Source organism: Pacificibacter maritimus (genome assembly GCF_003814915.1).
Taxonomy (GTDB): Bacteria; Pseudomonadota; Alphaproteobacteria; order Rhodobacterales; family Rhodobacteraceae; genus Celeribacter; species Celeribacter maritimus.
In genome coordinates, this window is the sequence record NZ_RKQK01000001.1 from 571,033 (window position 1) to 1,032,405 (window position 461,373).

At 51.5% G+C, this 461,373-nt stretch carries 426 protein-coding genes, 8 tRNA genes, 1 other RNA gene, 1 pseudogene and 3 riboswitches (2 of these 439 cut by a window edge); of the genes and pseudogenes, 203 read left to right on the plus strand and 233 right to left on the minus strand.

Annotation, left to right across the window (positions count from 1 at the left end; translation table 11 throughout):
• The 3 genes in view from ctaA to EDD53_RS02655 are tightly spaced (at most 3 nt apart) and all read left to right on the plus strand, a layout consistent with a single transcriptional unit that may run on beyond the window.
• A protein-coding gene (gene ctaA, locus EDD53_RS02645; protein WP_123791641.1) for a heme A synthase crosses the window boundary here: on the plus strand, nucleotides 1–214 show its end. The gene continues 941 nt to the left of window position 1, outside the view; the window shows 214 of its 1,155 coding nt (coding positions 942–1,155); its start codon lies off the left edge, out of view; the stop codon is at nucleotides 212–214.
• A 3-nt stretch (nucleotides 215–217) separates the two neighbouring features.
• Nucleotides 218–1,696, plus strand: coding sequence for a carboxypeptidase M32 (locus EDD53_RS02650; protein ID WP_123791642.1), 1,479 nt, complete (start codon nucleotides 218–220; stop codon nucleotides 1,694–1,696).
• Nucleotides 1,696–2,115 carry a PaaI family thioesterase gene (locus EDD53_RS02655; RefSeq protein WP_123791643.1) on the plus strand — a complete coding sequence of 140 codons (420 nt, stop codon included), beginning with the start codon at nucleotides 1,696–1,698 and terminating at the stop codon, nucleotides 2,113–2,115. The genes EDD53_RS02650 and EDD53_RS02655 overlap by 1 nt, the downstream gene beginning before the upstream one ends.
• Before the next feature lie 12 nt (nucleotides 2,116–2,127).
• On the opposite strand, the gene EDD53_RS02660 is transcribed toward EDD53_RS02655, so the two are convergent.
• Genes EDD53_RS02660 through EDD53_RS02670 form a run of 3 tightly spaced genes read right to left on the minus strand, consistent with a single transcriptional unit; the run spans nucleotide 2,128 to nucleotide 4,243 of the window.
• Nucleotides 2,128–3,306 carry an HD domain-containing protein gene (locus tag EDD53_RS02660; protein ID WP_246002166.1) on the minus strand — a complete coding sequence of 393 codons (1,179 nt, stop codon included), beginning with the start codon at nucleotides 3,304–3,306 and terminating at the stop codon, nucleotides 2,128–2,130.
• Nucleotide 3,307: 1 nt separating this feature from the next.
• Entirely contained in the window at nucleotides 3,308–3,577 is a 270-nt protein-coding gene (locus EDD53_RS02665) for a hypothetical protein (protein ID WP_123791644.1), read from the minus strand.
• Nucleotides 3,578–3,589: 12 nt separating this feature from the next.
• On the minus strand, nucleotides 3,590–4,243 hold the full coding sequence (locus EDD53_RS02670) for an alpha/beta hydrolase (RefSeq protein WP_123791645.1): 654 nt from the start codon (nucleotides 4,241–4,243) through the stop codon (nucleotides 3,590–3,592).
• 334 nt (nucleotides 4,244–4,577) lie between these two features.
• Here EDD53_RS02670 and iscR point away from each other — a divergent pair, with 334 nt between their 5' ends.
• From iscR to EDD53_RS02725, 11 genes are all read left to right on the plus strand, one after another.
• Nucleotides 4,578–5,078: a Fe-S cluster assembly transcriptional regulator IscR gene (gene iscR, locus EDD53_RS02675; RefSeq protein ID WP_123791646.1), complete on the plus strand. Its 501-nt coding sequence runs from the start codon at nucleotides 4,578–4,580 to the stop codon at nucleotides 5,076–5,078.
• 5 nt (nucleotides 5,079–5,083) lie between these two features.
• Entirely contained in the window at nucleotides 5,084–6,127 is a 1,044-nt protein-coding gene (locus tag EDD53_RS02680; protein WP_123792373.1) for a cysteine desulfurase family protein, read from the plus strand.
• An 80-nt stretch (nucleotides 6,128–6,207) separates the two neighbouring features.
• Entirely contained in the window at nucleotides 6,208–7,743 is a 1,536-nt protein-coding gene (sufB, locus tag EDD53_RS02685) for a Fe-S cluster assembly protein SufB (protein WP_123791647.1), read from the plus strand.
• 247 nt (nucleotides 7,744–7,990) lie between these two features.
• Nucleotides 7,991–8,596: a hypothetical protein gene (locus EDD53_RS02690; protein ID WP_123791648.1), complete on the plus strand. Its 606-nt coding sequence runs from the start codon at nucleotides 7,991–7,993 to the stop codon at nucleotides 8,594–8,596.
• Nucleotides 8,597–8,607: 11 nt separating this feature from the next.
• A complete protein-coding gene (locus tag EDD53_RS02695; RefSeq protein ID WP_123791649.1) occupies nucleotides 8,608–8,814 on the plus strand; it encodes a hypothetical protein in 207 nt (68 codons plus the stop codon).
• Nucleotides 8,815–9,121: 307 nt separating this feature from the next.
• Complete coding sequence (locus tag EDD53_RS02700; RefSeq protein WP_123791650.1) at nucleotides 9,122–9,376, plus strand: hypothetical protein; 255 nt, start codon at nucleotides 9,122–9,124, stop codon at nucleotides 9,374–9,376.
• 147 nt (nucleotides 9,377–9,523) lie between these two features.
• Nucleotides 9,524–10,285, plus strand: coding sequence for a Fe-S cluster assembly ATPase SufC (sufC, locus tag EDD53_RS02705; protein ID WP_123791651.1), 762 nt, complete (start codon nucleotides 9,524–9,526; stop codon nucleotides 10,283–10,285).
• Nucleotides 10,285–11,580 carry a Fe-S cluster assembly protein SufD gene (gene sufD, locus EDD53_RS02710; RefSeq protein WP_425464043.1) on the plus strand — a complete coding sequence of 432 codons (1,296 nt, stop codon included), beginning with the start codon at nucleotides 10,285–10,287 and terminating at the stop codon, nucleotides 11,578–11,580. Before sufC ends, sufD begins: the two co-directional genes overlap by 1 nt.
• Nucleotides 11,581–11,583: 3 nt before the next feature.
• A complete protein-coding gene (locus EDD53_RS02715; protein ID WP_246002168.1) occupies nucleotides 11,584–12,105 on the plus strand; it encodes a YIP1 family protein in 522 nt (173 codons plus the stop codon).
• Complete coding sequence (locus EDD53_RS02720; RefSeq protein ID WP_123791653.1) at nucleotides 12,098–13,315, plus strand: cysteine desulfurase; 1,218 nt, start codon at nucleotides 12,098–12,100, stop codon at nucleotides 13,313–13,315. Before EDD53_RS02715 ends, EDD53_RS02720 begins: the two co-directional genes overlap by 8 nt.
• Nucleotides 13,316–13,379: 64 nt before the next feature.
• Nucleotides 13,380–13,456: transfer RNA gene (locus tag EDD53_RS02725), tRNA-Arg, on the plus strand.
• 45 nt (nucleotides 13,457–13,501) lie between these two features.
• On the opposite strand, the gene queE is transcribed toward EDD53_RS02725, so the two are convergent.
• From queE to queC, 3 genes are read right to left on the minus strand one after another with little or no spacing between them, the layout of a single operon-like run.
• Nucleotides 13,502–14,212, minus strand: coding sequence for a 7-carboxy-7-deazaguanine synthase QueE (gene queE, locus EDD53_RS02730; protein ID WP_123791654.1), 711 nt, complete (start codon nucleotides 14,210–14,212; stop codon nucleotides 13,502–13,504).
• Complete coding sequence (queD, locus tag EDD53_RS02735) at nucleotides 14,209–14,562, minus strand: 6-carboxytetrahydropterin synthase QueD (protein ID WP_123791655.1); 354 nt, start codon at nucleotides 14,560–14,562, stop codon at nucleotides 14,209–14,211. Before queD ends, queE begins: the two co-directional genes overlap by 4 nt.
• Nucleotides 14,562–15,263, minus strand: coding sequence for a 7-cyano-7-deazaguanine synthase QueC (queC, locus tag EDD53_RS02740; RefSeq protein ID WP_123791656.1), 702 nt, complete (start codon nucleotides 15,261–15,263; stop codon nucleotides 14,562–14,564). Before queC ends, queD begins: the two co-directional genes overlap by 1 nt.
• Before the next feature lie 244 nt (nucleotides 15,264–15,507).
• On the opposite strand from queC, the gene EDD53_RS02745 reads away from it, so the two are divergent.
• Nucleotides 15,508–16,188, plus strand: coding sequence for a hypothetical protein (locus EDD53_RS02745; protein WP_123791657.1), 681 nt, complete (start codon nucleotides 15,508–15,510; stop codon nucleotides 16,186–16,188).
• A gap of 115 nt (nucleotides 16,189–16,303) precedes the next feature.
• Here EDD53_RS02745 and EDD53_RS02750 read toward each other — a convergent pair whose 3' ends face one another.
• Nucleotides 16,304–19,570, minus strand: a complete 3,267-nt coding sequence (locus EDD53_RS02750; RefSeq protein WP_123791658.1) for a chemotaxis protein CheB — start codon at nucleotides 19,568–19,570, stop codon at nucleotides 16,304–16,306.
• Between the two features lie 203 nt (nucleotides 19,571–19,773).
• Here EDD53_RS02750 and EDD53_RS02755 point away from each other — a divergent pair, with 203 nt between their 5' ends.
• Nucleotides 19,774–20,436, plus strand: a complete 663-nt coding sequence (locus EDD53_RS02755) for a hypothetical protein (RefSeq protein ID WP_123791659.1) — start codon at nucleotides 19,774–19,776, stop codon at nucleotides 20,434–20,436.
• A gap of 136 nt (nucleotides 20,437–20,572) precedes the next feature.
• A riboswitch (FMN riboswitch) is annotated at nucleotides 20,573–20,722 on the plus strand.
• An 83-nt stretch (nucleotides 20,723–20,805) separates the two neighbouring features.
• Entirely contained in the window at nucleotides 20,806–21,285 is a 480-nt protein-coding gene (locus EDD53_RS02760) for a 6,7-dimethyl-8-ribityllumazine synthase (protein ID WP_425464044.1), read from the plus strand.
• Nucleotides 21,286–21,360: 75 nt separating this feature from the next.
• On the opposite strand, the gene mepK is transcribed toward EDD53_RS02760, so the two are convergent.
• Nucleotides 21,361–21,930 carry a peptidoglycan L,D-endopeptidase MepK gene (mepK, locus tag EDD53_RS02765; RefSeq protein ID WP_123791660.1) on the minus strand — a complete coding sequence of 190 codons (570 nt, stop codon included), beginning with the start codon at nucleotides 21,928–21,930 and terminating at the stop codon, nucleotides 21,361–21,363.
• A gap of 575 nt (nucleotides 21,931–22,505) precedes the next feature.
• On the opposite strand from mepK, the gene EDD53_RS02770 reads away from it, so the two are divergent.
• The 4 genes from EDD53_RS02770 to EDD53_RS02785 all read left to right on the plus strand — a co-directional run bounded on the left by EDD53_RS02770 (nucleotide 22,506) and on the right by EDD53_RS02785 (nucleotide 26,994).
• The gene (locus tag EDD53_RS02770; RefSeq protein ID WP_123791661.1) at nucleotides 22,506–24,128 is read left to right on the plus strand and encodes a L,D-transpeptidase family protein; all 1,623 of its coding nucleotides are present in this window, start codon (nucleotides 22,506–22,508) and stop codon (nucleotides 24,126–24,128) included.
• A gap of 208 nt (nucleotides 24,129–24,336) precedes the next feature.
• A complete protein-coding gene (gene lpxD / locus EDD53_RS02775) occupies nucleotides 24,337–25,425 on the plus strand; it encodes a UDP-3-O-(3-hydroxymyristoyl)glucosamine N-acyltransferase (RefSeq protein WP_123791662.1) in 1,089 nt (362 codons plus the stop codon).
• Between the two features lie 94 nt (nucleotides 25,426–25,519).
• Nucleotides 25,520–25,786 carry an acyl carrier protein gene (locus EDD53_RS02780; RefSeq protein ID WP_123791663.1) on the plus strand — a complete coding sequence of 89 codons (267 nt, stop codon included), beginning with the start codon at nucleotides 25,520–25,522 and terminating at the stop codon, nucleotides 25,784–25,786.
• On the plus strand, nucleotides 25,783–26,994 hold the full coding sequence (locus EDD53_RS02785) for a beta-ketoacyl-[acyl-carrier-protein] synthase family protein (RefSeq protein WP_123791664.1): 1,212 nt from the start codon (nucleotides 25,783–25,785) through the stop codon (nucleotides 26,992–26,994). Before EDD53_RS02780 ends, EDD53_RS02785 begins: the two co-directional genes overlap by 4 nt.
• 86 nt (nucleotides 26,995–27,080) lie before the next feature.
• Here EDD53_RS02785 and EDD53_RS02790 read toward each other — a convergent pair whose 3' ends face one another.
• Complete coding sequence (locus EDD53_RS02790) at nucleotides 27,081–27,770, minus strand: invasion associated locus B family protein (RefSeq protein WP_246002170.1); 690 nt, start codon at nucleotides 27,768–27,770, stop codon at nucleotides 27,081–27,083.
• Nucleotides 27,771–28,291: 521 nt separating this feature from the next.
• Between EDD53_RS02790 and EDD53_RS02795 the strand changes: the two genes are divergently transcribed.
• Nucleotides 28,292–29,875 (plus strand): helicase HerA-like domain-containing protein, encoded by a 1,584-nt coding sequence (locus EDD53_RS02795; protein ID WP_123791665.1) that lies wholly within the window; start codon nucleotides 28,292–28,294, stop codon nucleotides 29,873–29,875.
• Nucleotides 29,876–29,923: 48 nt separating this feature from the next.
• Here the strand turns inward: EDD53_RS02795 and EDD53_RS02800 are convergent, their stop codons facing one another.
• The 5 genes from EDD53_RS02800 to EDD53_RS14765 all read right to left on the minus strand — a co-directional run bounded on the left by EDD53_RS02800 (nucleotide 29,924) and on the right by EDD53_RS14765 (nucleotide 34,891).
• On the minus strand, nucleotides 29,924–30,718 hold the full coding sequence (locus EDD53_RS02800; RefSeq protein ID WP_123791666.1) for a 23S rRNA (adenine(2030)-N(6))-methyltransferase RlmJ: 795 nt from the start codon (nucleotides 30,716–30,718) through the stop codon (nucleotides 29,924–29,926).
• Entirely contained in the window at nucleotides 30,718–32,025 is a 1,308-nt protein-coding gene (locus EDD53_RS02805; protein ID WP_123791667.1) for an HlyC/CorC family transporter, read from the minus strand. The genes EDD53_RS02800 and EDD53_RS02805 overlap by 1 nt, the downstream gene beginning before the upstream one ends.
• A 171-nt stretch (nucleotides 32,026–32,196) precedes the next feature.
• Nucleotides 32,197–33,129 carry a site-specific tyrosine recombinase XerD gene (locus EDD53_RS02810; RefSeq protein WP_123791668.1) on the minus strand — a complete coding sequence of 311 codons (933 nt, stop codon included), beginning with the start codon at nucleotides 33,127–33,129 and terminating at the stop codon, nucleotides 32,197–32,199.
• Nucleotides 33,126–34,745, minus strand: a complete 1,620-nt coding sequence (locus tag EDD53_RS02815; protein WP_123791669.1) for a hypothetical protein — start codon at nucleotides 34,743–34,745, stop codon at nucleotides 33,126–33,128. The genes EDD53_RS02810 and EDD53_RS02815 overlap by 4 nt, the downstream gene beginning before the upstream one ends.
• A gap of 8 nt (nucleotides 34,746–34,753) precedes the next feature.
• Nucleotides 34,754–34,891: a hypothetical protein gene (locus tag EDD53_RS14765; RefSeq protein WP_170162665.1), complete on the minus strand. Its 138-nt coding sequence runs from the start codon at nucleotides 34,889–34,891 to the stop codon at nucleotides 34,754–34,756.
• 170 nt (nucleotides 34,892–35,061) lie between these two features.
• On the opposite strand from EDD53_RS14765, the gene EDD53_RS02820 reads away from it, so the two are divergent.
• On the plus strand, nucleotides 35,062–35,610 hold the full coding sequence (locus tag EDD53_RS02820; RefSeq protein WP_123791670.1) for a shikimate kinase: 549 nt from the start codon (nucleotides 35,062–35,064) through the stop codon (nucleotides 35,608–35,610).
• Nucleotides 35,607–36,767 carry a 3-dehydroquinate synthase gene (gene aroB / locus EDD53_RS02825; protein ID WP_123791671.1) on the plus strand — a complete coding sequence of 387 codons (1,161 nt, stop codon included), beginning with the start codon at nucleotides 35,607–35,609 and terminating at the stop codon, nucleotides 36,765–36,767. The genes EDD53_RS02820 and aroB overlap by 4 nt, the downstream gene beginning before the upstream one ends.
• A 111-nt stretch (nucleotides 36,768–36,878) precedes the next feature.
• Here the strand turns inward: aroB and ssb are convergent, their stop codons facing one another.
• Entirely contained in the window at nucleotides 36,879–37,388 is a 510-nt protein-coding gene (gene ssb / locus EDD53_RS02830) for a single-stranded DNA-binding protein (protein WP_123791672.1), read from the minus strand.
• 162 nt (nucleotides 37,389–37,550) lie between these two features.
• On the opposite strand from ssb, the gene EDD53_RS02835 reads away from it, so the two are divergent.
• Entirely contained in the window at nucleotides 37,551–38,153 is a 603-nt protein-coding gene (locus tag EDD53_RS02835) for a lytic transglycosylase domain-containing protein (RefSeq protein WP_123791673.1), read from the plus strand.
• Nucleotides 38,154–38,202: 49 nt separating this feature from the next.
• Here the strand turns inward: EDD53_RS02835 and EDD53_RS02840 are convergent, their stop codons facing one another.
• Together EDD53_RS02840 and miaA are read right to left on the minus strand one after the other, a co-directional pair.
• Nucleotides 38,203–39,090 (minus strand): helix-turn-helix domain-containing protein, encoded by an 888-nt coding sequence (locus tag EDD53_RS02840; protein ID WP_123791674.1) that lies wholly within the window; start codon nucleotides 39,088–39,090, stop codon nucleotides 38,203–38,205.
• Between the two features lie 123 nt (nucleotides 39,091–39,213).
• A complete protein-coding gene (gene miaA, locus EDD53_RS02845; protein WP_211331577.1) occupies nucleotides 39,214–40,122 on the minus strand; it encodes a tRNA (adenosine(37)-N6)-dimethylallyltransferase MiaA in 909 nt (302 codons plus the stop codon).
• 153 nt (nucleotides 40,123–40,275) lie between these two features.
• On the opposite strand from miaA, the gene pyrH reads away from it, so the two are divergent.
• Nucleotides 40,276–41,022, plus strand: coding sequence for a UMP kinase (gene pyrH, locus EDD53_RS02850; RefSeq protein WP_123791675.1), 747 nt, complete (start codon nucleotides 40,276–40,278; stop codon nucleotides 41,020–41,022).
• Between the two features lie 7 nt (nucleotides 41,023–41,029).
• Here pyrH and EDD53_RS02855 read toward each other — a convergent pair whose 3' ends face one another.
• Nucleotides 41,030–42,076, minus strand: a complete 1,047-nt coding sequence (locus EDD53_RS02855; RefSeq protein WP_123791676.1) for a Hint domain-containing protein — start codon at nucleotides 42,074–42,076, stop codon at nucleotides 41,030–41,032.
• 208 nt (nucleotides 42,077–42,284) lie between these two features.
• On the opposite strand from EDD53_RS02855, the gene frr reads away from it, so the two are divergent.
• The 12 genes from frr to lpxB all read left to right on the plus strand — a co-directional run bounded on the left by frr (nucleotide 42,285) and on the right by lpxB (nucleotide 53,871).
• Complete coding sequence (frr, locus tag EDD53_RS02860; protein ID WP_123791677.1) at nucleotides 42,285–42,848, plus strand: ribosome recycling factor; 564 nt, start codon at nucleotides 42,285–42,287, stop codon at nucleotides 42,846–42,848.
• Between the two features lie 116 nt (nucleotides 42,849–42,964).
• Nucleotides 42,965–43,681, plus strand: coding sequence for an undecaprenyl pyrophosphate synthase (locus tag EDD53_RS02865; RefSeq protein ID WP_123791678.1), 717 nt, complete (start codon nucleotides 42,965–42,967; stop codon nucleotides 43,679–43,681).
• Complete coding sequence (locus EDD53_RS02870) at nucleotides 43,678–44,430, plus strand: phosphatidate cytidylyltransferase (RefSeq protein ID WP_123791679.1); 753 nt, start codon at nucleotides 43,678–43,680, stop codon at nucleotides 44,428–44,430. The genes EDD53_RS02865 and EDD53_RS02870 overlap by 4 nt, the downstream gene beginning before the upstream one ends.
• Before the next feature lie 3 nt (nucleotides 44,431–44,433).
• Nucleotides 44,434–45,600: a 1-deoxy-D-xylulose-5-phosphate reductoisomerase gene (dxr, locus tag EDD53_RS02875; RefSeq protein WP_123791680.1), complete on the plus strand. Its 1,167-nt coding sequence runs from the start codon at nucleotides 44,434–44,436 to the stop codon at nucleotides 45,598–45,600.
• 80 nt (nucleotides 45,601–45,680) lie between these two features.
• Entirely contained in the window at nucleotides 45,681–47,003 is a 1,323-nt protein-coding gene (gene rseP / locus EDD53_RS02880; RefSeq protein ID WP_123791681.1) for an RIP metalloprotease RseP, read from the plus strand.
• 185 nt (nucleotides 47,004–47,188) lie between these two features.
• Nucleotides 47,189–47,320, plus strand: a complete 132-nt coding sequence (locus EDD53_RS15025) for a hypothetical protein (RefSeq protein ID WP_281277925.1) — start codon at nucleotides 47,189–47,191, stop codon at nucleotides 47,318–47,320.
• 199 nt (nucleotides 47,321–47,519) lie between these two features.
• On the plus strand, nucleotides 47,520–49,862 hold the full coding sequence (gene bamA, locus EDD53_RS02885) for an outer membrane protein assembly factor BamA (RefSeq protein WP_123791682.1): 2,343 nt from the start codon (nucleotides 47,520–47,522) through the stop codon (nucleotides 49,860–49,862).
• Nucleotides 49,862–50,479 carry an OmpH/Skp family outer membrane protein gene (locus EDD53_RS02890; protein WP_123791683.1) on the plus strand — a complete coding sequence of 206 codons (618 nt, stop codon included), beginning with the start codon at nucleotides 49,862–49,864 and terminating at the stop codon, nucleotides 50,477–50,479. Before bamA ends, EDD53_RS02890 begins: the two co-directional genes overlap by 1 nt.
• A gap of 151 nt (nucleotides 50,480–50,630) precedes the next feature.
• The gene (fabZ, locus tag EDD53_RS02895; RefSeq protein WP_123791684.1) at nucleotides 50,631–51,089 is read left to right on the plus strand and encodes a 3-hydroxyacyl-ACP dehydratase FabZ; all 459 of its coding nucleotides are present in this window, start codon (nucleotides 50,631–50,633) and stop codon (nucleotides 51,087–51,089) included.
• A gap of 39 nt (nucleotides 51,090–51,128) precedes the next feature.
• Entirely contained in the window at nucleotides 51,129–51,929 is an 801-nt protein-coding gene (gene lpxA, locus EDD53_RS02900) for an acyl-ACP--UDP-N-acetylglucosamine O-acyltransferase (protein ID WP_123791685.1), read from the plus strand.
• Nucleotides 51,930–51,940: 11 nt separating this feature from the next.
• Nucleotides 51,941–52,723 carry an LpxI family protein gene (locus EDD53_RS02905; RefSeq protein ID WP_123791686.1) on the plus strand — a complete coding sequence of 261 codons (783 nt, stop codon included), beginning with the start codon at nucleotides 51,941–51,943 and terminating at the stop codon, nucleotides 52,721–52,723.
• A complete protein-coding gene (lpxB, locus tag EDD53_RS02910; protein WP_123791687.1) occupies nucleotides 52,720–53,871 on the plus strand; it encodes a lipid-A-disaccharide synthase in 1,152 nt (383 codons plus the stop codon). The genes EDD53_RS02905 and lpxB overlap by 4 nt, the downstream gene beginning before the upstream one ends.
• Before the next feature lie 46 nt (nucleotides 53,872–53,917).
• On the opposite strand, the gene mnmA is transcribed toward lpxB, so the two are convergent.
• A complete protein-coding gene (gene mnmA / locus EDD53_RS02915; RefSeq protein ID WP_123791688.1) occupies nucleotides 53,918–55,066 on the minus strand; it encodes a tRNA 2-thiouridine(34) synthase MnmA in 1,149 nt (382 codons plus the stop codon).
• A gap of 125 nt (nucleotides 55,067–55,191) precedes the next feature.
• Here mnmA and sciP point away from each other — a divergent pair, with 125 nt between their 5' ends.
• The 5 genes from sciP (at nucleotide 55,192) to EDD53_RS15030 (ending at nucleotide 60,844) form a co-directional block, all read left to right on the plus strand.
• The gene (gene sciP, locus EDD53_RS02920; RefSeq protein WP_123791689.1) at nucleotides 55,192–55,470 is read left to right on the plus strand and encodes a CtrA inhibitor SciP; all 279 of its coding nucleotides are present in this window, start codon (nucleotides 55,192–55,194) and stop codon (nucleotides 55,468–55,470) included.
• A gap of 106 nt (nucleotides 55,471–55,576) precedes the next feature.
• Complete coding sequence (gene ctrA, locus EDD53_RS02925; protein WP_123791690.1) at nucleotides 55,577–56,290, plus strand: response regulator transcription factor CtrA; 714 nt, start codon at nucleotides 55,577–55,579, stop codon at nucleotides 56,288–56,290.
• Nucleotides 56,291–56,401: 111 nt separating this feature from the next.
• Nucleotides 56,402–58,510, plus strand: coding sequence for an NAD-dependent DNA ligase LigA (gene ligA / locus EDD53_RS02930; protein ID WP_123791691.1), 2,109 nt, complete (start codon nucleotides 56,402–56,404; stop codon nucleotides 58,508–58,510).
• Nucleotides 58,507–60,600 (plus strand): ATP-dependent DNA helicase RecG, encoded by a 2,094-nt coding sequence (gene recG / locus EDD53_RS02935; protein ID WP_123791692.1) that lies wholly within the window; start codon nucleotides 58,507–58,509, stop codon nucleotides 60,598–60,600. Before ligA ends, recG begins: the two co-directional genes overlap by 4 nt.
• 121 nt (nucleotides 60,601–60,721) lie before the next feature.
• Nucleotides 60,722–60,844 carry a hypothetical protein gene (locus tag EDD53_RS15030; protein ID WP_281277926.1) on the plus strand — a complete coding sequence of 41 codons (123 nt, stop codon included), beginning with the start codon at nucleotides 60,722–60,724 and terminating at the stop codon, nucleotides 60,842–60,844.
• Nucleotides 60,845–61,000: 156 nt separating this feature from the next.
• Here the strand turns inward: EDD53_RS15030 and EDD53_RS02940 are convergent, their stop codons facing one another.
• Nucleotides 61,001–61,435, minus strand: a complete 435-nt coding sequence (locus EDD53_RS02940; protein ID WP_123791693.1) for an iron-sulfur cluster assembly scaffold protein — start codon at nucleotides 61,433–61,435, stop codon at nucleotides 61,001–61,003.
• A 64-nt stretch (nucleotides 61,436–61,499) separates the two neighbouring features.
• Here EDD53_RS02940 and hisI point away from each other — a divergent pair, with 64 nt between their 5' ends.
• Complete coding sequence (gene hisI, locus EDD53_RS02945; RefSeq protein WP_123791694.1) at nucleotides 61,500–61,859, plus strand: phosphoribosyl-AMP cyclohydrolase; 360 nt, start codon at nucleotides 61,500–61,502, stop codon at nucleotides 61,857–61,859.
• A 6-nt stretch (nucleotides 61,860–61,865) separates the two neighbouring features.
• Here hisI and gluQRS read toward each other — a convergent pair whose 3' ends face one another.
• From gluQRS to EDD53_RS02975, 6 genes are all read right to left on the minus strand, one after another.
• Complete coding sequence (gene gluQRS / locus EDD53_RS02950; protein WP_123791695.1) at nucleotides 61,866–62,708, minus strand: tRNA glutamyl-Q(34) synthetase GluQRS; 843 nt, start codon at nucleotides 62,706–62,708, stop codon at nucleotides 61,866–61,868.
• Nucleotides 62,708–64,051, minus strand: a complete 1,344-nt coding sequence (trmFO, locus tag EDD53_RS02955; protein ID WP_123791696.1) for a methylenetetrahydrofolate--tRNA-(uracil(54)-C(5))-methyltransferase (FADH(2)-oxidizing) TrmFO — start codon at nucleotides 64,049–64,051, stop codon at nucleotides 62,708–62,710. Before trmFO ends, gluQRS begins: the two co-directional genes overlap by 1 nt.
• Nucleotides 64,052–64,139: 88 nt before the next feature.
• A complete protein-coding gene (locus EDD53_RS02960; protein WP_123791697.1) occupies nucleotides 64,140–65,018 on the minus strand; it encodes a porin family protein in 879 nt (292 codons plus the stop codon).
• Between the two features lie 195 nt (nucleotides 65,019–65,213).
• Nucleotides 65,214–67,991: a DNA gyrase subunit A gene (gene gyrA / locus EDD53_RS02965; protein ID WP_123791698.1), complete on the minus strand. Its 2,778-nt coding sequence runs from the start codon at nucleotides 67,989–67,991 to the stop codon at nucleotides 65,214–65,216.
• Nucleotides 67,992–68,113: 122 nt separating this feature from the next.
• Nucleotides 68,114–68,587, minus strand: coding sequence for a disulfide bond formation protein B (locus tag EDD53_RS02970; RefSeq protein WP_342772282.1), 474 nt, complete (start codon nucleotides 68,585–68,587; stop codon nucleotides 68,114–68,116).
• The gene (locus tag EDD53_RS02975) at nucleotides 68,584–69,162 is read right to left on the minus strand and encodes a YqaA family protein (RefSeq protein ID WP_123791699.1); all 579 of its coding nucleotides are present in this window, start codon (nucleotides 69,160–69,162) and stop codon (nucleotides 68,584–68,586) included. The genes EDD53_RS02970 and EDD53_RS02975 overlap by 4 nt, the downstream gene beginning before the upstream one ends.
• Nucleotides 69,163–69,301: 139 nt before the next feature.
• On the opposite strand from EDD53_RS02975, the gene ypfJ reads away from it, so the two are divergent.
• The 4 genes from ypfJ to EDD53_RS02995 all read left to right on the plus strand — a co-directional run bounded on the left by ypfJ (nucleotide 69,302) and on the right by EDD53_RS02995 (nucleotide 81,458).
• On the plus strand, nucleotides 69,302–70,180 hold the full coding sequence (gene ypfJ, locus EDD53_RS02980; protein ID WP_123791700.1) for a KPN_02809 family neutral zinc metallopeptidase: 879 nt from the start codon (nucleotides 69,302–69,304) through the stop codon (nucleotides 70,178–70,180).
• 167 nt (nucleotides 70,181–70,347) lie between these two features.
• Nucleotides 70,348–70,434, plus strand: a tRNA-Leu gene (locus EDD53_RS02985).
• 936 nt (nucleotides 70,435–71,370) lie between these two features.
• Nucleotides 71,371–79,158 (plus strand): cadherin-like domain-containing protein, encoded by a 7,788-nt coding sequence (locus EDD53_RS14900; RefSeq protein ID WP_123791701.1) that lies wholly within the window; start codon nucleotides 71,371–71,373, stop codon nucleotides 79,156–79,158.
• Between the two features lie 509 nt (nucleotides 79,159–79,667).
• Nucleotides 79,668–81,458 (plus strand): Hint domain-containing protein, encoded by a 1,791-nt coding sequence (locus EDD53_RS02995; protein WP_123791702.1) that lies wholly within the window; start codon nucleotides 79,668–79,670, stop codon nucleotides 81,456–81,458.
• A 155-nt stretch (nucleotides 81,459–81,613) separates the two neighbouring features.
• Here EDD53_RS02995 and EDD53_RS03000 read toward each other — a convergent pair whose 3' ends face one another.
• The 7 genes from EDD53_RS03000 to EDD53_RS14785 all read right to left on the minus strand — a co-directional run bounded on the left by EDD53_RS03000 (nucleotide 81,614) and on the right by EDD53_RS14785 (nucleotide 87,653).
• A complete protein-coding gene (locus tag EDD53_RS03000) occupies nucleotides 81,614–82,939 on the minus strand; it encodes a branched-chain amino acid ABC transporter permease (protein ID WP_170162666.1) in 1,326 nt (441 codons plus the stop codon).
• Nucleotides 82,936–83,946, minus strand: a complete 1,011-nt coding sequence (locus EDD53_RS03005) for a branched-chain amino acid ABC transporter permease (protein WP_123791703.1) — start codon at nucleotides 83,944–83,946, stop codon at nucleotides 82,936–82,938. The genes EDD53_RS03000 and EDD53_RS03005 overlap by 4 nt, the downstream gene beginning before the upstream one ends.
• Nucleotides 83,946–84,365 (minus strand): hypothetical protein, encoded by a 420-nt coding sequence (locus EDD53_RS03010; protein WP_123791704.1) that lies wholly within the window; start codon nucleotides 84,363–84,365, stop codon nucleotides 83,946–83,948. The genes EDD53_RS03005 and EDD53_RS03010 overlap by 1 nt, the downstream gene beginning before the upstream one ends.
• Nucleotides 84,366–84,368: 3 nt before the next feature.
• On the minus strand, nucleotides 84,369–85,073 hold the full coding sequence (locus tag EDD53_RS03015) for an ABC transporter ATP-binding protein (protein WP_123791705.1): 705 nt from the start codon (nucleotides 85,071–85,073) through the stop codon (nucleotides 84,369–84,371).
• Complete coding sequence (locus EDD53_RS03020) at nucleotides 85,070–85,894, minus strand: ABC transporter ATP-binding protein (protein WP_123791706.1); 825 nt, start codon at nucleotides 85,892–85,894, stop codon at nucleotides 85,070–85,072. Before EDD53_RS03020 ends, EDD53_RS03015 begins: the two co-directional genes overlap by 4 nt.
• A gap of 90 nt (nucleotides 85,895–85,984) precedes the next feature.
• Nucleotides 85,985–87,169 (minus strand): ABC transporter substrate-binding protein, encoded by a 1,185-nt coding sequence (locus EDD53_RS03025; RefSeq protein WP_123791707.1) that lies wholly within the window; start codon nucleotides 87,167–87,169, stop codon nucleotides 85,985–85,987.
• 331 nt (nucleotides 87,170–87,500) lie between these two features.
• The gene (locus EDD53_RS14785; RefSeq protein WP_170162667.1) at nucleotides 87,501–87,653 is read right to left on the minus strand and encodes a hypothetical protein; all 153 of its coding nucleotides are present in this window, start codon (nucleotides 87,651–87,653) and stop codon (nucleotides 87,501–87,503) included.
• A gap of 115 nt (nucleotides 87,654–87,768) precedes the next feature.
• Here EDD53_RS14785 and EDD53_RS03030 point away from each other — a divergent pair, with 115 nt between their 5' ends.
• Nucleotides 87,769–89,115, plus strand: a complete 1,347-nt coding sequence (locus EDD53_RS03030) for a class II 3-deoxy-7-phosphoheptulonate synthase (protein ID WP_123791708.1) — start codon at nucleotides 87,769–87,771, stop codon at nucleotides 89,113–89,115.
• Nucleotides 89,116–89,294: 179 nt separating this feature from the next.
• Here EDD53_RS03030 and EDD53_RS03035 read toward each other — a convergent pair whose 3' ends face one another.
• A complete protein-coding gene (locus tag EDD53_RS03035; RefSeq protein ID WP_123791709.1) occupies nucleotides 89,295–90,029 on the minus strand; it encodes a PAS domain-containing protein in 735 nt (244 codons plus the stop codon).
• A gap of 580 nt (nucleotides 90,030–90,609) precedes the next feature.
• Between EDD53_RS03035 and gmk the strand changes: the two genes are divergently transcribed.
• Together gmk and EDD53_RS03045 are read left to right on the plus strand one after the other, a co-directional pair.
• On the plus strand, nucleotides 90,610–91,257 hold the full coding sequence (gene gmk, locus EDD53_RS03040; RefSeq protein WP_123791710.1) for a guanylate kinase: 648 nt from the start codon (nucleotides 90,610–90,612) through the stop codon (nucleotides 91,255–91,257).
• Nucleotides 91,254–91,784: a gamma carbonic anhydrase family protein gene (locus EDD53_RS03045; protein WP_123791711.1), complete on the plus strand. Its 531-nt coding sequence runs from the start codon at nucleotides 91,254–91,256 to the stop codon at nucleotides 91,782–91,784. Before gmk ends, EDD53_RS03045 begins: the two co-directional genes overlap by 4 nt.
• Nucleotides 91,785–91,829: 45 nt before the next feature.
• Here EDD53_RS03045 and EDD53_RS03050 read toward each other — a convergent pair whose 3' ends face one another.
• Complete coding sequence (locus tag EDD53_RS03050) at nucleotides 91,830–92,243, minus strand: hypothetical protein (RefSeq protein ID WP_123791712.1); 414 nt, start codon at nucleotides 92,241–92,243, stop codon at nucleotides 91,830–91,832.
• A gap of 236 nt (nucleotides 92,244–92,479) precedes the next feature.
• Here EDD53_RS03050 and EDD53_RS03055 point away from each other — a divergent pair, with 236 nt between their 5' ends.
• From EDD53_RS03055 to phoB, 7 genes are all read left to right on the plus strand, one after another.
• On the plus strand, nucleotides 92,480–93,547 hold the full coding sequence (locus EDD53_RS03055; protein ID WP_123791713.1) for an ATP-binding protein: 1,068 nt from the start codon (nucleotides 92,480–92,482) through the stop codon (nucleotides 93,545–93,547).
• A 179-nt stretch (nucleotides 93,548–93,726) separates the two neighbouring features.
• Nucleotides 93,727–94,758 carry a substrate-binding domain-containing protein gene (locus EDD53_RS03060; RefSeq protein ID WP_123791714.1) on the plus strand — a complete coding sequence of 344 codons (1,032 nt, stop codon included), beginning with the start codon at nucleotides 93,727–93,729 and terminating at the stop codon, nucleotides 94,756–94,758.
• Nucleotides 94,759–94,894: 136 nt separating this feature from the next.
• A complete protein-coding gene (gene pstC, locus EDD53_RS03065) occupies nucleotides 94,895–96,364 on the plus strand; it encodes a phosphate ABC transporter permease subunit PstC (RefSeq protein WP_123791715.1) in 1,470 nt (489 codons plus the stop codon).
• Complete coding sequence (gene pstA, locus EDD53_RS03070) at nucleotides 96,364–97,713, plus strand: phosphate ABC transporter permease PstA (RefSeq protein WP_123791716.1); 1,350 nt, start codon at nucleotides 96,364–96,366, stop codon at nucleotides 97,711–97,713. The genes pstC and pstA overlap by 1 nt, the downstream gene beginning before the upstream one ends.
• Nucleotides 97,714–97,725: 12 nt before the next feature.
• Nucleotides 97,726–98,523, plus strand: a complete 798-nt coding sequence (gene pstB / locus EDD53_RS03075) for a phosphate ABC transporter ATP-binding protein PstB (RefSeq protein ID WP_123791717.1) — start codon at nucleotides 97,726–97,728, stop codon at nucleotides 98,521–98,523.
• A gap of 11 nt (nucleotides 98,524–98,534) precedes the next feature.
• Nucleotides 98,535–99,257 (plus strand): phosphate signaling complex protein PhoU, encoded by a 723-nt coding sequence (gene phoU / locus EDD53_RS03080; RefSeq protein WP_123791718.1) that lies wholly within the window; start codon nucleotides 98,535–98,537, stop codon nucleotides 99,255–99,257.
• The gene (gene phoB, locus EDD53_RS03085) at nucleotides 99,257–99,946 is read left to right on the plus strand and encodes a phosphate regulon transcriptional regulator PhoB (protein WP_123791719.1); all 690 of its coding nucleotides are present in this window, start codon (nucleotides 99,257–99,259) and stop codon (nucleotides 99,944–99,946) included. The genes phoU and phoB overlap by 1 nt, the downstream gene beginning before the upstream one ends.
• Before the next feature lie 82 nt (nucleotides 99,947–100,028).
• Here the strand turns inward: phoB and nrdF are convergent, their stop codons facing one another.
• The 13 genes from nrdF to EDD53_RS03150 form a co-directional block, all read right to left on the minus strand.
• On the minus strand, nucleotides 100,029–101,000 hold the full coding sequence (nrdF, locus tag EDD53_RS03090) for a class 1b ribonucleoside-diphosphate reductase subunit beta (protein ID WP_123791720.1): 972 nt from the start codon (nucleotides 100,998–101,000) through the stop codon (nucleotides 100,029–100,031).
• An 11-nt stretch (nucleotides 101,001–101,011) separates the two neighbouring features.
• Entirely contained in the window at nucleotides 101,012–103,135 is a 2,124-nt protein-coding gene (gene nrdE, locus EDD53_RS03095; protein WP_123791721.1) for a class 1b ribonucleoside-diphosphate reductase subunit alpha, read from the minus strand.
• Nucleotides 103,120–103,548, minus strand: coding sequence for a class Ib ribonucleoside-diphosphate reductase assembly flavoprotein NrdI (gene nrdI, locus EDD53_RS03100; RefSeq protein WP_123791722.1), 429 nt, complete (start codon nucleotides 103,546–103,548; stop codon nucleotides 103,120–103,122). Before nrdI ends, nrdE begins: the two co-directional genes overlap by 16 nt.
• A gap of 4 nt (nucleotides 103,549–103,552) precedes the next feature.
• Nucleotides 103,553–103,774 (minus strand): glutaredoxin-like protein NrdH, encoded by a 222-nt coding sequence (gene nrdH, locus EDD53_RS03105; protein WP_123791723.1) that lies wholly within the window; start codon nucleotides 103,772–103,774, stop codon nucleotides 103,553–103,555.
• Nucleotides 103,775–103,867: 93 nt separating this feature from the next.
• Nucleotides 103,868–104,067: riboswitch (cobalamin riboswitch) on the minus strand.
• Nucleotides 104,068–104,237: 170 nt separating this feature from the next.
• Entirely contained in the window at nucleotides 104,238–104,957 is a 720-nt protein-coding gene (gene thiD / locus EDD53_RS03110) for a bifunctional hydroxymethylpyrimidine kinase/phosphomethylpyrimidine kinase (protein ID WP_170162668.1), read from the minus strand.
• Nucleotides 104,954–105,925 (minus strand): HesA/MoeB/ThiF family protein, encoded by a 972-nt coding sequence (locus EDD53_RS03115; RefSeq protein ID WP_123791725.1) that lies wholly within the window; start codon nucleotides 105,923–105,925, stop codon nucleotides 104,954–104,956. The genes thiD and EDD53_RS03115 overlap by 4 nt, the downstream gene beginning before the upstream one ends.
• Nucleotides 105,922–106,515: a thiamine phosphate synthase gene (locus tag EDD53_RS03120; protein ID WP_123791726.1), complete on the minus strand. Its 594-nt coding sequence runs from the start codon at nucleotides 106,513–106,515 to the stop codon at nucleotides 105,922–105,924. The genes EDD53_RS03115 and EDD53_RS03120 overlap by 4 nt, the downstream gene beginning before the upstream one ends.
• Nucleotides 106,515–107,282 carry a thiazole synthase gene (locus EDD53_RS03125; RefSeq protein ID WP_123791727.1) on the minus strand — a complete coding sequence of 256 codons (768 nt, stop codon included), beginning with the start codon at nucleotides 107,280–107,282 and terminating at the stop codon, nucleotides 106,515–106,517. Before EDD53_RS03125 ends, EDD53_RS03120 begins: the two co-directional genes overlap by 1 nt.
• Before the next feature lie 3 nt (nucleotides 107,283–107,285).
• Nucleotides 107,286–107,495 carry a sulfur carrier protein ThiS gene (gene thiS, locus EDD53_RS03130; protein ID WP_123791728.1) on the minus strand — a complete coding sequence of 70 codons (210 nt, stop codon included), beginning with the start codon at nucleotides 107,493–107,495 and terminating at the stop codon, nucleotides 107,286–107,288.
• The gene (locus EDD53_RS03135; RefSeq protein WP_123791729.1) at nucleotides 107,464–108,444 is read right to left on the minus strand and encodes an FAD-dependent oxidoreductase; all 981 of its coding nucleotides are present in this window, start codon (nucleotides 108,442–108,444) and stop codon (nucleotides 107,464–107,466) included. The genes thiS and EDD53_RS03135 overlap by 32 nt, the downstream gene beginning before the upstream one ends.
• Nucleotides 108,441–110,249, minus strand: coding sequence for a phosphomethylpyrimidine synthase ThiC (gene thiC, locus EDD53_RS03140; RefSeq protein ID WP_123791730.1), 1,809 nt, complete (start codon nucleotides 110,247–110,249; stop codon nucleotides 108,441–108,443). Before thiC ends, EDD53_RS03135 begins: the two co-directional genes overlap by 4 nt.
• Before the next feature lie 104 nt (nucleotides 110,250–110,353).
• Nucleotides 110,354–110,476: riboswitch (TPP riboswitch) on the minus strand.
• Nucleotides 110,477–110,840: 364 nt separating this feature from the next.
• Complete coding sequence (locus EDD53_RS03145) at nucleotides 110,841–111,164, minus strand: 2Fe-2S iron-sulfur cluster-binding protein (RefSeq protein WP_123791731.1); 324 nt, start codon at nucleotides 111,162–111,164, stop codon at nucleotides 110,841–110,843.
• Between the two features lie 35 nt (nucleotides 111,165–111,199).
• Complete coding sequence (locus EDD53_RS03150) at nucleotides 111,200–112,375, minus strand: cytochrome P450 (RefSeq protein ID WP_123791732.1); 1,176 nt, start codon at nucleotides 112,373–112,375, stop codon at nucleotides 111,200–111,202.
• Between the two features lie 111 nt (nucleotides 112,376–112,486).
• Between EDD53_RS03150 and EDD53_RS03155 the strand changes: the two genes are divergently transcribed.
• On the plus strand, nucleotides 112,487–113,389 hold the full coding sequence (locus EDD53_RS03155; protein ID WP_123791733.1) for a LysR family transcriptional regulator: 903 nt from the start codon (nucleotides 112,487–112,489) through the stop codon (nucleotides 113,387–113,389).
• Between the two features lie 287 nt (nucleotides 113,390–113,676).
• On the opposite strand, the gene tsf is transcribed toward EDD53_RS03155, so the two are convergent.
• Nucleotides 113,677–114,552 (minus strand): translation elongation factor Ts, encoded by an 876-nt coding sequence (tsf, locus tag EDD53_RS03160; RefSeq protein WP_123791734.1) that lies wholly within the window; start codon nucleotides 114,550–114,552, stop codon nucleotides 113,677–113,679.
• Between the two features lie 81 nt (nucleotides 114,553–114,633).
• Entirely contained in the window at nucleotides 114,634–115,392 is a 759-nt protein-coding gene (rpsB, locus tag EDD53_RS03165; protein ID WP_123791735.1) for a 30S ribosomal protein S2, read from the minus strand.
• A gap of 309 nt (nucleotides 115,393–115,701) precedes the next feature.
• Between rpsB and EDD53_RS03170 the strand changes: the two genes are divergently transcribed.
• The 3 genes from EDD53_RS03170 (at nucleotide 115,702) to EDD53_RS03180 (ending at nucleotide 118,365) form a co-directional block, all read left to right on the plus strand.
• Nucleotides 115,702–116,595 (plus strand): PfkB family carbohydrate kinase, encoded by an 894-nt coding sequence (locus tag EDD53_RS03170; protein ID WP_123791736.1) that lies wholly within the window; start codon nucleotides 115,702–115,704, stop codon nucleotides 116,593–116,595.
• Nucleotides 116,592–117,500: a pseudouridine-5'-phosphate glycosidase gene (locus tag EDD53_RS03175; protein ID WP_123791737.1), complete on the plus strand. Its 909-nt coding sequence runs from the start codon at nucleotides 116,592–116,594 to the stop codon at nucleotides 117,498–117,500. The genes EDD53_RS03170 and EDD53_RS03175 overlap by 4 nt, the downstream gene beginning before the upstream one ends.
• Before the next feature lie 124 nt (nucleotides 117,501–117,624).
• Nucleotides 117,625–118,365: a DUF502 domain-containing protein gene (locus EDD53_RS03180; RefSeq protein ID WP_123791738.1), complete on the plus strand. Its 741-nt coding sequence runs from the start codon at nucleotides 117,625–117,627 to the stop codon at nucleotides 118,363–118,365.
• Nucleotides 118,366–118,422: 57 nt separating this feature from the next.
• Here EDD53_RS03180 and EDD53_RS03185 read toward each other — a convergent pair whose 3' ends face one another.
• Nucleotides 118,423–119,196: a 3-hydroxybutyrate dehydrogenase gene (locus EDD53_RS03185; RefSeq protein ID WP_123791739.1), complete on the minus strand. Its 774-nt coding sequence runs from the start codon at nucleotides 119,194–119,196 to the stop codon at nucleotides 118,423–118,425.
• Between the two features lie 398 nt (nucleotides 119,197–119,594).
• Between EDD53_RS03185 and EDD53_RS03190 the strand changes: the two genes are divergently transcribed.
• Both EDD53_RS03190 and EDD53_RS03195 read left to right on the plus strand, forming a co-directional pair.
• Nucleotides 119,595–121,409, plus strand: coding sequence for an extracellular solute-binding protein (locus EDD53_RS03190; RefSeq protein WP_123791740.1), 1,815 nt, complete (start codon nucleotides 119,595–119,597; stop codon nucleotides 121,407–121,409).
• Nucleotides 121,409–121,522, plus strand: coding sequence for an entericidin EcnA/B family protein (locus EDD53_RS03195; RefSeq protein WP_123791741.1), 114 nt, complete (start codon nucleotides 121,409–121,411; stop codon nucleotides 121,520–121,522). Before EDD53_RS03190 ends, EDD53_RS03195 begins: the two co-directional genes overlap by 1 nt.
• Before the next feature lie 367 nt (nucleotides 121,523–121,889).
• On the opposite strand, the gene EDD53_RS03200 is transcribed toward EDD53_RS03195, so the two are convergent.
• Complete coding sequence (locus tag EDD53_RS03200; RefSeq protein WP_123791742.1) at nucleotides 121,890–122,126, minus strand: hypothetical protein; 237 nt, start codon at nucleotides 122,124–122,126, stop codon at nucleotides 121,890–121,892.
• 364 nt (nucleotides 122,127–122,490) lie between these two features.
• Between EDD53_RS03200 and EDD53_RS03205 the strand changes: the two genes are divergently transcribed.
• Nucleotides 122,491–123,141 (plus strand): DsbA family oxidoreductase, encoded by a 651-nt coding sequence (locus EDD53_RS03205; protein WP_123791743.1) that lies wholly within the window; start codon nucleotides 122,491–122,493, stop codon nucleotides 123,139–123,141.
• Nucleotides 123,138–123,647, plus strand: coding sequence for a methyltransferase family protein (locus EDD53_RS03210; protein ID WP_123791744.1), 510 nt, complete (start codon nucleotides 123,138–123,140; stop codon nucleotides 123,645–123,647). The genes EDD53_RS03205 and EDD53_RS03210 overlap by 4 nt, the downstream gene beginning before the upstream one ends.
• A gap of 13 nt (nucleotides 123,648–123,660) precedes the next feature.
• On the opposite strand, the gene mfd is transcribed toward EDD53_RS03210, so the two are convergent.
• Nucleotides 123,661–127,128 (minus strand): transcription-repair coupling factor, encoded by a 3,468-nt coding sequence (gene mfd, locus EDD53_RS03215; RefSeq protein ID WP_123791745.1) that lies wholly within the window; start codon nucleotides 127,126–127,128, stop codon nucleotides 123,661–123,663.
• 17 nt (nucleotides 127,129–127,145) lie between these two features.
• On the minus strand, nucleotides 127,146–127,673 hold the full coding sequence (locus tag EDD53_RS03220) for a component of SufBCD complex (RefSeq protein ID WP_123791746.1): 528 nt from the start codon (nucleotides 127,671–127,673) through the stop codon (nucleotides 127,146–127,148).
• A gap of 145 nt (nucleotides 127,674–127,818) precedes the next feature.
• On the opposite strand from EDD53_RS03220, the gene hemB reads away from it, so the two are divergent.
• Together hemB and EDD53_RS03230 are read left to right on the plus strand one after the other, a co-directional pair.
• The gene (hemB, locus tag EDD53_RS03225; protein ID WP_123791747.1) at nucleotides 127,819–128,823 is read left to right on the plus strand and encodes a porphobilinogen synthase; all 1,005 of its coding nucleotides are present in this window, start codon (nucleotides 127,819–127,821) and stop codon (nucleotides 128,821–128,823) included.
• A 150-nt stretch (nucleotides 128,824–128,973) separates the two neighbouring features.
• Entirely contained in the window at nucleotides 128,974–129,558 is a 585-nt protein-coding gene (locus EDD53_RS03230; RefSeq protein ID WP_123791748.1) for a lipid-binding SYLF domain-containing protein, read from the plus strand.
• Between the two features lie 127 nt (nucleotides 129,559–129,685).
• Here the strand turns inward: EDD53_RS03230 and EDD53_RS03235 are convergent, their stop codons facing one another.
• On the minus strand, nucleotides 129,686–130,798 hold the full coding sequence (locus EDD53_RS03235) for a Ppx/GppA phosphatase family protein (RefSeq protein ID WP_123791749.1): 1,113 nt from the start codon (nucleotides 130,796–130,798) through the stop codon (nucleotides 129,686–129,688).
• Nucleotides 130,799–131,048: 250 nt separating this feature from the next.
• On the opposite strand from EDD53_RS03235, the gene EDD53_RS03240 reads away from it, so the two are divergent.
• From EDD53_RS03240 to EDD53_RS03260, 5 genes are all read left to right on the plus strand, one after another.
• On the plus strand, nucleotides 131,049–131,354 hold the full coding sequence (locus tag EDD53_RS03240; RefSeq protein ID WP_123791750.1) for a virulence factor: 306 nt from the start codon (nucleotides 131,049–131,051) through the stop codon (nucleotides 131,352–131,354).
• 70 nt (nucleotides 131,355–131,424) lie between these two features.
• A complete protein-coding gene (locus EDD53_RS03245; protein WP_123791751.1) occupies nucleotides 131,425–132,411 on the plus strand; it encodes a methyltetrahydrofolate cobalamin methyltransferase in 987 nt (328 codons plus the stop codon).
• Nucleotides 132,412–132,443: 32 nt separating this feature from the next.
• Nucleotides 132,444–133,010, plus strand: coding sequence for a pseudouridine synthase (locus tag EDD53_RS03250; protein ID WP_123791752.1), 567 nt, complete (start codon nucleotides 132,444–132,446; stop codon nucleotides 133,008–133,010).
• Between the two features lie 20 nt (nucleotides 133,011–133,030).
• Nucleotides 133,031–135,076 carry an ASKHA domain-containing protein gene (locus tag EDD53_RS03255; RefSeq protein ID WP_123791753.1) on the plus strand — a complete coding sequence of 682 codons (2,046 nt, stop codon included), beginning with the start codon at nucleotides 133,031–133,033 and terminating at the stop codon, nucleotides 135,074–135,076.
• Nucleotides 135,077–135,152: 76 nt separating this feature from the next.
• Nucleotides 135,153–135,226 (plus strand) — tRNA-Gly (locus EDD53_RS03260).
• 128 nt (nucleotides 135,227–135,354) lie between these two features.
• Here EDD53_RS03260 and pgi read toward each other — a convergent pair.
• From pgi to zwf, 3 genes are all read right to left on the minus strand, one after another.
• Complete coding sequence (pgi, locus tag EDD53_RS03265) at nucleotides 135,355–136,971, minus strand: glucose-6-phosphate isomerase (RefSeq protein WP_123791754.1); 1,617 nt, start codon at nucleotides 136,969–136,971, stop codon at nucleotides 135,355–135,357.
• 110 nt (nucleotides 136,972–137,081) lie between these two features.
• Complete coding sequence (gene pgl / locus EDD53_RS03270) at nucleotides 137,082–137,753, minus strand: 6-phosphogluconolactonase (RefSeq protein WP_123791755.1); 672 nt, start codon at nucleotides 137,751–137,753, stop codon at nucleotides 137,082–137,084.
• Complete coding sequence (zwf, locus tag EDD53_RS03275) at nucleotides 137,750–139,201, minus strand: glucose-6-phosphate dehydrogenase (protein WP_123791756.1); 1,452 nt, start codon at nucleotides 139,199–139,201, stop codon at nucleotides 137,750–137,752. The genes pgl and zwf overlap by 4 nt, the downstream gene beginning before the upstream one ends.
• A gap of 306 nt (nucleotides 139,202–139,507) precedes the next feature.
• On the opposite strand from zwf, the gene EDD53_RS03280 reads away from it, so the two are divergent.
• A complete protein-coding gene (locus tag EDD53_RS03280) occupies nucleotides 139,508–140,467 on the plus strand; it encodes a radical SAM protein (protein WP_123791757.1) in 960 nt (319 codons plus the stop codon).
• A gap of 7 nt (nucleotides 140,468–140,474) precedes the next feature.
• On the opposite strand, the gene EDD53_RS03285 is transcribed toward EDD53_RS03280, so the two are convergent.
• The 5 genes from EDD53_RS03285 to EDD53_RS03305 form a co-directional block, all read right to left on the minus strand.
• Nucleotides 140,475–141,059, minus strand: coding sequence for an HNH endonuclease (locus EDD53_RS03285; RefSeq protein WP_123791758.1), 585 nt, complete (start codon nucleotides 141,057–141,059; stop codon nucleotides 140,475–140,477).
• A gap of 563 nt (nucleotides 141,060–141,622) precedes the next feature.
• A complete protein-coding gene (locus EDD53_RS03290; RefSeq protein WP_425464046.1) occupies nucleotides 141,623–142,291 on the minus strand; it encodes an alpha/beta hydrolase in 669 nt (222 codons plus the stop codon).
• Nucleotides 142,288–142,944 carry a DNA-3-methyladenine glycosylase family protein gene (locus EDD53_RS03295; protein ID WP_123791760.1) on the minus strand — a complete coding sequence of 219 codons (657 nt, stop codon included), beginning with the start codon at nucleotides 142,942–142,944 and terminating at the stop codon, nucleotides 142,288–142,290. Before EDD53_RS03295 ends, EDD53_RS03290 begins: the two co-directional genes overlap by 4 nt.
• Nucleotides 142,932–143,666, minus strand: a complete 735-nt coding sequence (locus EDD53_RS03300) for a cobalt-precorrin-6A reductase (RefSeq protein ID WP_123791761.1) — start codon at nucleotides 143,664–143,666, stop codon at nucleotides 142,932–142,934. Before EDD53_RS03300 ends, EDD53_RS03295 begins: the two co-directional genes overlap by 13 nt.
• A gap of 12 nt (nucleotides 143,667–143,678) precedes the next feature.
• Nucleotides 143,679–144,734 carry a cobalt-precorrin-5B (C(1))-methyltransferase gene (locus EDD53_RS03305; RefSeq protein WP_123791762.1) on the minus strand — a complete coding sequence of 352 codons (1,056 nt, stop codon included), beginning with the start codon at nucleotides 144,732–144,734 and terminating at the stop codon, nucleotides 143,679–143,681.
• 114 nt (nucleotides 144,735–144,848) lie between these two features.
• On the opposite strand from EDD53_RS03305, the gene cobA reads away from it, so the two are divergent.
• The 3 genes from cobA (at nucleotide 144,849) to EDD53_RS03320 (ending at nucleotide 148,339) form a co-directional block, all read left to right on the plus strand.
• A complete protein-coding gene (gene cobA / locus EDD53_RS03310; RefSeq protein WP_123791763.1) occupies nucleotides 144,849–145,709 on the plus strand; it encodes a uroporphyrinogen-III C-methyltransferase in 861 nt (286 codons plus the stop codon).
• A complete protein-coding gene (locus EDD53_RS03315) occupies nucleotides 145,706–147,013 on the plus strand; it encodes a cobyrinic acid a,c-diamide synthase CobB (protein ID WP_123791764.1) in 1,308 nt (435 codons plus the stop codon). Before cobA ends, EDD53_RS03315 begins: the two co-directional genes overlap by 4 nt.
• Before the next feature lie 108 nt (nucleotides 147,014–147,121).
• Nucleotides 147,122–148,339, plus strand: a complete 1,218-nt coding sequence (locus EDD53_RS03320; protein ID WP_123791765.1) for an MFS transporter — start codon at nucleotides 147,122–147,124, stop codon at nucleotides 148,337–148,339.
• 73 nt (nucleotides 148,340–148,412) lie between these two features.
• Here EDD53_RS03320 and EDD53_RS03325 read toward each other — a convergent pair whose 3' ends face one another.
• The 6 genes from EDD53_RS03325 to EDD53_RS03350 form a co-directional block, all read right to left on the minus strand.
• Nucleotides 148,413–149,264, minus strand: a complete 852-nt coding sequence (locus EDD53_RS03325) for an NUDIX domain-containing protein (protein WP_170162669.1) — start codon at nucleotides 149,262–149,264, stop codon at nucleotides 148,413–148,415.
• The gene (locus EDD53_RS03330; protein ID WP_123791767.1) at nucleotides 149,261–149,701 is read right to left on the minus strand and encodes a TrgA family protein; all 441 of its coding nucleotides are present in this window, start codon (nucleotides 149,699–149,701) and stop codon (nucleotides 149,261–149,263) included. Before EDD53_RS03330 ends, EDD53_RS03325 begins: the two co-directional genes overlap by 4 nt.
• A 3-nt stretch (nucleotides 149,702–149,704) precedes the next feature.
• Nucleotides 149,705–150,952, minus strand: coding sequence for an SAM-dependent methyltransferase (locus EDD53_RS03335; RefSeq protein WP_123791768.1), 1,248 nt, complete (start codon nucleotides 150,950–150,952; stop codon nucleotides 149,705–149,707).
• A gap of 101 nt (nucleotides 150,953–151,053) precedes the next feature.
• Nucleotides 151,054–152,448 carry a cryptochrome/photolyase family protein gene (locus tag EDD53_RS03340; protein ID WP_123791769.1) on the minus strand — a complete coding sequence of 465 codons (1,395 nt, stop codon included), beginning with the start codon at nucleotides 152,446–152,448 and terminating at the stop codon, nucleotides 151,054–151,056.
• A 105-nt stretch (nucleotides 152,449–152,553) separates the two neighbouring features.
• Complete coding sequence (locus tag EDD53_RS03345) at nucleotides 152,554–154,377, minus strand: ABCB family ABC transporter ATP-binding protein/permease (protein ID WP_123791770.1); 1,824 nt, start codon at nucleotides 154,375–154,377, stop codon at nucleotides 152,554–152,556.
• A gap of 133 nt (nucleotides 154,378–154,510) precedes the next feature.
• Nucleotides 154,511–155,959: a LysM peptidoglycan-binding domain-containing protein gene (locus EDD53_RS03350; RefSeq protein ID WP_246002174.1), complete on the minus strand. Its 1,449-nt coding sequence runs from the start codon at nucleotides 155,957–155,959 to the stop codon at nucleotides 154,511–154,513.
• A gap of 116 nt (nucleotides 155,960–156,075) precedes the next feature.
• Between EDD53_RS03350 and EDD53_RS03355 the strand changes: the two genes are divergently transcribed.
• Nucleotides 156,076–156,636: an LOG family protein gene (locus tag EDD53_RS03355; protein WP_123791771.1), complete on the plus strand. Its 561-nt coding sequence runs from the start codon at nucleotides 156,076–156,078 to the stop codon at nucleotides 156,634–156,636.
• Nucleotides 156,637–156,730: 94 nt separating this feature from the next.
• Here EDD53_RS03355 and EDD53_RS03360 read toward each other — a convergent pair whose 3' ends face one another.
• The gene (locus EDD53_RS03360) at nucleotides 156,731–157,333 is read right to left on the minus strand and encodes a superoxide dismutase (RefSeq protein ID WP_123791772.1); all 603 of its coding nucleotides are present in this window, start codon (nucleotides 157,331–157,333) and stop codon (nucleotides 156,731–156,733) included.
• 256 nt (nucleotides 157,334–157,589) lie between these two features.
• Here EDD53_RS03360 and ccmI point away from each other — a divergent pair, with 256 nt between their 5' ends.
• From ccmI to EDD53_RS03375, 3 genes are read left to right on the plus strand one after another with little or no spacing between them, the layout of a single operon-like run.
• The gene (gene ccmI / locus EDD53_RS03365; RefSeq protein ID WP_123791773.1) at nucleotides 157,590–158,819 is read left to right on the plus strand and encodes a c-type cytochrome biogenesis protein CcmI; all 1,230 of its coding nucleotides are present in this window, start codon (nucleotides 157,590–157,592) and stop codon (nucleotides 158,817–158,819) included.
• Nucleotides 158,816–159,301: a Holliday junction resolvase RuvX gene (gene ruvX / locus EDD53_RS03370; protein ID WP_123791774.1), complete on the plus strand. Its 486-nt coding sequence runs from the start codon at nucleotides 158,816–158,818 to the stop codon at nucleotides 159,299–159,301. The genes ccmI and ruvX overlap by 4 nt, the downstream gene beginning before the upstream one ends.
• On the plus strand, nucleotides 159,298–159,546 hold the full coding sequence (locus EDD53_RS03375) for a DUF1289 domain-containing protein (RefSeq protein ID WP_123791775.1): 249 nt from the start codon (nucleotides 159,298–159,300) through the stop codon (nucleotides 159,544–159,546). Before ruvX ends, EDD53_RS03375 begins: the two co-directional genes overlap by 4 nt.
• An 82-nt stretch (nucleotides 159,547–159,628) precedes the next feature.
• Here EDD53_RS03375 and EDD53_RS03380 read toward each other — a convergent pair whose 3' ends face one another.
• A complete protein-coding gene (locus EDD53_RS03380; protein WP_123791776.1) occupies nucleotides 159,629–160,612 on the minus strand; it encodes an acrylyl-CoA reductase family protein in 984 nt (327 codons plus the stop codon).
• Nucleotides 160,613–160,804: 192 nt separating this feature from the next.
• Between EDD53_RS03380 and ssrA the strand changes: the two genes are divergently transcribed.
• The 6 genes from ssrA (at nucleotide 160,805) to EDD53_RS03410 (ending at nucleotide 164,542) form a co-directional block, all read left to right on the plus strand.
• Nucleotides 160,805–161,181, plus strand: a transfer-messenger RNA (tmRNA) gene (ssrA, locus tag EDD53_RS03385).
• A 121-nt stretch (nucleotides 161,182–161,302) separates the two neighbouring features.
• Nucleotides 161,303–161,728, plus strand: coding sequence for an ester cyclase (locus tag EDD53_RS03390; protein WP_123791777.1), 426 nt, complete (start codon nucleotides 161,303–161,305; stop codon nucleotides 161,726–161,728).
• A gap of 158 nt (nucleotides 161,729–161,886) precedes the next feature.
• The gene (locus tag EDD53_RS03395; RefSeq protein WP_123791778.1) at nucleotides 161,887–162,399 is read left to right on the plus strand and encodes an SspB family protein; all 513 of its coding nucleotides are present in this window, start codon (nucleotides 161,887–161,889) and stop codon (nucleotides 162,397–162,399) included.
• A 236-nt stretch (nucleotides 162,400–162,635) separates the two neighbouring features.
• Entirely contained in the window at nucleotides 162,636–164,030 is a 1,395-nt protein-coding gene (gene fumC / locus EDD53_RS03400) for a class II fumarate hydratase (RefSeq protein ID WP_123791779.1), read from the plus strand.
• Between the two features lie 99 nt (nucleotides 164,031–164,129).
• Nucleotides 164,130–164,312 carry a DUF4169 family protein gene (locus EDD53_RS03405; RefSeq protein WP_123791780.1) on the plus strand — a complete coding sequence of 61 codons (183 nt, stop codon included), beginning with the start codon at nucleotides 164,130–164,132 and terminating at the stop codon, nucleotides 164,310–164,312.
• The gene (locus EDD53_RS03410; protein WP_123791781.1) at nucleotides 164,309–164,542 is read left to right on the plus strand and encodes a ribbon-helix-helix domain-containing protein; all 234 of its coding nucleotides are present in this window, start codon (nucleotides 164,309–164,311) and stop codon (nucleotides 164,540–164,542) included. Before EDD53_RS03405 ends, EDD53_RS03410 begins: the two co-directional genes overlap by 4 nt.
• On the opposite strand, the gene EDD53_RS03415 is transcribed toward EDD53_RS03410, so the two are convergent.
• Genes EDD53_RS03415 through cysS form a run of 3 tightly spaced genes read right to left on the minus strand, consistent with a single transcriptional unit; the run spans nucleotide 164,515 to nucleotide 168,403 of the window.
• Complete coding sequence (locus tag EDD53_RS03415) at nucleotides 164,515–165,306, minus strand: squalene/phytoene synthase family protein (RefSeq protein ID WP_123791782.1); 792 nt, start codon at nucleotides 165,304–165,306, stop codon at nucleotides 164,515–164,517. The genes EDD53_RS03410 and EDD53_RS03415 overlap by 28 nt on opposite strands.
• Nucleotides 165,306–166,943: a citramalate synthase gene (gene cimA / locus EDD53_RS03420; RefSeq protein ID WP_123791783.1), complete on the minus strand. Its 1,638-nt coding sequence runs from the start codon at nucleotides 166,941–166,943 to the stop codon at nucleotides 165,306–165,308. Before cimA ends, EDD53_RS03415 begins: the two co-directional genes overlap by 1 nt.
• A complete protein-coding gene (gene cysS / locus EDD53_RS03425; protein WP_123791784.1) occupies nucleotides 166,940–168,403 on the minus strand; it encodes a cysteine--tRNA ligase in 1,464 nt (487 codons plus the stop codon). Before cysS ends, cimA begins: the two co-directional genes overlap by 4 nt.
• 192 nt (nucleotides 168,404–168,595) lie before the next feature.
• Between cysS and mazG the strand changes: the two genes are divergently transcribed.
• Together mazG and EDD53_RS03435 are read left to right on the plus strand one after the other, a co-directional pair.
• Nucleotides 168,596–169,429 (plus strand): nucleoside triphosphate pyrophosphohydrolase, encoded by an 834-nt coding sequence (gene mazG / locus EDD53_RS03430; protein WP_123791785.1) that lies wholly within the window; start codon nucleotides 168,596–168,598, stop codon nucleotides 169,427–169,429.
• A 101-nt stretch (nucleotides 169,430–169,530) separates the two neighbouring features.
• Nucleotides 169,531–170,535: a Fe(3+) ABC transporter substrate-binding protein gene (locus EDD53_RS03435; protein ID WP_123792381.1), complete on the plus strand. Its 1,005-nt coding sequence runs from the start codon at nucleotides 169,531–169,533 to the stop codon at nucleotides 170,533–170,535.
• Nucleotides 170,536–170,635: 100 nt separating this feature from the next.
• Here the strand turns inward: EDD53_RS03435 and rnd are convergent, their stop codons facing one another.
• The 3 genes from rnd to purM all read right to left on the minus strand — a co-directional run bounded on the left by rnd (nucleotide 170,636) and on the right by purM (nucleotide 173,552).
• The gene (gene rnd, locus EDD53_RS03440) at nucleotides 170,636–171,793 is read right to left on the minus strand and encodes a ribonuclease D (RefSeq protein WP_123791786.1); all 1,158 of its coding nucleotides are present in this window, start codon (nucleotides 171,791–171,793) and stop codon (nucleotides 170,636–170,638) included.
• Nucleotides 171,794–171,921: 128 nt separating this feature from the next.
• Nucleotides 171,922–172,509 (minus strand): phosphoribosylglycinamide formyltransferase, encoded by a 588-nt coding sequence (purN, locus tag EDD53_RS03445; RefSeq protein WP_123791787.1) that lies wholly within the window; start codon nucleotides 172,507–172,509, stop codon nucleotides 171,922–171,924.
• Entirely contained in the window at nucleotides 172,506–173,552 is a 1,047-nt protein-coding gene (purM, locus tag EDD53_RS03450; RefSeq protein ID WP_123791788.1) for a phosphoribosylformylglycinamidine cyclo-ligase, read from the minus strand. Before purM ends, purN begins: the two co-directional genes overlap by 4 nt.
• 124 nt (nucleotides 173,553–173,676) lie before the next feature.
• On the opposite strand from purM, the gene EDD53_RS03455 reads away from it, so the two are divergent.
• Nucleotides 173,677–173,753: transfer RNA gene (locus EDD53_RS03455), tRNA-Ile, on the plus strand.
• Between the two features lie 111 nt (nucleotides 173,754–173,864).
• Here the strand turns inward: EDD53_RS03455 and EDD53_RS03460 are convergent.
• Nucleotides 173,865–175,172, minus strand: coding sequence for an ATP-binding protein (locus EDD53_RS03460; RefSeq protein WP_246002177.1), 1,308 nt, complete (start codon nucleotides 175,170–175,172; stop codon nucleotides 173,865–173,867).
• 72 nt (nucleotides 175,173–175,244) lie between these two features.
• On the opposite strand from EDD53_RS03460, the gene EDD53_RS03465 reads away from it, so the two are divergent.
• Complete coding sequence (locus EDD53_RS03465; RefSeq protein ID WP_123791790.1) at nucleotides 175,245–176,159, plus strand: MBL fold metallo-hydrolase; 915 nt, start codon at nucleotides 175,245–175,247, stop codon at nucleotides 176,157–176,159.
• Nucleotides 176,160–176,218: 59 nt separating this feature from the next.
• A tRNA-Asn gene (locus EDD53_RS03470) sits at nucleotides 176,219–176,293 on the plus strand.
• Nucleotides 176,294–176,710: 417 nt separating this feature from the next.
• On the opposite strand, the gene EDD53_RS03475 is transcribed toward EDD53_RS03470, so the two are convergent.
• Complete coding sequence (locus EDD53_RS03475) at nucleotides 176,711–177,619, minus strand: LysR family transcriptional regulator (RefSeq protein ID WP_123791791.1); 909 nt, start codon at nucleotides 177,617–177,619, stop codon at nucleotides 176,711–176,713.
• Nucleotides 177,620–177,714: 95 nt separating this feature from the next.
• On the opposite strand from EDD53_RS03475, the gene EDD53_RS03480 reads away from it, so the two are divergent.
• Together EDD53_RS03480 and EDD53_RS03485 are read left to right on the plus strand one after the other, a co-directional pair.
• Nucleotides 177,715–178,356, plus strand: a complete 642-nt coding sequence (locus tag EDD53_RS03480) for a DsbA family protein (protein WP_123791792.1) — start codon at nucleotides 177,715–177,717, stop codon at nucleotides 178,354–178,356.
• A gap of 26 nt (nucleotides 178,357–178,382) precedes the next feature.
• Entirely contained in the window at nucleotides 178,383–179,276 is an 894-nt protein-coding gene (locus EDD53_RS03485; protein WP_123791793.1) for an MBL fold metallo-hydrolase, read from the plus strand.
• Between the two features lie 169 nt (nucleotides 179,277–179,445).
• On the opposite strand, the gene EDD53_RS03490 is transcribed toward EDD53_RS03485, so the two are convergent.
• Nucleotides 179,446–181,377 (minus strand): TRAP transporter large permease, encoded by a 1,932-nt coding sequence (locus tag EDD53_RS03490; RefSeq protein ID WP_170162670.1) that lies wholly within the window; start codon nucleotides 181,375–181,377, stop codon nucleotides 179,446–179,448.
• A 118-nt stretch (nucleotides 181,378–181,495) separates the two neighbouring features.
• Between EDD53_RS03490 and EDD53_RS03495 the strand changes: the two genes are divergently transcribed.
• Nucleotides 181,496–182,326, plus strand: coding sequence for an alpha/beta hydrolase (locus EDD53_RS03495; RefSeq protein WP_123791795.1), 831 nt, complete (start codon nucleotides 181,496–181,498; stop codon nucleotides 182,324–182,326).
• Nucleotides 182,327–182,342: 16 nt separating this feature from the next.
• Here EDD53_RS03495 and EDD53_RS03500 read toward each other — a convergent pair whose 3' ends face one another.
• Complete coding sequence (locus EDD53_RS03500) at nucleotides 182,343–182,960, minus strand: TetR/AcrR family transcriptional regulator (protein WP_123791796.1); 618 nt, start codon at nucleotides 182,958–182,960, stop codon at nucleotides 182,343–182,345.
• A 196-nt stretch (nucleotides 182,961–183,156) separates the two neighbouring features.
• Here EDD53_RS03500 and EDD53_RS03505 point away from each other — a divergent pair, with 196 nt between their 5' ends.
• The 3 genes from EDD53_RS03505 (at nucleotide 183,157) to EDD53_RS03515 (ending at nucleotide 187,085) form a co-directional block, all read left to right on the plus strand.
• Nucleotides 183,157–184,857, plus strand: coding sequence for a glycoside hydrolase family 3 protein (locus tag EDD53_RS03505; RefSeq protein WP_123791797.1), 1,701 nt, complete (start codon nucleotides 183,157–183,159; stop codon nucleotides 184,855–184,857).
• A gap of 99 nt (nucleotides 184,858–184,956) precedes the next feature.
• Nucleotides 184,957–185,967 (plus strand): TRAP transporter substrate-binding protein, encoded by a 1,011-nt coding sequence (locus EDD53_RS03510; RefSeq protein ID WP_123791798.1) that lies wholly within the window; start codon nucleotides 184,957–184,959, stop codon nucleotides 185,965–185,967.
• Nucleotides 185,968–186,449: 482 nt separating this feature from the next.
• A complete protein-coding gene (locus EDD53_RS03515) occupies nucleotides 186,450–187,085 on the plus strand; it encodes a dioxygenase family protein (RefSeq protein ID WP_123791799.1) in 636 nt (211 codons plus the stop codon).
• Between the two features lie 82 nt (nucleotides 187,086–187,167).
• Here EDD53_RS03515 and EDD53_RS03520 read toward each other — a convergent pair whose 3' ends face one another.
• From EDD53_RS03520 to EDD53_RS03540, 5 genes are all read right to left on the minus strand, one after another.
• Nucleotides 187,168–187,929, minus strand: coding sequence for an alpha/beta hydrolase (locus EDD53_RS03520; RefSeq protein WP_123791800.1), 762 nt, complete (start codon nucleotides 187,927–187,929; stop codon nucleotides 187,168–187,170).
• 131 nt (nucleotides 187,930–188,060) lie between these two features.
• Complete coding sequence (locus EDD53_RS03525; protein WP_123791801.1) at nucleotides 188,061–188,753, minus strand: hypothetical protein; 693 nt, start codon at nucleotides 188,751–188,753, stop codon at nucleotides 188,061–188,063.
• A 36-nt stretch (nucleotides 188,754–188,789) separates the two neighbouring features.
• Entirely contained in the window at nucleotides 188,790–189,785 is a 996-nt protein-coding gene (locus tag EDD53_RS03530; RefSeq protein ID WP_123791802.1) for a hypothetical protein, read from the minus strand.
• A 168-nt stretch (nucleotides 189,786–189,953) separates the two neighbouring features.
• The gene (locus tag EDD53_RS03535) at nucleotides 189,954–190,595 is read right to left on the minus strand and encodes an NAD(P)-dependent oxidoreductase (RefSeq protein WP_123791803.1); all 642 of its coding nucleotides are present in this window, start codon (nucleotides 190,593–190,595) and stop codon (nucleotides 189,954–189,956) included.
• A 35-nt stretch (nucleotides 190,596–190,630) separates the two neighbouring features.
• A complete protein-coding gene (locus EDD53_RS03540) occupies nucleotides 190,631–191,428 on the minus strand; it encodes a DODA-type extradiol aromatic ring-opening family dioxygenase (RefSeq protein WP_123791804.1) in 798 nt (265 codons plus the stop codon).
• Between the two features lie 226 nt (nucleotides 191,429–191,654).
• Here EDD53_RS03540 and EDD53_RS03545 point away from each other — a divergent pair, with 226 nt between their 5' ends.
• Complete coding sequence (locus EDD53_RS03545) at nucleotides 191,655–192,557, plus strand: LysR family transcriptional regulator (RefSeq protein WP_123791805.1); 903 nt, start codon at nucleotides 191,655–191,657, stop codon at nucleotides 192,555–192,557.
• An 80-nt stretch (nucleotides 192,558–192,637) separates the two neighbouring features.
• On the opposite strand, the gene EDD53_RS03550 is transcribed toward EDD53_RS03545, so the two are convergent.
• The 6 genes from EDD53_RS03550 to EDD53_RS14940 all read right to left on the minus strand — a co-directional run bounded on the left by EDD53_RS03550 (nucleotide 192,638) and on the right by EDD53_RS14940 (nucleotide 198,683).
• Nucleotides 192,638–193,219: a DUF1190 domain-containing protein gene (locus EDD53_RS03550; protein WP_123791806.1), complete on the minus strand. Its 582-nt coding sequence runs from the start codon at nucleotides 193,217–193,219 to the stop codon at nucleotides 192,638–192,640.
• 18 nt (nucleotides 193,220–193,237) lie between these two features.
• Nucleotides 193,238–194,464, minus strand: coding sequence for a glutathionylspermidine synthase family protein (locus EDD53_RS03555; protein WP_123791807.1), 1,227 nt, complete (start codon nucleotides 194,462–194,464; stop codon nucleotides 193,238–193,240).
• A 268-nt stretch (nucleotides 194,465–194,732) separates the two neighbouring features.
• Nucleotides 194,733–196,025: an ABC transporter substrate-binding protein gene (locus EDD53_RS03560; RefSeq protein ID WP_123791808.1), complete on the minus strand. Its 1,293-nt coding sequence runs from the start codon at nucleotides 196,023–196,025 to the stop codon at nucleotides 194,733–194,735.
• Between the two features lie 139 nt (nucleotides 196,026–196,164).
• Entirely contained in the window at nucleotides 196,165–196,995 is an 831-nt protein-coding gene (gene fghA, locus EDD53_RS03565) for an S-formylglutathione hydrolase (RefSeq protein WP_123791809.1), read from the minus strand.
• Nucleotides 196,996–197,060: 65 nt separating this feature from the next.
• Nucleotides 197,061–198,185 carry an S-(hydroxymethyl)glutathione dehydrogenase/class III alcohol dehydrogenase gene (locus EDD53_RS03570; RefSeq protein ID WP_123791810.1) on the minus strand — a complete coding sequence of 375 codons (1,125 nt, stop codon included), beginning with the start codon at nucleotides 198,183–198,185 and terminating at the stop codon, nucleotides 197,061–197,063.
• Between the two features lie 282 nt (nucleotides 198,186–198,467).
• Nucleotides 198,468–198,683 carry a DUF1127 domain-containing protein gene (locus EDD53_RS14940; RefSeq protein WP_123791811.1) on the minus strand — a complete coding sequence of 72 codons (216 nt, stop codon included), beginning with the start codon at nucleotides 198,681–198,683 and terminating at the stop codon, nucleotides 198,468–198,470.
• 307 nt (nucleotides 198,684–198,990) lie between these two features.
• Between EDD53_RS14940 and kdsA the strand changes: the two genes are divergently transcribed.
• Both kdsA and EDD53_RS03585 read left to right on the plus strand, forming a co-directional pair.
• Entirely contained in the window at nucleotides 198,991–199,839 is an 849-nt protein-coding gene (gene kdsA / locus EDD53_RS03580) for a 3-deoxy-8-phosphooctulonate synthase (protein WP_123791812.1), read from the plus strand.
• A 310-nt stretch (nucleotides 199,840–200,149) separates the two neighbouring features.
• The gene (locus EDD53_RS03585; protein ID WP_123791813.1) at nucleotides 200,150–200,503 is read left to right on the plus strand and encodes a TfoX/Sxy family protein; all 354 of its coding nucleotides are present in this window, start codon (nucleotides 200,150–200,152) and stop codon (nucleotides 200,501–200,503) included.
• Nucleotides 200,504–200,631: 128 nt separating this feature from the next.
• Here the strand turns inward: EDD53_RS03585 and ndk are convergent, their stop codons facing one another.
• Nucleotides 200,632–201,054: a nucleoside-diphosphate kinase gene (ndk, locus tag EDD53_RS03590; RefSeq protein WP_123791814.1), complete on the minus strand. Its 423-nt coding sequence runs from the start codon at nucleotides 201,052–201,054 to the stop codon at nucleotides 200,632–200,634.
• Nucleotides 201,055–201,321: 267 nt separating this feature from the next.
• Between ndk and EDD53_RS03595 the strand changes: the two genes are divergently transcribed.
• Genes EDD53_RS03595 through EDD53_RS03605 form a run of 3 tightly spaced genes read left to right on the plus strand, consistent with a single transcriptional unit; the run spans nucleotide 201,322 to nucleotide 204,438 of the window.
• Complete coding sequence (locus EDD53_RS03595; protein ID WP_123791815.1) at nucleotides 201,322–203,199, plus strand: ABC-F family ATP-binding cassette domain-containing protein; 1,878 nt, start codon at nucleotides 201,322–201,324, stop codon at nucleotides 203,197–203,199.
• Nucleotides 203,200–203,201: 2 nt separating this feature from the next.
• On the plus strand, nucleotides 203,202–203,828 hold the full coding sequence (locus EDD53_RS03600; protein ID WP_123791816.1) for a MarC family protein: 627 nt from the start codon (nucleotides 203,202–203,204) through the stop codon (nucleotides 203,826–203,828).
• A gap of 31 nt (nucleotides 203,829–203,859) precedes the next feature.
• A complete protein-coding gene (locus tag EDD53_RS03605) occupies nucleotides 203,860–204,438 on the plus strand; it encodes a retropepsin-like aspartic protease family protein (protein ID WP_123791817.1) in 579 nt (192 codons plus the stop codon).
• Nucleotides 204,439–204,447: 9 nt separating this feature from the next.
• Here the strand turns inward: EDD53_RS03605 and EDD53_RS03610 are convergent, their stop codons facing one another.
• A complete protein-coding gene (locus EDD53_RS03610; RefSeq protein ID WP_123791818.1) occupies nucleotides 204,448–204,909 on the minus strand; it encodes a DNA polymerase III subunit chi in 462 nt (153 codons plus the stop codon).
• 3 nt (nucleotides 204,910–204,912) lie between these two features.
• On the minus strand, nucleotides 204,913–206,385 hold the full coding sequence (locus EDD53_RS03615) for a leucyl aminopeptidase (RefSeq protein WP_123791819.1): 1,473 nt from the start codon (nucleotides 206,383–206,385) through the stop codon (nucleotides 204,913–204,915).
• Nucleotides 206,386–206,668: 283 nt separating this feature from the next.
• On the opposite strand from EDD53_RS03615, the gene EDD53_RS03620 reads away from it, so the two are divergent.
• From EDD53_RS03620 to rsmA, 6 genes are all read left to right on the plus strand, one after another.
• Nucleotides 206,669–207,784, plus strand: coding sequence for an LptF/LptG family permease (locus EDD53_RS03620; RefSeq protein ID WP_170162671.1), 1,116 nt, complete (start codon nucleotides 206,669–206,671; stop codon nucleotides 207,782–207,784).
• Nucleotides 207,781–208,878, plus strand: a complete 1,098-nt coding sequence (gene lptG, locus EDD53_RS03625) for an LPS export ABC transporter permease LptG (RefSeq protein WP_123791821.1) — start codon at nucleotides 207,781–207,783, stop codon at nucleotides 208,876–208,878. Before EDD53_RS03620 ends, lptG begins: the two co-directional genes overlap by 4 nt.
• Before the next feature lie 2 nt (nucleotides 208,879–208,880).
• Nucleotides 208,881–211,106 (plus strand): LPS-assembly protein LptD, encoded by a 2,226-nt coding sequence (locus EDD53_RS03630; protein ID WP_123791822.1) that lies wholly within the window; start codon nucleotides 208,881–208,883, stop codon nucleotides 211,104–211,106.
• 94 nt (nucleotides 211,107–211,200) lie between these two features.
• A complete protein-coding gene (locus EDD53_RS03635; protein WP_123791823.1) occupies nucleotides 211,201–212,475 on the plus strand; it encodes a peptidylprolyl isomerase in 1,275 nt (424 codons plus the stop codon).
• Nucleotides 212,476–212,477: 2 nt separating this feature from the next.
• Entirely contained in the window at nucleotides 212,478–213,470 is a 993-nt protein-coding gene (gene pdxA / locus EDD53_RS03640; RefSeq protein WP_123791824.1) for a 4-hydroxythreonine-4-phosphate dehydrogenase PdxA, read from the plus strand.
• Entirely contained in the window at nucleotides 213,467–214,309 is an 843-nt protein-coding gene (gene rsmA, locus EDD53_RS03645) for a 16S rRNA (adenine(1518)-N(6)/adenine(1519)-N(6))-dimethyltransferase RsmA (RefSeq protein WP_123791825.1), read from the plus strand. Before pdxA ends, rsmA begins: the two co-directional genes overlap by 4 nt.
• 77 nt (nucleotides 214,310–214,386) lie before the next feature.
• On the opposite strand, the gene EDD53_RS03650 is transcribed toward rsmA, so the two are convergent.
• The 7 genes from EDD53_RS03650 to EDD53_RS03680 form a co-directional block, all read right to left on the minus strand.
• Nucleotides 214,387–215,124, minus strand: coding sequence for a DUF4167 domain-containing protein (locus tag EDD53_RS03650; protein WP_123791826.1), 738 nt, complete (start codon nucleotides 215,122–215,124; stop codon nucleotides 214,387–214,389).
• A gap of 318 nt (nucleotides 215,125–215,442) precedes the next feature.
• Nucleotides 215,443–216,294, minus strand: coding sequence for a peptide chain release factor N(5)-glutamine methyltransferase (prmC, locus tag EDD53_RS03655; protein ID WP_211331578.1), 852 nt, complete (start codon nucleotides 216,292–216,294; stop codon nucleotides 215,443–215,445).
• 3 nt (nucleotides 216,295–216,297) lie between these two features.
• A complete protein-coding gene (gene prfA / locus EDD53_RS03660; protein ID WP_123792383.1) occupies nucleotides 216,298–217,347 on the minus strand; it encodes a peptide chain release factor 1 in 1,050 nt (349 codons plus the stop codon).
• Between the two features lie 94 nt (nucleotides 217,348–217,441).
• On the minus strand, nucleotides 217,442–217,909 hold the full coding sequence (locus EDD53_RS03665; RefSeq protein ID WP_246002179.1) for a DUF1499 domain-containing protein: 468 nt from the start codon (nucleotides 217,907–217,909) through the stop codon (nucleotides 217,442–217,444).
• Between the two features lie 131 nt (nucleotides 217,910–218,040).
• Nucleotides 218,041–218,628 (minus strand): outer membrane protein, encoded by a 588-nt coding sequence (locus EDD53_RS03670; protein WP_123791827.1) that lies wholly within the window; start codon nucleotides 218,626–218,628, stop codon nucleotides 218,041–218,043.
• 224 nt (nucleotides 218,629–218,852) lie between these two features.
• Nucleotides 218,853–220,667 (minus strand): ABC-F family ATP-binding cassette domain-containing protein, encoded by a 1,815-nt coding sequence (locus tag EDD53_RS03675; RefSeq protein ID WP_123791828.1) that lies wholly within the window; start codon nucleotides 220,665–220,667, stop codon nucleotides 218,853–218,855.
• Nucleotides 220,668–220,718: 51 nt separating this feature from the next.
• The gene (locus tag EDD53_RS03680) at nucleotides 220,719–221,465 is read right to left on the minus strand and encodes a GNAT family N-acetyltransferase (RefSeq protein ID WP_123791829.1); all 747 of its coding nucleotides are present in this window, start codon (nucleotides 221,463–221,465) and stop codon (nucleotides 220,719–220,721) included.
• Between the two features lie 184 nt (nucleotides 221,466–221,649).
• On the opposite strand from EDD53_RS03680, the gene msrB reads away from it, so the two are divergent.
• A complete protein-coding gene (gene msrB / locus EDD53_RS03685; RefSeq protein ID WP_123791830.1) occupies nucleotides 221,650–222,084 on the plus strand; it encodes a peptide-methionine (R)-S-oxide reductase MsrB in 435 nt (144 codons plus the stop codon).
• A gap of 79 nt (nucleotides 222,085–222,163) precedes the next feature.
• Here msrB and EDD53_RS03690 read toward each other — a convergent pair whose 3' ends face one another.
• Complete coding sequence (locus tag EDD53_RS03690; RefSeq protein WP_123792385.1) at nucleotides 222,164–222,640, minus strand: outer membrane protein assembly factor BamE; 477 nt, start codon at nucleotides 222,638–222,640, stop codon at nucleotides 222,164–222,166.
• A gap of 88 nt (nucleotides 222,641–222,728) precedes the next feature.
• On the opposite strand from EDD53_RS03690, the gene EDD53_RS03695 reads away from it, so the two are divergent.
• The 8 genes from EDD53_RS03695 (at nucleotide 222,729) to EDD53_RS03730 (ending at nucleotide 228,839) form a co-directional block, all read left to right on the plus strand.
• Nucleotides 222,729–223,325 carry a YceD family protein gene (locus EDD53_RS03695; RefSeq protein WP_123791831.1) on the plus strand — a complete coding sequence of 199 codons (597 nt, stop codon included), beginning with the start codon at nucleotides 222,729–222,731 and terminating at the stop codon, nucleotides 223,323–223,325.
• Nucleotides 223,326–223,514: 189 nt separating this feature from the next.
• The gene (rpmF, locus tag EDD53_RS03700; protein WP_123791832.1) at nucleotides 223,515–223,721 is read left to right on the plus strand and encodes a 50S ribosomal protein L32; all 207 of its coding nucleotides are present in this window, start codon (nucleotides 223,515–223,517) and stop codon (nucleotides 223,719–223,721) included.
• 23 nt (nucleotides 223,722–223,744) lie between these two features.
• Nucleotides 223,745–224,869 (plus strand): phosphate acyltransferase PlsX, encoded by a 1,125-nt coding sequence (plsX, locus tag EDD53_RS03705; protein WP_123791833.1) that lies wholly within the window; start codon nucleotides 223,745–223,747, stop codon nucleotides 224,867–224,869.
• A 24-nt stretch (nucleotides 224,870–224,893) separates the two neighbouring features.
• The gene (locus tag EDD53_RS03710) at nucleotides 224,894–225,868 is read left to right on the plus strand and encodes a beta-ketoacyl-ACP synthase III (RefSeq protein ID WP_123791834.1); all 975 of its coding nucleotides are present in this window, start codon (nucleotides 224,894–224,896) and stop codon (nucleotides 225,866–225,868) included.
• A 113-nt stretch (nucleotides 225,869–225,981) separates the two neighbouring features.
• On the plus strand, nucleotides 225,982–226,281 hold the full coding sequence (ihfA, locus tag EDD53_RS03715; protein WP_123791835.1) for an integration host factor subunit alpha: 300 nt from the start codon (nucleotides 225,982–225,984) through the stop codon (nucleotides 226,279–226,281).
• 14 nt (nucleotides 226,282–226,295) lie between these two features.
• On the plus strand, nucleotides 226,296–227,498 hold the full coding sequence (locus tag EDD53_RS14945) for a MerR family transcriptional regulator (RefSeq protein ID WP_246002181.1): 1,203 nt from the start codon (nucleotides 226,296–226,298) through the stop codon (nucleotides 227,496–227,498).
• A gap of 88 nt (nucleotides 227,499–227,586) precedes the next feature.
• Nucleotides 227,587–227,663 (plus strand) — tRNA-Pro (locus EDD53_RS03725).
• 99 nt (nucleotides 227,664–227,762) lie between these two features.
• A complete protein-coding gene (locus EDD53_RS03730) occupies nucleotides 227,763–228,839 on the plus strand; it encodes a 2'-deoxycytidine 5'-triphosphate deaminase (protein ID WP_123791836.1) in 1,077 nt (358 codons plus the stop codon).
• Nucleotides 228,840–228,877: 38 nt separating this feature from the next.
• On the opposite strand, the gene EDD53_RS03735 is transcribed toward EDD53_RS03730, so the two are convergent.
• The 9 genes from EDD53_RS03735 to EDD53_RS03775 form a co-directional block, all read right to left on the minus strand.
• Nucleotides 228,878–230,326, minus strand: a complete 1,449-nt coding sequence (locus tag EDD53_RS03735) for a GGDEF domain-containing protein (protein ID WP_123791837.1) — start codon at nucleotides 230,324–230,326, stop codon at nucleotides 228,878–228,880.
• A gap of 244 nt (nucleotides 230,327–230,570) precedes the next feature.
• Nucleotides 230,571–230,816 (minus strand): hypothetical protein, encoded by a 246-nt coding sequence (locus tag EDD53_RS03740; protein ID WP_123791838.1) that lies wholly within the window; start codon nucleotides 230,814–230,816, stop codon nucleotides 230,571–230,573.
• 43 nt (nucleotides 230,817–230,859) lie between these two features.
• Entirely contained in the window at nucleotides 230,860–231,537 is a 678-nt protein-coding gene (scpB, locus tag EDD53_RS03745) for an SMC-Scp complex subunit ScpB (protein WP_123791839.1), read from the minus strand.
• A complete protein-coding gene (locus tag EDD53_RS03750; protein WP_123791840.1) occupies nucleotides 231,534–232,331 on the minus strand; it encodes a segregation and condensation protein A in 798 nt (265 codons plus the stop codon). The genes scpB and EDD53_RS03750 overlap by 4 nt, the downstream gene beginning before the upstream one ends.
• Before the next feature lie 38 nt (nucleotides 232,332–232,369).
• Nucleotides 232,370–233,389, minus strand: coding sequence for a beta-N-acetylhexosaminidase (gene nagZ / locus EDD53_RS03755; protein WP_246002184.1), 1,020 nt, complete (start codon nucleotides 233,387–233,389; stop codon nucleotides 232,370–232,372).
• The gene (locus EDD53_RS03760; RefSeq protein ID WP_123791841.1) at nucleotides 233,358–234,767 is read right to left on the minus strand and encodes an SPOR domain-containing protein; all 1,410 of its coding nucleotides are present in this window, start codon (nucleotides 234,765–234,767) and stop codon (nucleotides 233,358–233,360) included. Before EDD53_RS03760 ends, nagZ begins: the two co-directional genes overlap by 32 nt.
• Nucleotides 234,768–234,882: 115 nt before the next feature.
• Nucleotides 234,883–236,601: an arginine--tRNA ligase gene (argS, locus tag EDD53_RS03765; protein WP_123791842.1), complete on the minus strand. Its 1,719-nt coding sequence runs from the start codon at nucleotides 236,599–236,601 to the stop codon at nucleotides 234,883–234,885.
• A 115-nt stretch (nucleotides 236,602–236,716) separates the two neighbouring features.
• Entirely contained in the window at nucleotides 236,717–238,660 is a 1,944-nt protein-coding gene (locus tag EDD53_RS03770; RefSeq protein ID WP_123791843.1) for a cation:proton antiporter, read from the minus strand.
• 65 nt (nucleotides 238,661–238,725) lie between these two features.
• Nucleotides 238,726–239,904 carry a deoxyguanosinetriphosphate triphosphohydrolase gene (locus EDD53_RS03775; protein WP_123791844.1) on the minus strand — a complete coding sequence of 393 codons (1,179 nt, stop codon included), beginning with the start codon at nucleotides 239,902–239,904 and terminating at the stop codon, nucleotides 238,726–238,728.
• A gap of 130 nt (nucleotides 239,905–240,034) precedes the next feature.
• On the opposite strand from EDD53_RS03775, the gene EDD53_RS03780 reads away from it, so the two are divergent.
• The 4 genes from EDD53_RS03780 to xth all read left to right on the plus strand — a co-directional run bounded on the left by EDD53_RS03780 (nucleotide 240,035) and on the right by xth (nucleotide 243,370).
• The gene (locus EDD53_RS03780; protein ID WP_484213822.1) at nucleotides 240,035–240,361 is read left to right on the plus strand and encodes a HesB/IscA family protein; all 327 of its coding nucleotides are present in this window, start codon (nucleotides 240,035–240,037) and stop codon (nucleotides 240,359–240,361) included.
• A 464-nt stretch (nucleotides 240,362–240,825) separates the two neighbouring features.
• Nucleotides 240,826–241,161, plus strand: a complete 336-nt coding sequence (locus tag EDD53_RS03785) for a hypothetical protein (protein ID WP_123791846.1) — start codon at nucleotides 240,826–240,828, stop codon at nucleotides 241,159–241,161.
• A gap of 121 nt (nucleotides 241,162–241,282) precedes the next feature.
• Nucleotides 241,283–242,485 (plus strand): BaiN/RdsA family NAD(P)/FAD-dependent oxidoreductase, encoded by a 1,203-nt coding sequence (locus tag EDD53_RS03790; protein WP_123791847.1) that lies wholly within the window; start codon nucleotides 241,283–241,285, stop codon nucleotides 242,483–242,485.
• Between the two features lie 54 nt (nucleotides 242,486–242,539).
• On the plus strand, nucleotides 242,540–243,370 hold the full coding sequence (gene xth, locus EDD53_RS03795; protein WP_123791848.1) for an exodeoxyribonuclease III: 831 nt from the start codon (nucleotides 242,540–242,542) through the stop codon (nucleotides 243,368–243,370).
• 82 nt (nucleotides 243,371–243,452) lie between these two features.
• Here the strand turns inward: xth and der are convergent, their stop codons facing one another.
• From der to EDD53_RS03810, 3 genes are all read right to left on the minus strand, one after another.
• Complete coding sequence (gene der, locus EDD53_RS03800; RefSeq protein WP_123791849.1) at nucleotides 243,453–244,943, minus strand: ribosome biogenesis GTPase Der; 1,491 nt, start codon at nucleotides 244,941–244,943, stop codon at nucleotides 243,453–243,455.
• A gap of 100 nt (nucleotides 244,944–245,043) precedes the next feature.
• On the minus strand, nucleotides 245,044–246,372 hold the full coding sequence (locus EDD53_RS03805) for a PQQ-binding-like beta-propeller repeat protein (RefSeq protein ID WP_123791850.1): 1,329 nt from the start codon (nucleotides 246,370–246,372) through the stop codon (nucleotides 245,044–245,046).
• A gap of 111 nt (nucleotides 246,373–246,483) precedes the next feature.
• Nucleotides 246,484–247,143, minus strand: a complete 660-nt coding sequence (locus EDD53_RS03810) for a tetratricopeptide repeat protein (protein ID WP_246002186.1) — start codon at nucleotides 247,141–247,143, stop codon at nucleotides 246,484–246,486.
• A gap of 515 nt (nucleotides 247,144–247,658) precedes the next feature.
• Between EDD53_RS03810 and EDD53_RS03815 the strand changes: the two genes are divergently transcribed.
• Both EDD53_RS03815 and EDD53_RS03820 read left to right on the plus strand, forming a co-directional pair.
• Nucleotides 247,659–248,759: an efflux RND transporter periplasmic adaptor subunit gene (locus EDD53_RS03815; RefSeq protein WP_123791852.1), complete on the plus strand. Its 1,101-nt coding sequence runs from the start codon at nucleotides 247,659–247,661 to the stop codon at nucleotides 248,757–248,759.
• Nucleotides 248,756–252,436 carry an efflux RND transporter permease subunit gene (locus EDD53_RS03820; protein ID WP_123791853.1) on the plus strand — a complete coding sequence of 1,227 codons (3,681 nt, stop codon included), beginning with the start codon at nucleotides 248,756–248,758 and terminating at the stop codon, nucleotides 252,434–252,436. Before EDD53_RS03815 ends, EDD53_RS03820 begins: the two co-directional genes overlap by 4 nt.
• A gap of 67 nt (nucleotides 252,437–252,503) precedes the next feature.
• Here the strand turns inward: EDD53_RS03820 and dusA are convergent, their stop codons facing one another.
• The 9 genes from dusA to EDD53_RS03865 all read right to left on the minus strand — a co-directional run bounded on the left by dusA (nucleotide 252,504) and on the right by EDD53_RS03865 (nucleotide 262,464).
• Nucleotides 252,504–253,511: a tRNA dihydrouridine(20/20a) synthase DusA gene (gene dusA, locus EDD53_RS03825; protein WP_246002188.1), complete on the minus strand. Its 1,008-nt coding sequence runs from the start codon at nucleotides 253,509–253,511 to the stop codon at nucleotides 252,504–252,506.
• Nucleotides 253,512–253,619: 108 nt separating this feature from the next.
• Nucleotides 253,620–254,222 (minus strand): nucleoside/nucleotide kinase family protein, encoded by a 603-nt coding sequence (locus tag EDD53_RS03830; protein WP_123791854.1) that lies wholly within the window; start codon nucleotides 254,220–254,222, stop codon nucleotides 253,620–253,622.
• Between the two features lie 34 nt (nucleotides 254,223–254,256).
• Nucleotides 254,257–255,237 carry a siroheme synthase gene (locus tag EDD53_RS03835; protein WP_123791855.1) on the minus strand — a complete coding sequence of 327 codons (981 nt, stop codon included), beginning with the start codon at nucleotides 255,235–255,237 and terminating at the stop codon, nucleotides 254,257–254,259.
• 108 nt (nucleotides 255,238–255,345) lie between these two features.
• Nucleotides 255,346–256,506, minus strand: a complete 1,161-nt coding sequence (locus tag EDD53_RS03840) for a glycoside hydrolase family 88/105 protein (protein ID WP_123791856.1) — start codon at nucleotides 256,504–256,506, stop codon at nucleotides 255,346–255,348.
• 11 nt (nucleotides 256,507–256,517) lie between these two features.
• Nucleotides 256,518–258,074: a polygalacturonase PglA gene (gene pglA, locus EDD53_RS03845; RefSeq protein ID WP_123791857.1), complete on the minus strand. Its 1,557-nt coding sequence runs from the start codon at nucleotides 258,072–258,074 to the stop codon at nucleotides 256,518–256,520.
• 152 nt (nucleotides 258,075–258,226) lie between these two features.
• Nucleotides 258,227–259,483: an ABC transporter substrate-binding protein gene (locus tag EDD53_RS03850; protein ID WP_123791858.1), complete on the minus strand. Its 1,257-nt coding sequence runs from the start codon at nucleotides 259,481–259,483 to the stop codon at nucleotides 258,227–258,229.
• 81 nt (nucleotides 259,484–259,564) lie between these two features.
• The gene (locus EDD53_RS03855; protein ID WP_123791859.1) at nucleotides 259,565–260,692 is read right to left on the minus strand and encodes an ABC transporter ATP-binding protein; all 1,128 of its coding nucleotides are present in this window, start codon (nucleotides 260,690–260,692) and stop codon (nucleotides 259,565–259,567) included.
• Nucleotides 260,692–261,591, minus strand: a complete 900-nt coding sequence (locus EDD53_RS03860; protein ID WP_123791860.1) for a carbohydrate ABC transporter permease — start codon at nucleotides 261,589–261,591, stop codon at nucleotides 260,692–260,694. Before EDD53_RS03860 ends, EDD53_RS03855 begins: the two co-directional genes overlap by 1 nt.
• A gap of 9 nt (nucleotides 261,592–261,600) precedes the next feature.
• The gene (locus EDD53_RS03865; RefSeq protein ID WP_281277929.1) at nucleotides 261,601–262,464 is read right to left on the minus strand and encodes a carbohydrate ABC transporter permease; all 864 of its coding nucleotides are present in this window, start codon (nucleotides 262,462–262,464) and stop codon (nucleotides 261,601–261,603) included.
• A 260-nt stretch (nucleotides 262,465–262,724) separates the two neighbouring features.
• Here EDD53_RS03865 and EDD53_RS03870 point away from each other — a divergent pair, with 260 nt between their 5' ends.
• Complete coding sequence (locus tag EDD53_RS03870) at nucleotides 262,725–263,603, plus strand: AraC family transcriptional regulator (protein ID WP_123791862.1); 879 nt, start codon at nucleotides 262,725–262,727, stop codon at nucleotides 263,601–263,603.
• A 98-nt stretch (nucleotides 263,604–263,701) separates the two neighbouring features.
• Here EDD53_RS03870 and kduD read toward each other — a convergent pair whose 3' ends face one another.
• The 7 genes from kduD to uxaC form a co-directional block, all read right to left on the minus strand.
• On the minus strand, nucleotides 263,702–264,445 hold the full coding sequence (gene kduD, locus EDD53_RS03875) for a 2-dehydro-3-deoxy-D-gluconate 5-dehydrogenase KduD (protein WP_123791863.1): 744 nt from the start codon (nucleotides 264,443–264,445) through the stop codon (nucleotides 263,702–263,704).
• Between the two features lie 9 nt (nucleotides 264,446–264,454).
• Nucleotides 264,455–265,285, minus strand: a complete 831-nt coding sequence (kduI, locus tag EDD53_RS03880) for a 5-dehydro-4-deoxy-D-glucuronate isomerase (RefSeq protein WP_123791864.1) — start codon at nucleotides 265,283–265,285, stop codon at nucleotides 264,455–264,457.
• A gap of 67 nt (nucleotides 265,286–265,352) precedes the next feature.
• Nucleotides 265,353–265,670 (minus strand): cupin domain-containing protein, encoded by a 318-nt coding sequence (locus EDD53_RS03885; RefSeq protein ID WP_123791865.1) that lies wholly within the window; start codon nucleotides 265,668–265,670, stop codon nucleotides 265,353–265,355.
• 27 nt (nucleotides 265,671–265,697) lie between these two features.
• Nucleotides 265,698–266,978, minus strand: a complete 1,281-nt coding sequence (locus EDD53_RS03890; RefSeq protein WP_123792388.1) for a TRAP transporter large permease — start codon at nucleotides 266,976–266,978, stop codon at nucleotides 265,698–265,700.
• A 31-nt stretch (nucleotides 266,979–267,009) separates the two neighbouring features.
• Nucleotides 267,010–267,528 carry a TRAP transporter small permease gene (locus EDD53_RS03895; RefSeq protein WP_246002189.1) on the minus strand — a complete coding sequence of 173 codons (519 nt, stop codon included), beginning with the start codon at nucleotides 267,526–267,528 and terminating at the stop codon, nucleotides 267,010–267,012.
• A gap of 153 nt (nucleotides 267,529–267,681) precedes the next feature.
• Nucleotides 267,682–268,662: a TRAP transporter substrate-binding protein gene (locus EDD53_RS03900; protein WP_123791867.1), complete on the minus strand. Its 981-nt coding sequence runs from the start codon at nucleotides 268,660–268,662 to the stop codon at nucleotides 267,682–267,684.
• Between the two features lie 32 nt (nucleotides 268,663–268,694).
• Complete coding sequence (gene uxaC / locus EDD53_RS03905; protein ID WP_123791868.1) at nucleotides 268,695–270,104, minus strand: glucuronate isomerase; 1,410 nt, start codon at nucleotides 270,102–270,104, stop codon at nucleotides 268,695–268,697.
• Nucleotides 270,105–270,214: 110 nt separating this feature from the next.
• On the opposite strand from uxaC, the gene EDD53_RS03910 reads away from it, so the two are divergent.
• The 3 genes from EDD53_RS03910 (at nucleotide 270,215) to EDD53_RS03920 (ending at nucleotide 274,115) form a co-directional block, all read left to right on the plus strand.
• A complete protein-coding gene (locus EDD53_RS03910) occupies nucleotides 270,215–271,036 on the plus strand; it encodes a GntR family transcriptional regulator (RefSeq protein WP_246002190.1) in 822 nt (273 codons plus the stop codon).
• Entirely contained in the window at nucleotides 271,026–271,931 is a 906-nt protein-coding gene (locus EDD53_RS03915; protein ID WP_123791870.1) for a sugar kinase, read from the plus strand. The genes EDD53_RS03910 and EDD53_RS03915 overlap by 11 nt, the downstream gene beginning before the upstream one ends.
• A 201-nt stretch (nucleotides 271,932–272,132) precedes the next feature.
• Nucleotides 272,133–274,115, plus strand: a complete 1,983-nt coding sequence (locus tag EDD53_RS03920; RefSeq protein ID WP_170162673.1) for a methyl-accepting chemotaxis protein — start codon at nucleotides 272,133–272,135, stop codon at nucleotides 274,113–274,115.
• An 813-nt stretch (nucleotides 274,116–274,928) separates the two neighbouring features.
• On the opposite strand, the gene EDD53_RS03925 is transcribed toward EDD53_RS03920, so the two are convergent.
• From EDD53_RS03925 to xylF, 11 genes are all read right to left on the minus strand, one after another.
• Nucleotides 274,929–275,309 (minus strand): chemotaxis protein CheD, encoded by a 381-nt coding sequence (locus tag EDD53_RS03925; RefSeq protein ID WP_246002191.1) that lies wholly within the window; start codon nucleotides 275,307–275,309, stop codon nucleotides 274,929–274,931.
• A 155-nt stretch (nucleotides 275,310–275,464) separates the two neighbouring features.
• A complete protein-coding gene (locus EDD53_RS03930) occupies nucleotides 275,465–276,499 on the minus strand; it encodes a protein-glutamate methylesterase/protein-glutamine glutaminase (protein WP_246002192.1) in 1,035 nt (344 codons plus the stop codon).
• 52 nt (nucleotides 276,500–276,551) lie between these two features.
• Nucleotides 276,552–279,629 carry a methyl-accepting chemotaxis protein gene (locus tag EDD53_RS15070; protein ID WP_170162674.1) on the minus strand — a complete coding sequence of 1,026 codons (3,078 nt, stop codon included), beginning with the start codon at nucleotides 279,627–279,629 and terminating at the stop codon, nucleotides 276,552–276,554.
• 310 nt (nucleotides 279,630–279,939) lie between these two features.
• Nucleotides 279,940–280,050: a DUF2474 family protein gene (locus tag EDD53_RS15040; protein ID WP_123791875.1), complete on the minus strand. Its 111-nt coding sequence runs from the start codon at nucleotides 280,048–280,050 to the stop codon at nucleotides 279,940–279,942.
• Nucleotides 280,050–281,051, minus strand: a complete 1,002-nt coding sequence (gene cydB / locus EDD53_RS03945; RefSeq protein ID WP_123791876.1) for a cytochrome d ubiquinol oxidase subunit II — start codon at nucleotides 281,049–281,051, stop codon at nucleotides 280,050–280,052. Before cydB ends, EDD53_RS15040 begins: the two co-directional genes overlap by 1 nt.
• Entirely contained in the window at nucleotides 281,044–282,459 is a 1,416-nt protein-coding gene (locus EDD53_RS03950) for a cytochrome ubiquinol oxidase subunit I (RefSeq protein WP_123792389.1), read from the minus strand. Before EDD53_RS03950 ends, cydB begins: the two co-directional genes overlap by 8 nt.
• Nucleotides 282,460–282,720: 261 nt before the next feature.
• Nucleotides 282,721–284,022: a xylose isomerase gene (xylA, locus tag EDD53_RS03955; protein WP_123791877.1), complete on the minus strand. Its 1,302-nt coding sequence runs from the start codon at nucleotides 284,020–284,022 to the stop codon at nucleotides 282,721–282,723.
• A 1-nt stretch (nucleotide 284,023) separates the two neighbouring features.
• Complete coding sequence (xylB, locus tag EDD53_RS03960; RefSeq protein WP_123791878.1) at nucleotides 284,024–285,463, minus strand: xylulokinase; 1,440 nt, start codon at nucleotides 285,461–285,463, stop codon at nucleotides 284,024–284,026.
• The gene (locus EDD53_RS03965; protein WP_123791879.1) at nucleotides 285,460–286,209 is read right to left on the minus strand and encodes an ATP-binding cassette domain-containing protein; all 750 of its coding nucleotides are present in this window, start codon (nucleotides 286,207–286,209) and stop codon (nucleotides 285,460–285,462) included. The genes xylB and EDD53_RS03965 overlap by 4 nt, the downstream gene beginning before the upstream one ends.
• A complete protein-coding gene (locus EDD53_RS03970; RefSeq protein WP_246002193.1) occupies nucleotides 286,206–287,501 on the minus strand; it encodes a sugar ABC transporter permease in 1,296 nt (431 codons plus the stop codon). The genes EDD53_RS03965 and EDD53_RS03970 overlap by 4 nt, the downstream gene beginning before the upstream one ends.
• A 154-nt stretch (nucleotides 287,502–287,655) precedes the next feature.
• Nucleotides 287,656–288,678: a D-xylose ABC transporter substrate-binding protein gene (gene xylF / locus EDD53_RS03975; RefSeq protein WP_123791880.1), complete on the minus strand. Its 1,023-nt coding sequence runs from the start codon at nucleotides 288,676–288,678 to the stop codon at nucleotides 287,656–287,658.
• A gap of 280 nt (nucleotides 288,679–288,958) precedes the next feature.
• Here xylF and EDD53_RS03980 point away from each other — a divergent pair, with 280 nt between their 5' ends.
• Nucleotides 288,959–290,158: an ROK family protein gene (locus tag EDD53_RS03980; RefSeq protein WP_246002194.1), complete on the plus strand. Its 1,200-nt coding sequence runs from the start codon at nucleotides 288,959–288,961 to the stop codon at nucleotides 290,156–290,158.
• Nucleotides 290,155–291,639: a CRTAC1 family protein gene (locus EDD53_RS03985; RefSeq protein ID WP_123791881.1), complete on the plus strand. Its 1,485-nt coding sequence runs from the start codon at nucleotides 290,155–290,157 to the stop codon at nucleotides 291,637–291,639. The genes EDD53_RS03980 and EDD53_RS03985 overlap by 4 nt, the downstream gene beginning before the upstream one ends.
• Here the strand turns inward: EDD53_RS03985 and EDD53_RS03990 are convergent, their stop codons facing one another.
• The 3 genes from EDD53_RS03990 to rplM all read right to left on the minus strand — a co-directional run bounded on the left by EDD53_RS03990 (nucleotide 291,640) and on the right by rplM (nucleotide 294,125).
• Nucleotides 291,640–292,983: a cytochrome-c peroxidase gene (locus EDD53_RS03990; protein WP_246002196.1), complete on the minus strand. Its 1,344-nt coding sequence runs from the start codon at nucleotides 292,981–292,983 to the stop codon at nucleotides 291,640–291,642. It abuts the gene before it with no gap.
• A gap of 192 nt (nucleotides 292,984–293,175) precedes the next feature.
• Nucleotides 293,176–293,658: a 30S ribosomal protein S9 gene (gene rpsI, locus EDD53_RS03995; protein ID WP_123791882.1), complete on the minus strand. Its 483-nt coding sequence runs from the start codon at nucleotides 293,656–293,658 to the stop codon at nucleotides 293,176–293,178.
• Between the two features lie 2 nt (nucleotides 293,659–293,660).
• Entirely contained in the window at nucleotides 293,661–294,125 is a 465-nt protein-coding gene (rplM, locus tag EDD53_RS04000) for a 50S ribosomal protein L13 (RefSeq protein WP_123791883.1), read from the minus strand.
• A 362-nt stretch (nucleotides 294,126–294,487) separates the two neighbouring features.
• On the opposite strand from rplM, the gene EDD53_RS04005 reads away from it, so the two are divergent.
• From EDD53_RS04005 to EDD53_RS04025, 5 genes are all read left to right on the plus strand, one after another.
• A complete protein-coding gene (locus EDD53_RS04005) occupies nucleotides 294,488–295,702 on the plus strand; it encodes an NADP-dependent isocitrate dehydrogenase (RefSeq protein WP_123791884.1) in 1,215 nt (404 codons plus the stop codon).
• 156 nt (nucleotides 295,703–295,858) lie between these two features.
• Nucleotides 295,859–296,365: a HupE/UreJ family protein gene (locus EDD53_RS04010; RefSeq protein ID WP_123791885.1), complete on the plus strand. Its 507-nt coding sequence runs from the start codon at nucleotides 295,859–295,861 to the stop codon at nucleotides 296,363–296,365.
• Between the two features lie 181 nt (nucleotides 296,366–296,546).
• Entirely contained in the window at nucleotides 296,547–297,110 is a 564-nt protein-coding gene (locus EDD53_RS04015) for a hypothetical protein (protein WP_123791886.1), read from the plus strand.
• Between the two features lie 127 nt (nucleotides 297,111–297,237).
• On the plus strand, nucleotides 297,238–297,861 hold the full coding sequence (locus EDD53_RS04020) for a YitT family protein (RefSeq protein ID WP_123791887.1): 624 nt from the start codon (nucleotides 297,238–297,240) through the stop codon (nucleotides 297,859–297,861).
• An 18-nt stretch (nucleotides 297,862–297,879) separates the two neighbouring features.
• Nucleotides 297,880–298,494, plus strand: a complete 615-nt coding sequence (locus EDD53_RS04025) for a YitT family protein (protein ID WP_123791888.1) — start codon at nucleotides 297,880–297,882, stop codon at nucleotides 298,492–298,494.
• 28 nt (nucleotides 298,495–298,522) lie between these two features.
• Here EDD53_RS04025 and EDD53_RS04030 read toward each other — a convergent pair whose 3' ends face one another.
• Together EDD53_RS04030 and EDD53_RS04035 are read right to left on the minus strand one after the other, a co-directional pair.
• Nucleotides 298,523–299,569, minus strand: a complete 1,047-nt coding sequence (locus EDD53_RS04030; protein WP_123791889.1) for a M48 family metallopeptidase — start codon at nucleotides 299,567–299,569, stop codon at nucleotides 298,523–298,525.
• Nucleotides 299,553–300,614 carry a YjgN family protein gene (locus EDD53_RS04035; RefSeq protein WP_123791890.1) on the minus strand — a complete coding sequence of 354 codons (1,062 nt, stop codon included), beginning with the start codon at nucleotides 300,612–300,614 and terminating at the stop codon, nucleotides 299,553–299,555. The genes EDD53_RS04030 and EDD53_RS04035 overlap by 17 nt, the downstream gene beginning before the upstream one ends.
• 167 nt (nucleotides 300,615–300,781) lie before the next feature.
• On the opposite strand from EDD53_RS04035, the gene typA reads away from it, so the two are divergent.
• On the plus strand, nucleotides 300,782–302,599 hold the full coding sequence (gene typA / locus EDD53_RS04040) for a translational GTPase TypA (RefSeq protein ID WP_123791891.1): 1,818 nt from the start codon (nucleotides 300,782–300,784) through the stop codon (nucleotides 302,597–302,599).
• Nucleotides 302,600–302,677: 78 nt separating this feature from the next.
• Here the strand turns inward: typA and EDD53_RS04045 are convergent, their stop codons facing one another.
• The 13 genes from EDD53_RS04045 to EDD53_RS04105 form a co-directional block, all read right to left on the minus strand.
• The gene (locus EDD53_RS04045; RefSeq protein ID WP_123791892.1) at nucleotides 302,678–303,061 is read right to left on the minus strand and encodes a VOC family protein; all 384 of its coding nucleotides are present in this window, start codon (nucleotides 303,059–303,061) and stop codon (nucleotides 302,678–302,680) included.
• Nucleotides 303,062–303,161: 100 nt separating this feature from the next.
• Nucleotides 303,162–303,449: a DUF1330 domain-containing protein gene (locus tag EDD53_RS04050; protein WP_123791893.1), complete on the minus strand. Its 288-nt coding sequence runs from the start codon at nucleotides 303,447–303,449 to the stop codon at nucleotides 303,162–303,164.
• Nucleotides 303,450–303,453: 4 nt separating this feature from the next.
• Nucleotides 303,454–306,099 carry an alanine--tRNA ligase gene (gene alaS / locus EDD53_RS04055; protein WP_123791894.1) on the minus strand — a complete coding sequence of 882 codons (2,646 nt, stop codon included), beginning with the start codon at nucleotides 306,097–306,099 and terminating at the stop codon, nucleotides 303,454–303,456.
• Between the two features lie 159 nt (nucleotides 306,100–306,258).
• The gene (gene recA / locus EDD53_RS04060; protein WP_123791895.1) at nucleotides 306,259–307,338 is read right to left on the minus strand and encodes a recombinase RecA; all 1,080 of its coding nucleotides are present in this window, start codon (nucleotides 307,336–307,338) and stop codon (nucleotides 306,259–306,261) included.
• Nucleotides 307,339–307,624: 286 nt separating this feature from the next.
• Nucleotides 307,625–309,928: an ATP-binding protein gene (locus tag EDD53_RS04065; RefSeq protein WP_123791896.1), complete on the minus strand. Its 2,304-nt coding sequence runs from the start codon at nucleotides 309,926–309,928 to the stop codon at nucleotides 307,625–307,627.
• A 154-nt stretch (nucleotides 309,929–310,082) separates the two neighbouring features.
• A complete protein-coding gene (locus EDD53_RS04070) occupies nucleotides 310,083–311,288 on the minus strand; it encodes an RsmB/NOP family class I SAM-dependent RNA methyltransferase (RefSeq protein ID WP_123791897.1) in 1,206 nt (401 codons plus the stop codon).
• Nucleotides 311,289–311,354: 66 nt separating this feature from the next.
• Complete coding sequence (gene guaB / locus EDD53_RS04075; protein WP_123791898.1) at nucleotides 311,355–312,806, minus strand: IMP dehydrogenase; 1,452 nt, start codon at nucleotides 312,804–312,806, stop codon at nucleotides 311,355–311,357.
• A gap of 116 nt (nucleotides 312,807–312,922) precedes the next feature.
• Nucleotides 312,923–313,924, minus strand: a complete 1,002-nt coding sequence (locus tag EDD53_RS04080) for a TDT family transporter (RefSeq protein WP_123791899.1) — start codon at nucleotides 313,922–313,924, stop codon at nucleotides 312,923–312,925.
• 163 nt (nucleotides 313,925–314,087) lie between these two features.
• Nucleotides 314,088–315,173, minus strand: coding sequence for an ABC transporter ATP-binding protein (locus EDD53_RS04085; RefSeq protein ID WP_123791900.1), 1,086 nt, complete (start codon nucleotides 315,171–315,173; stop codon nucleotides 314,088–314,090).
• A gap of 16 nt (nucleotides 315,174–315,189) precedes the next feature.
• Nucleotides 315,190–316,836, minus strand: coding sequence for an alpha-amylase family glycosyl hydrolase (locus EDD53_RS04090; RefSeq protein WP_123791901.1), 1,647 nt, complete (start codon nucleotides 316,834–316,836; stop codon nucleotides 315,190–315,192).
• A 15-nt stretch (nucleotides 316,837–316,851) separates the two neighbouring features.
• Nucleotides 316,852–318,006, minus strand: a complete 1,155-nt coding sequence (locus EDD53_RS04095; protein ID WP_123791902.1) for a carbohydrate ABC transporter permease — start codon at nucleotides 318,004–318,006, stop codon at nucleotides 316,852–316,854.
• Nucleotides 318,007–318,016: 10 nt separating this feature from the next.
• Nucleotides 318,017–319,018, minus strand: a complete 1,002-nt coding sequence (locus tag EDD53_RS04100; RefSeq protein WP_123791903.1) for a carbohydrate ABC transporter permease — start codon at nucleotides 319,016–319,018, stop codon at nucleotides 318,017–318,019.
• A 231-nt stretch (nucleotides 319,019–319,249) separates the two neighbouring features.
• Entirely contained in the window at nucleotides 319,250–320,533 is a 1,284-nt protein-coding gene (locus EDD53_RS04105) for an ABC transporter substrate-binding protein (RefSeq protein ID WP_123791904.1), read from the minus strand.
• Nucleotides 320,534–320,808: 275 nt separating this feature from the next.
• On the opposite strand from EDD53_RS04105, the gene EDD53_RS04110 reads away from it, so the two are divergent.
• The 12 genes from EDD53_RS04110 (at nucleotide 320,809) to glpK (ending at nucleotide 333,036) form a co-directional block, all read left to right on the plus strand.
• Complete coding sequence (locus tag EDD53_RS04110) at nucleotides 320,809–321,861, plus strand: substrate-binding domain-containing protein (protein ID WP_123791905.1); 1,053 nt, start codon at nucleotides 320,809–320,811, stop codon at nucleotides 321,859–321,861.
• A gap of 222 nt (nucleotides 321,862–322,083) precedes the next feature.
• On the plus strand, nucleotides 322,084–323,418 hold the full coding sequence (locus tag EDD53_RS04115) for a GH1 family beta-glucosidase (RefSeq protein ID WP_123791906.1): 1,335 nt from the start codon (nucleotides 322,084–322,086) through the stop codon (nucleotides 323,416–323,418).
• 1 nt (nucleotide 323,419) lies between these two features.
• The gene (locus EDD53_RS04120; RefSeq protein WP_123791907.1) at nucleotides 323,420–324,403 is read left to right on the plus strand and encodes a glucokinase; all 984 of its coding nucleotides are present in this window, start codon (nucleotides 323,420–323,422) and stop codon (nucleotides 324,401–324,403) included.
• 186 nt (nucleotides 324,404–324,589) lie between these two features.
• Nucleotides 324,590–324,871: an STAS domain-containing protein gene (locus EDD53_RS04125; RefSeq protein WP_123791908.1), complete on the plus strand. Its 282-nt coding sequence runs from the start codon at nucleotides 324,590–324,592 to the stop codon at nucleotides 324,869–324,871.
• A complete protein-coding gene (locus EDD53_RS04130) occupies nucleotides 324,868–325,233 on the plus strand; it encodes a response regulator (RefSeq protein WP_123791909.1) in 366 nt (121 codons plus the stop codon). Before EDD53_RS04125 ends, EDD53_RS04130 begins: the two co-directional genes overlap by 4 nt.
• Before the next feature lie 11 nt (nucleotides 325,234–325,244).
• Nucleotides 325,245–327,545 carry a chemotaxis protein CheA gene (locus EDD53_RS04135; protein ID WP_123791910.1) on the plus strand — a complete coding sequence of 767 codons (2,301 nt, stop codon included), beginning with the start codon at nucleotides 325,245–325,247 and terminating at the stop codon, nucleotides 327,543–327,545.
• A gap of 4 nt (nucleotides 327,546–327,549) precedes the next feature.
• Nucleotides 327,550–328,017 (plus strand): chemotaxis protein CheW, encoded by a 468-nt coding sequence (locus EDD53_RS04140; RefSeq protein ID WP_123791911.1) that lies wholly within the window; start codon nucleotides 327,550–327,552, stop codon nucleotides 328,015–328,017.
• A gap of 5 nt (nucleotides 328,018–328,022) precedes the next feature.
• The gene (locus tag EDD53_RS04145; RefSeq protein ID WP_123791912.1) at nucleotides 328,023–328,913 is read left to right on the plus strand and encodes a CheR family methyltransferase; all 891 of its coding nucleotides are present in this window, start codon (nucleotides 328,023–328,025) and stop codon (nucleotides 328,911–328,913) included.
• 2 nt (nucleotides 328,914–328,915) lie between these two features.
• Nucleotides 328,916–329,302 carry a response regulator gene (locus tag EDD53_RS04150; RefSeq protein WP_123791913.1) on the plus strand — a complete coding sequence of 129 codons (387 nt, stop codon included), beginning with the start codon at nucleotides 328,916–328,918 and terminating at the stop codon, nucleotides 329,300–329,302.
• The gene (locus tag EDD53_RS04155; RefSeq protein ID WP_123791914.1) at nucleotides 329,302–329,703 is read left to right on the plus strand and encodes a hypothetical protein; all 402 of its coding nucleotides are present in this window, start codon (nucleotides 329,302–329,304) and stop codon (nucleotides 329,701–329,703) included. Before EDD53_RS04150 ends, EDD53_RS04155 begins: the two co-directional genes overlap by 1 nt.
• Before the next feature lie 190 nt (nucleotides 329,704–329,893).
• Nucleotides 329,894–331,549, plus strand: a complete 1,656-nt coding sequence (glpD, locus tag EDD53_RS04160; RefSeq protein WP_123791915.1) for a glycerol-3-phosphate dehydrogenase — start codon at nucleotides 329,894–329,896, stop codon at nucleotides 331,547–331,549.
• Nucleotides 331,549–333,036, plus strand: a complete 1,488-nt coding sequence (gene glpK / locus EDD53_RS04165) for a glycerol kinase GlpK (protein WP_123791916.1) — start codon at nucleotides 331,549–331,551, stop codon at nucleotides 333,034–333,036. The genes glpD and glpK overlap by 1 nt, the downstream gene beginning before the upstream one ends.
• Here glpK and EDD53_RS04170 read toward each other — a convergent pair.
• From EDD53_RS04170 to EDD53_RS15100, 4 genes are all read right to left on the minus strand, one after another.
• Nucleotides 333,033–333,869: a TolB-like translocation protein gene (locus EDD53_RS04170; protein WP_246002200.1), complete on the minus strand. Its 837-nt coding sequence runs from the start codon at nucleotides 333,867–333,869 to the stop codon at nucleotides 333,033–333,035. The genes glpK and EDD53_RS04170 overlap by 4 nt on opposite strands.
• 101 nt (nucleotides 333,870–333,970) lie before the next feature.
• The gene (mgrA, locus tag EDD53_RS04175) at nucleotides 333,971–335,011 is read right to left on the minus strand and encodes an L-glyceraldehyde 3-phosphate reductase (protein ID WP_123791917.1); all 1,041 of its coding nucleotides are present in this window, start codon (nucleotides 335,009–335,011) and stop codon (nucleotides 333,971–333,973) included.
• 14 nt (nucleotides 335,012–335,025) lie between these two features.
• On the minus strand, nucleotides 335,026–335,214 hold the full coding sequence (locus EDD53_RS15095; RefSeq protein ID WP_148087093.1) for a D-lyxose/D-mannose family sugar isomerase: 189 nt from the start codon (nucleotides 335,212–335,214) through the stop codon (nucleotides 335,026–335,028).
• A gap of 75 nt (nucleotides 335,215–335,289) precedes the next feature.
• Complete coding sequence (locus tag EDD53_RS15100; RefSeq protein ID WP_123791918.1) at nucleotides 335,290–335,562, minus strand: D-lyxose/D-mannose family sugar isomerase; 273 nt, start codon at nucleotides 335,560–335,562, stop codon at nucleotides 335,290–335,292.
• 135 nt (nucleotides 335,563–335,697) lie between these two features.
• On the opposite strand from EDD53_RS15100, the gene EDD53_RS04185 reads away from it, so the two are divergent.
• Nucleotides 335,698–336,747: a TRAP transporter substrate-binding protein gene (locus EDD53_RS04185; protein WP_123791919.1), complete on the plus strand. Its 1,050-nt coding sequence runs from the start codon at nucleotides 335,698–335,700 to the stop codon at nucleotides 336,745–336,747.
• A gap of 48 nt (nucleotides 336,748–336,795) precedes the next feature.
• Here EDD53_RS04185 and EDD53_RS04190 read toward each other — a convergent pair whose 3' ends face one another.
• From EDD53_RS04190 to EDD53_RS04210, 5 genes are all read right to left on the minus strand, one after another.
• A complete protein-coding gene (locus EDD53_RS04190; RefSeq protein WP_123791920.1) occupies nucleotides 336,796–338,547 on the minus strand; it encodes a SulP family inorganic anion transporter in 1,752 nt (583 codons plus the stop codon).
• A gap of 70 nt (nucleotides 338,548–338,617) precedes the next feature.
• On the minus strand, nucleotides 338,618–339,034 hold the full coding sequence (locus EDD53_RS04195) for a protein tyrosine phosphatase family protein (RefSeq protein ID WP_123791921.1): 417 nt from the start codon (nucleotides 339,032–339,034) through the stop codon (nucleotides 338,618–338,620).
• Between the two features lie 70 nt (nucleotides 339,035–339,104).
• The gene (locus EDD53_RS04200; RefSeq protein ID WP_123791922.1) at nucleotides 339,105–339,995 is read right to left on the minus strand and encodes an MBL fold metallo-hydrolase; all 891 of its coding nucleotides are present in this window, start codon (nucleotides 339,993–339,995) and stop codon (nucleotides 339,105–339,107) included.
• 22 nt (nucleotides 339,996–340,017) lie between these two features.
• Entirely contained in the window at nucleotides 340,018–340,449 is a 432-nt protein-coding gene (locus tag EDD53_RS04205; protein WP_123791923.1) for a DUF6691 family protein, read from the minus strand.
• Nucleotide 340,450: 1 nt separating this feature from the next.
• The gene (locus EDD53_RS04210) at nucleotides 340,451–340,885 is read right to left on the minus strand and encodes a YeeE/YedE family protein (protein ID WP_123791924.1); all 435 of its coding nucleotides are present in this window, start codon (nucleotides 340,883–340,885) and stop codon (nucleotides 340,451–340,453) included.
• 234 nt (nucleotides 340,886–341,119) lie between these two features.
• On the opposite strand from EDD53_RS04210, the gene EDD53_RS04215 reads away from it, so the two are divergent.
• Nucleotides 341,120–341,821, plus strand: coding sequence for a hypothetical protein (locus tag EDD53_RS04215; RefSeq protein WP_123791925.1), 702 nt, complete (start codon nucleotides 341,120–341,122; stop codon nucleotides 341,819–341,821).
• 23 nt (nucleotides 341,822–341,844) lie between these two features.
• Here EDD53_RS04215 and prfB read toward each other — a convergent pair whose 3' ends face one another.
• From prfB to EDD53_RS04235, 4 genes are all read right to left on the minus strand, one after another.
• Nucleotides 341,845–342,969, minus strand: coding sequence for a peptide chain release factor 2 (gene prfB, locus EDD53_RS04220; RefSeq protein ID WP_123791926.1), 1,125 nt, complete (start codon nucleotides 342,967–342,969; stop codon nucleotides 341,845–341,847).
• Between the two features lie 158 nt (nucleotides 342,970–343,127).
• Complete coding sequence (locus tag EDD53_RS04225; protein WP_123791927.1) at nucleotides 343,128–345,638, minus strand: penicillin-binding protein 1A; 2,511 nt, start codon at nucleotides 345,636–345,638, stop codon at nucleotides 343,128–343,130.
• A gap of 186 nt (nucleotides 345,639–345,824) precedes the next feature.
• Entirely contained in the window at nucleotides 345,825–347,141 is a 1,317-nt protein-coding gene (locus tag EDD53_RS04230; RefSeq protein WP_246002202.1) for an N-acetylmuramoyl-L-alanine amidase, read from the minus strand.
• A 93-nt stretch (nucleotides 347,142–347,234) separates the two neighbouring features.
• The gene (locus EDD53_RS04235; protein WP_123791928.1) at nucleotides 347,235–348,380 is read right to left on the minus strand and encodes a pyridoxal phosphate-dependent aminotransferase; all 1,146 of its coding nucleotides are present in this window, start codon (nucleotides 348,378–348,380) and stop codon (nucleotides 347,235–347,237) included.
• Nucleotides 348,381–348,538: 158 nt separating this feature from the next.
• Here EDD53_RS04235 and EDD53_RS04240 point away from each other — a divergent pair, with 158 nt between their 5' ends.
• Nucleotides 348,539–349,306, plus strand: coding sequence for a DsbA family protein (locus EDD53_RS04240; RefSeq protein ID WP_123791929.1), 768 nt, complete (start codon nucleotides 348,539–348,541; stop codon nucleotides 349,304–349,306).
• An 81-nt stretch (nucleotides 349,307–349,387) separates the two neighbouring features.
• Here EDD53_RS04240 and ispG read toward each other — a convergent pair whose 3' ends face one another.
• From ispG to hemA, 4 genes and pseudogenes are all read right to left on the minus strand, one after another.
• On the minus strand, nucleotides 349,388–350,521 hold the full coding sequence (ispG, locus tag EDD53_RS04245; RefSeq protein ID WP_123791930.1) for a flavodoxin-dependent (E)-4-hydroxy-3-methylbut-2-enyl-diphosphate synthase: 1,134 nt from the start codon (nucleotides 350,519–350,521) through the stop codon (nucleotides 349,388–349,390).
• Nucleotides 350,522–350,681: 160 nt separating this feature from the next.
• Nucleotides 350,682–351,572, minus strand: coding sequence for a DUF4115 domain-containing protein (locus EDD53_RS04250; protein WP_425464047.1), 891 nt, complete (start codon nucleotides 351,570–351,572; stop codon nucleotides 350,682–350,684).
• 111 nt (nucleotides 351,573–351,683) lie between these two features.
• Nucleotides 351,684–351,893, minus strand: a pseudogene (locus tag EDD53_RS15105) (helix-turn-helix domain-containing protein); the annotation flags it as partial.
• 93 nt (nucleotides 351,894–351,986) lie between these two features.
• Nucleotides 351,987–353,210 (minus strand): 5-aminolevulinate synthase, encoded by a 1,224-nt coding sequence (gene hemA, locus EDD53_RS04255; protein WP_123792395.1) that lies wholly within the window; start codon nucleotides 353,208–353,210, stop codon nucleotides 351,987–351,989.
• Nucleotides 353,211–353,474: 264 nt separating this feature from the next.
• On the opposite strand from hemA, the gene EDD53_RS04260 reads away from it, so the two are divergent.
• Nucleotides 353,475–354,869, plus strand: a complete 1,395-nt coding sequence (locus EDD53_RS04260) for a M20/M25/M40 family metallo-hydrolase (protein WP_123791932.1) — start codon at nucleotides 353,475–353,477, stop codon at nucleotides 354,867–354,869.
• On the opposite strand, the gene EDD53_RS04265 is transcribed toward EDD53_RS04260, so the two are convergent.
• The 4 genes from EDD53_RS04265 to lon form a co-directional block, all read right to left on the minus strand.
• Nucleotides 354,866–355,564: a histidine phosphatase family protein gene (locus tag EDD53_RS04265; protein ID WP_123791933.1), complete on the minus strand. Its 699-nt coding sequence runs from the start codon at nucleotides 355,562–355,564 to the stop codon at nucleotides 354,866–354,868. The genes EDD53_RS04260 and EDD53_RS04265 overlap by 4 nt on opposite strands.
• Before the next feature lie 73 nt (nucleotides 355,565–355,637).
• Nucleotides 355,638–355,713 (minus strand) — tRNA-Val (locus tag EDD53_RS04270).
• Between the two features lie 66 nt (nucleotides 355,714–355,779).
• A complete protein-coding gene (locus tag EDD53_RS04275; RefSeq protein WP_123791934.1) occupies nucleotides 355,780–356,187 on the minus strand; it encodes an HU family DNA-binding protein in 408 nt (135 codons plus the stop codon).
• Nucleotides 356,188–356,482: 295 nt separating this feature from the next.
• The gene (lon, locus tag EDD53_RS04280) at nucleotides 356,483–358,888 is read right to left on the minus strand and encodes an endopeptidase La (protein ID WP_123791935.1); all 2,406 of its coding nucleotides are present in this window, start codon (nucleotides 358,886–358,888) and stop codon (nucleotides 356,483–356,485) included.
• Between the two features lie 565 nt (nucleotides 358,889–359,453).
• Between lon and EDD53_RS04285 the strand changes: the two genes are divergently transcribed.
• On the plus strand, nucleotides 359,454–361,682 hold the full coding sequence (locus EDD53_RS04285; RefSeq protein ID WP_123791936.1) for a glycosyltransferase family 2 protein: 2,229 nt from the start codon (nucleotides 359,454–359,456) through the stop codon (nucleotides 361,680–361,682).
• A 16-nt stretch (nucleotides 361,683–361,698) separates the two neighbouring features.
• On the opposite strand, the gene EDD53_RS15045 is transcribed toward EDD53_RS04285, so the two are convergent.
• Nucleotides 361,699–361,824 (minus strand): hypothetical protein, encoded by a 126-nt coding sequence (locus EDD53_RS15045; protein ID WP_281277931.1) that lies wholly within the window; start codon nucleotides 361,822–361,824, stop codon nucleotides 361,699–361,701.
• A gap of 215 nt (nucleotides 361,825–362,039) precedes the next feature.
• Nucleotides 362,040–363,170: a tRNA guanosine(34) transglycosylase Tgt gene (gene tgt / locus EDD53_RS04290; RefSeq protein ID WP_123791937.1), complete on the minus strand. Its 1,131-nt coding sequence runs from the start codon at nucleotides 363,168–363,170 to the stop codon at nucleotides 362,040–362,042.
• 420 nt (nucleotides 363,171–363,590) lie between these two features.
• On the opposite strand from tgt, the gene rimK reads away from it, so the two are divergent.
• Together rimK and EDD53_RS04300 are read left to right on the plus strand one after the other, a co-directional pair.
• Nucleotides 363,591–365,009 carry a 30S ribosomal protein S6--L-glutamate ligase gene (gene rimK / locus EDD53_RS04295; protein ID WP_246002206.1) on the plus strand — a complete coding sequence of 473 codons (1,419 nt, stop codon included), beginning with the start codon at nucleotides 363,591–363,593 and terminating at the stop codon, nucleotides 365,007–365,009.
• A gap of 144 nt (nucleotides 365,010–365,153) precedes the next feature.
• Nucleotides 365,154–365,624 carry a hypothetical protein gene (locus EDD53_RS04300; RefSeq protein ID WP_123791939.1) on the plus strand — a complete coding sequence of 157 codons (471 nt, stop codon included), beginning with the start codon at nucleotides 365,154–365,156 and terminating at the stop codon, nucleotides 365,622–365,624.
• A 17-nt stretch (nucleotides 365,625–365,641) separates the two neighbouring features.
• Here the strand turns inward: EDD53_RS04300 and EDD53_RS04305 are convergent, their stop codons facing one another.
• Nucleotides 365,642–365,941: a YciI family protein gene (locus tag EDD53_RS04305; RefSeq protein WP_211331579.1), complete on the minus strand. Its 300-nt coding sequence runs from the start codon at nucleotides 365,939–365,941 to the stop codon at nucleotides 365,642–365,644.
• A gap of 125 nt (nucleotides 365,942–366,066) precedes the next feature.
• Here EDD53_RS04305 and EDD53_RS04310 point away from each other — a divergent pair, with 125 nt between their 5' ends.
• The 7 genes from EDD53_RS04310 (at nucleotide 366,067) to tpiA (ending at nucleotide 369,992) form a co-directional block, all read left to right on the plus strand.
• Complete coding sequence (locus tag EDD53_RS04310) at nucleotides 366,067–366,441, plus strand: SUF system Fe-S cluster assembly protein (protein ID WP_123791940.1); 375 nt, start codon at nucleotides 366,067–366,069, stop codon at nucleotides 366,439–366,441.
• A gap of 209 nt (nucleotides 366,442–366,650) precedes the next feature.
• A complete protein-coding gene (locus EDD53_RS04315) occupies nucleotides 366,651–367,292 on the plus strand; it encodes a hypothetical protein (RefSeq protein WP_123791941.1) in 642 nt (213 codons plus the stop codon).
• Nucleotides 367,285–368,049: a DUF3307 domain-containing protein gene (locus EDD53_RS04320; RefSeq protein WP_123791942.1), complete on the plus strand. Its 765-nt coding sequence runs from the start codon at nucleotides 367,285–367,287 to the stop codon at nucleotides 368,047–368,049. Before EDD53_RS04315 ends, EDD53_RS04320 begins: the two co-directional genes overlap by 8 nt.
• Before the next feature lie 23 nt (nucleotides 368,050–368,072).
• Nucleotides 368,073–368,444: a HesB/IscA family protein gene (locus tag EDD53_RS04325; RefSeq protein ID WP_123791943.1), complete on the plus strand. Its 372-nt coding sequence runs from the start codon at nucleotides 368,073–368,075 to the stop codon at nucleotides 368,442–368,444.
• On the plus strand, nucleotides 368,445–368,846 hold the full coding sequence (locus tag EDD53_RS04330) for a TfoX/Sxy family protein (protein ID WP_123791944.1): 402 nt from the start codon (nucleotides 368,445–368,447) through the stop codon (nucleotides 368,844–368,846).
• A complete protein-coding gene (locus EDD53_RS04335) occupies nucleotides 368,843–369,151 on the plus strand; it encodes a TfoX/Sxy family protein (protein ID WP_123791945.1) in 309 nt (102 codons plus the stop codon). Before EDD53_RS04330 ends, EDD53_RS04335 begins: the two co-directional genes overlap by 4 nt.
• Before the next feature lie 94 nt (nucleotides 369,152–369,245).
• Nucleotides 369,246–369,992, plus strand: a complete 747-nt coding sequence (gene tpiA, locus EDD53_RS04340; RefSeq protein ID WP_123791946.1) for a triose-phosphate isomerase — start codon at nucleotides 369,246–369,248, stop codon at nucleotides 369,990–369,992.
• A gap of 38 nt (nucleotides 369,993–370,030) precedes the next feature.
• Here tpiA and EDD53_RS04345 read toward each other — a convergent pair whose 3' ends face one another.
• Both EDD53_RS04345 and dksA read right to left on the minus strand, forming a co-directional pair.
• Nucleotides 370,031–371,197 (minus strand): FAD-dependent oxidoreductase, encoded by a 1,167-nt coding sequence (locus EDD53_RS04345; RefSeq protein ID WP_123791947.1) that lies wholly within the window; start codon nucleotides 371,195–371,197, stop codon nucleotides 370,031–370,033.
• A 123-nt stretch (nucleotides 371,198–371,320) separates the two neighbouring features.
• Nucleotides 371,321–371,743: an RNA polymerase-binding protein DksA gene (gene dksA / locus EDD53_RS04350; RefSeq protein WP_123791948.1), complete on the minus strand. Its 423-nt coding sequence runs from the start codon at nucleotides 371,741–371,743 to the stop codon at nucleotides 371,321–371,323.
• 435 nt (nucleotides 371,744–372,178) lie between these two features.
• Here dksA and EDD53_RS04355 point away from each other — a divergent pair, with 435 nt between their 5' ends.
• The 6 genes from EDD53_RS04355 (at nucleotide 372,179) to EDD53_RS04380 (ending at nucleotide 376,089) form a co-directional block, all read left to right on the plus strand.
• The gene (locus EDD53_RS04355; RefSeq protein ID WP_123791949.1) at nucleotides 372,179–372,631 is read left to right on the plus strand and encodes a GNAT family N-acetyltransferase; all 453 of its coding nucleotides are present in this window, start codon (nucleotides 372,179–372,181) and stop codon (nucleotides 372,629–372,631) included.
• Nucleotides 372,632–374,059: a DUF2927 domain-containing protein gene (locus tag EDD53_RS04360; protein ID WP_246002207.1), complete on the plus strand. Its 1,428-nt coding sequence runs from the start codon at nucleotides 372,632–372,634 to the stop codon at nucleotides 374,057–374,059. It abuts the gene before it with no gap.
• Nucleotides 374,060–374,130: 71 nt separating this feature from the next.
• Nucleotides 374,131–374,295, plus strand: coding sequence for an apolipoprotein acyltransferase (locus EDD53_RS04365; protein WP_123791950.1), 165 nt, complete (start codon nucleotides 374,131–374,133; stop codon nucleotides 374,293–374,295).
• 56 nt (nucleotides 374,296–374,351) lie between these two features.
• Nucleotides 374,352–374,735 carry a hypothetical protein gene (locus EDD53_RS04370; protein ID WP_123791951.1) on the plus strand — a complete coding sequence of 128 codons (384 nt, stop codon included), beginning with the start codon at nucleotides 374,352–374,354 and terminating at the stop codon, nucleotides 374,733–374,735.
• The gene (locus EDD53_RS04375; RefSeq protein ID WP_123791952.1) at nucleotides 374,732–375,394 is read left to right on the plus strand and encodes a DedA family protein; all 663 of its coding nucleotides are present in this window, start codon (nucleotides 374,732–374,734) and stop codon (nucleotides 375,392–375,394) included. Before EDD53_RS04370 ends, EDD53_RS04375 begins: the two co-directional genes overlap by 4 nt.
• Before the next feature lie 5 nt (nucleotides 375,395–375,399).
• On the plus strand, nucleotides 375,400–376,089 hold the full coding sequence (locus EDD53_RS04380; RefSeq protein ID WP_123791953.1) for a M48 family metallopeptidase: 690 nt from the start codon (nucleotides 375,400–375,402) through the stop codon (nucleotides 376,087–376,089).
• A gap of 3 nt (nucleotides 376,090–376,092) precedes the next feature.
• Here the strand turns inward: EDD53_RS04380 and EDD53_RS04385 are convergent, their stop codons facing one another.
• From EDD53_RS04385 to EDD53_RS14790, 4 genes are all read right to left on the minus strand, one after another.
• Nucleotides 376,093–376,635: an RSP_2648 family PIN domain-containing protein gene (locus EDD53_RS04385; protein WP_123791954.1), complete on the minus strand. Its 543-nt coding sequence runs from the start codon at nucleotides 376,633–376,635 to the stop codon at nucleotides 376,093–376,095.
• A 13-nt stretch (nucleotides 376,636–376,648) separates the two neighbouring features.
• Nucleotides 376,649–377,854: an RSP_2647 family RNA methyltransferase gene (locus EDD53_RS04390; RefSeq protein ID WP_123791955.1), complete on the minus strand. Its 1,206-nt coding sequence runs from the start codon at nucleotides 377,852–377,854 to the stop codon at nucleotides 376,649–376,651.
• Nucleotides 377,855–377,893: 39 nt separating this feature from the next.
• Nucleotides 377,894–378,508, minus strand: a complete 615-nt coding sequence (locus EDD53_RS04395) for a DUF6778 family protein (protein WP_123791956.1) — start codon at nucleotides 378,506–378,508, stop codon at nucleotides 377,894–377,896.
• Nucleotides 378,509–378,667: 159 nt separating this feature from the next.
• Complete coding sequence (locus EDD53_RS14790; RefSeq protein WP_170162675.1) at nucleotides 378,668–378,829, minus strand: RSP_7527 family protein; 162 nt, start codon at nucleotides 378,827–378,829, stop codon at nucleotides 378,668–378,670.
• A 367-nt stretch (nucleotides 378,830–379,196) separates the two neighbouring features.
• Here EDD53_RS14790 and edd point away from each other — a divergent pair, with 367 nt between their 5' ends.
• Nucleotides 379,197–381,002, plus strand: a complete 1,806-nt coding sequence (edd, locus tag EDD53_RS04400) for a phosphogluconate dehydratase (RefSeq protein WP_123791957.1) — start codon at nucleotides 379,197–379,199, stop codon at nucleotides 381,000–381,002.
• 115 nt (nucleotides 381,003–381,117) lie between these two features.
• Here the strand turns inward: edd and EDD53_RS04405 are convergent, their stop codons facing one another.
• Nucleotides 381,118–382,227 (minus strand): NADH:flavin oxidoreductase, encoded by a 1,110-nt coding sequence (locus EDD53_RS04405; protein ID WP_211331580.1) that lies wholly within the window; start codon nucleotides 382,225–382,227, stop codon nucleotides 381,118–381,120.
• Nucleotides 382,228–382,473: 246 nt separating this feature from the next.
• Between EDD53_RS04405 and eda the strand changes: the two genes are divergently transcribed.
• On the plus strand, nucleotides 382,474–383,115 hold the full coding sequence (eda, locus tag EDD53_RS04410; protein ID WP_123791958.1) for a bifunctional 4-hydroxy-2-oxoglutarate aldolase/2-dehydro-3-deoxy-phosphogluconate aldolase: 642 nt from the start codon (nucleotides 382,474–382,476) through the stop codon (nucleotides 383,113–383,115).
• A gap of 80 nt (nucleotides 383,116–383,195) precedes the next feature.
• Here the strand turns inward: eda and EDD53_RS04415 are convergent, their stop codons facing one another.
• From EDD53_RS04415 to EDD53_RS14795, 5 genes are all read right to left on the minus strand, one after another.
• The gene (locus EDD53_RS04415; protein WP_170162676.1) at nucleotides 383,196–383,672 is read right to left on the minus strand and encodes a protein tyrosine phosphatase family protein; all 477 of its coding nucleotides are present in this window, start codon (nucleotides 383,670–383,672) and stop codon (nucleotides 383,196–383,198) included.
• A 240-nt stretch (nucleotides 383,673–383,912) separates the two neighbouring features.
• Nucleotides 383,913–384,206, minus strand: a complete 294-nt coding sequence (locus EDD53_RS04420) for a hypothetical protein (protein WP_123791960.1) — start codon at nucleotides 384,204–384,206, stop codon at nucleotides 383,913–383,915.
• A gap of 65 nt (nucleotides 384,207–384,271) precedes the next feature.
• Nucleotides 384,272–387,064 (minus strand): bifunctional [glutamine synthetase] adenylyltransferase/[glutamine synthetase]-adenylyl-L-tyrosine phosphorylase, encoded by a 2,793-nt coding sequence (locus EDD53_RS04425; RefSeq protein ID WP_123791961.1) that lies wholly within the window; start codon nucleotides 387,062–387,064, stop codon nucleotides 384,272–384,274.
• Nucleotides 387,065–387,258: 194 nt separating this feature from the next.
• Nucleotides 387,259–387,537 (minus strand): DUF6525 family protein, encoded by a 279-nt coding sequence (locus EDD53_RS04430; protein ID WP_123791962.1) that lies wholly within the window; start codon nucleotides 387,535–387,537, stop codon nucleotides 387,259–387,261.
• The gene (locus EDD53_RS14795; RefSeq protein ID WP_170162678.1) at nucleotides 387,537–387,710 is read right to left on the minus strand and encodes a hypothetical protein; all 174 of its coding nucleotides are present in this window, start codon (nucleotides 387,708–387,710) and stop codon (nucleotides 387,537–387,539) included. The genes EDD53_RS04430 and EDD53_RS14795 overlap by 1 nt, the downstream gene beginning before the upstream one ends.
• A gap of 256 nt (nucleotides 387,711–387,966) precedes the next feature.
• Between EDD53_RS14795 and EDD53_RS04435 the strand changes: the two genes are divergently transcribed.
• From EDD53_RS04435 to EDD53_RS04445, 3 genes are all read left to right on the plus strand, one after another.
• Nucleotides 387,967–388,407 (plus strand): DUF2852 domain-containing protein, encoded by a 441-nt coding sequence (locus tag EDD53_RS04435; RefSeq protein WP_123791963.1) that lies wholly within the window; start codon nucleotides 387,967–387,969, stop codon nucleotides 388,405–388,407.
• A 134-nt stretch (nucleotides 388,408–388,541) separates the two neighbouring features.
• Nucleotides 388,542–389,000, plus strand: coding sequence for an RDD family protein (locus EDD53_RS04440; protein ID WP_123791964.1), 459 nt, complete (start codon nucleotides 388,542–388,544; stop codon nucleotides 388,998–389,000).
• Nucleotides 389,001–389,164: 164 nt separating this feature from the next.
• Nucleotides 389,165–390,001, plus strand: coding sequence for an arginyltransferase (locus tag EDD53_RS04445; RefSeq protein WP_123791965.1), 837 nt, complete (start codon nucleotides 389,165–389,167; stop codon nucleotides 389,999–390,001).
• Nucleotides 390,002–390,062: 61 nt separating this feature from the next.
• Here the strand turns inward: EDD53_RS04445 and EDD53_RS04450 are convergent, their stop codons facing one another.
• The 4 genes from EDD53_RS04450 to EDD53_RS04465 form a co-directional block, all read right to left on the minus strand.
• Entirely contained in the window at nucleotides 390,063–390,524 is a 462-nt protein-coding gene (locus tag EDD53_RS04450) for a hypothetical protein (protein WP_123791966.1), read from the minus strand.
• A 149-nt stretch (nucleotides 390,525–390,673) separates the two neighbouring features.
• Complete coding sequence (locus EDD53_RS04455) at nucleotides 390,674–393,028, minus strand: TRAP transporter large permease (RefSeq protein ID WP_123791967.1); 2,355 nt, start codon at nucleotides 393,026–393,028, stop codon at nucleotides 390,674–390,676.
• 61 nt (nucleotides 393,029–393,089) lie between these two features.
• Complete coding sequence (locus EDD53_RS04460; RefSeq protein WP_123791968.1) at nucleotides 393,090–394,019, minus strand: TRAP transporter small permease subunit; 930 nt, start codon at nucleotides 394,017–394,019, stop codon at nucleotides 393,090–393,092.
• A gap of 133 nt (nucleotides 394,020–394,152) precedes the next feature.
• Nucleotides 394,153–395,247 (minus strand): TRAP transporter substrate-binding protein, encoded by a 1,095-nt coding sequence (locus EDD53_RS04465; protein WP_123791969.1) that lies wholly within the window; start codon nucleotides 395,245–395,247, stop codon nucleotides 394,153–394,155.
• A 317-nt stretch (nucleotides 395,248–395,564) separates the two neighbouring features.
• Here EDD53_RS04465 and EDD53_RS04470 point away from each other — a divergent pair, with 317 nt between their 5' ends.
• From EDD53_RS04470 to EDD53_RS04480, 3 genes are all read left to right on the plus strand, one after another.
• Nucleotides 395,565–397,043 carry a cache domain-containing protein gene (locus EDD53_RS04470; RefSeq protein WP_123791970.1) on the plus strand — a complete coding sequence of 493 codons (1,479 nt, stop codon included), beginning with the start codon at nucleotides 395,565–395,567 and terminating at the stop codon, nucleotides 397,041–397,043.
• Nucleotides 397,040–397,687, plus strand: coding sequence for a response regulator transcription factor (locus tag EDD53_RS04475; RefSeq protein WP_123791971.1), 648 nt, complete (start codon nucleotides 397,040–397,042; stop codon nucleotides 397,685–397,687). Before EDD53_RS04470 ends, EDD53_RS04475 begins: the two co-directional genes overlap by 4 nt.
• Nucleotides 397,688–397,853: 166 nt before the next feature.
• Entirely contained in the window at nucleotides 397,854–398,210 is a 357-nt protein-coding gene (locus EDD53_RS04480) for a DoxX family protein (protein WP_123791972.1), read from the plus strand.
• A 186-nt stretch (nucleotides 398,211–398,396) separates the two neighbouring features.
• On the opposite strand, the gene EDD53_RS04485 is transcribed toward EDD53_RS04480, so the two are convergent.
• Nucleotides 398,397–400,286 carry a PhoX family protein gene (locus tag EDD53_RS04485; RefSeq protein ID WP_123791973.1) on the minus strand — a complete coding sequence of 630 codons (1,890 nt, stop codon included), beginning with the start codon at nucleotides 400,284–400,286 and terminating at the stop codon, nucleotides 398,397–398,399.
• Between the two features lie 581 nt (nucleotides 400,287–400,867).
• Between EDD53_RS04485 and EDD53_RS04490 the strand changes: the two genes are divergently transcribed.
• Genes EDD53_RS04490 through ilvN form a run of 3 tightly spaced genes read left to right on the plus strand, consistent with a single transcriptional unit; the run spans nucleotide 400,868 to nucleotide 403,488 of the window.
• On the plus strand, nucleotides 400,868–402,616 hold the full coding sequence (locus EDD53_RS04490) for an acetolactate synthase 3 large subunit (protein ID WP_123791974.1): 1,749 nt from the start codon (nucleotides 400,868–400,870) through the stop codon (nucleotides 402,614–402,616).
• Complete coding sequence (locus EDD53_RS04495; RefSeq protein ID WP_123791975.1) at nucleotides 402,616–402,912, plus strand: hypothetical protein; 297 nt, start codon at nucleotides 402,616–402,618, stop codon at nucleotides 402,910–402,912. Before EDD53_RS04490 ends, EDD53_RS04495 begins: the two co-directional genes overlap by 1 nt.
• A gap of 12 nt (nucleotides 402,913–402,924) precedes the next feature.
• Nucleotides 402,925–403,488: an acetolactate synthase small subunit gene (ilvN, locus tag EDD53_RS04500; RefSeq protein ID WP_123791976.1), complete on the plus strand. Its 564-nt coding sequence runs from the start codon at nucleotides 402,925–402,927 to the stop codon at nucleotides 403,486–403,488.
• An 83-nt stretch (nucleotides 403,489–403,571) separates the two neighbouring features.
• Here ilvN and EDD53_RS14910 read toward each other — a convergent pair whose 3' ends face one another.
• From EDD53_RS14910 to pdxH, 8 genes are all read right to left on the minus strand, one after another.
• Entirely contained in the window at nucleotides 403,572–404,423 is an 852-nt protein-coding gene (locus EDD53_RS14910) for a helix-turn-helix domain-containing protein (RefSeq protein ID WP_211331581.1), read from the minus strand.
• 230 nt (nucleotides 404,424–404,653) lie between these two features.
• Nucleotides 404,654–404,905, minus strand: coding sequence for a hypothetical protein (locus EDD53_RS04510; protein ID WP_123791977.1), 252 nt, complete (start codon nucleotides 404,903–404,905; stop codon nucleotides 404,654–404,656).
• 320 nt (nucleotides 404,906–405,225) lie between these two features.
• Nucleotides 405,226–405,483 carry a hypothetical protein gene (locus EDD53_RS04515; RefSeq protein ID WP_123791978.1) on the minus strand — a complete coding sequence of 86 codons (258 nt, stop codon included), beginning with the start codon at nucleotides 405,481–405,483 and terminating at the stop codon, nucleotides 405,226–405,228.
• 14 nt (nucleotides 405,484–405,497) lie between these two features.
• Nucleotides 405,498–409,193: a vitamin B12-dependent ribonucleotide reductase gene (locus EDD53_RS04520; protein ID WP_123791979.1), complete on the minus strand. Its 3,696-nt coding sequence runs from the start codon at nucleotides 409,191–409,193 to the stop codon at nucleotides 405,498–405,500.
• A 1,021-nt stretch (nucleotides 409,194–410,214) separates the two neighbouring features.
• Nucleotides 410,215–410,291 (minus strand) — tRNA-Pro (locus tag EDD53_RS04525).
• 41 nt (nucleotides 410,292–410,332) lie between these two features.
• Nucleotides 410,333–410,842 carry a DUF192 domain-containing protein gene (locus EDD53_RS04530; protein ID WP_170162679.1) on the minus strand — a complete coding sequence of 170 codons (510 nt, stop codon included), beginning with the start codon at nucleotides 410,840–410,842 and terminating at the stop codon, nucleotides 410,333–410,335.
• A 94-nt stretch (nucleotides 410,843–410,936) separates the two neighbouring features.
• Nucleotides 410,937–411,506 (minus strand): cold-shock protein, encoded by a 570-nt coding sequence (locus tag EDD53_RS04535; protein ID WP_123791981.1) that lies wholly within the window; start codon nucleotides 411,504–411,506, stop codon nucleotides 410,937–410,939.
• A 156-nt stretch (nucleotides 411,507–411,662) separates the two neighbouring features.
• Nucleotides 411,663–412,271 (minus strand): pyridoxamine 5'-phosphate oxidase, encoded by a 609-nt coding sequence (gene pdxH / locus EDD53_RS04540; RefSeq protein WP_123791982.1) that lies wholly within the window; start codon nucleotides 412,269–412,271, stop codon nucleotides 411,663–411,665.
• A gap of 210 nt (nucleotides 412,272–412,481) precedes the next feature.
• On the opposite strand from pdxH, the gene fabI reads away from it, so the two are divergent.
• From fabI to gpt, 3 genes are read left to right on the plus strand one after another with little or no spacing between them, the layout of a single operon-like run.
• Nucleotides 412,482–413,285: an enoyl-ACP reductase FabI gene (gene fabI / locus EDD53_RS04545; protein WP_123791983.1), complete on the plus strand. Its 804-nt coding sequence runs from the start codon at nucleotides 412,482–412,484 to the stop codon at nucleotides 413,283–413,285.
• Nucleotides 413,286–413,290: 5 nt separating this feature from the next.
• Nucleotides 413,291–413,908 (plus strand): LysE family translocator, encoded by a 618-nt coding sequence (locus EDD53_RS04550; protein WP_123791984.1) that lies wholly within the window; start codon nucleotides 413,291–413,293, stop codon nucleotides 413,906–413,908.
• 10 nt (nucleotides 413,909–413,918) lie between these two features.
• Complete coding sequence (gene gpt, locus EDD53_RS04555) at nucleotides 413,919–414,422, plus strand: xanthine phosphoribosyltransferase (RefSeq protein WP_123791985.1); 504 nt, start codon at nucleotides 413,919–413,921, stop codon at nucleotides 414,420–414,422.
• Between the two features lie 40 nt (nucleotides 414,423–414,462).
• On the opposite strand, the gene EDD53_RS04560 is transcribed toward gpt, so the two are convergent.
• Nucleotides 414,463–414,750 (minus strand): hypothetical protein, encoded by a 288-nt coding sequence (locus EDD53_RS04560; RefSeq protein WP_123791986.1) that lies wholly within the window; start codon nucleotides 414,748–414,750, stop codon nucleotides 414,463–414,465.
• Nucleotides 414,751–415,104: 354 nt separating this feature from the next.
• Here EDD53_RS04560 and EDD53_RS04565 point away from each other — a divergent pair, with 354 nt between their 5' ends.
• Complete coding sequence (locus tag EDD53_RS04565) at nucleotides 415,105–416,955, plus strand: peptidyl-prolyl cis-trans isomerase (protein ID WP_123791987.1); 1,851 nt, start codon at nucleotides 415,105–415,107, stop codon at nucleotides 416,953–416,955.
• Between the two features lie 31 nt (nucleotides 416,956–416,986).
• Nucleotides 416,987–418,501, plus strand: coding sequence for an anthranilate synthase component I (trpE, locus tag EDD53_RS04570; RefSeq protein ID WP_123791988.1), 1,515 nt, complete (start codon nucleotides 416,987–416,989; stop codon nucleotides 418,499–418,501).
• A gap of 12 nt (nucleotides 418,502–418,513) precedes the next feature.
• On the opposite strand, the gene EDD53_RS04575 is transcribed toward trpE, so the two are convergent.
• Nucleotides 418,514–418,975, minus strand: a complete 462-nt coding sequence (locus EDD53_RS04575) for an Lrp/AsnC family transcriptional regulator (protein ID WP_123791989.1) — start codon at nucleotides 418,973–418,975, stop codon at nucleotides 418,514–418,516.
• A 142-nt stretch (nucleotides 418,976–419,117) separates the two neighbouring features.
• Here EDD53_RS04575 and EDD53_RS04580 point away from each other — a divergent pair, with 142 nt between their 5' ends.
• The 5 genes from EDD53_RS04580 to EDD53_RS04600 all read left to right on the plus strand — a co-directional run bounded on the left by EDD53_RS04580 (nucleotide 419,118) and on the right by EDD53_RS04600 (nucleotide 423,195).
• Complete coding sequence (locus EDD53_RS04580) at nucleotides 419,118–419,414, plus strand: DUF2849 domain-containing protein (protein WP_123791990.1); 297 nt, start codon at nucleotides 419,118–419,120, stop codon at nucleotides 419,412–419,414.
• Nucleotides 419,415–419,416: 2 nt separating this feature from the next.
• Nucleotides 419,417–421,087, plus strand: coding sequence for a nitrite/sulfite reductase (locus tag EDD53_RS04585; protein WP_123791991.1), 1,671 nt, complete (start codon nucleotides 419,417–419,419; stop codon nucleotides 421,085–421,087).
• Entirely contained in the window at nucleotides 421,077–421,874 is a 798-nt protein-coding gene (locus EDD53_RS04590; RefSeq protein ID WP_123791992.1) for a phosphoadenylyl-sulfate reductase, read from the plus strand. Before EDD53_RS04585 ends, EDD53_RS04590 begins: the two co-directional genes overlap by 11 nt.
• Nucleotides 421,871–422,251, plus strand: coding sequence for a DUF934 domain-containing protein (locus EDD53_RS04595; RefSeq protein ID WP_123791993.1), 381 nt, complete (start codon nucleotides 421,871–421,873; stop codon nucleotides 422,249–422,251). The genes EDD53_RS04590 and EDD53_RS04595 overlap by 4 nt, the downstream gene beginning before the upstream one ends.
• A gap of 110 nt (nucleotides 422,252–422,361) precedes the next feature.
• Nucleotides 422,362–423,195 (plus strand): ferredoxin--NADP reductase, encoded by an 834-nt coding sequence (locus tag EDD53_RS04600; RefSeq protein WP_123792399.1) that lies wholly within the window; start codon nucleotides 422,362–422,364, stop codon nucleotides 423,193–423,195.
• 140 nt (nucleotides 423,196–423,335) lie between these two features.
• On the opposite strand, the gene EDD53_RS04605 is transcribed toward EDD53_RS04600, so the two are convergent.
• Nucleotides 423,336–424,190 (minus strand): translation initiation factor 3, encoded by an 855-nt coding sequence (locus tag EDD53_RS04605; RefSeq protein ID WP_123791994.1) that lies wholly within the window; start codon nucleotides 424,188–424,190, stop codon nucleotides 423,336–423,338.
• Nucleotides 424,191–424,387: 197 nt separating this feature from the next.
• On the opposite strand from EDD53_RS04605, the gene infC reads away from it, so the two are divergent.
• A complete protein-coding gene (gene infC / locus EDD53_RS04610) occupies nucleotides 424,388–424,933 on the plus strand; it encodes a translation initiation factor IF-3 (protein WP_123791995.1) in 546 nt (181 codons plus the stop codon).
• A 433-nt stretch (nucleotides 424,934–425,366) separates the two neighbouring features.
• On the opposite strand, the gene EDD53_RS04615 is transcribed toward infC, so the two are convergent.
• From EDD53_RS04615 to EDD53_RS04640, 6 genes are all read right to left on the minus strand, one after another.
• Complete coding sequence (locus tag EDD53_RS04615) at nucleotides 425,367–427,472, minus strand: enoyl-CoA hydratase-related protein (RefSeq protein WP_123791996.1); 2,106 nt, start codon at nucleotides 427,470–427,472, stop codon at nucleotides 425,367–425,369.
• 137 nt (nucleotides 427,473–427,609) lie between these two features.
• Nucleotides 427,610–428,872 carry a FliM/FliN family flagellar motor switch protein gene (locus EDD53_RS04620; RefSeq protein ID WP_123791997.1) on the minus strand — a complete coding sequence of 421 codons (1,263 nt, stop codon included), beginning with the start codon at nucleotides 428,870–428,872 and terminating at the stop codon, nucleotides 427,610–427,612.
• 128 nt (nucleotides 428,873–429,000) lie between these two features.
• Complete coding sequence (locus tag EDD53_RS04625) at nucleotides 429,001–431,712, minus strand: ATP-binding protein (RefSeq protein WP_123791998.1); 2,712 nt, start codon at nucleotides 431,710–431,712, stop codon at nucleotides 429,001–429,003.
• Nucleotides 431,713–432,027 (minus strand): hypothetical protein, encoded by a 315-nt coding sequence (locus EDD53_RS04630; RefSeq protein ID WP_211331582.1) that lies wholly within the window; start codon nucleotides 432,025–432,027, stop codon nucleotides 431,713–431,715. It abuts the gene before it with no gap.
• Nucleotides 432,020–432,451 carry a response regulator transcription factor gene (locus tag EDD53_RS04635; RefSeq protein ID WP_123791999.1) on the minus strand — a complete coding sequence of 144 codons (432 nt, stop codon included), beginning with the start codon at nucleotides 432,449–432,451 and terminating at the stop codon, nucleotides 432,020–432,022. The genes EDD53_RS04630 and EDD53_RS04635 overlap by 8 nt, the downstream gene beginning before the upstream one ends.
• A 67-nt stretch (nucleotides 432,452–432,518) precedes the next feature.
• Entirely contained in the window at nucleotides 432,519–433,886 is a 1,368-nt protein-coding gene (locus EDD53_RS04640) for a short-chain fatty acyl-CoA regulator family protein (RefSeq protein ID WP_123792000.1), read from the minus strand.
• Between the two features lie 291 nt (nucleotides 433,887–434,177).
• Here EDD53_RS04640 and EDD53_RS04645 point away from each other — a divergent pair, with 291 nt between their 5' ends.
• From EDD53_RS04645 to EDD53_RS04675, 7 genes are all read left to right on the plus strand, one after another.
• Nucleotides 434,178–435,521: a substrate-binding protein gene (locus EDD53_RS04645; protein ID WP_123792001.1), complete on the plus strand. Its 1,344-nt coding sequence runs from the start codon at nucleotides 434,178–434,180 to the stop codon at nucleotides 435,519–435,521.
• Nucleotides 435,522–435,684: 163 nt separating this feature from the next.
• Nucleotides 435,685–436,716 (plus strand): branched-chain amino acid ABC transporter permease, encoded by a 1,032-nt coding sequence (locus EDD53_RS04650; protein WP_123792002.1) that lies wholly within the window; start codon nucleotides 435,685–435,687, stop codon nucleotides 436,714–436,716.
• 3 nt (nucleotides 436,717–436,719) lie between these two features.
• Nucleotides 436,720–437,943 (plus strand): branched-chain amino acid ABC transporter permease, encoded by a 1,224-nt coding sequence (locus tag EDD53_RS04655; RefSeq protein ID WP_123792003.1) that lies wholly within the window; start codon nucleotides 436,720–436,722, stop codon nucleotides 437,941–437,943.
• Nucleotides 437,944–437,955: 12 nt separating this feature from the next.
• Nucleotides 437,956–438,717, plus strand: a complete 762-nt coding sequence (locus EDD53_RS04660) for an ABC transporter ATP-binding protein (protein ID WP_123792004.1) — start codon at nucleotides 437,956–437,958, stop codon at nucleotides 438,715–438,717.
• Between the two features lie 11 nt (nucleotides 438,718–438,728).
• Entirely contained in the window at nucleotides 438,729–439,493 is a 765-nt protein-coding gene (locus EDD53_RS04665; RefSeq protein ID WP_123792005.1) for an ABC transporter ATP-binding protein, read from the plus strand.
• A gap of 87 nt (nucleotides 439,494–439,580) precedes the next feature.
• Entirely contained in the window at nucleotides 439,581–441,536 is a 1,956-nt protein-coding gene (gene acs / locus EDD53_RS04670) for an acetate--CoA ligase (RefSeq protein ID WP_123792006.1), read from the plus strand.
• Between the two features lie 107 nt (nucleotides 441,537–441,643).
• The gene (locus EDD53_RS04675; RefSeq protein WP_123792007.1) at nucleotides 441,644–442,522 is read left to right on the plus strand and encodes a GNAT family protein; all 879 of its coding nucleotides are present in this window, start codon (nucleotides 441,644–441,646) and stop codon (nucleotides 442,520–442,522) included.
• Between the two features lie 58 nt (nucleotides 442,523–442,580).
• Here EDD53_RS04675 and EDD53_RS04680 read toward each other — a convergent pair whose 3' ends face one another.
• From EDD53_RS04680 to EDD53_RS04705, 6 genes are all read right to left on the minus strand, one after another.
• The gene (locus EDD53_RS04680) at nucleotides 442,581–443,564 is read right to left on the minus strand and encodes an ABC transporter substrate-binding protein (RefSeq protein WP_123792008.1); all 984 of its coding nucleotides are present in this window, start codon (nucleotides 443,562–443,564) and stop codon (nucleotides 442,581–442,583) included.
• A 57-nt stretch (nucleotides 443,565–443,621) separates the two neighbouring features.
• Entirely contained in the window at nucleotides 443,622–444,398 is a 777-nt protein-coding gene (locus tag EDD53_RS04685; RefSeq protein ID WP_123792009.1) for an ABC transporter permease, read from the minus strand.
• The gene (locus tag EDD53_RS04690) at nucleotides 444,395–445,273 is read right to left on the minus strand and encodes an ABC transporter permease (protein ID WP_170162680.1); all 879 of its coding nucleotides are present in this window, start codon (nucleotides 445,271–445,273) and stop codon (nucleotides 444,395–444,397) included. Before EDD53_RS04690 ends, EDD53_RS04685 begins: the two co-directional genes overlap by 4 nt.
• A 7-nt stretch (nucleotides 445,274–445,280) precedes the next feature.
• Nucleotides 445,281–446,057, minus strand: coding sequence for an ABC transporter ATP-binding protein (locus tag EDD53_RS04695; RefSeq protein WP_123792011.1), 777 nt, complete (start codon nucleotides 446,055–446,057; stop codon nucleotides 445,281–445,283).
• Between the two features lie 104 nt (nucleotides 446,058–446,161).
• The gene (hydA, locus tag EDD53_RS04700; protein WP_123792012.1) at nucleotides 446,162–447,616 is read right to left on the minus strand and encodes a dihydropyrimidinase; all 1,455 of its coding nucleotides are present in this window, start codon (nucleotides 447,614–447,616) and stop codon (nucleotides 446,162–446,164) included.
• A gap of 59 nt (nucleotides 447,617–447,675) precedes the next feature.
• The gene (locus EDD53_RS04705) at nucleotides 447,676–448,941 is read right to left on the minus strand and encodes a Zn-dependent hydrolase (protein ID WP_123792013.1); all 1,266 of its coding nucleotides are present in this window, start codon (nucleotides 448,939–448,941) and stop codon (nucleotides 447,676–447,678) included.
• A gap of 590 nt (nucleotides 448,942–449,531) precedes the next feature.
• Between EDD53_RS04705 and EDD53_RS04710 the strand changes: the two genes are divergently transcribed.
• Together EDD53_RS04710 and EDD53_RS04715 are read left to right on the plus strand one after the other, a co-directional pair.
• Nucleotides 449,532–450,146, plus strand: coding sequence for a TetR family transcriptional regulator C-terminal domain-containing protein (locus EDD53_RS04710; protein ID WP_123792014.1), 615 nt, complete (start codon nucleotides 449,532–449,534; stop codon nucleotides 450,144–450,146).
• Nucleotides 450,147–450,278: 132 nt separating this feature from the next.
• On the plus strand, nucleotides 450,279–450,914 hold the full coding sequence (locus EDD53_RS04715; RefSeq protein WP_123792015.1) for a hypothetical protein: 636 nt from the start codon (nucleotides 450,279–450,281) through the stop codon (nucleotides 450,912–450,914).
• A 99-nt stretch (nucleotides 450,915–451,013) separates the two neighbouring features.
• On the opposite strand, the gene preA is transcribed toward EDD53_RS04715, so the two are convergent.
• Both preA and EDD53_RS04725 read right to left on the minus strand, forming a co-directional pair.
• Nucleotides 451,014–452,318: an NAD-dependent dihydropyrimidine dehydrogenase subunit PreA gene (gene preA / locus EDD53_RS04720; protein WP_123792016.1), complete on the minus strand. Its 1,305-nt coding sequence runs from the start codon at nucleotides 452,316–452,318 to the stop codon at nucleotides 451,014–451,016.
• 3 nt (nucleotides 452,319–452,321) lie between these two features.
• Nucleotides 452,322–453,662, minus strand: a complete 1,341-nt coding sequence (locus EDD53_RS04725) for an NAD(P)-dependent oxidoreductase (protein ID WP_123792017.1) — start codon at nucleotides 453,660–453,662, stop codon at nucleotides 452,322–452,324.
• Between the two features lie 277 nt (nucleotides 453,663–453,939).
• On the opposite strand from EDD53_RS04725, the gene accB reads away from it, so the two are divergent.
• The 3 genes from accB to aat all read left to right on the plus strand — a co-directional run bounded on the left by accB (nucleotide 453,940) and on the right by aat (nucleotide 456,522).
• Entirely contained in the window at nucleotides 453,940–454,431 is a 492-nt protein-coding gene (gene accB, locus EDD53_RS04730; RefSeq protein ID WP_123792018.1) for an acetyl-CoA carboxylase biotin carboxyl carrier protein, read from the plus strand.
• A gap of 12 nt (nucleotides 454,432–454,443) precedes the next feature.
• Nucleotides 454,444–455,790, plus strand: a complete 1,347-nt coding sequence (gene accC, locus EDD53_RS04735) for an acetyl-CoA carboxylase biotin carboxylase subunit (protein WP_123792019.1) — start codon at nucleotides 454,444–454,446, stop codon at nucleotides 455,788–455,790.
• Between the two features lie 87 nt (nucleotides 455,791–455,877).
• Entirely contained in the window at nucleotides 455,878–456,522 is a 645-nt protein-coding gene (gene aat, locus EDD53_RS04740) for a leucyl/phenylalanyl-tRNA--protein transferase (RefSeq protein WP_123792020.1), read from the plus strand.
• Here aat and EDD53_RS04745 read toward each other — a convergent pair.
• The 7 genes from EDD53_RS04745 to EDD53_RS04775 all read right to left on the minus strand — a co-directional run.
• The gene (locus tag EDD53_RS04745) at nucleotides 456,486–457,022 is read right to left on the minus strand and encodes a DUF2155 domain-containing protein (protein ID WP_123792021.1); all 537 of its coding nucleotides are present in this window, start codon (nucleotides 457,020–457,022) and stop codon (nucleotides 456,486–456,488) included. The two genes, aat and EDD53_RS04745, sit on opposite strands and share 37 nt — an antisense overlap.
• The gene (gene mlaD, locus EDD53_RS04750; RefSeq protein ID WP_123792022.1) at nucleotides 457,019–457,474 is read right to left on the minus strand and encodes an outer membrane lipid asymmetry maintenance protein MlaD; all 456 of its coding nucleotides are present in this window, start codon (nucleotides 457,472–457,474) and stop codon (nucleotides 457,019–457,021) included. The genes EDD53_RS04745 and mlaD overlap by 4 nt, the downstream gene beginning before the upstream one ends.
• On the minus strand, nucleotides 457,475–457,858 hold the full coding sequence (locus EDD53_RS04755; RefSeq protein ID WP_123792023.1) for an NADH:ubiquinone oxidoreductase subunit NDUFA12: 384 nt from the start codon (nucleotides 457,856–457,858) through the stop codon (nucleotides 457,475–457,477). It lies immediately after the preceding gene.
• Nucleotides 457,859–458,042: 184 nt separating this feature from the next.
• A complete protein-coding gene (gene clpX / locus EDD53_RS04760) occupies nucleotides 458,043–459,311 on the minus strand; it encodes an ATP-dependent Clp protease ATP-binding subunit ClpX (RefSeq protein ID WP_123792024.1) in 1,269 nt (422 codons plus the stop codon).
• Nucleotides 459,312–459,465: 154 nt separating this feature from the next.
• Entirely contained in the window at nucleotides 459,466–460,095 is a 630-nt protein-coding gene (locus EDD53_RS04765) for an ATP-dependent Clp protease proteolytic subunit (RefSeq protein ID WP_123792025.1), read from the minus strand.
• A 382-nt stretch (nucleotides 460,096–460,477) separates the two neighbouring features.
• A complete protein-coding gene (locus EDD53_RS04770) occupies nucleotides 460,478–460,696 on the minus strand; it encodes a DUF3329 domain-containing protein (RefSeq protein WP_123792026.1) in 219 nt (72 codons plus the stop codon).
• Between the two features lie 364 nt (nucleotides 460,697–461,060).
• A protein-coding gene (locus EDD53_RS04775; protein WP_123792027.1) for a metal ABC transporter permease crosses the window boundary here: on the minus strand, nucleotides 461,061–461,373 show its end. 542 nt of this gene lie beyond the right edge of the window; 313 of the gene's 855 nt are visible here — the last part of the coding sequence; the start codon falls outside the window, past its right edge; its stop codon occupies nucleotides 461,061–461,063.

The window sequence follows — 461,373 nt, forward strand, 5'->3', positions numbered from 1 at the left end:
GAAATCGGCCAATCGCAGTACCCAAGCTGCCTTTAATATGATGGCAGCTGTGCTGTTTTTGCAGATGGTTTTGGGCATTGTCACGGTTTTGAATGGCGCGCCTATGCACTTTGGTTTGGCGCATCAACTGGGGGCAGTCGCGCTGTTTGTGGCCATTTTGCGCGCACGTTTCCTCAGCAGCTTTCCCAAATCCCAATCTGTTCGAGGGGCATAATCCATGAGCGCATTCACTGATCTGATGGCCTATGAGAAAATCACGCAAGCGCTAGGATCTGTCGCGGGGCGGCTGAACTGGGATCAAGAAACAATCATGCCAGCAGGCGCCAGTGCGCAGCGCGGCGAAGAACTGGCGGCGATGGAAACCGTGTTGCATGCGCGGCGTACAGACCCGCGCGTGGGCGACTGGTTGGCCGCGATTGAGGGGCATGCTTTGGACCAAGTGCAGGCGGCGAACCTGCGCGAGATCAAAAAATCATATGCGCGCAACACCAAAGTGCCCGCTGCTTTGGCCGCTGAAATTGCGAAGGTGACATCATTGGCGCAAGGTGTTTGGGCCGAAGCGCGCGCAAGCGATAATTTCGCGCATTTCGCGCCGATGTTTCAACAGGTCGTCGCGCTGAAACGTGAAGAAGCCGCCGCGCTTGCTGAGGGTGGGGATCTGTATGACGCGATGCTGCAAGACTACGAGCCTGGCGCAACAGCGGCGCAATTGTCGGATATGTTTGGCGCATTGCGCCCCCGTCTGACAGCGCTGCGTGATAAGGTTATGGGGGCCGACCAGCCCAAAGGCGTCAGCGGCACCTTTGATGCTGATGCGCAGATGGCGCTGACGCGCGAGGTGGCCAAAAGCTTTGGCTATGACTTTAATCGCGGGCGGATTGACAAGGCCGTGCATCCGTTTTCCAGCGGCTCTGGTGCCGATGTGCGCATCACCACGCGCACCTCTGAAGATGATCCATTCAATTGCCTCTATTCCACCATCCACGAGGTGGGCCACGCCTGTTACGAGCTTGGTATTGATGATCAGCATATGTTGACGCCGCTCGGTGCGGGCGTCTCTATGGGCGTGCATGAAAGCCAATCGCGTATTTATGAAAACCAATTGGGCCGTTCGCGTGCCTATACCGAATATCTATACGGCAAAATGCGCGATAAGTTTGGCGATTTTGGCATCAAGAACGCTGATGGGTTTTACGCGGCTGTAAACCGTGTCACCCAAGGCTATATCCGCACCGAAAGTGATGAAATCCAGTATAATCTGCATGTGCTTTTGCGCTTTGATCTGGAACAGAAAATCATCAATGGCGCGCTTGAAATTGCTGATTTGCCTGAGGCATGGAATGCAGGTTTTGAAGCTGATTTTGGCGTGAAAGTCGACAAAGTATCAAACGGCTGTTTGCAAGATGTGCATTGGCCTGTTGGGCTGTTCGGCTATTTCCCGACCTATTCATTGGGCAATGTCTATGCGGGCTGTTTGAACAAAGCTCTGCGTGATGATCTGCCTGATTTGGACAGCAGCTTATCCCAAGGTATTACGACACCCGCCACAGATTGGCTGCGTGTTCACCTGCAACAGTTCGGTGGGCTACGCGCCCCCAATGAAACTATTCAACATGCCTGCGGATTTGCGCCGAATGAAACGCCCTTGTTGGAGTATCTAGAGGCAAAGTTCAGCGACATATACGGTCTGTCATAATGGCAATTTTGATGGATCGCGCAGCACTTGAAGACCACCTTAGGGGCGATTTCGGCCCTCTGGGCGATGCTTTGCAGATCGAAACTGTGACGCCAGAAGCTGTGACTTTGCGCCTGACACCTCGCGCCACAGAAATTCGCCATGGCGGGACTGTGTCTGGCCCCGCTTTGTTTTTATTGGCCGATGTTGCGTTTTACATGGCGGTTTTGGCGAAGGCTGGGCCCAAGAAAATGTCAGTGACGGTCAGTGCTTCGATTGATTATCTGCGCCGACCTGCGGGTGATTTGCCTGTTTTGGGCGAAGCGCGCGTTCATAAACTGGGACGGTCATTGGCCATGGGGCAGGTTTTGATGCGCAATCCTGACAGCGATGACGTTTTGGCGCAAGCGCAGCTGACTTTTGCCTTGCCGCCAAGCTAAATCGCAGTCCTTTTACACAGCATTATGGGCAATGAACCAAGGTTCAACACGCGCACGGATAAAGGGCCAAAGGGCAGGCGCACCACGGCTGATTTTGTCGCCGACACGGGTTTCAAGCTGTGCAAGCGTCACATTGTAAACCCGCCATGATCCACCGTCATTTGCAAGATTATGTAACACAGGCTGGGCACGATCAATGGATTTGGTAAAAATCGCTGTCGGTGTTTCGGCCTGTTCGAATTCTTCCCAAATCTGGCGCAGGGCTTTGCCTTGATCGGTGGGTAAAAGACCAAACAAGCGATCAGCGGCTTTGATTTCGGCCAGTTCTTGCGCTCTATGCGCCTCTGGCGTCACTGTGCCGTGGATCGGATTATCCCCTGCATCAACTTCGACAATATCGTGTAAAAGCATCATCACCAGTGCCGTATAAAGATCTATATCCCCCCGCGCTTGATCCGCCAGTGTCAGGGTGTAGAGCATCACATGCCACGAATGTTCGCCCGAATTTTCAGGCCGAGAGCCATCCATAATCGGCGTTGCGCGCAGCACAGATTTCAAACGATCCGCTTCGCACCAATAGGCATAGCGCTGCTCCATCACAGGATCAGTGGCACGGTTTTCAAATTTGGCCAAGGTGAAATCATACAGCGCAGGCAAAGTATCTTTGATCCGAAAAGCACGCCCAGAGCGCAGGTTTTTTTCCACAATGTCGCGTTCTTCGACAAGTTGCTTTTGTGCTCCGATACATTGCAATGCAGGGGCGAGAAAATCGATTGCTTTGGCATATCGCGCCGTCGGGCTTTGCATGGCTTCAAATTCTTGCCAAATGGCGGTGAAGCTTTGGTATTGTTCTTTGGGCAAAAGTCCGAAAATGCGCTGTGCAGCCTTGGCTTCGGCCTGTTCAATCTCTTGGGGATTGTAAAGGATATGGATCGGATGATCGCCTGCATCTATTTCAACGATGTCATGCAAGATCAACATTTTGAGTGCCAAACACAGATCAACATCATCAGGGGCAATCGGCGCGCATAAAACCGCCAAAAGCGCTGCATGCCACGAATGTTCAGCAGAGTTTTCAAACCGCTCTCGCGTCATGATTTGATTGGCGCGCTCAACAGTTTTAAGCTTATCCGCTTCAAGCAAAAAGGCGTATTGGGCATCAAGGCGGGCTGTTTGATCGCTGGATGTCACGTTAGACTTCTACATCATCTTCTGAACTTGGTGGCGGGGCCGTAGGAGACAGCCCCGCTTTATGTTCTTTGACACGTTGCAAAATATAATCACGGGCACGGCGTTCGGCCAATCGCACACGGGCTGCGGTGTTAAACGCTTCTTGTGTGGTTGTGGATGTTGCGCCAATCACTTGCGATACCTGTTGAATGAACTGTTCATCGCCGATTGCATTCATAGCTTTGATTGCATCTTTGGCCAGCTCATCGGCCAGATCGTCCATGATCCCCATGATTTGCGTCCTTTAGCGTGTGTTTTCAGTCAAACGGCGACGCACATAGGCGGTCACATGTTCGATCAATTCTTCCATGTAGTCATCTTCGAAAAAGTGGCCTGCGCCTTCGATTTCGGTATGGGTGATGGTAATGCCTTTTTGTTCGTGCAGTTTGTTGACCAAAGCATGGGTGTCTTTGGGCGGGGCCACACGGTCGGCTGTGCCGTTGATCATCAAGCCAGATGACGGGCAGGGGGCCAAGAAAGAAAAGTCATACATATTTGCGGGCGGTGACGCTGAAATAAAGCCAGTGATTTCTGGGCGGCGCATCAAAAGTTGCATGCCGATCCAAGCGCCAAAGCTAAAGCCCGCAACCCAGCAATGTTTCGCGTTGGGGTTCAAGGATTGCAAGTAATCCAGCGCTGAGGCCGCATCAGACAATTCGCCGATACCTTGATCATATTCGCCTTGCGACCGACCAACGCCGCGAAAGTTAAAGCGCAACACGGTAAAGCCCATTTTGTGAAAGGCGTAATGCATATTGTACACGACTTTATTGTTCATCGTGCCGCCAAATTGCGGATGCGGGTGCAAAATAATTGCGATCGGTGCGTCTTTGGCGCGTTGGGGGTGGTAACGGCCTTCTAGGCGGCCTTCTGGGCCTGGAAAAATCACTTCGGGCATTGAGGTCCCTGTCTCCTTAGGTGTTCATATCTGTGGCTGTCGCAATGGACAGTTGCACAGTGAACGCCCTGTATGGGGTGTCGTTTTGTGCTCGTTTTGCGGACCCGTTACAGCTATAGTTGACGTATTAGCTCAGGAACTTTAGAAGCATTCTAAACTAAACGCTCTAATAGGGCGCACGAGATGTCATGGAGTTAAGGCTCCAAGGCGCTCACGTCAATGTTTTTGCACATAAATTGCCCCTTTTGCAGGGGAATCATGGCGAATAGTATAGTGGATCACGCGACTCGTGGGCTTTGCTGCGCGCGAGAGACCCAAATTTGGAGAACGGTACATGAAACTCTCAACAAAAGGTCGCTATGCGATGGTCGCTTTGGCGGATCTGGCGCTGCAAAAAGACGACTGCTTGCTGTCTTTATCGGAAATTTCCAAGCGCCAAGACATATCGCTGCCGTATCTTGAACAGTTGTTCGTAAAACTGCGCCGCGCTGAATTGGTGATCTCTGTGCGCGGGCCAGGCGGTGGCTATAAATTGGCTAAATCGCCCTCTGATATTCGTGTGTCAGATATTTTGGAAGCTGTCGATGAAACTGTATCGGCCATGCATACGGGCGCGGGCGCGTCTGGCGGCGTGTCGGGCAGTCGCGCGCAATCCATGACCAACCGCTTATGGGAAGGTCTGTCAGCGCATGTTTACGTGTTTTTGCACCAAACGCGCTTGTCTGACATCACGGGCAACGGCTTGCGCCCTTGTCCTGCGGTGCCAAACCTGTTCGAGGTTGTCGATGATGAAAAATCTGAAGTCACTCAGACCAAGGATGCTGTCGAAGAATGACTCGTATGGCGCGCACATATCTGGATTATAACGCCACAGCCCCATTGGCGCAGGCCGCCAAAGAGGCGATGATCGCTGCTATGGATGTGGTGGGCAATCCGTCTTCTGTGCATGGTGAGGGGCGCATAGCAAAAGGGCTGATTGAAAAGGCGCGCGCGCAAGTCTCTGACGCTTTTGGCGCAAGTTCCGCGGATATTGTTTTCACTTCGGGGGCGACAGAAGCTGCGGCTTTGGCCCTGTCTGGGCGGGGTTTGGCCTGCGCGGATGTCGAACATGAGGCTGTGTCTTCATGGTGTGATTCTTCGCTTCTTGTTGATCGGCAGGGTAAAATTACTTGCACAAATCCAACATTGAATGCGGTACAACTGGCTAATTCCGAAAGTGGAGTTGTACAAACTCTACCCGAAGGCTTGGCTGTGGTGGATGCCACACAGGGCTTTGGCAAGCTGCCGATCGCGTTCAATTGGATGGGCTGCGATATGGCACTGATTTCAGCGCATAAGCTTGGCGGTCCAAAGGGCATCGGCGCTTTGGTGTTAAAACAAGGATTAGATGTTTCTGCGCAAATCTTAGGTGGCGGTCAGGAAATGGGACGGCGCTCTGGCACGGAAAACCTGCTTGGGATTGTCGGCTTTGGGGCTGCTGCTGCTGCCAATGCGCAAGAGATGGCCAATGGTGTTTGGGAGGGCATCGCCGAGAAGCGTGATCTCTTACAAGCGCGCCTTGAAGATGGGGCGGATGGCATCATATGTGTTGGGAGAGAGGCAAAAAGATTACCCAATACGCTGAGTGTGATCACGCCTGATTGGAAAGGGGAAACCCAAGTGATGCAGATGGATTTGGCAGGGTTTGCCGTGTCTGCGGGCTCGGCCTGTTCCAGTGGCAAAGTGAAATCCAGCCGCGTTTTGCGCGCCATGGGGTATTCAGAGATTGAGGCCTCATGCGCGATGCGCGTGTCTTTGGGCCCTGAGACGACAACAAATGATATAGAGCGGTTTGCCAAAGCTTGGCTTTCGGCATATGCCCGTTGGAAACAGCGCGCCGCTTAATGACTACGCAGCGCAGCCGCGCTGAAACCAATACAATGGGCCAATGCGCCTGATAGATACGCACGTAAGGAATGTTCCGCATGGATGACAGTTCAGTAAAAGATAAAATGCAAGCGAAAGAAGGTGTTGAACAGGACACAGTCGATGCCGTGCAAGCGCTGGCTGGCACGTATAAATACGGCTGGGACACCGATATCGAAATGGAATATGCGCCCAAAGGCCTGTCCGAAGATATCGTGCGTTTGATTTCCGAAAAGAACAACGAACCTGAATGGATGCTTGAATGGCGCCTAGAGGCCTACCGCCGTTGGTTGACTTTGGAAGAACCCGATTGGGCCATGGTTGAGTACCCTGAAATTGATTTTCAGGATCAATATTACTATGCGCGTCCAAAATCGATGGAAGAAAAGCCAAAGTCGCTTGATGACGTTGATCCAAAGCTTTTGGCAACCTATGAAAAGCTTGGTATTTCTTTGAAAGAACAAGCCATTTTGGCAGGCGTTGAAGGCGCAGGCGAGACCCCAGCAGATGGGGAGCGCAAAGTGGCTGTTGATGCGGTGTTCGATTCCGTTTCTGTTGGCACGACCTTTAAGAAAGAATTGGCCGCAGCAGGCGTTATTTTCTGTTCTATCTCTGAGGCGATTAAAGATCACCCTGAGTTGGTCAAGAAATACTTGGGCACAGTTGTGCCTGTTTCCGACAACTATTATGCCACTTTGAACTCTGCTGTGTTCTCAGATGGGTCATTCGTTTACATCCCGCCAAACACCAAATGCCCGATGGAATTGTCGACCTATTTCCGTATCAATGCGGAAAACACTGGCCAATTCGAACGCACTTTGATCATCGCGGATGAAAAATCCTACGTGTCCTACCTCGAGGGCTGTACAGCGCCGCAGCGCGACATCGCGCAATTGCACGCAGCTGTGGTTGAGATCGTTTTGCTAGACGACGCAGAAGTGAAATATTCGACCGTGCAAAACTGGTTCCCAGGCGATGAAAATGGTAAGGGCGGCATCTACAACTTTGTGACCAAACGCGCGGATTGCCGTGGCGATCGGTCAAAGGTGATGTGGACCCAAGTGGAAACAGGCTCTGCTGTGACATGGAAGTACCCGTCTTGTATTTTGCGCGGCGATGACGCGCAGGGCGAATTTTATTCCATCGCCATCGCAAACAATATGCAGCAAGCTGATACGGGCACGAAAATGATCCACCTTGGCAAGAACACCAAGTCGCGGATCGTGTCCAAAGGGATCTCAGCGGGCAAGGCGCAAAACACATACCGCGGTCAGGTGACAATGCATCCGAAAGCCAAAGACAGCCGCAATTACACCCAATGTGACAGTTTGCTGATCGGATCTGATTGTGGGGCGCATACCGTGCCTTATATCGAAGTGCGCAATAACACATCGCGTGTCGAACATGAGGCAACCACATCTAAAGTGGATGACGATCAACTGTTCTACTGCCGGGCACGTGGCATGGGCGAAGAAGAAGCCGTGGCCTTGGTGGTCAACGGGTTCTGTAAAGATGTCTTGCAAGCCCTGCCGATGGAATTTGCCATGGAAGCGCAGGCTTTGGTCGCGATTTCATTGGAAGGCTCAGTCGGCTAGGTATGACGGCTTTCTTGCGCAGCACGCGGTTTAGATACGCATGGATGGTATCCCTGATTGCAGGGGTACTGTTTCCATTCGTGTCGGCTTTGAGCGCGCGGGGCAGTGATCTGGGGTATTTGATGCGTGTGAACCAAGATTTCTTGCCCAAAACGTTCAGTTTTGCGGCCGTTTTCTTTGTGATTCAATGCACTTGGGGCGTTTTCTTGCATCGTCGTGATTTGAAGGCAAAGGGTGATCCGAAGCCATGACAGAACACGGATTTTCCGCATCAGGACCAGAATTGACCTTTCCGTCTGATGTGGCCCAGCTTGTGCGCGCGCATTACGATGCAGCTACAACGATTTTGGAATACGGATCGGGCGGATCAACCGCGATGGCGGCGCAGATGACGGGGAAAACTGTGTTTTCCGTTGAAAATGCGGCCCCTTGGCACGCCTCTATGCAGGCTTGGTTTGATGAAAATCCGCCAGTCAGCACGGTGCATCTGCATCTGGAAAAGGTCGGCAAAACCAAAGATTGGGGCTGGCCTGTCAATGAAACACGTTGGCGGCGTTACCCATTGTATCCTTTGTCTGTTTGGCAACGTAATGACTTTCAGCACCCTGATTTGGTCTTGATTGATGGGCGCTTTCGTGTGGGATGTTTCTTGGCCACGCTTTTGTCGATCACAAAGCCCGTTACGGTTTTGTTCGATGATTATATCGGACGCGAAGACAAATATAATCTGTGCGAAAGCTTTGCGCAGATCACACAAACAACGGGGCGAATGGTTAAATTTGACCTGACCCCAACGGTTTTAGACCCCAAGCGTTTGCTGGATGTCGTGACCGCTTTTGGCAAAATTAACTAAAGAGCAGCCCTATGACCCCTGACCTTATTTCTCTTATTGCGATTAAATCCAGCGGTGTGGCTGTTGGTGTTTTCATCGGCGTTTTGATCGGCCTGTCTATGCGCGCCAATAAGGGAAATCGCAGCGGTCTATTCCGCGATTCCATTTATGCGACTGCCTTTTTGGCCTCTATGGGTGCTTGGGCAATCACAATCCTTTTGCGCATGATCATGGTCTAACCCCTGATGACCTTAGGCCGCCCATTCATACGCACGCAAGCACCCCAGACGTGTCAGATGACCTTGATCACACAGGGTCATGTGCTGCGTCCTATGGGGCGGCGTAAGCTGGGGGCAGCCGCGCATGGCTATCGCACAAGGGGCGCTTTGGTGCCGGTAAATTGCCATAAGAACAGCAGTTTACGTTGGGTAATCCATGCGGGTAACAAATCTTTGACGCTCCAACGCCACCATTTTTTCACATTTGTTCGGCATTCATATTCGCATAACGCAAATAGAGTTGCTGGATCATGGGGAAGTTTTGGCGATGAAGCATCAAACAAACTTTGCAGACCGCTTGGCGCGGATCGATGCGGGCAAAGCCAATGTCTGCGGAACGGTCTATGTGGGGGAGACGTCACAAACGTCACGCAAAACTACGAAACACCGCAAATCCACGTCACTGCCCGACCTGCCGCCATCTCGTTTGGTCGTAATGACCAAAGGCGGCGTTTCGGGGCTTTTGCAAGTGGCTTTGCTGGGCACAGGGCTGGTCTACTATCTCAGTCAAACCAGCCTTTAACGCGGCGGCAAAAAACGCCCAAAACCTATAAAAATTCATCTGGTGTGTTTGCCTTTCCGGCGCATGCCACGTACTGTCACCTCAACGCACACGCGCGCCTGCCAAATGGAAACATTTGCGCGGGCCTTTCCGTATGAAGGATAAAAAATGTTAGAGATCAAAAACCTACACGTTAAACTTGAAGACGAAGACAAACAGATCCTTAAAGGGGTCGATCTGAAAGTTGAACCAGGCAAAGTTCACGCAATCATGGGGCCAAACGGCTCTGGTAAATCCACGACATCTTACGTTTTGGCGGGCCGTGAAGGCTATGAGGTCACTGAAGGATCCGCCACACTCGACGGCGAAGATCTATTTGACATGGAACCAGAAGAACGCGCCGCAGCGGGGCTTTTCTTGGCCTTCCAATACCCCGTTGAAATTCCAGGCGTTGGCAATATGACATTTTTGCGCACGGCGGTGAATTCACAGCGTAAATTGCGCGGCGAAGATGAATTGTCTGCTGGCGAATTTTTGAAAATCGTACGCGAAAAAGCCAAAACACTGAAAATCGACGCGGATATGTTGAAACGTCCTGTCAATGTTGGTTTTTCTGGCGGTGAGAAAAAGCGCAATGAAATCCTACAGATGGCAATGCTTGAGCCAAAGGTTTGCATCTTGGATGAAACCGATTCAGGTCTTGATGTTGACGCGATGAAACTGGTCGCAGAAGGCGTGAATGCCCTGCGCGATGGCAAGCGTTCCTTCGTTGTGATCACCCACTACCAGCGTTTGTTGGATCACATTAAACCTGATTACGTGCATATCATGTCAAATGGCCGCATCATTAAATCTGGTGGTCCTGAACTGGCTTTGGAAGTCGAAAACAACGGCTACACTGATCTGCTTGCGGAGCAGGAGACAGCATAATGACACGCCTAGAAATGAAACAACGCAAGCGCGATGAAACAGCCACGCGCCTTGAGGGTAAAGCACTTCCCACGGGCGCTGCTTGGGCGACATCTTTGCGCCAAGCTGCATTGAGCCGTGTTTTGGACATGGGCCTGCCCACGAAGCGCGACGAATATTGGAAATGGACTGACCCTTCCACATTGACCAGCGCAGCCCCCACCGCGGCTGAGCTGTTTACCAATGATGACAAGGCGCTTTTCTCTGATATCGATCGGTTAAAAATCGTCTTTGTTGATGGTGTTTTTGATGCTGAGGCTTCTGATGATTTGTCAGGCGAAGGGGTGAATATCAGCCTTTTGTCACAAGCGTTGAACACAGATATTCACTGGGCCAAAGACCTTTACGGGACTTTGGAAACCGCAGGTCAATCACCTGTGGAACGCCCTTTGGCAGCTTTGAACACAGCTTTTGCCACTGATGGTGTTGTGATCCATGTGACAGACAAAGTGAGCAAACCTGTATCGATTTTGTATCGTCACGAAAACACAACTTCAGACGCTGTGTTGCACCATGTTGTGAAACTCGATGCAGGCGCGGAATTGACCTTGTTGGAAAATGGCCCAGCTGCGGCACGTTTTAACAAAGTCATGGAAGTCGACGTTGCAGATGGCGCATCTTTCCACCATGTGCGCGGCCAAGGCCGTGATCATGAACGCCGCGCAGTGACACATATCTTTGCCCGCTTGGGAAAAGAGTCTTTGTTCAAATCCTTCACCATGACCGCCAATGGCATCTTGACCCGCAACGAGGTCGTGATCGAATTGACTGGCGATGACGCCCAAGCACATGTGGGCGGCGTCTGCATGGGCGACGGCGAATTCTTGCATGATGACACTGTGTTCATCACCCATGATGCAGAGCGCTGCGAGTCGCGTCAGGTGTTCAAAAAGGTGCTGCGCAATGGCGCGAACGGGGTGTTCCAAGGGAAGATCTTGGTCAAAGAAGGGGCGCAAAAAACCGATGGCTACCAGATCTCGCAATCTCTTTTGCTCGATGGGGACAGTCAGTTTTTGGCCAAGCCTGAATTGGAAATCTACGCCGATGATGTGATTTGTTCGCACGGGTCCACAACAGGCGCCATTGACGAGGCTGCATTGTTCTACCTGCGCTCTCGCGGTGTCAGTCCACAAGAGGCGACAGATCTTTTGACCTTGGCATTCTTGGCGGAAGCCATCGAAGAAATCGCCCGCGAAGACATTGCAGATGACGTTTTGACACGTCTTGAAGCATGGCTCGCACGGCGTAAAGGCTAAGTCATGGGAATGCGCAAAGGTCTCGGCGCGGGCGTTGTGTCCGATATTTTACGCAGCTACCGCGCCCCGCGCGCGGTGCTGCGCCACCGTATTGGACCTGCGGTTGATGAAGGCGGTGCTTTGATCACCTTGGTCTTGGCCTGTGGCCTGATTTTTGTCGCCCAATGGCCGCGCTTGTCGCGTGAGGCATATGAGCAGGGCAAAGATCTCGATATGATGGTGGGCGGCGCTTTGATGGCATGGGTCTTTATCATGCCTTTGGTGCTTTATGCTTTGGCGGCTTTGCTGCATGTGGTTTTGCGGTTGGTGGGCGGAAAACAATCCGCCTATGAGGTTCGCATGGCAACATTTTGGGCGCTTTTGGCAGCTGCTCCTTTGTGGTTGCTCTACGGATTATGTGTTGGGTTTTTAGGGGTTACGCCCGCTGTAACGGCTGTTGGATTTATCGGTTTCGCGGCCTATGTGGTCTTTTGGGCGCTTGGACTGATCGAAGTCGCCTTTGCTAAAGGACAACCTGATGTATGATGTAAATGCGATCCGCGCCCAATTCCCGATTTTGTCACGAGACGTCAATGGGAAGCCTTTGACCTATCTTGATAACGGGGCCTCAGCGCAAAAGCCACAGGTTGTGATTGACGCGATTACGCAGGCCTATTCACAAGAATATTCTAATGTTCACCGTGGGTTACACTTTTTATCTAATCTTGCGACTGATAAATATGAAAGCGTGCGCGGCATTGTGCAACGCTTTTTAAATGCCCCGCATGAAGATGATATCATTTTTACCTCAGGCACCACAGAAGCGATCAATCTGATCGCTTACAGCTGGGCCATGCCGCGGATGCAGGCAGGCGATGAGATCGTTTTGTCGATCATGGAACATCACGCCAATATCGTGCCTTGGCATTTCTTGCGTGAACGGATGGGCGTTGTGATCAAATGGGTCGATTGTGCCCCCGATGGTTCTTTTGACGCCCAAGCAATGATCGATGCTATGGGGCCAAAGACCAAATTGGTTGCGGTCACCCAGATGTCCAATGTGACAGGTACGCGGGTGGATGTGAAAGCCATTTGTCACGCCGCGCGTGAAAAGGGCATCGCCAGTTTGGTCGATGGATCGCAAGGGGCCGTGCACGGGCCTGTGGATGTCCAAGATCTTGGCTGTGATTTCTACCCCATCACGGGTCACAAACTTTATGGCCCATCAGGATCGGGTGCGATCTATGTGCACCCTGACCGCCAAGCCGAGATGCGTCCATTTTTGGGCGGCGGCGATATGATCGACACGGTTGGCCGCGATACAGTGACCTACAATAAACCGCCGATGAAGTTCGAAGCTGGCACACCAGGTATTGTACAAACCATCGGTATGGGTGTGGCTTTGGATTGGTTGATGCAGATCGGTATGGATAATATCGCAAAGCATGAAGCCGAAATCACCCGTTATGCTGCCGCAAAATTGCAAAGCCTGAATTGGTTGCAAGTGCAAGGCACCACGGCCGATAAAGGCGCGATTTTTTCATTCACGATGGAAGGCGCCCATGCCCATGATCTGTCGACTGTGCTTGATAAACGCGGTGTTGCGGTGCGCGCAGGCTCGCATTGCGCGATGCCTTTGATGGAACACATGGGGGTGACGGCCACCTGCCGTGCGTCTTTTGCCATGTATAACACCAAAGACGAGGTCGACACTTTGGTCTCGGCTCTTGAGCTGTGCCACGATCTGTTTGCGTGAAATAAACAGGGGGCGCGAAAACCGTTTGCACCCCCTAAACCCTTGGCCTATACCGATTTGCGAAGCACCTATAGCTCAGCTGGATAGAGCGCTGCCCTCCGAAGGCAGAGGCCTCAGGTTCGAATCCTGATAGGTGCGCCAAACTCATTTAAAGATGACTGACGATCGCGGTGACGCAGATCTATGTCATACACCGCGTTTGTTTCCCCAAAGCATCACATGAAGTTGCGGCAGCACGCGTGGGGTAAACCACGCATCCTCCATAACTTTGTCCACCAGCCATAGCAGCCGATCCGATAGGGCCTGTGGATCAACCGCCACATTGGGATCAACTTCTGGGTTTCCGGGCTGTAGATACAAAGGCAGGGCAGGGTATGCGTCGGCCACATCGCGTGCCCAATCATAGTCTTTATCGTCAAAGATCACGATTTTCATCACCACTGTGCCTGCGTCTTGTGCGGCTTCAAGGCAGGCGTCAAATGCGGTCCAGTCAACGGTTTCACCGCTTGAAGGCGGTTTCGGACTGAGCACCAATGTGTCGATCTGCGAAAACCATGGGCGCGCAATCGATCCTTGGGTTTCCAAAGCAAACTTATAGCCATGCTCATGTCCCAAGGTGATGAGAGGCGCGAAATCTTGGATTGCAGGGTTGCCGCCAGAGAGGGACACCGTCAAAGGTTTTCCCTGAGACAAGCGGGTGATGTCATTCCAAATATCATCGGTTGTCATCGCGGCCCATGTGTGGCGAAACTCTGAGGCAACGGCGTGAAGGCTGTCGCACCAGACACAGCGATAGTCGCAACCGCCCGTGCGCACGAAAACGGTGGGCTCGCCGATCAATGCGCCTTCGCCTTGCACTGTGGGGCCAAATATTTCGGCAATCCGCAATGAGGTCATGGCCGATATTCCGCCCATGTTTTCGGGGTTTCACTCACCTTCACAGCTGAGGTTTCAGGCCAGCGCGCAAGACACCAGTCATAAAAATGCTGCGCCAAGTTTTCGCTTGTCGATGGGCAGTCCATCACATCATTCAAATGATGATGGTCAAATGTGTCGTCTATGTAGGTTTTCAGCGCTTTCAATTCGCCGTAGTCCCGCACGAAACCATCTTTGTTGAGGGTCTTTGAAGCCAGTTCAATAACAACGATGTAATTGTGGCCATGCAAGCGCGCACATTGGTGATCATGGGGCAGGTGGGTCAATTGGTGCGAGGCGGAAAAGTGAAATTCTTTCGTGATCCTAAACATTACACACCTGCCTGTCGCGCCAGAGCGGCAGTCCAAAAATCGGGGTCCGCGTAAGACGTCGGGTCGGTCACGCCAGCCAAATGAAAGGCTTCGCGGCGTTCCACACAGGTGCCACAACGCCCGCACTGTTGAGCGCCCCCTTTGTAGCAAGACCATGTCAGGTCAAAGGGGGTATTATACCGCGCCCCTGCCGTGACAATATCGGCTTTACTTTGATGCACAAAAGGCGTGTGCAGGGCGACATTCGCATAGCCATCCAGCGCAAACTTTTGCATCTTTTCAAAGCTTTCGGTGAATGCTGGCCGACAATCGGGGTAAATAAAATGATCGCCGCCATGCACGGCTGTGGCCACTGCTTCATCGCCTTGTGCTGCTGCAAACCCAAAGGCCACGGTCAACATAATTGCGTTGCGATTGGGCACGACTGTGACGCGCATGCTGTCTTCTTCGTAATGCCCATCGGGCACATCAATATCATCGGTCAAGGCTGACCCCGTCAACACAGCTCCGATGGAGCGCAGATCAATGATATTATGGGGCACGCCGAGGCGCTCAGCGCAAAGCGCTGCAAAGTCTAATTCCTTGCGGTGACGTTGGCCGTAATCGAAAGACACAAGACGTGTCAATTGGTGTTCCTGTGCGACCATATGCGCCAGCGAAACAGAATCTAATCCGCCAGAGCAGATAACTATCGTTTTCATATTTTAAACCCTTGTTTTGATACCCGGGTAGGCTGCGACCGGGACCTATCTTTTAGGGGGCAAAACAGGGTCTGCCAAGTCGATATATTGCTCTGACTTGGGCGTGGTTCTGTCGATCGGCTTAAGATTTGCGCTGATGCAGATTTTCAGAAAATTCTAATAAGATCGTTTCTGATTTTAATAAATTATTTAAGTTTAAAAAATACGAAGAAAGAACATCTTATACGAAAAGGCACTGAGTTACATGAACGCATCTGCAGTCGATTTTTATGAAGAACCAAAAACCAAATTGGCGCGTTTGATGATTCATCTCGAAGCGAATGACGCAGGGGGTTGCACTGTCAGATATTGTGAACTGCAACGCGAAATGTTTAAAAACCGCACCTCATTCACAGAAACGACGCAGCTTGAAGATGCTTTCACACCGAATGTCGCAGCAAGTATTCACGACTGCCTGTCGCGATTGAGCCAAGAAAACGAAGTTCTATCGCTGAACACATTTTGTCACTCTGACGGCAATCTAACGCTGACTAAGGCGCATGTGATCGCACGAAAAGCCAAAGATGGTGTTCAGCGCTATATGCTGCGCTTTAACTTGAATTCTGGGGGGCTACCTGATGTGTTGCAACCCAATTCTGGGCTGACAGGCGGACTGGACGGGATGACTGAACAGCTGTCTTACGACCTGCTCAGCGATATTTGTATGCCCATGCTCGATGTCGTGACAGCGCTTGATCTGGGGCTTGATCTTGATGCGGATAGTCAAAATAGCGTTACGAACAGCCTGCGTAAAAGCGCGATGGACATTCAATTTCAGATCGAATTGATCAAACGGTTTCTTCGGTCACATCAAGACAATGATAACATCGAAGGTCTGCCAACTTTTCAAGCATTACCAAGCGCGCAATCGGTCTGTATCCATTGAGTGATATCTGAATAAAAATAATGTCTTATGCAGCGCGCTTATAAAAGCGCGCTGCTCTTGTTTTGGAACTTGGCCCCGTTGAGAGATCAACTTTGATAGGGGCAGCCCAGTCAGCCTATTCAGCCCAGTCAGCCGCTGGTTGCGATATCTCATGCGGGCTGAGTTCGCGGAAAATACCCACAATTTTGTCGGTTTCCCCCCAATGGTCCTGCCGAACTATTCCGTGGGATTCAATGTGAACAATTTCACCCGATCTGACCAATAAGCGGGCTCTAAATTTAAATTCGCCGCTTTCTGACCCGCGTGCGACAATAGCTTTTACCCGATCAATGTCATCTGGGTGGTACATATTGATGGCCTCCTCGTATGGCGGCGCACCGTCTTCTATATTCACACGGTGGATTTTGAACACGCCTTCAGACCAGTAAATTTCTTTGGTTTTGGGGTCCAAAGTCCAGTAACTCAATCCAGCGATCTTCGGGATCGTCATAATTTGATCCAGCAGGGCATCAGCGCGCTTATGTGCCATCTCAGTTTCGGTTAAATCAGTCGCAAATGTGTAGATTGTTGGCTCGTTCGTAACGGGCAAATTGTAGCGAAAACGGTGAAATTGCAAATGATGTGATGATGATCCATCCAACGGCCCCAGTTCACCTTTGGTTGTTGGTGTTTTCGCCGTGTTGTTGAGAATGTTTCGGTCATCTTCACGGATGCGATTTGCTTGATTTTCTGGGATAAGATCGTAGAGCGATTTTCCAAGTGCTGACGCGCGTGTTTCGCCGATGATCTTGGCGGCTTGTTCGGAAATACGCAGAATTTTCCCATCTCGATCTCGGTTCATCAAAAGAACGCCTGACGAGTTCAAAATATGTTCGAGTTCTCGCGCCAAGCCTGGGAATTCTGACACAACAATCGTGACGCCCAAAATTTGTCCCTGCGGTTCAAAATAAGGCGAGCACGTGATGATAACCTGTGTGCCGTTCGATGAAAATTCGGTGGACACAGTCTGCCCAAGCTTTAAGGCTTCGCCGCACATAGGGGCCAAGGCTGGATATTCCGTGGGCAGGGGAATTTGACTGATATGAGGACTGCCAATGGGTTGTTCGATGTTGAACATTTTCTTGGCCGCAGGCGTTGCTTGTCTCACTTGCAGCGCATAATCAGTCACCAAAATTGCCAAAGGCGTGCTTTGCAAGACTGAGGTCAATTCACCCGTGCGACCGCTCAACTCAGAGGCCGTGACCTGCAATTCTTCATTGACGGTGATCAGTTCTTCATTGGTGGATTGCAGTTCCTCATTCGAGGTTTCCAATTCCTCATTGGTGGCTTGCAATTCCTCGTTGGTGGATTGCAGCTCTTCGTTCAAGGATTGCAGTTCTTCGTTGGATGTTTCCAATTCTTCAATTGTCTGCTGCAATGCATCGCGCGTTGTTGCGACCTCATTTTCAAGTGAGATGATGCGCTCGGACACTGCAACATTATCTTTGATCCCAAGCGTGTCCAAAGTGGTTGTCACGGGCTCCGACTTAAATGGGGTGAAGACCACCAAAGCCGCACGTTCATTGATTTGCGAGGCCACGATTGGGTAGACATCTAAACGAACTTCATCGCCCGATGCATTCGCCACAAGATGTCGCACGCCCGCTCTATGGCTTTTGTTTTTTAACGCGATGGTGACAAGGCTGCGGGCCTCTTCACGCAGCGGGCTGCGCAAAAGGTCGATGTGCATCTTTAGGTTGGTCGCAGAATTCATTTCGATATACGGGCTGATCGCCCCGTAAACGCGGGCAATACTGTAGTCCTCTGTTACCAAAATTGAGTTTTCACCTAGAGATTGCACCAAGGCTTCGAACAACTGGCGATCTGTCGACGGCGCGTTTTCAGTGGCTTTCGTTCTTGGTGTACTGCGGCGTGAAATGGATGGCACTTGTGGCAAAGTGTAGGTCGGATCCTTTGAGACACTCAAGCCGCGTTTGTGATAGATATGAGGCGCAGACTTGTCGGCAACAAACAGATTTTCACTGCCAGCAACGCTTTCAGCCGTTCCTAAAAACAACAAACCATGTGGCGGCATTGAGTAGTGAAAACGCGACATAACTTTTTTCTGCAAGTTATTTTCGAAATAAATCAATAAGTTACGGCAACACAAGAGGTCAATTTTTTGAAAGGGTGGATCCTGACAAACATTGTGGTCTGAAAATAAAATCACATTTCGAATGCTATCGACAACGCGAATGCTATCGCCCTGATGGATAAAGTACTTTTCGGCAATATCATCAGGTATGTCATTCAAGGCGCTTGCGTTATAGGATCCGCGCCGTGCAACCTGTAACGCATTTTTGTCGATGTCTGTTGCAAAAATCTGGACTTTGGATTTTAAAGCGTTCGTAGGTGTTCCCAATAGTTCGGCCAATAAAATGGCGATTGAATAGGCTTCTTCGCCTGTAGCACATCCCGCGATCCAGACCCGTAAAGGGCCGTCACCACGATCTGCGATTAATTTCGGCAGCAAGGCTTGCAGTTGAGCGAATTCTTCTTTGTCACGGAAAAATCGGGTCACTGAAATCAAGAGATCTTTGAACAAGTCATCGACAGCATGAGGGTTGGTGCGGCAAAACTGGGTGTATTCTTCTTGGCTTTCGATACCCAGTGCAACCATGCGCCGTTCAATCCGTCTGCCAATTGTCGCTTTCTTGTAGTCGCGAAAATCAACACGGGTGCGCGCCAGTAAGATTTGCAGCAGGTCCGTGATTGGAGATTCTACGAACTCGCCTTGCTGAAAATTAGAAAAATCATGCGAGGAGGTCAGAATGTTATGCAAGTGAGGACCGATGTCTAGCGGGCGTAGAATGAGATCAATACAGCCTGTCGTAATCGCCGATTGTGGCATGCCATCATATTTGGCGCTTTCGGTGTCTTGGGCGATGGTGATTCCGCCGGCTTCGCGGATAGCTTGCACCCCGTATGCGCCGTCAGACCCTGTGCCAGATAGAATGATGGCCATGGTTCTTGCGCCGTGGCTCTCCGCAAGACTGATCAAAAAACGATCCACCGAAGGCTTGGCGATGGCTGGTTCTTTGCTTGGGTCAACCAAGTGAAGTTTGCCGTCACGAAACACGACATCGGTTTTGGGGGGCGTAATATAGATGACATTTGCAGCAGGGGTCACGCCATCGGTGACGTTTTCAACAGCGAGTTTTGTCTCGCGCGCGACAAGTTCTTTCATCAGGCTTTTGTGATGCGGCGACATGTGCTGAACAACAACATAGGACACTTGCAAATCAGTGGGTAGGTTTGCAACCAATTCTCGAATGGCTTCAAGGCCTCCTGCTGAAGATCCGATGCCAATTATCGTTAGATCGTCCTGTGCAGGCGTGTTCACTTTGCTACTCCATTTTTTTTAAACATCTTTAACGTGTTTTTCTCACTGACGGCTATTCATAAAAATTCGACATTGGTGAAAGAATATTCACCGTAATTTAATTAATTCAGTCTGAACTTCACTTATTAATAATTCGTTTACCAGTGTTAGGTTACCGTTAAGTCATCTTTGCCAAATTTTTGTATGTTATCGTTTGGATTGTTATGTCACTTCTTTCAAAAAACCACAAAGATACCAATGAAAAGACGCAAAAATTCATTGTGAACCTCGCGATTGCAGAGGATGAAGTGCCCTATGTGAAATCGTGTGAAGTGATAAATGGCACATTCCGAAATCGCACATCCTTTTCGCGCGATTTTGTGATTGATAAGATATTCACGCAAAAAGTCGCACTGGGCATCCAGCACTGTATTGATAAGTTGACCCAAAAGAATGAAGTGGTGTCTTTGCCGACCTATGTTGTCGAGGCTGAAAAGATCGTACTGGCTGGGGCGAATGTTATATCCAGAGCCAATGATCAAAACGGCGCGAATATTATTTTGCGCTTTAACTTATTTCTGGGATCCATTTCGGGCGCTTTCAATCCAGAAATTGGCTTCCAAAATAGCCTAGAGGGACCAACAGATGCGGTGTCGATGGAAATCTTGTCCGATATCGCGATGCCGCTTTTAAACCTATGCATAGCCGTCGAAACGGGCGACGCTTTAGATGCGCGCCGCGCACAGAAATTTTTGGATACGCTGTCGGATCGGTCTTATGAAATCAAGTTTCAGATTGAGCTGATCAAGCGGTTCGTTGAAAACAACGAACGTGGTTTGAATGATGTTGAGTTACCTAGCACGCCAAGTTTTAAAGCCTTGCTTTAAGGCGGTGGTCATCTGGCCTGTGGCGAAGTGCAAAGCATTAAAACCTATCGCTGGTTTTGTCGCGAAATGCGCAGGGGCTTGTGCATTATTATAGTCTTTGCAACTTGACCTTTTGTGACGCGATCCATAAATTTACGACAGTTCTCAGGGCGGGGTGTAATTCCCCACCGGCGGTTATAGTCCGCGAGCGCTGCTTGAATTGGATCTTGGATTTGAAACAAGCGGGTCAGCAGATCTGGTGAAATTCCAGAACCGACGGTTACAGTCCGGATGGTAGAGAATGGGAAACGGGTAGGGGCCTTCTGGGCCGCTTATGCCTGTTTGCCTTCAAGCTCTGGGGCCTAACAGTGTAAACTCAAGGGTTCCAAAATGACAAATATGACTTCAAATTTTCAAAAATCTTCTCCGCGTATCGCGTTTATCCGTGCGCGTTGGCATGCAGATATCGTAGATCAAGCCCACACAGGGTTCTGCGCGCAAATGGATGATCTTGCGCCCTCTGCCAACACAGATGTCTATAATGTGCCAGGTGCATTCGAAGCGCCTTTGTTGGCAAAGCGTTTGGCCAAGACTGGCAAGTATGACGCTGTGGTCGTTGCGGCCTTGGTGGTTGATGGTGGTATTTACCGCCACGATTTCGTGGCTGATGCTGTCGTTTCAGGTTTGATGCAAGCGCAGCTTGAAACTGAAATTCCAATGTTTTCAGTATCTTTGACGCCACATCACTTCCACAATACAGATGATCACATCAAATATTTCACAGAGCATTTTGTGAAAAAAGGTGCCGAAGCTGCGAATGCTGTTGCGCAAATTTTGGCGATGGAATTGCCCGAAGCCGTGACTGCCTAAACAGGTTTTCAGTAGATATAATAAAAGCCGCTCCATCGGGGCGGCTTTTTTCATGGGACTGAATGTAAACGGGCTTTAGCCGCGCCATGTGCGCACAGGGCCACAATCCATATGAACAAAATTGGATCCACGGTATGAGCCAACGCCACCTGCCGAACAATTTTGCGCCGCTGATGCCATCTGACTGACCGAACGCGACTTAAGACGCAAATCAGCCGCTTGGGCTTCCATGTGAAGGGATTTCTTGGCAACGCCGCTAGAACGGGCGCGCAGCATGTTGTTGGTTTCTGGCGAACGGTAACCAGACAAAAGCATGTAGGGTTCGTTCACATCCATCAAACCATGCGCAGCGGACATAATGTCGATCGTGCGCGCATCGACGGATTTCATTTTGCTGTTGCGCCAGTCGCGCATGAAATAGGTAACTTCTTTCAAGGCTTCTTTGATATATTCGCCTTCGATCCAATAAATCGTATCGATGCTTTCCCCTGTGCGCCCTGAATACATCCGCAAACGGCGAATATCGCCTGATCCGCGCAGGAAGCCTGCTGCATTCGCGTAGACAGGGGCGGCGGATAGGCCTGCAGCTGCAAAGCTGCGCAATATACCGCGCCGAGTGATTAGGCTGGACTTGGCTGTCGTCATGATTTCTAGCGTCCCATTTTTCTCATTCCCGCCTCAATGCGGTTCGTATAACTCGCGCCGTTTTCGGCATTCTTCGTCATGTTACTTTCACAATCCGCAAGGCGGTATGAAAGGTCTTGCTCACTCGGCGTTTCTTTTGAGGTCCAAATGAAACGCGTCTTCCCCCGTTGATCACAAATATTTTACCGCAAGGGTGATAAATCATGCTGAGAACAAGACCTGTCCGTTCTCATCAGGGGGTTAATTTCCGTATTCACCTTATGGCACAAAGTGAATCTTGCTCCAAGTCTCGCTTTTGACAAAGGCATTAAATGGCCAATAAATAGGCAAGATTCTGCGCAAATTCATTCATTTGCTGTGCTTTGAGCAAGATCAAACAAAAATGCCCCTAGTTCGGTTGATTAAATTTCAAGCCTGAGGCCTAGAAAAAACATCACAAATATTTGTGTGCCTTGGTGAACACAGGGACAGGTTTCAAGCAATATTCCCCCTCACATTACACGTAATTTCAGATAATTAGATCTAAGCCCTATGTTTTTTTGAGGATGATTATGTTTCTGTCTCAGGCCTTTACAATGCGCAAACCCTTTTCCAACCGATCCGCGATGACCCTTTTGAGGTCCGCAGCTGTGGTTCTTTTGTCCGTGGCCTTGTCGGTGGGAACACCAAGTCAATCATCGGCACAACAGGTCACAGCGCTCATGCAGTCAATCGCAGAAGCGGCGTCCAGTTCAAAAGACCTATCCGAATATTACCGTGCTACAGGGTATAAACCCGTGTTTACTGACAGTTCGGGGCGGGCACGCAATCGTCGCCAAGCGCTTTTACGCGCCTTGGAAGCAGCACCTGATCACGGTCTCGCGCCCTATGACACCACTTTGCTGAAAGCAAACATGCGAGCGATTAAGTCTGATCGTGACTTGGGGCGTGCAGAGGTTGCCATGGCGCAGCTGTTTTTGGATTACGCACGCGATATGCAAACAGGGCAGTTGGTACCGTCGCGGGTCGACAGCGGCATCGTGCGCAAAGTGCAGTACCGCGACGGGGTGTCATTGCTGGACAATTTCGCCAAATCCACACCTGCCGCGTATCTGCGCAAACTGTCACCGACATCGCCAGAATACACCCGCCTTTTGAAAGAGAAACTGGTGCTGGAAAAGACGCTGGGCGCAGGCGGCTGGGGCGCCAAAGTGAGCGGCTCCAAGCTTGAGCCAGGTCAATCGGGGGCCAATGTCGTGACCTTGCGCAATCGTTTGATGGCCATGGGGTATTTGAAACGTAGTGCGTCAACTGTCTACGATGATGCGATCACCAAAGCCGTTCAGGCGTTCCAAACCAATCATGGTTTGACGGCTGATGGCGTTGCAGGTGCGGGCACGTTGAAGGAATTGAATACAGATCCAGAAGACCGTCTGGCCTCGGTCCATGTTGCTTTGGAGCGTGAGCGCTGGACAAACTTTGATCGTGGATCGCGCCATATCTGGGTGAATGTCGTCGATTTCACAGCTAAGATCATCGACAATGGCAAGGTTACTTTCGAGACGCGCTCTGTCGTGGGGGCCAATGATTCAGACCGCCGCACGCCAGAGTTTTCTGACATGATGTCCCATATGGTGATCAATCCCACTTGGAATGTTCCACGCTCGATCGCTGTAAATGAATACCTGCCTTTGATGCAGAAAAACGCGGGCGCGGCGGGGCATTTGCGGCTTGTTGATTCCCGTGGACGGACTGTGGACCGCGCCAATGTGAATTTCGCGTCCTACACAGCGCGCACATTCCCGTTTAACTTGAAACAGCCCCCCTCCGACCGAAATGCATTGGGGTTGGTGAAGTTTATGTTCCCGAACAAGTACAATATCTACTTGCATGACACGCCTGCCAAAAGCTTGTTTGGTCGTGAATCGCGCGCCTTTTCCCATGGCTGTATCCGCCTCAACGATCCTTTTGATTTTGCCTATGCACTTTTGGCCAAGCAAAGCGGCAATCCAGAGGCAGAATTTCAAGCTCATCTGAAAACAGGGCGCGAAACTGTGGTGAATTTGAAAAAAGATGTGCCCGTGCACATTATATACCGCACGGCAGTGACCAACCCGAAAGGCGGCATGGAATACCGCCGCGATGTTTACGGTCGCGATGCAAAGATCTGGGCTGCGCTGCAAAAGCAAGGCGTTCAATTGCGTGCGGTCGGCAGCTAACTTTGACGTCACGCAGTTTAAAATAGCAAAGGGCGTTCCGCGGGGCGCCCTTTTTGTTTAGGCGTACATATATATATGTGTGACGTCTATATAGGTGTGACGTCGGCTTGGGGCTGCAATCGGTGAAGTCGCATAGCCGTCATTGCCAGACCTTTTCATGCAGCGTTGAAAGCAGTATGTCACGGGGAAGACTATTAAAGGATCTGTAATGACCCGCATTAAACTTTCTGACTTGGCGCAGCGTCTCAATGCCCCCTTTGTGGGCGATGGCTCTATATCTGTGTCTGGCGCAAGTGAACCTGCCACGGCAAAGCGCGATGATTTGGCGCTGGCGATGGACCCCAAATTTGCCGCTGATTTGACCAAAGGCGCTGCGCGTGTCGCGGTCTTGTGGCAGGGGGCCGATTGGCAATCGTTGGGTTTGGAAGGCGCGATTTTGGTCTCGCGCGGGCGTTTGGCTATGGCGGGTATCACTGCGGGATTTGACGCAGGGCTTTCGCTTCCAGCAGGCGTGCATCCATCCGCTGTCATTGATGAGACAGCCACAATTGCAACGGATGTTAAAATCGGGCCACTGGTCGTGGTGGGCGCAGGTGCTGTGATTGGTGCTGGCAGTCAAATTGCGCCACATGTCAGCATCGGCGCAGGTGTGCAGATCGGTGACGATGCGGTGATACATGCAGGCGTGCGCATTGGCGCGCAGGCGAAAATCGGCGCGCGCATTCACATTCAAGCGGGCGCAGTTATCGGATCAGATGGGTTTTCTTTCGTCACGCAAGATAAATCCGCTGTGGAAGAAACGCGTGAATCCTTGGGCGCAGATGTTCAGGCCAAGGGGCAAAGCTGGCTGCGTATTGCGTCGATCGGTGGGGTGGTGATCGGCGATGATGTTGAAATCGGGGCCAATGTCACCATCGACCAAGGGACTATTCGCCCAACCCAAATCGGATCTGGTAGCAAATTGGATAACCAAGTCCACATCGGCCATAATGTGATTGTTGGGGCGCATTGTTTGCTTTGCGGACAAGTGGGGATCGCAGGCTCTACCGTCTTGGGTGATTTCTGTGTGATGGGTGGCCAAGCGGGCGCAGCTGACAACATCACCATCGGCCAAGGGGCGATTATCGGTGCGGGGTCTGGTGTTTTATCAAATGTGGCCAAGGGCAAAGCCATGATGGGCTATCCTGCCGTGGCCATGCAAACCCATGTCGATATGTATAAATCCCTGCGCCGTTTGCCACGTATTTTGAAAACACTCGCCAAAGAGGCAAGCCAATCTCACAAAGATAAGACGTGACATAAGATTTGACATCTGCCTGTCATAAAATTCTGTTTTACAGCCAAAACTCTCTTTTCTAAAATGGAAAGAGCTTAAAAATGGAGCTGCTAATATGTCGTCCGAGATCAAAGACAAAGTGATCGCAATCATTGCTGAACAAGCTGTTTTGGAACCCAGTGATGTGACTGAAGGGCAAAGTCTAGCTGACTTGGGCATCGACAGTCTGGGACTGGTCGAATGTATTTTCGCCATCGAAGAAACCTTTGATATCTCTGTTCCGTTCAATGCAAATGAACCCGATCAATCTGATTTCGATATTTCCTCAGTCGCTTCAATCGTCACTGCCGTAGAAAGCCTTATTGCTGAGCAAAAGGCGTGAGACGGGTCGTTATTACCGGCGCGGGCACGGTGAATGCTTTGGGCTTATCTGTTCCTGCGACCCTTGCTGCGATGCGTGAGGGCAAGTCTGGTATTTCCGATTTGAACTTTCGCGATGTGGATCGTTTGGCGATTAAAATCGGCGGTCAGATCCACAATTGGGACACGGAAAGCCGTTTTAATCGCCAGCAAATTGTCCTCTATGATCGCTTTACCCAGTTCGCTTTGACGGCGGCGCGCGAGGCGATTACGCAATCGGGTTTGGAATTTATCGGCGATTTGGCCACGCGTTCAGGCGTGATTTTTGGCACCTCAGGCGGTGGGCTAACGACCCAAGATGACAATTACCGCATGGTCTATGAAGAAGGCAAAAACCGCGTGCATCCTTTCGTGGTGCCAAAACTGATGAACAATGCCTCTTGTTCGCATGTGTCGATGGAATACAACCTGAAAGGCCCCAGTTTCACTGTCGCTACGGCCTGTGCGTCAAGCAACCATGCTATGGGGCAGGCCTTTAATATGGTGCGCTGCGGTATGGCCACGGCCATGGTCACGGGCGGATCTGAATCCATGCTGTGCTTTGGCGGTGTTAAAGCTTGGGAAGGTCTGCGTGTCATGTCAAAAGATGCTTGTCGGCCCTTCAGCCTCAATCGGAACGGCATGGTTCAAGGCGAAGGGGCGGCTGTCTTTGTCTTTGAAGAGTATGAACACGCCAAAGCGCGCGGCGCTGATATTTTATGCGAAGTTGCTGGTTTTTCCATGACCTCTGACGCCTCTGATATTGTTATGCCATCCAAACAGGGCGCCGCACGGGCTATTTCTGGTGCCTTGCAAGATGCCAAACTAAACCCCGATCAAATTGGCTATATCAACGCCCATGGCACGGGGACCGCGGCCAATGACAAAACCGAATGTGCGGCTGTAGCCGATGCTTTGGGGTATCACGCGGATCGGGTGATGATGTCTTCGACGAAATCCATGCATGGGCATTTGATCGGCGGCACGGGGGCTGTGGAACTTTTGGCCTGTATCATGGCGCTGAAAGACGGCGTGATCGCGCCAACGATCAATTACGAAGAACCCGATCCTGAGTGCGCATTGGATGTGGTGCCAAACGAAGCCCGCGATGTGCAGGTGGATGCGGTGCTGTCCAACGCCTTTGCGTTCGGCGGATTGAACGCTGTTTTGGCGCTGCGCAGGGTGCATTAGCCGCGCTTTTGATATTGAGACATAGTCTATAAAAGACCGGTCCAAATTCTGGACCGGTCTTTTCTTTTTTATCATCTTTTGACAGATTATTCGGTTTCTTCAGCCGCTTCAGCTTCCGCTTTGGCCTTTTCGGCCGCCTCGAGGGCTTCTGCGCGTGTCACTGCGTTGATTTCGCTCACTTTTGCAAAGCCTGCGGTGAAGCCCGTCAAAGACACATCCAAATCAACGAGCACATCAGGCGCGCCCAGTGGCACCATGCTGACCGTGGCTGTATTGCCTTTTTTGAAGCTGTCGACATCGGCTTTGGTCAACCCAAGGCGCGCGTTGCAGCCCATGGGCGTACAGAATGAAAACGGATAACGGCGTGCATTTGCGCCATCAACGGCCAAAGTGATTTGGCCCGTCAGCAAAGTTTCCAGCGGTGTGACAACGGTTGCCGCCGCTTCAACTTCGCCTGCACCAAGGTGGAACAATGAGAATTCAGCGACAGGATTTTCATCTTCGTCGGTCAAAAGCTGGTACAGATTACAGGGGTCTGTTTGTTCGTCTGGGGTCAAAATACAGCGGATTTCCCAGTCGCCGTGCTCTTCTAATGTGTATGTGCTTCCATACTTAGGTTCGCCTTCAACAGGGGTGCCCGTGGACAGGCCTGCTGCTGCGGCGTCGGTCTCTTTCGTTGCCTCTTGCGCTGCGGCAGAAAAGGGCATGCTCAGTGTGAGGGCTGCAACTGCTGCGGCGGAAAGTGTCATTTTAGCGAAATGGGACGTAAAACTCATGATAGATCGTCATCCTTTGTAGATTTCGGACAAACCTAACATGAGGTTTTCTAACTGTCAGGCAGCTTTTGATCACAATCGTTCACGGATTAGCTTTGAAGGGCCCTGCCTGCCGCGTTTCAGCGAAAACTTGCTTGGCTGTCGCGCCAAAAGAACATTTTGACAGAGCCTAAACAGCAAAACAGGGACCCAATTTACATGGATCCCTGTATGCTTATTTTTCCCCGTCGGACTTGGCCGATCTAATTGATAAAAACCTATGTGGGAAAAAAATTCACGTCAACGACAATATTGCAAATTGATCTTGAGATTTTTCCTATGCCTAAAAAAGAGGCCGCGGTGAAAGAAACACACGCGGCCAGTCTGACAGGGAGGAATAAGTTCAGACGCATAAGGACATGATCCGAACACTTATGACTGTGACAGATATTGGTTAATATTCTGTTGTCGGTCTATAAAGTCAGCACAAAGCAGATGTCGCGGTATAAAAGCGATGTGGAATCAGCAGGAGCAAAAGCACGATGAGTGACGGAATTTTTATTGGCGGCGGCGGCGTAGATTATAAAGATCCGCAAAGCCTATTGTTAAAATACGGCAACCGTCACGGTCTGATCGCAGGGGCAACGGGTACGGGTAAAACTGTGACCTTGCAGATCATGGCTGAAGGGTTTTCTGACGCTGGCGTGCCTGTGTTTTTATCGGATGTAAAAGGGGATTTGTCTGGTTTGGCCAAGGCTGGGTCTGCCGAAGGCAAATTGCACAGCGCGTTCCAAAGCCGCAATGAAACCATCAATTTCGACACCTTTGACTATAAAGACTTTCCCGTAACATTTTGGGATTTATTCGGCGAACAGGGCCATCCTATTCGGACAACAGTGGCTGAAATGGGGCCTTTGTTATTGTCGCGCTTACTTGGCCTGACGGATGCGCAAGAGGGCGTGATCAACATCGCTTTCCGCGTATCTGATGAACAGGGTTTGCCACTTTTGGACCTTAAAGACCTGCAAGCGCTGTTGGTGTGGTGCGGTGAAAACGCAGACCAATTGACCCTGCGCTACGGCAATATTTCTGCCTCATCCATCGGCGCGATCCAGCGGTCTTTGCTGGTGTTAGAAAACCAAGGTGGCGATAAATTATTTGGCGAACCTGCGCTAGAACTGTCTGATATCATGCGCACTGACACCGATGGGCGGGGCCGCATTTCTATTTTGGCGGCGGATAAATTGATGTCTTCGCCAGGTCTCTATGCGACATTCTTACTGTGGCTTTTGTCAGAACTCTTCGAAGAGCTGCCCGAAGTCGGCAACCCTGATAAACCTAAATTGGTGTTCTTCTTTGACGAGGCCCATTTGCTGTTTGATGACGCGCCCAAAGCGCTGGTCGATAAGGTTGAACAAGTGGCGCGTTTGATCCGGTCAAAAGGGGTGGGCGTGTACTTTGTCACGCAAAACCCTGCCGATGTGCCTGATGATATTTTGGGCCAGCTTGGCAACCGCGTGCAGCATGCTTTGCGGGCTTTTACGGCGCGCGATCAGAAAAACTTGGTACGTGCTGCGGAAACTTACCGCCCAAATCCACGGTTTGATATTGAGCACGCCATCAAAGAAGTCGGTACAGGCGAAGCTGTGACATCTTTGTTAGAAGCAAAAGGCGTGCCATCGGTGGCAGAACGTACGCTGATCCGCCCCCCATCTTCACAACTTGGTCCGCTCAATGCGATGGAACGGGCAGGGGTGATCGCTACCTCGCCCATTGCAGGTAAGTATGAAACAGTGCTGGACCGCGAAAGCGCGTTTGAAGTGCTCAGCAAGCGCGCCTCGGATGCAGCCGCCGCCGCAGAAGAAGCCGAAGCCGCAGAAGTCGCCGCAGAACTGGCCGCGAAAGAGGCAAAAGCAGAGGAAAAGAAGCGCGCAGAACTCGAACGCGAATTCAAAAAAGCGCGCCGTTATGAAACAAAATCCTATGGCAAATCTACATCGCGCCGCTCAAGCAAAACCACGTCCATCGGCGGGTCCGTTGCGGATTTGGTAATCAAAGAGCTAAAAGGCACCACGGGTCGTCGGATCGTCAGGGGCATTCTGGGCGGTTTGTTTAAAGGCCGCTAATTCGTCATTAATTAAGAGGTCAAACAGCCCCGCTTCGGGGCTGTTTCGCTATGTGAGCTTGGCAAATTTTTGCGTCAGCCGCGCCGCTTCATCGCTTAGCCCCCAAGGGGTGTTGATGATGAACATACCAGACCCGATCATTCCGTGACCTTCTCGGGCTGGGGGGAAATGCACTTCGTGATGCAAGACATCTGGCAGGTTGAGGCCCAACAAGGCGCGCGTCATTGGCTTATGTGCGCCCCCTGTAAGGATTGGATACCAAAGGGCAATTACACCCACATTCCATTTGCGATGCAGCTTGGCGATATAATCGGGCAGCATCGCATAGTCTGATTTTATTTCATAAGGCGGATCAATCAAACACAGCCCACGGCGTGGCGTCGGGGGGCAAATGCTTTGCGCCAATGCAAACCCGTCTTTTTGCTGCGCATTGAGCCCCACATAGGAATTCGAGACCTGTAAAGCGCTTTCCAGATGGGCAAATTCAGCGGGGTGTAATTCGGCCAACCGCATGTTGTCAAAATCACGCAGCAAAGCCTGCGCTAAAAGCGGAGAGCCAGGATAGATGCTTTTGCCATGGCTCTCAGACACGGATTTACGTGCGCGCGAATAGGGATGATCCGCATCGAACCAATCGCTGACTTTCAATATACCTGCAGCGGCCTCACCTGTTTTTTGCGCTTGGGAGCCTTGCAAATCATAGGCCCCGCGGCCTGCATGGGTTTCTATATACGACAGCGGTTTGTCTTTGCGGGTCAGGTAATCGATCATCACCGCCAAAAGCGCATGTTTTTGTACGTCTGCCAAATTGCCTGCGTGAAACCCGTGTTGATATGAGAGCATTATATGGTCCTGCGCAAAGGGCGCACTTTTAAGGTCGACAAACGATTGTCTTTGCGTGCCACCACTTCAAAGCGATGACCGTGAAACGAAAACACTTGACCCGCAGTGGGGATCATCTGTGCTTCGTGAATGACCAAGCCAGCCATTGTATTGGCCTCTTCATCGGGCAAGTTGCATTCGGTCGAACGATTAAAGTCACGAATGGTCATACCGCCGTCAATCAACCAACCGCCGTCTTTTGACTTCACGGGCGCGTCTTCTGAGGTGTCAAATTCATCGGTAATTTCACCGACGATTTCTTCCAAGATGTCTTCCAATGTGATCAGACCTTGCAGCGCGCCATATTCATCAACGACCAGCGCAAAATGGGTTTGGCGGCGCAAAAACTGGCGCATTTGATCATCTAATGTGGTGGTTTCGGGGACAAAATATGGTTCCATCGCCACAGCGATCACATCGAATTTGGCAAATTCTGCATCGCTTTGGGCTGTTTCACGCGCCGCAAACATGCCGCGCAACAGATCTTTGGCATGGATCACACCGATGATGTTTTCGGGATCATCACGGTAAAGCGGCAGGCGGGTGTGTGGCGATTGCAAACAGGCTTCAAGCACATCACGGGGGGGCGTATCTGCATTGATCATTTCGATTTTAGAGCGGTGCAGCATGATTTCTTCGACCGTGCGTTCGCCCAAATCCAGCGCGCCAAGCAGACGATCACGGTCTTCCTTTTCCACAGCGCCTTCCACATGGCCCAAGGTAATCGCGCCTGCGATCTCGTCTTTGAGCGCCAGAATATGACTGTCAGGATCCGTTTGCACGCCAAACAGGCTCAAAATACCGCGCACCAACATGCGCACAAAACTGACCACAGGTGAAAAAATTAAGACGACCACAGCAATAGGCCCAGCCACACGGGCTGCGGCTGTTTCAGGGTTGGTAATGGCATAGGTTTTTGGCAAAACTTCTGCAAATACAAGCACAAGGCCCGTCATGACCAAAGTGGCCAACGCCACGCCGCTTTCGCCAAACACCCGCGTGAACAAAGCCGTGGCCAATGAGGTGGCCAAGATATTCACCAGATTGTTGCCCAATAAAACCGAACCAATCAAACGCTCGTTGTCTTCTGTGACATCCAGCGCCTTTTGTGCGCCCGCTGCGCCTTTATCGGCCTGCGTGCGCAATTTACCCCGTGATGCGGCGGTCAAAGCTGTTTCAGAGCCAGAAAAAAGTCCAGACAATACCAGCAAAGCGATGATCGCGAGGCAAGTAAGCCAAAAGGCAGCGTCAAGCATGGTCATGTCCATAGTTTTGGTCCCAAAATCGAAATGCGTTTCATGATATATCGCCTGTCGGTTGCCCGTGCGATTTGTTTCATTTGTTATGGGGGCGCAGGGCCCTACACGCAAGGGCGGGCTTGGACACATGATGCGCTTTGCTAGAGTTTTTCGCGGATTTTGGCTTGGCTGCCCCTCGAATTAATCTTGCGCCAAAGGATGGTGTTGCAAGACCAATTCCTTGAGACGTTCATCCAGCACATGGGTGTAGATTTCAGTGGTCGACAGATCGGCATGGCCTAAAAGTGTCTGAATGGCTCTCAGGTCAGCCCCATTCGCCAAAAGATGCGTTGCAAAGGCGTGACGCATCACATGGGGCGTGACTTTTGCGGGCGATATCCCAGCTTGCACGGCGATGTCTTTGATCAGTTGATAAAAACCAACGCGGGTGAAATGACCAGTCTTGCCGCGCGATGGGAAAACATAGACTGACCGCTTGGCGCCCTTTTCTTTGACCGCCAAATCATCGGCGCTGTCGCGCAGCGTCATCCAGTCGGCAAGTGCCACGCGCGCAGGCGGTGACAGGGGCACCATGCGTTCTTTGCCGCCTTTCCCGCGCACTAAAATCAGCCTTGGATCACCACGCACAGCCGAAATCGGCAGTTCAACCAGTTCCGAGGCGCGCATCCCTGTGGCATAGAGCATTTCGATCAAACAGGTGTTGCGCTTGCGGTCAAAATCACTGCGCCCGACATCACGCGCGGCAGCCAAAAGGCGTGATACTTCTTCTTCTGTCAGGGTTTTGGGCAGTTTCTTTGCCCGTCCAGGCCCACGGATTTGGATCGCAGGATTGGTATCACGCCAGCCTTCTTCAAAGGCAAAACGAAACAGTTGTTTGATAGATGACAAACGCCGTGCACGGGTGGATTGGGCCAATCCGTCAGCTTCGCAGGTGATCAAATACTGTTCGATATCCGCACGTTCGCAGGTCTCGAAGCTTTCTGATTTCGCAGCCAACCAGTCGGAAAATCCGATCAAGTCACGCCCGTAAGACAAGCGCGTGTTTTCAGCCGCTCCAAGTTCGGCGGCTTGAGCTTCGGCGTAGCGCGAAATCCATGTGTGGTCGTTGGTCATCCCCGACGTTCCAGCAAAAGTATTTCCAAGGCAGCACGGCGCGCGGTGGCCTCCAAACCCACGGCACGTAAAAAGGCAATCGAATCTGTCAGTTCATCCAGATCACCATCGGCACCGCTTTCCAGCAGTTCAATCGCGCGCAAAATTGCTTCGCCCAAACGGTTGCTTTGGACCAATCCGCTCAGCCGCACAGGCACAGCACCACTGCGAAACCCATCTATAATGGCCTTTTCTGAGCCAGCTCTCAGTCGCCCCTCTGGGATATCTCCGAGGGCAATTGATCGCAAAACACTTTGCCTATTGTCCAATGGTCTGTCCCATTCGGCCGCAATTGTTTCATAATGCGATGACAAAAGCACGACCTCAAACGCGATGTCTGAGGCTGTATCTGTGAGCGGCGCATCCCCCAGTTTTTCGGCAAAAAGATCAGCAAAAACGCTTTGCAATCCAGAGTCGCGCATGATCGGCCAGACGCGGGAAAGACTGTTAGAAATCCCCGTTGGATCGCCTGTTTTCAATGCAGTATCAAAGCGTTGTAGCGCTTCGATCCGATCCCAAATTCCGCCCGATGCGGCGGGTAAATGTTCTGTCCAAATCCCGAGCCAAGCGTTGGGTGTGATCGCGCCGACCCGCGCCAAACGCTCTGCGGCTGTGGCTTTGAATTTCCAACCTGTTGAGGGTTCCAGATCAGATTGTGCAAAGGCCAGCGGCAAATATTGCGTCGACATGGGCGCGCCGATGGCTTCCATCATACGAAAGCTAAGCGGCGTTGGCGGGTTCGGTGGATTTTTTGGCGGCGCGTTATCGTAAAGATCTGGGTCCAAGAAACGCGCCAAAAGATCGGCCTCTTGATCGGATATAAGTCCCAATGTGGTGCTTGTGTCCAAGGTCAAAGCTGCTGCATCCCAATCCCCACTGCGTGCAAGACAAAAGATGCGGGTGGGCAAAGCCGGCGTCAGACTTGGTGTCGATTTCATCGTCGCACAGGCTTGGTTTTCGGTGCCTAGCAAGAGCTTCACATCAAAAGACCTGCGAAATAAATCGGGGTCTGTTGAGCCTGCGCGATCTAATAATGCGTTGGCTTCTTCGATCAGCCCTTGTTTTAGCAATGCATCGATGCGGGATTGAAATAAACGCCCATCAGAGCCTGACGCGACAGGGGGATCAAGTTCCGCCAAAAGTAATGTGTTCAATAGGCGGCGTGAGGCGGGCAAAAGATCGGTTTGATTGGCAATGGCCATCATCCTGCGCCCCAAATCTTGCGGTTTTGAAGCTCCCCAAAGGGCAGGCGGCAATCCTGTTTGCGCTGTAGATAGAATCCCCGTGGCATCAATCCGTGGCGCATCAATCGCCGTTATGGTCACATCTTCGGGCAAAGCGTTGTTTGCGATGTCTTCTTGGCGGTTTTGCAAGACTGTTGGCTGAGGGGCAGTTGGGCGCACAGCTGGCGCATCAATTGAATCAGTCAGCCAGTCAATCGCGGATAAGGGCTTTTGCGCATTCGATTGCGCGAGCCCAACCTGAGGACAACCGATCACCAGCACGGCCAACCAAATTAAACTGGTCCGTGTGAAACCGCGTGGCGCTGGCTTTCGCCCGTGCAAGCGTGACGGCATGTTTTGTCCTATTTTAGCGTTAAAGTCACTTTTTCGCTCACATCAGCGTAATGCGGTGACAGATCTCCGACATAGGCGAAGGCCACAAACCCAACCAAGCCAAGGGCGAAGGTCATCAATAAAAGTCGTCCAAAAAATTTACGCATCGATTTGCCTTTTGTAGTCTGCCTTATTGAGATTTGGCAGGTTTTGCACATGTTTGACAGTGTTATGTCATTTTATATATGGAATTCTGTGCAATATCACGCCATTGAGGGAAACAAATCTACGTGAGCAAAAAGTCGCCGCGCGCTAAGGTGTGGACAGTGGGGAGAGCATGGCAAAAGGGTTGCTAAAAACGGTCGCTGTTGTTGGCATGATGGGGGCAGGAAAAACAGCCGTTGGCAAAGCTATTGCGCAACGGTTGGATGTGCCGTTTCTGGATTCTGATGCCGAAATCGAAGAGGCCGCAGATCGGACCATCGCGGAAATCTTTGAACGCGATGGCGAAGCGTTTTTTCGCCAAAAAGAAACTCAAGTCATCGGGCGTTTGTTGCAAGATGAACGCTGTATTCTGTCGACAGGCGGCGGGGCGTTTATGAGTGCCGAAAACCGTGCTTTGATCGCAGACAATGGCGTTGCGGTCTGGTTGCAGGCCGATTTGGATATTTTATGGCAGCGTGTGCGTCATAAAAACACGCGCCCATTGCTGCAAACCGATAACCCCTATGAGACACTCAAATCATTGGTCGCACAGCGTGATCCCATCTATGCGCACGCGGGGCTGGTGGTGCACGCAGAACCCGATCTTTCGATTGATGATATGGCCAATAAAGTGATTGAAGCACTCGTCGAACACGGCGGAATTATAAAGGAAACACCATGACGCGCACAGATCTTCAATCAGGCTTAGGCGCATTCCAAACCGTCCATGTGCCCTTGGGGGATCGCGCTTATGATGTGCGGATCGGCGAAGGTCTGGTGGATCGTGCAGGGGCGCATATCGCACCGCTTTTGGGGAAAAAGAAACGCGTTTGTGTGATCACCGAAGTCAATGTGGCAGATCAACATTTAGACAGTTTGCGTGCAGGGCTTGCTGCCGCAGGCATCGAGATGGAAGTTTTGATATTGCCCGCTGGCGAAAGTACGAAATGCTGGGCAGAGTTGTCGAAAACCGTGGAGTGGCTTTTGGCGCAAAAAGTCGAACGCAATGATATCGTTGTTGCCTTTGGTGGTGGTGTTATCGGCGATCTCGCAGGGTTCGCGGCCGCAATTTTGCGCCGTGGCGTGCGTTTCGTGCAGATGCCAACATCGCTCTTGGCTCAGGTTGATAGTTCCGTAGGTGGCAAAACAGGGATCAATTCGCGTGAAGCTGGCAAAAACCTGATCGGGGCCTTTCATCAGCCATCACTTGTGCTTGCCGATATTTCAATTCTTGCCAGTTTGACGCCTCGCGATTTTTTATCGGGCTGTGGCGAGGTCGTGAAATACGGCATGTTGGGTGATGAAGCATTTTTCGAATGGCTTGAGGAAAATGGCCCGTTGATGGCCCAAGGTGATGTTGCTGCGCGCACCTATGCGGTGAAACGCTCGGTTGAAATGAAAGCCGAAATCGTTGTGCGCGATGAAACAGAGCAGGGCGACCGCGCTTTGTTAAACCTTGGCCACACATTTTGTCACGCTTTAGAGGCCGCAACAGGATATTCAGATCGCTTGTTGCACGGTGAAGGCGTGGCAATCGGTTGTGCTTTGGCCTTTGAATTGTCCGCGCGCTTGGGTTTGTGCAGTCAAGAAGCCCCCAGCCGTGTGCGCAGTCAAATCAAAGCAATGGGGATGAAATGCGACCTGAAAGACATCGCGGGCGATTTGCCTTCTGCCGAAGCGCTGGTCGATTTGATGGCGCAAGATAAAAAGGTTTTGGATGGTCAATTGCGTTTCGTTTTGGCGCGCTCGATTGGCGATAGTTTTGTCACCTCCGATGTGCCGCGTGAGGCGGTGTTACGTGTGATCCAAGACGGTCTGGATGCGCGTGCAGCGACCTAAATTTCGGTCTTAAACCGATGCGAGGGTTCACCTGTTAAAATATCTGCCCTGAGCAGACATAAAAAAACCCCCCGCAGAATATGCAGGGGATTTTTATTTTATATCAGTCTATTAGAATGGAATTTCGTCATCATCCATTGAGGAGCGACCGCCGCCTGATCCGCCAGAATCGCCGCCAAACCCGCCTTGTGATCCGCCATCGTTGTAGCCGCCGCCTTGTGATCCACCATCGTTGTAGCCGCCACCGCCACCACCACCTGTATTTTCACCGCGACCGTCGAGCATTGTCAAAACGCCGTCAAAGCCTTGCAAAACCACTTCTGTTGTATAGCGATCAGCGCCAGATTGGTCTTGCCATTTGCGGGTCTGCAATTTGCCTTCGATGTAAACTTTTGACCCTTTGCGCAGGTATTGTTCTGCAATACGGACAAGACCCTCTTGGAAAATCGCAACAGAGTGCCATTCAGTACGTTCGCGGCGCTCTCCTGTGGTTTTGTCTTTCCATGTGTCGGATGTCGCGATGCGTAGGTTGCACACTTTGCCACCGTTTTGGAAATTACGCACCTCAGGGTCACGCCCCAAATTGCCAATGATGATCACTTTATTGACCGAACCCGCCATACCGCGTCTCCCGTTAGAATCTAATTTGGTCTGTTACACCACTCCCAGACGGTCATGGAAAGGGTAAAAAACGGCAAAACTCTGCTGTTGAACGAATCTGAGGCTTGGAAATAGGCTGACCGCGCCCTATATTCTTTCGACCGTTAGAGAGTGGGACGTTTTATGCCGCCGATACATCGCGCCTTTGCGCTGATTTTTGCAACACATTTGGTTGTTTCAAGCACGGGCGCAGTGCAGGCGGAAGGTTTGGTGTTTTCATCAAAGTCACGTTCATCTGTCTATGCCTCGCAACTGCAAGTGTTGGATGGGCGCGCGGCGCAGCAGTATTCCAATTCTATATCGCTCAAACCGCAGACCGCCGCGATCCCCAGTGCAGGCATTTTACCTTACACGGGCTCATACAGGGGTGAATATCTTGCAATCGCCCGCAGCACTGCGCAACGCCACAATGTGCCCGCAGATTTATTTTTACGTTTGATCCAGCAAGAAAGCGGATGGAATGCAAATGCCAAGTCCCACAAGGGTGCTTTGGGTCTGGCGCAATTAATGCCACAAACGGCAAAAGTTTTGGGGGTAAACCCCAATGATCCGCACCAAAACCTAGAGGGTGGTGCGCGATACTTACGTCAAATGTACAATAAATTCGGCTCGTGGCGCTTGGCTTTGGCGGCTTATAACGCAGGGCCTGGCGCTGTGGAAAAATACGGCGGTGTGCCGCCTTATAAAGAAACCAAAAACTACGTGTCGGTTATTCTTGGCAGTTAGGCGCGTGCTTGCTGTGCGGGCATTTTGATTTCGAAAATCAGTTTAAAATCTAGTCTGCCTTGCGAAAGGCGCGGGGCGAACTGCCCGTGTGCTTTTGAAATGCGCGCGCGAAATAGGCTGGCGAATGAAATCCAAGTGTTTCGCCAATGGTTTTCACAGGGTATTGCGTTTCTTTCAACAAACGGCGCGCTTCAAAATGCACCCGATCCGCGATAAGAGCAGATGCAGGCCGTCCGCATGCGACATTACAAGCGCGTGTCAAATGTGTTGGGGTTACCCCAAGTTTGGCGGCATAATCTGCAATTTTATGAGTGGTTTTGTAACCATCTTCGACCAAGGCCGTGAAGGCTGCTGTCAAGCGACGTGAGGCATCAGGCGTCATGTCATAATCAGGCATATTGTCGATCTGGCGATTTAACCACACTGACAGAAGCCCTGCATGCAAAGCCAGTGCCCGCGCTTTATTGGGCGCATCTTGGTCAATTTCACGCGCTAAAGCTTCAATCATGCCGTTGATGTGATTTTGCTGCGCCAAATCAGAAAAGCGCATATGCAAAGGTTGGTCTGGTAGGCCAAGATCGGGGTCGTCATCCAAATGCACAATTGTGCCGTAAGCCTGACCAACAGCCTCAAACCCATACATTGTTTTGGTCGGCAAATAGATCAGATTGTGCCCGCCAAATCCGCGGGTGACACCTGATACGGTGATCCGCCCTTGGCCGCGCGTAAACCATAATAACGTGGGGGATCTATGGCTGCGCATTGCTTCTGTGCGCCATTTTGATGTGGGCGTCGACATGCGTACCAAAGGATCAACACGGTAAGGCGAGGGCATTGGAATTTCAGGCGCGATCACAGTGCGCTTTGGCTCGGGCGCCTGCGTTTTAGCCTGTCCAAAGGTCTTGAGCATTGGAGATTTAAAAATTTTATGCGCCATGCGGACAAACAAGCCTGATTTTTGTGATTGATCCTCCCTATCAATCACGAATAAAGAATAAATTCAAATAAATCTTTAAAATCAATATTTTAGGTTGCTTTTGTCTTGCGATACAAGAACTTGTTAACCAAGCGATATCTTGTGGTAATCTTTCATGCGCGCTCTAAACCATGTGCGCTGACGTTTGGCAAATTGGCGGGTTGCGATGGTCGCACGCTCTTGCGCCTCGGCCAAAGTGATTTCATTTTGTAAATATGCAATTAATTCTGGCGCTCCGATCGCTTTTGACGCGGGCAGGCTGGCATCCCAATCGGGCAGATTTTGCTCTGCTTCGGCCAATGCCCCCTGATCCATCATCAATTGAAACCGTTTTGCGATTCTGTCGTTTAACCAGTCTTTGTCCGCGTCCATGACAATCGGATAGGTGGATGACAGCGGTAAAGCCGGTGGCGGCGTCCTGTCCTGCCATGCCGCCAAACCGCGCCCAGTGGCTTTTAACACCTCCCACGCGCGCTGAACCCGCATGGGGTTCATCCTGTCGACTCTTTGCGCTGTTTGCGGGTCAAGCTGGTCTAATTCCGCCAAAAGTCCCCTGTGGTCGCCATCTTCTGCGCGGCGCATGTTTCCCTGTGCGCGAATACCGTCGGGCGTGGCTGGGATTTCGACCAAACCCTCGGTGAGAGCTGAAAAATATAGCCCCGTGCCGCCCACTATAATCGGACGGGCGCCGTTTGTCAGGTAGGGCAAGACATCGCGCAGCCAATGGCCGACCGAATATTGCGATGTTCCCGCAACATGACCATAGAGCGCATGGGGGGCGGCGGCTTCATCGTCTACGCTGGGGCGTGCAGATAAAACACGCCAATTATCAAAGACTTGAAGTGCGTCTGCATTGACAATCACGCCCCCTTGGGTTGTCGCAATCTCCAATGCCAGCGCAGATTTTCCAGAAGCCGTTGGCCCAGCGATCAAGACAGGTTGCTGGGCCGACATCGCGCGAATATGTTGAGAAATCTGAGCAGAAAGGGGCATCGCTTGGCCTTTGATCGGGTGTTAAGGGGGCGGGTCCGTGCCCCGATGAAATCTTTTTACACGAAAGCTTGAGTTTTTAGGCTCTGCCTCATTGAATATTCACGCCAATTGGCGCATTTTGTCGCAAATAGCGGATAGAGCAGGGGATACCTCATGAGCGATCAGGATCAAAGCCAAACCAACAAGAAATATAAGCGTGTGATGCTTAAAATTTCTGGCGAGGCGCTGATGGGGGATCAGGGCTTTGGCCTTCACCCGCCAACCGTTGAACGGATCGCGCGCGAAGTAAAAACTGTGCATGATATGGGCGTCGAGATTTGTATGGTCATCGGCGGTGGCAATATTTTCCGCGGATTGCAAGGGTCCGCGCAGGGTATGGAGCGTACCACTGCCGATTACATGGGAATGCTTGCGACTGTTATGAACGCCTTGGGAATGCAGGCTGCGATGGAAGATCTGGGCATTCACACCCGCGTGATTTCTGCGATTACGATGAATGAAGTTGCTGAACCCTACATTCGCCGCCGCGCTGTGCGTCACTTGGAAAAGGCACGCGTGTGTATTTTTGCGGCTGGCACAGGGAACCCTTATTTCACCACAGATACGGCCGCCACATTGCGCGCCAATGAAATGGCCTGTGAAGCGATCTTTAAAGGCACAAAAGTTGATGGCGTCTACGATAAAGATCCAGCCAAACATGCGGATGCCAAGCGTTATGATAAAGTCACCTATGACGAGGTTCTCGCACAGCACTTAAATGTTATGGATGCCTCAGCCATCGCGCTTGCGCGTGATAATGATTTGCCAATTATTGTCTTTTCACTCGATGAACCTGGCGGGTTTAAAGGTATTTTGGCAGGTGAAGGCACATATACAATTGTGAAGTCCACCAAAGACTAAAGACGCATTAATTCGCCATGATCAGCAGGCCCGATTTTACTTCGTGAACGAAGTTGCGCGCTTGTTTTGCGTTTAAGATTGGGCGGGCTGGAAGCAAATTAAGGGGATGCCACGCTGCGCTGTGACCAACGGCCACTTCTGCCTGCGGCCCCATAAGCAAAGTTTCAGCTTGCGCACCATCAGCGATAATCACCTCATGGCGATGCAATAGAATGTGAATGTAGCTCACAGGGACACAGCCCAAAGCCTGGGTGATATTTGGCAAGGCGCGTAGATGCTTGGCGGCGATGAGCACTTGGTCGGGCCAGGCATCCGTCCGTTTTGAAATATTGGTGGTTTGCACGCAAATGCGATGATTGGGTGATAGGGTTAAATGCCGCGTCGGGCCTGAGTTGTCGCCCCAAGTCAGGCTGTTTGGCGCAAATGTAATAGGGGCTGCGGCGCGCGGATTCAGTTTCGTGGTGCGAAAAATCTTTTTGATCGGCTGCGGGCCATGATCAAGGGTCAAAATTAAATCTTGTTCGGCCAAACATTCGATCGCAATTGGCCCCTTTGGTGTCTCGATCATGGTTCCCGTAGCAAAACAAACGGTTGTCGCGCCGACCACATTCAACGTTGTCGCATAACCGCCATAATCGCTGGAAAAGCTATTGAGTGTGATCGACTGCACAGCTTGACCATCCAGCGGATCTTGGCCCGTGAGATCGCCTAGAAAGACATCTCCGTTTTGCATCTGGATAACGGCGGCTTCAAAGGTCAGTGTCGTTCCATCACCTAGTAGCGCAGTTGCGCTGTAAGTCATTGAACTTTCAACATATTGGCTGGTAGATCCTGACCCCGTATCATAATTAACGTAGTCCCCATTGGGATTGTTTTCATCATCAGAAATCGAACCGCCGTGGTCCATGTCGTAATTTGTAACCGAGACAATAAATGGCTGGTGATAATTGCCCAACAGAACACTCGGGTTATCCGTTGCCGTCGTTCCATCCATGGTATCAGCGATAGCCTGAGTACCCAAATAGAATAGGTTTGAGACGTTTGTCAGTGCCATTTTGTAACCGGAATCCTGTTTTGTCGCATCTTGATGGTTTCTAAACAGAATTGGTTGCGATTTGGTCAATGCTTGCGGTTTTTTTGGGAGGATCCAATCCGCCGATAATCGCGGCTTCGGCTTGTTCCTTGGCGCTGGTGGCTATACAAGCGATCGAAATCCGCTTAACTACACAAGCAACATTCATGAGACGCGAGGCCATTAAACCATGTCTGAAGACTTCCTATTAGATACCGATGATTTGTCCAAACGCATGGACGGCGCGATTGCCAATCTGCGGACGGAACTTGCTTCATTGCGCACGGGTCGTGGGTCTGGTTCTATGCTTGAACCTATTATGGTTGATGCTTACGGATCTATGACGCCGATCAACCAAGTGGGTACTGTGAATGTCCCAGAACCCCGTATGGTTACGATCAATGTCTGGGACAAAGGCCTTGTTGGTAAAGTAGAAAAAGCCATTCGTGAAAGTGGCTTGGGGATTAATCCGCAATTGAATGGCACAATTATTATGTTGCCAATTCCTGAACTGAACGAAGAGCGTCGCCGCGAATTGTCAAAAGTGGCCGCTGGCTATGCCGAAAGCGCGCGCGTTTCTATTCGCAATGTACGCCGCGATGGTATGGATCAGATCAAGAAAGCCAAAAACGATGGCATGTCTGAAGATGATCAAAAGATTTGGGAAGATGAAGTCCAAGACATGACCAACAGCTATATCAAGAAAGTTGATGAAACGCTTGAAAATAAACAAAATGAGATCATGCAGGTATAAGATCCGCGAGGTCTGAGCATTTTCGAGTATATATCGTATGTGTTGCGTCTCATTATGCCCGAAATGGCGTAAGCGCAGCACATACTTTTTTATGACGTTTCAAAGGACACATCTGGATGCCTGATTGCGAAAATGGCCCCAAACATGTCGCCATTATTATGGACGGCAATGGGCGTTGGGCCCAGATGAAAGGCAAGCCGCGTTTGTTTGGCCATCATGCAGGCGCAAAACGGGTGAAAGAAATCGTGCGCGCCTGTCCTGATTTGGGCGTCAAATATCTGACAATATTCGCATTTTCGACCGAAAACTGGAAGCGCACGCAAACAGAAGTCTCTGGCCTAATGTCCTTGTTTCGCCGCTATATCACGGGTGAATTAAAAGATCTGGTGAAAGAGGGCGTGCGTGTGCGTTTCATCGGGGATCGTCCAAGGCTGGACGATAAGTTGATCAAGCTTATGGATGATCTGGAATGCGCAACCCAAGACAATGACACAGTACATTTGACCATCGCGCTCAACTATGGTGGACGAGACGAAGTGGCCCGTGCTGTTAAAGAATTGGCGCGGGATGTTGCTTTGGGTGTACTTGATGCTGAAACGGTCGATGAAAATGCATTGACGCGGTACCTTGATACACGGGTTCTGCCTGATCCAGATTTGGTGATCCGAACCTCAGGCGAAGCGCGTATTTCTAACTTTTTGCTCTGGCAGTCAGCCTATTCCGAATATGAATTCATTGATACGCTTTGGCCGGATTTTACCAAAGATGTCTTTGCGGATTGTATCGGACGGTTTGGTGTCAGAGATCGCAGATTCGGCGGAGTAAAAACATGAACGAAAGCCGCAAAGCCTTTATGCGCAAATGGCGAGACCTAGGGCCACGCACCCTGTCGGCTGTGGTCATGGTTGCCATTGGTGGTGCGGCCATAGCTGCGGGTCACATGGCCTTTAGCGGTCTTGTCATCTGTGCAGGCGTTATCGGCCTATGGGAATTGTTTTCCATGGGCGGGCATAAGTCCAAAACTGATGGTCTTGGACTTATGGATAAGATTTGGCTGCTGCTTTATGGCCTTGTGGTCGTGATCGGACTTATCGGGCTTGTCTATATTTCCAACACCAATGGTCTGCGCGGCATTCTTTATATTATCGGATTGGTGATTATCACCGACACCTGCGGGTATTTTGTCGGCAAAATGATCGGAGGGCGCAAATTCTGGCCCTCTATTAGTCCCAATAAAACATGGGCAGGTGTCTTGGGCGGTTGGATCGGTGTTGCTATTTTTGCAGCGATCTGGCGCGGCGTGGCGACCTTTCACAGCCATCGCGCAGGCAGCGTTGATCTGACTTGGCTGGAAAATTCACAATCCCACACCGAAAATTTTGTTGTGCTTGTCTTTGTTATCGGCGCGGTGTTTTTGTCTTTTGCTTCTCAGCTTGGCGATATCGCGCAAAGCACGATCAAACGCCGTATGGGCGTGAAAGACAGCTCAAATCTTATTCCTGGCCATGGCGGTATCTTGGATCGTTTTGATGCGTTACTGGCGGTAAGTGCTTTGTCTTTTCTATTCAATATGTTGGCCTAGCGCATGCGACGGATATCCATTTTCGGCGCGACGGGATCTATCGGGCAATCCACAATTGATCTGATAAAACGTGATCCGTCGCGCTATCAGACCGTGGCTTTGACGGGCGGTGCAAATATCAAGCTCTTGGCGCAAGACGCGATTGATCTGGGCGCTGAAATTGCCGTAACCGCTTATGATGAAAAACACGATGAACTGCGCCAAGCGCTTGCGGGCACGGGTATCGAAGTGGCCGCAGGGCAGGCGGCTTTGATCGAGGCTGCGGCACGTCCTGCGGATTGGATCATGTCGGCAATTGTTGGCGCGGCGGGGCTTGCGCCTGGCTTTGAAGCCCTCAAGCAGGGCACAACGCTGGCCTTGGCCAATAAAGAAAGCTTGGTGACAGCTGGGCCTTTGCTTTTGGCCCAAGCGGCCAAATATGGCGCGCGCATTTTGCCCGTGGATTCCGAACATTCCGCCGTATTTCAGGCCCTTGTGGGCGAAGATATTGCCGAAGTCGAACGGGTGATCATAACCGCCTCAGGCGGGCCGTTTCGCACTTGGCCGATGGATCGACTGAAATCCGTGACCTTGGCCGAGGCCTGTAAACACCCGTCTTGGGATATGGGGCAGCGCATTACAATTGACAGCGCTTCTATGTTTAACAAGGCAATGGAGCTTATTGAAACCAAAGAATTCTTTGGTGTTGAGAGTGCGAAAATTGAAACCATTATTCATCCAGGGTCCTACATTCATGCGCTGGTTGGTTTTCGCGATGGCGCATTGATGGCCCATTTGGGCGCACCTGATATGCGTCACGCGATCGGCTATGCGCTGCATTGGCCAAAACGCCGTGATCTGCCTGTCGACCGCCTTGATCTGGCCAAGCTTGGCCAATTGCAGTTCGAAGCGCCCGATGACAGGCGTTTTCCCGCCCTGCGTCTTGCACGCGAGGTCATGGAAACAGGCGGATTGGCGGGGGCAGCATTCAACGCGGCCAAAGAAGCGGCCCTTGATATGTTTATAGCTGGCCAAATCGGTTTCACCCAAATGGCAGAGGTCGTCGAACAGGTGCTCGCGCAAATGTCAGCAGATTTGCGCCTTGATAATGTCCAACTTTCCTTGGATGCAGTTTACGCTACCGATGCGAGCGCACGCAAACACGCATTCAAAATCGGTAAATCGATCTAGGTAGGCACGTAACAGAGCAGGGAACAGGCAGTCGTCACTCCCGAGACAACGCAAAAGACAATGACAGGACAATTTTATACATGACCAGTGTTTTTTCCATATTTGGCAGCGGTATCTTTATCACCATTGCCTTTATCATCGCGATTTCAATCATCGTGGCGATTCACGAATATGGCCATTATATTGTCGGGCGTTGGTGCGGGATCAAGGCGGATGTGTTTTCGCTTGGCTTCGGTAAACCTTTGCTGCAACGCAAGGATAAACGCGGCACTGTGTGGCAATTGGCGGCGATCCCTTTGGGGGGCTATGTAAAATTCGCAGGCGATGCCAATGCGGCCTCTGCCCCTGACCCGGAGGCTGTAAAAGACCTTGATGAAAGCGCGCGCCGTCACACCATGCAAGGCGCACCGCTTTGGGCGCGCACATTGACCGTGGCCGCTGGCCCTGTGTTCAACTTTGTCTTTTCCGCTATCGTTTTCGTGTTTTTGATGCTGTTCTACGGTCAAGTTCAAGACCGTATGATTGTCGATGATTTAAAAGCATTGCCCTATCCTGTGGCCCTTGAAGAGGGGGATGAAATCCTGCGCATTGCGGGGCAAGACCTGCCTGAAATGACGCAGGTCAGCAGCTTTATTTCTGATCTGCCGCGCGAGGCTCGGTTAAACTATGACATTCTGCGCGACGGTGTTGAACTCTCCGTTGAGGCGCCGCATCCGCATCCTGTTTTGGTCTCTAGTGTCTCGGCCAAATCCGCTGCACGCCGTGCGGGTATTGAAGTGGGCGATGTGATTACAGCCGCCGATGGCGTGGCTTTGCCCACCTTTTTTGATCTACAAGATGTGGTCAAAGCGAAAGAGGGCGCTGAAATCAAGCTGGATGTCTGGCGCGCTGGGGAAACCTTGGAACTGACATTGGCTGCCTTGCCGCGCGATTTGCCTTTGCCTGATGGCGGATTTGAACGCCGCTGGTTGATCGGCATCGGTGGCGGCTATTTCTTTTCACCCGCCACGGAAACCATGCCTTTGGGCAAAGCTTTGGTCTCATCGGTGCAACAGGTCTGGGCGGTGATAACCACGTCGCTATCTGCTATTGGCCACATGATCACAGGGGCGATTTCAGCTTGCAATATGTCAGGGGCCATCGGGATGGCACAATTCGTGGGCTCAGCCCCCACGATTGCGGATTACATCGCCAATATCGCGCTCATTTCAACTGCAATCGGGATGCTTAATCTGTTTCCGATCCCAGTGCTCGATGGCGGACATTTGGTGTTTTACGCCTATGAAGCCATTCGCGGCAAACCGATGCCTGAGAAAGCTGTGAGTTTTATGATGGCGATCGGCATGGCCTTTATCTTGGGCGTTATGGTTCTGGGTTTGGGCAGTGATTTGTTCTGCAAATAAGCCTGCCTGCCGACTTGCGTGCTGACCTGCGCACGTGATGGTGCGTTTGGGTGTGAGAAAAAGATGGGGCCGCGACCTGCGGCCCTAATCTTGCCATATTCAAAGGTTAACATGACTTCATAACATCGTAGGACATATGCGTTTGTATTTTACAGCGCTGCGTCATCTGTAAAATGAGGTCGACCATGACAACCCTTATCGCCAGTTACAACAGCCTGTCTTTGCTTGCCAGATTGAACTGGGATCGCCTGCTCTACAGTGCGACCATTATAGTTGCTTTGGTGACGGGATCGGTGATTGGAAATCTGGTTTTGTAACCACATTTCTGAGGCGACTTTGAAATCTACAGTGCGAAATGGCGTAGATGGGGGTGTTTTGCGCCCCTTTTTCGTTGCGCATCCGCCTGATGCGCGCGGCGATCTGCTTGGGGATAAGCACCATGAGGTGCAGGGCTTTTGACAAGGGCAAATAATCGGGCTACTCAACTGATAACTTAAGTTAAATGAGAAAGCTGTCATGCGGGTTCAAAAACGTGGATTTCACTCCTTCTTGCGCGGAAATACACCGCGCGCTTTTGCACTATCTTGTGCGGCTTTGTCATTGGGATCAACAGCTTACCTAGCTTACCCTTCGCCAGTGATGGCCCAAGAGTTTCAGTTTTCCACTGTCGAAATCCAAGGCAACGGACGGGTTTCAACCGAGAGCATCTTGAACTTTGCAGGAATCGGACGCAACCAAGGCGTCTCAGGAGGCGAATTAAACGACGCTTATCAGCGGGTTTTGGCTTCTGGATTGTTTGAAAGCGTTGAATTTATCCCGCAAGGGTCAAAGCTTTTGATCAAAGTGACCGAATTTCCAACGGTGTCGCGCATCAGCATCGAAGGCAATTCCAAAGTAAACGATGATGTTTTGTCGTCGGTGCTACAAACCCAAGTGCGCCGTGCCTATGCCCCGTCAACTGCCGAACAAGATGCGGCAGCCATGGCAGAAATCTACGCGTCAAAAGGTCAGTTGGCCGCGACGGTCACGCCGCGCATAATTCGCCGCAATGACAACCGCGTTGACGTTGTGTTTGAAGTGACAGAAGGCAAAAATGTTGAGGTAGAACGCCTGACATTCGTTGGCAACCGTCAATATTCCAACGCACGCCTGCGCCGCGTATTGGAAACCAAACAAGCTGGCCTTTTGCGCTTTTTGGTCGGCCGCGATACATTTGCAGAAGATCGCGTCAACTTTGACAAACAGGTTCTGACCGATTTTTACACCTCACGCGGGTTTATTGATTTCGAAGTGCTGAATGTTGCGGCAGAATTCTCACGCGAACGCGATGCCTATTTCTTGACGTTTAACATCCGCGAAGGCCAAAAATTTAGCTTTGGTGAAATGACAACTGTGTCCGAAATCGATGGTTTGGATACGGCAGATTTCCAAAAAGAAATCAACATTCGGTCAGGTCAAACCTATTCGCCAGTCGCGGTTGAAAACGCAATTGAGCGCATAGAAATATTGGCGACGAAAAAAGGCATCGACTTCTTGCGTGTCGAGCCACGTGTGACGCGCAATGATCGCGAACGTAGTTTGGATATTTCTTTCGCGCTTGTGCGCGGACCGCGCGTATTTGTTGAACGGATTGATATCGAGGGCAATGCCACCACGCTCGACCGTGTTGTGCGCCGCCAGTTTAAAACCGTTGAAGGCGACCCGTTTAATCCGCGCGAAATTCGCGAAGCGGCCAGCCGCATTCGCGCCTTGGGCTTTTTCTCTGACGCGCGTGTAGATGCCCGCGCGGGCAGTGGGCCAGAGAAGGTGATCGTCGATGTGGATCTTGAAGAAACCAGCACAGGGTCGTTTTCCTTCGGGGTGAACTATTCTGTGTCCAGTGGCGCCAACCTGATTGCATCCTTTAGCGAAAGTAACTTTTTGGGACGCGGTCAAAGGCTGGCCTTTAACCTGACGACCAAACTGGATGACGGCAACCTGTCGTTTAACTTTGTTGAACCCGCATTCTTGGGGCGTGACGTGGCCTTTGGCCTGTCGGCCAACTATGGATTTTCTGCACCCATTTATGCAGACCACGAGTCCCGCGATATCTTTGTGTCGCCAAGTCTGACTTTCCCTGTGGCAGAAAATGCGCGCTTGCGGTTGAACTATAAGGTCGGCACCAATTTGCTGCGCAACCCTGATGACAACGACCTGCCTGCGACGATCCAAGCGGATGTTGATGCGGGAGAAGTGTTCGAACAATCGCTGGGCTACACCTATTCTTATGATACGCGCCGCTCAGGTGTGAATCCCAATGCAGGTGTTAAATTTGAATTCTCGCAAGATATTGCTGGCTTTGGCAGCGATGTCGAATACCTACGCACCACGGCGACCGTGCAGGGCGACACGACTTTGTTCAACGAAGAAGTCAACCTGAGCGCCTCTATTAAAGGTGGCATGATCGAAGGTCGCGGTGGCATGGACACACGCGTGTCGAACCGTTTCTTCACGGGCACATCCTTGATCCGCGGGTTTGAACCTGGTGGTATCGGGCCGCGCGATCTTGACGACACCGAGCTTGCTTTGGGTGGTAAATTCTATGCCGTTGCCAGCTTGGAAACGGATTTCCCACTCGGTTTGCCTGAAGAATACGGCATCAAAGGCGGCTTGTTCTTGGATCACGGCGCGCTTTGGGGCTTGGATGATGCGTCATCTGCGGGTGGGTCCGAAGACATCAGCTGGCGTACAGTTGTGGGCGCTTCGGTGTTCTTGAAAACGCCGATTGGCCCGTTGCGGTTTAACTTTACCAAAGCGCTGAACAAAGAAGACTACGATGTTGAGCAGAACTTTGATTTGACCATCGCGACACAATTCTGATGCGACTGGGCGCCCTGACATGCGCCGCTGCCTTTGCGGTTGGTTTTGGATTTTGCAGCCCGCTTTGGGCGCAAGGGACCGCCGCAGAGGGATCGCCGAGTGTTACACCACAAGTTGAGCAACGCAGTCTCGCCACGGCACCTGTGATTGCCTTTGATCGCAGTCGGGTTTTGGCCGAATCCGCGCTTGGAAAACAACTCAATGCTGAGTTGGAAAAAGAGCAGGCAAAGATCCTTGCGGAAAACGATGAAATATCAGCAGCGCTCGAAGAAGAAGAGCGCGATTTGTCGAATCTCAAACCAACAATTTCAGCAGAAGACTTTGCCCTGCGTGCAGAGGCGTTTGACCGCAAAGTGACCGCCATTCGTGCCGAGCAAAAGCGCAAATCTGAAGCGGTGCAATTGATGTTTGATCAGGGCACAAAACAGTTTGAAGACAATTTGAATCAGGTCTTGTCTGAAATTGCCCGCGAAGTTGGGGCCGTCGCGGTTTTTGAACGGGCGCAAATCTATATGATGTCAGGCACGATTGATGTGTCAAACGAAGCAATTCGGCGCTTAACTGTTGTCGAACCTAACGAAAACCTAGACGATGAAGGGACACCAGAGGCTGAATAAAGCCCAAGCTGTCTCGCATGACTTGCCCCTGATGGGGTGGATTGATACAGACATCGAAATCACGCCAAAGCCCCGCGCAGATGTCGCGCTTCAACGGGATAGGCCCAAACCAAGAAGGCCGATAAGGGCCGCGTTTAAGACAGGAATACCTATGACACAGAGCCTCAAAACCGCAGATATTGATCTTATCCAACGCATTATTCCCCACCGTTACCCCTTTCTTTTGGTGGACCGCGTTGTTGATATCAATGGCGTCGAAACCTGCACGGGCCTGAAAAACGTCACCTTTAACGAGCCGCATTTTCAAGGCCATTTTCCTGGCGCACCGATCATGCCGGGCGTCACAATCGTCGAAGCCATGGCGCAAACGGCAGCTGTGATGGTTGGCGTTGAAAAAGACTTGGCGGATAAGGATTTTCTTGTCTACTTCATGTCGATTGAATCGTGCAAATTCCGCCGCAAAGTCGTGCCTGGTGACGTGTTGAAAATGCACATCACAACCAAACGTGGTGGCGGCAAAGTGTGGAAATTCGAAGGTCGTGCTGAAGTCGACGGCGAGCTGGCTTGTGAAGCTTCATTCACCGCGATGATGGATCTGCCAAAAGAGTGATTTGATCACCCAGACCATTCCATTTGATTTTCGGAGCCTATGATGAGCATTGATCCAAGCGCAAATATTCACCCTTCAAGTGTGATCGAAGAGGGGGCCGTTATCGGCGCCAATTGCGTCATCGGCCCGTTTTGTCTGGTCGGGCCGCAGGTTGTGCTCGGCATGGGCGTGACTTTGAAAAGCCATGTTGTGGTCTCAGGCGATACTGTGATCGGTGACGATACAGAGATCTTTCAATTCGCTTCTATCGGTGCTGTGCCGCAGGATCTGAAATATAAAGGCGAACCCACGCAACTGCGCGTGGGCAAGCGCAATCGTATCCGTGAATATGTGACTTTGAATTTGGGCACAGAAGGCGGCGGTGGCGTGACCCGTTTGGGCGATGACAACCTGATCATGGCCTCGGCGCATGTCGCCCATGATGCGCAAATCGGCAATCGCGTTATCTTGGTCAATTCTGTGGCGGTTGCGGGCCACTGTATTGTTGAAGATGATGTCATCATTGGCGGCTTGTCTGGCATTCATCAATGGGTTCGCATCGGGCAGGGTGCTATCATCGGCGCTTTGTCTATGGTGACCGCTGACGTATTGCCGCTTGCACTTGTGCAAGGTCCGCGTGCCGAACTGGACGGGCTCAATTTGGTTGGCCTAAAACGGCGCGGGGTTCCGCGCGATGACATCAATCAGCTGCGGGCGGCGTTCCAGATGCTCAAACAGGGCGAAGGATCGTTCAAAGATCGCGCTGCACGCCTGTCTGAAGATTTCGATAGCGAATATGTGGCGCGGATGATCGCTTTTGTTACGGGCGATTCAGATCGCGGATTTTTGACCCCAAAATAAGGCGAGCGCCTGTGACCAGAACCGCCATCATCGCAGGATCAGGGGATTTGCCGCTTCTTTTGGCCAAGGCACTTGATGCGCCTGTCTATGTCACATTGGATGACGCGCCTGTGCCATACGGGTTTGATCATGTCGCTGCGCGCATAGAAAAACTTGGCCGTTTGTTCAAAGATTTAAAGGCAAAAGGCGTTTCATCGGTGGCCTTTGCTGGCGCTATGGCGCGGCCTAAAGTAAATCCTGTGTTGCTGGATCGCCATGCATTGCGGCTGGCCATGTCCTTGGGCAAAGGCGACGATGCATTGTTGCGCGAAGTGCTGGCTGTCTTTGCAGATCAGGGCTTTTCCATCAAAAGTGCTGTCGATATTCGGCCTGATTTGGTGCTCGCCCCTGATACGATTTGGGGCATGAAACCCAGCAAACAAGACGACAAAGACGCCGCACGCGCCTTTGAAGTGCTGGGCGCATTGTCGCCTTTGGATGTCGGACAAGGGGCTGTCTGCGCGGGCGGCATGATGATCGGGATTGAAACCCTACAAGGCACGGATTCGATGCTGTCCTATGTGGCTCAGACGCCCCAACACCTGCGCCGCGCCAAAGGTGTGTTTGTCAAAGCCCCGAAGCGTAACCAAGATCTGCGTATTGATATGCCCACAATCGGTATTGATACGATCGAGGCCGTGATCAAAGCGGGCCTTGCGGGTCTGGTGATCCCTGCGGGCAAAACCATCGTATTGGACCAAAATATCGTGAAATCCCGCGTTGATGAGGCAGGCCTGTTCCTGAAAGCACTATGAGCACAGTTAAGGTTTTCATCATCGCTGGCGAACAGTCAGGTGATGCCTTGGGCGCCGCTGCCATGAAGGGGTTGAAGTCCTTGCGGGATGTCGACTTTAAAGGCGTGGGTGGGCCTTTGATGGCTCAGCAGGGGCTAGATAGCCTTTTCCCGATGGATGAATTGTCTTTGATGGGCGTGCTTGAAATTCTGCCAAAGTATTTCCACCTGAAGCGCCGTATCAAAGAAACGGCAGAGGCCGCTCTTGCATGGCACCCCGATGTGATCTTGACCATCGACAGTCCTGATTTTTGTCTGCGGGTTGCCGATATCGTGAAAGCGCGATCTGACCTGCGGATCTGCCATTATGTCGCGCCAACGGTCTGGGCGTGGCGCCCTGAACGGGCGGCGAAAATGGCTACAAAGGTTGATCAGGTTCTGGCGCTGTTTCCCTTTGAACCGCCATATTTCGAAGCCCATGATCTGCGCTGTGATTTTGTTGGGCATCCTGTTGCCACAGATGTGGTCGCCAGTGACGATGAGGTGACAGAATTTCGCAGCGCCTTTCAAATCGGTGATGCACCCTTGGTTTTGGTTTTGCCAGGGTCGCGCAGGGGTGAAGTCGCAAGGCTATCGGATGATTTCGGTCAGGCGCTTGGCACTTTTGCAAAGATGCATCCCGATGCGCGCTTTGTCCTGCCCATGGCTGGGCCTGTTGCGGATTTGGTACGCGAAAAGACGGTTCAATGGCCTGTGAAGCCTATCCTGATTTCCGCCTCTGATAAGGCCTCAAAACGTGCGGCATTCAAAGCTGCTGACCTCGCATTGGCCGCCTCTGGCACCGTGTCATTGGAACTTGCAGCCAATCAAACCCCGATGGTGATCGCCTATAAAATGCAATGGTTGACGCAAAAGATCGTCGAACGCAAATTGCTGATTGATACTGTGACCTTGGTCAATCTCGTGTCTGACACCCGCGTGGTGCCAGAATTTTTAGCCAAAGAATGCGACCCTGCACAGATTGCCATTGCGCTGGATGACGTGTTGCAAAATCCCAAAGCACAAGAGGCAGCATTGGATTTAACGATGCAACGTTTGGGGCAGGGTGGCGAAGCACCCGGCTTGCGGGCTGCGCGCGCGATTTTGGATGGCTTAAACACCTCCACATAAAAAGAGGCCCGCTTAGGCCTCTTTTTATTACTTTAACCCTGTGGCTTCAATATCCGCGCCAAATCCAGCCGCCGCCAAATATGCGCGTGCTGTCGTCGTCATAAAACACGCAGGCTTGGCCTGCCGACACGCCTTCTTCTGCGACGATCAATTCGACTTCGGCTTCCGTTTCAGAAATCGGCCGAATGATGGCTTCGCGTGGGGGGCGGGTTGAGCGCACGCGGACCAAAACATGCCATTCATCACGCGATGTCAAAGGTTCATCGCCCAACCAATTGATTTCACGCACAGGAATTTTACGCGTGGCCAGCATCTCTTTTGGGCCGACAATGACCTGTTTTTTCTCAACATCCAGTTTGACCACATAGAGAGGATCGGCCAAGCCACCGATGCCCAAACCACGGCGCTGGCCGACAGTATAATGTAGCACGCCATTGTGTTGGCCCAAAACTGTGCCATCGGTGTCGACAATGTCACCCGGTTCCGCAGCACCTGGACGCAGTTTTTCAATCACTGACGCATAGTTGCCATTGGGCACGAAACAAATATCTTGGCTGTCAGGTTTGTCCGCCACAGCCAATCCGTATTTTTGCGCTAAGGCACGGGTTTCGTCTTTGGATTTCAGATGTCCCAAAGGAAACCGCAAATAGTCCAATTGCGCTTCTGTAGTGGAAAACAAGAAATAGGACTGATCGCGGTTGGCATCGGCTGCGGAATGCAGTTCTGCACCGTTCTCACCCATTTTGCGCTGAATGTAATGACCCGTGGCCATGCAATCTGCGTCCAGATCTTTGGCGGTTTCCAAAAGATCCTTAAATTTCACCCGTTCGTTGCAGCGAATACAAGGCACAGGGGTCGCCCCCGCCAAATAGCTGTCAGCAAATTCATCGATCACTGCGTCTTTAAACACATTCTCGTAATCCAAAACATAATGCGGAAACCCCATTTCCTCAGCCACACGGCGCGCGTCATGAATATCACGCCCCGCACAGCAGGCGCCTTTTTTAGACAAGGCTGCCCCATGATCATAAAGCTGCAAGGTCACGCCGACCACATCATAGCCTTCTTCGGCCAATTGGGCCGCGACAACAGAACTGTCCACGCCGCCCGACATCGCAACGACAACGCGTGTCTCAGAAGGGGGCTTGGCAAAACCGAGCGAATTGATGGGTGACTTAGGGGTATCAAGAGGCATGAACAAAACCTTTCCGGAACATGTTCAGAATATAAGAAAATCCTATATATTCTCAAGGGCAGGTTTCACCACCCATTAAGATCATTGCGTCACAACAAATGTGCAATGTTGATGAGGTGAGAGTAATGTATTTGAAAAAAGTTGATGGGCCACGTGCGGTCACGCTACCTGATGGGAGTATTTTGACCCGTGCAGACTTGCCTGATCCCACGACGCGACGCTGGGTCGCCTCGCGTAAGGCTATGATCGTCAAAGCGGTCGCTTTCGGACTGATTCCCCAAACCGAAGCTCTAAAAATGTACGGTTTGAGCGAAGAAGAATACGAATCATGGAAAAAAGCGATCCAAAATCACGGTGAAGTCGCGTTAAAGGCGACATCCGTGCAAAAATATCGACAACCTTAGGTTGAAAGTGCTAAAAGGTTAAATACGGTAACCGAGCGTTAACCAATTTTGACCAATATTTTAATCAACGAACGATTGATAAAATAATAGCAACGGAGACTAGATTATGCGCATTTTGCTGGTCGAGGACGATCCAACCACTTCAAAAAGCATCGAACTGATGCTGACACATGCAAATCTGAATGTTTACACAACAGATTTGGGCGAAGAAGGAATCGATCTCGCAAAACTTTATGATTACGACCTCATTCTTTTAGACCTTGGCCTGCCTGATATGAATGGGCATGAAGTTCTGCGCCAATTGCGCCTTGCGCGTATCGAGACACCCATTTTGATCCTCTCTGGTGCGGATGATACCGAAAATAAGATCAAAGGTTTCGGTTTTGGCGCCGACGATTATCTGACCAAACCCTTCCACCGCGAAGAATTGGTTGCGCGGATCCATGCTATTATTCGGCGTTCAAAAGGCCACTCTCAATCAGTCATCGGTACTGGCAAGATTGAAGTCAACTTGGATGCCAAAACAGTTTCTGTCGGCAACAAACCTGTGCATTTGACAGGTAAAGAATACCAAATGCTTGAACTTTTGTCCTTGCGTAAGGGCACAACTTTAACGAAAGAAATGTTCCTTAATCATCTTTACGGCGGCATGGACGAACCTGAACTCAAAATCATCGACGTATTCATCTGTAAGTTGCGCAAGAAACTGTCCAACGCGACAGACGGTGAAAACTATATCGAAACAGTCTGGGGACGTGGATACGTTCTGCGCGATCCAGATCCTGCCGATATGGAAACACCAATGGCCATCGGCGCATAACTGAAATGCCACCATGCGCAACTTGCGCGTGGTGAAACCGTTGCATTCTACTGGACCTCTTCGACATGCTCTCCTACATATTCAGGAAGCCAAAGTTGGAGAGGTTTCTTTATGTCTGCTGATGTCGCGGTAGCGCAGCTCACCGAAATTCAAGCCAAAGAAGAATTGGCACACTTGGCCTTAGTCATGGGGGACGCCAACCGCGCCTATTACTTGGGCGACGCAGCCATGACAGACGGGGAATTTGATGCATTAAAACAGCGCAATGCTAAGATCGAAAGCCGCTTTCCCCATCTCAAACGTGACGATAGCCCCTCCGAACAGATCGGAGCAACGCCCGATGGCGGTTTCGGAAAAATCACCCATGCTGTTCGTATGTTATCGCTCTCAAATGCATTTGATGATGAGGATGTACAAGAATTCGATGCCTCGATTGTTAAGTTTTTAGGGGTAAAATCTGATATTTCTTACACCGCTGAGCCCAAAATAGATGGTCTTTCTCTGTCTTTACGGTATGAAAATGGCACTTTGATCCATGCAGCGACACGCGGAGATGGCGCAATCGGTGAAAACGTCACCGAGAATGCAAAAACCATCGAAGACATCCCACATCAGATCGAAAATGCGCCTGAAATTCTGGAAGTGCGCGGCGAAGTCTACATGAGCCATGCCGATTTTGCGGCGCTCAACGCACGTCAAACAGAACGTGGCGGCAAAATCTTTTCCAACCCGCGCAATGCTGCCGCTGGTAGTTTACGCCAGCTAGACGCCAGCATTACCAAATCTCGACCGCTGAAATTTTTTGCCTACGCTTGGGGCGAATTGTCCATGCCCTTGGCAGATACGCAGCTTGGTGCAATTGAAGCACTGGTGCAGTTTGGCTTTTCCATCAACCCGTTGACGAAACTCTGCGCAACACCGCAAGAACTTGTCGCCCATTACAACGATATCGAAAAACAGCGCGCGACACTTGGCTATGACATTGATGGTGTGGTCTACAAGGTTAATGATCTCGCGCTGCAAAGCCGTTTGGGGTTTCGTTCTACCACGCCACGTTGGGCCATCGCGCATAAGTTTCCAGCTGAATTGGCTTGGACGCAGCTTGAAGGCATCGATATTCAAGTTGGCCGCACGGGCGCTTTAAGTCCCGTTGCGCGTCTTAGCCCTGTCACAGTTGGCGGTGTGGTCGTCTCGAATGCCACTTTGCACAACCAAGATTATATCGAAGGCCGCGACAGCAAGGGCGGAGAAATCCGAGACGGAAAAGATATTCGCATTGGCGATTGGGTGCAGGTCTACCGCGCGGGTGATGTTATCCCAAAAATTGCCGATGTTGATGTGTCGAAACGTGATGGAACTCAGACCAAATTCCAATTTCCGACTGAATGCCCTGAATGTGGATGTGAGGCGATCCGCGAAGATGGCGATGCGGTGCATCGTTGCACTGGCGGTATGACGTGCCCTGCACAAGCTATTGAAAAATTGAAACATTTTGTCTCACGCGGAGCCTTTGATATCGACGGGCTTGGTGCAAAACAAGTCGAACAGTTTTTCAAAGACGGTTGGGTTAAAGAACCCAGTGAGATTTTTACATTGCAAGATCGCTTTGGATTTGGGCTGCAACAGTTGAAAAACCGTGAGGGTTGGGGCGCAAAATCTGCTCAAAAGCTGTTTGATGCCATCGAGGATAAAAAAAATATAGGTTTGGCGCGCTTGATTTACGGGTTGGGCATCCGCCACGTTGGTGAAAATTCCGCAACGCTTTTGGCGTCAAACTATGGCAACTGGGATGATTTCGAAAACGCTATGACACAGGCTGAAATCGGGTCTGGCGCGCAATGGGACGACCTGATGGCCATCGACGGTATCGGTACTGTTCTCGCAACATCCATCATAACCGCTTTTCATCAAGAGGCCGAGCGCGCATGTATCGATCGTTTGGTGGCACATCTCACAATTGCCCCCGCCGAAGCCGTGGCCTCTGATAGTCCTGTGACGGGGAAAACCGTGGTGTTTTCGGGCAGCCTAGAAAAAATGACACGTGCCGAGGCAAAGACCCGCGCTGAAAGTTTGGGGGCCAAAGTCTCGGGTTCGGTTTCCGCTAAAACCGATATTCTTGTCGCGGGGCCAGGTGCAGGGTCAAAGGCCAGAAAAGCCGCAGAGCTTGACATAGAAGTGCTCGATGAAGATGGCTGGTTGGCCTTGATTGACGCAAAATGAGTGCGCAGCGCCCAGATATTCTGTTTCCGCTCTTCGCAGGCTTGGAAACGCTGACGGGTGTCGGCCCTAAAACCGCGAAGGCATTTCAAGGCTTGGGCGTGGAAAAACCGCGCGATCTTTTGTTTACCCTGCCGCATGCTTTGATTGATCGGCGTCAAATCGACACTGTCAAAGACGCGCTGACCGGCGATGTGGCGACAGTGAAAATTGAAACTCTGCGACATCTGTTTCCGAGCCGCAAAGGCCTGCCGCACCGTGTTTTTGTGCGTGATGCGGCGACCGATTTTCAACTCGTCTTCTTTCGCGGGGCCTCTGATTGGATCGAAAAACAGCTTCCTGTGGGCGAAAAACGTCTGATTTCTGGGAAAATTGAGTTCTATGATGCGCAAATACAAATGCCGCACCCTGATCATATACTCGATCCTGATGCAGAAAACACTTTGCCAAATTTTGAACCTGTCTATCCGTTAACGGCGGGGGTGACGCAAAAAATCATGGCAAAAGCCTGCGCCGCAGCTCTGAGCAAGGCGCCTGATTTTGATGAGTGGATAGACCCGTCCTTGCGCGCCCGCGAAGCTTGGCCGGATCTAAATACGGCTTTGAAATCCGCGCACACTCCGCAAAGTTCTGACGATATTTTACCCAATTCTCTCGCGCGTAGACGTCTGGCCTATGATGAATTTTTTGCCCATCAGCTGACTTTGGCGATGGCGCGCAAATCGGTGAAATCAAAGCCTGGACGGCCCTCGATTGGAACGGGCGCTTTGCGTAAATTGGTGTTGCGCGACTTACCTTTTTCACCGACAGGTGCGCAGACGCGCGCAATCGCCGATATAGAAACGGATTTGGCCGCATCAGAGCGTATGAATCGTTTGTTGATGGGCGATGTGGGGTCGGGCAAAACGCTGGTTGCTTTGATGGCTTTGCTGATCGCGGTCGAAGCAGGCGGGCAGGGCGCGATGATGGCCCCGACAGAAATCTTAGCACGCCAACATTATGAAGATTTGCTGCCCCTATGCGAGGCTGCGGGCGTGGTTTTGGCATTGCTAACGGGGCGTGACAAAGGTCGCGAACGCAAGGCAAAGCTCGAGGCCTTAGCGCGCGGTGATATTCATATTCTTGTGGGTACCCATGCGGTTTTCCAAGACAGTGTGGTTTTTCATGACCTTAGACTGTCGATCACCGATGAACAGCACAGATTTGGCGTCAACCAACGCATGGCATTGTCGCAAAAAGGTCAAGCAGTTGATGTATTGGTCATGACGGCCACGCCTATCCCGCGTTCGCTATCCTTGGCGCAATACGGCGATATGGACGTATCGGTTCTGGATGAAAAGCCAGCGGGGCGTTCCCCTATCAAGACTGCGCTCAGTTCTACCGAACGTGTGTCAGATGTGATGGCGCATCTGAAATCCGCCGTAGCTGACGGACGCCAAGCCTATTGGGTCTGTCCCTTGGTGGGCGAAAGTGAAGTCATGGATCTCATGGCCGCAGAGGAGCGATTTAAACATCTGCGTACAGTTTTAGGTGAAGGCAAAGTAGGGCTTGTGCATGGCCAATTGCCTGCGGAAGAAAAAGACCGCACCATGGCAAAATTTGCAGCTGGGGACCTGTCGGTTCTGGTGGCGACGACCGTTATCGAAGTTGGGGTGAATGTGCCGAATGCGTCGATCATGGTGATTGAGCGGGCCGAACATTTTGGCTTGGCTCAGTTGCACCAGTTGCGTGGGCGCGTGGGACGTGGCGCTATCGCATCCACCTGTTTACTTCTGTACCAACCGCCGCTGAGCGAAACGGGGCGTCGGCGATTGGAGGTTTTGCGTGAAACCGAAGACGGGTTTCGCATCGCAGAAGAAGACTTGGCCATTCGCGGTGCAGGCGATGTCATTGGCACGGCGCAATCTGGTGTGCCACGGTTTCGGATTGCCGATATCGAAAGCCAATCTGATCTGATGGCTTTGGCGCAAGATGATGCCAGATTACTGCTGCACAATGATCCTGACTTGCAAACACCGCGCGGAGCGGCCGCGCGTGTTCTTTTATGGTTGATGGAGAAGGATCGTGCGATCCGTTTGATTTCAATAGGTTAGTCGAATTTCGATGTGTTGAATGCATTTTGTTCGCGAATGTTCTCAAAAAGTTCTTTACAGAGCTTGTTAAAAATGAGAACAAAAGAACAACAAAGTGTTAACCAATCGAAAGGACGACAAGATGATCAATGATTTGAAATCAGTAGTGACCCGGTCCCAAGGCACGCTCATCGAAGATATGCTTGGGGCAGCCGCTCTTTTGGTAATCTTATTCGGTGGATTGGTTGCACCTGCGTTTTTCTAAAGTTTCTGCCTGATCCGAACGCGTAAATCCCATTCCATGTCCCAATAGAATGCCGCTGATACGCTTACCTGTCCCAATCAGCCAGCGCGCCTCATAGCGCTGACACGCCTTCGGATTTCACTATGCCGCCGCCTTTTATAAGTGCGGCGGCTTTTTTTATGTGTCAACTTCCGCCAAGGCATTGTGAGCAGCCGTCAAGGAGAGCAAAATTGACGCATGCCTGTTTTTATACGCGCGCGCAGGCAAGAGAGCTTCGAAACCTTCAAACGGGGCCGTGGGCACAGGGCCATCTTCCTTTAAAAATGCTTTGAATTCGGTTAATGCGCGCTGCAATTCGGGCAGGGAGCGCCCGATGACATTCTGGCCCACCACAGCCGCCGCAGCTTGACCCAAAGCGCAAGCTTTAACGTCTTGCGCAAACTCGGTGATCCGTCCGTTCTCCACGTTGATATCCACCGTGATGGTCGAACCGCATAAGGGGGCACGTTCTCGAATGGTGGCATCAGCATTGTCCAATCGACCGAGATGCGGGATATCCGCAGCCAAGGCCAAAAGACGGTTAGAGTAGAGGGTCGCAAGGTCTGTCGACATGGTTTGCCTTTCAAAGCGTTGGCCTTTAGATAGGTCAAGCAACCGCCTAAGGAAAGGATTAGCCATGACGTTTGACGCCAAATCGCTAAAATATGACGATAAAGGGCTGATCCCAGCAATCGCACAAGATCATGTATCAGGCGAGGTCTTGATGCTGGCGTGGATGAATGCCGAAGCGGTGCAAAAAACATTGGACACGGGGAAGGTGACCTATTGGTCGCGGTCGCGTCAGTCTTTTTGGATCAAAGGCGAAAGCTCTGGCAATGTGCAAAAGCTGGTCGATTTTCGCTATGATTGTGACCGTGATTGCATTTTGGTGAAGGTTGATCAGACAGGCCCAGCGTGTCACACCAATCGTAGATCGTGTTTTTACACGGCGGTGCGCGATGGCGAGACCATAGAATTGATGCAGCCCGAGACGTAAAACAACTTAAAGAACGCCAACCATCTCTTTGATATCATTTACGCTTGCGCCTTCGCTACGGTATTTGGAAATGGCGCGGGCATCATCGCGTTTGGCCAAACGTTTGCCTGACTCATCACGTATCAACCCGTGGTGATGATAAAGCGGTGCCTTATGACCCAGAAGGTGCAAGAGTAAAACTTGCACTTGAGTGAATTCAAACAGATCGACGCCGCGCACCACATGGGTGATCCCTTGGCGAATGTCGTCGATGGCTGACGCCATAAAATAGGCCGCGGTTTGAATGTCTTTTCGTCCGATGACGATATCCCCCACGTCGCGCAAAAGTGTATCAAAATCAATATAGTAAGTGCCTTTATTGATGTTTCCCAATTCACAATAACTGAGCATTTCGCCATCAAGTGCGACACAAGCACGATCCATATGCAGGCGAATTGCATCGCCAGCCTGCCGATCTGACATCAGACGATGCTTGCAGGTTTGTGGATAAAGATGGTGCGGCACGCCTTCTTGCGGCGCAGCTGAAGCGGCAGCAATATCTTTGCGTGAACAGCGACAGGGATAGGTTAAGTCGCGTGAAATAAGCCTATCAAGCTCTTGATTGTAAACGTCTAAATGCGCTGACTGAAACAAAGGATCACCATCCCAAGTGATGCCGATCCAAGTTAAATCATCAAGGATCTGCGCAATATATTCGGGCTTAGATCGTTCTAGGTCTGTGTCTTCGAACCGCAGCAGAAACTGTCCGCCGTGTTTGCGTGCCATGTCATGGGCGATCAACGCAGAATAGGCGTGCCCGAGATGCAGCGGCCCCGTGGGGCTGGGCGCAAATCGGGTCACGATTGACATTAGCTTTGCCCTTCAAGCCATTGATTAAATGTTTCTTTGGCGCGATCTGTATAGGCCCTATAGCGATCTTTACGCCCGCGACGTCCACCTTTCAGCCCTTCAACTGGCGGGAACAGACCAAAATTTACATTCATCGGCTGGAATGTTTTGGCCTCTGCACCGCCTGTGATGTGATGGATCAATGCGCCCATGGCGGTGGTGCCATTCGGCGATTCAATGGGGGTGCCCAATATTTCATGCGCAGCCAAACGCCCCGCAAGCAATCCCATCGCGGCGGATTCAACATATCCCTCGACACCTGTAACCTGTCCGGCAAATCGCACATTTGGCTTTGATTTCAAACGCATCTGGTCGTCAAGTAATGTGGGTGAGTTCAAAAACGTGTTGCGATGAATACCGCCCAGACGCGCAAATTTCGCATCTTCAAGGCCAGGGATCATTTTGAACACTTCGGCCTGCGCGCCGTATTTCATTTTGGTTTGAAAGCCGACGATGTTGTACAGCGTACCAAGTTTGTTATCGCGGCGCAGTTGCACAACGGCGTAGGGCTTGTTTTCAGGGTCGTTGGCATTGGTGAGCCCAACAGGTTTCATCGGCCCAAAGCGCAGGGTTTCACGCCCCCGTTCGGCCATCACTTCGATGGGCAAGCAACCGTCGAAATACCCTGCCGTTTCGCCCTCGTGGAATTCGGTCTTATCGGCGGCCAAAAGCGCATCAATAAAGGCCTCATATTGGTCTTTGGTCATTGGGCAGTTGAGATAGGCTTTTTGTTCTTCCTCGGTCTCGCCCTTATCATAGCGCGATTGCATCCAAGCCACATCCATATTGATGCTGTCGTGGTAGATAATCGGCGCGATGGCATCGAAAAATGCCAAACGATCAGCGCCAGTTTCAGCAGCAATCGCTTCACCAAGCTTGGGCGAGGTCAGGGGGCCAGTGGCGAAAATCCACATGCCCTCAGATGGAATTTCATTCACCTCGCCGTATTCAATGCTGATATTTGGATGGGCGTTGATTTCTTGCGTGACAAATTCTGCAAAGGCATCGCGGTCAACAGCCAAAGCGCCACCAGCGGGCAGGCGGTGTTTTTCAGCCGCAGCCATGATCAGGCCATTTGCGGCACGCATTTCCCAATGCAAAAGCCCAACGGCATTTTGTTCGCTGTCGTCTGAACGAAATGAATTGGAACACACCATTTCTGCCAGATTGCCAGTTTGGTGCGCAAAGGTTTCTACCTTGGGCCGCATTTCGTGGATAACCACTTGTACGCCCAAATTGGCAGCTTGCCATGCTGCCTCTGATCCGGCCATTCCGCCGCCAACGATGTGTAAAACTTGTGTCATGGCGCAGATGTAGCGCGATCACTGGGCATAGAAAAGCAAAAAGGGCCGCACAAGGCAGCCCTTTTTGTTGTCTTAAAAAGCGTAGAGCTTAGCGGCCGCCAAATACAGGTACAGCTGCCAATACGTCGTATGCTGTCATCACGCGCTCAGAGGCACGCAAGCCACGGTCGCCAGTTTCGAAGGAAACAGCCAAGCCGAAGCCGTCAACATTTTCACCGTCGATTTCGAGTGTGTTGTATGACGCATCAACCCAGATATCGTCTGCAACCATGTAACCAGCGCCGATGCTTGCTTGTGTAAGATCCTCGCCGTCAATGTCAAAGTAATCAACAGACGCGTTTACACGGATGTTTTCACGTACGTTGTAAGAGCCAGACAATGTGTAGACGTTTAGGTCTTCAACAATGATTGTGTCGAAGTCAACTTCATATGTGTCAACGTCGCGTGACAAACCTGCGAAGTAGATTTCATCTTCGTCTTCAGCGAAAGCAACGCCGAAGTATGCGTCAAGTGCGGCTGTGTCGTAGTCAACGTAAGCTTGACCGCCATCTGTGTCGATGTCGTCAACTTCAGTTGTGATGTAAGCAGCACCAACTGTGAAATCGCCGAAAGCGTATTCAGCACCAGCTGTGTAGTATGTTGCTTCTTCTGTGTCGAATTCTACTGAGCTCGCGCCAACAAATGCTGTGATTGCAGGTGTGATGTCGTAGCCGAGGATTGCTGAGATTTCTGAAACGTTAGCTTCGTCGCCACCGATTTTGATCTCTGTGCCAGCCAATTCTGCGCCGTATGTGAATTTACCTGTTTTGCCTTCGAACGCTGCAGCGCCTGACAAAGTTTCAAGTGTTTCACCGCCTTCAGACAATTCGGAGTAGCCCAAATCGAATGAAAGGTATGTTGTTTCTGCAAAAGCTGGCGCTGCTGAAATTGCGGCCAAGCTTGTAAGTGCGATTGCGATATTTTTCATAACGTAGTCTCCAATAACTATGTGCGTTCATCTAGTGAGTTTGGCGGTGAGTGCTAGAGCAAACAGCAGTTTCGAGTTTGGTTGTTACGATCCATTTTCTTTACGTTGCTACAATGCAACAAACTGACATCAGTCTAAAACAAACAAAAACGGGGACCGCTAAGCCCCCGTTTTTAATCACAAAAATGTGAAGTCCTATGTTTCAGGTGTCTGTGGCGTTTCAGGTGTTTCTGGCGCCGCGTCCAGTGTTGACTCCTCCTCATCGCTTTCCGCGATATAGGCAACTGACACCACTTCTTCGCCTTTACCTGTGTTGAAAACCTTCACACCACCAGCAGAGCGTGAGCGGAAGGAAATGCCTTGAACAGGGCAACGAATAGACTGGCCTTTTGATGTAGCCAGCATGATTTGATCATCCAAGCTCACAGGGAAAGACGCGACAAGCGGCCCACCACGCATGGCTTTGTCCATCGCGGTCACGCCCATGCCACCACGGCCCCGAACAGGGTAATCGTGGCTCGATGACAGTTTGCCCGTGCCGCCCGCGGAAATGGTCACCAGCAATTCTTCAGCGGCTTTCATTTCTTCGAAACGCTCTTGCGTGATAGATCCTTCAACGGCCTCTTCGTCGTCCTCGGTGTTTTCCACCTCATCAGCCCCAGCTTGAGCGCGGCGCATTTTCAGGTATGCCGTGCGCTCTGATGCTTCGGCCTCAAAATGGCGCAACACTGACATGGAGACAACTTCATCATCGGTCATTTTGATGCCGCGCACCCCGAGTGACGCACGCGAGTTGAACACGCGCACATCTGTCACAGGGAAACGGATCGCACGGCCAGATGAGGTCACAAGCATGACGTCATCGTTTTCATCACAAATGCGGGCGTTGATCAGGCGAGTGCCTTCATCTTCGCCTTCGAACTTCATCGCAATCTTGCCGTTGGCTTTGACATTGGTGAAATCTGATAGACGGTTGCGCCGCACAGAGCCTTTTGAGGTGGCAAAAATAACCTGTAGGTCATCCCATTCCACTTCATCACGGTCCACAGGCATAATCGCAGCGATTCCGACACCCGTTGGGATTGGCAGAATATTGACGATCGGTTTGCCTTTGGCTGTGCGACCACCAAGGGGCAGGCGCCATGTTTTCAACTTATAGGCCATGCCATCATCGGTGAAGAACAACAGCTGCGTATGCGTATTGGCCACAAAGAGCGTGGTGATCACGTCTTCGTCTTTGGTGGACATGCCAGACAGGCCTTTCCCGCCACGTTTTTGCGCGCGGTAATCGGCCAAAGGCGTGCGTTTTGCCCAGCCAGAAGACGTGATGGTCACAACCATATCTTCTTTTTCGATCAGATCTTCATCTGTCGCATCGCCTGACCAATCCACGATCTCAGTGCGGCGGTCGACTGCAAACAGTGATTTCACCTCGGACAGCTCGTTGGAAATGATCGCCATGATGCGTTCGCGTGATGCCAAGATTTCAAGGTAATCTTTGATCTTGCCCGCAAGTTCTTGCAATTCGTCGGTGACTTCTTTGACGCCGATCTGTGTCAAACGCTGCAAACGCAATTCCAAAATGGCGCGCGCTTGGGTTTCAGACAGATTATATGTGCCGTCTTCGTTCATTGTATGCGCGGGGTCATCCACAAGCGCAATATAAGGCGCGATGTCTTGGGCAGGCCAGCGACGGGTCATCAATTTAGCCCGCGCTTCTGCGGCATCTGCCGAGGCGCGAATGGTGGCAACGACTTCGTCAACGTTGGTAACAGCCACAGCCAAGCCACATAAAATATGGGCGCGATCACGCGCTTTGCGCAGTTCAAAGGCGGTGCGGCGTGCGACGACTTCTTCGCGGAACGAAATGAAGTTGGTCAAGAAATCGCGTAGAGTCAATTGCTCTGGACGACCACCGTTCAGCGCCAACATGTTACAGCCAAAGTATGTCTGAAGCGGCGTGAAGCGGAACAATTGGTTGAGCACAACTTCTGGCGTCGCGTCGCGTTTGAGTTCGATCACAACCCGCACACCGATACGATCGGACTCGTCTTGCACGTGGGCAATGCCTTCGACGCGTTTGTCGCGCACCAATTCGGCGATTTTTTCGATCATCGTGGATTTATTCACCTGATAGGGAATTTCATCGACAACAATCGCGTAGCGGTCTTTGCGGATCTCTTCGACACGGGTTTTCGCACGAATGATCACAGAGCCGCGGCCCTCAAGATAGGCTTTGCGTGCGCCAGAACGCCCCAGCATCAAACCGCCCGTTGGAAAATCAGGGCCAGGCACGATTTCCATCAAGCGTTCCATAGAAATATCGGGATTGTCGATCATTTCCAGCGTTGCATCAATGACTTCGCCCAAGTTATGCGGCGGAATATTTGTGGCCATACCCACAGCAATACCCCCAGCGCCGTTCACCAACATATTGGGATAACGGGCGGGCAAAACTGTAGGTTCTTTGTCTTTACCATCATAGTTGAGCGTAAAATCGACTGTATCTTTGTCGATATCGGCCAAAAGATAGGCCGCGGTTTTGTCCATGCGCACTTCAGTATAGCGCATCGCAGCTGCGGAATCGCCATCCATAGAGCCAAAGTTACCTTGGCCATCAAGCAAGGGCAGGGACATCGAAAAATCCTGCGCCATACGCACCAAGGCGTCATAAATAGCAGTGTCACCATGGGGGTGATATTTACCCATAGTATCGCCGACTGCACGGGCTGATTTGCGGTAGGATTTATCGTGAGTGTTGCCAGCTTCATGCATCGCAAATAGGATACGACGGTGTACAGGTTTCAAACCATCGCGTAAATCAGGGATCGCACGGCTCACGATCACGCTCATAGCGTAATCAAGATAGGAGCTTTTCATCTCAGATGTGATAGAGATGCTTGGCCCGTCATGAAACATTGGCTCGCGCGGTGTTTCGTCTTCGGATTCAGGAGTTTCTGGAGTGTCGCTCACGATGTCCGCCTGTGGTTGTTATGAGGTCTATATATCGTTGACCTACAGTCTACCCCGACAGCATATAGGGCGCAATGGCTCATTGCCCTCTCAGGGGCGATATGCGCCGCTTGACAACGCCTTTAGGCGGCTTTGCGCGCCGCAATCACCCAAATTACCATTAAAACCGCTGAGAAGATGAAGTTATAGCTGGCCATAGACAGGCCTAAAAATTGCCACGTGACCGCATCGCACATGACAATCGCATCGACCGCAGAGCCAGGCAATAAATCACCGCCTGTTAAGCCCAAAAGACCGTCACCTCCGCCTGTGCAAGATGTTGGGCCTTGCCACCATTTGCGTTCAACGCCTGTATGATAGGCGCCCAAAGCCGATGTGATGGCTGTAGCCCCCGCACCAAGCCAACATAATACCCGTGTTTGCACGCCCATATAGGCCGCGCCAAGCGCGATGGCTGCGGCATGGGGCCAACGTTGCCATAGGCACATTTTACAGGGCGCATAGCCCAAAGCTTGAAATAGGAATGCGCCCAGTAAAAGCGCCAAAGATCCGCCTGCGGCCATGGTTACAAGCTGTGTACGTGTCATCTGTTTCATAGGAATTTCACCGCATAGAAGCCGCCCAGCAAGATCACCACAAAGGCGATAAAGACCAAGCCAAGGCGTTTTTCAATAAAGTCACGGATCGGCGCACCGAATTTCCACAGCAAAGCGGCCACGATGAAAAAGCGCAAGGCGCGCGCCACAACAGACGCGAGTATAAAGACTGGCAAAGACAAAGATGTTGCCCCCGACAGGATGGTGATGACCTTATAAGGAAAGGGTGTCACGCCAGCGATCAAAACAGCCCATGCGCCCCATTCGTTATATTTCACTGCAAATTCGTCGAAATAGGCGTCTTTGCCGTAGAATTCCAACACTGGCTTGCCGATGGTCTCGAAAGCGCCATAGCCAATGAAATAGCCCAACATGCCGCCCAAAACCGAGGCCACCGTGGCAACCAAAGCAATTTTAAACGCCGCGCGTGGGCGTGCAATGATCAAAGGGATCATCAAGATATCAGGGGGAATGGGAAAGACCGAACTTTCGATAAAGGCAACAAAAGCCAAGGCCCAAAGCGCGCGTGGATGTTGCGCCATGGACAAAGTCCAATCGTAAAGTCGTTTCAACATTCGCCCATATCCCACTCTTGTTGTTTTTATTCTTTTGGCCGCATTGCAAGCTTAGGGTCAAGGTTCGATTGCAGCTTTTCACCTTGTTACCGAATAAGCGCACGCTAATGTGAAATAAATCACCATCAAGGGGCTGACTATGAAATGGCAAGGCAGGCGCGGTTCGCGCAATATCGAAGATCGCAGAGGGCGCAGCACAGGAGCGCGTTCAGGTCGGGCCTCGGGCGGCAAAGCCATCGGTGGGGTTGGTTTGATTGCCGTGTTGATCATCGGCTATGCGCTTGGGATTGATGTCACGCCTTTGTTGAATGAGGTCGCGGGCACAAGTCAGGTGGGATCATCGCGCCAAAGCACTGAGATCACCGCCGCAGATGAAAAAGCCGCGCAATTTGTTTCTGTAACCTTGGCTGACACTGAAGACATCTGGACGGATCTCTTTCAAACTCAAGTCGGAGCGGAATATTCTGCGCCCATCCTTGTCCTATATAAAGATGTCACGCAAAGCCCTTGTGGCGGGGCTTCTGGCGCGACGGGACCATTTTATTGCCCCGCAGATCGCAAGGTCTATCTCGACACAGCGTTTTTCACCACGATGGAACGCCAACTGGGGGCAGGGGGTGATTTTGCTGCTGCCTATGTTGTGGCCCATGAGGTCGCGCATCACGTTCAAAACGAATTGGGCATCTTAGGGCAAGCCAACCGAGTGCGGGCGCAATCCTCTGTTAACGAGGCCAATGCCATTTCTGTACGCATTGAACTTCAGGCAGATTGCTATTCGGGCATTTGGGCGCGCGCTGCCGATGCGCGCTTCGATAGTCTAGAACGCGGCGATCTCGCAGAGGCGTTGAATGCGGCCAAGCAAATCGGCGATGACACTCTGCAAAAGAATGCAGGACGCGTGCCGCAACCTCATACCTTTACCCACGGCACATCGAAACAACGGCAAAATTGGTTCAAAATTGGCTATGACACGGGCGATCTACGCCAATGCGATACGTTTTCTGCAAGCCGTTTGTAAGGCATGCATCGCAAACCCCAATAAAATAAGGACCGAGCAGGCGTGACCAAAAGAAAATGACATTTTTTTTAAAAGAACTGTCATATCCCTCTTGTGGACCTGCGCGCGCTTCGCTAAATCCCTGCACACGACGAAGCAAACGGTCGTAACGACACAATGCTTCATCTGCCCGCGTGGTGGAATTGGTAGACACAGGGGATTCAAAATCCCCCGCTGTAACAGGCTTGGCGGTTCGAGTCCGCCCGCGGGTACCAATTCATTTATTGAAAAAACGTCCGAAGTGTTCATCACTTTCGGGCGTTTTTCATTTTCAGCTTTTGCGATGCCGTCTGATGCCTGTGGCCACTGCTTGCTGCACGTGGTGCACGACAGGAAGATAGTTGGTCGGACGCTTGGCAGTATGCAGCAATACGCCCAGCGACGAAACGGGACTTAGGTCGCCACAATTGGCACCCAAACAACGGCTTCGATTCGCCTAATCGCCTTAAAGTGGTCACCTGAGTGCCCGATTCGAATCAATTTTTGGGCTTGTTGACCTAAGGACTGTTTCCATCTTGGGTTTAGTAATTTGACTTTGGTTTGATTGTGTCAGGTCGATCTGAAAAGGGGGCAAGAGAATGGCAAAAATAAATTTAGTATAGGAAAGATCTCCAATGCGCCCAGATTTAGGGTGCCTTATGGGCGAATTATGTCCAGTTTTTCCGATTTTGAAATGCTGATAAGGTATTGAATCTAAGCGTTAAATTATTTTTTGATTCAACTTAAAGATGATTTGTTTACGTAAGGTTACCCTGCACCCATAGGTTGTATAGTTAAAAATTCATGAATGTCAGAGTTGATTTGAGCTTGGGAATTTAACCGAAGGTGAAAAAATGGCTATTGCTCACCGAAACTTTGGTCGTAGAAAGGCCTTGCCCACTGGGGGGCATTCTAAATTCGGCCACGGGGGCGGCCGCGCACTTGGATAATCTTTAAGCAGATTGTCTGATATGCGTGTTCGTGTGGAGAGGGATGATCTGCTCATTCCCGCTGCTACTGAGTGACATGTGTAATCCGTTTTGCGGATGGGAGTAGGTATTGCTCCGTCAGATTTGCTTTCAATTCACCTCGTGTGTGGCTGCTTTGGCTACTCAGCGCCCTTGTGGGCGATGTTCGGGTTTGTCCGGATGTGTTTTTGTAGGAGAGAGTAAATGACATATTGGTGGAACTGGGGTTCGTCCCATACAAGCCCAACAACCGAAACATCAGGGGCACAATTTAGTGATCCCGCAGCGCAAAATCTGATCGGTTTGTGGGACTTTAGCACAGGCGCGACAACAGCGGACACTGGTCTGGCTGACGGTATTGCACAAAACGGACATTTTGTTGGCGATGCAACGGCATCTGGGAATGCCTTACGTCTGAATGGTAACGGTCATTTCGATACTGCGGGCACAGCTGCCAATGATGTGCCGTTTGAAATCGGCCAAGGCACTGTCATGTTGCAGTTCAACCAAGATAACCATGTTGGGACTTCACCCGATACGCTTGTGTCGCGCGGTGAATATGCTGACAGATCGACCGAAGGTCACTTCAACATCTCCGTTACAGAACACGGCGCAGTTACTGTATTCCACGCATCAGGTGAACAGCTTTCTCTCTCCACAGGCAATGGCTTTTTCTCTGCAGGCGACGATGTACGCGTAGCATATTCATGGGATGAATCTGGCACAGGTTCATTCGTGGTTGAGAACATCACAGACGGCACCTCATATAGCGAAGACTTCGACAGCACAGGCTTGTCGATGGATATCGGCGATAATGACGATGAAAACTTTACATTCGGCGCGCGTGAAAAAGATGATGGCGTCTATGATCACTACTTTGACGGTCAAATTGGCTATGTCGCGATTTTCAACACCGATGTTGTGAATGTTGGTGGTGGCGAAGGTATCGTCGAAGGCACGGACGGCGATGATCTGATCGACACGGCCTACACAGGCGATCCTGATGGCGACATGATCGATGCAGGTGACGCTTTGCTTGAGGGCGAAGTGGGCGATGACGATATTGTTGTTGCAGGCGCAGGGAACGACACAGTTCTGTCTGGCGAAGGCGATGATGAAGTTTACGGCCAAGCGGGCGATGATTACATCGACGGCGGCGCTGGCAACGATTTTCTTGTTGGCGATGGCGGCACGGGCTCTACGCGCGTTCCAACGGGCGAAACCGTGCGTGAAAGCTTTGAATGGGATCTCGCGGGGGTCTCTGACGAAGGCCAGTTGAACGGCTTTACGCAAGACACTGGCAATGTGGATGTAACATTCTCATACAGCACAACCGGGGCTACCCAGACTGAGTTCTCAACCGACACGCAAAAAGTACACAGCATCGATACCGATGGCTCAGGTGCAGATGCGCACAGTTCGATGGATTCTGAACTCAGCTCTGTGAGCGACAAAGGCACGTATGAACTTGGGTTCTCTGATCCCGTGTCAGATGTGTCTTTCCGCGTCAACGACATCGACGGCGACGGCGTTGTAAAAGTTACGGCATTCGACGCAGACGGCAATCAAATCAACGTCGATATGACAGGTGGTTACAAACTGACCCTGCTCGACACTGATGGTCAATTCGGTGTTGATACAGCAGACAGTAAAGGTGGCTACGAAGACGACACCTCTGGCAACTACTCTATCTTGGTCGACATTCCTGGCCCAGTTGCCCGCGTTGTGATCGAGCACACGCAAGATGGCGCAAACACCTCTGGCATCAATGTCACAGACGTTTACTACGATGCGACTGTCTACGAAGTGATCGAAGGCAGTGCTGGCGGCGAAGTTGGCGATGACACCATCCTCGGCGGTGCGGGCGATGACATCATCTACGGCGACACTGGCCAAGGCGCGACAGCTGTCGCGGGTGACCCCACCACTTTCGACATCTCAGACATGTCTGGCGGAAAGATTGTGTCCGAAGATGGCGTGGTGACAACAGATGTTTCGCTGAACGGTTTCATCAAGACCACCTCAAGCTCCACTTACGGCAAGGCGACACCAGACAACGTCTTTTACTCTGGCCCTGAAGTTGGCGGATCCAGCAATACGCTCGACCTTGAGTTTGATACACTCGTAAGTGACGTTAGCTTTACCATCTATGACGTGAACCAAGGCAGTGGCTGGGACGATAAGGTGACCATTATCGCCCTCGATGCCGATGGCAACCAAGTCCCTGTGACATTCTCAGGTGGAAATGTGACCAGCGGCGGAGTCGATGTAAGCGGCAACTCCATTGACGGGAACGACAACAACACCACCTTCCGTTTGGACCCGAACAATCCGGACAACGTCCAAGTCACGATCTCAGGTCCTATTGCGTCCTTGGAAATCATCCACGAAGCGGGCAACGACACCTCTACTCAACTTGGTTGGATCGGTGTTGGCGATATCGAAGCGACACCTATTCTAGACCCGAATAGCGGCGCTGGTACGGGTGGTTCAAACGGATTTGGCGATGACATCCTAATGGGTGGCACAGGTGATGACGTTATCTATGGTGATAACGGCGATAACTTGGGCATCACTGGGGATGAGACATCGGGCACGGATGCAACGGGTATTGATCTCGCGATCGGTAACGTGCGTACAGGCAGCGACACTGGGGACAGCATCATTTATGATGATGTCGCAACATTAGACGACGGCACGTCGATCTCTGCACGCCTTGTTCTGGTTGAAACATCAGACTCCAGCTTGAATGTTGACTTGACGCCAGTTGCGGGCAGCAGCAACGGCCATGCCATCTTGCTCAACGGCAACAACGATGCTGGTTCAAACGGCGATACAGCGACATTCCGTCTGGAGTTCTTCGATCCAGCAACGGGTGAACCAGTCGCGATCAACTCAGGTCTGTCTATCGGTGACATCGATCTGCGCAATGCAGGCGAAGTGGCTGAATTCGATCTGGACGACATCACGGGCTACGGCACACGTCCTGGTTCATCATTGACCGTTCAAAATGATGGCACATCTGTTTCGGCAACCGGAACAGAAACCAACAATGCAGATGATCCTGATGCGGAGTTTGGTGTTACCTTTGAAAACACCAGCGAGATCACATTCACCGTGACCGCAGGGGCTACAAACACTGGCTTTGTCTTTGGCGACTTCAACGCAGATGATTTCAACATCACTCCAGTTGATCGCGCACCAAACGACGAAGGTGGCAATGATATCATCTTGGGCGATGAGGGCGACGACACGCTCTACGGCGAAGGCGGTAACGACACGATCACTGGCGGCGACGGCGCGGATAGCATCTACGGCGGCTCAGGTGCGGATACAATCATCGGCGGTAATGCGGGTGATGTGGTCGATGGTGGCACAACAGGCGATGACAACGATACACTCGACTTGTCAAACTCTGGTCCTTTGCGCATCGTGGATGAAACAACCGACGAAGATGGCGACTCGACATCTGGTACGGTTGAATTCCTTGATAACGAAGGCAATGTCACAGGCACGATGTCCTTCACGGAAATCGAAAACCTGATCTTGCCTGAAAATACAGGTCCTGTCGCAAACGACGATACTGCAACTGTTCTGGAAGATGGCTCAGTTGTGATCGATGTTTTGGACAACGACACAGATGCAAATGGCGATGCATTGACCATCGCTTCTGCAACCGTTCCAGCAGATCAAGGTACGGTCGAAATCGTTGACGGCAAGCTCGTGTTTACACCAGCTGAAAACTACAATGGCCCAGCTGAAATCACCTACACTGTTGATGACGGCAATGGCGGCACAGACACAGGCACAGTCAATGTTGACGTGACCCCTGTGAACGATGCGCCTGACGCTGTGAACGATGAGATCACAACGGATGAGGACACAGCTGTCACCATCGATGTGCTTGACAATGACACCGATGTGGATGGCGACACGCTCACCATCACAGGCGCAACTGTGCCTGCGGAACAAGGCACTGTCGAAATCGTTGACAACGAATTGGTGTTCACACCAGCCGATGATTTCAACGGCGAAGCGACGATTTCTTACGCGATCGAAGACGGAAACGGCGGCACAGATACTGCGACTGTGACAGTCAATGTAACCCCTGTGAACGACGATCCTGTGGCAGTTGATGACGCCTTTGAAACAGACGAAGACACGGCTGTGGTTATTGATCTGATCGGCAATGACACTGATGTTGATGGCGATCCTTTGACCATCGGCACTGTTTCTGTTGATCCAGCGTTTGGCGAAGTTGTCGACAATGGCGATGGCACAGCGACCTTTACACCTGCGGAAAACTACTACGGTCCAGTCACCATCGACTACACTGTTGTGGACGGAAATGGCGGTGAAGACGCAGGTCAAGCCATTGTAAACGTAGGCTCCGTCAACGACGGTCCAACAGCCAATGATGACGAAGACACAACAGACGAAGACGTCTCTATCACTGTTGATCTGATCGGTAACGACACTGATCCTGACGGTGATACACTGACTGTCACTGGCGCCTCTGTCCCTGCCGACCAAGGCACGCTTGTGGACAATGGCGATGGTACAGTGACCTTCACGCCTGCGGAAAACTTCAACGGTGAAGCGACAATTTCCTACTCTGTCACAGACGGAAATGGTGGCACATCTTCTGCGACCCACACAGTCAATGTCACACCTGTGAACGACGATCCTGTGGCCGTGGACGATATCGAAACCACTGATGAGGACCAGTCTGTCGTGATCGATCTGATCGGCAATGACACAGACGTTGATGGCGATCCTTTGACCATCGGCACTGTTTCTGTTGATCCTGCACTTGGTGAAGTTGTCGACAATGGCGACGGCACTGTGACCTTCACACCTGCGCCTGATTACAACGGCCCTGTGACCATCGACTACACAGTTGTCGACGGCCAAGGTGGCGAAGACGCAGGCCAAGCGATCGTCTCAGTCGGCGCTGTCAATGATGCGCCAGAGGCCAACGATGACGCTGACACAACCGATGAAGACACATCTATCACTGTTGATTTGCTCGGCAATGACACTGATCCTGATGGCGATACATTGGAAGTGATCAACGCGACTGTCCCTGCCGATCAAGGCACGCTTGTGGACAATGGCGATGGTACAGTGACCTTCACGCCTGCTGCAAATTTCAATGGCGAAGCGACGATTAGCTACGAAATCTCTGACGGCAACGGCGGTACTGATACGGGCGTTCACACGATCAACGTGACACCTGTCGAAGACGCGCCAATCACCGAAGACGACACTGCCACAACTGATGAGGACACAGCTGTCACCATCGACGTGCTGGACAATGACACAGACCCAGACGGTCAGCCTTTGACCATCGGTTCTGCCACTGTTCCAGCCGATCAAGGCACCGTGGAAATCGTTGACGGCAAGCTCGTGTTTACACCAGCTGACGACTTCAACGGCGAAGCGACCATCACATACACAGCCAAAGACCCAGACGGCAATGAGACGCCAGGCACTGCGGTTGTGAACGTGACACCTGTAAATGACGATCCTGTGGCCGTGGATGACACCGCGACAGTACCGTTCGAAGGTGAAGTCACCATCGATGTTCTGGACAATGACACAGATGTAGATGGCGATACGTTGACCATCGCATCTGCGACTGTTCCAGTTGATCAAGGGACTGTTGAAATCGTTGGAAACGAGCTGGTGTTCACAGCCGCTGACGGTTTTGAAGGCGAAGCGACGATCACTTACACTGTATCCGACGGCAACGGCGGCACAGATGAAGGTGAAGTACTTGTCACTGTTGAGGCTTCTCCACTCGATGGCATCGTCTCTGGTACAGCGGGTGATGACATCATCGATCTGGCCTACACTGACGACCCCGAAGGCGACATGGTCGACAACAATGATGAAATCATTGCAGGCGAAGGCCCCAATGACGACATCATCCGTGCAGGTGCTGGCGATGATATTGTCTACGGCGGCCTTGGCGATGATGACATCGTTGACGAAGAAGGGTCTGACACTGTCTACGGTGAAGATGGCAACGATTACATTGATGTTTCTGGACCAAACTCTGGCCCGAACACATTCGATGAACTCGCAGCCGATCCAAGCCTGCTTGGCGATGCAGCCCTAGATGACACGCCGCTACCTGATGGCTTGCCTTACGATGCATTGGAAGACACCGATCCAAACAATGACATCGATTTCGTTGATGGCGGTGATGGCGACGATACGATCATCACTGGCGATGATGATGATACGATCTACGGTGGACTTGGCAACGACACCATCTATGCAGGCATCGATAACGATACTGTTTACGGTGGCGCGGGCAACGATACGATCATCGATGTTCAAGGTGCGGATTACATCGAAGGTGGCGCGGGCGATGATTACATCGATGCGGGCAACAACACCTTCTCTGACTATGTCGGTGATGATCCCAACCTGCCTAACGGCTTGTACCCGTTCCCGAATGACCAAAACACCGAAGACGGCAAAGACGAAGTCCACGGTGGGTCTGGCAACGATACAATCTTTACAGGCGATGACGCGGATATCGTTTACGGTGACCAAGGCGATGATATCATCGACGCTGGCATTGACGACGACGAAGTCTACGGCGGCTCTGGCAATGACACCATCACAGGTGGTCACGGGTCTGATCGCATCTTTGGTGGCTCTGGCGATGACATCATCTATGCAGGTGACGTTGATGGCGTGATGAACCACACCAACGAAGGTGATGAGACCGATCCAGTGCCTGAAAACGACATGGACTATGTCCGTGGCGGTGGCGGTAACGACACCATCTATGGCGGTGATGACGCGGATACGCTTTACGGCGATGCGGGGGATGACTACATCGATGGTGGTCTGGATGACGACTTCATCTCAGGCGGTGACGGCACAGATATCTTGATCGGCGGTCATGGCAATGACACGCTTGTGTCCGACAATGATGACTTTGTTGACACCTTGGATGCAGGCGAGGGCGACGATACGCTCTTTGTTGGCACCAATGATATCGCAGATGCTGGCACGGGCGATGATACGGCGACTATTCGCGGTGAAAACGCTACTGTGGACATGGGCGATGGCGATGACTTTGTCACTGTCACCAATGGTGCTGATGGCGCTGACATCATGGGCGGCGCGGGGCGTGATACATTTGATATCAACAACGCGCCTGGCACGGTAGCTAACCCATCATTCATGACCATTGATGGTGGATCTGCGGGTGATGACTACGATGTCTTGGATTTAACTGGTTCTACAGTTGAAGACGGATCGTTCGACATCGAATTCACCAACCCAGATTCCAACGGCAACGGGTTTGATGGAACCGTCACTTACTATGACGCTTCTGGAAATATGACTGGCACGCTCGAATTCACAGAAATCGAGAATGTCATCCCATGTTTCACTCCAGGCACGATGATCGCGACACCAAAAGGTGAAGTCGATGTCGCCACCATGAAAGTGGGCGACAAAGTGATCACGCGTGACAATGGTTTGCAATCAATCCGCTGGATTGGGAAAAAATCACTGTCTCCTGCTGAGTTGATGCTGCGCCCTGAGCTGCGTCCTGTCATGATCAGTCAAGGTGCCTTGGGCAATGGTCTGCCTGAACGCGATATGATGGTGTCTCCAAACCACCGCATGTTGGTGTCTTCTGACAAAGCAGCGCTCTACTTTGATGACCACGAAGTGCTTGTGGCAGCGAAACACTTGACCAAAATGGATGGTGTTGAGTTGGTGGATGCGACCAGTGTGACATATATCCACGTGATGTTCGATCACCACGAAGTCATCCTGAGCGATGGCACATGGTCTGAGAGCTTCCAGCCTGGCGACTTTACACTGGCTGGTATCGGAGAAGAACAACGCGAAGAAATCTTTGCGCTCTTCCCTGAACTGCGTGAACAGTCAGGACGCGGCCATTACGCAACAGCGCGTCGTGTGCTTCGTAAACATGAAGCAGAGCTGCTGGTTTCATAGACCAGATCAGTATCGCTTCCTAACCGAATGCTCTGGGAGGGCAGGGCATTCGGGCTTCGCGCCATCTGATGGTGTGGGGCAGCGTCCCTGATTCTTTGATCCACTGAGTTTTCGCTTTTGGATCAGGGGCGTTTCCACTTTTGATACAATGCTCAAAATAAGATACAGTCGTTTCACTTTTTGAAGCGGCTGTATTTTTTTTCTGCTAATGGCTGATAATTTAAACAATCCTTTACGCTTTTCTTGATATCAAAAATTAATATTAAATATCTGATGCTTAAGCGAAATTCGACTGTAACTATCTGCCATAAAGGTCTTAAAAATGCGGCAGTGCAGCGAAAAAATGCCGACGGGGAATAATGAAACGGAACTCCCTGTGTTGAAAAAGAGTAAGTTTGATACAGTTATCTCAACATGTGCGGAATGCGATAAGTTTACGTCTAAAAAGTATCGCGCTCGCTTTGCATTTATAAATTAGTCAACCTATCCGAAGTTTGGGGATTTGCTTTATGGCCGATATCAGCGGTGACAACGACAACAATGTCCTAAATGGCACAAATGGCGATGATACCATAACGGGCCGTGGTGGTGATGATGTTATCAATGGGAACGCCGGCAATGACACCATTTACGGTGACGCTGGAAATAACCTTGAGGGGGCAGGGCTAGATGCAACGCCTTTGTCTTTGTCCAGCGCAAATCTGGTTTCCGATAGTTCATTGCTGAACAACAATGCGCGCCCTGGCGATGTAGCGGTCTATAGAAACGTCGCTCAGCTTGAAGATGGCACTCAAATCTCAGCGCGTATCGTGCTTGTAGAGACCTCTGATCCATTCTTGAACATCGACATGAGCGGTGGCAACGGATCAGAAATTCTTTTGAACAGCGGCATCGGACGGACCTCATTTGATCGCGGGGAAACCGCGACATTCCGCATGGAATTTTTTGATCCAGCGACAGGTCAACCTGTTGCCCTGAATTCGACCGCCACTTTCAACGATCTCGATGCCAATGGCAGCAATGATTTCGAAGCAGTTTCATTGGATGCGGGGTCGTTTTCAAGCTTTGGCACGCAAGACGGAACGTCTTTGAATATTCAAAATGACGGATCAACCGTCACAGCCAGCGGTACAGAGGCCAATAGCCCCAGCGATCAGGATGCGTGGTTCTCTGCTCAGTTTGAAAATCAGACCTCTATCACTTTTACCCTGACCACGCGATCTTCGCCGTCTGGGTTTACCATGAATGGCGATCTTATTGAGGACGTCATTGAAACCCCCTTGGTGCCTGGCGATGATGTGATCGACGGCGGATCTGGCAACGATATCATCTACGGCGAAGCGGGAAATGACACGCTGACAGCGGGGGATGGTTACGACCAACTGTTCGGCGGCGCAGGGGAGGATACCCTCTATGGCGGCGGCGAAAATGACGTTTTGTCAGGTGGTGATGGGGCCGATACAATTGTTGTCAATTCCATCGGCAATACAACCAATCCGAACAATACCACCGTTGATGGCGGCGGTGATGGCGATGCGACAGACCAAGACACGCTGGATCTGTCGTGGTTTATCGACAACGGATATCGGATTTCGGCGCAAACTCAAAACCCAGATGACGATGGCAACGGGTTCTCGGGACAGTTCACATTTTTTAATGAGGGCAACGGCCAAACTGCCACGATCAACTACACCGATATCGAAGAATTTGTCATTTGCTTCACACCAAATACAGCCATTGCCACGCCACAAGGTGAGGTGGCTGCCGAAACTCTGTCTGTGGGTGATAAAATCTTCACCCGCGACAATGGTGTGCAAGAAATCCAATGGGTGGGTCGCAAAGACCTGACGGCAAAAGATATCGCGCAGCAAAAATCACTCGCGCCTGTTTTCATTCAAAAGGGCGCTTTGGGCAACGGATTACCTGATCGCGATTTGATGGTGTCACCGCAGCATCGAATTTTGCTGACCTCAGACCGCGCGATGTTGTATTTTGATGAACGTGAAGTGCTGGCACCTGCTATTCATTTGGTCGACTTGCCTGGGATCACGCAAGTTCAACCTGCTGAGACATCCTATTTGCACTTTTTATGTGAAAACCACGAAGTGGTTTTGTCAAACGGGACATGGACTGAGACATTCCAGCCAGGAAATGCATCCATGAACAGTTTGAAATCAGCACAGCGCGAAGAGGTCTACACGCTCTTTCCTGAACTCAAGACACAGGCGGGTCTCACCAATTACGCATCTGCACGTAAGTCATTGAAAAGACATGAAACACGTTTGTTGTGGGCCAGCTAAGCTGTCACCAGATTTGATCGTTTGAAAGGCGCCCTTCGGGGCGTCTTTTTTATGGCGCCACGCAACTTACCCCTCGTGCCGTAAGCAGTCACGCATGAAAAAGGCGCAGCCTTGCGAAAGACTGCGCCTTAATTTTTCTTGTGTTGTTTATCGCTTTAACGCTCGGGCAATAGTCCGCGTGGGTTAAATCGTAGCACGAACAAAAGCACCAAGCCCATGGTCAAGGGGCGTACATAGACAGTGCGTTCCAAAATCACGGCTTTCAAAGCGCTCGTGTCTGCCATGCCAGATGTGATTACCTCTGCGATAAATCGACCGATAGGTTCGACTTCAACCCAGAGGAACCAGATGAACAGGCCTCCCAAAACAGCACCCCAGTTGTTGCCAGAGCCACCAACGATAACCATCACCCATACCAAAAAGGTAAAGCGCAACGGCTGATAACTTGAGGGTGTTAACTGACCGTCCAGCGTCGTCATCATCGCACCAGCCAAACCACAGATCGCAGCGCCCAAGACGAAGATTTGCAAGTGGCGCCCTGTTACGTTTTTGCCCATGGCTTCTGATGACACTTCATTGTCACGGATGGCGCGCATCATGCGGCCCCAAGGGGAATTCAGCGCCAATTGCATGGCAGTGATCAAGATAATGATCACAGCAAAGAACAGCCCCGCATAGCACAGTTTCACGAAAATACTTGACGCTGTGACAGGGTTTGCGCCGATGGATTGCATCAGCCCAATGAACCATTCGCTTTGCTGCAAATCAATTTCATAGGGCACGGGACGGGGAAGGCCGATGACATTTTTAACGCCGCGCCCTAACCAATCTTCGTTCTTCAATACAGCAATGATGATTTCAGCAATGCCGAGTGTCGCGATCGCCAAATAGTCAGAGCGCAAGCCAAGCGCGGTTTTGGCCACCAGCCAAGCCGCACCCGCAGCAAACAATCCGCCAACAGGCCAAGCGATCAGAACAGGCAGTCCAAGGCCACCCAAGTTCCCTGAAATTGCGGGGTTCACAGCCTCGATGGCTGCAACAGCAGGGTCAAAGACTGCGCGGAAAATAAAGAAACCTGCAATCAACCAAGCCGCGATAAACAAAGCGCGGTATTTGTTGCCCCTCAGCATCGCCCAAAAGACAATGCCGCCAACAATCGTAGCCACACCAATGGCAAGACCGAAGAGCACGCGTAGGCCGCCCGCTTGCCATGCTTCGCCAACGGGTGAGGTCGAAATCAGCACAACAGCCAGACCGCCAAGCGCCACAAAGCCCATAACACCAACGTTAAACAGGCCTGCGAAACCCCATTGTAGATTGACGCCAAGCGCCATGATCGCGGAAATCAACCCCATGTTCAAAATGAACAGGGCAGAGTTCCAAGACTGCAAAAATCCAACCGCAATAATAAGCACGGCCATCATGCCAAAATACAGCGGCGCGCGATTGGGTGCAGTTTGTGCAACGTGAGACTGGCTCATACTGATTTCCCCTTAAACAGACCTGTGGGTTTGAACAACAAGACGATGATCAAAATCGCGAAAGATACAGCAAATTTGTAATCGGTTGACAAAAGCTGCACCAAACCATCGGGTGCCCAACCGTCTGGACCGAGATAAGTGATGACCTTTTTAAAGGCATAGGTCAGCGTGACTTCGGAAAAGGCGATGACAAAACCACCTGCGATGGCCCCCAAAGGCGACCCAAGCCCACCAACGATGGCAGAGGCAAAGATCGGCAGCAAAAGCTGCATATAGATGAAGGGCTTAAACGACTTATCTAACCCATAGAGTGTGCCTGCAATCGTGGCCAAAGCGGCGACGATCAACCAAGTCACCGTCACAACACGTTCAGGATTGATGCCTGACAAAAGCGCCAGATCTTCGTTGTCCGAATAGGCGCGCATGGATTTGCCAGTACGGGTTTTGTTCAAGAACCAAAACAAGGCAGCCACAACCACAACCGCGGTCACAACTGTGATCACCTGCGTGGTGCGGATCGCCAAGCCTTCGGATAGGCCTGTCATAGTTTTGAAATCGCGTGCGGTGATCAAAAAGCGTTCGCCATCGGCAAAGCGGCGGTCATCTGTGCCGACAATCATACGCACAGCGCCATTCATCACAAACATCACGCCCATAGAGACGATCACTAACATAACAGGCGCTGCTTTCACCTTGCGGTAAAAGCGGTACACGGCACGGTCGGTGATCAGCACCAATGCCATTGTACAAAGGATCGCAAAAGGCAAAGCGAGTAGGGCGGTGGGAAGGGGCCCAAAGCTGATGCCTATTGATTTCATTGCGGCTGTGATCAAAACCACAAACATCGTTCCAAAGGCCATGGTGTCGCCATGGGCAAAGTTGGAAAAGCGCAAGATTCCGTAGATCAATGTGACCCCAAGTGCGCCAAGCGCAAGCTGCGCGCCATATGCGGTGCCGGGAACAATCACAAAGTTCGTAAAAGCCACTAAGGCGTTGAGAATATCCATCAATTCACCCTCTCACATGAGCCTTGATAATAGGTCTCTTTGGTTTTACCCCCGATATCGGGTGTCCGTTTCATCAAGGTGAAATCCCCCTCGTAGTAGATTTCAAGGTCCAGTGTCGTTCCGTCATTTTGCGCGAATTCGCCTGACAATTGACCCGCAACGCCTGTGACTTTGCCCGTCAAGTTCGGGCCAAAATCAAATTGCATAACGCCGTCAAAATCATCGCCACGACGAAAGGTCAAAGGCGCACCAAAGGCTGTGCAATTGTCTGCGCTGTTTTCGCATTTCAGGTCTGCTTGGCAGTTGAATGCATTTGGCGTTTCATTTTTGCGGTTCGCCTGATTGGCAAAATAAACATAGCCCAAGACGCCTGCTGTGCTTGCGGTGGCGATCAGGCTGGGCACGATATACTTGTGCATATCCTAGCCCCCCAAGAATGTGCGACGCACTTCAGGATCGGCCAAAAGCGCGGCACCTGTATCGGTATAGGCATTCGTGCCCTGCACTAAAACATAGCCTTTATCAGCAATATCAAGTGCTTGGCGTGCGTTTTGTTCCACCATCAAGACAGCGATACCTGTTTTTGCCACTTCGATAATGCGGTCAAACAGTTCATCCATCACGATGGGCGATACACCCGCTGTCGGTTCATCCAGCATCAAAAGTTTCGGCTGGGTCATCAAAGCGCGGCTTACAGCCACCTGTTGCCGTTGTCCGCCCGACAATTCACCCGCATTCTGATGACGTTTTTCATAGACCGCAGGAAAGATTTCATAGACCTGTTCCAGCGTTTGTTTGAAATCATCTGTGCGAATAAAAGCGCCCATTTCTAGGTTTTCTTCCACGCTCATGGTGGGGAAAATATTGTTGGTCTGGGGCACAAACCCCATACCTTTATACACGCGATCTTGCGGCGTTAGACCTGTGATGTCTTCGCCGTCGAGCACGACAGACCCAGTGTGGATGTTCAGCATGCCAAAGACGGCTTTCATCGCAGTGGATTTGCCAGCGCCATTTGGGCCGACAATCACAGCGATTTCGCCTTTTTCAACCGAAAGTTCGCAATCGTGCAAAATGTCAGCGCCGCCGTAGCCGCCTGTCATATGTGTGGCACTTAGGTAGCTCATGATGTGCCCTCCGATGACGCGGGGATGGCGTCTTTGGTCAGGCCTTCGGTGGCCTCTTTGTTTTTGATGCCCGTGCCAAGGTAGGCTTCGATCACCTGTTCGTTTTGCATAATATCTTGTGCCGATCCCGTGGCCATCACCTGACCTGCGGCCATAACGATGACAGGATCACAAAGCATTTTGATAAATTCCATGTCGTGTTCGATCATGCAAAATGTGTATCCGCGCTCGACGTTCAAGCGTTTGATCGCATCAGCAATCGTGTAGAGCAGCGTGCGGTTTACGCCCGCGCCCACTTCATCCAAAAACACGATTTTCGCGTCGACCATCATGGTGCGACCCAGTTCGACCAGTTTTTTCTGACCGCCTGAAATATTGCCAGCTTTTTCGTCAGCAATGTGCGAAATCGTCAAAAATTCTAGAACTTCATCGGCCTTTTTGCGCAAGGCAGCTTCTTCGATTGCGATTTGACCCCGTTTAAACCAAGCATTCCACAGGGTTTCACCTGATTGGTTTGCAGGCACCATCATCAGGTTTTCGCGCACAGTCATTGTCGGGAATTCATGCGCGATCTGAAAGGTGCGCAAAATACCTTTGTGGAACATTTGATGCGGCTTGAGCCCTGTAATATCTTCGCCATCAAAGATGATTTTGCCGCTCGTAGGTGTCAAAACACCCGCGATACAGTTGAAAAGCGACGTTTTTCCCGCACCATTTGGTCCGATAAGGCCCGTAATGGATCCTTTTTCGATGGAAAGCGATGCCCCATCGACTGCGCGAAAACCGCCGAAATGCATGTGTAGATCACGCACTTCGATCATGTGTATATCCCCTTAGAATTGTCCAAAGTCGACCTTTGGGTACGAAAACAGCCCAGACTATGAGTCTGGGCTGTGATCGCATATTCGGTTTTAGCGGTAACCAACTGTGGTGATTTTGCCGTCTTTGACAAGGATCTCACGGTAAGAACCTGCCGCTTCACCTGGTTCGATCAACTCAGCAGCTGTGCCGCCGACATAGTCAACTTCACCGCCAGCAGCCAAGATATCGAGCGCTTTTGCCAGTTCACCTGGGAAAATTTGCTCGCCTGGAGCATTGGCAACACCCATCACGAAGTCTTTGTAGACCTGTGGATCAGTTGAACCAGCCGCTTGCATGGCCAAAACCATCATAGCTGCTGCGTCGTATGATTCAGGCGCGTAGGGCGCTGTGCCGTTGTAGCCGTTTGCTTCACCGATTGGGATAAGCATTTCACCGCCTGGTGAATCGGAACCAGGAACTTGACCTGTCGCGCCTTCGATTTCTGTACCGAAACGCTCTTCCATTGCGTCACCGATCATCGCGTCAGGCAGGTGGAAACGGTCGAATGCGCCCGTATCAAGTGCCGCACGAATGATGCCAGGACCACCTTGGTCGATGTAGCCAACAACCACAAGAATGTCGCCACCAGCAGAAGCCAAAGCGCCAACTTCAGCAGAGTAATCTGCTTTGCCGTCTTCATGCGATGCGTTGATTGTGACTGTGCCGCCCAATTCGGTGTATGACGATTCAAACGCGTCCGCCAAACCTTTGCCGTAGTCGTTGTTTGTGTAAGTCACAGCAGCAGATGTCACGCCTTTTTCAAGCAATGATTCAGCCATAACTTGACCTTGACGTGCATCGGATGGGGAGGCACGGAAGAACAAGCCGTTGTCTTCGATTGTTGTCAAAGAGGGGGATGTCGCGGATGGTGAGAACATAACCATGCCGTTTGGTACAGCAACGTTGGTCAAAGCTGCACCTGTCGCACCTGAACACAAAGCGCCGATGAGGCCGACGATACCATCAGATGTGATCATGCGCTCTGCCACAGATGAAGCAACAGCCGCATCCGTACAGGTTGAATCACCTTCAACCAAAGCGATGGTTGTGCCGTCCAAGAATTTGCCGCTCTCTGAAGCTTCTTTAACAGCCGCACGCACGCCGCCAGCCATGTCTGGTGCAAGCGATTCAGCTGGGCCAGAAAAACCAAGCATTAGACCAAGTTTGATCTCATCAGCGTATGATGCGCTTGCAATAAGGGTTGAGGCCGCTGTGGCCAGTAGGATCTTTTTCATTCGTTTCTCCCGAGTTGGATCATTGTCCTGCGAAGAGGTTAGAACGTGTTTTTATGAATGGGAAGTGCTGAGGTCGCATTGAGCTTGATATCTGTTCAAAATGGGCAAATTGACTATTCGTTGCGCCTAGCTAAGGAATTTTGGATAGAAAAAACCGCCTTTTTAATGAATTTGCGATTTGTCATCCCATGCCCCAAATGCCCGATTTGGTCATTTTTGCCGTTAAAGTTGTGACGCAGCTGCGTTTTGACGCAATGAGAACAGAATCGTTGCGCGCAGAACCAATCCGATTGAGGGGCAGATCTCAGTTCAAAGCGCTGTGATCTGCATTTCATCCGCCTTCTTGGCCGTTTTCTACCAAGACCATGAGCGGGTACAGGTACGTTGTGTTCAGTCCAAGCCTGCGCCAAGGCAGGCGGTAATCGCAGGTGAAACGCATAATATACCCGTTTTCGAATGGTTTTCGATATTTCGGGTTTTCCATCGCAAAACCTGCGCCTATAACGCTTGGGCTGATAGCGCCACCAAATAGGGGCGCGCAGCACGAGACGATAGACATATATAATGACGTAACCAAATCACTATCTCGGAGAATGACAATGACGGATTGGGTAAAATCAGCATGGCGCAACAAACCGCGAGTGCAAATGCCCGAGTATACAGACGAGGCCGCGCTAAACGCTGTTGAGGCGCAACTCTCAAAGTATCCTCCTCTTGTCTTCGCTGGCGAGACAAAGACCCTAAAAGATCAACTGGCGGCAGCATCACGCGGCGAAGCGTTTTTGTTGCAGGGCGGCGATTGTGCTGAAAGCTTTGCTGAATTCGGTGCAGATCAAATTCGCGACACGTTCAAAGTCATGTTGCAAATGGCGATGGTTTTGACCTTTGGCGCGAAAGTGCCTGTGATCAAAGTTGGTCGCATGGCGGGTCAATTCGCCAAGCCACGCTCAGCGCCCACTGAAACTGCAAACGGTGTCGAACTGCCAAGCTACCGCGGTGACATCATCAACGGTTTCGATTTCACGCCTGAAGCGCGCATTCCAGATCCTGACCGTATGTTGCAGGCCTACACACAGGCTGCTGCGTCTTTGAACTTGTTGCGCGCCTATGCGAAGGGCGGCTTTGCAGATGTGAACCGCGTACATGCATGGACTTTGGGGTACACTGAAGCGGATGAGGCCGAAAAATACCGCGACATGGCCACACGTATTCAAGATGCCTTGGATTTCATGAATGCGGCAGGCATGTCGGCTGCGAACAACAACAACCTTAAGACGGTTGATTTTTACACGTCGCACGAAGCATTATTGCTGGAATATGAAGAAGCACTGACCCGTGTTGACAGCACATCAGGCTCTACGATCGCTGGTTCGGGCCATATGATCTGGATCGGGGATCGCACCCGTCAACCAGATGGCGCGCATGTTGAATTCTGTTCTGGTGTTTCTAATCCACTCGGTTTGAAATGTGGTCCAACAACCACAGCGGAAGATCTGAAAATCTTGATGCAAAAACTGAACCCGAACAATGAAGCAGGGCGTTTGACATTGATCGCGCGCTTTGGTGCGGGCAAAGTCAGAGATCACCTGCCACGTTTGATCGAAGCTGTAAAAGAAGCGGGCGCAAATGTGGTTTGGTCTTGTGATCCGATGCATGGCAACACGATCAAATCCGAAAGCGGCTACAAAACGCGTCCGTTTGAAAGCGTGTTGCAAGAGGTACAAGAATTCTTTGCAGTGCACCGTGAATACGGGACTATTCCTGGTGGTGTGCATTTCGAGATGACTGGTAAAGACGTCACCGAATGCACAGGCGGGGCGATTGAAGTCACTGACGAAAATCTAGCCGATCGTTACCATACAGCCTGTGATCCGCGTTTGAATGCGTCTCAATCTTTGGAATTGGCATTCTTGGTGGCTGAAGAACTGTCAAAGAACGCACGTTAAGTTTTTCGTATAAAATGCGAAAAAAGGCTGGGGGTTTTCCCAGCCTTTTTTATGTTCGCAGCTGCACTGCAGCCCGCCCGGCGCATTATCCACGCGAAATTGGCGCCGCTTTCATAAGCTAGGCCATCTGGGTGGAATATTGCACGCACATGCGCTTTGGTGCGATTGTTTCGCGAAAATTAGTCGTCGGTTTTCACCAAACGTAAAACGGGTTTGCCCGTTGGGCGTGCAGGCGGGGTTGCCGCTGTATCACTTTCATTCGTGTTTTGTTGCTCAAGATAGGCTTTGCGTGCCTCTGCAAACCCTTTGGGAATGGGCGTGCCCTTTGCAGTAACCTCATGCGTCGCGTTATCTGATAGGCCAGCATCCGTCATCAGAGGGCGGGATAGGGTTTCAACCGCTTCAAAACGGCGTGGCTGTCGGCCAATGTCGCCTTTGGATTGCAAGCAGCCCAAGATGCGGTTTACATCGCCAAGATCCGATTTCAATGGGCAAAGCAGCAATTGCGCATCCAAAGACTGGCGACCAATACCGCGTTCGCCTTTTAGCGTTATGGTTGTGATCTGCGGTGTCTCACAGACGGCTTCAATGGCTTGCGAAATCTTGCTGCGGCTTTCGGGGACAAACATTGCGGTCAAGGGCATACCGCGCACTTCCATACCCATCAAATCTGTCAGATGCATCCCTGCAAGGCGGAACCGTGCCACGCCAGGGGCAATGCGTTCCAAGATGAAAGCGAATTCAAGTGCAGATTGCATACCACGAGGATCAATGTCCGCGCGCGCAGGGACAGGGCGCCCATTGCGCAAACCGTCCCAATAGGCTTCGACTTCTTTCAAAGCAGGAAAAATCATTTCGTTGCGACGCGGCATAATGGAAACAACATTGGAACCGCTTACATAGTCAATTTTCATTTTCTTAACCTTTTCGATAGCGGCATTAAGTATTTCTGTGCGTTGGCCGCTGTAATTGATCGTGCAGAGTGTCTCTGCTTGCTTGACCTGAATATGCCACGACTTTGCCTGATTTGGTGTGTTTTCCTAACGAATGGTTAACACCGAGCGACGTTTTGGCCCTAAAATTCCCCCAAATCTGGCGATTTTGACATAAATTTTTCGCCCCAGCCCTGCAATATGTACGTTAAAACAATAACTTAAACGAAAGTGGTGGAAAATCTTCCTAAAAGCGTGCTCAACTGTATCGAAAAGGCAGAATTTGCGCTCGAAAGTTTCTATGACAGCGACTTTTGGGATATTTGCCCGATCTGAAAGCGACTCAAAACGTTAATTTTTCCGATAAATTTGACCGCAAAACATCGCACATTTGCTCCGTTGCCACATTTTTGCCTTGTTTCACATCGACGTTGACGATTTGTGGCAAAATCCACTCTTAACAATAAACGTCATTCACCCTTGGCATTTTGACACTGTGCAATTGGTGGTCAACTCTGTGTAAGATGGCTATAGACGACCCGTCATATCTAAGGAGAGACATATGTCTGTCGAACGCCGTGGTCTTTTGATCATTTTGTCATCCCCCTCAGGGGCGGGAAAATCCACTTTGGCCAAGCGCCTGATGCAATGGGACGAAAGCTTAAGCTTTTCAGTCTCTGCCACGACGCGCGCCCCACGCGCGGGCGAAGAAAACGGTGTCGATTATCATTTTACGTCCGAAGAAGATTTTAAATCGATGGTCTCCAAAGGCGAGATGTTGGAACATGCCTTGGTCTTTGGAAATTACTATGGCTCGCCTGCAGGGCGTGTGCGCCAAGCGATCGAGGCGGGGCGGGATGTCTTGTTTGACGTTGATTGGCAAGGCGCGCAGCAGATCGCGAATTCGTCATTGCGCGATCATGTTTTGTCGATCTTTGTTTTACCGCCCTCTATCGTAGAGTTGCGCAGACGGTTGGAAACACGCGGCCAAGACAGTGCGGAAGTTATCGAAAAGCGCATGCGTCAAAGCTGGGATGAAATCAGTCATTGGGATGGCTACGACTATGTATTGGTCAATGACGATTTGGACACATCTTTCGAACGCCTAAAAACCATCGTTTCCGCCGAAAGGTTGCATCGCCGCCAACAGCCTGGCCTGTTGGAAATCGTGCGAGGGCTCCAAGCTGAATTTGAAGGACTTGAATCATGACTTTATACACTCTTGGCGATACAGCCCCTATTTTGCCCGAAAATGGCGATTTCTGGGTGGCGCCCGATGCGAATGTGATTGGCAAGGTGCGCTTGGGCGCAGGTGTTAGTATTTGGTTCGGGGCAACTTTGCGCGGCGACAACGAGACTTTGGATATCGGCGAGGGCACGAACATCCAAGATCATGCTGTGTTGCACACAGATATGGGCGTGCCATTTTCAATCGGTCAGGGCTGTACGGTGGGTCACAAAGCCATGTTGCACGGCTGCATTATTGGCGAGAACAGCTTGATCGGCATGGGGGCTACCATTTTAAATGGTGCTGTGATTGGCAAAAACTGCCTGATCGGGGCAGGGGCTTTGGTCACGGAAGGCAAAGTCATTCCCGATGGATCTTTGGTCATGGGGGCGCCAGGCAAGGTGGTGCGTGAGTTGACCGAGGATCAAATCGAAGGTTTGAGAAAATCAGCCCTGCGCTATCAGGAAAATGCGCGGCGCTTTCAAGACGGCCTAACCCCCATTACCTAATGCTTCAGTTGCGCCATGTGGTTTTAAGACCCATGCGCGCAGCTGTTAGTTTATATGTTTCTTTGAAACAGGCTTGGCCTTTAAGACGTCGAAATCCACCATCGGATGGCGTTGCCGGACTTCACGACAGATAATTTCAGGGCATGGAATGTCATCAGTCATCACTCGATAGCGTCCAGAAAACCCTGTCTGTTCTAATAAATCAGCCAATTCCAAACAATCGAAGCTGTTTGAAATCGCGGGCGACATCACCAAATCTGGATTTACGGCTTTCACAATATCAGGCGTGAGCTCTAAAAAATCCATATAGAAGACTGCGCTTACCGCTGTGCCGAAAGTTCCAATATCTTTGATCTGGCTGCGCTCACCCACCAGCAAGAGCATTGGGGCCTGCGTGCCTTGTTTCGTGCGTGCCATGGCGACGATATCAAAGTAGCTTGATGTTGTAATATTGCCCATTGATCTTGGTGCCCATTCCAGTGTGACAGTCTATAACCAATCAGAAGCGGAAATCCGCCTAATTGCAACAGTGATTTTTGGCAAAATCGGAAAAATTTGCATTTTGCAAGAATGACTTAAGTTGATTCGTGAATCAATATAAGCAAATATGAACGCATGAAAATTAATGTCAAAAACGGTCACATAGCAGTTACTTAAACCTGTTACAAAGCACGAAAAGACTGGAAGAGACTGACATGCAAGACCCGACCTCCCTGCAGATTTCCCAAGATTTATTGGTAATCGAAATGGCGCAGGCCATTCCTTTGCCGATCTTAGTGATCGATAAAAATGACCGTGTTGTTGCGGCCAATACCAAGGCAGAAGTGATCTTTGGTAAGGGTGTCCAAGGCCGACATTATGTGACTGTGTTTCGTCAACCCATTTTGCTTGATGCGATCGAAAACACATTGCGCTTAGGTGAAGAGGCCACAGCAACCTATAGAGTCACGCAAGCGGCCCATGATTTGCATTTCGATGTCAAAACCCGCGCAGTGATCACCAAAGACAGCCGCTACGTGGTGGTCTCGCTAGAGGATAAGACCGAGCTGCAAGAGGTGGGCGAAATGCGCCGAAACTTCGTGGCCAATGTATCGCATGAATTGCGCACGCCTTTGACCGCTTTGTTGGGATTTATCGAAACCCTGATGGGGCCTGCGGCCAATGACAGTGCCGCGCGCACACGATTTTTGACCATCATGGATACAGAAGCAAAGCGGATGAACAGGATCGTTGGGGATCTCTTGTCACTAAGCCGTGTTGAGGCCGATAGGCGCGTCCGCCCCCGCAGCTTGGTCAATGTGGATTCCATCTTGCGATCTGTGATCCAAACGCTGCACCCTTTGGCCGCCGCGCGTCATGTCAATCTACGTCTTGAAGGGATGGAAGAGGATAGCGAAGTTTTGGGCGATCAAGACCAATTGACGCAAGTGTTTACAAATCTGGTAGAGAACGCGATCAAATATGGTCCCGAAAACGGTGAGGTATCGATCTGCATCACGGCGCATAGCAATGAGCCGACCCTGCGCGGCCCCGCCGTACGCATCGATATTGCTGATCAAGGCGAAGGCATTGCGGCCCATCATATCCCGCGCTTGACCGAACGGTTCTACCGTGTCGATTCTCACCGTTCGCGTGAAATGGGGGGCACAGGGCTTGGTTTGGCAATTGTAAAACATATTTTGAACCGTCACCGCGGTCGTTTGCGTATTGAAAGTCATGCAGGCAATGGAAGCTGCTTTTCGGTTATTTTGCCTTATAATTAATCATTTAGGGCGGGCTTATCCTGTCACATTCATTAAACATGCGTCATAAAAATCCTGATAAATCGCTTTGTGTCATGAAACTGTTACATTAGGTTCACAAAAGTATAGCTAACGGACCTTAGAAACCGCCACAGAGAGAGAAATGAAGCCTCTCGGTTTTGACATTTTTGGAGTTATATATGTCCCTCGTAAAACTAACTGCCTCCGCATTGGCGATTTCTGCAATGACTGTGACTGCTGCATCAGCACGCGACCAAGTTCAGGTTGCTGGTTCCTCTACAGTTCTTCCATACGCCTCTATCGTGGCTGAAGCGTTCGGCGAAAACTTTGACTTCCCAACACCTGTTGTTGAATCTGGCGGCTCATCTGCTGGTCTTAAGCGTTTCTGTGAAGGCCTTGGCGAAAACACAATCGACATCGCCAACGCATCACGCGCCATCAAAGATACAGAAGTTGCAGCCTGTGCAGAGGCTGGCGTGACAGACATCGTTGAAGTGCGCATTGGTTACGATGGTATCGTGTTCGCATCCGACATTAACGGCAACTCTTTCGAGTTTACACAAGAAGACTGGTACAAAGCTTTGGCCGCTGAAATCGTTGTAGACGGTGAAGTTGTTGCCAACCCAAACACAACTTGGGACCAAGTAAACCCAGCGTTCCCAGCGCAGCCGATCATGGCGTTCATCCCAGGTACAAAGCACGGCACACGCGAAGTGTTCGACGAAAAAGTGATCTTGGTTGGCTGTGAAGACTCTGGCGATTTCGAAAAATTCGTTGAAGTCAAAGGCGACGAAGACGCCGCTGAAGACGCATGTATGTCTATCCGCACAGACGGTCTTTCAGTAGACATCGACGGCGACTACACAGAAACACTTGCCCGTATCGACAGCAACAAAGACGGTCTGGGTGTGTTCGGTCTCGCATTCTACGAAAACAACACAGACAAATTGCAAGTCGCGACAATGGCTGGTGTTGTTCCAACAACTGAATCAATCGCTGAAGGCACATACCCAGTGTCTCGCCCATTGTACTTCTACATCAAAGCGGCACATATCGGCGTGATCCCAGGTCTGCAAGAATTCGCTGACTTCTTCGTCTCTGACGACATGGCAGGCCCAGACGGCCCATTGGCTGAATACGGTCTTGTGTCTGATCCAGCCCTTGTTGAAACACAAGATGCGGTTGCATCAGCAACAGTCATGATGAAATAAGCCAAGCGCTTGTTGAAAATATAAATGGCGGCGCAGGGCAACCTGTGCCGTCTTTTACCCGAAACGGGGCAGGGGTAGATCCCTGCCAAGGCAAGATTATCCTTGCCACAGATAAAGACGCTAAGGGGAGCTGCTCATGCCCGCGTTATGGCTGTTTATTACGGTTTTGGTCTTAGGACTGGCCGGCTTTGTATTGGGGCGCAAACGCGTCATGGCAGACGCCGGAGGAGATATTCGTAAACTGCATTCCTTGCCCAATTATTATGGCGCGAATGTTATGCTATCGGCGCTTATTCCCAGCTTGGGCCTTTTGGTTTTGTGGTTGATTGTGCAGCCGATGATTGTTCAGGCCACAGTTGCCTCACATATTCCCACTGAAAACTATGCCGATAGCGGCGCTTTGAATTTGCTGATGTCTGATGTGCGCCGTGTCGCAGATGGGCTGACTTTGGCAGTGTCCCAAGGTGCTCTATCGCCACAAGCGGCCCAAGACCTGACGGGTGCAGATGATGTACGCGGGCTCTTGGGTAATCTTGGGATCGCGCTCGGCACTGACATTGAAGATTATGTGCTAACAGCCGCTCAAGAATACCGTGTCAAATCCAATACGGGAAACTGGATCATGACTGTGGCTGTGATTGCCGCAGGTGTTCTTGGTTTTGCCCTTGCATTGCGCGCCACATCAAAATCGCACCGTGCACGCAATTCAGTTGAAAAGGTGATCTTGGCCTTGCTTATCGGGGCTGCGTCTATTGCTGTTTTGACCACCATCGGCATCGTCTTTTCGCTGATTTTCAACACCATCGAATTCTTCAAACTCTATCCTGCCGATGAATTCTTTTTCGGCACCACTTGGGCGCCTTCCTTTGGCGGCGGGTCTGAATTGGGGATTTTGCCGCTGTTTTGGGGCACCTTCTATATTTCGATTATTTCATTGCTGGTCGCCGTTCCTATCGGATTGTTCGCGGCCGTCTATTTGTCCGAATATGCAGGGCCAAAGATGCGCGGTATTGCCAAGCCTTTGCTTGAAGTGCTCGCGGGTATTCCGACCATCGTTTACGGTCTTTTTGCCCTTATTACTGTCGGTCCGATGCTTGTGGGACTGTTCGGCAAGGACGGCAGCTTTGGTGTCAACTGGATGCAGGGTGGCTCTGCGGTGATGACAGCGGGTTTGGTGATGGGCGTGATGTTGATCCCGTTCATTTCATCGCTGTCAGATGATATCATTAACTCCGTGCCGCAAGCTATGCGGGATGGATCTTTGGGGCTTGGGGCTACGAAATCCGAAACCATCAAGCAGGTGATCCTGCCTGCTGCCTTGCCAGGCATTGTTGGTGCAATCCTTTTGGCCGCATCGCGCGCCATCGGTGAAACCATGATTGTTGTGCTGGGCGCTGGTGCGGCAGCGCGTCTTTCGATGAACCCTTTCGAAGCTATGACAACCGTGACCACGCGGATTGTCAGCCAATTGACTGGGGATGCCGATTTTTCTTCGCCAGAAGCCTTGGTCGCTTTTGCTCTTGGGATGACGCTCTTCGTCATCACCCTTTGCCTTAACATCGTCGCACTGTTGATTGTGCGCAAATATCGGGAGCAGTACGACTGATGTCTGATCTATCCTCATCCCAAAACGGCGCGCCCAAAAATTCACTTTTAAAAGTGGATGCGCGGACCAAAAAACGCAATGCATCAGAGGCGCGTTTTAAAGCCTACGGCATTGGCGCGATTGCGCTGGGTCTGTGCTTTTTGGTGACCTTGCTTGTGTCCATCTTGGGCAACGGTGTGCCTGCCTTTAAACAGACCTTTATCACCATTCCTGTCGAACTGACCGAAAGCAAACTTGATAAATCGGGCACGCGCGATCTCGAAGTGATGAAAAAGGTCACAACCTTTGGCTATAAGCCTTTGGTGGAAAACGCGCTTGTCGCAGCTTTGGAAAAAGAAGGCATTGAAAACCCCTTTGCCAAGGCCAAAGATCTGGCCAAACTTTTGTCATCCTCTGCCCCCGCACAGGTGCGTGATGTGGTTTTAGACAACCCAAATCTTGTGGGGCAAACGGTCGAGTTTCGCCTCTTGGCAGGCTCACGGGTGGATGGCTATTTCAAGGGCCGCGTGACCCGCGATGCTTTGGCGCGTGATAAAAACCTAGATGCAGCGCATCTAGATATCGCCGATGCCATGGTGGCAGCTGGCATGATGGACACCACATTCAACGCTGATTTTGTGCTGGGCGCCGACGCCTCTGAATCGCGCCCTGAACAGGCGGGGATCGGTGTGTCGATGGTCGGATCTTTGTTCATGATGATCGTGGTGTTGTGCCTGTCATTGCCGATCGGTGTTGCGGCTTCGATCTATTTGGAAGAATTCGCACCACAAAACAAATGGACCGATTTGATTGAGGTGAATATCTCAAACTTGGCCGCGGTTCCTTCGATTGTATACGGGATTTTGGGATTGGCTGTGTTCATCCAATTCGCGCATTTACCACAATCCGCGCCTCTTGTGGGCGGTTTGGTTTTGACGCTGATGACTTTGCCGACGATCATCATTTCCACCCGTGCCTCATTAAAAGCTGTGCCGCCCTCCATTCGCGATGCAGCGCTTGGAATTGGCGCCTCGAAAATGCAATCGGTGTTCCACCATGTTCTGCCCCTCGCTATGCCTGGTATTTTGACAGGAACTATCATTGGCTTGGCGCAGGCTTTGGGGGAAACAGCGCCATTGCTGTTGATCGGGATGGTGGGCTTTATCGCCTCGAATATGCCTGATGGTATTGCCTCTGGTTTTCTTGATCCGAACTCAGCCATGCCTGCCCAGATCTACGAATGGGCCAAACGTGCCGACCCTGCCTATTACGAACGTGCTTGGGGCGGGATCATCATTCTTTTGGGCTTCTTGATGACCATGAACATCATCGCCGTTATCTTGCGCCGCCGCTTTGAGCGCCGCTGGTAGAAAGGCATTACAATGAACGATATGCGAATAGTGAAAAGAGACGTCGAAATGAATGACATCAAAATCTCCGCCAAAGATGTTCAAGTCTACTACGGTGATACTCATGCGATCAAAGACGTCAATGTCGAGATCAAAGACAAAACCGTTACGGCCTTTATCGGCCCGTCTGGGTGTGGCAAGTCCACATTCTTGCGTTGCTTGAACCGTATGAACGACACGATTGATATTTGTCGCGTGTCAGGTGAAATCAAGATCGAAGGCGAAGACATCTACGACAAGCGTGTTGACCCTGTGCAGTTGCGCGCGAAAGTGGGCATGGTGTTTCAAAAACCGAACCCATTCCCTAAGTCGATCTATGATAACATCGCTTACGGTCCACGTATTCACGGGCTTGCACGCTCAAAAGCTGACCTTGATGACATCGTTGAAAAATCCCTGCGCCGTGGTGCGATTTGGGATGAGGTCAAAGACCGTCTTCATGCACCTGGCACTGGGCTGTCTGGCGGTCAACAACAGCGTTTGTGTATCGCCCGCGCGGTTGCGACAGAGCCCGAAGTGCTTTTGATGGATGAGCCCTGTTCAGCGCTCGATCCTATCGCCACCGCCCAAGTCGAAGAATTGATCGACGAACTGCGCGAGAACTTTTCGGTGGTGATCGTGACCCACTCCATGCAGCAAGCCGCGCGTGTCAGCCAGAAAACCGCATTTTTCCACCTTGGGAACCTCGTGGAATATGGCGAAACGGCGCAGATCTTCACCAACCCCGAAGATCCGCGCACTGAATCCTACATCACTGGCCGGATCGGCTAAGGAGCGACACAATGAACAATGACAAACATATCGCAACCGCCTTTGATCGTGATCTCGAAGCCATCCAAGCACTGATCATGAAAATGGGCGGCATGGTAGAAGCCAATATCACAGCCGCAGCCCAAGCTTTGGAAGATCGTGATGTTGAAACAGCTGCAAAAGTTCGTGCTGCCGACAAAGCAATCGATGCTTTGGAAGAACAAATCAACGAAGAAGCCGCGCGCGTGATTGCGCTGCGATCCCCTGCGGCTGGCGATCTGCGCACTGTTTTGACCGTGATGAAAATCTCTGGCAATTTGGAACGCTGCGGTGATTACGCGAAAAACCTTGCCAAGCGCACAGGTGTTTTGGCCGAACTTGCGCCAATTGACGGGGCAGGGGCATCCATTCGCCGTATGGCACGCGCTGTTGAAGAAATGCTGAAACTGGCGCTTGATGCCTATATTCAACGCGACGCAGATCTGGCTGAACAGGTCCGCCAACGTGATCTGGATGTGGATCAAATGTACAACGCATTGTTCCGCGAATTCTTGACCTATATGATGGAAGATCCGCGCAATATTTCCGCCTGCATGCACTTGCATTTCATCGCCAAAAACATCGAACGTATGGGCGATCATGCGACATCTATTGCCGAACAAGTCATTTACCTTGTCACGGGTGAATTGCCCGATGAAAGCCGCCCGAAAGGCGATATGACATCGCATACAGATCTCGGGTTGGAGCCAAGCTAATGTCTGTGAATGGTCCCCATATTTTAGTTGTTGAAGATGAACCATCTCAACGCGAAGTCCTAAGCTATAACTTTGAATCCGAAGGGTTTAATGTCACACAAGCTGAAAACGGTGACGATGCTTTGATGTTTGTGCGTGAAACAGCGCCTGACATTATCGTGCTCGACTGGATGTTGCCTGGCGTATCTGGCATCGAAATTTGCCGCCGCCTGAAGTCACGCCCTGAAACACGCGATATCCCTGTGATCATGCTCTCTGCGCGTTCAGAAGAAGTCGACCGTGTGCGCGGGTTGGAAACGGGTGCAGATGACTATGTGGTCAAACCCTATTCCATCGGTGAATTGATCGCCCGCGTTCGCACGCAACTGCGCCGCGTGCGCCCTGCATCTGTTGGGCAGGTGCTGTCCTATGATGACATCAAATTGGATGCAGAAACCCATAAAGTGTCGCGCGCTGAGAACCCATTGAAGCTTGGTCCAACCGAGTTCCGTTTGCTGAGCACTTTCATGGAAAAACCAGGGCGTGTGTGGTCGCGTGAACAGCTTTTGGATCGCGTTTGGGGCCGTGATATCTATGTTGATACCCGTACTGTCGATGTCCATATCGGCCGGTTACGCAAAGCTTTGTGCACTCACGGGGGCGAAGATCCTGTGCGCACAATTCGCGGCGCGGGTTATGCTTTGGGCTAAGGCATATTACGTGAAGCGATAAAAGAAAGGCGCCTCAGGTTCCCCCTGAAGCGCCTTTTTTATTTTAAAACGTCTTGTGGGGTTAGAAATCCCAGTCTGCGTCTTCTGTCGCGACCGCTTTACCGATCACATAGCTTGAGCCTGACCCAGAAAAGAAGTCATGGTTTTCGCTGTCGGGTGACAGGGCCGCAAGAATGGCAGGGTTTACTTCGCAAGCTGACGCGGGAAAGAGCGCTTCATAGCCCAGGTTTTGCAAAGCCTTATTCGCATTGTAATGCAAAAATGCCTTTACATCTTCACTCAATCCCATGCTGTCATACAGCTCAGCGGTGTATTTGGCTTCGATATCGTAGAGATCAAAGATCAGCGAGAATGCGTAATCTTTCAGCTCTGCTTGGCGCTCGGGCGTTTCACGTTCCAAGGCACGTTGGAATTTGTAGCCGATGTAATAGCCATGCACCGCTTCGTCGCGAATGATCAGGCGAATAAGATCTGCTGTGTTGGTCAGTTTTCCACGGCTTGACCAATACATTGGTAAGTAAAACCCTGAATAGAAAAGGAAACTTTCCAAAAACACCGATGCAATTTTGCGTTTTAATGGGTCAGCACCCACAGCATAGGTATCGACAACCAGCTTGGCTTTCGCCTGCAAATGCGGGTTTTCTTCAGACCAGCGAAACGCTTCATCCACGTCTTTTGTCATACAAAGCGTCGAGAAGATTGATGAATAGCTGCGCGCATGCACGGCTTCCATAAAGGCGATATTCGTCAAAACCGCTTCTTCATGCGGCGTTTGCACATCGGCCAACATGGCAGGCGCGCCCAATGAGTTTTGCACCGTATCAAGCAGGGTCAACCCCGTGAACACGCGGATCGTCAGCTCACGTTCTTCGGGGCGCAAAGTGGCCCATGATTGCACATCATTCGATAATGGCACTTTCTCAGGCAGCCAAAAATTGACTGTCAGACGGTTCCAAACCTCAAGATCTTTTTCATCTTGCAGGCGGTTCCAATTGATCGCGCGGGGCACGGTAGGGGTCATATGCAATGTCATAATGTCGTTCCTTATAGCGCGCAGGACACGCAGCCTTCGACTTCGGTCCCTTCAAGGGCCGCTTGACGTAGGCGGATGTAATAGATGGTTTTGATGCCTTTTTTCCATGCGTAGATCTGCGCACGGTTGATGTCGCGCGTTGTGGCTTCTGCGGGGAAAAACAGCGTCAAAGACAGGCCTTGGTCCACATGTGGCGTGGCGGCTGCATAGATATCGATGATCGCTTCTGGGCCGATTTCATAAGCATCTTGATAGTATTCAAGATTGTCATTGTTCATGAATGCTGCTGGGTAATAAACGCGACCGATCTTGCCTTCTTTACGAATTTCTACTTTCGAAACAATGGGGTGGATCGAAGATGTCGAGTTATTTATATAGCTGATCGACCCTGTTGGCGGCACAGCTTGAAGGTTGCGGTTGTACAGCCCGTGTTTCATCACATTGGCTTTCAACTGCGCCCAGTCATCGCGGGTTGGCAAAGTCACATGCGCAAAGACGCGCGTCACATCATCAAGGGTAGGGTGCCAATCGCGCGTGGTGTAGGTATCGAAAAACGTCCCATCCGCGTAGTGCGAGTTTTCAAAGCCTTTGAATGTCGTGCCGTGTTCTTTCGCCAAAAGCATAGAGGCACGGATCGCGTGATAGGCCACAGTCGCAAAGTACACAGAGGTGAATTCAACGCCCTCTGGGCTGGCATAATGAATACGCTCACGTGCCAAGAAACCATGCAGGTTCATTTGCCCCAAACCCACGGCGTGAGCTTCGTCATTGCCGCGTTTGACGGATGGCACAGAATTGATCGCGGACATTTCAGATACGGCTGTCAAAGCGCGGATAGCGGTTTCAACCGTATTGCCGAAATCAGGACCATCCATTGCCGCCGCAATGTTGAGACTGCCTAAGTTGCACGAAATATCCGTGCCCATGCGGGAATAGCTGAGGTCATCGTTGAATTCTGACGCTTCATTCACCTGCAAAATCTCGGAACACAGGTTAGACATGGTGATCCGCCCCGCAATGGGGTTCAATTTGTTCACAGTATCTTCGAACATCACATAGGGGTAGCCGCTTTCGAACTGGATTTCTGCGATGGTTTGGAAAAACTCGCGTGCGTTGATTTTACGCTTGCGAATGCGTTTGTCGTCGACCATTTCCGCGTATTTTTCAGTGACTGAGATCTCTGAAAACGGCTTGCCGTAGACCAAGGCCACATCATGCGGAGAAAACAGATACATGTCTTCGTTACGCTTTGCCAATTCAAACGTGATATCAGGAATAACCACGCCCAAAGACAGAGTTTTAATACGGATTTTTTCGTCAGCGTTTTCGCGCTTTGTATCCAAAAACTGCAAGATATCAGGGTGATGCGCGTTCAAATACACCGCCCCTGCACCTTGGCGTGCGCCCAATTGGTTGGCGTAACTAAAGCTGTCTTCCAACAATTTCATCACTGGGATAACGCCAGAAGATTGGTTTTCAATACCTTTGATCGGCGCGCCAGATTCGCGCAGGTTGGTCAACATCAAGGCCACACCACCGCCGCGTTTGGACAGTTGCAAAGCGGAATTGATACCGCGCCCAATGCTTTCCATATTGTCTTCAAGACGCAGCAAGAAACAGGAAATCAATTCGCCGCGCTGTGCTTTACCCGCGTTCAAAAAGGTTGGCGTCGCAGGCTGGAACCGCCCTGTGAGCATCTCGTCTACAAATCGCAATGCCAAGGCTTCATCGCCGCGTGCAAGCGCCAAAGCGACCATAACAACGCGGTCTTCATAGCGTTCCAAATACCGCTGCCCGTCACGGGTTTTCAGCGTGTAGCTGGTGTAATATTTGAACGCGCCCAAAAAGGTTTGAAAGCGGAATTTGTGATCAAATGCTGCCTGCCAAATCGCTTGGTGGAAGTTGCGCGAATATTGATCGAGCACCGCGGCTTCGTAATAGCCTTCATCCACAAGGTAGCGCAGTTTTTCATCTAGGCTGTGAAAGAATACGGTGTTTTGATTGACGTGCTGCAAAAAATACTGACGCGCAGCCATGCGGTCAGCATCAAAACGGATATGGCCCGCGTCGTCATATAGGTTCAACATGGCGTTGAGCGCGTGGTAATCCAGCGCAGGTTTTACGTCGTCAAGCATTCCGCCCTCCAAAAGTGTTCAAGCCCCGCGCTGATGCGCGTGATATCTGTATCTGTGCCGGCCAGTTCGAAACGATATAGAACAGGCACGTCACATTTGTTGGCAATAACATCAGCAGCGCGTGCAAATGTCGCGCCAAAATTGCGGTTGCCCGCACCGATGACGCCGCGCAGCCCTGCGCGACGATTGGGATCATTAAGAAAGCGGATCACCTGCTTGGGGACCGCGCCGCGCCCTTCGCCATCTGCATAAGTCGGACAGATCAAGACATAAGGGTGGGGCGCTTGGGGCATTGGATCTTTAGGGCTGATCGGCAGTCTTTCGATCTGCATCTGTGCAACATGCGGTGCGAGCTGTGAAACAAAGCGCGCCGTATTGCCCGAGGCAGAGGAAAAATAGATCAGACCCGACACAATTTTACGCCAATTGACCGATCATATCAGGACGAAACCCTGCCCAATGCGCGTCGCCGGCAATCACAACAGGCGCTTGGCGGTAACCAAGTTCCGTCACTTGCGTCATGGCCGCTGCGTCGAGCGTAAGATCGACCACAGTGTAGTCCAAGCCTTTGGCATCCAGCGCACGTGTCGTGGCGGTGCATTGTACGCAAGCGGGTTTTGAATAAACGGTGATAGTCATGCCTGTTCGTCCTAATTGGTTCGGGCGGAAAACAGGCTTGGGGCAGGGCAGTCCGATCGACAACCTTACCACGCCCCCATGCCCGCCGCACGGTTTCGTCTTTGTGTCTGGCAGGTCTCCTGGCTTGCGGGTCGAAGCTAGACTGACCTTCCCAAGGTTTCCCTTAGTGGTAAATTCAGTGTCGCTATCCGCTTACAGTTGCGGGGGCAGCCTCGGAATTGGATCGAAATCCGCACCGAATTCACTTTTCACTTTCGACTCGCGTCAAAAGAACCATGACACAAGTACTAGTGTTATACGGGGGTAATTTTGTCAACATGTTGTGTTGAGGTGGAGTGGAAAAAATATTGCCGTGTATTGAGAGTGATCAAATCTTCGGCGGTCTTCAATATGTAGCAAGACTTTCGCCAAGATGAAACGCCATCTTGGGCCCCTTGATCATAATAATTCCCCTCAGGGTCGTTTAGCGCTGAATCCATTCAGAAATAAATTTTTTTGCCACGTCGCAGGCCTTTGCCAGAGAGTGCCCACGGGCAAGTGTGCACGCAATTGCTGTCGCGAGTGCACAGCCCGTACCGCGCTTATTTTGTGCGAAGCGCTCTGTGCAATAAGACTGTTCAGCGTCATCCGTGAACAAAGTGTCGCAACAGGTATCACCTTGGCCATGACCGCCCTTGATCAATACGGATTTGGCGCCTTTTGTACGCAAAAATGCTCCTTGCGCTGTCAAAGCTGCATGAGACTGCGCCACAGCCTGATTGCTTAGCGCTGCGGCCTCATCCAGATTTGGCGTGATCAAGGCCGACATGGCAATCAAACCGTCTAGCGCATGGATTTGTGTCAGCCGACCGCCCGAGCTGGCCCGCAAAACAGGATCAAGAATGACGGGGATGGTCCTGTAAGGCGCTAAAGCATCTTTGATCGCATTTGCGCAGTCTTTTGATCCAACCATGCCTATTTTTATAGCGTCAGGCGGGCCCTGTTCACAGGCTGCTGCAATCTGCGCATGAATCATGTCAGCTGGCAAAGGATGCAAGGCCTGTACAGACCGATTGGATTGCGCCGTAACGCAGGTCACAACGGGGCTGACATGACAGCCAAATTCATAGGCCACCGAAGTGTCGCAGGTGATCCCCGCGCCGCCACTGCTGTCTGTGCCGCCGATGATTAAAATGCGTGTCACTGGCAGGCGCTCGCAGCGATCAAAGCGGTTGCGTCATAGCCCCGTGATCGCAAGAGATCGGAGGCCCGCCATGCACGCAGACCTGTCGCGCAACATAAAACCACACGTCGTTGCGCTGGAATACAGTGCTGTTCGAGCGCTTCTCCCCCAAGACGCTGGGCCATGGGATGAAGGGCATGCTGCGACTCGTGTTCATCCCGCAATTCGATGACATAATCCAAGGGGTCTATATCTGCGAGGCTGATAAATGGCGCATGGGTTTTCGGTTCGTCCGCAGATGTAAAATCAAATCCGCCAAAGGTCAGACTGGCCGCATCAAGCGTGACAAGGCGCCCCATCGGGGAGGGCGTCATCTGCATCACTATTTGCAACGCCATCTGAGCTTGCAGCGCGCCAATCATACCAACGACAGGCCCAAGAACACCCGAAGTGGCGCAGGTAGCACCTGACTGTGGCAAATCGGGGAATACAGCGCGTAAAGACGGTGTGCTCTTGCCGCAAAATGCACCGACATAGCCCGTTTGCCCCAAAGCGCTGGCGGAAATCAAAGGGGTTTTGGCTTGAAAACACAGATCGGATAGAATGTAACTTACCGCAAAGCTATCGGCCGCATCGATCACAATATCGGCGTTTTGCACAAACTGTGCGGCATTCTTCGGGTGAAGCGCAGCGGCATGCGCAGTGAGTGTCAGCTTTGGATTGGCGCGCAACACATGATCACGGGCCATTTCAGCTTTGGGGCGTCCTATGTCAGTCATAGTATAGAGCGGTTGGCGGTGCAGGTTGCTTTCTTCGACGTGATCAGGATCAACGATGGTGATCTGACCTATGCCAGCGCCCGCCAAATAGCTTAAAACTGGACAGCCCAAACCCCCAGCACCAACTACGAGCACACGCGCCTTCGCCAGCTTTTTTTGGCCTGTTTCGCCCACCTGTGGCACAAGAGTTTGTCTTATATAGCGGTTCATGTTGCGCAAGCCTTGAGCCATTCGGCTGTGCGCGCTTCTGGGTGAGGCGCGGTTTGAATATCTGTCACCACAGCGGCACTGTCTGCACCTGCGGCAAAAACATCGGGTAGGCGCTCTGGCGTGAGACCGCCGATGGCGACAAGGGGCGTTTGCCCTGCGATTTGTTTCCATTTTTGCAGACGATCCAAACCTTGTGGGGCCCATTTCATTTGCTTCAAAAGGGTCGGATACACGGGTCCCAAGGCCACATAGGCAGGGTCATGGGATAGGGCGCGGTCCAATTCCGCTTCATCATGGGTCGATAGACCATAGCGAATTCCAGCCCGATTTAAGGCCTTAAAATCAGCCGTTTCCATGTCTTCTTGGCCCAAATGAACAAAGGTGCACCGCAGGTCCAACGCGAGTTCCCAGTAATCATTCACCACCAACTGCGCGCCATGCACCGCGCAAAAATCGCGCGCGCGGGCAATTTGGCGTTTTACTTCAGCCAGAGGCAGATCTTTCAGGCGCAGTTGCACCAGTTTGACACCATGGGGCACCAAAAGTTCGATACGGTCAACGTGGCTGACGATCAGATAAAAGCGTTCCATCATGACAACTCCGCCAGTCCGAATACAGGGGTTGAAGGCACGGCCATATCGCGGCGCTCCATGGGGTCTGCGAGATAGCCCATACGGCCTGCACGCACGGCCATAGACATCGCACGCGCCATCTCAACAGGGTTACCAGCTTTGGCGACAGCCGTGTTCAAAAGCACTGCGTCCATACCCAATTCCATAGCCTGAATTGCATCTGACGGGCGCCCAATACCCGCATCCACAATCAAGGGGGTGTTTGGAAAATGCGCGCGCATCGCACGCAGACGATCTGGATTGCGCAAACCCTGACCTGATCCAATTGGGGCGCCCCAAGGCATCAAAACATCGCATCCTGCATCCAATAAGCGCTCTCCCACGCTCAGATCATCAGTGGTATAGGGAAAGACTTTAAAGCCATCCTTTGCCAAGATTTTGGCCGCTTCAACCAGTTCAAACACGTCAGGCGCAAGCATGTCTGACTGGCCGATCACCTCAAGCTTGATCCAATCGGTTTCAAACAGATCGCGTGCCATTTTGGCCGTTGTAATTGCCTCTGACGCGCTGTGACAGCCTGCTGTATTGGGCAGAATATGACAGTTTGCCTCTTGCAGTAATCGGTAAAAACCGCCCGCTGACCCTTGTGGCATTTCACGGCGCAAGGACACGGTGATCACTTGGGTCGCACTGGCTTTTATGGCGTCCAGCAAGACCGATGGCGAGGGATATTGTGCCGTGCCCAACAGCAGTCTTGAGGTCAGGTCAGTATCGTAAAGTTTCATAGGTTATCCGCCTTGCATTGGCGTAAGAATTTCAACACGGTCGCCCGAATATAGAGCAATCTCATGGCGGTCGGACTTGGCGATGAATTGATCATTCAGCGCGGTCGCGAGTGCCAGTGGTTGGCCTTGCGTGATGTAGCCCAGTTCAACCAATAGGTCGTGTAAGGTTGGGCCAGTGACATCATGCGGGATGGAATTTACGGTTATTTTCATCACCTGTTTCCTGTTTGAAAATGGGACTGAATTGGTCGGCCAAAAGCCGTGCAAGGGCAGGGGCCAACAAGAACCCGTGTCGGTACAATCCGTTGACATGAAAGCAGCCATCTTTTTGGATCACGGTAGGGCGATTGTCGCTAAAGGCTGGGCGCAGACCTACGCCCGTTTCAATCACAGTCGCTTCGCCCAAACTGGGGTGCAAAACGGATGCGCCTGCCAAAAGATCCAACAGAGAGCGCACAGAAATCGGGCGCATAGACGGGCTTTCGATCATCGTCGCACCTATCATGTAAACGCCATGCCCGCGCGGGACGAGGTAGAAAGGAATGCGCGGGTGCAGCAATCGCACCACCCGTGTGATGTTTAGCTCAGAAGATTCGATCAACGCCATTTCACCGCGCACAGGGCGCAGGTCTGGCAGGTGATCGCCATATCCGCGACAATCCACATCGACCCGCTTTGGGGCGGCTGTGTTGTAATGCACGCGCCCGCCATGGCTCTGCACATAAGCACATAGATCAAACAAAGCCTGACGCGGGTTCAAATGCGCCTCGCTTTCATAGAATAAAGCGCGGGAAAACTGCCCTGCAAAGCAAGGTTCAAGCAGCGCTATTGCCTCGCCATCGATCAAACGGTGCCCCGTGGTGCGCTTGGCAAATTGGGTCAGCTCTGCGCGATCACGCGGCGGCGCGACCACAAGGCTGCCATTTTGTGTGACCTGCGTGACCTGCGACCACCATGCGGCTGCCCCTTGCGAGAGGGCAATCACATCGCCGTGGGCTGTTTCGCCTTCGCAGTGGGGCGCAAGCATACCGCCTGCGAACCACGAAGATTTATTGTCTTGCGGCCCTGAGCCGATGTCGAAGACCTCGACCTGCACCCCGCGGCGGCATAATTCGGCCGCACAGCTTAGCCCCGCAACCCCCGCGCCTGCGATGGAGATCATTCGGCGGGCTCTGGGGCTTTTGTCACAGGCACATAGAGATCACCACCTGCGCGAAATTTTTCCGCCATGGCCTCTAGCCCGTCTTTTTGTGCCTGCGCGCGGATGTCGTGACTGATCCGCATGGAACAAAACTTAGGCCCGCACATGGAACAAAAATGCGCAACCTTATGGGCTTCTTTAGGCAGGGTTTGATCATGAAAATCACGCGCTGTGTCTGGGTCAAGCGAGAGGTTGAACTGATCTTCCCAGCGGAATTCAAAACGCGCCCGCGACAAAGCATCATCACGGCGTTGCGCACCAGGCATTCCTTTGGCCAAATCAGCGGCATGGGCGGCAATTTTATAGGTGATCACGCCGGTTTTAACATCATCACGATCGGGCAATCCCAGATGTTCTTTTGGCGTCACATAACACAGCATCGCACAGCCAAACCAGCCGATCATAGCCGCGCCAATGCCACTGGTGATATGATCATAGCCTGGTGCGATATCTGTTGTGAGTGGCCCAAGTGTGTAAAATGGCGCTTCGTCGCAGCATTCAAGCTGCTTATCCATGTTTTCCTTGATTTTATGCATGGCCACATGGCCCGGACCTTCGATCATCACCTGACAGTCTTTGGCCCAAGCAATCTGGGTCAATTCCCCCAAGGTTTCCAATTCTGCAAACTGCGCTTCATCATTGGCATCGGCAATCGAGCCAGGGCGCAACCCATCCCCAAGGGAAAAGCTGACATCATAGGCGCGGCAAATGTCGCAGATTTCATCGAAATGCTCGTAGAGAAAGCTCTCGCGGTGATGGTGCAAACACCACTTGGCCATGATTGATCCGCCGCGTGACACGATACCCGTGACGCGGTTCACCGTCATCGGCACCATATGCAATCGCAGGCCCGCATGGATGGTGAAATAATCAACGCCTTGTTCGGCTTGTTCGATCAATGTGTCGCGAAAGATTTCCCAAGTTAGGTCTTCTGCAATGCCGTTGACCTTTTCCAATGCCTGATACAGCGGTACTGTGCCGATGGGTACGGGGCTGTTGCGAATGATCCATTCGCGCGTGTTGTGAATATTGCGACCTGTGCTGAGATCCATCACCGTGTCAGCGCCCCAGCGGATAGACCAGACCAACTTGTCCACCTCTTCTTCCATCGACGAAGTCACAGCAGAGGTGCCCATATTGGCGTTGATCTTAACCAAAAAATTGCGGCCAATGATCATCGGTTCCAGTTCAGGATGGTTGATATTGGCGGGGATAATCGCGCGGCCTGCAGCGATTTCAGAACGTACAAATTCAGGCGTGACTTGATCGGGAATATTGGCGCCCCAATCTTCACCGTCGCGTGGCGGCATATCTGCGGCACGCTGTTGGTTTTCGCGAATGGCAACATATTCCATTTCCGCAGTGATGATCCCAGCGCGGGCATAGGCCAATTGGGTCACTGCCTTGGAATTGAGCGCTTTTGCAGGGCGCGGCTTGATAGGGAACTCAGGCGTCAGATGCGCGTCACTGACGAAGCCGTTGTCTGCATCTGTGATGCTGCGGCCCTCATAGGTATGCGTATCTTTGCGTGCGGCGATCCAATCACTGCGCAACGGCGGCAAACCCGTTTGGATATCAATCGTGGCGTTATCGTCGGTGTAAGGGCCAGAGCTGTCATAAACGGGCAGGGGCGGCTCGCCCGCTGTGGGATGCACAGAAATTTCGCGCATCGGCACGCGGATATCTGGATGCAGCACGCCGTTTACGTAGATTTTGCGCGATGCAGGCAATGCGCCTGTGGTGATTTTAGGGTTAGGGACGTTCATTTTGGTGCTCCTCAAGCGATCATTCAAAAGGACACCAATTGAAAGGGCTAGGGAGGCGGACAGACAAAAATCTGCCGTAAACACACGATGAAATTCCCAAAGCGGGCGCGCGTTTTGTTGCTTCCTACGCCAGTATCAACTGGGTCAGGTTCAAAGGGTCGCGACACCGCAGCTTTCGCTGCTATTCGCCTCTCAGTCCCGTGGTCGGGACTCCCCTGCGTGTGCTTTGGGTAGCTTGCCTAAATTTACAAAGCAAGCCTCTTTTTCAGATCATATTCACTGAACGCGAAGATCTATTGTTTATAAATATGGTGGTCGGTATTTATGGAATATTCTTTATAAATTGAATTAATATATTACTTTATATCACTGATATATAACTATAGTTTCAAAATTATGCGGCAACCATATTTGACACTTAATTGCTATTTTATTGTGTCGGATATAAGCGTCGAGGGTCGCAAATTCATCGGCGGATAAACGCAATGCTGTCGGCTCATCGGCCAAAAATATCTTAGGGCGCTGCATCGTCACCGCTTAGAAAACCCCTCAAAACTTGGTCAAACCGAGTTTCGAGGGAGACAGATTTTCTTATTCTTGGCTTTCTGGTAGGTGCACGACAAGCCCATCTAGTTCTGGCGTAATTTTAATTTGGCACGATAAGCGCGATGTAGGCCGTATGTCAGCCGCCGCACATTCTAACATATCCTCTTCGCCATCTATCTGTGCACCCACCTTGTCTGCCCATGCCTCATCAACATAGCAGTGACATGTTGCACACATCATTGCGCCACCACATTCGCCAACAATTCCAGCCACATTGTTGCTGAGCGCGGTGTGCATAACGTTGTTGCCCACTTGCGTCTCAACAGTCGTGTCCGTGCCATCGGCCGCAATATACGTGATTTTAACCATAGTGAATTCCTTTGTAATTTAGCATGTTTGGACGCTTATCTCAATGTGACAGGTAAATTGATCGGCCCCCGAAAACCAAAGCCGCGCCAGTTTACCTTGGATGGATCCGCCAAAGACATGTCAGGAAAACGATCGAACAACGCGGGGATCATGATTTCGCCAACGGTGCGCCGCGCGATATGTGAGCCAGCACAAAGATGCGGTCCACTGCCAAAAGCTTGATGCGGATTTTGGTCCCGGAAAACCATAAATTCCTCGCTATTTTCATACAGATCCTCATCACGGTTGGCCGAGGCCTGAATAGTCATCACGGTTTCACCCTTGGGCACATCGTAACCGCCGATTTCTGTATCTTCTAACACCAAACGGCTTGAGGCTTGAATGGGGGCGACCCAACGCACACCTTCTTCAAAGGCCTGTCCCCAAGCATCTTGCCTGCGCACCTCGTCAAGTTGATCAGGATTTGTGAGCAAACCATATAAAATCGTGGCCATCGCATCACGAGGCTCATTGATCCCACCGCCGATGGCGATTTTAAGATTGGCGTAGATTTGACTTTGTGGGATCGGATTTTGGGCATTCAACATAACAGAGAATGCAGATGAATTTGGAGTGGCTATATGATGTGCGATTAGCCCATCAAAATGCGCGTTCATTTCGTCATTTGCACGATCCGAAATTTTAAACAACTCAGGATCCCAGCCAAAATTCCCAGCACCGTCAATCAAATGTTGTGACCATCGCAGCATTTGGTCATCTGTTGCACCGTCTAACCCGAGAATATGCACGAGAATACGGGCCGAGACGGGACCACAGATATCTTTATACAGATCAACGGTTTCCCCACGTGGCAGCCGCGATATGTAGTCTTGTGTGATATCGCGATAAAGTTGAGCCCAGTTTTGTTTGATCACTTTGGGTGAAAAACTCAACTGCATTGCCATGCGTTCACGTCGATGTTCAAGACCATCTTTGCGCATCAAAGTATGCGCTTGAAAGGCGGGTTCCATCGGTGTGTTCGGGTCGTTCGAGCTAAACACTTCTGGCGTGTCTTTGATCATCCGTGTCATAGCGGCTTTGGTCACAAAGGTTCGCTTGATCTGTTCGACCCGCACCACAGGCGTTTGGGTACGCATTTTTCGGTAAATGGGGTAGGGGTCGTGCGTCAGTTGCACCATGCCTATTTCGGTATTTACGGGTGCTAAAGCCATGCCAATTCCTCCCAAAATTGTTCTGCCAATATGTCATGCGAATTTGCATCTGAAAAGATGATGCATTAGATGTTATGAATCTAATTTTTCGATCAAGACTAAGGACGCCAGATGACACAGCAACACAGCAATTTGAGCAATCTGGATATGCGTGCCCTTGAGATTTTGCTTTTGGTGTATAAAGAAAAATCCTTTACGCGTGCGGCAGATAGCCTTGGCGTTAGCCAGTCTGTGGTGAGCTATAATATTGATAAGGTGAGAAAAGTTGTCGGAGACCCGCTTTTTGTTCGCGAAGCGGGGGTGACCTTACCAACTGAAAAATGTGTCTCTCTCGTGACCCTGTCCGAAGAGATGCTTTTGCGAATGGAAGACCTGCAAAGCGCCAATACATTTGACCCCACAACCACAACAGACCCACTGGTCATTGCCTGCAACTACTATGAGCGCTTGCTGCTTATCCCTTCAATCGTCGCCACATTTCGCAGCCTTGCGCCAAGCATGCCAATAGAAATCATCGACGCATCGGGGCTGGGCCATGAAAAGTTGTTGAACCGTGAAGCCGATATTTTGATCGGTCCATTTAATCGTACCGACACCGCATTTTATGCCCGAACCTTGTTCACAGATAATTACGTCTGCATGATGGATGCCGCCAATCCCGCGGTGCAGTCGGAGTTAACCTTGGAGACCTATTTAAAGCTCGACCATATCGTTGTTACATATGGTGGCATGTGGAAGTCATTCTACCTGACAGAGCTTGAACGCTTGGGACATCAAATTCGCCCGATGCTCCGTGTTCCAAGCCCAGCAGGGATCGAGGAAATCGTGAGCGGTTCGCCATTGGTCGCGACACTTCCTGCGGGGATGGGCCGCAAAATCTGTGGCAGCTTACGTTTGGTGCCTTGTCCGATACAACAGTCACTTCCCATTCGAATTGTTTGGACTGCGCAACATCATCATTCAGCAAAGATCAAATGGGTGCGAGATATTATTGCTGAAACGATGACGGCCTGAATGTCGCATTCGTCGTTATAAAGCTTCAACGCTTTACCTCAGCAGCGCTGCCAGCATGAATGACTGCGCCACAATAGAGGACAGGCTGCGTGCATATAAATATCTTATAATCAGTATTATGTTAAAAGAAGATGAATCCACACACAGAATGAATTGAATTTGCGCATAGTATCAGAGATATACGAGGCAAAGCTTATGTCATTGGTGAAGGTCATCCATAAAAAAAGGACCAGCTAAAATGCCGGTCCTTTTAGAAAACGTAATGGATGGCACATTAGCCAGCCATTTTAGCCGCCCATAGTTTTTGCAACTTCAGCAGCAAAATCTTCTTCAACTTTCTCGATGCCTTCGCCAACAGCGAGACGGATAAAGCCAGTGATTTCAGCGCCAGCTTCTTTTGCTGCAGCTTCAACTGTTAGATCTGGGTTGATCACAAAAGCTTGGCCCAACAATGTGGATTCTGCGATGAATTTTTTCATGCGGCCCACGATCATTTTTTCGATCACAGCATCTGGCTTGCCAGATTCACGTGCGATGTCAATTTGAACTTGCTTTTCTTTCTCGACAACCTCTGCATCAAGGTCAGCTTCTGACAGGGCTGCTGGGTTAACAGCGGCAATGTGCATAGCAACTTGTTTTGCAAACGCTTCGTCGCCGCCTTTAAGCGCAACGAGAACACCGATTTTACCCATGCCGTCAGCAGCAGCGTTGTGAACATAAGACACAACCAAATCGCCAGTCAGCGTAGACATGCGGCGCAAGCCCATGTTTTCACCGATTGTCGCAACTTTATCTGTGATCACTTCGGAAACAGTTTTGCCACCCAAGTCAGCAGTCGCAAGCTCTTCAACTGTGTTTACAGTCAAGGCAACTTCAGCAATTGAACCAACCATAGATTGGAATTCAGCGTTTTTACCAACGAAGTCAGTTTCAGAGTTCACTTCAACTGCAACACCTTTGCCACCAGAAACGGCAACGGCAACAAGGCCTTCCGCAGCTGTACGGCCAGCTTTTTTCGCAGCTTTTGCCAAACCTTTGGTGCGAAGCCAATCAACAGCGGCCTCCATGTCACCATCACACTCAACGAGTGCTTTTTTAGCGTCCATCATGCCTGCAGCTGTTGCTTCGCGCAGTTCTTTCACCATTGCAGCAGTAATTGCCATGCCGGTTCTCCTAGAATTGAAATGGGATCGGGGGCGGGTCTACCCTGCCCCCGTAACATTTATGTAAAGGCTGTTGGTCGCTTACGCGTCTGCAACAACTTCTTCAACGGGAGCTTCTTCGAAAGCACCGAAATCAACGCCAGCAGCGCCCATTTGTTCAGTCATGCCGTCAAGAGCTGCACGTGCAATCAAGTCACAGTACAATGTGATCGCGCGTGACGCGTCATCGTTGCCTGGGATCACGTAATCAACACCTGCTGGTGGGCAGTTAGAGTCAACAACAGCAACAACAGGGATACCCAATTTGTTGGCTTCCAAGATCGCTAGGTCTTCTTTGTTTACGTCAACAACGAAGATAAGGTCAGGAACGCCGCCCATGTCGCGGATACCGCCCAAAGAGGCTTGCAATTTAGCTTGGTCACGTTCCATGCCCAAACGCTCTTTCTTGGTCAGGCCTTCGGCGCCAGAGGCAAGCTTTTCGTCGATCATTTTAAGGCGTGCGATAGACTGGGAAACAGTTTTCCAGTTTGTCAGCGTGCCGCCCAACCAACGGTGGTTCATGTAGTACTGTGCGCATTTTTCAGCAGCTTCAGCAACAGGACCAGCCGCTTGGCGTTTTGTACCAACGAAAAGGATACGGCCGCCTTTGGCAGCTGTGTCGCGCACAACTTTCAACGCTTGATCAAGCATTGGAACAGTTTGTGTCAAATCGAAGATGTGGATACCATTACGCTCGCCGTAGATGAACTCCTGCATGCGCGGGTTCCAGCGTTGTGTTTGGTGACCATAGTGAACGCCAGCTTCCAAAAGCTGACGGATAGTGAATTCTGGAAGAGCCATATTCATGTTCCTTTTCCGGTTTATACCTGAGCGGAGGGTCTTCAGGACAAATGCCCCAACCGGTGGACCGTACAAGGATTTCTCCCTTGAGGGCCCGCCTCCGCCTGTGAAGTGATCGAGCTAATAGGTTGGCTCACTGAAAAGCGCAAGGGATTTTGATCGCTTTTTGGCATCAAAATACAGTTTTTCTGGGCTTTTCATTTGAAACCGTGAGCTTTCTCGATGAATTTGTGAGTTTTCCACATTTGGCGTCAGAAACCTTAGGTCAAATCTCTTGCCATTTGGTCAAAAATAGCGCCAATTCGCATAATGACACAAGCACCTCAAATCTTATGTATTGGTTCCGTTCTATGGGACATCATCGGCCGCTCTGACCGCTCCATGCGTGTTGGCTCAGACGTGCCAGGTCGGATCATTCGTGTGCCTGGCGGTGTTGCGATGAATATCGCTATGGCCCTGTCCCGATTTGGCCTAAAACCCAGCCTGCTCACCTCTATCGGTCGCGATGCCCAAGGGGATGAATTGATAGAAGCCGCCAAAGTGCGCGATATCCAAACCGACTATATATATAGATCAGACGATCTGCCCACAGACATCTATATGGCTGTCGAGGGCGCAAATGGTCTGATTGCCGCCATTGCGGATGCACATTCATTAGAGGCAGCTGGCGACAAGGTTTTGCGCCCCTTGAGTGACGGGCGCTTGGGGTCTGCGGAATCCCCCTATGCTGGCCCTATCGCCCTTGATGGCAATCTCACGGCGGCTTTGTTGCGCGAGATAGCAACATCACCTTTGTTTAGCGCGGCTGACCTGCGCGTGGCCCCTGCGAGCCCCGGAAAAGCCGAACGATTGCAGCCCTTGTTACACCACCCGCGCGCAACACTTTATGTCAATTTGGAAGAAGCGGGCCTATTGTGTCACCAAACATTCCACAGGTCTCAAGATGCTGCGGGTGCCTTGATCGCCAAAGGTGCGCATCGCGTTTTGGTCACCAATGGCGGGGATGACGCAACCTTGGCCAGCCAAAATACCGTGCTCACACAAACGCCCCCTTCCGTCATGGTCGCGCGCGTCACTGGCGCAGGCGATACCTTTATGGCAGCCCATATCGCGGCTGAAATGAACGGCGCTGATAGCATGAACTCTCTTACACAAGCCCTTGAAGCTGCGGCCCTTTATGTCTCAGGAGACACAGATATATGACCCTTACCCTGCCCATCACCTTTTCCCCTGATGTCCAAGCCGCAAAAGATGCGGGCAAAGCCATTGTCGCACTTGAAAGCACGATCATCACCCACGGCATGCCGTATCCGCAGAACGTCGAAACAGCGCGTTTGGTCGAAAGTGATGTGCGCGACAACGGTGCCGTACCTGCAACGATTGCAGTGCTGAAGGGCAAGCTGCACGTTGGGTTGAGGGATGAAGAGTTGGAAAGCCTTGGGCAAGCGCAAAACGTTGCTAAGCTTTCGCGTGCGGATCTGGCAGTTTGCATTGCAACAGGTGGCACGGGTGCCACCACGGTTGCAGCCACCATGATTGCGGCGCATTTGGCAGGTATTCACGTCTTTGCGACAGGTGGCATCGGTGGGGTTCACCGCGGCGCGGAAGACACTTTTGACATTTCTGCCGACTTGCTGGAATTGGCGCAAACCCCCGTGACCGTTGTTGCTGCTGGCCCCAAGGCGATTTTGGACATTCCGAAAACGATGGAAGTCCTTGAAACACAAGGGGTTCCCGTCATTGCCTATGGTCAAGACGCCCTACCCGCGTTTTGGTCACGCGCCTCACAATATAAAGCGCCTTTGCGTTTGGACAGTGCTGCCGATATCGCGAAATCCGCGCAAATGCGTACACTTATGGGCTTGCCTGGCGGTCAATTGATTGCCAATCCCATCCCTGAAGCTGACGAAATTCCAGTTGATGTTATCATGCCCTTTGTCGAAACGGCGCTACAAGAAGCCGAAGACCAATCCATCACCGCCAAGCAATTGACACCTTTCTTACTGGGGCGGATTTTTGAGCTGACCGAAGGACAGTCTTTGACAGCCAATATTGCACTTGTGCGCAATAATGCGCGTTTGGCGGCGCAAATTGCGTGTGCTTTCTAGGCAATTGCGAGTTTATTCACGGCTTTGACGTATTTCAGCTCTAGGTGTTATTGTGTCTCGGCGTGGTGATGCCTAGGTTCGCTGGAATATGTTTCAAAATTTTATGTAAAGACAGGCTGCGCCCATGACCAATCCCTTCGATGAGCCAACCCCAACACCTGCGCCAAAACGCGGGATGTTTGCGCGGCTGCGGGCGTCTTTCTTTACGGGGCTCGTTGTTGTCGCCCCCATCGGCTTGACCGCCTATTTGATTTGGACCGTGACTGGCTGGTTCGATGGCTGGGTTTTGAATTTCGTGCCGCGCGCTTATCATCCAGGCGAAATTATCAACCGCCTTTTGGGCTATGATGATCCCCTCAATCAGTTGCCAGTCAACCTGCGCGGCGTTGGGGTGATCATCTTTTTGATTTTCACTGTGATCGTCGGATGGCTTGCCAAGGGCCTGCTTGGTCGATCCTTTATCCGCTGGGCAGAGGCTCTTGTAGATCGTACGCCCGTGGTAAGTTCGGTATATAACGGCTTGAAACAAATCGCAGAAACTGTATTTGCTCAGTCTGAAACTTCGTTTGATCAAGCCTGTTTGATTGAATATCCGCGCAAAGGCACTTGGGCCATCGGATTTGTATCTACTTCGGCAAAAGGCGAAATCGCCGCTGGCGCTGACCCATCTGACCCGTTGATTTCGGTCTTTGTGCCCACCACGCCCAACCCGACTTCGGGTTTTTTATTGTTCTTTAAAACATCAGAAGTTCGCATTTTGGATATGACCGTTGAAGATGCAGCGAAACTGGTGATCTCTGCGGGTCTCGTTTACCCAAATGGCAAGGCACCAGCCGAGTCAAATCCTAAGATTTCAAAAAAATAAACCAAAACGAGCGCCCACATGCATGGACCCTCGCTTTGGTTACTCGATGCAATTGCTTTAGAGCGCTGTCCAGCCCCCGTCGATTGAAAGCGTCGTGCCCGTCATTTGGGCCGCCGCGTCAGATGCCAAATACACGCAGGTGCCGCCCAGCTGTTCCACCGTTGCGAATGCCTTTGAGGGCTGGCGTTCCAGTAAAACTTCGCGAATAACCGTTTCGCGGTCCATCCCATATTTTTCCATTGTATCAGGGATTTGCGCCTCGACCAGCGGTGTCAAAACATAGCCAGGACAAATGGCATTGGCGGTAATGTTTTCTTCTGCGGTTTCCAAGGCTGTGACTTTTGTCAAACCAACGACCCCGTGTTTTGCTGTGACATAAGCCGATTTAAACGGTGACGCAGTTAATCCGTGGGCTGAGGCGATATTGATCACCCTGCCCCAACCGCTGGCGCGCATGACAGGTAAAGCTGCGGCTGTGGTGTGAAAAGCGGAACTCATATTGATAGCGATGATTGCATCCCATTTATCGCTGGGAAATTCATCAATCGCGGCCACATGCTGGATCCCCGCGTTATTCACCAAAATGTCGCAAGCGCCAGCCTGTTCGATCAAAGCGCGACAGGCGCTGCCTTTTGACATATCCGCCGAAATATAGCGGGCTTTGACATTAAATTCATCGGCCAATGCGTCAGCCAAAGCGTGGTCTTCATCGTTGTTTGTGAACGAATTCAATACAATATCCGCGCCGACCTTGGCCAATTCACGGGCGATACCCAGCCCAATGCCTGAATTCGATCCCGTGATGACGGCCTGTTTTCCTGCCAAAATCATGTAACTGCTCCACTTTCATCTGCCAAATTCGGCATTTATTCAAAGCTATGACAACAGAGTTTCGCCTGATACTGCAACTCAAAACAGAATCATTGTGCAAATAACGGTGAAAAGGAATCGGTTTTTCAGGTTTTTCTGCGCGCTCAAAGTAGCTTAGGTCACAGCTTGGAAAACCGCGATACAGCCAAGCCTGCCTAGCTATTTGCCAAAAAAAACGCCCGCACGAGGCGGGCGCAAAGTTATTGAGGCAGGTTTCATACAGGCAAGAAACCTATCGAGCAGTGACTTCTTTATACGCATTTATCGCGTGGCATCCAAGCTAAAAGTTTGAAACCTCAGTCAGGGCGTCATAAGCTAAGTGCAAGTAAACCCACGCGGATGGAGGCATTGTAGCAAGAATGGCAACGCAGTTTTTCTCAAGATACCTAATACGGTCCACGGCCTTTGCCCTGTGCTGCACAACCTCAATGGCTTTTGCCGAGGCAAAACATGGCATCGCTATGTACGGTGACCCTGCGTTACCACAAGATTTCGTGTCACTGCCCTATGCAAACCCTGAGGCCCCTAAGGGGGGTAAGATCGTCACTGGCGAAGGCGGCACCTTTGACAGTTTGAACCCTTATATTCAAAAAGGCACGGTTCCGTGGCAACTGAGATTTATGTTGGCCGAAAGTTTGATGGGGCGCTCATATGGCGAACCCTTTGCGCTTTATGGTGTTTTAGCCGAATCGATTGAAGTCGGTGACAACCGCGAATGGGCCGAATTCACATTACGCGAGGAAGCTAAGTTTTCAGACGGCAGCCCTGTGACCATCGAAGATGTCATGTGGTCTTATGAAAAACTCGGCACCGAAGGCCACGGTCGCTATGCGTCGCTTTGGACCCAGATCGAAAGTATGGAACAAACTGGCCCGAGATCGGTCAAGTTCACATTTAACACGGATAACCGTGAATTAGCGCTTTTGGTCGGGATGCGGCCGATTTTGAAAAAAGCGCAATGGGATGGATTGGACTTTACCAAATCTGGTTTCGATCAAATTCCCATTGGATCTGCACCCTATGTGGTCTCAGATTTCAAAGCGGGCAGTTTTGTCGAACTTTCGCGCAACCCTGATTATTGGGGAAAAGACGTGCCATTCATGCGTGGCCAAGCCAATTTGGACACCATTCGCTGGGAATTTTTTGCGGACTCAAGCTTGGTGATCGAAGCGTTCAAAGCTGGTGAGCTGAACGCGCATCGTGAATTCAACGTGCAGACCTGGGATGACCAATATAACTTTCCCGCGATTGAACGCGGCGATGTGGTGAAATCCATCGTGCCACATCAGCGCCCCTCTGGCATGACAGGCTTTGCCATGAACACTCGCCTGCCCCAGTTCCAAGATTGGCGCGTGCGTGAAGCTTTGATCACTGCATTCAATTTCGAATACATCAATGAGGTGCAGACTGGATCACAGCAATCGCGGATCACATCTTATTTCTCCAATTCGACCCTCGGCATGCAAGACGGCCCCGCCACAGGAAAAGTTGCAGAATTGCTTGAACCTTTCAAAGATGACCTTTTGCCAGGCGCGATCGAGGGATACACCCTGCCCGTCACCAACGGCACGCAGAATGACCGCAAATCCCTGCGGACCACTCTGGCCCTTTTCGAAGAAGCTGGTTGGACTGTGCAAGACGGCGTGATGAAAAATGCCGAAGGCGATGCCTTTACCTTTGATATTTTGCTGAAAGTTGGCGATGACGAAAACCAATCCATCATCGACACCTATGTGACCAATCTGGCGCAGCTTGGCATAAAGCCGACCGTCACAGTTGTTGACGCGCCACAATACCGCGCGCGCACCGATAGTTTTGATTTTGGCATGACCAACTTCCGCGTTGGCTTGTCACTGTCACCTGGCAATGAACAAAAATCCTATTGGGGATCTGAGGCCGCAGAAATTGAAGGATCGCGCAATCTCATCGGCATTCAGTCGGAAGCGGTGGACAGTCTGATCGACACATTGTTGTCATCCACAAGCCAAGATGACTTTTTAGCGTCAGCGCGCGCACTTGATCGTGTTTTGACATCTGGGCGCTATGCAATACCTATCTACCAGTGGAATATTTCTCGTCTTGCACATGCAAAAGAGTTAAAATTCCCCGAAACTTTGCCGATCTATGGTGACTGGATCGGTTGGCAACCTGATGTTTGGTACTGGGAAGACTGATGAAAACGATAATCGCTGTTATATTGCTTACAACTTTGGCCTCTTGCGGCACAGTCGCGGGCGTTGGTGAAGATATCACTGGCGCATCGCGGACCGTTCAGGGCTGGCTGTAGTGCATAAACTCGTAGTGAGTGCTTTGGTATGTATATCTTTGACTGGCTGTTCTGTGGCCCGAGCGGGTGTGAAAACAGGATATAAAGCCAGCAAGGCAGTTGTGAAAACGACGGGCAAAGCAGCCACAGCTATTGTGCGTTGAGTTCCCCTAAAAACACGTGCAGGCCAATCCCTGCGCGTGTTCCGAGATTGCACATCTCATTTGCGCCACTGGGCTGCAAAAACCACCCCAAAAAAAGAAAAAGCCCCCGGATGCTGTTAAGCGCATCTTCGGGGGCGTATTGGGCCAAACCATTCGTCTTGGGGACTTTGCTCGATGGGGTATCTTGCTTGGCCTAAATCGTCTGTCACACCTGTTTTCAAGTGTCAGTAGGTTTGATCAGTGGTGCCGATCATGTATTCAATTTCGCTCAGCTGAGATGTCACAGACCCATTCACGGGCAACCAATCCAAAGCGCCAGCGGCGATGACCAAGGCTGCGATAGCACCCAACGCGATTGTCACCACGGGCAAACGCATGCGCTGCGGCAAAGACAGGCTGCTTTTGCGCGCAAAAGCGCGACCCTGAGCTGATGAAAAGCTGTTGTCGGTGTAAAATGCCATAATCGGGAACCTGCGTCTCTCGGATGCGAAATAATTATCGTTACGTTGCAATATCTTAACCACAAATCATCGCTCAGGTCACGCAGCATGATTTGTAACACAATACGCCCCATTCCTTGCGAACAAACGTGAACAAAAGCGGAATATGCGCAGTTTGCAAAGTTGCAAACCCCACTGCATCACAAGATATAGGTCAATGAGAACATCTGAATTTGCAAAAATCGTGAGGTGGAAGAATATTTTCCTTTTGTGAATTGGGGTGTTATTTTTCAACAAATAGGCTAGCTAACTTCAAACTGCGCAGGCCATATTTCTCACCCCGCGCCTTGCTTTAAAATCACGCTCACCCAAGGACCTTGTTCAAATGATCAAACTTGATATCTTTTCCGATCCCATTTGCCCGTGGTGCTACATTGGAAAAACACGTCTTGAAGCAGCCCTCGACCAACGCCCAGACCACCCTTTCGTGGTGGAATGGCACCCGTTTCAATTGAACCCTGAGATGCCTGCGGAGGGCATGGATCGACGCGCCTATTTGGAAGGTAAATTTGGCGGCACCGAAGGCGCGAAAAACGCCTACCGCCCTGTCGTTGAAACCTTGGCGAAAGAACTTCCCGATGCAGATTTGGGCAAAATCGAAAAAACGCCCAACACCCTAAATGCGCACCGCGTCATTCACTGGGCAGGCTTGGAAGCCAAACAGACTGCCATGGTCGATGCACTTTTTGCTGCCTATTTTGTTGATGGGCGCGACATCGGCGATGCAGAAGTTTTGGCGGATATAGCTGACAGTATCGGCCTAGACGCCTCTGTTATTTTGCGCCTGCTCGCCTCAGATGAAGATGTTAAAGCCATCCAAACCCGCGATGCACATGCTCGCGAACGCGGCATCAACGCCGTGCCAATGTTTGTCGTCGCGCAGCAACACGCCGTGTCAGGCGCACAAGACAGCGCACTTTGGATAAACGTCATCGACGAATTGATGGCACAGGCCACCGAAACATCTAACGCATGATCCTTAATTTCGCGCTAGGACTTATTGGGTGCTTTGGTTGGCTTGGCATTCTGACCCATGCCAACTTAAGACCCAGCGCGCGCATTTGGCCGCCGCGCCGCCCCTCTTGGATCTGCGTGTTATGGTCTTGGGGTTTGACGACGATGATTTATGTTGGCCTGTTTCGCTTAGGACTGTCCGAAAACGAGGCCCGCATCTTACCAGAATCGCTTGTGACACTCGGGGCAATCATCGCCGTGGCAGGATCGATTTTGCAATCTTGGGGCACATCTGCACTTGGCTTAAAGGCGACATCAGGCTGGCCGCTCGGCGGATCATATCCCGCTGACGGCTGCACCAAAGGCCCCTATAAATACCACCGTCACCCGCAATACATCGGCCAAAGCCTGTCATTTATTGGTCTCGCGCTTTTCGGCGGATCGCCTTATGCGGTGGTGCTTGCGGTCTTTGGCTGTGCCGCCTTGGTCTTTGCCAGCCATGTCGAAGGCAAACATCTAAAAACATAACGCGCAGACGTCTTTATTTTTTCACGCCGACCTTTGAAAACTTGGCCAAATCCTGCGCAATCGAAAACGCGCCCTTGATTTTGTCACTGTCTTTTTTCCAATCGCGGCGCACGATGATTTTGTTGTCTTTGACCTTTGCCATGCCCTTTTGCGCTTGGATGAAATCAACAAGCCCCACAGGGCTCGCAAATTTATCATTGTGGAACTGAATGGTGACACCTTTTGGCCCGCCGTCCAAACGCCCGATGCCAGCCTCGCGGCATTTTTCCTTGATCCGCACAATCACCAGCAAGGTATTGACCTCTTTGGGAAGCTTCCCAAAGCGGTCGATCAATTCAGCGGCAAAACCTTCGAGTTCAACTTTGCTGCGCAGACCTGACAGGCGACGATAAAGCCCTAAACGCACATCAAGATCGGCAACATAAGTTTCAGGAATCAAAACAGGCACGCCCAAATTGATTTGCGGCGCCCATTGACCATCATCGTCCAAAGTCACGGCTTCGTCGCCGGATTTGATCTTGGCAATCGCCTCTTCCAGCAGGTTTTGATACAGTTCAAACCCGACTTCTTTCACCTGACCAGATTGTTCTTCGCCCACCAAATTGCCCGCACCGCGAATGTCCAGATCTTGTGAGGCAAGCGTAAAACCAGCCCCCAAAGTGTCCAAACTGCCCAAAACCCGCAGACGTTTTTCGGCTGTGGGTGTAAGCGGGCTGCGTGGTTTCGTGGTAAGATAGGCATAGGCGCGGGTTTTTGCGCGCCCGACACGGCCTCGAATTTGGTACAACTGTGCCAAGCCAAACATATCCGCACGGTGAATAATCATAGTGTTGGCAGTGGGAATATCGATGCCACTTTCCACGATGGTCGTCGCCAAAAGCACATCGAATTTGCCATCGTAAAAGGCATTCATCCGATCATCCAATTCGCCCGCCGCCAATTGGCCGTGTCCAATCACAACGCTGACTTCGGGCACTTCTTTGCGTAAGAAGTCTTCGATCTCAGGAATATCTTTGATGCGTGGCACCACAAAAAAGGACTGCCCGCCACGATAATGTTCGCGCAACAAGGCTTCTCGCAATGTGACCGTATCGAATTCAGACACATAGGTGCGGATCGACAAACGATCGACAGGCGGTGTGCCGATGATCGACAAGTCGCGCACGCCCGTCAGTGACATTTGCAAGGTGCGCGGGATGGGTGTCGCCGAAAGCGTTAGAACATGAATGTTTGATTTCAGTGACTTAAGTCGTTCTTTATGGGTCACACCAAAGCGCTGTTCTTCGTCGACGATCATCAAACCTATGTTTTGGAAGCGCACTGATTTGGCCAAAAGCGCATGGGTGCCGACCACAATGTCAACTTCGCCCGACGCTAGGCCCTCGCGGGTTTTGGCCATCTCTTTGGTCGACACAAAACGCGACATGGGCCGCACGTTGATTGGAAAACCACGGAATCTTTCAGCAAAGGAGCGATAATGTTGACGCGCCAAAAGTGTCGTCGGCGCGATCATCGCCACCTGCACACCGCACATGGCGGCAATAAAGGCAGCACGCATGGCGACTTCGGTTTTGCCAAAGCCAACATCGCCGCAAATCAAACGATCCATCGGACGTCCTGCTTCGAAGTCATCCAAAACATCTTCGATGGCGCGCAACTGATCTTCGGTTTCCGAATAAGGAAAGCGCGCACAAAACGCCTGCCACATATCATCGGGCGGCGTCATTATTGGCGCTTTGCGGATATGACGCTCTGCCGCGATGCGGATCAGCTTTTCGGCCACTTCGCGGATGCGTTCTTTCATCCGCGCTTTTTTCGCCTGCCAAGCCCCGCCGCCGAGCTTGTCCAACATGCCTTCGTCATGGCCATAGCGACTTAGAAGCTCAATGTTTTCAACAGGTAAATACAGTCGGTCGCCGCCTGCATATTCTAACAACAGACATTCATGGGCCGCGCCCAAGGCTGTGACGACCTCCAACCCTTGGTAAATCCCCACCCCATGCTCAACATGCACGATCAAATCACCGACAGTGAGATTGGAATGTTCTGTCAGGAAATTCTCAGCGCGTTTTTTGCGCGTTGGTCGGCGGATGAGACGATCGCCAAGCACATCTTGTTCGGAAATAACCGTGATATGCCCCGTGTCGAGCTGTGCTTCGAACCCTTGATCAAGCGGCCAAATTGCTAAGAAAACACCTCCGATGCCCTCTGGCACATCACGCCAATCGCCAATTTCAACCGCGCCGTTGAGGTCTTGGTCTTGCAGCAAGGTCGAAATACGGTCACGCGCGCCTTCAGACCAAGAGGCAATGATCACCTGCCCGCCCTTACGCTTTGCATTAATATGATCCGCTAATGATTGGAAAATATTTATATTTTCAAGATTTCGTTCAGGTGAAAAATTGCGCCCTAAAACGCCACCTGCATCAATTGCGCCCAGCCCTGTCGGCACCTGTAATGGGTTAAGACTGAGCATGCGACGGTCTTGAGTTACAGACGTCCAAGCGTCGTCAGTCAGATATAAAAGCTCAGGCGGACAGGGTTTATAAACACTGTCTAATCGGCCTTTTGCGGTGAGTGCCTCTTTACGGTTTTCATACTGATCTTGGATGCCTTCCCAACGTGAAAGTCGTGCTGCATCCAATTGATTATCAAGTGATATTGTTGCTTTTGGAAGATAATCAAATACCGTTTCCAATGTCTCATGAAAATAGGGCAACCAATGTTCAATGCCCGCATGTTTTTTGCCCGCAGAAATCGCTTCATAGATCGGATCGTCAGACCCTGTAGAGCCAAATTCAATGCGATAATTCTGACGAAACCGCGTGATCGCCGCATCGTCCAAAATGACTTCTGAAACAGGCGTAAATGTGATTTCTTTCAAGCTTGTGGTCGTGCGCTGCGTCGCAGGATCAAATCGACGCAACCCATCCAATTCATCGCCAAAGAAATCTAAACGCACAGGCAGATCATGCCCTGACGCATAGACATCAATGATGCCCCCACGAATAGCGTAATCGCCAGGCTCAACAACTGTTGGCGCTTGGGTAAAGCCCATCCGAACCAAGAACGCCCTTAGATTGGCCTCGTTGATCCGCTCACCAACGCGAGCTGTAAAAGCGGCTTCTTTCAACGTGTTGCGCGCAGGCACCCGCTGGGTGGCCGCCGATAAAGTTGTCAGCAAAACGAACCGTTTGGGGGTGGCACCGTGACTTAAAGCCGCCAAAGTTGCCATCCTGTGCGCAGAAATATCTGAATTGGGTGACATGCGATCGAAAGGCAAACAATCCCATGCGGGAAAATCTAAAACCGGCAAATCGGGTGCGAAAAAGCGCAGCGCTGTCCGCATCGCTTCGCGGCGCTTATCATCGCGGGCAATATGCACCACAGGGCCGTCAGATTTTTCGATCTCGCGCATCAACAGGTAGGCGTCGAACCCCTCAGGCGCGCCGCCAACTTGGATATGTTTTTTTGCTGTCATTGTTCTTATCCGCGTTGTTATCCGCCCAAAGGTCCTGTCACAAGGTTTTGGTACATGCCCCACATTGCAGTGACGAAAATCGACATCATGCCAATCACTTGCGTCTTGAACCTATGGAATTTCAAAGTCTCGAACAAAGCCGCCCCTTGCAGGGTCTCACTGCGGATTTTGCGGGCAGTTAAAACATTCATCAAAGCCACGCAACACATTGGAAAAGCTAATAAAAATGTCGCTTGCGCAAATTCAACACTATAGAAAATTCCCAAAGAAAACAGTACAGTAAGCCCTGTGCACACAAGCGCCACCGAAAACAGACCCGTTACTTCGGCGATGTTCAGCAAACGGTTGATGTTGATCCTCACCAAGGTTTCAATATCTGCCTGTTTTTCGCCGCCTTCTTTTGAGGCTTTTTGCACCAAATCAAAAGGTACACCCAGAACGTAGTGAGATGTGGCAGACCACAAAACCGCCAAAGCGATCCAGTACCATAGGTTTGAAAAGGATCGCATATCGATCACTTCAAAGATAGTTTGATAGAGATTCAAAACTGCAACTCTTTCTGATCGTTATGCCGTCTTTTGACGACTTTATGCTGTGGATGCGGCGATTCCTACCCTTGAAGCAGAGGAAAATCCATGGCACCTGATAATCTATAGAAAATACATCGATTTCCTGCAAAAAGGACACGCTATGCCTCGCACTGTTGCTCCCTATCCGTTGACGCGTCTACGCCGCACACGCAAGATGAGCGCCCTGCGCGGTTTGGTGCGTGAAAATGCCCTTGAAGCCCATGATTTGATCTGGCCCGTCTTTGTACAAGAGGGCGAAAACAAATCGACGCCTATCGTATCGATGCCTGGCGTCAACCGTTTGTCGATTGATCTTTTGGTACAATCCGCCAGCGAAGCCTATGATTTGGGCATTGGCGTAATCTGCCTTTTTCCGTATATAGAACAAGATCTTAAAACCGAAGATTGTGCGGGAGCTTGGGCAAGTGACAACCTGATCAACCGCGCCATTCGCGCCCTGAAACAGGCCTTGCCCGACTTGGCCATTATGACCGACGTGGCACTAGACCCCTATAACATCAACGGCCATGACGGATTTGTTGTAAACGGTGAAATCGTCAATGATTTGACGGTTGAAGCCCTCGTGAAAATGGCCGTTGCGCAGGCGGAAGCAGGCGCTGATATCATCGGCCCGTCTGATATGATGGATGGGCGCATCGGGGCAATTCGCCGCGCCTTGGAAGTGGACGGTCATTCGAACGTGACGATCATGTCTTATTCGGCCAAATATGCCTCATCATTCTACGGTCCGTTTCGCGATGCTGTCGGGGCCTCTGGCGCGTTGACAGGCGATAAAAAGACTTATCAAATGGACCCCGCGAATGCCGAAGAAGCCATGCGTTTGATCGAACGCGACCTGACCGAGGGCGCAGATATGGTGATGGTGAAACCTGGCATGCCTTATTTGGATATCTGCCGCCAAGCCCGTGATACTTTCGGTGTGCCGACCTTTGCCTATCAGGTGTCAGGCGAATATGCGATGATTTCGGCGGCTGCTGAAAATGGCTGGATTGACCGTAAATCGACCATTTTAGAAAGCCTGATGTGCTTCAAGCGTGCGGGATGCAGCGGGATTTTGACCTATTTCGCGCCCGAAGTGGCAAAACTTTTAAAATCATCCGATTAAAGCACGGGTTTTTCGCCGAAAATCGCACCAAATGCGCTTTGGTCATGACAAAATGGAAAAACCATGCAAAATACGGGTAAACAAAGATAAAAGAGGCTTTAAAGCTTCGTGAGCAATGATGCCTTCGGGCAAGAATATAAGGGCAGCCCTATGACACAATCCGTCGTTACGCGAAAACCATCCCTCGGCAACCGCCGCACATTTATGATCGGTCTTGGGGCCACCAGCCTTTTGGCGGCCTGTAACAATGGCCTCACAGGAAATGGCGGCCCACGGATCGAAGCCCGCGCTGACGCATCACTGGATTACCTGTACAACACCTACCCCAACACGCGTGACCTGCGTGAAAAATCCGTTGGCATGTTGGTCATGCCCTTGGTGACAAAAGCGGGTCTTGGTGTTGGTGGCTCTTACGGGCGCGGCGTCTTGCGGGTGAATGACGTAACGGTTGACTATTATTCCTCAACTCAGGCCTCGGTTGGTTTGCAGATCGGCGCCCAGCAATATGCGCATGTGCTGTTTTTCATGACCAATGATGCCTTGGCGACCTTCCGCAGATCATCAGGTTGGGCCGCCGGTGCGGATATTGAATATGCATTGAACAACCGTGGTGAAAACCTATCCGCGGAAACCACAACATCACGGTCGCCTGTGATTGCAGTGGTGTTTGGTCAAGCAGGATTGATTGCTGGCGCCACGGTTGAAGGCATCAAATATTCCCGCATCATTCCATAGATCGATGCGGAATTATCAAGCAAAAAGCGCACCTTACGGGGCGCTTTTTACGTTTTAAGTTAACTTTAGAATTATATCAGCGCTGCAAATTATATCAGCGCTGCTAAGTACGTTAAGGACCTCTAGGTTAAGGAACCGTATCTTCCAAAACGCCATCCACGCTCATCTGAGCATAAAGCAAGCCTTCGCGCAAACCACGATCCGCAACCGAAAGACGGTCAGTTGGCCAGATGCGCAGCAAAGCTTGCAAGATCGCCGAACCAGACATGATCAAATCTTGACGGTCGCGACCAATGCGCGGATCACGGCGGCGCCCTTCTGGACCCAAGCTCAGGTAATTGCGGATCACTTTATCAATCTGCTCAGAGGTCATACGCAACCCGTCAACTTTGTTGCGGTCATATCTGCGCAATCCTAAATGCGACGCCGCAACAGTGGTCACCGTGCCCGACGTGCCAATGATCTGAAATCCTTCGCGGCAGGCATCATTGGCATAGGGCGCAAAGCTGGCCAGTTTTTCTTCGAACAACCACGACATCAGTGCAAAGCGTGCGGAATCGTCATCCACATCGTTGAATTGATCTTTGAGCGTGGCGACACCCAAAGGCACCGAAATCCAATCCACGACTTTCGCATGTGGAAAAGGACTGTCGGCGTTTTGGAAGCCTCGGTGCAGACGCATGATCGCACGTGGGCGTTCAATCGGCGGCACGGATGACAAATCGATCCAGACCAATTCCGTAGACCCGCCGCCAATATCCACCACCAAAAGCTGTTCGGTTTTTGTCGACACCAATGGCGCGCAAGAAATGACGGCCAAGCGCGCTTCTTCTTCGGGTTTGATGATTTCGAGTTCGATCCCCACTTCGCGGCGCACTGCACGCAGAAAATCACGCGAATTGCGTGCACGACGGCAGGCTTCTGTCGCCACCAGACGCATGTGTTTCACTTCATGCTTTTCCAGCTTTTTACGGCAGACTTTTAGCGCTTGTATCGTGCGAGAAATCGACGATCTGGACAAACGGCCAGACTTTTCCAATCCCGCGCCAAGCTGGACGGATTTTGAAAAACTATCAACCACATGAAACTGACTGCCTTTGGGTTGGGCAATCAACATGCGGCACGAATTTGTACCAAGGTCCAGCGCCGCATAGAGCTGCGCAGGATCGACTTTTGCAGGTGCGAGATGCTCGACCGCTTTGGGGAACGCGACCGCACCAGTGGGACGCTTGGGCGCCATATTACACGCCCTCCTTTTTGAGTTATCCCCATCTTACGCCCAAAACCAAAACCCCTGCAAGGCCTGTGATGTGCTTTCACGATGTTTGTGATCCAACGTGACGAGACCCGTGATTATTCATAACCTTCTTGAGAATTATTCCGATCACCTGACCCTTGCTGTGACTGGTATTGAAACGCGGATTTCTTTATGAGTTTGCGCAAGCAAGGCCAAGACTGGCCCAAAAATTCTGAATACTCACGAGGCCCCTATGTCTGAACTGACACTTATTTATTGGCGCGACATTCCTGCACAGGTGCGTGTTGGACGCGGTCGAAAAGCCGCACGCGCTGTATTGCCAGAACGGTTCGAACAAGCAATCGACCGTGTTGCCATGCGCATTGGTGCGACAGATGGTGATGCCTATATGGCCGAGTGGCGCGATGTATCAGGCGGCGACGTCACAGGCGATCTGCAAGCCGCGGCGGATGCGAAAGCCGCTGAACTCGATGCAGCCTTTGATCAAGCCACACTCAAGGCCTATGTCGACAACGAAGGTCGCGCCCCAGACGCCTAGCGCATCTGGCCGTAGCAGCCCCCACAGTATTCGGCCAAAACGGCCACAGCATTATATAAGGACGCCCCACATGACCCGCACTGTGATCGAAAGCAAAACGAAAACCGTCACCATCGGTTTTGACGAACCCTTTTGCGTGATCGGCGAACGCATTAACCCAACAGGGCGCAAAAAGCTGGCAGCAGAACTGGAGCTGGATGATTTTTCAACCGTCGAACGCGATGCTATCGAACAGGTGCTTTGCGGTGCCACGATTTTAGACATCAATTCCGGCGCTGTCTTTTCCAACAAAATGGCCCAAGACCCCCGCTATGCTGACAACAATTTTGTTGAACCGCCTTTGATGCGCGAATTGATCACACGGGTGCAAGCGATCGTTGATGTCCCCTTATGCATCGACAGCTCTGTGCCTGCCGCTTTGGAAGCGGGGCTTGAAGCCTCAGAAGGTCGCCCGCTGTTGAATTCCGTTACAGGCGAGGAAGAACGCCTCGAACTGGTTTTGCCATTGGTGAAGAAATACAACGTGCCTGTAGTGGCGATTTCTAACGATGACACAGGTATATCAGAAGACCCCGATGTGCGCTTTGCTGTTGCCAAAAAGATTGTTGAACGCGCAGCGGACTTTGGAATTCCAGCCCATGATATCGTGGTGGACCCCTTGGTGATGCCGATCGGCGCAATGCGCACAGCTGGTCAGCAGGTGTTCACTTTGGTACGCCGCTTGCGCGAAGAACTGGGTGTAAACACAACATGTGGCGCCTCAAATGTCTCATTCGGTCTACCAGAACGCCATGGGATCAACGCCGCCTTTTTGCCGATGGCCATCGGCGCTGGCATGACTTCCGCGATTATGAACCCCGTGCGTTCACAAGAAATGGAAGCCATCCGTGCCGCCAATCTTTTGATGAACCACGACCCAGACGGCACACAATGGATCGGTTTCGCGCGCATTTTAGAAGCCATGAAAGATGGAACATCCTACCCTGATGCCGCCAAGGCAGCCGCCGCTGGTGGCGCAGGTGGTGGTCGTCGTGGTGGCGGGCGTCGTCGTCGTTAAACTGTGGTTTCAATACGCAAAAGGAATTCGATATGTCGCGCCTGATCGCTTTAAACAAACCTTTTGATGTCTTGTCGCAATTCACCGACAAAGGCACCGAAGGCAGCACGCGCGCGACACTTTCGAAATTTGTCAAGGTGCCCGCGGTTTACCCCGCAGGGCGGCTTGATCGCGATTCCGAAGGGCTTTTACTGCTCACAGATGATGGCGCTTTACAGGCGAAAATATCGAACCCGAAAAACAAAATGCCCAAGACCTATATCGCGCAGGTCGAAGGCGATTTGACCGATGAGGCCATCGATCACCTGCGCCGCGGTGTGGAGTTGAAAGACGGTAAAACCCGCCCCGCCAAAGCGCGCAAAATTGCCGAACCAAAGATGCTTTGGGAACGTAATCCGCCTGTGCGCTACCGAAAATCCGTGCCTGATAGCTGGCTTGAACTGACAATTTCAGAGGGCAAAAACCGTCAAGTGCGTCGCATGACAGCCCATGTGGGCTTTCCCACCTTGCGTTTGATCCGTGTGGCCATCGGCCCTTGGACCATTGCGGGGCTTGAAAGTGGCGCGTGGCGTGATCTTGATCCGAATGATCTAAAATAGTCGAAAAGAGTACCTCCCGTATGACTGATGCATCTCAAGACCCGCTTGTGATCTTTACGCCCTCAGGCAAACGGGGGCGCGTGCCTGCGGGCACGTCTGTATTGGCCGCAGCGCGCCAGCTTGGCGTTGATCTGGATTCGGTTTGCGGCGGGCGCGGCGTCTGTTCAAAATGCCAAATCCAGCCATCATATGGCGATCATTCCAAACATGGGATAACCGCCAAAACCGATGCTTTGACCGATTTCAACGCCGTTGAGGAACGCTATGATCGTGTGCGCGGGCTGAAAACGGGTCGTCGCTTGGGCTGTCAGGCCTGTGTTCAAGGCGATGTCGTTCTGGATGTGCCAGCAGAAAGCCAAGTGCACAAACAGGTCGTGCGCAAAGCGGCCACGACCCGCCACATCGAAATGGATACAGCCACGCGGCTTTACTATGTAGAAGTGGCTGAAGCCGATATGCATGATCCATCGGGGGATTGGGAACGTACGCAGATTGCCCTGAAAACCCAGTTTGATCTGCACGGCGTCACCCTGCCCTTTGCTCAGCTATCCTTACTGCAAAAAGCCCTGCAAGACGGTAAAAACACCGCGACTTTAGCCATTCACACAGCCCGCGCAGGTCAGGCCAAAGTTGTGGGCATCTGGCCCAGTTTTACAGAACCAAACCTGTTTGGTCTCGCGGTAGATCTGGGATCAACCACCATCGCGGCGCATTTGACGAATTTGGTAACGGGTGAAGTCAAAGCGTCAGGTGGCGTGATGAACCCGCAAATTCGTTTCGGCGAAGACCTTATGTCACGCGTGTCTTACGCGATGATGAACGAGGGTGGCGAGAAAGATATGACCTTGGCCGTGCGTGACGCCATGAATGGTTTGGCGCAAGATTTGGCCCAACAAGCAGGCATCGAAACCAGCGATATTTTTGAAACCGTCTTTGTCATGAACCCCGTAATGCATCACTTGTTGCTGGGTCTTGACCCTATTCCCCTGGGCCAAGCCCCCTTTGCTTTGGCCACATCAAACGCCCTTGATATCACGGCTGCGGATTTGGACCTGAATTTGGCGCCCCATGCCCAAGTGTATATCCTGCCTTTGATCGCTGGCCATGTGGGTGCAGATGCCGCGGCCGTGGCCCTGTCTGAAGCGCCGCAAAAGGTTGATCCACTGACGCTTATTGTCGATGTGGGCACCAATGCCGAAATCTTGTTGGGCAATAAAACCCGCGTGCTGGCCTGTTCATCGCCCACGGGGCCTGCCTTTGAAGGGGCGCAGATATCCAGCGGGCAGCGCGCCGCACCAGGCGCAATCGAACGTGTCGAAATTGATCCCATCACCAAAGAGCCAAGGTTCAAAGTGATCGGCTGCGACCTCTGGTCAACCGATCCTGATTTTTCAACCCAAATTGCGACAACAGGTGTCACAGGGATTTGCGGATCGGGCATCATCGAAGCCGTGGCAGAAATGCGCATCGCTGGACTGTTGGATGCGGGCGGATTGATTGGTTCAGCCGAGCAAACGGGTACCACGCGTAGCAAACCCACAGGTCGCACCCATTCCTACCTTATCTTTGATGGGTCCGAGACGGGCGGCCCTGTTGTAGAAGTCACCCAAGGCGATATTCGTGCCATTCAATTGGCGAAATCCGCCCTTTATGCAGGGGCGCGTTTGCTGATGGATGAATTTGGCACTGATAGCGTTGACCGCGTGGTGCTTGCGGGCGCTTTTGGCGCTCATATTTCGCCAAAGCACGCGATGGTTTTGGGCATGATCCCCGATTGCGCTTTGGAACATGTGACATCCGCAGGCAATGCGGCGGGCACTGGCGCGCAAATCGCACTTTTGAACGTCGCAGCACGCCGCGAGGTCGAAGACTTAGTGCATAAAATCACCAAAGTCGAAACAGCGATTGAGCCGCGTTTCCAAGAACATTTTGTTGCGGCCAATGCTATTCCTCATGCGACAGCGCCGTTTTCGGGCCTGCGTGCCATTGTGCCCCTGCCCGATCCATCCTTTAATTCAGGCGGATTAGACGGCGCACGTGGACGTGGGCGCAGACGGCGCGGATAATCTTATCGTCAGGGCGGTGTCGCAGGCGTTCCACCGCTTGACGCCTGCCCTTTGACGCCGTAATGAAACCAAATGAGCGGGTATGGTGAAAAGGTATCACGGCAGCTTCCCAAGCTTTAGTTACGAGTTCAATTCTCGTTACCCGCTCCAGACTTTCCAAAACATCAGACAGGCTGCTTCAGGTTCCATATACTGCCGAGCGCTGTGATTTTACGCGCTCGATACGAAAAGACCCGCAGAAGTTATTCTACGGGTCACATCATACAGGACTGAATTTGTTATACTTTTAGGAATTTCACCAAATTCAGGGTTGATCCGTCTTTGCCTGCACCATCTTGTGCCCCTGCCAAGACAGGTTGCAATGCCACAGCCAGTTCTTTGCCCAGCTCTACGCCCCATTGATCAAAAGAATTGATGCCCAAAACAACGCCTTCAACGAAGACACGGTGCTCATAAAGCGCAACAATCTGTCCCAAAACATAGGGCGTCAGCTTGTCATAGGCCAAAGTCGTCGTTGGACGGTTGCCCGGGAACACACGGTGATGTGCTTGGCGATCGAGTTCATCCCCTTCAAAGCCTTTTGCGGCCATCAACGCACGCGCTTCTTCAAAGGTGCGGCCGCGCAGCAGGGCTTCGGATTGGGCCAAACAGTTTGACACCAGTAGTTCGTGATGATGTTTAAGCGACGCTTCATGCCCGTAACGGCCCACCATAAATTCACACGGAATAACGCGCGTGCCTTGGTGGATCAGCTGGTAAAAAGCATGTTGGCCATTGGTGCCAGGCTCACCCCAGACAACAGGGCCTGAATGATAAGGCAATTCCTGACCATCCATAGACACGCGCTTGCCGTTACTTTCCATTTCCAGCTGCTGCAAATAAGCAGGCAGACGCACCAGACGTTGCTCATAAGGCAAGACCGCGCGCGTTGCATAGCCGCAGACTTGGTTGTGCCAAATCCCAGTCAAAGCCAAAAGCGCTGGCAGGTTTTCATCCCATGGGGCGGTTTTGAAATGCTGATCCATGGCTTGGGCGCCACGCAAAAACTGTGCGAAATCTTGAGGTCCAATCGCAAGCATCAAAGGCAGGCCAATAGGCCCCCAAACGGAATAGCGCCCGCCAACCCAGTCTTCGAAACCAAAAACCAAATCGGGATCAATGCCAAAGGCGGCGGTTTTATCGCGCGCAGTTGATAGCGCTGCGAAATGACTGGAAATGCCTTCTTTGCCCACATGTTTCATCAACCAAGACTTAGCCGTTTCGGCATTGGTCATCGTTTCGATGGTGGTAAAGGTTTTTGACGCAACAATCACAAGCGTTGTCAGCGGGTTAAGCCCTTTAAGCACGTCATGGATATGCGCGCCATCGACATTGGATACGAAATGGCACCGCGGACCATCGGCATAGGGTTTTAACGCCTCATAGGCCATTACAGGACCCAAATCAGAACCGCCGATGCCGATATTCACTACATCTTCGAAAGGCGTATCCGCGGATGAAGTGATATCGCCGCGGCGGACGCGATCAGCAAAATCATCCATACGCGCCAAAGTGTGACGCACAGATTTCATCACGCCCTTGCCATCAACCATGACATCATCGCCATCCAGATTGCGCAAGGCAGTGTGCAAAACGGCACGCCCTTCGGTGTCATTTATGGCGCTGCCTTCAAACATTGCGTCACGCTTTGCGCCGACACCTGTTTCATCCAGCAAAGCAATCAAACCGCTGCGTTGGTCTTCATCGAGATTGGTTTTCGAGTAATCAAACAACAGCCCATCAGCCTGCGCTGAAAATCTATCAGCTCGATCAGGGTCTGCAGCAAATAGGTCCAAAATCTTGCGCTGATCTTGGGCGGTTTGAAGGGCTTTTAGATGTGAAAAATCTGCGGACATTTCATTTCCTCTCAGGCGTAATTTCTGCTTATTCGGGCAGAGTTGAATTGCCCTTAACGGATACGAGCAAGTGATCGAAAGGACGCAAAATGCGCCCCTGCGTATTGATTTTATGGCGCCCAGTGCACATCAGCATGACGCAAGAACGCAGCTATGGGGGCTTCATCTGGGGACAGGTGTTGCGCCTTTTCGACCACTGAGCGTTTTTCATCGCCCGTGATCAAAATATGCGTTGAAACAGCGGTTTTCAGGGCTTTCGCAGACAGGGTGATACGTGGTTCTGGCGCACCAGGAGCCCGCATCGCAAGCAAAGTTGGCGCCGCGTCTGACAGGCCCAGTTCAAGTTGATCTGCGCCTGGAAAAAGACTCGCCGTATGCATATCCAAGCCCATGCCAAGCACCAAGACATCTAATGGCAATGCCGCGTCGATCGCTGGCATCAAGCTGTCCAAACCCTCTTCTGGTGTCGGGGTATCTGTGTAAAGTGGAACCAAAGTCGCCGCACTCGCAGCCCCCGTGATCAAACGCCGTTTCAGCAAGGCCGTGTTGGAGCGATCAGAGGTTTCAGGCACCCAGCGTTCATCATTCAAAATCACATCAACGCGGTCCCAATCCAAATGCACCCCCGAGAGCGTATCAAAAATCGGACCAGGCGTTGTGCCACCAGGCACAGACATAGAGGCGCGATCAGATTGCGCCAAGGCTGAGCGCAATTGCCCAGCAATCACATCCGCCAGTTCCAGCATTAGAATTTCGCGGTCTGAATATTCGATAAAGTTCATTCTTTGATCTCCCGCCATGCACGTTTTTCACGTTTCAACATCATGTCAGCATCGCTTGGCCCCGCAGACCCAACATCATACAACTTGGGCACGTCATTGCGTGCAGTCCAACCGTTGATCAAAGGATCCGTCCATGCCCATGCAGCTTCGACTTCATCGCCGCGCATAAACAAGGTTTGGTTGCCGCGCATCACATCCATGATCAGCCGTTCGTAGGCGTCTGGCACATCCTCTTCGTCGCCCAAAGCATCCGCAAAGGACATATCAAGCGGCACATCTATCAAACGCATCCCGCCTGGGCCTGGTTCTTTGATCGTCACTTGCAGGGTGATACCCTCATTGGGTTGCAAACGAATACGCAACACATTGGCGTGTTTGCCTGCCTCTTCGCCGAAAATAGAATGCGGCGTTTCTTTGAATACGACAGCGATTTCTGACGCGCGGGCTTTCAGTTTTTTACCTGTGCGCATGTAGATCGGTGTGTTTGCCCACCGCCAGTTGGCGATTTCGCAGCGCAGCGCGATATAGCTTTCGGTGCGCGATTTGGGATCGCCTGCATCTTCGCGGTATGATTGTTCTGTCTCTGTCGCGTCATATTGGCCGCGCACAATGTGATGTGGCGCGATGGGTTCAAGGGCACGGATGACCTTGAGTTTTTCGTCACGCACAGCATCAGGATCGTATTTGCTGGGCGGTTCCATTGCGATCAAACACAAAAGCTGCATCAGGTGGTTTTGCACCATATCGCGCATGGCCCCTGCACGGTCGTAATATTCGCCGCGCCCGCCCACTCCGACAGTTTCCGCCACAGTGATTTGAATGTGGTCGATAAATTGCGCGTTCCACAATGGTTCGAACAAGATATTGCCAAAGCGCACAGCCATAAGGTTTTGCACGGTTTCTTTGCCAAGATAGTGATCGATACGGTAAATCTGGGTCTCATCAAAATGCTCCGCAAGATCGGCGTTCAACGCCTTTGCGGTTTCGAGATCACGGCCAAAAGGTTTTTCCACAACAATACGGCTGTCTTTGTCGGAAATCTCATTGGTGTGCAGACGCTCTGCAAGCGCACCAAACAGACTTGGTGCGACAGAGAAATAAAAGGATTTGACCACCCCATCACGCATGAGGCCTTTCAGCTCGGCCCATCCATCTTCACCTTTGGCGTCGATGGTCACATAGTGCAATTGGCCTAAAAACTGTTCGATTTTATTCTCATCGCAGTCGTTCTTTTGCGAGAACTCATTGATGGCATCGCGCACCATATCGCGGAACTCAGCTGTGCCAAAATCAGACCGTGCGGCCCCGATGATACGCGCATCCGCAGGCATCTGACCCGAACAGTAGCGGCGGTACAGGCCTGGCAAAATTTTGCGGCGTGCCAAATCGCCTGTGCCACCAAAGATGACCAGATCGAAATCGTCGACAGGAATAACCCGTGAGGCCATGTGCTTCTCCTTTTGTGCGCAGCAGAGCGCTGTTTTCCTGCGTCACGCTTTGTGCAAGCGATCTGCTGTGCTGTAGTTCGTTAGCGCTAACGCGCCCATGTTAAATGCGGGTTTAATGATGCATTTGCGCAAAGTCTAGCATCCGTTTTCCATTTCGTCAGCCAAAGTGATTGGATTTTTGCCTGACTTTAGGCCAAGGTCTGCTCTTATGAATACGATAACGATGGCGTGGCATAGGCAAAACCGCCTTTTCTATGGCATTACAAACGCATACCACAGTTAAAATGAACCTCAACGGGTGGATCTATGAAAGACTTCGATGCAGCACATCCTTCTTGGCCACATGGTGAAAAATTCATCAATCCAAATGTGACAGCCAAGGGTGAAAAACGCGCGACCGTGGCTTTGACCAATCCACAAACGCTTTGGTTCAACACGGGCACCCTTTGCAATATCACATGCGTCAATTGCTATATCGACAGTTCACCCAAAAACGATGCCTTGGTTTACATCACCACCGAAGAAGTCACCGCCTATTTGGATGAACTGGAGGGCCTAGACTGGGATTTGCGCGAAATCGCCTTTACTGGCGGCGAACCGTTTATGAACCCCGATATGATTGATATGACACGCGCTGCTTTGGCGCGTGGCTATGAGGTGTTGATCCTGACCAATGCCATGCAGCCCATGCAACGCCCCGCTGTTCAGGCGGGCCTTGTGGCTTTGAATAGGGAATTTCCCAACAAGCTGACCCTGCGGATCTCATTGGATCACTGGTCGCAAGAAAACCATGACGAAATGCGCGGGCTTGGCAGCTTTAGTCGCACATTAGACGGTATGGATTGGCTGCGCGATGCGGGTATTTCGATGGCTGTGGCTGCACGATCTTTGTGGCATGAAACTGATGCAGAGGCGCGCAGCGGATTTGCAGATCTATACCGTGCCCGCAACTATAAGATCGACGCGCAAAACCCTGCAATAACAGTGATTTTTCCTGAAATGGATGCCCGTGTTGAGGTGCCTGAAATCACCACAGAGTGTTGGGGTATTTTAGACAAATCGCCCGACAGTGTGATGTGTGCCTCTTCGCGGATGGTCGTGAAGCGCAAAGGCGAAGCCCCCTCCGTGGCTGCCTGTACTTTGCTGCCCTATGACCGTCAATTCGACCTTGGGGTGACATTGAAGGAAGCGCAAAAAGATGTGGCCTTAAACCATCCCCATTGCGCGAAATTCTGCGTGCTCGGCGGGGCGTCTTGTTCTGCGTAGAGTCGCCTTAGGCTTCCAGTTCTGAATCCCAATAGAGAAAATCGATCCAGCTTTCATGTAGGTGGTTGGGTGGAAACTTGCGCCCAACATTGTGCAATTGCGAATTTTCAGGCGCGCGCGGCGTTTTACGCAAGGTCATACCGATTTGCCGCAGGGATTTCGAACCTTTGCGCAAATTACATTTCTGACAGGCTGCCACTACATTTTCCCATGAGGTGATTCCCCCACGGGCGCGCGGAATGACGTGATCAAAGGTCAAATTGCCCTTGGACCCACAGTATTGGCAGCAAAATTCGTCCCGTAAAAACAAATTAAAGCGCGTGAAGGCCACGCGCTTTTGAGGTTTGACATAGTCTTTGAGAACGACAACAGAAGGGATTTTTATTTCATGTCGCGGACTGCGTACCGTCTGATCATATTCTGCAACAATATCAACGCGGTCCAACCAAACTGCCTTGATCGCTTCCTGCCATGGCCACAGGGATAAAGGATAGTAGGACAAGGGCCTGTAATCCGCATTCAGCACCAGAGCAGGATGCATTTTTCGCGCATTTGGTTCTCTTACAAATTCTGTCCTAAACTCACTGTCCATTTCAATTTCCATCTGCAACGTCAATCATCAAGCTGGATCGCGACCAGTCAAAGGCCTGGACCTCTCAACTTAACATTTACTATATATAGCGGCCAACAGGTGGCAATACCCTCTATCTGCCAAAGTGCTGTCCCTGCTATATCAATGTAAAATGACAGTGCTATGACGCTTTTCATTTCATCAATATCGCAAAGAAAAAGGCCGCCCTATCGAGCGACCTTTTGAAACTATTGGTACAGTGGCGCAGCATGTGCTGCGTCGCATAACTGTGTGGCGCTTACAGGCGGCGCTTGTTTTCGGCGCGCACGCGAACTGCGCGTGGCTGAGGCTGCGGCAGAAATGACAGGCCAGCCAAAACCAAAGCTGCGGCGGCGCCAAAAGCAAAAATCAATTCCATAGGACAGTCCTCCAAAACGTGTTCTTAACTGAACCGTAACAATTAGATGAAGCAGGTCAAGCGGTTCTGACAGTTTTCCAACAAATATCTAAAGATTGCCTAAATTTCGCCAATAAGAGTGAATTACCAGCCATTTCTAGCCGATAAAACCCGTTAAAACCCGCTTTTATTCGTAGCCAAGCTGTTCACGCAAGAAGGCCAAAGCCATAGACAGCCCATCGGGATCGATTCCATGAGCGGTGCCTTCCATCACATGGGCATATACTTTCTCAAACCCAGCGGTTTCCAAAGCTTGCACTGCAGCTGGCAAAGACTGGGGTGGCACAACATCGTCTTGATCGCCATGCGCCAGAAAAACGGGCATCCTGACGCGCAATTCATCACTTAGCATTTCGGGTTCCAACAGGCGCCCTGAAAAACCAACCACACCTGAAACAGCATCTTCGCGGCGCGGCGCCACATGCAGCGCCATCATGGTCCCTTGCGAAAAGCCGACGATGGCCATGTTTTCAGGCTCAAGATCCAGATCCACCAAAATGTCATCCAAATAGGCATTCAATTCGGCTGAGGCGCGCTCCATACCTGCGCGGGCTTCTTCTTCGGATGATCCATCAATCCAAGGAATGGGAAACCACTGAAATCCCATCGGATTGCCAATACATTGTTCTGGCGCATCGGGCGCATAAAACACCGTATCAGGCATATGTTCGGCCATCGGTTCAGCAAGGCCCAATAGGTCTTCGCCATTGGCACCATAGCCATGCAAAAACACCACAACAGAATGGGCTGATCCTGAATGGCTTTCTTTGATTTTATGCTCAAGCACGGACATTATCTTATTCCTTCACGGGTTTTCTCAACATGGTAATAGGCCCATAAAAGCCGCGCTGCAACAGACCTATCGGGGGCCCAGTCTTCAGCCATCAGGCGCATCTGTTTTTCTGTGGGCCGTTGTGGCAGTTCAAACAAAAGGCGTGCGCCTTCTTGCAGCGCTAAATCATTGGCCGCAAAGACATCTGCGTGACCCAGCGAAAACTTAGCGTATATTTCAGCAGTCCAACGCCCGATTCCTTTGACTTGGGTTAACCTGTCGATCACCTCATCGGTTGAGGCCGAACGCAAGGCGATAAAATCAATATTTGCCTCAGCCAAGGCCCGCAAATATTTGACCTTTGGGCGCGACAAGCCGCAAGCGCGCAGGGCGTCATCACTGGCCTCAATGATAGGCGCAGGGCGATCATAGCCTGCCGCACAGACCCGCGCCCAAATGGCATTTGCTGAGGCAACTGAAACCTGTTGGCTGACGATGGCTGAGGCCAGTTCGCCGAAACCATCCTTGCGCAGGCGCAAAGGAAGCGGCCCCGTTAGTGCATATGCTTTGCAAAATTGTGGCACCAAACCTGCGAGCCGCTCTGCCGCGCGATCCACATCCGCCTGACAGGTGATGGGACTGGGGCCAGTTTCCTCAGCCCCCGCTAGCCGCCCCATTGTTCGGCCCAGTCCAAGGCATCGCAAATCTGTTCTCGCCGCTCAATTCCGATAGGCTCCTTCGGGCGTGTCATCATTGCCACCTGAATACCCAAAGCGCGCGCTGCAGCCAGTTTGGTTTTGCCGGAGGCACCGCCTGAATTTTTCACCACCAGCCAATCGGGTTTTAGCTTTTGAAACAGGGCCATTTCACTGTCTTGTGAAAAAGGCGGACGTCCGACAATCCATTCGCCATTGGGATAAGGAAAATCCGCGTCAGGCGCATCAATCACACGGCACATAAGATGGCGGTCTTGCAGATCCGCATAGTGAGCCAAACTTTGGCGTCCAGTGGCCACGAACACACGTGCAGATTTAGGAATAAGCCGATCTAAATCGGCGTAACTGTCAGCGCGATGCCAAGCATCGCCCGTGCGCGAAATCCACTGCGCGCGTTCAAACCGCAAATATGGCAGATCACGCGCCTTGCAAATTTGCGCCGTACGTGCGGTGATTTTTTCGGCAAAAGGATGCGTTGCATCGATTACAGCCGTGATATTTTCGGCCTCAAGAAAGGCACAAAATCCGTCAGCCCCACCAAATCCACCATGGCGTGTCGGCACAGCCAAATCCGCAGGGTTGCGCGTCGCCCCAGCCAAGGAAGCGATACAATCGATCCCTGCATCAGTAAGATAACTGGCGAGATTGCGCGCCTCAGCCGTGCCGGCCAAAAGAAGTATCATAGGAAGATCTTTCTAAGAAGCGCTGGCGAGAATTGCACCAGCGCGGTCAATAACGATGATATCATAGGTGATTTTACGCCCGTCAGCCGCTTCCAAAAACCGCGCTTGCACGGTTTCTAAGGCTTTTTGCGCTACGGTTTGCGCGAAAACTGCCCCTGCAATCTGGCTGGCTTCAAGGGCTGTATTGGCATGGGCAAGCGCGGGCAAGTCAAGCGTATCGGCCCAAAACTGCAAATCAACTTGGCCACGTTTGGAATGTAAATCCATCTCTCCTTGGGCGAGCTTTGCAATTTTGCCAATACCCCCGCCGATGGTCACGCGGTCTACGGGATGCTTCACGAGATATTTCAACATGCCGCCGACGAAATCCCCCATGTCCAACATGGCCGCATCTGGCAACTTATGATGGGCTTGCACAGTGCGCTCGGATGTTGCGCCTGTGCAGCCTGACACATGTGTTAGACCTTCAGCGCGCGCCACATCAATACCGCGATGGATTGATGCGATCCAAGCCGCGCAAGAAAAGGGCCGAACAACCCCAGTGGTGCCCAAAACCGACAGGCCGCCGACAATGCCAAGGCGCGGGTTCCATGTTTTTGCAGCAATGCTTTCGCCATCAGGAATGGAAATGGTGATTTCAACATCTGGAGATTGCCCCAAGCGCTTGGCCATTTCGACCACCTGAGCGGTCATCATATCGCGCGGCACAGGGTTGATCGCAGGTTCCCCCACACCGATCGGCAGCCCAGCTTTGGTCACAGTGCCAACCCCTGCCCCAGCTTTAAAAATAACGCCCCCAGATGAGGCGCGTACATGGGCGCGAATTTCGGCCCCATGGGTGACATCAGGATCATCGCCTGCGTCTTTAATAATGCCCGCTTCGGCCCAATCGCTTCCGCAAGCCTGATAGGATATAGCAAACTCGGGCCGTTCACCTTTGGGCAATGTAATACGCGCTTTGACGGGAAAGCCTTCGCCCCAAAGCGCCATCAAGGCCGCGCGGGTGGCGGCTGTGGCACAGGCCCCTGTGGTCCAACCACGGCGCAAAGGTTTGGATGCATCACTCATAGATGTGACTATAAAACAGCCCAGCATGGAAAGGCTATGCGTTTTATTTTGCAAAACGCGCGAGAAAGACGCTGATCCCTTTTACCTTGTCGTGCTCTGCGTCATAAATCAGCTATGGAAGAATCAACACTCACACTCCCAAATGAAAATTGGCCCAGTATCGAAGCTGGCTGGGTCTGGCTGTGCGGCGCAGGCCCCGGCGATCCGGGTCTGATGACACTGCACGCTGTGAACGCTCTGCGCCAAGCAGATGTCATAGTCTATGATGCTCTGGTCGCGCCTGAAATTTTGGATTGGGCACGCCCTGAGGCGGAAAAGATTTACGCGGGAAAACGTGGCGGTAAGCCTTCGGCCAAGCAGGTCGATATATCGCTGACGCTGGTGGATTTGGCACAGCAAGGCAAACGCGTCTTACGCCTGAAAGGCGGCGATCCATTTGTCTTTGGACGTGGCGGTGAAGAAGCGCAAACATTGATCCAACACGGTGTGCCAGTGCGCATTGTGCCGGGTATTTCGGCTGGTATCGGCGGCTTGGCCTATGCGGGCATCCCTGTGACCCACCGCGATGTGAACCAAGCTGTGACCTTTGTCACAGGGCACGATCAAACGGGGGAAGCCACAAAAACACTGGATTGGGATGCCCTGTCGCGATCCTCAGGCGTTTTGGTGATCTACATGGGCATGAAACATGCCCCTTCCATTCGCGCGGGCCTTATGGGCGCTGGGCGCGCCGCAGATGAACCTGTCGCAATCGTATCGCAAGCCACCACGCCAAACCAAAAGGTGCTGGAAACAACTTTGGGGCAGATGCTTGATGACATTGCCAAAACCGAAATGGGACCGCCTGCGATTATCTGTGTCGGGCGTGCTGTTTTGATGCGCCAAGTCCTAGACTGGCAGGCTTTGATGCGTGGCGAACAGCCTCGCAATCTTGATCCATTGGGGCGCGGCAAACCTGCTGAGGTGCGTGATTGAGCCGTGCTATCGTGATAGCTGCGCCCAGTTCTGGGTCGGGCAAAACCACGATCACGCTGGGCTTGCTGCGCGCCCTCGCACGCCGCGCACTCCCTGTGCGGGGCGCGAAATCTGGCCCTGATTACATCGACCCCCGCTTTCACGAAGCTGCCTGTGGCCAGACCTGTTTTAACTTGGATGCTTGGGCGATGGGGCCTGATCGGCTACACAGTCTTGCACAAGACGGCGAAGATACAGTCCTGATCGAAGGCGCGATGGGCCTGTTTGATGGCGCTGGGCACATTGACCCTGCGCGTGATGGGAAAGGCGCCAGCGCCGATTTGGCCCGTTTGTTTAACTGCCCCGTGGTATTGGTTGTTGATGCCTCACGAATGGCGCAAAGCATCGCACCCGTTTTGGCGGGGTTTGCCCGTCATGATCCAAACGTAAAGATCGCAGGCGTTATCTTAAACAAGGTCGGATCACCGCGCCATGCGCAGATGTTGCGCCGCGCTTTGGCCCCTGTGGGTTTGCCCGTTTTGGGGGCGGTGCCGCGTGATAACACGCTTGCCCATCCAGATCGTCATTTGGGATTGGTGCAAGCGCATGAGCGCAGTGATCTTGAGGATTTTCTTGATCAGGCTGCGGATTGTGTGGAAGCACATGTGGATATCGACGCCCTTTTGTCGCTGTGCTCGGAAATCCCCCAAGGCCAACCCCCACAGCGCCTTGCCCCACCCGCGCAAAAGATCGCCATCGCCCAAGACCAAGCCTTTGCCTTTGCCTATCCTCATATTTTGGCCGATTGGCAGGCGCAGGGCGCGGAATTATCCTTCTTTTCGCCCCTCGCTGATCAAGCGCCTGCACCTGCTGATTTTGTCTATTTGCCAGGAGGATACCCCGAACTTCACGCAGGGGCCTTGGCTGGGAACACTCGGTTTTTACAAGGGCTGCGCGCAGCCGCCACCCAAGCCCAGATTTACGGCGAATGCGGCGGCTATATGGTTTTGGGCGCAGGATTGATCGACGCAGACGGCCACAGGCATGAAATGGCGGGACTTTTGGGTCTGGAAACATCTTTCCAAACCCGCAAGTTGCATTTGGGTTATCGCAATCTGACCGCGCACACGCCTATGTTTCACGGCCATTGGAAAGCGCATGAGTTTCATTACGCGACGACCGTAAGTGCCAAAGGTCAGCCATTGTTCAGCGTAACGGATGCAATGGACAAAGACTTGCCCGATACAGGATTGGTTGACGGATCGGTCTCAGGATCATTCATGCATCTCATTGATCGCGGCACGGCTGAACGGACTGAGCCTTAACAAACTGATCAAAAATCGTGATGCCCTGCGCACAAAAACTGACATGTATTTTTCTGCAAATGCCCTTAAACCATGGGTCTAATATATTTTGTCAAAAGAAGTTTTAGAATGACTGATCTGAGCACAGCTGCAAACCATGCACGCGCCAAGCGCAATGTCTTTATTCTTGTCGCAGCCCAAGCGTTTTTGGGCGCCCAAATGGCGATGATTTTCACGATTGCAGGGCTTGCAGGTCAGTCATTGGCCTCAAATATTTGTTTTGCCACCTTGCCGATCACCGCCACAGTGCTGGGATCTATGTTATCGGCCACGCCCATGTCCAACATCATGCAAAAATACGGGCGCAGGATTGGATTTTTCATTGGGGCTGGCGCAGGGGCTTTGGGCGCAGCCATTGGCGCAATCGCCCTGTTGCAACAAAACTTTTGGCTGTTTGTCTTGGGAGGACTTTTCACAGGCATCTATCAATCCTCGCAAGGCTTCTTTCGCTTTGCCGCCACGGATACGGCCTCTGAAGCCTTTCGTCCCAAGGCCATTTCTTATGTTATGGCAGGCGGATTGGCGTCGGCCATCATCGGTCCGCAACTTGTCAAACTGACTGCGCAATCCATGGTGGTCCCATTTCTGGGCACCTATTTGGCCGTGATCGCGATAAATGTCTTAGGTTCAGCCTTGTTCCTCTTTATCGACATTCCCAAGCCGCCTGCGCCGAAAGAAGGTGAAAGCCTTGGTCGCAGCAAATTGGAACTGTTAAAAACCCCTCGTATCGCTGTGGCAATTATCGTTGGCATGGTGTCTTACGCTTTGATGAATTTGGTTATGACCGCCACGCCTTTGGCGGTTGTTGGCTGCGGCTTTACGCAAAATAATGCAGCCGACGTGGTGTCTTTCCACGTGCTCGCGATGTTCATTCCATCGTTTTTCACGGGCAGCTTGATTGCACGGTTCGGCGTTGAGAAAATCATGGCCATCGGTCTTGTGATCTTGGCTGTCGCAGGCGGTGTCGCCCTGTCAGGCGTGACTTTGGAAAACTTCTTTATCGCTTTGATCTTGCTGGGCGTTGGTTGGAACTTTGGCTTTATCGGGGCGACAGCCATGCTATCGGCAGCCCATACACCCGCTGAACGTGGACGCGTACAGGGCATGAATGATCTGTTGGTCTTCGGCGGCGTGACATTTGCCTCGCTTGCCTCTGGCGGTTTGATGAATTGTTCAGGCGGCACAGCGCAAAATGGGTGGAGCGCTGTTAACATTGCGATGATCCCGTTTTTAACGCTGGCTGGTGCTGCATTGATCTGGCTGTGGCTCAGACCGAAAGAAGACTGACACAAGCACAGGCACGGGCACGGGCACACTGACACTAGCACAGGCACGGGCGCAATCCACGCCTCTCAAAGCCCTATAGGCGGTCTTTATGGCGCGCCAACCACAGGGCTGTCACCATCAATGGCCCTGTGTCCAATGCGCCTTGATCGGCCAAATCGAGAAAATCATCAACGCTTATGAGTTGACTGGCGATATCCTCATCTTCTGTTTCTAAGCCACTGACGCCAACGCAGTCGTCGGGCAAATCTGCGATACCAACATAGGACCAAATATATTCCGTCGCAGCCCCTGGAGATGGGTAATATCCACTGACGCAGTGCAATTTGGAAAATGTAATATTCGCTTCTTCTATCGCTTCGCGATGTGCCGTGCTTTCAGGTGTTTCGCCTGGATCAATGCGCCCTGCGATGGGTTCCAATATCCATGGTTTTTGATCGCCGCGCACATAGGGCGCTGCACGAAACTGTTCGACCACCAGCACCCTTTGGCGCTTGGGATCATAGGGCAAAACAGTCACTGCATCCGCCATAACAAAGGTGGCGCGATCCACTGTGTCAGAATAGCCGCCTGTATATTTCGGATGGGAAAACTGTATATCTTCAAGGCCAAAGAACTTGGAATAGGGCATTTGGCGCCCAGTTACCTTGACATCCTGCGCGGAAAACTGACTGCGCCTCACACCACCCTGCCCCAAAGCGCGCCCCGCTTTTGCACGCAAGCGTGTATCGGCACGCACACAAATAACGTGGCGGCGCTTGGCCACCTGTTCTGCGGGTTCAAAAGCGCGGTAGAGCAATATTTCATGCGCTGCCTCTTTGATAAACTCAGGCGTTAAAAAGGGTTCTGGCCCTGCGAGCACTGTTTCAAGGTAAGTCAGCTCGTCATCGGAAAATCTATCAGCCAGCGCCGTGAAAACCGATGTCATGACCATTTTCGCCCAACCTTTTCAACCAACCACCCGCCAAAAAGCCCGCCGATCAGCAACACAAGGATGACATCAATTTTAGCAACCAAAATCAAATACTCACCCATCAGCTCAACAACACTAACCACTGCATCCATTGGGCCATCGTATCGGTTGTTCAACGACCGCTGCACCATCTTTTCGGCTGAAAAATAGAACAGACAGTAAAACACAGTTAAAGCCACAGCGGTGAGCCCATACCCCAAGGCCGCGCGCATTGTATCGCCCGCGCGCCGCCCTAGGAAAGTCCAGCCGACCAAGCCGCCAAAACCTGCTGAAATCAATGCAAAATGGCCCAGCTGCGTGCCTTCTGGCAGATATCTTGTCACCATCCCAGCACAAAACCACGCCAGAGCTGCGAACCAGAGTGCGGCGACAAGTTTTGGGGCTGTGGGCATAATTTACTGCTTTGGTTTGGACATTGTGATCTGTGTTACATCGCAATTTCCACTGTGAAACGTCGCAGCGCAAGAGGTGAGATAAAAATTCCACATTTTTCGAAACGTCGCGTCAAATCCAAGCGGTTCGATCTGATCCCATTTCGCGTTGAAATCATCATACCAAATACGCAATGTTTTACTGTAGCTTTCGCCAAATTCCTTTGACTTTTCAAACTGTAAGCCCGCCAGATCAATCTGTGAACGCAGTGCATTCGGGCTGGGCAGCATGCCGCCTGGAAAGATGAATTTCTGGATGAAGTCGACATTCTTGCGGTAGATTTCAAAGCGTCGTTCTTGCACCGTTATGATCTGCAAGGTCGCTTGCGCGCCTGGTTTGAGGCATTTTTTCACCGTTTCGAAATAGACAGGCCAGTATTTTTCGCCCACCGCTTCGAACATTTCAATCGAAGCAACGCCATCATATTGTGCCAGCTCATCGCGGTAGTCTTGCAATTTTAGAGTGACAAGATGCGACAGCCCCGCATTATCTATGCGTTTTTGGGCGTAATCGAATTGTTCTTGCGAAATGGTAAGACCCGTCACACGCAATCCGCGTTGCCCAGCCGCATATTCGGCAAAACCGCCCCAACCACAGCCGATTTCCAACACATGATCGCCTGCTTTTACGCCAAGCTCATCCACCATGGATTTGTATTTGGCGATCTGTGCTTGGGCAAGGGTTTCACTGTTTGTCTCATACAAAGCTGATGAATAGGTCATGGTTTCATCCAACCACAGCCCATAGAATGCATTTCCAAGATCGTAATGATGGGCGATATTTTTCTTGGCTTGGCGTTTGGAATTTGACCGCAACCAATGACGCATACGCTCATAAGCGCGCACAAATGCCATTCCTGGAAACCCATCATAAAGCGCGTCATTATCCGCATGAATCAAATCCATGAAGGCTTGCAAATCGGGTGTGTCCCAACCGCCATCTAGGTAGTCTTCGCAAAAGCCCAGATCGCCTTCGCGGATCAATCGCGCAAAGACATCATCATTTTTGATGTTCAACGTGGCATGAGGGCCGTCAGCCATACCTTTGGCGCGAAACACCCGCCCATCGGCCAGCACAAAATCCAATTGGCCGCGTTCCATCTGACCCGCTGCCTCGAACACTTGGGTGAAATAGCGCGGCAGATTGCCTTGGCCTTTTATATCCAAAATAACCTCGGAATCGCTTAGATCTGTTGATGCAGTATCGAGCATAGTGCCCCCCTTATCGCGCCGCGCATTGAACAACGCTGACTCTTGTTGTTTGAAATGTAACGCGATTTTTTCGGTTCACGCTAGGATTTCGAAAAAAATATTTAACTTGACCTTGCGGAATAGGCTTCGAGGGCGCGGTTGCGCCCATCTGCAAGTGAAATCATTGGATCGGGATAGTCATCTTGTGCCGAAATCGACCAAGACTTTGGAATTGCGTCAAAATATGACAAAGCGGTTTCGCTCGGCTTGCGCTTATTTTCGGCGAGCCAACGGTCCAAGTAGATGTTGTCAGCATCGAATTTAGCGCTTTGACCATCGGGATTGAAAATCCTGAAATAGGGCGCTGCATCTGGACCACAGCCTGCGACCCATTGCCAACCCATCGCGTTGGATGCAGGATCCCAATCAATCAAACAGTCTTCAAACCAAGCACGCCCGATACGCCAATCGGTCATCAGATGTTTGGTAAGATAAGAAGCAACGATCATACGCGCACGGTTGTGCATTGTGCCCGTCACATACATTTCGCGCATGGCTGCATCGACGAATTTTACGCCCGTGCGCCCCTGACGCCAACGCTCAGCCGCAGCGCTATCGCCTTGCCAAGGAAAGTCATCCCAGCCCTCGCGAAAGTTTTCAGTGGCCAAATTGGGCTGGTGGTAGAGCAAATGATAGGCAAACTCGCGCCATGTGACTTCTTTCAAAAAATGCTCTGCCCCTGCAGCCCCTGATTGCATGACAAATTGACCCGCATGCCAAATCATGCGGGGTGAAATTTCGCCGTAGGTCAGGTTTTCGGACAGGCCCGAACAGACGTTTTCAGCGGGAAAATCACGTTTTGCTTTGTAATGTTCGGCGTGATTTTCAATGAAATTTTGCAAGCGCGCCTCGGCCGCTTGAGTTCCCACATGCGTATAGGGCAAAACCACATTCGCCCCGCGCCGCATTTGAGCGCCCAATTGCCAATCGCTAAGTGTTTCTGTGTCTATTGCTGCGGCCCAATCGACATCGGGTTGTGGCAAGCTGTCTGCGATAGGGGTGTCTTTGACACTGCGCCAAAACGGGGAATAGACCTTGTAAAACCCATCGGTTTTGGTGCGCACGGTCCAAGGTTCGAATAGAAGATGACCCTCAAAGGATTGCACTGTAAGGCCCAAATCAGTCAGGCCAGATTTTACGGCCGTGTCGCGATCTATCGCCTCGGCATCGTATAAACGTGACCAAACAACGCTTTGCGCCCCTGTTTCTTGCGCGATGTTAGAAAGCACAGTTAAAGGATCACCACTGCGCAAGCTCACTTGGCCGCCAAGGTCTTGGATCTCTTGCATTAAATGCTCGAGCCCCAAACCCAAGCGCCATTTTGGCGCCGCCCCCAAATTATCAACACATGCATCACGAATAAACACGGGCAAGACTGCACCAGCCTTGGCCGCTGCTGTCAAAGCGGGATGATCCTTTAGGCGTAAATCGCGCCTGATCCACCAAATTGTCACCATGTTGTGCCCCCATCATTGACTGTTTATGTGTCTACGACAGGTATACTTACATGGATCACTCTTTGAGTGTTTTCAGATAATTAAAATTGCTTTCATGATCTGCGCCTATTGAGCGGCAACGCGATCTTCGGCTTGGGCGGCCCACATGGCACTGTATTTTCCACCCTTGGCCAAAAGAGTATCATGTGTGCCGCGCTCAATCACATGCCCATCTTGCAAGACGATGATTTCATCGGCATCAGAAATTGTCGACAAACGATGCGCGATGGTGATGACTGTGCGCCCCTCGCCTGCGGCTTTTAAAGCGCCCAAAATATCGCGTTCTGTTTGGGTATCAAGGGCGGAAGTTGCTTCATCCAGCAGCAAAATTGGTGGGTCTTTTAACAGGGTGCGTGCGATGCCGACACGTTGCTTTTCGCCGCCAGATAATTTCAAACCGCGTTCCCCAACTTGGGTGTCATACCCATCGGGCAAGCTGAGAATAAACTCATGGATTTGCGCTTTTTTGGCTGCGGCTTCAATCTCTTGCTCCGTCGCATTGTCTTTGCCGTAAGCGATATTATACCGCACGGTATCATTGAAAAGCACAGTATCTTGCGGCACCACACCGATGGCGGCATGTAGGGTTGCTTGAGTTACATCGCGCACATCTTGGCCATCGATTGTCAAACTGCCGCCTGCAATATCGTAAAAGCGAAACAGCATACGCCCGATGGTGGATTTCCCCGCTCCAGAGGGGCCAACCACAGCGACTTTTTTACCCGCAGGCACAGAGAGATTAAGGCCCTTTAAAATCGGGCGTTCGGGATCATAGGCGAAATCCACATCGTTAAATTGCAAAGCACCGCCATTGACCTGCAAAGGTTTCGCATCAGGCGCATCAACGACATCGGCAGGCTGTTCCAGCAAGGTGAACATTTCTTCCATATCCACCATCGCTTGACGGATATTGCGGTACATAGAACCGAGAAAATTCAAGGGCATGGTGATCTGGATCATCAAAGCATTGACCATAACGAAATCGCCCACAGTCATCACGCCATTTTGCACGCCCAAAACGGCCATAACCATCACGGTCACAAGGCCTGAAGTGATGAACAAAGATTGGCCAAAGTTTAGAAATGCCAATGAATATTCGGTTTTGACAGCCGCTTTTTCATAGGCCGCCATGGCCGTATCATAGCGACGAATTTCGCGGGTATCAGCGTTGAAATATTTCACCGTTTCAAAATTCAGCAAACTATCGACGGCCTTTTGATTGGCGTCATTGTCTTGATCGTTCATTTCTTTGCGGATTTTTACGCGCCATTCGGTGACTTTGAATGTAAAAGCCACATAGGCGGCAATCGTCGCGGCAACCACGGCCAAATAGCTAAAGCCAAAGGCGCTCCATAAGATCACCAAAACCATGCCCAGTTCTAAAAACAGCGGAAAAATCCCGAACAGCATGATGTTCAACAAAAAGGCGACGCCTTTGACACCGCGTTCAATAATACGGCTCAGCCCCCCTGTCTTGCGCGTCAGATGATAGCGCAGGGACAGGGCGTGAATATGTTCAAAGGTTTGCAAGGCCAGTTTGCGCAATGCCGCCTGACCAACAGGGGCAAAAACCGCATCGCGCAATTGCTGAAACCCGTTTGTCATCAAACGTGACAGCCCGTAGGCCACAGTCAATCCGACCGCCCCTAGCATCAAAATCATGGCGGGATCTGCCTCGGTTTCACCGCTGAGCAAATCGACCACAAGTTTGTAAAAATAGGGTGCGGAAACTGATACAACTTTCGCAAGGACCATGAACACCAAGGCCACAACCACGCGCACCCGCGCTGATTTTGAATCGCGCGGCCAAAGGTAAGGCACAACTTGGCGTGCGACTTTCCAACCGTTTTCAGGGCCTTCGGAACTGGTGATCGACGGACGTGGCGACATTTATGGGCCTTTCAGCATGATGTGAGCAAAGCGCAACGCGCTCTGTCCTAAAAGCCCCAAGGGCAAGAGACCCTATATAGGCAGAGAGACAAAGAAACGAAAGGGATGAGACCGAAGTGATTTTGATCTAAGCCTATTGCGCTTCGGTTTGAACATCATTCGGGATGACAAACACTTGTCCTGGATAGATCAAATCGGGATCGATGATCTGCGCCACATTGGCATTAAAGACGCGTGCGTATAAAAAACCATCGCCATATGTGTCGCTTGCAATCCCCCAAAGCGTATTGCCAGGTTGCACAGTGACAGAGGCAATACGGGTGGGAACAGATTGCGTGGCTGCACTTGCGCTGGCTGCACTTACACTGTCTTGCGCTGTTGGCGTTTGAACTTCTGGGCTATCTGTTGCCACATCGCTTGCACTGTCCGTTTCAACAGCCTCTTGCTGTGACGCAGGCTCAGACGCCCCTGAAAGCGTGGCCAGAACCGACACATCTTCGCGTTTAAACGGGATCTGCACGCGACTTAAAACCTTGCCCGTGTCATCAATCATATCAGCACGCAGTGAATAGATCCCCGCTTTTACGGGCAGTTCCACACGCCATTGGCCATCCTTGTCCACTTGCGTGTCGATCAGCTGATCAGTGTCCAAATACAAACGCACGGTAAAATTCGCCTGCCCGCGTCCTGAGGCAAACACCGCCCCCTTGGGGTCATAGGTGATCGCATCAATGCTAACCCCATCAAACGGCGCGGCTGATTGGAAGATTTTCACGCCCGTGTCATCGGCAATCATAACCGTCGGCTGCGCCCGTTTGGGCGCATCGGCGCTAGGTACTTCACTGTCAGGCGATGGCAATTGCGCGGTCACCATGGGGGCAACACTGGTGGCATCGACCTGTGCTGCGTCTAGTTGTGGCGCTGTCGCGTCAGAGCCATCAGGCGCTGTCGCGTCAGAGCCATCAGGCGCTATAACTTGAGCCACCTCTGCTGCCTCCGACTGCGCGACGGGGGCGGCCAAGAATGGCGCAATCACGACTGAGGCATCAGCCATTTGTCGGGCATCATCGCGCATCGCAAAGACTTGCATTTCGCGCGGGCGATCAACAGCAGGAATATCAAACAAAGCGACATACTCACCGCTGGCGCTGGCTGTGCTGCGCGCCATTTCTTGGCCGTCAATGTAAATCACAACCTGACTGCCTGCCTCGGCTTGCCCTGCTATGGTGGAAAGGCCCGATTGCGGGATGCGGACCACATCGACCGTCGGCGCGGTCAAAGCAGGCAAGGTGACGGCGGTTTTGTTGGTATCTTGTGCTGCGACTTGGGCAGGTTCGGTCGTGGGTGCATCTTTTGCGCGGATATCTTCAGTTGGTGCTGACGTTGACGTTGACGTTGACGTTGAAGCTGTTGCCTGTGGTGCCTGTGGCAATATAGCCCCATCCGTGACAGGAACCGATCCAGCCGTGTCTTGTGGTTGCTTTTGCGTGACAAGCACAACACCAATCGCGATGACCGCAGCCAAAGCAACCCCTCCCGCGACAGGTACGGCCGCATTCCCCAAAGCCTGTTTCAACGGCATAATTTTATTCCTAATTCCCAATACCCTGACCAGAAAGCCAAGACTTGAGCAAAGGTAGCAATGCGCCTAACAAGGGTCAAAGACTTCCGTTCAATTTTAGCCAAAAGGATCGCCAAATGTCACAATTTTCCCTTTCTGTTTGCGTTTTTTGTGGATCTCGTGCGGGCGATGACCCAAGTCACACAAAAGCGGCTGTGGATTTTGGTCATGCAATCGCAAAACAAGGTTGGCGTTTGGTTTATGGCGCAGGCGACGTCGGGCTGATGGGATCGGTTGCGCGCGCCTGCCAAGACGCTGGCGGCGTGACCTTTGGCGCAATCCCTGTGCATTTGTTTAAAAAGGAAGTCGCGAAGTCGGATTTGACCACTTATGTCGTGACCGAAAACATGCATGAACGCAAAAAAGTCATGTTCATGAATTGCGATGCAATCGTGGTCTTGCCCGGCGGTGCGGGATCATTGGATGAGTTCTTTGAAGTGCTCACTTGGAAACAGATTGGGCTGCACAGCAAGCCGATCTATCTTTTGTCCATCAATGACTATTGGAAACCGCTTGAGGCCTTGATCGATCATGTGATTGACGCTGGTTTTGCTGATGAGGTGAACAAAACCTACTTCAAGACCGTGCACAGCGTCGAAGACCTGACAGAAGATTTACGTCGCTTGCAGCTTACCTAAATAAATCACGTTAAAACGTGAAAAAGGGCGCCCAAAAGCGCCCTTTTCGTTAGCAGAGAAACCGAAGTCTTCTCCACTAGATCTGCATGTGAGCTTAGCCCAAACGAGACGCCACGTTTTCCCAGTTCACAAGCTTCTCAAGGAAGTTTGTCAGGTAAACAGGGCGTTTGTTGCGGAAATCGATGTAGTAAGAGTGCTCCCATACATCACAGCCAAGCAAAGTCGTTTGGCCAAAGCACAATGGGTTCACACCGTTTTCTGTTTTGGTCACTTTCAAAGAACCGTCTGTGTCTTTGACAAGCCAAGCCCAACCAGAACCGAATTGACCTGCGCCAGCCGCTGAGAATTGCTTTTTGAATTCATCAACTGAACCGAAAGATTCAACCAAAGCTTTTTCCAACTCACCTGGCATAGCTGTTTGGTTTGGACCCATCATTTCCCAGAACTGGTTGTGGTTCCAAAGCTGTGAGATGTTGTTGAAGATGCCGTTTTGTGCCACAGAAGACTTGTCGTATGTGCCAACGATGATTTCTTCTAGGGATTTACCTTCCCACTCTGTGCCAGCGATCGCAGCATTGCCGTTTGTGACGTAAGCGTTGTGGTGCAGGTCGTGGTGAAATTCGAGTGTTTCCGCAGACATGCCAAGGTCAGCAAGCGCGTCATGTGCATATGGTAGATCTGGAAGTGAAAAAGCCATAATATAAGGTCCTCGTATTAGGGGTGTTCGTTGGCCTATAGGTGAGCCTAAGCGGCCGTGGGGTCAAGGGCTGACAACACATCTGTAAGAAATATGCGCAAGAATTCTCGCACCGCCTGCGCGTTTTGCTGCGCCAATGCGCCTGAGCACGCCTCCAAAGCGGTGCCAAAGCGTCACATCCACTTGATCTCCTCTTTCGCATCCCTGCCCAGCCCGTTACATCTAGCACGCAACCAAATTATCGCGGATACGCCTTATGACCTTTTGGATCATCGTCTTTATCATCGCCGTTTTGACCACTGCCCCTTTGGTTTTGGTTTTGCTGCGCGCGCGTCGCGATGATGATGCAATGCAGGGTGACACAGCGGTGGAACAGAAGGTCTATAAAGACCAATTGCGCGAAGTGGATCGTGATTTGGCCCGTGGGCTGCTTTCTGTTGAGGCCGCCCAGCGTGCGCGTTTGGAAATCTCACGCCGAATTTTAGATCTCGACAGTGCAGCTTTGCGGCAAACCAAAGGCAAGGCACTGCCCCTATGGCTGGCGGCCACTGCGGGGCTTTTCGTGCTTTTGGGCGGCATTGGCTTATACGCGAAAATGGGGGCGCCTAATTATATGGACCTGCCCTTGGAGCGCCGCTTGCAAATGGCCGAAAACCTGCGCGACACGCGCCCCACGCAAGCCAAAGCGGAAGAAACAGCCCCCATCGAGCAGGCGTTTCCGTCGGCTGATCCGCAACATCTTGCCTTGCTCGAAAAATTGCGCACTGCGCTTGAAGATCGCCCCGATGATTTGCAAGGTCACCTTATTTTAACCCGCAATGCGGCCTCTGTTGGTCTTTACCAAGAAGCCTACCGAGTACAGTCCCGCGTGATTGAACTGAAAGGGCTTTCCGCCACCGCCCAAGATTACGCTGATCTTGCGGATATGATGATCTTATCTGTCGGCGGCTATGTGTCACCAGAGGCAGAACAAGCCATCAGCAAATCTTTGAGCTTGGATGCAGACAATGGCACAGCGCGCTACTATGCTGGTTTGATGTTTGTGCAAACAGGGCGACCTGACACGGCCTTTCAATTGTGGAACGCGCTGTTGAATGACAGCACAGCGGATGACCCTTGGGTGCCCGCCATTCGCAGCCAGATCGAAAGTCTGGCTCAAGCGGCAGGCATTCGTTATACCCTGCCCCCCTTGCCTGCGCCTGCGTTAAAAGGCCCGACACAAGACGACATTGAGGCCGCATCAGATATGTCAGATGAAGATCGCGATGCCTTTGTACGCTCTATGGTGGATCAACTGTCAGCGCGATTGGCCAATCAAGGGGGAGCCCCGCAAGAATGGGCTCAACTGATTTCAGCTTTGGGCGTTTTGGGTGACACAAGCCGCGCCCGCGCCATCTGGACAGAAGCGCAAGTGCTGTTTAGCACAGACCCAGATGCAACCGCGTTGATCCGCAACGCTGCACAATCCGCAGGAGTGGCACCATGAGCGCTGAGATTTTTGACGACATCACCGAATTTGCAGCGAAACTTCAGCCTATGCGCGCCATTGCAGGACTTGATTTTGGCGATAAAACTATCGGCGTTGCAGTCTCGGATCGCTTTCGCAATATTTCGTCTTCGGCCATGACCGTAAGGCGCAAGAAATTCACGCTGGATGCACAAGAGCTGATCAAAGTCTTCGCAGAGCGCGAAATCGGCGGCGTTGTTTTGGGATTGCCGCGCAATATGGATGGATCCGAAGGCCCGCGCTGTCAAAAGACCCGTGCTTTCGCGCGCAACTTGAGCCAATTGATCGAACAACCGATCACCTATTGGGACGAACGCCTGTCATCTGTCGCGGCTGACCGCGTGATGCTAGAAGCGGACATGTCACGCGCAAAACGTGCGGAAAAGATTGACCAAGTGGCCGCTGGATTGATTTTGCAAGGCGCTTTGGATCGTTTAGGGCATTTGAAAGCACAAGCATGACCCCATCCAGCGACCATATTTGGACACGCAAAGAGGTGGAAAGCCCCTGCACCAAAGTCTGTCAGATACATCCTGAAACACGGCTGTGTCTTGGCTGCGCGCGATCAATTGATGAAATCGGTGGCTGGGGCTTGATGACGCCTGAGGAGCGTCGCGCGATTATGGCAGAACTGCCAAACCGTAGCCCCGCACCGACAAAACGCCGTGGCGGACGCGCCGCACGCCTAAAGCGCCAATTTGATTGACCCTCAAACCGATCTTGGGACCGTTTGCAGCAGGTGACCTGATCACATGCAGCAAACACTGTATTTCTGCGCTTTGACCGCTTTAGAGTTTCACCAAGACGCGGCCTTTCACTTGGCCTTTCAAAATATCGGCCCCCAGTTGGGGCAAATCTTCTAACGTGGCGGGGACAACCATCGCTTCAAGCTTGTCCATTGGCAGATCCTTGGCAACGCGCGCCCAAGCACGCTGACGATTTTCAAACGGCTGCATCACGCTGTCGATGCCCAGCAGGTTCACACCACGCAGCAAAAACGGAATAACGGTCGTGGGCAAGCCAGCGCCCCCCGCCAAACCAACGGCTGCAACAGAACCACCGTATTTCATTTGCCCCAAGACACGCGCCAACATGTCACCGCCGACAGCATCAACGCAGCCCGCCCATGTTTCAGATTCAAGCGGGCGCTTTACAGTTTCATTGATGTCACCACGGGCAATAATTTGACTGGCCCCAAGGGATTTCAAATAGTCAGCTTGTTCTGGTCGCCCTGTGACACCCGCAACTTCGTACCCAAGGTTGGCCAAGATTGCAGTGGCGACAGATCCAACACCGCCAGCCGCACCCGTGACCAAGACTGGCCCATTTTCAGGCTTTAACCCGTGATCTTCTAGGGCTTGCACGGCCAACATCGCGGTCAATCCAGCTGTGCCAACAGACATGGCTTGCGCTGTCGTGATGCCATCGGGCAAAGGCACCAACCAGTCGCCATCGACCCGCGCTTCTTGGCAATAGCCGCCCCAATAGGTTTCGCCAACACGCCACCCTGTCAATACGACTTTATCACCTGGCGAAAAGCGTGAGTCTTCTGAGGCTTCCACAGTGCCAGCAAAATCGATGCCAGGAATATGGGGGTATGTGCGCACCAAGCCGCCACCTTTGGGCGACATGCACAGGCCGTCTTTGTAATTCAGGGTAGAATATTCCACTTTCACGGTCACGTCACGTTTGACCAAAAGACCGCCATCGATGTCCTTGACCACAGGCTGCGCCACCCCATCTGGCCCCTGTTCCATTATCAATGCCCGCATACTATCCTCCCTAATCTGCAGATATTTTTCCTCATCTTATGCGCCCCAAAGAGCCGATGACAGGTCAAGCGTCCTATTGTGCTTGGCCAACGCATCTTTGGCACCTGCCCCTGACAGTTTACGCCGTAAGGTGGATTGTCAATTCACATGCCAATGACTTTGCAACAGTTTTAACCCAAATACCCCAAGCGCCCACTTGCAGCTTGGAACACCAGCACCTATATCTGTGCTGTCGGGCTTGCTCGACTATGAACATAAACGCGCTCGCAATAAGCGGATCGGACCAGGGGGCGGTACCCTGCGTCTCCACCAATCACTCCCGCACATCGCCTTCATTTGAGGCATGGATGGGGCACATGGGGACGAAATAGGATCGACGGACGTCTAAAGGGGTTAGCTTTGTTTCGGTGAGTTACCACCGTTATCGGTACACAATGAGTAGTTGCAAATGACAACAAAGCTCCAATGGCTCTCGCAGCGTAAGCTGTGCGAAACATTGAAATCTTAAGCCCTGTCGCCTAGCAGCGTCAGGCGGGGTTCGCAGGTACCTGGCAACAGAAACCTGCACTTTTCCCAAACTTCCACATTTTTTCGCTACGCGTATCTTTTCGCGCGCAAAGTTTCGCGTGACCGTTAACTCTTTCTTTTTCAGGCAGGGATAAACTGCCTAAACTAGGATAAGGGTTTTTTATGACAGGCATAGAATTGTTAACGCTCTGGTACAAACGCGTCTGGGAACAAGGCGATTTAACGGCTGTGGCAGAGTATTTTGATGTAGAGGCCAAGGCCAATGGGTTGATGTCGAATTTGGCGGCAGAACTCGAAGATTTTAAAACAATCGTGCCCGCAATTCAAAAATCTGTGCGAAATATCACTGTGTCGATTGACCGATCTATGGAGGTCGATGATCAGGCTTGGGCATTGGTGACGATTGCGGCGCAGAATGCCAAAACGATGGATCCTGTCACTTGCTCTGGTCAGGTGATTATTCGTGTGAGAGATGAAAAAATCATCGAAGCGCACAATCATTTCGATTTCATTGGCCTTTTCGAACAATTGGGATGTTTGCCGCAAGACACCATTGCGCTGTGCCTGTCTGGCGAAACTTTGACGTGAAGAAATACGCGCTGCGATCGAATGCTGAATATTTTCGACAGATCTTCATGCCGAATGCCCGATTATGAGCAGAAGTTACAAAATCAGCCTATCACCGCCTCTTTCCTTCGTCCCCGAATCCCCTATGCTAGAGACAAGAAGACATGGAAGGATGCGTGATGGGAAAATCCATCGATTACGGAAATCTAATGCACAATGCGATGCGCGGTTTGATCCGCCAAGTGCTTGAGAACGTGCGTAAAGACGGTTTGCCAGGCGATCACCACTTTTTCATAACTTTCGATACCATGCATCCCGACGTAGAATTGGCGGATTGGTTATCTGATCGTTACCCAGAAGAAATGACGGTGGTCATTCAGCATTGGTTCGACAATTTGGAAGTGAATGAGGATAGTTTCTCAATCACTTTGAATTTCGGTGACAGTCCTGAACCTTTGTTCATTCCCTATGACGCTATCCGCACCTTTGTGGACCCTTCCGTCGAATTTGGTCTGCGCTTTGAAACCCAAGACAGCGACGATGATGACGATTTTGACGAAGAGGACGACAGCGCGATCAGCGACAGCGAAGTTGCAGACTTTGAACCTGCGCAAAAGTCGGACACACATGTCGAAAAAAATGACGCCCCGAAAGAGGCTGAAATCGTATCATTAGACAATTTCCGCAAGTAATCTGTCACGCATAATCTGTCACGCTTGAAGAGGGTCTGCCCTTTTTAATGTTGACGAATAGATGCCATTCATTCGGCATCTCGCGTGCTCACTGACACCGACCTGCACTGTAATTCATAAATTTACTTTTTGTAGCGCTAACAGGCCGCCCTTAAAGGCCTGTTTACATTGCATGACGCTGCGCAAAGTCGTATAGCCAAGTCAAATTTTTGGCTTGCACCAAGGGAGAGAGCCCCATGACAAATACCCGTACAGAAACCGACAGCTTTGGCCCACTTGAGGTCCCTTCTGACAAATACTGGGGCGCGCAAACTCAGCGTTCAATCATGAACTTTCCAATCGGTTGGGAAAAACAACCTGTGCCGATCATCCGCGCCCTTGGTGTTGTGAAAAAAGCCTGTGCCATGGAAAACTTCGCCCAAGGCAATCTGCCCAAAGACCTTGCTGACGCGATCATCGCTGCTGCGACCGAGGTAATTGACGGCAAATTCGACGACAACTTTCCCTTGGTGGTTTGGCAAACAGGTTCGGGCACACAATCCAACATGAACGCCAATGAAGTCATTTCAAACCGCGCGATTGAAATGCTTGGCGGCGAATTGGCATCCAAATCGCCTGTTCACCCGAACGATCACTGCAACATGGGCCAGTCGTCAAACGACACATTCCCAACTGCGATGCATGTCGCGATTGGTATGCAGGCGCGTGATGTTTTGCTGCCTGGCCTTGAAAAACTTGCCGCAGCTTTGGAAGCTAAATCCGAAGAATTCAAAGACATTATCAAAATTGGCCGCACGCACACGCAGGATGCGACACCTTTGACTTTGGGTCAGGAATTCGGCGGCTACGCGCATCAAGTGCGCAAAGGCATCGAGCGGGTGAAATCTTGCCTGCCTGACATTTACGAATTGGCGCAAGGCGGTACTGCCGTGGGCACTGGCCTGAACACCAAAAAAGGTTGGGCAGAAGCTGTGGCCAAACATATGGCCGAGATCACCGACCTGCCCTTCGTGACAGCGCCAAACAAATTCGAATCCTTGGCTGCACATGACGCGATGGTCATGTTCTCAGGCGCTTTGAAAACCGTTGCTGGCTCTTTGTTCAAAATCGCCAACGACATGCGCCTTTTGGGCTCTGGTCCACGTTCAGGTCTGGGTGAATTGATCTTGCCAGAAAACGAACCAGGTTCATCCATCATGCCAGGTAAAGTGAACCCGACACAGGCCGAAGCTTTGACCATGGTCTGTTGCCACGTGATGGGCAATGACGCGGCTGTTGGAATGGCTGGCTCACAAGGCCATTTTGAATTGAACGTTTACAACCCAATGATGTCCTACAACGTGTTGCAATCTATGCAACTTTTGGGCGACAGCGCCTCTGCCTTTACTGATAATATGGTTGTCGGCACCAAAGCAAATGTTGAGCGCATCGATAAGTTGATGAAAGAAAGCTTGATGTTGGTCACAGCCTTGGCTCCGACCATCGGCTATGACAATGCGACCAAAGTGGCCAAAACGGCGCATAAGAACGGCACCACTTTGAAAGAAGAAGCAATCGCTTTGGGCTTTGTTGACGCTGAAACATTTGACGCAGTTGTGCGCCCCGAACAAATGATCGGTCCAAAAGACTAAACAATAGAAATATCAGCTATTTAAGGGGCAGCTTTACGGCTGCTCCTTTTTTCTTGCACCCACTTGTCAGGGCTGATCAATGCGGTACAATTCTACCCCATGAGCACACCGATCAATCTAAATAAATTTCGCAAAATCAAAGCCCGCGCAGATAAACGCCTCAAGGCGGATGAAAATTCGCTAAAATTTGGGCGCAGCAAGGCCCAAAAAGCCGCCGAGAAAGCGCAGTCCAACTCATTGCAGAGGCATCTGGACGCCCACAAACGGGATAGGTCCGAATGATTGGCCGCCCCGTCAAACGATCCTTAACCCTTCACGGGCACCGCACATCCGTATCGCTGGAAGAACCCTTTTGGGCTGCGTTTCGCATGATCGCACAGGAAAAATCAAAACCAATCAATGTCTTAGCAGCCGAAATTGATGAGCTACGTGGCGTAGACTCAGGGCTTGCCTCAGCCATTCGGGTTTATGTTTTGGCCTATTATCAGACAAAAGCCCAAGAAGGCGCTTGAGACACCAACGCCAATCGCACCGATTGACGTAACGGTGTCATGCTAAAACGCCCCTCGACAACAGATTGCGGGTCACGGATTGCCAGCTTTAAAAGCGGTAGATGGGTCATGGCATCAATCATTGGCGCACGCTGTAATTTGGTGAGTTCTGACAACGCAGCGCCTGTGCCCTTGATGTCATCCAATGCATCTTGCGCCAAGTCACTCACAGCTTGGGGGCGCCCGTCCAACAAAGGGATGCGCCCAGCCTCTTGCAACTTGGGAACAGCGGCAAGATAACGCAACAAACCACCAGCATAACCTATATTTTTCAGGGCATTAAAGCCGTTTCCTGAAGCACCAAGCAGGCGCGCAGCTTGCAAGAGAGGCAAGGCATAACTGTTGTTTAAGTAGCGTTTTAACGCCGATAAATCTTCATGCGGATCTTTGTAAATATCCCACTGGCGTGCTGTAATGGTCGCGTCGAGAGACAGCGCGGCCTCACCATCCAACACATGTGCCAAGGGGCGCGCTACCTCATGGGCGCGTGGGTCTTTGCCGTCAATTTTCTCTTGCAAGACATCGCGCCAAAACTGCAAACGCATTTCCGCGATCATGCTTTCCTTGGTCAACCATGGGGCTTTGGCGATTTCCAAACAAAAGGCATGGATCGGAAACAACACATCGCGCGCGGGCACAGGTGCGGCCATCGTGGCGCGAAACCGTTCTTGATCGGCCTCAAACACCAAATTGGCGCAGGCTTGAACATCTTGCGGGGCCAACATTATTGCGCCCCAAGAGCCTGCGCACCGTCTTGCACAAGTTTCCAATTGATCGCATCAAGCAAAGCTTCAAACGAGGCATCGATAATATTCGACGACACGCCAACGGTGGACCAGCGCCGCCCCGTGCTATCTTCGTGGTCGATGATAACCCGCGTACGCGCCTCTGTGCCGCCTTGGGTAATTCTCACTTTATAATCAACAAGTTCCATATCTTCGATAAGGCTTTGGTATGGCCCGAGATCTTTAACCAAGGCTTTTGAGAGCGCATTGACTGGCCCCCCATCGCTGCCATCGGCAATAATGCCTTCTGAGACGGATAAAAGCCGTTCGCCACCGATATTAACCACAACCGTCGCTTCGGAGAGGTGACTCATTTTGCCACGTGCATCCAAGCGGCGCTCGACTGTGGCGCGGTAGCGTTCGACCGCAAAGAATTGCGGCAAAAGCCCGATTTCAGAGCGGGCCAACAATTCGAAAGACGCCTGCGCGGTATCAAATGAATAACCATCCCCCTCTAGCTGCTTGATCCGATCCAAAATACGGCCCATTGCGGGATCGTTTTTAGGCAGGTTCAAGCCCATATCGCCCAAACGTTTGCGCAAATTGGATTGTCCAGCTTGGTTTGACATGGGCACAATACGTTGATTTCCCACGACTTCTGGTTCGATATGTTCGTAGGTGGTTGGATCTTTCAAGATCGCAGAGGCATGCAGTCCCGCTTTATGCGCAAATGCAGAGGCACCGACATAGGGCGCAGAGCGCGTGGGGACGCGGTTCAAAATGTCATCCAACATACGCGAAACCTGCACTAGGTTTTGCAAAGCCTCCTCAGGCACATTGCTGTGCAGGGTCGATTTAAACGGCTCTTTGAGCAGCAAAGTGGGGATCAAAGTGATCAAATTGGCATTGCCGCAGCGTTCACCCAAACCATTCAATGTTCCTTGAATTTGACGCACCCCTGCCGTGACAGCTGCCAAAGAATTGGCCACAGCGTTGCCTGTGTCATCATGGGTGTGGATGCCCAAACGCGCGCCTTCAATGCCACTCTCAATCACCTTGCGGGTGATCTTATAGATTTCATCGGGCAAGGTGCCACCATTGGTATCACATAAAACCACCCAGCGCGCCCCTGCGTCATAGGCGGCTTTCAGGCATTGCAGAGCGTAATCGGGATTGGCCTTGTAGCCGTCAAAGAAATGTTCGGCGTCAAACAGCGCTTCGCGGCCTGATTTGACCAAATGCGCAATAGAGGCGCTGATGTTTTCGAGGTTTTCGTCTAAGGTGATGCCAAGCGCCGTTGTGACGTGGAAATCATGGGTCTTGCCGACCAAACACACGGCCTTGGTGCCCGCATTCATCACGCCCGCGAGAACTTCGTCATTTTCAGCCGAGCGCCCTGCCCGTTTGGTCATGCCAAAGGCCAAAAACGTGGCTTTTGTCTTGGGCGCTTGTTCGAAAAATTCGGAATCTGTCGGATTGGCACCGGGCCAACCGCCTTCGATGTAATCCACGCCCAGATTGTCCAAAGCATCGGTGATCTGGAATTTTTCAGCCGTAGAAAACTGCACACCTTGGGTTTGCTGACCATCGCGTAATGTGGTGTCGAAAAGGTAGAGGCGATCTTTTTGAGCGGTCATAGCAAGCCCTCCAATTTTGAGGGATCGAATTTCGGCCCCGCCTCAAGCTCAACACCTGTTTTCGACATGCGCACTTCTACACCTGCGTCTAGGAGTGCTGTTTTGATACGATCAACTTCTGAAAAATCTTTAGAGACCATCGCCGCCATTCTCTCGGTAGAAAGCCGTGATTTAATAGGTGTTAAGAGCACCTCCACATTGCCATCGACAGCACTTTCCCACCCGCTTAATTCATCGGTCAACAAGCCAAGAAGTGTTGCAGAAGCTTTAAGAATTCCGCGCCAATGATTGCTAGAGTGCGTGAGCTGATCTGTCATGCCAGCTTTCTCAAATTTCTCAATATGAATAATATCATTTGCAATCGCTCGAAGGCTTGCGATCGCAGCTGGGGTATTCAAATCTTGAGACAAATTGAATGCGACTCCCAGATCTACTTCTGTTGGTTGAATTCCTGCGACGAGCCGCCTCCACTTCGTTAGTTCCTTCTTGGCCTGTTCCGCTTTCTCCGCAGTCCAATCCATCGGTTTGCGATAATGCGTGCTCAGAAACACAAAGCGGACGACTTCACCGGGGACGCCTTGGTCAAGTAAATCTCGCACGGTGAAGAAATTGCCAAGGCTCTTGGACATTTTCTTGCCCTCGACCTGCAACATCTCGTTGTGCAGCCAATAGTTAGCAAAGCCCTCGCCATCGTCGGCGTGGCCAGAGGCGCAGCAGCTTTGGGCGATTTCATTTTCGTGGTGCGGGAACATTAAATCATTGCCGCCGCCGTGAATGTCGAAATGATCGCCCAAGATATCCTTGGCCATGGCAGAACATTCGATATGCCAACCAGGGCGGCCTTTGCCCCAAGGGCTGTCCCATCCTGGCGTGTCCGCATCGGAGGGTTTCCACAGCACAAAATCCATCGGATCGCGTTTGTTATCTGCAACTTCAACGCGTGCCCCTGCGATCATATCGTCTGTGTTGCGGCCGGAAAGCGCACCGTATTGGGCGTAGCTGTTGACGGAAAACAACACATGACCTGCGCCATCGGGATAAGCGTGGCCTTTTTCAATCAGGTCTTGGATCATCGTGATCATCTGATCAATATATTCGGTCGCGCGGGGCATGTGATCGGGGTTCATGGCGCCGACAGCTTGCATATCATCCAGATACCACTGGCTTGTCTCATCGGTGATCTCGCGAATAGAGCGCCCTGTTTCAGCCGCCTTAGCGTTGATTTTATCATCCACGTCGGTGAAATTGCGCACATAGGTGACGTGGTTTTCGCCGTAGACATGCCGCAGCAAGCGGTAGAGCACATCAAAGACAATCACAGGGCGCGCATTGCCGATATGGGCGCGATCATAGACGGTCGGCCCACAGACATACATCCGGACATTTTGCGCATCAATCGGGATAAAATCCTCTTTTTTGCGGGTCTTGGTATTGGTCAGACGGATGGTGGTCTGTGTCATAGCTATAGCTTTCCTTCGGGTGTCCCCGCGGGCATATCAGCTTCATTCATAAGAGAAAAGAGACCAGACCCCGCGTGACACTGTCAGCGGATAATGCAGCAAATAATCTGAGTGCATAATGTGGTCATAGCTGTTTATGTAACAGCGCAAACTGGGCTTGCAAAGCCCCTTAATTCTGATCACTTTAACGCCATGACAGATAAACCAAACCGCGACCCGATCTTTGAAGTGCCTGAGGGCATTGAACAACTGTTGGAAATCATGCGCCGCTTGCGTGATCCTGAGGGCGGCTGCCCATGGGATATCGAACAGAGCTTTGAAACAATAGCGCCCTATTCGATTGAAGAAGCTTACGAGGTCGAGGATGCGATCAAACGCGGCGATATGACTGATCTACAATCAGAGCTCGGCGATCTGTTGTTTCAATCGGTGTTTCAATCGCAAATCGCGGCCGATAAGGGCCTGTTTGATTTTCAAGATGTGGCCAAAACCATTGCCGCGAAAATGATTGATCGCCATCCGCATGTCTTTGGCGATCAAAGCAATCAGAAATCGCCAGAACAGCAAACCATCGATTGGGAAGTGCAAAAAGCAGCCGAACGTGAGCGGCGCGGGGAAACTCGCACGCTTGATGGGGTCGCTTTAGGTCTGCCTGCTTTGATGCGGGCGCAAAAGCTGCAAAACCGCGCCGCGCGTGTGGGGTTTGATTGGCCCGATGTGAGCCATGTGATTGATAAAGTGGTCGAAGAAGCAAGCGAGCTGATCGAGGCGCGTGACAGTAAAACCCAAGCTGATGTGTATGAAGAATACGGTGACCTGCTGTTTGTTATGGTCAATCTTGGGCGACATATGGGGATCAATTCCGAAGAAGCTTTGCGCAGCGCCAATGATAAATTTACACGCCGTTTCAATGCCGTGGAAGACGAACTTAAACTACAAGGTAAAGAGCCGAAAGAGAGCGATTTGGCGGAAATGGATGCCCTTTGGGATAAAGTGAAAGCACGCGACAAAAAGGGGATGTTGTAGAGTGTCTTTGACACGGGTGGGTTAAATCCGATTTTATCAATCAGGTATTGACCGACTAATTTAGTCAGGTTAAAAGGCCTCCAATGAAACTGGAGACTGATATGACCCTGCGCACTTCTCTTATTGCAACGACTCTTTTGGCCACAGCACCTGCTTTTGCAGCTGACGTAAATGTTTACTCTCACCGCCAGCCAGAATTGATCGCCCCGCTCACAGAAGCCTTCACAGCCAAAACAGGTATCAACGTCAATGTCGCCTTTATGGACTCTGGCTTGGTGGAACGCCTGAAAGCCGAAGGCGACCGTTCCCCTGCAGATGTGATCCTAACAGTCGACATTTCACGTTTGGCCCAAGCGGTTGACGCGGGTGTGACACAATCAATCGAAACAGAAACCCTAAAAACCAATGTGCCTGCCGCTTACCATGATCCTGCGGGTCACTGGTGGGGTGTGACCACCCGCGCACGTGTTGTTTACGCCTCGAAAGAAGCTGTCGCAGATGGGGAAATCACCACGTATGAAGATCTTGCTGATCCAAAATGGAAAGGCCGCATCTGTACGCGTTCAGGCACCAATTCCTACATGATCGGCCTGACATCAGCCTACCTTGTGCACCACGGCGCTGAGGAAACCAAAACGTGGCTTGAAGGCGTAAAAGCCAACCTCGCGCGCAAGCCACAAGGCAACGATCGCGCGCAAGTTAAAGCCATCTGGGCTGGCGAATGTGATATTTCCATCGGCAACACCTATTACATGGGGCAAATGCTGGCGGATGAAGAGCAAAAAGAATGGGCGGATTCAGTACGTCTTGAATTCCCAGTCTTCGAAAACGGTGGCACGCATGTGAACATTTCAGGCGTGGCTTTGACCAAAGCTGCGAAAAACTTGGATGAAGCGACACAATTCATCGAATACCTGACATCACCAGAAGCGCAAGAAATCTACGCGGAAGTAAATAACGAATACCCAATCGCGCCAGGCACAGCAGCCTCAGATTTGGTGGAAAGCTGGGGTGAATTTACCGCAGATGATTTGAACTTGATGACCATTGCTGAGGTTCGTGGCGAAGCTTTGCGTCTGACAGAAGAAGTTGACTACGACGGCTAAATATAGCTGCTATTGACTTCGTGAAAACACCCACCTCTTTAATGCAGAAGGTGGGTGTTTTTACATTTGAATATCGATTTTAACAAATCATATCATAGTCTTAAAGCGTGATGACATCGACTTTCTGACCTTTAACCGCCAAACCGATTTCACCATTGCACAGGCGCAAAGCATCCGCGCCAAACACCTCTGCACGCCAGCCCTTTAAAGACGGCACATCGCGTTTGCCCGCTGCGATCATGTCGAGTTCGGCTGAGGATGCGATCATTTTTGCCGCAACATTGGCATTGTCAGATTTGGCTTTCAACAAAACGCGCAACATATCGGCCAAAGCTGGATTGACCTGCAATTTATCGCGCTCAAGATCAGGTTTTGGCATTTGCTCGGGGCTATATTTTGCCGCCGCATCAATAGCAGCCAGAATACCATCCGCGATATCCCCTTTGCGGGCCTCACGCAGCAGCAAGCGTGAGCGCGACAGATCTTGCGCGGTCTTCGGTTTGGTCGATGCCAATTCTAGCATCGCATCGTCTTTATAAACGCGGTTGCGGGGAATATCGCGCTTTTGCGAATAATCTTCGCGGAAGGCTGCCAATTCTTTAACCGCAGCTAAGAATTTTCCTGAACTGGTGCGGGTTTTCACACGTTTCCACGCGTTTTCAGGTTCAACCACATAGGTCTCAGGGCTCATCAAGACCTGCATTTCCTCGGCGACCCATTTTTCGCGCTTGGATTTCTTGACCTCTGCATCAAGGAATTCATAGATCATCCGCAAATGCGTTACATCAGCAAGCGCATATGTTTCTTGCGCAGGCGTCAAAGGGCGGCGCGACCAATCGGTGAAACGTGATGTTTTATCTAGGCTTTGTTTGGCAATCTTGCGCACCAAAGTCTCATATCCGACCTGTTCACCAAAACCGCAGACCATCGCTGCGACCTGCGTGTCGAATAAAGGTGACGGGATCACTTTGCCTTGGATATAGAAAATTTCTAAATCTTGGCGTGCGGCGTGAAAGACTTTGACAACATTTTCATCACGAAACAGGTCGTAAAGCGGTGCAAGGTCGATATCTTTGGCCAAAGGGTCGACCAAAACAGCATCTTCTTCGTTGTCACCTGTCACAGCCAATTGCACGAGGCAGAGCTTAGAATAATAGGTTCTTTCGCGAAGAAATTCAGTATCCACAGTCACAAAGGGGTAATTTTTGGCGTGGTCGCAGAAGGCTTGCAGCGCTTCGGTCGTTTTGATGGTGATCATATATATCTTTTCTAAACTGAGCGGGGTCATCCCGCAGGACTTCGTCAATTTCTACGCAACTCAAAGGGGAATGAAAAGCAAATAGGCCGAAATGCGAAACAGGCGCCCTCTGAGAGACGCCTGTGTGCCTAAATATCAACCCGACTACGATCCCCTTTGGCAAAACGCAGTAAGGTTTCGGGATATATTTTATGTTCCAAAGGCAAGACCCGCGCAGCCAAATCATCTGCCGTATCATCAGGCAAAATATCAACACGGCCTTGGGCCAAAATCGGCCCACCATCCAACTCGGCGGTGACTTCATGCACTGAACATCCTGCCTGACGATCGCCTGCATCAATCGCGCGTTGATGGGTGTGCAAGCCTTTGTATTTTGGCAGCAAAGACGGGTGAATATTCAACATTTTGCCTGCATAATGCGTGATGAAATCTGGCGTTAAAATTCGCATAAACCCAGCAAGCGCAATGATATCAGGACTATAGGGGTCGAGTGCAGCGATTACGGCTGCATCAAATGCATCGCGGTCACCTTTATAGTCTTTGTGATCCACAACCACTGTCTCAATGCCCAAAGCGCGGGCTTTTTCCAGCCCGCCTGCATCAGGTCGATTGCTCAGCACGACACAGGGCCGCGCTGGGTGATCGCCCGTCATAGATTGCGCCAGCGTCACCATATTGGAGCCGCTGCCAGAAATCAGGATCGCGACTTTTTTCACTTGAGCGCCCCAGAGTAACGCACGCCCGCGCCCGCAGTGACAGTGCCGAGCGTGTAGACTGTTTCACCTTCGGCTTTGAGCAAAGCAATGATGTCATCGGCGCGTGCAGCATCGACTGACAAGACCATGCCAACGCCAGCGTTGAAGGTTTTGAGCATTTCAGATTCGGCCAAATCGGCAACCTGAGCGATCCAAGAAAACACAGGCGGCAAAGTCCATGAGGTCAGATCGATATCCGCGCCAAGACCTTCGGGCAGAACGCGTGGCAGGTTTTCGGTCAAACCGCCGCCTGTGATATGCGCGAGGGCATGAACCCCCCCCGCACGCACAGCTTTTAGGGTTTGTTTGACGTAAAGACGTGTGGGTTTTAAAAGCTCTTCGCCCAAAGTGCCCTCACCAAAGGGGGCTTTATCATCCCAGCCAAGACCAGAGACCTCAACGGTTTTACGCACCAAAGAATACCCATTGGAATGCACCCCATCAGACGCCAAGCCGATGAGAACATCGCCCTCTTTCACGCCAGCAGGCAGATCTTCGCCTCGTTCCATGGCGCCGACTGAAAAGCCAGCCAAGTCGAAATCTCCATCATGGTACATGCCAGGCATTTCAGCAGTTTCACCACCGATCAGAGCACAGCCAGACAATTCACAGCCTTTGGCGATGCCTTCGATGATCGCTGTGGCTTGGTCCAATTCCAGTTTTCCTGTGGCAAAGTAGTCAAGGAAGAACAATGGTTCAGCCCCCTGACACACAAGGTCATTCACACACATGGCGACCAAATCGATACCGATGGTCGACACATTGCCTGTATCAATCGCGATGCGCAGTTTGGTGCCAACACCATCGGTGGCCGCAACCAAGATAGGATCCGTGTAGCCTGCGCCTTTCAGGTCGAATAATGCGCCAAAACCGCCCAATCCTGCCATAACGCCCGAGCGCGATGTCTTTTTGGCAGCGGGTTTAATCCGCTCGACAAGCGCATTGCCCGCATCAATATCCACACCGGCGTCCGCATATGTCAGACCGTTTTTTGCATCGCTCATGATTCAGAGTCCCCAAACTGGCTTCATTTGCACGCGCTTTAGCGCACTCTTACGCTTAAGGAAAGCAAAAGCACAAATCATGCGCTTGACGCCTGCTGAAACACACCATATTCAAGGGCTTGGCGGGCCCGTAGCTCAGTTGGTTAGAGCAGAGCGCTCATAACGCTTTTGTCGTAGGTTCAAGTCCTACCGGGCCTACCAAATTCCCTCTTTTCTCAAGACCTTACCGCCAAGGCTTTGGAATGAAATTGGGCGCACACCCTATGTCATTTTGATTGAGATTTGCCACAACACCGAAAAAATCGGTGAAAATTATCGGGCGATGATCAGTTCGCATTTTAAACCACCCAATGCCTCGCTGACGCCCAGACGCAAACTGCCGCCATGTTTGCGTGCAATATCGGTGGTGATGGCCAAGCCAAGCCCGACACCAGAGCCACGGTTTTGGTTGCGCGCCACATCCAATCGCTCGAAGGGTTGCAAGGCTTTTTCACGGTCTTCAGGGGCAATGCCCGGCCCATCATCTTCGACACAAAAGACCACAGAGCGTTCATAAACATGCACAGAAACACGCGCGGCCATTCCGTAACGCAAGGCGTTGGAAATAAGATTATCCAAGGCCCGCCCTAGGGCATCGGGGCGCGCAGATAGGCTGATCCGAGGTCCATCAAAGGCGCAAAACGTCACATCCCCCCCTGCCCGCAGGCCACGTTCCACAGCGGAGTGAGCGACATCAACAGGGTCAACTTTTTGCAATTCATCCAAAGCATCTGCGCGGGTAAAGGCAAGGAATTCATCCAAAAGCCTTTCCATTTCTGACAGATCGTTTTGCAGGTCTTTAATGTCATCTGCTAAAGCAGGGTCTGCATCCATCATCGACAGGCTGAGTTTCATTCGTGTCAAGGGCGTACGCAGATCATGCGAGACCCCCGACAAAATCAGTGTGCGCTGTTCGATATGGCGCTCAATTCTGGCCCGCATATTGACAAAAGCAGCGCCTGCTGCACGTACTTCTGAGGCGCCCGCAAGCTTATAGGGTTCATTGCGCCCCCGCCCAAAGGCCTCGGCTGCCCGTGCCAAGCGGCGGATTGGGCGCAATTGGTTGCGCAAAAAGATCGCTGCGATAAAGGCCATGAAAACCCCTGTCACCAGAGTCATCAAAATCAGCTGATGCGGATTGCTCGCAGAGGTGCGCGTGCGCGGCACTGTCACGGACAAACGCCCCGCATCAGTTTGCATCGAAAAGGATACAGCGCGCATATCTGTCAACAGATCGACGCCCTCTAGCCCCTCAAAAGCGTCCGACAGGATGCGCGTGATCAAAACACCCGAAAAGTCATACCATGCGCGGCGATTTTTCACCTGCGCTTGCCCTTGATCCAATGTCGATTGAAACCCCAGACGCACATCCAAGGCATCGATCACCATCGGCACCTGTGCTTGGGGCGCGTGATCGATGGCGTCGAGATACAAAGAGACTTCGGCGCGTACTCCGCGCATCAACTGGTCGGTAACATCGCTAAAATACCGTTGCGAAAACGCGGTCAAAACGACCACCTGCAGCACAACAATCGGCACGAGCAAGATCAAAATCGCCCGCCCGTACAATCCGCGCGGCATATATGTTTTGAGCCATTTGAAAAACATAGGTATTGGTAACGAGCCGCAGGAGGCTTGCAAAGAGGGAATAAAATGGATCGCCCAAATACAGTGACAACCTTGGCAACAGGATTGATCCGCATTATCGCACCGAACCCTTCAAAGATGACCTACTGGGGCACCAATACCTATATTTTAGGGAATGGCGCAGAGCGCGTTCTGGTTGATCCTGGCCCCGACGATTTGGATCATCTGCGCAGATGCCTTGAAGCGCTGCCCCAACATGCGCGTATCTCGCATATTCTAGTGACACATGCGCATAAAGATCACAGCGCGGGCGCGCAGCGCCTGTCCGATCTGTGCTCAGCTCCCACCTATGCCTTTGGCGATTCCTTGGCTGGGCGCATGCAGATCATGATCGATCTGGCAGCATCAGGTCTGGTGGCTGGTGGTGAAGGGGTGGATCTTGATTTCACACCCGATCACCTGCTGCACGACTCCGAAGTTTTGCAAACTCCAGCGGGGCCGATCACAGCCCTGCACACGCCAGGCCATATGGGAAACCATCTGTGTTTCGCTTGGAACGGTCACATTTTAACAGGGGATTTAATCATGGGATGGTCCAGTTCTCTGATTTCACCACCTGATGGGGATGCAGCTGCATTTCGCGAAAGCTGTAAAAAACTGTTGAAAAGATCCGATCTTTCGCTGCTTCCCGCCCATGGTGCCCCTGTCCCTGATGGAGCCAGCCGCATCACCGCCCTGCTGAAACACCGCGCGCATCGCGAGAACCAAATCATCGAAGCGCTTGCAAACGGCCCCCTAGATCTGCCGCAGCTTACTGAACGCGTTTATGGCGCAGTTGATTCTTTTACTTTTCAAGCAGCACAGCGTAATACCTTTGCCCACCTCATTGATTTAGCACAACAATCAAGGGTGACGGCCCATCCCCATCTGCACGAAACCGCTGAATTCAGGGCTGTTTTAAAGAAAGTGAAAGAAAATTAGAATTTTGTCGTAAATTCCTCTTGCGGCCCCCAAACCCCATAGCTATACAGCCCTCACATTCCGGCGTAGCTCAGCGGTAGAGCAGTTGACTGTTAATCAATTTGTCGTAGGTTCGATCCCTACCGCCGGAGCCAAAGTTTTCAAAGGGTTAGCTGATATCAGCTAGCCCTTTTTGGTTTTTGGATATCCTCTGGGGGAACACAAACCTCACAATATCGACAAGCCCTTATTTGCGTATTTTCTGCGAAGACGACGAAGGGAACGATTATACTGTAATCGTATGGCAGCACTTTGTTTCTCAAGGCTACCATACAGGCGTCACGTCGCCGAAGCCGTCGAGAAAAACATTTGAGCTTTTTGATGCAAGCGAGGGAAAGGAACGAAACCCCGCCTGCATGTTTAATTTACGATATTCAGTTTTCTGGCGCAAAATTGACCAGTTGCGCGGCCTTGTCCAAGTCAACGCCGCTTTCTTTCGCCAGTGCCATAGCCCAAACAATCTGAGCCATCGCCCTTGCACGCCCACCAGCATCAAACCGCGACGGGTCCACTCAACCTCTGCCCCTTATCTTTTCCGCTTGCCGCAGCATTTCTGTAAAGACCGATACTTTTGCGGCGCGGAATTTTGCCGCAGGAAGCACCGCGTAAATCCCCCCCTCGGGAAGTTGCCACGCGGGCAATACCTGCATCAGCGCGCCCGAGGTCAGACGATCACGCACCAGATAGTCAGGCAGAATAGCCAAACCTGCGCCTTGCTCAACGGCGGACATGATCGCGGGGGCGCTGTCGATTGAAAGCTCGCTTTGCATGGCAACGGGGACGGTTTCGCCAGCGGCGTTTTCGAACAGCCAGTGCAGCGGGTCGGACAGCGCCGTATTAGCGACGAAAGGCGCCGTGGCGAGATCGCTGGGGTGTTGAATGTGATCGAACCGACCCGACATGTCGCCCGCGCCGACGAGACACTGCCGGAACCCACCCAGTTTGCGCGCCGAGAGGCCAGAATCGCGCAGCCACCCGACCCGAATGGTCAAATCAAGCCCGCCCGCCATGAGATCCCTGTGATCATCGCCGAGATATAGCTCGACCTGACATTCGGGGTATTGGTGTCGGAACGCCGCAACAAGCGGTGCCACGATCGCCGTACCGTAATCATTCGGGGCGGTCATGCGCAATGTGCCCATCGGCTGCTCTGAGAGTTGCGACAATTCGCTGAAGGCTTCTTCCGCCTCGTTCAGGATCGACGCGCAGCGTGTGTAAAACAGTTTGCCTGCCTCGGTGGCGCTGACCTTGCGCGTGTTGCGCACGAGCAGAGCTGTTTGCAGTTCCTGCTCCAACTGCGTCACTTGGCTGCTGACCACGGCCTTTGTCACGCCAAGGCGGTCTGCGGCATTGGTGAAGGAGCCGGTTTCGACAACGGCCGCGAAATAGGCCAGACGGTTCAGGTTGTGTGATTTAGCCATGATCAGATTGTATACCCTTGGCATACACTGTGTCAAAATTGTTTATCTTATCATTGGCAATTGATGCCCCTATATAGGGCCCAAGGAGACAGACCATGACACAGAAAACGACACTGCATTACCTTTTTGATCCGCTGTGCGGCTGGTGCTACGGCGCTTCGGCGACCATTGGCACACTTGCGGCCGATGCCGAGATCGACCTTCAGCCACATGCGACAGGACTGTTCGCCGGCAGCGGCGCGCGTCCGATGAAAAGCTTCGCAGCGCAAGCTTGGGCAAACGATCAGCGCATCGCCGCATTAAGCGGTCGACCGTTCACCGAAGCCTATCGCCGCGATGTTCTGGGGGCTGACGATGCGTCTTTGGACTCCACGGTTGCGACTCTTGCAGTAACGGCGGTGGCTGACAGCAGCCCTGATCGCGTGATCGAGGCGCTCTCTGCCATTCAATCGGCACGCTATGTGGATGGCAAGGATGTGACCTCCTCTGAGGTCGTCGCAGGCTTGCTGGCCGACCTTGAGCTTGCCGATGCCGCCAAGCGTGTTTTGACACCTGACACCAGCCTCGTTGAACTGGTCCAAACCCGTATGGCAGAGGCCCGCAAGTTGATGATGGCGTTTAACCTGCAAGGCGTTCCCGCCCTCATTGCCGAGGTCGATGGCACCCGCCGCGGGCTGGACTCAAGCACCCTATATTCTGGTCCCGATGCGGTACGCGCCGCACTCGGACTGGCCTGAACCCACTTTACCGAAAGGACAAGACAATGAATCGTAGAGACATTCTAAAACTTTCCACCGCAGCCGCAGCTGCTGCCCTGATCGCGCCCAAACTCTCATTTGCGGATGAAAACGGCCTCACTTGGACGCATTTCCCTGCTGGCGAAAACGGCTTTTACCGTGCGCCCGTTTTGATTGAAGGCGCAAACGAGGCCGTGCTGATCGACGGCGGCTTCACCCTGCCCGATGGTCGCGCCTTGGCCGAAGAAATCAAGGCGACAGGCAAAACGCTGACAACCATCTACATCAGCCAAAGCGATCCTGATTTCTATTTCAGCCTGCGCCCGATCGTCGAAGCCTTCCCCGAGGCCCGCGTCATCGCAGCCAGCGAGACAATCGCGGCCATCAACGCCAATGTGGCCAAAAAGGTCGAAACATGGGGGCCGCAACTTGGCGAAAACGGCCCTGCGACTGTGGCAGAGGTAATCATTCCCGAGGCCGACGACAGCACGACTTTGACAGTGGATGGCCACGACATCGAGATCGTTCCTGCTGATGGGCTGGCGAACCGTCGCTATCTTTGGGTCGAAGACCTACAGGCTGTGTTCGGTGGGGTTATGGTCTTTTCCGGCACCCATGTCTGGACTGCCGACACCCCCACCAAAGAACAGCGCGCTGCATGGATCGCCAACCTTGATGCTATCATCGCTCGCAATCCGAAGGTTGTCGTGCCTGGCCACATGACGCTGGACGCGCCGATGGGCCTTGCTGCGGTGGAATTCACCAAAGAGTATCTTCTGGCCATCGACGAAGAGCTGGCCACCGCCGAAACTGCGGCAGATCTGCACGCGGCGATGACAGCCCGTTACCCCGATTTGGGGATGAGCGTCGCATTGGATGTCGGCGCCAAGGTTCTCACCGGCGAGATGGAATGGGGCTGATCCGCGCCTGATCCCTTTCGCGGCACTTGCCGCAGATAAACACCGTTAAACGAGAGCGGCCAAGCTATCTTGGCCGCTCTCGTGTCGTTTTCGGCACGCCCCCTTGAGATCGCAAAAGACGGCAGAGCCTGCGAAGGATGTGTCGAAACACCCACAGCAGGCCTTCGGGTTAATTCATTGTACTTGGGAGCCAAAGTGACAGGACTGGGAATGCGACCAAGATAACGATTTTTACAAAGTCAGCGATCACAAAGGGCAGCACCCCACGCATGACAGTCCCGAGACCCTCCTCTGGATCAATGCTTTTGAGAATGAACAAGTTCATTCCAAATGGCGGCGTAATCATGCCTGTTTCAACCACAACAAGCATCAAAACGCCCCAAAACAGCATATCATAGCCCAAATCCAGAATAATCGGCGTCACCACGGGCAAGGTTATGATCATCACGGCGAAACTATCCATAACTGACCCAAGGAGCAGGTAAATACAGATCAAGACCATCAGTATAACCACAGGTCGAGCATCAATGCTCGCGATCCATCCCGCAACAAGGTCGGGCGCGCCCGTCAGATTGACGCTAAAGGCAAAGATCAAGCCGCCAAAGACAAGCGCATAAATCATTGCGACAGTCGTTGTGGTTTCTCCAAAAACAGACAAAAGACTTGCCCGCGTGAGCCGCCCGCGAAACAAGGCCAATGCAAAGGCCGCAACAGCGCCCACAGCTGCACTTTCTGTGACCGTAAACAGCCCCCCGTAGAGACCACCAATCACGATTGCGAACAGCCCCATGACAGGCAAGGCGGTGACAACTGCGTCCCAAATTTCACGACCTGATGCGCCTGCGGATTTGGGGGCTGCCTCTGCATTAAGTGTTACAATGCAAAAGATAACTGCGAAATACAGCACCAAGGCAAGGATCGCTGGAAGCAATGCCGCAATAAACAGGGCGCCGATCGATTCTTGGGTGAGCAGAGCGAACAGAATGATGACGCCAGAAGGCGGCACCAAAGCCCCCAAGGTACCGCCTGCTGCGACAGTGGCGGTGGACAGGGTTGGTGCATAGCCCAGCTTTTTCATTTCTGGCAAGGCCATGCGTCCAAATGTGGCCGAGGTCACAAGCGAGTTGCCCGAAACAGCGCCAAACCCTGCACAAGCTGCAACCGTTGCATAGGCAAGCCCTCCGCGAAAGCGCCCTAAAAGCGCATCCCCCAGACGGAACAGATCAGACGAGATGCCCGAGATAACGGCAAAGGCGCCCATGATCAAAAACAATGGCAAAGTCGCGACCTGCGGGTTCAGCAAAAAGGTAATCGCTTCGCTGGTCATCGTGTCGACAGAGGCCGCTCCGCCGACAACTGGCATGGCTCCGACAACGCCCAACCCTGCGGTCACGGTTGCCAATGGCAATTGGGCAAAGACACCGAGCCACAACAGGGCAAATCCGCACAACACGGCCGCGCTCGGATGCAGCAAAACAAAGTTCGTCACAGCCCCCATATTGGTGGCCATAAGAAAGCTCAGCATGCCCATGCTCACCGCCAAAATAGTTAAAAGTGCAATCACTGCGAGATGGGTTTTGCGCCCTTCCCGCCCGATGGCGCGGGCTTGTTGGACCGCGACATAGATAGCCGTTATTTGCACAAGAGCGCCTGCAAACATCGCCAATGCAACAGCGAAGTAAACGGGATGCAGCGGCAACCGCAAGAGCATTGTAAAGCTGCCCTGCGCCACTTTTTGCAGCCCAATGCCCCATGCGCTGACCCCGATCACACCGAAGAACACAAGCAATGAAACCGCGCTGATCACATTCAACCATGCATTCACACGGGGGGATGTCAGATGGGCCAGCAGATCAAGTCGCAGGTTCACATTATACGCGGCCCCCGCGGGAATTGTCGCCGCAACAGCGATGGCGAAGACGATGGATAATATTTCGTTCAAGGCAAAGATGGATTGCCCAAGGAGCCAACGCATAAGCACATCGACCACAATCGTCATCGCACCAAGCAAAACACTAGCGATTGCGAGGATCGATATAACCCCAGTGACCCTGCGTGCGCGCTGCGCGACCACAGGGACAGACTGTGACGATGCAAACATGTTTACTTCTCCCATTTAATTAGATTACCAACTTATAGGTAAATTAATATTTGACGCAACAAATATGTGCATCTGCGGACTCTGCGCAGGCGCCATGACGTAGAAACGGACCCTGCACGTGACGAAATCAAAAGACGAAACACCGCGCGACGCGCGCCCGAAAATGGCAGTGCCGCAAGCTACAAAAGCCCCCGATCTTGAGAAGATCACGCTTGGCGAAGACCAAGGCTCAGGCCAGATATGGGAAACCTTTATGGGGAACTTGATTGCCCGAAATGTGCAAACGGCGATCTTGTATCCGTTTCGTCCGCCACAAGATAAAGACAACGGAAAATCAGTCATCGTCTTGCCGGGTGGAGGATACAAATTCCTCTCGATGGAGCATGAGGGATTTAAGGCTGCACGCGCCCTTTGCGACCTAGGGTTCACCGCCTATGTCCTCGCTTATCGCACGGTGCCGACCGCTGTGTCATCCGATGCCTTTTTTGAGGATATGGTTGCGGGTTTCAAATTGCTTGGCAGTACGCCACCACCAGAAAACCCACTGGCAGTCACGGATCTGGACCATGCGATTGCAGCTGTGCGCGGATTAAACCGCAGCGCGCCCATTGGGGTTCTTGGCTTTTCTGCAGGGGCGCGTACGGCCATTCGTTGGCTTGAGCAATGCAGCTCAGACGCCGCCATTGAACAAGTGGCTTTGATCTATCCAGCTATGGCGAAAATGCAAAACGTGGCGATTTCGCCAGACATTTTCGTCGCCATCGCGCAGGACGACCCTGTTTTTAAAGCCCATAGATTTGCGCTTATTGACGGATTGCTGAACGCAGGTATCAGCGTCGACTTTCATCTGTTCGATAAAGGTGGGCACGGCTTTGGCATGTCCTCAACTGGCACCACCGCAAGCGCTTGGTTTGAGGCCTATCAAAACTGGCTTTCGACACGTCCCTAAAAGGGTGCCGCCCCCGTCATGGGACCAAAAGCCGTTGTTTTGTTTGCTCAAGAAAGACGTCAAAAATAGACTTGGCCCGACAGGTGTCAGGCATGCGGGTCCACCAAAGCTGCAAGCCCTCCATCATCGCAAGGATCGAGATTGCTTCGTCTTGACAATCGACATCACTGCGGATGATGCCTTGGCGTTGCAAACTGCTTAGATCTGTAGACAGCGATGACAGGATTTTCTCGTTCCTCAGCTTGAACCACGCGTGGGCGGGATGCGTATCTGACTGTGCCTCGGCTGAGAGCATTCTGAAAAGCTGTGTCATTTGCGCCCCGACAGTCAAATCACGCGCCATAAGCTGTGCCAGCGTTTCGAAAATCTTATGCGGATCACGATCAGGGTTTTGGCTGAACATCTCAGCGTCACGATCTTCGAGAACGGCCAAAAGCAAGCCAATTTTGCTTGGGAAATAGTGGGTCAGACCTGGAAGTGTCATGCCCACCGCAGTGGCGACGGACGCAAATGAGGTTTTATTGAATCCCTGCATTGCGAACAGCTTCGCAGCTTCTGACAGGATGCGCGCAATCTTTGCATCGGCGTCATCTGCGCGGGGGCGCCCACGTGCTCTTTTTGATTGCGATGCCATGTCTGCCCGTTCCCTTGCTGTCGTTTCAAGAGTTTATCATCAAACGTCGCTGCACATCCAGAGCGATTCAGAGGTTTCGCCGAAGAGCTTCAAAACGGGTCTTGTATTTAAATTACCTACTGATAGGTTAATTAATTATCACAACTTGAGACGCCCCATTATGTGAGCGGCTTTGACACATTCAGAAAGGCACTTCATGCACGACACCCTCATCGCAGGTTTTGCACAGCCACCATTCTCGCTAGATCAATCCGCGCAAAAATGGGTGACAGACACGTTCGAAACCTTGCAGAACGTCCAAAAGGCACGGTTGTTGTTCTCGCAAATGACGATGGGCCCAGTGCTTGATCTTGAAGAACTCGCCGCCGTACAGCCAGGGTTCATTACCCGTATGGGCAGCGGAGAGGCCGAAGATGAGTTGCAGCAACTTGAGAAACTGAATGCGCTCTTGGATATCCCTGTTGGCTATTGCGCTGATCTCGAAGGGTCGATGACCGTCCAAAGCGGATCAACGCCTGCACCCAACCCTATGGCGCTGGCTGCTGCGAACGATCCCGCGCTGACAAAAAGGGCTGTGCGCGCTTTGGCCAGTGAGGCACGCGGCTTCGGTATCCGCTGGAGTTTCACCCCTGCGATTGATCTGAACATTGCGTTTCGCTCTGCCGTTGTTGGCACCCGCAGCTACGGATCAGATCAAGAGACGGTCCAAGCCCAAGGCTTGGCGACACTTGCGGGGCTGACAGAAGCAGGCATTGCCGCCACCGTGAAACACTGGCCAGGCGAGGCAACAGACCAGCGTGACCAGCACCTTGTTACAACGATCAACGATCTTAGCTTTGCCGACTGGCAAGCCTCTTTTGGCACCATGTACCGCGCGGCGATTGATGCAGGCGCAATGACTGTGATGTCCGCGCATATCGCCTTGCCGTCCTATATGAAGGATGTGGTCGGCGTGTCAGGGCCAGAGGCCTTTTTGCCAGCATCACTCAATGTCCACTTGAACGAAGGCCTGCTGCGCGACACGTTGGGATTTAAAGGTCTGATCGTATCGGACGCGACCCCGATGGCTGGCATGTCTGGGGTATACCCGCGCAGCGAACTGGTGGTGAACGCGTTGATGGCAGGCTGTGATGTGCTTCTTGGCGCACAGGGGCTGGAACAAGATGCCGATTTTATTCTTGCTGGTTTGGCCGATGGTCGCGTCACCCAAGACCGTTTGGACACTGCGATTTTGCGTCAGCTTGCGATGAAGGCAGCGCTTGGGTTGCACATCCGGCCCAATGCAGGTGCGCCCGAACAGATCGACACCCAACCCATTCACGAGGTGATGAAAAAGGCGCCCACACTGGTCAAGGCCCGTGACGGCCTGCTTCCGATCACACCTGAGCGTTATAAGCGGATCTACGTGGTCTCACGCGGGGTCGGGTTTCCGCCCGCATCCTCCACAGAGCCCCTGCCCCTCGCCTTCAAAGGCATGATGAAAGAGGCTGGCTTTGAGGTTGTTGAACACATATGGGGCACGCCCGTCGATCCAACAGGATGCGATCTGTTGCTTTATGTTTACGCGGAAGAAACCTTGTTAACGCGTGGCACGATCACCAATGAATGGGGCGCGATGAACGGCAATTTCGTATCCGCCATGTCACGCCATTGGCACGATACGCCGACATTTATGATTTCGTTTGGCTGGCCCTATCACATGTACGAAGCCCCTGGCGTTTGGGGCTATGCCAACGCCTACATGAGCCATCCAGCCATGCAATCGATTATGCTCGACGCGATGATGGGCAAGCAGGCGTTTGAAGGCACCTCGCCCATCGATCCGTTTTGCGGAATCGATCCCGACTATTTCGATTTGCCCATTGGCAATAGAAAACATGCGAAATCAAGACTTTAGAAACGAAGGCCATGGCCCAAAAGCTTGCGGGCCATGCCATCCACCAGCCGGACATAAAAACAACGATCTGGCCATTTAAACCGCACTTGGGAGGAAACCATGCGATCCGAGATGAAACTGACGACCTTAGCGGCTTTGACAGCGCTCACAACAACCACAGCAACCGCAGAAACGCTGATTTTTGGGACAGGAAACCCCGCTGGCGGCGTCGCGAATGAATACCTGTTGCAACCTTGGATCGACAAGGTTCAAGCGGAAAGTGGTGATGCGCTGACACTTGTGCAGCGTGACGGCCCTGCGCTTGTCAATTCCGTGAATGCGCCTGAACGCGTTGCCAATAACATTGTTCAAATCTCATGGACGATGACTGTGTTTGATCCGGGCCGTTTTACCAAATCACTTGTGGCCACCACCCCGTTTTTCGATGTCTCTGCTTCAGCGGCTACGGGCGTGTTCTGCCAGATGTACGAAGAAGGTCTGTTTGGCGACGAATACGATGCATTCCAACCGCTGTATTTCATCCCCTTCCCACAGAACTATATCCACACCAAAGAAGGCCCGCTCAACTCTCTTGAGGATCTCGCTGGCAAAAAAATTATGGTCGAAAGCCCACCTGCGGCTGAACTGATCGGTGGGTTTGGCGCGACACCTCTTTCAATCAACCTATTGGATCAATATCAGGCGCTGCAACGCAACACGGCTGACGGCACTGTTATTACTTACACAGCACTTCCAGCGTTCAAACTGGACGAAGTGACAAACTACCACCTTGAGTTCCCGCTTGGCAGTGCCATGGGCATGGTCTTCATGGATAAGGCGCGCTACGACGCCTTGTCGGATGAAGCAAAAGCCGTGCTTGACGCCAATTCGGGCTGTGACGTCAGCCGCGAAGCGGGCGCACGTGTTGATGAATGGGCCGACAGCGTTCGCGTATCGCTTGAAGATGCAGGACACAGCGTGGTTGCAACCCCAGCGGAAGACGTAGCAGCGCTTCGCGAAAAATTCTTGCAGCCAAGCGTTGAAATGTTTGCGCAATTTGTTGAAGGCGGCGCACCTATCATCGAACGTTGGGTTGAGCTGAGCATGGAAGCGGAAGCCGCTGAAAAGTAAGACCATTACAACAGCCAAAAGCCGGTGGGATGATACGCACCGGCTCTTGGCTCCGCGATATCTGTCATGGGGCAACAAGATGTCCAAATCTAAAACCGATTTATGGACAAGCGGGATCATTGGGCGCAGGCTTCCCAGCAGGCGACATGATGCAATCTCCAAACCACAGTGCGCCTGCATTGCCTTTTGGCACGCACAGTACTCAGAAAGCACAAAGCGCGCCTATTGATCAGCTAAAGCATCCCAGTGTGGCGCCCAATAGGCCGAGGCCTCCCCAACTCATCCCTTACGCCTCAGGCGCTTTATGGTTTTTACAAATCAGTGGTCTTTTAATCCCTGTCCCGTATCGGTCCAATTCACTAAGACGTGTTGTGTCAACAAGTGACTTAGATGTTCAAAAATTGTACATTTGCGCAATCACCCGACGGAAACTTGGGGGTCGCACGTTGAACCTATACTTGAAACGACCAAAGAGCATCTCAATGACCAATTCTAATTTCACGCGTCGTGGTATCCTTGCTTGGGCCCTAGGCGCTTTGGGCCTGTCGGCTGCTGGACGCTCAGCACTTGCAGCCGCACCTACGCCATCCGCAACCGAAGGCCCCTTTTACCCCACTCAGCCCATGCGCAGGGCTGATGTCGACAATGATTTGGTTAAGATCATGGGTAAGGTTCATGAAGCTGGTGGCGAGGTTTTTACACTTAGAGGCCGCGTGATGGATGCAGATGGCCAACCGCTCAACGGCATGCGGATCGAGATTTGGCAATGCGACATGAACGGTAAATATCTGCACCCTGGAGACAGTCAAAACATCGACTTTGATGCGGCTTTTCAAGGCTTCGGCCATGACATCACTGGCACGGATGGGTCTTACGAATTTCGCACAATTAAGCCTGTGACCTACCCTGGCCGCACGCCTCACATACACGTCAAGGTCTTTGACGGCGAGACAGAAATCTTGACCAGTCAGTTCTATATCGACGGGCATCCAGCAAACGATCGTGACCGAATTTTTGGCAGGCTTTCACAAAGCGAAGCGAAAGCTGTGTCGATGGTTTTCACCCAAGTTGAAGATCGAACAGAAGCGCAAGTCGATGTTATCCTGCCCACTGCCTAAGGCGGCTCAGGGGGCACGAAATCAGAATTTGACAACGATAAAAAACAGCACGCGTCCCTTTTCAGTGAAAGGGACGCCGCGCCTATTTCAACCCTGCGATATCAGCCACAGAGCGCTGCAATAACAATGTCCGCTCTGCAAGGCTGTTCCAACCATGGTCGGCATCAGCGTAGCGATATAGGGTTGCATTTTGATCCCAAATCTTCGCGTAGCGCTCAGCGTATTTCATAGGAACAACAGCATCAGCTGCGCCTTGGTGGATCTTTACAGGGCCTTGAAAGGCCTCCAACCCAGCAAAAGGGTCAAACGACTTGGCGGTTTGTACAAAGGGCAATCCAAGCGCCTGTCCATTGTGATCGAAAAGGCCAGTCTCATAGAGCGGGTCCAAGGATTTCCCCTGAATTTCGTTATTCTTGATATCATCGACAAAAACAGCCGCAGCCGCCCAGAGTGTCAGACTTGCGACATCACCTGCGCGTTGCGCCGCAAGGCAAGCGGTTTCCATCCCTCCAAGCGAGTGGCCCAAAAGATGAACCTGCCCTGCCCCCTCTGCCTTGATAAAATCCAGCATGGCGTTCAATTGCGCCAATTCATCAGGCACGGTGATATCCTGAAACCGCCCGTCGCTTTCGCCGTGTCCTAAACGGTCGAACGCATAGACGGTGCAACCCGCTTGCGTCAGGCCACGTGCCAGATCGACAAATGCGCGTCCCACGCCTGTTCGTGTTACGCCGAAAGCATGGTTGATCAAAACGCGCGCCCCGCCAGAGTGCAAAGCAGGGTAACGCACGCCTGAAATGCGCTGGCCTTTGTGATCAAGATGGATGGCGGCCGGCTGTGACATTGCAAAGCTCCGTGTTCAAGACATTTGGTAACCGATTTGACGGCAACCATTCTGCATGTGTTGTGACAGATAGCCCGCAACATGGATTTTTAAAGACCCTCTCTGTCGCGCAAGGGGGAACAGTATGCGTGCTATTCAGGGCATGTTCTAGGCAGATACGGATTGCGCATAGGATCGAGTGGATCAAAACGCATCCCTTTTTTTGACCAGTTGTATAGTTGAAACTGCCCGTCATTTTGCGTCACAAGGATGGCATGATAATCCCAAATATAATGGCCATTCGAACTGGTGTTTTGAGAGGCAACCTCAGGCAAGCGCATCTGCCATATCGAGCGTAATTCTGTCGTATAGTCCCCTTGGGTGGGCATCAAAATACAAGCGATCTCACTGGGGCTTTGCACCCCGCGATGGAAATACATCCCAAGCGCAGCGCCCCATGACCACACAGCAGCCAGCATGAGCATCAGCCCACCTGCGCCAATGGGCGCAAAACGGCGGGATCTGCGCGAAATAATAGCCCCGATCATCAAAAGATAGCCCGCAAAGCCAAGGACAAAAAACAGCAAGATGCCAGCATTCGCAGATCTGCCCTCTGCCCATGTCATCACCGTCAAAAGCCCGCCGATCATGCAGGTCGCAACGGCCGTAGCGACGGTGGTTTTTGCGGGCCAGACGCGGCTATTTTCGGATTTTCGAACCATCTGCGCCATAGCCAGCCCCAAAACGCAACAGGCCGCAATCATGATTGCGCCTCTTTCAGGCGATGTTGGAAACCAACTGCTGATCCAAATCAGCAAGACCACAAAGGGCGCGAAGATTTTCAAACTGACCTACCTCCCAAGTGCGGCCTGCGCGCGCCGCTAATAAGATGCGTTGACAAAATATATGTTGTCCACGCGGTTATTTTGCCCAAAGTCGATCACCATGGTCCATTCGGGATCAGACACTGCATTATCCATACAAACATGTGACGCAAAACTGGACGCAGTGGCCGTATAGCCGTTGGGCACAGTCCCCAAAAGGCGGATGACTTCGCCGCGTGTCAAACCCACGCGCAACCCAGATGGCATTTTCCAATCGGGGGATGTGGTGGACAAGGCCACCACGGTCTCTTGGAAAATGTCCACCTCAAGTCCAACCAGCGTCATGCGATCTATGGCCTGACCGCGCCCCATGGGATCGGCATCAATGGCCTCTGGGGATCCAAGTTTGCCGAGCACTCTCAAGGAATCGCCCATGCGCACGCCCCCCAGACTAAATTCGGTCGCAGGCAGACAATATTCGCGGGGATCAACGCTGGGGTTTGCGCGTAAAATCGAAGTGGGCCTGGGCTGAATATCTTGCGACACCCATGTGAACGAATAGGAATCCCACGCAAGACCCGCGGCTTGTTTAAGATCATGAAGACCGCCGCCAAAGCCGTAACTCACCGTGTCTGGGACACATTCAAGACTGGCTGCGGGCACACCGCTTTCTGTCACCTCAACCCAACCAAAGCGCCTGATATCGCTTTGCATGTCTTCTTCAGAAAAGGGACGATCAAAACCACCGCCAACATTATAGGCATAATCGCCGTTGTAGAATGTGATGTTTTCATGGATCGATATGCCCGATCCTGACCAAGGTTTATAATCAACGCGCTCAATGGTTTCTGACAGGACTAACTCAGCAGGTCCGCCGGTTGGTCCATAGCTATAGGTTGCGATGTGGTCATCGAAACACACGAAAACTTCGGTATCGCGGCCTTCAATTTGACAAGAGGTAAAGACCTCTTGCCCCTGTGCGCAGCCTGCTTGCGCCTCGCCGGCCAGCACGACGGCCCAAAACAATAGATACAGACCAAAGCTTTGTCTCAATCCCCTGCCCTCATTCACCGATCAACCTCTCACTTTGGCCAATGATGATTGCCTTGGAAATGAAAGTCTACAGTTTAAAGACCTGCTTAAAAATCTGCACCGTGGCGCTATCGAAAAGCTGTCTCTCGATACCTCAAGAGACAGCCGATACTTCGATCATGGCGGTGCTTACTTTTCCGAAATAACGGGGGTTTCTTTGATGTGACTGGCGTTTTCAACAGCTGACAACATAAATCCAGCCACAGCACTGCGACGCACCATCATACCAGGTTTAGGGCTGGTGGCCGTGCCAACGATCAAGGTTTTCTCCTTTTCGCTGTTCGACAGCCCCATTGCACGAACCAAAGTCCAATCGGTTTGTGAGGCGCGGAAGGTCTTTTCGGCTGAATTGTGATCGGCATAGGCATATTTCAAGTTTGTACGATTGATCATAAACTTCATGAACCATGGGGCAGAGGCAAAGCTGTCGCCAACACCAGCGGCCGACAAGAAAACAACGCGTTGCTTGCCCAAAGCTGAAATGTTTTCAGCAACTTGCGTCAAGATTTTTTCAGTGCTCACAGGCTTGGCCCAAGGGGCATCCGAAGTACGTGGATTGTTCAAAGCAACAAGAATGGCGTCCACATTCTGTGCCGCACCCGCCACATCTGCGGCATCTGTTGGCGTGCCTTTGATCAATGTCAGTCCATCGCGCGGTGTAACTTTGCTTGGATCGCGCACCAAGGCTGTGATCGCGTGACCTTTGGCAAGACCCTGTGCGACAATGTGCTGCCCAGTGCGCCCAGTGGCGCCTAATACGAGTAAGTTCATGTTTTTTCCTTTTGTCAGGCTGGTGCGCAGCGCAATCAGCCGAATTTATAATTGGAGACTGTGATCCCAGTGATCTCACTGGTGTCATGAAAAATCCGCTCTGCTGGTTCATTTTCAGCAGCACCAAGCGCCACGAATAACGGCACCAAATGGTCTTCTTCGTCATGGCAAATGCGCGCAGAAGGCGCGGTTTCCCAATTCAAAATGGCGTTCAATCGCGCCTCTGGTGAGGCTTTCATCGCGTCAAAGAGCCAAGCATCGAATTCAGCAGAAGGCGCAGTGCCTCCGCTGCGCATCAGGCGCATATTGTGGAAACTCAAACCAGATCCAACGATCAAAATGCCCTCATTGCGCAACGGTTTCAAAGCGCGGCCTATAGCGATGTGATCAGCTGGATCATAGGATTTCAGCATCGACACCTGAAAGATTGGCATGTCCGCATTCGGATACATCACCTCCATCGGGGCATAGAGTCCGTGATCATAGCCACGGGCTGGGTCGATATGGGCTTTGATCCCTGCTTTGGTCAACAAGTCTAGCGCGCGGGCCGCTATTTCGGGCGCGCCTGACGCCTTGTATTCGATCTCGTAGGTATGGGGCGGAAAGCCAGAATAGTCGTAGATCATCGGCGGTTTGGCAGCCCCCATGATGGCAACGTCAGTGTCTTCCCAATGGCCAGAAATCATCAAGATGGCTTTGGGTTTTTCACCAAAATCAGCAACCATTTGTTTCAAAGAGGCCTCAAGCGGAGCAAAAAATTCACGCATCTGCGGCACCCAAGGCCATGGGCCACCACCGTGGGAAATGAAATAGGTGGGAAGTGTGTTGGTCATGATATTTACCCTTGGTTCAGAACGATGTCAGTCAGTGCCTGCGCCACCCAGATGTCGATGTGGATGCCCTTGGAAACGGGGGCTGTATTTGTAGATGTATAAGCCATGTTTGGCACCTTCGATGGAAAACTTTGGGTCTAAACCCCTCTGGTTGTGGTTTACGCTGAATGGTTCTGCGAAAAAATAGGGATAGTTTAGAAGATATCATTCTGATAATCTGATAGACATGGAAGCCCTTACACTTGATCAGTTTGCTGTTTTTCTCGCGATTGTTGAGGAAGGCAGCTTTGCCGCCGCCGCCCGCAAATTGGGGCGTGCGCAATCCGCCGTGACCTATGCTGTGCAAAAGCTTGAAGACCAATCGGGCGTCGAATTGTTTGATCGCTCCAGCTATCGCCCTGCCCTGACCGATGAAGGGCGCGCATTATTGCCGCGAGTGCGCCGTATCATGGATGATTTGGCCGAATTCCGTGTCCAAGCACAGGCTGTATCGAAAGGCGTGGAAGCCGAACTTGTTTTGTTGCTTGAAACGTTTTTACCGCTATCGATGTTTACGCTGGCACTGCGCCGCTTTCACGCGGAATTTCCCATGGTGCAATTGCGGATCATTACCGTGCAGCCCCAAGATGCCACACAGCAGCTCATAAATCATCACGCCGATCTCGGCCTGTTCTTGGCCTCGCCTTTTCCTGAGGCAGCCCTTGAAAGCCGTTTGGTGACAAAACTGGACTTGGTCGCGGTGGCACCACCCGATCACCCGCTTGCACAATTGCCACCGCAGTTTCCAAAAGAGGCCATGCGCGATCATCTGCAAATCGTCGTGTCCAACCCGAAAGCCACCCGCCATGCCCGTGACTATGGTGTCATCGGTGTGAACCAATGGCATGTAAGTGAAATGCGGCTGCGGTACGATCTGGTGAAACAAGGGCTTGGCTGGGGGTCAATGCCCCGCCCCATGGTTGAGGCTGATTTGGCGCAAGGGACGCTGGTGGAACTTTACCCAGCGCAATGGGGATCCTCAAATGTCATGCCCAGTTTTAAGGTCGAAGTGTCAAAACTAAAGGCCAATGCACTGGGGCCCGCAGGTACGTTTTTGTTTGAAACCCTATCTGCATCCCCTGACGATTAACGCCAGTCAGCCAACTCAGTCTCATGACACAATAGGGCAAGGGCCCTGCGCAGGATCAGAACGCAGCCCCGCCATATGAGTTAACCGCCGTAGCTGCGTGTTCCTGCTGTTTTGCCAAAACCACCGCGTGCGGCGACCGCAGCTTTGCTCATAGGAGCTTTGCCCATTGTCGCAGCGGGCTTGGAAAACTGGCTGCTGTTGACGCTGCCTTTGCCCTTATTGGTCGAATAATTGGCCGACCCCGCAGCATTTGTAAAACCGCCGCCTGCTTTTTTATACATCGGCTGAGAATTGGCCATGCCCGCGCGATTGCTTAGCATATTGCCGATCAAGTAGCCTGTGAGCAAAGGCATAAAGATGCCGCTGGACCCTGAGTTGCCCACCTGTTGCGCCTCTGTTCCGCAGGCCCCTTCACCGTGCTGGCTTTCGCAGACCTCTTGGCTTTCATATCGTGGTGCGGCTTCGACATGCAGCGCTTGTGCCTCAGCAAAGGCGATATCGCATTGTTCTGTAGAGGCGAGCCCACCTTGGCCGACTTCGGCTTTACAGGTTTGAACATCAGGATAGGCCTGTGCCTCTACTTTGTCTTCTTGGCACCCCGCCAAAGCGAAGGACGCGGCCCCAAGAATGCAGAAGGCGACAGATTTTGAACGCTTGGTCATATGAAGTTTCCTTAGACTTTAGTCACGGATAAAATGGGGTTTGAAGCGGGACAAATCTTGCGTGATGCGGGATTTGTCTTCACGGATGCTCATGCCTGCGCAGGCTGTGCCAACCATCCACGCGCCGATCACGGGGCGAAACCCGTCAAATTCGGGCAAAGGCTGATAGGCCTGCACAATCTGGGGATGACGTGCATAATCGCTATTGGACGATTTATCTGTCACGCCGCCGCCTTCAAAGATGGAAATAGAGGCCCCTTCGCGTGAAAAGATCGGCTTGCACACATGGGCCTTGGTCAATTGATCTTGAGCGCGGGCAAATAGATCGGCCACGGCTGGGCTTGCCCCGCCTGTGCCTTGCAGCGCTTGATCAATGTCGGATTTAAAGAAGGCAGGCAAAAGATTTGGGTGATTTTCGAACATTGACCACAAAACTGGTAAAATACCTTTGTTTGACAGCACGGCTTTCCACGCGGGTTCTATGAAATCACATTCGGAGGTTTGGATATGTTTGGCGAACTCATCTTCCAACATATCTTCCCATGGGTAGAGCTTAAACAACGTGCCGATGACCCGATCCTGATCATCGATAAATTGGCCATCTTGACTGACGCCCAGCTTTTCTAGATCGAAGTAATGCGCCCCCAGCCCTGCTTCGCGCGCAGCCCAGCCCAGCATTTCAACCGTTGCGTAATCTTCGGCATTGCCTTGGGCGGCGGTGAAATGCACATCCATACCTGACTCAAAGACCTGCGCAAAACGCGTCACCAGAGCTTCGTGAATACCGTTGAATTGATCATCACCAGCGCGCAAAACGCCCAAGCGCAATTGATCTTCCAGCCAAGTCCATTGGTATGATGCGCTTTCAAACAAGGATGTTGGCGTATCCGCGTTATATTCCAACATCTTAGCAGGACCGCTGCCATCATAGGCCAGATCAAACCGACCATAAAGTTCGGGCGCGCCCTGTGCCCAGCTGTTGCGGATCAGGTCGAAATGCGCGTTTGGGATGCCCAGTTTTTCCAGCAGTTCTTCGCTTTTGACGATCTGATCCACCGCATCACGACACATGGCGTGCAATTCGGTTGCGGGATCTTCGATATCCTCTTCGATCTGGCGCAGGGAAAATTGATAGGCCGTTGTTTCGTCCCAATAGGGTTCCCCGTGCATATCAGCAAAGGTAAAGCCAAGCTCAGTCGCTTGATCACGCCAATTTGGGCGTTCTGGAAGTTTAATTTTTTTCACAAAAGCTGCCCCTAAACGTCAAAGATGATCTTTAAAGGGCTGGGCCTTAAATGACCAGAGTGTCGTTTAGTATTCACAGCACAGGTTGTGCAACGCCCCCCATAAGAAGACATCCACATTGCGCGCCATCATGAATTTTCTAAAATTATTTTGGCAAGCGGCACGCAATACATATTTCACGAAGCCATACACATGACCCTCAACGTCTTGGCAAGGCCACACGAAAACAAGGGCGCTGTCATGGACGAGACCTTATTACAAGGCTCAGTCACAAAACTACATTGAACGGCTGCATATCCCACTCAAGACGCAGTGTAGGGTGATCCGTGTTGTCCAACACCATCAAATCAAGTGTGTAGTACCCATCAACACCTTCAACCCATTGAGCTGAAACCATTTTCACAATACCCGCACCTGACACAGGACCGCTGGTCATATCAATAGGCCCCAACATTGTGTCGGTTTTCAAATTAACCAGTGATGTCATAATGCTTTCACGGTCAAGGCCTTTTGCGCCTTTAAGCCCTTGAATACCAACATCAAACAGCCCTTGTGTTGCCCCCAAACGTGAGGTCCATTGGTTGCCCGTCGCGGTTTCATATCCAAAGGCCAACGATAAGCTGCCCACACCTGTTACAGGGGATGAATATGGAAACCCTTTGGTCCATTCGGTCAAAATCGTCAGGCCAATCGCTGATGCGCCGAGACTATCAACATCCTCGGGAAATCCGCCAGTTTTTGCGACTTGCACCACTTTCAGTTTGGCAGATAACGGGCTGGCTTTCAGTTGTGGCATGAACTTCACAAAATCATCATTTTCCATAACGATAATCAAAGTATCGGCACCACCTTTATCCATATGCGCCAGATTTTCAGACCAATCCTGCGCGCCCTTTTCATAGCGCTGAAATGGCAGAACCTCGTATCCCGTTTTTGCATAGGTGCCTGTGAGGAATTTTTCGACGGTAGCAGACTCTGGGCCTGCTTCAATAATGACAGAAACTTTCTTGTTTGAGTTCACTTTGTCGAAAGCGCGCGTGGAGACCACGGAACTATCGGCAATATCCGCACCAATATGGGCCGTCCATTGGAACGGGCTTGGCTGGCCAGCTTTGCCACCACGACCAAAGTACCAAACTTCCCATGGAGGACCGAACGTCAGACATGGCATATTGGCCGCTTCGCAGATGTTTGCGACCTCGTTTAGCGCCTGAGACTCACTTGCGCATAGCATCAAATTGATGCCCTGATCGATCAAGGACTGCGCAATACCAACCGTGCTGTCGATATCAGCGCCCTCTGCGGCCATAATAATATCAACAGGATAAGTGGTGCCCGCGATGTCGATCCCATCTGCCAAAGCGGTGCGCAGTTCTTCAACCACGTATTGTGCATCGGGTGCGGCGCCGCCTGTCGCAGGGTCACGTTCTGGAATAAATCCGATGCGGACCGGCGTCGAGGCATTGGCGAGTGTTGGCATGCCAGCGGCAAGGGCAATGCCAGAGGTCACCCCCATTCTTAGGAATGAGCGGCGAGAGAACTGAGAACCAAAACTGTGCATAAATACCGACCTTGTGACTGATGAGAATAACCTTACGCACCAGCATTATAGTCGAACGCATTTAACGGAGCCTTAAGCCCCAAAAAAATTATGGCATGCAAAAAATGCACGCCCTAATTAATTGATATGGAATAGGAAATTACTTACTAAGTCGGTCCGCATGCCAAGTGAGGTGATCATCCATGAAGGTCGAAATAAAGAAATACGAGTGATCGTACCCCTCTTGAAGCCGCAACGTCAGGGCAATATCAGTATCGACACAGGCGCTTTGCAAAGCATGCGGATTGCAGCCGTCAAAAAAGTTATCAGCAGCCCCTTGATCGACAAGAAGCGCTGGAAATTTTGCACCTTTTTCGATCAAACGCACCGCATCATAATCGGCCCATGCGGCTTGATCCGCGCCAAGATAGGTGGTCAATGCGCCTTTGGACCATTCGGCCGTCGAAGGGTTCGTAATCGGCGCAAAAGCGGAACAGGATTTGAAGGTATCAGGGTTTTTCAAGGCAATCGTCAACGCGCCGTGCCCCCCCATTGAGTGCCCTGTGATGCCTTGGCGGCTCATGTCTGCTGGAAAATTTTCAGCAATCAAAGCAGGCAGTTCTTGCGTGATATAGCTGTACATCTGAAAATGTTTGGACCAAGGCTCTTGGGTCGCATCCACATAAAAACCAGCGCCCTGCCCCATTTGCCAGCTTTCATCATTGGCCACATCATCCCCGCGCGGCGATGTATCAGGGCAAACGATTATAAGGCCAAGTTCGGCGGCTTTGCGGCGATACTCGCCTTTGTCCATCACGTTGGCATGGCTACAGGTCAAGCCTGACAGATACCACACAACGGGGCAGCTTTGCGTTGCCGCTTGCGGTGGCACAAACACAGCGAAAGTCATCTGGGTGCCTGTTGAGGTCGATTGATGCGTGTAAACGCCCTGTGTGCCGCCAAAAGAGAGGTTCGTTGAAACGGTTTCCATGGTTGGACCCTTTTTAAATAGAAAAACCCCGCGCAATCAGAATGTTACGCGGGGTTGTTATAGGTTTAGAAAATGACGACAGAGCGAATGGATTCGCCTTTATGCATCAAATCGAAGCCTTTGTTGATGTCTTCCAAGCCCATTGTGTGGGTGATCATGGAATCGATTTCGATCTTACCATCCAAGTACCAATCAACGATTTTTGGCACATCTGTGCGACCACGTGCGCCGCCAAATGCAGTGCCTTTCCATGTGCGGCCTGTGACCAATTGGAAAGGACGCGTGGCGATCTCTTGACCGGCGCCTGCGACACCAATGATAACACTTTCGCCCCAACCGCGGTGTGAGGCTTCCAAAGCTTGGCGCATCACGTTGACGTTGCCCGTGCAATCGAATGTGTAATCCGCGCCGCCGATTTGGTCATCGCCGCGCTTAGTCATGTTGACGATTTGCTCGACCACATCGCCGCCTTTGGATGGGTTGATAAAGTGGGTCATGCCGAATTTGCGGCCCCACTCTTCTTTATCGTCGTTCAGATCCACACCGATGATCATATCCGCTCCCGCCAAACGCAGACCTTGGATCACGTTCAAACCGATACCGCCAAGACCAAAGACAGCAGCCGTGGCGCCGAATTCAACTTTGGCCGTGTTCATCACAGCGCCAACACCCGTTGTCACACCACAACCGACGTAACAGGCTTTGTCGAAGGCCGCTTTTTCAGAGATTTTCGCCACAGCGATTTCAGGCATCACAGTGTGGTTCGCAAAGGTGGAACAGCCCATGTAATGGTGAATCTTTTGACCCTTGTATGAAAAACGCGATGTGCCGTCGGGCATCAGGCCTTGGCCTTGCGTGGCGCGGATCGATGTACACAGGTTGGTTTTTTGTGATTTACAGGACGCACATTCACGACATTCAGGCGTGTAAAGCGGAATCACGTGATCGCCAACTTTCAACGAGGTCACGCCAGGGCCGACCTCTTGCACAACGCCCGCGCCTTCATGGCCCAAGATGACAGGAAAGATGCCTTCGGGATCAGCACCAGAACGGGTGAATTCATCTGTATGACAGATACCAGTGGCTTTGATTTCGATCAGAACCTCACCCCATTTTGGGCCTTCTAGATCGACTTCTACGATTTCGAGCGGCTTTCCTGCCTCGAATGCGACTGCTGCGCGTGTTTTCATTTTCAATCCCCTATGACGGTTTGCGCATATTTGCGCAGTGCGGCCACTTTAGCGCTACATTTTCGCTCATGATAGGGCTGCGAGGTGAAAAACAGCGCGAAAACCTGTGTAGCGCGTCACTTCCTCCCTGTGCAAAAAATAGGGTTGATTAGCGAATTTAGTCCATTTAGCGCACAGAAAACCCCCAACAGGGGGAGGACCTGAAGGGGGTTATGAGCGTCAGTTGTAGGGATAGACCCTCAACATATGCGGGCGCTTGCGCCCACATTGATACCGTATCTTTTAGCTGCGCGCTGCGTCACGGGCGATGGCTGGAATGTCTGCACGGCTGATACCGATGTCATTCAATTCGCGATCGCTTAGCATGGTCAATTCTTGCATGTAACGTGCTTGGACAGTCGCGATTACGAAAGATTTGTAAATGCGAGAGAACAATTTTGTGAAGCGCTCAGTCAAAGAGGATTGGCCGAACTGTGTGTTTGAAGCTGCATATGCCATTGTAAAGTTCCTTACTTTGTGCGGTTAACATTTGGACGTTTGGTGCAGTGTTGGGCGATTGCCCGTTTGCTTGAGTTGAATATGGGGCAAATGCTGCACTGCAACAACGGACAATGCGAGAACCCCGTTATGCATTAAACGCATACATAATTGATTTACTCATGCGCCTTGCGCAACCGTGCTATGATCGGCACCCCGTTTATGCTGTGTTACCTGCCGCCGACTTTGCACCTGCAGCATAAATGCAATGCTTGCGCACCTTTGCTGCAATGTGATTTATGGGCATCATTAAAACTGGAGCCCTAAAATGACATCTGCAAAAGCCGTCTCCATCGGAGCTGATACTCTTAAAGGTCAAGTGACCCTTGCCAATGATCTGCCATTTGGCTTGATCTGTGGCCCCTGCCAGTTGGAAAGCCTTGATCACGCACGCATGTTGGCCGAAAAAATTGCCAAGGCTTGTGATGCAACTGGCACGCCTTTCATTTTCAAAGGCTCCTATGACAAGGCCAATCGGTCGTCTTTGACGGGTGAGCGCGGGCTTGGTTCTGAACTGGGGCTGACGATCTTGTCGAAAATCCGTGATGAATTTGGCTGCCCTGTGCTGACCGATGTTCATGAAACACATCACTGTGAAATGGCGGCAGAATTTGTAGATATTTTGCAGATCCCTGCGTTTTTGTGCCGCCAGACAGATCTTTTATTGGCCGCAGGCGAGACAGGCAAAGCCATCAACATCAAAAAAGGCCAGTTTTTAGCGCCTTGGGATATGGCCAATGTCGCGGCGAAAGTCGCCTCAACAGGCAATGAAAAGATCATGCTCTGCGACCGTGGCACGTCTTTTGGTTATAACACCTTGGTCTCTGATTTCCGCGGATTGCCGAAAATGGCCGAAACTGGATATCCAGTTGTCTTCGACGCCACCCATTCTGTGCAGCAGCCTGGCGGCAATGGCAATTCCTCTGGCGGTGATCGCACCATGGTGCCCCCGCTTGCGCGTGCGGCTGTGGCTGTGGGCGTGTCTTGCCTGTTTATCGAGGCCCATGAAGACCCTGACAATGCGCCTTCAGACGGGCCAAACATGGTACGCATCGAAGAGCTTGAAGGCTTGCTGGGCACTCTACGCGCACTCGATCAAGTGGTTAAACCCGCTTAACGAAGCCACATAAATAGGCGAAATATCCAGATATACGCCCCCTCGCCGCCACATTTACGTCAATGGGGCGGCAGATTTACCTTTTATATTTATTTTGTCGCAACAGTATTTGTAGCAATTTAAGGAAGGGTAATACATGGCACAGCCTCATCCATCGCAACCAGCGCCTTCGACCGCGCAAACACCAGCAAAGCCAAGTCAGACGCCGCCCGTGAAATTCACCGATTGGGCCGCTTGGTAGGCAATCACGCATTGCTTTGCGCTTATGATGCGTGCAATTTAAGCGGGCAACATTAGGCCAAAACGCGCTATGACCACCACAGCTGATCCCGTTTCCGCCATTCGCAACCTTGGCCCTGCGTCCGAGCAAGAATATGCCCGTGCAGGTATACATACAGCCGATCAGTTGCGTGAATTGGGCGCCGATGCCGCTTACGGCATGCTTTTGGCCGCAGGCAACGCGCCTCATTTCATCGGATATTACGCGCTGGTCATGGGACTTCAGGGGCGACCTTGGAATGACTGCAAAGGTGATGAGAAAAAAGCCCTGCGTGCACGCTTTGACGCGATCAAGGCGGGTAGTGCCAGCGATACAAACGCGGCCCCTGCTGGGATCGAACGTATATTGGATCAAATCGGCGTTGGCACAAAGCGCCAAAGCTAGGTCACTGGCTCAGACCTGCTCCCCAGATTAAAGACCACCGCAGCAAAAAAGGGCCACTCTTTCGAGCAGCCCTTTTAATTCTATTCGTCTCATGAGGCATAGCCCAATCGACCCTGAGGCGGAGCCTCTTAGCCTACAAGTTCAAGACCTGAGAAGAAGTATGCGATTTCTTCAGCAGCTGTTTCAGGTGCGTCAGAGCCGTGAACAGAGTTTTCGCCGATAGACAAAGCAAATTCTTTACGGATTGTACCTTCTGCCGCGTCTGCTGGGTTTGTTGCACCCATAACTTCGCGGTTTTTCGCGATTGCATCTTCGCCTTCAAGAACTTGAACAACGATTGGCTCGGAAATCATGAATTCACACAATTCGCCAAAGAAAGGACGCTCAGAGTGAACGCCGTAGAATTCTTGTGCTTGTGCAAGTGTCAATTGAATACGCTTGGAGGCCACGACGCGTAGACCAGCTTCTTCGAATTTCGCAACAATCGCACCTGTAAGGTTACGTTTTGTGGCGTCTGGTTTGATGATAGAAAAAGTACGTTGGATAGCCATGATGAAGCTCCTTTAAAACGGTTGTAGAGTTTTTGGAACGACGATCACGCACACCCCAAAGATTGCGCGCCGATTACCACGCCCCATAGCGTTTGAAAAGCAATGATTGTGCGACAAAACGCAGTTCCGTAACGATCTTTTGAAAAACCAACGTAACCTGTCGTAATTTTGCGAATATAAGCCCGCAATTTTAGCCATAGGGCGAATTTATCAAGGCCACGTCCAATTCCTCTAGACCGCCCGCATTTCCCCTGATAAGCGGCTGGCATGCTTAAAATCCATGATATCACATATTCAGTCGAGGGTCGTACCCTTTTCGAAAACGCCAGCGTCACCATTCCGACGGGCCATAAAATCGGCATCGTTGGCCGCAATGGGGCAGGTAAATCCACCCTATTCAAATTGCTGCGTGGTGAATTGGTTTTGGAAACAGGGTCAATCGAATTGCCGTCACGGGCCAAAATCGGTGGTGTGGCCCAAGAGGTGCCTGGCAATGAAGTGTCTTTGATCAATACGGTTTTGGCCGAAGACAAAGAACGCGACGCCTTGATGAAAGAATCTGAAAGCGCAACAGACCCGATGCGCATCGCGGAAATTCAAACCCGCTTGGCCGATATCGATGCTTGGAGTGCCGAAGGGCGTGCCGCGGCCTTGCTGCGCGGCCTTGGATTTACCGAAGAAGAAATCCACATGCCCTGCTCTGAATTTTCAGGCGGTTGGCGTATGCGTGTGGCGCTGGCGGGCGTGCTGTTTTCACAGCCCGATTTCTTGCTACTTGATGAGCCGACCAACTATCTGGATCTTGAGGGCGCTTTATGGCTGGAAAGCTATCTTGGCCGTTACCCGCATACGGTTTTGCTGATTTCGCACGACCGCGCTTTGCTGAACCGTGCTGTGAATGGCATTGTGCATCTGGAAAGCAAAAAACTAACGCTTTATGCGGGCGGCTACGATGACTTTGCCAAAACCCGTGCAGCCAAACGCGCTGTACAAGCGGCGGCTGCGAAAAAACAAGACGCAGCGCGAGAGCACCTGCAAAGCTTTGTGGACCGCTTTAAAGCCAAGGCATCAAAGGCGAAACAAGCGCAGTCTCGGGTGAAAATGCTTGAAAAGATGGATAAAATCACAGCGCCTGAAGATGCGGCGCGTGTGGTCTTTACCTTTCCAGAACCCGAAGAATTGTCCCCGCCGATCATCAATATGGAAGGCGCATCTGTTGGCTATGACGGCAAACAGATTTTAGGAAATCTGGATTTGCGCATCGACCAAGATGACCGTATCGCGCTTTTGGGTCGCAACGGCGAAGGCAAATCGACTCTGTCGAAACTGCTGTCAAAAGCGCTTGATCCCATGGGCGGAAGATTGAACCGCCATAACAAATTGCGCATCGGTTTCTTTGCGCAGCACCAAGTCGAAGAATTGGATTTCTCAGAAACACCGCTTCAGCATTTGACCGCTGCTATGCCAGGTGTCTTTGGTCCGAAACTGCGCGCCAAACTGGCCAGTTTTGGTCTGGGTGCAGACCAAGCAGATACCCAAGTCGGGCGTCTGTCTGGTGGCCAAAAAGCACGTTTATCTTTGCTTTTGGCGACTTTGGATGCGCCACATTTGCTGATCCTCGATGAGCCGACCAACCACTTGGACATCGAAAGTCGCGAAGCGCTGGTTGAGGCTTTGACCGCCTATACGGGCGCCGTCATTTTGGTGTCGCATGATATGCATTTGCTCAGCTTGGTCGCGGATCGGTTGTGGCTGGTCAAAGATGGTCGGGTATCGCCCTATGAAGACGATCTGGACACCTACCGCAAACTGTTGATGCAGGGCGATGAAAAGACCAAGATCGACAAAAACGTGCGGGCAAAATCCAAGTCCAAGGAAAAAGCAGCTGTTAAACCCGCTAAGGTTTATTCGCGCGATGAAATCCTTGCATTACGTTCTGAGGCGCGCAAATGTGAACAACGTATGGCGAAAATCAATGAGATGGCAGAAAAGCTGGAAACCAAACTGGCCGACCCTGCCCTTTATGATGACAAGCCCTCTGCGGTGATGTGGCAAAAAAAGTATAACGAGGTCTGCGATGCCAAAAACCGCGCCGAAGATCTTTGGATGCAAGCCCTAGAGAAATTGGAAAAGGCTGAGAAATAGTTTTGGATCTACAATTTTTGATCACAGCGTTTTTCACGCTTTTCGTTATCATTGATCCAATCGGGTTGATGCCGCTTTTTGTGGCGCTGACATCAGGGAGTTCTCCCCAACAGCGCCGCGGCATTGCCATTCGCGCCACCACCATCGGCTTTGCTATTTTGATTATCTTCGGTCTGTTCGGCGAAGCTGTTTTGAACTTTGCTGGCATTTCTATGGCGGCATTCCGCATCGCTGGGGGTGTTTTACTGTTTCTCACTGCGCTGGATATGTTGTTTGAGCGACGCTCAAAACGGCGCGAAGATCAGGCCTCGCAGCCTGATATTTCCGAAGACGATCCCTCTGTCTTTCCCCTCGCAACCCCTTTGATTGCAGGTCCAGGTGCGATTGCATCAATGATCTTGCTGACGGGCCAGACCGACACAACTATCGGATTTATTTCGGTTTTCGGCGTATTGGCCATCGTTCTTTTGATTATGCTGGCCCTGTTCATCATGGGCGGTCTGCTGGAGCGTGCCTTGGGACCGACAGGGGTGAATGTGGTGACGCGTATCCTAGGGATGTTGCTTACAGCGCTGTCTATTCAGTTTATTTTGGATGGCTTGCGCGAAGTTGGTGCTTTGCCCTACTGACATTTGTTTCCCCTCGCCCTAAATATAGCGCATGGATGAATTTGACACGGGGCGTTTGCTCTATCTTGTGGTGCTTTTGGGCGCATTGGTTTTTTACACGCTCATCGCCAATCGGCGGGCCATGGGGCAAATGCTGCGGCATTTGGTGCTCTGGGCGCTGTTGTTTATCGGCGTCTTGGCTGGCTATGCGCTGTGGCAAGATCTCGTGCCGCGCTTGGCCCCTGTACAGATCACCCACGGCACTGGCGTGATTGAAATCCCCAAAACCCGCGGCGGTCATTTTGTTTTGACGGCTCAGGTCAACGGCGTCCCCATTGAGTTTTTGGTCGATACGGGGGCAACACATGTTGTCTTATCCCATAGCGACGCAGAAAAGTCGGGCATTGCATTAGACAATCTTGCTTATACTGGCATGGCGCAAACGGCCAATGGCGCAGTCGAAACCGCAGCTGTAAATATCGACACCTTAAATGTGGGCGGCGTGCAAGACAACGACATGCGCGCCTATGTCACCAAAGGCGACCTGTTTGGTTCTTTGCTGGGCATGTCTTACTTGCAACGCTACGACAAGATTGAAATCACGCGTGATAAACTTATCCTAACGCGCTGATATTATGTCTTATTCAGGCTTGGGGTGCTGGGCTTTCATTTGCCATTTTCCCGTTTCCTCAGACCAGTATTGCGCTGTCGCGCCTGCATCCGTCAGGCTTTTCCATTGGCCGCGTGCCTGTTGTAAAGCCTCTGGATCATGGCCATCAAACAAAATACACACACGGTCAGCCGCGGCAATTTCATCAGAAGTCACATCCGCGCCTTGGATACACATGAGACAACTGGCACTATTGCCACCCGCGCCTGTGGTGAGCAAAACAGGTTGATCCGCGTCATGCGGCCCCCCTGCCATGCCATGAGGTAAAAAGCCCTCGCGCTGCCATAAAGCAACATCAAGGGCGCGCAATTGCGCATCGGCGCGGCCGCGCACCTCAACCCGCCAACCTGCTGAAAGCGCCTTTTCCACCAATGTGGCCAAAGTTTTTTCCAGCGGATTGCGGGTCAAATGGTAGAAATAGGCCGCGCCCATGGTTTAGGCTTCCTCGGCTGGGATCAGGTTTTCGACAAAGCGGTTGAGCGCCAAAACGCCCCAGCCTGTCGCACCTTTAGGGGCCAAATCGGTCGGCGCTTTCACAGAGGCGACGCCTGCGATATCCAAGTGAATCCAAGGCGTACCCTCTTGCACAAAGCGCTGCAAATACTGCGCGGCAGTGATCGAACCACCTGCCCGCGTGCCCACGTTTTTCATATCGGCAATATGAGATTTAAGTTGCGCGTCATAGGACTTGCCCAAAGGCATCCGCCACGCGCCCTCAATTTCTGTGCGCGCGGATTTCATGAAGGCTTTGCAAAAATCATCATCATTTGAAAACACACCTGCATTGTCATGGCCAAGACCCACTATGATCGCGCCTGTCAAAGTGGCCAGATCCACCATGCCGCGCGGTTTGAAACGCTCTTGCGTGTACCACATTACATCGCACAGAACCATGCGCCCTTCTGCGTCTGTGTTGATGATCTCAACAGTGTCGCCTTTCATGGATTTGATCACATCTCCAGGGCGGATCGCATTGCCATCGGGCATGTTTTCAACCAAGCCCACAAGGCCCACGACATTGGCAGCTGCTTTGCGCAAAGCCAGCGTTTTCATCACACCAGAGACAACACCAGCGCCGCCCATATCCATGGTCATGTCTTCCATACCGCCCGCAGGCTTAATAGAAATGCCACCCGTGTCAAAGACGACCCCCTTGCCAACCAAGGCCAAGGGCGCCTCGTCTTTGCCACCCTTCCATTGCATCACAACCACTTTTGATGGGCTGCGCGATCCTTGGCCGACAGCCAGCAAAGTGCGCATGCCGAGGGCTTCAAGCGCGTCTTCTTCTAGCACTTCAACTTCAACGCCCAGTTTTTCCAAGTCTTTCAAACGATTGGCAAATTCAGTGGTCGTCAAAACATTCGCAGGCTCTGACACGAGATCGCGGGTAAAGAAAACGCCTTCGGCCAATGCGGTCACTGCGGCAGCGTCAAGATCTTCGACTTTGCTGACCGCCATGGTCACGGTCGGCGTTTGTGTGGCAGGGCCTTCGGATTTATGATCCGTGAAAGCATAGGCTTTGAGCAAGACACCAAGCGCCAGATCTGACAAACGGCGCGTTGGACCCGCCAAAACAAGCACGTCTTTTTTGCCCAAGGCACCGCCGATTGCGGCCCCCGCTTTGCGCGCCAATTCTGTTTGCGCCGAGCGTGACAGTTTCACCACCTGCACGGCCTCGGCTTGAAGACCAACGGGGAAAGCTAAGTCCTGTGCTGTGCCTTCTTCAAGCGCTTCAAAGGCTTCGCTTTCGATGTACCGCGCCAAAGCGCCTTTCATCAAACGGTTCACACGACGCGCAGCCGCGCTCATCTTGCCATCTTCAGGCACCAAAACCGCCACGCGTCCCGTTGCAGTCGCGATGGTATCCAAGTCGATTTCGGTCACGGATAAAGTTGCAGGTGTGGTCATGGGGACTCCAATGTAAACAAAGCGCAAGCGCGCGGATGAGGTCAATTTTGCGGCTGGTGCGGGTTTCCCCCTGACCGAACCATAAAACAATTGCCCTATAGGTAGCGATCTCGCAGGCAGTTTGCCAGAGCTTGCGGTGCTGGTTTTTGCGCAAAGGCCTAGGCGCTTCGTTGCATGGGGTCAAAATTGCCGCGCATTATGGGTTTCAGCGCAGCGCCGTAGCAGCTAAACTGCCCTAACTGTTTGGACCTTGGGGATCATTTTGGGTAGATTCGATAGATACTTGCTACAACAGCATATTTTGTTGTTCGGGCTGTTTTCTCTCATCCTTGTTATGGTGTTTTGGGTCAACAAAGCTGTGAGCTTGCTGGATCAATTGATGAGCGACGGTCAAAACATGTCGCTGTTTCTCAAATTGACCTCACTCAGTTTGCCCATGCTGATTGCAGATGTTTTGCCGATCACAGCTTTTATCGCCACGGTCTTTGCGATCAACCGCATGAGCAATGATTCAGAACTGGTGGTCATCCAAGCCACGGGGTTCAGCCCATGGCGTTTGGGGCGTGCTGTTATTGCGTTCGGGTTGATCGCATCTTTGATGGTTGCCTGTTTGACCCATGTTTTATCCCCCTTGGCGCGCGGCGAATTGGCCATAAATCAAGCAGAAATGTCGCGCGATGTCACAGCGCGCTTGTTAACGGAAGGCACATTTGTACACCCCGCAAATGGTATCACCTTTTATGTGCGTGAAATTAATGCGTCTGGGGAATTGCTAGACGTCTATTTGTCAGACAGCCGTGGCAAAGACCAGCGCATCAACTTTCTTGCGCGGCGCGCTTTAATCGTCAGCGATACCGAAGGCCCCGTTTTATTGTTGTTTGATGGGGCTTCGCATGCCCTTAACACCAAAACGCAGCGCCTATCTGTGACGACGTTTGACAGTTTTGCCTATAATCTGGCCCCATTTTTAACCACCACGGACATGGCCGAGCGTTCTGTCCGCAGCATCCCAAGTGTCGAATTCTTCACCAATCAAGCAGCCGTTCTGGCAGAGACTGAATTGACGGCAATGGAATTGCGTCAGACTTTTCATGAACGCACCAGCAAGGCCCTTTTGGCCGCCATCGCCACCATTATCGGGTTTGCCGCTCTTGTTGCAGGCGGATTTTCCCGCTTTGGCCTTTGGCGTCAGATATTCTTGGCAATCGGCTTGCTGATTCTTCTAAAAGCTGTCGACTCTGCCGTTATTTCAACCAGCAGCAACATGCCAGAACTGTGGGCATTGCTCTATGTTCCAAGCGTCATGGGCTTTTGCTTGGCTGGCCTTATTTTATGGTACACGTCACATCCACATCTATTCCGTAGGCGCGCAAAACAAACACCACAGGTGCCACAATGATATTGCATCTCTACTTCGCTCGCCGTGCTTTATCTGCGATTGCAACGGTTGTTGGCATCCTTGTTGTTTTGATCCTGATGATCGAAATGTTGGAGCAAATCCGAAAGTTCGGATCGGCGGAAATTTCCTTTGGTCAGATTGTGTATCTCGCCATTTTGCGGGTGCCAGAAACCCTGCATGCTGTGTTGCCTGTGATCATTGTGATCGCCACGCTGATCTTATTCTTGGGCCTATCGCGATCCTCTGAGCTTGTTGTCACGCGTGCTGCAGGGCGCTCTGCCATGCGGTCCCTATGTGCCCCTTTGAGCGTTGCTTTTATCATCGGCATGCTGGCTGTGGCAATTTTAAACCCATTGGTGTCCTCGTCATCGCGTAAATTCGACCAACTCAAAGCGCAATATCTTGATGAGCAAACCCAAGTCTTTTCTGTCTCAGACGAAGGTCTGTGGCTGCGTCAAGGCAATGCTGATGGGCAGGTCGTCATCCGCGCCAGCCAAGCAAATTTCGACGGGTCACAATTGTTCAACGTCACCTTTTTGGGCTTTGATACGGGCGGATCTCCTTCATTTCGGATTGAAGCAAATATCGCTGAATTAACCCCCAGCCAGTGGAATATGTCGGCCGTCAAATATTGGGATTTGCAAAACAGTTTAAACCCTGAAGCAAACGCCGTGCTCTATGACAATTATTCTTTGCCAACAACGCTCACCTTAGATGAAATCCAAGATACCTTTGGCACCCCTGCTGCGGTGCCGATTTGGGAAATGCGGGCCTTCATCCAACGGTTGGAAAAAGCTGGTTTTTCGGCGCGGGCCTATAAAATGTGGTTCCAAAGTGAATTGGCTTTGCCACTCACATTGGTCGCCATGATGCTGATCGGTGCGGGTTTCACCATGCGGCACACGCGCTTTGGCAGCACTGGACGGTTGGTCACAACCGCGCTTTTGCTTGCCTTTGCCTTCTTTTTTCTACGCAACTTTGCAAATATCTTGGGGCAAAATGGTGAGATCCCGATCATTTTAGCGGCTTGGGCCCCGCCTATTGCCGTTATTTTCGCAAGCCTTGCCTTTTTACTTCACATCGAGGACGGGTGATCATGAAGGTGTTGAAATCCTTGCCCAAAACCAGTGCTAAAATCACCGCCAAACAGACAGGCGGCCCGTCAAAATTTGCCTTGGTGGCTGCACTTGCCGCAGGCGTATGGGCGGGCACCCCCCTTGATTTACACGCACAGTCAGCACGCCCCACGGCGAGCTCAACTCAGCGCACGCAAGAGCCCCAAACGGCCGCACTTTTGGCAGATCAGGTGGATTTTAACGCCGGTCAGTTGACAGCCAGCGGGAATGTGCAGGTGCTTTACGGCGACACGCAAATGAGCGCCACGCAGATCGTATATGATCGCGATACGGGCGGACTTTCGATCACTGGGCCTATTCGGTTGGCACAAGACGGGGCTGATTTTATCGTCTTGGCCTCTGCCGCTGAACTCGACGCAGATCTGCGCAACGGCATATTGACCTCAGCGCGTTTGGTGATTGATCAACAGTTTCAATTGGCAGCAGCCAGTATGGAGCGGGTCGATGGGCGCTATACCAGCTTGAACCAAACCGTAAGTTCAGCCTGTCGCATTTGCGAAGGCTCACCGATCCCGCTTTGGCAGATCCGCGCCAAACAAGTGCTGCATGACAGCGAAGCGCGACAGTTGTATTTCACGGATGCGCAGTTTCGATTGTTCGATGTGCCTGTATTTTTTCTGCCCCGTTTACGCCTGCCTGATCCCACGCTTGATCGCTCCGTTGGTTTTTTAATCCCGCGGTATCGCAGCAGTTCAACTTTGGGCGTCGGCGTTCAATTGCCCTATTTCATTCCCATCGGCGACAACCGCGATTTGACTGTAGCCCCCTTTGTCACAACCAAATCTCGCACTTTGGATTTACGGTATAGGCAGGCCTTTACGCGTGGCGAGCTAGAAGTCAACGGCGCTGTGACCTCAGATGACACTGGCAATGGATCGCGCGGATATACCTTTATAGACGGCACATGGGACCTCTCCAAAGATCTGACATTTGGCATAGATTTGCGTGCCACATCGGATATTTCTTATCTGCTGGATTACGATATTTATGACCGCGACAGGCTATTTTCGCGCATTTGGCTTGATCGTTTTACGCAAACATCCGCTTTAGATGCCCAAGTGCAGCACATCCGAACCCTGCGCGATTCCGAAATTGATATCGCAGACACTTTGCCATTTTTGCTGGGTGATATTTCATATGAACAGCAATTTTACCCTGACAGATTTGGGGGAACTGCTTGGATAGAACTTTCGGCTGCAGGATATTACCGCAAAGCGACCACTGATATTGATGGCACGGATGTGCTGCGTGGCTCTGCGCAAGCGGGGTGGAAAACCAGTAAAATCCTGAACAATGGCTTGCGCTTGGATGGTGAAGCGTCCTTGACCTATGATGCCTATCTCATTGAGCAAAACAGCACATATGACACCACAGTTTTGCGCGCGACCCCAGCGGGTTTGTTGCGCCTGTCATATCCGCTTGAACGGCGCATAGCATCAGGCGCGCAGCAGGTTTTAACCCCCATCGCGCAGCTGTCATGGGCCAAGACCTATGGCGGCGATGTGCCCAATGCTGACAGTATTTTGACCGAATTTGACGCAGGAAACCTCTTTGAAACCGCACAGTTTTCGGGGGCAGATCGGCGCGGCGATGGTTTGCGCGCCACTTTGGGTCTGAAGTTTTCACATATCGGACCCAAAGCAAATTTCGACGTAACACTGGGCAAAATCTTTTCCCAAAGCGATGATGCTGGCTATACGCCTATTTCTGGCCTCTCGACCAAGCGCTCAGATTTTCTGATTGATGTGTCGTCGCAGGTGTCTGACTCTGTATCGCTTGGCGCGCGCGCTCTGCTTGATGCCGATTTATCCTTTACCAAGTTTGAGACCCGATTGGACATCGCCCGAGAGCGCTACAATTTGGCCCTGATGCATTCCTATGTTCTGGCCAGCCCAGTCGAGAACCGTGACACTGATCTATCAGAACTCACATTAGATACCGCAATCAAGCTAGGGACTAATTGGACAGCCTTTGCAGATTACCGCTATGATTTCGAACAAAACCAAGCCGCGACAGCAGGGATTGGGCTGGAATATGCCAATGAATGTGCACGGGTAAAACTGGGCGCTGACCGCCGCTATACAGAATCCAACGCCGTTGAGCCGACAACAAATTTTGCGATCACTGTCTCATTCGGAGCCTTTGGAACCGATGCGACAGCGGCCCAATCGGTTTGCGGATTTTGACCCAGATCGACCACGCTAAAATTGGCCGCTTGGCCCCCCGACCGAAACCGCTTATGAAAGACGTAACGAAGATGTTGAAGACACGAGGGCGGGTATGACACGCATGATCATCCAAGCAAAGATCGCACAAAAACGCAAAGCGCTGCGCGCCATTTTGCACGCTGGGTGCTTTGCCAGTTTGGCACTTGGTGCTGGGTTTGGCGCCCTATCGCCCGCCTATGCGCAAAACCTGTTTGCCCCTGTGGCCACGGTCAACGAAAGCGCTGTCACGCGATATGAATTGCAACAACGCATGCAATTGCTCAGCGTTTTGGGCGGCGGCAGCACTGAATCATTGGTCTTGGACAGTTTAATCGAAGAACGCCTAAAGCTGGCTGCGGCCGCACGCGTTGGAATTTCTGTCTCAGATGAGGCCGTTGCCACAGGCATTCGAAATTTCGCAGAGCAAGGCGGGCTCTCCCCCGAACAGCTTTTGACGCTTTTGGGGCGCAATGGCGTATCGGCGCAAAGTTTCCGTGACTATGTGGTCGCAGGCTTGGTTTGGCGTGACTACGCACGCGCGCGCTTTTCTTCAAAGGTGAATATTTCCGAAGCTGATGTTGATCGCGCCTTGCGAAATGCTGGACCGTCTGGCGGCATTATGGTGTCCATGTCCGAATTGTTCTTACCTGCGCGCAATGCGGAAGAACGCGCAGCATCTGAAAGATTGGCCAAACAAATCGCAGCCAACCCAAGCATTTCAGCCTTTGCTGCCGCCGCGCGTAAATATTCTGTGGCCCCAAGTGGTGAACGATCAGGACGTATGGACCCAACGCCAATTGGCAATTTGCCAGGGCCTTTGCGCGTTGCTGCCTCTACCTTGAAGCCAGGTGAAATATCTGCACCCTTGTCGACCGATAATGCAATCGGCATTTTCCAGTTGCGCCGCTTGGATGAAATCGAAGCCCCGACACCACGCGCCACAAGTTTGGAATATGCAGCCTATTACATTGCAGGCGGTCAAACTGAAAAAGCGCGCGCAACAGCGGCGAAAATTCGCGCCAATGTGGACACTTGCGATGACCTTTATGGGGTCGTACCAGCGGCTTTGCTTGACCAATTGGAAATCGACACCTTGAATGTGTCTGAAATCCCCAATGATGTGGCGGTTGAATTGTCGAAATTGGACGCAGGCGAAAGTTCGACAGCGCTGACACGCGCCAATGGTCAAACTTTGGTGTTCCTGATGCTCTGCGACCGTAACTTTGACAATCAGTCTAGCACAGACCGCGATGCTATTCGGTCTGATTTGACCAGCAAAGCCATTGGCGCTTTGGCTGCAAATCATTTGGCTGAATTGGAAGCAGACGCCTATATCAAGCGAAATTAATCATGCAACACAGACGCCCCCCTATCGCGCTGACTTGCGGTGAACCTGCGGGCGTCGGTCCTGAAGTCGCTGCCAAGGCGATTTTGGATATGAAAGGCCGTGTGCCTTTCTTTTGGATCGGCGACCCGCGCCACCTGCCCGTTCAGACCTCATTCGCGGAAATCAAAGCCCCTCACGAGGCCTATGATGTGCCTGCGGGGGTTTTGCCTGTGCTCTGCCACTTGTTTCCTGCACCAGCTGAAGCGGGTGTCGCAAATTTTGCCAATGCGCAGGGCGTGATTGATGTCATAGCCCGCGCTGTGGATTTGGTCAAAACGGGCCAAGCGTCTGGGATTTGCACATCACCAATACACAAGAAAATTCTTAAAGATGGCGCTGATTTCGCCTATCCGGGACACACGGAATATTTAGCCGATCTGGCGGGTGTGGATCACGTTGTCATGATGCTGGCCTGTTCTGAACTGCGCGTTGTACCAGCAACGATCCACATAGCTTTGAAAGATGTAGCTGATCAGTTCACGCCCGAAGTCTTGGAAGAAACCATTCGCATCACAGCCAATGATCTGACGCAACACTGGGGCATTGAACGCCCGCGCATCGCCATTGCGGGCCTGAACCCCCACGCGGGCGAAGGTGGTGCCATGGGATCTGAAGAACTAGACTGGATGAATGGGTTGTTGGACACTCTGCGTGGGCAAGGTTTTGACCTAAAAGGGCCAATGCCCCCTGACACCATGTTTCACGCCCGTGCGCGCCAAGCCTATGATGTGGCGATCTGCGCCTATCACGACCAAGCGCTGATCCCGATTAAGACCATCGATTTCGACGGTGGTGTCAACGTCACATTGGGCCTGCCTTTCATTCGGACATCCCCCGATCACGGCACAGCGATGGATATCGCAGGCCAAGGCATAGCCAACCCTTCATCCCTTATCGCGGCGCTAGATATGGCGTGGGATATGGCAGAACGATCCGCAAAGGACAGCGATATATGACCAGTTATGATGGGCTTCCCAGCCTTAAAGATGTGATCCAAGCCCATGGATTAATTGCAAAAAAGTCATTAGGGCAAAACTTTCTACTTGATCTTAACTTGACGGCAAAAATTGCACGCCAAGCGGGCGATTTAACCAAATGCGATGTGCTTGAGGTCGGCCCTGGCCCTGGCGGTTTGACCCGTGGCCTGCTGGCCGAAGGCGCACGCAAAGTTTTGGCCGTCGAAAAAGATTCCCGTGCGATGGGTCCATTGGCAGAAATTTCAGACGCTTATCCGGGCCGCCTAGAAATCATCAACGCAGATGCTTTGGACATCAACCCGCTAGAGCAACTGACCCCCCCTGTGCGGATCGTGTCGAACCTGCCCTATAATGTGGGAACTGAACTGTTAATCCGCTGGTTGACCCCAGATGTGTGGCCGCCCTATTGGGCCTCTTTGACTTTGATGTTTCAACGCGAAGTCGCCAACCGTATTGTCGCAAAGCCCGGAAATAAAACTTATGGGCGTCTTGCGATTTTAAGCCAATGGCGCACAAATCCACGTTTGGTGATGGAATTACCGCCCGAAGCCTTTAGTCCACCGCCGAAAATTCATTCCGCTGTCGTGCATTTCGAGGCTTTGGAAAAACCACGTTTTGAGGCCGATGCGAAAACATTGGAGCGGGTTGTGGCCGCGGGTTTTAATCAACGCCGTAAAATGCTGCGTGCCTCGCTTAAGGGCGTGAAGCCAGAGATCGAAGACTATCTTGTGGCCGCGGGCATCAAGCCGACAGAACGTGCCGAGCAGGTGCCACTTGAAGGCTGGTGTGCCCTTGCCCGCGAGATTGCAAAGGACTAATCGCAGGCGCTCACCTCAGTGATAGATATTAAAAAACCCGCCGTTTGGCGGGTTTTTCGTAAATTATGTGGTCTATTTTACTCAGCGACTTTTGGGGCGTCATCTGCTGGGGCATCCGCAGGCGTGGCGTCGGCTTTTGTCGCTTCACTCTTAGGCGCTTTCGCTTTCGGCGCATCATTCACAGGATTATCTGATTTAGGGGCCTCTGCGTCTGCCTTTGCGCTCTCAGATGTTTCTGTATCTGACTTTGGTGCACGCGGAGCGCGGGGTTTGCGCGGTGCGCGGGCGCGCTTGGGCTTAGGCGCTTCTTCAGGGGTTTCTACCAGACCTGAATCAGCTACAACTTCTGCAACATCAGGTTGCTCGCCTTCGCCTGCATTTTCGGGGCGAGATTGATCCGAATTGCGCGAGCGGCGATCATTGCGGTCTGAACGCTCGTTCCGATCAGGGCGGTCGCCATTGCGTTCTGCACGTTCTGCGCGCTCTGCACGTTCAGCTTCTTGACGTTCACGGCGCTCTTGCTGTTCACGCTCTTGCTGCTGACGCTGTGCTTCGATTTCTTTTTGCGCCGCACCCAACAGGCGGGTGTAATGTTCTGCGTGCTGCTGGAAATTTTCAGCGGCAACACGATCGTTGCTCAGTTGCGCATCGCGCGCCAATTGATTGTATTTTTCGATGATCTGTTGCGGTGTACCGCGCACTTTACCTTCTGGGCCAGAGCTATCAAATGTCCGATTGACGACATTCGCCCCAGAGCGGTTGTTGTTATTGCGATTGTTCGACTTTGACCGCGAACGATTTTTCGAAGATCTCATATGTTTTGACTTTCGCGCCTATTTGCGCCGGATCTTTGGCCCGGCTTGCCTAAAATTCGGCCTAAAAACTGTCCTGTATCGCCGCTTATGCTGCTTTAAGTTCGATAGAACTTATCATAGCACCGACAGAGTTTTGGATGACTGCGAGAGGGAACAAGTCCCACCTTTCGCTGGAGTGAGTAAACATGACTGGTAATTTTTTACAAGCCGCTTTGTGTCAAATATACAAATTATCGCGCATAAACCGCTATAATTTATGATATTGACCGCAAAACCTTATGATTTCCTTACCAGCTTTGCCATCACAGCCCTCGCGCTCTAGAGAGCGATTCCTGTCACAACACGGTCACGCCCATCCATATCAGCAATGACGCGCACTGCTTTAAATCCTGCGTTCAGCAGCATATCTGCGACGGCTTGGCCTTGACTTGGACCGATTTCAAACATCAAACGCCCGTGGCTGTTAAGATAGCGCGCCGCTTCGGCTGCAATATGGCGATATGCGGTAAGCCCATCTGCCTCATCGGTTAAGGCAAGGCGCGGTTCATGCGACAACTCGGGGGCAAGCCCAGCCATTTCATTCAAGGCGATGTAAGGTGGGTTTGACACGATCAGATCAAAAGTCCCGTCGAGGTTGTCGAACCAATTTGACTGGGTAAATTGCACCCGCTTGCTCAAACCCAGTAGATCGGCATTTGCTTGCGCGATCTTTAATGCAGGCTGAGACAGATCACTGCCCTGCCCTTTGGCCAGTGGGTTTTCAGCCAATAAGGTCAATATGATCGCGCCTGATCCCGTTCCCATATCCAACACAGAGGCAAAGGGGCGTTGCAAGGCATGAAAGATCAGGGTTTCGGTTTCAGGGCGCGGGTCCAAAACGTCAGGGGTGACGTGAAAATCGCGGCCATAAAACTGCCTGCGCCCCAAAAGATGGCTCACAGGTTCACGCGCCACACGCCGCGCAATAAGAGTGCAAAATTGCGAATGAGCCTGAGATGCAAGGGGATCGTGGGCCACCAAAGTGATGCGGCTGGGATCAAGTTGCAAAATATGCGCCATGATTAAACGCGCATCACGGGCGCCACCTTGGATGCCTGCCGCTTCAAGCTGGCGCGCGGCTGCGATCAAAGCCTGTTGTACCGTTTGAACCCCAGACACATCACAGGGCATGATTTATTGCCCCATTTCAGCCAAAAGCGCCGCCTGATGATCTGAGATAAGCGCATCGATGATTTCATCCAAATCGCCAGCCATCACGGCATCCAACTTGTACAAAGTCAGGTTGATACGGTGATCGGACAAGCGCCCTTGGGGAAAATTGTAAGTGCGAATGCGCTCAGAGCGATCGCCTGATCCGACTTGGCTTTTGCGATCTGCGGAGCGTTCATCGTGGATTTTCTGGCGTTCTGCATCATACAAACGCGCTTTCAGCACGTTCATAGCGATTTCGCGGTTACGGTGTTGTGATTTTTCAGCAGAGACCACGATGATCCCTGTGGGCAAGTGGGTGATCCGCACGGCAGAATCTGTGGTGTTCACGTGTTGGCCGCCCGCACCAGAGGCGCGCATCGTATCAATACGAATGTCATTGGGCTGAATATCGATATCAACGTCTTTGGCTTCGGGTAAAACCGCAACAGTGGCCGCAGAGGTATGCACCCGTCCGCCGCTTTCCGTTTCAGGCACGCGTTGTACACGGTGAACGCCAGATTCGTATTTCAGCCGCGCAAACACACCCTCCCCGACAACATTGGCGGTGACAGATTTCACGCCACCAAGGTCGCCCTCAGAGAGTTCGATAATGTCGAATTTCCATCCCATGTTTTCAGCATAGCGCTGATACATGCGCAACAGATCGCCCGCAAACAGACCCGCTTCGTCGCCCCCTGTGCCAGGGCGAATTTCCAAAATTGCAGATCCGTTATCGGCTGCATCTTTGGGCAAGAGCGCGATTTGCAGTGCCTCTTCGATCACAGGCAATTGGGCTGTGAGTTCTGGCAATTCAGCTTCGGCGAGCTCTTTCATGTCAGGATCATCCAACATGACTTTCGCATCAGCGATGTCTTGCACGACCTGCATGTAATTACGCACTTGATCCACAACGGGGCGTAATTCAGCATATTCGCGCCCGAGGGCCACGATATCGCCTGCGCCAGTCGACATGGAGGCTTCGATAAATTCAAAGCGCTGGGTGATTTGATGTAAGCGTTCTTCTGGTATCATATGCGATGTGTTGCCTGCTTCGGCAGGTTTGGTCAAGAGGGCTTGACGCCTAAGCCCCTCGCCTGACCCTGATAAACATCATCACGTCACGCGCTTAGAGACCCGCAGTATTTTTCCAAGCGGCCACACGTTTGCCGTTTACGCCCATATCGCCCTTGCCGAACCGCAAGCGCGCAAGCATCGCGATTTGGCTGCCTGTCTCACTGGGTTGTGCGCCAATAGTTGTGACATCGGGAAATCCCCAAAGCAGGCTGCGCGTGACATAAGACACACGCCCCTCATGGACGGAGCCTGCCAAAAGCTTGGTGCGCGGGGTTGAAAGTGCAACAGCGTGATAGGCCTCAAGCGCGGCTTGCGAGGAAACTTCAGTTTGGAAAATATCCAAGACGCCGCCCTCTTGTGGGGGTTGTGCCGTGAAAGGATCAACATGCCATTCTTTTGCATGAATAGGTGCAAGGCGGATATAGGCCTGCAAAGCAACGATGATCACAATAGGGATTAAAATGAGCACTTTCATACGTCCTTTTAGATTGGCTGTGTTGAGAAGACCAGAACCTGACATCTAGCATATCATTGGCGTGGAATTAAAACGCCCTCGGTCCATATGAACCGAGGGCGACACTCATTACAATATCGACTGAAAGCGATACTCATTACAGTACCAGCTGTAACAAGCCGTTCCTAAAATATACTTTAGAAACGGAAGCCAACTTTTGCTGCAACAGTTGTTGCAGAGAGGTCAGCACCGCTGTCGTCGAATTCGTTGAAATCGTTTTGCAAGACTTCAAGACCAGCAACGATATTGTCAGTCACAGCGTAGTCTGCACCGATACCGTAGCTTACGCCTGTGTCAGAGTAATCTGTGCCAGCGATTGTTGCGTTGGTGTAGTTCGCACCAGCGATACCGTAGACAACAACTTTACCGAAGTCGTAACCAGCACGTAGTTTCAAACGTGTCATGTCGTCCACTTCAACGCCTGCGTTTTCCATGTCGGATTTGCTGTACTCCAGCTCACCACCAACAACCCAGTCGCCCATGTCATAGTTGTAGCCGCCAAATACACCGTAGGTGCTGTCATCAGCGTCTTCTGCTGCGTCTTCACCGTAGCCGTAACCAGCTGTGGCACCAGCGTAGAAACCAGTCCAGTCAGCGCCAGCAGTTTCAACAGGTGCTACATATACAGGTGCTTCTGGAGCAGCTGGTGTAAGGTTGCCTGCGAAAGCTGGAGCAGCCAAAACAAGTGTTGAAGCGGATGCGAGTGCAAATGCGATGGTTTTCATAATCTATCTCCTGTCGGCCTCTATTGAGGTCCATGATTGTCAGCGCGGGGCGGTATGCCCGTTGCGTCTGGAGCTGAGATATACCTTTTTTTTCAAACGACTAGGGGGCAACCAATCACAGGTCCGTGAGAAAAATTTGATCCGCGCATTTACGCACAATCACTGTGCTGATCGGCGTGGAACCCGCCTATTTCAGGCAAAAAATCGCGCAAGGCAGGCAATATTTAGCCTGCATTGCGCTCTTCTAGGTCCATCCATTCTGCTTCAATGGCTTCAAGAGCTTTTTGGCGTTCGGCCAACATTTCTGTCGCCTTGGCAAATTTTACAGGCTGTTCGGTGAAAAGCGCGGGATCAGACATCAATTCGCCCAGCTTAGCGATTTCAGATTCGATCTTCTCAATTTCAGCAGGTAATTCTTCCAAACGGTGCTTTTCTGTAAAGCTCAAGCTGGACTTGGGAGGCTCCACAGGTTTTTCAGCGGATTTCTGTTTGGATTTCATATTCACAGTGCTGACAGTTTTTTGCGCTGTGGCTTTGCGTTGACGTTGGTAATCCGTCCAACCGCCTGGATACACGGTGGCCTGCCCGTCGCCTTCCATGGCGATGGTCTGCGTGGCGACACGGTCGATAAAGTCACGGTCGTGCGAGACCAGCAATACAGTGCCAGCAAAATCAGTCAGCAATTCTTGCAGCAAATCCAGTGTTTCGATGTCCAAATCATTGGTCGGCTCATCAAGCACCAATAGGTTTGACGGTTTCGCCATGATTTTCGCCAAAAGCAAACGCGCTTTTTCGCCACCAGATAGGGCGGATACAGGCGCGCGGGCTTGGGCATCAGAAAATAGGAACTCTTTAAGATAGCCGACCACATGTTTGGGATGCCCGCGCACCATGATCTGATCAGCGCGCCCTGACACGGTCAGGTTTTTCTCTGATAAAAGCGCTTCCCAAAGGGTTAGGTCTTCGCGAATATTGCTGCGGGTTTGGTCAAAAACTGCCACATCCAACTTGGTGCCCAGCTTGATTTCGCCAGCGTCCGCTTCGATCTCGCCAGTCAGCATTTTCAAAAGCGTTGTTTTGCCAACGCCGTTGGGGCCGACAAAAGCGATGCGATCCCCACGGCCGATTTTAATGTCGAAATTGCTTAGGATTTTTTTATCGCCAAAGGATTTCGCAATGCCTATGGCTTCGACCACGCGCTTGCCCGACACTTCGGACACTTCTAAATCCATCGCAGCTGTGCCTTGACGCTTGATCTGCCCTGCACGTTCAGCACGCAAATCTTGCAAAGCCCGCACGCGGCCTTGGTTGCGGGTGCGGCGCGCAGAAATGCCTTCAACGGCCCAACGCGCTTCGGCTTTGATCTTGCGGTTCAGCTTGTGACGCTGGTCGTCTTCTTCTTGCCACAGCTTGTCGCGCCATGCTTCAAAGGCCTCAAAGCCTTCTTCTTGGCGGCGCACTTGACCGCGATCGACCCAAAGCGTGGCTTTGGTCAAACGGTTCAAAAACGCCCTATCGTGCGAAATAATCACATAGGCGGTGCGGGTGGTTTTCAATTCTTCTTCCAGCCATGCGATGGCTTGAATATCAAGGTGGTTGGTCGGCTCGTCCAGCAGCATCAATTCCGGCGCTTCGGCCAAAAGTTTCGCCAAAGCAGCACGGCGACGTTCCCCGCCAGAAGCAGTGGCGATCAAGCCTTCGGGGTTAAATTTCAACCCTTCAGCGACCATGTCGACCTTGTAGCTTTCCATCGGATCAAGACCAGAGGCGGCAAATTCACCCAAAGTGGTGAAGCCATCCATCTTGGGCTCTTGTTCCATATAGCCCACCGTGGTGCCCGGCCCCATGACGCGCGTGCCTTTGTCGGCCTCCATCAAGCCAGCCATGACTTTCATCAAAGTGGATTTTCCCGATCCGTTACGCCCCACCAAAGCGACACGGTCGCCTTGCTGAACCACAAGATCAAGATTGTCGAAAACGGGATCGCCGCCGAAAGTCAGGGAAATACCGGAAAGTTGAAGTAAGGGTGCTCTAGCCATGGCAATCCGCTACTGCGCTTAAACGAAAAGGTCAACGGCGATTGCGACGACTTAGCTGGCCACAGCGCGCAAAAGGCGTTTGCGGGCGGGCGGTATAGCGCTGATTTCAACCCCCGTGAACACATGCAAGGTGCCCAAGTCGCGATCCACCACAGCGTGATCCGACACCCAGCCGCCCATCATGAGATAGGTTTTCAACAAAGGAGGCATAGCCAGGGCAGCGCGTTTTGCATCGGGTTTACGCCGCAAGCGGGCCGCGAATTTGAATACATCAGGGGCTTTGATACGCGGCAACAGTGTTTTGGGGCCAAGGTGACGGTGTTTTAACATCGCCAAAGCATCCGCATGCAGCGCCCAGTCCGCGCCATGAAAACTGGAGCAACCGAAAAGCATATCGATGTTATTGTCGTCCACATAGGCCGTCATCGCCCCCCAAGCGATACGCAGGATATCGGCATCTTTCCAATCGGGATGCACGCAAAAACGACCCATCTCAACCATGCGCCCTTTGTATTTAGAGAGGGCTTCGAGTTCATAATATTGCGCCGAATAGCTTTGCGCGATCTCAGCGCCGCTGGCCAATTCCATAAAGCGAAAACAACACACAAGCTGGCCTGATTTGCGGTCCTCGATCAAGACATGCTGACACACTGCATCAAAATCATCTTGATCGGTGGAATCTGGGCTGTTCTGCGCTTGTTTCACAAAGCTCATGTGTCGCAGCCGCTGCGCGGCCAAAACATCAGCAGGCTGACTGGCTAGGCGCACTGAATAACGCGATTTTCGCAAGTTTAACATGGCTCTGGCTTTCTGTGTCGTCACCCTATGACGGCTTCTTTATCTATGGGCTTTCTCTTTATAGCCGACAAGAGGTGACAAAAATTTGACGCATGCAAGCGCAGACAAAGCCTAGAGATTTGCACAAATGACACTATCTATACACCAAGCACGCGTGATGTGTGCGACAACAAAATGAGGTTCCATGTCAGACACTCCTAAAAACGCCCCCGCAAAAGTCACCAAAACCGATGCAGAATGGCGCGAGATTTTGGATGCCGATGCCTATCACGTGACCCGTGAACACGGAACAGAGCGCCCCTATTCCCACCAAGGGTTCCCCAAAACGCCAGGCGCATTTCATTGTGTGTGCTGCAATGCCGAACTGTTCACCCAAAGTGCCAAATATGAAAGCCATTGCGGCTGGCCTGCGTTTTATGAGGCCAAAGACGGCGCGCCTGTTGGCGAAACCCGCGACACCACGCACGGGATGATCCGCACAGAAGTGCATTGCGACAATTGCGGTGCCCACCTCGGCCATGTCTTCCCCGATGGGCCAAAACCCACAGGCATGCGCTATTGCATCAACGGCGTGGCTTTGCACTTCGAGCCAAGTGAAAATGCTGAACAGGCTGACTAACGTCGGTACATATATATAACATGCAAAAGGCGGCCCTTGTGATGCGGGCCGCCTTTTTATTGAGTTGATCGAATTTGCATTATTGCAGCAATTGTTCGGCCGATACTTGACCCAGATTGCCAAACAGCTGTTTCAAGAATGTCGTACCTTGCACATTCGACACCGTCACACGGCGCGATAGGGTAACCACTTGGCCGTCTTCTAACCCGTAGCGTTCGACATTCGACACGCGCCCGCTTGTGTCAAATGAAATGGCCAAAACTTGGCGATCCACTTCTTTAGGCGCATAGGCCCCAAGGTGTTTGAATTGAGAGCGGACATAATACCATGCAGAATCGGCCAATAGGCCTTCGGATTGTGGCACACCGATTGCGTTGCGCACTGTGTCTTTCGTATCCTTGCCCACCACGATCTGGGCCAAATCTGCATCGTTTGGCGTATAGCCGTGGTTGCGATATTGCGCCACACAAGCCGTTAAAGTTAGGACCGCCAACAGCATAACGACAGCCTTTAATGCGATGCCTGTCCAAGATGTTTGCTGGTAAGTGTCGTTCATTTTGAGCATAAGCCCCTCTTGCGTTGTGCGGTCTTGCCTTTTAATCGACTTATACGACCACCGCCGCGCGATCAAGGAGAACGCAGTCATGTCCAAAGATGGAACGAAAAACAGCCCATACGGTGCCCTGAAAGCTTGGGGCGAAAGTCTTCGCCTGCAAGATCTGGCCCCAACGCGCGATCATGACTTTGCCATTGCCCCTGATTCTGCCCAAGTGGCCGATATTCGGCGCGACTTGGATTTGCTGGGTCTCAAGAAAATGCGTTTCGAAGGCGTTTTCACCCCGATGAACAAACGTGATTGGCAATTGACCGCAAAATTGGGCGCAACAGTGTCACAAGCCTGTGTCGCCACTTTGGTCCCCGTGACAACACGGATCGATATCACAGTGACACGTCTTTATACCAAAGATTTCACAGACCCCGCTTTGGCAACGGCCGAAAACGAAGATGAAATCGAAATGCCCGAAGATGATACTTTGGAACCGATTCCCGCCGCTTTGACATTATCTGAGGTCGCAATCGAAGCTTTGGCGCTGGCCCTGCCCGCTTATCCGCGTGCAAGTGATGCAGAATTGTCGAATTTACAGTTTTCAGAGCCTGGAACCGATGCAATGACCGATGCAGACACAAAACCTTTCGCATCCTTGAAAAGCCTACGTGACAAGCTGGAAAAAGACGACTAAGACGGGCCAATAATTCGCCGCAAACAAAGTCCTTGCAACATACACAATTCTCAGTATGTTCCCGGCCTCAATTGCATGTTGGGATTTGGTCGCAGCGCAGCCTTTAGTGCGCCACCAAATTGCTGATACAAAAAGGGGCTAAGGCCCACAGTTCGGGGCAGATGCCCCCTTAAATTAGAGGTTGTGCCAATGGCAGTCCCAAAGAGTAAGATTACACGTTCACGCGGCGGCCAGCGCCGTTCACACGACGCACTTGTAGCTGGCAACCCAGCTGAATGCCCAAACTGCGGTGAGTTGAAACGCCCGCACCACGTTTGTGGCGCATGTGGTCACTACGCAGAACGCGAAGTCGTCGCACAAGCTGACGACATCGATTACGACGAAGACGCAGCATAAGCTCGATTGATAGAGTAACAGCTATGAGCGCACAGACCCTAACCGATCCCGCTTCGGCGCAATCCGAAATTGCGGATAAGGTCACAGGGCGACTTGGCGCTTTGGCTGAAACTCGTATCACTTTGTCTATCGACGCCATGGGCGGAGATCGTGGACCGGCGGCTGTTGTCGCCGGTATTTCACGTTCTGCAGCTAAGAATGATAAGGTCGATTTTATCGTTCATGGGAATGCTGCCGAACTTGAAAAATTGATCCAGAAGAAAAAGAACCTTAAGGGCCGCGTTGAAATACGTGACGCGCAAGGCATTGTTTCTATGGATGAAAAACCATCACAAGCCATGCGACGCGCAGATACATCTATGCGCTCTGCGATTGACGCCGTGAAAAACGGTGACGCGCAGGCTGTGGTGTCTTGCGGCAATACAGGCGCTTTGATGGCGACATCAATGATCCGCCTGCGCAAGATCGAGGGCGTCAACCGCCCTGCGATTGCATGCTTGTGGCCCTCGCGCAATCCGCAACAATTCAACGTGATGCTGGATGTGGGCGCAGACATTCGTGCGGATGCCCGCGACCTGCTGCAATATGCTTTGATGGGCGCATCCTATGCGCGCAACGGCATGGGCTTGTTGCGTCCGCGCATTGGTCTTTTGAATGTCGGCACCGAAGATCACAAAGGCCGCGCGGAACTTAAAGAAGCGCAAGACCTGATCGCGGGTGCCGCAGAACTTGGCGAATTCGACTACAGAGGTTTCGTCGAAGGTGGCGATATTCCAGGCGATACTGTCGACGTGATTGTCACCGATGGCTTTACGGGCAATATCGCTTTGAAAACGGGCGAAGGCACTGCCAAGCTTATTGGCGATTTCTTGAAAGAAGCCTTCAAAGCCACGCCTTTGTCGCGGGTTGCGGCCTTGCTGGCTTTGACCTCTTTGAGTCGTTTGCAAAAACGAATCGATCCGCGACGTGTGAACGGCGGCGTTTTTCTTGGATTGCGTGGCACAGTTGTGAAATCACATGGCTCTGCAGATGCCACAGGCGTCTCGGCGGCAATAAAACTCGCCTATGAGTTGGCCGCGTCAGGATTTTCTGACCGTTTGGCCGCACGGGTTGCATCTGTCGCAGCCGCAGCGCAAACTGAACAATAATTCTAATAAATGTGAGCGAACGCTATGACCGTACGGGCAGTAATTAAAGGCGTTGGCCATTATCTTCCAGAACGCGTTGTTCCCAACTCCGAATTCGAAGCCATGGTCGACACGACCGACGAATGGATTCGCACCCGATCTGGTATCGAGCGCCGTCATTTTGCTGCCGAAGGCGAAACCACGTCACAAATGGGCGCGCTTGCCGCACGCGCTGCGCTCAAAGACGCAAATCTTGAAGCAAGCGACATCGATATGGTCGTCGTCGCAACATCAACGCCCGACCTGACCTTTCCGTCTGTTGGCACGATGATCCAAAAAGAATTGGGCATGACATCAGGCTATGCCTTTGATGTGCAAGCCGTTTGTGCGGGTTTTATCTACGCCCTGTCCAATGCCAACGCGCAAATCGTATCAGGCCAAGCCAAGCGCGTTTTGGTGATCGGCGCTGAAACCTTTAGCCGCATCATGGATTGGACCGATCGGTCCACCTGTGTGCTGTTTGGCGATGGCGCTGGGGCTTTGGTATTGGAAGCTGAAGCCGCCGCAGGCACCTCTGACGACCGTGGTATTCTGTCTGTCGATCTGAATTCAGATGGCACTTACCGCGATATGTTATACGTCGATGGCGGTGTGGCGACGACAGGCACAGCGGGCAAACTGCGGATGCAGGGCAACGCCTTGTTCCGTCAAGCCGTCTCAAAATTGGCCTCTACAGCACAAGCGGCTTTGGTCAAAGCTGATGTGACGGCTGACAAAATTGATTGGGTTATCCCCCACCAAGCCAATATTCGCATCATCGAAGGCACAGCCAAAAAGCTAGGCCTGCCAATGGATAAAGTTGTGGTCACAGTGCAAGATCACGGCAATACATCTGCGGCCTCGATTCCTTTGGCGATGTCCGTGGGCAAAGCGCGCGGGCAAATCAAAAAAGGCGATCTGTGCGTCGCCGAAGCGATTGGTGGCGGTTTGGCTTGGGGCGCTGTCGTCCTGCGCTGGTAAAAGCAGCCAAACTGACCTTAAGTCCACCTGAACCGTTCTGCACAAGTCATTGATATTGACTGATCCTTTTCAAGGTGCCAAAGTCATAGCATAACATCTTTTGGGGGACTGATATGAGCAAAACATTGACACGTATGGACCTAAGCGAATCCGTATTTCGTGAAGTGGGCCTAAGCCGCAATGAATCAGCGCAGCTCGTTGAAAGCGTGCTGTCACATATGTCAGACGCCTTGGTCGCTGGCGAAACCGTGAAAATTTCATCTTTCGGCACCTTCTCCGTGCGGTCTAAATCTGCCCGTGTTGGTCGCAACCCAAAAACAGGCGATGAAGCACCGATCCCTGCGCGCCGTGTCATGACATTCCGTCCGTCACACCTGATGAAAGACCGTGTTGCAGACGGAAACAAAAGCTAAGGCACTGTTGTTATATGGATAAATCGCCCGACGCTTTTCGTACGATCAGCGAAGTCGCCGATTGGCTAAACACCCCCGCGCATGTTTTGCGTTTCTGGGAAAGCCGTTTTTCACAAGTCAAACCTGTAAAACGCGCAGGTGGTCGGCGCTATTATCGCCCGTCAGACATGATCCTCTTAGGGGGCATCAAAAAGCTGTTGCATGAAGATGGTATGACCATTCGCGGCGTGCAAAAATTGTTGCGTGAGCATGGTGTGCGTTACGTGGCCTCTATGTCGCCTGAATTGGAAGGCATCGAGCCCGTCACCCCCCTGCCCGAATCTATCGGCCCGCTTGGCTCAGCCCCAGCCGCCCCCATGGCTGAAGATGTGCCCACAGGGGCTTATGAAACAACGCCCCCCGCCGAGGTCGAAAAAGTTGTGCCATTCGCGCGCCCTGATCAACAAGAGATGCCGCCAGCTGATCCACCAGCGCAGCGCGATATGTTTGATTTCGATGCGCCCGTGACGCCTACCCCTGTGACGCCTGACCCCGAAGGTGAGACCGAAAAAGATGTCACTCAAGAAGATTCACCTGAATCTGATACGGCATCAGATAACGAATACCCCGACTTCACGCGCGGTTATGATCCGCAACCCGCATCAGAAAGCGCCTCAGCAGCGCCAGAAGATTCCAATCCATCGCCAGCCTCCCTTGATGAGGTTACACAAGACACTGCGCCAGACGCTACGGGTTTTGAGGATGAGCAAGCCTTTGAAGCCGCTTTACAAAATGCACTAAGCTCAGACGCGGACCCCGTAAATGAAGCGGCAGACCCGCAAGATATAGAGCCAGACTTAGATCACTCTTACACCTCTCCCGAAGCAACAGATTTCGCACCCGACGCGGAATTCGCCGCGGATCTTGCTGCCATGGATGGGCTTTCGGATGTTGAAAACCCGATTGGCTCTCTTGACGTATCCGAGGATGCAATGGACCTTGCTGCGCTGGATGACGTTACGCCAGAAGAATTCAGCACCGATCCGGTTGATGCGCCTGCAAGCTTTGATCCAGCCTCTGTTCCAGCGGATCCGACAGATGACGCCGAAGGGCTGGATGTCTATTCGGGTGTTTTAGGGCGCCTGACTGCGGCGTCTTTGGCAAATGCAGACCCAGAGGTTTTACAAGCCATAGCGCAGCGTGCGCAAGCGCTACACGACAAATTGGCACATGCCTAAGTGGGCCATCGGATTTTCACATCGATCTGGGGTAAATCGTCATTTCGCTCTTGCCCCGCCGGTCAAAATCCGTAGAAAGACCACAGTTCGGGCTATAGCGCAGTCTGGTAGCGCGTCCGTCTGGGGGACGGAAGGTCGCAGGTTCAAGTCCTGCTAGCCCGACCAAATTACCCACAAAAATGCCCGTTTGCGAGACTTTCGCGGCGGGCATTTTTGCGTTATGAATACGCCAACAAAATCAAGGCCATCGGCTGGGAGAAGACTATGGGTGTTTTAGCAGATCAAGCGATTGAACAGATGATCAAATCTGGGGCAATCCATGCGACGCCAGCCGTGATTGATGCGCAAATTCAACCCGCCTCACTGGACCTACGCCTCGGCAATCGCGCTTGGCGTGTGCGGGCGTCATTTTTGGCGGGGGCTGGAAATAGCGTCGCCGAGCGCCTCACTGAATTTGAGATGCATCAAATCGATTTAACCCAAGGTGCCGTGCTGGAAAAGGGCTGTGTCTACGTCGTGCCCTTGATGGAAAATCTTGATTTACCCGAAACAATTCAAGCGGTTGCTAATGCAAAAAGCTCGACGGGTCGCCTTGATCTACTCACGCGCTTGATCACTGACGAAGGTGTTGAATTCGATCGGATCGCATCTGGCTACACTGGTCCGTTATATGCGGAAATTTGCCCAAGGTCATTTTCAGTGCTGGTACGCCCTGGGATGCGGCTCAACCAAATTCGGTTCCGTGAAGGTCAAGCCGTGCTCAGCGATGCTGACCTGCATGATTTGCACATGAAATCGCCCTTGGTGGATGGCGAAGCGGTGATCGACCAAGGTTTGGGGTTTTCCGTTGATCTACGCCCAAGCGATGGGGATCTTGTGGGCTATCGCGCCAAACCTCATACGGGGGTCATTGATCTGGATTTAATCGGTCATTACGACCCCGCCGATTACTGGGAGCCGATTCACACAAAGGATGGGCGGATCATTTTGGACCCCGGCGCTTTTTATATTTTGGTCAGCCGAGAAGCTGTACATATCCCGCCAGAAATGGCCGCGGAAATGGCGCCCTACTTGGCAATGGTCGGCGAATTTCGCGTGCATTACGCGGGTTTCTTTGATCCAGGCTTTGGGCATGCCAATGCTGGCGGCACAGGGTCACGCGGCGTATTGGAAGTGCGTTGCCACGAAGCCCCTTTTGTCTTGGAACACGGCCAAATCGTAGGGCGTTTGGTTTACGAACAAATGAACGAAGTGCCACAGCGTTTGTATGGCGCCGACCTGAAATCAAATTACCAAGGGCAAGGTTTGAAACTGTCTAAGCATTTCAAACCACCTGTTTAACGCGCCACGACCTGCGCCAAGACTTTGCTACGGCGACCTCAATGCAAGGCGCGTTTTGACGTGAATGTCGTGACCAAATCCGCAGCACGCTCTGGCAATTCTTGGCCAAATAAAACCACGCAGTTCTTGCCCCGTGATTTGGCTGAAAACAAGGCATCATCGGCTTCTTGAATTGCACCCTCCAAGGTTTTTTCGCCCGCTTTTGACAAGCTCGAGACACCGATAGACATTGTAACAGGGTCGTTGCGTCCCACATTGCTCCAGCATACGGATGTCGCTATGGCGACCCTTAAAACTTGCGCAACTTTCATGGTTTCTCGTGCTGATAGGTTGGGCAATAGGATTAAAAACTCCTCCCCCCCCCAGCGTGCGACCACATCAAGACCGCGCACGCGTTCACATAAAACGCGGGAAATTTCGCGCAAGACACGATCGCCTTCGTCGTGGCCACTCACGTCATTGATGCGTTTGAACATATCCACATCGGCTAATATCACGCCGACATGGTCATGGGTGTTGACCAGATGTGTGCCAGCGATCGTACGGCGAAACATCCGCATATCGCGCACAGCGCGTCTGTTCCACAGACCCGTCAGAGGATCAAAATTGGCTTTGCGTTTCATGTCGCGTTCTTGCACGCGGCGTTGTCGATCAACTTTTTCGAACACAAACCCCGTCGACAAAATGGTCACAAGAAACAGCCATAGCATACCGATTATAACGGGTTCGATCACCGTTTCACGCCCTGTTTGCAAAACGATATACCCCAAAAACCACGCGCCAATCGACAAAGATAAAAGCTGAAGTCGCGCCAAGCGGCCCCAAGAATAGGTTGTCAAAAACGGGCGCAGCAAGGGGGCGCGCGCAAGGAGCAACAGTTCTGCCAGTCCCAAAAGGAACAGCACAACCGACATGGAAACGGGGATCATCGCATATCCACCAAAGTTGTTATAACTGAGCGCGAGAAGTGAAACTAAAGGAAAGCATAAACTGCTTAAAATCAATACGATAGCAGCCGATTTATATCTATAACTTGAAAGCACACCAAGGCTGAGGAAAAACAAAGGAATGGCTGCAACCAACCCCATTTTCATAGGCTGCACGGCGCCCCACAAGAGTTGATCAAGTGCATTAGACACAGGCGACGCGCGTAGAATGCCGATTTCAGCAAAGCGAATACAGCTCACAATCAATATCAAAGCGTAAACGCAATTTTTAACCCAAATAAACCGCTTTGCGAACAGACCTGTAAAAGCTGCGCCCCCAATCAGCACAACGCATAGCACGCAAGCACCGTCAAAAACCGCATCGCCAAAGCCAAAGTTATAGCCACGTTGGCGCGCCCCAATCGATATCAGATACAAAGCGGCAACCAAAAGTCCTGCATAGATAAAAAGTGTTTTTATCTGCAAAGCTGTCGCAATCGGTCGAAACCATTTCGTACGCGCTCTATGAATATTGCCTGTAACTTGGGTTGGAGTTTTCATAGAAAGTGGTCTGACCTTGAACTCATACGCTGGAACTCCGAAGTAACGTTGATAAATTAGCCCCAAAATGCCAATTTTTTCACAGTGTGTTTGCCTCGCAAAAGTTAACAAAAGGTTAACAATTTTACGTAAATTGACCTAAGGGTAATCTTAGGTCGTTTCCCGAGAACTTCGGCGAAAATTCGCGCGCTGAGATGAAAAAATCGCAAGTTGTAATGTATTTTGCGACAGATCCTTCAAGCGACTAGCGCATGCGGCCCAAACGTGCAGCTTTGCGGGCGCGCTTGGCTGCCTGCTTTGCCGCTTGAGAGTTTTGCCCAGAGTGTGGGGCATTGTTTTGATCCTCAGCCGAAAAGCCATCCTCAGCTTGGCTGTTGTTTTGAGCGCCACGCCCTTTGGTCACTGCGTTGATCCCTGCCCCGATGCCCTTATTTAACACACGGCGCATCACTTGACGGATAACCATATTCAAAAGTCGATCAATATTCATCAGTCATTCCTCGCTTGAAGCTGTCGTGCTATGGATGCGACGCCTAGCTTTCGTCTTCGAACAAATCATCCTGCTCGTCCGCGTCTTCTTCACTTATATCCCCCATAACAGGCATCGGACGATTTTCCAACAAGCCCGCCGCACGCAGCTCTTTCAAACCCGGCAAATCACGGGCTGTTTCCAAACCGAAGTGATCTAAAAACACGGGCGTCACAGTATAGGTCACGGGGCGGCCTGGCGTCATGCGCCTGCGGCCAAACCTAATCCATTCCATTTCGATCAACTGATCAATCGTACCACGAGACACAGAAACACCACGAATTTCTTCGATCTCAGCGCGGGTACAGGGCTGGTGATAGGCGATAATAGCCAAGGTTTCGATCGCTGCCCGCGACAGTTTGCGGGTCTCTACGGTTTCTTTTTGCATCAAAAACCCAAGATCAGGCGCCGTACGGATCGCCCAAGCCTCACCGACACGCACCACGCGCACACCGCGCCCTTCATAGCGGCGCTGCAATTGCTCAACGGCTGCTTTGGGATCACAACCATGCGGCATGCGACCAGCCAGTTCTGCAAGACTGATCGGATCAGCCGAGCCAAATAAGACAGCTTCAACCATGCGTTCTTGTTCCGCTAAGGGCGGTGCTTCGAACAGGCTTTCACGCGGAGCATCGGCGGTGTTTTGGGCGTTCTCAACGGGTTCAGTGATATCTTGACTCATCTGTCGGTCCGGCTCCGAATTTGGATGGGGGCGAATGTTTCGCCCTGTCTGAGTTCAATTTTGCCTGCCTTGGCCAATTCCAAAGAGGCGGCAAAGGTGGCTGCGGTGGCTGATCGGCGTTTTTTGGGATCAAGTTCCCAGCCCTCAGGCAAATAGGACGATAGATCGGTCCAATCGCCAGCAAATGAAATCAACCCGCGCATACGTTCAAGCGCTTGTTCCATAGACAAAATAGATTTGCGGTCGAGCACAAAGGGGCGAAACTCATCTTTGGTTCGAATGCGTGCATAGCCCTGCATCAAATCCAGCAAAGACGCTGTATAGGTGACATTGCGCACCCGTTCCATGGTCTCAGGCACCCCGCGCACAAAGAAATCACGGTTCTTTTGGTCGCGCGCCATCAATTTTGCGCCCGCATCGCGCATGGCGGACAAGCGTTCCAATTGAAAGGCCAAATGTGCTGCAAGATCTTCGCCTGATGGGCCTTCATCGGCGGGATCAGGGGGCAAAAGCAGGCGCGATTTCAAAAAGGCCAGCCAAGCCGCCATCACCAGATAATCAGCGGCCAATTCGATACGCAGCTCTTTGGCTTTTTCGACAAAGGCCAAATATTGATGTGCCAATTGCAAGATGGACACCGTGCGCAGATCGACTTTTTGAGTGCGCGACAAGGTCAGCAAAAGATCAAGCGGACCTTCGAAACCGTCAACGTCAACAATCAGCGCTTCTGCTGCAAGGCGTTCTTCAACGCTGAGCGCTTCAGAAAATTCAAATTGCGCGTCAGTTTGCGACATGGGCTGCTTTAGATCCAGATTTAGGGTCAATGGCGACGTTATAAGGCGTAAAACTCAGCTTCCAGCGCGTCAATGTCAATGCTTTGTGCCTTAGGCCGCGTCTTTGCTGTACGATCTGCGCGATTTTGCGCCTGATCTGTCATCCTCCCCAAAGCGGCAATGGTTTCCATTTCAGCCATGTCGCCATTGCAATGCAAGACCAAATCACAGCCCGCTCGGAGTGCTTTTTGCGCCCGCTGTGCGACTGTGCCAGTGAGCGCTTGCATAGAAATATCATCGGTCATCAACAGGCCCTTAAAGCCGATTTCATTGCGGATCATATCAAGACAAGCAGGGCTTTGTGTGGCGGGCAAATCGGGATCAATTGCCTCAAAAACGATATGGGCAGACATGCCCATCGAAAGCGTATTCAGGTCTTTAAAGGGCGCAAAATCTTCGGTCAATTCACTGCGCGTGGCTGAGACCCGTGGCAAATCTTTATGGCTGTCGGCCGTGCCGCGCCCATGACCGGGGATATGTTTCATCACCGATGCCACGCCCCCCGCAGCCATCCCATCCGCCATAGCGCGGCCCATTTTCGCAACTGTGTCAGCATCAAAGCCGTAACAGCGATTGCGCAAAAAAGGGTGCGTAATATCGCGTGCGACATCCAAGGTCGGGGCACAATTTACATCAATCCCCACAGCCGCAAGATCATCAGCAATCAAGCGTCCGCGCAACCACATGGCGCGTTCAGGGTTGGATTTCGTGGTTATGTCATCCAAAGGCGGGTTAAAGTCACGCCACTGTGGCCCACGCAAACGCTGCACACGTCCGCCTTCTTGGTCGATCAAAATCGGCGCATGCCAGCCAAGGCAGTCTCGCAGTTCATCACAAAGTGCGGCAAGCTGATCAGGTCTGTCGACATTGCGCCCAAACAGAATAAAGCCCCAAGGATTGGCCTGTTTGAAAAAGCTCTTTTCCGCCTCTGTGAGCCGAAGCCCCTGACAGCCCAAGATATACGCGCCCTGCCCCATAACTGGTGACTTAACGCTGACGCGCAGGCACACAGGCCGCATTGCGCGCTGTCATAGCAGCACAAAAGCGATTGCTGTCTGCAGCATCTGCAAAGCCAAGCGCACGCAAGCGGTAGAATGTTTTGCCGCCCGCTTGAGCTTTCTCGATGACGCGGGTTTTTCCATCCATCAAGGCATCAAATTTCAGCGCCAAACGATCCCATTCAGAGCGCGCTATTTCTTCACTTTGAAAGGCTCCGAATTGCACCAGACGTGATCCCTCAGGCACTTCATCGGCCGAGATTTCGCCTTCTTGGCCCAAAGCAGCTAAGATATCGTCCGCAACACCATCAAGACTAGCATCAGTCTGCACCGTCGGCGTTGTCGCGGCGGGGGCGGCCAATGACGCCAAGCGCACGGGCCGCGCACGCGGCATTGGGGATTGGGTCACTGCGCCTAGGGTCTCAACATCTGTTTCAGCATCTGCTTCAGCATCAATTTGCGACAATAAAGCCATATCAGCGGCAACATCTTCGACATTGTCCAAAGTCATCGCACTGTCAGCAGGTTCAGCCAAATCGGCTTGATCTATAGCGGCAGTATCGATTTGATCCGCCAAGGGCGATGATGCTGGGATCTCGCTTTGTGTATAGGCATTATCAGGCTGATAGGCCGAGACAACGGCCATCGCTGCCCCCATTGGCGCGTCTTCATCAGCCAGAACCATGGGGCGCGGAGCCAATGTGAGTTGATCGGCAGGTGCAGCAGCAGAGCCATCAGCCGTCACAGAATTGACAGCCAGACCTTGGTGCATCGCCAATTGGCCGCCTGGATCGGACGGAATAGAGCGTGCATCCGCAGACATATCGCGAATGACAGGCACGCCAGACACATCACGCATCATCAACTGATAGCCCCAAATGCCAAGCCCAAGCATCAAAGCCAAAGACACAACCGCGCCGCCCCATTGTGCAGCGCCCAGCTGAGGCCGCAAAGTCCCATCATCGGAATACCCATTGCCATTGGCATCATAAGACATGCCAGGGGGCGCTTGGTGGCCTGCGGAGGGATATGAACTTGACGCAGACATCTGCTTGAGCGGCGCTGATCCATAGACGCCAAGCGGAACGGATTGGGGTTGGCCTAGGCCAAAATCCAGATCAGCGCTGTTTACATCTGCGCCCATATAGCTTTGGGGTTGAGCGGCATCACTTTGCTGCTGGTGCGCATAGTCTGGGTGAACCTGAGAGGCATGCACATCATGGGCTTGACCGCGCGGGTCATAGCCCCAGTCGGGCTGGCCCGTGGGATGCTGCGCCGCCTGCGGGGCCGATGTTTGTGCGTATTGCGAACCGTAAGCCCTCTCATTAGGAGAGCGAACAGGCGCACTAACCCGCGGGGCGTAGCCCTGCTGTGCGCGCCTAGAAAAATCCTGCGCCATCTTTGCCTCATACCAATTCCCGTTTTAAAGCAACGGGTTATAGACTGCTCGATGGGGCGATCTGGATCATTGATGTCCGTCATTCACCCCTAGGAAACCAACACAGGTGCGATTTTTATCGCATCTCTTGCGCTGGTGTTACGCCTAGAATACCCAATCCTGCCGAAATAACAACGGCTACGGCACGTGGCAGGGCAATTTTTGCCGCTGATGCATTTAAGTCATCTTGTAAGAAACGCAATTCAGGTTTGTCGTTGCCTTTATTCCAAAGCGCATGGAAATCTGACGCCAATTCATACAGATAAAAGGCAATACGGTGCGGCTCATGTGATTTGGCTGCGATTTCTACTTGGCGCGGCCAATCGGCAAGCTTGCGTGCCAAAGTGATTTCAGCGGGGTCATCGAATTTTGCAACATCAACCAAAGGAACACCAGCATCCTTGGCTTTGCGCAAAACAGATTGCACACGCGCATGGGCGTATTGCACATAAAACACTGGGTTGTCTTTGGATTGCTCAAGAACTTTGTCAAAATCGAAGTCCAAAGACGCATCATTCTTGCGGGTCAGCATAACAAAGCGCGTCACATCTGCGCCCACCTGTTCGACCACATCACGCAGGGTCACGAAAGTCCCTGCCCGTTTGGACATTTTGAACTCTGCGCCGTTTTTGAACAATTTCACCAATTGCACCAGCTTGATATCGCAGGCCACTTTGCCATCAGACAGCGCTGAAACGGCTGCCTTCATGCGTTTGACATAGCCACCATGGTCGGCGCCAAAGATATCAATGATCTCATCATAACCGCGCTGCACCTTGTCGTAGTGATAGGCAATATCAGGGGCAAAATAAGTCCAAGCGCCATCAGATTTTTGAATGGCACGATCCACATCATCGCCGTGATCGGTGGATTTGAACAGCGTTTGCTCGCGTGGTTCCCAATCGTCAGGCATCTGGCCTTTTGGCGGCTCAAGCGTGCCGCGGTAGATCAGACCTTTGTCTTTCAGCTCTGAAATCGCGCTCTCGATAAGCCCAGTGTCATACAAAGATTTTTCAGAAAAGAACTTATCCATCTCAACGCCGAGTAGCTTGAGGTCATCGCGGATCATTTCCATCATCGCATCCGTGGAAAACACACGGAAATCGGCCAGCCATTCGGATTCAGGCTTGCCGATCAAGCTGTCACCGTATTTTTCTTTCAACGCTTCGCCCACGGGCACCAAGTAATCGCCTGGGTACAATCCTTCGGCAATCTCAGGCGACAGGCCATTGGCCTCACGGTAGCGTTCATAGACAGAGCGCGCCAGCGTATCGACCTGCCCGCCACCATCGTTGATGTAATATTCGCGGGTCACATCATAGCCTGCGAAATCCAGCAAGCTGGCCAAAGCGTCGCCAAAGACTGCACCGCGTGTGTGGCCCACATGCATGGGGCCAGTCGGGTTGGCTGAAACATATTCGACATTGACCTTTTTGCCAGCGCCCAAGGTAGATGCGCCATAGGTTTTGTCTTGCAACACAGAGGTGATTAAATCACCCCAGACATCTTGATTGAGGCGCAGATTGATAAAGCCTGGCCCTGCGACATCGACGCTATCAATGCGCGGATCAGTCGCCAGTTTATCAGCCAAGGCTTGCGCAATCACGCGGGGGTTGGATTTGGCAGGCTTGGCCAAAACCATCGCCGCATTTGTCGCCATATCGCCGTGCAAAGCATCTCGTGGCGGCTCGACTGCGACATTGTTGAATGACAGGCCTTCGGGCAAAGCGCCCTCGGCAACCATGGCATCAAGACTGGCAAGGACAAGCGTACGGATATCAGCGAAAAGGTTCATTTTATGCGTCTCTCTAAGGGTGTTGTCTTGGGTGTATCATTCCCCGCGCTCAGGTCAACGGCCCAAACACCCCCACAGTCCTACAGGCTGCGTGATTTGTGGGGGAATTGGCGGTTTATGCCTTTGACGATGCGTTTGGTACCTGAGGTGGCGCAAGGCTAACCAAACGAATTCCAGCTTTAAACTGAGATAAAGCTGCGGCTTGTTTGGCTTCTGAAAACTTGCGTTTTAATTCAACGCGCGCAGCCTCGCGCAGATCTTCGGGCATATCGTCAATCGTCTTGTCAGCGCGCTTTGGGAACAACAGATTGGCATCTTCAACCGACAAGCGTTTGAATGTCCCGCCTTCTTTGAGGCCGCCTAATAGAACGGCCTGCGGATTGGCCTCTTTCCACTCAGCAAAGCCAAATGTATCGGACAGTTTTGTCACACGCACAGACCAGTTTTGATTCATCTTATCTTCGAGTTCACGGAATGTCAGACCTGCACCAAATTTGCGCCCCCCCAATTGGGTTGGCAAAGCGTGGCGCGACTTTTCGCCCTTTGCACGCGCAATTTGCCATGTGTGTTCGCGGCCAAATTCAGCGCCCAAATCTGTAGAGACAAGCGTGTTATAGGCATCGTTTTCACTGGCCGCGATCACGGTCTCATGGGCCAAGACTTCCAAAGAATGCTCTGCCGCCTCGGACAAGACATCACCGTAAAACACAGGCACATTATTGGCGCGAGGACGCACCAAGCGCGCGTGATTGGTATCTGAAATCACCACGGGCACATCAGCTTTCATCAAAGCCGCAGCCAAAGATGTGGTAAAGCGTGATCCGCCGACGAGCAAAATACCTGGCGTGCCAGTTGCGGCCAAACCCAAAAGGCGCGCAATTGGCGCCAAGGTGAAGCCGTGCAAGACAACCGTGACCAAAACCAACACAAAGGCAAGTGGGCCGATGATCGCCCCATCTTGCACACCCGCGGCAGCCAGACGTTCGCCAAACAGCCCCGCGACAGCCACCAAAACCACACCGCGTGGCCCCGTGAAGGCGATCAAAATCTTTTCATTGCGCGGCAATTTGGTGCCCAAGAGCGAGATAAAGACAGTCAAAGGGCGGGCTATGAACACAATCAAGACTACAAAGAGAGCAGCGCGCCACGTGAGCTGGCCTAAAGACGCAAAATCAAGCGAAGCAGCCAGCAAGATAAACACACCTGAGACCAACAAGATGGTGGCATGTTCTTTAAAGCGCCGCAGTTCAACAAAAGACGGTAGATCAGCATTGGCAATCACCAAGCCCATCACAGTCACCGCCAGCAAACCGCTTTCGTGCAGCATCATATCAGGGACCGCGAAACAAACCAAAAGCGTGGCAAAGAGCACAGGCACTTTCATGTATTCAGGCACCAGCCCGCCACGAAAAGCCCGCGCAATGCCCAGCCCTGCAGCAACGCCAACAACACTTGCGACCACGAAACCCATGGCCAATTGCCCCAAGGCGGCATTCAAAGTTTCTGCTTCGCGCGAGACAAGCACAAATTCAAAAGCCAAAACCGCAGCCAAAGCGCCGATAGGATCGTTTACAATGGCTTCCCATTGCAGCAAATTTGCAGGCCTTTTGTCTAATTTCGCTTGGCGCAGCAAAGGCGCGATCACTGTGGGGCCTGTTACAACCATGATGCCGCCGAAAACTGTTGAGGCTTCCCAACCAAGCCCTGCGCCGTAATGCAAGGCCGCCGTTGACAAAGCCCAGCCCAAGGGCGCGCCGATAAAAACCAACCGTTTGACGCCTTGTTTGGCATCGCCCAATTTGTGCAATTCAAGTGTCAGCCCGCCTTCGAACAAAATCACAGCCACGGCCAATGAAATCAGGGGCTGCAAAATGGGTCCAATATCGCGACTGGGATCGAACACCCCCGCTACAGGTCCGATAATGAGACCTGCTGCCAACATCATGACAATGGCGGGCAACTTAAGCCGCCAAGCAACCCATTGTGCGCCGACCCCCAAAGCCCCAACAAGTGCAAAAGCCTGCACGGTGGTTAATCCTGCAACCTGTTCAACGGCCATGGGCGCATCTCCTGATTAGGTGTGAGCCCCCTGTTTTGGGGAGCAAGCTGATAGATAGGGTAAGACTATTTGGCGTCAAACAGCCGTTCATATTCTTGTATCGCAAAACGATCTGTCATGCCTGCAACATAATCAAGGACGATCCGTGCCAATTCCGTATCGGTTTTGGCCAAATCCACCTCTGCGCGCCATTCTTGCGGCAAAAGATCGGGCTTTTCCATAAACAGTGGGAACAAGCCATTGACCATTTTCGTCACCCGCTTGCGTTCAACCACCACAGAAGGAGCGCGATACATACGGTTGAAAAGGAACGATTTAATCGCTTTCAGGTTTTGAAAGAACGGCTTTGAAAAGCGGATGATCGTTCTGTCCATCTCACGAATATCCTGCGCCGTTTCAGGCATGGCCGATGCCAAACGGTTGTTCGCGATGGCAATCACATCTTCGACCATATAGCCGAAAATACGCCTTAAAGCCTCGTGATTGCGGCGATTGGGATCAAGATCAGGATAGAGCCGATCCACCTCTTCATAGGCTGGGCCTGTCAAAGGCAATTCCATCAAATCATCCGCCGTAAACAAGCCTGCGCGCAAGCCATCGTGCAAATCGTGATGATTATAGGCCACGTCATCGGCAATCGCAGCCACCTGCGCTTCTGCTGAGGCGAAGGTGTGCAGCTCTAGATCAAAGCGGTCATTTACTTCGGCCAAAGCGTAAGGCACAGGCGCATCTGCGGGGTGTTTTTTGGGATCCGCATAGGGGCCAACAATCGGCCCGTTGTGCTTGGCGATCCCTTCCAAGCTTTCCCATGTCAGATTCAACCCGTCAAAATTGGCGTAGTGTTTTTCCAGCTTGGTCACGATCCGCAAAGCCTGCGCGTTATGATCAAACCCGCCATAAGGCGCCATAAGATCGACCAGCGCATCTTCGCCCGTATGACCGAAGGGAGAATGCCCTAAATCATGCGCCAATGCGATGGCTTCGGCCAGACCTTCGTTCAATCCCAAAGCGCCTGCAATCGTGCGCGCCACTTGGGCCACTTCGATAGAATGGGTCAAGCGTGTGCGGTAATAATCGCCTTCGTGTTCAACGAAAACTTGGGTCTTGTGTTTCAGACGGCGAAAGGCCGAAGAATGAATAATCCTATCGCGATCCCTTTGAAAAGGTGAGCGAAAAGTCGAAAGCGTTTCATCGAAAAGTCTCCCACGGGTTTCCATGGGTTGACTTGCATAGGGTTTGAGCATGGACTGTCCTTGTCGAGCTGCGTTGCCATCCTTATATGTATAAAGTAACAGCGCGACAAACAGCTAAAGCCCTGAATCAGTGGCTTTTACCAGATAAACGCCAGATATAAGCTTGGATTGACCTATGACACTGACATTGCCCCCCCAAGTCACCCCACGCGCCTTCGCTCGCTTGGCGGAAATCAACGCGGAACTGGGCGAAGTCAAAGCGCTTCGTGTGGCTGTCGACGGCGGCGGCTGTTCGGGGTTTCAATATGACATCACTTTGGATGCGCCTGCGCCCGATGATGTTGTCTTGAAAAGCGAAGGATCGGTTGTTGTCATTGACCCTGTGTCCCTGCCCTTTTTAGAAAACGCTGTGATTGATTTCACCGAAGAACTTATTGGTGCGCGGTTTGTGATTGAAAACCCCAATGCCACATCGTCTTGCGGCTGCGGCACATCCTTTTCGATGTAAGCCACTTGGCGATCAGACTGCACAGGGCGGCTTCAAACCAGCACGTCAAAGACAGGTAGATATCGGGCGCAGCAGTGCGCCCTTTTTCATGTTTGCATTTTCAAACTGAGTAGAGCAGGCTTCAAGTCGCGGCCTTGGTCTGGTCGCGCAAGCAGCTGTAGCGCTTTGCCTGACCAACATACCTGAACGCACCCGCGTACGAAGCAAAGGCAAAGCTGGATCACTATACACGTGCGAAAACTGACTTTCCGTCTGTGCAAAAATATTTAGCAATCTGCGCGTTGAAGCACTCACGAAAAAGTCAAATTTCGCTCTTATTCTTGTGATCGATCAAGCACTTACAATTTCTTCAAAGCAGTCTAAATCAAATGGCAAGGCAGCAAACAAACTTGCATGACGCAAGCGAGACGCTGCTAGAACACATAAAATCGCGCCACTGGATGGCGTTTTGAAAGGACTATAAAATGTTTAACTCTACTGTAAAAACTCTCGTTGCTGCTGCTGTTCTTGTTGGTGCTGGTTCAACTGCATTCGCATCTGACCACATCTTTGCTGACGCAAACCAAGACCTGAAATCATATGTTTCTCTTGACCTTGTTCGTGCAACATCTGCTGGCACAGTTGACGTTTACGAATTGAACGCAGACGGCCGCGGCGAACTTTTGGGTTCTGCAGCTGTACACGCTGGTGCGAACACAGACGTTAAAGTTCAGTTGAAAAACAACATCAGCCAAGACGTTGTTGCTGTTTTGACAGCAAACGGCGCTGACGTTGCAATCGACCAAATCGAACGCAACTAAGTCGAATTAAGTTTCCTCCCTCCCGAAAGGCGGTCCATATGGGCCGCCTTTTTCTTTTGCGGGGGGTATGGTGGGTGATCAAAGACTTGCCTGAACATGCGCCTCATGGTTTACGGCGCATATGAGCAAGATAAGCAAACAACATTACGATACGATTATTTTGGGCGCAGGCGCTGCTGGACTGATGTGCGCAGGCTTTGCACAGGCCAAGGGCGGCACCGTATTGGTCATTGACCACGCCAAACGCGCTGGCGATAAAATTCGTATTTCTGGCGGGGGCCGCTGCAATTTCACCAATATCTATGCGGGGCCAAACAACTTTATCAGCGCCAATAAACATTTCGCCAAGTCGGCTTTGGCCCGATACACCCAGTGGGATTTCATCGAATTGGTGGCAAAACATCGTATTGCCTATCACGAAAAAACCCTTGGACAATTGTTTTGCGACGGCAAAGCCACGCAGATTATCGACATGTTACTGGCCGAGGCGGGCACGGCCGAGATCACGCTTGAAACCACTCTTGATGACATCAGTAAAACGGACAGCAAATTCAGCCTAATCTTATCGGGCAAAGCCGTTACAGCAGATAATATTGTTGTTGCTACAGGTGGAAAATCGATTCCCAAGATGGGCGCAACGGGCATCGGCTATCAAATAGCCAAGCAGTTTGATGTGCCCGTAACTGATATTCGCGCTGGATTGGTGCCTTTGACCTTTGGCCCACATGACCTTGAATGGATCACTCCACTGGCTGGCACTGCGCTTGATGGGCGTTTGACCGCAAATGACACCGCATTTGATGAAGCTTTGTTGTTTACGCACCGAGGCATTTCAGGCCCTGCGGTCTTGCAAGTGTCGAATTATTGGCATGAGGGCGATGAGGTGCAGGTCAATCTGATGCCCTCAACATCCATTTTTGACGCTCTGCGCGGCGAACGCCAATCAAACGGACGCCGCCAAATGGGCACAGCATTGGCCACGCTTTTTCCCAAAAAACTGGCCGTAACCTTAGCTGAAAAACTGCAACTCACGGGCAATCTGGCGGATCAATCTGACAAAGCGCTGCAAGAGCTTGCGGATAAATTGCATCGCTTCACCCTGAAACCGACGGGGTCCGAAGGCTATCGTACCGCTGAAGTGACCTTGGGCGGCGTGGATACCGATGCGCTGAGTTCCAAAACCATGCAAAGCAAATCCGTCAAAGGCCTGTATTTCATTGGCGAGGTTGTCGATGTGACAGGCTGGCTTGGCGGGTATAATTTTCAATGGGCATGGTCCTCTGCCGCCGCATGCGGGCGCGCCATCGCAGATCAGGCGCAATAGCCACTTTCCCTTGCAGGCTTGGGGCCCTAAACTGACAAAAAACAAGGACGCACCATGAAAATTGCCAGCTTTAACATCAATGGAATCAAAGCCCGCATCGATGCCCTAACCGATTGGTTAAAAGAGGCTGATGTGGATGTGGTGGTCTTGCAAGAAATCAAATCTGTTGATGAAAACTTTCCCCGCGCCCATTTCGAAGACATGGGTTATATCGTTGAAACCCATGGACAAAAGTCATTCAATGGCGTCGCTATCTTGTCAAAACTGCCGCTGGAAGATGTCACGCGCGGCCTGCCAAACGGCGCGGGCATGGGGCGTGATGGCGCGGATGACATTGAGGCGCGCTATATTGAAGCAACCGTCATGGGCAAAGACAAAGCCCTGCGCATTTGCGGGCTCTATCTGCCAAATGGCAACCCTGTTGATTTGAACGCAGATGGAACGCCTGTCGCGGGCTCAAAATACGATTTCAAACTGAAATGGATGCAACGCTTGCATGACCGCGCGGCTGAATTATTTGCACTGGAAGAACCGTTCTTGATGGCGGGCGATTTCAACCTGATTCCTCAAGCAGAGGATGCAAAACGCCCCGATGCTTGGCGTAAAGACGCGCTGTTTCGCCCTGAGAGCCGCGAAATGTTTCGCAAACTGATGGGTCAGGGCTTTACCGATGCCTTGCGGGTTAAAAACGCTGCGGATGAAACCTATACGTTTTGGGATTATCAAGCAGGTGCATTTGATCGCAATGATGGCATCCGCATTGACCATTTTTTACTGTGCCCGCAAGCTGCGGACCATTTGCAAGACTGCCAGATTGATGCCTATGCACGTGCAAAGGCCAAACCATCAGACCATGTACCGATTTGGGTTGATCTTGATCTGTAACCGATCACGCAGGTCATGCAGAGATGAAAAAACGGCGCGTCCTATCTGGATCGCGCCGTTTTTTAATAAAGTATGATCAAACTCAGTAGCGCTTTTTCTCATCTGCGCGGCCCTTGCCCAAGTGTTTGCGCAGGCGTGAGGGCACGGATTTGGTTTTGTTTTTATAAGGGTTCGCATCAGCTTGATCGCGGAACCACAACCGAATGGGTGTGCCAGGCATATCAAAATCGATCCGCAAGCCATTGATAAGATAGCGCTTATAGCTATCGTTCAATTTATCCGCATAAGAACACATCACCACAAAACCTGGTGGACGTGTTTTGGCTTGGGTCATGTAACGCAGACGAATGCGACGCCCACCTGGCGCGGGGGGCGGGTGCGCTTCGGTCATGGCTTTTAGCCAAGAATTCAAACGCGCCGTCGGTACGCGGCGGTTCCAAATTTCATGGGCTTTCAAAATGGCTTCTTGCAGCTTGTCCAAATTTTTGCCGGTTTTGGCAGAGACAGTCACAAGTTGCGCGCCTTTGAGCTGCGGCAATAAGCGTGCAAATTCTTCGCGCAAAAGCTTGGCTTTATTAGATTTATCGCCTTCTTCGTCCCATTTGTTGACCGCGATAACCACAGCGCGCCCTTCGCGTTCGGCCAAATCGGCAATGCGCAGGTCTTGCTGTTCAAACGGAATAGACACATCCAACAAAACAACCACAACTTCGGCGAATTTCACCGCGCGCAGACCGTCAGAGACAGATAGTTTTTCAAGCTTTTCCTGAACCTTGGCTTTTTTGCGCATCCCAGCCGTATCGAAGACACGCACAGGCGTGTCGTTCCAGTCCATCGTGACAGAAATACTGTCACGTGTGATACCAGCCTCGGGGCCAGTGAGCAGACGTTCTTCGCCAAGTAACTTATTGATAAGCGTAGATTTACCAGCGTTCGGGCGACCGACAACCGCGATCTGCAAAGGCTTTTCAAACGTAAATTCACGCGAGCCCCCCAAGGAATCGCCGTCTTCTTCGAAATCTTCATCTGTCAGGATAACATCTGTTTCAGGCGTATCACGCAGGGCGCGTTCTTCGAATTCTTCCGCAATAGGCACAAGCATATCGTAGAGATCAGACATGCCTTCGCCGTGCTCTGCAGACATACGCACGGGGTCGCCGAGACCAAGGGAATAGGCTTCAAGAAAACCAGATTCACCTGCGTGGCCTTCGGCTTTGTTGACCCCCAAGATCACACGCGCGGATTTACGGCGCAGGATGTCAGCAAAAACTTCATCCGCAGGTAAAATCCCTGTGCGACCATCGACCAAAAACAGACAGACATCCGCCATGCCAACAGCGCGTTCAGTCAAGGCCCGCATCCGCCCTTGCAGGCTTTCATCTGTGGCCTCTTCCAAGCCCGCAGTATCGATCACGGTAAAGGGCAAACCTTGCAATTTGGCTTCGCCTTCGCGCAGATCGCGGGTCACGCCTGGTTGGTCATCAACCAATGCCAAACGGCGCCCAACCAAACGGTTGAACAGGGTCGATTTGCCCACATTCGGGCGGCCAACGATTGCAAGTGTAAAACTCATGGGAGATCCCGCTTTTCATATCAAGTGGCCCCGATACACCCAAAGGGCGTTCGGGGTAAAGGGTAAAGCGCATTAACGGTGGTATAGGGCGCAGTTGGCCCTATTTCACAGCCGCCAAAGTGCCATTTTCAAGCAAAACATACATGACACCACCAACGACAATAGGATCAGAGGCAGCACCAGCAGGCAAAGCGATCTGAGTGCTCAAAGCGCCATTTGTCGGGGAAAACCCGCGCAAAATCTTATCGGATGAGGCGACCCAAAGTTTGCCACCCGCAGCCACAGGTCCGTAATGGGCGAATACATCTTTGCGTTTGCGGATTTTATCCGTGGTAAAATATGGCAATTGCTGACGCCAAATCACGGAACCATCTTGTGCAGACAAACGCACAAGTTGACCACGATCCGAGATCAAGAACACAGATCCACCAATCACCGACGCGGGGCTGTAAGCGCCTTCATCGGCTGTCCAGCGACGTGCGCCTGTTTCCATATCATAGGCCGCATAGCGCCCCGCTTGGTTGCCCATGTAGACCGTATTGCCAAGGATAACAGGGTCGGATGTGATGTCAGACACATTGGCATAAACCACGCCCGCACGTTGCCCCGCCAAGGAGGCTGACCACAATTGCGTGCCGCCTTTGCGGAACACGCCCAAGATGTCACCCGATGCGAATGGCACAACCGCCAAACGATCATTTACAGCAGGCGCCGCAGCGCCGACCCGTGACGCGGTTGTTTCAGAACCTGAAACCTGCCATTTCACCAGACCCGTCACCAAATCAATCGCCCAAAGCTGCGAATCGCCCCCAACCACATAGGCCAAACCTTTGTGGATCGTCAGACCAGAGGCCCCTGCCGCATCCAAGCGCTGACGCCATTTGACAGCGCCGCTGGTGAGATCAAAGGCCACGACTTCGCCATAGGCTGAGGCCGCCAAAAGTGTATCGCCAGAAAGTGCCAAAGAGCCGCTAGAGGCGTCGCCACGATTTTCTGTGCTCGGCGTCAAATCCGCAGACCAAATCAATCCGCCAGTAGAGGCAGAGACCACAGAGACTGTCGCGCCAGCATCATAGGTCGCGATCACGCCATTTCCTGCAACAGGTGCGGATGCAATACGCAGTTTGCGTGTGTTTCCTTTGCCGATCGGCGCGGTCCATGCAACCACAGGCGTACCTGCGGTGAAAGCATTGTGACCAGAGGCATGAGACGCGGATCCGCCCGCATGGGTCCAGCTGGCGCGTGACACCTGATTGCCCAGTGAAATGGCTGCAGATCGGTTGGCCTGTGCTGACTGCGTATCCGTGGCAGGCGCACCAGTGCGCGCGTCCAGACGCACGCCTTGTAAGATCACATTGTTCGGATCAGAACAGGCCGATAGGCCAATCGCCAATAAAAGTAGCCCTGTTTTACCAGCCTGAGCGATCATAGGAAGATCCTTCGTCCAAATTCAGTTTGCAAGCGCCACACTGGTGACCCTTTAAGCGTGTTCATGCAGCACAGGGGACTGCGATCAGCCCCCTCGCCGTTATTTCAAGCCCTATTGTGGGGCAGGATCGGCACCAAGGGCAACGATCATTTGCAAGCTTCGGCGGCGAAGCGCCTCGGTTGCTTCTACGTCTTGTGAGATAGCGCGCAGGCCGTTGACGGCCACTTGAATATCACCCAATTCGACCTGTGCTGTTGCGATCTGTTCTTCTGCCAGCAAGCGGTAAGGTGCGCCAGGTGACGCGATCCCTGCGAGCTGCGTGATACGATCTTCGGGTGAAATTTCACTTGCACCGATCATAGCCGTTTTTAAGATCGCCAAATCCCGAAATACAGCATCTAGGGTCGCATCAACTGTATAGGGCGCCAGCGCAGAAATCGCAGCCTTGGTATCGCCTGCGGCGTGCAATTCGCCTGCGCGGATCATATCGGCCACCAAACGTGCTGACCCCGTGATGCCAGCCTCTTGCAAGGCTGCGGCGCGTGCTTTTGCATCATCGCCGCCCGCACTCAGGGCTGCGGTAATCGCATCGCCATTCGCCTGAGCAGCACTGGCGGCTTTGGCTTTGGACCATTCATTATAGGATGCGCCACCGACGATGCCAATCACAGCGACAACACCGATCCAACCGTATTTGCGCAACAAGCCATAAAGCTTGTCGCGTTGCACTTCTTCGGTCACCTCATCGATGAAACTATCTGTATCGCTCACACTGGCCCCCAGCTTTGTCTTTCTCGTCGTGCGGCGTCAATTTGCCCACGTTTTGATTGTCTTGCGCACTCTCTTACCCTGAACCGCAAAGCATTGCCAAGGGCATGTCCCTTTAACCTTGCTTCTCGGTATCAATTTTCCGCACTGTAGATGTCTACTTCACGACGTGTATGTCGTAAAACGATACATCATAGGCCGCATTTTGTGCGCAATTGCGACTAGCAGATTGTGCAGTTTGTCGATTGAGGTCAATTGAAATCACCTTTGTCGGTCCTAACTCATCAAAACACGGGATTTGATCGTCTTAGGCTTGCCTATTTGAACGCTTGGTTCCATTCTGTCGGCAAGTTTATGCTTAGGGAATAGCGTTTGACGTTAAGCTGCATTTGTTTGTGGCTGAAACCCTAAATTATTTGTCAGCCTTGCTTTCCACAAAGTGGTGGAGACCACAGTTGGCTTGATCGAAACCATCGCTGGCCCGCGCCTGCAAAATATATACGGAAAACAATTCTCTCATGCGTATTATGTCCATCGTCATCGCTGTGCTTGTGAGCATCGGCTTGTATTTCTTTATTTTTGATCGAGATCAGCTGACTGGGAACCAAGTTTCCGAAACAGAAAGTGACGAAACGCCCGCCCCACCCGGATTGAGCGACACCAAAGAGGCAAAGCCGGTCTCAGTTGTGGCGATACATTCGGTCGCGCGCGAATTGGACAGCGCTGTGATCTTGCGCGGCGAAACCGAAGCGGCGCGTCAAGTAAAAGTCACGGCCCAGACGGGGGGCCAAGTGGTGTCAGACCCCTTGCGCAAAGGGGCATATGTGAAACAAGATCAACTGCTTTGCGAGCTTGATCCAGGCATACGCGCATCAACTTTGGCACAGGCGCGCGCTGCATTGGCAGAGGCCGAAGTGGGTTTGAAAAACGCGCAAAAACTATCAGAGGGTGGTTTTGCGGCAGAAACACGCGTGCTTTCCGCCGAAGCCGCATTAGAAAATGCCCGTGCAAGTGTTGCCCAAGCCCAAATCGATATCGACCGTTTGAAAATCACAGCACCTTTTGCAGGTCTTTTGGAAACTGACACAGCAGAATACGGCACATTGCTTCAAGCGGGATCTGAATGTGCGACGGTCATTCAACTTGACCCGATCAAACTGGTTGGATTTGCCCCAGAAGCCGAAGTCAACAAGATAGAAGTCGGGGCTTTGGCGGGGGCACGTTTGATTTCAGGCCAGACCGTTTCGGGGCGTGTGACGTTTTTGTCCCGCTCTTCCGATCCCGCCACGCGGACATTCCGCGTTGAAATGGAAGTGCCAAACACAGACTTTACCATTCGCGATGGTCAAACCGTCGAAATCGGCATTTCATCCGCAGGCCGTTTGGCGCATTTGGTGGCGCAATCTGCTTTGACGCTCAACAATGACGGCGTGATCGGCCTGCGTACGGTCAATGCTGACAATATTGTCGAATTCAACCCCATCGAAGTGATCCGCGATACGCAAGACGGCATTTGGGTCGCAGGTTTGCCCCAACAGGCTGATATCATCACAGTGGGCCATGAATATGTGCGCGAAGGTGTGATTGTAGATCCTCATTTTGAGGAGCAAACCCAATGACTGGAATAGTCGATTGGGCGGGAGAACGCGCCCGCATGATCATGGCCTTTATTATCCTAACCCTTGTGGTTGGGGGAGCAGCCTATGTGAATGTGCCCAAAGAAGGCGAACCCGATATCGAGATTCCCGCCTTGTTTGTATCGGTTCCCTTTCAAGGGATTTCAGCCGAAGACAGTGAACGTTTATTGGTCAAGCCGATGGAAACGGAATTGTCGGATCTCGACGGCTTAGATGTGATGTCGGGCACAGCCGCTGAAGGCTATGCGGGCATTGCGTTGCAATTTGAATTCGGCTGGGACAAATCCCAAGTCATGGCCGATGTGCGCGACCGCATGAGCCGTGTCGAGGGAAAATTTCCCGCAGGTGCTGACAACTATACGATCAACGAAATCAACTTTTCTGAATTTCCGATCCTTATCGTTAACCTGACAGGCGACGTGCCAGAACGTACTTTGGTGCAATATGCGCGCAGGCTGCAAGATCGCCTTGAAGGACTGGAACCTGTTCTAGAAGCGCAACTCACTGGCAACCGCGATGAGATGTTAGAGGTCTTGATAGACCCTCTGCGTCTTGAGGCCTATAACGTCACAGCCCAAGAATTGATCCAAGTGGTCACCAGCAACAACCAATTGGTCGCAGCGGGTGAAGTCAGCACCAACTCAGGCACCTTCGGCCTGAAAATCCCAGCATCCTTTGATGACCAAGGCGATGTGATGGAACTGCCTGTCAAGGTAAACGGCGACCGAGTGATCACCTTAGGCGATCTGGCCACGATCAATCTGACCTTTGAAGACCGCGAAGGCACCGCACGGTTTAACGGTGTCGACAGCGTTGCTTTACAAATCGTGAAACGCAAAGGCTTTCCGATTATTGACACTGTTGAATTGCTAAAATCCGAAGTGGATGCCGAAGTCAGCACATGGCCTGAGACCCTGCAAGAAGCCATTACTGTCGGCACGTCCAACGATCAATCGACCCAAGTGGCCTCAATGGTTAGCCAACTTGAAGGCTCGGTTTTGACGGCTGTGGCTTTGGTGATGATCGTGGTCCTCGCCTCGCTCGGCATCAGATCCGCCCTTTTGGTTGGCTTTGCAATTCCCACATCCTTTTTGCTGTGCTTCATTCTACTGAGCCTTTTGGGCATTACCATTTCCAATATCGTTATGTTCGGTTTGATTTTGGCCGTTGGCATGTTGGTCGATGGCGCCATTGTTGTTGTCGAATACGCAGATCGCAAAATGTCCGAAGGTGAAGGCCCGATGGCGGCCTTTGTTGAAGCTGCAAAACGCATGTTCTGGCCGATTGTGTCATCGACTGCGACAACACTTTGCGCGTTTTTGCCCCTGCTGTTCTGGCCTGGTGTTGCGGGACAATTTATGGGCATGTTGCCGATCACCATTATCTTTGTTCTGAGTGCGTCACTGATTGTCGCCTTGATTTACCTGCCCGTTATGGGCGGCGTTTCAGGGCGTATTTCGCGGCTGTTTGACAACAGCTCTGCGGTGCTCAAAGCCAACCTGCCATGGATTGTGCGTGCGGCACTTGTGGTGCCTTGCACATATTTGGTCTTTGTCGCGCTGCGCCAGCTGATGAATCCAAGCTATCTTTTTGGGGGCACAGCCCCTGATGGGCCAGCGGGTTTGATTCTTGGCGGCGTGTTATTTGTGATCGGCTCGTCCTTATCTGGGATCACTTTGGCGGCAGCGGGTCGCGACAAGTCAGAAACCAAGGTCAGCACAGGCTACAAACGCTCGCCCTTTGGCTGGTTTACTTACGCCATTGCAGGCAACCCTGTAATGCCGCTGGTGACCATCGCCCTCGTTATCGGCAGCGTGTTGACCATCTTCAATTTCTACGGAACCCATGGCAAGGGCGTTGAGTTTTTTCCAGCAGGAGAACCCGAGCAGGCTATTATTTACGTGCGCGCGCGGGGCAACCTGTCTTTGGCTGAAAAAGACGCACTGGTAAAACAAGTTGAAGACACAGTGCTGACCCAAGTCGGTGTCGACAACGCCTTTACATTTGCAGGGGCTGGCGGGCTGAACGCCAACACGGGTGGCGGCGAAGGCCCACGGGATACGATCGGGCAAATTCAAGTCGAATTGATCCCTTGGGATGATCGCCCAACCACCACCGAAGACGGCTTTTTGTTCTTTGAAAACACATTTGTATCCGAAGAATTTGATGGCAATTATGTCTTGGACCAACTGCAAGAGCGTATTGACCAAATTCCTGGTATCTATGGCGAAATCACCGAACTCACAGGCGGTCCGTCTTCTGCAAAACCTGTGCACCTGCGTTTGGCTGGTGATGATTTTGAGGCCCTAGATCAAGCCGTGACAGTGGTGCGCGACAAATATGAAGCCACCCAAGGTTTGGCGGATATCGAAGACACCCGTCCGCTTCCTGGCATTGATTGGCAAATTGATGTGGATATCGCCAAAGCGGGCCGTTACGGCGCAGATGTCGCGACCATTGGCGGGATGGTGCAGCTTGTGACCCGTGGGATCACCTTGGACACCATGCGCGTGCCAAGCTCGGATGAAGAAATTGATATCCGTGTCAGAATGCCCGAAAAAGACCGCGTGATGTCAACTTTGGACAGCCTAAAAGTGCGCACGCCAGAGGGTCTTGTGCCTTTGTCGAATTTCATCACGCGCAAACCCGTGCAAAAATTGGCACAGATCGACCGCATTGATCAAAAGCGCTATTTTGACGTCAAAGCAGGTGTGACCCCTGATTTAACAACCGCTGATGGCACCATCATCACCCCAACAGAACGCATAGAATTGCTGACAGCTTGGCTCACAGACGAGGCTGATTTGCCGCAAGGTGTGACGTGGGAATGGACAGGCGATGACGAAGAACAACGCGAAACAGGTGCGTTTCTTGGCAAGGCTTTTGCCGCAGCCCTCGCGCTGATGTTCATCATTTTGCTGGCTCAGTTCAATTCTTTCTACAACTCCATTTTGGTGCTTATGGCTGTTGTGATGTCCACCGCAGGGGTTCTGGTGGGGCTTTTGGTAATGGATATGACCTTTGGCTTCATCATGACAGGCGTGGGGATCGTTGCGCTGGCGGGGATTGTGGTGAACAACAACATCGTTTTGATCGACACCTTCCAAGACTATTCGCGGTTTATGCCGCGCATTGATGCCATCGTGCGCACCGCCGAAGATCGCATTCGCCCTGTTCTTTTGACCACCATCACCACAATGGCTGGCCTAACACCCATGATGTTTGGCCTGTCTTTGGATTTCGTTGATGGTGGATATTCGATCAACTCGCCGACTGCGGCTTTCTGGACAAACCTTGCCACGGCTGTGGTCTTTGGTCTGGGGATTTCCACAATCCTGACGCTGGTGTTCACCCCTGCTATGCTGGCGCTGCGGGTGTGGTTCTGGGTGATTATGCGCTATATCTTCAGCCGACTTGCCATTTTACTTGGGCGCGAAGGCCGTCGCGCGCAGGATTTCATTTTGGCAAAAGAGGCCAAGCGTACCCGCGATCCTGAATTCATCTGGGATGCAGTTTGGCCACCGCAGCAAGACACCCATAGCGAGGCAGATCCAGCGCCTGATGCACAGCGTGAGGATGACAGTGAGCCTGATCCAAAACCCAAAACGGTGAAGCCTCCGAAGTCGTCCAAATCGGGAAGTGCCAAAGCCGCAGAGTAAGCCGCAAGAAAACGCCCGCGTGTTGATCACGCGGGCCTTTGCTTTTTGTCGCCGAAGCTCAAGCGGTCTAGCGCGCGTCAACCGCCAACAATGCGTCACGCACAACGTCAAATCCAGCGCCCTCTTGATGCGCACCATCCGACAAAATACGCCGCCAGTTTCGCGCACCTGGCAGGCCAGCAAAGAGGCCAAGCATATGTTTGGTGATTTGCGACAGCTTTCCCCCTGCGGCGACATGCCGTTCGATATGATCTTGCATCGCCATAACCACTTCGACACGTGACAACGGCTGGCGTGTGTCGCCAAAGATCACCGCATCCGCATTGCCAAGAATGTCATAGGGCTGATGATAGGCCGCACGTCCCACCATGACGCCGTCCATATGCTGCAAGTGTTCTTTTACCGCCGCCTCAGTCGAGATCCCGCCATTGATGGAGAGATGCAGATCGGGAAAGGCCTGTTTCATGGCGTATACCAAAGGGTAATCCAATGGAGGGATATCACGGTTTTCTTTAGGGGACAGACCTTTCAGCCAAGCTTTACGGGCATGGATGGTCAAACGCGTCACACCCGCGTCTTGCATTTTTTGCAAAAACTGGGGCAAGACATCTTCGGGAATTTGGTCATCAACACCGATCCTGCATTTCACAGTCACCTCAACCGAAGATGCCGCACGCATAGCGCTGACACAATCGGCAACCAGATCAGGTTGAGTCATCAAAATCGCCCCGAAGGCACCAGATTGCACACGATCCGACGGGCACCCCACATTGAGGTTGACCTCATCATAGCCCTCATCGCAGCACATGCGCGTGGCCTCAGCCAATTCGGCGGCATCCGATCCGCCAAGCTGCACAGCAACGGGATGCTCTGCTGGGTAGAATTCCAACAAATGGCGCGCCCCACCCCGCACCAAAGCAGGCGCTGTCACCATTTCGGTATAAAGCAAACTGTGCTGCGACATCAGCCGATGAAAGACCCGACAGTGACGATCTGTCCATTGCATCATAGGCGCCACCGACAGGCGCGCGCTACGGATCACAGAGGTCATTTTATCACGCGATGTATCGGGCATAATGGGTCTCGTCGCTTTGTCTAGATCAGGCTGGTGTCACAAGATATATCCACCCTGCGCCCGTTGATCGAATGGCTTTGATGTGGCAAGATCGCGGATATAACCGCCTTACTGTGTCACTGTCAAATCAGCTTGCAAACTGTGGCGACTGACGGTCTGCGCGTTGGGAATATCATTGGCCAATGCGCGTGCGCGTGCGGCTTCAGGATCAAACCCGTAATGGACCCAGCGTGCAATCAGGCGCTTTTCCAACTCATCTTCGGGCACATTCAGCATCACGCTATAATCCCAAAGCTGTGCCAACTGATCCCAAGGCGCTTGGCCTAGCAACACATAATTCCCCTCAACAAACACCGTTTCAATTGACGCCGCAAGAACGCCGCCCTTGGGCACCACGCAATCATTGGCGCGATCAAATGTGGGAAAAGTGATGTCTTGGCCGCTGCGCATAGATGAAACGACATCTATAAACGATTTGACATCAAAGGTTTGAGGCGCGCCTTTAACGTGAAACAACCCAGCTTGTTTTAGGTCTTCATTGTCGCGGTGAAACCCATCCATCGGCACAACGCAAGACTTTGGACAGAGCTGCGCCAAGCTTTCGGCTAAAGTTGATTTTCCGCTGGCAGGTGCTCCCGCCACCGCAATAATCCTACGCCCCTTTGCGGGGCAGCCCGCTTGTATCTGTGCCAAAATTTCTTGTGGAGACATGCCAAATCCTATCCCTATAAACGCCGCGCGACCATTATTGCTGAACAGCGGGAATGATCTCGGTTTCATTCGACAGACCAAAACTGGCCCGTTCAGCATCACGTTGAGCTACGAGCCAAACCACACGCGCCCCCGTTTCACATTCGCTTAACGCGGCTTTGCGCTGATCAGACAACAACCACGTTGCTGTGCCATGATCCTTGCCAACGATAAGGCGGTCTGCATCGCGGCGTGCCAATTCTAAAATCGGAGCAAAGTCAGGATCAGCTGCGATCACCATATCGGCCTCTTGCAGACGTTGAACGGCACGCAGGGTCATCAGATCTGGCTCAGGCGACCCCACGCTGACGACCGTCACAGAGCCTTGGCCCGCATCATCTGGGGCTGCGCCATGTTTAATCGCCGCTTTAATCAGTTCTGCCGCCTCGCGTGCAGCCCCACGTGCAAATAATTGACGCGGACGATCCGCATAGACCCAGCGCCAAAAGGCGCGGCGTTTGTCTTTGTGCACATGCTGCATGGCAGCCGAGCGCAAACGCCCCCCAAGCGCAACAAGATCGCCCAAATTAGGTTCAAGCACTTGTTCCAAATGAGTTTTAATCTGGCGGGCCAAAACGGGCGCAGCCCCTTCTGTGCCGATGGCCACCACCAATGGATCGCGGTCCACAAGGCTGGGCGTATTGGCTTCGCACAGATGCGGCTGATCAACAACATTGACCAAAGCGCCCGCCACCTGCACCAGCGCGTGGATCGACGCATCGAGCCCAGGACAGCCCGTGCCAACAAAGGTCAAAGCGGCACCGCGAAATGTATCGGGCGTAATCTGCCCTGTGCTATGGCTGGCACGGCCTTCTGTGACCAGTGCTTGCAATTCGTCATCAAGATGCGGCGCGACAAAGGTGATACGTGCTTCGGTTTTCAGCAAAAGCCGTGCCTTTTGCGCGGCGGTTTCACCACCACCAACGACAATGACATCGCGGTCCGCCATCCGCAGGAACATCGGAAAAAATTTCATCTGGCTCGTCTCTTTTTGCGCAGGTCTTGTGAAGTGTTCTAGAACGCACTCACAAAAGACAAGAGGCAGAGGCGATATTGCAGCGAAATTCCTGTGTGGTGACGCCTCTTAGCCGTAAGCTTTGGTCGCAAGGGGCTGATATCGGCACCCAAGGCTGGGCAGAACTTGTTTGTGGCTTAAAAATTCAGCCGTGGCGCGCATGAGGGGACCAACACCTTTGGCATCATCTTCGACGATGTCTTCCATAGTATAATACTGCGCGCTGCCATCTCGGTTGCGGCCATTATAGCCACCGAGCCCTGCCACCCAAACCATTTGCCCAAAACCAATCCCATATTTGGCGCGGTTTGGATCAATCATGCGCTCGACCAATTCGTGAAACGCAGTTTCACCCACCCGCCCTGCATCCGCGCAAGAGGTCGCGCTCGGCATGATCCCCAAGCGCTGAGCCGCCATCAAAGACAGGGCGAACATGGCAGAGGCCGAGGTTTCTTCGTAATTTCCGCTCAGATCAGGGCTGTCGATCACTTGCAACCAAAGATTGCCCGAGGTTTGCAATGCAATAAGGCGCTGCATCAAATCTTGTGTCGGCCCCAAAATACCCGCTGCGCGCGCGCGATCCAATCCGACCATTTCGCAAGCGTCGATCAAAGCCATGGACATCCAGCCAATGGCGCGCGCCCAATGAGCCGCATTCTGACCCGTGATTGGATCGGCCCAGCTTTGTGTGCGCGCCTCATCATATGCATGGGCATAGAGGCCGTTTTCGGCGACCCGCGTCACGTCTATGGCGCGTGCCAATTGGGTTAAAGCGTCCTCAACCAAAGCATCATTTTCGACTGTCAAACCGTATTGGATTTGAAACGTCAGGCCCATATTCAACCCATCCAGCCAGACCTGCCACGGATAGCGTTTTTTATGCCAGTAGTTGCCACTTTTGGTCCGCGGGTGGTCTTTGAGCTGCGCGATCAATGTGTCAGCCGCACGCATATAACGCGGGTCATTCGTCAAGCGAAATAGGTCTAGCATCGCACGACCAGGCTGAATGTTATCGATGTTGAAATCTGTCAATGTATAGCCCTTAAGCACGCCATTTTCATCGACTTGCGCGCAGGCCATACGTTGCGCGTGATCGAGAAACCTTTGATCGGACGTCGCCTCAAAAAGCGCGACAAGTCCCTGATAAATCAAGCCATCTTCATAACACCAAGCCCCCCCCTTGTAAGGGGAATGAGCGGCTGCATAGGAATCAAAATAGGTTAAAAGCATCGCATCTCTTTCTAGGGTTGGGACAACGGCGTGCTGGCACTGAGCATCGCAGGATCATCGATTTCAGTTACACAGCTGCAACTCACATCGGCAAATTCAGACCACAGTTTTTGGTGGCGCATGAGCGGAATATAATCTGCCATCAACGGCGCGGCGGCTTTGGCATTTGGATCAAGCGTATAGGTGATATTTGCCAGTTTAAGCCCCGTTATCGGCTGCTCGGACAGGCCGATAACGGCTGCCACAGCCAAGCGCAGGCCACGAATGTCGCAATCGCGTAAAGTGATATCATAAAGGCGCGGGGTGAGATCGGTGACGGGCGCAGCTGCGCGGTTTTGCACAGCATCTGAATGTCCATCCCAATCGCAATAATAATAGGCATTGGCAGCCAGCGCCGTTTCGACCCCATCCATCGTACAATCGTGGCATAGGATCCGCGCCACTTCGCCACCGCGCCCACGGCGTGATTTGATCCTAAGACCGCGATCCGTGCCGACAAATTCACAGTGAGATATGGTGATATCCGTGATAGAGCCTGACATTTCCGACCCCATGACCACAGCGCCGTGACCCCGCTCCATGCGGCAATTTTGAATTTTCAAGTGGGATGTTGCGGCCAAATGGGCCCCATCGCCCGCGTCAGAGCGCTTGCCTGCTTTGATCGCAATGCAATCATCGCCAACAGAAAAATGAATGCCCTCAAGGCGACCATTGCGGCACATTTCGGGGTTTAAACCATCGGTGTTTGGACTGTCAGAGGGGTTCCATATTGTCAGTCCTGAAAAGACGGCATTGTCACATAAAACGGGATGCACTGTCCAAGACGGGCTGTTGCGAATGGTGATGCCAGCCAGTGTCAAACCCTCACAGCGCACGGCATAAATCGTGCGGGGGCGGCGCGCCCCTTCTCGCGTGTCTTTAGGCCATGTCCACCAATCGCCCTCGGCACCGCCACCATCCAGCGTGCCGCGACCCGCGACGGACAGCCCCGTGCAATTCACAGCCGTGATCAGAGATTTAAACATCGCATCAGGCAGACCTTCCCATGATCCCAACATCTGACCAGTCGGATCATAGGCCTCGAGCTGTGCATATTCACCGCGATCCACGGGGGCAACAAGCGTTGCGCCTTTGCATAAATGCAATGTCATGTCTGATTTCAAATCCAGCGGACCTGTCACAAAGCGCCCTTTGGGAATACGCAAAGTGCCACCTTTTGGGGTGGCTTGAATTGCCGCCATCAAGGCCACTGCATTGTTTTTTGCCTCTTCAAAGAGGCCAAAATCGCGCGCCTCAATCAGCCCCGCGCAGTGTGGAGTCACAAAGGAAAGCACCTGCCCCGCGCAGTGAAATTCATAGGCAGTGTCTGGGGTTAAGTCGTCTAGCACCACAGCGCTGCGGGTGGCGTGGCTTGACACTGTTCCCGATGAACTGGTCACCACATAGGGCAGAGCTTGGGCCAATGTGAAACGCAGATCAGCTGCTGTCAGCATGATCACGCAACAGCGCGGTGTTGCAGCAGACAGAGTAATTTTGAGATCACGATACTGAACCTGTTGAGCAGTCATAGGAATCCTTCGCCAAAAAATGGCGCCAAATTTGGATTTGGCCAAAGCCAAGTGTGAAAGATTGATGGGAAATCTGGCGCCCCCGCCCCAACAGACGAGAGCGCCAAAACGCGAGGGAGGAAGTGACCCGCGTTTTGATTTAAAGTTTTGACCTACTTATATTTTTCCAAGACTTCATTGGTGCCTAGGATAATTTCTTCGGCTGCCTCTTGCGCCGAGAGTTCACCATAAGCAAAGAGTTCAAGCGTATCGGTCATCAAAGATCGCACCTCTGGGTGTTCGGCATAGGCGGAGACTTCGGGGCCTGAGGCTTGCAACACCATATCGTTGGCTTCAGTTTGAATATCAACGATTGATCCGTCTGCCGCCAATTGCGCTTGAGCTGCTTTCGACGCAGGCAAACCGCGCGCAGTTCCCATAGCTGTGATGCCTTCGGGTTCGTTCAGCAAACAGTTCAACACCTGTGCTGCCGCCTCTAGATTGTCGGAATTTTTTGAGAGCGAAAACACCATAGAGGCCTTGCGGTAGACCCCGTCATTGCTGCCGCCTTCAACAGACAACAAGCCAGATGGAACCAAAGTGCCAACTGTCAAAGGCTCGGCATATTTAAAGTAGGTTGAGTCCCAAACATATGTGCCCGCGTAGTGACCATCGGCCCAGCTTGGGTTTTCATACAGTTGCACATTGCCTGCGGCAGCGGCATCTGGCCAAGAGGGGGTCACCTTTGCATCCACCAACATTTGGTACATCTCGATGCCTGCGACCAATTCATCTTGCGTATAGGCAACAGTCATGGTGCTATCGTCGATCAGACCTTTGCCCGTGGATTGCGCCACGACATTTTGCAACCACTTCACCACATCTTCGCCCACAAGGTAGAAGGGAAAATACCCCTCGCCCAATTTGTCTTCGAACACCGCAGCAGCCGTGACCAGATCATCAATGGATGTCGGAAGCGCAAGACCAGCTTGTTCGTAAATGTCTTGGTTGAACCAATAGATCATCCCTGTTTGCGATGCGGCCAAGCCGTTTAATTTGCCGCCCAAAGTGGCCTGCGCGATGGCCGCTTCGTTCCAATTGGACAGATCAATCGTGTCAGACAGCGTGTTGAGATCCACCAAATTGGTGCCATCGGGTGAAAAGATCGGCAACCATGGCCAGTTAAGCTGCATGATGTCAGCCTCGGTGCCGCCTGCAAGCTGCGTTGTGACCTTTTCCAAGTGACCGCCCCAGCCTGTAAATTCTGGTTTGATGCTGTGCCCCGTCTTGGCCCCACAGACTTCAAGTGCCGCTTGTGTGGCAACATGGCGGCTATCGCCCCCCCACCAAGACATGCGCAATTCAGCCGAATGTGCTGAAATTCCCGTAAGTGCCAGCACAGTGGCCAGCGCGGTTGTCGAACGTTTCATAGTAGTCCTCCCTAAAAGATACGTTTGAAAGTGACCCCGCCCCGCCATGCTGGCGAATGCGCGATCCGTTTTTGAGCGTGGTTATGCGCTCTCTTGCCCGAGTGAAACATTGACGCCTGTCTCGGGATCGAAAACATGGAGCCGCTCGATCAAAGGCGCGACATATACCGTGTCGCCGCGCTTTAAACTGCGGTCGTAGATTTCGCTGGGGATCACACAGATAAAGCTGTGACCCTCGATATTGATATGCAGGTTGACCTCATGCCCCATGAATTCGATCACGGTCACTTTGCCTTCGAAAGCGTTCTCAGTGCCTTTGGGCACATAGGTTAAATGCTGGGGGCGGATGCCGATTTTTACAGGCCCGCTTGGCTGCGTAAGCCGCGCAGCCAGAGCAGCGCCGCCAGAAATTGTTTGCGAACCGATGATAAGGTTTGCCCCTGACTCCCTGTCTAAAACACCGTCAACGATGTTCATTTCGGGCATGCCGATGAAGCCTGCCACAAAGTCATTCGCAGGGCGTTCAAACAGGGTCACAGGATCTGCGACCTGCATGATATGCCCGCTTTTCATGACACAAATTCTGTCCCCCATGGTCATGGCCTCAACCTGATCGTGGGTCACATAGACCACCGTGGCGGGTCGCCCTGCTTCGCGCAGTTCTTTATGCAAATCCGTGATCCGCACCCGCATGGAGGCGCGCAACTTCGCATCTAAATTTGACAGCGGCTCATCGAACAAAAACACTTCGGGTGATTTGATCAAAGCGCGGCCCACCGCGACACGTTGTGCCTGTCCGCCTGACAGTTCTTTGGGCAAACGTTCAAGCAGTTCTTCGATTTCCAAAATGCCTGAAACATCTTTGGTTGCCTTGGCGATCTGATCTTTGGGCTTGCGTTTTAGGCGCAGACCAAAGCCCAGATTGTTTTTGACTTTCATATGTGGGTAGAGCGCATAGTTTTGAAACACCATCGCCAGACCACGTTTACCGGGCGCCAGATCATTGACGATTGTATCGCCGATATGAACCTCGCCGCCTGAAATGGTTTCAAGCCCCGCGATCATCCGCAAAGTGGTGGATTTTGCACAGCCTGATGGGCCAACAAACACCATGAATTCACCATCTTCGATGTCCAGATTGATACCATGGACGGCCTTAAACCCGTTGCCATAAGTCTTTTCGACGTTCTTGAGCTGCAAGCGTGCCATTAGCCTTTTACCCCCCCTGATGAGATGCCTTCGATGAAATACTTCTGCGCCATAAAGAAGACGACGAGTGCGGGTGTGATTGCCAAGACGGACATCGCAAGGATGCGGTTCCATTCAAAGGCTTCTGTCGTGTCGATCGACAGCTTCAACGCCAAACTCACGGGGTATTTTTCCACCGAAGAAATATAAATAAGCGGGCCAAGGAAATCGTTCATCGACCACATGAATTGAAACAGACAGACCGAAATCAAAGCAGGTGTCAGCAAAGGCACCACGATGAAGATCAGCGTCTGGAATGAATTGGCGCCGTCTACACGTGCGGCTTCTTCCATATCGCGCGGAATTGCTCGCAAGAATTGCACCAGCATAAAGACAAAGAACGCATCACCTGCGAGGGCTGAAGGCACCCAGAGTGGCAGGAAACTGTCCAACCAACCGATGTCTCGGAACAACAGGTACTGCGGAATGCGTGTCACCACATTTGGCAACAACAAGGTCGCAATCAATGTCGCAAACAAGATTTTCTTGCCCGGAAATTCAAAGCGCGCAAACCCGTAGGCGACGGCTGTTGCTGAAATCGCCGTGCCGATCACTTTCGGCGCGATGATCAAAAACGTGTTCCAAAAGAACCGCGCAAATGTATAGGGCGTCGAGGTTTTCCAGCCATCTATATAGCCTTGGATTGTCGGGTTCTTTGGCAAAAATCCAGGATTGGTGAAAATCTCGGAATTGGTTTTAAAAGAGGCCCCGATCAACCAGATCAGCGGGTAGAGCATCATCAACCCTACGGCCGATAAAACAAAGTAACGGATAAGAGCATTGATACGGGCGCGGCGGCGCAATTTGGCTTGCTGAGCCCGTGCCTTGCTTTCGATTTCAGGGTGTATTGTCTGTGTCATATCTGTCCCCTAACTGCGCTTATCGCCAGCGTAATAGACCCATTTCTTTGACGACCAGAAGGCCACGACGGTCAGGACCATTATGATGACAAACAAGACCCACGCGATGGCTGAAGCATAGCCCATGTCAAAGTTTTTAAAGGCTTTTTCGTAGATGTAGAGCGGCAAGAGATAGGTAGATTTCAGTGGGCCACCTTCAGTGATGATGTAGGGACCGTTGAATTCCTGAAAGGCTTGCACCGTCTGCATAATCAGGTTGAAAAAGATAACCGGCGTGATCAAAGGCAGAGTGATATAGCGGAATTGGTGCCACTTATTTGCCCCGTCAATCGCCGATGCCTCATAGAGAGATTTATCGACCGATTGCAGTGCCGCCAAGAAAATCACCATGGCGGAGCCGAACTGCCAACACCGCAAAAGCGTGATGGTAAACAGTGCATTTGTCGGGTTGCCAAACCAGTTGATGGCCTCAAGACCGATGAATTCTAGCCCCATATTCACCAGACCTGTGTCTGCGAATATGTAGCGCCACAATACAGCAATCGCGATGGACCCGCCCAAGATGGAAGGCACGTAATATGCTGTGCGGAAAAACCCGATGGCACGCAGGCGGTAATTCAAAATCACCGCTATGAACAAGGCGAAAACAAGTTTCAGCGGCACGGTCAAAAACACATAAAGCAGCGTGACTTTCAGCGATTTTTCAAAGGTGCGATCCCGCGTGAACAGCTTTTCATAGTTCTTGGTGCCGACCCAAGTGGGATCAGACATCAAATTGTAATCGGTAAAGCTGAGGTAAAACGAATATCCGAACGGAAAGGCCGTAAAGATCAACAATCCAATCACATAGGGCAAGACATAAGCCAGCCCCATGTATCTGCTTTCCCCGCCCATCACGCCGCCTCAGTCTTGGCAAAAACGCATGACATTCGTGTCGCATATTTATGTTCGAAATAATGCATATCTGAAAAGTAAAACGCCAGATCCAATCGACAGCTGTCAATTAGAGTAAACGCCTATCACCCCCCCTTTTTTCTTTATCAGAGTTATATTTATTCGTGTAACACTGATTCCCTGAGATAGATTTACGCATGTATTTTGCACGAAGCGAATGAACAGAAAGGCAGGATAAGATGGACAAAAACGAACTTGGGCCATTTTCAGGCATTCCAACCCATGCCGTCGGACTGCAATTGACCAGATCAACCATCAAAATGACCCATTCACCGACATGGCGCGTGGATAAATCCAATCCTGTTCACGATCTCATTATTTGCCTCACGGGTGCGGGAAAATATAACATCAACGGCGAGACAGTCATCTTGACACCCGGACAGGCGCTTTTGGTGCCTGCGGGCACAAGGTTCCAAGGTCAAACCCATACACAAGACCGCTACACAGGTGTGGCGCAGCATTTTTCGCTCACTCTTTTTGGCACTGTCGATATGCTTAGCCAAATGAGCTTGATCCAAAGCACGCCCATGCCAAATTGGGATGTATTTCGCCCACTTGTGCAACATTATCATGACACCGCCCCCGAAACTTCGACCACTTTGGGACAGCATCACATGTTTATGGTGATTTTGCTGGCCTATCTTGAAGCTGCCTTTTTAGGCTGGCATGAAAAAGCAATGGGGGCCATGGATGGGCAAGATGCATTGTCTTTGCATATTATGTTAGCCGCAGCGCGGTTGGGCGATGATCCATTGGCGCCCGATGCTTTAGAGCGCACTTTAGATCGCGCGCCTTTCAATCCAGACTATTTTCGCCGCGCCTTTCGCGACCGTATTGGACAGACTCCGCAAAAATTTCTGGAGTCAAAAAAGATGGACAAGGCAATGCATGCCTTGATGCTGGGCAAATCGGTGAAAGAAGTCGCCGCAGAGGTGGGCTATCAAGATGCCTATTTTTTCAGTAGAATGTTCAAGCGGTACATGGGTAAACCACCTTCGGCTTATAGATTAAAATCGCGCGATAAAGCATTGCGTGAAAAGGATTTATATTCAGAATAGAGACCTATAACATATAGGGAAATGAAAAAACTGGCCCCCGAAGGCGCCAGTCCATGTGCTATAAATCCAGTTCTGTCAGACAGGTACGCGCAAAGAGTTTAGCGTGCGAGCCAACCGCCATCGACATTCAAAACCGCACCTGTGACGTATTTCGCCGCCTTCGACGCAAGATAGGCCGCAGTGCCACCGATATCTTCGGCATCGCCCCAACGCCCTGCTGGAATGCGCGCCAGAATAGCCTCATTGCGCGCGGGATCATTGCGTAGGGCTTCGGTGTTATTGGTTGAAATATAGCCTGGCGCGATGGCGTTGACTGTGATCCCTGATGCGGCCCATTCGTTCGCCAATATTTTGGTTATTCCTGCCACAGCATGTTTGCTGGCGGTATAGGCAGGCACGCGGATACCGCCTTGGAAAGACAATAAAGACGCAATATTGATGATCGATCCCCTGCCGCCTTTGGCCATCAATTCCTTGCCAAAGGCCTGACAGGTGAAAAACAGTGCCTTTTGATTGACATCCATCACCGCATCCCAATCTTCTTCGGAATATTCAACTGAATCTTCGCGGCGAATGATGCCCGCATTGTTGACAAGGATTGAAATGCCTTGGTCTTTAAAAACGTCTTTGGCTGCCATAGGATCTGCGAAATCGAGGGTCAGGCTTTCGCCTGTTCCCCCTGCTTTTTCGATCACCCGAACGGTGTCATCGCAAGACCTCCGACCCGCACAAATCACATGCGCACCTTGGCCCGCAAGTGAGACAGCGATGGCTTGACCGATGCCAGTGTTCGCGCCTGTGACAAGCGCCTTTTGTCCTGAAAGTGAAAACAAATCATACATAAAAGCCCCCTAGCGCATATCTGCAGGCTGAATGAAATCCATATCGGTATAGTCGACATTGTCGCCAGCCATCGCCCAGATGAAGGTATATTCGCCAATACCCGCGCCAGAGTGGATGGACCATGTGGGCGAAATCACGGCCTGTTCATTTGCGACAACAAGGTGGCGGGTCTCTTGGGGTTCGCCCATAAAGTGAATAACACGGGACTCGTCGGCCATGCCCCAGTACAAATAGGCCTCCATTCGGCGATCATGAACATGCGCAGGAATTGTGTTCCAAACGGAGCCTTCTTCAAGCGAAGTATAGCCCATAACCAATTGGCAGCTTTCCATCACAAGCGGATGGATGAACATTTTGATGGTACGCTTGTTCGACGTGGCGGCTTCGCCCATTTCGACCTTTTTTGCTTCTTCCACAGTGATCAAACGAGAGGTGTAGGATTTGTGCGCTGGACAAGAGGTTATGTAAAAACGCCCCTGCCCCGAAAACGTCACAGCGCCAGATCCCATGCCCAGATACAGCACATCGCCTTTGTTCATCGCGTATGTTTCACCGCCTGCCTCTACTGTGCCCGCGTCGCCTATGTTCACAATGCCCATTTCACGACGTTCTAAAAATGTTTCGGTACGCGTTTCATCAACTTTGCCCAAAGTCAGCTTACCGCCGTTTGGCACAGCACCCCCGACGGTAAAACGATCATAATGCGTGTAGACAAGGCGAATTTCACCCTCTGCGAACATGCCTTCTGCCAAAAAGTTATCGCGCAAAGCCTGCGTGTCCATAGCTTTGGCATGGTCGGGGTGAATGGCGTGGCGGGTTTCAACATCAAGTGTGGTCATGATCTTCTTTCTGTAAGTTATCTGTTAGGCACACGGGGGGCAGCGCGCGACCCGTTTTCAATTCGGACTATAAAAAGTCGTCACGGCGCGGGGTGAAGGTGTCGACCAGCCTGCCCGCTTTTTGGCATTTGCAGCCGTGCACCGCATTGGCTGGGATGACGAAGCTATCCCCCGCTGAGACGTCGAAGGTTTCTCCATCAATAGAAAATGTGAATACTCCGCTTTCCACATATGTGGATTGCACATGCGGGTGCGCATGCAGCGCGCCCTCGCCTTGTTCCTCAAAGGTAAAGGCGACGACCATCAAGGTGTCATTTTCCGATAAAACCTGACGGCGCACATAGGCGTCGACTTGAACCTCGGGAAAACTGCGAACATGGGACATAAAGGTCTCCTAGCGGTGAAACGGTATTTAGTGGAACAAGGATGGCAGCCAAAGCGACAAAGCTGGGATGTAAGTCACCAAAAGCAAAGTGAGCACTGACGCGAAATAGAAAGGCCAGATCGTGCGCACAGCATCCCAAACAGGGATCTTACCCACGGCACAGCCGACGAATAGAACCGATCCGACAGGCGGCGTACACAACCCGATGCCAAGGTTTAAAATCATCACGATGCCGAATTGAACAGGATCAACCCCAAAGGCCATCGCCACAGGCAAGAAGATCGGTGTGGTGATCACAATCAGCGGCGACATATCCATGAATGTGCCCAAGAACAGCAACAAAACGTTGATTAAAAGCAAGATCACGATCGGATTTTCTGAAATGCCTTGCATGAAGACAACCAAGCTGGCGGGCACTTTCATATAGGCCAAGAGCCACCCAAAAGAGGCTGCACAACCGATCACCAAAAGGACCATGGCCGTGGTGCGCACAGCGCCTTTTACAGCTTGAACAAAGTCGAAAAAGCTTAGGGATTTGTACAAGAAAAACGTCACAGCCATGGCATAGACCACCGCCACACAGGACGATTCAGAGGCTGTGAAAATACCTGATCTCACCCCTCCGAAAATAATCGCGACCAAGATCAAACCAGGCAAAGCTGACACGATGAGCGTCAAAACCATACGACCGCCAGGAAAGGCTTCTGTCGGATAACCGCGACGACGCGCGACGATATAAGCGGCCAGCATCAAGGCCAAAGCCAAGATCAATCCGGGGATAATCCCAGCGGTAAACAAGTCGGCGATAGAAATGCGTCCGCCCGCGGAAATCGAATAGATAATCAGGTTATGCGACGGCGGCAGCATGAGCGCGATGATCGAGGAACACACCGTCACATTGACCGCGTAATCTGCATCATAGCCACGCTTCACCATTTGCGGCACCATCAAGCCGCCGATTGCAGATGTATCCGCCGCAGCAGAGCCTGAAATGCCCCCAAACAAGACAGAGGCCAAGATGTTGACCTGCCCCAACCCGCCTTTGAAGTGGCCGACAGCCGCCCCTGCAAGTGCCACAAGGCGTCGCGCAATATCGCCGCGCACCATAAGTTCACCCGCGAAGATGAAAAACGGGATGGCCATCAGCGAAAACACAGAGACGCCCGAATTCAAGCGCTGGAACACCACCACAGGCGGCAGTCCCAAATACAAAACAGTCGCAAAGGAAGACGCGCCCAAGCAAAAGGCAACAGGTGTGCCGATCAACAGTAAAAAAGTAAAAGTGCCAAAGAGCACCCAAAGCTCCATGCCGGGGCCAATAAGTTCAGCTATACCCATGTCAGCGGTCCTCTTCGGGAAGTTCGGTTTCGCCAAAGCGGGCTGTGACCATGCCGCAGGCGCGGCGCAAAATACGCTCGATAGAGAACAGCGTCATCAAAACGCCCCCCATGATAATAGAAACAAAGGCCCATCCGCCTGAAATGCCGATATTAGGAATGGTAGATTGCCATGTTTTATCAAGCAGTTGCACGCCGTAGTAAATCATACCAAGGCCAAAAGCTGCGATCACGATATCGGAAATCGTATAGAGCACGTTCTTGACGGATTGCGGTAAAATATACAGCAAAACATCAAATGACAGGTGATATCCCTCGCGCGTGCCAACAGCAGCGCCTAAGAAAATGAACCAGCCCATGATTAAAATCGACCAGCTTTCCGTCCATGTGGGTGTGTTGTTCAAAACGAAACGCCCAAAGACCTGATAGGTGATAAAGGCCGTCATCAGGACCAAGCCGATGCCAGACAACCAAAGGGACATGCGGGCAAGAAAGGCCATCACACGTGCCACTTTTTTCATTATTTTTTGCATTTTGCCGCCTTTGAATTGGCAAAGAGGTTTGAAACCCTGTGTCTGAAAGCATCACAGCTTGTGGAACACACAAGCACCAGACGGTCGGGTTTCGCGGGATCTTGGCGTCAGATCCAAAGGTCACTGACGCCAAAACTAAAGTTACTCTGTCGCTTGAATACGTGTCACAAGATCTTTCAACTTATCTGTCGTCACATATTTTTCGTAGACAGGCACCATCGCTTCGATGAAGGGGGTTTTGTCGATATCTGTGATGATTTCGACCCCTGCTGCACGCACTTTTTCTTCGGATGCTTTTTCACGCGCGGCCCAAAGGTCACGCATCACAGGCACAGAAGCTTTGGCCGCAGCGCGCACGGCGGCTTGATCTTCGGCTGACAGTTTGTCGTAGGATGATTTCGACATCACCAAGACCTCAGGCACGATCAAATGTTCGTCCAAAGTGTAATAGCCTGCGACTTCGAAGTGACCTGAGGATTCAAAAGACGGCCAATTGTTTTCTGCGCCGTCGATCACGCCTGTCTGGATGGATGAGTAGACTTCGCCATATGCCATGGGTGTGGCATTTGCCCCAACGGCTGAGACCATATCAACAAACAGATCAGACTGCATCACGCGGAATTTAAGGCCTTCAAGATCTTTCATTTCAGTGATCGGGCGTTCTTTGTTGTAAAACGACCGCGATCCGCCATCATAAAAGGCCAGACCAATCAAATCATGGGCTTCAAACGCAGCCAGAATTTCTTCGCCAATCGGGCCATCCATCACTGTGTGCATGTGATCAACCGAGCGGAAGATATAAGGCAATGACGGCACTTTTGTTTCTTCGATGATGTTGTTGAATGGCCCAAGGGACACGCGATTGAAATCAATCACACCGAATTGAGTTTGTTCGATGGTATCTTTTTCTTGGCCCAATTGGGCGGAATGAAACACTTCAACACAAAGTCTGTCGTCTGTGGCTGCAGAAAGCGCGGCACCCATGGCTTTTACGGCCTCAACTGTTGGGTATCCATCTGGATGCGTATCAGAAGACCGCAGGGTCGTCTCACAGGCAGTCGCTGTCAAAGTAGAGGCTGCGATCAAAGCAATTGCAGCCGTGAATGATTTCAAATGAGTCATTATAAAGTCTCCTCCCAAAGACTGTTAATTGATCAAAGCTTGTATGCTTTCTTGACCAAATTATAGGTGAGATCGCGCGCGACCTCATGGGCCTCGGTCACATTCAATCGCCCTGTGGCGACCAAAGTGGCGAGATATCCAGCATCCACGCGACGCGCCACATCATGGCGAGCCGGAATGGAGCAGAATGCACGGGTGTCGTCATTAAAGCCGACAGTGTTGTAAAATCCTGCGGTCTCAGTGCAGTTTTCGCGGAACCGCTTCATGCCTTCAAAACTGTCATGGAACCACCAAGGCGGCCCAAGGCGCAGCGCGGGGTACACGCCAGCCAGCGGCGCAAGTTCGCGGCTTTGCGTTGTTTCATCTAGCATAAACAAGATCACTGTGAGTTCAGAGTTCATGCCAACAGCATTAAGTAAGGGTTTGAGATTGTTTACAAACTCAGTCTTACTAGGCACATCAAAACCTTTGTCGCGCCCGAACTGTGCCATCATCGGCGCTGAGTGATTGCGATGCGCCCCAGCATGTATTTGCAATGTCAGCCCATCATCCAAAGACATGCGCGCCATTTCAGTCAACATATGACCGCGAAAGGCGTCGGCTTCATCTGCTGTGCATGTGCCTTTGAGCGCCTTTTGGAACAGCGCATTGGCCACCTCAGGGCTGAAATCTTCGGTGCGCGCTGTCGGATGACCGTGGTCTGATGATGTCACACGGCCGACGTCTTTGAAAAACGCACGGCGGCTGCGGTGCGCGTTCAAATACCCCGCCCAAGTCGTCGTATCTTCGCCCGTCAACTCCCCCAACTTCGCAATATTATCAGCGAAACCTTCGAATTCAGGATCAATCACATTGTCTGGACGGTAGGCAGAAATCACAGTCCCGTTCCAATCGCTTTCGGCGATGGTTTTGTGATGCCGCAAGTCATCCAGCGCCATTTCAGTTGTAGACAGGGCTTCAATATTGAAGCGGTCATATAAGGCGCGTGGCTTAAAAGCCTCCGTCTTTAAACAGGACTCGATGTGATCATAAATCTCTCGCGCTGTCTCGCCGTTCAAAGCCGTATCAAGGCCGAACACTTCTTGAAATGCGTGATTTAGCCAGATGTAGGATGGCGTGCCGCGCAAAAGGTAAAAATTATCAGCAAAGATTTGCCAGATCTTACGCGGATCTTGTTCTACTGCTCCGCCATCAGCACGCGGTACGCCCAGACTGGCCAAATCGATCCCCTGAGAACAGAACATCCGAAACACATAATGGTCTGGCGTCACAAAAAGCTGCGCAGGGTCGGCAAAGTTTTTGTTCAACGCGAACCACGCAGGATCTGTATGCCCGTGTGGAGAAATGATCGGTAAATCTTTGATCCCGTCATAAATTTCACGCGCAAAACCACGGCTGCGATCTTCGACTGGAAACAAACGATCTGAATCGAGCAGTGGCATGTATTTCGGTCCCCCTCATGGCGGCTGTATTGGAGAGCGCCATGGTAATTGTATTTTCAACTAGCCAACTAATATGCTAGTTGCTAACTTATGACAAATCAAATTTGCACTTGTCAACAACAGAACGCCCTGAGATTGACAAGTTCACAGCGACCCAAGGATTGCCCTTACGGCAAAAACACTCGATTATATTGGCCGCGCTGGATGCGATAGGAGACGTGATGGAACAAGAATTGAAACTACAAGCACTGACGCCAGATCGTGGACCATCCGTCACGGATATCGTGTACCGCCAGCTTTATGATGGGATTGTGTGCCTCGACATGCCGCCTGGCACCAAGCTGTCCGAAGCGGATGTCGCGCAAAAATTGGCCGTATCGCGCCAACCCGTACGCGATGCATTTTATCGACTCAGCCAGCAAGGGTTCTTGTTGATACGCCCACAACGCGCCACCGTGGTGACGCAAATTTCCACCGCAGCCGTCCATAAGGCACGGTTTATCCGCACAGCTTTGGAAATTGAAACCTGCTGCACGGCGATAACGAAGGCAACATCAGCCGATATCATGCGCCTTGAGGAGAATCTTAGACTTCAAAAACAGGTGCTTAACTCTGGTTCTCGCGATGATTTTCATGAATTGGATGATGAATTTCACGCAACAATTTGCGCCACTGCAGGCCATCCAGAAGTCTGGACTCTGATCAAAGACAATAAGGCACATATGGACCGCGTGCGCTATCTGTCCTTGGACAAAGAAGGCACGCAGATCGCCTATGACGAACATTGTGAAATCCTTAAAGCACTGATAAACAAGGATAAAACAAAAGTCACAGAGGCAATACGGTCGCACCTAAATAGAATCTCTAAATCAATCAGCACAATCCGTGCTGAACATATCAATTATTTCGACGAGGAAGACCGTGAATTATAAAAAACTACTCACCATCGGGGAATGTATGGTCGAAATGGCCCCTGATGGTCACGGAAAATACGCGATGAATTTCGCTGGCGACACATTTAACACCGCATGGTACGCACAGCGCTGTTTGGCCGCCCATAGCGACTATAGCGTGGGCTATTTGACACGTGTTGGCACCGATAAGACATCACAAAAGCTGATGGGTTTTCTTGCGGATGCAAATATAAAAACCGATACCATTACACCTGTTTCTGATCGCACTGTCGGTCTCTATATGATCGAATTGGACAATGGCGAACGCTCATTTTCTTACTGGCGTGACACCTCTGCCGCTAAACTTTTGGCCGCAGATCCCGATCTGTTGGACCGCGCTTTCACAGGGGATCAAATCTTGCTGTTTTCTGGCATTACCTTGGCCATTCTTTCCCCTGAGCACCGCCAAAATCTATTGGAGTCTTTGGCCAAAGCGCGCGCGGCTGGATCGCAGGTGGTATTCGATACCAATATTCGCCCACGTCTTTGGGAAAATTCCGCAGCCACAAAGACTTGGCTCGCAAAAGCCGCACAAATTGCTGATGTCATGCTACCGTCATTTGACGAAGAAGAAGACATGTTTGGCGATAAAAAACCACAAGACACCGCCCAGCGTTATCGCGACCTTGGCGCGCATACTGTAATTGTCAAAAACGGCGCTCATGAAATGTATGCATGGGCAAAAGGCGAAGGGGGTATGTCGATATCACCAGAGCGCGTTTCCCCCGTCGACAGTACCGCAGCGGGCGACAGTTTCAACGCAGGTTACATTACAGCGCGCATGTTGGGGGCAAACTTGGAAGACTCCTTGCGTTCAGGCATGACACTCTCTGCAAACGTTGTGCAACACCGCGGCGCATTGGTGCGCTTATAGGCCCTTGGCTTTCAAGCTCATCACGAAACAAAATATCAGCCGCAAAGTCGTCAAACTTTGCGGCTGATATCCGTTCAATGCGGCTTCACATAAAACAAAAGAAAAACTCAATAAATTGTTAGAACTTTTGATGCACAGTCTGATCAAACTTGTGAGGTATCAATGTTCCATTTTAAAAGCCCTACCCGACACAATGATCCGATGAAGGCGACCTACGCGGCCACGAATTCAGCGCTTGCAATGATTTGGTTTGATCTTGACACATCGATCACAAATGCCAATCGCAATTTTTGTGATACGATGGGGTATGAACCTGATGAAATCATTGGGCAAAAGCATGCAATATTTCTGCTTAACCAAAGTGAAAAATCCGCTGAATACCGTGCATTTTGGGATGCATTGCGTGCGGGACAAACCCAGCAAAGTACCTTCGCACGCAAGCACAAAGATGGCTCAACCGTCTATATCGAAGCCTCCTACGTCCCTTTGCGTGGCCCTGACAACGCTGTAACAGGTGTTGTTAAATTAGCCACAAACGTGACAGAGAAAACACGCGACAACAACATTAACACCTCAAAGGCCGATGCAATTTCTCGCTCGACAGCGCTGATTGAATTCACGCTGGATGGCGAAATCATCACTGCAAATGATAATTTTCTGGCCGTGATGGGGTACAGTTTGGATGAAATCAAAGGTCAACACCACAAAATATTCATGCCAAACGATCAAGTGAATTCCGCCGATTATAAAAATCATTGGGACAGGTTGAAGAAAGGCGAATTTATCACTGGTGAATTTTTACGTAAGGCAAAAGATGGATCAAATGTCTTTATTCAAGCCAGCTACAACGTGTTGTTCGACATAAATGGCAAGCCTAAAAGCGTGCTCAAAACTGCTACGGATGTGACCGTCGAAAAAAACGCAGTGAATGATCTCACATGGCAAATGAATGCCATTCACAGGGTTCAAGCCGTCATTGAATTCAATCTTGACGGGACCGTCATCACCGCCAATGAAAACTTCACGACTGCACTCGGCTATCCTCTTGAAGAAATTCAAGGACAACATCACTCTATGTTTGTGCGCCCCGATGAACGCAACAGCCCAGAATATCTTGAATTTTGGGAAAACCTAAATGCTGGTCACTGCATGGATTCCGAATTCATTCGCATAACAAAATCGGGCGATGAAATCTGGATTAAGGCCACGTATAATCCAATTTTTGATGCAAATGGCAAGGTCTACAAGGTCGTTAAGTTTGCCTCAGACGTTACGCGCTTTAAGTCATCCATCACAGAGATCAACGCCGCAATTACCGAACTAAGCCTCGGCAACTTATCGATAACCATGCACGATGAAATGCCAGGTGAACTCGAAGAATTGCGCACGAATTTCAACACGTCGCTCAACAGACTTGCCGCTCTCATTCAACAAACGGCACTTGGCATTACCAATATGCAAAATGAAGTTGAAGGTATTGCAGCATCGGCCACAGATCTCGGACGCCGTACCGAAAATCAAGCCGCAGCGCTTGTTGAAACCGCCTCCGCAATCACGCAATTGAACTCCTCAGTCGAAAATTCAGCCGAAGGCGCAAAAGATGCTGCGAAATCTGTGTCAAGTGCGCGATCGCGCTCTGGCGAAGGTCGTCAAGTCGTGGAACAAACGATTACTGCAATGGCTGATATTTCGAAAAGCTCGATTGAAATATCAAAAATTACCTCGGTTATTGATGACATTGCATTCCAGACAAACCTTCTCGCCCTCAATGCAGGCGTAGAGGCGGCCCGCGCGGGCGAAAGCGGACGTGGATTTGCTGTGGTCGCATCAGAGGTCCGCGCTTTAGCACAAAGATCTTCCGAAGCGGCCAGAGAAATCGCAAACCTGATAGATACCTCCTCCACACAGGTCAAATCAGGTGTCGCACTGGTCCATGAATCAGGGACTGTCCTAAAAGAAATCGAGGAACTGGTCACTCAGGTGGATTCTTTGGTGCAAAATATTGCCAATTCGGCACAAGAACAAGCCATCGGCCTGCGCGAAATCAATGCCGCGGTGGATGACCTAGACCAAGTGACACAGCAAAATGCGGCTATGTTTGAGGAAAGCTCAGCGGCAGTGACGCTCTTGAAAACGCAAGCTCAAAACCTGCGCAAAGAGACTGAGCAGTTTCACATGTCATAACATCACGCCTGCAAGGGGATGCTCTAAATCTCTTTGCTATTTCTCTCAGAAAATTCAGGAGTGACAGCCCCCTTAAGGGGCCTGTCACTTTTTGATTTTCTCTATATGCCACTTGTGACCCAAGCCCCTTAAATCTCCTATAAATTTGTGGATCATCCAGCCAGAAACAGGACGGGCACATGAAGGCATGATTATTGGTCGAACGGATCATTGAGATGATCAAAAAACGGGAAACTGGCAAGATACCTTTGGATGTAAGTCGCGACATAAATCCGATGGATACGAAGCGCTTGAAGGCGAGAATAGTAAGTTAATAAAACAGATGTTGGAGCGCGCCCTTCTCCGAAATGGATCAGACGATCAGTGATGTGCGACCCTGCCCTCACAAGTATGACGGTCCTTGAATGGGTCAAAGATACGCGCGTCAATTGGCATGACATCGCACTCGGAAAATCTAAATAGAGCGATTTTTTTCGAAAGCTTCCACGATAAACTATGGGATAAATTCTCGAACAAAAGGGTGTTCGGCATATTGCGCGATGTTCGCAAATCGCTGCAAGAATGTCAGGCGGATAGCAACGGGCAAAGACCCATTCAGCGCCAGACAGCCTGACACCGATGAATTTCACACTAAACCAACATGTGAAATCGGCAGCCAAACGCCAAAGATTTATCCCCAAGCACAGCGCGCAAATCAGGGGAGAGCTTGGGGATTCGGCCAATTCCTAAACAATGGAAAGTAATCAGTGTAGGAAAATTACTCGGTTGTGACAGTTAGCCAAGCTAACCATATCCAGTTGCAAGACAGTTCAGTTAAAAAAGCTCCAAATCATTTGTTGCAACTTCGACCACCACTTTTTCCTGAATACACGCATCAGGAACAAGCTTTTGACGCGCGCGTCCAGAGATAGGATCAAATTCAATGCGCCGCGCCAGAGATCCCCCCAGACTTTGCCCATCCAGCGGGATTTCCTCGGTCTGTAAATAGGACAAAACGAATTCACTATTTCTTGCGCCAGCATCGGTAAGGCCCTTATACATTTCAGCGCCTCCAAAGACTTTGGCGCGAATTCGATCACGTCGTGCGCCAGCTTTGATGAGAGCGTTTATGAGTAACTCCATAGAATTTGCCCCAAAGGAACTGGCCTGTTCGTTTGGGGTTTGCGTACCATCGGGCAACAAGAAGTGATTCATTCCACCTACTCTTGCAACGGGGTCCCATAAACAGGTCGCAACACATGACCCTAGAATGGTTGAAATGAGATCACCAGAATTGCAACAGACCGAAAAATCGCCCTGGCTGATGTATGTTGAGCTGATTTTGGGCTGTGATATTTCTCGTTCAAATGTCATTTGCAGATCTCTGTGCGTGGCACTTCAGCAAGCCGAAGCAATTCATCGCCGAGTTCATCAATATCCACCCAGTGTTCCACGCCTCCTAATTGCCCCGCCACTTGTGGCATACCAAATACCACACAGGTTTCCTTCGACTGAGCAATTGTTAGAGCACCAGCGTTTTTAAGCATTAACATCCCCTCCGCCCCATCGCGTCCCATGCCCGTGAGTATTCCAGCGACGATATTTGGGGCTAGATCCACCGCAGATTTAAACATCGAGTCTACCGAAGGGCGGTGCCCTGATACATTTGGCCCAGCGTGTAAGGTTGCGCGAACGACAGGTTTGGCTTGAATATTCAGGTGAAAGTCACCGCCAGGAGCAATCAACACATGCCCCGCCTTTAGTTCTTCTCCATGTTCCGCCAGTGAAACATGCGGGGACACTAATTTATTCAACCGTGCGGCAAAGTTCACCAAGAATGCTTTAGGCATGTGCTGCGTGACCAAAGTGGGAGGGCATTCTTTTGGGAAACGTATCAGAATTTTTTCCAATGCATCAACAGCACCGGTTGATCCCCCAAGCAGACAAATCCGTCTAAAGTCACGCTGTCGCACTGCCGCTGGCTTGTTCGAACGCGCCGTGGGGATCTGAATTCGCGCGCGCGCCGCCATCACAATTGTATCAGTGAGGTTGGCAAAAGCATCAGATTTTTGGCCAAGCTTTGGCTTTTCAATGCAGTCGATGGCACCTGAGGAAAGCGCTTCAATTGCGATCTCTCCCCCCTTTTTGGTCAATGTGCTCACCATAACCACAGGCATTGGGCGGTGTCGCATGAGCCGCTTCAAAAATTCGATCCCGCTCATATTGGGCATTTCAACATCAAGCGTCATGACATCGGGCTTGTGTTGGTTAACCGCGTCTCGTGCCTCACTTGCAGTTCCAGCTTCTGCGACAACCTCAAGCCTTGGGTCGTTTTCTAAAAGAGTGCGAATGAGTCGACGCATCGTTGGAGAGTCATCGACAATGAGCACACGATATTTATTCAATTTCATTTCCTCAATCTGCGGCCATCTAAATAAAACGTTCTAGATCGAAGTGTCAGAAATCCTCCCAGTCATCGCTAATCGTTACATCAGCTGCGCCAACTACGGCATTCACGACCTCTTTCCTCAGTAGTGTTTTTTCAGAAGGAATTGGAGCAGTAGATTCGGATACATGCGCAGTAAAATCTGCTGATATGACGGTATTTTCACCTTCATCTTCTTGCAAAGGTTTAGAGATGGAGAAGCGCGACGTTGTATCTGTGAGATTTTCTGCCTCACGTGTAAGAGCATGGCTTGCCGCAGTCGTTTCTTCAAACATGGCGGCATTTTGCTGCGTAACCTGATCAAGCTGGTTCACCGCTGCATTTATTTCAGCCAATCCGCTGGACTGTTCTCTGGAAGAAGAGGCAATTTCATTCACGTTGACTGCGATTTCGCTGACAGATTTCACAATGCCCTTAAGAGCATCGCCCGTCTCGCCCACGAGCCCGACACCACGTTTGACCAATGACCCAGATTTTGAAATGAGGTCATTGATTTCACGCGCAGCTTCTGAGGAACGTTGCGCAAGGGCGCGGACTTCGGAGGCTACGACAGCGAAACCACGCCCTGCTTCACCCGCACGGGCGGCCTCGACACCAGCGTTGAGTGCCAAAAGATTGGTTTGGAATGCAATATCATCAATCACAGATGTGATTTTTGATATTTGATTGGACGAATTTTCGATTTCGCTCATGGCTTCGACAGCCTCCTGCACGACCTCTCCAGAGGTCTCTGCATTCGACTTTGCAGTTTCAACCATTTCACTGGCTTGATTGGCACCATCAGCCGCAGAACGCACGGATGATGTGAGCTCATCTAGAGCGGTCGCGGTTTCTTCGAGTGTTGCTGCTTGCTTTTCTGTGCGGCGCGATAAATCGTCTGCCGCATTGGAAATTTCACTCGCTTCTCCACGGATCATATCAGCATTTTCAACCACGCGGCTCATCGCATCCAGAAGGTTGGTCATGGCGACATTAAAGTCATTGCGCAGGGATTCATATTCTTGAGCAAAGGGATCAGTGATTTGGCTGGTCAGGTCTCCTTCAGCCAAGCGTTTTAGGCCAATACGCAATCCTTCAACCACTGTGTCTTGCTGCGCTTTCATGGTTTCTTGTTCGAGGCGGGATTGACGCAGCGCTCGCTCACTTTCAGTGATATCATTGCCAAGCAGAATAATTCGAAACGGCTTTCCGTTCGCGTCTATGACTGGATTAAACGTGCCGTCTAGAATGGAATTTTCTCCTGCAGCCGATAAGATATCGAACCGACCGCTCACGTTTTCACCGTTGAGTAAACGCGCCCAAACAGTGTCGGCGTTGCCAGTTGTCGAGGGGTCAAAATTGAGCACTTTACTATAGTTTTGACCGCAAAGCTGATCGCAAGATGTTTGGGTCATAGACGCAAAATTTTCATTGGCAATCAATAGGTCACCCTCTAGGCTGAATTCAGCTTTAGCTTGCGTGCTGTTGAGTGCGGCAATGACAGCTTCGCTTGTGCGGATATCTGTCACGTCCTGCCATTCCATAACACACCCAATTTGATTGCCAGCTTGGTCGATCACAGCATTGATATTTAGAGAAAAGTATGTGTCCTCATATTTAATATCTTCAGCATATGGCAGTTGATTTGGATCGTTGAGAATGTCGCGAATATGTTGGGGATGTTTGTGAAAGATATCGCTGCTCTGGCCGATAAGGTTGCTTGCGGAAAATTCAGGGTTCATCGCGGAAAATGTAGTTTCGTGATCGGACATCAAAGTAGAGGCAGCCGCATTCATATAGATGATATCGAATTTTTGATCGATAATCATCAAAGCAGCTGAGGAGCCTTCAAAGGCTGATCCTTTAAAGAGGCCGTCCTTGGTCGCGCGTTCCGCCTGTCCTAAAGCATCGCGAAACTCATCCAAGGCACTGGCGATCCCACCGATTTCATCGCCGCGGTCCGTACCCGACACTGGATCAGAATAGTTGCCAGCAGACACAGTCCGCATAGATTGTTCGACGCGAGTCAGTGGCCGAGAAATCGAACGTGAAATGAGATAACCAATTAGGGCAACAACAGCGATCATTATGAGGCCATCGACAATCATGCTGTCACGTAGCGCAAAAGCGGGTTTGAGGATTTCATGCACCGTTTGCTCAGTGATCAAGCCCCAACGCACACCGTGAAAATCTACAAATCGGTAAGCGGCGATATTGTTGATGATCTCCCCTGTCATGGGGTTTTTCTCTTCCTGCATGAGCAAGCCAACCTCACCGCTAATCGCCTTTGTCGCCGCTTCGCTTGTGACTTTTCGCACCATAACTTGGTTGCCCGGACCGTGGATCGGATTGCTGCGTAGCAAGGCATCAGAACCAACGATGTAAGCGTCACCCGTCTCACCCAGACCTGTGGGGCGCTGGAAGATAGAATCTATGTGTTGTGTCGGCATCTGAAAGGCGATCACGCCCTTTATACTGCCACGACGGTCCATGATCGGCGCGCCCAAAAATGCGGCAGGGTCTCCGCCAGATGGCGCATAGCTTTCGAAATCTTTGAAGGAAATTTCAACTGTCTCAGCAGACAATGAATTGCGTACCACCTCAGCGAGGCCACTGTTTTTGAAAGGGCCCTCTAAAAAGTTGGTGGCGAAGTCACGTTCTTTGAAAACAGAATAGACCAACTCGCCTTCGGGATTAAAAATGAAAACATCATAATAGCCATTTTCATCAACCAGTTTTTTGAAATACGAGTGATACAGTTTATGGACTTGACTATAGGCGGTCCCATCATCGGCAAATTCCAGTGCATCTTTTTCGCCAAATGGGTGTGGGTTGTCATCGATGTAGGTTTTTTGCAGATAGCTGGTTTGATCTTCCGATATCGCATTCCAAGCCTCACCAAAACCGCGCACGGCCGATAAGATTGTGGGGTTGTTGGCTTGGCTTCGGATGTCGACATCAATGCCATCTAACCACACGCCAAGTTCAATAGCGCGGGCTTCACCGATGGTTTCTAGTGTTTTTTCAGCTTCCGCGAGCAAAGCATCGGAGGCTTGCCGATACGATACGAATCCAGATACGCAAATGGCGAGCGCGGTTAAGCCAATCATTATTACTGGCAGTTTTTGCGCTAGTTTGATTTTTTTCAATATATTCATTGCATTCTCCACATCTCGCAACCGTGCACTAGGATGTCTCACACATGTTCCAAACAAAACGAGCTGATCGGCTCGGATGTGTTGAGGAATGTCAGCAATGAATGAAGATTCGTTTAAGTCGTATCCGATTTAGCGATTTTATTGCGCGCCAATCTGGTGTCGTACCTGCCAATCTTACGATTTACATAGAGTGATGTGGTGTGGATTTGGGTGTGATTTCAATGTAAAACGCGCGCCCTAGGTTATGCAGGGCGCGCGAAAATCAAACACCGATGACAGATCTAATTCCGTATGCGACCAGCCCCAAGATCAAGACGCTGATCCCCCAGATGGCGACGAACCAGATGACTTTTTTCAACTTGGCAAAACGCATCAGTGGTAGCCCTCGTCAGGGTCAATTTTGCCACGAAAAACCCAATAAGCATAGGCTGTGTAGGCAAGAATGATCGGCACCAAAACCACTGTACCCACGAGAGCAAAAAGCAAGCTTTCATCGGGGGCGGCGGCTTCGACAATGGTGAGGCTGGGCGGGACAATATTTGGATAGAAACTGATCCCAATGCCGATAAAGCACAGCACGAACAACATCAAAGCTGCCAAGAAGGGTTGCAAGTCTTTGCCAGCTTTCAAGCCAGAAAACAAAGCCCAAGCACAGGAAATTACAGCCAAAGGCATGACGATACTCAAAGCGCTGCCAGGAAGGTTAAACCACCGCTGAAAGTAATCAGGGTTTTGAAACGGCGTGAGAATACTGACCAAGGCGATGAATGCCAAAGTCCCTATCCCCAGCCAGACGGAAAAACCTTGCATGCGTTGTTGTAATTTATCCTCTGTTTTCAAGATGATCCATGTGGCTCCCAGCAGAGCATATCCGACAACGACAGCAACACCTGTGAGGATAGAAAAGCCTGTGAGCCAATCCCACCAACCGCCAGAATAAGCGCGATCAGTCACCTCGATCCCCTGCACAAGCGCCCCAAGAGCAATGCCTTGCATAAAAGCCGCAGTCACCGACCCGCCGAAAAACGCCCAATCCCACACAGGTTTCCAACGCTCCGTGCGCCAACGATATTCAAAAGCGACGCCGCGAAAGATCAAGGCCAAGAGCATCAAAATAATCGGCATATAAAGCGCTGGCATGATGACCGCATAAGCCAGTGGAAAAACCGCAAAAAGGCCACCACCGCCCAACACCAGCCATGTTTCATTGCCATCCCATATCGGAGCAATCGAATTCATCATAGTGGATCGTTCACGTTCGGTTTTGGCAGTGCGAAACAAGATGCCCACCCCCAAATCAAATCCATCGAGGATCACATAGGTCAGGACGGCAAAGGCAATCACGCCAGCCCAAATAAAGGAAAGTTCAAACATCAGACGGCTCCTTTTTTGCCAAGTCTTGCGTTTTCGGCTGGGAAATACCCGCAGTGCGGATTGGCCCGTCTTTCAAGCCCAAATGCGGTGTCGCAGCAGGCATGTTCATCATCCGTAGCAGATAGAAAGTCCCTGCCCCGAAGACAAAGAAATACACCACAATAAAGGCAATCAAAGATGCGGCGACCGCAGGCGCATCGACAGGCGCAAGGCTATCACTGGTGCGCAGCAAACCGTATACCGTAAACGGCTGACGCCCCACTTCGGTTGTCACCCAGCCAGCAAGCACCGCCACGAAGCCCATGGGGCCCATTACAAATGACGCGCGGTGCAACCAAATGCCGTCATACAAACGCCCGCGTATACGCCACAACAAGCTCCAAGCGCCCAGCCCCAGCATCGCGAATCCAAGTCCAACCATAACACGGAAACTCCAGAACACGATTTCAACAGGCGGTTGATCTTCAAGCGGAATCGTATCCAATCCATCCAGTGGTGCGTTTAGGTCGTGTTTCAGGATCAAGCTCGACAGTTTGGGAATTTCGATCGCGTAATCAATGCGCTTTTCATCTGGATTTGGAATACCAAACAAAATCAAGGGCGCGCCGTCAGGGTGGCTATCATAGTGCCCTTCCATCGCCATGACTTTAGCGGGCTGGTGTTCCAATGTGTTCAACCCGTGCAGATCGCCCATAAAAATCTGCATCGGGGCGACAACCACCAACATCCACATGGCCATTGAAAACATTTTGCGTGCTGGCTTATCCGCGGAATCGCGCATCAAATGCAGTGCGCCCGTCGCGCCCACCACCAAGGCTGTGGTCAAATAAGCTGCCAAAACCATATGCACTAAGCGGTATGGGAAAGAGGGATTGAAGACGATTTTAAACCAGTCTTCAGGCACGAATTGACCAAGTTCGTTGATGCTGTAACCTGCTGGTGTCTGCATCCATGAATTGACCGATAAAATCCAAGTGGCGGACATCAAAGTGCCAAAAGCGACCATTGCAGTGGCGAACATGTGCAATTTGTCCCCCACACGTTTGCGGCCAAACAGCATGATGCCCAAAAATCCTGCTTCTAAAAAGAAGGCCGAGAGCACCTCATAGGCCATCAAGGGCCCGAGCACGGGGCCGGTTTTGTCTGAGAAGACCGACCAGTTTGTGCCGAATTGATAGGACATCACAATGCCCGAGACGACCCCCATCCCGAAGGCCACGGCAAAGATTTTTTTCCAGTAGTTAAACAGGGTCAGATAAGTCTGCCGCCCCGTGCGCAGCCATAAAGCGTTTAAAACCGCCAAATAGCTGGCCAATCCGATGGAAAAGGCGGGAAAAATAATGTGAAAAGACACGGTGAATGCAAATTGCATACGTGCCAATGTTTCTGCGGTAAAGCTGTCGAACATAGCATTATCCCTTGGCCATAGGCCTTGTTTGTCACGGCCGCGCATCCCTGAGCGGCCCAAATAGCCTTTCACCCAAATCGGCAAAAAGCTGCTTTGTGCGGATAAAACTAGACCGTGGGGGCAAACATGCAATGCGACATTCATGGCCCTGCGACCAAACTGCACATTGAAATTGCCACGTCTTGCGGATTTCCAGCGTTTTCAAGGGATTACAATGCAGATACACCGCGCATACAATCTGCGCAGTGTATCATGATCAATCTACAGGTATCTGTTGACCAAGTTTTCCAGACGTTCTTGGCGTCCAGATTTGGGTTGAGGATTGATATTTTCCGCCACAACGCGGTCGTGCACCGTGGTCAAATCATCTTTCATCAAGGCCTTGCCTGCATCCGTGTCCCAGCCTGCATAACGCGCATCGCGGGCAGCTTCGAGTTTGCCATCTTCCAGCATGGCCGCCGCAGCTTTCAATCCTGCCGCGCAGGCATCCATGCCACCGACATGGGCTAGAATTAGGTCTTCTGCATCTAGAGATTGGCGGCGCAGTTTTGAATCGAAGTTTGTGCCACCGGTTTTAAAACCACCTGCGCGTAGAACTTCGTAATAGGCTAAAGCCATCTCAGGCACATTGTTCGGGAATTGATCCGTATCCCAGCCCGATTGATAATCATTGCGGTTCATATCAATCGATCCAAGAATGCCCAATTCGCGCGCCATGGCCAATTCATGTTCAAATGAATGGCCCGCCAAAATCGCATGCCCCTGTTCGATGTTGAGTTTTACTTCGTTTTCCAGACCGAAGTCTTTCAAAAATCCGTAGACAGTCGCAACATCGTAATCATATTGATGTTTTGTTGGCTCTTGCGGCTTGGGTTCGATCAAGATCGTGCCTTTATAGCCCATCTTATGTTTGTAATCGACGACCATCTGCAACATACGGCCCGCTTGTTGGCGTTCACGGCCCATATCGGTATTGAGCAAGGTCTCATAGCCTTCGCGACCGCCCCAAAGCACATAGTTTTCACCACCCAATTTCATTGTGGCATCCATGCAGGTTTTGATCGTCGCGGCAGAAAAGGCAAAGACATCGGGATCAGGGTTTGTCGCAGCCCCTGACATAAACCGTTTGTGCGAAAACAGATTGGCCGTGCCCCACAACAGCTTTACACCTGTGGTTTCCATTTTCTCAGCGATGTAATCGACCATCACCGCAAGGTTTTTAGTATTTTCTGCAAAATCCGCCCCTTCTGGGCGCATATCCGCATCGTGAAAACAAAAATACGGCACATCCAAAATTTTAAACATGTCGAAAGCCACGTCTGCTTTCATTTTGGCCAAATCCAATGTGTCGCCAAACCATGGTCGATCCAGTGTTTCCCCTCCAAAGGGGTCTGTGCCCGGCCATGCGAATGAATGCCAATAAGCCGCCGCGAAACGCAAATGATCTTTCATGGGTTTGCCCATGATCATTTCATCAGGATTGTAATGGCGAAAGGCAAATTCGTTATCGCTGTCTGGGCCTTCGTATTTAATGGCAGGAATGCCTTTGAAAAAATCGGTCATCTTAAAGATCCTTTAGTACGGAATATGCGGCGCGGTAACGGGCCTGCGTGTCGTGGAAAGCTGGCATCAACTGCGTATCGGGTTGGATGGTTTTCAAAATCGGAGGCATGGTGGCAATCTCTATTGTGCGCCCAGTTACAGCCATCATCCCAAGGCGTGCAGCACCAAGGGCTGCGCCAAAATCACCGTCTTTAGGCACCTGCAAAGGCAGTGCCAAAGTGGTGGCGATCACTTGCAACCAATAGTCAGATTTTGCGCCCCCACCGATCGCAAGTGCGCTTTGAATTTCAGTCCCAGTGGAATGCAAAGCCGCCTGACAATCACCAAAGGCAAAGGCGACGCCTTCAAGCACAGCGCGCGTGGCTTGTTTGATGTCAGTGGATGTGTCGAGATGCAAAAACTGCCCCCGAATTTTGGCGTCATTATGGGGCGTGCGTTCACCGCTGATGTAGGGCAAAAACAACGTACGACTTGGCGCGCGCAAATCCCCCAAATCAGCGGTCAACTCAGAAGCGGGCGTGCCCGTGAGTTGACTTAGCCATTGCAAAGCATCCGTGGCGGCCAAAATCACACCCATCTGATGCCACGTGTCAGGCAAAGCGTGACAAAATGTATGAACAGCACTGGCCGCATCGGGACGGTAAGCATCACATGCGGCAAACAAAACGCCAGAGGTGCCCAGCGATAAAAAGGCATCGCCCTTTTTCACCACACCCGCGCCGATTGCCGAGGCTGCGTTATCACCGCCCCCGCCCGCAACGATCACGCCTTTGGGCAATCCCCAAGTTTGAGCAAGTGCATCGCGCAGCTGAGCTGAAGCCGCGCATCCTTCAACCAATCGCGGCATCTGTTCGCGGGTTAATCCCGTGGCGGCCAGCAGATCATCAGACCAATCACGCTTGGCCACATCCAGCCAGCTTGTGCCAGCTGCGTCAGACATTTCCGCCACATAATCCCCTGTCAGGATCAGTCGCAAATAGTCTTTGGGCAACAAAACTTTTGCCACTTTGGCAAAAATATCCGGCTCGTTATTTTGTACCCAAACGAGCTTTGGCGCCGTAAAGCCCGCAAAGACGATATTGCCCGTAAGATCGCGAAACTGAGGGTCTGAATCCAGTTTTGCAGCCTCGGCAGAGGCGCGGGTGTCATTCCACAAAATACAAGGCCGCAAAACCTGATCATCGGCATCAAGCAAGGTCGCCCCATGCATGTGACCCGACAGACCAATTCCGCGCACAGAAGATAAATCTGCCTTTGTTTGAAGCGCTTGCATGGCAAGATTCAAAGCATCGCCCCATTGGCTTGGGTGTTGCTCTGACCACCCCGCCGCACCGCGTGACACGGTAAGCGGTACGGCGTGTTCGGCCAAAATACTTTGGTTCTCGTCCATTAAAATCGCTTTTAAGGACGACGTGCCAAGATCCAATCCAATATAAGTCATGTCTTAGCCTTTGGATTTTTACCCAAGATAATCATCGATAGAATGTCATCTTCGGTCACATCCTCAACGCGCTCGGACCCAATCATCTGACCGTTTTTCATCACGGCCACGCGGTCGCATAATTCCATCATTTCACGGGTGTCATGGCTGATGAGAAAGATCCCTAAACCTTGTTTTTTCAACTCACCGATCAATTCGGCGACCATGGCCGTTTCATGCACCCCCAAGGCCGCAGTCGGTTCATCCATGATCAGAATTTTGGCGTTGAAATAGACAGCACGCGCAATGGCAACGGATTGGCGCTGACCACCTGACAAAGCTGACACGGGTTCTTTAAGCTTTTTGAAATTCGGATTGAGCCGCGCCATAATTTTGCGGGTTTCTGCTTCCATTTTCCCATCATCAAGCAGACCGAACTTTGTGGTCAATTCACGCCCCAAAAACAGGTTTGACGCCGCATCAAGATTGTCCGCCAAAGCAAGGGTCTGATATATCGTTTCAATGTTGTAATCACGACTGTCCGCAGGCGAATTGATGGTGGCGCGCGTCCCTTCGATCCAGATTTCACCTGCATCCATTTTATAGGCGCCTGACAGCATTTTGATCAGTGTAGATTTACCCGCACCGTTATGCCCCAAAAGCCCCACGACTTCGCCAGCGTGCAATTCAATGCTTACATCATCAACCGCCCGCACACCGCCAAAAGCGATAGAGACGTTCTTCATTTCAACCAGTGGAGTGCTCATAGTTTTGCTCCCATGCGCTTACGGTATTGAATGTCGATCCAGACGGCGAGCACAAGAACGGCGCCCACAACGATGTTTTGATAGGGCGCATCGACCCCGACCATCGCCATGCCTGACTGCAAAGACTGCATAATTAAGGCCCCTATGATGGCCCCGTAGATTGTACCGATACCGCCAGACAATGCCGTACCGCCGATCACTGCGGCCGCAATCACCCGCAATTCGTCAAGCGTGCCGATATCATTGGTGTGATAGCCCAAACGCGCTGACGCAACGATGCCAGCAAGAGCAGAAAGAACACCGACCATCGCAAAGATTTTCACAGTTAAAAGACGCGTGTTGATGCCAGAGAGTTGCGCCGCATCAGGATTACCGCCCGTCGCAAAGATATATCGACCAAGGCGCGTACGGCGCGCAATTACAGTCATCACAATCGCAACAACACTGAGTAAAAGGACGGAATAGGGCAAGCCATATGCGGCGGTGCACCCCTCTGCGGTCGCGCAACCAAAGAGCTCGGGATTGCGCGCGATGACACGCGATGGCACGGAATAGGCGTTAAGAATGGCAACAAAACCAAGGATTGCGCCTGCTGTCAGGGTCATTACGACAGCTTCAGCCCAAATCGGTTTTACTGTAAATCCATGTGCTACCTTATTACGGCGTGCGGACCAAAGGCCAAACACAGCAGCCAAGCTGGCCACAAGCCCGACGATCCAGCTCCAAAAGACACCCAAAGTGCCGCCGATGCCGCCAAATAGAATGTATGTCTGATCAAGTGGACCGATGGTCGCCCCATCTGTCATCCACCAACCGACATTGCGCCAAATCAGCAAGCCGCCAAGGGTTACGATAAAAGCGGGAATTCCTTGATATCCAATCAACCAGCCCTGCCCAGCCCCGATTGCGGCGCCAGTGATCAACCCTGCAGCAATCGCAATCCAAGGGATCAAGGGATGCCCCAATTCCAAACCAACAATATTTGGCAACCACTGTGTTTGGGTCATCGCCATGACGGCGGTACATGTGGCCAAGAGTGCGCCAACAGACAAATCAATGTGGCGGGTGACAATCACAAAAACCATTCCAGTGGCCATGATGGCGACCGACACGGTTTGGATGGTCAGGTTAAAGATATTGCGCGGTGTCAAAAAACGCCCGTCTGTCAATATGTTAAACACGATACATACGGCGAAAAACGAACCAATCATCCCAAGCAGGCGCATATCCACTTGTAAGGTCTGCGCAAGGCTACGTTTGGGGTGTGGTGTGGTGGGGCTGTGGTCAGACACGGTCTGCCTCCATCAAAAATCACAGTAATCAGGCATGTTTTTTGCACCAGTTAATCTGGACGCAAAAAAACGAGATCACATTTGGGATGTGCGGGCCTCGCTTTTCACGAGGCCCTATTGAAATAGACCAACACAGTCGGTCGATTTACGCGATTTAGTTACAAGGTGCTGGGCCGTCAGTCACACCTTGGCACAAGGCTTCAACAGTGATCCAACCTGCATCTGTCACGACAGAAAGATTGTCGGCAGTGACAGGAATTGGCGCAAGGAACAAAGAGTTCAATTCAGTGCCTGCGGGCGATGTCCACATAGACGCGCCTTCGACCATTGCGTTGTCGCCGCCAGCCAAGGCAACAGCAACTTCACCTGCAACACGGCCGAGTTCGCGTGCGTCTTTCCACACAGAAACGGTTTGCGTACCAAGCGCCACACGATTCAAAGCAGCGTGATCACCATCTTGACCTGACACAGGAAGACCTTCGAGACCCTGTGCCGTCAAAGCAGCAACAACACCGCCCGCTGTCCCGTCATTTGATGCGACAACGGCATCGACGTTATTATCGTTTGCGGTCAGGATTTGTTCCATGTTGCGCTGCGCATTTGCAGGCAACCAGCCGTCTGTATAGGCTTCATCTACGATCGTAATGTCGCCGCTATCAATCGCAGCTTGGATAATTTCTTGTTGGCCACCGCGTAGGAAATCCGCATTTGGATCGGTGGGCGACCCTTTGATCATCACGTAATTTCCTGTGGGCTGTGCTGCAAAAACAGCGCGCGCTTGCATGCGCCCCACTTCGACATTGTCAAAGGTCAGATAAAACGCACGGCTGTCTTCGATCAGGCGATCATATGCGATTACGGGAATGCCTTCGGCGTCAGCTGCCTCCACTGCTGGGCCGATTGCCGCACTATCTTGCGCCAAAATAATAATTGAATCAACGCCTTGCGCGATCAAGCTTTCTACGTCGGACAATTGCTTTGCAGATGAAGACTGCGCATCTGCAGAGACGTAAGTCGCCCCAGCTGCGTCCAAAGCTGCACGAATTGCTGCTTCGTCAGTCTTCCAGCGTTCCTCTTGAAAGTTTGACCAGCTCACGCCGACTGTCAGATCATCTGCATAAGATGCGGAGCTAAAGCCCGCGGCGGCAACAGCCGCAGCGAATACATATTTATTCATTGTAGTCCTCCCTTAGGTGGCTTTCTATTTCTCAACAGAAAGCGAGTCATGTGACTCGCAGCAACCTTGCCTCATTTATTTCATTTTACAAAATAAAAAATATACATGAGAAAGAAAATGCGGCAATCTACTCAGAATTCAAGCGTGAAAATGCCTAAATTCATACAGGCCATGCGGAAATAAAAGGTATTAAATTTAGGTGCTGAAAAATAAAGAATCTAAAAACATTTCAATGGGCTGCGGCCCGCTGTTGGATAGGAGCACAGTCAACGCAAGACCATTGCGACAACAGATTTTTCAATTTGTTCGCGCAACGGGAACAACGGCACGCGCTGACATCACGCGCGCCTTGCAGATTAGTGCAGGCAGCGCCACCACCCAGACCGCAGACCTCATAGCAGAAGGCTTACTGCGCGAAGTCAGCCAGACAGAGCGCGATCCAGAACCAGAACGCGGCTTGGGGCGCGGACGCCCCCGCGTGGCTTTGGAAATCGTGCCAGAAACAGCTCATGTTATCGGCATCAAACTGACGGCAACAAAACATACCGCAGTCTTATGTGATTTCGCAGGCGACATCTTAGCCACTATGACAATCCCCACCCAAAACACGCGCAGAACGCCACAACAATTGCTGATAGAGATCATAACCCTGATCGAACGCCTTCTGGCTGCGGCAAAGATGAAACCAAGTGATATCAAAGCTGTAGGTCTCGGTATGCCTGGGATCGTTGACCACGGAACGGGTCAAATAAAATGGACGTCGCTGCTTGCAGATACGGATGTTGACCTCAGATCTGGATTTGCCGCCTACTTTGATGCCCCGCTTTATTTGGACAATGACACCAATATGCTGACCTTGTTTGAATTGTGGTTCGGAACAGGGCGCGACAAGACGGACTTTGCTGTTGTGACCATCGAAACGGGCGTGGGCATGGGGATGGTGATGAACAATCGCCTTTATAGGGGCAGCCATGGGATGGGGCTTGAATTAGGGCATACAAAAGTTCAGCTTGACGGCGCCCTGTGCCAATGCGGATTGCGCGGCTGTTTAGAAGCTTATATCGGCGAATATGCCCTCACCCGCGAAGCTGAAACAGTGCTCGACGTGGGCCATACAGATGTCCGCAGCCAAGAAGAACTGCTCGATATGCTCTTTACTGAGGCGCAAGCTGGGCACAAGCTTGCGGAATCAATCTTCAAACGCGCAGGCCGATATCTATCAATGGGACTGTCCAATGTGGTCCAAATCTTTGACCCGCCACTCATCATTTTGTCAGGTGCACGCGTGCAATATCATTCGCTCTACGCCGAAGAAGTATTTGCAAATATGCAAAGCCTAACGCTCTCAAAGGGTCGCGCACCTTGTGATGTGCAAATCCACCGCTGGGATGATGACATTTGGGCGCATGGCGCAGCGGCCGCTGGCCTATCCGCACTCACCGATACCATCGTGGGCGGACTTGAGGTCCAACACACATGAAACGCTTAAGCATTCTGATCGCCCTCGTTGCGCCTCCTGCCCTGTGCGATCCGACGTTTGAAGACCTCTCTCAAAACCTGCCAGAGCTCATCTATTCGGGCGGATGGACGCATTTTGTTGGCGGTGGCTTGGCGGTTTTGGATTGCAACAATGATGCCTTGCCAGATATTTTCGCCAGCGGCGGCGAACGCCCTGCGAAACTGATACGCAATGACGGGCAATTCATCTTTACCGATATGGAAGTACCGCAAATCACAGGGGCCACGGGCGCATATCCGATCGACATTGATGCCGATGGTATTCTCGATCTCTTTGTGCTGCGTGTTGGGCCAAATAAGGTCCTGAAAGGCCAAGGAAACTGCACATTCACCGAAGCCACAGATCACTTTGGTATGCCCGAGAACGACGCGTGGAGCACGGCCTTTACGGCATGGTGGGCCACAGACTCGGAAGGTCCGACCATGGCGATTGGCAATTACGTTGACCGCAAGGATCCCGATGGGCCTTTTGAAGCCTGCGACACGAATACCTTGCTGTTGCCAAAGACAGAAGGATATCAAGCCGTCGCTTTAGAACCTGCGTTTTGCCCCCTATCTATGCTGGCCTCGCTAGATGCACGTGGGCGCAAAACACTGCGCATTTCGAACGACAGACATTACTATGTCGAAGGTGGGTTTGAGCAAATGCTCGACATAGAGGAACAGCGTTTTCTGAATGAAAAAGACGGTTGGCCCAAAGTGTCGTTGTGGGGCATGGGCATCGCAAGCCGCGACCTGACGGGGGATGGGTTGGACGAGGTGATGCTGACATCAATGGGCGATCAAGTGCTGCAATTTGCTGGCGCGGATGGAACATATCGCGCCGCAAACTATGATATCGGCACTTATGCGCAACGCCCCCATCTCGGCGACGATGGTCGCCCATCCACAGGCTGGCACGCGGAATTTGGCGATATGAACAATGACGCCCTACCCGATCTTTTCATCGCAAAAGGCAATGTGGATCAAATGCCAAGTATGGCCATGAAAGACCCGAACAACCTATTGATGCAACATGCAGATGGGGTCTTTCATGAGGCCGCGGCAAAAGCTGGCTTAGCCACAACTGAACGCTCTCGTGGGGCCGCTTTGGTGGATTTTGATCTGGACGGTTTGTTGGATGTCATCGTGTCCAACCGACGCGCACCACTAGAAATTTACCGCAACACCAGCGAAAATATGGGCAATTGGATCACCGTTGACCTGCAGCAATCAGGGCCCAACCGCAATGCAATTGGCGCCGTGATCACCGTAAAAACCGATCACCACATACAAACGATACAGCACACGATTGGCGGCGGTCACGCAGGTGGACAATTGCTTGCACGCCACTTTGGCTTGGGCGACAGCACGCAGGCAAAGGTCTTTGTCGATTGGCCAGATGGCAGCAGAACGCAGGCTGATTTTCAGGCAAACAGTAACGTAAAGATCACGAAGCCCTAGTCAGTCGACAAGAGGCACGGGCAAGCCGCTGGGGACAGTTTCAGGCGACCCCAAACGCCCCGCCTTGCTGATCGGGTCGGTCAAAAGCTGCAAAAAGGCGACGATTTGCGCCACCTCGTGATCTGCAAGCGCGACAGGCTCAGCCGTTACAGCGGCGGCGATGGCATCGCGTTGATCTTGCGCATCCATAATATTGAAATCATGCCCATCAAATGCAGGTAAAACCGCTTGGCTGCGGTCATAGCTGGCAAGGCGCGCAGCAGGATCAGCGTGGTCAGCCACAAAATGCGCCAAATCGCGATGTGCCCCCGCATGACCATATGGGCCCGTCAATGCCACATTGCGCAACGAAGGTGTGCGAAACGCATAGCGGTCGCTTTCAATTCCAGTGACGCGAAAACGGCCATCATCGCGATTATGAGTTTCAAAGGGTTCCGATTTTCCTGGTCCAATTTGCGGGGCGGCCATCACATGAAACTGGTGATCCGTCAGAAACGGACCCGCATGACAATCAGCGCAATTGGCTTTGCCGTAGAACAAATCCAACCCAGCTTTCTCATCTCCTTGCAGTGTCAAATCACCGCGCAAAACGGCATCGAAAGGTGCAGTATCAGACCGCCATTCGAATTCCATGAAAGCGGCAAGCGCATTTGAAATATCGGTAAATCCAATATCATCGGCCGAGTTTATATGTGGATAGACCTGCACGAAAGCATCGGCATATCCGGGAATTTCAGCCACACGGCGCGCGAGCACATGCCACGCGCCACCTTCGCCTGAAATGATACCTTGGCGCACCAAACGCCCAATTTCATTTTCGCGAAATGATCCCGCCATTTCATCACGACTAAGCACGGGGAACATGGTTTGCGCGGATAAAACAGACGCAAAGCCATCAATGATATCTGCCCCCATAGGCGTGCGTATCCCGCTGGGATGATCTGCTGCGACCTCTAGGCGGCCATCATGAAACATGGATGTAAATTCCAAAGCCCCCAAATTGAATAAAGCAGGTGCATTTCGTGGAATGCGCTCTTCAGGCAGGTTCTGGGGATCGGCCTGCCGCTTTGTCCCCATGCCGATACCGCCGTCACCAAAAGACAAAGACACCCCATCAGATGTGCCAAGTTTTGGGTGGTGGCAAGACACGCAGGCCGTGGTCATATTGCCGGACAAAATGGGATCGTAAAATAACAACTGGCCCAACTCGGCTTCATGGAGGTGCACAGCGCGGTATAAATCATCGGTGATTGCTGCGGGCAAGGTTTGCGCCTCGACAGGCATGCTTGTGACACTGCCAAGCAAAACGGCATGCATGAGGGCGGTTTTGAAAATCGAAGTCATACCAAGCTTAGTCCGCCAACACTGTTTAGGGTTTTAAGAAACACTATGAGCTTGCCACTCTCATCGCAAAGAAAAACGTCATGAGACCGACCAGAATGCCCCCTTCGCGATGAGCATAGAACGAAAAAGGGCCGCCCTGAGGCAGCCCTTTGAAAGTATATATCCAATGTCCAAAGACTTTGGCGATCGAAATTAGCGTTTTGAGAACTGGAAAGAACGACGCGCTTTGCGGCGACCGAACTTTTTACGCTCAACAACACGTGAATCGCGTGTAAGGAAACCAGCTGCTTTCAAAGCACCGCGCAACTCAGGTGTGTAGAGTTGAAGTGCTTTTGAAATACCGTGCTTAACCGCACCAGCTTGACCTGACAGACCGCCGCCTTTGACAGTTGCGTAAACGTCGAATTCACCTTCAACACCAGCAACAGAGAATGGCTGACGCAGGATCATTTGCAAAACTGGACGCGCGAAGTATGCGTCTTGGTCTTTGCCGTTTACGACAACTTTGCCTGAGCCTGGTTTGATCCAAACACGTGCAACAGCGTCTTTACGTTTACCAGTCGCGTAAGCACGACCAAGCGCGTCACGTACAGGTTCACGAGGTGCTGCAACTTCAGCAACAGTTTCAACGCCAACAGCGTTCAATTCTTCCAATGATTTGATTTCATCAGTCATGATTATACGCTCCGAGTGTTTTTCTTGTTCATAGACTTAACATCTAGAACTTCGGGGTTCTGAGCTTCGTGTGGGTGCTCTGTGCCCGCGTATACGCGCAGGTTTGTCATTTGCTGACGGGACAATTTGCCGCCTGGAAGCATACGCTGAACCGCTTTGGTCACAACGCGCTCTGGGTGTTTGCCTTCAAGGATTTGCTCCATGGAACGCTGTTTGATGCCACCTGGGTGACCAGTGTGCCAGTAGAACAATTTGTCGGTGCGTTTTTTACCTGTGAGCTGGATTTTGTCAGCGTTCACGATAATAACGTTATCACCCATGTCCATGGACGGTGTGAAAGATGGCTTGTGCTTGCCACGAAGACGCATAGCGACGATAGAAGCAAGACGACCAAGAACAACGCCTTCAGCGTCGATGATGATCCATTTCTTGTCTACGTCCGCAGGCGTAATAGAGAAAGTTTTCATTAGGCTACCCTTAAAAGGTCGAGAATTCAGATTGGGGTGTTCTATAGGTTTATGAGACACAGTCAAGCTACCAAAAATCTATTTTATACATACAAAACAGTAACTTATGAAATAGGTATTATTTTACCCCACACAAAACCACGCGAGTCAGGGCAGAAACCGCGTAATATCCTACCAGCGCGTTAAACACCCCGCCCCGCCCCGCGTGATTTTATATGCATCCTAGAGGAAATCGCTTAAAAACACAGCAAGCATCACAAATTGAAAGCAGGGGAATTACAAAGACGGGTTCACCTTCACTTTCAGATCAAACTTCGCTAAACCAAAGCCAGTGAAACAACCGACCCATCAGGAGCCTGTTGATGAAAAAGATCAAGGTAGACAATCCCATCGTTGAGATGGACGGCGATGAAATGACACGCATTATTTGGCAGTTTATCAAAGATAAGCTGATCCTGCCCTATCTCGATCTAGAACTCTTATACTACGACCTTGGAATGGAAGAACGCGATCGCACTGACGATCAAGTCACCATTGATGCGGCGATGAAGACAAAAGAAGTCGGCGTGGCTGTAAAATGTGCGACCATCACTCCTGATGAAGATCGCGTGAAAGAATTTGGCCTGAAAAAGATGTGGAAATCGCCAAACGGCACGATCCGCAACATCTTGGGCGGCGTTGTGTTTCGCCAGCCGATCATCTGCCAAAACGTACCCCGCCTTGTGCCTGGTTGGTCCGACCCTATCGTGATCGGGCGTCATGCCTTTGGCGACCAATATAAAGCCACCGATTTTCAATTTCCTGGCGCAGGCAAGCTGACCATGAAATTTGAAGGCGAAGATGGTACGGTGATCGAACGCGAAGTCTATGACGCGCCTTCAGCTGGCGTCTATCAAGCCATGTACAACCTAGATGAAAGCATCCGTGATTTTGCGCGCGCGTCCTTGAATTACGGGCTTAACATCGGCTGGCCTGTTTACCTGTCTACGAAAAACACAATCCTAAAAGCCTATGACGGACGGTTCAAAGACCTGTTCGAAGAAATTTACCAAGCTGAATTTGCTGATAAATTCAAAGAAAAAGGCATTTGGTACGAACACCGTTTGATTGATGACATGGTCGCCTGCTGTATGAAGTGGAACGGTAAATTCGTTTGGGCCTGTAAAAACTATGATGGCGATGTGCAGTCTGATACAGTCGCCCAAGGTTTTGGCTCACTTGGATTGATGACATCACAATTGATGACCCCAGATGGTAAGATCGTCGAAGCAGAAGCCGCCCACGGCACCGTGACACGTCACTACCGCCAGCACCAAAAAGGTGAAGCAACATCGACCAATTCCATCGCATCGATCTTTGCTTGGACAGGCGGGCTAAAGCACCGCGCAAAATTAGATGACAATGCTGAGTTGATGAATTTCGCCACAACATTGGAAAAAGTCATCGTCGATACGGTGGAAAGCGGCTTTATGACCAAAGACCTTGCTTTGCTAGTGGGGCCAGACCAAAAATGGCTGACCACGATGGGGTTCTTGGAAAAGATCGAAGAAAACCTAAACGCGGCCTTGGCTGCTTAAACCATCACATCATCATATATTTTGTTTCAAAGGCCATGGTGAAAACTGTGGCCTTTTTCAATGCGCCTAAGTTGCACTTCACCCTTAAAAAACATAAAGCCGATCATAGGCGCGACCCATATCGGGGCGCCATGTTTATCTTAGAAAGAGACAATCATGATCACATCACAATTCAACTCATTTGTATCTGGCGCACTTCATCCGATTTACGGGTTTGATCACATCCTAGCCATGGTCGTGGTCGGCGTTTGGGCCATGCAAATGGGCGGGCGTGGCAAGGTTTTCCTGCCCGTGGGATTTGTCACTGCAATGGCATTGGGATTTGTCATGGCGCGTGCAGCGCTACCTCTGCCTTTGATCGAACCTGTGATTGTGGCCTCCAGCATTATTGTGGGGCTTTTTGTTTTGCTGGCGCTCACGCCGCCCCTGCCTGTCGCAGTCGCCTTCACCGCTGGTTTTGGCCTTTTTCATGGTTACGCCCATGGCGGCGAAATGGGGACCGCGACACCCTTGGCTTTTGGCATCGGCTTTATTTCGGTTACAGCTGTGCTTCATGGGCTTGGCTTGCTCATGGCAGGATCGATGCAGCACTTGCATCGCGTCACACCGCGCATTCTGGGCGGGGTATCCGCAGCTTTGGGACTGTCTTTGCTCTTATCATAAGGGAGATGGGCTGCACTCCATTGGCTAGGGCGGCAAAACTGTCAAATTTTCATAAAATTCTTGATCTTTGTCGCCTTCGTTTCGCCATAGAATTTAGTTGCAATTTTATCTGTTAGCTTGGTTTTAAAGCCTCAAGCCCTAACTGTTTCCCACACCAACGGAAAACAGAAGGTTTCCCGCAATGCAAATATCCAATGCCTATTCTGAGGCTGCACAGTCCGCATCATACCGCGCATCCCCGCGCCATGATGCAGGTCCAGCTGAAAATGCAAGTGCCACGCGCTCGGCACCACCTGTCGATGTGACGACAGGCAAAGCTGACAAGACCTCAGCATCCAATGCGATTTTCCAAAAATATGATCTCACCAATATTTCTCCACGCGACGTCGATGCGATGGCCAAAGAGCTGCGCGACAGCGGTTTTGATGATGTGGGTTTCATCCTAGGCTTAGAAACCCGAGGAGAAAAATGGCGATCGCATATGATGCAATCCTTAAATGATGCGGGGTATGAATTTGACCCCTCATATGATCCAACCGCGCGAACCGATGTGATTGCGGGCCTTAAAGAACAGGTTCAAACATCGCAGCGCTTTGGGGATCCGACAGAGTTTTTAAGTGAACAACTGTCGAAAATGGAGCGCCTGAATGCACAAGCGCATCCGCAAACGGCCACGAGTGGCCCGTCACCTGAAATGGCACAAACACTCATGCTGTTTCAAGCACAGCGCATTTGGGTAGAATGACCTGAAACCGGAGGCAAAAGCCTAACCTTTGAGCGGATGATCTAAAACGGATCACAACCGCTCTTTTTATCGCCCGCATTTGGGGATCAATATAGACAGGTCAATATGACTGCCCTATAATAAACTCATGCCAGCACCCTATCCTATTCCTAGTAATCCGCCCAAACACACCTCGCTTGAGGATATCCAAGGACTTGCCATTGGGCTTGTGACCTCGGCCATCGGTTTAAGCTTTCTCGCACAACTTGGGTTTATCACAGGGCAAACCGCGGGACTGGCTTTGGTTATTTCCTACCTGACGGGCCTTAGTTTTTCGTGGATATTTTGGCTGATCAATATCCCTTTTTATATTCTCGCTTACTATCGTATCGGCACAGAATTCACATTAAAATCAGTGATTTCCGTGACAGCTTTGTCCATTCTGATGGCCTATATTCCACCTTTGATGCAGTTTAAGACGCTTGATCCTTTCTTTGGAACGATCGCTTTTGGTGTGCTTACAGGCTTTGGTTTATTGGGCGTTTTCCGCCATAAATCATCGCTTGGCGGCCTTGGGGTTTTAGCACTTATTGCGCAAGATCACTTCGGCATTCGAGCTGGATATGTGCAGATCGCCTTTGATGCGATCTTGTTCGCTGTTGCATTTTTTCTGTTTGACGCGCATGTGGTACTTTATTCGTTGTTTGGCGCTTTGATTTTGAATGCGGTCATCGCCTTCAATCACCGCCGCGATATCTACATCGCCAGTTAACTGAAAACGAGCTGAGACATGATTAAGTCGACCACCGCCGCAACGAAACATACACTGTTCGAAGATGCCCAAGCCTTTGTTTATGGCACGGCGATTTGCGCCTTTGCCTTGATGATGCTCAAAGATTTAGGGTTCATCACAGGACAAACTGCGGGTCTGGGCCTGTTGATATCATATCTATTAGACCTGCCCTTTGGCTGGGTCTTTTTCGCGGTCAACTTGCCATTTTACTGGTTTGGATACAAACGTATGGGCATCAAGTTTGTCATCAAAACATTCGTCTGCGTTGGACTGATTTCCATCTTTACCGAAGTGTTCCCAAGCCTGATTTCCTTTGCCACACTCAATCCAACCTTCGGCGCAATCATGATCGGTTTTATGACGGCATCAGGCCTGATGGCCATCATTCGTCATGGGGGATCACTGGGCGGCATCGGAATTATGGCACTTTATATTCAAGACGCATTTGGGTTCAAAGCGGGCTATGTGCAGCTAGGCTTTGATGCCTGTTTGTTCACTGTCGCAGCCTTCGTTTTACCGCTTGATTTGGTGGCCTATTCACTTTTGGGCGCTGTTGTCGCCAATCTTGTAATCGCAATCAATCACCGCCGCGACAGATATATCGCCACATAAAATATGCTCAAAGCCCCTTGCGGCCAAGCTATTGCTCGGCCGACAAGGATTTTATCGTTTCAACGCGATCTGCATGGGATGGATGCGTCGACATCCATTCAGGCCCACCCTCTCCATAATCCGCACTGAGCGTTTCAAAGAATGTCGCCAAAGCAGAGGCATCATATCCAGCCGCATGTGAGGTTTTCACCCCAATGACATCTGCTTCTGCCTCATGTTCACGCGAATAGGCCAAAGAGGCAATCGCGCTGCCTTCTAACAAGACATCTTCCAACACAGGTCCAACATCACCTGCCATCAAAGAAATAAGCATAAAGGCAGACAAAGACCGATAAAGCTGTTGCAGGCTGTGGCGTTCGGATACATGCGCCAACTCATGTCCAATGATCCCAGCAATAATATCAGGGTCGTTAAAATCTTTGATCAAAGCATCCGTGACGACAACTGTCCCGCCAGGCAATGCGAAAGCGTTTGGGCCCATGGCATCCGCTTTGCGGAATTCCAATCGGTACTCGCCATAAGGCGCATGGGGCGCGTGGTCAGTAACCTTTTGAAAAATATTGCGAACCATAGTTTGATCGGCTTGTGACAATTCAGTTGGATCGGTCAAAATACGATCCATTGCAGCTAAATTGCCTGAATCAAGTGAGGTCACAAAAACCGTTGGCGTCAAAGCAATCGCGCCAGCAACCAGCAAATCCAAGCCCCATTTCCAAATGATAACAGCCCCGACAAGACACAGCGCGACAAAGGCAAAAAGGCGTGGATGCCAGTGCTCAAGATCTGAAATCCAACCATCATCTGCAGGCCCCAACAGCAGTTCGACACCGTCAATATCATCAGTGTCAAAGGTCCATTTATCATCAAATTGCATCAAACAGGGGCCACCAGAAATGCGTTCGCGTGATGATGGTGCGCCTGCATGCAACTCTTCGCCAGCTTCGGTGACCAATCGCAACCCCTTGGCATCGCGCAACAAACGGGCTTTTAAACGTGTCGAAACTTGGGGGGCATAGGCATAGCCCCACACCTCCCCAAAACTGTTTTGACCATAAAGTTTAGATGGCGAAGTCAACGTCTATCCCTTCGAAATCCGTGAAAGCATCGCCGAGCGCTGAGAGTTTTTCTTGCTCTTCACCGATGATGCCGTCAATTGATCCTTCGATTGTCACATATGAAGAAGCGGCCAAATAGCGAGCCATACGCACAGCGGCCCAAGGGTGCATCAGCCCCCAGCTACAGGCTGTGACAACCGCATTTGATAAAGCGATCCACAACAGTTTTGCGGGGCGGACTACAGATGTAAATCTGTGCCCACCCTCTAAAGATGTACCCGCATAAACCACGTTGCGCAGGTAGGCTTGATAAATATATGCGGCAGGTAGAATGGCGACCAAAATCACACCATAGGCAATGAAAAATCCGATCACGGCCTCAAGGCTTGGGTCTTGCCCTGCGGAGGATGCACCAAAGAATTCCATCATCAAAGCAGGTAGACCAAAGACAATTGCCCCCAACAACATGATCCCGAACATCCAGCCAATCGCAAATAAGAACGCTTTGTAAAAAGGCCCAATTGCGCTGGAAAAGGCGAATGGTGATGTGCCAAACCTGTGCCGCGAAATTACATATTTTTGTGTTGCTCGCGACACGAAAGGAAGAGCAAGGTATAGGGTAAAGATCGCCAAAAACGGATAGACGAAAAACACTAAAACAGCACGCCAGTATGATCCGTTAAACCCAAATCGCACGCCTGAAAAACTGGTCATACGTGCGTTAAAGGCCAAAGATCTGTTAATCAGATATGGCACCAGTCCAAGAAACACCAAAAATACGATGCCCCCCACGATAGGCGCGACCGCGAACAAAATGTTGGCCACGAAATAGGCGCCAACCACGATCAAACGCCCAATAAAAATCTGTTTGCCAGTCGCGTGATAATCAAAACGACGCTCGTCAATGGTGGTGTTTTGCGCGAAATACTTTTTGCGACGTACTTTGGCCCAAGCAGAATAAATGCCCAAAGTCACCATGGTCAAAAGCAGATTAACAATCCAAATGCCGAAATAAGTCTTGGCATCGCCTTTAAACTGTACCTGAAAGGTGTCACTCGTATCCATGAAATCTATGTCCTAGTTCTATTTTTTAGGCAACTTCGCGTAAGTTTCATTGAATTGCAATCACACAAAGTCGGTTTGATTTCGCTCAAACATCAATTCAGGCTGGTCTTTTGGTCCATCTAAGGCTATGCCGCGCGCAACCCTATGGATTTATAGAAAGACCAAGCATGGATCTTCGCAACATTGCTATTATTGCCCACGTTGACCACGGCAAAACCACACTCGTTGATGAGCTGCTCAAACAGTCAGGTACATATCGTGCCAACCAAGCGACGACAGAGCGCGCTATGGACAGCAACGACCTAGAACGCGAACGCGGGATCACCATCCTTGCCAAAGCGACATCTGTTGAATGGAAAGGCCACCGCATCAACATCGTTGACACGCCAGGCCACGCGGACTTTGGCGGCGAAGTTGAACGCATTTTGTCTATGGTTGACGGTGTTGTCTTGCTTGTGGATGCCGCTGAAGGCCCCATGCCACAAACCAAATTCGTGACCTCAAAAGCGCTGGCACTTGGTCTGCGCCCGATTGTTGTCCTGAATAAAGTCGACAAACCAGATGCCGAACCAGATCGCGCTTTGGATGAATGTTTTGATCTCTTTGCAGGTCTTGATGCAAATGACGACCAACTTGATTTCCCGCACTTGTATGCTTCTGGTCGTTCTGGCTGGTGTGACAATGAACTTGATGGTCCGCGTAAAGATCTATCCGCTTTGTTTGACCTCGTCATCAACCACGTCCCTGCCCCTAAGCAATTGAAAAAGCAAAACGAGCCTTTCACGATGCTGGCAACAACCTTGGGCGCGGATCCATTCTTGGGCCGCTTGCTGACAGGTCGTGTGGAAACAGGTACATTGAAAACAGGTGCAACGATCCAAGCGCTGACACGCAATGGCCAAAAGATCGAGCAATTCCAAGTTAAGAAAATCCAAGCCTTCCGCGGTTTGTCGATGCAAGACATCGACGAGGCAATCGCGGGTGACATCGTTTCTGTTGCAGGTATGGCCAAAGCCACTGTTTCTGACACACTTTGTGCTTTGGAAATCGATACACCTTTGGAAGCACAGCCAATCGATCCACCAACCATCACAGTGACTTTCGGCATCAACGATAGTCCTTTGGCTGGTCGTGATGGTAAGAAAGTTCAATCACGTATCATCCGTGATCGCTTGATGAAAGAAGCCGAAGTCAACGTTGCGATCAAAGTAACGGACACTGAAGGCGGAGAAGCTTTCGAAGTGGCGGGTCGCGGCGAACTTCAGATGGGTGTTTTGATCGAAAACATGCGTCGCGAAGGCTTTGAATTGTCAATTTCGCGTCCAAAAGTTCTAATCCGTGAAATCGACGGCGTTAAAATGGAGCCAATCGAGGAAGTCACCATCGACGTGGATGACGAATACTCTGGCGCTGTTATCGAAAAACTGACAGGCGCGCGCAAAGGCGACTTGGCAGAGATGAAACAACAAAACGGCAAAACACGCATCATCGCGAATGTTCCGTCACGTGGCCTAATTGGTTACCACGGCGAATTCTTGACCGATACACGTGGTACAGGCGTTTTGAACCGCGTATTCCACGATTGGGCCCCCCATAAAGGTCACATCCCTGGCCGTCGCGCTGGTGTTTTGATCTCAATGGATGCAGGTAAAGCCGTTTCTTACGCTTTGTGGAAACTCGAAGATCGCGGACACTTCTTTATTGGTGCACAAGAAGATGTGTACCAAGGCATGATCATCGGTCAGCACACACGTGAAAACGATCTTGAAGTGAATCCACTGAAAGGCAAACAGCTGACCAACGTGCGCGCATCAGGTACGGATGACGCCGTGCGCTTGACCACGCCTGTGACTCTGACTTTGGAACAAGCGATTGCCTATATTGATGACGACGAATTGGTGGAAGTAACACCAAACGCAATCCGTCTGCGCAAGCGCTACCTTGACCCGCATGAGCGCAAGCGCCACAGCAAATCAGGCAACTAAAGCACTGATATAAAATACAAAGGCCCGCTGGACACAGCGGGCCTTTTGCGTTGCCCCCTATGTCATCCACATCAAAAGCTATGCCTTTGGTCGTGGAACATGTTGATCCAGCATGATCACGTTGCCATCAGGATCGGTAAAAATGCAATGCGTGGGCGCCTGTCCTGCGACACAGGCTGTGGTCATTTGAACACCAGCTTCTTTGAGTTTTGCTTCTATATCGCGAACGTCTTCAAAGCTGTCCAAAGCCTGTGCGGATTGGTCCCAACCTGGATTGAAGGTCAGCATATTGCCCTCAAACATGTTGTGAAACAGACCGATCAAATGCGCGCCATTTTGCATGATGACATAGCCATGATCGACTTCGCCGCCAAATTGCGTAAAGCCGAGTGTTTCGTAAAACGCCTTGGACTTACCAAGATCTTTTACACTTAAACTGACGGAAAAAGTGCCTAATTCCATGGATCACTCCGTATTTTGGGACTGTCCCAGCAGAGTTTCATGGATTGTACTGGCTGCAAAGCAAAAACGCAGGCGGTATATCTACCGCCTGCGCTAAAGATTAGTCGGTTGTTTCAACAACCATCAATTCGCGCTCGGATGCATTGCGCGCAAAATCCAAGGCCTCTTGATATTCAGGCGAATGATAGCATTCGACAGCCACCTCAAGGCTTGGGAACCGTGCGACCACATTGCGGGGGCGTTCGCGCCCCTCGAGTTGAACATAACGTGCGCCACGCGCCACGAATTCGCCCCCATGTTTCGCAATAGCAGGCCCTGCAAGGGCTGCATATTTCCCATAGGACTCTTCATCCGTGACCGTAACATTGGCAATCCAAAGTGCGCCCATTTTCCTACCCTTCCAAAATCTGTGTTGCGGCTGCGATTGCATCGTCAGCCCCTGAAATATCTTTTCCGCCGCCTTGCGCCATGCTTGGACGACCACCGCCGCCCTTGCCGCCCAAGGGCGTCACAGCAGCTTTTAAGATATCAACAGCTGAGACACGATCGGTCAAGTCATCGGTGACGCCCGTGGCGATCGCCACTTTACCATCATCATCAGAAATCAACAAAACCGCACCCGACCCAAGGTTGTCTTTATGCGCGTCAATCAAGCCACGCAGATCTTTGCCACTCACACCAGAGAGCACTTGAGCAACGAATTTAATGCCATTGATTTCAACAACTTCAGCAGCACTATCACCTGACATCGCCAATTCTTTTTTCAGATTTGCGACCTCTTGCTCAAGACGTTTGCGTTCCTCAGAAAGCGCTTTCACACGGTCCACAACACCCGCGATTGGGGTTTTCAACAGACCTGCAATTTGCGTGCCGCGATCGGCCTCAGCCGCCAAATGATCCAAAGCCGCCTGCCCTGTCAAAGCTTCCACACGGCGCACCCCAGCAGATGACGCTTGATCGCCTAAAATCACACAAGCGCCGATGTCGCCTGTGCGCTTGACGTGGATACCGCCACACAGTTCAAGCGAATAGGTTTTGCCATCAACGCCCTTGCCCGTTTCGGCCATGCCCATGGACACCACGCGCACTTCGTCGCCGTATTTTTCGCCGAACTGTGCTTGTGCGCCGATAGCGCGCGCATCGTCAGGTGTCATAATGCGCGTTTCAACGGCTGTGTTTTGGCGAATAAAGCCATTTACGTCGCTTTGAACCTTAGCCAATTCTTCAGCGCTGAGACCTTTGTTATGTGAAAAGTCAAAACGCAAACGATCAGGTGCATTTAATGACCCACGTTGTGCAACATGATCGCCCAAAGTGACACGTAAGGCTTCGTGCAACAAATGTGTCGCAGAGTGATTGGCGCGGATATGCGCACGGCGCGCACCGTCGACGATCAATTCAGCGGCTTTGCCTGTCTCAAGCGTGCCTTCGATCACGGTCGCAATGTGAATAAAAACGCCCGCAACTTTTTTGGTGTCCGTGACCTTGGCAACGGCACCAGCCACGCGAATTGTGCCGCTATCACCAACCTGACCACCGCTTTCACCATAGAAAGGCGTTTGGTTCACAACGATTGACACATCAGCGCCCGTCGCCACCGACTGCACACAGGCGCCATCTTGGACCAAAGCCAAAACCTGACCTTCGGCAACTTCGGTGTCGTAGCCTAAGAATTCGGTAACACCATGTTCTTCTGCAATCTCAAACCAAATCGTCGCATCGGCCGTGGCGCCAGAGCCAGACCATGCAGCCCGCGCTTTGGCTTTTTGATCGGCCATTGCGCTATCAAAACCGTCTGTATCGACCTCAAGGCCTTTTTCCCGCAAAGCGTCTTGCGTCAAATCGAGTGGGAAACCGTAAGTATCATAGAGTTTGAACGCAGATTCACCTGGCAGTTTTGCGCCGTCTGGCAAACCACCCAGTTCATCTTCAAGCAAACGCAAACCGCGATCCAGCGTGGTTTTAAAACGGGTTTCTTCGTGCTTTAGGGTTTCTTCAATCATCGCCTGACCAGAACGCAATTCAGGATAGGCATCGCCCATCTGTTTGACCAAAGATGGAACAAGCTGGTGCATTACAGGATCTTTTGCGCCCAAAAGATGCGCATGACGCATGGCGCGGCGCATGATACGGCGCAAAACGTACCCACGCCCCTCGTTGGATGGCATCACACCATCAGCAATCAAGAAAGATGTTGAGCGCAGGTGGTCCGCAATGACGCGGTGATGCACGTTTTGATCGCCAAAGGGATCGGTTGATGTGGCATGGGCTGAGGCTTCGATCAGCGCCTTCATCATGTCTGTATCGTAGTTATCATGACTGCCCTGAAGCAAGGCCGCGATCCGCTCTAGCCCCATGCCAGTGTCAATGGATTGCATATCGAGGTCGATCATTGACCCATCTGCGAACTTTTCGTTTTGCATAAAAACGAGGTTCCAGATTTCAATGAAACGGTCACCGTCTTCTTCTGGTGAGCCGGGAGGGCCGCCCCAGATATGGTCACCGTGGTCATAGAAGATCTCGGTACAAGGCCCACATGGCCCCGTATCGCCCATTTGCCAGAAGTTATCGGATGTGGCGATGCGGATGATGCGCTCTTCAGGCACACCGAGTTTTTTCCAAATGTCATAGGCTTCATCGTCTGTGTGATAGACAGTCACGGACAGTTTTTCGGCGGGGATACCGAATTCTTTGGTAATCAAGTTCCAAGCGAAAGGGATCGCCTCGTGTTTGAAGTAATCGCCAAAGGAAAAGTTGCCGAGCATTTCGAAAAACGTGTGGTGTCGCGCTGTATAGCCCACATTATCAAGGTCATTATGTTTTCCCCCCGCCCGCACACATTTTTGCGCCGAAGTTGCGCGCACATAATCGCGTTTTTCTAATCCCGTGAAACAGTTTTTAAACTGAACCATGCCTGAGTTTGTAAACATCAAGGTCGGATCATTGCGGGGCACAAGAGGAGAACTGTCCACAACGGTGTGGTCATTTTTCTCGAAGTAATTCAAAAAGGTGGAGCGAATGTCGTTGACGCTTGGCATGTGGGACTCTTCCGGCAGACTGAATTGCGATTGTTTCCAACGGGTTTACCCAAGCAACACAGGGCTGTCCATGCCAAGCTGACTTGTGAGGTGTAAAACCCCAAAGAATAAGGGCCACAGCGTTACCGCCATGGCCCCTAAAAATGCGAATTTTATGATCTATTCGTCGTCAAGCACGTCTGATTTGTCATCAAGCTTGCCTGCGGCCACGTCCATATCAAATTCCAACCCATGCGACGCACGGATCTTATCTTCGATTTCCAGTGCCATATGCGGGTTATCACGTAAAAATTTCTTAGCGTTCTCACGACCTTGCCCAATGCGGTCATCACCGTAGGAATACCAAGACCCAGACTTATCAACGACACCACCTTTGACACCAAGATCCAAAAGCTCACCCGTTTTGGAGATACCTTTGCCATACATGATGTCAAATTCGACCACTTTAAACGGCGGAGACACTTTGTTTTTCACAACTTTTACGCGTGTCTCATTCCCAACGATCTCATCGCGGTCCTTGATTGACCCGATGCGGCGAATATCAAGACGCACAGATGAATAGAATTTCAAAGCATTGCCGCCTGATGTCGTCTCAGGTGATCCAAACATGACACCGATTTTCATCCGAATTTGGTTGATGAAAATCACGGTACATTTGGATTTATTAATTGAACCAGTCAGCTTGCGCATCGCTTGAGACATCAAGCGCGCCTGCACACCAACAGAACTATCGCCCATGTCACCTTCAAGTTCGGACTTGGGCGTCAAGGCAGCAACAGAATCGACCACGACCATGGACACGGCGCCAGAGCGCACCAAAGTGTCTACGATCTCAAGTGCTTGCTCGCCCGTGTCAGGCTGCGAAATCAGCAATTCGTCGAGATCGACCCCCAGGTTTTTGGCGTAGATCGGATCAAGCGCATGTTCAGCATCGACAAAAGCACATACGCCGCCTTTTTTCTGTTCTTCCGCCACACAGTGCAGTGTCAGCGTGGTTTTACCAGAGCTTTCAGGGCCGTAGATTTCGACAATGCGGCCCTTGGGAATCCCGCCAATGCCAAGGGCAATATCAAGCCCCAAAGATCCAGTCGATGTGGATTCGATTTCTTGGGGCGGATTGTCCGCGCCCATTTTCATGATAGAGCCCTTGCCAAATTGGCGTTCGATTTGGGCCAACGCGCTATCAAGCGCCTTTTGTTTGTCGCTGTCTTTTTTTGTCATCTCTGCCGCCGTCGCCATTTGTTCAATTCCTTATCACACACACCAGAACCCGCGGCAATGACTGCCTGCACATGGTTCAAGTGGATTGCTCGTGTTCGCCTCTTGTTCTTGTTAACTATATGAGACCAAAAGGAGAACATATCAATGATTTTTTTGATAATTTACGATTATTCGGTAAGGTTAATATTTGGTTGAAAGCTGATCATGCGACAGGTTCAATTAATGCTTTTCAATAGAACTGCATCAAAAGTAACTGATAATACGTCATAATTCACATACAGGCACGCAGCCCAATATAAGAGTTCTAATGCAATTGTTCTTGTACGGTGGTTGTCAGCTCTGACAACGAGAACGGTTTTGGCAAGAATACAGAGTTAGGAATGCGCGCCTGCTGTTCCGTAAAGTGATCCTCGGCATATCCAGATACGAAAACCACCTTGACGTTTGGACGCAATTTAAGCGCCTCTGAGACCCAAGTCGGACCATCCATGCCAGGCATAATGACATCACTGACAAACAGATCCACCTGAAGATTTGGATCGGAGAGGGTTTCAAGCGCTTCTTCAGCACAATCTGCTTCAAGCACCGTGTAGCCGCGCATGCGCAAGGCGCGTGATGCGAAAGCACGCACAGGGGCTTCGTCTTCGACGAGCAGAACCACACCTGACCCACGCTCGCTATGGCTAGCTTGTGCTTCGATGACAGGTGGCAAAGTTTCGACGATTGCCTCCGCCTGTGCAGTATGTGCAGGCAAATAGATTGAAAATGAGGTGCCAGATCCCACAACAGAATCGACAAAAATAAACCCGCCCGTTTGTTTGATGATGCCGTATACCGTGGAGAGCCCCAAACCCGTCCCCTCACCTGTGCGCTTGGTGGTAAAGAATGGTTCAAAGATTTTTTGTAAGCGCTCTGGCGGAATACCAACGCCTTGATCAGTCACTTTGACCATCACATATTCGCCTTCTGGCACGGCAGCCCTATCGCGCACATAAGGGGTGGTCAGGATTTCATTGCGGGTTTCGATCTTAACTTCACCACCCGTGGCCATAGCATCACGCGCGTTTACAACTAAGTTCATAATCACTTGTTCGAGCTGACGCTTATCGACACGGATCGGCAAAAGACCGATGTCATGCGCCAATGTAAGCGTGACCTTTTCCCCCACGAGACGGTTTAGCAAATGGGTGAGATCAGCAAGGGTATCACGCAGATCTATCACTTCGGGTTTTAAGGTTTGCTTGCGAGAAAAGGCCAACAATTGCCCGACCAGTGAGGCAGCACGATTGGCGTTTTGATGAATTTGAACAAGATCGCCGTAATCTGGATCAGCGCGGTCATGACGCAAAAGAAGTAGATCACAATGCCCCGAGATTGCTGTCAGTAAGTTATTGAAATCATGGGCAACCCCACCCGCAAGCTGGCCAATCGCTTGCATTTTTTGGCTTTGCACGAATTGTGCTTCAAGAGACTTCAACTCTGTCGCATCCGAGAGCACAGCAATCAATTCGACAGCGTCTTTACCCTCAATACGGTTCAAAGAAACTTGTAAAAATGTGTCATTCTTTGAATGAGACGCACGGACAAATTCGGGTTTTCGCGCTCGTCCCAAGGCGACATCAGACACCCAATCCACAACAGAGCGCCCCAAGCCTTCGACAACATCGCCAAGGCCCATCTCTTCGGTCTGCGTCACGGCTAAAATTTCGCGTGCGGGGCGATTAGACTGTAAAATACTACCGTCCAAACCAATGCGCAGCAATGCTACAGGCAGGGCATCGAAAGCATCCCAGTCATTCACATTCGGCGCCGTTTCAGGGATGAAATAGACCTCGCGATGGCCCGCATCCGTATCGAAAATAGCCGTGCGCGCGTAGACACGCCCCTCAAGCCCTGCCAAAACATGCACATCACCTGACCGAAGCGGTAAATCATTAACGATACGATCCAACTGCACATCCCGCGGGCCAATAATGCGCTTCAAAGCATCGTTTACTGCGAGCGTTGTTCCCGTTTTTGACAGGGTAAGCATGGGTATTTCAATATCAGCAATGCCTGACGCCGTCCCGCGATCAGCAATATCTTCGAGCCGCCACAGGAACACGTCTTCACCGACAAGGTTGACAGAAAGTCGCATATGTCCTTGTCGCAGGATCACATCTTCACTGTCAGCCCCTTTCGCCAAGGCGCGAGATTGCATGCGTGCGAGCATTGCTTTTGGAGCGGCAAAAAAGGTTTCAAGGGCGGTGTGTAGACTTTGCCCAGTACGACCATCGAAACGCTTTACGGCCGCCGTATTTTCGTACCCGATAATTCCATCAGCATCCGTTGTAAAAGAAGGAACCGCATCATGTTCAACAAATCCTGCAATTGACGCGAAGACCCGTTTGCGCAGTGCTTTGTGACGCCATTCGATACAAAGGATGATCAACGCCACCCAAAGCATCACAGCACCAAAACCAAGTGCCATAAGGCCGAGTTGCGGATGGGGAAACATGACGGATGCAAAACAAAACAACACGCCCGACAGACCTATTTTTAAAAGGTTCGGCGACAAACGCTGTGCAAGCTTTGTGAATTTTCCAGCTTTTAATACACCGACTGACATCGATCCCCCTTAGCGCCTGCTATACGCCAATTAGATTTGGTTCAAAGTGCACATAAATTGGTTTACAGCACTTTAATACATTGGGGAAAATAATAGGGTTAGGTCAACTCTCCGTAAAGTTGCATTGCAAAACTTAACTCACCTTTTGGGAATTTCATGCATTTTTAATCAAAACCGCGACATAAAAACCATCCCCGCCCTCAAGCGGTGTGATCAAACGCTCGGTTGAGAGTGTAAAGTCGCTGTTTTGCAACAAGAAAGCCTTGATTTGGGCGGTGTTTTCAATTTCGAATAATGAACAGGTTGCATAGGCCAAAATGCCACCTTTCGCGACCAAAGGTGCAGCCTCTTGCAGAATGTTAGCTTGGATTTTAGTGAGCGTCGCCAAGCGCTCAGGCGTTAACTGCCATTTGGCTTGCGGCGCACGCGCCCAAGATCCAGCCCCCGAACAGGGCGCATCGCAGAGCACCAAATCATAGTCTGCGGCCAAATCTTTGGTGGTGGCGGTTTGAATAGACACGCCTGCGCGATCAGCGCGCGGCGCAATGTCTTGCATGCGTGCAGGGTCAATATCATGTGCCGTGATGGTGATATCGGCCTTGGCAGCCATGGCCAAAGATTTGCCCCCACCGCCCGCACAATAATCCAAGACGCGCATGTCAGCAGCAAGAGGCAATGCATCAACCAAAGCCTGTGACCCCGCATCTTGCAATTCGACCAATCCGTCAAGATATGCCTGCGAACGTGCGACAGCACGGCCGCCTTTGGTCACTTGCAAAGCTGTGGCAGAGAGTGCATGTGGCGTGGTTTCAATGACATCCGCAAGCAATGCATCTTGCGCCCCTGCGACTGATGCCTTGCCTGTATTGACCCGCAAGAACACGGGCGCGCGATGACGGGTGCTGGCCAAAATTGCATCTGCATCCGCACCAAGTGCTGCATCATAGAGGGGCAATATCCAGTTGGGGCAATCAAGCTGCACAGCGCGTGGAGCTTGTCCCAGATCGGGCAAGGCCTGTTCTGCGTCACTTAGAGGACTGGGAGCGAAACGTGCCTCGCAAAACATCGTATCTAGAGGCACATCGGTCGCCCGCAACAGCCCAATCATCAATTGACGCCCAGTGGGAGGTGTTTCATCACCATCACCAAAGCCTGTTACGCCCCCTGCTCCGCCCAACCATGAATATGACCGCAAGCAACGCAGAGCATCAAACACGTAATCGCGGATGGCTGCACGATCTTTAGACCCTGCAAAACGGTGGCCACGGGCCCAAGTCGTCAAAACGCGTTCAGCACTTTCGCCTGCCATGACGTCATCCAGAATTTCAATCGCAGCCGAAACACGTGCAACAGGGGTCATAGCAAAATCCATTAAAGTCAGAGGTAGAATGAAAAACGGGGGCCGAAGCCCCCGCGGTAAAATCGTTTAACCCACGCGGTAGTTGGGACTTTCACGCGTGATTTGCACATCGTGGACATGGCTTTCTTTCAAACCCGCGCCTGTGATTTTCACAAAGCTACAGTCTTTGCGCATCTGTGCAACAGTCGCGCAGCCCGTGTAGCCCATAGATGCGCGCAAGCCACCAACCAATTGGTGAATCACAGCACCAGCACCACCTTTATAAGCCACTTGGCCCTCAATGCCTTCGGGAACAAGCTTGTCAGAGGCAGCATCTTTTTGGAAATAGCGATCCGCAGAGCCGCGTGCCATAGCGCCCATTGAGCCCATGCCACGGTAGGCTTTAAAAGAACGCCCTTGGTACAAGATCACTTCGCCAGGGCTTTCATCCGTGCCCGCAATCATTGATCCGACCATGGCACAAGACGCGCCAGCTGCGATGGCTTTGGCAAAATCACCAGAGAATTTAATGCCACCATCCGCAATAATCGGCACATCGCCTGCAGCTTTCGCACAATCCATGATCGCGGTCAGTTGGGGCACCCCAACACCTGCAACCATACGCGTTGTGCAGATTGAACCAGGTCCGATGCCGACTTTTACAGCGTCTGCGCCAGCGTCGATCAAAGCTTTCGTCGCAGCAGCAGTTGCCACGTTTCCCGCGATGATTTGGACTTTGTCGCCAAAAGCTTTCTTGGCGCGGGCCACCGCATCCAAAACGCCTTGCGAATGGCCGTGAGCTGTATCGATCACGATCACATCCACGCCTGCATCAACCAAGGCTTCAGAGCGTTCAAAACCGCTATCGCCAACAGAAGTCGCAGCCGCAACGCGCAAACGACCAAGATCGTCTTTGCAAGCGGATGGGTTCAAAACCGTCGTTTCAGTGTCTTTCAAGGTCAAAAGACCTGTGAGCTTGCCGTCATTGTCAGTGACCAAAAGCTTTTCGATACGGCGCGCTTTCATCAAAGAAATCGCTTCTTCTCGGTCGGCTGGTTCTTGCAAAATCGCCAAATCTTTTGAGGTCATCACCTGAGACACAGGCATATCAGGCGATGTGGCGAAACGCATATCGCGGTTGGTCACGATGCCAACGACGCGGCCAGAGGCATCCACCACAGGAAAGCCTGTGAATTTGTAACGATCGGTCAATTCCTGCGCGTCTTTGATGGTTTGATCCGCGGTCAAAGTGATCGGATTGTAAACAATCCCACTTTCAAAGCGTTTGACGCGGCGCACTTCATTGGATTGTTCCAGAACATTCAAGTTCTTGTGGATCACACCCATGCCACCCATCTGCGCGATGGCGATTGCCATACGAGATTCTGTGACTGTGTCCATTGCGGACGACAAAAGCGGTATATTCAATTTGATCGATTTGGTCACATAAGTCGATGTGTCAGCAGTAGACGGCAAAACGCTGGACGCAGCTGGTACAAGCAAAACATCATCGAAAGTGAGGGCCTCACGAATCTCCATATGGTCTCTCCATGGGTGATACGGTTTGGCACGTTTATCTGTCACGTATAGGGCAAAAGGGAAAGCGCAAAGTGCAATTCCTATCAGAAAAACCTCAGATCATAGCCCGAGGTTTATTATACAACCGATGCCTTGGTTATTTTTGCCAAGCTGCCCTTCATCCACATCTGCATAACTTTTAAGGCGATATAGCTGACAACAAGCGTGGCCAAGACCAATTCAATGCCTCCAACAAATTGAAACGGCACAGGCTGAATTTGCGCGACCATGAACATCAAATTGGCAAATGCAGCCAGCGGAAAGGTGAATGCGCCCCAAAGCGGCGAAAACCCAGATTTGGTCAAATAGCGCAGCCCCGAAAGGCAGATCAGCAACCCCGTCAGCCCGATCCAACCAAACGCGGCACCGACGTCTTCATACCCCAACAAAACGCTGACAATTCCAAACAGCGCGACAGGTGCCATATGAATTGCCAGCAAAGGGCGCAAAGGCGCAGGCACGCCCGCACGCATGAATTGCAAAGCCGAGATCAGCCAGATCGCCACAGCAATCGGCAAGGTTGTCGCGTAAATAAACTCACTCAACCCCAACCATCCCAAAGGCACAGCAGCCACAGGGGCAATGATGAAGCCAACAAAACTGAGGTGCCACACAGGGGTCACGCGACGTTGCTCACTCGGGCCTTGCAACAAGGCGCGTATGATAATCACAGCCCCTCCCGCATGCCCCAAAAGCCCGCCGACCAAAACAATTTGAGCCCCCAATGTCCAATAGGGCACCAAAGTAGCCGCAAATAAAAACATCGCAGCCGTCATAGCTGACATCCCTGCCCGCCCTGGCAAAATTTTAGCGTCATCCAGCAAGGCAGTGGGACGGCGCAGGACTTTGGCTTTGTAAGCAATGCCTGCAAAAATATAAAGCAAGCTCACCCCCCCAAGGATCATTTCTCCGATCCAGACGGGCGCGCCGAGTTGTATGGCTGCTGCGCGCCATGCCAAACCAATACCAAACAGTCCTAAAATTGGTGGGAAAATTGCCAAGGGCGTGGCGCGCCAAAAACCTTTTGGCGCTGTATTGATGGGTTTGGGGGGCAGTTTATGCGCTGTTGGCCGTGTCATATGGGATCCTATTTGCCGCACTCAATAGCTATCACCCGCACCGTTTCAACGCTAGCACAGTGTTGTCGCAAACACAGGGATAAGGCCCTGTGAAAGACCCCAAGGCAGATAAAAAAGGCCGCCCAGAAGGCGGCCCTTTCACATCCGATTTAGACGAAAGCACTTATTTGCGCATGCTCACGCCGTCAGCAAACAGGTGCACCTTTTCTGGCGCCGCTGTCAGACTGATCTGCTGGCCTCGCAGACCTTTGTGAATACCGATCAACTTGGCAATCACAGGGTCTTCGCCGCGCTCAGATTCAAAGTAAACTAGGGTCACTTCGCCCAAGGCTTCGGTGAATTTCACAGTGCCGTTGACGATGCCCGTGCCTTCGACCACATGCATATCTTCGGGGCGCGCACCCACATTGACTTGACGCCCCATGTCTTCTGCTTCGGTTGGAATGGCAGAAATAGCGATGCCGCCGCCCGCCAGTGTGACCGTGGTCTGAGCACCTGTGCCCGTGATTTCACCAGGGATGAGGTTCATCGATGGTGAGCCGATAAATTGCGCGACAAATTCATTGTCTGGACGCTCGTACAGATCCAAAGGTGATCCCACTTGTGCGATGCCTTTGTTGGCCAAAACAACAATGCGATCAGCCAAGGTCATGGCCTCGACTTGGTCGTGGGTCACATAGACCATGGTGCTGTTTGGCATAGCTTCTTTAAGCTGCGCGATCTCGATACGTGTTGCCACACGCAAAGCCGCATCCAAGTTGGACAGGGGTTCATCGAACAAATAGACTTTGGGGTCACGTACAATCGCACGGCCAATAGCAACACGTTGACGTTGACCGCCAGACAGGGCTTTGGGCAGGCGATCAAGATAGTCATCCAATTGCAAAATCTTCGCAGCATTTGAGACAGCTGCGTCGATTTCGGCTTGGGATTTCTTGGCGATTTTCATTGCAAAGGCCATGTTGTCGCGCACGGTCATATGCGGATAAAGCGCATAGGATTGAAACACCATCGCGATGCCGCGCTGCGCGGGTGGCACGTCATTCATTTTCACGCCATCAATTTCAAACAGACCGCCTGTGATCTTTTCAAGCCCTGCAATCATACGCAGCAGGGTGGATTTGCCACAGCCCGAAGGGCCAACGAAAACAACCAATTCGCCAGTTTTGATATCAAGATTGATGTCTTTGAGCACCTCAACCTTACCACCATAGGTTTTTGAGACACCTGTCAGTTTTAGTTCAGCCATGTTGATCCCATCCCTCTTATGTCAAATCGCGTTGCAGCAAGCATACCTGCCACGGGCCCAAAGTCACTGTGCCACCATCGACTGCGACCGTTTTTAGAGCTGTGTCCACGGCAGTCCAATCGCCTGATGGCGCGGTCAATGTTGCTGTTTCATCAGACATGTTGAACGCACAATAGATTTCACTGTCTGCGTTTGAACGTGTAAACACCAGACAATTTTGATCGACACTCAACGGTGTTGAAGCCCCTGATTTCAAAGCAGCGTTATTTTGGCGCAGGGCAATGGCGTGACGGTAATGCGCCAAAATTGCGCTGTCATCGCCTTCCAAGTCGGCCACTGTGGTTTTCAAATGCTCAGAACTTACGGGCAACCAAGGTTTATCTGCATCAGAGAAGCCTCCATTCTGGTTGGTCTTTTCCCAAACCATCGGCGTGCGACAGCCATCGCGGCCTTTGAATTCTGGCCAGAATTCGATGCCGTAGGGGTCTTGCAAATCCTCAAAGGCCACATCGGCTTCGGGCAGCCCCAATTCTTCGCCTTGATAGATACAAGCCGACCCTTTGAGACACATCATCAAGGTCGTGAAGCACCGCATCGCGTCGTCATTTAGTCCCCAGCGGGTCGGATGACGCACAACATCATGGTTGGAATAGGCCCAGCAAGCCCAGCCTTCGCTGGCGACTTTTTCAACGTGATCCATGACATCTTTGATGTAATCGGCTGACGGTTTATCGCCAGACAGCAATTCAAAAGCGTAACACATATGCATCAAGTCATCGCCCTTGGTGTATTGACCAAGGATTTCCAAACCACGTTGCGCATCGCCCACTTCGCCCACGGCTGCTGCGTTATAGGGCTGCATGACAGCGCGCAGTTTGCGTAAGAATTCCACATTCTTGGGGTGGTTTTTCGAATAAACGTGCTCTTGCCAGTTGTAAGGGTTCACAGCGGGCGCGATGTTTGAATTGCGTTTTTCGACAGGCAAAACAGGGTTATCGCGAAGCTCTTCGTCATGCATGTAGAAATTGATCGTATCCAGACGGAAACCATCAACACCGCGCTCTAACCAGAACTTAGCCACATCCAGCATTGCCGTTTGCACAGCAGGTTCATGGAAGTTGAGATCAGGCTGTGAGGTCAAGAAGTTGTGCAGGTAATATTGCATACGCCCTGCATCCCAGTGCCAAGCTGGTCCGCCAAAGATAGATAGCCAATTGTTGGGCGGTGTGCCATCAGGTTTTGCATCCGCCCAGACATACCAATTGGATTTATCATTTGGCGTGGCCGCTCGGCTTTCAGCAAACCAAGGGTGTTGGTCAGACGTATGCGACATCACCAGATCGATCAGAACTTTCACGCCATTGGCATGAGCCGCTTCAATCACTGCATCAAAATCGCTGAGCGCGCCAAACATCGGATCGACATCACAGTAGTCAGACACATCATAGCCAAAGTCTTTCATTGGCGATGTGAAGAAAGGCGAAATCCAAATAGCATCGACCCCAAGGGAGGCAATATAGGGCAAGCGTTTCACGATACCTGCAAGATCGCCAATGCCGTCCCCTGTGCTGTCTTGAAACGAGCGCGGGTAGATTTGGTAGATCACAGCACCACGCCACCAATCAGGATCACGGGTGAATGTTGTAGGAGTAGGAGCGTTCATATTCAAAGACTTCTCTTATTTAACTGAGCCGGCCAGCAAGCCGCGCACAAGGTATTTTTGCATTGCGAAGAACACGATCAGCGGCACCGTTATTGAAATAAAGGCTGCTGTCGCAAGAATTTCCCAGTTACCGCCTTTGGATCCCAAAAGCTCAATAATCTGGCGTGTCATGACTGTTGTGTCGCCTGAACTGTCGATCAAGAACACCAGTGCCACCAAGAGATCATTCCATGTCCAAAGGAACTGGAAAATCGCGAAAGAGGCGAGTGCTGGGAAAGACAAAGGCAGGATGATTTTTACGAAAATTTGAAATTCAGTTGCCCCATCCACGCGGGCGTTTTCGATAATGTCCTTTGGCAGGCCGACCATATAATTGCGCAGCAAATAGATCGCCAAAGGCAGGCCAAATCCCGTATGCGCCAGCCAGACCCCCAGATAGCCTTTGCCGATACCAACACCTAAGTGCAGCTTTAGCAAAGGGATCAGGGCCAGCTGCAACGGTACAACCAAAAGCCCAACAACGAAGGCCACCAAAAGTGCGCGCCCAGGAAAGTCCATCCAAGCCAGAGCGTAGGCCGCGAAAGCCGCGATCAGGATCGGAATGATCGTTGCAGGGATCGACACTGTCAGCGTGTTGATAAAAGCCTTGCCCATAGAAGATGAGCTAGAATTCGAGAACAAAACATTACGGTAGTTATCCAGCGAAAAGCTGGGCGGGCTGACGGCTGTCATAAAGACACGCTGGCCACGTGATCCAGAAAATTCAGATTGATTTTCAAAGCGATAGTCACCGTTCGCTTGGATGGTCAAAAGACCTTTATCGCCCAAATCCGCAGTTTCGCCTGCTGAATAGGCATCAATTTCACGCGATGATGTACCCCAAACAGAAACCACGCCATCGGCCGCATCGCCCAATTCAAACAGGTTGCCTTCAAGCACGTAGACGCCGTCGATGAACTCTTGCGCATCAGGACGCTCAGTTCGAATGACCAAGTTTTGCTCTTGTGGGAACAGGGATTTCCACCAGCCAGTCGTGGCGATCTGATCCGCCGATCGAAAAGACGACACCAGCAATCCGACTGTTGGCAACAACCATAAGACCACCAAAACAACGACCGAAATATGGACAGCCCATGTGAGGGATGACTTTTGACCTGCAATATTATCCATTCGCCTGCCCCTATCGCATTTCTTTGCGCGCGTTGCGCACATTCCAAACCAAGATCGGTGAGACCATCAGCATGATGATCATCGCAGCCGCCGATCCAACACCCCAATCTGAGGCGCGGAATAATTTATCATACATGTAATTGGCCAAGACCTGCGTTTCCCATTGCCCGTTTGTCATAGCAAAAACGATATCAAACACTTTCAGCACTGTGATGGTGATTGTGGTCCAAACAACAACGACAGTTGTCATGATCTGAGGCATCTTGATTTTGAAGAAAATCTGAAACGGGTTGGCCCCATCGACGATCGCGGCTTCTACTGTTTCTTCGGGGACTCCGCGCAAAGCGGCAGATAGGATCACCATAGCGAAACCCGTCTGAATCCAGATCAAAACCGCCATCAAGAAAAAGTTGTTCCAAAATGGCATAGTCAACCAAGTTTGGGGCGTATCGCCGCCAAAGAAAATATAGACCGCATTCAAAATACCGATCTGATCCGCCCCCTCTGGGCGCGCATCATAGACCAGTTTCCAGATCACAGAGGCACCGACCATAGAAATCGCCATCGGCATAAAAATCAAAGACTTAGCAAGTGCGCCCCATTTGATCCGATCTGTAAGCTGCGCAACCAAAAGTCCAAAGATCGTCGACATAGCGGGAACGACCAAGAGCCACAAAAAGTTGTTGCTGAGTGCTTCCCAGAATTTTTCTTCCGAAAACATCTGACTGTAATTGGCAAAGCCTACGAAGGCACCATCAAGTTTGCGGTCTGTCAAAGATAGACGCAGCGTTTCGACCACAGGATAGGCCAAGTATAAAGACAAAGCCGCAAGTGCTGGAAACAAAAACAACCAAGGGCGCACCAAATTGGCACGATTGATATTTCGCCCAGCGTGCACGCCGCGCGCTGGAAACAGCACCTTGTCGAGAACAATGTTCGAAAAGTAGAAATAGCCGACACAGCCCCCTACTCCGAATATGATGGTCACAAGACCTTGAATGGCTGGATGCATAATCCCCTCCCGACAGCGTGGCTTCGTGCAACGCTTCGTTTCAATCTAAATTTGGTCAACCACGGATGATTGTAACACGAAAAAAGCAGTCTGGCGCATGGCCGTCTCGCTTTTTTCGAAATACAACAATGGACTGTGAAAACCTGCAATGTCGTGATGGGCAAAACATGCACCGACCACAGAATAGAACAGGGCAACCCAGATAATCTGGATTGCCCCAATTGATTTAGCTTACTTCAAAGAGTCCCATGAAGATTGGATGCCAGTTGCAACTTCGCCAGCGTCTTTGCCACCAGCGTAGTCAACCATACCAGTCCAGAATGAACCCGCACCAACACCACCAGGCATCAAGTCAGAACCATCAAAGCGGAATGTTGTCGCATTCAACAGAATTTCATTCATCGCGCGCTCTGAATCGCTAGAGAACTTGGATGTGTCAACGCCTTTGTGTGGTGTCAAGAAACCGCCAGCTTCCATCCAGATTTCATGTGCAGCAGGGTCGCGCATGAATTCAACAAGCGCTTGTGCACCTTCAGACGGGTTGGTGATGGCAAGCAATGTACCCGCACCCAAGACTGGGTTGCCCAGCTCTTTGTCTGCGTAGGATGGGAAGTAGAAGAAATCTGCATCTTCGCCGACCTGTGTGCCTTCAGGGAAGAAGGCTGGAATGAAAGACGCCTGACGGTGCATGTAGCACTGAGGTGGTGACGCGAACAAACCTTTAGGGCTGTCACGGAAATCGGTGGATGCAACAGCACCCGCACCGCCTGCAACATAATCGTCGTTCAAAGCAAATGCGCCAAATTCTTCGATGGCTGCAACAATGCGCGGATCGTCGAATTTGATTTCGTTGCTCACCCAGCCGTCGTAGACATCAGGCGTTTGAGTGCGTAGCAAAAGATCTTCGACCCAATCGGTCGCAGGCCAACCTGTTGCCGCGCCTGATCCTAGACCAAGACACCAAGGTGTGCCGCCATCTGCAACGATTTGATCGTTAAGTGCTTTGAGATCTTCCATAGTCTCTGGCACTTCATAGCCTGCGTCTTCGAAGTTTTCAGGCGAGTACCAAACGAGGGATTTCAGATCCACTCGGAAGAACATGCCGTACAGGTTTTCGTTGCCGTCTTGGTCGGCAAAGGTTGCAAGATCAACCCATGACTGGCCAGCAGCATAGTTTTCTGCAACCCACTCAGCTGTACCCTCTTTCAACGGCGTCAAGAAACCGCGTGATGCAAGGTCGGCCGCAAGGCCAGGCTGAGGGAAAATAGAAATGTTGGCAGCTGAACCTGCTTCAGCATCAATGATGATCTGCTGCTCAAAGCTGTCTGAACCGACGTATTTTACCGTTGCTCCAGTTTGTTCTTCGAAGACGTCAAAAATAGATTCAATCACGTCTGACTCAGGTGTGAGCCATGTGCCGAATACTGTGATTGTTTCGCCTGACAGATCCTGTGCGGATACTGAACCAGCGACGATGGCAGCCAAAGCTGCACCAGTCCAAAGTGACTTTTTCATATAAAACCTCCCAGTTTCACTACCCTCTTCGGGCATATAATTACCGACTCGCCAGCTTGAGCTGAAACAACTCAAAGCGCTTTGGTAGTTTCAATCTGCACCAAAACTCAAAACCATGTCAAGGCAAACACTGTATTTGAGACGCACTTTGCCCTTAAGTTTATGACATTATTCAGCGCCGGCTAAACTTATGACACCACCGTACGGGGTTTACTTCATATGTAAACAGCCGTTAATCTGCGCTTCACTCACAGCGTTTTGGAGAGACGTTTGCTATGAACCTCAAAGAGTTATCAAAAATCCTGAATCTGTCCCAAACCACGGTCAGCAGGGCTTTAAACGGTTATCCAGAAGTGTCAGAAGCCACGCGAAATCGCGTCAATGCGGCGGCGCGCAAATATCATTATATCCCCAATACGCGCGCTCAGGGATTGGCAACGGGGCGCACCCATGCTGTGGGTCACGTGATTCCGATGTCGACGAAGCATGAGGTGGTAAATCCCGTTTTTACAGACTTTGTCGCAGGAGCCTCTGAAGTTTATTCGCGCGAAAACTACGACATGCACTTAACGATTGTTCCTGACACTGGAGAGGAGCACGCCTATCGTAAAATCGCGGCCAAAGGATCAGTTGACGGCGTTATCGTGCATGGTCCCGTCAAAAATGATCCTCGTATCAATTTGCTGAAAACCATCGGAATGCCTTTCGTGGTTCATGGCCGCTCAAAAGGTGATGATTCAAATGACTACACATGGGTCGATATGAACAACATCCGTGCCTTCGAACGCGCGACACAGTTTTTGATCGACCTCGGCCACAAAAGGATCGCCTTGCTGAACGGCTTGATCGGGATGGATTTTGCGGACCGTAGGTTAACTGGACACCTTAAAGCATTGAAAGCTAACGGGATACCAGAAGACAAAGCCCTCTGCTTTAGCGATGAGATGACCGAAGATTACGGGTATGTGGCAACCATGACCGCAATGCAACAAGGCAATCCGCCAACGGCCTTTTTGGCTTCCTCCATCATTGTTGGGATCGGGATAAGGCGGGCCTGTAGCGAACTCGGACTCACATTTGGAAAAGAGGTCTCTTTGATCGTTCACGATGATGAATTATCCTATTTTCGCAACGGAACCACAGAACCTATTTATACAGCCACAAGATCTTCGGTGCGCCAAGCAGGGCACATCTGCGCACAGCTGTTGATGGATCAAATCGCTGATCCAACCTTGCCACCGCGCCATGTTTTGTTGGAGGCCGAACTGATTATCGGCAACACCACGGGCCCTGCCCCACAGACCCCAAATGCTCCAAAACCGAGCTAAACTGAACGCAAATTTCATGAAAATAATTTGCCATCCAAAGCGCTACGGGTAACACTGAGCGCAGCAGGATGCGATTTACTGACATTTCAACACAAGTTTACTCTGATCACTGGATTTATATTTTTGACTCTGATACGGCTGCGCCAACTTAAGTTAGCGCTAGCAGCACTACAGAGATAAGCCTGCGTGCCATGATGTGCGCACCTTAAATGGGAGAGACCAATGACCCTAACGCGTAAAGATTTTCCTTCGGGGTTTCAGTTTGGCGCAGCAACTGCAGCCTATCAAATCGAAGGTAGCGGTTTTGGCGGCGCAGGTCCGTCTCACTGGGATAGTTTTGCCGCGACGCCCGGCAATGTTGTAAGGGCCGAAACAGGCGCGGTTGCATGTGATCATTACCATCGGTTCAACGAAGATTTCGATCTGCTACAGCAAGGCAATTTCGATGCCTACAGGTTTTCCACCTCTTGGTCTCGCGTGCTTCCCGAAGGTCGCGGCACCGTAAATCAAGAAGGTTTGGACTATTATGATCGCTTGACAGACGCGCTTTTGGAACGCGGATTAAAGCCGTATCAGACCTTGTATCATTGGGAAATGCCTGCGGCCCTGTCAGATCTCGGCGGCTGGACAAACCCAGATGTCCACAATTGGTTTGGCGATTACACAGAGATTATCGATGCGCGTATCGGCGATCGGATGGAAGGTATCGCCACAATCAACGAACCATGGTGTACGGCCTATCTATCTCATTTTCTTGGCATCCATGCGCCGGGCCTGCGTGACATTCGCGCGACAGCCCGCGCCATGCATCATGTCATGAAAGCCCATGGCGAGGCGATGACGCGCCTGCGCGCAAAGGGGCGTAAAAACTTGGGCATCGCTCTTAATTTTGAATATGCAAACCCAGCTTCGAATTCCGCACAAGATCTGGCTGCAGCCGCAACTGAGGATGCGATCTACAATCGTTGGTTTATCGAGGCCATGACCAAAGGCACCTATCCAAAAGAGGCACTGGAAGGCTTTGAACCCCATATGCCTAAAGGGTGGCAAGATGACCTAAAAACCCATATCCATCAACCGCTTGACTGGCTTGGCGTCAATTATTACACACGCAAAAATCATGCGCATGATGAACAGGCCTCCGCTTGGCCTGCCACCCGTCCAGTCCAAGGCCACCGCGAGACCACGCAGATGGGTTGGGAAGTCTATCCAGAAGGTTTACATCACTTTCTCACCCGCATGAAAAATGACTATGTGGGTGATCTGCCGATTTATGTCACAGAAAATGGCATGGCATGGGAGGATCGTGTAAAAGACGGTAGCGTCAATGATCCCGAACGGATCGCCTTTATTCAACGTCACCTCGGCGCGATGAAGCAAGCCATCGATGATGGCGTTAATCTAAACGGCTTCTTTTATTGGTCTTTGCTCGACAATTATGAATGGGCTGAAGGCTATGACAAACGGTTCGGCATCGTACATGTTGACTTTGAGACCCTAGAACGCACCCCAAAAGCATCCTATGAGATGCTCAAGCAAGCCTTGAAAAGAACCTAAAATGACAAAGCATCCAGATAACACTCTTTCTCTCGTTGCAGATATCGGCGGCACAAACACCCGTGTGGCCTTGGCGGATGGCACAAAATTGCTGCCAAACACTGTGCGCCGTTATCAAAATGCGCGCTACCCTGGCTTGGAAACAGTATTGCGCCAATATATTTCAGAAGAAGGTAATGTCGATTGCAAGGGCGCATGTGTGGCCATCGCAGGCCTCGTGCGCGATGGGGTTGGCACCATGACCAACCTCGATTGGACCATTGATCGTGACACATTGCTACGCGCTACCAATGCAGAAAATGCATCTATTCTTAATGACTTACAGGCGCAAGGTCATGCTTTGGGTCACATTCCAGAATCCAACCTGCTTTCCATCACTCCTGCACAATCTTCGACACCGATCTCACCCAATGCGGTCCGGTTGGTCATCGGCGTAGGCACAGGGTTCAACGCAGCCCCTGTGTATGAGACAGCGAATGGGCGATTTGTTGCACCGTCTGAATCAGGCCACGCCAACTTGCCGATCCGCAATGAGAAAGAGCTGGATCTGTGTAGATTCGTTGAAAACGCGCATGGGTTTCCAGCCGTCGAAGATGTCTTGTCAGGGCGCGGTTTGGAACGCGTCTATGTGTTTTTAGGCATGCAAGCTGATGATCCACAGGAAAAATCAGCCGCAGATATTATGAAATCGGTAGAGCTTGGAAATGACCCACGCGCGGATGAAACCGTTGAAGTTTTTGTCAAAATTCTGGGAACGGTTGCAGGCAATCTTTCATTGATCCAATTGCCATTTGGTGGTGTCTTTTTGGTCGGCGGTGTCGCACGCGCCATGGCGCCCTACCTCGACCGATTTGATTTCGCCACAGCCTTTCGTGATAAGGGCCGTTTTGCGGGGTTCATGCAGAACTTTAGTGTGAGCGTGATCGAAGATGACTACGCAGCCCTGACAGGCTGCGCTTCGCATCTTCAAAGCATTTCCACCTAACCCACTTAAACCACATCGTTTTAAAGATCATTTAGCCCCAGCTTTTTAAGTTGGGGCTTTTTTCTGTGACATTTTTTTGCCTGCCGTAACCTCGTCTTAACGGACCACCCGTTACACAGACTCCAACGTTCGGCTCTGTAAGGGATTTAAAATGACATTCACACAACGGTTCACGGGAGGGGCACAATGACAGTTCAAGTGCAACTTCACGATCGTCTCGATTATCAATCCGTAGGCCCCTTGCTCACAGAGCTACGCGAGATTGATGACCCCGAACTTATTATCGATGCAGCACAAGTGCGCCACCTCAGTGCGCAATCTCTGCAAATTTTGCTCAGTGCAATCAAAACACGTCATGGCGCAGGACAAATAACACGCGTCATAAATGCATCTGAGGGCTGTATCGATCTGCTTAGCCTATTCGGATTCACCGTTGAAAACTTTACACAACCGGAGACTTGGACATGAGCCTTGAAGTCCTTGCTGTCGATGACAGCCGCACTATGCGCGATATGCTTAATCTTGCCCTTTCATCTGCTGGATTCACGACTCATTTAGCAGAAGATGGCGTGCATGGACTAGAAGTTCTCAGCAACATCGAACCCGACGTTATTATCACAGATATCAACATGCCCCGCATGGACGGGTTTGGCTTTATGGATGCAGTGCGTTCAGAAGAAAAATGGGGCAAAATTCCTATTCTCGTTTTGACCACTGAAAGTGCCGATGAACTCAAAGCCAAAGCCCGCGCGGCTGGCGCAACGGGCTGGATCGTCAAGCCTTTTGATCCTGCGAAATTGGTCAAAGCCCTTCAGATGGTTACGGGATAGGAGATCACCAAATGTCCGATCCAATGGCAGAAATTCGCGCCTCGTTCTTTATAGAATGCGAAGAACTTCTTGAAAGTCTTCAAGATGGGCTCACCTTAATGGAAGATGGCAACTCTGAATCAGAGACGATTAACATCGTTTTCAGGGCAGTTCACTCCATCAAAGGCGGCGCTGGTGCCTTTGGCTTGGATGATCTCGTGCACTTTGCACACCGATTTGAAACAGCTATGGACGAAGTGCGAACAGGCCGTTTAGCACCAGATGCTGACGCCATTCGTTTATTCTTCACATGTGGGGATGTTTTGGCCGATTTGGTACGTGCTGCGCGCGACGATACCCCCTTGCCTGAATCCAAAACTGAACCTGTTTTGGCTCAGCTTGATGCTTTGGTTGGCGCACAAGACGAGCCCGAAGAGGAAGACTTTGATTTCACCCCCGCAACCTTGTCCTTAGATTTGGCTGGCGGCGATCTCGCAATGCCAAACCTACCTGACATTCCGGGCCTTCCGCCGCTTGATCTCTCTCAAGATGATGCTGATCCGACACTCAGCAAAACCGATGCAGCAAGCGGGCTAAAGGGTTTCACAATCCTCTTTAAGCCTGACGCTAGCCTCTACGCATCAGGAAATGAGCCATTGTACCTTTTGCGCGCCTTGCGCGACATGGGTGACATTGAAGTCTCCTGCAATACAGATAAATTACCTAATATTGCGGAATTGGATCCAGAATTGGGCCATTTGGAATGGACCATTAAAATTGCGACTGATGAACCCATGGAGGCTGTTCGAGAAGTCTTCGAGTTTGTTGATGGTTTATGTGTTTTGGAAATTTCACCCAATTCAGGGGGATCAAATGAATCTCTTGATGGAGAATTTGAAACTGCATCCGCTCTCCCTACCTGTGCACCGCTGACCACCGCCGACGCGCTGGAGAAAGAGGTTAAACCCCTTCCCGCTGAGACTGCGCTGCCTGACATCATGCCCGCGCCTTCAAATGTTGAAAAACAGGATCCCAGCGAAGTCTCCCCCGAGCCGGTTGAGCAACAAAAGCCAACGCCGCCAACTGACAAGGCGACAGAAACCACCAAAACAGCCCCCACGCAACCGCGTGCCACGGTGCGCGTTGACCTAGAGCGCGTCGACCGCCTTGTAAATCTTGTGGGAGAACTCGTCATCAATCAAGCCATGCTCAGTCAATCGGTGACAGAAGCTGGTCTTCCCCCGAATTCTCCAGTTTCAACTGGTTTGGAAGAGTTTTTACAACTCACGCGCGACATTCAAGAATCTGTAATGATGATCCGCGCTCAACCAATTAAATCGTTGTTTCAGCGCATGGGCCGCATCGTTCGTGAATCCTCAGCGTCAGTAAAAAAAGAAGTCAAACTTCACACAATTGGTGAGAACACAGAAGTTGACAAAACAGTCATCGAACGTCTCGCTGATCCTTTAACGCATATGATTAGAAACGCAGTAGACCACGGTTTGGAATCCCCCGAAAAACGCGAGGCCGCGGGTAAGCCGCGCGAGGGTCGCGTTACCATGTCCGCGCAGCATCGCTCAGGTCGCATTCTCATAGAAGTCGCCGATGATGGTGCCGGTATTAACCGTAAGCGCGTGCGTGAGATCGCTATCGAAAAGAACCTGATACCCGAGGACATGCTGCTTAGCGACAACGACATCGACAACCTACTCTTCATGCCAGGCTTCTCTACAGCCTCTGAAATATCCAACCTATCGGGACGGGGCGTCGGCATGGATGTGGTCAAAAGCTCGATACAATCCTTGGGCGGACGTATCACGATTTCGTCTGTTGAAGGTAAAGGTACCACATTTTCAATCTCGCTCCCGCTGACACTCGCAGTGTTGGACGGAATGGTTGTCAAGGTAGGTGACGAAACCTTGGTTGTGCCGCTCAACGCTATTCTCGAAACGCTTACCCTGACGGATGATGATCTGAAATCTCTGGGCCCAGATACGCATGTCGTGCAGATACGCGGCGGCTTTGTGCCGCTCCTAGATCTTGGCGCCGAATTGGGATACCGCCCCCCGCAAGGTAAGTATGTCGGTGGGACCGTTCTTTTGATCGGCCAAGAAGACGGCAACAGAGCTGCCTTGGCCGTTGATACAATCGAAGACCAGCGTCAAGTCGTCATCAAGGGACTTGAAGGTAGCTATGGTAGAGTGCCAGGAATTGCTGCTGCAACAATTTTGGGTGACGGACAAATTGCCCTCATTTTGGATCCTTCTGATCTCGTAAGCCAAGCCTCAGGGAAAACAAAACAACGGAACGCATCAGTTCCACTCGTAGGATAACGATATGACTGATACCGAAAAGCAAACTGATACATCATCAATTGAACTCCTGTCCTTTCGCGTGGGCGGACAAGATTATTCTGTGGATATTATGTCCGTAAGGGAAATCAGAGGCTCTGCAAAGGCAACATCACTACCCCATGCGCCGTCATTTGTAAAAGGCGTTATCAACCTTAGGGGAACGGTCCTCCCTATCTTAGATCTCGCCGCGCGGTTGGGCCTTATGGCGGGGGAAGAAAGCGAACGAAATGTTATCATCGTGGTCGATCTAGGCGGTCGCACTGCTGGCCTCATGGTCGATGCGGTGTCAGATATTCTGGCGATTCCGACAGACGAAATGCAAACGCCTCCTGACCTTGCAGCGGACGACGCACGCACATTTGTGTCGGCCCTGACAATTGTAAATGGCAAAATGATCAGAATTTTGGACCTAAATGCCGTTATGCCACCCCAAGATGAAGAGGCAGCTTAAACCGCATGAACGCCCCAGCCAGAAATATTGAGACTTCAATTTCGGAGTCTACATTCAAAAAAATAGCAGCCATCGCGCATGACGAGGCTGGCATTATTCTGTCAAATTCTAAACAGTCTATGGTGAAGTCACGTCTGACAAAACGCCTTAGAGCATTGGAAATTCGTGACTTTGATTCATATCTGGTGTTTTTGCAAAATGGGCAAAACCTAGATGAAATGAAGCATTTCATTTCAGCCCTAACGACTAATGTGTCGCATTTCTTCAGGGAAACTCATCACTTCGACACCTTAAAAAAGACAATACTGCCCGAACTGCAGAACAAGCTTAAACGCGGCGAAAAAGTCAGAATTTGGTCGGCTGGGTGCTCGAATGGGCAAGAACCCTATTCGATTGCAATGGCGCTTCTGGATGTCGACGAGACCATCGCGGCACAGGACATCAAAATTCTCGCGACTGATATCGACCCAGAGGTATTGGCGCATGCGGTGTCTGGACGATATGCTGGTGCTATGACCTCTGGCTTAACCGACAACGTAATTAAAAACTATTTTTCAATCGAGAATGTCCGTGGTGAAGAAATTTTTCAAATTAAACAACAGGTTAAGGACCTCGTTTCGTTTAGACAGCTGAATCTGCATGCCGATTGGCCAATGCGCGGCAGTTTCGATGTCATTTTTTGCAGGAACGTTGTGATTTACTTTGACGACGCAACACAAGCCAAACTGTACAAACGATTTCACAGCGCAATGACAGAAAATGGCTGGTTGCTTTTGGGACATTCCGAGCGATTAAACAGTGACTCCTCCAAGCTTTTCAAAAGTGCGGGAGTTACAACCTACCGCCCCAATCTTCGGCAACAAAACCTGCGACTATCACCACAATTGGAGACTTAAATATGGCATTACGAGATCAAATTCGCGTCTTGGTTGTCGATGATATGTCTACAAGCCGTGGACTTATTACCAATGCACTCGATTCATTTGGCATCAGGCATGTTGCCAGCGCATCGGATGGCCAAACAGCCCTACAGAAAATCGCGTCCTTTCCTGTGCATCTTGTCATATCGGACTACAACATGCCGGGTATGGACGGGTTACAACTGCTGCACTCGCTTCGATCAAACGCTCCGACCCGCGGCGTCGGGTTTCTTCTGATCACAGGCCGCGCAGACAGGGAGATCATTGATCATGGTAAACGTCTGGGCATGAATAATTTTCTAAAAAAGCCGTTTGATCCACCACGTCTTCGTGCGTCTATTGAGGCGATTGTGGGGAAGCTGTAATGAATATGCACGCATCAACCCCGAATGCCGAAAAGCTTTCGCTGCCCGAAACTTCTATTGCGACGGGTACTTTGCATAACAGGATTCAAGATGAACTGATGGCTTTAGTCATCTTGGCAACAGAAGTGCAAATTGCCCTTGGCCCCACGATTTCCGAAGCAAAAGCCCTATCGCCTGCTGTACAACGCAGCCTACAAGCAATTGATAGGTTGCATCAAACTTTAGACGACCTGCAACGCATCATGGGGCATATGTCCAAGATTGAAAACACTCAATCCATCGAAATTGCGCCCTTGAGCGAAGCTATAAAGTTGCGCCACTTGGCCCATAAGCTGTTCGATAACGTGGATGCGCCTTTTGCTCTGACAGAAGATTCTTCAGGGGACATTGCTTGGTTTTAGGTTCCACCTGACGCTAAGTTTATTGAATGGCTCACGCCAATTTCCGGATAAACACCGTAATGCGCTCGATAAAAACGACGGTCATAACGGAAACTTACCGTCATATGCCCCAGACAAATCGGTAGTGAGCTTGACAGTCGTGGGATTTCGCTAAACCTAAGCCATAAAACAAATGGCGAAAGGCACGGCAATGCAATCTCATACTCAAACCACCTTTGGTCAGCCCGCAACACAACCAAGCGACCCCCTTGATCTTTTCATCATCGGTGGAGGCATAAACGGTTGCGCAATCGCCCGCGATGCCGCGGGGCGGGGATTAAATGTCGCTTTGGCTGAAAAAGGTGATCTGGCACAAGCGACCTCATCAAAGTCGACAAAGCTTTTTCACGGCGGGTTGCGCTATCTGGAGTATGGCGAAATCAAACTGGTGCGCTCAGCTCTGCAAGAGCGTGAAGTCCTCTTAAAATCAATGCCCCATATTGCTTGGCCAATGCGATTTGTCCTGCCGCTTTCCCCAGACATGCGGTTTGATACGACGACACCTGCCTCTCGGCTTATTTCATTTTTCATGCCATGGACCAAAGGGCGCAGACCAAGCTGGATGATCCGCACGGGGTTGTGGCTTTATGATATTTTGGGCAAACGTGAAATTCTTGAGGGAACTAAAAGTCTAAATCTCGGGACAGCCCCCGAGGGTCAGCCCCTCTCAACAGACTTCAAACGCGCATTCGAGTATTCAGACGTCTGGGTGGATGACGCCAGATTGGTGAGCCTTTTGGCACTGGATGCACTTGAACTTGGAGCGCAAATTCATGTGAACACTGCAGTGATATCAGCGCGCCGTGAAAACGGCATGTGGCGCATTGATATGGGCGATCAAGGTACTGTTTTTGCACATAGTTTGGTGAACGCGACCGGACCTTGGGTCACGGATGTGATCAAAAATGTGGTGAGCGTGACGACAACAGCCAATCTGCGGCGTGTTCGCGGATCTCACATCGTGACTAAGAAACTATATGATCATGAAAAAGCTTATTTTTTACAAGGACCTGATGGGCGGATTATATTTTTGATCCCCTATGAAAACGATTTCACTTTGATTGGTACAACCGAAGCCGCGCAAAAGGATGATCCGCTGGCGGCGCAAATCTCAGACACCGAGCGGGCCTATCTGTTAGACTTTGCAAGTTCATATCTGAAGCAACCTGTCACCCAGAAGGATATCGTACATGAATATGCTGGGGTTCGGGCTTTATATGAGGATGGCGCATCCTCAGCCACCGCAGCCACGCGCGAATATGTTTTGAATTTAAACAGTGATGGTGCGCCGCTTTTAAATGTCTTTGGCGGGAAAATCACGACCCATAGACGCCTCGCGGAAGATGTCTTGGAAAAGCTGGCCGAACATATTTCAATCGGACCTGCATGGACAAAATCTGCCCCGCTGCCTGGCGGAGATTTTCCTTTAAATGAACATGATCAGCTCAGCACTGATCTGCAAATTCAATACCCGTTTGTGGAAAAAACCCATGCGGACCGTTTGGTGCGTCTGTATGGAACACGCGCCAAGGCTTTGTTTGAAAACCTCGACGACCCAACTGACATGGGGCAGCATTTTGGCGCAGACCTATATGAAAATGAGGTCAGGTATCTGATTTTACAGGAGTTTGCGCGCAAAGCCGATGATATTATATGGCGCAGAACAAAGCTTGGCCTTCGCTTAACCAAAGATCAAACCACCAGACTTGAAAGTTGGATCAGCGAAAATATCCATGACTTGCTGCCAGCGGCCAATACATCACCTGCGGGCGTGTCGAACAGGATCAAAAGCCAAGGGAAAGCGTAATGACTCATCATATTTTAAGCTTGGATCAAGGCACGACATCGACCCGCGCGATCTTATTTGATGCGCAATTATCCCCCGTGGCCACGGCACAACAAGAATTTGACCAGCATTTCCCACAATCAGGATGGGTTGAACATGATGCACAGGACTTGATCGACACCTCGCTTGCCGTGATGAAAGACGTGATTGAACAAACACAAATCACTCCAGACGCAATCGGGATCACCAACCAGCGCGAAACCACGATTTTGTGGAATACTGAGACGGGCAAACCCTTGGATCGCGCGATCGTGTGGCAAGACCGACGAACAGCGCAACTTTGTGCAGAGCTGAAACAAGACGGCTTCGAGACCGAAATCACAGCGCGCACGGGACTCCTATTAGATCCATATTTTTCAGGCACTAAGCTAAAGTTTTTGTTGGACAAACATCCCAATGCCCGCGACCTCGCCCGCGCGGGAAAGGTAAAATTCGGAACCGTCGACAGCTGGCTTATTTGGAACCTGACCGAGGGGCGCGTCCATGCGACTGATGCCACCAATGCAGCGCGCACCATGCTCTATAACATTCATGAGGGCGCGTGGGATTCTGTAATATGTGACAAACTCGACATTCCGATGGAGCTTTTACCACAGGTGCGCGACTGCGCTGACACCTACGGCGAAACCACGCTTTTGGGCGGTAGTATTCCGATCCGCGGCGTCGCTGGCGATCAACAAGCGGCAACAGTTGGTCAGGCTTGTTTTAAGCAGGGAATGATGAAATCCACCTATGGCACAGGCTGTTTCGCGGTGCTGAACACGGGCGACACGGCCGTTACCTCACGCAACCGAATGCTCACAACCATCGCCTATCAGCTAGATGGCAAACCCACCTATGCCCTTGAAGGCGCAATCTTTATCGCAGGGGCTGTTGTTCAGTGGCTGCGCGATGGCCTTGGGATTATTGAACAGGCTTCAGATACGTTAGAACTGGCGCAACAGGCTGATGAGACACAATCGATTTACTTGGTCCCCGCCTTTACAGGTTTGGGGGCGCCCCATTGGGATGCGGATGCGCGTGGGGCGATTTTTGGCCTGACCCGCAACACTGGGCCGGCAGAATTTGCCAAAGCGGCTCTGGAAAGCGTGGGATACCAAACCCGTGATCTGATCGAGGCAATGCAAGACGATTGGAAAGCTTCAGGCGCAGATGATCCAGACACGAGCCTGCGCGTGGATGGCGGCATGTCCGCCAATGGGTTCGCAATGCAGTTTTTGTCAGACATATTGGATGCGCCTGTTGATCAACCCAAGCACCTTGAAACCACAGCTTTGGGCGCGGCTTACCTTGCGGGGCTATCCATGGGCTTGCAGCCTGCCCCACATGAATTTGCGAAACAGTGGAAGGCCGACAAGCAGTTTACACCCAATATGGATGCGGCAACCCGCACAAAGAAATATGCGGGTTGGACCACTGCGATTGGGCGAACACTGACTAAAGATTAGGTCTTTTTATATTCCACATAGGCGAAAGCGACCCCATCGGGCGACCATGAAGGCACGTTTAATGTGCCCTGCCCGCCATAGAGGGACACCAATATTTGGGGCTTGTCTTGGCCAGTTGTAAGGACGCGCAATTCCACATCTGTGTTTGCAGGATGGCCTTTCGTGCCCTTGGGGTAAGACAAGTAGACGATCTTATCACCCTGTGGGGAAGGATGCGGAAACCAGTTGACGCGATCATCATAGGTCATTTGCTGTGCATCCGTGCCATCGGGGCGAATGCGCCACAGATCAGACGTGCCAAAGCGATCTGAGTTAAACCAAATCCATTCGCCATCGGCAGAAAAGTCAGGCCCATCATAGTGATGAACGCTTTCAATCACACAGGTTTCAGTCCCGCCCGTGATATCAATTGTGTAAATTCCGAACTGATCGTTTCGCACAGCAGTATAGGCCAAGGTTTGCCCATCTGGAGACACGCCATGCCACCACGACGGGCTGTTTTGCGTCACTTGCTGCGGGTCGGCATCTTCTTCGCCCAAGGCCTGCGTCCAGATCACAGCGCCTTCGCCATAGGTGTGATCCGAAAAGATGAGCCTTTCGCCATCGGGAGTGATCCCGTGATCATTGTTCAGCTTGATACAAAGCCCCGTGTCAATTTCGCCCAATTGTGGGTCTTCAAGGTCAACCCAAAACAGGCTGCCCGATCCATTGACAATCAAAGCGTCGCCTTCTGGGGTCCAGTTAGGCGCAGCTAAATGCATATCGGTTTCCAACACAGGAAAGGCGCGCCCTTCCTCGAAATCGTAGATCATGATGCGAGAGGTCCAGCTCATTTACCTGTCCTTGGTCTAGGCCCGAAATGGGCGTTATCCCCTCGCATATATCGTAACAAATCCCAGCGTAAAGGATGTTTCATCACGACAAGCAGTCACACTTAATCAACGGTTTTACCCTGTGACGACAAAGCCCATAGGTTGATCTGTTCTTCATCGGCATAGGTATCAATCAGATCCAGTTCTTCGGCTGTGAAATCTAGGTTTTGCACCGCCCCTACACAATCCACCACTTGGCTTGGCTTTGATGCGCCTATTAAAGCTGTCGTGATGCGCCCGCCACGCAGCACCCAAGCGATCGCCATTTGCGCCAAGGTTTGCCCACGTGATTGCGCAATTTCATTGAGCTTGTTCAAATTCGCAATCGCCCGATCCGACACCATATCAGGGGCCAAAGATTTGCCTTGGGTGGCGCGTGAACCTTTTGGAATGCCGCCAAGATACTTGTGTGTCAGCATACCCTGCGCAAGCGGCGTAAAGGCGATAGATCCGATGCCCAGATCATCCAAGGTATCGGTCAAACCATCATGTTCCACCCAACGATTAAGCATATTGTAGCTGGGTTGGTGAATAAGACATGGGGTGCCTAGATCTTTCAAAATGCGCGCAGCCTCGCGGGTACACTCTGAATTATAAGACGAAATCCCAACGTAAAGCGCCTTGCCTTGACGCACGATACTGTCAAGCGCCCCCATTGTTTCTTCCAATGGGGTGTCAGGGTCAAACCTATGCGAATAGAAAATATCGACGTAATCGATCCCCATCCGTTTGAGCGATTGATCACATGAAGCCATCAGGTTTTTACGTGATCCCCATTCGCCATAAGGCCCATCCCACATCCGATAGCCCGCTTTGGATGAAATAATCAGTTCATCGCGGTACCCTGCAAAATCGGTTTTTAAAATCTCGCCAAACGCAGTTTCTGCAGCACCCGGTTGCGGACCATAGTTATTTGCCAGATCGAAATGCGTAATCCCGTGATCAAAAGCTGTCTGCAAAATATCGCGTTTGGTCTGATGCGGCGTGTCATCGCCAAAGTTGTGCCAAAGCCCCAAAGACACAGCAGGCAGTTTCAATCCAGAGATGCCGCAACGTCTGTACGGCATTGTTTCATAACGATTTTCAGATGGTATATAGATCAATATCAGGTCTTCCTTTAATCCAGCCACGTGTCATACTGTGACACAAGCAAATGTTTTGGCGTGCAATCCTCAGCACGCGTCGAGAACCACCCGATTGGATCGCGCAACTCAGTGTCAGTGCGCTCGACGCCGACGTCGCTCCCCTCGCCGATGAACATATGTATCCCCCTCGCCCCCAAATGCATGCCAGTGATGCGGTTCAACTGTCACGCTTTCTCTTGCGCCAAGGCCAGATGTGGATCAGCTTTTAGGTCAAGCCACGCTCCAGCTGTGCCCGCTTAGCTGGGCGCTTGATCATCTAGGCCGCCTTCAGCGCTTGCTGAAGACACTTCGATCATAAAGGCGCCACCGCCGCAGGTGATAAAATCTTTGGTTTTCTTGTCGTGCCGGTGCATAGGAGACACTTGATTTTCATTCAAAATCAATAGTTTTTCTGCATAAACTCTGCTCATCCCCTGTGCGACATTTGCAGCTGAGCTTTGCCGCAAACAGGTAAGTTGAACGCCTCGGGTACCATAGAGGCAAAAGACGACCAAAGAAATAAAATGCATCAATCGGTCAATTTTTAGGCGAAAATCTAGAGCTTTTTAAGTAAAAAGCTGCCTGCCCCGCACGCATTTTGATCAAGTATTAAGCCTTGTTCCGTCAAATCCAGCTCACATTTTGATCAATAACCCGAGGATTTCATGAATTTACTCTCAAAAATCTACACAACGGCCGCAATGACCATCGCACTGGGCGCGCCCGTAACCCTAAACGCGCAAGAGGTCACCCTATCGTTCCATCAATTCCAACCTGATGGGTCAATCCTGGCGAAAAACGTATTTACCCCTTGGATTGAAAACGTTGAAGCTGCCTCGGATGGACGCATCAAAATCGAAATGAGTTCAGGTAGCGCGGCTGCGGGCAATCCTGCGCAATTGATCGGTCTCGCAGAAGATGGCACAGTCGACATCGCCATGTCTTTGACAGGCTATACCCCAGGTCGATTTATCCGATCCGAAGTCTTCGAATTGCCCTTTATGATGCAAGGCACTGTTGCGACATCATTGGCATTTCAACAACTGATCGAAGAAGATTTTCAAAACAATGAATACAGTACAATGCATGTGCTGGCAGGGTTTGTGCATAGTCCAGGACAGATCCATACCAAAGATCCTGTGACATCACTCGATGACATCGCGGGCAAAGATCTGCGAGCCCCGACGCGGATCATTGGAAACCTCTTGACTGAATTGGGGGCAAATGCCGTCAGCATGCCACTCCCCCTGACTGGCAAGGGGCTGTCAGACGGCACGATCAATGGCACAGTCACCCCATGGGAGCAGGTCCGCACAACCAAAGGCATTGTCGAAAACGTGGGGCACCATACCGAATTCGAAGGCAATGAATCATTTTATACCGCAACACTGGTCGTTGTCATGAACAAAGCAAAATACGATGCAATGCCCGATGATTTGAAAGCGATTTTAGATGCGCAATCAGGTATGGCCCTATCGCGTTTAGCGGCAACCGAGTTGCAAAAAGGTGATGCAGCAGGACGCGCATTGGCCGTTGAAACGGGTAATCCAATTTACACCATCCCCACAAGCGACATTGCCAAATGGAAATCCGCAACAACCCCCGTACAGATCACTTGGGCAGATGAGGCCGCTATTTCAGGGATCGAAGGTTGGGGACTTCTGGATTATGCGCGTGAGGTAATTCGTGAAACCGCGATTGATAATCCTTCATAAAGGCAAGCATCGGCCCAGATACTATAAATCTGGGCCATGCTTTCCAGCCTATGATTGTGTATCTGGTGGCAGGTCTACACTTGCCCCCAGCGCTTGGATTGCAGCAAATTGCGACATGAACACCTGTCCCGTTAAAGCCTGCAAAAAATGAGATTTTTTCAACCGATCCATAATAGGCCCCTTCACTTCGGACAGGTGTAGAGTGATCCCCTGATCCTTTAAGTGTAGATTAATCGCTTCTAAGCTTTCCAGCCCAGAATGATCAATTTCATTCACGGCAGGACACATCAAAACCACATGTTTGGTTTTATTGCAGCCCGCGACACGGTCATAAATGTAATCTTCTAAAAATCGTGCATTGGCAAAGTACAGGCTTTCGTCCACGCGAATGGTCACCACATGGGAGGCTGTTTGAACCTCATGACGTTTGATATTGCGAAAATGTTCAGTGCCCGCAATCAAACCAACTTCAGCGATATGAGGACGCGATGTTTTGTACAGATGCAATCCTATTGACAAAATCACCCCCGCTGAAACCCCCGTTTCAACGCCAAACCCGAGGGTCAGCAGGATGGTCGCCAAAACCGCAACAAAGTCAGCTTTGCTATACTCCCAAGTACCGCGCAAAATCGTAAAATCAACCAAAGAGAGGACGGCAACAATAATCGTAGCCGCCAAAGTTGCGATGGGCAAAAAATACAAAAGCGGCGTTAAGAAAAGCGCGGCAAGTCCGATGCCAATGGCCGTAAAAGCACCCGCCGCAGGCGTTTCAGCACCTGCATCAAAGTTTACAACAGACCGTGCAAAACCACCCGTCACAGGATAACCGCCCGAAATCGCAGCCGCTATATTGGATGCGCCAAGACCAATCAATTCTTGATCTGGCGCAATCCTTTGACGCCGCTTGGCCGCCAAAGTTTGTGCAACGGAGACAGATTCAACAAATCCAATGATGGAAATCAAAACGGCAGCGCCAAATAATTGCGACCACAGTTCGCCAGAGAACACAGGTACAGTAAGCGGAGGAAGGCCACGCGGCACATCCCCTACGATCTGGACCCCGTGCTCCGATAAATTAAAAGCGAAGGACAGTAAGGTCGTGACCACAACAGCCGCAACGGGGCCTGCTTTTGTCGCGATCTCCGCCGTCCGTACAGAAAAACCTCTGGCGATCATGAAAGGCTTCAAACCTTTGCGAACCCAAAATAAGAATCCCGTTGCAGTAATCCCAAGCGCAAGCGTGATGACATTTATTGTGCCAAGCTTGCCAAGCAAGGACAGCACAGTTTCGAACAAAGTATGACCAGAGGCATCCACACCCAAGATATGCTTTAATTGCGATACGGCAATCAAAATTCCAGAGGCAGTGATGAAGCCTGCAATCACAGGATGGCTGAGAAAGTTCGCGAGAAAACCGAGGCGGAAAATGCCCATTGCAAGCAAAATAAGCCCAGATAAGAATGCCAAAGTAATGGCAGCCAAAGCATATTCAGCCGTCCCTTGCAGTGACATATCGCCAACAGCAGCAGCCGTCATCAAGGACACCACGGCCACAGGCCCAACGGCCAATGCGCGCGAAGTGCCAAAAATAGCATAGGCCACAAGAGGCAGGATGGATGCGTAGAGACCCATCTGTGCCGGCAATCCCGCCAAAAGCGCATAGGCCAATGACTGCGGTATCAACATGATCGTCACGATCACCGCCGCGATGCCGTCATTGGTGAAAGTGTCGCGGTTATACCGCGCCCCCCAGTCCAAAATCGGCACATAGCGTTTCAACCGTTGTAGGGACAAAGACATAGGCAACCCTTTCTCTTACAGGTTCCAAGTCGCGGAAAAGTCTTTGGCCTAAACTGTTTTAAAGCCTCAGTTATTTTCCAGCGAGATATGCGGCCATACCGCGTAAATCATAACCACCATTCGCGGCTTGCGCGATGATATCCTCGGCATCTAAAATGCCAGCCTGCGTCAAGGCCCATAACGTGCACGACCGTGTGCCTGAGCGGCAGTATGCATAGATTGGTCCATCAAGATTCTCTATGGCCGAAGACAATTGTGAAATTTCGACTTCTGTAAACTGACCTGGGTAAATCGGCAGATAGACAAAATTCAAACCTGCTGACTGAGCCGCTTTTTCAATCTCGACGGATTGAAGCGCCGCTTCGACTTCTTCATCTGGGCGATTGCAGATCAGCGTTTTGAATCCTTTTTTCGCCAAAATAGTGACTTCACTTGGCAGGATTTGCCCACTTACAGTCAGCTGGTCGTTAATTTTATTGAAGTCCATGACGCATGTTTCCTTATTGATTTTGTGACACTGCTATATCGTTGTGACGAGATAGCAGGCGTCCAACAGATCACAGTCCGTTTATCGGTACCTTAAGGAAAGTTTTGCCATCCTTATCCTCTGGGGGCAATTCCCCAGCACGCATATTCACTTGCAAAGATGGAATTATAAGGCGCGGCATGGCCAATTGTGCATCACGCTCTTCGCGGAATTTGACAAAATCCTCTTTTGACTTGCCTGCCCCCACATGAATGTTGTGCAATTTTTCATCGCCAACAGTGGTTTCCCAAGCGATATCGCGACCGTTTGGCCCGTAGTCATGGCACATGAACAAACGCATATCTTCGGGCAAGGCCAGTACCTTTTGAATACTGTCATATAAAGTTGCCGCATCACCACCTGGAAAATCTGCACGCGCAGACCCACCATCAGGCATGAACAATGTGTCGCCTGTAAAGGTCGCATTGCCCATCGTATGGGTCATACAAGCGGGCGTATGACCAGGGGTATGCATTGTGAAACATTCAAGTTCGCCAATTTTGTAGGTGTCACCATCTTTGAATAGACGATCGAACTGAGATCCATCTCGTTGAAATTCAGTGCCCTCGTTAAAGATCTTACCGAAGACATCTTGCACCATCGTGATGTTTTCACCGATGCCAATTTTGCCCCCTAATTTGCTTTGCAGATAGGGCGCGCCAGACAGGTGATCAGCGTGCACATGCGTTTCCAGCAGCCATTCAACTGTCAGACCTTGCTCTTTGATGTAGTCGATAATTTCATCAGCGCTGTCATATGAAATGCGCCCCGCTGCATAATCAATATCCATCACGCTATCGACCACAGCACAGGCCGATGAATTGGGATCTTTGACCACATAGGAAATGGTCCAAGTCGCCTCATCAAAGAAAGCTTTCACCTCAGGTTTGGAGGACATATCGATTGGGTAAGACTGTGTCATAGGAAATTCCTCATTCGAAAACTTATGCGGCACTTTTAGCCGATTTGGTGCTTAAAAACTTTGCAGCCAGAATGCCCGCGATCAAAGCGATGCAAAAAATGATGACATCAAAACTGCCCGTGCCCAAAGCGGGAAGCGCACCACCAGGACAAAATCCAGCGATCCCCCAACCCACACCAAATACAGCCGCGCCACCAATGAGACGTTTATCAAGTTTGCGATTGGTCGGCAGGCTGAATGTTTCACCAAATGCAGGCGCCGTCCAACGGCCAAATACAAAACGGTAGCCGATAAAAGTTGTGACCAAGGCACCGCCCATCACAAAGATTAGCGACGGATCCCAAGTGCCTGCAACATCAAAGAAATTCACAACTTTGGCAGGGTTGGCCATACCACCGATAGAGATACCCAAACCAAAGATGAGACCGATAAGATAGGTGACAAGATGTTTCATCTTAGATGCCTCCCAAGATATGACGAATGATGTAAACTGTGATCCCTGTTGAGATCATAAATGTGATGGTCGCAGCAATGGACCGCGGACTTAAACGCGCCATCCCACACACGCCATGTCCAGAGGTACATCCAGACCCAAAGGTGACGCCAATCCCCACAATGAATCCGCCAATGACAAGCGCGAGCCTGCTCACAGGTACATCAATTGCAGGCATGGACCCTGTCACCAGCAAAAGCACAACGGGAGCCGTAACCATGCCCGCAAGTAAGGCGGCGCGCCATGCCCAATCGCGTGATGAGGAAGGCTGCAAGAAGCCTGCTAAGATACCAGTGGCGCCAAAAATGCGGCCTTGAAAGGCCATGAGCAATACCGCCGAAAGGCCGATCAGCAACCCGCCAATCAAGGACGCCCAAGGCGTGAATTCCGTAATCATTTTGCGTTTCCTTATCATAAGCGCATTGTGCCGCGCCGTATTTGAGCCCTGTCTACGCGATGTGACGGGCCTCGTCCGTGAGTTTGTCACATAAGATCGAGAAAGTGGAATATGAATGCAGTTTTCTTCATGTCCGCTATGCGGAACAAGGGCCTGCAAACAGTACTTGAGTAGGGAATTCTCCCTATGGTAGAACGTAAGATGTTACGATTAGAATTTTAATAGGTGCTTTCCTTGACCGCTCTCAAGAGAGTTCAGATCCATTTTCAAAACCACCCGATTGCGCTGACTTTTGTCTTGGCAGGCTTTCTGGGGCTCTTTACCTTAGTATTGCACGGCTACTACTCTCCAGATATGCCCGAGCTTTTGTGGTTTAAGGTACTCTTAGCTGTCGCAACTGTCTTACTCGGCTTACCTTTTGTTGAAGCCAGCTATGCCGTATTTTCGAACGATCCACGCGCTGGCATACGAAATCCCTACTTTTGGCTCTACGCGTTTAACTTGGGATATTTTTGGTCTTTGCTGAATGTCATATGGAACCTGTCTGGCCCAGAGTCACTGACACCTTTGTTCATTCAGTGGGGGCTTACAGGTATTCTTTTTGGGATCGCCATGGCCTGTCTGCAGCGCCGAACGCCATTATCCAAAAGCGACAATTGGAATTTTGAACGCTTTGACAGACAAAAACCATGGGCGCGCGTTTTTCCCTTTTTGTGGCCTTTATTGGTCATCGCCTTGATCGTCGGAAACCTTGTGGACCTAAAAGCAGGCAGAACGTCCATGACACAGGTTCTGTTCATCGCAATATTCATGGGCACGCTCGTGCGCCCAATTGCGCAGAAAACCAGTCATCCGTGGTCTGGTCACGCCCTGATCACAGCGTCCCCACAGATCACCGGTGTATTGATTGTGGTCGTTCTAAGTTACTGGCAGTAGGCCGATCAAAACCAAAAGAGAGCTTACTCGCCCTGCGCATCCGCACGGGATTTTCCTGACACGTTTTGTGCCAAAGTGGCCGCCATAAGACCATCCAAATCGCCGTCCAAAACGCCTTTGGTATCGGACGTCTCAAAGTTTGTGCGCAGGTCTTTGACCATTTGATAGGGCTGCAAAACATAGGACCGGATTTGGTTGCCCCAGCCCGCATCACCAGCGTTTTCATGCACTTCATTGACCATGGCAGAGCGTTTATCCAATTCGATCTGATACAAGCGCGATTTCAAGGCTTTCATCGCGATGTCGCGGTTTTGGTGCTGCGACTTCTCAGAAGATGTCACAACGATGCCTGTGGGCGCGTGGGTAATCCGCACAGCAGAATCCGTGGTGTTCACGTGCTGACCACCAGCCCCCGAAGACCGATAGGTATCAATGCGAATGTCAGATGGGTTCACTTCGATCTCGATATTGTCATCCACCACGGGGTAAACTTTGACCGAAGTAAAAGAGGTGTGGCGTTTGGCTGCTGAATCGAACGGAGAAATGCGCACAAGGCGGTGCACGCCGCTTTCGGATTTCAACCAGCCGTAGGCGTTGTGACCTGAAATTTTATAGGCGGCAGATTTAATACCCGCTTCTTCGCCCGCTGATTCAGATTGCAATTCAACCTTGTAGCCTTTTTTCTCGGCCCAACGCACATACATGCGTGCCAACATAGCGGCCCAGTCACAGGATTCTGTGCCCCCTGCCCCTGAATTGATTTCCAAGAATGTGTCATTGCCATCTGCTTCGCCGTCAAGCAGAGCTTCTAGCTCTTTCTCAGCCGCTTTTGTTTCTAGCGCCAAAATTGCCTGCTCAGCTTCGCCGACGACTTCTTGGTCGTCTTCCATTTCGCCAAGCTCAATCATATCGATATTGTCTTGCAACTCTTGGGCAATGCTTTTGGCCAGATCCACAGCATCCATCAAAGTCTGACGTTCCCGCATGAGTTTTTGCGCGCGCTCAGGGTCATCCCAAAGTGTCGGATCTTCGATCATCGCGCCAAATTCTTCAAGGCGATGCGGCGCAGTTTCCCAATCGAGACGCTGCTTTAGCAATTCGATGGATTTTTCAATCTTCGTCACGGAATTTTGAATCTCGGCGCGCACGGGCATCTACCTTATTATAATTGGCCCGTTTGGGCCGTATCAATCTTGATGGGTACATTTACGAGTGCCAGTCCAAAGACACAAGGGACTTGGGACAATTGCGTGCAAAGGCGCCCCGACAAAACACAAACTGCGCCCTCGAAAGGGCGCAGAAATTGCTAGTAAAGTCCACCTGAAGATAGGGAATTGATCGTCGCTTTTTGCGGCACTTTGATCACCTGTCCCGACCCTGTAGTAACATCGCGCGTGCCACCTGAATTTGATGCATCGGATGTAAACAGCGGCAGGTCTGCGCCCATGGCAAAGCCACCATCAAAGGCCAAACCAAATACAGGCTCTTCGCCATTACGGAAATATTCTGCCACAACATTCGGTCCTGACGCATCATCAGACAAGCGCGCGCCCGTCAGGCGATCGATCTTGATAAAGCGCCCACCTGGTGGCACACGAAACTTACCTGAACCGTATTTCGCCACAGCTTTTTGCATAAATTCGTTGAACACAGGACCACAAAATCCGCCGCCAGAGGCCCCAGCCATAGGCGTTGGCGTGTCATAGCCGATGTAACAGCCCGCAACAATATTAGAGGTAAAGCCAACAAACCAAGCATCTTTGCCATCGTTTGTTGTGCCTGTTTTACCGGCCACAGGCACAGAAAGATTAACGTTGCCTTTGGCTGTGCCGCGGCTGACCACGCCTTGCATCATGGATGTGAGCTGATAGGCCGTAATCGCATTCATCACCCTTTCGCGGTTGGTGATGATTGTTGGGGCCACCCCATCGGCAAGTGCCGCAGTGGTACAGTCTTCACAGATGCGTTGATCGTGGCGATAAATCGTTTTCCCCCAACGGTCTTGCACGCGGTCAACCAGTGTTGGCTCCACACGCTCACCGCCATTGGCAAACATCGCATAGGCCGCCACCATCTTGAACAACGTGGTTTCTTCCGCTCCGAGTGAGGAGGCCAAATATTGCCCCATGCGGTCGTAAACCCCAAAGCGTTCTGCATAGCCTGCAACCACATCCATACCGACTTCTTGCGCCAAACGAATGGTCATCAAGTTGCGCGATTGTTCGATCCCAGTGCGTAAAGGCGTGGGGCCATAGAACCTGCGGGATGCATTTTTAGGACGCCAGACGCCTTGGGGCGTATTGATTTCAATCGGCGCATCCACAACGATGGTCGCAGGCGAAAACCCTGAATCCAGTGCTGCTGCATAGACAAAAGGCTTAAAGGATGAACCGGGTTGACGCGTGGCTTGGGTCGCGCGGTTGAGTTCCGAGTTCTGGTAAGAAAACCCGCCCTGCATCGCCAAGACACGACCTGTATTCACGTCCATCGCCATAAAGCCGCCCTGCACAAGGGGGACTTGACGCAATGTCCAACGGATCAGATCACCTTCGCCATTATCGCCTGTGGTCATGCGACGAATGTGCACAACATCACCGCGGGTGAAATTATCGGTGAAAGATCCGCGCATCCATTCGATATCTTTGCGCGGTACAGAGACTTCGCCTTGATCTTCGACCATAACGGTCATGGCATCATTGCCAATTTCATTGACAGCACCGACATACCATTTGCCGTCCAGCGTAATATCACGCGCGATAGAAATAGAGGCCAAAGCCGTGTTCCAAGTGTCGTCATCGAGTGTTGAAACCTCGATGGTTTTCCCAGTGCCGCGCCAGACACCTAAGCCGCGATCAAGAGTTTCAAGACGGTTTTGCAAAGCATGTGCGGCTTGGGTTTGCAATTCAGGATCAATGGTGGCGCGAATAGACAGGCCACCTTCAAAGAATTCATCTTGCCCAAAGTCTTGTGACAATTGACGACGAATTTCATCGGTAAAGTAATCGCGTGGCGGCAAGGCGCCGCGGTAGCTTTCATAATCGCCGTTTTGCACCGACTTGATCGGCGTCGCGACGGCCGCGTCATATTGTTCGCGCGAGATATGACCATTTTCATACATTTCACGCAAAGCAACATCATTGCGCCGCTCAAGGGCTGCGTCATAGTTTTTCACGGGATGGTATGAATAAGGTGCCTTAGGATGAATGGCCAAAAACGCGGCTTCTTCGATGGTCAATTCGCTCAATGATTTGTTGAAATAAGTCTGAGCCGCAGCCGTAACACCAAATGAACGCGCACCAAGATCGATTTCATTCAAATAAAGCGCCAAGATATCGTCTTTTGACAGGGTCTTTTCCAACCGCGCAGCCAAGATGATTTCTTTGATTTTTCGCTCTGCGGATCGGTCTGAGGACAGCAAAAAGTTCTTCATCACCTGTTGAGTGATGGTCGAAGCACCACGACACCGCGCCCCTTGGAAACATTGCACCGCAGCCTTTAAGATCCCCAAAGGATCATAGCCTTTGTGGGAATAGAAATTCTTATCTTCGACAGAAATAAAGGCGTATTTCACCAAATCGGGAATTTCATTGGCAGGCGTATAAAGACGACGCTCGCGGGCGAATTCATCAATGATACGCCCTTCACCAGAGTAAATGCGACTGATTGTCGGCGGCGTATAGCTGGCCAAGGCTTCGTGATCAGGAAGGTCGCGCCCATACATCCAAAAGATGCCACCAAGCACGGCGGCACCTAAAAGTGCGGCCGTCGTCACCCATGAAAATATCGTCCCGAAAAACGAAAAAATAAAGCGAGTCAAAATGAAGGCCCTTCCCGAGGTCATTCATATGCGAGTCATCTGCATATATACGTTGCACGCCCTACTTATACGGGCGCGCTGTTCGGGTCAAAACGAACCCGCGTGAATGTGAGCAAAATTGCGCCTCTCGCAGGGGGAATTTTCACGGAAAGCTTGCTATTTCAGAACCAAAGCCTGCTTGCGGCCCTATTGGCGGGCTCTTTGCGCCACCTCTTGTTCAACCTTCACCCAATCCATCAGTGCGTCTTTTACGGCAACAGCAGCCTTGGCGCGCCAATCAGAATTTAGCAAATTCGCACGATCTTGCGCAGAGGATAAAAAGCCAAGTTCAAGCAAAACCGATGGCACGTCAGCGGATTTCAACACAGAAAACCCAGCTTCCATGCGTGGCCTTTTGTGCATTTGGATCGACATGCCCAAGCGTTTCACCAAGGCATCGGCCAAGCGTTCAGTGCGCGGCGTGGTTTCTGTACGCGCCATATCCAGCAAAACAGAGGCGATCACATCATCGTGGTCGCTTAAATCAATTCCTGCCAGCAAATCCGCACGATCATGGCGCTCAGCCAGCTTAATAGAAGCTTCATCAGAAGCGCGATCTGCCAGTGTATAGATCGTCGCACCCGATGCATGTCCTTCAGATAAAGCATCGGCATGAAGGGAAATAAACACATCGGCAGCAACAGCGCGCGCAATTGAAATACGCGATTCCAAGGGCACAAATGAGTCGTCATTGCGGGTTAAAACCACATCGAATCCTCCCGCACGCACCAAGACATCGCGCAGCTCTTGCGCGAATGACAGCATCAAATCCGCTTCGCGCTGGCCGTCACGTTCAGCGCCAGGGTCAATACCGCCATGGCCAGGATCAAGCACAACGCGCAGCGGGCCTGACCCGATCGGCACCCGCGGCACCGCATTTAATTCTGCGGGTTTGCCAGCAAAGGGAAATCTTGCCATGGGCGGCACACCCGCGCCCGCGTCGAATTCTTCGGTGGGGATGGGATTTAAGCTAACGAACAAAGACGCACCTTGATCAGTGCGTAGCATCTGTGCGGTTTCAACTGCCAAAGGTGCTTCCAAATCCATCACCATTCTTGACCAACCAGGACGGAAACCGCCAACGCGCACCGCAGTGATTTGGCTGGCTTGATCAAATCCGATGGGATTGAATCCAGTCCAATCCACTTCGGAAAAGTCGATCACCAATCGCATGGGATCAGAGAGCGTGAAAATGCGATATGGAATGGGTTGGGTCAGGTTTAAAGATAGAGTTGCCCCAGATCCGCGATTGACCACCCGCGAAGTCTGCCCATCGACTTTGGCCAAGCCCACCAAAGGATCTTGGTTTTGCGGCAGACCTGGCGCAGTTGTGACGGCGTTGCCGCTTGGGTCTAACACAATCGGTGTTTCTGGCGTGGCTTGCGGTGCCTGTGCATCTGACGGCGCACAAAACGCGCAGAGCATAGCGACAACGACCCAACGGCAAGGGGTTAAAAACTGCATATCTTCCTCATATAGGCCTTATGATTGGCCCTTTTGATCAGTTTAGACTGCAAAAAGCATGAATTCCACCCACCAAAACGTGCCTTGGGTGATTTAGCCCTGACGTTGCGCCATAAATCGGGCCAAGCGTTCAAGGCCTTCGGTGATATCAGCCGTTGAGCGCGCATAGGAAAACCGTATCGTTTGTGCGCCGCGGTGTTTATCGAAATCCAAACCAGGCGTCACAGCAACGCCCGCTTTATCTAAAATCTCGGCGCAGAACGCTCTGCTGTCCTCGGTCACATCAGACACATCCGCATAGACATAGAAAGCGCCATCAGGGGGCGCAATTTTAGTGAAGCCTGCCTTTGGCAGCCCTTCCATCATCAGTCTGCGATTTTCGGTATAGACCTGCAAATGCGCTTCGCATTCATCGCGCGCCTCAAGCGCACCAAGAGCAGCGATCTGCGCGGCATGGGGCGGGCAGATAAACAGGTTTTGCGCCAAACGTTCGACAACACGCACATGATCTTCGGGCACAATCATCCAGCCCACGCGCCAGCCTGTCATGGAAAAATACTTGGAAAACGAATTGATCACATAGACATTATCAGACAGTTCCAACGCAGACACCGCCCGTGCACCGTATTGAATCCCATGGTAAATTTCATCAGAAATAAAAGAAATATCTTTGGCAGCGCAGGTATCAATCAAGTCCTTCATCGCTGTGCGATCCAACATTGTGCCAGACGGATTACCTGGTGAGGCAACAATCAAACCTTTGATATCATCAGGCAAATCGCTGGCCACGGGTTGCAGGCGGTTATCAAGCTGCGACTGGATACCAATAGGTTTCAGATCAAGCGCGCTTAGAATTTGACGATAGGACGGATAGCCAGGTTCGCCCAATCCGACCTTGTCCCCCGCATCGAACAGCGCGGTAAAAGCCAAAATGAATGCCCCTGATGACCCCGATGTCACAACGACCCGCGCAGGATCCAGATCGATCCCGTACCAATCTTTGTACAAATCCGCGATTCCTGCACGCAATTCAGGCAGGCCCAAAGCAACAGTATATCCCAAAGGCCCCTGCTCCATCGCCTGCGCTAAGGCTTGGCGTGCTTTTTCGGGCGCACCAGTGGCCGGCTGGCCGACTTCCATGTGAATGATATGTCGCCCTTGATCTTCTGCGCGGCGCGCTGCCTCCATAACATCCATGACGATAAAGGGATCAACTGCGCTGCGGTTTGAAACTTTCATGGAGCATCCTTTGATTGGCTTTCTTTGTGGATGCCAGCACCGAGACAAAAACGCAATCCTGCAATCGCAGTGTTGAAAGTCGCCTGTCACAAAACTGTTCACTGGACCCGCAGCATCAATGTGATAGACCTAAAAGCGAGTTACATTGGAGATCACAGATGCCGCTATCAGCCACCCTCAAAACGCTCGGCGCCACCGCGCTTGTCAGCCTTACCGTGATGGGCGAAGCATATTCCAGTGACCTGACAGACATGTCTGACAAAGACCGCGCGGCCTTTCGCGCTGAAGTGCGGGCCTATCTTTTGGACAACCCCGAAGTGCTGATGGAAGCCATTTCCGTGCTGGAAGATCGCAATGCAGAAAAAGCAGAGGCATCTGATCGTGATCTGATTTTATCCCATGCAGAGGCCCTGTTTACATCGCCCAACGATTTGATTTTGGGCAACCCAGACGGTGACATCACGATCGTTGAGTTTTTGGATTACCGCTGCGGATATTGCAAAAAAGCCCACCCAGATATGACTGCATTGCTGAAAAATGACGGTAATATCAAAATGATCGTGAAAGAATTCCCGATCCTTGGCGAGGCTTCCGTTTTGGCATCGCGCTTTGCCATTGCTGTGCATTTGGTTGCTGGCGATGAAGCCTATAGCGATGTTTATGAAAACCTGATGTCTGGGGGCAGCAACGTAACTGAGGGCAGTTTAAAGCGCCTTTTGCGCGGCACCGATATAGATGTGGATGCTGTGATGGCGCGGATAAATACGGATGAGGTGAGTAATATTATCGCGCAAAATCATGCTCTTGGCCAAGCGATGCAAATCAACGGCACCCCTGCTTTTGTGATGCAAAGCGAAGTTATTCGTGGCTACGTTCCCTATGACAGCATGGTCGAAATTGTTGCTGAATTACGTGCCAAGGGCTAATTCCGTCAGCAGCTAAAACACAAAAAACCCCGCAAACTCTGCGGGGTTTTTTGTTTGCGATAGTGCTCTGATCGCCTTAGCCTATTCGGCGGCGGCCTCATCTGCTGCCATTTTTGCAGCAATCTCTGCGGCCTTTTTCTCGACCTCTTCGACGATATGTTCAACCATATCTTCGTTGGAATGTTTGTGCGATTGTTTGCCCGCAAGATACACCATACCAGCGCCTGCACCGCCGCCAGTCCAGCCGACATCAGTCATCAAAGCTTCGCCAGGACCATTCACAACACAGCCGATGATCGACAGGCTCATGGGGGTTTTGATATGCTCTAGGCGCTTTTCCAAGGTCTCGACCGTCTTGATCACGTCAAACCCTTGGCGCGCACAGCTTGGGCAGGAAATGATATTAACACCGCGATGACGCAGGCCTAGAGATTTCAAAATCTCATATCCGACTTTGACCTCTTCAACGGGGTCCGCAGACAAAGATACACGGATGGTATCGCCGATGCCCGCCCACAAAAGCTGCCCCATGCCGATAGCAGATTTGATCGTGCCCGATGTTAGACCGCCCGCTTCGGTAATACCCAAGTGGATCGGCGCATCTGTGGCTTCGGACAATTGTTGATAGGCCGCAGAGGCCATAAAGACATCGGAGGCTTTGACTGAGATCTTGAATTCATGGAAATCATTGTCTTGCAAAATCTTGATATGATCCATGCCGCTTTCGACCATGGCATCAGGGCAAGGTTCGCCGTATTTATCCAACAGATGCTTTTCCAAAGAGCCCGCGTTGACGCCGATCCGAATGGAACACCCGTAATCTTTCGCGGCTTTGATGACTTCCTTTACCCGCTTTTCATCACCGATATTGCCGGGATTAATCCGCAAACAGGCTGCGCCTGCTTCGGCGGCTTCAATCGCACGTTTATAGTGAAAGTGGATGTCGGCCACGATCGGCACTGGGCTTTCACGGCAGATTTCTTTCAAAGCGCGGGTTGCACCTTCATCGGGGGCAGAGACGCGTACGATATCAGCACCAGCATCGGCCGCACGGATCACCTGATCCAAAGTGGCGCGCGCATCTGAACTGTCCGTATTGGTCATCGTTTGAACCGAAATAGGCGCACCGCCCCCTACAGGCACGTTGCCCACCATAATCTGGCGACTTTCACGGCGGTAGATATTGCGCCAAGGGCGGATATGATTCAGGGACATTGGGGCACCTTTCGGATCAAAGATCGTCTTTGGGCTATTGATAGTTGTCTCGCGCCCAAGGGGCAATGGCCCAAAGGCGCAAAGACTGCGCTCGGACGCACAAGCAAGATCAAAAGGGTTAAATATTGCGTGACTTTTGGTGCCTCAAAAGACCTGATGTTCAGTTGGCAGCAGTGTTTTGCGCGACTTTAAACATATCCGCTACAAGATCGTCTGCGGCCAAGTCCACCGCGGCGAAAGCATCAGAAATGCTCACTTCAGTCAGGGCTATATTTTTAACCACAGAACCAGACTTACCAGCAGGACCAAAGGCTTGTCCATTCACGGCAAAGTATACGCCGCCTGCATTGCCTGTGCGCAACATAGGCGCTTCTTCTGTCGCAGGTAAAACATAGCGTTCACCTGAATCGAGGATTTTTTCAAACAAAACAGATCCATCAGCGGAACTCACCCGAACCCAAGAGGGGCGCACAGCCACAAGAGCCAACTCAGGCGCGCCTTCTTCGACCACTTGAACATCGTCGCCTTCAAGCTCACCGCCAATAACAGCAGCCAATTGTCGTGACGTCGCGTTTAGGCGATCTTCAGCGCTTTCATCAATCAAAGCGCCATAAGCACGTGGATCAAGTGTTGCGATAGGTCCATCGCGCGGTACCAAAACGGGTGTGTCTAAAGCCTGCGGACGATACAAACGATCAAGGGCTTCGGATGACGGGCTGCGTGCGATCACACCTGAGGCTTCATCAAGGCCAGCTGTCAGCACTGGATCGCTTGGCAATCCAGTTGTGTCAGAGGCCACACCCGGCGCTTGATCAACAGGCGCCAATTGAACTTTTTGAATTTCTTGCAAGACTGACCAGCCACCATAGCCAATCACGCCAACAAGCGCGAGCAGCACAGCCGTTGATCCAATCGCACCTGGCTCGATTTTGGCCCAAAAGCTTTCGCCACGGGGCACAAAACTTGCATTGGGGTCTGCGAAAGGGTCGATCTTTGCGCCGGTTGCAGCGACAGTGGCCGCTTTGCGCGCAGAAGATGCTTTGGGCGACATACCATGCGCCACAGTAAAGCCGCTTTCGGCGCAGAACCTTTGAAAGGCCCAATCAGGATCAAGTTCTAGGTAGCGCGCATATGAGCGCACATAGCCAGCAATGAAACCTTGTGTTTGAAAGACGGATGGGTCGGCGTTTTCGATAGCAGCAACATAGGTCGCTTTAATCTTAAGTTCGCGTTGCACATCTAAAAGGGATTTACCAAGAGTGGCTCTTTCCCCGCGCATGACATCCCCGAGACGCAGCTCGAAATCGTCATAGCCACGTGGCTGCTGCTCCTCTTCGACTGGTGGCTTTTTCCACCGTCCCAACATGCGCATTCCCCAATTCGCTAAATCTTTTTGTGACGAATCAATCGCCAGTCAACTTTTTATTAGCATATGGTCACTAGGTCGTGACAGCTTGAATAAAGGTTAACCAGCCAATTCGGCACGATTCAGCGCACAATGGGACCACAATTCATCCAAGCCTTGTACCAGTCCGTCCATTTCGCGTGGACCGTGTACTGGCGAAGGGGTAAAGCGCAACCGCTCTGTGCCACGTGGCACAGTTGGGTAATTGATCGGCTGCACATATATATCATAGGTTTCAAGCAACATGTCTGACATCAATTTGGTGTGTTTTGGATTGCCGACAATCAAAGGCACGATGTGCGAACCATGATCGATGATTGGCAAACCCAGACCTTTCAGGCGTAGCTTTAAGATCTGCGCCTGTGTTTGATGACGCGCACGCAAAGCCGTGTCGGACTTCAGATGCGCGATAGAGGCCGCAGCCCCCGCTGCAACGGTTGGGGGAATCGACGTCGTAAAAATAAAGCCTGGCGCATAGGAACGCACGGCATCACACATTTTGGCTGAGGCTGCGATATAACCGCCAAACACACCAACGGCCTTGCCAAGAGTACCATTGACAATATCCAAGCGCGCCAAAAGACCATCACGTTCGGCAACCCCTGCCCCACGTTCGCCGTACATGCCGACCGCATGCACTTCGTCGATATATGTCAGGGCGTTGAATTCATCAGCCAAGTCACAGATTTCGCGGATGGGGCCAAAATCGCCATCCATTGAGTAAATCGATTCAAAGGCGATCAGCTTTGGCGCGGCGGGATCATCTGCTGCCAACAGGGCGCGCAGGTGTTCGACATCATTATGACGGAACACACGTTTGGCACCGCCATTGCGACGAATACCTTCGATCATAGACGCGTGGTTCAATTCATCGGAATAGATAATCAAACCTGGAAAAAGTTTTGGCAGGGTCGAAAGGGTTGCGTCATTGGCGATATAGGCAGAAGAAAACACCAAGGCTGCTTCCTTTTGGTGCCAATCGGCCAGTTCTGCTTCCAGACGCTTATGGTAAACTGTGGTGCCTGATATATTGCGTGTGCCGCCAGAGCCCGCGCCCGTAGCGTCCAACGCATCTTTCATCGCATCCAAAACCACAGGGTGCTGCCCCATGCCCAAATAATCATTGCCACACCAAACTGTCACAGGCTGTTTGGATCCATCAGGTTTATTCCACACGGCATGAGGGAAATTGCCGCGCTCGCGCTCGATGTCGATAAAGGTGCGGTAGCGATCTTCATCATGCAGATTCTGAAGCGCTTTATCGAGCTGTGCGTTGTAGTTCACGGGTCGTCCTCTCATTCGTATCGCAACACCTTGCTGGACTATATAGGTCCAATCAGGGTGACAGGTACTCTATTTGCAAAATTAGGTCGCAAAACGCAATATATTTAAGCCACTGTTCTGAGCGGCCAATTATATTGGCCTGTTTATCGTGTACCAAAAACCTTTCGATATGATCTATATCAAAGTGCCCCCCCGCGACTGGACACCGCACTTAAGCGCGGTAAGTTGGCTTCAATTGTCACATTTACCCCATGAGGTGCCCCTATGTCCGCCCGTCTTGCCCCCGTTTTAGACCGTATCGACAGTGATCTTGACCCTGCGCTAAATCGCCTTTTGCAACTCATGCGGATCAAATCGATTTCCACCGATCCCGCTTACAAAGCCGATTGTGCAGCGGCTGCTGACCTGCTTGTGGCAGACCTGAAATCCATCGGCATTGATGCGCAGAGCTATGAAACCCCAGGTCACCCGATGGTTATGGGCCATATCGACGGGCCTAAAAATGCAAAGACGCCGCATCTCGTGTTCTACGGTCACTATGACGTGCAACCCATTGATCCTATTGAGTTATGGAATAAAGATCCTTTTGATCCCTCTATTGAGGACACGGCGAAAGGTCAGGTCATTCGTGGTCGCGGATCATCGGATGACAAAGGGCAGCTCATGACATTTATCGAAGCATGCCGCGCTTGGATGGCCATCCATGGTGAACTGCCTTGCGAAATCACTTTTTTCTTTGAAGGCGAAGAAGAAAGCGGATCGCCTTCATTGGTGCCATTTATGAAAGAACATGCTGACAAGCTCAAAGGCGATGTGGCGCTGATCTGTGACACAGGTCTGTTTGGCCATGATACACCTGCCATCGTGACGATGCTGCGCGGCTTGATGGGCGAAGAAATTGTGATCACCGCCGCCGAAAAGGATCTGCATTCTGGCATGTTTGGCGGAATCGCGCGCAATCCTATTCGGGTTTTGACATCTATTCTCGCGGGACTGCACGATGATACAGGCCGCGTGACCCTACCCGACTTTTATGAAGGTGTGCCAGAATTGTCCGAAGACCTGCGCAACCAATGGCAAGCGCTTAACTTCAAACCCGAACAATTTTTGGGTGAAGTGGGCCTGCACATCCCCGCAGGCGAAGAGGGCAAAACAGGTCTACAAATGATATGGTCAGAACCGACATTAGAATTCAATGGCATCACTGGCGGCTATACTGGCAAAGGGTTTAAAACCGTTTTGCCATCACAGGCATCCGTCAAACTTTCTGCGCGCCTTGTGGGCGATCAAGACCCCCATAAAATTCGCGCATCTTTGCATGCCTACGTCAAAGCGAATTTGCCCGAAGATTGTAGCGTCGAATTTCACCCCCACGGGGCATCGCGCGCATCGGTTATGGAAACAACTCACCCCGCCTTTGAGCAAGCCCGCCAAGCCTTATCTGATGAATGGCCAAATGAGGCTGCTTTCATTGGCTGCGGCGGATCAATCCCTATCGCGGGACATTTCAAACGTATCGTTGGTGTGGACGCCTTGCTTGCAGGATTTGGCCGCGATGACGACCAGATCCATTCACCAAATGAAAAATACGACTTGGAGTGTTTCCATAAAGGCATTCGATCATGGGCGCGCGTGCTAGACGCTGTTTCTCAAGGCTAAAGCCCGACCTTTGCACGGGAGCTGGCGATATACGCGTCAGCTTCCGTCCGTGAGGATAAAACATGTTCAACCCCATTTTCCAAAGCAAAAACAACACCTTGAGAATGCGGCAATCGTGATATTTCTGGCAAAGTGAGCCCGCGAATAAGACCGCGTAAAAACGCAGACACAACACCGTGGGATACAATGACAGTCGGCCCCGTCAGGGATGCAAGATAGGCGCGACAGCGCGCTTCCAGTGCCGCGGCCCCTTCCCCGTCTGGGGCGGATAAAAACAAATCAAACATGTCTTTTTCCTCAGCAGACCCACCGCGCTGTGCCACGATATCAGCACGCAGGCGGCCCTCCCAACTGCCAGCAGAAACTTCCATCAACATATCTTGCGTGGTTACATCGCGGTCTTCGGCCGCTAAAATAGCCGTTTCATGCGCACGTTCTAGCGGGCTGCTGTGCACTGGAATGTTCGGATAAGTGGCAAAGACAGCGCCAAGGATGGCGCGTTGCTGCAAGGCTTGGCTGCGCCCCTTTTCCGTCAACGGACTGTTCAATCGACCTTGAAGACGCCCTTCAAGGTTCCATGTGGTTTGTCCGTGGCGCAGCAAAAATATTGGGTATTTAATCATACGATTTTGGTAGCCTGCCCCAAGCCGTCGCGCAATGGCAAAAAACGCAGGCGCTTGGCCCGTCCGATCCATGATGGAAGCCGTACCAAAACAGGCCTAGGCAAGCCGCGTTCAATCTAATCGTATCTGCGGAATGGGAGGGAAATGGTGGGTCGTGAGAGGCTCGAACTCCCGACATCTTCGGTGTAAACGAAGCGCTCTACCAACTGAGCTAACGACCCGCCGTAGCGCGGTGTTTAAGGGCAGTTTTGGTGTGATGCAAGAGGCATCACACCAGTTTTTTAATATTATTCAGCAGCGTTTTCAGATGCGGCATCTACCGCGCCATCTTCACCTTCAACTTTTGGCTTTTTTTCAGCCAACATGCCTTTTGGACGGCGCAATTTGGCAATCAAAATAAACGCATTCGCGATTTCTTTTTGACGATTGACCGACAATTTACCCAAAGGAGGCACATTCAATTCGCCCCCGTCTTGTAAGATATCGCCCATTTCTTTGAGCAAAGATTCGATAACCTTTTTCGTCAAACCGCGCTTCACACCAGAAGCTTCGGAGACACGTTCGATCAGTTCTTTTTTCTTTACCACGTTCACGAGGCTCGCTTCTGGCGACTCTACCTCTGCAGCAGGTGTTGAGGTTGCAACAGTTTTTGCGGCTGCGGTGGATGTGGTGGATGTAGACCGGCGGGATGCCATAGGATCAGACCTTTTGATTTGTTTCTCTTGAAGAAACACTAACCCTGTCCCTCGATGGCATGCAAATAGGAAATGTATGAAAGTTTTATATGGTGCTCTTCTCGCACTTCCCCGCCAATGCGGCGGAAAACTGCATATTTTCAAGGCACGTTTAAAAGAATATTATCGAATACCCGATTTTTGTTGCTTTCAAACCATTACGGCCTGTTCGACAGAAAATGCACCTGCAGTCTAAATACGAAAGGCGCCCTCGTGATGAGAGCGCCTTTGTTTCTTTTTTCGCATCAATTGCCGCTTAATGCGCGATTGCTGGCGCATCCGTGGCTGGGGCCGTGGCTTTTGCCAAGCGCGCCGCATCATCTGCATCGTGATCCCAATCAATCGGCTCAGGGGCACGTACCAAAGCGTGTTTCAGCACTTCTGAGACATGGGTCACGGGAATGATTTCCAAGCCTTCTTTGACGTTGGCTGGGATATCGGCCAGATCTTTGACGTTTTCTTCAGGGATCAGCACCGTGGTAATACCACCGCGCAGAGCCGCAAGAAGCTTTTCTTTCAATCCACCAATTGCGGTCGCATTGCCGCGCAACGACACCTCGCCCGTCATCGCAATATCTTTGCGCACCGGAATTTTGGTAAGCACTGACACGATTGTAGTCACCATCGCCAGACCCGCAGAAGGGCCGTCTTTTGGTGTTGCCCCATCAGGAACGTGGACATGGATATCCAAAGTATCAAATACAGGTGGCTTTAGGCCGATTTCAGGCGCAATCGAGCGCACATAGCTAGATGCGGCATCAATGGATTCCTTCATCACATCGCCAAGTTTACCCGTGGTTTTCATGCGCCCTTTGCCTGGCAACCGCAGCGCTTCGATTTGCAACAAATCACCACCGACAGAGGTGTAGGCAAGCCCTGTAACAACGCCAATTTGATCTTCTTTTTCAGCCAAACCATAGCGCATCTTTTTGACACCTAAGAATTCTTCCAAATTCTCGGGAGTTACAGCAATAGAGGTGGCTTCTTTTTTCACGATCTTGGTCAAAGACTTACGCGCAATCTTGGCCATTTCGCGTTCCAAATTACGCACACCCGCTTCACGCGTGTGGTAACGGATCACATCTGATACGGCCTCATCAGAGATTGAAAATTCTTTCGCTTTCAACCCGTGGTTTTTGATCTGCTTGGGGATCAAGTGCTGCTTGGCAATCTCGGATTTTTCATCTTCGGTGTAGCCAGACAGCGGAATGATTTCCATGCGGTCAAGCAATGGGCCAGGCATGTTGTAGCTGTTAGATGTGGTCAAGAACATCACGTTGGACAGGTCGTATTCGACCTCCATGTAGTGATCGACAAAGGTTGAGTTTTGTTCAGGATCAAGCACTTCGAGCATCGCAGAGGCGGGATCTCCGCGCATGTCTTGGCCCATCTTGTCAATTTCATCGAGCAAAATCAAAGGATTGGTAGTCTTTGCTTTTTTCAAAGCCTGAATAATTTTACCCGGCATAGAACCGATGTAAGTCCGGCGGTGGCCACGGATTTCAGATTCATCGCGCACGCCCCCCAGGGAAATACGAATAAATTCGCGCCCTGTCGCTTTCGCCACGGATTTTCCAAGGGATGTTTTACCCACACCAGGAGGGCCGACAAGGCACATGATCGGGCCTTTCAGCTTTTGACTGCGCTGCTGCACGGCCAAATATTCCACGATGCGTTCTTTGACTTTTTCCAAACCGTAGTGATCTTTATCAAGCACGTCTTCAGCACGCTTTAGGTCTTTTTTCACGCGGGATTTCACGCCCCACGGAATGGAAAGCATCCAATCCAAATAGTTGCGTACAACTGTGGCCTCAGCCGACATCGGGCTCATAGATTTCAGTTTTTTCAACTCAGCCGCGACTTTTTCATCGGCTTCTTTGGAAAACTTGGTCTTGGCAATCTTTTCTTCGAGCTCGGCGATTTCGTTGACGCCCTCTTCTCCGTCACCGAGTTCTTTCTGGATCGCTTTCATTTGCTCATTCAGATAGTATTCGCGCTGCGTGCGTTCCATCTGGGATTTCACACGGGTTTTGATCTTTTTCTCGACCTGAAGCACAGACATTTCGCCCTGCATCATGCCATAGATCGCCTCAAGGCGCGCCTCGACAGAAAGTGTTTCAAGAAGATCTTGCTTTTGCGCGACTTCAACACCGAGATGACCCGCCACGAGATCCGCAAGTTTGCTGGAATCCTTGGTGTCATCTACGGCTGTCATTGCCTCTTCAGGAATATTCTTTTTGATTTTCGCGTATTGTGAAAATTCTTCGGCAACCGTGCGCACAAGAGCGGCAACGGCGGCGGGGTCGCCTTCGACCTCGAAAAGTTCGGCGGTAGAGGCCTCAAAGAACCGATCATTTTCAATGAAATCGGTGATTTGAACACGTTTTTCGCCCTCGACAAGCACCTTTACGGTGCCATCAGGCAGTTTGAGCAATTGCAACACATTGGCCAAAACGCCCATGCGGTAAATGCCATCAGTGTCTGGATCGTCGATCGCAGGGTCTATCTGTGCGCTCAAGAGGATTTGCTTGTCTTGCGACATCACTTCCTCAAGCGCTTTGACTGATTTTTCACGCCCAACGAACAATGGCACGACCATATGTGGGAAAACCACGATGTCGCGCAAAGGCAGAACTGGGTATGATTGAAGTTGCTCGTGCATGTCTTGTCCTTATTTTGCAAAAGGTCCTGATCCCGCTTGGCGGCAATCATTGGGCCTTTCCTGACTTTGGTCAGTCATATTTGGGGCGACTTGCCCCCGATTTCAACCAAATCAGCTGGATTTCGTTTAAGTTTGCCTGCCTTCCCAGTAACTCGCAAGCGTAGAAATGCGTTAAATGCCTAAGAAGCGCCAAGATATTGGGAATTGTCGTGTCTTACTGCCGTTGCCGCTTTGATTTTGGGCAAGCTGCAAGAATTTGGTTAAAAACCAGTTTTCATACCTATTAATTGTCAAAACTTTCAATGCGTCCCCCCCCTAAAGAGTTGACTTTTTCTTAATCTGTGAGAAAACATGAGACAGTTTACGGGGATTAACTATGTTTTCGCTTTTTGCTTTTCTTGGATTTTTTGGCGCAACGGCGCTGTTTGCCTTTGATCTTTCCTCATCTGATAACGACGAAGATACACCCGAGTTTGATGATACGTCTTTGAGCTAAGTGATCGTCGTGCAAAGATACCTAGACGCGACGACAAGCTGTAGCCAGCCCTGTGATGCGCATTAGACGATGACCCAACTCACGATCATCATTCCGTTTTTTGATGAAACAGCTTACCTAAAAACCGCCCTGACATCGGTGTTCAATCAAAGGATTTCTGATCTTGAAGTTCTTATTGTCAACGACAATCCTGAACATTTCAGCCCCAGTGATTTAGAAATTCTATGTGCGGGATTTGATGTCAAAATCTTGCACCACCCTGAAAACCTTGGATTATCCGCGGCACGCAATACGGCCATGCGGGTGGCGTGTGGGGATTGGATCGGCTTTTTGGATGCCGACGATTACTATACCTCTCAAGGTCTGGCTGCGCATTTGAGTTTTGCCAAACGCAGCGAAGCAGACGTGGTGCATGCCCAATGTGCCCTGACCAAAATAGGCGGTCCAGATGCCACTGTTTTGCCAAGAAATGCAAGCCTGCACGACATGCGTGGCAGTTTTGCAGGCCTGCGTGAGACCCCCGAAGCCCAGTTTATTGTCTCCAGTTGGTCGAGCCTTTATAAAAATCAGTTCTTGGCCGATAACGATCTGTGGTTTGATACCGAGCAACGCAAATTCGAAGATCGCCTGTTTGTGCTTCACAGTGTCACTGCGGCGAAAACCATTGCCTATTTCGATCACCCTGTGCGCGTGTGGCGCAGGCGCGCAGGATCGATCACCACATCAAAGGTCACCCAAGACATTCATGTGTTGCAAATCCAACTTTTGGAAAAATGCTTAGCCCATATGCGCAGCCAAGTCGCAGCAGGGATCTTGGGGCGGATGTTTGAAAAGCGCGAATTGTTCAATTCTTTGTCGCGGTTAATCTGGGACATGACCGTGCTTTACGACATTGCAAAAGCGCCCGACCGCCCTGAACATATTGAATGGGCTCAGCGGATCAAAGCGCTGCTGGGCACGGATTCATTTGGCCATCAAGCCTTTGATGATCCGATGATCAAAGCTATTTCACGGGTTGGCAAAAACACGCGAAAGGGACGGATCACACGCGTTGATTTCTTGGAAATCCACAGGTTGTTGCGCGCGGGTGATGTGGTGCAAGCTGTGGCGCGGATCAAAACCTGCGCCCCCAAAGTCACGTCTTCTGCTGTTGTGCGCAAGTCGAACACAAAACGTTTGGTCTTGCATCTGGGCATGCACAAAACGGGATCGACATACCTGCAGCACCACCTTATCCATCACCGCCAAGCCCTGCGCGAACGCGGTGTATTGGTGCCCGTTACGGGGATTGCCTCGGAACAGGCTGATTTTGATTTGCGTGCAGGCGGCATGCCAGGCTTTCAAGGCCTTGCACAGGCGGCGCATCGAGATGATTCAAAACTCTGGGATGAATTGCACCGCGAGATAGATCAATCCAAAGCGCAGACCGTGATCATTAGTGCCGAAAACATGCTCTATCCCTTGAATGAGGATCGAGACGACCGCATCAAATCGATCGCTGCGGGTTTGTCGGGTTTTGATCGGGTGGATGTGGTGGCTTTGGCGCGCAATCCAGTGGCCTATTTAGAGAGTTTTTACAAAGAAATCGTTTCAGGCGGTCGACGCACGGGCGCGCAAAGCATCGAAGAATTCTGTGTGGATAGATCCAATAGCCTGCTGGACATGCCGCACCTGTTTGCGCCGTTTGAAGATGCCTTTGGCAGCTCTGTTATTTTGGGTGATTTTGACCAGTTAAAGCGAGATAACCTTTGGGATGGGTTCTGCGCCCTCACCGAACTGCCCCGAGACTTACCCAGTTTAGATGTGCCAAGATACCCTTCCGCAGATCGCGATAGCATCATGCTGTTGCAAGCGATGAACCTGCTTGTGCCGTCTTTTGATCAACGTCGCGCCATCTTGCGGAGCTATTTTTCCACCTATACCACCCCTTCGGACACTCTAAGTCTGCTGCCACCTGCGCAGCGCTTGCGTCTGTTGGACCTGTGGCAAACCCGCTCAGGTAAGTTTGCACTTGAGCGGGGCTATGCGCCCGATCTTGCGAACCTACGTGAGACCATTGCCAAGGAAGCTTGGACACCGCCCAGCGATATTGATGTGGAAAGGCTCAACACGCTTTTGATTTCGGTCGCCCAAAGCCTGCCTGTCACCAATATGCCTTTTGATCCATCCCGATCACTGCGCGCATCGCACCAACATAGCATTGCTCAGACCCGCCGACCCCAAGCCCCATATTCAATCACGATACAGCCAAAGCCATGGTTGGCCAAAGTTATCAAAATGGTCACGCGCAAACGCTGATCTTACATCCAAGAGGTCACTTAATCAAAGTGGCGGATGTGAATGTGCCTTGCATCTCATGCGCTTCATTTGGTGCAAAGGATGCGGCGACACAGGTTAAGAACAGTCCTGCGGCGATCGTCCAAATATGAGTCACGGTCATTCTTTGTTGTCCTTTTATCTTGCCTGTGTCTGGGGTGCTCCAATTTCTTAAATTAGTTTGGGGCAATAATGTGGCAGATAACTCCAAATAAAATCCATGGAAAACAGACAATTAACCCCCGCAGTAGATCTAAGATTTTAAGTAAAAAAACAACCCCGAAAAGTCAGGGACTTACGGGGCTGAATGACATTCAAGTGGATAAAAGCGCCTAAAACTTAAAGCGGTTCTATATCGCCCAAAGCGCGGGTTGCATGGAATTCGGCCTCCCAAGCGTCAAAGGTGCCAGCAGCGATAGCATCGCGCATGCCTTGCATGATGTCTTGGAAGTAATGCAAGTTGTGCCAGGTCAAAAGCATACCCGAAATCATTTCATGCGAACGATAGACGTGGTGCAAATAGGCGCGCGAATATTGCGAACATGCGGGGCAAGAACAGTTTTCATCCATCGGGCGCGGATCATCTGCATGGCGGGCATTTTTCATGTTCAAAGTCCCGCGACGCGTGAAGACCTGACCATTGCGACCAGAGCGCGAGGGCAGCACACAATCCATCATATCAACGCCACGTTTTACAGCGCCCACGATATCATCAGGCTTACCCACGCCCATCAGGTATCGCGGTTTATCTTGCGGCAAAAAGTCAGGCGCATAGTCTAGCACGCCAAACATCGCCTCTTGCCCTTCCCCGACAGCCAAACCGCCCAGCGCGTAGCCATCAAAGCCGATATCAATCAACGCCTTGGCGCTTTCTTCGCGTAGATCAGGCGTGACTCCGCCCTGCATGATGCCAAATAAGGCATGACCAGGTCGATCGCCAAATGCATCTTTTGAACGCTGCGCCCAGCGCATCGACATGCGCATGGATTTGGCAACATCTTCGTCACTGGCAGGCAAAGCGGGGCATTCATCGAAACACATGACGATGTCAGATCCCAATAGCTTTTGGATTTCCATTGACCGCTCTGGGGTGATCACATGTTTTGATCCATCGACATGCGAAGCAAAGGTGACGCCTTCTTCGGTTAGTTTACGCAAGCCAGCAAGGCTCATCACTTGGAAACCGCCACTATCGGTCAAAATTGGTCGTTCCCAATTCATGAATTTGTGCAAGCCGCCAAGGCGATCAATACGTTCTGCTGTGGGGCGCAGCATCAAATGATAGGTGTTGCCCAGCAAAATATCGGCACCCGTCGCGCGTACGCTCTCAGGCATCATCGCTTTTACAGTACCCGCCGTGCCGACAGGCATAAAGGCAGGCGTGCGAATGTCGCCGCGCGGGGTTGAGATCACGCCCGTACGGGCCTTGCCATCAGTGGCATCGAGAGAAAATGAGATTCGTTGTGTCATAGGGGCACGACTTACCCGCAAATGCGACTTGGGGCTAGAGTGACTGTTGTGCAATGCCGTTACGCTCTTACGCTCTTACGCTCTTACGCTCTTACGCTCTTACGCTCTTACGCTCTTACGCTCTTACGCTCTTACGCTCTTACGCTCTTACGCTCTTACGCTCTTACGCTCTTACGCTCTTACGCTCTTACGCTCTTACGCTCTTACGCTCTTACGCTCTTACGCTCTTACGCTCTTACGCTCTTACGCTCTTACGCTCTTACGCAGAGCCAAGTTTCGCCCTCCTATAAGACAAGCCCCTTTTTTCATATCCACAGACAAAATGCGCCAGCGTCACAAAAGCTATAAATTCTCTTGCCAGACTCAGGAAAAAATGAGAATGGGCGATACGGATGACAGACAGTTCCTCCGCCCCCTTACATGAGAGTATACGAGATGACGGACAAAGCCGCTTTTGCTTTGGGCTGGGAAGAATGGGCTCAATTGCCTGATCTTGGATTGCCTGCGCTTAAAGTTAAAGTTGACACAGGTGCACGCACTTCTGCGCTACACGCATTTGATATCGAACCCTTCGGGCCAGCTTCTGCCCCTATGGTGCGTTTTAACATCCACCCTGTGCCAGGGCGCGAAGATATCGTGATCTCGTGTTCGGCAAAGGTTGTGGATCGACGCGAAGTGACATCTTCAAATGGTGAAACTGAATTGCGCTATGTCATCGGCTCGACCATTCAGATGGGGGATCGCGTTTGGCCTGTGGAAATCACTCTGACCAATCGTATCAATATGGCTTACCGCATGTTGCTAGGACGTCAGGCCATTGCTGAGGATATGATCGTCACCCCGACAGAAAGCTTTTGCCAACCCACCTTGGATGACAGTGCATATTTTACGGCCCAAATTCGTAAAGCCAGCGCACCGCGTGCCCTGCGCATCGCTGTTTTGTCGCGCGAACCTGAAAGCTATTCCACGCAGCGCCTTGTGACTGAGGGCGAAAGCCGTGGCCATGTCGTTGAGGTGATCGATACAACGCGCTGCTATATGGCGATCAACGCTATGGCCCCTGAAATCTATTACGATGGTGCACGCCTGCCGCGCTATGATGCTGTGATCCCCCGTGTGGGCGCTTCTATCACGTCCTATGGCTGTGCTGTGATCCGTCAGTTTGAAACCATTGGGACCTTTTGCCTAAATCCCGCCGATGGGATCGCCAAATCTCGCGACAAACTGCAAGCGCACCAAGTCTTGGCGCGCCATCAAATCGATATGCCCACGACTGCCTTTGCAGCCTCCCCGAAAGATACAGACAATTTGATTGATCTCGCAGGCCAAGCGCCTTTGATCGTCAAGCTTTTGGAAAGCACCCAAGGGCGTGGTGTGGTCTTGGCGGAAACCAAGAAAGCTGCGCAATCGGTGATCTCTGCCTTTCGCGGCTTAAAGGCTAACTTTTTGGTGCAGCACTTTGTGAAAGAAGCCTCTGGCGTGGATATTCGCTGTGTGGTGATCGACGGTAAAGTCGTCGCGGCAATCAAACGCAGTTCGAGCGGGGGCGATTTTAGGTCTAACCTGCATTTGGGCGGCACCGCCACGTCTGTGCGTATTACCAAAGCAGAACGCGAAGCAGCGGTAAAATCCGCCAAAGCCTTTGGTCTGCGGATGGCTGGGGTCGATTTGCTGCGCGCAGATGACGGCCCTAAAGTGCTTGAGGTCAATTCGTCGCCTGGCTTGGAAGGCGCTGAGAAAACCACTCAGAAAAACATCGCAGGCCTTTTGTACGATGGGATCGAAAAGCGTATGCGCCCCATGCCTGCTAAAAAAAGCAACCTGCGTAAGGCACCTTAGGCGCTGGGCGGTCTATGACAGATTTGAATGGTCACGGTTGCCGAACGCATCCGTGGCCATTTTTGTTGCCAATTCAGGGACAATCTTAGAAGAATTTTAACAGCATTCGTCTTTAAGTGATTCAAGCAAACAAAAGGACGCATCATGCTTATTATGGTTCTGTTAATGGCCGCCAGCGCCGCTGTGGCAATGACGCAAATTGATGATTTTATCGCAGAGATTGAAGATATGGCCGCAGAGGCCGAAGAAGAGGCATTGCGCGAACAAAACGCCCACACGGAGGCTTCAAACCTAGACGGTTTGGATGCGCTTTTGTCTGATGATGACGCCGAAAACGCCGATCCGATTTCCCTTGATCCACCCGTTGAGAGCGATCCAGACTTGGCCGAAGCCCCAAGCAACGATCAGGCAGATATCGCTGATGTTAATATCGGGGCCCTGCTCACATCGCCTTTGGATGATTTCTTTGCCAGCCGCTCGAGCGCCGCAGCGCAGAGTGAACAAACCCTAGCTGCAGCAGATGAGGCGGAAGACGATGATGAGGATCGCACAGCGCTTGTCGCGCAACTGTCACAAGCCAAATATGAATTGTCGCCTTTTAGTTTAGATTTTTGAGGCTCCAAATGGCCTCACTAAAGGCCATCCACGGTGTGGCACGGTTTGAATTCGACCACTGTCATAGTTGTCAAACCATGTTGCACCAAGGGGTCGCGTTGTAAAAAGGCTTCCAGCACAGAACGCTCCGAAGCCGTTGCAAGAATGACTGCACCCGTACGCGGCACCTTAGGCCCAGAGGCCAAAAAGAACCCCCGCGCATAGCCTTCGCCGAGATAGTCCATGTGAGCACTCATATAGCCGTCAATCAGTTCCAGATCGACGACATAGGTTATATCAATGTGAAATAGGGTTTGGTCGGCAGCTACGATCGACAATTTAACGCCCTCCTTGATTGCTAACCCTACTTCTCTACGCCCTGCGACACAAAAGGCCAAGTCGAGGTCTGGACCTTATGGCTATGAAACCCTATATATTTGGTCAAGTTTACACGAGGTATGACATGACCGATTCAGACGCCACAACAGATTCCCCTGTCGAAGGCACACCGCTGATCAAGCCCTCTAGCACCGATCACCCGCTTCACGAAGCTATCGTAGAAGCGTGTCGGTCTGTCTATGATCCAGAGATCCCAGTGAATATCTACGATCTTGGCTTGATCTACACGATCGATATCAATGCCGAAAACGCGGTTCATGTCATCATGACCCTCACAGCGCCAGGCTGTCCCGTTGCGGGTGAAATGCCTGGCTGGGTTGCGGATGCGATTGAACCCTTGCCTGGCGTCAAACAGGTCGATGTCGATTTGGCTTGGGAACCCCCTTGGGGCATGGAAATGATGTCTGATGAGGCGCGCCTCGAATTGGGCTTCATGTAAAAGACCAGACCAACGCTATTTTAGTAAAAACGGCCCCTGTGGCCGTTTTTTTGCTTTATACTCCTGCCTCTCTCGCGCCCCTCCCGCGCCCCTCTCGCGTTTGTGATCCCGCACCGCATTAACACAGCGCAGCTTAAAAAGCTTGCCAACTTCAAATCGCATCCATTTTAGGTTGCATATCAACATATGCACCCTATATTGGATGCATCATGACACAGACCCACCGTACCATAGCCGTCTTAACTGGCGACATCATAGGATCCACCGCGCTGGGCTCCGAAAAACTTGAGCGCGCGATAAAGGCGCTTAGCACCTGCGCAGACACTCAACAGACGTGGATGGGGGAAAGTTTAAATTTTACCCGTCACCGCGGGGACGGCTGGCAAGTGGTGCTGGCCAAGCCCAAATATGCGCTCAGATCTGCACTGGCCTTTCGCGCAGCCTTACGCGCAGAAGACACTGACTTTGCAACATATATAGGTCTGGCCGAGGGGCGTATCGAAGGGACACTCGATACGAACCTAAACAGCGCAAGCGCAGATGTTTTTGTACAGTCGGGCCATGCGCTTGATATGGCCGCAATGGTCGGCCCGGAATCTCTTATCTTTGAACCGCAACAGCCAAAATACGCGGTGTTGCCCAGCGTCGACTACATTTCAAAATCATGGACACAGGCGCAAGCCGCCGCCATTTTGCCGATGCTCGCGCCAAATACTCAAACAAGCTATACAGATATCGCCAAAGCTTTGGGAAAATCGCGGCAATCCGTGACCAAGTCCCTTGCCTCAGCGGGCCTAGAAGCAATCCAACGAACGCTTGAAATTTTAGAAAGTGACGAGTCACATGTTTGAAACTTTAAGCGCCCTATTTTTTGCCCATGTGCTCGCGGATTATGTATTTCAAACCCAAAAGATGGTCGAAACGAAAGATCGCGCCAGCAGCATAATTTTACATGGGCTTACCGTATACCTATGCGCGATTGTCGCCTTGGGGTCCATCGATTGGCGCATTGCTGTTTTGGCAGGGCTGCATTTTATCACCGATGGGTTGAAGGCCTATTGGGTGAAAACCCGAGCGGATGATGGCATAAAGCCCTACCTGATCGATCAACTGGTCCATCTCGTCACTGTTGCAGGACTGGCTGCTATTGCTCCAAGCCTGTTTGCAGATGGCGTTTGGGCCAAAGACCTGTCCGAAGGTGGCTTGTTGATGGTTCAGGCTTGGGCGCCTTCCGCGATGCTTTTTACGGCTGGCGCGATTTACGCCACCCGAGCGGGCGGATTTGCTGTTGGGAAACTCATGATACCCTTTGCGGCAGGCGCGCCTGCTGCATCATTGCCCAAGGGCGGCATGATGATAGGCCAGTTAGAACGCGGTCTTATTTTCTTGATGTTTATCGCAGGCCAACCTGCAGGAATCGGCTTTTTAATCGCAGCGAAATCGGTTTTACGCTTTGATGCAGCATCTAAGAATGAAAAAGCCGAATACGTTATTATCGGTACATTAGCGTCATTTAGCTGGGCGATTGCCATCGCAATCTTAACCCTCGCATTGCACAATGGATTAAACGGCCTTCCCCTGCTTGAGATCACGCGCTCAAAGGATTAGGTTAAGATCAAAGGAGAATGCATATGTTCGGTATTCCAGGAAAACAAGCAGTCAGCATCACCCCTAAAGCGGCGGCTCAAATCGCAAAGCTTATGGACAAAGACGGATCGAAAGGTCTGCGCATTGGCGTGAAAAAAGGCGGCTGTGCAGGCATGGAATATACCATGGACTACGTGCATGAAATCGATCCTTTAGACGAAATTGTAGAACAAGATGGCGGGCGTGTGATGATCGCGCCCATGGCCCAGATGTTTTTGTTCGGCACCGAAATTGATTATGAAGTGTCACTGCTGGAAGCGGGCTTCAAATTCCGCAACCCAAATGTAGTTGATGCTTGCGGCTGTGGCGAAAGTATCAAGTTTGACGAAAGCCTTGTGCCACAAAACGAAACCTAGATGCCTGCGTCGCCCGAATTGATCGCCCATGCGCGCGATTTATTTGCAGATCTAGCCCCCATTCGCGTTGGCGGTCTTTTTGGTGGTTCGGCGCTATATATCGAAGATGATGTCATGTTTGCCTGCATCATAGGTGATGTGATTTACATGAAATCTGATGCAAAAACCCTGCCCCAGTTTGAACAAGCAGGCGCAAGCCCCTTTTGCTATGACAAACCCAAAGGCACCACGGTTGTGACCTCTCTCATGTCATTGCCAGACAGTGCGCTGGACGACCCAAATGAAGCGCGCATTTGGGCACAGCTTGCCTATGGGCCTGCACTCAAAGCGGCTGAGAAAAAGCGCATCGCAAAAGCGCGAAAAGCCGCACAAAAAACAGCCCATCAGGGAAAGAGGTCATGAGCATCACACAGGATATGATCGCATATGCCCATGATCTATTTGCCCCCCTCGGTGCTATCACCAGCCGCAAAATGATGGGAGGGCTGGCGATTTATCAAAATGGCGTCATCTTTGCATCGCTTGATGCACAGGGCACAGTCTATTTGAAAGCCAAAGGCGACTTCGCACAACAGCTTGCGGCCGAGGGCGCACAGCAATTTCAAACACATCGTGGCCCTATGGCCTATTGGACCCTACCGCAGGCTGCCTTGGATGATCCAGATCTGGCTTCACACTGGGGGCAAAAAGCCCTTACTGTCCTGTAAACGCCTTTTGTTTTCACCCGCTGCACCGCTATCCACTTGACGATACCCCCAGCCCTGCAATGATGCGCAAAATGTATTTTTGGAGGATCACACAATGGCAAGAAAATTAGCCGCAGGCAATTGGAAGATGAACGGGACACAGGCCGCCCTGACTGAGGCACAGGCTTTGACTGGTATGTTCCCCGCCCCTTCTGTGGAGATCCTTTTGTGCCCGCCAACAACATTGGTCTATGCCATGGCCGAAGCCCTACGCGGCACGGCCATTCACACAGGCGGCCAAGACTGCCACGCCCATGCAAATGGCGCACATACAGGCGATACATCCGCAGAACTTTTGGCTGACGCAGGGGCCACACATGTGATTTTGGGCCATTCCGAACGCCGCGCTGATCACGGCGAAACAGATGCAATCGTGCGCGCCAAAACCCAAGCAGCCGTTGCAGCGGGGCTTGTCGCCATTGTCTGCGTTGGTGAAACGTTAGAGCAGCGCGAAGCAGGCGAAACTCTGGATGTCGTGCGCGCGCAGTTGCAAGGATCCCTGCCCGACACCATTGAGGCCGATAAAATTGTGATCGCCTACGAACCTGTTTGGGCCATCGGCACAGGAAAAGTTCCGACTTTGGATCAAATCGGCGAGGTCCATGCAGATATGCGCAAAGCCTTGGCTGGTCGTTTCGGCGATGACGCAAAAATGCTGCCTTTGCTTTATGGTGGGTCGGTCAAACCCACAAATGCGGCTGAAATCTTTGCTGTCAGCGATGTGGATGGCGCATTGGTTGGCGGTGCCTCTTTGAAAGCCGATGATTTTTCAGGCATTATTTCTGCCCTGCAAGACGCATAAACCAAACGTTGTTTGGCGCGTATTTATGCGCCAAACGGCTAGTCTTGGGTCACGTCATGTTCATAAAGCCAACTGAATTTCGTGACGGCTTGCGCGGGGGCAAACCGATTGACGCCGCGCAAAATTCCATGCGCGATTTTGCGTTTCACGCCTGACAGATGGTAATTGCGCGCATTTGCATTGGCCGCAGCAATCACCCGCGCCACCCGCGCTTTACGTTTGACCTGATAGACGGGCAAGGCTTGTTCAACGGGTAAATTGGCCAAACATTCCGCCAAGACCCATGCGTCTTCTAGGGCCAGATTGGCGCCCTGAGCCAAGAACGGAAGGGTCGGATGCGCGGCGTCCCCGATCAAAGCTGCAGATCCTGAACTGTGCCAACGCGCGGCCACATTATGGCGAAACAGCCCCCAACAGGACACGTCATTCACATCTTTTAACAGGTCTCGCAAGGCGGGGTTAAAGCTGGAAAACCGACGGCGTAACTCATTTGGGTCACCTGTGTGATGCCAGCCTTCTTCGCCCCAAGACCCTTGTTCTTCGACGGCAACGATATTGACAAATGCCCCATCGCGCAGCGGATAGGTCACCACATGCTGGCCCCGCCCCGTATGGATTTGCGCAACACAATCACGGGGATGTCGCGCGGGAACAATCGCACGCCAAGCCGTTTGGCCCGTGTAAAACGGCACTTCAATACCATTCATGAGCCCACGAAGTTTGGACTGCAAACCATCTGCACCAATAACCAAATCATGGGTTTTGCGAAGCCCTGTATCGAAGGACACCTCAGGCGCAGCTTCACCGAACAGGTCAACACCTGTGACACGATGCGACAGCTTAATACGCACACCAGCTGCGCGCGCACCTTGTTCCAAAAGGTGGATCAGGTCAGCACGGTGCACCAAAAAGAAATCAAGATCGGGTTTATAGCGCGCGAAATCGAGATGCAGCACTGATTGCCCAGAAAAGCCGTCCATTAAATATACGCCCTGAGAGCGCAAAGACACTTGCGCGACATCAAGACCAAGGCGCGCCAAAACAGCAGCACCATTTGGGGTGATTTGCAATCCAGCGCCGACTTCAGAAATCTCATCGGCACGTTCATAGACAGTGACCCGAGCCCCGCGCATCGCAAGCGCACGCGCCACAGATAGCCCAGCGACACCGCCGCCAAGCACAGCAATATCTTGACCCAAAATCATCGATCACCCTTTCCAAGTGCTATTTTGCCCCCGCGCAGGCAAGACCTGATGCATGGGGTAGAATGCAAAACACCGAGACCTGCGCCTCGGTGTTTTCTATCAATCTACCACGTCATGCGACAGTTAATCATCGCGGTGAACTTTTTCACGACGCTCGTGACGCTCTTGCGCTTCTAAGCTCATGGTTGCGATTGGGCGTGCATCCAAACGCTTGAGCGAAATAGGTTCACCAGTCGTTTCGCAATAGCCGAATTCGTCGTTTTCAATACGGCGCAAAGCGGCATCAATTTTAGTGACCAGTTTACGCTGGCGATCACGTGTGCGTAATTCCAAAGCGCGATCTGTTTCTTCAGAAGCGCGGTCGGCAATATCAGGGATTGCGCGCGTACCGTCTTGTAGGCCTTCTAAAGTATTGCGGCTTTCGTCAAGCAATTCAGCTTTCCAAGCTTCTAATTTGCGACGGAAGTATTCGATCTGTCGATCGTTCATAAAGGGTTCATCCACGGATGGACGATAATCGTCGGGCAGGGTTACCACGGCCGTCATATTTCTCACCTCGTTGTCGTAAGGGACGCGCACCAGTGAACCTTCACGGTGCGCCACCTTCAATGGCCGCTCATTTACCCGCTTTACTAGGGGATGTCACTAGCCGATCGCGCTTGCGTTGTAGGTTTGTGACGCATCCCTGTGATCAGGGTTAGAAATTGGAGATAAATCATAAGGTTTGATCTGAAATTACTGTCGGTTTCGCATGGCAAAGTTGCACTTTGACCATAGGTTTGCCACAGTTGCGTGTGATATTGGGTCTCGTCGTCCGATAACACTTTATTGCACCTAACACTGATGGATTTACAACGTGACGCGCGCTGAACACTCGAATGCAATGCAAGACCTGTGCAGGCTGGGCAAGCCTGGCGGCACTGTGCATGTGCTTTGCACTCAGATCGCACCACTCAATCCTTATTTTACAAGATTGATATTATGACCAATAGCCTGACGATCCGCCCCTTGACTGCCAATGATTTTGATCTTTGGAAACCTTTGTGGAGCGATTATCTGACCTTTTATAAATCATCTGTACCTGATGAGGTCACGACAGCGAGCTTTGCGCGCCTCTCAAATCCACAGTGCCGTGAACGGGGCGCATTCGTCGCAGAATTTAACGAAGAAATGATCGGCTTTGTACATTACATTACCCATGCGCATAACTGGCATGTGGAAGACGTGGTTTATCTGCAAGATCTGTTTGTCAGCCCATCACAGCGCGGCCAAGGGGCCGCACGCAAACTGATTGAACAGGTCTATGCGCAGGCTGATGCAAATGGCACACCAACCGTCTATTGGCTGACCCAAGATTTTAATACCACAGCGCGTAAATTATACGACTCTATCGGATCATTAACGCCCTTTATCAAATACCAAAGGCCCCTATAAATGTCGCTTTTTTCTGCGTCACGCGCGCCAATGCTTGACCGTTTTTGCCGCCCTCTTGCACGTGGGGTGCGTATCTGTGTGATGACGACAGCACTTGTAAGTTTGGTGGGCTGCGCCACAAAGGTTTCAACGCCAAGATCAAATACAGCACGCGCGCCTTCGGTTGTGCTTGATCTACCGCCTATGAAATTGTTTCAATCCCTGCGCCCAACCAGAACTGCGCGTTCGAACACAGCAATCGCCCGCGACTTTCTAGATCTTAGCTTTTTGTTGGAAAATGGCACGGTCTTGCAAAGCTTCACCCGTTTCGAAGGGCCTATCACCCTGCGGGTTGTGGGGGATGCCATTCCTGCCTCGCTTGGCCCAGATTTGGAAACCCTGATTTCGCGCCTGCGCACCGAAGCGGACATTGACATAACGCGGGTCGCGCCAAATTCGGCAGCAAATATCACCATTCAAACCCTCCCCCATGCACAGTTACGCAAACGGGCGCCCAATACGGCCTGCATTGTTGCGCCCAATATTTCCAGCTGGAATGATTTTCGCCAATCAAGGCGCGCCAATCTCAGTTGGAGCACTGTAACCAAGCGCGAAACACTATCCATTTTCATTCCAAATGATGAAGCACCGCAGGAAATTCGCGATTGCTTGCATGAAGAACTGGCCCAAGCGCTTGGGCCCCTGAATGATTTGTACCGTTTGACCGACAGTGTATTTAACGACGACAATATCCATTCAGTGTTAACCGAATTCGATATGCTGATCCTGCGGGCAACCTATGCGCCAGAATTGCGTACAGGCATGACCCGCGCGCAAGTATCGCAACGCCTGCCCGCGCTTTTGAACAGATTGAACCCCGCAGGAAACACCCGCAGCACGCCCCCCTATCAACCGATTTCGCGTATTTGGAATGAAGCCGTTATGTCAGCAATGCGCGCTGACAGTTCAGCCACGCAACGCATTACTGCCGCCAGTCAGGCAGTGACGATTGCCCAATCCGAAAATTGGACCGATGCCCGCATGGGGTTTTCCTTGTTCTTACTCGGTCGGCTTTCATTTGGATCAGATCCAGTCTTAGCCCAGAACGCCCTCAGCCGTGCCTATGACATCTATTCGACACGTTCGGATACCGCATATCACAAAGCGCATGTGGCCTTGCAACTTTCGGCGCTCGCGCTTTTGGATCGCAATTATGAACAGGCCTTGGCCTATTCAAGTGATGCCATCCCGACCGCACGCGCCGCAGGGAACGCGGCTTTACTTGCCTCTTTGATGATGACGAAAGCCGAAAGCCTGACCGCGATGGGACGCGCCAGTGAGGCGCGCATGGTACGGCTCGACAGTCTGGGCTGGGCACGCTATGGATTTGGCACAGATGAACAAGTTCATGCCCGCACCAGCGAAATAGCAAGTCTCGCGCGAAATTGACCGCCTGTTCGCTTTGCAAAAAAGATTTAAGAGCTGGCGTTAAGTCATTCTTAAAAAAGAGGAATACAAATATGATCGTCATTATTTTGGCTCTACTTGGCGCAGTTCTTGGTTGGCGTTTGGCAAGTAAGCGCGATGGAGATCGCATGGACAAATTGCAATACGGGGCCGCATTTTTGCTTGGCTTTAGTGTAATTGGTCTCTTTTTGACGTTGATTATCGATATTTTGGTGTAAATCAAATCTACCGAAAGCCTCTGCGGCAATCTGCACCACAACAGTGAGGACGCAGCGTGATACGCTTTGTAAAACACCTTTGGTCCCATGCGCCTTTTGCAACGTTAATCTTGGCCGTATCTTTATTGGTCGCGGGTGTTTTTGCCACGCGGTCAGTCGCACTTTGGATCTACTGGAATGACCCTGCGCATCGCGCCCAAGCGCTAGAACCTTGGATGACGCCCAAATATATATCACATTCTTGGCGGGTACCAACACAAGTGGTTGTTGATGCCTTGGGCGATTTCGAGCGCGCTAAAAAGGGACCGATGCGGTTGGAACAGATCGCTGCAGAGTTAGATGTCACACCAGAAACTTTGATTGACCGTATTGATCAAGCCATCACAGACTATCAGGCCGATACCAAGATCGGCACGCCTCGCAAGAGGGATGGCGCATGACAGATACAATTTTCGCATTGGTCACCACATACGGCTATGCAGGCGTTTTGATTTGCGCATATCTTTCTTGTCTTTTTGTTCCTGTCCCGACCTCATTGATGATGCTTGCGGGCGGAGCTTTGGCGGCTTCTGGAGATTTATCTGTCTCTCTTTTGATCGGCGCGGCGTTCATCGGTGCGGTTTTGGGCGATCAAACTGGATATTTCATAGGGCGCCGCTTTGGACGACGCGCTTTGATCCATCTGTCACGCGCCCCTGCCCGTCGTAAAATCATTCAGCGCGCGCAAAAAACTGTAGACGACCGAGGCGGATTGGGTGTGTTCTTTTCGACTTGGCTGGTTGCTCCGCTGGGCCCCTATGTGAATGTAGTTGCAGGGGCTGCGGGCCTGAAATGGTACCGCTTTACCATCGCCGATGTCTTGGGCGAGGCTATGTGGGTGAATATATATGTTTGGCTGGGCTTCGCATTTGCGGGCAGTTTGGCGCTTGTGGCTGAACTTGTGGGCGATGTTATGGGTTTGATTGCAGCGCTGGTCACGGCTGCGATAGCAGGACTTTGGATCACGCTTGTTCTGCGTCACCACCGTGCAGCCGATAAAGCGAAAACTGAAAGTGCCTCCAGTGAGACCTTTGGATCTCCACCTGAACGTACTATATAAAATCTATGTTGAAATTTCTCCCCATCCTAATGGCTTTGGTTTACGGCTATGTCATGTACCGCATGTCGGCGGGGCGTTCTGCGCGCGAATTGGCGGCGAAGTCTGCAGAACTGGCCGATGCTACCTTACGCGAAGAATTCATGCGGCTGGCCCATGCGCTGGATCTGCCACGTGTTCAGGTGTTTTTATACGATATTGAGCCTGTGAATGGATTGGCCGCCCCTGACGGTAAGGTCTATATCACCCGCGGGTTTTACCAAAAGTTTCGATCTGGCGAAGTGACCGCCGCAGAAATGGCCTCTGTTGTGGCGCATGAACTCGGGCATGTCGCTTTGGGCCATTCCAAACGGCGGATGATTGACTTTTCTGGACAAAACGCGCTGCGCACAGCTTTAGCTATGGGGTTGCGTTTTGTACCGCTGATCGGCCCTTTTGCAATTTACATTGCTTCGGCCATGACCAGCCTTTTGGCCGCGAAATTATCGCGTCGCGATGAATTTGAAGCAGATGCCTATGCTTCCGCTTTGTTGCACAAATCGGGAATTGGAACTGAGGCGCAAAAGTCATTGTTTATGAAACTCAATGACTTAACGGGCGCACATGGCGCAGCCACCCCTGCTTGGTTCATGAGTCACCCAAAAGTCGATGAACGCATCAAAGCGATTGAGGTGAATGAGGCGAAATGGCAGGTTTAAGCCTTAGGACAGGGCTTTTCCCAAACGCGGCAAGCGCGCTTTTTTCATAAGTTTGCGCATATCCCATGGTTGGCCAGATAGGCGTTCTGCGGTTAGTCGCACATCTTCGCAGGCGGCAAAGACCAAATCGGGGTGGTGCGAGGCGAGTTCCCACAAGAAGCCATCGGGGTCACGGCGCTCGATGCCTTCTTCGCGCAGAGTGTTTTGCGGAAAATCTGAAGCATTCATCGTGACAAGCTCATCGGCATGGCCAGCAATTGCTGCCGCCAAAACATGGATGTCATTTTCGTCAGGTAAATACAGCCGCGATTCTAACCCTGCATGGGGTTTGATGCTGGCTTTTGGCCAATTGGCTTTGACAAGTGCCACTTCTGCGCGGGCTTGTTCTTCGCCTGTTGGGCCGATTTTACGAGCAGCCCGCGCCCATTCTTCTAAAATGCGCTCAGACCAAAGCGGGGTAAAGAGCCCCTTGGCGGCCACGTTTAGCAATACTTCCCGCATCACGGTCGGGTAAAGAACGCAGGCATCAAGGAGCACTTTTTTCATATACTTGAGACCCTTACGGCATCATGCGGTAGAATAGACCTTTGAGGTAACCGCTTTCGGCCAATTGTGGCATCAGCGGGTGATCGGCCCCTGCAAAACCCGTATGAATGAGCTGTGCAGATTTTTGCGCGCGCCCGATACCCCGATTACAAGAGTTGCGGAATTTTTCCAGATCTGCTGCATGTGAACACGAACATAGACCCAAATATCCACCATCAACGACCAAAGCCGCGGCCATTTTCGCCACACGCTCGTAAGCGCGCAGGCCTTTTTCAAGCGCAGGTTTGCTTGGGGCAAAAGCAGGTGGATCACAGATCACAACATCGAATTTTTCGCCCTCGGCCAACAATGCAGCCATGGTGTCAAAAGCATCGCCTTTGCGTGTGGTGAACTTATCGGCAACGCCCATGGCTGTTGCACCTTGTTCGGCCAACTCCAAAGCGGCAGCAGAGCTATCAACACAAGTGACAGAAGTCGCATCTGCCGCCAAAGCCGCCAAACCAAAGCCGCCGACATGTGAAAACACATCCAAAACGCGTTTGCCTTTCACCAGCGATTGCGCATAGGCGTGATTGTCACGTTGATCAAAAAACAGACCTGTTTTTTGCCCGCCCATCAGGTCAGCCATATAGGTCGCGCCATTCATAGACACGGGAACCACGCCATCTACAGCGCCTTCCATAATGTCCATTTTTTCGGCCAGACCTTCCAAACCACGCGCGCGGCCTGTGCCGTTCATTACAATTGTGGTAGCACCAGTGACAGATTTCAAAGCACTGACAAGTGGCGCGATCAAAGTATCGGCCCATGCAGCATTCGGCTGAATAACCAATGTATCGCCAAAACGATCCACAATCACGCCAGGCAACCCATCGGATTCGGCGTGAATCAGGCGATAAAATGGCTCGGAATAAAGAGTTTCACGGTGGGCAAGCGCATGTTGAACACGCGCGGCAAACCATGCCTCATCAAAGGCCGTGTCAGGATCACGATCCAAGACGCGCGCAAAAATGCGACTGTTTGGATTGACACCAACGAGGGCCAAAAAGTTACGCTCCGCATCCTCAAGCCGCGCAATTGCGCCGGGTGTGAGGGTTTTCGTGCGGCGGTCGACAACCAGCTCATTGTCAAAAACCCAAGGGCTGCCGTGGCGAATAGCGCGGGCATTGGCTTTGGGTTTCAAACGAATGGTGGGCAATGATTCAGAAGGGTGCGTCATGCACCCCTCTTACTTATGTTTTTCCTTCCTTGGAAGGGGTCACATCGCGTATGGTTTTTGTAACTCTAGTGAAATGACCTCTGCAAGGCGTTCAATGATGCGCACTTTCTGCGTCACGCCAGCTTTTTCCGCATTCACAGCCGCAATTCCGCCAAGCCCGTCAAATGTGGCATCAATCTTACGTGTCGGCACCACCGTAGCGCCTGTTTTGGCATCGCGCACAGTCAGCGCAAAAACGATTTCGTGCTTTCCACCAAAAGTGTAGCGCACTTTTTCAGTCTGGGCGTGGAATTCAACAAGCTCGACATCCAAAATGACATCTTGTTCACCCGAAAGCTTTTCAGCTCCGATTTGCAGGCCTGTTTCCATCACGGCTTTGACTTGCTCAAAGCGATTCCCATAAGCGTCGCCACGCCAAACGATATCAGCACGCGGTTTATAAGAATTTGCTTCAGACACAGTTAAGGTTTCAGGAACGGTGACATTGATATCAGCGACTTTAAAGTCAGGCTTGATATAAATAGCTTTCGTATCAAGCACCCCCGCGAGGGGTGCATTAATTGGCGTCGCGCGTGATGCGGTTTCTACCGTGGTGCAGGCTGTTGTGCCTGCGACAACCCCAATTAGGGCTATGAGTTTGACGATTTTATTCATTGCTCTGCCTCTGGGGTCTATCCCCTCTTGATCCTGTGTTAACCATGAAGGCCAAATGAGGCAAAAATGAGAAAATCCCGCAGCATTCTGCGGGATTTTTCTGGGCTTGCTGATTTCATTTAAAACCAGCAGATATTTTTATCCTTTGATCGTAAAGGATTATGCTGCGTTATGTGCTGCAGAAGTTGTACCGAAAGACAATTTGCGAGCAACCCAAGCTTTGGCAGCTACGAACATTTCACGTGATGCTTGTGCGCGCAATGCACGTGCTTGTGCTTCGATTTCGTAAACGTCTAATGTTTCAAATTTAGTGTTAGTCATGTGAGTTACCTCTTTTATATATCTGGCTTGTGGCGCCTGCGCGGTGTGATTGGATCATCTGAGTGTGTGATCATCGCTACCAAAGCGTCACCATGTGAACTTGATTTATGTTTACGCGATGAATTAGGTCATCACCACTACCCATTCGGAAGCCCCGCTATGCGCATACTGCAATGCAGCAAAATTTTCCGCAGTTGCGCTGCAGCAGCACAAAAGAGTTTGCTCTACGCGCAAGATGGCTGGACAGTTGCGTGTAAACACTGTAAGTTAGCGCTAACAGAATGTGGTTTAGCGCTAACGATCTGCGCTAAACTGCGGTAAAGATGAACGCCGAATCCGTAGCATGATGAGCCAAAGGCCTGCCAATATGTCCCTGAATTCACAGATCAAATCTGTAACCGACCGTATAATTGAACGCTCACGTCCAACGCGTGACGCCTATTTGGAGCGCATGAATGCCGCAGCTGAAGCTGGCCCTGTGCGCGCGCATTTAACATGTGGAAACCAAGCGCATGCTTATGCAGCGATGGGGTCTGATAAAGATGCACTGGTCGCAGAGCGCGCAGCAAACTTGGGCATTATTACCGCTTACAATGATATGCTGTCAGCGCATAAGCCATACGAACACTACCCCGATATGATCCGCGATACAGCGCGTGCTGCGGGGGCAACAGCGCAGGTTGCAGGCGGTGTGCCTGCCATGTGTGATGGTGTGACCCAAGGCCAACCAGGGATGGAATTGTCATTGTTCTCACGTGATGTGATTGCGATGTCTGCCTCTGTCGGCCTATCACATAACTGCTTTGATGCGGCCGTGTTCTTTGGCATCTGCGATAAGATCGTACCAGGTTTGGTGATGGCGGCTGCAACCTATGGTCATATCCCATCTGTCTTTATTCCTGCGGGCCCGATGACTTCAGGCATTCCAAACGATGAAAAAGCCTTGGTCCGTCAAAAGTTTGCGACAGGCGAAATCGGCCGCGAGGAATTGATGAAAGCCGAAATGGCGTCTTACCACGGCTCTGGCACCTGTACGTTTTACGGCACAGCCAACACCAACCAGATGCTGATGGAAGTCATGGGGCTGCACTTGCCCGGCGCATCTTTTGTCAATCCGGGCACCGAATTGCGCGATGCTTTGACCACGGCCGCCACCAAACGCGCCCTAGAAATCACGCATCTGGGCAATGATTACCGCCCTGCCGCGCAGATTTTGGATGAAAAAGCCTTTGTAAACGGACTGGTTGGCTTGATGGCGACGGGCGGATCGACCAACCTTGTTTTGCACTTGCCTGCCATGGCACGGGCTGCGGGGATCATTTTGGATCTGCAGGATTTCTCAGACATTTCCGAAGTCGTGCCTTTGATGGCAAAAGTCTATCCAAACGGATTGGCCGATGTGAACCACTTCCATGCCGCTGGTGGCCTTGGCTATATGATTGGCCAGCTGTTGGAAAACGGTTTGCTGCATGAAGATGTGAAAACCATCGCAGGTGACGGCCTATCGCTTTACACAAAAGATCCCAAAATCAAGGACGGCGTGCTGGTCTTTGAAGACGGGTCGAAAGACACATTGAATGATAAAATCTTGCGCCCTGTGTCTGACGCCTTCCAAAAAACAGGCGGCTTGAAAGAGCTGAAAGGCAATCTGGGACGTGGTGTGATGAAAGTGTCCGCCGTGGCAGAAGAGCGCCGTATCGTTGAAGCCAAAGTGCGTATTTTCCACGATCAACGTGATGTAAAGCCAGCCTTTAACAATGGTGAATTCACAGAAGACACTGTTATTGTTGTGCGTTTCCAAGGTCCGCGCGCAAACGGGATGCCTGAATTGCACTCACTCACACCAACACTATCAATTCTACAAGATCGTGGATTAAAAGTGGCTTTGGTCACTGACGGGCGGATGTCAGGGGCCTCTGGTAAAGTTCCTGCCTGCATCCATGTTTCGCCCGAAGCTGCCAATGGTGGCCCGATCGCAAAGTTACGTGACGGAGATTTGGTGCGCGTTGATGCGGTTGCAGGCACTTTGGAAGTGCTCGAAGAAGATTTTGATACACGTCACCCCGTGGTTGCTGATCTTTCGGAAAGTTCTGTGGGTATGGGACGCGAGTTGTTTGAAGTCTTCCGCCAAAATGCAGGCAATGCAACCGAAGGTGCTTGTTCGCTGTTTTAACACGCAAAACACCGTTTCGCGGCAGTGACGCGCGCTTAAGATACAAAGGAAAAGCCCCCAAGCACGATACCGTGTCTGGGGGCTTTTCTTTGCGTAATCAAAGTCTTTGAACCGATTATACCAATTCAGCCAAGGCAGATGCGTCAAAGCCCTTCAGCTCAGAAAACGCCCCGCGTTTCACCTTTGCCGCCCATGCTGGATCACTCAACAAAGCGCGGCCCACAGCAATCAGATCAAATTCGCCCGCTTCCATACGCGTCACCAATTTATCCAACGCCGAAGCCTCTGCCCCTTGGCCTGCGAATGCGGTTGTGAAGTCGGAAGACAAACCAACAGACCCCACTGAAATCGTCGGCACGCCTGTGATTTTTTTGGCCCAACCCGCAAAGTTCAAACCATTTTCACCGTCAATTTCAGGAAATTCTGGTTCCCAGAAACGACGCTGGGAACAGTGTAGAATGTCGACACCAGCCTCAACCAATGGCATCAACCAGCGTTCCATTTCTTCGGGCGTTGCAGCAAGTTTTGCTGTGAAATCCGCTTCCTTCCATTGGCTCAAGCGCAAGATGATCGGAAAATCGGGCCCAACAGCCGCTCGCACGGCTTTGACAACCTCAACAGCGAAACGTGAGCGCGCTTCAATCGTGTCCCCACCCCATTCATCGGTGCGTTTGTTGGTTTCTGCCCAGAAAAATTCGTCGATCAAATAGCCATGCGCCCCATGAAGTTCAGCCACGTCAAAGCCGCGATCTTTTGCGTCTTTTGCGGCCTGTGCAAAGGCAGCGATCGTCGCGTGAATATCCGCTTCGCTCATCTCGGCGCCGCGCGGCATATCGGGGCCACGCAGGCCAGATGGGCTTTCGACGGGCACGTCAGGTTCCCATTCCCCTGCCTGTGTCGCACCTGTGTGCCAAATTTGTGGCCCCATTTTGCCACCTGCGGCATGAACTTTGTCGATGACTTTTGTCCAAGCCTCCAAAGCCTCACCATGAAAGAATGGAATTGTCGGCATATTGCGCGAAGCTGGGCGATCGATCACAGTGCCTTCGGAGAGGATCAGGCCAACTTCGCCTTCAGCACGGCGTTCATAATACCCCGCGACATCATCGGTTGGGATCCCATCAGGCGACATGCCGCGTGTCATCGGCGCCATTACAATACGGTTTTTAAGGCTCAAGCCTTTGTGGTCAAACGGGCGAAAAAGGATGTCGGTCTTCAAGGTCATTGCATGCTCCAGCAGTCAAATTTTATTCTCTCTAACAGAGCACTTAACCTGCTTACCTCCGCAAACAAGGCACGCAAGGAGCTTTTAAGACCCACATAAACGCACAGCAGAGCCCTTAAAAAAACACGTAGCCCTTGTGAGAAATATTTTGATTTAACTCCGGCCGCTTTAGCGCTAACATATATTAAATTCGGGCCATATATGACCCGCACCGAAACGAATTCACCTGATGAAAAGGATCAAAATATGACCCCTCAAGAGGCCAGCATCCGCTGTGCAGAGGTTTGCGCCCTTGCCCCCGTTGTTCCCGTTCTTGTTGTAAATGACGTGGCCCACGCACGCCCACTGGCCGAAGCTTTGGTTGCTGGCGGCTTGCCTGCTTTGGAAGTCACCTTGCGCACCTCTTGCGCGCTCGAAGTGATTGCAGAAATGGCAAAAGTCGAAGGCGGCACTGTCGGTGCAGGCACACTTTTGACGCCAGAAGATGTGAAAGCGGCGAAGGCGGCAGGTGCGAAATTTGGTGTATCTCCAGGTGCGACAGATAGACTGTTGGACGCTTGCGAAGCGCAAGATATTCCATTGCTTGCGGGCACATCAACAGCATCAGATGTGATGCGCTTGTTGGAACGCGGCTACACAGTCGCGAAATTCTTTCCAGCCGAAGCAAATGGCGGTGCCCCTGCTCTAAAAGCCATCGGCGCGCCTTTGCCACAGATGAAATTCTGCCCAACGGGCGGTATTTCGTTGAAAAACGCGGACCAATACCTGTCTTTGTCCAATACACTTTGCGTTGGCGGATCATGGGTTGCCCCCAATGATTTGGTCGTAAAAGGCGACTGGAAAGCCATCGAAGAATTGGCCCGCGAAGCCGCTGCTTTGCCACGTTAAACGGTAGATTGGATGACCCCGCCGACAGGCAGGGCCCCTGATTTAGACACAAGACATAAGGCCTATAGATTGGTCGCAGATCATAACGATTTGCGGCCATTTGCTTTTGCCATCATAGGTGGCGCCGCGGTGGTCTGACGGGAATTAAAGCCCACGGCATAGGCGGTTGCAGCCGCATGCGACACGCCTAGGGCGCCAGCTGTAACAGCAGAAAGTCGCCGCTCGGGACCATCTTTGCGCCCGCCACTAACAGATGCGTCATAACGGTTCCACAAAACCGCAGGGCGCGCCCCAGATCGGCAGTAGGCCACAATAGGTTTCGGGTATTCTGTGATGGTCTGGTCAAACTTATTTTGATCCGCTTTGCTGCTGCCGACCAGTGAAATAGGGACATATACAGGAGTCAGCCCGAATTGTTTGGCGACCTGTGCAAGAGTGTCAAAAGGCGTATGATCGCCCGCTTCTTGATCAGGGCGATTGCAGATCAGCGTTTTATATCCAGCTTCTGCGATGGATTTAATGTCTTGAATTTCAACCTGACTCGCAACTGAAAACATACCGTTAATTCGTTTGATGCGCATGGCATGCTACTCCAAATGTGAAAATCCGACCAGCGCGGTCTTGGTTCAAATGATCAATAATGCGCTTTCGTATGACGACAGCGCGACCAGTCAAACCTGCTGGTGTTCGTAATATTCTGGAGTTTTGCCGACAATGTTTACCCAAAGGTTACTTTACGGCAGGACAGCACCTAGAATGGACACATAATTAGCGGCAAATTGAAACAGTATTGTGCTTTACGACCCGCGTCGGGCACGCGATCCGCCACGACGACCTTCGGGGCCAAGTAAGCTGCCCAAACCTTCTCGCAGTACTAAAGTCATCGGGTGCTGATCATCTGGGCCTTGTTCATACAGTCCAAGCAGACGCCGGATGGCAATATCGGCGCGCATCTCAGGACCAATCTTGATCGCCCAATCCAAAAAGATCGAGCGCGCTTCAGGAATCTGAATATTTTCAATGCGGTACGATTCGCGGATCAATCCACCAGGATCAAGCGCCTCATCATAATCAAGTGTTTCGCGGGGCATGTCTTCAGCCTTTTTCGGTCAGTTCGCATCACGTCTTATCGGCAGACATCCCCCGATACAACAGATCATGCGCGCTTGGGCACAGGGCGCGCCAAAACAGCATCTAAGAGTGTCGCGGCCTCTTCACAGGCCAATTTGATGTCGGACTCCAACAGATCGATACGCTCAGATTCGGTTGAGCGCAGCAAGAAAGCGCGACCATCAAACCCGATGGCAGCAGGGTCCAAACGGTCCCCCGACAAAAGCCGTGCCGCCGACTGCAAGCGCCATGTCAAACGATAGGTTTCGCATAACACATCGTGTTCCTCGGGCGTGATCCAGCCAATATCCACGCCAGACTGCAATTGCGCGTAGATATCTTGGCTAAGAGATGTGCTGATCAAAGCTGCGGCTTCGGCCAACAGTTCGATATCCATCATCCGCCCTGCCCCCGACTTTGGATCCCAAGTCGATCCTGGTTTGGCTTCAGCCAAACGCTTGCGCATATCGCTGGTTTCTTGTCGGATCACGGCCTCATCCCTGCGCGATTGGAACAGATCAAGCCGGAAAGCTTCGACCAATTTTGCCAATCGTGCATCGCCCGCGACCACACAGGCGCGGGTCAAAGCCAAATGTTCCCACACCCAAGCTTCTGAGCGCTGATAAGTTTTAAAACTCGCCAAAGACGTGGCAACTGGACCTTGCCTGCCAGACGGGCGAAGGCGCATATCCACTTCGTACAAGCGCCCTTCAGCGGTTTGGGCCGTGACAGCTGTGATCAATGCTTGGGTCAGGCGCGAATAATAGGCACGCGCGGCAAGTGGGCGTTTGCCTGTTGAGGCCTCAACCCCAGCGGCGTCATAAATAACGATCATATCCAGATCAGATGCCGCAGTCAGGCGCCCTGCCCCCAATGATCCCATCCCCAAAACCAAAGCACCATTTCCAGGCGGAGTACCATGTTTGGCCGCGAAATTTTCGACCACCACATCATAAAGGGCAGCGATTGAAGCGCGGGCCAAATCGCAATATTGCTGACCCGCTTCATCGGCTGAAATCAAACCGCGCAATTGATGAACACCCACACGGAAGTGCCATTCTTTGGCCCATCGACGCGATGTATCAAGCGCCACTTCATAGTCGCCCGCCTTTGCCAAAGCCTTTGACAGCTCGTCTTTCAGGCTATCAACGCTTGGCCAAGGTTCAAAGAACGACCCGCCAATAACGCCGTCCAAAACGCTCGCATTGCGCGATAGATACTGCGCCAAATGCGGGGCTGTTGACACAATATCAAGGATCAAATCGATCAGTTGTGGATTGGCTTCAAACAACGCAAATAGCTGCACACCCGCGGGCAAACCGCGCAAAAAGCCATCCAGATGCCCCGCCACATCCAAGGGACGATCTTGGGCCTGAATACGTGTTAAGATTTGCTGTTCTAAGCGCCCAAAAATGTCTTGAGCCCGTTCGGATCTTAGGGCGGGGTATGTCGTCCAACGCTCTGTAATTGCTTGCAACTCAGGGGATAGCTCTACCTGTTTGCGGTCATCGTCTGCGGGGGCAAAAAAGCTTTCCGTTACCTCATGCACGCGCAGACACCGCGCATGTACGTCGCGGCGCAATTCCTCCACCGATTGTCCCATAAGGCAGGCCAAGCGGTCGAATTCATCATCGGATTTCGGCAAACTATGAGTTTGTTGATCGCGCAGCATTTGCAGGCGGTGCTCAAGCTCGCGGTGTGATGTATAGTCTTGGGTCAAAATATCGCGCGTCTCGGCATCAACCCAGCCTTTTTCAGTCAAGACCTGCAAGGCCGCACAGGTGCCCCTGACGCGCAGATCAGGATCACGTCCCCCAGCGATCAATTGGCGGGTTTGTGCAAAAAATTCGATTTCACGTATACCGCCTGATCCAAGTTTTACATTGTGGCCTTCTAGGCATAAAGCGCCGCCTAAACCTTTGTGTTTGCGTATTTTTAGACGCATGTCATGGGTTTCTTGGATGGCTGCAAAATCAAGATGCTTGCGCCAAACAAAGGGTGTCAGGGTCGCTAAAAACTCTGCGCCTGCTGTCAAGTCGCCTGCTGCGGCGCGCGCTTTGATAAAGGCTGCGCGTTCCCATGTGCGCCCCACGCTTTCGTAATAGCGCTCGGCCGCATCCATCGCAAAACACACAGGCGTCACCGATGGATCAGGTCGTAATCGCAGATCAGTGCGAAACACGTAACCTTCGCCTGTCAACTCGGATAAGGATGCCATGGCTTTTCGTGTGGCGCGGATAAAAGCAGATCGCGCCTCCATTCGACTGTCAGGATCAAAACGGGTTTCATCGAACAGACAGATCAGATCAATGTCAGAAGAATAATTGAGTTCTCCTGCTCCGTGTTTTCCCATCGCAAGGGCCACCATGCCTGCGCAGGAGTCTATGTCATCTTGGGTTTGCCCCGGCAATTTGCCACGATTGATTTCAGTCCCGACATGGCTTCGCAGCGCAGCATGGGTCGCGTGATCGGCCAAATCAGACAGCGCCCCAGTGACCGCATGCAAATCCCAAACGCCAGCCAGATCACACAGGCCCGCCAGTAATGCAATGCGGCGCTTGGCTGTGCGCAAACCGACATCCAATTGGTCAGGCACCAAGGCATCAATGCGACGCAATTCTTCGGATAAAGCTGTCTCGGGTGTCTCTATATTGGCGCTAATCCAATCGGCCTCGCGCAGGATTAATCCATGCAAATAGGGCGCTGATCCTGCTGCCCCTGCCATCACATCGCGCACAGGTTTTGCCACATCAAATACAGCGTCCAACGCGTCTTGGGCGCGCTCAGGTTCATAGGCGCGCGGCAAACGCGTAATACGATTTGAAAAGAGATCAGACACGAGAAGATTCCTTGAGTAAAGCCCAGCCATTGGACCTAGTCACGCTCCCTTGTGCAAGGCCAATCTCGCCTGCCCTTTCGTTTAGGAATAGCACGCGGCAGATTAAAAATCGTCGCGGTAAATCAAAGCCCTTGGCCTCTGTCATACATTTACGACAGGCCAGACATACAACCACACCGCAAAGCCTGCGCACTTTATGGATCTTCGATCGGTATATGAAACTTATCACGTTTCAGGATTTTCCGCTCGATGTGGGTTAGGTTCTGCTTGGCCGCTTCGGCATTGCCGTTATTGGCCTGTAAAGACTTTTGCCATGACTTAAGCACCGATCGCGGGGACCACGGCAAGGCTGCGTGCATCAACCATGACCGCAACTCTGCTGGCAGTTGGTCGTAGTCCACCATGGAATCGCCTTTGCGCACACGCCGCTTTAAACTTGTGCGTGCGTTTTTCTTTTGCCGATACCCGCGCATTACTCAGACCATTGCGCTAAACGCCCAAAACGCTGTGTATATTTTGCGCTGGTCAGTTTGTTTTTTGGTTTTGCGATGCAGGGCATCTGGGCACTCCGTTTTTCTGTTGAACAGGCCTTTGCTTTAGGAAGGGATGAAACCTGCGCAAGCAATAATTCGATATGTAATAACATTACATTTGAGATGCAAACTATCTGTATTTTTCGCAGTGACTGTAGTGAGACAGCGTGATCAACGATATAAACACCCTGCAGCTGGATCAAGCTCACTCTGAAATAACGCCACGCAAGTCACTGAAATATAATACATTTAAAAGTTAATGTAAAAAACATTCACATTTAGGCTTGCAATTTACCGCACCAACCCCAATCTTGGTAATGTAAAAGACATTTACATAACCACAAACAGAGAGATTAGGAAAAACACCCAATGACACATGCCGCCGATTTTGAAACTGCCCCTGCCCGCCCACAAAGCTGGTTCGCCCGCGCAGAGACTTGGCTGGATGATAAAGGAAAAGGCGCTTGGATCGCCGCGATGGTCCTTGGCTTTATCTTTGTTTGGCCTGTCGGCCTTGCCATCTTATTTTACATGATCTGGAGCAAACGTATGTTTAACAAATCTTCATGCCGCAGTAACCGCAGTCACCGCAATCACGCAGCGTTTAACTCTTCGGGAAATTCGGCCTTTGACGCCTATAAAGCCGAAACTCTGCGCCGCTTGGAAGACGAACAAGGCAGCTTTGAAGCCTTTTTGGAACGCCTGCGTGCCGCAAAAGACAAAGCTGAATTTGACCAGTTCATGGATGATCGCAGCAAAGCGCCCGCAGAGATGACACAAACTGATATGGACGAGAAAACAGACGCGTAAGTCATTATGCGCGAACCATCAAACGTGCCTTTTACAACAAAGGCACGTTTATGCCCAAAGGCCACTCACCTCTGCCTGCAACCCTTTTTTCGTGTTACAAAGCCATGCCCACTTATTTGAATGAGAGCCAAAGAATGATCCACAATGATGATGCCCTATGGGGGCTGCCTGACCCAGAAACCCAAAGTGGGTTCTACGCCTCTGTGCCAGCCAAGCGCTTATGGGCTTTCGTGATCGACCTTGTTGTCGTCTCTATATTGACCGCATTGATTTTGCCCCTCACCGCATTCACGGGCATCTTTTTCTTTCCGTTTTTGTTTGCTGTCGTAAGCTTTGCTTACCGTGTGGTGACCTTATCAGGGGCCTCAGCGACGCTGGGCATGCGGGTTTTGGGCATCGAGTTTCGCACATCAAAAGGCGAACGCTTTGATCTGGGCATGGCGTTTTTACACACCGCATTGTTCACGGTCTGGGCGTCAATGGGGTTGCCTCAGGTGGTCTCGGTGGTGTTGATGCTCTTGACAGCGCGCAAACAAGGCCTCTCAGATGTCATCTTGGGCACGGCTGCGATCAATCGACCGTCGCAGTTTTGATGCCTCGGTCGGATTAGCGTATTGCATTGTGAAATTAACCAAGGGCATAGGAATATAGCGTATTGTCGTGACTTAAGCGATAATTCCCACCCGAGGCCCCTTGGCCTGTGGCACAGGCTTTGCTACTTTAATGGGGTTCCTCATAAACGGCTTGTTGTTTTCTTATGCGTCATACGCTTCCCCATGCTCCTCAATTCTATGTGACAACGCCGCAGGTCTGTCCTTATTTAGAGGGGAAGATGGAACGCAAATTGTTTACAGCACTTCAGGGGGCAGAGGCATTAAAGTTAAATGACAGCCTGTCAAAACAGGGGTTCCGTCGGTCGCAAAATGTGCTCTATCGCCCAACCTGCGCCGATTGTAATGCCTGTATGTCCGCGCGCATTCGTGTCGCTGATTTTGCCCCAACTAAAAGTCAAAAACGCGCGATTAAAAAGAACAGCTATCTCAAGCGATCAGCCAAATCTCCTTGGGCGACAGAGGCCCAATACGACTTGTTTCGCACCTATCTAGACAGCCGCCACAAAGATGGCGGCATGGCAGATATGGATGTGTTTGAATTTGCCGCCATGATAGAAGAAACTCCGATCCGCACCCGCATGATCGAATATCATACGCCCGAAACAGCGGATCTGGATGAGACCCTGTCAGCAACCTGTTTGACCGATATTTTGGATGATGGGCTTTCGATGGTCTATTCGTTTTACCATCCTGATTTGGCCAAAGACAGTTTGGGAACCTATATCATTCTTGACCACATCGAAATCGCGCGTGAAGCGGGTTTACCCTATGTTTACTTGGGATATTGGGTGCCTGGTTCGCGCAAGATGGGATATAAAGCCCGCTTTTCTGCGCTTGAAGTTTACACAGATGGCGACTGGATCAAAATCGACGATCCCGACAGTTTCACCGCACCCAACCCCGCGCAAACAGCAGAACCTATTGCAACTCAGGTGGCCAATATCGACTTGCCACTTGAGACGGATGACTCCGCGCTCTAAGCCACTGGATGCGACAGGATTGGGGGCCGTTCGCCCCAATAGGTGCCCTGAAATATTCAGATTAGTGGTAGTGGTGCGCCGATTGCTGCGCGACGGGCATCGGCATCACATTTCCCATCATTAAGCCAAGCTGCTGCGCCAGATTAACAGCTGAGGGAACCACATCAGGGCGCAGGATCAGCATCGCTTGCAGCATCGCGTCTTCTGCATCGCCATGTGTTGCAGTGCAAATAAACAAAGCGAAATTAGCTTCATCCGCGCCGATACAATTGCAATTTCCATCATGGGTCATCAAGGGACGCCGCGCATAGCGGGTAAAGATCTGCATCAAGTCATCGAAATATGCCCGCGCAGTATCGCCACGCTGTGGGCCGATATAGGATGAAATATTCTCCCAAAACAGGTGTTCGTCGGATTGACCGAACTTTCGCAGAGCGGTGATCAATAACAAGCTTTGCTGATCTATAGTGTCAACGCGTGAGACGGGTGCAGCGCCTGAGAGACGCGGATCAAACTGTTTCATACTGCTATCTCACCACTTTATTACCTGATTGTTTTGGTAGGATACACGCTCGCATCTAATTTGCAATACCTGAGTTAAAAACTAAGGCTAAAAATTGCGCATAAAAAAGGCCCCACGAAATCGCAGGGCCTTTGAACTCTATTCTGGCCCTAACGCGCCAAAAGATTTGGAATGATCGTCACCACATCAGGGAACATCCAGAGCGCCATCAAGCCCAACACTTGGATCAAAACGAAAGGAATGATCCCGCGGTAAATATGGGCTGTCGTCACAGAGGGCGGCGCAACCCCGCGCAGATAGAACAGGGCAAATCCGAAGGGCGGCGTCAGGAATGAGGTCTGTAAATTAACCGCAATCATGATCGTCACCCATTTGGGATCCATCGTACCGCCATAGATCACAGGACCAACAATCGGCACGACGATGTAAATGATCTCAAGGAAATCAAGCACAAAGCCCAAGATAAACAAGACAGCCATGACCAGCAAGAACACGGTAAATTCATTGTCGAATGACCGCAGGAATTGCTGGATGTAATGTTCGCCACCAAATGAAATCACCACCAAGTTCAGCAATTGAGAGCCGATCAAAATGGTAAAGACCATCGAGGTCACCTTGGCCGTTTCTCGCACAACAGCTTTCAGCGTGCCATCTTGAAGCAAAGTATAGCAGGCGTACAAGATGCCGAAGAATGCAAAATAGTAACACCCAAGGGCAGCAAGATAGGCCACCCAATCTTCGAAAGGCACATCCTCACGGGTCACGCGCAGATCAAAATTTGCGCCGATCAAAATCATTACGATCACAGCAAAAGCCGCACCGATCAGAATTTTTGATACTTTTTGTTCATCACGCAACTTGCGGTAGGCGGCCAAAAGCAGTGCCCCCCCTGCCCCAAGCCCCGCAGCGGGCGTCGGATTGGTCACACCGCCCAAAATTGATCCCAGCACAGCCACGATCAAAACAAGCGGCGGGAACACCACGCGGAACAATTCGTTGCGCGCCAAGTGCATCACAGCGAATTTCAACCCGAAAGCAATCATCGCAAAGGGCACAAGGTAGATCATAAAGGCCGTGCCCGAACTCGTGAGCGGCCCGACATAGAGCATGTCCAAAGCCAAAACAGCGATGATGCCCAAAGCCCCTAAAATGAGCGGACGCCCATCGGCTGACAAAGACACACCGCGCGCAAATCCAAACACGATAGCAAAGAGCACCATGACAACCATGATACCTGTGCCAATCAAAGGCGCATTCGCGACAGCTTCAGCCGTAAGATCTTCGATTTCGCCTTCGGTACGGCGCACGCTTTCTTGGGATCCACCTGCGTCACTGATGGCAGCTTGTTCCGCCACAGCAATATCCCAAGCATCTTGACCATGCAGCGAAATCATAGCGGACTGACAGCTTTCGCTCACATTGGTGCGCAGGCTTGCACGCGCGCCTGTGTCTGAGAACTGTTTGACCAAGACAGATTGCGACCCAGTCACACCGAATTGGCCAGACAGAACAGCCATGCCGATAACGAAAACAGGCAAGGCTACGAACCACAACAGACCTTCGCGGCGCGTGACCGGATCGGCTGTTTCGCTGGTAAAATGCACAGGCGGCGCTTTGCTCGGGTTAAACAGCGCATAGCCAAAAGCGTAGAGCGCATAGAACCCTGCCAGCATAACACCTGGCAAAATTGCGGCTTGGAACAAGGTGCCCACAGAGACAACCGCGGGTTTGCCCAGATAGGTCAAAGCATCGGTACAGCCAAAGGATTGTGCGCGCGCTTCTTGGGCTGCGGAATAAAGATCACCAGCCAAGGTGCCTAGCAAAACGATCACAATGGATGGCGGAATAATCTGCCCCAAAGTGCCTGATGCCGCGATCACACCTGTCGCGAGCTCTGGTGAATAATTGTTGCGCAGCATGGTTGGCAAAGACAAAAGCCCCATGGTCACAACGGTGGCGCCAACGATGCCTGTAGAGGCGGCCAAAAATGCGCCCACAATCACAACGGAGACAGCCAAACCGCCAGGAAGTGGCCCAAAAACGCGCGCCATTGTGGTTAAAAGATCATTGGCAATCTTGGAACGTTCCAAAATGATACCCATCATCACGAACATCAAAACCGCCAAAAGCGTTTCGATGGACGCCCCCGCGAAGACACGTTCGTTCATCCGATTGATGATAAAGGACAGGTTGCGATCCATCGCCCGTTCCCAGCCGCCTTCAAATAAGGGCTGCACATAGGTGGGCAAATCGGGATACCTGAAATGCGAAATATTGACGGGGTTCACGCCTGAGGCAGTGAGGTCGCGGTAGGCCTGCGACCCTGTATCGATGGCTTCGTGCACCAAAATGCCCGCGCTGTCCAAAGCAGCGATAATGCCAAAGGACACCAGCCCCGCACCACCGATTGCGAAAGCAACGGGAAAGCCCGTTAAGATACCACCGAATAGGCTAAGAAAGACGATTATAAGGCCAATCTCTACGCCATCTAGTCCGAAAATCATGAGCCTTGCCCTTGCGTCTTATGGGAAATTGTGGGGATGAAATTCAATATATGCGCCTGCATCAATGCGTCCCCTCATAGAGTTCTTCGCCTTCACCAAGACTGTCTTTGTCTAGGTATTTTCCAGCACTTTCCTCGCCTTCGATATATTCCAGCAAAGACCTGTAAAAAAACGAAATCGCTTGAATAAATACAAGAACAAGGAAGGCCAACATCAAGATTTTAAACATAAAGTAAGCGTTGAACCCATCCCCAGTGAAGGAGACTGTTTCCACATTCCATTTTACGATACGCGCCTTTTTCAGCATCAATTCAAGTTTGTCAGAGGCCGATACTTTGGGCGTGATCAAATGGCGCCACAAGAAATACCACGCATACATCCACGTCATCGCGGCAACAGGCAACATAAAGACCAAAGCTCCGAACATATCGATCATACGTTTTGCGCGGTGCGATACATTGGCATAGACCAAATCCACCCGCACGTGGCTGCCTTGCACAAAGGCGTAAGACACACAAAGAGCCACAACTATGGCATTTTCAAACTTGATGCTTTCAGACCACCACGTCACGGATTGCGTGACGCCAAGGCCAAAGGGGGCAATCGAAATTTCGCCCACGCGAAAGATGGATTGCAAAAACACAATCATGATCTGTTGCAGCACCATCAAAAGACCGGCCCATGCGGCCAAGCGGCCAACCCCATTGGCGATGCCTTCAAAGACCCGCACAACGCCCCACATGAATGGGCGATAGAAAAGTCCCACAGCTGTCAGCAGTAAAAACAGGTCGATAAACACAAACAGCGCCTCGATCGAGCCACCGTAATAGACAAATCGTAGCAGGCTTTCGGTATTGGACCAATCCAGCCAAAGACTGGGGTGCGTCACGGCATAAACCATGTGGTAAAACCCCATACCCATATGACTGACCAGCCACCAAAGCCCTTCAAATATCGCGAAAAAGCCCGATGTTTCGGAGTGCTCTTCCATGCTGCTTGCCCTTTCGACCAAAGACACTTTTGGCACTGACCCAGTTTAGGGGCGCAGTGCAAAAAGCGTCAAAATTCCAAAATGGAATGCGCGCAAAAGCGCACATCCCAATGGTTTCAATGTGTTAGATTGTTTATTTAAGATTTGCCAAAACGCGGTCACGTTGCGCAGTGTAGACACCGTCAGAACGTCCAGCCCAACCAGATGTGGCTGTCATTGCCGCTTCTGCTGAGTTGCGGATATCGGCAAACATAGTGTCATCCATGTAACCATCCAGAACCTCTTTTGATCCTGCACCAAAGGCATCCCAAACATCGTCAGGGAATGTCATGATTTGTGAACCGCCAGAAATCAGGCGCTCAAGTGCTGGACCGTTATTGGCCATAAACAAGGAATAGTTGTGCTGATGCGCATCGCCTGCGGCCACTTCGATGGCTTTTTGCTGGCCTGGCGTCAACTCATTGAACAACTCAAGATTGGTCGCAACAGACAAAGCCGCACCTGGCTCGTGGAAACCAGCTGGGTAGTAGAAATCACAGACTTCTTGCAGGCCAAGTTTTTCATCAGACCAAGGGCCGATCCATTCAGTGCCATCCAATGCGCCAGTAGACAGCGCTTGGTAGATCTCGCCACCCGCCATCGTCACAACAGAGGCGCCAAGTTTGCCCAAAGCTTCGCCGCCAAGGCCTGGCATACGGAATTTAAGACCTTGGAAATCGGCCGCAGATTTCATTTCTTTACGGAACCAGCCGCCACCTTGGCCGCCTGTTTGACCTGCGATGAAAGATTTCAGGCCAAAGATTTCGCCCAACTCGTGATGCATCTGCATCCCGCCCATACCGTAGTACCAAGTCATCATTTCTGGCGCAGTCATGCCGAATGGAACTGTGGTGAAATAGGCCCAAGCTGGGTGCTGACCTGTAAAGTAGTAATCAGCGCCGTGATACATATCGGCCTGACCCGATGTCACAGCGTCGAATACTTCCAAACCGCCAACCAATTCGCCAGCAGCTTTTGGTTCGATTGTCAGTTGGCCATCTGTCATTTCAGTGACGGATGTTGCAAAACGCTCAACTGAATCCCAAACGCCAGCCAAGCCGCGAGGCCAAGTTGTGACCATGGTCAATGTACGCTTACCCTGTGCATAAGCTGGGGCTGCCAATGTTGCAGCGGCCGCAGCAGATGTTCCACCAAGAGCAGTTGTTTTCAAAAAAGAACGACGATCCATAGAATGATTTCCTCCCGTAAATCTATGATAGATGCGCAGCAACGTCCCGAGATGCTGCAAAATTTCCCGCAAAGTTTCCTTAGCGTGATACTTCTGTGATCCAAAGAACCACAGTCATCCTTCAAAAGGATAGCTGGCTGCGCGGCGGGAATAAATACCCAAGTCTACGTAGTTTGATATCTTTTCAGACCAAAGAAGGCTGTATTTTGCCTTTTGCTCCGAATGCCACGGCACCAATCGCGATAGCACAAACTGTCGCTGATTGACCTGAACGCAAGCTGGCCTATGCTGTGGGTCTGATCTTTTGGGCCATAGACATGCAAAACTTTTTTCGCGCCATGCGCGCGCCAAGCTATCCGCAAAAACTGTTTTTACTGGCCACCCTGCCCTTGCTTTTGGCTGTGGGGGCGATTTCGGTGTTAGTCGCCTATCAATCTCACCAAATGGCCGAACGCGAGATCGCCGAATTGGAAAGCCAACTTTTGGCCGCAAAACAAGACGAGCTAAAGAATTATTTGCAACTGGCACGCGCATCGATTTCAGCCGAATACAATCCCGCTGGTCCAAATGATGCCAAAGCCATGGCAAAGGTCACGCAAATTCTGTCGGCCATGACCTATGGGCGCGACGGCTACTTTTTTGTATACGATTATGACGGCACAAATTTGGTGGCTCCGCGCCAAACCAATTTGATCACCCAGAATTGGTCTGACCTTACAGATAAAGAAGGCACTCCGATTGTATCAAACTTGATTGCAGCGGCAAAAAATGGCGGCGGGTATCATTCATACCTGTTTCCCAAACCCTCAACAGGGGAACCTGCACGCATGATGGCCTATGTGATCGGTCTACAAGATTGGCGTTGGGCGATTGGCACTGGCGTTTTCTTGGACGATGTTTTGCAATCAGGCCAGATTGCGCGCGCGCAGGTCGAACAACGCGTGCAGCGCACATTCTTATATATCGGAGCGATCGCATTGGCCGCGGTGCTATTGGTGTTTTTGTCAGGGATTTTCATAACAGTGCGCGAACGCCGCATGTCCGACACCAAACTAAAAGCCCTGACCCAAAGGATTTTTGACACGCAAGAAGAAGAAAGATCCCGCGTGGCCCGCGAATTGCACGACGGGATTTCGCAAATCCTGATCGGGGTGCGCTTTGCCTTGGATTTGGCTTGCAGGCGGTTGGATAAAGACGACCCGCGCGCCAAAGACAGTTTGGAAAAAAGTGTTTCTATGCTGGGCAGCGCGATCAATGAAGTCCGGCGCATCTCGCGTGATTTACGGCCAGGTGTTTTGGATGACTTGGGCCTTGGTCCCGCTTTGAAATCCATGACAGAAGATTTCGAAGCGCGCACGGGGATCAAGATGTCAGTCGAAACAGTGGTCTTTCGCAACCGTTTGGACGAAGAGGCCAAAACCGCGCTGTTTCGCATTGCGCAAGAAGCACTGACAAATATCGAACGTCATTCTGGGGCAACCAGCGGATATATGAGCCTGCGCGGTCATCGCAACGGTGCCACATTGCTGGTGCGCGATAACGGTCACGGCATTGCCTTTTCAGATGCAGAAGGTCGGGGCCTTGGATTGCGCAATATGCAAGAACGCATGGATCAACTCGACGGCACGCTGACAATTTCACAACTTTCCCAAGGCACACAGATTGACGCCACAGTACCACTCAAGCATATCCTATCGCCTGACAATCCATCGCCAACACGCAGGCGCCGCAGCCCGTTGGACGCCAAAGGCACCCCCGATGCCCCCGCAGCAAAAGACGTAAAGGACATCCCATGACGCAAAGCACCCCAACACGGGTTTTGATTGTTGATGACCACCCGATGGTGGCCGAAGGTATTTGCGCTTTGCTAGAAAGCTTTGAGGATATCGAAATCGTCGGCACGCTGACCAATGGAGAAGATGCTGTTGATCAGGCCAAAGGGTTGAACCCTGATGTTATTTTGTTGGATTTGAATATGCCCAAAATGGGCGGTCTGACAGCGACTGAAATCTTGCTGGAACAAAGCCCAAAGATGCGCATTTTGATCCTGACGATGCATGACAGTCCTGAATATATTTCAGCCGCATTAAGCCATGGGGCAATGGGATATGTCTTGAAAGATGTCCCGACCGAGCAATTAAAAGATGCTATTGATGCGGTGATGCGCGGTGAAACCTACCTGTGCGAAGGGGCGCGCCAAGCCATCGGCACCAAGACCCAAGACGGGCGTGTTCCTTTGACCGAACGCGAACAAACGGTGCTTTTGGAGGTTGTTCAAGGCAAGTCCAACAAAGTGGTGGCGCAAAATCTTGATATCTCTGTGCGCACGGTCGAAACCCACCGCAAAAACATCAAACGCAAGCTGGGCATTTCATCAACCGCAGGGCTGACCCGCTATGCGATTGAACATGGCGTTTTGCAAGACACGGCGCGGTTCTAAGCTCTCGTCTCTTGATCTGTGCAAAAGCGCACGAATGACCGCAAATGTTGAACACAAATAACTTTGCCAAACCTTTTGTGCTGTGGCAAACATTTTTCAGCATCACAGCAAAAATACGAACATTAACGCACATCAGGTCACAGCAACGTGACATTAGGAGACACTCATGAAACTTATCGCCAATACACCTATCTGGGTTTGGGCCGTATCAATCCTGACCGCCATCGCTTTTATCGGCGCGGGCTCTGCCAAGCTTGCAGGCGTTGAAATGGTTCACCTGTCCTTTGCCAACATGGGTCTTCCTCCCATCACTGGCTATATCGTGGGCGCGCTTGAAATCGCTGGCGCCGTCGGCATTTTTGTAAAATCTGTTCGCTTTTTGGCCGCACTTGGCTTGGCTGCGACCAGCTTGGGCGCATTTTTGTACCACCTAGCCTATACGCCAGTTTCAGAAGGCATCCCTGCCCTTGTTTTGTTGGTCTTCACTGTACTTTTGGCGCGCTACTTCAAAAAAGCAGCCTAAATCAGACCCATACATCACCGCATGACAAAAGCCGCCCGTTATATAACGTGGCGGCTTTTTCGTGGTCGGTTTTTCTTGGTCGGTTTTGCTTGGTCGGTTTTTCTGGGCTATACTTTGGTCAGAAAAAAGGTGCGGCCGAAGCCGCACCTGTTGTGATCAAAAAGTTACCGTTAAAAGGTCTTGAGCTTAACCGAATGTCGCGCCATCTGTGCGCCAAACAGCCACAACGGATGAGCGTGGCTTGTTGCCCTCGCCCATGTCAGGCCATGTACCGCCTGGGTGTTGAACCCCAACAAAGGCCGTCTTTTTGTCCAATGACCAGCAAAGACCAGTGACTTCCGCACCGTATGGCACAGTCATAAAGCGGGCGATTTCGCCAGTTTCAGGATTGCCAACCAACATTTGGTTGTTGCCCATGCCTTCGAATTCACCTTCGTTGCTGTAATCGCCATCTGTCTGGATCCACAACATTCCGTCAGATGAGAAAGCCATACCATCGGGTGAGTTGAACATATTGCCAGCGTTTACATTGTCAGACCCAGCATATTCATTGTCGTACACGTCGGGATTGCCCGCCATCACATACAAATCCCAAGCAAAGTTGTCAGCCGCGTGGTTTTCATCAGCTGGCGTCCAGCGTACGATTTGACCGTAGTTGTTGGTCTCGCGTGGGTTCACGGCATCAACAGGTGTCTCATCGCCACCAGCGTTTGGTTTTACGCCGCGGTTTTTGTTGTTGGTCAGCGCACAGTATGCTTCGACTTTCAGCGGGTTAGAAGCAACCCATTCAGGGCGATCCATGGTTGTCGCGCCCGCAGCTGAAGCCGCCATACGCGTGAAACACAAGATTTCTTCGCCAGACATGCCCGTTGTTTCAGGTGTCAAAGCCAACCATTCACCTGTCAGATCATCGTTGAATTTGGCGGCATAAAGTGTGCCATCATCCAAGATGCCTTCGGGCGATTGACCTTCGGCCCAAGTGTTTGTGGACACGTATTTGTACAAAAACTCACCGCGCTCATCGTCGCCCATGTAGACCACAACACGACCGTCTTTTGCGTGAACCATTTCCGCATTTTCGTGCTTAAAGCGCCCCAAAGCAGTACGTTTTACAGGTGTAGAGTTTGGATCAGCTGGATTGATCTCGGTGACAAAACCGTGGCGATTAGGCTCGTTTGGCTCTTGTGTCAGATCGTAACGTGGGTCGAATTTTTCGTAAGCGTAGCGACCTTCACCACCGATACCATAACGCACTTCGCCTGGAGTGGCTTCATGTTCGCCTGTCGCACCGAAGTAACCGTTGAAGTTTTCTTCACAGGTCAAATAGGTGTTCCAAAGCGTGCGGCCAGACCCACAATTGTTCATGGTGCCTTTGACTGTTGTACCCATCGGGTCTGCATTGGTTTTCACCAAATCAGAGCCTGCCAATGGACCAGCAATCATCATTTCTGTTTCATGCGTGATGCGGCGGTTCAAAGGCGAGTCGACAACAACCTTGAAGCCTTTGTCGGCTGCTTCAACTTCCATGACAGTCACGCCCTGAAGGTTCTTCAACAACTGAACTTCCTCAGCTGTGCGTGGCATGCCTTCTGCCTCTTCTGGCAAGTTTACTTTCGGGTTCACATATTCAGAGTTCACCGCAATCACTTGTTTGCCGTCGACGTCGAACAATTCCATGCCGTCTGTGTTTTCGCCAAACACCTTGTCAGACATGTCTACAGACACACCGTTTTCATGCGAAAACGCGCCTTGTGCATCAGACCAAAGCGCATCGCCCCAGCGCACAAGTACATTTGACTCGTAACCTTCAGGCACGTGGATCAAATCGTCAGTCGCGATATCGATCGGTTTAAACGCGAATGTCGCGTTTTCCGCAGCACGCGCTGCTGTCGTGGATGAAAACAGGCCCGTGCCCATGACTGCTGCGCCGGACCCAAATGCCAATGCGCCCCCCAAGAAACCGCGACGTGACACTGCGCGTTCGACAACAGCATCAAAGCCGTTGTTATCTGCGCGCGGATCGCGCATTTCATCAAAATCATCCCAAGACAGGTCTACGATATCGGTCTTTTTCATGGCTAAGCTTTCTCTTTGCTTTGAATCACATACCGCTCCGTTAGCGGCTGTTGCGCGCAGATTTGCCCCAATTGTGTGACAGGAAATTAACGGACATATGACAGAATTATAAAAGCGCTGAATGACCTAAATGAACGCCCAAATATCAACTGGACCGTTCTCACTTAAACTGCGCCATCAAACGCTCCGTTTGCAGATCACCCGATGCGACAAATTGGTTTTCACACTCTAAAGCCCAAAAAATTTGCATTTAGAACGCAATGCATGGATTATTCGCAATAATATTACAAAAAAATCCAAAATAAATCACATTTAATGCGCAATTCGCGGTTGACGCCCCCAATCAGGCCTCCTAATGTCGCTGCAAGTAAATTTGGAGTGAGTTCAAGTGAATACCCTTTTAGTCGTCGTGAAATATGTGCGCATGGGCCGGTAACGGTAGACCATATTGGTTCCCATGCGCCCCCGAAATTCGGGGGCTTTTTTATGAGCTGGGGCTGAGAAAACACGGCAAAATAGTGTAAAAACTGATCTCACTGCTAAGACAGACATGTAGAATACGCGAAAGACGGAGAGAAAAGATGACACGTCAAATGACCGGAGCAGATATGGTCGTTCAAGCCCTGAAAGATCAGGGTGTGGACACAATCTTTGGCTATCCGGGGGGCGCTGTCCTTCCGGTTTATGATGCGATTTTTCAACAAAACGACATCAAACACATTCTTGTGCGCCACGAACAAGCCGCGATCCACGCCGCCGAAGCCTATGCGCGCTCCACTGGCAAAGTGGGTGTCGCTTTGGTGACATCAGGCCCTGGCGCGACCAATGCAGTGACCGGACTGACAGATGCTTTGCTCGATTCTATTCCGATTGTTGTTTTCTCAGGTCAGGTTCCGACATTCATGATCGGCACAGACGGGTTTCAAGAAGCTGATACAATCGGCATCACCCGCCCATGTACAAAGCACAACTGGTTGGTAAAAGACACAAACGCTTTGGCAGAAACCATCCACCAAGCCTTTCACGTGGCCACATCGGGCCGCCCTGGCCCTGTGTTGATCGACCTGCCAAAAGACGTGCAATTTGCCGATGGCACCTATGTCGGACCTCAAAAGGCACGCAAATCGCATTACCAACCAAAGCTCAAAGCGGATATCGAACAGATCAACGATCTGGCCGCATTGATCGAAAAAGCCGAGCGCCCTGTGTTTTACACTGGCGGTGGTGTGATCAACTCTGGTCCTGCCGCATCGCAATTGCTGCGCGAATTGGTTGAGGCAACTGGATTTCCGATCACATCAACCTTGATGGGCCTTGGCGCCTACCCTGCGTCTGGTGACAAATGGCTGGGTATGTTGGGCATGCACGGGCTTTATGAAGCCAATATGGCGATGCACGGCTGTGACCTGATGATCAACATCGGCGCGCGTTTTGATGACCGCATTACAGGCCGTCTTGATGCCTTTTCACCTGGCTCTATCAAAGCGCATATCGATATCGATCCATCTTCTTTGAACAAAGTCATCCAAGTCGATCTGCCGATTGTCGGCGATATTGCGCATGTTTTGGAAGACTTGCTGAAAGTGTGGAAATCGCGCGGCCGCAAAACCAAAGACATTAGCGCTTGGACCAAACAGATTGCAGATTGGCGCGCAGTACGCTGTCTGGATTACAAAAACTCAGAAACCGTAATCAAGCCACAATATGCTTTGCAACGCTTTGAAGAGCTGACCAAGGGCATGGATCGCTACATCACAACAGAAGTGGGCCAGCACCAAATGTGGGCGGCGCAATTCTTGGGCTTCGAAGATCCGAACCGCTGGATGACATCGGGTGGTTTGGGCACAATGGGCTATGGTTTCCCCGCCTCTATCGGTGTGCAAGTGGCCCATCCTGACAGTCTTGTTGTCAATGTCGCAGGCGAAGCTTCATGGTTGATGAACATGCAAGAAATGGGCACCGCAATCCAATATAACCTGCCCGTGAAGCAATTCATCTTGAATAACGAACGCTTGGGCATGGTGCGCCAATGGCAACAATTGCTGCATGGTGAGCGCTATTCCAACTCTTGGTCCGATGCATTGCCAGATTTCGTGAAATTGGCCGAAGCCTTTGGCGCGAAAGGCATTCAATGTTCTGATCCCAAAGACCTTGATGATGCGATCATGGAAATGATCAATTACGATGGTCCTGTGATCTTTGATTGCTTGGTGGAAAAACATGAAAACTGTTTCCCGATGATCCCATCAGGCAAGCCACATAACGAAATGCTGCTGGGCGATGCCTCGACCGAAGATGCGATTAAATCTGACGGCGCGGTTCTGGTCTAATGGGGCGGGTTTCACAACTTTTGCGCCACTCGGGACTTGGTCTGTCGGCCTTGGGTTTGGTCGCCTGCATGAACGGCGATGCAGTGCAAACCAGCGCTAAGGGTTTCACCTTTCAAGTGACAGTTGATGGCGACACGGCTGTCGCGCGCAACTATCACACAGGGGCGCTTAATTTTGCCAAGCTCGAAGAAGCTGCACGCGGCTCGATTGAAGCGGCTTCTGGCTGTTCGGTTCAAACACTCGTCAAACGTGACGAGATCAACACATTCGATGCCACACTCATCTGTGCTGGCTAAGGGAGACACATCATGTCTGCACTTCACATTAAAAAAGGCTCTACCAGCCATTCCGCTTATGAACTTCGTGATCCAAACGGTGAAATCATTGAAAAACATACACTTGCTGTCTTGGTTGAAAACGAACCAGGCGTTTTAGCGCGTGTGATCGGACTGTTTTCTGGGCGTGGGTATAACATCGAAAGCCTGACCGTGGCCGAAGTGGACCACCTAGGTCACCGGTCACGCATCACCATTGTGACAACAGGCACGCCCAATGTGATCGAACAAATCAAAGCGCAATTGGGTCGTATCGTGCCCGTGCATGAGGTTCACGATTTGACGGTTGAAGGTCAATCCGTTGAACGCGAATTGGCGATGTTCAAAGTCGCAGGCACAGGCGATAAACGTATCGAAGCCCTGCGCTTGGCTGAAATTTTCCGCGCCAATGTGGTCGATAGCACGTTGGAAAGCTTTGTGTTTGAAATGACTGGCACGTCGGAAAAAATTGATGCCTTTGCTGAATTGATGCGGCCTTTGGGGCTTATCGAACAAGCCCGCACTGGTGTTGCGGCGCTCTCGCGCGGACCAAAATAGTCGCAGTATAAAAATACGTTACAGACACTCAAAAGGGCGCGGTTGAAATAACTGGGCCCTTTTGCATTGAGGGTCTTAGCGGTTCATTCGCGAAAGAGAACCTTGCCACGTTTTTTCACCGCACTTAAGAAAAACGACTGCACGATAGGTGGCATCTGTGTAAAAGGCTGCGACCCAAGTCTACGACGTGCCGCCAACATCGCTTGATATCCAGACTCTAAGCGTTCGATCATTATCGGATCAGATAGGTCGCCCGCTTCGCCAAAGCGTTGCGTTGTTAAGGTTTCGCCAGTGTAAAAATTAGGATTACCGCGATAGCTAAACTCGACAAAGCCAAAATGGCGCAATGTTGCGCCTGATCCCAGCAAAGTAAATGAGCACCCAGTGCCATGCAGTGTTACAAATGACGACATTCGACGATCTACAAGGCGTGTGGACAGGCCGATAAATTTTGCAAAGCCCTGAGATAACACAGTCGTAAAAATAGCATTGCTGTCGGTGGTGTATTTCACCGTACACATATTTATAGCCACCTCACCCTGCCGAATGCGTGACGGGCGGTACAGCAAATATGCGCCAGCAGGCAGTCGATGTCTGTCCACCGTTGAGCTAAATGGGTTCCCCGCAAGCGTTCGGCGATGCTGATCAAATGCGTTTTTCTGACGCAAATCAGACAGGGGCTCTAGCAAAATACGCGCATCGACATCAAAAAATTCGCAGATAATGCTCAAGACATCGGGGCGCGGAAATGCCTCGCCAGACAAATATCTATTGAATTGAGTGCGATTGATTTGGAGGTCGCGACACAATTGTGCAACCGACTGTGCCTGACCACTGAGTTCACGCAGGTTCTTACCAAAAACCATACGCAAGCGTGCAGGGTCTTTACGTCGACGAGATTCACCATTGGGATCAGTTCTATACGCGATGATCAATTTCCCCCTTCAATGCCCATCTGCTCTTCGGAATATCTAAGAAAATGCCCCTGCAATAAGTTTCAATTTACGGAACCAGAGTATGTGGATCTCAGCAAAAATCAAGAATTGACGCGGGTTAACGCCACATGTGACGCTATTAAGCGTCACACTCCGTTGCGGCAAGATACATTTTAATCCATTTAACCACCCGACATGACATGCGATAAAGGGGGATAGGGTTAGAGATTTTAAAGAGTGATGGATGTTTTGAGATGCAAGGATTGGTTCTTTGGTATGATCGCACCAGAAACAAAGCGATCGTTTGGTGCGATGACTGTGACAAGTTGGCCTACGCCAGTGCCACCGACATACTCATTGAAGAGCACCAAAGCCTGAAAGTCGGCGACTTGGTTTGCTTTGATCTGATCACATTCGGCGATTTTCGTGGCTGCACAAATTTGCGCTTGGTTGAAGAACAAAGAGCGCCGCACATTTCCCATGATCTCATAAACGCGGCCCCAAGGTATCAAGCCGTGGCAAACTCGTAAGACCGCCCCTCATTCCTTTTGAAGGCAGCAATTATTTCAACAGGTGGCCAATCTGGATCACCGCTTAGGTGTTAAAAAAATGGGGGACCCAAAAGGCCCCCCTAAGGTTCGCTGATCAGGCTCGTGATTAGTTACTGCCCGAAGTTTTTTTGCCTGTGGCCTGATCTGCGCCGGGAACGAACGCATCCGCTCCGGTTACTGGTTAACATCATGCCCCTTAAAACGCAGGGGTGTCATTCTGGTTGCGCCCAATTGAGCACATTCTGTTCCTTTTAATGCAAAACGCGCCCTGCACTGCTGTTGACTGAAAACACAGCTGTGCAGCCAGCCTCACCGCTTGATGCGTAATCTTGCACCGAATAGGTCACGGGCGCTGGAATGCCCATGATAGACACAGATTTTGCGCCTGAAAACGCGCTGGCCAAACTGGCCTCAGCGCCCGCAGGAAAAGCTGCTTGGATTGTGTTGCCACGCATTTCAACGTGATCCGCAACACAGCGCTTGCCTGCAATATCAAATACCAAATTCATCAGTCTTACTTTCCTTAGCTACAGCCCGAAGTGCCGCCGCAAGTGTTACATTTCATGCAGGTGCCGTTGCGCACCAATGTGTAGTTGCCGCATTCGCCACAAGGATCGCCCTCATAGCCTTGCATTTTTGCCTTTGAACGCTGATCAAGCGATGTGGCGCTGCCTGCGACTGTGCCCGAGGACACGGCTGTGGTTGGGGCTGTTGCCTTAGCAATTTCAGGCACCAAAGCTTTCAAAGCTTCAGCGGGATCCATGGAGCTGTCCAAAGCCACAGCCCCAGCGCCCCCCTGCAAAACCACCAATTCTTGTGGCATACGTTTGCGCAGATATCCTGTGGATGAGATCTGTTTGAGCACTTCGATAGACTTTGCTGAGGCACTTTCAGAGGGGCTGCGTACATTCGACACCCCTTCTTCTTCGCCGCGACCCAGATCGTCAAAGGCTGCGCCTTCGGGTTTGACATGGGCCAAATCGGTACGATCCAAATAGGACACCGCCAATTCGCGGAAGATATAATCCAAAATCGACGTCGCATTTTTGATGCTATCATTGCCTTGCACCATGCCTGCGGGTTCAAATTTGGTGAAGGTAAATGCGTCAACGAATTCTTCCAAAGGCACGCCGTATTGCAAGCCGACAGAGACCGCGATGGCGAAGTTGTTCATCATCGCGCGGAACCCTGCGCCCTCTTTATGCATATCGATAAAGATTTCGCCCAAATTGCCGTCTTGGTATTCGCCTGTGCGCAGGTAGACTTTATGCCCACCAACCACAGCCTTTTGCGTGTAGCCTTTGCGACGCTCTGGCAGTTTTTCACGACCACGCGCCACTTCTTTGACGATCACCTTTTCGATGATTTTTTCTGCCAAGACTTGGGCTTTTTCTTGCGTGGAACCTGATGCCAGAATTTCTTCGGCTTCTTCATCGTCTTCGATCAAAGCAGCGGCCAAAGGCTGCGACAGTTTTGATCCATCACGGTAAAGCGCGTTGGCTTTTATGCCCAAAGACCAAGACAATTCATAGGCTGCAAGGCAGTCTTCGATCGTGCCGTCATTCGCCATATTGATGGTCTTGGAAATCGCGCCAGAGATAAAGGATTGCGCTGCAGCCATCATCGTGATGTGGCTTTCAACTGACAGATAACGCTTACCTTTTTTGCCGCAAGCATTGGCACAATCGAAGATGCTGTAATGCTCTTCTTTCAGATGTGGCGCGCCTTCTAGGGTCATCGTGCCACAAACGTGATCGTTGGCCGCATCAATTTCAGCTTTGCTAAAGCCCAAAGAGCGCAGCAAATCAAAGGACGGATCGTTGAGCTTTTCCGCTGGAATGCCCAAAGTGCCTGTGCAGAAATCTTCGCCCAAAGTCCATTGATTGAACACGAAACGAATATCAAATGCAGACGGCAGTGCCGCTTCGATCTTGTTGATCTGTTCTTTGCCAAATCCGTGACCGATCAAAGCAGTGTGGTTGATCCCAGGCGCATTGCCGATGGTTCCATGCCCAACCGCGTGGGATACGATTTCTTCGATCTCAGCAGGTTTGTAGCCCTGTTTTTCCAAAGCCGCAGGCACCGAGCGGTTGATGATTTTAAAGTACCCACCACCTGCAAGTTTCTTGAATTTCACCAAAGCGAAATCTGGCTCGATCCCTGTTGTATCGCAATCCATGACCAAGCCAATGGTGCCAGTCGGAGCAATGACAGAGACTTGTGCGTTGCGGAAACCGTGTTTTTCACCCAGTTCAAGCGCCTCATCCCATGCGGTTTTGGACAATTCAATCAAGGACGCATCAGGGCAGCTGTTGTGGTCAAGCGGCACTGGTTTGATATCCAGACCTTCATACCCTGTGGTTTTGCCATAAGCCGCAGTACGGTGATTGCGGATAACGCGAAGCATGTGTTCACGGTTTTTGTCAAATTTAGCAAAAGCGCCAAGTTCGCCCGCAATTTCCGCAGAGGTCGCATAAGACACGCCCGTCATGATCGCGGTTAAAGCCCCCGTCAAAGCGCGGCCCTCATCAGAATCGTAGCCAAAGCCCATGTTCATCAGCAAGCCGCCGATATTGGCATAGCCCAGACCCAAGGTGCGGAAATCATAAGACCGCTGGGCGATTTCTTTTGACGGGAATTGCGCCATCATCACTGAGATTTCCAGCGTCAAAGTCCACAGACGCGTGGCATGCATGTAGCTTTCGGCATCAAATGTGCCATTTTTCAAGAATGTCAGCAGGTTCATAGACGCCAAGTTACAGGCCGTGTCGTCCAAGAACATATATTCAGAACAAGGGTTTGACCCGCGGATCGCGCCATCTTCTGGGCAGGTGTGCCAAGCGTTCACTGTGTCGTGGAACTGGATGCCAGGATCGGCACAGGCCCATGCTGCGTGACCGACATCTTGCCACAAATCGCGTGCACGCACCGTTTTCGCAACAGTGCCATCAGTGCGGCGGATAAGTTCCCAATCGCTGTCATCTTTGACGGCTTTCAAGAATGCATCAGTTACGCGCACAGAGTTGTTGGAGTTTTGGCCAGACACAGAGGCGTAAGCTTCAGAATCCCAATCTGTATCATATGTTGGGAATTCGATTTTTGCGTAGCCTTGTTTGGCATAATCCAAAACGCGTTTGACGTAAGTTTCTGGAATGCAAACTTTCTTGGCGTCTTTGATCGCCGCTTTTAGGGCTGGATTTTTCGCTGGGGTAAAGGCGTCATTTTCAGCGCCGTCCCAAGTGCCAATCGCTTCAAAAATCGCGTTCAACTGGCGCTCGTGCATTTTTGAGCCAGCAACAATCGAAGCCACTTTTTGTTCTTCGATCACCTTCCAGTTGATGAATTCTTCCACATCGGGGTGATCCATATCACAGATCACCATCTTAGCCGCACGGCGTGTTGTGCCGCCCGATTTAATCGCGCCAGCCGCACGGTCACCGATTTTCAAAAAGCCCATCAAGCCTGATGACTTACCACCGCCCGACAAAGCTTCATCAGCGCCGCGCAGGGATGAAAAGTTGGTGCCAGTGCCAGAACCGTATTTGAACAAACGCGCTTCACGCACCCAAAGGTCCATGATGCCGCCATCGCCAACCAAATCATCGGCCACCGATTGAATGAAACAGGCATGGGGTTGCGGGTGTTCATAAGCAGAGGTCGAGCGCGTCAACTCACCTGTCGCGTGGTCCACATAGTGGTGCCCTTGACCTGGCCCATCAATGCCATAAGCCCAGTGCAGCCCTGTGTTGAACCACTGGGGCGAATTGGGCGCCGCCATCTGCGAGGCCAGCATATAGCGCATTTCGTCAAAGTAAGATTTCGCATCAGCTTCAGACGTGAAATAGCCGCCCTTCCAGCCCCAGTAACACCAAGCGCCCGCCAAACGGTCGAACACTTGCTTGGCGGATGTCTCTCCGCCGAATTGTTTGTCTTTGGGCAATTTGGCAAGGGCGTCTTCATCGGGAACTGATTTCCACAAAAACGAAGGCACGTTCTTTTCTTTGACCTTTTTCAGCGCCGCAGGCACGCCCGCTTTGCGAAAGTATTTTTGCGCAATCACATCTGACGCCACTTGGCTCCACTCAGCAGGGATTTCGCATTGGTCCAGTTTGAACACCACAGTGCCGTCTGGGTTGCGAATTTCTGATGATGTTTCTTTAAACGCCAATGCTGCGTAGGCATCGGTACCTGCTGTCGTGAATTTACGTTCAATCTTCATGTCTGCGCGCGCCCCGTATCTTTTCTGCTTTTGGTCCCGCACGCCCTGCCCCTGTTTTGCCTGATAATACAGACCATTTCAGGGGATACTCCCAAGGTGTAGGGGCCGATGCCCAAATGTATGCCCAAGCCCGTGTCCTACGGGATTGCGTCAGCTAAAATCCAAATGCGACTGGGCAGGCAGGGGAAACATGTGAACAGCTACAAGGATATCGGTGTGAAAAAGCGCATTCGCAAATTCACAGGCAAGCCTTGGCCGCGTGGTTCAATTTCGAGTGGGGCAACATCGGAACTGATCTTTATCGCTATCCATTCGTCAGCGTGCAAAATCTGCACAATCTGTAACTTGGATTATTTATTAAAAGATCAACCTCTGCGCCTCTTGTCCCTGACTGCCTTGAAGCAACTAAATGTAGTAGCTCTTTGGCTGACCAGCACAATGTGCAGCGTTTTCGGCTCTTGGGTCAACGGATAAATTAGGACTTTGGTAAGCTCTTTTTTATTGACGGAATTCACCCACAGGCCCGTTCGATTCGCCCTATGGCGCGTTAATACAAATCCCTTTTATTTCTAGGGGTTTGACGCCATGCCTTAACCAGTTGAGTGAGAACTTGTGGATAAGTGGGTGGGATAAAAAAAGGATGACTTTTGTCCAATTTCTCCTATGTGCTCAAAAACTTAGCACCACTATATCTTGTGGCAGCATCACGAAAAAATCGTCTAACTCTCAGCAAAATATGGTTAAATCCACGTTAAATAGGCACTTTTAGGGGGGGAATACTAAATTAGAATACACGCTAGGGGTGTGCGTAAAAATCACAGCCATAGAGAGACAGCGGCAAAATTTCACGAATCATCCTGACTTTTACGCAGTCCGTCAGCGTCATGATTCTACCGACACAGACGACTCACCGACCGCGCCCCCCAAGATCTAGAGGCACAAGAGCGTCAAACACAACAAGCGCCCAGACCCCATAGTGCAAATGCAAGGGTGGACGCTGTGGTATATCTCATTTGGAAAATGGTCGGGACGGCAAGATTCGAACTTGCGACCTACGGTACCCAAAACCGTCGCGCTACCAGGCTGCGCTACGCCCCGACTGAGGCTTCTATACGGTGCCTGTTCGGGGATGAAAACCCCTATTTCGCACCACAAGGCAAAGAAGTGTAAAAATCGTAGGCAGGATGCAAAAGCACATCGCCAATTTTAATGTTTTTAGCCTCAGAAACCCCAGCATTTAGTTCCAAAACCGAAAAAATGGCGTTCCCACCAAAAATTGGTGTTTCATCATGAGGAATCGCATTTTTATGAATCGAAACAATCACACCGCGCGTGTCGGTGAAAATCATATCTAATGGAATCAGTGTGTTCTTCATCCAAAAGCTGACGGGCCCTGCTTTTTCATAGACGAACAGCATGCCCATATCCTCTGGCATAGAGGCCACATACATCAATCCACGGGATCGTTCTGCCGCAGTTTGCGCCAATGCGATTGAAAAGGGCACAGGGCCGTCTTGGGTGACGATCTGAACGGTATTGGGATCGCATAAAGGGGCATTGGACGCGCTCGCAGCGCCCTGCCCCTCGCCCTGATGTCGCCCTTGGCCAAATGACGCCTGCGCCCCTAGCGCAATGGACAAAGTGATCATGAAAATTGGCGCCCACCTGCCGTGATCGCGCAGATATCCCTTCAGGGGATTACAAAAAAGGGCCGCAAAAGATGCGACCCTGATTGATTTGCGTTTAAGCATCTTCATCTATGTGTTCCGCTTGAACATGTTCAAATTCTGGGGTGTCGCGCGCTGCAGCATCCCATGGAACGACCTGCGCGGCCATACGTCCACGACGCCCATCAATGACCCGCAGTGCGATTGCTTCGCCTGGCATCAAATCCGCCAAACCAGATCGACGCAGCACCTCGACATGGACAAATATGTCTTCGCCATCGCCAAAGATATTTGCAAATCCGAAGCCCTTGCTTTTATCGAACCATTTGACCCGTGATGGCACCAAAGGCACATCCAGATCGGTCACTTTCAAATGTTCCAAATCTTCCAAAGAAGGGCCTGAGGAGGTTTCGGGCGGCTCAATCGCCAAAACATTAATTGCTTGAATGCCTCGGTCGGTATCTTGCACGGTCAAAGTAATGCGTGCTGCGTCAGCAACTGTGCTTTGCCCAAAGACGCGTAAGACATTTGCATGTAGCAAAATATCAGCGCCACCTTCATCTGATACGACGAACCCGAAACCACGTGCAGGGTCGAACCACTTCACATGTCCCGACACTGATCTTTCTGTTGTACTGTCGCTCATAAATCCCATCTCTTTTGGAGCGCCGAATGCATGGCGCTTCAAACTTATGAGGCTACCGCCTCTCATCCCACGCCCAAACTGGGCCAATACTCATAGAGTAGCAAGACCTATAGACCTGTCTTTTTGTCCAATAGGCATTGTTAACTTAACGTCATTCTAAGGGTTTAAGCGCTCGATTTCCCATGGGGCGTGTAGATCTATGCGCCGCCAACGGAACCGATCATGCAGGCGAAATTCGCCCGCGGCCCAGAACTCAATTTCCAACGGTAAAACTCGATACCCGCCCCAAAACGGAGGGCGCTTTGGCGAAACGCCGTGCTTTACGCCCGCCTTGGCCACTGCTTCCATCAATGCAGCTTTAGAGGCCAAAGGGCGTGATTGTTGTGACGCCCAAGCGCCGATACGGCTGCCTAAAGCCCGTGAATTGTAATAAGCGTCAGAAGCCTCATCGGTTTCGCGCACGATCAATCCACGTACACGCACTTGGCGTTGCAGGCTTTTCCAATGCATCACAAATGCCGCCTTTCCTGCGCCATCCAGTTCGCACGCTTTGGCACTTTCGTAATTGGTAAAAAACACAAAAGCATCGTCTTCGATCGCTTTCAGTAACACCATACGCGCATTTGGCAATCCATCTGCATCGACGGTCGATAAAGCGATCGCGTTTGGATCATTCAGCTCAGTCGTTTCAGCCTCAGCCAACCAAAGCCGAGCGATTTCAAATGGATCATCTCCTTTGAAAATGCCTGCGCGCTTGACGGCCATGTTCTGATCTCCTTTAGCGTTTTGCGAAATGGATAGAGCCTATTTGCCGCAACAGCAAGTCCATGAGCCGATCAAAACGCTCACAGATCTGTGCATTCTTGTTTTCCCTACGTGCATTCCTGTTTTGCCTCACTATCCCAGACTTGATAGCGCGCCGCAAACCGCATAAAGCCTATGGTAATGTAGTATTTATCGGTGGGAGAACCGACCATGACAAAACTTATGGACGGAAAACGTGGCCTGATCATGGGGCTCGCGAATGACAAATCAATCGCTTGGGGCATCGCGAAAGCTTTGGCTGAGCACGGTGCAGAGCTGTGCTTTTCATACCAAGGCGAGCAGTTGAAAAAGCGTGTTGATCCCTTGGCGGAACGTCTTGGGTCTGATTTTGTTGTCGAATGTGATGTCTCTGATGGGGCTTCAGTTGACGCTCTTTTTGCGCAAATCGAAGAAAAATGGGGCAAGATTGATTTCGTCGTTCACGCGATCGGCTTCTCGGACAAAGGCGAATTGCGTGGCCGCTATGTCGACACGACCCGCGACAACTTTAACTTAACCATGGATATTTCTGTCTATTCCTTCACAGCTGTCGCGCAACGCGCGGCCAAGCTTATGACCGATGGCGGCTCTATGTTGACGATGACGTACTATGGTGCAGAGCGCGTTATGCCGCATTATAATGTCATGGGTGTGGCAAAAGCCGCTTTGGAAGCCTCTGTACGCTACTTGGCCGAGGATCTCGGCAAAGATGGTATTCGCGTCAACTCTATCTCAGCAGGCCCAATCAAAACATTGGCCGCCTCTGGCATTGGGGATTTCCGCTACATTATGAAGTGGAACGAATACAATTCACCGCTGCGCCGCAATGTGACCATTGATGATGTGGGCGGATCGGCTTTGTATCTATTGTCTGATTTGGGTGCTGGCGTGACGGGTGAAACCCATCACGTTGACGCAGGATATCACGTTGTCGGCATGAAAGCCGTCGACGCGCCTGACATCACCAAAGGCTAACCCTTGTGACGCTCACTGCGCTTGTTGCGTTTTACTTTATTCATCTGGCCGCGGCGGTAGCGCCGGGGCCAGCTGTTTTAATGGCCGCGCGCACTGCCCTGCGCGACGGGATGTTGTCTGGTGCTTGCATTGCGGTTGGATTGGGGCTTGGGGCTTGCCTTTGGGCTCTCGCTGCCCTGTTTGGCTTGGCGCTTTTGTTCCAAGTGGCACCTTTTTTGTTGATCGTGTTGAAAGTCGTCGGCGGGCTATATTTGGGCTATTTGGCCTATAAAATATGGAAACACGCCCCCGAGCCTATGGAGACAGAAGATATCAAAGGCCACAAAGGCTTAACACCACCAAAGGCGGTCTGGCTTGGCATCAAAACACAATTGGCCAGTCCTAAACCTGCATTATTCTTTGGCACAATCTTTTTGGGACTGATACCAGAGCATCCCCCCGTTTGGGTTTACCTTGCTGTACTCGGTATTATCTTTTTTAACGATTGTGTGTGGAATATCATTGTATCACGAATCTTTTCACTTGAGCGCACCCGCCGCGCCTATCTTAACCTAAAAACGTCGATCGACCGTATTTTTGGCGTTTTACTTGCCGCTCTCAGCGCAAAACTTGTGCTCAGCTAAGGACTAAATCATGACTGACCGCCTGCCTCACGAAAAAGGTTTTCACATTTCTTGGGACCAACTTCATCGCGATAGCCGCGCCTTGGCTTGGCGTTTAGATGGCAAGGGCCCCGATGGCGGCGCATGGCGTGCAGTCGTTGCGATCACCCGTGGCGGCATGGCCCCCGCAATGATTATCGCACGCGAATTGGACATTCGCACAGTTGATACAATTTCGGTGAAATCTTATGACCACCAAGATCAAGGGTCTGCGCAGGTCTTGAAATCCCCTGATGCGGATATGATCGGCGATGGCACTGGTATTTTGATCATCGACGACTTGGTCGATAGCGGCAAAACACTTGAATTGGTGCGTGAATTATACCCGAACGCGCATTTCGCGACTGTTTACGCAAAACCCCAAGGCCGCCCGCAGGTCGACACATTCGTCACAGAGGTTTCGCAAGACACTTGGATCTTTTTCCCATGGGATATGGCCTTGCAATATGTGCAGCCCTATCGCGGAAAAGACTGATAATACGCATTTACGCGCCCTTACGGGGCGCGTTTTTGGTTTAGGCTGCCGTTAAATCGTGACTGCCAAGGTCTCCAAAGGCGCGCACGCGCGCAATTGCATCTGCGGCAGAACGATAGGCGGATTGAGGTTCAGCTGCCTTGGCCACATGTTCGACCGCAGAACAGGCGCTGCGAATGAAAAAGGCCTTTTGCAGCGGTAAAACACCGTAAGACATCTCACGAATATCATCGAGCATTTGTGACAGCACGTCCCAGTCACTATTATTGCGCAAAGTCGCATAGTCCAACGCCGCGTCTAAATCGAAAAGCACCTGATCTCTCTGCATAGTAACCTCTTAAACTTACATTATTTTCTACATTGAGTCGTGCGCGTTTCTTTCGCACCACTCCCTTGAGTATTTCTAAGAATGTTGCGCAAAAGGTTACCAAAACGATATTGCGACTCTTTCGCTCTCTAAAATTCGCTCTCTTGATCAATTCTAAGTCGCAAACGCCCTGAACTGAGCAGTTTTCTGGCACCTGAAAAACACCCTGAGTGCCATCACAAGACGCAAATCAACTAAAACTCTCGGCTTTTTGAGCCTCAAACCCAGAATGATCGTGGTTTCGGGCGTGAACTGTCTTGCGAGTATCCGCCGAACCCCCTAGGTATTTCGCAGTTTGATGGGAGACGATACACAATGGCGCGCAGCACTGGCACAGGCAAAAAAATGGTGGTCTGGGGCATTCTCGGTCTTTTGATCGTGGGTCTTGGTGGATTTGGCACGGCCAATTTCGGGGGCACAGTTAACAGTGTTGGCAAAGTCGGTGACCGTGATATCGATGCCAATGCCTATGCAAATGCACTGACATCGGAAATTAGCCGTTTTGAACAGCAAATTGGCCAGCCTATGTCCATCGCGCAAGCCGAACAGATTGGCATTCCCGAGCGCGTGTTGGGTCAGCTTTTCAATCAAGCCGCCCTCGACAATGAAACGGCCCGCTTGAGCCTCTCTGTGGGCGATGCTGCGGTGCGCGAACAACTCTTGTCGATTCCTAGTTTTCAGGGGCTCGACGGCACCTTTGATTCTGCATCCTATCGCGCCACGCTGAGCCGTGTAGGAGAAAACCCAACAAGCTTTGAAGCGGGTTTGCGCGAAGACCTATCGCGCACCTTATTGCAGGGCGCATTGACAACAGGCATCACCATGCCCGAAGCCTACGGCGATGTTGTGGTCGAATGGATCGGCGAACGCCGCACGATTTCTGTGGCGATTTTGGATCAAAACGCTCTGTTGCTGGGCACCCCAGTTCCAACCGAAGTCAACATCAAAGAGCAATACGACGCCACACCTGAGGCCTATACAACGCCAGAGACCCGCGATGTAAGCTATGTCTGGCTGACGCCTGCGATGCTGGCCGATGAGGTCGATTTGGATGAAGACAGCCTACGCCAGATTTACGACGAAAACATCGAACAGTTTATCCAAGCTGAACGCCGTCTTGTCGAACGTTTGGTCTTTGGCACAGCTGAAGAAGCCGCAGCCGCATCTGAGCGTTTGGCCGCAGGTGAAAGCACCTTCGAAGACGAGATTGCAGCGCGCGGCCTACAGGTAATTGATACCGATATGGGCGATGTGTCACGTGCCGATCTGGGCAGGGCTGCGAACGATGTGTTTTCACTCGACGTGGATGGTGTATCTGACGTGATCGAAACGGATTTGGGCCCTGCCCTGTTCCGCGTGAATGGTCTATTAGAAGCGACAGAAGTGAGTTTCGAAGAGGCGCGTGACGATCTATCAATCGAGATGGCTGCCGATGCTGCACGCCGTGAAATTTCGGACATGCTTGAAGATATCGATGACCTCTTGGCATCTGGCGCGACTTTGGAAGAAGTGGCACAAGAAACCCGCATGGAACTTGGCACGATGGGTTGGACCCCTGCGTCAGAGGAACCGATTGCGCTTTACACCGATTTTGATGCAGCTGTGCAAGCCGCCTCAACAGATGATTTCCCAGAAGTGATCCAGCTATCAGATGGCGGCATCTTTGCCCTGCGTTTGAATGAAATCGTGCCTGCCACTTTGAAACCTTTGGACGAGGTGCGCGACCAAGTTATCGCGGATTGGCAAGTCAAAGAATCTGCACGTCAGATGCTGGTGAGAGCGCAAGAACTGGAAAGCCAAGTGGCCGCAGGCACGCCGTTGGCCGATCTTGAATTGCCGATGGAAACATTTGACGCGATCACCCGCCAAGACTTCATTTCTACCATGCCAGAAGGCTTTATAGATGCGGTCTTTGCCCCAGAGCTCAAGGCAGGCACCACAACACTTGTTCAAGGTGCGGGTCAGGTTGTCATCGCCTCTATCGATGCGGTCATGCCCCCTGAGGACACCGAAGAAAACGCTGCAATTGCTGACAGTTACATTACATCAGCCGCGCAAGGCGCAGCCCAAGATGTGATTGCAGCATTCTCGAACGCACTGCGTGCACGAGATGGTGTTTCAATCAATGACACGGCGATTTCTGCCATCCACGCTCAACTGCCGTAACAACGACAGACGTATAAAAAGGTCATACACAATGGCAAAGATCATCCCCTCGTTTGAAGCCTTCGAAGCCGCTTATACGGCAGGTGAAAACCAAGTGGTCTTTGCCAAAGTCGCGGCTGATTTGGACACGCCTGTGTCCATTATGCTGAAACTGTCAGGCGCACGTACCGACAGTTTTATTTTGGAATCCGTCACAGGCGGCGAAGTGCGTGGGCGGCATTCGATCATCGGGATGAAGCCTGATCTGGTGTGGAAATGCGATGGCACGACAGCGCAGATAAACCGCGATGCGCGTTTCGATTCCAAAGCCTTCACTGTCGAAACCACCGACCCTTTGACCTCACTGCGCGCCCTGATTCACGAAAGCAAAATCGACCTGCCGAGTGATTTGCCCTCTCCCTCTGCTGGGCTGTTTGGCTATCTTGGCTATGATATGATCCGCCTTGTTGAACATTTGCCCAATGTGAATCCAGATCCAATTGGCACGCCAGATGCGATTTTGATGCGCCCCACAGTGATCGCAGTTTTGGATGGCGTAAAAGGCGATGTCACCATTGTATCACCTGCTTGGGTCAAATCTGGTCAATCCGCACGCGCCGCTTATGCGCAAGCCGCAGAGCGGGTGATGGATGCGCTGCGTGATTTAGAACGCGCGCCTGAAGGCACATCTCATGATCTGGGTGAAAGTGTTGATGTGCCAGAGGCCGTGTCAAACTTTACCCAAGAGGGCTACAAACAAGCGGTAAATAAAGCGAAAGAATACATCGAGGCGGGCGATATTTTTCAAGTGGTCCCTGCGCAACGCTGGACCCAAGATTTCTCCTTGCCGCCTTTCGCGCTATACAGGTCTTTGCGCCGCACAAACCCGTCACCCTATATGTTCTTTTTCAACTTTGGCGCCTTTCAAGTTATCGGGGCCAGCCCTGAAATTTTGGTGCAAGTCAAAAACAAACAGGTCACCATTCGCCCCATCGCAGGCACCCGTAAACGCGGTGCAACGCCTGAGCAAGACAAGGCGCTTGAGCTGGATTTGCTGGCCGACAAAAAGGAACTGGCAGAGCATTTGATGCTGCTGGATTTAGGGCGCAACGATACGGGCAAGGTGTCAAAAATCGGCACTGTGCATCCAACAGAAGAATTCACCATCGAACGCTACAGCCATGTGATGCACATCGTGTCCAATGTGGTGGGCGAATTGGCCGATGACCAAGACGCGCTGTCTGCTTTGCTTTCAGGCATGCCCGCGGGCACTGTTTCAGGCGCACCAAAAGTGCGTGCGATGGAAATCATTGATGAGTTAGAACCCGAAAAGCGCGGCATCTATGGCGGCGGTGTTGGCTATTTCTCATCTGGCGGCGATATGGATATTTGCATCGCGCTGCGCACCAGCATTTTGAAAGACAAAAAGCTGTATATCCAAGCCGGTGGCGGGGTTGTTTATGACAGCGATCCACAGCTTGAATTTGAGGAAACCGTCAACAAGTCGAATGCTCTGCGTGCAGCCGCGCGAGAGGCTGGACTGTTCACACGCTCTGGAAATTCCTAAGTACGACAGGTTTTAAAGCGGCAATTCTGTGGTTGATTTGATTTCTTCCATCGAAAGCAATGCGGTGACGTTGTAGATGTTTACCTCTTGAATCAGCGCTTGATAAAAGGCGTCATACGCCTTTGCATTGGTCACGCGCACTTTCAAAATATAGTCGATTTCGCCTGCCAAACGGTGCGCTTCCAGCACTTCGGGGCGCCGTTTGAGCACTTGCAAAAACTTTTCCTGCCAGCCCGCCTCATGCGCATTGGTTTTGACCAAAACAAAGAAACACGCCTCAAGTCCAAGAGCGTCTGGATCAAGAATAACGGTTTGTTGCCCGATCACGCCATTTTCGCGCATTTTACGGATGCGATTCCACACAGGTGTCTTAGAAGACCCTACTTTCTTGGCAATTTCGTCCAAAGATTGGCTTGCATCCACTTGCAATTCACCCAAAATTTTCCGATCCATTGCATCCAATAGGACTGCCATTTCGGTTTTCTCCCAAATCAAAGAAACTATGCCCACACAGGGCCTCACGATGGAACAAATATCCTTATTCCCTGCAACCCATAGCATATTAGCAGGACAATGTTCTAATACAGAGTAGAAATTTCACAAGACTGGATCGCACATGGCCCGCCCTTTTACGCCCAAGATTGTCACTGCCAACGCCTTGCTTGAAGGCGATGTCATTTATTTATCAGCCCAAAACACATGGGTGCGCGATCTAAGCGATGCGGCTTTGTTTGACCAACAAGACGAAGCAGAGGCACGTTTGGCCTTTGCCGCAAAAGATGGCATGATCGTCGGCGCCTATCTTGTGGATGCGGTCCAAGGTGAAAACGGCCCAGAGCCTGTGCATTTTCGCGAAGATTTTCGCCGCACAGGTCCATCCAACCACAATCACGGCAAACAGGCGGAGCTTTAAACATGTATTCCTACAATGATTTTGACGAAGCTTTCGTACGCGAACGTGTGGCGCAATTTACAGGCCAAGTAGAACGTCGCATCGACGGGTCTTTGACCGAAGAAGAATTCCGCCCCCTGCGTTTGATGAATGGTCTGTACCTGCAATTGCACGCTTACATGCTGCGCGTGGCCATCCCATATGGCACCTTGAACCCCGATCAAATGGATCAACTGGCAATGCTGGCTGAAAAATATGACAAGGGCTATGGCCACTTCACCACACGCCAAAACATTCAGTACAACTGGCCCAAACTGCCAGACGTCCCCGCTATGCTGGAAGCTTTGGCAGATGTGGGCATGCATGCGATTCAAACATCAGGCAACACAATTCGCAACGTAACGGCAGATCATTTTGCAGGTGCTGCGGCGGACGAAGAATTTGATCCACGCCCAGTGGCTGAATTGATCCGTCAATGGTCAACCGATCACCCCGAATTCCAGTTCTTGCCACGTAAATTTAAAGTTGCGGTCACAGGCGCGCCGAACGACCGTGCAGTCGTGCGCGCCCATGATATTGGCTTGGTTTTGAAAGAACAAAATGGCGTCAAAGGCGCTGAAGTCATCGTGGGCGGAGGCCTTGGCCGCACACCTATGGTTGGCAAAACGCTTAATGACTTTGTGCCCTTTGCAGATTTGTTGCCCTATATCGAGGCAACTGTATCTGTGTGGAACCTTTTGGGCCGCCGCGACAACAAATACAAAGCGCGCATCAAGATCACCGTTCACGAACATGGTATCGAAGATATTCGCGCCCGTGTCGACGCGCGTTTCGCACAAATCAAACCGACTTTTGGCGGCATTGATATGGAAATGCTGGCACAGATCGAACAACATTTCATGCCACCTTTGTTCATCGACAAGCCTGTCGATGCCTATGAGCGTGCCTATGAAAATGATCCTGTATTCCGCGCTTGGGCTGACACAAATCTGGCGGCGCACAAGAATGACGCCTATGCCATTGTTACGATTTCTTTGAAGAAACCTGGCGCCACACCTGGGGATGCATCTGCAGATCAAATGCGGTCCATGGCACAACTGGCGCGTGATTATGCCCATGACGAATTGCGCATTTCTCATGAGCAAAACGTGATCTTGCCACATGTTCACAAATCAAACCTGCCTGCCCTGCACGCGATTTTGAAGAGCAACGATCTGGCGACAGCAAACGCGGGCCTTGTGTCTGATATTATCGCCTGCCCTGGTATGGATTACTGTGCTTTGGCGACTGCGCGGTCTATTCCTGTGGCCCAAGGCATTGCTTCGCGGTTTGATGAGTTAAAACTGGAACATGAAATCGGCCAGCTTAAGATCAAGATTTCAGGCTGCATCAACGCCTGTGGTCACCACCACGTGGGCCATATCGGCATCTTGGGCTTGGATCGTGCGGGTGTTGAAAACTATCAGATCACTTTGGGTGGCGACGGCACTGAAACCACTGTAATTGGCGATCGCACGGGGCCAGGATTTGCATATGATGAAATCATTCCAGCGATCGAACGCTTGATCTACGCCTATTTGGAAGTCCGCTTGGACTCAGATGAAACATTCCTAGAAACCTACCGCCGCCTTGGCATGGGCCCATTCAAAACGGCGCTTTATCCACCGAAAGAGGACAAAGCTAATGCCGCATGAGGCCGCACTTTTAGCGCAAGAATTTGGCACAGTGGATGAACGTGTGGCGCGCTTGAATGCGCGCTACGTGAACCACTCTGCCACCTCGGTGCTGGAACTGGCTTTGCGTGATGCAGAGCTGGGTCGCATTGCCTTGGTGTCTAGTTTCGGCGCTGAATCTGTTGTGTTGTTGCACATGATTTCAGTGATGAAACCCGACACGCCTGTGATCTTTATCGACACGCAAATGCTGTTTCAGGAAACCATCGACTATCAGCTTGAGTTGATCGACAAACTGGATCTGCGCGATGTGCGCCGTATTCAACCAAAGCCCGCGAATGTGGCTAAGATTGACCCTGATGGCACGTTGAACCAGCGCGATACTGATGCGTGTTGTGATCTGCGTAAAACTGTTCCGTTGCAAGACGCGATGGAAGGATTTGACGCATGGATTACAGGGCGCAAACGCTTTCAAGCGGGATCTCGTTCAACCTTGGATTTCTTTGAAAACGAATTGGACACGCGGATCAAAATCAATCCTTTGGCCCATTGGGCGCCTGAGGATGTCAAAGATTACATGATAAACAACCGCCTGCCCCGCCATCCGCTGGTGGCAAAAGGATACCCGTCTATCGGCTGTGCGCCTTGCACATCCCCTGTTAAAGAAGGCGAAGATCCCCGCGCTGGACGCTGGCGTGGTCAGGAAAAAATCGAATGTGGCATTCACTTTGTGGATGGCAAAATGGTGCGCGGCCCCCTGCCAGTGGCAGAGACATCCGACAGCAGCACAAAAGGAGACGCAGCATGAGCGTGATTGTACAAGACAGCGGCTTTGTGGCTGAAGATTTCACAGGCGAATGGCTTGATCTGGCGTCAGATACTGATCCATCGACATTGGCACAATTCGCAGGTGCAGCGGCGATCCGCATTGATTTCCCCAGCTTCGCAGACGGGCGCGGCTTCACCTTGGCCAAGATGTTGCGTCTTGCTGGCTTCAAAGGCCGCTTGCGCGCAAATGGCCATGTGATTGCGGATCAATATGCCATGGCACGCCGCTCTGGCTTTGATGAAGTGTCCATCGACGATGATTTGGCCGCCCGTCAACCGCAAGATCAGTGGCTCGCCCGCGCCAATTGGCAAGCCCATGATTATCAAGCCCGCGTGCGCCGCGCAGCGACCGTATAAGACGACCACAGATCACGGGTTTGGCGCCTGCGCCAGCATGATCTACATCAAAGCGATCTGGGATCATCCCAAGCAAAAAGGGCCCTTAGCTAGACAGGGCAATGAGTGATATGACAGAACAAACAGCCGTGACAGAAAAACCCAAAGCAGTTCCCGCTTTGCCAAATGCAGCAAAAGTGACAGAAGTCACCCATTGGACCGATCGTTTGTTTTCGTTCAAGGTTGAGCGCCCACAAACGCTGCGCTTTCGCTCTGGCGAATTCGTGATGATCGGCCTCATGGGCGATGCGCACCCTGAAACGGGCGTGCAAAAACCACTGATGCGCGCTTATTCCATTGCTTCGCCGTCTTGGGATGAAGAATTGGAATTCTACTCGATCAAGGTGCAAGACGGTCCTTTGACGTCCAAGTTACAGCACATCAAAGTTGGCGATGAAATCATCTTGCGCCCCAAACCTGTTGGGACTTTGGTGACAGATGCGATTTTGCCGGGCAAGCGTTTGTGGATGTTTGCCACAGGCACAGGTATCGCCCCCTTCGCGTCATTGATGCGTGAGCCTGAAGTCTACGAGAAATACGACGAAGTCATTCTGATGCACACCTGCCGCGAAGTGGGTGAATTGGAATATGGCCGCAAGCTGGTTGAGCACATCAAATCCGATGAAATGCTTTCAGAAATCGAAGTTGGCAAACTGCGGTATTACCCAACCACCACGCGTGAAGAATTTCACCAAATGGGCCGTGTAACTGACAACCTGATATCTGGCAAAGTCTTTGAAGATCTCGGCATTGATCCTATCAACCCTGAAACAGATCGCGGTATGGTCTGTGGCAACTTGGCATTCAACAAAGACATCATGGAAATTTTGGATGGCTTTGGTCTGCGTGAGGGCGCGAACTCTGAGCCAAAAGAATATGTGGTCGAAAAGGCTTTTGTCGACTGATCCATACTAATTTTGCTGATTGAAATAGAAAGCTCGCATGAAAATGCGGGCTTTTTTCTTGGGCCTATTTGGGGTTGCGGCATAAAAAAAGGGCCGCACAGACATGCTGCGCGGCCCCTGTCTAAGCTATGCTTATAATCTTAGAGACCCATCAAAGTGCGGGCTTTTTCCAAGATTTTTTCCAAGATAACTGGGTTGTTTTGAGCTTGCTCAATACCAGAAATCACTGTGACTTTTGCTTGTGCATCCAACATTGGTGCCGCTTCGATCAAGTCTTTTGCTTTGTCGATATCAAAGCCGTCAACGGTCAAAACTTCTTTAGCAGCTGCAATTGAAAACTCTGGGGTTGCGTCAGTTGCCATTGCTTCAGCGCCTTCGGCAGCGTCAGTCGCCATTGCTTCAGCGCCTTCAGCAGCGTCAGTTGCCATTGCTTCAGCACCTTCGACAGCGTCAGTTGCCATTGCATCCGCACCTTCAGCAGCGTCAGTCGCCATTGCTTCAGCATCGTCCATTGCGTCGCTCGCCATGTCAGTTGCAGCAGTCGCCGCATCTTTTGCGCCATCAGCCGCTTCAGTTGCCATGTCAGTTGCAGCATCCGCAGCATCAGTCGCCATTTCTGTCGCGCCGTCTACCGCAGCGCCAGCCGCATCCGCAGCATCAGACGCCATCTCAGATGTTGCATCAACTGCGTCAGATGCCATTTCGGTTGCCGCATCTGCTGCATCCGATGCCATTTCTGTCGCGCTGTCTACTGCATCTCCAGCTGCGTCAGCCGCATCTTCGGCCATCTCAGTTGCAGCGTCCGCCGCGTCTGATACCGCATCTTTTGCAGCGTCAAGCATTGAGCCAGCAGTCTCTCCAGCAGCTTCAGCAGTTGTTTCAGTGGCTTCAACTGTTGCTTCAGTTGTTTCAGCTACTTTTTCTTCTTCTTTACAAGCGGCAAGGCTTAGCGCTAGGCCAGTTGCAACAGCTGCAGTAACAAAACGATTGGTCATTTCTTGATCCTCACGAGATACAATTTCCTTTATGTCATCCATATCGCATGCTGCACCTGCAATTAAAAGGGTTTCAAAGCGCAGAAAACTCCCCTTTCTTACAAACAAGCACATTGATGCCGAGTTTGCGGTTGTAAGCCCCCGATAAAACCCCTATTTTTCGCGCATAGAACATGAACAGCTAATAGGAGCTCATCATAGCCCGCAGACCTCACAATGCCCCGCCCCAACGTGATACTGGCCCTCGCACGAATGAACGCATTCGCTGCCCAGAGGTGCGCCTTATCGGAGCAGAGGGTGAAAACGTCGGCGTTGTTACGCCCGCACGTGCAATGGATTTAGCCGCCCAAGCAGGTCTTGACCTTGTCGAGATTTCGCCAAATGCGACCCCACCTGTTTGTAAGATCATGGATTTTGGTAAGTTCAAATACGAACAGCAAAAACGTGAATCTGAAGCACGCAAAAAGCAAAAGATTATCGAGATCAAAGAGGTTAAATTCCGTCCTGGTACGGATGTGCATGACTACCAAGTCAAAATGCGTAACGTCTTAAAATTCTTGGAAAACGGCGATAAAGTTAAAGTAACTTTGCGTTTCCGTGGCCGCGAAATGGCCCACCAAGATTTGGGGCGTCAGCTTCTTGAACGCGTCGCAGTTGACGTGAAAGAGATCGGTAAAGTTGAAAGCATGCCAAAAATGGAAGGCCGTCAAATGATCATGATGGTCGGACCACTGCCGCGTTAAAATAACGCAAAATATCACGGTCGCACGCCCGAAGCAATCGGGCGGCACCATCAGACGCCTGCGACATCGCAGGGCCAAGTCTGGCAGGGTTACCCCCGAAGCGGATCGTTTCGGGGGTATTATTTTGCGCAGTCCATTTTGATCGCTCTCGCCTGAAAATAGACGAATCGCGCGAAGAAACGCGTATCCAGATTTACAAGGGATGCCTCATTGGCAAAAAAAGCGTCGCAGGAAAACGCACTACCTGCGACGCCAAGGTCGTTATCAGCCCACGCACAACAGGCAAACAACGTTCAGACAAAATAGTCTGAGGAAGGAGGCAACAGGCAAGACCAATATTGCCTCGGTGTTGCGCTCTATGAAATGTTTAAACGGTGCTGCGGATCAACACTTTGATCTGGATCAAGTTGCAAACCAGCTTTGGTGACTTGACTTAAAAATCGTTGAGATTTTCCAACAAATCACCGTTTTTGATAAGCTCTGCCCACAATTGCACTGGCTCCCAAATATCTGGGGCTTCGAGTGAAAATTGGCGCAGCTTTTTTTGAACAACCAAGGGCGTCATGATATCAGCTGCCATCATCGGCCCACCATGCCAGCGCGGATAGCCTTTCCCCATGAGCATCACGGCATCAATATCAATCGGGCGGGATGCCGCCCCAGTTTGCAGTGCTTTCGCCCCTGCATTTGCCTGCGCCAAGACAATGCGATCACAAATTTCAGAGTCGCTCATAAACACGCGATCTATACCAGCGCCTTCGCGAATGGGATCAAGAATTGCAATGGCTGCGGAATCATCACCGCGAATTGCGTCAGACTGGCTAAGACTATAGGAATAAAATCCGCCTGATCCGCCCCGCCCTAAGCGCCCTTCTGCGACCAAAACAGTCGGGGCAACGCCGGAAAGATGCGCCAGACCAAGGGCGTCCATTTGCGCACAAGGTCCCGTTGCAAATCCATAGTTCTCCATCGCCGTGTCGATTTGAGAGGGTGAGACACCAAGCAAAAGCATCACGTCGACAGCATCCCAAATCGCGGCTTGCAAGGTATTGGCGATCAATCCGTCTTGGGCAGGCACGGTGATCGGCGCTTTGCCAAGTGTGCGCATAGCCGCGTAAGCAGAGGCAAATGCACGCTGGGACAAGTTTTCTGGGCGCACCAATTCTACAAGTCGCACAGCTTGGACCGGCGCAAAGAAATGCAGTCCCAAGAACCGATCTGAATGGGACAGGTCTTGTGCAATCCGCGTGAAACCATGATCACCAATCGTTGCCAAGAGCGCCTCTTTATCGACGAATTCTTCTATACGGCTCAAGATTTGCGCACGCCGTTCGACCGATCCTGTTGAGGCTTCGATCACCAGATCGCAAGCAGACAAGCTGCGCAGGCCGTCTGATCCTAGAAAACGCCCCAGACGTTCGTTTTTTTCCGCTTCACTGACTTGGCCCATCTGTGCCGCTTGATCGTAGGACCGTGTGACTTTGCTTTGCGCCAAAGCGACTTGATTTGCATCAGAACCGAAAAGCACCACAGAAAATCCGCGATCCAAAGCGATCATTGCGAGCCCAACGGCCATGTTTGACGTGCCTGCGATGCCGATGGATTGAATGGGCTGTGCGGGTTGAGGATCAAAATCAACGGGTCGCACAGCGCGGCGTTCGGCGTAGTTTGCATAGCGCATGGCTTTGACGTGGGGCGCACCGAGCATTTCGACTCGCGCCGCTTCTTCACGGAATAAGCCCGCTTCAAAGGGCAGCAAAACAGCAGCTTCTACGCAATCGATAATCAAGCGAGCGGGTGATGCATGATGTCGCGGTACCTTGGCGCGGCGGCGATTGATTTCGGCCATAAAGCCAGCGCCATCGGCCAGTCCTGTTGTCACATCACAAGACCTTGGTGCAGGTCGATCCGTTTGTTGAATTTTTGCACAAAAAGACGCGACGCCTTTGGGCGTACGCATATCGACGACATGATCCACCAAGCCGACTTGCTGCGCTTGTTGGCCAAAAATTGATTTACCAGAAAGCAGCAGTTCCAGCGCCACATTCGGCCCTGTCAGGCGCGGCAATCTTTGGGTCACGCCACCGCCTGGTATCATGCCAAAGGTCACTTCAGGTGCTGCAAACCGTGCTTTTGGTCCACAAACCCGATAATGCGCAGCCAAAGCCAGCGCGAGCCCTGCTTCGAAAACCGTGCCGTGCAATGCGGCGACCACGGGTTTGGGGCTGGTCTCGATTGCCGCACAAAGATCGCTCAACGTTGGTGCAGCCTCAAGTTGACCTTCGGGCAAAGTTGCAAGTTCTTTCACATCGAAGCCCACACTGAACCCTGCGCCTTGACCGCGCAAACAGATCACAGTGACGGACGGGTCATCTTGGGCCAATTGAAGGCTGCTTAAAAGCGATCTACGCAGATCCACTGTCAACGCATTTACGGGCGGGTTCGCCAACGTGATGTAGGCAACATTTTTAGCGCTGCGTGTTGTCACCAGCGGTTTGACGTCATGCTCTTCAGGCACAGTGGCATCGGATCTGGTCATGTCCTCTCCGCGCAAAATTTTCTACATCATGCTGAGAAGAAACAGAAAATGCAAGAACCCTTTGAATTGGCTCACAGATCGGTAAAAACCAGTACCGCATGTCGCGCGTCAGATTGTCAGACAGCTATGACGACAGGCTATCCCAAAGCGGGCAAATCGCCCATGGCAGGGAAATCTCCCGAATCGGGCAACCCGTCATCGCCAGTGAGCGGCGGAAGATCGCCCCCGAAGCCCCCTCCGAAATCGGACCCTATATCACTTAAAGATGGTACTCCCATGGCCAGATCGGGATCTGGTAGGTCGCCCAGACGACCCATGGAGTTTGGTGTCTCAAACCCGCCCCCAAAATCCGCGCCTATGTCGGGCAAGTCACCCAAGTCAGGCATTTCGCCATCAGTCCCATTCATGTCCATCATCTCACCGCTCGAAAAGTCATTTGTCATCGACATGTCAGCATCATTTTCTTGAACTGGATTAAGATTAATGCGCACCGCGCGGTGACCGTTGACCTGCCCTAAACGACCAATAGAAATACGCCGCCCATCTGCGACCAGTTCGACACGGTTCAGGGCCTCTTTGGGGACAGGGATTTGCATGCCCACTTGCAGATTGGCCACATCGGACAAAGACAAGGACACACGATGCAAAACTGACGAAAGCTGCGCTTCGGTTTTTAACACTGAGGCTTGAAAACTGGTTTCCCAAGCAGTTTGCATGCCTGCTTCGACTTTAGGTTTGGGTCGGCTGGCGGGGAAAACAAACATAATCTCGCCTTGGCGCACCCCCCGCCCCATATCGACCGACACGCGGTACATACGGTAGCGAATATCATCAAAGGCAATCGGAATGGATCGGGTTTCCGACAGCTGCGCAGCCGTGCGATAGTTCGCAATTTCGGGCGGCTGGGAGGCTTCGGCCACAATCGTTTCGAAATTCGCAAGCATTCTGTCAATCACATCAAAGCACATGACGGAATCGGTGGACGTTGGGTCACGCTTTTCTGGGCTATATTTTTGCACCTTGCCAGTGGTCAATTGTTCGACAACAGATGTGGTGACCCCCAAACTAAACACAGCCAACCCGTATGCAGAATCGGGGCCTTCGAGTAAGGCCAGCAATGAATGATCATCAATGCTATCGGGCAAGCGAGAGACAGATGTTATCTCTTCAATGACCTCCCCAACCTGCAAGACCATACCTGTGCAGTCTTCTGCGGCCTTGGCCAAGGCCAAACGCAGTGCTTTGGGCGCAGACATGGCCGTAACATCGGGCGGTGGTCGCCCGACACCCGCTTTGCGGCGCATTGCAGATATGAGATCTTCGTCAGCCATAAGAATGCGTTCGTGTTCTTTCACGCCCAGACAAGCGGGCCATTGGCAAAAGACGTCCCTGCGTGACATGCAAACGGGCGCCCTCTGGCAAGAGTTGGAGGGTGCGTTAAGTTTTGCCCCTTCAAGGTAAACAAATGATTGACCGATGCAGGAAATTCAGCGGCGATAGGTGAATTTTGATGCAGGCGCCTCGCAAATCAAGGCAGCTGGCGCGTTTGAGGTAAATCGATGCGAAATCCAGCACCGCCTTGGGCGGGTAAATATGAAATTGATCCGCCTAGGTTATGCGCAATTTCACTGCAAATCGCCAAACCCAGTCCCGCGCCGCCTGCTTTTGCTTCATCGCCCAAACGCGAGAACTTTTCAAAGATGACGGATTGTTTTTGCTCGGGAATTCCCTGACCGTTGTCGATAAAGTCAATTTGAATATTCAGGCCTTGGCGGCGGGTTTTAATGTGCAACACAGGTGTTTCGGCTTGGCAATATTTACGGGCATTAGAAATCAAATTGATAAAAACCTGCGCCAAACGATCCGCATCCGTATCCAAGATAATATGTTCGCTCGATAGGTCACGTTTGATCTGCAAATCTGCGCCATCAAGCCCCTGCCCTGTGGCTTCGATCGCGTGTTCAATCACATCGTGCAAATCATGGCGTTCCCATGTCAAAAACACCTGCCCGCTTTCCAAAACCGAAAGATCCAGCAAAGCATCCAGCAAGCGCGTCAGACGCTGCGCTTCGTCATGGATGACGCCAGAAAACCGCGCCAAGCTGGCTTCATCAAGTTTGGTCCCAGAGGTGCCCGCATCGCGCAGGATTTCTGAAAACGCACGAATAGAGGTCATAGGCGTGCGCAGCTCATGGGAAATTTGACTGAGAAAGGCGTCTTTTTGGATCGAAATTTCCGTCAGTTTTTCATTGGCCTCGCGTAATTTGCGCGCTGTGCGGGCCAATTCATTGGATTGGGCTTCCAGCTGATTTGAATGCTCCAACATCTGTGCTGTTTCATTGGCCACGGCCATTAAATCTTCGACAGACACTGCCGCCCCATCGGTGATTTGTCCCAGCATCGCATGCGCCGTGGCGGCCCCCACTGAGCCCGCGAGTTTGCGTTCAAGCCCATCCATAAATGCCGGTGTAGGATCAGGCAGATAGCCTTTTTTGCCTTGGGCTTTGGCTTCATTTTGAAACAGGGATTGCGCCTCGGCACTGCCGATAATGCGCTGCGCCATGACCAGTAGATCTTCGGCCTCAACCCTGCCTAAGGACCATCCGCGTGCGGGGCCAGAATGATCAAATACATTAACGAATTGTGCGCCCTGCAAGCGTTCAACGGGGCGCGGGAAAGACATCAAAGACCCAAGGATAAACACAGCACTATTGAGCGCAAGGGACCAGACCACCGCATGCACCACGGGATCAACCCCAGTGATGCCGAACAAAGCTTGGGGGCGCAGTTGCGTAATGCCCCAAGGCCCGTTGTCTAGAACCTGTGTGGAAAATCCAGCAGCGGCGCCAAAGGAGGGCAAAAACATGGTATAGGCCCAAACAGTAAAGCCTAAACACAGCCCCATGATGGCCCCTGTGCGTGTTGCCCCGCGCCAGAATATTCCGCCGAGCATCGCAGGCAAGACCTGCGCCAATCCTGTGAATGAAATCAAACCGATAGCGGCCAAAGCTTCGGATCCACCTGACAAGCGAAAATAGAAATATCCCAAGGCCAAAACCACAGCGATAGACACACGACGCGCCAATAAAACCACAGCGCGGATATCGCCAGAATAGGTGGCACTGTCTTTGCGCGATGACAGCCAAAGTGGCACAACGATGTGATTGGACACCATGGTGGACAGGGCAATAGCAGCCACGATGACCATAGAGGTGGCCGATGAAAATCCGCCCAAAAAACTGAGCGTCGCCAAAGCATGTTGATCGTAATTCAAAGGCAGCGTCAGCACGAACATGTCGGGGTTCGACCCCTCAGGCAGCACGTTTAGCCCGACAACTGCGATGGGGATCACAAACAGCGACATGCCAAACATGTACAAAGGAAAGGCCCAGCCTGCGGTGAACAGATGGTCTTCGTCTGCGTTTTCGACCACCAGCACTTGGAACATGCGCGGTAAGGTCAAAAACGCAGCCCCTGACAATAGGGTCAATGTGATAAACCGCGTGCCATCCAAATCGACTTGGGACACGGGCGAGGCATCAATACGCGCCAGCATATCCGCCATGCCGCCGCCGATCCCCCAGACCACAAACACCCCAACGGCCAAAAGACCGATGAATTTCACAATAGCTTCTAAAGCGATGGCCGTTACCACGCCATGATGGCGTTCGTTTGCATCCAGATTGCGGGTGCCAAAGAGAATGGCAAACAAGGAGAGACCTGCGGCGACCCAAAGCGCTGTCACATTCAGATCAGGCAAGGTCGCAGCCCCTGTCACCCCTTCGTTTCCTGCTTGGGAAAACACGGCAAACGACAGGGCAACAGATTGCAGTTGTAACGCGATATAGGGCGTAGTGCCGATCACTGCCAGCACAGTGACCAGAACCCCCAGCACGGTGGATTTACCGTAGCGCGACGAAATGAGATCGGCGATAGATGTGATTCTCTGACTGCGCCCGATGTGTACGAGTTTGCGCAAAATCCACCACCAGCCGATCATCACCATGGTTGGCCCCATATAGATGGTGGCAAATTCCAGCCCTGAGCGTGCCGCATAGCCCACCGCGCCGTAAAAAGTCCATGCGGTGCAATAAATCGACAAAGATAGCGTATAAATCCATGGCGATTTTAGCCAACCCAGCCGCCCCCTTTTGGCGCGTTGTTCTGCCCAAAAGGCCACAACAAACAGAAAACTCGCATAGCAAAGGCAGGCCAGAACAAGGACGTTAAAGGAAAGCATCTATGACCCGTTTTCGAAATCAACTGCAGGCGTTTGATCAATTGTTTGGTCGGTCTCGTGACGTCTATCTTCGCGCCGCAAAGCACGTGTGATCAAGCCAGCGATCACGATGGCACCAAACCAAACGGAAAACACATGAACATAGCCGCGCGCCCCGTCACCTACAGGCGTATTGGTCGCCTCGTCCCCCCAGAGCAACGGTATTAAATACAATAAAAACAGAAATATAGGCAGCAGTCTTTGTGCATCGATCAAACGCCGCCTACGGTAAGAGGCGCGCGCTAAATACAAAGGGGTGCGCCTGCGATCATCCATTTTCTATAGACTCAGCGGCAGCCTCATCTGGTGTAACATCTTTCGAAGTCTGATGCGCTTGGGCCACCAAACTGCGCACAGTCTCTAGCATATCGGCGTTGGAAAATGGCTTGGTCATAAAGGCGGATACCCCGTAAGACTGCGCCAGATCGCGGTCTTTTTTCTGCCCTCGCGCAGTCAGCATCAAGATAGGCAAATCTGCATGGGCGGGATCTTGGCGCAAGAGCCGCAAAATTTCAAAACCCGACATGCCAGGCAACATCACATCCAAAATTACGATATCGGGGTGTTTGGTACGCACCGCATCGATAGCGCGCGCGCCATCAGATTGTATTTCAACGCTCCAACCATCGCGCGACAGAATAAATCTAATCGCTTCAATGATATTGGGTTCGTCTTCGATCAGCAGGACGCGTTTGCCCATAGCCGATTTCCTCCTCCTCAAGATCAGTCACTATTGCGTGATTTGATCGTTGAGTCAAAAGTCTTGTTCACGCTCGATTTTCGGTCCCCATCAAAGACGGTTCTCGACGGGCAGGACAGGCAGCGCGGGTGCAAACGCGGCAGTTCGTGCCGACCTTTACCGCCTCGACATCTTGCGGCAAATCCTGAAGCATAGGACCAGTTGCCCTGTCCAGCGCCACAAACAGCATCGTCGCCTCAAGCACCTCTGGCGCATCAAAGCCCAGATGCGCTTTGGGTTGGCAAATCGCATAGGCCAGATATTTGCGCGCAGGCTGGCCTGTGAGTTCAACCACGCGGCGCACAGGCGTCATGGGGCGCACCAAAGCCTGATAGAGCGGCCACAACGGACAGCCACCCCCAAAACGCGGCGGCGTAAAGCCTTCTAATGGTTTGCGAAAAGTAATGACCCCCGCCCCATCGCAGATCACCATCCCGCAATCCGCACCCGATTGAGTTGGTGGCAAGGTTGCCAGCCTGCGCATAGCGGCGGCAATATCTGCGCCAGTACGCTTTGCCAAAGCTGCGGGGTCAGGACCAAACTGTTCGAGCACGTCCAACACCGTAGACAGTGGCATTTGATCGGCATCCTGTTTTGCCCGCGTCATCCAACCATCAGCCAAGCTCCGCGCCGCTGGAGATGACAATGCAAGCACAGGTTGGCCGCTTTGAGCGCGCTCGTTTTGCTGGGCCTCATTGATGGCCGCATCATTTGGATCAGACTGCAAAGCGGGCGCATAATCTTGTTGCTGCAACCACGCTTCAAAGGCGGTTTGCGGCGTATCGGGCGTCTCATTTTCTTTGCCGATTGTATCAAGATAGCGCACCAAATCTTGGGTGCCTGTGGCCAATCTCTGACTGTCTTCATACATGTTGCGGTGAAAGCGGGCTTGCCACTCCGCATCGATATCATCATCGGCGTTTAAAATACCAGCGGTGGACCGAATGGCTGTGACCGTTGACAGAACCTCATGCAGGGCTTCGGATAAAAATGGATCATGTGCCAACCTGTCATTGAGCGCCTCGATGCGTCGCTCCAAGGCCTTGATATGTTCATGCTGACGACTGGCCAAAGCGGCCCAGCCTGGAAATCGATTGGCGAAATCTTCGATACGATCCGTTTCAACGAACACATCCGTCAGCCCGTTTTCCGCCCCTGCATTTTGCAACCCTTCCACCAAAGTTGATTGCACACCTTGAGTGAGACTGCCGACTTCGACCTGTAAAATACGGGCCAAATCAACCAACAGCTTGCCGCCGATCTTGCGCTTATTATGTTCGATTAAATTCAGATAAGCCGCAGAAATGCCCACAAGGCGCGCCAAATCGGCCTGTTTGAGGCCCGCAAGCGTGCGTCGCTCGCGAATTCGTGAACCAGTTAAAGTTGAACGCGACATGGTTTCCCCAAGTTATTTCAATGGCTTTCTGCACTCGCAAAGTGATTTTTCTGCGCGTGCGGGATAATAAATTTACAAAGTAAAATTTATACCTGTTCAAAAATTAACAAAAAAATCATTTAAACAAAAGCACTTGTTGAATAATTTTCAGCACATCCTCAGTATACCTACATCTTGTTAACAAGTCGGTGGTCGCAGATACGCGGTAGGCTGACATCACAACAGGATACGCGAAAGCCCGTACGAGGAGGTGCGGGCCAAGCGGACCGAAAACCTAAGGGAGGATTTTCTATGTCTAATTCACTACTCACGCGTCGCGGACTGCTTAAAACCAGTGCAGTGGCAGGCGCGGGTCTGGCGCTGCCAACTATATTCACATCGGGCGCTGCGGCTTTTACCAATGAGCCGATGGGCGGCACTGTAACGCTGGGCTTCAACGTGCCGCAATCTGGTGCCTATGCTGACGAGGGCGCGGATGAGTTGCGCGCATACGAACTGGCGGTTGAGCATCTCAACGGCGAAGGCGACGGCGGCATGCTGAACACCTTCAGCTCGAAGGTACTCGAAGGCAACGGCATCTTGGGCAAGAAAGTCCAATACGTCACAGGCGACACGCAAACAAAATCTGATGCGGCGCGCGCATCCGCGAAATCCATGATCGAAAAAGACGGCGCCGTAATGATCACAGGCGGATCTTCTTCTGGCGTTGCGATTGCTGTGCAAGGTCTATGCCAAGAGGCTGGCGTGATCTTTATGGCGGGGCTAACCCACTCAAACGACACCACAGGTAAAGACAAAAAAGCCAATGGTTTCCGTCACTTCTTTAACGCATATATGTCTGCTGCGGCTTTGGCACCTGTGCTTAAAAATCTCTACGGCACAGATCGCACGGCCTATCACCTGACAGCGGATTATTCATGGGGCTGGACTCAAGAAGAATCTATCGCAGCCGCCACTGAGGCAATGGGCTGGAAAACAGCTGAGAAAGTGCGCACACCTTTGGGCGCGGGTGACTTTTCATCCTATATCGCGCCTGTGTTGAACTCTGGCGCAGATGTTTTGGTCTTGAACCACTACGGCGGGGATATGGTGAACTCCTTGACCAACGCGGTGCAGTTCGGTCTGCGTGATAAGCAAGTGAACGGCAAGAATTTCGAAATTGTTGTACCGCTTTACTCACGCTTGATGGCGCGCGGTGCGGGCAAAAACGTGGCAGGCATTCACGGATCAACCAACTGGCACTGGTCTTTGCAAGACGACGCATCAAAAGCATTCGTCAAATCCTTTGGCACAAAATACGGCTTCCCTCCCTCACAGGCGGCACATACCGTTTACTGTCAAACACTGCTTTACGCAGATGCTGTCGCACGCGGTGGTTCCTTCAACCCATGTGCGGTTGCAGAAGCGCTTGAAGGCTTTGAATTCGATGGTTTGGGCAATGGTAAAACACTTTACCGTGCTGAAGATCACCAGTGTTTCAAAGACGTTTTGGTTGTGCGCGGTAAAGAAAATCCAGAGTCAGAATTTGACCTGTTGGAAGTGGTCGAAGTCACGCCAGCCGCTCAGGTTACCTACGATGCGGATCACCCGATGTTTGCAGGCGGCGCTTTGGGCGACTGCAACCCCGGCGCATAGTCTGACAGGCTGCTAACCCGTTGACTGGGCGCATTCAGGTGCGCCCAGTTGACCAACACACAGACACAAACCATTCAAATTCCACAATAAAACACTTGCGCGACACAGGCACCGCCTTTGGAGCACAAGAAAGCTACGCGGAAAAACGGAACAGGTGGGGACGATGGACGGCATTCTACTGCAAATTCTAAACGGGCTTGATAAGGGCTCGGCCTATGCGCTGATCGCGCTGGGGCTTACACTTATTTTTGGCACGCTCGGCGTGGTGAACTTTGCCCATGGCGCGATCTTTATGATTGGTGCCTTTTGCGCGGTCACCCTGTCGCGCCTTTTGTCGTTGTCTTTTGAAACGGTTGATCCGACCAAGACTGACTTTTTGGGCAATCCAGCCACGATCAAAACCCCCTACGTCGAAGCGTGGTTTGGCCCCGAATTCGGCGGCGCCTTGATCGATTGGGCCGTGCCTTTAGCAATCTTGTTTTCGATCCCTGTTATGATCGTCGTGGGCTATGTGATGGAACGCGGATTGATCAAGCATTTCTACAAACGCCCGCATGCAGATCAGATTTTGGTCACCTTCGGATTGGCCATCGTGCTGCAAGAGGTGATCAAATATTTTTACGGTGCCAACCCCATCTCAACCCCTGCCCCTGAGGTTTTCATCGGCTCGTTCGATTTCGGCATGATGCTGGGTTTTGATCCCAATGTGATCATCTACCCCTACTGGCGCTTGGTCTATTTCCTGTTTGCGGCAGTGATCATCGGGGCTGTGTTTTCATTCTTGCGCTTTACCACCTTTGGCATGGTTGTGCGCGCAGGCATGGCTGACCGCGAAACCGTGGGCTTGCTGGGCATTGATATTGATCGGCGTTTCACCATCATGTTTGGCCTTGCGGCTGCGGTGGCAGGCATGGCGGGCGTGATGTACGCGCCAATTCTCAGCCCGAACTATCACATGGGTATGGATTTCTTAGTTCTGTCTTTTGTGGTCGTGGTTGTTGGCGGCATGGGCAGTTTGCCTGGCGCTGTGGCTGCAGGCTTTTTGCTTGGTATTTTGGAAAGCTTCGCATCGATGAACGAAGTGAAATCCATTTTGCCAGGGATCGATCAAATTGTCATTTACCTCGTTGCAATCATCATCCTTTTGACCCGTCCGCGCGGTCTGATGGGCAAACGCGGCGTGATGGAGGAATAAACCATGCTCGGACTAAACAAAAAGGACGCAACATTCTTGTTGATCGTCGTGCTTCTCACGCTCTTTACCCCAATTATCATGCAACCTTTTGCGGCCAATTCTGGCCTAGACCAGTTCAATGGCGGCTATCCTGATTTGATGCAAAAAGTTGCGATCTTTGGCATCTTTGCTGTTGGGTTTAACATTCTCTTTGGCCTCACTGGGTACCTATCCTTTGGCCATGCCGCCTTTCTGGGTGTGGGATCATACGCAGCGGTTTGGATGTTTAAACTGCTGACGATGAATGTCATTCCCGCCATTCTTTTGGCGATGGTTGTCTCTGGCCTTTTGGCTGTGGTGATCGGCTTTATCTCGCTGCGCCGTTCAGGAATTTACTTTTCAATTCTGACACTTGCCTTTGCACAGATGTGTTACAAACTAGCCTATTCTGTGCTGACGCCTATCACAAACGGCGAAACAGGTTTGCAACTGGCGCTAAGCGATCCACGCATTTTAGATGGCACGAATGAAAGCGCGTCTTTGCCTGTGACCAATATCTTTGGCTTGGCGATGAACAGTTCCTATAAGGTCGAAGCGCTCAACCGCGTGTTTACCTTTAATGTCGGTTTCTACTTTTGCGGCATCGTTGCGATCTTGGCTTTTTACATCGCTATTCGCCTGTTTCGCTCGCCCTTTGGCATGATGTTGCGCGCGGTCAAAACAAATCAACAGCGCATGAATTACATGGGTCTGAACACCCGCCCCTACACATTAGCCGCTTTCGTGATTTCAGGCATGTATGCGGGTCTTGCAGGTGGATTGCTGGCAGCAATGGACCCATTGGCAGGCGCTGACCGTATGCTTTGGACCGCATCAGGCGAGGTTGTTATCATGACGATCCTTGGCGGCGCGGGCACTTTGATGGGGCCAGTTTTAGGCGCAGGTGTGATCAAATACCTTGAAAACATCTTCTCCAAGATCAACGAAAGCGTGCTGCATTCTTGGTTCCACTGGTTGCCTGATGGGCTTGAGCACGCTGTCGTTTGGGTATTTGCCCGCTTCACAGGCGAAGGCTGGCACCTGACATTGGGCCTGACCTTTATGCTGGTTGTTACATTCTTGCCCGGTGGATTGGTGGAAGGCACGCGCCGTATCAAATCCCTCATGGCGCGCCTGCGCAGGCCAAAAGCTGGCCGCACGGAACCCAAAGCGGATGATCAACCATCCCCTTTCAAAAAACCACTTTAAGGAGGCATCATAATGGGAATTCTTGAAGTCAAAAATATCAACAAACGCTTTGGCGGCTTGCAAGCCTTAGGGGATGTAAATCTGTCCGTAAAAGAAAACTCGGTTCATGCCATTATTGGACCGAACGGCGCTGGAAAATCCACTTTGCTCAATTGTTTGGTCGGAAAGCTTATGCCCGACACAGGGTCGGTGACATTTGACGGGCAATCGCTTTTGGGGCGCAAGCCGCATGAAATCAACCAACTTGGGATCAGCCGCGTGTTTCAAACGCCTGAAATATTTGGCGATCTCACTGTGATGGAAAACGTGCTGATCCCTTGTTTTGCCAAACGCGATGGGGCCTTTCGACTTAATGCTTTGACCAGCATTGCGCAGGAACCTGATGTGCGTGCAAAGGCTGAACAGATGTTGATCGATGTAAATATGATCGACAAACGTCATATGCAGGGATCGTCCCTGTCGCGCGGTGACAAACGCCGATTGGAAATGGCGATGTGTCTGGCCCAAGATCCACGCCTTTTGTTATTGGATGAACCAACGGCTGGCATGGCGCGCGCGGACACGAACAACACCATCGATCTGCTCAAGGAAATCCATGAAAAGCGCGACATCACCATGGCGATTATCGAACACGATATGCATGTGGTGTTTTCACTGGCGGATCGGATCACGGTCTTAGCCCAAGGCACACCACTCGTCGAAGACACGCCAGACAATATCAAAGGCCACCCCAAGGTCAAAGAAGCCTATCTGGGCGAAACGCAGCAAGTTTAGGAGCGCGCATCATGGCCGAAAAAGTTCTAGATATACCAAAAAACATCAATGCCAATCATGCCGAAACCGCGCCCGCGTATTTTTCGGTTTGGGATTTGCATGCCTATTACGGCGAAAGCTATATCGTTCAGGGCATTTCTTTTAACATTCACGAGGGCGAAATCCTTGCCCTTTTGGGGCGCAACGGTGCGGGCAAAACATCCACCCTGCGCGCGATCGCCCGCTTGGATGATCCGATGGTGACACGCGGTGAAATTTGGCTTGATCACCAACACCTGCACACAATGAAGTCACACGAAGCAGCCATCGCGGGCTTGGGTTTGGTGCCCGAAGACCGTCGTATCATTCCCGGCCTAACGGTCGAAGAAAACCTGCAACTGGCGCAGATCGTCGAACCTGTAGGCTGGTCACTGGATCGCATCTATGAATTGTTCCCGCGTCTCAAAGAACGGCGCAAGCAAGAAGGCGTGACCTTGTCAGGAGGCGAGCAACAAATGCTGTCGATCGCACGTGCTTTAGCCCGCGATATCAAAGTGTTACTTCTCGATGAACCCTATGAAGGCTTGGCGCCTGTTATTGTAGATGAGATAGAAAAGACACTGCGCATCATCAAAGCCCAAGGGATCACAACCATTTTGGTCGAACAAAATGCCGTAAGGGCATTGAACCTTGCTGATCGTGCGGTCATTCTCGACACAGGGACGGTCGTCTATGATGGTTCAGCCAAAGAGGTTTTAGAAAATGAAACCCTGCGCGCTGAATATCTAGCTATTTAACTTGGCGCCTTGCTTTGGGTTTTGCCCAAGGCAAGGACATCAGCAGTATAAGACGGGCGGATCATCAAAAATCCGCGGAGGAACAGCATGACACATACCACACATTCACCCTCACAAAGCTTTACAGACACTGCGCATCTTGACCGCGCAGGCTATGACGCGATGTATGCAGAGTCCCTTGCGGATCCTGAGAAATTTTGGGGCGATCAGGGAAAAATCTTGGATTGGATCACGCCCTACACCCAAGTCAAACAGACCGATTTCAATTTCGGCAAGGTGGATATCAAGTGGTACGCGGATGGTGTTTTGAATGTGTCAGCCAATTGCATTGATCGCCATCTGGCCACACGCGGCGATCAAACTGCCATTATTTTCGAACCTGATGATCCCAATGATCCCGCCCAACATATCACTTACAACGCGCTCTCCGACAAAGTGAACCGCTTTGCCAATGTGCTCTTGTCCCAAGGGGTAATGCGCGGGGATCGTGTGGTGATCTATCTGCCGATGATCCCTGAAGCTGCCTATGCTATGCTGGCCTGCGCTCGCATCGGCGCTATTCATTCTATTGTTTTCGCTGGATTTTCCCCTGATGCTTTGGCCAATCGCATCAACGATTCAGGCGCAAAAATCCTGATCACAGCCGATACAGCGCCACGCGGCGGGCGCAAAACGGCGTTGAAATCCAACGCTGATGCCGCATTGTTGCACTGTTCAGACAAAGTGCGCTGTCTTGTTGTGAAACATACAGGCGATCAAATTTCATGGACTGAAAATCGCGATGTCGATGTCAAATTTCTGATGCAACACGCCTCACCCGATTGTCCGCCTCGCCCGATGAACGCCGAAGATCCGCTGTTTGTACTCTACACATCTGGATCAACAGGCAAGCCAAAAGGCGTTGTGCATACCTCTGGCGGCTATCTGGCCTATGCGGCTATGACTCATAAATATGTGTTCGATTATCATGACGGCGATGTGTTTTGGTGTACCGCCGATGTGGGGTGGGTCACGGGTCACAGCTATATTGTCTATGGTCCATTAGCCAATGGCGCGACCACTTTGATGTTCGAAGGCGTGCCCACCTACCCTGATGCTGGGCGCTTTTGGGCAGTCTGTGAAAAGCACAAGGTCAATCAATTCTATACCGCTCCCACCGCGCTGCGCGCTTTAATGGGCCAAGGCAATTCTTTCGTCGAAAACTATGACCTGTCCGACATCAAAGTCTTAGGCACCGTGGGCGAACCGATCAATCCAGAGGCGTGGAATTGGTACAATGACGTTGTCGGCAAAGGCCGCGCCCCCATCGTGGACACATGGTGGCAAACCGAAACGGGCGGGCATCTTTTAGCACCAATTCCAGGCGCTGTGCCAACCAAACCAGGCTCTGCCACATTGCCATTTTTTGGCGTACAACCCGTTATCTTGGACCCGACGACAGGCGAAGAAATCACGACGACCGAGGCCGAAGGGGTTCTATGTCTCAAAGACTCTTGGCCTGGTCAAATGCGTACGGTTTGGGGCGATCATGAGCGTTTCCAGGAAACATATTTTCAACAATACAAAGGCTACTACTTTTCGGGTGATGGGTGCCGCCGCGATGCCGATGGCTACTACTGGATCACGGGTCGCGTGGACGATGTGATCAATGTGTCAGGCCACCGTATGGGCACCGCCGAAGTGGAAAGCGCATTGGTCGCAAACGCCACTGTTGCAGAGGCGGCAGTCGTTGGCTTTCCCCATGAAATCAAGGGCCAAGGCATTTATGCCTATGTCACATTGATGAATGACCAAACCCCATCTGAAGCCTTAAAAAAGGAACTGGAAACATGGGTGCGCACAGAAATAGGCCCCATAGCCAAGCCTGATTTCATTCAATGGGCGCCGGGCTTGCCCAAAACACGCTCAGGTAAAATCATGCGTCGTATCCTGCGCAAAATCGCCGAAAATGACACAGGCAGCTTGGGCGACACCTCTACCCTTGCCGATCCTTCAGTCGTGGATGATTTGATCGCGAATTCGATCTATAATTCAGAGGCATAATACCGCAAATTTGCTGCTCAAGGCCGCCTTTTAGACAAGGCGGTCTTTTGCCTGCGGCGTCAAAAATTCATCGTCGAATTGCGCCTTGGTTAACCATAAATTTTCTTTTGCATGACATTGCTAAAACCATGCAAGCGCTGCCTGTAACCACTGAAAAACATTGGGATCGCCTGTGCGATCACTTTCAAGCACCTTTAGGGCAGCGCTGGATCTATGGCGCCGCTGCGGCACGCCTAGGGCGCAGGGTTGAACGGATTGCAGTGATGCACGGCGATGTGCCAGTTGCCCTTTCGCAAACCGTCAGTCGCAAATATGTAGGCGTGCATCTATCGCTTTCCACTGGAGGGCCATTGCTGTGCCCTTCGGTCAACAAAGAGACCGCCCTTTCCGCCTTGAAACAGCCGCAGGCATGGCCGCACATTTTCATCGGCACTCCAAACAAGCCACTGGGTAAGCTGCCGCTGTCAAAGGCGACATCCCACTGTATATTGGACATTTCTCAAGACCTAGATAGGCTGCGGGCGAACCTGCACGGGAAATGGCGCAATGCACTGCGCAAGGCTGAAAAGGCCGGTGTAAAATCCGCACAAGTTCAACCACGCCCACAAGCGCTGATGCCGCTTTTAGCTGCCGAAAAACAGCGTCAAGCACAGGTAAATTACCGCGCCATACCGCCAGAATTTACCTTGGCATTGCAAGAAGTTGCCCCAAGATCATTGCGGCTGTTTGAAGTGCTTGATGCCCAGATGTTGTTTTTAAAACACGGCAACAGCGCCACATATCATATCGGCCACACTGGCCCACAGGGTCGTGCGATAAATGCCCATAATTTGATCCTGTGGCAGGCGATCAAAGTGTTAAAATCACAAGGAGTCACACGGCTCTACTTGGGCAGCATAGACCCACAGCGGGCAGCAAGCTTAGCGCGTTTCAAACTGCGCACAGGGGCAGAGGTTTTTCGGGGATTTGCAGCTCATCTAATGTAAAAAAGCCCCGCTGTTTTCATGCGGGGCCTTCTCTTATTTTATCAGTAAGACATTGCGATTAGTTAAACGCCATATCCGTGATTTCCATCGTATATGCACCCTCAGGTGTCTTTGTGATCACAGGATCGGACCCGCCCGATAAAAGCGATTCCACGGTGCGGTCGTAATCAGCCATCTCAAGTGCCCCTGTTGACCCTTCGATCAATTTGGCAACTTCGCCCATCATACGGATTTGATGCTTTTCGGTCTGTGCGCCAGTTTCGTCATATTCCAAAACGATTTCAGCAGCTTCTTCTGGGTTTTCAGCAGCCCATGTCCATCCGTCCATCGAAGCTTTGACAAAGCGTGCCATTTTATCTTTGAATTCAGCATCTTCTAGGCTGTCTTCTAAAACGTAAAGCCCATCTTCCAGTGTGGCCACGCCTTGGTCTTCGTATTTGAATGTGACCAACTCGTCCTCAGAAATACCAGCGTCAATCACCTGCCAGTATTCGTTATAGGTCATGGTAGAAATACAGGCCGCCTGTTTTTGCAACAAGGGATCAACGTTAAAGCCCTGTTTCAAGACATTCACACCACCTTCAGAACCATCCGTAGCGATGCCAAGTTTGCCCATCCAGCTCAAGAACGGATATTCATTGCCGTAAAACCAAACGCCCAAGGTGCTGCCTGCGAAATCTTCAGGCGAAGTCACGCCGCTTTCTTTCAAACAGGTCAACATCATGCCAGATGATTTGAAAGGCTGCGCAATATTCACCACTGGCGCACCATTTTCACGTGCCGCCAAAGCAGATGGCATCCAGTCAACCATCACATCCGCACCGCCGCCCAACAGCACTTGCACAGGTGCCACATCAGGCCCACCAGGCTTAATAGTGACGTTCAAATCGGCTTCCTCATACAGGCCTTTTTCCAAGGCCACATAGTAGCCCGCGAATTGCGCTTGGGTCACCCATTTCAACTGCAATGTTACATCGTCCGCTGCAAAAGCGCCCGTTGTCATCGCAGCAAGAACACTTGCGCTCATCATTAGATTTTTCATAGTACAACCTCCAAGTTGTTGAACTGCCGAGGTTTTCCCCGTGCAATTTTGATGCGGTTACCCGCGGTGTGACGGGTGCCAAAAGGTCACCCTTTTCTCAATGAGAGCGACCAAACCGTAAAGTGCGGTGCCCGTGAGTGCAGATATAAAGATTTCAGCCCAAACCATATCAGTTGCCAAGCGTCCCATCTCTGTGGTGATGCGAAAACCCATACCACGGATAGGAGAGCCAAAATATTCAGCAACGATAGCCCCAATCAGCGCCAAAGTTGTCGAAATTTTAAGTCCCGTAAACACAAAAGGCAGGGCCGCGGGAATGCGCAATTTCATCAAAGTCGCCACATGGCCTGCCGCATAGGTCCGCATTAAATCGCGTTGCATGGTATCGGCCGCAGACAGACCTGCAAGTGTGTTCACCAACATGGGAAAGAAAACCATGATCGCAACGACTGCTGCTTTTGAATGCCAATCAAAGCCGAACCACATCACCATAATCGGGGCGAGACCTACAATTGGAAGGGCTGCAAAAAAGTTGGCGACAGGCATCAAGCCACGTTTCAAAAAGACAAAGCGGTCAACCACCAAGGCCAATGCGATGCCTGCAAGGCTGCCCATCCAAATGCCATTCAACGCACCTTTTAGCACGGTCTGAACCCAGTCGCCCCATAAGATCGCGGCAGAACTCGCAATCGCAGCACCGATGGCACTTGGTGCAGGCAAAAGTGCAGGAGAGACATTGAACAGATGCACCCCGATTTCCCATAGGACCAAAACCAAAAGACCAAACCCAACGGGATAGGCGATACGTTCGAATTGTGTATCTTTTTGTCTCATACTGGACGCCCTCCCATGGCACGGCGCAGGATTTGTTCAAGTCCGCCGATGGTAACGATCAAAAGCCCAGCAAGGATCGCTGCGGCAAATAACGCGGCCCACATGATCATCGGTTCGCCAAATTGTGACCCGATCAACATCCGAGCGCCTAGCCCAGCAATGGCACTGGTGGACAATTCGCCGACCACTGCACCAACAAAAGCCGCGGCCACGCTGACTTTCAAAGAGGCAAAGAAGTAAGGCATAGAGGCAGGCACACGCAGTTTCCAAAACACGGCACGCGGTCCCGCGCCGTAAGTTCGCAACAGGTCAAGCTGCATGTGATCAGGACTAGACAGGCCTTTTACCATACTGACCATCACAGGAAAAAAGCTAAGATAGGCGGCGATTATGGCTTTGGGGACCAACAAAGTCCCTGCTCCCGCTGCATTGCTGAGAATGACAATAATTGGCGCGAGGGCCACAATCGGAATGGTCTGCGAAATAATCGCCCAAGGCATCAAGCTGAGGCGTCCGATACGGCTGAGCACGATGATTGCAGCCAGCCCGACCCCGATCACAATGCCTAAAGCAAAGCCCCAAAGTGTTGTTTTTAAGGTGATAAAGCCCTGATACACCAAAGATCGTTTCGAGGTGATTTTCTTTTCAACCGTGGTTTTCCAAAGCTCTGAAACCACTTGATGAGGGACAGGCAGCAAGGGGCGCGACTGCTGCATGGTATCGCCGATGACCTCTGACAGGCTGGGGCTGGTGCCCGCGCGTGCCGCTTGATCAAAGGTCCATGTCGAATTCATTTTGATCGCGGCCCCGTACCAAATCACCACCAAAGCGACGACAACGGTCAAAATAGGCAATATTGAACGACGGAATGTCATAGCGATCTTACCCCTCATGCCCTGCACGCAGGCCGTCGCGCACGCGATGCGCAATCTCGATAAATTCGGGACTGTCGCGGATTTCTAAGGGGCGTTCTTTAGGCAAAGGGCTTTCGATGATGTCTGTTATCCGACCAGGTCGTGGTGACATAACGACAATTTTGGTGCTTAGATAGACCGCTTCGGGAATAGAATGCGTAACGAAAGCGATGGTCTTTTCGGTACGCGCCCAAAGCTTGAGGACCTGTTCATTCAGGTGGTCACGTACGATTTCATCCAAAGCCCCGAAAGGTTCGTCCATCAATAAAATATCGGCATCAAAAGCCAAAGCGCGGGCGATGGATGCGCGTTGCTGCATACCGCCTGATAGTTGCCATGGGTATTTCTTTTCAAAACCTTCTAGGTCAACAAGTTCTAGCACTTTTCGAACACGCTTAGCCTGTTCTTCTTTGGAAAAGCGCATAATTTCCAATGGAAGTTTCACATTTCCGCCAATCGTGCGCCACGGGTACAATCCTGCCGCTTGAAACACATAGCCGTATGATCGCGCTTTTCGTGCCTCTGTCGGGGTCAGTCCATTAACGGTAAGCTGACCATCTGTCGGTGTTTCTAACCCCGCGATACAGCGCAAAAGAGTGGTTTTTCCGCAGCCGGAAGGCCCAATAAAAGAAACGAAATCGCCTTTGTTGATCTGTAAATCGACATTTTTCAGCGCCTGCACTGCACCGTCATTGGTTGGAAAGGTTAGGTCCACGCCGGACACATCTATAACTGGCTTTTTCATGGCTGGTCTTTCTGCCTCACTTTGCGCGAGATCTGTAAGTCGTCCCTGTTTTGAAACAGGCGAATTGCGCCGCCTGCCCCTTTTTCACCTTTGCGCAGGCGGTCTTACACCCCAGTTGCGGGTATGCCGCTGCGTTCCACGGGGCGCGGCGCTGTGAGATCTTTCCATTTTGACAAAGCTGTATTCACCGATGCGTTGGCGTCACGGGCGACAAATTCACCGTGTCCCTCTTTCGCTTTGATCACGCCTTTGTCTACGGCCATGTATCCGCGCGTAAGCACATAGCGCGGCAAACCTAGTACCTCGATCCCTTCGAAGACGTTGTAATCAATGGCTGAAGCCTGTGCATCTGCAGTGATTGTCTTGCTGGCGTTCGGATCCCAAACGATCAAATCCGCATCAGACCCCACCAAAACAGCGCCTTTTTGCGGGTAACAGTTCAGGATCTTGGCGATATTGGTCGATGTGACAGCCACGAATTCATTCATGGTGATACGCCCTGTGTTGACGCCCTTGGTCCACAAAACAGGCAAGCGATCTTCTAAGCCGCCAGTGCCATTCGGGATTTTGGAAAAGTCACCCAAGCCAAACCGTTTTTGTTCAGTTGTAAAGGCGCAGTGATCGGTGGCAACACATGACAAGGTGCCCGATGCCAACCCAGCCCATAGGCTGTCTTGGTGCTGTTTGTTGCGGAAGGGCGGCGACATAACGCGGCGTGCGGCGTGATCCCAATCTTCGTGGAAATATTCACTTTCATCCAAGACAAGATGCTGCACCAAAGGTTCGCCCCAAACGCGTTTGCCTTGCATTTTGGCGCGGCGGATCGCTTCGTGGGCTTCTTCGCAAGAGGTATGCACCACGTATAAAGGCGCGCCAGCCATATCGGCAATCATGATAGCGCGGTTGGTGGCTTCGCCTTCGACTTGTGTCGGGCGAGAATAAGCGTGACCTTCGGGACCCGTGTTACCTTGTTCCAAAAGCTGGGCTGTGAGTTCGGCAATCACATCGCCATTTTCGGCATGTACAAGCGGCGTCGCCCCAAGTTCTGCACAGCGCTTGAATGAGCTGTAAAGTTCGTCATCATTCACCATCAAAGCTCCTTTGTAGGCAAGGAAATGTTTGAATGTGTTGATACCTTTTTCTTCGGTGATGATTTTCATTTCATCAAAGACTTGTTCGCCCCACCATGTGATCGCCATGTGGAAAGAATAATCACACGAAGCCTGCGCCGATTTATTGTCCCAAACTTTCAAAGCGTCCAACAGGCTTTCACCTGGCGCAGGTAGGCAAAAGTCCACGACCATTGTGGTGCCACCCGCCAAAGCGGCGCGGGTGCCAGAGGCGAAATCATCGGTGGAATGAGTTCCCATAAACGGCATTTCAAGGTGGGTATGCGGATCGATACCTCCCGGCATAATGTAGCATCCCGCAGCGTCGATGATCTCATCGCCAGATAAATCAGCACCGATTTCTATGATCTTGCCATCTGCGATTTTTACATCGGCCTGATAGGTCAAATCAGCGGTGACAATCGTTCCGTTTTTGATCACTTTAGTCATAGGTTCCCCCGTTCGGCGCGATCGCTGATGCTGAAACGCCATATATTCTAGTCATAGTCTCAGTTTACAATTTCGGCGCTCTCTAGCACTGCATGCAATAAGACATCTGCCCCAGCTGCGGCCCATTCAGGGCTGATGTCTTCGGCTTCGTTATGTGACAAGCCATCCACACAGGGGCACATGATCATCGCTGTTGGGTATAGATCATTGATCCAACAGGCGTCATGGCCTGCCCCTGACACGATATCCATGTGGCTATATCCCAGAGTTTCGGCGGCGTTGCGTACGGCAGACACGCAAGCATCGTCAAAGGCAGGCGGGTTGAATTGGCCAACGATTTCGGTTTCAAGCGTCACGTCGATGTCTTCGCAAAGCTTTGGAGCTTTATCATAGAATTCTTCCAGCATGGCATCAATGACGTCTTGCAAATGCGACCGAAAATCGATGGTAAAGACCACTTTACCTGGAATAATATTGCGAGAATTCGGATAGACATCCACGTGACCAATGGCGCCAACAGAATTGGGCTGATGTTTCATTGCAATTTCATGCACCAGTTCCGTGATCCGCGCCAAACCGCGCCCTGCGTTTTTACGCATCGGCATCGGGGTGGAGCCTGTGTGGCTTTCTTTGCCCGTCACAGTGCATTCGATCCAGCGCAGCCCCTGACCGTGTGTGACAACGCCGATGTCTTTTCCTTCGGCTTCCAAAATCGGGCCTTGTTCGATGTGCAGCTCAAACATGGCATGCATTTTGCGTGCCCCTACAGGTTCTGACCCGACCCATCCGATGCGTTTCAATTCATCGCCAAAGGTTAGCCCTTCGGCATCGACACGATCATAAGCCCAATCTTGGGTATGTTTGCCCGCAAAAACGCCTGAGGCCAGCATAGCAGGCGCAAAACGCGTGCCCTCTTCGTTGGTCCAGTTGGCAACCACGATGGGATGTTTGGTTTTAACCCCAAGGTCATTCATTGTGCGCACAGCTTCCAATCCACCAAGCACCCCCAGAACCCCGTCATATTTGCCGCCTGTGGGCTGGGTGTCTAAATGCGAACCCATGTAAACTGGCAAAGCGTCAGGGTCTTCGCCTGCCCGCGTGGCAAACATATTGCCCATAGTGTCCACACCCATGGTCATACCCGCAGCCTCACACCATGATTGAAACAGTGCGCGCCCTTCGGCATCTTCATCGGTCAAAGTTTGGCGATTGTTGCCCCCCGCGATACCAGGGCCGATTTTGGCCATGTCCATCAAACTGTCCCAAAGCCGTGCTGGATTGATCCGCATATTCGACGTGTCGTTTTTGGGCTTAGAAAGGGTCATTTGCCGTTCTCCGTTTCGATCTGCAAAAAGATGCAGCTCTTTATCTGGTCAAATTTTCAAGTCGCTCTACCTGACTGTTTCATATCAACAGGAGGAACGCATGTTCAAAGGTCTTACTACTTCACTCGCAATCATCACAGCGCTTATGGTTGGCGCACCAGCACTCTTGGTGATGCTGGTTGAATAACTCCGCTTAACTTGCGTTACATTTAAATCCTTTTGCTCGCGCAAATAGGGTGGGTTTTGCGTCTGATGTTTGGCACCTCTGTGACAAACATCAGCCTTTCTGTAGTCTCATCGCTGCACAGTTCTTGAGCTGAGAGCCGCGATTCCATCACCTTCGTTCTTTATGACAAGGCTGTCGCATGAATAAAGTTATTTAGCCCATCGGGGCAGTGCATCTTTGACCATTTGGTCAAGACTACGTTAGCAGCGCACCAGAATGCGTCAAGCGTGGTCTCCTGCCTGATTTTCATGCGAAATATGTATTTGTGCAAAATTCAGGCATGTTTGTTTGGGAATAGTGTTTTTTTCAGCGATCCTATACCAATAAAGACAAGAAAATTGCGCATAAAAGGAATCGCCAATCCATGCGAGAAAAGACGCCGCGAACCCGTATTCAAAAGAAAAACCACCAAACGATTTTGGAAGCCGCTTTAAATGTGTTCTCTCAACATGGATTTCGAGGCGCCACCTTGGATCAAATCGCCCAAGAAGCCGCGCTTTCTAAACCCAATTTGCTATATTACTTCCCGTCAAAAGTGGCCATTCACCGCGCGCTGATCGACCGTTTGATGACCACTTGGTTGGACCCTTTGCGCGAACTTGATGCGCACGGTGATCCTATCGAAGAAATCCTGTCATATGTGCTGCGCAAACTCAGCATGGCGCGCGAATTTCCGCGTGAAAGTCGACTGTTTGCCAATGAAATTGTACAAGGTGCTCCCAACGTTGGTGATAAGATCAGCGGTGATTTGAAATTTTTAGTTGATGAAAAAGTGGGCGTTATCGCAGGCTGGTCTCAGGCGGGTAAAATCGCATCAATCGATCCTTATCATCTGATTTTTTCGATTTGGGCCACAACGCAGCATTATGCCGATTTTGACGCGCAAATTCGGGGCATCTTGGCTGCGGATGATGACGCACATTTTGATGACGCAGCCGTATTTTTAGAACGTATGTTCCGTCAGATGTTGAAACCTTAAAGCGAGCGGAGCGCAGGGGGTGAGGTGACACTTTGTTAACCAAAGCCTTAAATTTCTGTAAACGTTTACCAGTTCGAAACCATAAGCTGTGACAGTGAAAGCTGTGGGGGCTCCTACTTAAAGGAGTTCGGTATGACTGATCTATTTGGCGTGCAGGCCGTGTCAGGCGGTGGGACGATACGGTCCAATGCCGACCTATCAGTGCCAGCTGTTCCCAAAGTTGCCGAGGCCACACATGGTGGCGATACAGGCGATAACCAAAAAGCAAACCTGCCGCGCCAAACTGGCGAAAGCGGCAGCAAAACAATAGCGCAAGATCAATCGGGCCCCTATGAGCCTAAGCCTGTCAGTGACACCAATACGCCGCGGGAAGATTACGACCCGAACATGCTGACAGGACCAACACCGTCTTTTCAAGCCAGTGTTTTGGAAGTCGAAAGTGATTTGCGTAACATCATTGCACAGGTCGAAGCAAAACGCGCAATCACACTCGATGAAGCGGCGATTGCACCTGTTGTTTCACCGCAAACTGTCACAGGCTTTGACGGGAAAACAACAGATGAATCGCGCCCAACGGAACACCGCAACGCGCGACAAGATAGGCCCGAAATACCTGCCATATCTGAAAACATAGATACAAATCTGGCACTATCTCCATCCCCCGTTTCAAGCGAAGCACAAGATCGCGAAGCGGCCTATGCGGGACCAAGTGCCACGCTGGTTCCACCTTACCGAAAATCCACAAGCTCAATTGATGACATGAGCTAAATCTGACGGCGGCCAGACGCGCAGGCACCAATGACGCAAAATCCCCGCGCAAAACTGCACGGGGAGTATGACCTGTTTCGTGTTGCGCGAAAAATCTGACTATTCAGCAGCCGTCGCAGAAGGGTTATTTGGATGCTCGGTCCAATTGCCATAGTCCTTCGTCACAACCTTGCCCGTGCGTTCATCCAGATCGCCCGCGTCCAAAGTTTTCATCGTGATACAGCCTTCAATTGGGCAAACATTCACACAAAGGTTACAGGCGACACATTCGTCATCCATCACTTCGAAAACACGGTCTGGTGTCATTGAAATCGCCTGATGCGATGTATCTTCACAAGCCGCGTAGCAGCGCCCACAGGAAATACATTCATCTTGGTCGATGACAGCTTTGGTCACATGGTTCAGGTTCAAATACTGCCAATCGGTAACATTTGGCACGGCCTTGCCAGACAATTCAGCAACAGATGTCATGCCCTTTTCGTCCAAATATTGCGACAAGCCTGAAATCATTTCTTCGACCACTTTAAACCCATAGGTCATAACAGCCGTACAGACCTGTACGTTCCCTGCCCCGAGCGCCAAGAATTCGGCCGCATCGCGCCAAGTGGTCACGCCACCGATGCCCGAAATAGGAAGATCATGTGTTTCAGGGTTACGTGCAATTTCCGCGACCATGTTCATCGCGATAGGCTTCACAGCAGGGCCACAATAGCCACCATGGGTGCCTTTGCCATCAATCATCGGTTCAGGGCTAAAGCTATCCAAATTCACGCCCGTGATGGAATTGATCGTATTGATCAAAGACACAGCGTCAGCACCACCGCGTTTCGCGGCCTCGGCTGGCAATAGGATATTGCTGATATTTGGCGTCAGTTTCACGATGATCGGCAGGCCTGTGGCCTCTTTACACCAACGCGTCACCATCTCGATATATTCAGGCACCTGCCCCACAGCGGAGCCCATGCCACGCTCAGCCATACCGTGCGGACAGCCAAAGTTCAGTTCGAACCCGTCGCAGCCCGTTTCGGCAATGCGCGGCAAAATATCTTTCCAGCTTTTCTCGTCACAAGGCACCATCACCGATGCGATCAAAGCGCGATCAGGGTAATCCTTTTTCACACGGGTCATTTCGGCAAGGTTCACTTCCAAGGGGCGATCGGTGATCAACTCGATGTTGTTGAGACCCAAAAGGCGGCGGTCAGCGCCAAAAATCGCGCCGTAACGCGGCCCGTTGACATTGACCACGGGCGGACCTTCTGCGCCGAGCGTTTTCCAAACAACACCGCCCCATCCAGCTTCAAAAGCGCGGCGCACGTTGTATTCTTTGTCAGTCGGTGGCGCTGAGGCCAACCAAAACGGGTTTGGAGATTTAATACCGCAAAATTCGCTTGTTAGATCAGCCATATCTTAGCCCTTTCCCATCAAAACTGAGTGAATATCCATCGCCGCATCGCGACCTTCGGCCACCGCTGTCACGGTCAGATCATCGCCGCCAGAGGCACAGTCTCCCCCTGCCCAGACCTTTTCAACTGTGGTTTTTCCATAGACATCAACGGCTATTTTTCCGCCTTGGAGTGTTAGCCCCTGCGGCGCATCTTTAAGCGTTTGGCCAATCGCAACCAGAACCTGATCGGCGCGGAATTCCACCATTTCGCCAGTCCCTTTTAGTGCTCCATCAATGTCTGCTGTGTATTCAAAACTGACGCCGCGACAGGCACCCTCGCCCAAAATTGCTATGGGTTGAGCGTTGTAGACGATGTTCACGCCTTTTGACGTCGCCAAGTCTTGTTCATATTGCGACGCGCCCATACGGTCTTTGCCGCGGCGGTAGGCCATCGTCACGTTTTGCGCCCCCAAAAGCTTAGCCTGCACGGCCGCATCCACTGCCGTCATACCGCCACCGATGACCACGACATCGCGCCCGACGGATAATGTCGATAGATCCTGAGCTTGACGCAAACGCGCGATGAAATCGACGGCATCCTCGACACCGTCCAAGTCCGTTCCGTCTGCGCGTAGGGCATTCACACCACCCAAGCCGATGGATAGAAACACCGCATCAAATTCGGAATTCAAGCTTTCAAGTGTAAGATCGTCACCAAGAGCGCGGCCCGCTTCGACAGTAATTCCGCCGATAGACAAAAGCCAATCGACCTCTTTTTGCGCAAAATCATCGGTCGATTTGTAGCTGGCGATCCCAAATTCATTCAGACCGCCCAGTTTTTTGCGTGCGTCAAACAAAGTTATGTCGTGACCTAACATTGCCAGACGGTGCGCCGCCGATAGGCCCGCAGGCCCTGCGCCGACCACTGCAACGGTTTTCCCCGTTGCTGCGCCACGCTGATACGGATGTGCGGATTTTTCCATTAAAGTGTCCGTCGCGTAGCGCTGCAATTGGCCAATTTTCACTGGTTTGCCTTCAGCAATTTCGCGCACGCAGACTTCTTCACATAGGGTTTCAGTGGGGCACACCCTTGCGCACATTCCGCCCAAAATATTTTGATCAAAAATTGTTTTCGCCGCAGCTTCGGGCGTGCCTGTCACAATTTGACGAATAAAGAGTGGAATATCGATTGACGTTGGACAGGCCGTCATACATGGGGCGTCGTAGCAAAAATAGCAACGATCCGCTGCCACCTGTGCTTCATGGTCGTCCAGTTGTGGGTGTAGATCTGTAAATCGCTCAGCGTATGCGTCTTTTGGCAAACGGGCTGTGGCCAGACCTGGTGTGCGTTCACTGTTGGGCATGAGATTCTCCGTGGGGATCACTTTTTCTTGCTCTTACCGTTGCATGATCAATTTTTTTATCAAGTGGTAAAATTTTCAAACATGGCATTTTTCGGCGTACAAGACGCCAGATCTGGAAATTTGCATACAAACGCACAAAAATTACGCAACAACAGGTCATGAACTGTGCGTCCAACCGAATATTATCGGGTTTTCACGCGCTGTCACGTGCCGTATAAGCATCAAAAGTTGAGGAAACAGTCCGTGCAAACGGGCGGCAATAATTGGGTTGAAACATATGACCAAGAAAAACGATTCTGACGTGAACTTCATTCAGGCACTTGCTGAATTACTGGACGCAAATGACCTGACTGAAATCGAAGTCATGCGCGAATACGGTGAAGCTGACAGCTTGAATGTCCGCGTAAGCCGCCAAGCACCTGTTCAGCAAGTTGTTCAATCAGTTGCAGCGCCAGCAGCACCCGCAGCATCTGCGCCAGCCTCTACACCTGCGGCAGCGGCAACAACTGCACCAGCAGCCGATCCCGCAAATGATCCAAACGCAGTTCCATCCCCAATGGTGGGCACCGCGTATCTATCCGCAGAACCAGGCGCACCCGCGTTTGTTCAAATCGGCGACAAAGTATCCGAAGGTCAAACATTGATGATCATCGAAGCGATGAAAACAATGAACCACATTCCTGCGCCAAAATCTGGCACAGTAAAGCGCGTTCTTGTTGATGACGGCACGCCAGTCGAATTCGGCGCACCTTTGATGATCATCGAATAGGTGGGCGCCCACATGTTCGATAAAATCCTCATCGCCAATCGCGGCGAAATTGCACTGCGCGTTATTCGCGCCTGCCGTGAAATGGGCATTCAGTCTGTTGCGGTACATTCGACAGCCGATGCAGATGCGATGCACGTGCGTATGGCCGATGAAGCCGTTTGTATTGGCCCGAATTCATCAACGGATTCATACCTTAACTTCCCTGCGATTATCGCGGCATGTGAAGTAACTGGCGCGCAAGCGATCCATCCTGGCTATGGGTTCTTGTCTGAAAACGCGGCCTTTGTGCAGATCGTTGAAGATCACGGCCTCACATTCATTGGACCATCTGCGGAACATATCCGTCAGATGGGGGACAAGATCACCGCCAAAGAGACAGCGCAAAGATTGGGTATCCCGATTGTGCCTGGCTCAGACGGTGGCGTACCAGATGTGGCTGCGGCTAAAAAAGCTGCGGCAGACATGGGTTACCCTGTGATCATCAAGGCCACAGCTGGTGGTGGTGGGCGCGGCATGAAAGTTGCGCTGAACGAGAGCGAATTGGAAACCTCTTTCCGCACTGCGCGCTCTGAAGCCAAGTCCAACTTTGGCAATGATGAAGTGTATATGGAGAAATATCTCCAGAAACCACGCCACATCGAAGTGCAAGTCTTTGGCGATGGCCAAGGCGGTGGTGTGCATTTGGGCGAACGCGATTGTTCTTTGCAGCGCCGCCACCAAAAGGTTTTCGAAGAAGCACCAGGCCCCAGCATCTCCGCTGAAGAACGCGCGCGCATCGGTGGCATCTGTGCCAATGCGATTGCAGAAATGGGCTATAAAGGCGCGGGCACCGTTGAATTTTTGTATGAAGACGGCGAGTTCTTTTTCATCGAAATGAACACACGTTTGCAGGTGGAACACCCTGTAACCGAAGCAATTTTCGGTCAAGATCTTGTGCGTGAACAAATCCTTGTTGCATCAGGTCAAAAGCTGTCGTTCACGCAAGACGAGCTTAAGGTCAACGGCCATGCGATCGAAGTTCGAATTAACGCTGAAAAATTACCGAACTTTTCACCCTGCCCTGGTCGGATCACGCAATATCACGCGCCAGGTGGTCTTGGTGTGCGTATGGACAGTGCTTTGTACGATGGCTATTCGATCCCGCCCTACTACGACAGCTTGATCGGAAAACTGATTGTACATGGTCGTGATCGCCCAGAAGCCTTGGCTCGTTTGCAGCGTGCTTTGGGCGAACTGATCGTAGATGGTATCGAGACCACGGTGCCGTTGTTCAACATGTTGTTGCAGGAAAAAGACGTCCAAACAGGTGACTACAACATTCACTGGTTGGAAAAATGGCTTGAAGCAAACCTAGGCTAAGCCCGTACAGACCCGAAATTAGGCCGCCTTCGGGCGGCCTTTTCTTTGGCCCCCCAGCTTTGTGCAACCCCCATGTGATACATCCCTATGGACCATACAGAACTTACGCCACAAATGATGCTAAATGCCTATGCCAATGGGGTCTTTCCAATGTCTGAGCACCAAGATGACCCAGAGGTCTTTTGGGTTGATCCGACAGATCGTGGAATTTTTCCATTGGACCAGTTTCACATTTCGCGCAGCTTGGCCAAAGTTATCCGCAGTGAGTGTTTCGACATACGAATAAACACCTGTTTTGATGCGGTTGTCGAAGGCTGTGCTGACCGACCAGAAACATGGATTAACGACACGATCTTTAATCTCTATCGCCAACTTCACGCAGCAGGATTCTGCCACTCGATTGAGGTGTTTCAAGATAACGACTTGGTTGGTGGCGTCTACGGTCTGACGCTTGGTACCGCGTTTTTCGGTGAAAGCATGTTTTCGAGACGGAAAAATGCGTCGAAAGTGGCCCTCGCCTATACCGTGGCACGATTGCGCAGAACTGGCTTTACTCTCTTTGACACACAGTTCATTACGCCGCATCTTGCCTCATTGGGCGCGATTGAAATCCCGCGTGCGGAGTATCATCACCTCTTAGACAAAGCACTTGAAACGCGCGCCGATTTTACCGACCTAAGCGCCCCAGTGACTGCTCAAGATATATTGCAGGTCAGAGGCCAAATATCATAGCGCGCATGATCCATCGCATTCAATGCTGGGCTTGATGCAACCATCCAGCCAGAAAAAACGGGATCTTCAATGCCTTGGGCGTGCACAATGAGATAGGCAAAGGCGTCACCAGATCTATTGTCTTTAGGATAACGGCAGTCGCCCAAAAGAACAGAAATACGCCCGAAAACAACAGGTTGACCTGATACAACTGTTAAATCTTGAACTTCGCCAGTCAGTTTATCAAGCGCACGCAGGTTTGCACCTGAAGCGCTGGACACAGGGACTTGTGTTTCTGTGGTGATGTCTTTCAATTCTTGCTGAAATCCTGAACCAGGAAAGTTTTGCAAGTCTTCCAAGGACAACCCATCACCGCCAAAACCAATCCCACTTTCATCGAGCGGCTCAACAAGAATGTCATCTATGCCCGTTTGAAAGTCGTCCCCTAGACCATTGTCTTGCGCTGCGGCAGACAGGGTGCCAAACAGGATTGCCGCGCAGATAAAGGGCCCAAGCTTCATTCGGAACCTCCGCTCGCTGTCACGAATTTCAACAGAAGATTGATCAAGCTGACAGAGCCTTGAGTGTCTGCGATAACTTGGCCATCTTCGAAATTGAATGCGGAACCACCGGGGACAAGTTCAATAAAGTTGCCCCCCAGCAGGCCTTCTGATGCGATCAAAGCCGCGGTATCATCAGGCAAAAGGATGTCTTTATCCAAGGATAGAACCGCCTCAGCTCGAAAGCTGTCGCGATTAAGCCCCATATCAGTGATCGCGCCGACTTTGACACCAGCTAGGCGCACATCCGTTCCCACGCCGACGCCTTCTGCTGATCGGAATGACGCGGTCAATGTATATCTATCATTGGTGCCATTGGAAAACCCAGTCACCTGCCCCGCATAGAGCAAGAACCCAAGTGCAAGCGCCAATACACCTGCGCCAACGATAACTTCTGTCGTGTTTTCAGACATTTATTCTGGCTGCCATGCCTCGTAGTCACGACGCTCCGCAGGCTGCGCGCGACGAATTGAGCCCGCAGGCGCATAGGCCGCAATGGTGCCCGTTGGGTTGTCAGCATGCGGTTTTTCCCATGCTTTGTGCTCTAGCGGCGTTGTGCCAGGCGCTTCATCAAACGTTTGATGTAGCCAGCCGTGCCAGTCAGGGCTCACACGGGATGCTTCGATCTCGCCATTATAGATCACCCAGCGTTTGCTGTCGTCTTTATTGCGATAATAAATATTGCCTTGCGCATCGTCACCAACCTTGATGCCGTTGCGCCATGTGAAAAGTTGGGTGCCTAGCGTCTGATCATTCCACCAGACGAGCGCACGCAGAGCTGAGTTCACGATGCCCATGGGTAAGCCTTTCGAGTTGTGTTGCTCATTCTATGAACCATTGTTGCGTTAAGGTCCAGCGCAATGGCACCCTTGCAGCGTGTTGTCGCACAAACATTCGCCAACATCAGTCATAGTCTTATTTAGAAACACGTACTCCCAACGGCGACGCTGGGAGTACGGTAGAATTTCTCAAGCGTGCAGATTAGCCAGCGCTGGCTTCTTTTGCATCGGCTTCTGAATAGATCATCAAAGGTTGCGCATCTGTTGTTACAGCCTCTTCGTTCACCACAACTTCGGTGACATTTTCCATGCCTGGCAGTTCAAACATGGTGTCAAGTAAGATGTCTTCCAAGATGGAGCGCAAACCACGCGCCCCTGTTTTGCGTTCGATCGCTCGTTTCGCGATGGCCGACAAAGCTTCCTCGGTGAAAGTGAGTTTGGCTTTTTCCAGTTCGAACAAACGTTGGTACTGTTTCACCAGAGCGTTTTTAGGCTCAGACAGAATGGTGATCAGGGCATCTTCGTCCAGATCTTCCAAAGTCGCCAAAACAGGCAGGCGGCCAACAAATTCGGGGATAAGACCAAATTTTAGCAGATCTTCTGGTTCAAGTTCGCTGAACAATTCACCGACACCGCGCGCTTCGGCATCTTTTACATCTGCACCGAAACCAATGGATGTGCCTTTGCCGCGCTGCGCGATAATGCGATCAAGCCCCGCAAATGCACCGCCGCAGATAAACAAGATATTGGTTGTATCAACCTGCAAGAATTCCTGCTGAGGATGCTTTCGCCCCCCTTGCGGAGGCACGGATGCAACGGTGCCTTCCATGATTTTCAACAAGGCCTGCTGAACGCCCTCGCCAGACACATCTCGTGTGATGGAGGGATTATCAGATTTGCGGGTGATTTTATCAACTTCATCGATGTAAACGATACCGCGCTGCGCGCGTTCGACGTTATATTCAGAGGCTTGTAGCAATTTAAGGATGATATTTTCAACATCCTCGCCCACATAGCCAGCTTCCGTCAAAGTTGTCGCATCAGCCATTGTGAATGGCACATCCAAAATTCGTGCAAGGGTTTGAGCAAGCAAGGTTTTACCACAACCTGTTGGCCCCATCAGCAAGATATTAGACTTGGACAATTCGATATCACCAGCGCCGCTATTGGCATGGTTCAAACGTTTGTAGTGATTGTGCACAGCCACCGACAAAACGCGTTTCGCGGTTGCTTGGCCAATCACATAATCATCGAGCACATTACAGATATCTTTTGGAGACGGAACGCCTTCGGAAGATTTAAGACCCGTAGATTTGGTTTCTTCGCGAATGATATCCATGCAAAGCTCAACACATTCATCACAGATGAAAACTGTTGGGCCCGCGATGAGCTTGCGCACTTCATGTTGGCTCTTGCCACAAAAAGAACAATAGAGCGTATTTTTGCTGTCACCGCTGGACGAGTTCGACATTACAATCCCCTAAGGCTGATCGCCTTTTAATTTCGTGTAGTTGGCCCAGCGTGGGCCAACCAATCTGTCCTTTCATCGAGTGTAGGACAGCGTTTTTGCAGGCACAATGCCAAAATCCCACTCAGACGCGCAGTCAAAGCAGGTATGCATCATGTTATGCGCCAGCTTCGACAGCAGCGCGTGTTTCTACGATGTCATCAATCAGACCAAAGTCTTTGGCATCTTGAGGTGACATAAAGTTGTCGCGCTCAAGCGCATCAACGATGGCTTTCATCTTTTGACCCGTGTGCTTGACGTAGATTTCGTTCAAACGATCTTTGAGCTTTTGAGTTTCTTGGGCATGAATCATGATGTCCGTCGCTTGCCCTTGGTAACCGCCAGACGGCTGGTGCACCATGACGCGCGAATTGGGCAGTGAGAAACGCATCCCTTTTTCGCCAGCAGTCAACAGCAACGACCCCATAGAGGCCGCCTGCCCCATCACCAAAGTCGATACTTTTGGACGGATGTATTGCATGGTGTCGTAGATCGACAGACCAGAGGTAACAACACCGCCTGGGCTATTGATATACATGGAAATTTCTTTTGTTGGGTTTTCCGCTTCCAAGAACAAAAGCTGCGCACAGATCAATGAGGACATGCCATCATGTACTGGGCCGTTTAGGAAAATAATCCGCTCTTTGAGCAGGCGAGAAAAAATATCGAAAGCACGTTCGCCGCGGCTGGTTTGCTCAACCACCATAGGCACAAGCGTGTTCATGTATGTATCAATTGGGTCTTTCATCGGTCCCTGCCTCTTATCTGTCTTCTTGATGGTTAGCGTGGAAGTGTTACTCGAGTCTTAGTAAGACCATCGAGGAGCTGCAAGAGCGCCTGAAATCTTGGACTTTCGCTATGATCTTTTGTTTTTGCCACCAGCGCAAACCGATAAGTTCATTTCCACAGTATTGTGATTTTATATATTTGTTTTCAAAGCTTTAAAATAGCTATTTTGCGCCCTGAGTTGAGGACTGTTTGTGTGTTTAAAACGGCGCCACCCTGAGATGTTGCCCCTTTGCATCAAATTTGTAGAAAATTTTATTAAAATGCCGACTCACTTATATGGCCAGCGTCAAATCGACTTGAGATGCAGAACGCCCCCAAACCATGCCCTAAAATAGAAAGAACTAAGCATCAGGCGGGGGCTGGGTGTAATCGGCGGGATTATAAACAATAAAGAACTGATGCACCAAATATCCGCCCGCGGCCAAAAACAAGGCCCCAAAGGTTTTGTTGCCGTAGCTCAGTTCAACGCCTGCCCAAATCAAACACACCACACAGGCCAAAGCTCTGCGCCACACGGGTTTAAAAAATGGGGTTTTCACATTCCAAAAAGACTTTTTCATGCATCCATGTTCACGCCAACGCGCACCAGATACAAGGGCAAAATGTGCCGAGATCTAGTCGAGCTTTAGCGCAGCCGCAGTCAATCGTGGGCAGCCAACACAAGACCCTGAACACACAACCTTGGAAGATTGCGACTTTAACGGTTTTTTCGCACGTGTGGCGGGCCCAACAGGCGGTTCAACCCATTGTGTGCGAAAATTTTGCCGCCCGAGGAGGCAGTCCAGAACGAAAGAAAGAGGGTTAATTTCAACCATGATACAGCCCAATGCAGACACCTAATGTTATGCATTCACTAGGCAGTCCGCATGACGAACATATGAAGGTTTCACTGCGGTTTGGTAAACTTTTGCACAGCGGGCGTCCCTATGAAGGCGCTTGAGCCGCCAATCGAGAATGCCTTCGCGTGATCTGCAAACGGCGCACAAAGGCCACAAGGAACACCACTGTCAGGATCAAGACGATGGTTGGCGCAGGCGCACTATCAAGATAAAAACTGGCATAGACGCCAGCGCCCATCGAAAATGTGCAGGCCAGCATTGCGACCACCATCATCTGAGCAAAACGCCGCGCAATCAAAAAAGCAATAGCGCCCGGTGTTACCAAAAGCGCCACAGCCAAGATCAATCCGACTGCGCTGAGGGTGGCAACGATGATCAGTGACAATGCTGTCAGCAGA

What these genes read in the sequence shown, in the direction of transcription:
- EDD53_RS02650 (WP_123791642.1), top strand. Translation starts at nt 218, where the DNA reads ATGAGCGCATTCACTGATCTGATGGCCTATGAGAAAATCACGCAAGCG.
- EDD53_RS02655 (WP_123791643.1), top strand. Translation starts at nt 1,696, where the DNA reads ATGGCAATTTTGATGGATCGCGCAGCACTTGAAGACCACCTTAGGGGC.
- EDD53_RS02665 (WP_123791644.1), bottom strand. Translation starts at nt 3,577, where the DNA reads ATGGGGATCATGGACGATCTGGCCGATGAGCTGGCCAAAGATGCAATC.
- EDD53_RS02670 (WP_123791645.1), bottom strand. Translation starts at nt 4,243, where the DNA reads ATGCCCGAAGTGATTTTTCCAGGCCCAGAAGGCCGCCTAGAAGGCCGT.
- iscR (WP_123791646.1), top strand. Translation starts at nt 4,578, where the DNA reads ATGAAACTCTCAACAAAAGGTCGCTATGCGATGGTCGCTTTGGCGGAT.
- EDD53_RS02680 (WP_123792373.1), top strand. Translation starts at nt 5,084, where the DNA reads ATGGCGCGCACATATCTGGATTATAACGCCACAGCCCCATTGGCGCAG.
- sufB (WP_123791647.1), top strand. Translation starts at nt 6,208, where the DNA reads ATGGATGACAGTTCAGTAAAAGATAAAATGCAAGCGAAAGAAGGTGTT.
- EDD53_RS02690 (WP_123791648.1), top strand. Translation starts at nt 7,991, where the DNA reads ATGACAGAACACGGATTTTCCGCATCAGGACCAGAATTGACCTTTCCG.
- EDD53_RS02695 (WP_123791649.1), top strand. Translation starts at nt 8,608, where the DNA reads ATGACCCCTGACCTTATTTCTCTTATTGCGATTAAATCCAGCGGTGTG.
- EDD53_RS02700 (WP_123791650.1), top strand. Translation starts at nt 9,122, where the DNA reads ATGAAGCATCAAACAAACTTTGCAGACCGCTTGGCGCGGATCGATGCG.
- sufC (WP_123791651.1), top strand. Translation starts at nt 9,524, where the DNA reads ATGTTAGAGATCAAAAACCTACACGTTAAACTTGAAGACGAAGACAAA.
- sufD (WP_425464043.1), top strand. Translation starts at nt 10,285, where the DNA reads ATGACACGCCTAGAAATGAAACAACGCAAGCGCGATGAAACAGCCACG.
- EDD53_RS02715 (WP_246002168.1), top strand. Translation starts at nt 11,584, where the DNA reads ATGGGAATGCGCAAAGGTCTCGGCGCGGGCGTTGTGTCCGATATTTTA.
- EDD53_RS02720 (WP_123791653.1), top strand. Translation starts at nt 12,098, where the DNA reads ATGTATGATGTAAATGCGATCCGCGCCCAATTCCCGATTTTGTCACGA.
- queE (WP_123791654.1), bottom strand. Translation starts at nt 14,212, where the DNA reads ATGACCTCATTGCGGATTGCCGAAATATTTGGCCCCACAGTGCAAGGC.
- queD (WP_123791655.1), bottom strand. Translation starts at nt 14,562, where the DNA reads ATGTTTAGGATCACGAAAGAATTTCACTTTTCCGCCTCGCACCAATTG.
- queC (WP_123791656.1), bottom strand. Translation starts at nt 15,263, where the DNA reads ATGAAAACGATAGTTATCTGCTCTGGCGGATTAGATTCTGTTTCGCTG.
- EDD53_RS02745 (WP_123791657.1), top strand. Translation starts at nt 15,508, where the DNA reads ATGAACGCATCTGCAGTCGATTTTTATGAAGAACCAAAAACCAAATTG.
- EDD53_RS02755 (WP_123791659.1), top strand. Translation starts at nt 19,774, where the DNA reads ATGTCACTTCTTTCAAAAAACCACAAAGATACCAATGAAAAGACGCAA.
- EDD53_RS02760 (WP_425464044.1), top strand. Translation starts at nt 20,806, where the DNA reads ATGACAAATATGACTTCAAATTTTCAAAAATCTTCTCCGCGTATCGCG.
- mepK (WP_123791660.1), bottom strand. Translation starts at nt 21,930, where the DNA reads ATGACGACAGCCAAGTCCAGCCTAATCACTCGGCGCGGTATATTGCGC.
- EDD53_RS02770 (WP_123791661.1), top strand. Translation starts at nt 22,506, where the DNA reads ATGCGCAAACCCTTTTCCAACCGATCCGCGATGACCCTTTTGAGGTCC.
- lpxD (WP_123791662.1), top strand. Translation starts at nt 24,337, where the DNA reads ATGACCCGCATTAAACTTTCTGACTTGGCGCAGCGTCTCAATGCCCCC.
- EDD53_RS02780 (WP_123791663.1), top strand. Translation starts at nt 25,520, where the DNA reads ATGTCGTCCGAGATCAAAGACAAAGTGATCGCAATCATTGCTGAACAA.
- EDD53_RS02790 (WP_246002170.1), bottom strand. Translation starts at nt 27,770, where the DNA reads ATGAGTTTTACGTCCCATTTCGCTAAAATGACACTTTCCGCCGCAGCA.
- EDD53_RS02795 (WP_123791665.1), top strand. Translation starts at nt 28,292, where the DNA reads ATGAGTGACGGAATTTTTATTGGCGGCGGCGGCGTAGATTATAAAGAT.
- EDD53_RS02800 (WP_123791666.1), bottom strand. Translation starts at nt 30,718, where the DNA reads ATGCTCTCATATCAACACGGGTTTCACGCAGGCAATTTGGCAGACGTA.
- EDD53_RS02805 (WP_123791667.1), bottom strand. Translation starts at nt 32,025, where the DNA reads ATGGACATGACCATGCTTGACGCTGCCTTTTGGCTTACTTGCCTCGCG.
- EDD53_RS02810 (WP_123791668.1), bottom strand. Translation starts at nt 33,129, where the DNA reads ATGACCAACGACCACACATGGATTTCGCGCTACGCCGAAGCTCAAGCC.
- EDD53_RS02815 (WP_123791669.1), bottom strand. Translation starts at nt 34,745, where the DNA reads ATGCCGTCACGCTTGCACGGGCGAAAGCCAGCGCCACGCGGTTTCACA.
- EDD53_RS14765 (WP_170162665.1), bottom strand. Translation starts at nt 34,891, where the DNA reads ATGCGTAAATTTTTTGGACGACTTTTATTGATGACCTTCGCCCTTGGC.
- EDD53_RS02820 (WP_123791670.1), top strand. Translation starts at nt 35,062, where the DNA reads ATGGCAAAAGGGTTGCTAAAAACGGTCGCTGTTGTTGGCATGATGGGG.
- aroB (WP_123791671.1), top strand. Translation starts at nt 35,607, where the DNA reads ATGACGCGCACAGATCTTCAATCAGGCTTAGGCGCATTCCAAACCGTC.
- ssb (WP_123791672.1), bottom strand. Translation starts at nt 37,388, where the DNA reads ATGGCGGGTTCGGTCAATAAAGTGATCATCATTGGCAATTTGGGGCGT.
- EDD53_RS02835 (WP_123791673.1), top strand. Translation starts at nt 37,551, where the DNA reads ATGCCGCCGATACATCGCGCCTTTGCGCTGATTTTTGCAACACATTTG.
- EDD53_RS02840 (WP_123791674.1), bottom strand. Translation starts at nt 39,090, where the DNA reads ATGGCGCATAAAATTTTTAAATCTCCAATGCTCAAGACCTTTGGACAG.
- miaA (WP_211331577.1), bottom strand. Translation starts at nt 40,122, where the DNA reads ATGCCCCTTTCTGCTCAGATTTCTCAACATATTCGCGCGATGTCGGCC.
- pyrH (WP_123791675.1), top strand. Translation starts at nt 40,276, where the DNA reads ATGAGCGATCAGGATCAAAGCCAAACCAACAAGAAATATAAGCGTGTG.
- EDD53_RS02855 (WP_123791676.1), bottom strand. Translation starts at nt 42,076, where the DNA reads ATGGCACTGACAAACGTCTCAAACCTATTCTATTTGGGTACTCAGGCT.
- frr (WP_123791677.1), top strand. Translation starts at nt 42,285, where the DNA reads ATGTCTGAAGACTTCCTATTAGATACCGATGATTTGTCCAAACGCATG.
- EDD53_RS02865 (WP_123791678.1), top strand. Translation starts at nt 42,965, where the DNA reads ATGCCTGATTGCGAAAATGGCCCCAAACATGTCGCCATTATTATGGAC.
- EDD53_RS02870 (WP_123791679.1), top strand. Translation starts at nt 43,678, where the DNA reads ATGAACGAAAGCCGCAAAGCCTTTATGCGCAAATGGCGAGACCTAGGG.
- dxr (WP_123791680.1), top strand. Translation starts at nt 44,434, where the DNA reads ATGCGACGGATATCCATTTTCGGCGCGACGGGATCTATCGGGCAATCC.
- rseP (WP_123791681.1), top strand. Translation starts at nt 45,681, where the DNA reads ATGACCAGTGTTTTTTCCATATTTGGCAGCGGTATCTTTATCACCATT.
- EDD53_RS15025 (WP_281277925.1), top strand. Translation starts at nt 47,189, where the DNA reads ATGACAACCCTTATCGCCAGTTACAACAGCCTGTCTTTGCTTGCCAGA.
- bamA (WP_123791682.1), top strand. Translation starts at nt 47,520, where the DNA reads ATGCGGGTTCAAAAACGTGGATTTCACTCCTTCTTGCGCGGAAATACA.
- EDD53_RS02890 (WP_123791683.1), top strand. Translation starts at nt 49,862, where the DNA reads ATGCGACTGGGCGCCCTGACATGCGCCGCTGCCTTTGCGGTTGGTTTT.
- fabZ (WP_123791684.1), top strand. Translation starts at nt 50,631, where the DNA reads ATGACACAGAGCCTCAAAACCGCAGATATTGATCTTATCCAACGCATT.
- lpxA (WP_123791685.1), top strand. Translation starts at nt 51,129, where the DNA reads ATGATGAGCATTGATCCAAGCGCAAATATTCACCCTTCAAGTGTGATC.
- lpxB (WP_123791687.1), top strand. Translation starts at nt 52,720, where the DNA reads ATGAGCACAGTTAAGGTTTTCATCATCGCTGGCGAACAGTCAGGTGAT.
- mnmA (WP_123791688.1), bottom strand. Translation starts at nt 55,066, where the DNA reads ATGCCTCTTGATACCCCTAAGTCACCCATCAATTCGCTCGGTTTTGCC.
- sciP (WP_123791689.1), top strand. Translation starts at nt 55,192, where the DNA reads ATGTATTTGAAAAAAGTTGATGGGCCACGTGCGGTCACGCTACCTGAT.
- ctrA (WP_123791690.1), top strand. Translation starts at nt 55,577, where the DNA reads ATGCGCATTTTGCTGGTCGAGGACGATCCAACCACTTCAAAAAGCATC.
- ligA (WP_123791691.1), top strand. Translation starts at nt 56,402, where the DNA reads ATGTCTGCTGATGTCGCGGTAGCGCAGCTCACCGAAATTCAAGCCAAA.
- recG (WP_123791692.1), top strand. Translation starts at nt 58,507, where the DNA reads ATGAGTGCGCAGCGCCCAGATATTCTGTTTCCGCTCTTCGCAGGCTTG.
- EDD53_RS15030 (WP_281277926.1), top strand. Translation starts at nt 60,722, where the DNA reads ATGATCAATGATTTGAAATCAGTAGTGACCCGGTCCCAAGGCACGCTC.
- EDD53_RS02940 (WP_123791693.1), bottom strand. Translation starts at nt 61,435, where the DNA reads ATGTCGACAGACCTTGCGACCCTCTACTCTAACCGTCTTTTGGCCTTG.
- hisI (WP_123791694.1), top strand. Translation starts at nt 61,500, where the DNA reads ATGACGTTTGACGCCAAATCGCTAAAATATGACGATAAAGGGCTGATC.
- gluQRS (WP_123791695.1), bottom strand. Translation starts at nt 62,708, where the DNA reads ATGTCAATCGTGACCCGATTTGCGCCCAGCCCCACGGGGCCGCTGCAT.
- trmFO (WP_123791696.1), bottom strand. Translation starts at nt 64,051, where the DNA reads ATGACACAAGTTTTACACATCGTTGGCGGCGGAATGGCCGGATCAGAG.
- EDD53_RS02960 (WP_123791697.1), bottom strand. Translation starts at nt 65,018, where the DNA reads ATGAAAAATATCGCAATCGCACTTACAAGCTTGGCCGCAATTTCAGCA.
- EDD53_RS02970 (WP_342772282.1), bottom strand. Translation starts at nt 68,587, where the DNA reads ATGAAACAGATGACACGTACACAGCTTGTAACCATGGCCGCAGGCGGA.
- EDD53_RS02975 (WP_123791699.1), bottom strand. Translation starts at nt 69,162, where the DNA reads ATGTTGAAACGACTTTACGATTGGACTTTGTCCATGGCGCAACATCCA.
- ypfJ (WP_123791700.1), top strand. Translation starts at nt 69,302, where the DNA reads ATGAAATGGCAAGGCAGGCGCGGTTCGCGCAATATCGAAGATCGCAGA.
- EDD53_RS14900 (WP_123791701.1), top strand. Translation starts at nt 71,371, where the DNA reads ATGACATATTGGTGGAACTGGGGTTCGTCCCATACAAGCCCAACAACC.
- EDD53_RS02995 (WP_123791702.1), top strand. Translation starts at nt 79,668, where the DNA reads ATGGCCGATATCAGCGGTGACAACGACAACAATGTCCTAAATGGCACA.
- EDD53_RS03000 (WP_170162666.1), bottom strand. Translation starts at nt 82,939, where the DNA reads ATGAGCCAGTCTCACGTTGCACAAACTGCACCCAATCGCGCGCCGCTG.
- EDD53_RS03005 (WP_123791703.1), bottom strand. Translation starts at nt 83,946, where the DNA reads ATGGATATTCTCAACGCCTTAGTGGCTTTTACGAACTTTGTGATTGTT.
- EDD53_RS03010 (WP_123791704.1), bottom strand. Translation starts at nt 84,365, where the DNA reads ATGCACAAGTATATCGTGCCCAGCCTGATCGCCACCGCAAGCACAGCA.
- EDD53_RS03015 (WP_123791705.1), bottom strand. Translation starts at nt 85,073, where the DNA reads ATGAGCTACCTAAGTGCCACACATATGACAGGCGGCTACGGCGGCGCT.
- EDD53_RS03020 (WP_123791706.1), bottom strand. Translation starts at nt 85,894, where the DNA reads ATGATCGAAGTGCGTGATCTACACATGCATTTCGGCGGTTTTCGCGCA.
- EDD53_RS03025 (WP_123791707.1), bottom strand. Translation starts at nt 87,169, where the DNA reads ATGAAAAAGATCCTACTGGCCACAGCGGCCTCAACCCTTATTGCAAGC.
- EDD53_RS14785 (WP_170162667.1), bottom strand. Translation starts at nt 87,653, where the DNA reads ATGGAAAACCCGAAATATCGAAAACCATTCGAAAACGGGTATATTATG.
- EDD53_RS03030 (WP_123791708.1), top strand. Translation starts at nt 87,769, where the DNA reads ATGACGGATTGGGTAAAATCAGCATGGCGCAACAAACCGCGAGTGCAA.
- EDD53_RS03035 (WP_123791709.1), bottom strand. Translation starts at nt 90,029, where the DNA reads ATGAAAATTGACTATGTAAGCGGTTCCAATGTTGTTTCCATTATGCCG.
- gmk (WP_123791710.1), top strand. Translation starts at nt 90,610, where the DNA reads ATGTCTGTCGAACGCCGTGGTCTTTTGATCATTTTGTCATCCCCCTCA.
- EDD53_RS03045 (WP_123791711.1), top strand. Translation starts at nt 91,254, where the DNA reads ATGACTTTATACACTCTTGGCGATACAGCCCCTATTTTGCCCGAAAAT.
- EDD53_RS03050 (WP_123791712.1), bottom strand. Translation starts at nt 92,243, where the DNA reads ATGGGCAATATTACAACATCAAGCTACTTTGATATCGTCGCCATGGCA.
- EDD53_RS03055 (WP_123791713.1), top strand. Translation starts at nt 92,480, where the DNA reads ATGCAAGACCCGACCTCCCTGCAGATTTCCCAAGATTTATTGGTAATC.
- EDD53_RS03060 (WP_123791714.1), top strand. Translation starts at nt 93,727, where the DNA reads ATGTCCCTCGTAAAACTAACTGCCTCCGCATTGGCGATTTCTGCAATG.
- pstC (WP_123791715.1), top strand. Translation starts at nt 94,895, where the DNA reads ATGCCCGCGTTATGGCTGTTTATTACGGTTTTGGTCTTAGGACTGGCC.
- pstA (WP_123791716.1), top strand. Translation starts at nt 96,364, where the DNA reads ATGTCTGATCTATCCTCATCCCAAAACGGCGCGCCCAAAAATTCACTT.
- pstB (WP_123791717.1), top strand. Translation starts at nt 97,726, where the DNA reads ATGAACGATATGCGAATAGTGAAAAGAGACGTCGAAATGAATGACATC.
- phoU (WP_123791718.1), top strand. Translation starts at nt 98,535, where the DNA reads ATGAACAATGACAAACATATCGCAACCGCCTTTGATCGTGATCTCGAA.
- phoB (WP_123791719.1), top strand. Translation starts at nt 99,257, where the DNA reads ATGTCTGTGAATGGTCCCCATATTTTAGTTGTTGAAGATGAACCATCT.
- nrdF (WP_123791720.1), bottom strand. Translation starts at nt 101,000, where the DNA reads ATGACATTGCATATGACCCCTACCGTGCCCCGCGCGATCAATTGGAAC.
- nrdE (WP_123791721.1), bottom strand. Translation starts at nt 103,135, where the DNA reads ATGCTTGACGACGTAAAACCTGCGCTGGATTACCACGCGCTCAACGCC.
- nrdH (WP_123791723.1), bottom strand. Translation starts at nt 103,774, where the DNA reads ATGACTATCACCGTTTATTCAAAACCCGCTTGCGTACAATGCACCGCC.
- EDD53_RS03115 (WP_123791725.1), bottom strand. Translation starts at nt 105,925, where the DNA reads ATGAACCGCTATATAAGACAAACTCTTGTGCCACAGGTGGGCGAAACA.
- EDD53_RS03120 (WP_123791726.1), bottom strand. Translation starts at nt 106,515, where the DNA reads ATGGAACGCTTTTATCTGATCGTCAGCCACGTTGACCGTATCGAACTT.
- EDD53_RS03125 (WP_123791727.1), bottom strand. Translation starts at nt 107,282, where the DNA reads ATGAAACTTTACGATACTGACCTGACCTCAAGACTGCTGTTGGGCACG.
- thiS (WP_123791728.1), bottom strand. Translation starts at nt 107,495, where the DNA reads ATGAAAATAACCGTAAATTCCATCCCGCATGATGTCACTGGCCCAACC.
- EDD53_RS03135 (WP_123791729.1), bottom strand. Translation starts at nt 108,444, where the DNA reads ATGATCTCCATCGCAGGCGCGGGGGTTGCGGGGCTAAGCTGTGCGGCC.
- thiC (WP_123791730.1), bottom strand. Translation starts at nt 110,249, where the DNA reads ATGAACGTCCCTAACCCTAAAATCACCACAGGCGCATTGCCTGCATCG.
- EDD53_RS03145 (WP_123791731.1), bottom strand. Translation starts at nt 111,164, where the DNA reads ATGGTTAAAATCACGTATATTGCGGCCGATGGCACGGACACGACTGTT.
- EDD53_RS03150 (WP_123791732.1), bottom strand. Translation starts at nt 112,375, where the DNA reads ATGGCTTTAGCACCCGTAAATACCGAAATAGGCATGGTGCAACTGACG.
- EDD53_RS03155 (WP_123791733.1), top strand. Translation starts at nt 112,487, where the DNA reads ATGACACAGCAACACAGCAATTTGAGCAATCTGGATATGCGTGCCCTT.
- tsf (WP_123791734.1), bottom strand. Translation starts at nt 114,552, where the DNA reads ATGGCAATTACTGCTGCAATGGTGAAAGAACTGCGCGAAGCAACAGCT.
- rpsB (WP_123791735.1), bottom strand. Translation starts at nt 115,392, where the DNA reads ATGGCTCTTCCAGAATTCACTATCCGTCAGCTTTTGGAAGCTGGCGTT.
- EDD53_RS03170 (WP_123791736.1), top strand. Translation starts at nt 115,702, where the DNA reads ATGACACAAGCACCTCAAATCTTATGTATTGGTTCCGTTCTATGGGAC.
- EDD53_RS03175 (WP_123791737.1), top strand. Translation starts at nt 116,592, where the DNA reads ATGACCCTTACCCTGCCCATCACCTTTTCCCCTGATGTCCAAGCCGCA.
- EDD53_RS03180 (WP_123791738.1), top strand. Translation starts at nt 117,625, where the DNA reads ATGACCAATCCCTTCGATGAGCCAACCCCAACACCTGCGCCAAAACGC.
- EDD53_RS03185 (WP_123791739.1), bottom strand. Translation starts at nt 119,196, where the DNA reads ATGATTTTGGCAGGAAAACAGGCCGTCATCACGGGATCGAATTCAGGC.
- EDD53_RS03190 (WP_123791740.1), top strand. Translation starts at nt 119,595, where the DNA reads ATGGCAACGCAGTTTTTCTCAAGATACCTAATACGGTCCACGGCCTTT.
- EDD53_RS03195 (WP_123791741.1), top strand. Translation starts at nt 121,409, where the DNA reads ATGAAAACGATAATCGCTGTTATATTGCTTACAACTTTGGCCTCTTGC.
- EDD53_RS03200 (WP_123791742.1), bottom strand. Translation starts at nt 122,126, where the DNA reads ATGGCATTTTACACCGACAACAGCTTTTCATCAGCTCAGGGTCGCGCT.
- EDD53_RS03205 (WP_123791743.1), top strand. Translation starts at nt 122,491, where the DNA reads ATGATCAAACTTGATATCTTTTCCGATCCCATTTGCCCGTGGTGCTAC.
- EDD53_RS03210 (WP_123791744.1), top strand. Translation starts at nt 123,138, where the DNA reads ATGATCCTTAATTTCGCGCTAGGACTTATTGGGTGCTTTGGTTGGCTT.
- mfd (WP_123791745.1), bottom strand. Translation starts at nt 127,128, where the DNA reads ATGACAGCAAAAAAACATATCCAAGTTGGCGGCGCGCCTGAGGGGTTC.
- hemB (WP_123791747.1), top strand. Translation starts at nt 127,819, where the DNA reads ATGCCTCGCACTGTTGCTCCCTATCCGTTGACGCGTCTACGCCGCACA.
- EDD53_RS03230 (WP_123791748.1), top strand. Translation starts at nt 128,974, where the DNA reads ATGACACAATCCGTCGTTACGCGAAAACCATCCCTCGGCAACCGCCGC.
- EDD53_RS03235 (WP_123791749.1), bottom strand. Translation starts at nt 130,798, where the DNA reads ATGGCGCCCAAGCGTCCCACTGGTGCGGTCGCGTTCCCCAAAGCGGTC.
- EDD53_RS03240 (WP_123791750.1), top strand. Translation starts at nt 131,049, where the DNA reads ATGTCTGAACTGACACTTATTTATTGGCGCGACATTCCTGCACAGGTG.
- EDD53_RS03245 (WP_123791751.1), top strand. Translation starts at nt 131,425, where the DNA reads ATGACCCGCACTGTGATCGAAAGCAAAACGAAAACCGTCACCATCGGT.
- EDD53_RS03250 (WP_123791752.1), top strand. Translation starts at nt 132,444, where the DNA reads ATGTCGCGCCTGATCGCTTTAAACAAACCTTTTGATGTCTTGTCGCAA.
- EDD53_RS03255 (WP_123791753.1), top strand. Translation starts at nt 133,031, where the DNA reads ATGACTGATGCATCTCAAGACCCGCTTGTGATCTTTACGCCCTCAGGC.
- pgi (WP_123791754.1), bottom strand. Translation starts at nt 136,971, where the DNA reads ATGTCCGCAGATTTTTCACATCTAAAAGCCCTTCAAACCGCCCAAGAT.
- pgl (WP_123791755.1), bottom strand. Translation starts at nt 137,753, where the DNA reads ATGAACTTTATCGAATATTCAGACCGCGAAATTCTAATGCTGGAACTG.
- zwf (WP_123791756.1), bottom strand. Translation starts at nt 139,201, where the DNA reads ATGGCCTCACGGGTTATTCCTGTCGACGATTTCGATCTGGTCATCTTT.
- EDD53_RS03280 (WP_123791757.1), top strand. Translation starts at nt 139,508, where the DNA reads ATGAAAGACTTCGATGCAGCACATCCTTCTTGGCCACATGGTGAAAAA.
- EDD53_RS03285 (WP_123791758.1), bottom strand. Translation starts at nt 141,059, where the DNA reads ATGGACAGTGAGTTTAGGACAGAATTTGTAAGAGAACCAAATGCGCGA.
- EDD53_RS03295 (WP_123791760.1), bottom strand. Translation starts at nt 142,944, where the DNA reads ATGGGGCGGCTAGCGGGGGCTGAGGAAACTGGCCCCAGTCCCATCACC.
- EDD53_RS03300 (WP_123791761.1), bottom strand. Translation starts at nt 143,666, where the DNA reads ATGATACTTCTTTTGGCCGGCACGGCTGAGGCGCGCAATCTCGCCAGT.
- EDD53_RS03305 (WP_123791762.1), bottom strand. Translation starts at nt 144,734, where the DNA reads ATGAGTGATGCATCCAAACCTTTGCGCCGTGGTTGGACCACAGGGGCC.
- cobA (WP_123791763.1), top strand. Translation starts at nt 144,849, where the DNA reads ATGGAAGAATCAACACTCACACTCCCAAATGAAAATTGGCCCAGTATC.
- EDD53_RS03320 (WP_123791765.1), top strand. Translation starts at nt 147,122, where the DNA reads ATGACTGATCTGAGCACAGCTGCAAACCATGCACGCGCCAAGCGCAAT.
- EDD53_RS03325 (WP_170162669.1), bottom strand. Translation starts at nt 149,264, where the DNA reads ATGACATCGGTTTTCACGGCGCTGGCTGATAGATTTTCCGATGACGAG.
- EDD53_RS03330 (WP_123791767.1), bottom strand. Translation starts at nt 149,701, where the DNA reads ATGCCCACAGCCCCAAAACTTGTCGCCGCACTCTGGTTCGCAGCTCTG.
- EDD53_RS03335 (WP_123791768.1), bottom strand. Translation starts at nt 150,952, where the DNA reads ATGCTCGATACTGCATCAACAGATCTAAGCGATTCCGAGGTTATTTTG.
- EDD53_RS03340 (WP_123791769.1), bottom strand. Translation starts at nt 152,448, where the DNA reads ATGGTGACAATTTGGTGGATCAGGCGCGATTTACGCCTAAAGGATCAT.
- EDD53_RS03345 (WP_123791770.1), bottom strand. Translation starts at nt 154,377, where the DNA reads ATGTCGCCACGTCCGTCGATCACCAGTTCCGAAGGCCCTGAAAACGGT.
- EDD53_RS03350 (WP_246002174.1), bottom strand. Translation starts at nt 155,959, where the DNA reads ATGCCGTTGAAACAGGCTTTGGGGAATGCGGCCGTACCTGTCGCGGGA.
- EDD53_RS03355 (WP_123791771.1), top strand. Translation starts at nt 156,076, where the DNA reads ATGTCACAATTTTCCCTTTCTGTTTGCGTTTTTTGTGGATCTCGTGCG.
- EDD53_RS03360 (WP_123791772.1), bottom strand. Translation starts at nt 157,333, where the DNA reads ATGGCTTTTTCACTTCCAGATCTACCATATGCACATGACGCGCTTGCT.
- ccmI (WP_123791773.1), top strand. Translation starts at nt 157,590, where the DNA reads ATGACCTTTTGGATCATCGTCTTTATCATCGCCGTTTTGACCACTGCC.
- ruvX (WP_123791774.1), top strand. Translation starts at nt 158,816, where the DNA reads ATGAGCGCTGAGATTTTTGACGACATCACCGAATTTGCAGCGAAACTT.
- EDD53_RS03375 (WP_123791775.1), top strand. Translation starts at nt 159,298, where the DNA reads ATGACCCCATCCAGCGACCATATTTGGACACGCAAAGAGGTGGAAAGC.
- EDD53_RS03380 (WP_123791776.1), bottom strand. Translation starts at nt 160,612, where the DNA reads ATGCGGGCATTGATAATGGAACAGGGGCCAGATGGGGTGGCGCAGCCT.
- EDD53_RS03390 (WP_123791777.1), top strand. Translation starts at nt 161,303, where the DNA reads ATGACAGGCATAGAATTGTTAACGCTCTGGTACAAACGCGTCTGGGAA.
- EDD53_RS03395 (WP_123791778.1), top strand. Translation starts at nt 161,887, where the DNA reads ATGGGAAAATCCATCGATTACGGAAATCTAATGCACAATGCGATGCGC.
- fumC (WP_123791779.1), top strand. Translation starts at nt 162,636, where the DNA reads ATGACAAATACCCGTACAGAAACCGACAGCTTTGGCCCACTTGAGGTC.
- EDD53_RS03405 (WP_123791780.1), top strand. Translation starts at nt 164,130, where the DNA reads ATGAGCACACCGATCAATCTAAATAAATTTCGCAAAATCAAAGCCCGC.
- EDD53_RS03410 (WP_123791781.1), top strand. Translation starts at nt 164,309, where the DNA reads ATGATTGGCCGCCCCGTCAAACGATCCTTAACCCTTCACGGGCACCGC.
- EDD53_RS03415 (WP_123791782.1), bottom strand. Translation starts at nt 165,306, where the DNA reads ATGTTGGCCCCGCAAGATGTTCAAGCCTGCGCCAATTTGGTGTTTGAG.
- cimA (WP_123791783.1), bottom strand. Translation starts at nt 166,943, where the DNA reads ATGACCGCTCAAAAAGATCGCCTCTACCTTTTCGACACCACATTACGC.
- cysS (WP_123791784.1), bottom strand. Translation starts at nt 168,403, where the DNA reads ATGACACAGACCACCATCCGTCTGACCAATACCAAGACCCGCAAAAAA.
- mazG (WP_123791785.1), top strand. Translation starts at nt 168,596, where the DNA reads ATGACAGATAAACCAAACCGCGACCCGATCTTTGAAGTGCCTGAGGGC.
- EDD53_RS03435 (WP_123792381.1), top strand. Translation starts at nt 169,531, where the DNA reads ATGACCCTGCGCACTTCTCTTATTGCAACGACTCTTTTGGCCACAGCA.
- rnd (WP_123791786.1), bottom strand. Translation starts at nt 171,793, where the DNA reads ATGATCACCATCAAAACGACCGAAGCGCTGCAAGCCTTCTGCGACCAC.
- purM (WP_123791788.1), bottom strand. Translation starts at nt 173,552, where the DNA reads ATGAGCGATGCAAAAAACGGTCTGACATATGCGGACGCCGGTGTGGAT.
- EDD53_RS03460 (WP_246002177.1), bottom strand. Translation starts at nt 175,172, where the DNA reads ATGCCGCGCGGATTGTACGGGCGGGCGATTTTGATCTTGCTCGTGCCG.
- EDD53_RS03465 (WP_123791790.1), top strand. Translation starts at nt 175,245, where the DNA reads ATGGATCGCCCAAATACAGTGACAACCTTGGCAACAGGATTGATCCGC.
- EDD53_RS03475 (WP_123791791.1), bottom strand. Translation starts at nt 177,619, where the DNA reads ATGGCTAAATCACACAACCTGAACCGTCTGGCCTATTTCGCGGCCGTT.
- EDD53_RS03480 (WP_123791792.1), top strand. Translation starts at nt 177,715, where the DNA reads ATGACACAGAAAACGACACTGCATTACCTTTTTGATCCGCTGTGCGGC.
- EDD53_RS03485 (WP_123791793.1), top strand. Translation starts at nt 178,383, where the DNA reads ATGAATCGTAGAGACATTCTAAAACTTTCCACCGCAGCCGCAGCTGCT.
- EDD53_RS03490 (WP_170162670.1), bottom strand. Translation starts at nt 181,377, where the DNA reads ATGTTTGCATCGTCACAGTCTGTCCCTGTGGTCGCGCAGCGCGCACGC.
- EDD53_RS03500 (WP_123791796.1), bottom strand. Translation starts at nt 182,960, where the DNA reads ATGGCATCGCAATCAAAAAGAGCACGTGGGCGCCCCCGCGCAGATGAC.
- EDD53_RS03505 (WP_123791797.1), top strand. Translation starts at nt 183,157, where the DNA reads ATGCACGACACCCTCATCGCAGGTTTTGCACAGCCACCATTCTCGCTA.
- EDD53_RS03510 (WP_123791798.1), top strand. Translation starts at nt 184,957, where the DNA reads ATGCGATCCGAGATGAAACTGACGACCTTAGCGGCTTTGACAGCGCTC.
- EDD53_RS03515 (WP_123791799.1), top strand. Translation starts at nt 186,450, where the DNA reads ATGACCAATTCTAATTTCACGCGTCGTGGTATCCTTGCTTGGGCCCTA.
- EDD53_RS03520 (WP_123791800.1), bottom strand. Translation starts at nt 187,929, where the DNA reads ATGTCACAGCCGGCCGCCATCCATCTTGATCACAAAGGCCAGCGCATT.
- EDD53_RS03535 (WP_123791803.1), bottom strand. Translation starts at nt 190,595, where the DNA reads ATGAACTTACTCGTATTAGGCGCCACTGGGCGCACTGGGCAGCACATT.
- EDD53_RS03540 (WP_123791804.1), bottom strand. Translation starts at nt 191,428, where the DNA reads ATGACCAACACACTTCCCACCTATTTCATTTCCCACGGTGGTGGCCCA.
- EDD53_RS03545 (WP_123791805.1), top strand. Translation starts at nt 191,655, where the DNA reads ATGGAAGCCCTTACACTTGATCAGTTTGCTGTTTTTCTCGCGATTGTT.
- EDD53_RS03550 (WP_123791806.1), bottom strand. Translation starts at nt 193,219, where the DNA reads ATGACCAAGCGTTCAAAATCTGTCGCCTTCTGCATTCTTGGGGCCGCG.
- EDD53_RS03560 (WP_123791808.1), bottom strand. Translation starts at nt 196,025, where the DNA reads ATGCACAGTTTTGGTTCTCAGTTCTCTCGCCGCTCATTCCTAAGAATG.
- fghA (WP_123791809.1), bottom strand. Translation starts at nt 196,995, where the DNA reads ATGGAAACCGTTTCAACGAACCTCTCTTTTGGCGGCACACAGGGCGTT.
- EDD53_RS03570 (WP_123791810.1), bottom strand. Translation starts at nt 198,185, where the DNA reads ATGAAAACACGCGCAGCAGTCGCATTCGAGGCAGGAAAGCCGCTCGAA.
- EDD53_RS14940 (WP_123791811.1), bottom strand. Translation starts at nt 198,683, where the DNA reads ATGGCATATGCAGCTTCAAACACACAGTTCGGCCAATCCTCTTTGACT.
- kdsA (WP_123791812.1), top strand. Translation starts at nt 198,991, where the DNA reads ATGACATCTGCAAAAGCCGTCTCCATCGGAGCTGATACTCTTAAAGGT.
- EDD53_RS03585 (WP_123791813.1), top strand. Translation starts at nt 200,150, where the DNA reads ATGACCACCACAGCTGATCCCGTTTCCGCCATTCGCAACCTTGGCCCT.
- ndk (WP_123791814.1), bottom strand. Translation starts at nt 201,054, where the DNA reads ATGGCTATCCAACGTACTTTTTCTATCATCAAACCAGACGCCACAAAA.
- EDD53_RS03595 (WP_123791815.1), top strand. Translation starts at nt 201,322, where the DNA reads ATGCTTAAAATCCATGATATCACATATTCAGTCGAGGGTCGTACCCTT.
- EDD53_RS03605 (WP_123791817.1), top strand. Translation starts at nt 203,860, where the DNA reads ATGGATGAATTTGACACGGGGCGTTTGCTCTATCTTGTGGTGCTTTTG.
- EDD53_RS03610 (WP_123791818.1), bottom strand. Translation starts at nt 204,909, where the DNA reads ATGGGCGCGGCCTATTTCTACCATTTGACCCGCAATCCGCTGGAAAAA.
- EDD53_RS03615 (WP_123791819.1), bottom strand. Translation starts at nt 206,385, where the DNA reads ATGACCACACCTGCAACTTTATCCGTGACCGAAATCGACTTGGATACC.
- lptG (WP_123791821.1), top strand. Translation starts at nt 207,781, where the DNA reads ATGATATTGCATCTCTACTTCGCTCGCCGTGCTTTATCTGCGATTGCA.
- EDD53_RS03630 (WP_123791822.1), top strand. Translation starts at nt 208,881, where the DNA reads ATGAAGGTGTTGAAATCCTTGCCCAAAACCAGTGCTAAAATCACCGCC.
- EDD53_RS03635 (WP_123791823.1), top strand. Translation starts at nt 211,201, where the DNA reads ATGACACGCATGATCATCCAAGCAAAGATCGCACAAAAACGCAAAGCG.
- pdxA (WP_123791824.1), top strand. Translation starts at nt 212,478, where the DNA reads ATGCAACACAGACGCCCCCCTATCGCGCTGACTTGCGGTGAACCTGCG.
- rsmA (WP_123791825.1), top strand. Translation starts at nt 213,467, where the DNA reads ATGACCAGTTATGATGGGCTTCCCAGCCTTAAAGATGTGATCCAAGCC.
- EDD53_RS03650 (WP_123791826.1), bottom strand. Translation starts at nt 215,124, where the DNA reads ATGAGATCTTCGAAAAATCGTTCGCGGTCAAAGTCGAACAATCGCAAT.
- prmC (WP_211331578.1), bottom strand. Translation starts at nt 216,294, where the DNA reads ATGCCCTGTGATGTGTCTGGGGTTCAAACGGTACAACAGGCTTTGATC.
- prfA (WP_123792383.1), bottom strand. Translation starts at nt 217,347, where the DNA reads ATGATACCAGAAGAACGCTTACATCAAATCACCCAGCGCTTTGAATTT.
- EDD53_RS03665 (WP_246002179.1), bottom strand. Translation starts at nt 217,909, where the DNA reads ATGTCAGGTTCTGGTCTTCTCAACACAGCCAATCTAAAAGGACGTATG.
- EDD53_RS03670 (WP_123791827.1), bottom strand. Translation starts at nt 218,628, where the DNA reads ATGAAAACCATCGCATTTGCACTCGCATCCGCTTCAACACTTGTTTTG.
- EDD53_RS03675 (WP_123791828.1), bottom strand. Translation starts at nt 220,667, where the DNA reads ATGGCTAGAGCACCCTTACTTCAACTTTCCGGTATTTCCCTGACTTTC.
- EDD53_RS03680 (WP_123791829.1), bottom strand. Translation starts at nt 221,465, where the DNA reads ATGTTAAACTTGCGAAAATCGCGTTATTCAGTGCGCCTAGCCAGTCAG.
- msrB (WP_123791830.1), top strand. Translation starts at nt 221,650, where the DNA reads ATGTCAGACACTCCTAAAAACGCCCCCGCAAAAGTCACCAAAACCGAT.
- EDD53_RS03690 (WP_123792385.1), bottom strand. Translation starts at nt 222,640, where the DNA reads ATGAACGACACTTACCAGCAAACATCTTGGACAGGCATCGCATTAAAG.
- EDD53_RS03695 (WP_123791831.1), top strand. Translation starts at nt 222,729, where the DNA reads ATGTCCAAAGATGGAACGAAAAACAGCCCATACGGTGCCCTGAAAGCT.
- rpmF (WP_123791832.1), top strand. Translation starts at nt 223,515, where the DNA reads ATGGCAGTCCCAAAGAGTAAGATTACACGTTCACGCGGCGGCCAGCGC.
- plsX (WP_123791833.1), top strand. Translation starts at nt 223,745, where the DNA reads ATGAGCGCACAGACCCTAACCGATCCCGCTTCGGCGCAATCCGAAATT.
- EDD53_RS03710 (WP_123791834.1), top strand. Translation starts at nt 224,894, where the DNA reads ATGACCGTACGGGCAGTAATTAAAGGCGTTGGCCATTATCTTCCAGAA.
- ihfA (WP_123791835.1), top strand. Translation starts at nt 225,982, where the DNA reads ATGAGCAAAACATTGACACGTATGGACCTAAGCGAATCCGTATTTCGT.
- EDD53_RS14945 (WP_246002181.1), top strand. Translation starts at nt 226,296, where the DNA reads ATGGATAAATCGCCCGACGCTTTTCGTACGATCAGCGAAGTCGCCGAT.
- EDD53_RS03730 (WP_123791836.1), top strand. Translation starts at nt 227,763, where the DNA reads ATGGGTGTTTTAGCAGATCAAGCGATTGAACAGATGATCAAATCTGGG.
- EDD53_RS03735 (WP_123791837.1), bottom strand. Translation starts at nt 230,326, where the DNA reads ATGAAAACTCCAACCCAAGTTACAGGCAATATTCATAGAGCGCGTACG.
- EDD53_RS03740 (WP_123791838.1), bottom strand. Translation starts at nt 230,816, where the DNA reads ATGAATATTGATCGACTTTTGAATATGGTTATCCGTCAAGTGATGCGC.
- scpB (WP_123791839.1), bottom strand. Translation starts at nt 231,537, where the DNA reads ATGAGTCAAGATATCACTGAACCCGTTGAGAACGCCCAAAACACCGCC.
- EDD53_RS03750 (WP_123791840.1), bottom strand. Translation starts at nt 232,331, where the DNA reads ATGTCGCAAACTGACGCGCAATTTGAATTTTCTGAAGCGCTCAGCGTT.
- nagZ (WP_246002184.1), bottom strand. Translation starts at nt 233,389, where the DNA reads ATGCGGCCTGTGTGCCTGCGCGTCAGCGTTAAGTCACCAGTTATGGGG.
- EDD53_RS03760 (WP_123791841.1), bottom strand. Translation starts at nt 234,767, where the DNA reads ATGGCGCAGGATTTTTCTAGGCGCGCACAGCAGGGCTACGCCCCGCGG.
- argS (WP_123791842.1), bottom strand. Translation starts at nt 236,601, where the DNA reads ATGAACCTTTTCGCTGATATCCGTACGCTTGTCCTTGCCAGTCTTGAT.
- EDD53_RS03770 (WP_123791843.1), bottom strand. Translation starts at nt 238,660, where the DNA reads ATGGCCGTTGAACAGGTTGCAGGATTAACCACCGTGCAGGCTTTTGCA.
- EDD53_RS03775 (WP_123791844.1), bottom strand. Translation starts at nt 239,904, where the DNA reads ATGCTCAAACCCTATGCAAGTCAACCCATGGAAACCCGTGGGAGACTT.
- EDD53_RS03785 (WP_123791846.1), top strand. Translation starts at nt 240,826, where the DNA reads ATGTTTAACTCTACTGTAAAAACTCTCGTTGCTGCTGCTGTTCTTGTT.
- EDD53_RS03790 (WP_123791847.1), top strand. Translation starts at nt 241,283, where the DNA reads ATGAGCAAGATAAGCAAACAACATTACGATACGATTATTTTGGGCGCA.
- xth (WP_123791848.1), top strand. Translation starts at nt 242,540, where the DNA reads ATGAAAATTGCCAGCTTTAACATCAATGGAATCAAAGCCCGCATCGAT.
- der (WP_123791849.1), bottom strand. Translation starts at nt 244,943, where the DNA reads ATGAGTTTTACACTTGCAATCGTTGGCCGCCCGAATGTGGGCAAATCG.
- EDD53_RS03805 (WP_123791850.1), bottom strand. Translation starts at nt 246,372, where the DNA reads ATGATCGCTCAGGCTGGTAAAACAGGGCTACTTTTATTGGCGATTGGC.
- EDD53_RS03815 (WP_123791852.1), top strand. Translation starts at nt 247,659, where the DNA reads ATGCGTATTATGTCCATCGTCATCGCTGTGCTTGTGAGCATCGGCTTG.
- EDD53_RS03820 (WP_123791853.1), top strand. Translation starts at nt 248,756, where the DNA reads ATGACTGGAATAGTCGATTGGGCGGGAGAACGCGCCCGCATGATCATG.
- dusA (WP_246002188.1), bottom strand. Translation starts at nt 253,511, where the DNA reads ATGCCCGATACATCGCGTGATAAAATGACCTCTGTGATCCGTAGCGCG.
- EDD53_RS03830 (WP_123791854.1), bottom strand. Translation starts at nt 254,222, where the DNA reads ATGTCTCCACAAGAAATTTTGGCACAGATACAAGCGGGCTGCCCCGCA.
- EDD53_RS03835 (WP_123791855.1), bottom strand. Translation starts at nt 255,237, where the DNA reads ATGAAATTTTTTCCGATGTTCCTGCGGATGGCGGACCGCGATGTCATT.
- EDD53_RS03840 (WP_123791856.1), bottom strand. Translation starts at nt 256,506, where the DNA reads ATGCTTTTAACCTATTTTGATTCCTATGCAGCCGCTCATTCCCCTTAC.
- pglA (WP_123791857.1), bottom strand. Translation starts at nt 258,074, where the DNA reads ATGACTGCTCAACAGGTTCAGTATCGTGATCTCAAAATTACTCTGTCT.
- EDD53_RS03850 (WP_123791858.1), bottom strand. Translation starts at nt 259,483, where the DNA reads ATGAAACGTTCGACAACCGCGCTGGCCACTGTGCTGGCACTTACGGGA.
- EDD53_RS03855 (WP_123791859.1), bottom strand. Translation starts at nt 260,692, where the DNA reads ATGGCACGCTTGCAGCTCAAGAACGTCGAAAAGACTTATGGCAACGGG.
- EDD53_RS03860 (WP_123791860.1), bottom strand. Translation starts at nt 261,591, where the DNA reads ATGACACAGACAATACACCCTGAAATCGAAAGCAAGGCACGGGCTCAG.
- EDD53_RS03865 (WP_281277929.1), bottom strand. Translation starts at nt 262,464, where the DNA reads ATGGGGCTGGCTTATGTCTTGCCCTATGTGATTGGATTGTTGATCTTT.
- EDD53_RS03870 (WP_123791862.1), top strand. Translation starts at nt 262,725, where the DNA reads ATGGACAAAAACGAACTTGGGCCATTTTCAGGCATTCCAACCCATGCC.
- kduD (WP_123791863.1), bottom strand. Translation starts at nt 264,445, where the DNA reads ATGTATGATTTGTTTTCACTTTCAGGACAAAAGGCGCTTGTCACAGGC.
- kduI (WP_123791864.1), bottom strand. Translation starts at nt 265,285, where the DNA reads ATGACCACACTTGATGTTGAAACCCGCCACGCCATTCACCCCGACCAT.
- EDD53_RS03885 (WP_123791865.1), bottom strand. Translation starts at nt 265,670, where the DNA reads ATGTCCCATGTTCGCAGTTTTCCCGAGGTTCAAGTCGACGCCTATGTG.
- EDD53_RS03890 (WP_123792388.1), bottom strand. Translation starts at nt 266,978, where the DNA reads ATGGAGCTTTGGGTGCTCTTTGGCACTTTTACTTTTTTACTGTTGATC.
- EDD53_RS03895 (WP_246002189.1), bottom strand. Translation starts at nt 267,528, where the DNA reads ATGAAAAAAGTGGCACGTGTGATGGCCTTTCTTGCCCGCATGTCCCTT.
- EDD53_RS03900 (WP_123791867.1), bottom strand. Translation starts at nt 268,662, where the DNA reads ATGACTCATTTGAAATCATTCACGGCTGCAATTGCTTTGATCGCAGCC.
- uxaC (WP_123791868.1), bottom strand. Translation starts at nt 270,104, where the DNA reads ATGCCACTGCTCGATTCAGATCGTTTGTTTCCAGTCGAAGATCGCAGC.
- EDD53_RS03920 (WP_170162673.1), top strand. Translation starts at nt 272,133, where the DNA reads ATGAAGGCGACCTACGCGGCCACGAATTCAGCGCTTGCAATGATTTGG.
- EDD53_RS03925 (WP_246002191.1), bottom strand. Translation starts at nt 275,309, where the DNA reads ATGAATCACTTCTTGTTGCCCGATGGTACGCAAACCCCAAACGAACAG.
- EDD53_RS15070 (WP_170162674.1), bottom strand. Translation starts at nt 279,629, where the DNA reads ATGATTGGCTTAACCGCGCTCGCCATTTGCGTATCTGGATTCGTATCG.
- EDD53_RS15040 (WP_123791875.1), bottom strand. Translation starts at nt 280,050, where the DNA reads ATGCGTTTTGCCAAGTTGAAAAAAGTCATCTGGTTCGTCGCCATCTGG.
- cydB (WP_123791876.1), bottom strand. Translation starts at nt 281,051, where the DNA reads ATGTTTGAACTTTCCTTTATTTGGGCTGGCGTGATTGCCTTTGCCGTC.
- EDD53_RS03950 (WP_123792389.1), bottom strand. Translation starts at nt 282,459, where the DNA reads ATGTTCGACAGCTTTACCGCAGAAACATTGGCACGTATGCAATTTGCA.
- xylA (WP_123791877.1), bottom strand. Translation starts at nt 284,022, where the DNA reads ATGACCGATTTTTTCAAAGGCATTCCTGCCATTAAATACGAAGGCCCA.
- xylB (WP_123791878.1), bottom strand. Translation starts at nt 285,463, where the DNA reads ATGACTTATATTGGATTGGATCTTGGCACGTCGTCCTTAAAAGCGATT.
- EDD53_RS03965 (WP_123791879.1), bottom strand. Translation starts at nt 286,209, where the DNA reads ATGAGCACTCCACTGGTTGAAATGAAGAACGTCTCTATCGCTTTTGGC.
- xylF (WP_123791880.1), bottom strand. Translation starts at nt 288,678, where the DNA reads ATGAATAAATATGTATTCGCTGCGGCTGTTGCCGCCGCGGGCTTTAGC.
- EDD53_RS03985 (WP_123791881.1), top strand. Translation starts at nt 290,155, where the DNA reads ATGAAACGCTTAAGCATTCTGATCGCCCTCGTTGCGCCTCCTGCCCTG.
- EDD53_RS03990 (WP_246002196.1), bottom strand. Translation starts at nt 292,983, where the DNA reads ATGACTTCGATTTTCAAAACCGCCCTCATGCATGCCGTTTTGCTTGGC.
- rpsI (WP_123791882.1), bottom strand. Translation starts at nt 293,658, where the DNA reads ATGACTGATGAAATCAAATCATTGGAAGAATTGAACGCTGTTGGCGTT.
- rplM (WP_123791883.1), bottom strand. Translation starts at nt 294,125, where the DNA reads ATGAAAACTTTCTCTATTACGCCTGCGGACGTAGACAAGAAATGGATC.
- EDD53_RS04005 (WP_123791884.1), top strand. Translation starts at nt 294,488, where the DNA reads ATGAAAAAGATCAAGGTAGACAATCCCATCGTTGAGATGGACGGCGAT.
- EDD53_RS04010 (WP_123791885.1), top strand. Translation starts at nt 295,859, where the DNA reads ATGATCACATCACAATTCAACTCATTTGTATCTGGCGCACTTCATCCG.
- EDD53_RS04015 (WP_123791886.1), top strand. Translation starts at nt 296,547, where the DNA reads ATGCAAATATCCAATGCCTATTCTGAGGCTGCACAGTCCGCATCATAC.
- EDD53_RS04020 (WP_123791887.1), top strand. Translation starts at nt 297,238, where the DNA reads ATGCCAGCACCCTATCCTATTCCTAGTAATCCGCCCAAACACACCTCG.
- EDD53_RS04025 (WP_123791888.1), top strand. Translation starts at nt 297,880, where the DNA reads ATGATTAAGTCGACCACCGCCGCAACGAAACATACACTGTTCGAAGAT.
- EDD53_RS04035 (WP_123791890.1), bottom strand. Translation starts at nt 300,614, where the DNA reads ATGGATACGAGTGACACCTTTCAGGTACAGTTTAAAGGCGATGCCAAG.
- typA (WP_123791891.1), top strand. Translation starts at nt 300,782, where the DNA reads ATGGATCTTCGCAACATTGCTATTATTGCCCACGTTGACCACGGCAAA.
- EDD53_RS04045 (WP_123791892.1), bottom strand. Translation starts at nt 303,061, where the DNA reads ATGGAATTAGGCACTTTTTCCGTCAGTTTAAGTGTAAAAGATCTTGGT.
- EDD53_RS04050 (WP_123791893.1), bottom strand. Translation starts at nt 303,449, where the DNA reads ATGGGCGCACTTTGGATTGCCAATGTTACGGTCACGGATGAAGAGTCC.
- alaS (WP_123791894.1), bottom strand. Translation starts at nt 306,099, where the DNA reads ATGCCAAGCGTCAACGACATTCGCTCCACCTTTTTGAATTACTTCGAG.
- recA (WP_123791895.1), bottom strand. Translation starts at nt 307,338, where the DNA reads ATGGCGACGGCGGCAGAGATGACAAAAAAAGACAGCGACAAACAAAAG.
- EDD53_RS04065 (WP_123791896.1), bottom strand. Translation starts at nt 309,928, where the DNA reads ATGTCAGTCGGTGTATTAAAAGCTGGAAAATTCACAAAGCTTGCACAG.
- EDD53_RS04070 (WP_123791897.1), bottom strand. Translation starts at nt 311,288, where the DNA reads ATGACCCCTGTTGCACGTGTTTCGGCTGCGATTGAAATTCTGGATGAC.
- guaB (WP_123791898.1), bottom strand. Translation starts at nt 312,806, where the DNA reads ATGGAGATTCGTGAGGCCCTCACTTTCGATGATGTTTTGCTTGTACCA.
- EDD53_RS04080 (WP_123791899.1), bottom strand. Translation starts at nt 313,924, where the DNA reads ATGACACGGCCAACAGCGCATAAACTGCCCCCCAAACCCATCAATACA.
- EDD53_RS04085 (WP_123791900.1), bottom strand. Translation starts at nt 315,173, where the DNA reads ATGGCTGAACTAAAACTGACAGGTGTCTCAAAAACCTATGGTGGTAAG.
- EDD53_RS04090 (WP_123791901.1), bottom strand. Translation starts at nt 316,836, where the DNA reads ATGAACGCTCCTACTCCTACAACATTCACCCGTGATCCTGATTGGTGG.
- EDD53_RS04095 (WP_123791902.1), bottom strand. Translation starts at nt 318,006, where the DNA reads ATGGATAATATTGCAGGTCAAAAGTCATCCCTCACATGGGCTGTCCAT.
- EDD53_RS04100 (WP_123791903.1), bottom strand. Translation starts at nt 319,018, where the DNA reads ATGCATCCAGCCATTCAAGGTCTTGTGACCATCATATTCGGAGTAGGG.
- EDD53_RS04105 (WP_123791904.1), bottom strand. Translation starts at nt 320,533, where the DNA reads ATGAAAAAGTCACTTTGGACTGGTGCAGCTTTGGCTGCCATCGTCGCT.
- EDD53_RS04110 (WP_123791905.1), top strand. Translation starts at nt 320,809, where the DNA reads ATGAACCTCAAAGAGTTATCAAAAATCCTGAATCTGTCCCAAACCACG.
- EDD53_RS04115 (WP_123791906.1), top strand. Translation starts at nt 322,084, where the DNA reads ATGACCCTAACGCGTAAAGATTTTCCTTCGGGGTTTCAGTTTGGCGCA.
- EDD53_RS04120 (WP_123791907.1), top strand. Translation starts at nt 323,420, where the DNA reads ATGACAAAGCATCCAGATAACACTCTTTCTCTCGTTGCAGATATCGGC.
- EDD53_RS04125 (WP_123791908.1), top strand. Translation starts at nt 324,590, where the DNA reads ATGACAGTTCAAGTGCAACTTCACGATCGTCTCGATTATCAATCCGTA.
- EDD53_RS04130 (WP_123791909.1), top strand. Translation starts at nt 324,868, where the DNA reads ATGAGCCTTGAAGTCCTTGCTGTCGATGACAGCCGCACTATGCGCGAT.
- EDD53_RS04135 (WP_123791910.1), top strand. Translation starts at nt 325,245, where the DNA reads ATGTCCGATCCAATGGCAGAAATTCGCGCCTCGTTCTTTATAGAATGC.
- EDD53_RS04140 (WP_123791911.1), top strand. Translation starts at nt 327,550, where the DNA reads ATGACTGATACCGAAAAGCAAACTGATACATCATCAATTGAACTCCTG.
- EDD53_RS04145 (WP_123791912.1), top strand. Translation starts at nt 328,023, where the DNA reads ATGAACGCCCCAGCCAGAAATATTGAGACTTCAATTTCGGAGTCTACA.
- EDD53_RS04150 (WP_123791913.1), top strand. Translation starts at nt 328,916, where the DNA reads ATGGCATTACGAGATCAAATTCGCGTCTTGGTTGTCGATGATATGTCT.
- EDD53_RS04155 (WP_123791914.1), top strand. Translation starts at nt 329,302, where the DNA reads ATGAATATGCACGCATCAACCCCGAATGCCGAAAAGCTTTCGCTGCCC.
- glpD (WP_123791915.1), top strand. Translation starts at nt 329,894, where the DNA reads ATGCAATCTCATACTCAAACCACCTTTGGTCAGCCCGCAACACAACCA.
- glpK (WP_123791916.1), top strand. Translation starts at nt 331,549, where the DNA reads ATGACTCATCATATTTTAAGCTTGGATCAAGGCACGACATCGACCCGC.
- EDD53_RS04170 (WP_246002200.1), bottom strand. Translation starts at nt 333,869, where the DNA reads ATGAGCTGGACCTCTCGCATCATGATCTACGATTTCGAGGAAGGGCGC.
- EDD53_RS15100 (WP_123791918.1), bottom strand. Translation starts at nt 335,562, where the DNA reads ATGCATTTTATTTCTTTGGTCGTCTTTTGCCTCTATGGTACCCGAGGC.
- EDD53_RS04185 (WP_123791919.1), top strand. Translation starts at nt 335,698, where the DNA reads ATGAATTTACTCTCAAAAATCTACACAACGGCCGCAATGACCATCGCA.
- EDD53_RS04190 (WP_123791920.1), bottom strand. Translation starts at nt 338,547, where the DNA reads ATGTCTTTGTCCCTACAACGGTTGAAACGCTATGTGCCGATTTTGGAC.
- EDD53_RS04195 (WP_123791921.1), bottom strand. Translation starts at nt 339,034, where the DNA reads ATGGACTTCAATAAAATTAACGACCAGCTGACTGTAAGTGGGCAAATC.
- EDD53_RS04200 (WP_123791922.1), bottom strand. Translation starts at nt 339,995, where the DNA reads ATGACACAGTCTTACCCAATCGATATGTCCTCCAAACCTGAGGTGAAA.
- EDD53_RS04205 (WP_123791923.1), bottom strand. Translation starts at nt 340,449, where the DNA reads ATGAAACATCTTGTCACCTATCTTATCGGTCTCATCTTTGGTTTGGGT.
- EDD53_RS04210 (WP_123791924.1), bottom strand. Translation starts at nt 340,885, where the DNA reads ATGATTACGGAATTCACGCCTTGGGCGTCCTTGATTGGCGGGTTGCTG.
- EDD53_RS04230 (WP_246002202.1), bottom strand. Translation starts at nt 347,141, where the DNA reads ATGCAGTTTTTAACCCCTTGCCGTTGGGTCGTTGTCGCTATGCTCTGC.
- EDD53_RS04235 (WP_123791928.1), bottom strand. Translation starts at nt 348,380, where the DNA reads ATGAAAGTTTCAAACCGCAGCGCAGTTGATCCCTTTATCGTCATGGAT.
- EDD53_RS04240 (WP_123791929.1), top strand. Translation starts at nt 348,539, where the DNA reads ATGCCGCTATCAGCCACCCTCAAAACGCTCGGCGCCACCGCGCTTGTC.
- ispG (WP_123791930.1), bottom strand. Translation starts at nt 350,521, where the DNA reads ATGTCCCTGAATCATATCCGCCCTTGGCGCAATATCTACCGCCGTGAA.
- EDD53_RS04250 (WP_425464047.1), bottom strand. Translation starts at nt 351,572, where the DNA reads ATGTCGCCCAAAGCATCTTCTGCGCGCAAAGCGGCCACTGTCGCTGCA.
- EDD53_RS04260 (WP_123791932.1), top strand. Translation starts at nt 353,475, where the DNA reads ATGTCCGCCCGTCTTGCCCCCGTTTTAGACCGTATCGACAGTGATCTT.
- EDD53_RS04265 (WP_123791933.1), bottom strand. Translation starts at nt 355,564, where the DNA reads ATGGATCGGACGGGCCAAGCGCCTGCGTTTTTTGCCATTGCGCGACGG.
- EDD53_RS04275 (WP_123791934.1), bottom strand. Translation starts at nt 356,187, where the DNA reads ATGGCATCCCGCCGGTCTACATCCACCACATCCACCGCAGCCGCAAAA.
- lon (WP_123791935.1), bottom strand. Translation starts at nt 358,888, where the DNA reads ATGCACGAGCAACTTCAATCATACCCAGTTCTGCCTTTGCGCGACATC.
- EDD53_RS04285 (WP_123791936.1), top strand. Translation starts at nt 359,454, where the DNA reads ATGACCCAACTCACGATCATCATTCCGTTTTTTGATGAAACAGCTTAC.
- EDD53_RS15045 (WP_281277931.1), bottom strand. Translation starts at nt 361,824, where the DNA reads ATGACCGTGACTCATATTTGGACGATCGCCGCAGGACTGTTCTTAACC.
- tgt (WP_123791937.1), bottom strand. Translation starts at nt 363,170, where the DNA reads ATGACACAACGAATCTCATTTTCTCTCGATGCCACTGATGGCAAGGCC.
- rimK (WP_246002206.1), top strand. Translation starts at nt 363,591, where the DNA reads ATGAGAGTATACGAGATGACGGACAAAGCCGCTTTTGCTTTGGGCTGG.
- EDD53_RS04300 (WP_123791939.1), top strand. Translation starts at nt 365,154, where the DNA reads ATGCTTATTATGGTTCTGTTAATGGCCGCCAGCGCCGCTGTGGCAATG.
- EDD53_RS04310 (WP_123791940.1), top strand. Translation starts at nt 366,067, where the DNA reads ATGACCGATTCAGACGCCACAACAGATTCCCCTGTCGAAGGCACACCG.
- EDD53_RS04315 (WP_123791941.1), top strand. Translation starts at nt 366,651, where the DNA reads ATGACACAGACCCACCGTACCATAGCCGTCTTAACTGGCGACATCATA.
- EDD53_RS04320 (WP_123791942.1), top strand. Translation starts at nt 367,285, where the DNA reads ATGTTTGAAACTTTAAGCGCCCTATTTTTTGCCCATGTGCTCGCGGAT.
- EDD53_RS04325 (WP_123791943.1), top strand. Translation starts at nt 368,073, where the DNA reads ATGTTCGGTATTCCAGGAAAACAAGCAGTCAGCATCACCCCTAAAGCG.
- EDD53_RS04330 (WP_123791944.1), top strand. Translation starts at nt 368,445, where the DNA reads ATGCCTGCGTCGCCCGAATTGATCGCCCATGCGCGCGATTTATTTGCA.
- EDD53_RS04335 (WP_123791945.1), top strand. Translation starts at nt 368,843, where the DNA reads ATGAGCATCACACAGGATATGATCGCATATGCCCATGATCTATTTGCC.
- tpiA (WP_123791946.1), top strand. Translation starts at nt 369,246, where the DNA reads ATGGCAAGAAAATTAGCCGCAGGCAATTGGAAGATGAACGGGACACAG.
- EDD53_RS04345 (WP_123791947.1), bottom strand. Translation starts at nt 371,197, where the DNA reads ATGATTTTGGGTCAAGATATTGCTGTGCTTGGCGGCGGTGTCGCTGGG.
- dksA (WP_123791948.1), bottom strand. Translation starts at nt 371,743, where the DNA reads ATGACGGCCGTGGTAACCCTGCCCGACGATTATCGTCCATCCGTGGAT.
- EDD53_RS04355 (WP_123791949.1), top strand. Translation starts at nt 372,179, where the DNA reads ATGACCAATAGCCTGACGATCCGCCCCTTGACTGCCAATGATTTTGAT.
- EDD53_RS04360 (WP_246002207.1), top strand. Translation starts at nt 372,632, where the DNA reads ATGTCGCTTTTTTCTGCGTCACGCGCGCCAATGCTTGACCGTTTTTGC.
- EDD53_RS04365 (WP_123791950.1), top strand. Translation starts at nt 374,131, where the DNA reads ATGATCGTCATTATTTTGGCTCTACTTGGCGCAGTTCTTGGTTGGCGT.
- EDD53_RS04375 (WP_123791952.1), top strand. Translation starts at nt 374,732, where the DNA reads ATGACAGATACAATTTTCGCATTGGTCACCACATACGGCTATGCAGGC.
- EDD53_RS04380 (WP_123791953.1), top strand. Translation starts at nt 375,400, where the DNA reads ATGTTGAAATTTCTCCCCATCCTAATGGCTTTGGTTTACGGCTATGTC.
- EDD53_RS04385 (WP_123791954.1), bottom strand. Translation starts at nt 376,635, where the DNA reads ATGAAAAAAGTGCTCCTTGATGCCTGCGTTCTTTACCCGACCGTGATG.
- EDD53_RS04390 (WP_123791955.1), bottom strand. Translation starts at nt 377,854, where the DNA reads ATGACGCACCCTTCTGAATCATTGCCCACCATTCGTTTGAAACCCAAA.
- EDD53_RS04395 (WP_123791956.1), bottom strand. Translation starts at nt 378,508, where the DNA reads ATGAATAAAATCGTCAAACTCATAGCCCTAATTGGGGTTGTCGCAGGC.
- EDD53_RS14790 (WP_170162675.1), bottom strand. Translation starts at nt 378,829, where the DNA reads ATGACTAACACTAAATTTGAAACATTAGACGTTTACGAAATCGAAGCA.
- edd (WP_123791957.1), top strand. Translation starts at nt 379,197, where the DNA reads ATGTCCCTGAATTCACAGATCAAATCTGTAACCGACCGTATAATTGAA.
- EDD53_RS04405 (WP_211331580.1), bottom strand. Translation starts at nt 382,227, where the DNA reads ATGACCTTGAAGACCGACATCCTTTTTCGCCCGTTTGACCACAAAGGC.
- eda (WP_123791958.1), top strand. Translation starts at nt 382,474, where the DNA reads ATGACCCCTCAAGAGGCCAGCATCCGCTGTGCAGAGGTTTGCGCCCTT.
- EDD53_RS04415 (WP_170162676.1), bottom strand. Translation starts at nt 383,672, where the DNA reads ATGTTTTCAGTTGCGAGTCAGGTTGAAATTCAAGACATTAAATCCATC.
- EDD53_RS04420 (WP_123791960.1), bottom strand. Translation starts at nt 384,206, where the DNA reads ATGCCCCGCGAAACACTTGATTATGATGAGGCGCTTGATCCTGGTGGA.
- EDD53_RS04430 (WP_123791962.1), bottom strand. Translation starts at nt 387,537, where the DNA reads ATGCGCGGGTATCGGCAAAAGAAAAACGCACGCACAAGTTTAAAGCGG.
- EDD53_RS14795 (WP_170162678.1), bottom strand. Translation starts at nt 387,710, where the DNA reads ATGTTATTACATATCGAATTATTGCTTGCGCAGGTTTCATCCCTTCCT.
- EDD53_RS04435 (WP_123791963.1), top strand. Translation starts at nt 387,967, where the DNA reads ATGACACATGCCGCCGATTTTGAAACTGCCCCTGCCCGCCCACAAAGC.
- EDD53_RS04440 (WP_123791964.1), top strand. Translation starts at nt 388,542, where the DNA reads ATGATCCACAATGATGATGCCCTATGGGGGCTGCCTGACCCAGAAACC.
- EDD53_RS04445 (WP_123791965.1), top strand. Translation starts at nt 389,165, where the DNA reads ATGCGTCATACGCTTCCCCATGCTCCTCAATTCTATGTGACAACGCCG.
- EDD53_RS04450 (WP_123791966.1), bottom strand. Translation starts at nt 390,524, where the DNA reads ATGAAACAGTTTGATCCGCGTCTCTCAGGCGCTGCACCCGTCTCACGC.
- EDD53_RS04455 (WP_123791967.1), bottom strand. Translation starts at nt 393,028, where the DNA reads ATGATTTTCGGACTAGATGGCGTAGAGATTGGCCTTATAATCGTCTTT.
- EDD53_RS04460 (WP_123791968.1), bottom strand. Translation starts at nt 394,019, where the DNA reads ATGGAAGAGCACTCCGAAACATCGGGCTTTTTCGCGATATTTGAAGGG.
- EDD53_RS04465 (WP_123791969.1), bottom strand. Translation starts at nt 395,247, where the DNA reads ATGGATCGTCGTTCTTTTTTGAAAACAACTGCTCTTGGTGGAACATCT.
- EDD53_RS04470 (WP_123791970.1), top strand. Translation starts at nt 395,565, where the DNA reads ATGCAAAACTTTTTTCGCGCCATGCGCGCGCCAAGCTATCCGCAAAAA.
- EDD53_RS04475 (WP_123791971.1), top strand. Translation starts at nt 397,040, where the DNA reads ATGACGCAAAGCACCCCAACACGGGTTTTGATTGTTGATGACCACCCG.
- EDD53_RS04480 (WP_123791972.1), top strand. Translation starts at nt 397,854, where the DNA reads ATGAAACTTATCGCCAATACACCTATCTGGGTTTGGGCCGTATCAATC.
- EDD53_RS04485 (WP_123791973.1), bottom strand. Translation starts at nt 400,286, where the DNA reads ATGAAAAAGACCGATATCGTAGACCTGTCTTGGGATGATTTTGATGAA.
- EDD53_RS04490 (WP_123791974.1), top strand. Translation starts at nt 400,868, where the DNA reads ATGACACGTCAAATGACCGGAGCAGATATGGTCGTTCAAGCCCTGAAA.
- EDD53_RS04495 (WP_123791975.1), top strand. Translation starts at nt 402,616, where the DNA reads ATGGGGCGGGTTTCACAACTTTTGCGCCACTCGGGACTTGGTCTGTCG.
- ilvN (WP_123791976.1), top strand. Translation starts at nt 402,925, where the DNA reads ATGTCTGCACTTCACATTAAAAAAGGCTCTACCAGCCATTCCGCTTAT.
- EDD53_RS04510 (WP_123791977.1), bottom strand. Translation starts at nt 404,905, where the DNA reads ATGGGAAATGTGCGGCGCTCTTTGTTCTTCAACCAAGCGCAAATTTGT.
- EDD53_RS04515 (WP_123791978.1), bottom strand. Translation starts at nt 405,483, where the DNA reads ATGAATTTGGTATTTGATATTGCAGGCAAGCGCTGTGTTGCGGATCAC.
- EDD53_RS04520 (WP_123791979.1), bottom strand. Translation starts at nt 409,193, where the DNA reads ATGAAGATTGAACGTAAATTCACGACAGCAGGTACCGATGCCTACGCA.
- EDD53_RS04530 (WP_170162679.1), bottom strand. Translation starts at nt 410,842, where the DNA reads ATGATCACTTTGTCCATTGCGCTAGGGGCGCAGGCGTCATTTGGCCAA.
- EDD53_RS04535 (WP_123791981.1), bottom strand. Translation starts at nt 411,506, where the DNA reads ATGAGCGACAGTACAACAGAAAGATCAGTGTCGGGACATGTGAAGTGG.
- pdxH (WP_123791982.1), bottom strand. Translation starts at nt 412,271, where the DNA reads ATGGCCGTCAAGCGCGCAGGCATTTTCAAAGGAGATGATCCATTTGAA.
- fabI (WP_123791983.1), top strand. Translation starts at nt 412,482, where the DNA reads ATGACAAAACTTATGGACGGAAAACGTGGCCTGATCATGGGGCTCGCG.
- gpt (WP_123791985.1), top strand. Translation starts at nt 413,919, where the DNA reads ATGACTGACCGCCTGCCTCACGAAAAAGGTTTTCACATTTCTTGGGAC.
- EDD53_RS04560 (WP_123791986.1), bottom strand. Translation starts at nt 414,750, where the DNA reads ATGCAGAGAGATCAGGTGCTTTTCGATTTAGACGCGGCGTTGGACTAT.
- EDD53_RS04565 (WP_123791987.1), top strand. Translation starts at nt 415,105, where the DNA reads ATGGCGCGCAGCACTGGCACAGGCAAAAAAATGGTGGTCTGGGGCATT.
- trpE (WP_123791988.1), top strand. Translation starts at nt 416,987, where the DNA reads ATGGCAAAGATCATCCCCTCGTTTGAAGCCTTCGAAGCCGCTTATACG.
- EDD53_RS04575 (WP_123791989.1), bottom strand. Translation starts at nt 418,975, where the DNA reads ATGGCAGTCCTATTGGATGCAATGGATCGGAAAATTTTGGGTGAATTG.
- EDD53_RS04580 (WP_123791990.1), top strand. Translation starts at nt 419,118, where the DNA reads ATGGCCCGCCCTTTTACGCCCAAGATTGTCACTGCCAACGCCTTGCTT.
- EDD53_RS04585 (WP_123791991.1), top strand. Translation starts at nt 419,417, where the DNA reads ATGTATTCCTACAATGATTTTGACGAAGCTTTCGTACGCGAACGTGTG.
- EDD53_RS04590 (WP_123791992.1), top strand. Translation starts at nt 421,077, where the DNA reads ATGCCGCATGAGGCCGCACTTTTAGCGCAAGAATTTGGCACAGTGGAT.
- EDD53_RS04595 (WP_123791993.1), top strand. Translation starts at nt 421,871, where the DNA reads ATGAGCGTGATTGTACAAGACAGCGGCTTTGTGGCTGAAGATTTCACA.
- EDD53_RS04600 (WP_123792399.1), top strand. Translation starts at nt 422,362, where the DNA reads ATGACAGAACAAACAGCCGTGACAGAAAAACCCAAAGCAGTTCCCGCT.
- EDD53_RS04605 (WP_123791994.1), bottom strand. Translation starts at nt 424,190, where the DNA reads ATGACCAATCGTTTTGTTACTGCAGCTGTTGCAACTGGCCTAGCGCTA.
- EDD53_RS04615 (WP_123791996.1), bottom strand. Translation starts at nt 427,472, where the DNA reads ATGACCAGATCCGATGCCACTGTGCCTGAAGAGCATGACGTCAAACCG.
- EDD53_RS04620 (WP_123791997.1), bottom strand. Translation starts at nt 428,872, where the DNA reads ATGTCACGCAGGGACGTCTTTTGCCAATGGCCCGCTTGTCTGGGCGTG.
- EDD53_RS04625 (WP_123791998.1), bottom strand. Translation starts at nt 431,712, where the DNA reads ATGCTTTCCTTTAACGTCCTTGTTCTGGCCTGCCTTTGCTATGCGAGT.
- EDD53_RS04630 (WP_211331582.1), bottom strand. Translation starts at nt 432,027, where the DNA reads ATGGATGATCGCAGGCGCACCCCTTTGTATTTAGCGCGCGCCTCTTAC.
- EDD53_RS04635 (WP_123791999.1), bottom strand. Translation starts at nt 432,451, where the DNA reads ATGGGCAAACGCGTCCTGCTGATCGAAGACGAACCCAATATCATTGAA.
- EDD53_RS04640 (WP_123792000.1), bottom strand. Translation starts at nt 433,886, where the DNA reads ATGTCGCGTTCAACTTTAACTGGTTCACGAATTCGCGAGCGACGCACG.
- EDD53_RS04645 (WP_123792001.1), top strand. Translation starts at nt 434,178, where the DNA reads ATGTCTAATTCACTACTCACGCGTCGCGGACTGCTTAAAACCAGTGCA.
- EDD53_RS04650 (WP_123792002.1), top strand. Translation starts at nt 435,685, where the DNA reads ATGGACGGCATTCTACTGCAAATTCTAAACGGGCTTGATAAGGGCTCG.
- EDD53_RS04655 (WP_123792003.1), top strand. Translation starts at nt 436,720, where the DNA reads ATGCTCGGACTAAACAAAAAGGACGCAACATTCTTGTTGATCGTCGTG.
- EDD53_RS04660 (WP_123792004.1), top strand. Translation starts at nt 437,956, where the DNA reads ATGGGAATTCTTGAAGTCAAAAATATCAACAAACGCTTTGGCGGCTTG.
- EDD53_RS04665 (WP_123792005.1), top strand. Translation starts at nt 438,729, where the DNA reads ATGGCCGAAAAAGTTCTAGATATACCAAAAAACATCAATGCCAATCAT.
- acs (WP_123792006.1), top strand. Translation starts at nt 439,581, where the DNA reads ATGACACATACCACACATTCACCCTCACAAAGCTTTACAGACACTGCG.
- EDD53_RS04680 (WP_123792008.1), bottom strand. Translation starts at nt 443,564, where the DNA reads ATGAAAAATCTAATGATGAGCGCAAGTGTTCTTGCTGCGATGACAACG.
- EDD53_RS04685 (WP_123792009.1), bottom strand. Translation starts at nt 444,398, where the DNA reads ATGAGACAAAAAGATACACAATTCGAACGTATCGCCTATCCCGTTGGG.
- EDD53_RS04690 (WP_170162680.1), bottom strand. Translation starts at nt 445,273, where the DNA reads ATGACATTCCGTCGTTCAATATTGCCTATTTTGACCGTTGTCGTCGCT.
- EDD53_RS04695 (WP_123792011.1), bottom strand. Translation starts at nt 446,057, where the DNA reads ATGAAAAAGCCAGTTATAGATGTGTCCGGCGTGGACCTAACCTTTCCA.
- hydA (WP_123792012.1), bottom strand. Translation starts at nt 447,616, where the DNA reads ATGACTAAAGTGATCAAAAACGGAACGATTGTCACCGCTGATTTGACC.
- EDD53_RS04705 (WP_123792013.1), bottom strand. Translation starts at nt 448,941, where the DNA reads ATGACCCTTTCTAAGCCCAAAAACGACACGTCGAATATGCGGATCAAT.
- EDD53_RS04710 (WP_123792014.1), top strand. Translation starts at nt 449,532, where the DNA reads ATGCGAGAAAAGACGCCGCGAACCCGTATTCAAAAGAAAAACCACCAA.
- EDD53_RS04715 (WP_123792015.1), top strand. Translation starts at nt 450,279, where the DNA reads ATGACTGATCTATTTGGCGTGCAGGCCGTGTCAGGCGGTGGGACGATA.
- preA (WP_123792016.1), bottom strand. Translation starts at nt 452,318, where the DNA reads ATGGCTGATCTAACAAGCGAATTTTGCGGTATTAAATCTCCAAACCCG.
- EDD53_RS04725 (WP_123792017.1), bottom strand. Translation starts at nt 453,662, where the DNA reads ATGCCCAACAGTGAACGCACACCAGGTCTGGCCACAGCCCGTTTGCCA.
- accB (WP_123792018.1), top strand. Translation starts at nt 453,940, where the DNA reads ATGACCAAGAAAAACGATTCTGACGTGAACTTCATTCAGGCACTTGCT.
- accC (WP_123792019.1), top strand. Translation starts at nt 454,444, where the DNA reads ATGTTCGATAAAATCCTCATCGCCAATCGCGGCGAAATTGCACTGCGC.
- aat (WP_123792020.1), top strand. Translation starts at nt 455,878, where the DNA reads ATGGACCATACAGAACTTACGCCACAAATGATGCTAAATGCCTATGCC.
- EDD53_RS04745 (WP_123792021.1), bottom strand. Translation starts at nt 457,022, where the DNA reads ATGAAGCTTGGGCCCTTTATCTGCGCGGCAATCCTGTTTGGCACCCTG.
- mlaD (WP_123792022.1), bottom strand. Translation starts at nt 457,474, where the DNA reads ATGTCTGAAAACACGACAGAAGTTATCGTTGGCGCAGGTGTATTGGCG.
- EDD53_RS04755 (WP_123792023.1), bottom strand. Translation starts at nt 457,858, where the DNA reads ATGGGCATCGTGAACTCAGCTCTGCGTGCGCTCGTCTGGTGGAATGAT.
- clpX (WP_123792024.1), bottom strand. Translation starts at nt 459,311, where the DNA reads ATGTCGAACTCGTCCAGCGGTGACAGCAAAAATACGCTCTATTGTTCT.
- EDD53_RS04765 (WP_123792025.1), bottom strand. Translation starts at nt 460,095, where the DNA reads ATGAAAGACCCAATTGATACATACATGAACACGCTTGTGCCTATGGTG.
- EDD53_RS04770 (WP_123792026.1), bottom strand. Translation starts at nt 460,696, where the DNA reads ATGAAAAAGTCTTTTTGGAATGTGAAAACCCCATTTTTTAAACCCGTG.